Below are 461,373 nucleotides of genomic sequence, written 5' to 3'. Positions count from 1 at the left end.
CGAGGGTCTGGAATTCATATTGTAATAACCTGTGAGGTTCGTGGAAAGGAACAATAAATATGTACGGAGATCACTGGATAGACACCGCAGAACTTGACAGCTGGTGTATTTCGATAGAGAAAGTAGTAGGCGGATTTCTGTGGCTCGGTTTTTCAGAGACCGAGCCTTGGAAGATGCTGTGTATATCATCGGATAAGACCACTATTTTCGATTGTGACAACGGAATTGTGACCGAGACCGACTGCGCATATGACGAAGACGCGCTTTTCGCATTGTGCGAAGACCTTAATGATGAACAAATAACGATAGCAGGTCAGTACGGCGGTTCATTGCCGCAGACATCACCGCAGGGAGATAAAGTGACTTGTGAACGCAGGAACGTGTTTGAATACGGCAAAGATCTTGTAAGAGAACGGGTGTTCTTCTGTACCGAAGAGGGAACAAAGCATGAGATATACGAGGGCTATCTGCCATACATTTACGGCTTTTCCCATGACGGCAATTACTTTGTCTTTGCTCAGGACGCAGGTCTTACAGTTCTTAAAAGAAAAAATCAGCATTAGAAGTGAACAGAGCGTTGAACGCTCTGTTTTTATTTTACCGACAACACGATGGGATAAAAGCGATGAGTACATACTATGATGTAACCATAAACTGGAAATTATTTTGCTAAAATAAATAAAAATTTTCTCAAGTGCTTGAATATTGCTGTGATATGTGGTATAATAATAAAAATTCATTTTGTTTAGCGTTACTATTACAAATTAACAATCTTCTTTTCAACATATTAGCGGATCAAGGAGTGTATTTATGGAAAAAACTATAAAAAACACTGTGCTGATAGAAAAACTGACCTTGTTTTTTGGCGGATTCCTGCTGTTTACAGATGTTTTCTTTCTTTTGATAGGTATAAATGCAGATATGCCCATTATCAGAAATGTTATTTATGTAAAATTGGTGATAAATACCACCAATATTTACCTTATCCTGAATAAGCATTACCTGGTTTCAACGATAATCATCTGCACGGTAATTATGGGATTTATGATAACGGGTCTGGTATGTGTCGGTCCTGAGGCGGAATTTCAGTTGTATGCACTGGGAATGCTTGCCTGCATAAGCTACAGCGGATATCTCCATAACAGGGTGCTTAAAAAGGAACTTCCTTTTGTTATGATGCTCGCTATCCATGTGGCTTTATATGTACTGGGATACATATACGCCCGCACTCATGAACCTATTTATCAGATATCCGACTTTGCAATGAATATTCTTATTGCCTTTAATTCCGCCGCGACTTTCGGCATAGTGATAATTTATATGGTACTTTTCCATAATGTAGCTATACATTCCGAGGAAAAGCTTGAAAAAATGGCGCTGATAGATAATCTTACAGAGCTTTACAACCGTCATTTCCTGCTTACTTCCATGGAACATATGGAGGTCGGTTCACCTGAAGACCGATGGCTTGCCATTCTCGATATCGATGATTTCAAAAAAGTCAACGATACCTACGGACACAACTGCGGTGACTATATCCTTAAAGAAGTGGCATATATAACAAAAAATACCTGCAAGGATTGTATCGTATGCAGATGGGGCGGTGAGGAGTTCATAATACTTTCAACGGTGCGCAAAGATGAAAGTGAAATACTGGAAAGCCTGAGAAAAAAGATCGGATCGGAAGAATTCAGATTTGAAGGTAAGGTATTGCATATAACCGTTACCATAGGCGCTGCACATTACGAAAAGAGCCTTACAAATGACAGATGGATATCCAAAGCTGATGAAAAGCTTTATCATGGTAAAACAAACGGTAAAAATCAGGTAGTCCTGTGATAGAAGAATAGCAGACAGCCGGCAGAAATGACGGCTGTTTTCTTTTAACTGCCGATTGACCTTTTTCTGACTTTATGGTATAATCTGTAATAAAATACAAACGGTTTGTCTGAAAATATCAGACGAAGAAAAAATCTATAATATAACAGGAGCGGATAATTATGAAAGTACTTATTTTAAACGGAAGCCCCAGAAAAAACGGCAACACATCTGCCGCAATAGATGAGATCGTAAAAGTCTTCAATGCAGAGGGTATCGAAGCAGAGGTCTGTCAGATCGGCAGCAGAGATATCCGCGGCTGTATCGCCTGCAACAAGTGTTCCGAGATAGGACGCTGTGTGTTTGATGATGCAGTCAATGAGATCGCACCGAAGTTTGAAGCAGCCGATGGTCTCATCGTTGCCTCACCTGTATACTATGCTTCTGCGAACGCAACACTCATCGCCTGTCTTGACAGATTGTTTTACAGCACACATTTTGACAAGACGATGAAAGTCGGTGCAAGTGTGGTCGTGGCAAGGCGCGGCGGATGTTCAGCAACATTCGATGAACTGAACAAATACTTTACTATCTGCGGTATGCCCGTGGCTTCAAGCACTTACTGGAACAGTGTTCACGGCTTGCAGACGGGAGAATCAGCTTTCGATGCAGAGGGTATGCAGACTATGAGAAATCTTGCAGGAAATATGTCTTTCCTGATGAAGTCCATCGCCCTCGGCAAGGAGAAGTATGGTTTGCCCGAAAAAGAGACAAGCAGTTTTACCCATTTTGTCAGAGATGACCTGAAAGACTGAGATTTGAAAATTTACAATCAAACTCGAATAATACAGTAGACAAATGCGCTTTCTTATGATATAATGGTAATATTGAAATTACAATCGGAAAGGACCGTATTTTATGACTTACAAAGAAGAATTTATCAAGTTCATGGTTGACAGCGGAGTGCTGACTTTCGGTGAATTCACACTGAAAAGCGGCAGAAAGGCTCCTTATTTCATCAACTGCGGCAACTATAAGACAGGCGCACAGCTGGCTAAGCTGGGCGAGTACTATGCCGAGTGCATAAAGGATAACGATATCCCCGTTGAGACACTTTTCGGACCTGCTTACAAGGGTATACCGCTGGCAGTTTCCGCTGTTGTGGCTCTCAGCAATAAGTTCGGCTATGATGTTTCCTACTGCTTCGACAGAAAGGAAGCTAAGGATCACGGCGAGGGCGGTATGTTCGTCGGCAAGAAGCTGACAGACGGTGAAAAGGTTGTTATCATCGACGATGTTATGACTTCCGGCAAGGCACTGGGCGAATCAATGCCCAAGCTGAAGAGTGCCGCTGATGTAAATGTAACCGGTATGGTCATTACTGTTGACCGTATGGAAAAGGCTCTTGATACAGACTTTTCAGCAGTTCAGCAGGCGTATAAGGACTTTGGCGTAAAGGTATACTCCATCGTAAATATCAATGATATCATCAAGGCTATCGAGGACGGTGTTGTTGAGGGCAAGGAGTATCTGGACGCAATGCGCGCTTACCGTGCGCAGTATGGTGCGGAGTACTGATATGATAGGAAATAAATTTTTTCTCGGCTTTGTGCTTCTGCGTGAAGCTGAATGGGATCAGGAAGCTTTTTTTGGCAGACTGAAAGATAAATGGGGTATCGTACCCGAGGATCTTGATACTAAAGATGAAGAGAAGATCTTCGTTTTCAACACAGGCGGATATCTTGTTTCCCTTGCATTTTATCCCTCGCCGATACCCGATGGCGAAGCCGAGCAGAATGCGGCTTTCAATTACCTCTGGCACGATGCACAGCAGGAGGTGGCAAAGCATACCGCACAGATCGTGGTGAGTGTCGGCAACGGCATGGATACTATGGAACGTGCGAAGATCTTTGTAAAAGTGTGTGAAAGCTGTATCGATGACAATACTATCGGCATTTACACAAACGGCACGGTCTATGCTCCCGATTTCTATCAGAAAAATGCGGAGGTAATGAAGTCCGATGCCCTTCCTTTGCTGGACTTTGTATGGCTGGGTCTTTCCAATGCCGAGGGTAAACTCCGCGGATATACCATGGGTATGGAAAACTTCAAGAAGCTTGAGATGGAGTTTCTTGAGTTCGCAGGACAGCCTCATGAATTCCTGAGTTTTATGCTTGCTATCGTCAGCTATGTTATCGAGGAAGATGTTATACTTAATGACGGTGAGACCATCGGCTTCACAGAGGATCAGAAGCTGAAGATAACCATTTCCGACGGCATAGAATTTGACGACAGGAAGACTATCCAGATCCACTGCAATTGATGTGAACACAGTTTTGTAAACAGAATAGTTACATTTTGAAATCATTTGTAATATAAATGTAGCTATATGTAATAGCTTTGTTCTTGTAAATATTACGTATTTGTTCTATAATATTGTTTGTAGAACAAAGAAAGAAAAGAATGAACACTAAGAAATTACTCTTAGCTCGTTTCATCCTCTCCAAAATTTTTACACAAGCAGGAGGCAGTCAATAGACTGCCTTTTTGTTTTATATACGAAAAAAATCGGTCGGGAAAATTTTTCCCGACCGATATCTTCAGGCATCAGATGCCGCATTCTTCATAATCTTTCCACTTTTCGTAGTGTTCTTTTTCCTCGAAGTATCTGTATACGATATAAGCTGTCGATCCAACGACCAGCAGCAGTGCACTCATCAAACACCAGAATGATTTTTTCTCGGAATTTTTCTTTGCCATTGTCTGCACATCCTCTCTCTGAGTTTTTATTATTATACTACATTCACAAAGTAAAGTCAAGTATTTCACATAATTTTCAGCATAAAGTATATTTATCCGAGTAAAAGTGCAAAAATTCCTCAAGGCAGATGCCGCTTGCGGTGATAAGTTCTGCGGACTTATCACCCACGTAACGGTAATGCCACGGCTCGAAATCTATTCCCGTGATGTGCTCTTTCATACGGGGATATCGGAGTATGAACCCGAATTTTCCTGCATTTTGCGAGAGCCATTTTCCTGCGGCGGTCTTGTGAAAATTCGGTTCGATATCATCAGCACCCGCTGTGCCAAGGTCTGCCGCAAGACCTGTGCCGTGTTCACTGCACCCGGGCAGTGCCAGAGTTTTGCCTGTTTCTGTCACTGCATCGGCGTAATCAAGACCTCTGCCCATATTTCGGCTTATCTCCTTTTCCCACAGCATCTGCTGATAGTCTTCCGAGCGATAGCCCGAAATGACCGCTATCTCTATGCCATAGGCGAGTGCTTCACCGAGCATTTTTTCAAGCTGAACTGCTGTCTGCTCTTCAAAAAGCTTTCCACCTGCTTCACGGAGTTTCAGCGTGTCCGACCATCCCGCTGGTATCGGTTCAAATCTGTTTACGAGTATAAGGTAGTCCATATGCCCCTCCCGTTTTTGTTTAGTATATTCGCGGGCGGGACTTTTTGTTACTTGCAGGCATAAAACAGCCTGTCCCGAATATATATTTACCGAGGTGGTCATATGGGACTTAAAACAGTATGTCTGAGGGCTTTGCTTTGCATTTTCGCAGTGTTTGTGGTACCGATGTGCATTTTCCGCGCAGCGAAACATTCCGAGAGTATTTCCGCGGTGTGCGAGGGAGTATCGAAGCTGCTTGTGATAGAACGGGGCAGGAACGACAAAATACAGTCGGATACCTTACCTGCGGGGGCAGAGATATCTTCCCGAAGCTATTGGGACATCGCTCTTGCACAGACGGAGCGTGAGCCTGCAAGGGTCAGTGCCGAGATACCAAGCCCTCTCCCTGCGGAAGATGTGAGCGGCATGATACCCTATCCCGAAGACCTGACCGACCATGACGGGATGATACAGAAGTACACCTATCTGCGCAGTGATGAGCCGCAGTTTTTCGATATACCAACAGGCGGTCAGGTGAGGAACTGCACACTTTATGACAATGCCGAACTGCTTCAGCTAAGCGGTGAGGGTCTGCCTTTTGATACACATTATTCCGATGATGAGCCCCTTGTGCTTATCTACCACACACACGCTACCGAGAGTTTCGAGCTTTCGGACAAAGACTGGTACGACAGTGATTTCTACGGCAAGACCACTGAGCGTGATAAGAATATCATCTCGGTGGGGGACAGGATATGTGAACAGCTTGACGCGGCGGGGATACCTTATATACACGATACTCTGGTGCATGATTATCCCAGTTATGACGATGCCTATTATTCAAGCCGTGATGCTGTGCAGAAGATACTGGCGGAATATCCGTCGATAAAAGTCTGCCTTGATGTCCACCGTGACGGCATCGAGCGCAGTGACGGCACACGCATCGCCCCCATAGCCGAGATAGATGGCAGGGAAGCGGCGCAGATAATGATAATATCCTGTGCTGATGACGGCAGTGGAAATATCCCGAATTTCAGAGAGAATTTCAGGTTCGCCTGCACTTTTCAGTCCGAAATAGAAAACCGCTTTCAAGGTCTGACACGCCCTGTGCTATTTGACACAAGGTACTACAATCAAGACCTTTCAAGCGGTTCATTGCTGATAGAAGTGGGAAGTCACGGAAATACTCTGGCACAGGTGCAGTATTCGGGAAAATTGCTGGGAAAAGCCCTTGCGGGGATGTTCAAGGGATAACCATTTACGAGCCTGTACCACTGAGGTATACGATACCGACAGTCTTCATATCGGGAAGAAATTATTCATTCTACGATGGCGTCGATACTGCGGAGTTTTGCAATAATAATAGAAACGTCGTGTTCAACGACTGTTCTTTCTGCATTGGAGTATTCCAGAAGCATCTTATCAACGATAGCGGATTCCGTGGTATCGGATTTCAGGCATTCTACAATAAATGCAGCAGTATAGTTGTTTTTTACAATACCATTGAATCTGGTATCGGTGGTTGAGATCATATAATGCTCACCATCTGTTACATGGGTTAGAAAATTAGGATCAAGTTTCATTTTTTTCACGCTTTCTGATCGTATTATCGTGCAGGTCTAAGTCCGACAGCTCATTTGCTATTATCTTATGATCAGGCAGACGATACTGACGGAATTGAAAAATTCTTTCCTGCATTTACACTTAATGTGATAATTATAGCATATATCCATCAGGTAGTCAATGTTTTATGTATATACTTTTTTGCTGTTCGGCGGGGCGTGTCAGCGGTGTCGGGAGATTTTCCGAGCCGTAAAAAGTCAAACGGAAAAATGCTCAAAAAGTCAAGACAAAACTAAAATTTTGTGCTATAATATGACCATAGTAACGTTACTGATATTTTTGGGAGGTGATTCTTATGGCAGATGATAACGAGAGATTTGAACACGGCTTCACCACATTCGTTACGGCACTGGGGTATATCGAATCTCATCTGTGTGAGGATATCACGCAGGAGGACATCGCCGCTGCCTGTTATGTTTCGCTGTCTTCACTGCAAAAGGTCTGGAGGTACTGCACCCATTTCAGCCTGAAAGACTACATCACCAAACGCAGGCTGACCCTTGCGGGACGCTTGCTTCTTTCGGAGGAAGTCTCTGTACTTGATGCCGCCATGAGATTCGGTTATAACTCCCATGAGGTATTCACCCGTGCATTCACGAAAGTGTGGGGGATATCACCCTCGAAGTTCAAAAAACAATGGAAAGGCGACTGCGGGCTTTATCCGCCGCTGAACCCCGAATATGTTGAAAGGAATGATCTTATGAGAGTCAAGAAATATGATATCAGTGAGTTCTACGATTATCTCAGGTCGCAGGCAGGGACTTTTGTTCTTTGCTTTGATATTCAGAACCTTATGATGATAAATAACGAACTTGGCAGAGATGCAGGCGACAAGGCGATTCTTGAAGCTTTCAGGCGTATCAACGAAGCCGCTGAAGAAAATATGATATGTCTGCGTCTGGGCGGTGATGAATTTGCCATGATAACAGAAAGTGATGATACAGAAAAAGTTATTTCACTGGCTGAAAAAGTGCTTTCGCAGAACGGCGGTAAAGTCCCTTACAGCGGCGGAGAAGTCAGCGTATCTGTGAGGTGCGGAGCGATAAAGATAGGGGAGCACCTGAAATACTCCGTGCTGTGCAACGATTTCAATGCAGTTATGGAAAAGGCAAGGTTTTCGGGGAGAATTGAATTTATTTAGTCGGAAGGCTATTATATAATTATTAAAGCCATAGTATTCCTGATTTTCGTTCGGAGTACTATGGCTTATATTATTGAGTGGCAGGTCCCTTGTTTCGCTACTTCTTTTTCTTCTTTCCAAGCTTCATCGTCCAGTTGATAACTATGAACAGCGCAACTATCAAAGTAACAAGGATTATCGCAAGGGCGGGATTGAGAAGCCTTTTGTATTTGTCCTCGGTGGACTCTTTTTTTGAAGAGCTTTTTTTATCGGATTTTTTCGCTCCGTCATCTTCTGCGCGAATGACCTTTACCGTGTATACATTTACTGTACCGTCCTCGGCAGTGACTGTGGCTGTGAGGATATTCTCACCGTAGTCAAGTTCTCCGCCGCCCGATATGGTGACCGTGTCTGAAAAAGCTGCCGCTGTTGTGTTGAGGTCGGCTGTTTCGCATGAACTGTCTGCGTTGACGGTGTACTCAAAATTATCGTATGTAAACTCGGGGGATAGTTCACCTGCGGTGCAGGTAAGTCCGATGAGGTAGCCCTGTACTACGGGCTGTTGATACTGAGGTTCTTCTGTGACATTCTCTTCGGGGGCTTCGGATACGGTGGTATCATTTGGTATGTTTTCGTATGCGCTCGAATCGTCCTGTATTTCAGATTCATCATCCTGTACATCTTCGTTTGCCGCCGCAACATGAACGCTTGCATTTGAATCAGGCTGTTCAAGTACAGTGCCGTCAATGGAGAACACGTATCCGTTGGTAAGCGTGATATTGCTGTCGCCCTCACCCACAGCGGTGAAAGTCAGCGCACAGTCAAGAACACCGCTGTCCTCACCTGGGAAGCTGTTTATTGTGATAAGTCCTCCGCCGCCCCATGCATCACCGCCTGTAAATTCTATAACACTGTCATCGTATTCCAGTGACGAATTGAGATAGCCTATATCGCTGTCGGATTCTATCCTTATGTTAACGGTGAAAGTTTCGCCCACTGCGGGTGTACCGCTGACGGTTATTGTATCGGTGGTATCGGCATAAGCTGTCAGCTGAAACAATGCTGCGGCAGCCAGTGCTGTACCGAATGTTGATATTTTCATTTTACTTTCTCCTTTGCGGAAATATTTTCACGTCTATTATACACCATCAAAGCGCCGCGGTCAACTGTTTTCAAAGTCTTTCAGCATATTATCCATAAATGATATCGTATCCGTCAGACCTGAACGGTTGTAACGATTCAGATCGTAAAGACATTCGCTGTCGTTCTTTACTATGTAATTCGGTTTTTCCTCGACACCGAGAGTTGCTTCAAAGCCCAGTGCTTTTACAGTATCCTCGGCTTCATCGCAGTAAAATCCGTAGGGGTAGGTGAATACATTCGGGCGGAAACCGCAGTTTGTTTCAAACAGCATTTGCAGACCGTCTATATCACTAATAAGGGCATGGCGGTATTCATCATCGGATTCGCCTTCTTTTTTGAGTACTCCACGCCGTTCACCAAGAGAGTGCATGGAACAGCTGTGGTCGCAGAATTCGTATCTGCCGCTTTCGCGCATTTCGGCTATGTCCTTCCAGCTGAGATAGGAATACAGTGCCGACTGCTTTTCACCGCTCTCCGATGCGTTTATCGTGTAATCACCCACCACGGATATGGTCGCCTTGAAATCCTCCTTTTTCAGCAGACCGTAAAGGTACTCGCGGTTGTTGTAAAAGCCGTCATCGAATGTCAAGATAATTGGCTTGTCAGGAAGCTCGCCACCGTAGTTTACATACCTTATCAGATCGTTGACGAAAACAGGTGTAAAGTCTTTTTCCTTGAGATACTCTATGTCACTTTCTATCTGGTCAAGACTCACCACATACTCACTCAGACAGTCATCATCAAGGGTTATGCTGTGATACATTATTATAGGCACGGGAACTCCCTCTTTTCGCGGCTTTTCGGGCTTATCCTCCTGTGCGGCAAAGGTGCTGGTCATTCCTGCTCCTATCGCAATCACCGCAGGCAGAAGTATAGCAAGAAGCAATTTATTCAGCTTTATCGTTTTGAACATTTTATCTCCTCCATGTCAACTGTTATATAATTACAGCGTTTTTTAGTATATATGCGGTATCAGCAAAAAAAATTCAAAAAATGCAGAATATAGGGTTGAAAAAATTGTGCAAATATGATATACTTTAAATATGTTGAAATGGTAAATTAAGCATTTTGATAAATTATTTAACGGGAGGATCCAGATATGAAGACGATCAGTACAAAATTGATGCTGATAATGTTTGTTGTTGCATTGATAATCATATCCGTTCTCGATGCTGTTTCGATAACCGCTATCAGCAAGACCACCAAGGATTCCGTGATGAGTTCTGCAAAACCCCTTTCTGTACAGGGCGTTAAGAACTTTGACAGCTCAGTTCAGCAGTACATAACAGATATGTCCAGGTCTGTTAAATCATCAGATTTCAGCAGTGCTGCAGGTGAAGCTGAAATGGTCGAAGTGATGAAGAGCGGTTTCCCCGAAAATGTCAGGGACAAGATCACCTGTGCTATAATGGGCTCTGAGGGTCAGACTTTGTTTTCCACAAATTCGAGACTGACCGATATGATAAAGAGGGAAGAGGTCGCAGAGTCTGTGTCTTCAAACGAGACATTCATAAGTGATCTCTGTGTTGTTGACAGCAGCAACGGCAAGCAGCAGTACTTCTATATTCTCCAGTCTGCTTTCAGGGATAATAAATATATCGTTGCAGCTACTGTTATAGATACCTCTTCGCTGTATGATATTTTCTCAGCTTCGGATATCGGTCACGAAGGCTTTGTATGTCTTGCGGATAATGAAGGAAATATCCTGATGCATACCGATAAGTCGCTTGCTCTGAAGCGTTTCAACCCCATTAAGGAAGAGAGCAATAACGAGAAATACAGCTCTTTTGCCAAAGCTATGAAGTCCGTTACATCGGGCGTTGAAGACTCAGGCGAGTTCAAGCTCGACGGCAAGGACTATGTCTTCGGCACCTGTGATTCTGCTTACTTTGATTCGACAATGATCTACGCCCTGACCCCGGGTGATTTCATCGGCGGTTCTTCGGGTATGTTCAGGACTATCGTTATATGCGGCATTATTCTCCTGCTGCTGACGGTATTCTCTTCAATGTTCTTCTCCAGACGTCTTTCAAAACCGATAGTATCCGCCACCGCTCGTATACGCGAACTTGCACAGGGCAATCTTTCCGCCCCTGTTGACGTTTGGTACTCAAAGGACGAGCTGGGCGTGCTGACAAGCTCCCTTGAAGAAACGATAGTATGTCTGAGACAGTATATCAACCTGATAACCGTAGCCCTCAACCAGATATCCGACGGCAACCTCTGCCACCGCATGGAGGGTACTTTCAAGGGGGATTTCCAGCAGATAAAGACCACTTTCAATGATATCCTTAATTCCCTTTCTGATACCTTTGCATCTATAAATACTGCGGCAGAGCAGGTAAATACGGGTGCTGTTCAGGTATCAAACTCCGCACAGTCCGTATCACAGGGTTCGACCCAGCAGGCATCTGCGATAGAAGAGCTTTCAGTTACTCTGAAAGATGTTTCAAAGCAGGTCGAGCAGAACGCAAACGACGCTAAGAACGCAGATACCATCGTTACCAGAAATGCAGAAGCTATCGGCTCATGCAATGACGATATGACCAATATGCTCAGCGCTATCAACGAGATAAGGATTTCTTCCGAACAGATATCCAAGATAATCAAGGTCATCGACGAGATAGCTTTCCAGACAAATATACTCGCGCTTAATGCGGCGGTTGAGGCTGCCCGTGAGGGTTCAAAGGGCTTCGGTGTGGTAGCAGACGAAGTAAGACGTCTTGCATCACGTTCCGCAGAAGCCGCTAAGCAGACTGCTTCACTTATCGAAAATTCCTCTGCGGCGGTACAGAAGGGTTCGCAGATCGCTGAAAAGACCGCGGAATCCCTCGGCAGTATAGTTGAAGGCTCGGAAGAGATACAGACACTTGTAAAGAACATCTCCGAAGCATCGGAAGCCCAGACAGAGGCTATCGCCCAGATAAACACAGGTCTCGGACAGATATCCACCGTCGTTTCCGCAAATACCTCGGCTTCCGTTGGTACTGCATCAGCCAGTGAGGAGCTTTCAAGTCAGTCGCTGATACTCAAGAACATGATCGCCAGGTTCAAGCTGAGTGAAGAAACAACTCCAACCGACGGTGTTTCAAAATATGATTATGCTGTTCCCGAGGAAAATTCCTCGATACTCAAAAACAGAGTTATGCAGCTGACAGGTATGGATCTTGACGATGACGACCAGGCATTTTTAGACGATCTTGACGATAAATACTGACGATGATAACAGAAAGGATTTGATCGGATATGAAGAGAAGGATTGGTATACTCACAAGCGGCGGCGACTGCCCCGGACTTAACGCAACTATCAGAGGCGTTGCCAAGGCTTGTTATGAAAAGTTCGGCGAGGACGTTGAGATAATCGGTATACATGATGGTTATTTCGGTCTGATAAATGGTCTTTGCAAGGAGATGAACCAGTCGGATTTTTCGGGCATACTGACCACAGGCGGTACTATCTTCGGTACAAAGAGAACACCTTTCAAGATGATGCAGGTCATCGAAGAAGATAAGGTCGATAAGGTCAAGGCGATGAAAGCCACCTACAAAAAGCAGAAGCTGGATTGTCTGCTGACACTGGGCGGAAACGGCACTCACAAGACCGCCAATCTGCTGTCAAGCGAAGGACTTAACGTTATCGGTCTGCCAAAGACAATAGATAACGATATCTGGGGCACCAGCGTAACTTTCGGTTTCCACACCGCAGTTGATACCGCTACCGATGTCATCGACAGACTGCATTCTACAGCTAACTCTCACGGCCGTATACTTGTTGCTGAGATAATGGGCAATAAGGCGGGCTGGCTGACACTTTATTCGGGTATAGCAGGCGGTGCTGATATGATAGTTATCCCCGAGATACCCTACGATATTGAAAAGCTTGCCGCAGCCTGTGAACGCCGTGATTCCAAGGGATTTTCCATTATGGCAGTCGCAGAGGGCGCTTTCGATAAGGAAGAAGCCAAGATGAAGAAGAAGGAGAGAGCTAAGCTCCGTGCTGAGCAGGGCATAACCACTGCCACCGCACGTATAGCCAAGCAGATAGAGCAGATGACAGGCAGAGAGACCAGAGTGTGCATACCCGGTCATATGCTCCGCGGCGGAAGCCCATCGGCTTACGACAGAGTTCTCGCAACAAAGTTCGGCGTACACGCGGCTGAACTCGTAGCTAAGGAAAAGTACGGCTACGCAGTAGCTATGATAAAGGAAGTAGTATCCGAGAATAAGCTTGAAGACGTTGCAGGCAAAACAAAGTTCGTCCCCGAGGACGACCAGATGGTAAAATACGCCAAAGCACTGGGAGTATCATTTGGAGATAAGTAACAACCAACCGTAACCAGCCAAAGAGGTGAGCTTTGGCTCAAGCCTTTCGCGAAAGGCTTGCGGGAGTTTGAGGGCAGAGCCCTCAATCACCAAGGCGTAAAACCAAAATTCAAAGCGAACTGTAAGAGTAAAACAAACTATCGACCTCAAAAATAGGCGCGGTAATAAAGACATCCAGAGCGTGGACAAACGACCGTCCACGCTCAAACTATCCGCGTAAATTATTGCCGCGCCCGCCGTCAAACAGCGTAAGCGTCTTTGACGGCTCGACCCGAGGTCGCTGCCGACGCAGTCGCAGCTGAGGGGCGAAAAATTTCCTCTTTGGCAGTTTAGCAAGCTTACATTTGCACCGCGGTTCGTTGGTTAAATAATGGAGGATAGATATGACAGAAGTTATAGAAAGATTTTTAAGATACGTAAAGATAGATACGCAGTCCGATGAGGATGCGCAGACACAGCCCAGCACTGCAAAACAGTTCGAACTGGCAAGACTGCTGTACAAGGAACTCACCGATATGGGAGCGGAAGATGTGTACCTCGATGAGTCGTATTGCTACGTATACGCTCGTATACCTGCGAATGACGGTGGTATGCGTTCGTATACTCTTGGATTTATTTCGCATATGGATACTTCACCCGAAGCATCGGGGGAGAACGTAAAGCCCCGTATCATCGAAAACTATGACGGTGGGGATATCACACTCAACGTCGAACAGGGGATAGTCCTTAAAACATCGGTATTCCCCGAAATTAAAGACTATATCGGTCAGTCGCTGATAGTCACCGATGGAACGACCCTGCTTGGTGCAGATGACAAGGCAGGTGTCGCCGAGATAATGACAATGGCTCACCGCCTGCTTACCGATGACAGCATCAAGCACGGCGATATAGCCATAGCTTTCACCCCCGATGAGGAGATAGGCGCAGGTACCGATAATTTCGACCTTAAAAGGTTCGGGGCTGACTACGCCTACACCGTTGATGGCGGCGGTATCGGCGAGCTTGAATACGAGACCTTCAATGCCGCATCTGCTGATATAACTGTGAAGGGCGTGAATGTGCATACGGGTGAAGCCAAGAACAAGATGATAAACGCCGCACGTATCGCGGCAGAGTTTGACAGTCTTCTGCCTCCCGAACAGAAACCCGAATTCACCGAGGGCAGGGAAGGGTTCTTCCACCTTATGAACATCACGGGCAGTACTGAAAGCGCGTCACTTTCATACCTTATCCGCGACCACGACAGGGCGAAGTTTGAAGCGAAAAAAGCCCTTATCACGAAGCTTGCGGATATCCTGAACCTGAGATACGGCGAGGGTACCGTCACCGCCGTGGTCAAGGATACCTACTACAATATGCGCGAGAAGATAGAACCCGATTTCATGTTCCTTGTGGAGAATGTTTCCGACTGCATGAAAAAGCTGGGGGTCGAACCGAAGATACAGCCTATCCGCGGCGGCACCGACGGTTCAAGCCTTTCATTCAAGGGTCTGCCCTGCCCGAATATATGCACAGGTGGACACAACTACCACGGCAGATACGAATACTGCTGTGTTGAGTCTATGGAAAAGATATGTGAACTTCTGGTCATGCTGACCGAGACCGTATAAACAGTAAAAGGCACTTCCAACAGCAGGGAAGTGCCTTTGATGTTATCATGAACTTATTCGGGGTCATATTCAAATTTCGGCATGGGCAGAAGCTTGTGCAGATTTCTTGCGTGCATACCGTCGATGCGGGCTTTCAGCTCAGGCTTGTCGGAGAGGTCTGTCTCTTTTCTGATGTAGCTGTCAAGCTCTGCATAGGTAAATCCCAGATTGTCCTCGTCTGTCTTTCCGCAAAGACCGTCGATAGGCGTTTTGTGAGTAAGCTCATAGGGCAGACCCAGCTCGTCACCAATAGCTATGACTTCACGTACACAGAGTTCGGAGAGGGGGCTGAAATCGCCTGCGGCATCACCGAATTTTGTGGAGTAGCCCACCCAGTCCTCGGACATATTGCAGGTGTTAACCACACGACCGCCAACACAGGCTGCAACTGCGTAAAGTGTGGACATTCTTATTCTCGGGGGAGTGTTCACCCTAGCCTGCTCAGATACTTCAAGAGCGTTGCCGATCTCACCCAGCAGTGCGGAAACTGTACTGCCAACATTTATCTCGTAGCTTTTTATACCCAGATGTGCCACCAGCTTTTTGCTGCAGTCAATATCGAACTGCTCTCCCTGTGGCATCAGCACACCGATGACTCTGTCCTTGCCCAGTGCTTCAACGCAAAGCGCCGCAGCTACGGAACTGTCCTTGCCGCCCGAGATACCGAGTACAGCCTTTGTTGTGGGGGTCGCGTTCGCCTCAAAATACTCTCTTATCCATTTGATAACTTCGTCCTTGACCTTTTTTGCATCGAAATTGCTCATAGTCTAAGCTCCTCTCTGACTTTCATAAGTATTATACCAAGACGGTTCTCGCCCTGTCCGTTGACTTTTCCCCAGATCCGATCATTCCAGTCGTTGCCCTCAACGAGTTCTTCGTCACCCGTTGCAAGAAGCTTTTCTGCAAGGTCTTTATTCTGCGTGAATTTTGCCTTGCATATCTCATACATCAGATCTGTCTTTACTTCTTCCCAGTCACTTCTCAGGCTGACTTTTCTCCCCGCCCTTTTTGCAGAATCGGGGTCAAGTCCCGCGAAAGACCTGCGCTCGCTTTCATCGAGGGTCTTCATCGCCTGAAAAGCGGCTTCGTTATTAAGATAGGTGATACCCTCAAAGGTCACCTTGCTTTCGTAAAAATTGCTCAGGAAAAAATATTCGTCCGTGAATCTGTCTATCATACCGACACCTCTTATTCGGGTCACGCCTTTCGGTAAAGCTTTGATGTCCTGTGTGCCGCGGCTTCATCGAAAAACTCTGTTTCCGTGAGCTTGCCTATCACTTTTTTCCTAAATCCCTGAGGGGAAATATGTATACCCGTGATGGCTTCGTAGGGCTGCTGGAGGTCTGAGATGGTAAAGTATTCGGGCATAAGTCCGAATATCATATCGTGGTTTATCACCTCGTCACGCAGTTTCAGGAATGCGTCGAGTATCATATTGCCGTGGTCGAATGCCAGTTTGTCCGACAGTGTTTTTCCGCATGAATATTCGTACACCACTTCGCCATTATAGTGAAGTTTCAGCGTAAGACCCTCATCGGTATCCGTGGCTTCAAGGTCCAGCCAGTGGGCTGATTCCGCATCGGAACCCGCCGCTGTGGAAAGTTCCACTGTGTTGGTCAAAGCAATAAAACAGCAGGAGATTATCCACCCTCTCGGGTCGCGGTCGGGTCTGCTGTAAACTCCCAGATTTATCAGCTTGGGTTCATTCACTCCCGCTTCTTCTTGCAGTTCTCTTACTGCGGCTTCTTCTATGGTCTCGCCCTTTCGCAGAAATCCTCCGGGCAGGGAATAGCTCCCCATAAAGGGTTCTTCGCCGCGTTTTACCAGCAGAAGCTTCAGCTTTTTCGTGTCAAGATTTTTCTTGTCCTCAGCCTTGATATTGTCGATACCGAATACCACAGCATCTGCCGCCACTGATGGTCTGTCGTAATTTTCAAGTGAATACAGGTCGCTCACCTCTCATTGTAACAAAAAGATAATAACTATTGGTTTATTACAATATACCACTTTTACAGTGAAGTGTCAATATAAATATATAATCCTATATAAATATATTATCTTTACGAGAGACTTCCGCCTGTTTTGCTTTTGTACATCTCGTAAAGGCTTTTGTTCTGGTCGGCGGGATTGATGTCAACGTCCTTGGCGTTGGATTTCCAGCTGTTGTCATCGGGGAGTATATCGTAGGCGATGTTGTGCTGTACCCATTCGTAAGCCATATCCTCGGGGGTGCGGTAGCTTTCGCCGTCACTGCCGTGTACAGGGTGTATATCTGCAAGGGCACCGCAGATGATTATCATATCCTCCTCACTGGTTATCTTGTAGGAATCGATTATCTTCCAGTTATCGGGAGTGTATACAGCGCTGTAAGTTTCGCCGCTATACTCGAATGAGTAATTCGTTTCCCACCCGTCAACGTCGGTCAGGTGTATATCCTCGGCGCTTGTCAGCAGACCTTTCTCCTCCTCGGCTTCCTCGTTCATTTCCTCAACGATATCTTCGATGATTTCCGCATATGAACTTTCTGCTTCTTCCTGAACGCTTTCCGCAACACTTTCGGCAATGCTTTCAGCAGATGATTCCTTTTCTGTAACAGATGGTATTTCTGTTTTGGCAGAACTTTCTGTCACATCATTTTTGGTAACATTATTCCCGCAGGCGGTAAGCATGCAGGCAAGCATTATCGCGGATATTATTTTCTTTTTCATTTTCTTCTCCTTAAAAAAAGCAGCCGCACATATGGCAAATGTCCATATATCAGTTTTGCCCCTGAGCGTTTTGAAAAATCGTTCAGGGGCAAGTTCTTCTACTGATCTGTTTAGGTCAATCTATATTTGATGATGTCTGCTTGTTCTTGTATTCGTATAATAATTTGGTCAATTTAACGGTTGCCTCTGTCATGGATGCATTGGTTGTTTTCTCATAACTGTTTCTGTAAGTAATGGTTGACTGGAAACATATCGCATCTGCAACATTTTTCCAGAAGCTTTCATCATATTCATCAATGAATTTTTCATAGTCAAGATCCATTATATTTTTGTATTCCTGTTCCGTGATCTCAAAAATACCTTCAGAGGGTTCACCGTATGTTTTTCTGTGATCCGAATATGACAGTAGATATTTATCATCCTGAGAATAAACCTTCCATTCAATATCTCTGCCATCTTCTCCACCTGTTTCGTGTATATTGATCGAAACGATCTCACTATCGTTATTTGCGGAACCGGCATGATCATCCTTAATAGTAACAGTACATCCTGAAAGGATGATACACGAAATGACTGCAATCAGACTTGTAATTAACATTGAGAAATGTGCCCTCATTGCGTTCTATCCTCCATTAACACAGAACTATGACAGTAGTAATTATAGCATATCAACTCTGCCTTGTCAATATAAAAGCCACAGTAGCGCTGATTTTTTTTATCAGCAATACTATGGCTTAAAACCTCTGTATCAGTGCCGCACATATGGCAGCAGCTTTGCAGTCGTTGGTATAAGTTGGTATACTTTGGTATCACTCGGAACTTTCCGTATCGTACTTTACAGGCTCGGTATCAAGACCGGGGTCGTTTGTCTCCTCACAGCGTTTTGTGATATCCTCGACTATCCGCTTGTATACCTCAAAACTCTCGTCGTAGTATTTCTGCGCCTCGTCCTTGCTGAGACCCATGGTATCCTGCGGTATCCTTATGGACATATGCACGTCATTGGGCATAAGTTCATATTTGAGTTCTTCCGCCATCACCTTTGAATTGAAGCTGAAACCGTCTTTGTCGATGTACTTGTTACCCGGAAAATCCTTGTCAAGGTCGGTCTTCATCACCGACATGAACTGGTCTTCGGTGTGGGAATCGGTAATAACTATCATACCCTCACCTGTCTGTATCTCCGCAAGAAATTTCTGGGTATAGGTGTTTTTTGTCACCGCGTCGATATTCTTGCCTATGGGTATTGCGATTATTCCCACATGGACATATCCGTTGCCGTCAATGTCATCGGTGTACTTTTCAAAAAATTCTTCGACCTCGGCAGTGCGCTGTGTCAGGTCATTGTCGGTGATTATCATTATGCTGATATCGTCGCGCTTTCTCGTAGCTTCGCTGTATATAAGGAATCCCACTACCAGCAGTGTGATGAAAGAGAATATTACGATGAATTTATAGTGGTACCAGAAATTGGCTACTGCCGCTTTTCCGTGGGGCTTTTCATAAGTATCTTCGCTCTTCGTCAGCTCCGAATCCTCTTCGGCGGTCAGCCCCGACTTCATTTTCAGAAGTTCTCTGCGCTCCTCCTCTATCTGACGGTTACGCTCCTTTTCGGCTTCACGCTCACGCTTTTCCTTAGCGGCTTTCTGTGCGGCGGCTTTTTCCTCGGCCTGCTGTCTTTTCAGCTTTTCTTCCTCCGCCAGCTTTTTTTCGTATTCGTAGTCCTCGGAGTCGATATCCATATCTTCTGTTCTGATATTTTTATTTGACATTTTTCACTGACCTTTCAATTATATTTATATTGATTATAACCGAGAGTTATTAATCTGATATTAATTAATCATGAACTAAAAAACTCTCACAAAATTTTCACCCAATGTCCCGCAAAGGCTTAAATTAAGTTACTTGACAAATAGTCCGATAGGTGTTATAATGAACCCGTGTAAATATATTTCAGGAAACGAGATCAGGGGTCTGATATTGAAAACAGCAAAGGGCATGATATATGCTGTTTAAAGGTTTCAAAGCTGTGACCTCGGTGACGTTTTCCGTTTTTTCGCCGACAAAAATATACATAACTCTCGGCGGACATGAATTATAATGAGATAATAATGGAGAAGATAAGCGAAAGGATAGAGGCTGAGTGAACTTAAAGAGTTTGGTGCGCGTCTTGTCAGTGTGGACGGCTGCTTTATCGGCGGCGGCTCTGCTTATGTCGGGACGTTTTATGCTAACTGCAAGTGCCTATGATTACAGCGTAATAAGCGGCAGTCATGCAACAGGCGCAAATATAAGCGGATATGATTCCGCCATTGCGGTCAGCGTTACCGATCTTGGCGCAGACCCGACAGGCAAAAAGGATTCGTCTGCTGCCATACAGAAAGCACTTGACTATGCAAAAACAAAGGGCAGTGATTCGGTGCAGGTAAAGGTCATAGTACCCGAGGGCACGTACAGTATCCGCAAAGGGCTGTACATAAGCTCCAATACATGGCTTTATCTTGATAATGCCACACTGCGCAAGGATTTCGTGGGCGGCGTGCTCCTTATGAACAATACCGACGGCAACGGCGGTTTTAACGGTGCTGAGAATATCGTCATTGAGGGCGGCTGTCTTGACGGAAATACGGGCGGCGGCAGCGTAAAGGCTTTCTCTGCCATACGTATGGGACATCTGCACGACCTTTGGGTCAAGAACGTTGAATTCAAGGATAACTACAACTGCCATATGCTGGAACTCGGCGGCATCAAGAACGTCACCATCGAAGGCTGCAGCTTCCATGAATACTACGGACAGAAGTTCAAAGAGGCTATTCAGTTCGATATCCTCAATAACGCAAATCTTTTTGACGGCTATGCGCCTTTCGATGATACGCCCTGCGATAATGTCATAATAAGGAACAACAGCTTCTATGACATAATGCGCGGCGTTGGTTCCCATTCTGCCACGGTCGGAAAGTATTATACCAATTTCTATATCGGCGGCAACACTTTCAGCAATATCTACGAGACCGCAATAGTTATGCAGAATTACCGCTGCTGTTCCATCGAGGGCAACAGTATGACAGGTGTCGGCTGCGGCATCGACTTCAGGAATATGACATATCTGGAATATTCGGGATACAATGCACCTGTTGCGGGCTATGACGGCGTATATGACAGGATAAACGATTTTTCCGATATCGTTATAAACAATAATACCATCAGTGCCAATAGTACAGGCTATTGCAATAATGCTTTCGGCATAAGCCTGTACGGCAAGCTTGTGCAGAACAGCAGTCTGCCCGACCACGATTATAAGGTCAGCGGAGTGCATATAAGCTCAAACAATATCACCAGTTCGGGTTCGGCTGTTCAGATGAACGATGCTTCAGGCGTGTTCGTGGAGTCAAACGTCATCGGTTCACCCACCGACGGCACCAAGAGCGGCAGCAGTCTGGTGAGCCTTAAATTTTCAAACGATGTCACTGTCAGCGGCAACAGCATAATCGGCAGTTCGGCAGATGCTATATCTGTTGTAGGCGGCGCAGGCGGAGTTGTCAAAAAGAATTCCTGCCTTAACAGCGCGGGCAGCGGTATCTCGGCTGATAAGAGCGCTGTGGTCACCATTTCGGGAAATACCGTTGAAAATTCTTCCCAGAGCGGTATATATATTTCGGGCAAATCCAAGGCTGAGGTCAGCAAGAACACCGTAAAGGCAAGCTACAGCGGCGTTGCGGTGGAAGGTGCTTCGGGAATAAACGTCACCGAGAACAAGATAAACGGCTGTACCGAGTACGGCATATTTGCGGGTGAAGGTTCAAGTGCTTATGTAAATGCTAATACTTTTACAGAAAACAAAGGTGCGAACTATAAGGGCAAGGTATATGCTATGCCTGTTACATCTTTTGTGGCTGACGGCGTTTACGGCGACCATGTTCAGCTTTCATGGAAGAGCAAGGGCGGTTCCGACGGCTTCTCGATAAAGCGTAGACTTGCGGGCAGTGAGGAGGACTTCACCGAGGTGGCACAGGTAACAACTCCTTCGTTCTCCGATGAATCTCTGCCTTCAAACACAGGTTTTGAGTACAGAATAGATTCTCTGCTTGATACAGGCGAGGCTGTCACCGAAAGCAGTTCAAAGGTGCTGAATATCAGAACTAAAGCTTCGCTCAGCAGATGTACCTGCGATATCAGACCTGTTTACAGATTCACAGGCAGGCGCATCGAGCCCGATATCAACGTTATACTCAACGGCACTAAGCTTGTACGCAATGTTGATTACATCATCAAGTATTATAACAATATCTCTGCGGGCACGGCGACCATCTCGGTAACGGGCTGCGGACAGTACTACGGATTCAAGGAGTTCGACTTTGTAATAAGTCTTTCGGGTGGATACGTACTGCCTGAAAAGGCATCGACTGCACTGAATTTTGCGGGAGACAGCATTGAACGATATGAAGTCCTTGCTTTCTCACCTGACAGTATGCCTGACTTAACAGGACCCATAGCAAACCGTGAGAGCGACAGTCCTCTGGTTTCGGAAATTAACTCGGCAAAGAATACAGATGAACTCAGGATAGTATCCAGAAGAATGACGAATTCAGCAGTGATGCCGTGTTTTGATGCGTGGTATTGATAGCAAGTACTGAGATAAAACTGCCAAGGAAACAAAGCGCGCGGTCAAGCCTCGCGCTAGCAGGCTTGCGGAGAGCACGAGAGGCAGAGCCTATCGGTCAAGGCGCAAAGGCGACGTGGCAAACCAAAAAGCAATAGCAGACTATCTACCGACCAAAATGGCGCGGCAATAATCAAAATAATCGAGCGTGGACAAAACAAACGTCCACGCTCTTTCTGCGTCCGTAAACATATTGCCGCGCCCGAAATCAACGGCGGAACGCTCGTTGATTTCTCGACCCGACGTAGGAGGGGCGAAAACTCGCAAAGCTATGTCCCGAAACTCAACCATCGACTAGCCAACAACCCATCGCCACAAAATAAAAAACAGCTATCTGTTTCATACCTGCAAAAGTGCAGAACTCTTATCCCAAGCACTGCGGTATCAGGTCGCCCCTCAGCTGCGACTGCGTCGGCAGCGCCCTCGGGTCGAGTCATCGGAAACGCTTACGCTGTCCGATGACAGGCGCGGCAATATTTACGGACAAAGTTTGAGCGTGGACGTTTGTTTGTCCGCGCTCTGTATGCCTATATTGCCGCGCCTTTTTTGAGGCGGAAGTTTGTTTTGCTCTTAATGTTTGATGTGCATTTTGGTTTTGCGCCTTGAGTTGAGGGCTCTGCCCTCAAACTCCCGCAAGCCTTTCGCGAAAGGCTTGAGCCAAGGCTCTCTTCCTTGGCATACTTACTAAACTTCGTTGTTGTCCTGCCAACAATTATGAATTATAAGTAATCTTCCGCTTTACATTTCCTTCGGTCTGTGCTATAATTGAGCAAAACAGATATCAAATGAAAGGCGTGATATCATGCTGAAACAAACCATAACTGCTATGATAGCCCTGACTACCGCACTGACTTTCTGCGGCTGCAAGTCAGCAGACAGTCCCGAAAGCAATGTTACAGACAGCAAGCCGATGGTTAGTTCATCGTCGGAAGAACAAAGTATTTCGACGGAAGATACTTCTGCGGATAATAAATCTTCGGTCGAAAGTTCAGACGATGTAATTTCCCTCAACAGTGACCCGTCTCCTGATAACCCCGAGATAGATATAATTACCGAGGATACCATATCCGATAACGAAATACCGATCCTTTCCGAAGATAACACAGATAATTCTTCGCAGGATAACTTTATCATCGGTGACGATGAAAGTTCCGAAAATGAAAACTCATCAGGCAATGATTCTGAGAACGGTCACGGCATTGATGAGATCGAACTGCCGATAGTACCCGTCGATCCGTAAATACGTGCTGATATCACCGTGTTGAAAGTCATACACATTTCACACAATAATTGTTGACTTCTTAAACAAATTATGTTACAATATTATATTATATGACTATATCACATTTCAAGGAGGATAACATGAAAGGTATATTTTCAAAAAGAATGATCGCCTCGGCTCTCGCGGTGATGATAACTGCATCATTCCCGACTGCTGTACCGGGTCACAGCACTGTTTCAGCACTTGACCTTCCCATTATACCCTATGAACTCTCCAATCAAGAAGTGCGCTCATTCTCGTTCACAAACAACACTGACTTCGTCACAGCTTCGCAGAACGGCAAGGAATTGAGTTCGGGCGATACAGTGACCGATGAGTATGAGATAAAAATGTTCTCGCTTTCGCCTTTTACCTACACTGTCAACGGCACTATGTATCCCTGCGATGATTATGACAATATAATGAACAGTTACAAGGCTGAATTCACACCCTACGGCGATTTCACCGTTGAGAAACCCTACAAGCGAGTTCAGCACGATGATGGATTCTACGGTGTGAGCAACAGCTACATCTACCTTTTCCCCGATTATTTCAACGAGCAGGATATGTTCTACGTTGACAAGTCCATCACGGGCGGTGTATTTGATGTTCAGAGAAACGGCAGAAAGCTGTCTTTCAAAACTTACATGGATATGCCCGTAAAGGTATACTACGCTGACAGTCAGGAAGAGATATCGGTAACTCACACAAGCAGTACCTGCAAGAACGAGATAACTCTTCCAAGCTCCACCTACTCGGGCAAGCTTTTCATTGTAAGAAAGTACGTTCAGCCCGGAGATTTTGATGTGCAGATGCTCCCGCTGATACCCGATGATGGTCCTTTCACTGTTACCCACACCAATGCAATGGGCAAGCAGGAAGAGATAGTACTGGGAAAAGGCTTCGCTACCAGCGACTACCTGATGGAAGTTGACGGTGCATTCTCAAAGAGCGCTGTATGGGGTTTCATGCGTGACAAGAGCACAGGCACGGGCATCGTATCCGTAAAACCCGGCACTGAATTTACGGTATATGATGTCTTTGGCGAACCTGTAGAAGTCACAAAGCTCGGTTCTTCCGACGATGTAAGAGAGAACTTTTCATTCAGGGCGTACTGCGATATAACCTATTATCTGGTAAAGGGCAGCACCGCAAAGCCTGACAATTACCTCAAAGGCGATATCAACAGCGACGGTGAAGTTGATGTTATGGACGTTGTTCTGCTGAAACAGTATCTTGCAGGCAAAAACGTGACCCTTAACAAGGCTGTATGCGATATTAACGGCGACGGTGCGGTAAATTCCAATGATGCAGTCACACTGGCAAAGTTCATCGCGGGAACGGTATCCGAAATACACTGATCTAAATGCATGATATACGGTTCGGAAAGCACTGATCTTTCCGAACCTTTTTTATGACTGTATAAAGAACGAAAGACCGCAGGACGAGCACCGTCTGCGGTCTTTGCTATGTATTGTTATTGAAGTTCTTATCCTGCAATAAGCTTTTTGCCCTTAACGTGAGCCGCAATGAGAACGATATCTGTAACATTGAGCTTTCCGTTACGGTCAATGTCTGCATAGATGACAGCCTCGGGTGCGAGTAGCTTCTTGCCCTTTACGTGGGCAGCCACCAGCGTTATATCGGTGACATTTATCTTGCCGTCACCGCTGATATCACCAAGGGGTCTGTCGTTATCTTCGGTAGTAACATCGTCGGAGGTAGTTACTTCATCGGCTGTGGTAACATCTTCAACATCGGAAACCTTTCTTCCGTCCGACATTCTTTCAGCTGCCATACCCTTTACGGAAGCGAATACGATATCAGCTATCTCCTTATGACCGTTTGCGTTGGGGTGGGGGTCGAAGTCAGTTTCGGGGGATATGCCGTATACATCTACATATACAGCGCCTGATTCCTTAGCGATAACTTTCAGCTTCTCGTTAAGTGACTTGATCTGAGGATCAACGTTCTTGCCTGCCAGCTGCATAGCTGCGGGAGCTGCTATCTGCTTTGCAAAAGCCTTGGCTTCAGCGGCTTCCGCGGAATTGCTGAACTGTCCGATAATATTTGCAACATCGGGGAGTTCGCTTACGTCCTCACCACTGCCGATAACATCGAGTGCAGATTTCAGTTCCTCGATATCGGTGTACTGTTTCAATATCTCTTCGAGAGCCTCTGAATCTTCAACACCGAAATCCATTACAGCCTTTTTGAACTCACCGAGAGTTTCGGCGGAATCCAGGGTATCGATGACCTTTGCCATATGCTCATAACCGAAAAGCTTTTCCAGCTGTTCTTTTAATTCGGTGATATTTGCGACCTTTTCGTTGATAGTCTCGGTGAATTCCTTTGTGGGTTCGCCCTTTGCATCGGTCATATCTTCGGTCTCTGCCGCGGTATCGGAAGCCTTGGCAAAGATGGGTCCCAGTACAGCAAGTATGTCCTTTTCCACATCAGCAGATTCTTCGGCGGTACGGTATGGATTGAACATTCCCACCAGAGCGATATCTGCATCGCCGTTTACTTCCTGAACAGCCTTAACAACACCCTTTACATGGTCGGCAGACTGCTGTACGAGTTCTTCTGCCTTAGAGCCGATATTCTTCATGTAGTTAGCGGCTTCAAGGAAAGTATCAGCTGTTATGCTGTCCTTGTTCTGGTCGATGATCTGCAAGCCTGCACCCATAGCGGTCTCTGTGTCAGTGCCGAAGAGGGTAAACATAAGTGATGTAGCCGAAGCCCTTATAACGGGATTCTCATGTACCAGCATTTCGGGTATAATGCTCATTATAATGTCATTGCCGCCCAGCTGGATGCTTACCAGGTCAGCTTGAGTCAGATATTTCTGATAGATGTCGTGGTAAGGTACAAGGACCTCGCTTGCACCCTGACTGCCAAAGGTTTCAAGTATCTGAGTGGCGAATTCGCCCTTGTAGCCCTGCTGTCTGATGGTCTTTTCGATATCAGCCGCACGGTATGCGGTAGATGCAAGGTTAGTGCCCTGAACATCAGCACCGAACTCTGCACCCAGCTCTTTCAGCTTGCCCGAAAGTATTGCGGGATAAGCACCCTGTACAGGGTCAGCAAGAAGCTTGTCGGTAATGACCAGTGCGGGGTCTCCTGCGATACCCTTATCCTTGCCGAGACCGTAGCCAGCGGCGATACTGTCACCCAGTGCCACGTAGTTGTAAGTCTTCTTCGCAGCAGGCGCGGGAGTATCATTCTTCTCCGCAAATGCGTTAAGACCTGTGGCACTGCTCAACATCATTGCAGCGCAAAGTGCCGATATAAATTTCTGTCCTCTCATTTTAGTTGTCCTCCTTGGTCTTCTTTTCATTTATCTCTATCTTATGGTCTTTTCTGACCCTTATCTTTACGGTGTCACCGTTCTCGGAATAGTTTATCACCATCATATGGTTTTTACTGCATGGTGCATAGTAGCCGTTGTAATCGTGAGTAAGCAGTATATAATCTCTCTTTGCTGTTATCTCACCTATCTCGAATTCATTGTAGAACTTCACAGCGTCAAGCTTGTACTTGCGGCAGATGTACTCTACAAGATCGGGGGTAGGCTCTGCGCGGTCGGGGTCGAGGATTATCTGTCCTACAACGTCATATCCGCCCCTGTCGTTCTTGAATGCGCTTATCTCCCATTCGCTGATGGGGTCCTTCTCATCGAGAGAGCTTTCTATCTCAAAGAGGAATATCCTCTTGCCGTTCTCATCAACACAGGAATCGGAACCTCTGCCGAGAATGGTATATGAACCGTCTGCGTGTCTTACTGCGATATCCCCTGTGATGCCCCATTTTGTGCCGTTCTCGTCGAAATACCAGCGTGCCGCTGTGGCTTCGGGATTATCGAGATAGCGGTCAGCCGATGCAGGGCTTGTAACATGGAGGTTTCCGGGAACTTCGTTATCGGTGATGATATTGCCCTCATCGTCAAGAAGCTTCACGCGGATATAGGGGTCAAGGGGTTTGCCTGTCTCGTTGGTCTTGGTGGCTTCATCCATGAAGTATGTTACCAGAGTAGCGCCGCCCTCTTCACTGGCACCGCCGCCGATGGAATATCTTACCTCACAGCCGTTGTCTTTCAGCCACTTGTCTATCTTACGTACAGCGCTGACATTTACAGCCTCTCCGCCCGAAGCAGGTCTTCTCAGGCAGGACAGCGCATCGGGTGAAAGCACGCCCTGTCTTACGCTCATCAGGTAGAAGCTTGCGGTAGCCACAACACAGTTGCACTGTGTCTCTGAAAGGTCTCTTGCAAAGGTATACTTATTGTATATAGGTCTGGGGACAAGGGTACCGCCCCTAACCAGCGGCATTATCGCACACACTCTCTCGCCTGTCATATGTGTAAGGGGTATGCACTGGAAGTTTCTTTCGCCCACGTAGTTCTGTGTATCCAGTCCTGCGTGCATCTCAACATAAGCGTTCATCGAGTATTCCTTGTATACCACGCACTTGGGTCTGCCTGTTGTACCACTGGTGTAGAAGTAGCTGATATCGCGGTCAAGGTCGGTGGGACCTAAGTCCAGAGGGATATCGCTTTCCTCGCCTGCCTGTCTCAGGTCTTCCAGCCTGATGAACTCAACGCCCTTGATCTTATCCAGATTATTCAGGCACTCCATTATCTGTCCGATATCAAATACCTCCTGCATCTGTTCGGGCATCTCCGAAGTATCAAGGAACATACCCTTTTTATCCTCGGGGAGATAGTCGTCAAGGTTCATCACGATGACTTTCCTGACACCGCTGTCTGCAAGATGGTCAACAAAATAAGGCAGGAATGCGTCAAGGGTAACGATGACTTCCGAGCCCTTGTCCTTGGTGTAAAGCTCGAAATCGTTTTTGAGGAAAAGGAAGTTCACATTGTTGCTTATTGCCTTTACAAGGTTCACGGCGAAAAGCATCATAAGGTTCTCAACGCTTACGGGCATACACAGCGTAACAACATCCCCCTCTTTTACGCCTGCCAGCTTCAGTCCTCTGGCATAGGCTTCTCTCAGCGCGGGAAGCTCGCCGTAAGTTATCACCCTGCCGAAATAATCAAAGGCAGGACCGTCCAGATTGTCCTGATTGAAGGTCATGATATTATCAAAAATATTCATGTTGTAGATCTTCGCGCCGTTGATGACGCGGTCTACCTTTGCCCACTCGGGGAACTTTCTCTCGATAGTGCTTGTGTTGATCTGTGTTGTCGTCCTCATAGTTTTGTCCTTTCTTTTTCGGGAGCGTTATATATATGTATGCTCCTGCGGTTGGGATCTCTGAATGATTCTCCCCCTGTCGGTGTCTCTCTTCCCGACGCTTTTCAGTATATCACCGATTTCTTAAAAAGTCCTTAACTGCTTAAACGATTTCCTTACTTTTTCCTTAAATCATTCTTAATCGGATTTAAGATATTTGGTAACAAAGTGAAAACCGCGTGTCAGCGTCACTTAATCGTTTACATTATTTTCAGTAGAGGATCGGGCTCTGCGTTTTTTGCAAAATATAATTATTTGAAACTGTTTCTGGTTTGTTTCATTTTTTGGTATCGCAGTTAAGAATTCTATTATTTTATATAAAAATGTTCAAAATTTAACCGTATTCTTGAAATATTACTATGTTAAAATAACAACATAATAGGAAGAATACCACAACCTAATTTTGTTCAGGGAGGTTAAATTATGAATTTATTCAAGAAGACTCTTGCAGGGGTTCTCGCCATGAGCATGGCAGCATCTGCTGTACCTTTTGCAGGTATGGGCATCGCTGCTGTTCAGGCATCTGCACAGGACATATCCTCGACCATGGAATGGGGCACGCTGAGGATAGGCGGCGGCGGATTCGTATCGGGCATCGTTACGGGCAAGGACGTTATGTACGCAAGAACAGACGTTGGCGGCGCTTACAAGTACAACTACGATACCGAGTGCTGGGAACAGCTCTTCGGATTTATCAATGAAGCTGACCGCGGTCTGCTGAGCGTTGACGCTATGGCTATCGACCCTACCGATGATGATACCGTATACTTCCTCTGCGGCTGTGCTTACTTCTCCTCCGAGAAGACCGTTATCTTCAAGACTACCGACGGCGGAAAGACCTTCACCGAGATAGACGTTACAAGCCTTATCAAGGTAATGGGCAACGGCGACGGCAGACAGTGCGGTGAGTCCATCGCAGTAGACCCCGACAACCCCAACATCATCTATGCGGGCGGCGACGTTATGAGCGACGACAAGTCACTGTCTGCACTTATAAAGTCCACCGACGGCGGCAAGACATGGAAGCCTGTTATCGGCTATGACGATCTGGGACTTTTCAGCACCACCTGCAAGTGGCCTACATGGGGCAACGTAAATGCACGTTCCGTAACTGCCGATGCTTACAACAACCAGAACGGCGTTGCTAACATCGCCATAACAGGCGGCAAGGTATACGTTGGTACATCTATAAAGGGCGTTGCAAACGTTCACGTTGCAAATGTCAAGGACGACAAGTACAGCGTTCTCAGCAAAGACCTGCCTACCAATGTTTTCCCTTCAAGAATCAATGTTGACGCTAATGGCGATCTGCTTATATCCTACATCGCAGGTCTTGCATTCAACGGTGCAAGCGGCGGTGCTTATAGATATTCTCCCAAGACAGGTAAGGTAACTGAGCTCTTCGATACTAACTTCGGTCTCGGCTCGGTATGGGCTGACCCCACAAACCCCGACCACCTTATCGCAGGAAGCTGCGGCAAGTGGCAGTCACAGCTGTGGCAGGAATGGACAGAAGAACATGGTCCTGCATGGGGCGACCAGTACTTCCGTTCCTTTGACGGCGGCAAGACATGGCAGAATTTCTCACCCGGACAGACCCACGGCTGGAACCAGCCTCTGGTATCCAACTATCTCCAGGACGGCGGCTATGACTGGATAGTTGATAAGGCTATACACTGGTCGGGCACTGTTGTTACTGACCCCCGCAACCACGACAGAATGTTCATAACCTCGGGCAACGGCGTGTTCGTATGCGATAATCTGTGGAGCACAGATCAGGATAAACTGCCTACATTCACTTTCCACCCCGATGGTATCGAAGAAGTTGTTTCTCTCGACTTCGTAAGCACTCCCGACGGTCTTGACCTTTCGGCTATCGGTGACTACGACGGCTTCGTTCACGAGAAGGAAGACAAGATAGGTCTTCAGTATCAGCCCAACATGGGTTCGACCTCAGCTATCGCAGTATGCCCCCAGAACACAGATGTATGGGCAAGAACCGCAAACGGCGACGGCAACAACACAGGCAGTGCTTATTACACCCTCGACCGCGGCAAGACATGGACAGCTTTCAAGCCTGCCTGCACAGGCGGCAAGCTCTCCATAACCGAGCTGAAAAAGGGTACTTACAGGATAATCAATACCAGCGCTAACGGCGCAGTAAGCTATTCCGACGACTTCGGCAAGACTTGGAACAAGTCAAGCGGCATCGACGCTTCAAAGACCGTTTACACTCTGGTTGACCCCAAAGACCCCTCGATAGTTTACGCTTCGGGCGTTAAGTACAACGAGTACTGGGCATCTGATATGACCAAGAAAGAGCCTACTCTTGACGAGTGCCACTACAGCTTCTACATCAGCACCGACTACGGCGCAACATTCACCGCAAAGACCCTTTGCAGATATGATATGTGCGACAGCACAGGCGACCCTGCTTATCAGGGTGACGGTTCCATCATCGTTGCAGGCGGCTGGTACGGTATGTACAAGGTATCAAACAAGGGCGCAAGCATCGAGAAACTGGATAACGTATTCTACGCTAAGACAGTGGGCTACGGCGCACCCGAAAAGACAGGCGGTCTGAATACCCTTTATATGTACGGCAGACCTGCAGAAAGCGACCCAGAGGGCATCTACCGTTCAACCGACGGCGGTAACAGCTGGGATTGCATCAACACCGACCACCTCTACGGCGGCACAGGCAACGGCAACTATCTTGTAGGCGATATGGACGAATTCGGCAAGGTATATATGTCAACTGTCGGCTGCGGTATAGTATACGGCAAGATCGCAGGCAACACTTCAAGCGGAGATGTCAAGGCTCCCAAGATCAGTACCGAATCTCTGGAAAACAGCGTTAAGCTCAGCTGGAACAAGGTTTCGGGCGCATCGAAGTACGCTGTATACGGCGAACAGAACAACAAGTGGGTGAAGATCGCCGAGACAAGCAGCACTTCTTATACCGTCAAGAACCTGACAGCAGACAAGAACTATAAGTTTGCTGTACTGGTATACGCAAACGGCAAGTGGAACAGCGATTATTCCAACGCAGTGACCGCATCACCCAAGGCTGCTTCAACTGAAATAACATACCCTACCAACATCAAGGTAAATTACAGCGAGCAGTTCCATCAGGTACAGTTCGTATGGGATAAGGTAACCGGCGCTGACAAGTACGGCATTGCGGTATACCTTGCAGGCAAGTGGAGAGTTCAGACCTCGAACGTCACCACCAACAGCTATGTAACACCCAAGAACCTTACACCCGGCATGACCTATAAAGTAGCTATCGCTGCAAGAGTAGGCGGCACATGGGATACTGCAAACGCTATCAAGAACGCAGTCACAATAACTGTGAAGTAAAAATAAGCATATACGAAAAAGTCCCGAAATATAAGCGTTTCGGGACTTTTTTGATTCATAATTGTTGACAGGAAGATAACATAGCTGTACTTAGGATAGAAAGCCAAGGAGAAGAGCTTTTGGTCAAGCTTTTCGCGAAAAGTTTGCATGGAGCAACAGTCAGCAAAGCTGACTGTTGAGGGGCAGAGCCCTCGTATCAAGGCGCAAAACTAAAATACACAGTAAGCTTTAAAAGCGAAACAATCTTCCGCCTAAATAGGGCGCGGCAATATAGGCATACAGAGCGTGGACAAACAAACGTCCACGCTCAAACTTTATCCGTAAATATTGCCGCGCCTGTCATCGGACAGCGAAGCGAATCCGATGACTCGCAAACCGATGCCACAAAACAAAACCATCGACCTGCCCCACTCCGTACGCCACATACCGCCGAAACAACTTTAGTCAAAATAACCAAATCTCCCCGAACCCACTTGACAAACTAACAAATATGAGTTAAAATAACAGTGTTACGTAACACTGTTATCAAAAGGAGGACACACTATGTCGGAAAAGATCACAGATAATAAAGAGAGCCGCGAAAAGCTTGTAGAGTGCGCAAAAAGAGAGTTCCTTGAAAAGGGCTTTACGAAGGCTTCTCTCAGAAAAATATCCTCGGAGGCGGGGCTGACTACTGGTGCTGTATACTTCTTTTTCGGAGACAAAAACGGATTGTTTGAGGGCGTGGTGGGTGAAGCACTGGCTCGGCTGAATGCAGTACTTGAAAACCACTTCGCCCAAGATATAGAAGCCGACCTGCTGACATATGAGCATCACAGCGGTGACCACGATGATTTCAGCGAAGAACTCGTAAATGTCATCTATGACCACTACGATGAGATGACGATACTTCTCGACCGTTCGGCAGGGTCAAAGTACGAAAGATTCGTTGACAGCATTATCGATAAGCTGGACAGCTCATATATTGCCCTTGCGGAAAAGTACGCCGCCTGCGTACCGAACAAGCGGGTCAACAGAAAAATGCTTCACTGGCTGACCCATGTGCAGATAAACGCTTTCATACATATGATGCAGCACGAAAAAAAACAGAGACAGCGCTATGCATTTCATAAAGCCCGTTATGGATCTGCTGATAAAAGCGTGGATGGAGTATTCATTGGAAGACGATGTGTGACGTGATATTCTGCGGTTATCACGCATTATATCATATAATTTAGTTAGCTTATTCTAACTTTAGAAAGGGGAAACAAATATGTTTTTAGAGATACAAGACGTTAAAAAAAGCTACGGCAAGGACACAAGCTATATCCAGGTGCTGAAAGGTGTAAGCACACGGGTGGAAAAGGGGCAGATGTGCGTTATTCAGGGTACCAGCGGCTCGGGTAAATCCACGCTGTTAAACTGCATCGGCGGGCTGGATACTATGGATTCGGGGTCGGTCAGGGTCGACGGCAAGGAGATATTCGGTCTGCGCCCTGCTGAACTTTCGGACTACCGCCGCGACTATCTGGGATTTATTTTCCAGTTCTATAATCTTGTGCCTAACCTCACCGTAAGAGAGAATATACAGGTCTGCGGATATCTTACGGATTCTCCCCTTGATATGGAGGAACTGCTGGAAGTTCTGGGTCTGACAGAACATCAGAACAAGTTCCCCGCACAGCTTTCGGGCGGTCAGCAGCAGAGGTGCGCAATAGCCCGCGCCCTTATCAAAAACCCGAAACTTCTCCTTTGCGACGAACCTACAGGCGCTCTTGATTCAAAGACCTCCCGCGATATCCTGATACTTCTGGAGAAGATAAACAAAAAGTACGGCACTACAATGCTGATAGTCACACACAATAACTCCATAAAAAATATGGTGCATAAGGTCATCGTTATAAAGGACGGTCAGATCATAAAGGACTACGAAAATGAAAAGATAGTTCCCGCCGCCGAACTGGAGGACTTGTGATGAACAGAGTGCTTAAAAAGCGTCTGCCCCGCGATCTCATGGCAGGGATAGGGCGTTATACCGCCCTGATACTGGTCATCGCCATGGGTATTTTTCTCGTCCTCGGCATCGTCGGTTCTGCTGAAACAGTTCTGCACGGCACAGTCGAAAAGCGGGCTGAATTCAACACCGAGGACGGCTTCTTCACAGTGTTTCTGCCCCTTTCGGACAGTGAGTTCGATACCCTTGCCGAGGGCGGTACCTCGATACAGGCGGAGTTCTACACCGACCTTTCAGTTGATGAGGACACCGTGCTCAGAATGTTCAAAAACCGCGAAAATATCGATAAGATCATTCTCGATGAGGGCAGCCTTGCCGAAAAAGCAGGGGAGTGCGTTCTCGAAAAGCGCTATGCCGCAGAAAACAGCGTGAAGATCGGGGACAGCATAACAGCGGGCGGACACGGATTCACGGTCACGGGTATAGGTACTGTGCCCGATTACGATCAGCCGAAAGCAAAGTTTTCCGATACCGCTGTGCAATCGCGGTATTTCGGGCTTATTTTTGTCACGGATGATTGCTATGAGGATATCCGCGCCGAGGGTGGTCTTCCCGCAGAGGAGTATGTCTACGCCTACAAGCTGGGGGCTGATGTCACCGATGATGACCTGAAAGAGAAGATACGCGCTGTCAAGCTTGATCATATGAAAGTCGAGGATAAATATTTCCGTGAAACTATCGATGATATCCTCTCCGACCGACGCAGGATAGAGGACGGAGTCAACTCCCTGACTGATGGTACTGCCGAACTCAGTGACGGCATGACCGAACTGGATTCTCACAGCGCTGAACTTAAAACTGCTTCACAGCAGCTTGTTGATGCCTATTTTGCGCAGGCAAATGAAAAGCTGTCAGCGGCAGGAATGAAAGTCACACTGACGGAAGAAAACTACGCCGAAGAACTTGACGGGCTGATAAAGATATCAAAGTCAGAAGAACTGAAAAACCTGAAAGACAGCATTTCGGGTATAATCGCTTACCGTGACGGTCTTGCGGAGTTCACCGACGCTGTCCGCAAAGCAAAAGATGGTTCAGCCGAACTGAACAGCGGTGCGGGTGAACTGCGTGATGGAATTGACGAACTGCTTGATGCGGCTTTCGATATCGAGATCGGGAACCTTGTTTCCTTCGTTTCACGCGGCGATAACGAGCGCATAGAAGCCGCGGCAGACGATGTGATAATGGACAAGAACGCGGGTCTTGCGGCGGGAGTTATCGTCCTTATCCTTTTCGGCTACGTGATATCTGTTTTCGTGGTACACCGCGTTGAGAGCGAAGCCCCTGTCATCGGTGCGCTGTACGCTCTGGGTGTTAAGAAAAAAGACCTTCTGCGGCATTACATAGCTCTTCCGACTTTGATAGCATTCATCGGCGGAGTTATCGGCACAGCACTTGGATTTTCACCTATCGGCATCGGTATGCGGTTACAGACAAGCTATGGCTATTTCTCACTGCCCCGGTACGATATCTGCTATGCGCCCTATCTGCTTGTGTACGGGCTTGTACTGCCACCGATCATCTCGGCGATCGTCAACGCACTTGTGATAAACAGCAAACTTTCGAGGACTGCGCTTTCCCTCATCAAAAACGAACAGAGCGCTTCAAACTACCGCAGATTCAATATCAGGTCGAAAAACTTTATGACCCTGTTCCGTGTAAGGCAGATGGTGCGTGAACTGCGTTCGGCGTTGACGGTTATCCTCGGTATGCTGGTCTCCCTGATGGTGGTGATGCTGGGTCTTGACTGCGTGGTGATGTGTCAGGCAGTAAAGCATGACAACGTAGCCGATACACAGTACGGCTATATGTATCTCTATAAGTATCCCGAAAAGGAAGTCCCCGCAGGCGGAGAGAGCGCTTTCATCAAGACACTTTCCATTGACTCCACGGGTCATACCCTTGATGTGACGGTGATCGGTCTGAACGAGAATAGCAGGTACTTCGATGCTGACCCTGAAAAGGGCGTGAATAAGGCAGTTATCAACAACTCCCTTGTTCAGCGTTTCGGCTATGATATCGGCGACAGGGTGACTTTCACCGATGCGGCGGCTGACCGTGACTACACTTTCACCGTGACGGATATCGCGCAGTATTCCCCGGGGTTCACGATCTTTATGGATATAGGCTCCATGCGTGAACTTTTCGGCGAGGACGAAGACTACTTCAACGCTGTATATTCGGCAGATGAACTTGATATCGATGCGGGCAGACTATACAGCTTCACCACCGCGGCTGATATCGAAAAGAGTTCGGGCGTATTCACAGAGCAGATGAAGCCGCTGGTATACACTCTGCTGATCGCGGGAACGGTGATATTTGTCGTAGTGATGTACCTGATGATGGGCGTGATGATAGACCGCAGTTCCTTTGGTATCTCCCTTATGAAGATATTCGGCTACCGCCCGAAAGAGGTGCGCAGACTGTACTTGAACGGCAATCTTTTCATCGTATCCGTCGGCGGGCTGATATGCATACCGCTGGCGAAATTCCTGATGGACTGCATCTATCCGAGTTTTATACCGAATGTTGCCTGCTCAATGGTGCTGGATTTTCCGCCATATCTTTACCTGATACTGTACGCCGCAGTGCTTGCGGTATACTTTATCAGCACTGCTTTGCTGACAGGTAAGCTGAAACGGATAACCCCCGCCGAGGTGCTTAAAAACAGAGAATAGATTTACTTTCTTTTACCGCCGTCTTTCGCTTGTATGAACGAAAGACGGCGTGTTTATATTTACGTTTAATATTCTGAAAAATATTCATTGCAAAGGTATTCTTACAGTTATTTCCAACCCTTGCGCTGATGAGCTCAAATTGCGTAAACAGGCGTTTTTATTGCAACAGTTCATTTATAAAAAACCTGTTTTACGCTTAACTTTTGTTTTGTGCATAATGTCGAAATTTGTACATATTTTGTTTGCTATCTTGACGAATATTTTTCGTAATGTTATAATAGTATCGTTAGTGAAATTTTTATCATTTTTGCATATTTCACTGCTGTTCGGCACCGAAAAGAATTGTTGATCTTTCTTTGAGTTCCCTTGCAAAATCTTCCATTGAATGGGCTCTCGCATAGGATTCATAATCAGCGAGTTCCTGCTCGGTCAATTTGCCGTTTTCAGCCGATGAAGCTTTTGAAGATGGAGTATTTCCCGTTTTTACGGATTCTTCCGATATCCAGTTTTTCAGCTTTGCATAACAGCTTCGGTATTCTTTGCCCGATTGTTCGATGTAAGCGTCCATGCTTTCGATACATCTGTCGGTCATATCTCTGCCGAACCTGTCTGCAAGACGTTCGTATTCTTCACGGGATAAAGATACATTTTCAAATTCTCCGTACTTCTGTTTTTCGGGGGCGGGGGAGAGGTCGGGAAGATACTGCTTCTGCATTGCAGAATGCTGTATGTCTTCACCCTTTTCTTTATCTGTATCTTTATCTTTCTCTTCATCTTTTTCTTTATCGGTATTTTTGGTATCCTCTGGTATACTTTCGTATTTTTTGGTATCATCTTCGCTGTCCCAGCGTTTTGCGATGTTCTTCTGATTTCTGTCGCATACCTTTTTATAACGCTCGGCATCACGGCGAAGCTGATTTGACATTACCATGAAAGCGATCTTCATTGCGCCTTTCAGATCGGGCTCTTCACCTGTTCTTGTAAAGGCGAATATCTCACGGATAAGCTCGCCTCTCTCGGCATCGCTTTCCAGTGCGAGGAATATCTCTTCCCATTCCTTGTAAAGCATGAAGCTTTTGCTTTTGTTGTTAATACTGCTCATAGTTAATTACCTCCTTAGTATCGCGGTATGCACTCGCATACCTTTCACTATCAGGTAAAATTGCAGAAAAGTTGTACGTTTTTGTACAACTATTTCGGAAATAAGTCTAAATTTAATATAAAAACATATGTTTGCACAAAACCGCACATCATTCTTTGTTGCGGATAGATATATTTTGTGACGTAATTCTTCCATTAATTCCCAGTAATTTTTCGGCAGAAATTAAGTATCTCTGCCGATATCAGAGTGGTTCTATGGAAGAAAAAAGAAGGAGGCATTTTAATGGCTGTAAAGAAAAAAGCTATCATTATCCCTGTGGTGGTGGCAGTGCTGGCAGGCGGAGGACTCTATGCCTGCAATGCAATGACCAAAGCCGCCAATGAGAGCATGATGGCGAACTCAAAGTACACTGTTATCCCTGCAGGTCAGAACGACCTTTCAAAGGTGATATCCACCACGGGCAAGGTCATCGGCAACGGCACGGTTGACGTTACCACCAAGCTGAACTGTTCGGTGAGCAAAGTAAATGTCAGTCTTGGCGACATGGTCAAGGAGGGCGACCTGCTGTGCGAATTTGATTCCACCGAACTTCAGGAGGAATACGATGCGCTGAAAAAGCAGATGGACAATTCCGATAAAAAGGAGAAGTCCGACAGCAGCAGAAATCAGCGCGACCTTGATTCTGCTAAGGCAAAAAAAGAAACTGCTCTTGCAAGGGCACAGCGTGAGGTTGATAAGGCAGTCACCGCCCGTGACAACGCCTATGAAAAGTACAATAACCTCTGCAACGAGTATAATTCAGCTCTCGACCGCGGCGATGAGAACTACGATTACACCACCGTGTGGACTACTCTTGAAACACTGAAATCGGGGCTTTCTGCATACGATGACGCTGTTACCGCCGCTAACGACAGTTACAGCGACACCGAGAACCAGTGCAATGACACTATCCAGAAATTGCAGGACGTTATCGACGGTGAAGCCTTCGACAGCGGAAGTGACGATCAGAAGAAGCTTGATAAGCTTTCCGAACAGATAGAACAGTGCAAGGTGTACGCACCGCAGTCGGGCATAATAACCGTACTGAATGTTAACGAGGGAAGTGTTCCCTCAGCCCCCTCTATCATGACTATCGTAAACACCGATAAGACTGTTATCGAGCTGACTGTCAAGGAGACAGATATCACCAAGATTGCTGAGGGCATGAAAGCCAAGGTCACTTCAAAGGTCATCCCCGGCGAAGAGTTCTCCGCTTCCATCACACGTATTGTGAACGTGGTTTCCACCGAGACTACTGCTGATGGTGTAGAAACGGGTTATAAGGTTGAAGTCACTCTCGATGAGACCAACGATCAGCTTCTGATAGGTATGTCGGCTTCCGTAGATGTTACCATCGATGAGGTAGGCGAAAAGCTCAGTGTGCCTTATTCGGGCATAATCGAAGAGGACGGCGCTGAATACGTATACGTTGCCGAGCCTGCCAACGATGATGAAGGCGGCTACATAGCCAGGAAGAAAAAGGTGGTGAAGGGCGCGGAAAGCGACTTCTATGTTGAGGTGAAGAGCGGTGAAGTCAAGAGCGGCGACCTTATCATAGAGGATCCCGAGGGCGGCGATCTGCCCGAAGTGAGTGACGGAGCGAGGGTGCAGGTAAATGAAAAGAAAAAGTGACCCTGTTATCCATATGGAATCCGTGACCAAGAAGTACTACGTGGGTGAACCAAATGAACTCCAGATACTTTTCGATATCGGACTTGACATCTATGAGGGTGAGTTCGTATCCATAGTCGGGGCTTCGGGTTCGGGCAAAAGTACGCTGATGAATATTATAGGTCTTCTCGACAGACAGACCGAGGGCGAATACGACCTTAACGGAACTTCTACCAAGACCCTTGACGACAAACAGCTTTCCCGCATAAGGAACAAGGAGATAGGTTTCGTGTTCCAGAATTTCAATCTTATACCCAAGATCACCGCTCTGAAAAATGTGGAGATGCCCATGATGTATGCGGGCGTATCCCAGAAGAAGCGTACCGAAAGAGCGTTGGAACTCATCGAGCTTGTCGGTATGAGCGACAGATACACCCATGACCCAGCAAGACTTTCGGGCGGACAGAAACAGCGTGTTGCGATCGCAAGGGCAATGGCGAATGATCCTTCGATAATACTAGCGGACGAACCTACTGGCGCACTTGATACCAAGACGGGCAGAATGGTAATGGACTTGTTCCATAAACTACATGAGGAAGAGGGCAAGACGATAGTTCTCATTACCCACAGCCCCGAACTTGCCTCCGAATGTCAGCGCATGATAACCATCAGCGACGGCAGGATAATCAGTGACGATTATAAAAAGGAGGTGTTCGGGTGAACTTCCTTGAAAGCATAAAAATGGCGTTTGCTTCACTGGCGATAAACAAACTGCGTTCATTCCTGACGATGCTTGGTATCATAATCGGTATCAGCGCGGTTATAACCATCACCACCATAGGCAACTCCATCTCAAAGACACTGAGTTCGACCTTCGACCAGATAGGTGAAGTAAAGCTGACGATCTATCCCGAGATAAGGGAGGATTACAACGGCAGGGTTATGGAAGATGACGATACCCTCACCCTTGAAATGGTGCAGGATCTGATATCACAGCACCCCGGAGAACTTACATACAGCTGTAACGAACTTTACGGCGGTGCGGACATAGTCAACCTGAAAGGCGAAAGCTTCAAAGCGATAATGATAGGCGTATCAGGCGACTACTTTGATCCCCCCCAGTTCAAGAAACAGATAGTTCAGGGCAGAGCACCAAGCAATGCCGATAACGAGGGTATGAAACATACCTGTATCGTATCGGACTATTTCTGCGAGCAGTACTTTGGTACCACAGAAAACGTGCTGGGCAAGACGATCCGCTTCGAGATGATGAAAGAAGCTAACATCAATCTTACCATCGTCGGAGTAATGGAGTATACCGAGCTTGAAAAAAATTCGCTGAAGATTAATACTGCAAAATCAAAACTGGATGTCAAGACTTATGTTTACTTCCCCTATAACACGATGCTGAGCGCAAAGGGGGTCTCACCGAGAGAAACAAAGCTGAGTTCGGCACAGATAGGCTGGACAGGTGACTGTGATTCGGAGACTGCAAAGGAGTATATCAAAGATTACTTTGAGCCTATCTACCGCAACAACGAGATATGGTATTTAGAGATATACGATCAGCAGGAAGAGATGGGCATGATAACCACAGTGCTGAACGTTATCACCATTGCCATTTCCGTTATAGCGGCGATATCCCTGATAGTCGGCGGCGTGGGCGTTATGAACATAATGCTTGTCAGCATACTTGAACGTACACGTGAGATAGGTGTCAGAAAAGCACTGGGTGCTTTGAATGGCGATATCAGGAGTCAGTTCGTGATCGAAGCAGTTATCATATGCCTGACGGGCGGTGCGATAGGCGTACTGATAGGTGTACTGAACGGCATACTGCTGAGCAAGGTTGCTGCATTCCTGCTGAACTCATTTGCGGCAGAGTATGCGGAGTACATCAACCTGAGTGTACAGCCATCTATACCTGCGATAATCATATCTCTGGTATTCTCTATGCTGACGGGACTTATATTTGGTTACTATCCTGCAAAGAGAGCGGGCAACATGAATCCTATCGATGCACTAAGGTATGAGTAATTCATAATTCATAATTCATAATTCATAATTGTTGGCAGGGAACTCGCGTAGTGGGGGTAAGTATGCCAAGGAAAAGAGCTTTGGCTCAAGCCTTTCGCGAAAGGCTTGCGGGAGTTTGAGGGCAGAGCCCTCAACTCAAGGCGCAAAACCAAAATACAAAGCGAACTATAAAAGCACAGCAAACTCACGCCCCCTGTCAAAAAAAAGCGCGGCAATAACGAAATTGTACGAGCGTGTACCAAACCATACGACACGCACAAAATTTCCGCGTAAAAATTATTGCCGCGCATACCGTCAAACAGCGAAGCGTCTTTGACGGCTCGACCCGCAAGGGGCGACAGGTCAACCGCAGTACAAAAGTCTGCCAACGGATACCAAACGATACCAAAGCATACCACCGTATAAACCCGTAAAGCGGCATGACCGACAGACAGTACCAAACACACAGACCATAGCAAATGAAATACAGTCCGCAAAAGGGACTAACGAACCGGAACCATAAAAGCTGCCGTCCCTGCATGAGTGGACGGCAGTTTGTTCATAAAAAGGAGGAAGAACAATGGCACAGATATTTTTGGATAACATCACCGATGAAGAAGTTAAAGGCTCGGTGTGCGAATTGCAGAGCATCACTCCCGATGAAGTGAAAGATTACGATGTGGTAGTCGTAGGCGCAGGCGCGGCAGGAGTTCCCGCAGCTTGTAAAGCAGCAGAGCTTGGCGCTAAGGTTGCACTTCTGCAAAAAGAATCAGGAGCTGTATCTCAGGGCAACTGCGGCTCGGCTATAATCAAGTCGCGCTCCACCGAGGCAGGTATCGCAAAGTGGATACACCATACAAACAGCCTTTGCAGTTGGCGTGCCGATACAAAACTTCTCCGCGCTTATGCTGAACATTCCGAGGAAGCTATGATGTGGTTCCTGAACAGGGCAGGTCTGACAAAGGAAACAGAGTACGGTGACGGAAGCAAAGTGGACGATAATAAGCGTTCTGCCGAACTTCTCAACGACGGCAACGGACTTTTTGCTTTCATCAGTACCAGCGGTGATTTCACAGGTCACTGGCAGGACAGGGAAAATTCCTATGAATACGGCGATGACCACTGCTATTTCTGGGCACCCTGGGTCGGACCCAAGCCAAAGAACGTGGGTCATGCACTTAGGAATATAATCGATAACGTTCAGAAAACAGGCGTGGCTCTTGATGTATTCTACCATACGCCCGCAGTGCAGGTAGTCCGTGAAAATGACAGGGTGTGCGCTGTTATCGCAAAGAACGCAGAGGGCAAGTATGTGCGCTTCAACGCGAAAAAGGGCGTTATCCTCGCAACCGGTGATTATACCAATAATCCCGCCATGGTGAAAAGATGGTGCCCCGATATCGCCGAGTTCGATAAAAAACAGTTCGGCAAAACAGGCGACGGTCATATCCTTGCTATGTCAGCAGGGGCGCAGATGGAACCTCTCGGTCACACAAAAATGATGCACGATTTCGACTCCGCACTGATGTTTGAAGAGCCATTCCTCTACCTGAACATGGAGGGAGAAAGATTTACAAACGAGTACACGGGATTTGTATATATGGGAAATATCCTGCGTTCACAGCCCGCATATAAAGGTTCGATGCTTGACGCCGAACACAGAGAGAAAGGCTCAAAGGGCTGGTACTGCACCATATACGACAGCACCTATATGGAATGGCCTGACGATGAGTTCGTAAGCGGAAAAGTTCCGCCTGCTGTGATGGAAAAGTTCATACCCGGTGCGGTAGAAAATCCTCAGGGCGTATTCAGAAACCTCATCGACCTTCACAGATGCGATACTCTGGAAGAACTTGCAAAGGAACTGGATATTCCTTTCGATAAGCTGAAAGCTTCCGTTGACCGCTATAACGAGCTTTGCGAAAAGGGCGTGGATACGGACTTCGGCAAGCCTGCGAAGTATATGCACAAGATAGAGAAAGCGCCTTTCTGGGGTGCGAGAAAGCATATCCGTGTTTCTGCGGAAGTTTCGGGGGTTGTAACAGACGAATATGCGAGAGCACTGGACGCTGAGGGCAAGCCGATAGCAGGACTTTACTGTGTGGGAAATCTGGGCGGACAGTTCTATGGCGGAGCTGATTATCCTTTCCATCAGACAGGACTTTCACTGGGCAAGTGCTATACCTTTGGTATCATTGCGGCAAAACACGTTGTTAATTCATAATTGCCCTCGGCCGGGCGGGCCGATTCCGCCTATTTATGGTTTTGTGAGAGCGGTACAATTGCAAAACGGCGGGTCAGCACTTTGTGAGAAACCAGCCAAGGAGATGAGCTTTGGGTCAAGCCTTTCGCGAAAGGCTTGCGGAGAGCTCGAGAGGCAGAGCCTCTCGGTCAAGGCGCAAAACCAACGTGGCAACAAAGCAATAAATAGCAAAGCAAACTTCCAACCAAATAAGGCGAGGCAATAAGAGTATTCAGAGCGTGGACAAACAAACGTCCACGCTCTTTCTATACGCGTAAAATTATTGCCTCGCCCGCCGTCAAACAGCGTAGCGCCTTTGATGGCTCGACCCGAGGAACGAGGGGCGACACTTCTTGTCCGTAAACAAATTCCGCACCCACCTACAAACATCGAAACCACGGACGATACTGCCGCTGTTATCCGATTTCTCGCCCGAGGGACTAACTCGTTTAGTGGTTGCGACGTCGCAATCGGATCATGCTCGAACTGACATAGAAGGGGCGACACTCGTCAGCAATAACTCAAATAACCCGCGTCAGATACGAAAAAAATTGCATATTCACACTTTGTCAGCCATTGACATATTTGTATCAGTGTGGTATAATATTAAAGTAAAAAATTCCAATCGTAAAGGATGGTGAGGACAGAAGTGACTAACGGTGACAGTTGCGGGTCAAAAGGGCAGTTATGCGGCGAAATATCCTGCGGACGGCAAACTGTAACGGTTCGTCGTCTTCTGTGATGTTGTCTGCTTTTCAGACAGACCAAAGGATATATGTGCGTTGCCTCTGACAGACCCGTTCAGGGTGTTGCTTTACAGTAATACCACGGTCAGCAGAGGACTTTTTATGCCCATTTTTAACCCCTTGCGTCATTATTTTAAATGAACGGAGGGCTATGGATATGGCAGAGGATATCAGGAAGGATACCCAGAACACAGAGGATAACTCAGATATAAATACAGTTGACGATACCGCTGAAATGGCGGTAAAGCCCGATTATGAGGGCGAGATAATCGAAGTTATACGCAGCAACGATTCGCCGCGTGTGATACTGAAAAAACTTGAAGACTACCACGGCAACGATATCGCGGGCGTGGTGGCTGACCTTACAAAACAGGAAAGACAGAAGCTTTACCGCGTGTGCAGCGGTGATATGCTGGCGGAAGCTTTTGAGTACCTCGATGAGGACGAGGCGGGTGTATACCTCAACGAGATGGATCTCAACAAGGCGGCTGCGGTGGTAAGTCTGCTGGAGACGGATACCGCAGTGAACGTTCTTCGTGAGATAGAGCGTGAAAAGCGAGGACTGATAATCGATGCACTTTCCGCTGAGGTCAGGAAAGAGATTCGGCTGATAGCAAGTTTCGACGAGGACGAGATAGGCAGTAAGATGACCACGAACTGCATCATCATCAAGGAAGACCTCACCATCAAGCAGGCGATGAGCGAACTGGTGCGTCAGGCGGAGGACAATGACAATATCACCACCATTTTCGTGGTGGACGATAACGAGGAATTCTACGGCGCTATCGACCTGAAAGAGCTTATCACGGCACGAAGCACAAGGACACTCGAAAGCCTTATAATGACCTCATTCCCCTATGTTTATGCGAATGAGGAGATAGATGAGTGTATCGAAAAGCTGAAGGACTATTCCGAAGACCTGATACCCGTGCTGGATAACAGCAGCAGACTTCTAGGCGTTATCACGGCGAAAAGCCTTATCGAAGTTGTCGATGACGAGATGGGCGAGGACTACGTGATGTTTGCGGGTCTGACAGCGGAAGAAGACTTGCAGGAACCTCTCTTGCAGAGTATGAAAAAGCGTCTGCCCTGGCTGCTGGTACTGCTTTGTCTGGGTATGCTGGTTTCGGGCGTTGTGGGCGTATTCGAGAAAGTAATATCTCAGCTGACACTTATCATGGCATTCCAGTCGCTGATACTGGATATGGCTGGTAACGTCGGCACACAGTCACTTGCGGTGACTATACGAGTGCTTACGGATGAAAATCTCACATTCAGACAGAAGATGCACCTTGTGGCAAAGGAGACCCGCGTGGGTCTTTCAAACGGAATACTTCTGGGCATGATGTCCTTCGGGCTTGTGGGACTTTACATCATGCTGTTCAAGCACCGCACGGCAGGATTTTCCTTTGCGGTATCGGGCTGTATAGGCGTTTCGCTTATGGTGGCCATGCTGATATCGAGCGCGGTGGGTACAATAATACCCCTGTTTTTCAAGAAGATAAAAGTTGACCCCGCAGTGGCTTCGGGTCCCCTGATAACCACCGTCAACGACCTTGTAGCTGTGGTGACTTACTATGGACTCAGCTGGGTGCTGCTTTTGAACGTTATGCATCTGGGAGGATAAAGGAGGCGTATTATGGAGAATAAGATCTTCCGTAACGGTGATATCGTGACCGACAGTATTCTCGGTGATGAGATCGAGATCTATGTTCCCAGAGATGATGTCAGCGGTGAGTACATAAACAAGTGCGTGGAACACCTGATACATCTGCCCGAAGATACGCTTTCGGCGATAGCTGAAGCGGCGAAAAGGTACTGTTTGTTCTTTATCGAGCTTTGCAGGGACGCGGCAGGGGAGAGATTCGACCCATCTGATTTTCCGCCTGTTGACAAGACTACGCCTGCGGGTGAGATGTTCAGGTATTTCAATATTTCTACGGTGGAGTTTGAGGCCCCGAAGAACGCTGATATCCCTGCGTTGAACCTCAGCGGAGGCTGTGAATGGGAGCCCGAACACGGTATACAAATATGTATTCTCGGGGATAAGCCGGTGTATCTGGGTGGTTTTGAGGGCAATTCGCCATGGGGCAGATATGAGCCCGATGATGATTGGAATTTCGTAAACGTTTAAGTGAACTGCCGTGAGAAAGGAGGGGGAGCATTTTGGATAAAAGTCTGGAGCGCAGGCTTTCGGGCTACGAACCGCTGTGGGACGAATGGTTCGTTGACAGCTTTATGTGGGAGGACGACCTTGGGTCAATGTTCTCGCTGAAAGACAAAAACGGGCGTAAAAGCGCGGTCAGGGTGCTTACCGTTGACAGTACTTCCTGCGGCAGACCCCTCTCGGAACTGACGGCGGCTGCCATAAAAAGGATAAATGCCCGACTCCCTCTGGCTGGTGAAGCTTTCCTTGTCAGTGCGAGGAACTTTACGGTCAAGAACATCGAAAACATCGGCGCAACGCCTGTTGCCGCGGATATCCTTGTGCAGACAGACGATTATCGACCCTTTGAAAATGATTGTCAGATGCCCTATGTGACTGCCCGAAAGCTGGCGGATAATATCTGCCGCGGGATACGCACAGCACATCGCAAAGGCTTTACTTTCGGGGATATCTGCCCGAAAAATATCCGCGTAGACAGCGAGGGGCATTTCTGTATGGACGCACCCTGCACTTATCTTCCCGCTCTTGCAGACCCGACCTATTCTGCACCTGAAACGTTTTCGGAAGACTTCGATAAGTTTAGGGCAGATATATATTCCTTCGGTTTGATGCTGTATCAGCTCTTCAACGGTGGACTTCTGCCCCTGCAAAAAGAGGGTGAAAGTCTGGAAAATGCCGTTAAAGCGCGGCTTGAAGGTCAGCCTTTTGACCCGCCTGCGGGAGCGCCCCCCGACCTCGGACGGTTTATAATGAAATGCTGTATGGCGCATCCCGAGAGCAGATTTTCCGATATGGATGAGGTTTACAGGGAGTTGAGCAGTCTTCCCATAGACAGTATACCGCCGCGGTATGAGGAGTGCTATGTTCCGAAAGATAAGCGCGGTGCGGCGGAGAACAAGATGCCCGAAACAAAGCCTGTTCAGCCGAAGATAACAGAAAATATGCCCATCTCGGAGGAAAAGGAAAGCCGTGGTATGCGGTTGTATGTTCTGGTACTGCTTTATATGCTGCTTGTGGCGGGCGGAGCTTTTCTGATATATTCGATATTTTTTCTGAAATAGTATACTGTTTCAGAAAAGGGGTTGACAAATTCTGTAAGCTGTGTTATAATGTATACCGTTGATAGAAAAGAGGTATACAAATATGATAACACAAACAGCAACACCCTCAAAACACGAAAACAAGCAGCTGCTCACCGTAAAGGATATGTCTCTGACCGCGATGTTTGCGGTTTTGATGGCTGTATGTTCATGGATTTCCATACCAACTGCGGTGCCATTTACCTTACAGACATTTGCCGTTTTTTGCGCTGTATCCATGCTGGGCGGAAAGAGAGGATTCTTTGCGATACTGGTGTATATGCTTCTCGGAGCGGTTGGTATTCCCGTGTTTTCGGGCTTTAAGAGCGGTCTGGGAGTTCTTCTGGGTACAACAGGCGGATATCTTGTCGGATTTCTGATAATTCCTCTGCTTTGCCTGCTGACGGAAAAGCTGATTTCAGTAAACGTTATCGTTCAGATAATCTCGATGATCGTCGGTCTGGCGCTGTGCTACGCTTTCGGAACGGCTTGGTTCATCAAGGTATACACAGATACTAAAGGCGATATGACCGTGGCAAATGCCCTGAAATTATGCGTTTTGCCCTTTGTTTTCTTTGATATAGTGAAACTCGGTGCGGCAGTTTCGATTTCGGCGGCAGTTAAAAGCAGAGTTCGCATATAAACAACTTAAACGTTTACTAAATTAGTCCTGCGTTATAATTCGCGGGACTTTTATTTTGCTCGCTTTTTGTATTTTTATCTCAAATTTATGTTTCAAATGTTGACATATCCCGAAAATGGTGGTATACTGTATTTTGGTATTTTATTTTACGAAATCGTTTATAGGAGTGATATTATGTCGAAGCCGAAGAAAAATTCAGGTGCTAAAAGTGCACGTATACGCACTCTGGTGATACTTCTGCTGATAACCGGTGCACTTAGTGCCTATGTTGTTAACGGTTATCTGAAGAATCGTCCTGTTGAACCTGCTGACGGCAAAACGTCCGATAATTCGGTAAAACGCGAAAAGAAAGCTGAAAAGTCCGATAAAGGCGAGGAAGATGAACCGACGGACGAAAAAGAGCCTGAGACAGAAACCGAGAAGCAGTCCGATGAGAACAGTTCCTCAGCCGAAAATACTGCAAAGGATACTGAACCCGTCGAAAACGATGTCAAGGAAGACGAGATAACCAAAATGATGGCTGAAATGAGTCTGCATGAGAAGATATGTCAGCTGTTTGTGGTCACTCCCGAAAGCCTGACGGGATACGACCTTGTTACTCAGTCAGGCGGGGCGACCCTTGATGCTCTGAAAGAGTATCCCGTGGGCGGTCTTATCTATTTCGCCCAGAATCTGGAGGATGTAGAGCAGACGAAAACGATGCTGGCATCTACTGCCGAGAGCAACAGCAAGGTTTCCGATATACCGCTGTTTTTCGCTGTTGACGAGGAGGGCGGTATCGTTGCAAGGTGTGCTGAAAAGCTTGGCACAACTGAGTTCAAGCCCATGTACAACTACCGCGATAAGGGCGCAGATACGGCTTACAAGAACGCTTATACCATTGCTTCGGATATTGCCGAACTGGGATTCAATCTTGATTTTGCCCCTGTGGCGGACACCTGGTCGAACCCCGATAATACCGTCATCGGCACCCGTGCTTACAGTGATGATTTTGAACAGACAGCAGAGCTTGTTGCCAGCGCAGTCAAGGGCTTCAAGGACGGCGGCGTGGTCTGCTCGCTGAAACATTTCCCCGGTCACGGTGATACTGCCGAGGATTCTCACGTTGGCATGGCAAGCAGCTACAAGACACTTGATGAACTGGAAAATGCCGAATATCTGGCATTTGAAAGCGGTATCGCGGCAGGTGCAGATATGGTCATGGTTGGACATATCACCATGGCGAATGTTGACAACCAGCCTGCGTCACTTTCAAAAACCATCATAACCGATGAACTTCGCGGAAAGCTGGGTTTTGACGGTGTTATCGTCACTGATGCACTTGCTATGGGTGCGCTGGCAAATTATTACAGCTCCGATGAGATATCCGTGGCTGTATTAAAGGCGGGGGGCGACCTTCTGCTTATGCCCGAAGACCTTTCTTCTGCCGTTGCAGGCGTTGAAAAAGCTGTTAAAAAAGGCGACCTCAGCGAGAAGCGAATCGATGAGAGCCTTGAAAGAGTTCTTCGCCTGAAAAAGGATAGGGGTATCCTTAAATAAAACGTTTTCGTATATGATTTAAGCGGGGAAGCATATCCCCGCTTTTTTGTATCTGTTTTAGAATGAGTGTCCGCAAAATCTGATGACTATAACGCCACATCAAGGGTCATCATCAGTATGAACCCTATCATAACGCAGATAGTTCCCGCCCGGGAACCCTCAAGGTGGGCTTCCGGGATAAGTTCATCTGCCACAACATACAGCATCGCCCCTGCTGCGAAGGACAAAAACCATGGCAGAACAGTCTGTGCGGCACCTGCCACCAGAACTGTCAGAACGCCGAATATCGGCTCAACTACGCCAGAAGCCGCACCGCAGAGAAAGGCTTTAAGTCTGCCCATGCCGTGCTGACGCAGGGGTATGGATATTGCCGCGCCCTCGGGAAAATTCTGTATACCCATGCCCACGGCAAGTGCTACCGCCGCCCCGAAAAGCGCAGGGTCGGCACTTCTTGCGGCAACCGCAAACGCCAGACCCACCGCCATACCCTCGGGAATATTGTGCAGGGTTATGGCGAATACCATCATCGCCGTGCGACCCTTTCGATGCTCATGTGTCGGGTCGCTGTTTTTCATAAAACAGGGGAGTAACTTGTCAAGAAGCATCAGGAACGCCACTCCGCAGGTGAATCCTCCCGCCGCAGGTATCCACCCCCGATTGCCCAGTTTTTCTGATTCTTCAATTGCGGGGATAAGCAGGCTCCATACCGAAGCCGCTATCATCACTCCCGCCGCAAAGCCTAGAAACGCCCTCCTTACTTTATCGGAAAAGTCGTCGCTGTACATGAACAGCACCATCGCCGCCCCAAGTGCGGTCATAAAAAATGTAAAGCCTGTGGCACAGGCTGCTGATATCAAACCCGTCATAGTATGCTTCCTTTCTTTTGGTGTTATGGTTATACTATGCGGTGATCCCGCGGGTTGATACTTTTGCAAAACTGCATTGTTTAGCCGTTTAACGCTTTCAGAGGTTTGTTTTGCTAATTTAGTAAATTTTCTAAATACCACTTGACAAAATGTCCGAATTGTGCTATATTGTATTTAGAGAAAATTCTAATTAGAAATTCTTCAAACTTATAAAAAACTAAGATCTATTTTAAAAGGGAGGTGCCCGATGGGATTTCAGGAAACATTCAAAGCTTTGTCCGACCCTGTAAGACGGGATATTCTCGTACTTCTTCGGGAGGGCAGAATGTCGGCGGGGGATATCGGTTCCCATTTTGATATGACTGGTGCTACCATGTCATACCACTTCAAACAGCTGAAAAACGCCGACCTTATTACAGAAACAAAAGAAAAAAACTTCGTTTATTACGAGCTCAACACCTCGGTTTTTGACGAGCTTGTAATGTGGTTTGAGATGATGAAAGGTAAAAAAAATGAAAAAACTGACATGGGGCATAGCCCTGTTACCACTGACAGCGACTGCGGCGGCAGTTAATTTTCTTCCCGAAAAAGTCCCCACTCACTACAACGCGGCAGGGGAGATCGACAAATGGGGAAGCAGAAATTCAAGTTTTATTTTTCCCATCGTTATTCTGTTGTTAGCGGCGTTTCTTGAATACGTGGCTGTACGAATGGATACCAAAGTATACGAAGATGAAGTTTCAGAAAAACGTTCAAAGCAGAATGCGAAAGTTCTGCGAAAGATCACACCATGGATAATAGGCGCAATGGGTGCGGTACAGATCGTTATGCTGATAATGATGTGCGCTGACAGTCATGCTGATATTTCAAATATGCCGATTGATGGTTTGAGGATATACGCTTTTATATTCGGCTTGATCTTCATACCCATAGGAAACAGCATTTCAAAGACCCGCCGCAACGGTCTTATCGGTTTTCGTCTGGGCTGGACGCTTTACAACGATATCACCTGGCAGAGGTCGAATTTCTTCGGCGGAGTTTGCCTGATGCTGGTGGGTGTCTGCACTATGATATCCACTGCATTTGTCAGCGGTATGTCGGCGATACTCCTGATGCTTGCATATCTTACAGCGGCGATAGTTGTTATGCTTGTTTACGCAAAGCGTGTATACGACGATGAACGCAAAAAAGAAAGTTCAAATAACGGATAATGAACGACCTTGTCTTAACGACAAAGAAAGACCCGAACTGTCCTTATCTCGGATAGTTCGGGTCTGTGTTTTTATTACTTTTCAGCTGTCTCAAACTGGCTTTCGTGACGAGTGAAGAAATCCGTTCTCGGGGGCAGGAATTTCAGCTCATGACCCTCACCGACAAAGAATGTCAGTGGTTCAAAGATGTTGTCCCAGCTCCACATTTCCTCTCCGACCTGCAAATACTCACGTACCTTTTCGGTACCAAAAGGTGCCAGCGGGTGCAGAAGCACTGCGGCGATCTTAATCATGTAGAAAAGGTCTGCCAGCGCCTGCGAAAGTTCCTCGGCGGGAGTATCTTCCTTGATGGTCTTAGCCATATACTTGCTTCCGTTTCTGATGTAGCTGTCAAGTACATAGGTGCACTGATGGAATGCGAATTTCGACATATGTCTTTCGTAATCGAGCACAGCCTTTTTGCCCTCTGCGAGGATATTCTCGCTGGGTGTGTTGGAGGGCATTATGCCGTTAAAATGCTTCTGTGTGGTATAGAACGCTGTACGGACCATTCTGTTGTATACGTTTGAAAGCAGAAGACCGTCCTTAACAACGGGGTCGGCATCGTCGGGCTTTGCATCGGGATTGTAGGGCTTTGGCATAAAGCTTACTGACCTCTGACCCAGACCAAGACCCAGCCAGTGCATACGAAGCTGTTCGGGAGTATAGAAATTCAGCAGGTCGTCAGCCATAGGCGGCTTAACAGCACCCGAGCTTGAAGCCTTTTTATCAAGGAAAAGAATGTGGTGGTTTGCGATGATGGTAGGCATCTGCATCTCGCCCTCAGCGGGGTCGGCAGTCTTTACATCGGACTCCTGCTGTGCCATCCACATTGCAGGTTCGGCTATACCGTAGAAGTAGATATTGTCCTGTCCGATGAACTGGTAAACGCCGCTGTCCTTGCTGCACCAGTAGTCCTTCCACTCGTCCCTGCTTCTGCCGCGCTGTTCTAGAAGTGTCTGTGTGAATGAGATAGGTGCCCAAAGTGATTCAGGCCATACCCATACGGTCAGACCCTCAACATTATCCATAACAGGTGCGGGAACGCCCCACTCGATATTGCCTGTAAGTCTGAAAGGAACAAGAGTCTTACCTGTACGGTAGCGTATGCCGTTGTTTACAAGCACCTTTACAGCCTCGTCGCAGTCAGAAAGAGTTCTGAACTGTACAGTGAATGAGGGCTTTTTAGGCTCCTCAAAGAACTCGTGTTCGGGCATCTGATCTTTCAGCGAGAGATACTTTTCCTCAAATTCACGCTTGATGTAGATAACGGGGGGCTTGAGAAATTCCTCGATTGTCTTGCATACTACGGGACGAACGTCCTTGCGCTTTTTCAGCATCTCTATCCAGTTTTTCAGAAGTTCCTCGTAGTCTCTCAGCTTGAAATACCAGTTTGTAACAGGGCGCATCGAGGGCTTTTCACCTGTCAGTGTGCTGACAGGGTCGATGAGGTTCTCGGGCATATACTGATGACCAAGGTCGCACTCATCTGCATAGCCCTTTTCGGAAGTACAGCCCTCTATCGGGCACTTGCCGATGACCTGTCTGCCGTTGAGGAAACAGCCTGCCTTTTCATCATAGAACTGCATTGTGCTTATTTTGTTCAGCTGACCCTTTTTGTAGAGGGAGTTTATGAACCAGTCGGTGACTTCGGCGTGTATCTCCTTGCTTCTGCCAAGACCCGATGCCGCGAAGATATCAGGTGAGATACCGTAGTCATCGAGGGTCTTCTGCTGTTTGTCATGATTTCTCTGAACGAAATCCGTCAGACTGCCCTCAAACTCGCCGTCAGCGACTTTCTTTCTCCAGCCCTCAGCAATAGGGGAGCCGTAGCAGTCGGTACCGCCCACGAAAAGTACATTGTCCTTGCCTATCCTGTCGCGCAGGAATCTTGCATAGGCATCAGCGAACACGAACATTCCGCCAACGTGTCCGAAGTGCAGTTCCTTGTTGCCGTAAGGCATACCGCCCGTAATTACCGCTCTTTTGGGAAATTCGGGGCGAGGGATCTCAAAAGGCTTTCCGCCCTCTTTATTTTTTGCCATATTATTCATCTCTTTCATTTAATAATTTGATAATAATTTGATCTTTATTTTTAGCAAGTTGTGTTCCAGTTGTAAAAGACGTACATTTCTCCGCATTCAAATATATAGGAAGCATCGTTCCATTCAACAGGCATCACAGCTTCAAAATCATGTGCATTTTCAAGGTCAAGATCAAGAGTAACATTTTCGTTCATGCGCTCTGCTGCGCCATATATAAAAAACTGAATATCCTCTTCTTTTGCAGGCTGAAGATCCATTTTAGCCAGCAGTTCATCACGCCAATCGGGATAGCCGAGGGTCATCTTTTCTATCGCTTTTTCAGCAAACTCTTTTCTGTCAGCGTATCGTGTCTTTGTATCAAACACAATGTATACAGTCTGCTCGCTCTGAGGAACATTGAAAGCTTTGTTTCCGAATTCTATTGCGATCATTGTGCAGCCCTCCTGACTTTCTTGACTATAAGATAAACTGCGGCTGAAACGCCTGTCCATTCTTTCTTTATGAGATCATCGTGGATATATCTTTCTGCACTTTTCTATCTCTGCGCAGTCCTCTTCCGATATCAATATCTCAACTGTTTTTGAGAGGTCGTTGTCAACTATCCTCTCTGCTTTTATCAGTTCGATGACCTTTTCGGCACCTGATACGGCGTTCTCCGTTTCAAGCCACAATGCTATAACATCGCCGTCAACGTAATCATATCCGTTGTCGCGTACTGTGTCACCCGTGTATTCCTCTATCCTGACGGGAAATTCATAGGTGAGGTCAAGGTCGGGATTTTCAAGTTTTGCAGGGTCAAGCATGATTATAATGGTCTGCATGATAACCTCCTGTTATTCCCACTGAACACCCTCATGAGTGTATATCTCACCATCGTCCCCCTGCACCTTAGCACCGAGAAGTTCAGCCAGCTTTATAAAGGGCGTTGCATCTTCCTCGCTAAGCATCTTGAAAGAGGGCGCACCATTTCCGAATATCAGAAAATTCTTCACGCCGTCGGGTCTGGTGTATACTGCGCATTTTTCAAGGCTGATACTAACAGCGCCGTCGGAGAAGCTTCCGTTTTCCACGGCTTCAAAACCATCAGGAAGTGTGAGCTCTTTAACTTCTTCAAAAGTTATGGGCTCTTTATCATAGACCCACAGGTCAGCGCGGGTCAGATGTGCTTCGTATGCCATAGCTTACCTCATAAAAGTAATGATGCCTGTCAAAAATTATGAATTGTGAATTATGAATTATGAATTCATTCAAGCCCACTTGGAGAGTCTTGCCCTTACGATATCCTCGCCCAGCACATGGCTGACTTCGTGGATATCGGGAGCGTTTGCTCTGCCTGTCAGGGCGATACGGAGCATATTTGTGATATGCACGATACTGCCCTTGAACTTCTCGGGCTCTTTCTTGTAATCCTTGGGCTTTACAGCAAAACCGAGTTCCTCGGTGATAGCCTTTACCTTATCGAACCATGCGGAGCTGTCATCACTGTGGTCGTAGCCTGCAAGGTACTTTGCGAAGAATGCCTTGCGTGACTCCTCGTCAGCCTGTTCAGCCATATCGTCCTCGCACTTGAAAGTTTCATCATAGTAGAAACTCATGAAATCGCAAGCCTGTTTCCAGGTCTCAATATCCTTACGGGGCTTTTTGCCGTTCTTGCCGACGTTCAGCGCAGCGATAGTTCTGTCACGGTACTTTTTCAGAAGTTCTGCAAAGTCCTTGTTGTATTCCTCGCACCATGCCAGCCAGTTATTGTATACTGTCTCTGCGTCCATACGTGCGATGGTGTCCTTTGCGATATCACGGAGCTTGTCCATATCAACAAGTGCGCCTGAAATGGACATCTTCTCGATACTGTAAGGGAAGTCCATATACGAAGCATCGGGGTTAGCCGCACGCCATTCCTCATAGTTTGAATTCAGCAGTGTCAGCAGGAACTCCCATACAACATCGTTGGAGATACCCTCCTGCTGATAGTAAGCCAGTGCCAGCTCGGGGTCTTTTCTCTTGGAAAGCTTTCTCTTTATCTGCTTCTCGGGGTCTTCCTCGGAAACATCTATCTTCATCAGAGTTGCTGTGTGGCAGTAGATAGGCTGTTTCCAGCCCAGCTGTTTGAAAAGTTCAACGTGCATCGGCAGTGAGCTTATCCACTCCTCACCGCGGATAACGTGTGTGGAGCGCATCAGGTGGTCGTCCACTACGTGTGCGAAATGGTAGGTGGGTATGCCGTCGCTCTTCAGCAGTACGAAATCTGCGAAATTGCGGGGCATTTCTATCTTGCCGCGGACAGCGTCTTCAACGACTATCCTCTCATTGTTCATCTCGCCCTTGTATCTCAGCACCCAGGGCTTGCCCGCATCGATATTTGCCTTGATATCATCAAGTGTCAGGCTCCTGCTCTTTTCAGCGTATTTGCCGTAGATGCCGGGGTCTTCCTTGTTAGCCATCTGCTCATCGCGGATAGCCTGTATCTCTTCCTCGGTCAGGAAACAGGGGTAAGCCTTGCCCTGCTCAACCAGCTTTTTAGCAAAAACATGGTATATGCCCGCACGCTGACGCTGTCGGTATGGACCGTATGCGCCGTTGTCGCCCTCGGCGGTAGCACCCTCGTCAAAGTGTACGCCAAAGTATTCCATAGCGTTGATAAGAGTTTCAACCGCGCCCTCGACCTCACGCTTGTTGTCGGTATCCTCTATCCTGAGATAGAAAACGCCGCCAGACTGATGAGCTATCCTCTCGGCGATTATAGCGTTGTAAAGGTTGCCCAGATGTACAAATCCCGTAGGGGAGGGGCCTATTCTTGTAACGAAAGCACCCTCGGGCAGATCTCTTTGGGGGTACTTGGCCTCCATATCCTCAGGGGAGGCAGTAACGTCGGGGAACAGCAGTTTAGCTAATGCGAAATTATCCATGTTATCAGATCCTTTTTAAGAAATACCCGTTATCCGCACCACGGACAGCGGGGAAAATATACTATAATATTATATCACATTTCGGGCATTGTGTCAACATCATGGGAACGTGGTACACGGAGACATGATTATTATTTAAAAGAAAGGAGTTTAGAGTTACTATCCTAAAAAACATACTGGACAAACAGACAATATTATGTTATAATAAAATGATAAATGATCGGTCAGATTTATGTTTTGACCTGTATCTGCATAAGATATATCAAACTTTGATTCAAAAAGGAAAGCTTATACATGAAAAAAATCGAGATCTTTACCGACGGTGCGTGCTCGGGCAATCCGGGTCCCGGGGGCTACGGCACGATACTAAGGTTCAATAATATCAGCAAAGAACTTTACGGCGGCGACCCTAAGACTACCAACAACCGCATGGAAATGACTGCGGTAATAAAGGGTCTTCAGGCGCTGAAAGAGCCCTGTGAGATCAAGCTGTACAGTGATTCAAAATACGTGATAGATGCTATAACCAAGGGCTGGGCTGTGGGCTGGAAAAAGCGCGGCTGGGTAAAAGCCGATAAGAAACCCGCACTCAACAGCGACCTGTGGGAGATAATATTACAGCTTCTCGCCGTTCATAAGGTGGAATTCGTATGGGTGAAAGGTCATGCAGGTCATACCGAGAATGAACGCTGTGACGAACTGGCAGTAAAGGGTTCGCAGGAAGCAAGATCACTGGGCGCGTCTTTTGACAAAGTAGTCGGCGAATGATCGCAGAAAGGTTTGAAACTATGGATAAACCCTTTGTTTACGCCGATAATGCGGCGACCACCAACGTTTCCGATAATGCCCTGAATGCCATGCTGCCCTATCTGAAAGAGCAGTACGGCAATCCATCAAGTATTTATACACTGGGCATGGATGCGGCAAAAGCTGTCCTCAACGCACGCAGACAGGTGGCTGAAGCCCTTGGTGCAGCCCGTCCCTCCGAGATATTTTTTACCTCGGGCGGTTCAGAGGCTGATAATCTCGCCATAAAAAGTGCCGCCGAATTCGGCGCAAAAAACGGCAAGCGACATATCATCACCACCAATATCGAACATCATGCGGTTCTTCATACCTGCGAATATCTTGAAAATCACGGGTTTGATGTTACATATCTTCCTGCTGATGAAGATGGTATCGTTTCTGCCGAACAGGTAGAAAATGCCATACGCGAGGACACCGCCTTTGTTTCGGTAATGGCTATAAATAACGAGATAGGAAGTATTCTTCCGATAGAAGAGATAGGTGCGGTCTGCCGAAAGAAAGGTGTTCTGTTCCATACCGATGCTGTTCAGGCAATAGGTCATCAGCATTTTGATCTTAAAAATATGAACATCGATATGCTGTCACTTTCGGGTCACAAATTCCATTCGCCAAAGGGTGTGGGTGCGCTTTATGTCCGCACAGGCACACCTCTCGAAAGCCTTATCCATGGCGGCGCACAGGAGCGCGGCAAGCGTGCTGGCACTGAAAATGTTGCAGGCATAGCTGCCATGGGTGTTGCAATAACCGATGCAGTAGAGTGTATAGATGAACGCAATATCCGCCTTGCGAAAATGCGTGACAGGCTTATTGACGGTATACTTTCCGGGATACCTTATTCTCGTCTGAACGGCGGCAGAGAACGCAGAAGCGCGGGCAACGTGAATATCTCATTCCGAGGTATTGAGGGCGAGAGCCTTATCCTTGCGCTTGATATCAAGGGTATTGCCGCATCTTCGGGCTCTGCCTGTACAAGCGGTTCGATAGACCCATCTCATGTGCTTACGGCGATAGGCCTTAATGAGGAGCTTGCAAAGGGTTCTTTAAGGCTTACACTCGGTGACGGCAACACCGATGAGGATATCGACTATATCCTGGAAGTCCTGCCCGAGACCATAAAGCGTCTGCGCAGTATGTCGCCTATGTGGCAGCGCATCTGCCGCGAAGAGGGCATACCCGATTATACAGTATAATAAAAAGGAAAGTTATTATGGCTAAAAAAAGAGTTCTCGCTGCCATGAGCGGCGGTGTTGACAGTTCTGCTGCAGTTAAGCTGCTGCTTGATGAGGGCTACGAAGTCGCAGGTGCGACTATGCACCTTTATAATAATGAGGATATCGGCGTCCGTGAAAAGACCTGCTGTTCGCTGAATGATGTTGAAGATGCCCGTCTTGTTGCGCTGAAACTCGGCATTGATTTTCATGTCTTCAATTTTTCCGATGAATTCAAACTCCGCGTGATGGATAATTTCGTTGACACCTATCTTGCGGGCGGCACACCAAATCCCTGTATAGAATGCAACAAGCACCTGAAATTCGGCTCTTTTCTCGACAGAGCAAAGCTTCTTGGTTTTGATTTCATCGCAACGGGGCATTACGTGACTTCCCATTTCGATGAAGCAAGCGGAAGATGGCTGCTTAAACGTTCAGCCGACAGGTCAAAAGACCAGAGCTACGTTCTTTACGGCATGACACAGGAACAGCTTTCCCACACACTTTTCCCCGTGGGAGCTATGAACAAGCCCGAGATACGCGCTATCGCCGAAGAGAACGGTCTGATAAATGCTCACAAGCGTGATTCTCAGGATATCTGCTTTATACCCGATGGCGATTACGCAAGCTTCATAACCGAGAGGGCAGGCGAACAGCCCGAGGGCGATATCGTGCTTTCCGATGGCACGGTGCTGGGTCGCCACAAGGGGCTTATACACTATACCATCGGTCAGCGCCGCGGCGTGGGAGTTTCTTACAGCGAACCGCTTTTCGTAACCGCGAAGGATATGGTATCGAACCGACTTATAATGGGTAATGCAGAACAGGTATGCTCAAAAAGGCTCACCGCAGAAGATGTGAATTATATCACCGTTGATAAGCTGACTTCGCCCCTGCGGTGTACCGCCCAGACCCGTTATCACCAGAAAGACGTTCCATGTACTATTTATCCCACTGGTGAAAACAAAGCCGAAGTCGAATTCGATACACCCCACAAGGCAGTATCAAAAGGACAGTCGGTGGTATTCTACGACGGCGAATATGTCATCGGCGGAGGTACTATCAGCGGTACGGAAGTATGAAATTCACCGTAAAAGAGAATATCCCCGCTTCGGATATCAATAGGTTTCTGCCGCCGCAGTTGGTGGGAGTATTCGGCTTTTCAGTAATGCTTTATGGAATGAGAAACAACTATTTAAATCCCAAAACGGAGAATAACAAAAGCTCGTGAGCAATTAAACTCACGAGCTTATTTTTATGCATCAAGCGCTTCTCTTACGCTTGCAACAAATTCACCAACAGGCTCAACGCTGTCTGCACCGTATTTTTCCACGATATTAACTATCGCCGAACCGATGATACAGCCATCGCAGTAATCAGCCATCTTGCGTGCCTGCTCACCGTTTGATATACCGAAACCTATGCAGGCAGGGCAATAATTACCCTCTTTCAGGGGAGCCAGCAGTTCATTGAAATTTGTGCTGATCTCCTTACGTGTACCCGTAACGCCCAGAGATGATACTATGTAAAGGAAGCCCTTGCTTTCCTCGGCTATCATCTTAACACGCTCCTTTGATGTGGGTGCAACAAGATAAATGCTCCTTACTCCTGTCTTTTCGGAGTATTCCTTTACTTCGTCACGCTCCTCGTAAGGCATATCGGGTATTATAACGCCGTCTATCTGAACATTCTTGCAGTTGTTGAAGAACTTTTCCGTACCATAGCGGAAAACAGTGTTCAAGTACATCATAAGCAGTATAGGCTTGTCCGTATTGTCGCGGAGCCTGCTTACAAGCTCGAATATCTGGTCGAGGTTTGTGTTGTGTTTCAGCGATCTCAGTGAAGCACGCTGTATCGTGCCGCCCTCAGCTATGGGGTCGGAGAAAGGTACACCTATCTCAACGATATCACTGCCTTTATCGAACATTTCAAGCACGATCTTTTCTGTGGTGCCAAGGTCGGGGTCACCAGCCGTTACGAAAGTTACAAGTGCTTTTTTACCCTGAGCTTTGAGGTCTTCAAAGCAAGCGTCTATCCTATTTTTCATCTAACTCAACTCCTCTGTATCTTGCTATGGAATAAACGTCCTTGTCGCCTCTGCCCGACAGGTTTATAACGACGATCTGATCTTTGCTCATCTGGGGGATTATCTTCATGGCCGCCGCAACAGCGTGTGCAGATTCTATCGCAGGGATAACACCCTCGGTCTTTGAGAGGTATTCAAATGCCTGAACAGCTTCCTCGTCGGTGATGCTGAAATAATCAGCTCTGCCGATGGAGTGGAGATAAGCGTGCTCGGGACCTATGCCGGGGTAGTCAAGTCCTGCGGAGATGGAATATACTTCGTCTATCTGACCGTACTCGTTCTGTAAGAACAGTGACTTCATACCGTGGAATATACCAAGGTCGCCCTTTGCGATAGTAGCCGCGTGTTCGGGGGTATCAACACCTCTGCCTGCGGCCTCAGCACCGATAAGTCTTACGCCCTTATCGCCGATGAAATCATAGAAAGCACCCATAGCGTTTGAACCGCCACCTACGCAGGCTACAACTGCATCGGGAAGTCTGCCCTCTTTTTCAAGCATCTGTGCCTTTATCTCTTCGCTGATTATCTTCTGGAAATCGCGCACCATTGTGGGATATGGGTGAGGTCCCATAACGGAACCTATGCAGTAGAATGTGGTGTCGATGTTTGAACACCAGTCGCGGAAAGCTTCGTTTATCGCATCTTTGAGGGTAGCAGTTCCGCTGTCAACACCTGTCACCTTAGCACCCAGCAGGTTCATTCTGTAAACGTTCAGGGACTGTCTTTCCATATCGGTTGAGCCCATGTATACTTCACATTCAAGACCCATCAGTGCGCATACGGTAGCAGTAGCAACGCCGTGCTGACCTGCACCTGTTTCAGCGATGATACGCTTTTTGCCCATCTTCTTGGCAAGCAACAGCTGACCCAGAACATTGTTTATCTTGTGGGCACCTGTGTGGTTGAGATCCTCTCTCTTGATATACACCTTAGCGCCGCCGAGATCTTTTGTCATCTTCTCAGCATAATAAAGCATTGAAGGTCTGTTTGCGTAGTCGCGGTAAAGCTCGCGCAGCTCCCTGTTGAATTCAGGGTCGTCCTTGTATTTGTCGTAAGCGGCTTCCAGTTCATGTACTGCTGTCATGACTGTTTCGGGGATATACTGTCCGCCGAAATCGCCGAAGCGTCCTATCTTATCCATTGATCATACCTCTTTCTTACTGTTGAACTCTATTGTTTCAGCGCCGATGAAGCAGTTTATCATAGTACGATATACCGCTTCTGCTATATCGGAATCGGCTCCGTATAACTCTGCCTTTGCACGAACGCCTGCGATGACCTTTTCAACTCTGTCGGGAGCTTTCACATCATCGCTGTTCTTTTTGAAGCCTGCCGCCTGCTTTACATACTGTCCGCGTTCGGCTATCAGCTTCACTATCATATCATCGATGCGGTCGATCTCTTTTCGTACCTCGCCGATGTCATTGCATTTTTTGGTATCGTTTCGTATCATCTCTGTGTCGTCCGGTATGTGGTCGTATACTTTCGTATCTTTTGGTATCATCATAAGCCTTCCCGCAGTTCGTGAAGCTTATTCGTGATACTTTCGGCTCTCATGAGTGTTTCGCCTATCAGCACTGCATCAGCTCCGCCCTCTCGTACAGCTTTCATATCTGCGTTGGTGTTTATGCCGCTCTCGGATACGAACACGGAACCGTCGGGAGCGTAGGGTCTCAGCTTTGAAGCTGTCGCCAGATCAACTTCAAATGTTTTGAGATTTCTGTTGTTCACACCGATGACCATGCCATCACGGTCGAGAGCGTAGCACTGCATCTCTTCCACCGTATGCATCTCACCAAGTACGCTGAGCCCCAGTGTCTTAGCCAGCTTGAAAAGCTTTTCAAAATCAGGTATATCCAGCACTGCCGCTATCAGCAGCACAGCATCTGCACCCAGGGCGGCAGCTTCAAATATCTGGTACTCGTCAAAGATGAAATCCTTGCGCAGTATCGGGATATTCACCGCCTTGCGTATATCTGCAAGATACTGCGAACTGCCCTGAAAATAATGCTCTTCTGTCAGACAGCTTATGGCATTCGCACCTGCGGCTTCGTATTCCTTTGCGAAGTCCACAGGGCGGAAGTCCTCACGGATAAGCCCCTTTGAGGGAGAAGCTTTCTTAACTTCGCATATGCAGGAGAGAGTATCCTTTTTCAAAGCTTTTTCCAGCGAAAGGGGAGTGCGCTCTGTCAGCTGAATCTCAGCCCTGCGGCGCATCTTGTTCAGGGGACAGCGCTCCATTTCGTGTCTCAGCTGTATCCTGCGCTGAGCAACTATATCATCAAGTATCATATATTTATCCTCTGTTTGTAAACTCGATCAGCTTGTTCAGCTGTGCCAGTGCCGCACCGCTGTCAATGGCTTCACGCGCCATTCTTACACCTGCTTCGATGTTGTTTGCCTTTCCGCAGGCATAAAGCGCAGCGCCCGAATTGAACAGTACGATATCTCTCTTAGCGCCCTGTATCTCACCCTTGAGTATTCCCAGCGTGATCGAAGCATTCTCAAGTGCGTCACCGCCGACGATATCTTTCTTCTTAGCGGTTGTAAGACCAACGTCTTCGGGCGTAAGTGTGAACCTGTTTATCTGACCGTTATCGATCTCTGCAAAATAAGTGGGAGCAGATATAGATATCTCATCAAGTCCGTCACTGCCGTATACAACCAGTGAGTGCTTGACACCAAGGTTTTTCAGAACGTTCGCTACGATGTCGATAAGTCTTTCCTCGTAAACACCGATAACGTTGTATTCAGCATTTGCGGGGTTAGCAAGAGGTCCGAGGATATTGAAAACTGTTCTGATACCGCTCTGTGCTCTTACGGGTCCCACGAATCTCATAGCCTTGTGATAGCTCTGAGCAAAGAGGAAGCATACGCCGACTTCATCTATGCAGGCAGCAGCCTTTTCGGGGGTGGAAGCTATCTTAACGCCGAGAGCTTCCAGCACATCAGCCGCGCCGCTTCTTGAAGAAACGCTTCTGTTGCCGTGCTTTGCCACAGCCTGACCGCAGGCAGATACCACAAAGGAAGAAGTAGTGGAGATATTGAAGCTCTGAGCCAGGTCACCGCCTGTGCCGACTATTTCAAGCACCTCGCTGTTGTGAGGAACTTTAGCCATCTTGTCTCTCATACCCTGAGCACAGCCTGTTATCTCGTCGATAGTCTCAACGTTCATTCTCATGGCAGTCAGCAGAGCGGCTGTCTGTGCGTTTGTAGCACGGTCGCCCATGATTATGTCGATAGCATCTCTTGCTTCCTCGCGGGTAAGGTGCTGACCGTCAACAACTTTAGAAATGTAAGACTTCAGTTCTGTTCTTTCGGAATCGGGAAGAACGTTGACCTGTGGTCCTGTGACCTCGATGCCTGCTATCCTAAGGAAGTTTGCGATTATAGCAGAGCCGTATTCCGTGAGTATGCTCTCGGGATGGAACTGTACGCCGTAGGTAGGGTGCTCGCGGTGTTTCAGTGCCATTATCTGACCTCTGTCATCTGTACCGATAACTTCAAGGCAGTCGGGTAGAGTTTCTTTCTCAACTATCAGTGAGTGATATCTTGCCGCATCCACCTTGTTTTTCAGACCCTTGAATATTGGCTGATCGTTGTCGATATCTATGGAAGTCTGCTTGCCGTGCATCTGTTCAGCCGCATGGATTATGTGTCCTCCGAAAGCTTCGGCTATGGACTGATGACCCAGGCATACTCCGAAGATAGGGAGCTTTCCGCTGAAATGTCTTATAGCCTCAACGGAGATACCTGCGTCCTTGGGATAGCAGGGTCCGGGAGATACTACCAGCGCCTGAGGGTCGAGCTTTTCGATCTCCTCAATGGTTATCTCATCGTTGCGTACTACTTTGATATCGGGGTTAAGTACACCGATAGCCTGATAAAGATTGTATGTGAAACTGTCGTAATTATCTATCAAAAGTATCATTTTAATTTACCCCCGTCCTTACAGTCTTGCCGCTTCCTTGACAGCATTTATAACCGCAAGAGCCTTGTTGCAGCTCTCTTCATATTCGTTTTCGGGAACAGAATCTGCGACTACGCCGCCGCCTGCCTGTACATAAGCCTTGTTGTTCTTGAAAAGTACCGTTCTGATAGCTATGCAGGTATCCAGTGAACCGTCAAATGCAAGATATCCGACTGTTCCGCCGTACAGACAGCGCTTTGTGGTCTCCATCTCGTCGATTATTTCCATAGCTCTCACCTTGGGTGCGCCCGAAAGGGTACCAGCGGGCAGTACAGCCATCAGCGCGTCAAGAGGTTTCTTGTCCTCTCTGAGCTTGCCCTTAACATTAGATACTATATGCATTACCTTTGAGTATCTCTCAACCACCATCAGGTCGGTAACTTCAACGCTTCCGAATTCGCTCACCTTGCCGATGTCGTTTCTGCCAAGGTCAACAAGCATTGTGTGCTCGGCTCTTTCTTTGGGGTCGTTGATGAGGCGCTGTTCGTTCATGATGTCCTCATCGTGGGTAGCACCGCGCTTTATAGTGCCTGCGATTGGTCTTGTGACTACCGTTCCTTTTTCTACGCTTACCAGCATTTCGGGAGAAGCACCTGCAAAAGCATAATCTGCGTGCTTGAAGTAGAACAGATAGGGTGAGGGATTTGTTGAACGAAGCATTCTGTAAACATCGAAGCTGTCGGGCGGGTTGTCCATCTCGAATCTCTGTGATGGAACTATCTGGAAGATATCGCCGTCCTTGATGTACTCCTTTGCCTTGCGTACATTTTCAAGGTACTGTTCCTTGCTTATATTCGACCTTACCTCGATATCATCGGGCATGGGCTTTCTCTTCTTTACCTCGGGCTGATAGCTCTTCAGTGCAACTACTATATCAAGAGCGGTCTGCTCGCAGGCAGCGTACTTGGCATCTATATCATCTGTGGAATTGATGTTGAGTATGATAACTGCCTTGTTGCTCAGGTGATCGTATGCCACCAGCTTTTCAAACATGAACAGATCTGCGTCAGCCATTCCGAGATCGTCCTTGGGAATATTTGTAAGCTTCTTTTCAAAGTATCTTACCATATCGTAAGCGAAATATCCCATCAGACCGCCTGTCAGCTTGGGATAGCTCTCAAATCTCGGGGACTTGTGCTCCTCGATGACCTTGGAAAGGAAACCGATTGGATCATCGGTATTTACTTCTACGGGAGCCTTGCCTGCCTGTTTGATAGTCATAACGCCGTTTCTCAGTTCGTATTCAGCTTTGGGATCAATGCCCACGTAGGAATATCTGCCCCACTTATCCTTGTTGTCTACCGATTCAAGTATGAAGCAGTCCTCATACAGTTCGTGCAGGCAATTGAACAGTTGTATCGGAGTGCAGCTGTCCATCAGCAGTTCATAGAAAACAGGAACTGTTTTGTAGCTCTCCAGATATTTTTTTACGTCTTCAAGATTCGGATACAGCATAGTGATTACCTCCATTGTTTAATATCCCAAAGCAAAAACGGCAATAAAAAAAGTCCCATCATCACACATGACTTCAGTCATGGGACGATAGAACCGTGGTGCCACCCATTTTCCCGACAAAAACTGTCGGCTCACAAGGTACGCACTCTTCGGAATGACCTAGAGATCAATACCCCTCCGCACTAACGTAGGGAACACGGCAGGAGATACTCGTAAAAACTTTCGCTCCGCTCCTCACAAATCCATTCACTGTATGCCCTCGTACTGTCTCGCACCCACCGACAGCTCTCTGAAACTCCCTCAAACAGTTACTTACTTTTGCTCACAGGATTTCGTTTATTAAATTTTCTGTTTTGCATTATATTACTTTTTTTACCATTTGTCAAGAGGTTTTCCGAAAAATACAATGTTAACTTTTTGTAAATGTTAGCTTATTCCCGAAAAAATTCTCAAATCACTTGAAAATCTTCCGATAATGAGTTATAATAAATAACAGTATATTTTATCAAAGAAAGGACAGACCATGAAGATATATGCAAACAAAAAGTATCAGACCATAGCGGTGTATGCGGCGATAGTTATCGCCGCCAATGTTCTGCTGGTGCTGGCTCTCAATAACATTTCCGATATACTGGATAGTATCTATCATCTGTTTGATGTCTTGCAGCCTGTAACATGGGGCTTGATAATTGCATTTCTGACGAACCCCGTAATGGTCAGGACAAGCCGATTGATGGAAAAATTATACAAGACAGAGGAACAGAGGCAAAAAGCCTCAGGGTTCATCAAGATCATATCTGTTATTATAACCGAACTGCTTTTCGTCGGGATCGTGACAGGCATTGTGGCGATAGTAGTCCCCGAACTTATAAAATCCGTTATTGAGATCTTTGATAATTCAGGTTCCATAGCCGAGAGTATCCAGAAATGGATCAACAAGGTGTTCCGCAACTATCCGGCTCTTGAAAAGGCGGCTACGAACTGGCTGTCCGATTTCAATACAGATGTTGGTACTATCTACGATAAACTCAAGCCCATGCTTGAAAATATTCTTTCGGGTGCATGGGAAATAGTTACAGTTGTCAAGAACTTCCTGCTGGGTCTTATAGTATCTGTTTATATGCTTTGCAGCAAGGAAAAACTTCTGGCACAGTTCAAGAAGATAATCATTGCCGTTACCAAAAAGCGCACCTGCGAAAAAGTTATGGCTGGATTCGAGCAGGCGAACAGCGTATTCTCGGGCTTCATCACAGGCAAGATAATCGACTCCATCATCATTGGTCTGATATGCTTCATAGTCCTTACCATAATGAGTATGCCCTACGCTACGATGATAAGTGTTATGATAGGTATTACCAACATCATACCTTTCTTCGGACCGCTGATAGGTGCAGTTCCCACCAGCCTGCTGATACTCCTTGTCGATCCGAAAAAGTTCATCATCTTTGTAGTTTTCGTAGTAGTGCTTCAGCAGTTTGACGGCAATATCCTGGGTCCCAAGATATTGGGCGATTCCACGGGTCTTCCGGGATTCTGGGTGCTGATGTCACTGATCCTCTTCGGCGGTATATTCGGTTTCGGCGGAATGATTCTTGCAGTCCCCACCACCGCTCTTCTTTACAGCTTCATAAGAGGTTCAGTAGAGGAAAAGCTTCGTAACAAGAAGCTTCCCACAAGCACCGATTACTATATGAAAGATGTTCAGCATCTCTATAAAAAGCCCCCTGAGCGAACTCCGCTCACCGCCGAGGAACTTCTTGCCCTTGATATCCCATCGATAGACGAAGTCAACGAAGTCAGCCCTGAGGAACAGGGCGAAGTTATTGATCTCATAGAAAAATAATTGATCCAACGCCGCTGCCGATAAAAAGGCAGCGGCGTTTTTTATGCATATCCGCCTTAGCCTTTGCATATCTATTTACCATGGACAAGCAAAGGAGTGTTGATATGCTTCAAAGATCAGAACTTGAAAACTCGCTGAAACTTCTTCCGTCACATCTTGCAGTCATGCTTGAAAATCTGCCGAGGGATATTTCCTCAAAGATCTGCGAGATACGTCTGCGCACAGGCAGACCCCTAACACTTACTTTAACGGACACGACCATTATCCCTGACCGTGAGATGACAGTTACCCCTAAAGATATCGAACTTACTGCCGCAAGGGCTTTCAGATACTCTATGCACAGCAGTGCGGCACAGTTATGCGAGGGTTATGCAGTGTGGAGCGGTGGTATAAGAGTGGGTATATCTGGTACAGCTTCTTTAGATGGCGGCAGGGTCATAAACGTCAGGGATATATCTTCGCTGAATATCCGTATCCCTAGGGAGATAACAGGCTGTGCCGATGAAATATTCAATAGCTGTTTTAACGTTCGACCAATATCTCTTCTTATTGCTGGCGAACCTTCATCGGGCAAGACCACATTCCTGCGAGACCTTGCCCGATCATGCGGCGGTATTTACAGGACAGCCATAATTGACGAACGCAGTGAGATCGCAGCGACGGTATCGGGTGTGCCAACAAATGATGTAGGTATCATGACAGATATCTTTGATCGCTACCCACGCAAAGCCGCGATAGAAACGGCAGTGCGCGTCATGTCTCCTCAGGTGCTGATCTGTGACGAGATAGGTTCTGCGGAGGACATAGCATCACTTGAATACATCTGTGATTCGGGGGTAGCGCTGATAGCTACCTGTCATTGCGGGAGCCTTTCTGAATTGTCTGACAAGCCGAACATCTCAAAATTTCTTGCCCGCGGTATTTTCGATACTGTCCTGCTGCTGAAAGACCGCGCTGTACATGATATACGAAATGCAGGTGATCTGCTGTGCTTGGCGCGATAGGCTTTCTGCTGCTGACAGCGGCAGGTGCGGCGGCGGGGGAAAACGCGGTGTATCTCCTGAAAAAGCGAGAGGAAGAACTTCGTGAACTCAGTGCACTGATGTCGCAGATAGATATCTGCCTTACCTCCTGCCGCCTTGATACAGCAGGGATATTTCGGCGCATATCCTCCGAAAAGGGAAGTTATAATGCCCTCTTTACATCGGAAGACGTTAATATCACCGAATGTGTATCATCACGCATAAGGTCGAGCGGGCTTGAGATGTGCGAAGCTTTTGCCGATCTTATCGCCCGTTTCGGCAGTACCGATCTTGATGGTCAGCTGGCGCAGAATGCTTTATTTACAGCCGAAGTCAGTGCCGCACTGGAAAAGGCTCACGACAAAAGAGAAAAATACACCAGGATATACAGGGCTGCGGGCATCTCCGCGGGACTGACCGCCGCTCTTATCCTGATATAGGTGAAAATCATGGAAATAGATCTCATATTCAAAATAGCCGCCGTGGGCATAATCGTGGCGGTGCTCAATCAGCTGCTGAAACGTGCCGAGCGTGACGAACAGGCTATGATGACAACACTGGCGGGGCTTGTTGTGGTGCTGATGATGGTGGTCAGCAAGATAGGGGAGCTGTTTGATACGATAAAGAATATATTCGGACTGACCTGATGAATATTGTTATAATATGCGCTTTTGCAGTGGTATCTGCTATTATATGCAAGAGTGTCGGAAATGACCGCAGTATCGCACTTGTGCTGACCCTTGCCGCCTCTGCTGTGATATTTATGAAAGTCGCAGGTTCCATGGGCGGACTTATAGCACAGATGAGGTCGCTTTTTTATGCGCAAGGCGGTACCGACCCCGAGTATATCCGAATACTGCTGAAAGGGCTCGGGATATGCTATATAACGAGTTTTGCATCGGGCATCTGCCGCGACAGCGGGGAATCGACTTTAGCCGAGCAGACAGTTCTTGCTGGCAAAACAGCCTTATTGCTGATCATATTGCCGATGCTGGAAACTCTGATAGGTATTGTCAGAACACTACTTATGTGAGGCCGTGAAATGAAAAGGATAATTACAGCTGTTTTGGTCACAGGCATGATGTTCATATTCTGTATGCCTGCCTGTGCATCATCTGCCGAAAGCGGATTTGCCCGCCTGAAAGATCAGATAAATAATGAACTCACCCGCGCCATTGATGAAGATACAGCCCGCGATATGGACGAGCTCGGTGTGTCGCCTTCAGAGCCTGCAGAAGTTGAAAAACTTGATATGCGAGGATTTTTCGGCTGGCTGTGGGTTAGGTTTCGTGAGGTGCTCTGTTCACCCGCTGTTATGCTTGGCAGGATACTTGCTGTATCACTTCTCTATTCTGCCGTGACCTTTCTCACCACCGAAAACCGCGAATTAAGCTCAGTGTATGGGAATATCTGCGTTATTGCTGTTGTGACTGTTATGGCTGAAACACTGTCGTCAAGCTTTTGTGCTTTGCAGGACTCCATTGCTTGTATAAACAAGTTCATGCTGAGTTACATACCTGTGTTTTCGGCTGTTTCCGCCGCAAGCGGCAGTCCCGCGACTGCGGGGGCATACAGTTCCTCTACGGTGCTTTTGTGTGAAGTAACTGAGTTCATTGCATCGGGAGTGTTGATACCCTTTATGAGTGCATTTATGGCGATAGCCCTTGTTTCGGTTTTGAATACACACGTAAAGCTTTCGGGGGCGGCAGATGCTATCCGCCGCTTGACGACATGGCTGCTGGCGGCGCTGATGCTGGTATTTGTGGGACTTCTCACTATACAGGGCATCACCTGTTCTGCGGCAGATTCTGTTGCGGCAAAGACGGTTCGATTTACAGCTTCAAGCTTTATTCCCGTGATCGGAAGTTCTGTCTCGGACGCCTATCTTGCTGTCAAAAGTGGTGTTGGCGTCATCAGGGCTGCGGTTGGCGGATTTGGAATGGCGGCGGTATTCCTTATCGCCCTCAGACCTTTTCTGCTTATCTTCTCAATGCGGCTTACTCTCTGGGCGGGCAGGATAGCCAACGATTTCCTTGGTCTCAGAACAACGGCAGAACTCCTGAAAACGATAGATCATGTTATGTCCGTGGGCGGCAGTATCCTTATAGCGATAACATCGGCTTTTATCATCGCAACTGCGGCAGTGCTGTCTTTTATGACCATGGGGTAACAGAATGAATGTAGTAAGAAACGTAATAAGCACAGCCTGCTTCATGGGAATAATAACCATGATGACTGATATGATATCCCCTGCAGGTCCAATGAAAAAGAATCTCATGTCCCTGCTTGGACTGATGACCTTGCTGGCGGTTATCTCTCCCTTTGTTTCATCGGGATTCAGACTTACTCTAAACGATATTGACTTGTCCGCTGACATTGAACTTGAAAAAGCACATACTACGGCTGATGTGGAGGAAATATTTCTCGATGAAGCAAGATCTCGCTGTGATGAATATTTCACCGATCTGCTGAATAAGAATGATATCAGTGGAGCAAAAGTCAGTACAAAGCTGATCGTGACCGAGGATAACGAAGTCGGGATAACCGCTGTTGAAGTAATACTTACAGACGAAAGTTACGCAGAAGAAGTCCGTCGGCTTATTTCGGCAGAGGTGAGCGGTACGGAGATAATTATAGGAAAGGCGGAAGATGAAAAAGCTGATTCAACAGTTGGCGGATAGGCTGAAGAAAAGCCCTGACAGGCTGAAAATTGCTGTTGTTCTCGGGGCGGCGGGAATGCTGATGATATTGCTTTCGGAGTTTGTTCCCGATAGTAAGGAGAAGCCGGAAAAAGCAATTTCGCAAACAGAAACCACCGAGAGTGACGATTTTAAAAAGCGCACAGAATTGGAACTCAAAGAACTTCTTGAACAAATAGATGGCGTAGGGGAGTGCGAGGTCATGATATCTATTGAAAGCGGCACCGAGTACGTCTACGCCGAGAATATCAGCAGATTTTCCGAGGATAATGCTGACCGCCGAAGCGAGAAGCTTGATGAAGATATCGTCATTACCGAAAACGACGGGACAAGACAGCCGCTTGTCAGAAAGATAATCGACCCGCAGATAGGGGGAGTTGTCATCGTGTGTGATGGAGGAGGGAACATAAGCATAAATGAACGTGTGCAGAAAGCAGTTTCGACCGCCCTGAACATTTCATCAACAAGGGTTTGTGTAGAAGCTAAATGCAGATAGACGGAAAAGAGGTACATAATCATGAAAAAACCGAGTTTTGTTATAGGCAAAAAACAGATAGTCCTTGCGGGTATGACACTAATGCTGGGCATAGCAGTCTACGCGAATTACGCAGTGACTTCATCGGGCAGTGAGATAAAGACAACCGATAAGATAGAGAAGCACAGCGATGAATATGGTGAAGCCGAACTTGTCAGCGCTGATAAAAATACCAGCGATTATTTTGCACAGGCACGTATAGACAGAATGAATGCAAGGGACGAAGCCAAGGAAACTTTAAAGACCATAATAAACGGCGGTGACGCCACCGAGGAAGAAAAAGAAGTCGCTGCCGAAGAAGCTGCCGCCATGACAGGTCTTATGGAATCGGAAAACAAGATAGAATCACTTGTAAAGGCGGCAGGATTTACAGACTGTGTATGCTACCTTGACGGTGATAACGCAAACATAGTAGTCAAGGCGGGTTCGGAAGGTCTTATAGCAAGTGAAGCCGCACAGATAAAGGATATCCTTTTGAGTGAGGTATCTGTACCCACCGAGAATATTCGTATATTTGATGTTGCATGATATAAATGAAAAAAACGTCCGTACCCTGACGTAATGTTTTGGGGTGCGGGCGGTTTCTTTGGTACATTTTTGCAGCGATGCTGTTTTGGAGTGATACGACTTGATACGAAATGATACGACCTTATACCAAATTATACGGTCGTATAGATTTGCTATATTGTTAATACCAAAAGAATTAGCTGCATACTTTTCGGTGCAAAAGATACATGATAAGCCCCGGCGGTATGTGTTCGTATCGTTAACGCCTGATGTTTAATGCGAAAAAATGCGCGTTATATCTTTACTTTTGCAGAAAAATATGTTATAATACTTTCAAGTATACAAATAAAGGGGCTCATGTCCCGCTGAATATTTTACGGGAGGTATCATTATGTCAGAAAACACAGGCAAAGTCGAGAAAAGTCTCCATATAAATCAGGACGTTATCGCCCAGATAATCACAAACTCCATGGCTGAGGTCGAGGGAGTTTACGGCGTAGCACCGGTTATGAAGACCCCCAGACAGATCTGGCTCAGACAGGAAAGTGTGGGAAATATCAGGATAGGACTCGTTGACGATGTTCTGTCCGTTTCTATAGGTGTCATTCTCAACAACGGCACCAATGCGATAACCGCTGCCGAGATGATACAGGAGCAGGTCAAGAGTGCTGTGCAGACAATGCTGGGACTCACCGTTGCCAAAGTAAACGTAACGATCTGCGGCGTTCATTTCAGTGAAGACTGATACCGCTTTAAAAAATATATCAGAATAATTATTGTTAGGAGTGTTTGTGTGGCAGGAAGACGAGAAGTAAGACAGGCTGCTTTTCTGCTGTCTTTTGAAAAAATGTTTTTGGACGATGATCTGGATAAGATATTTGAGAGTGCCGAGGAACTTGGTGAATTCATACCCGTGAACGATGAGGTAAAGACCCTTGTGCGCAGTATATTCGATAAGCAGGAGGAGCTTGATTCCATAATATCGAAGTATTCCGACAAGCGCGCTGTCAGCCGTATACCAAAGGTGGATCTTACCGCGCTGAGACTTGCTATATACGAAGCGCTCTATGATGAAAAAGTACCTGTGAACGTTGCGATAAGCGAGGCTGTGGCTCTTACGGAGAAATACGCTCTCGAACCCGATATTGCATTCGTTAACGGTCTCCTGGGTTCATTTGCAAAGGATATCAAAAAGGACGAGGATTGATGGGCGTATACTTAGGTATAGACACAAGTAATTACAGGACGAGCTGTGCGCTGTATGACAGCATTACGGGAGAAGTAAAGTCGTGCAGACAGCTTCTTACCGTAAAAAAAGGCGAGCGCGGATTAAGGCAGTCGGACGCGGTTTTCCACCATACTAAACAGCTTCCCGCCCTTATGGAGGAGCTGTTTTCGGACAAACCTCTGCTTTCGGGCTGTGCTTATTCATATGCCCCGAGAGAGGTGGAGGGCTCTTATATGCCCTGTTTTCTTGTGGGTGAAAACGTGTGCAGAGCTGTATCAGCAGCTGTTGGTCTGAAGCCTGTGCGCACCTCTCACCAGAAAGGTCATGTGCTGGCGGCACTCTATTCCTGCAAAAAGCTCGGACTTCTTGATAGCGGCGAACCTTTTCTTGCGTTCCATGTCAGCGGCGGTACTACCGATATGCTGCTGTGCCGAGGGGACAAGGAAAAGGTCGTTTCTTTGACAGAGGCAGGACATTCGGATGACCTTAAAGCGGGTCAGTGCATTGACAGACTTGGCGTTAGACTTGGTCTGGATTTTCCCTGCGGCGAGGAACTTGAAGAGCTTGCCCGCAAAAGCAGCAGGGACTTTAAGATAAGGCCATCGGTAAAATGGCTTGACTGTTCGCTTTCGGGGGTCGAGAACAAGTGCGTTCAGATGCTTGAAAAGGGCGAATCTCCCGAGGATACTGCGAAGTTCTGTCTGGACTATATCTGTGAGACCATCTCGGCGATGACAAAGGCGGGTCTTGAAAAATACGGTGAAATGCCCGTTATCTACGCAGGCGGCGTCATGGCGGACAAGCTTATTGCTGATAAGCTTTCCGAAAGATTTGACGCATATTTTGCTGCGCCCGAATTTTCGGGAGATAACGCAGTCGGCATTGCACTTTATGCCGCCATGAAAGGAAAAGAGCAATGAGTGTTCTGACAGTCAGTCAGCTGAATAAATTGCTGGCATTCAAGATAAAGCAGGAGCTTAAATTCAAAGGTGCGGCTGTCAAGGGCGAGATATCGAACTTCAGCATTCATTTCAAGACGGGTCATGCCTTTTTTACGATAAAGGACGAAACCAGTTCCATAAAGTGCATCATGTTCGCTGGGCGGGTAAAAAAGCTGAAAGCACTCCCCGAAAACGGCATGAGCGTACTTGTCATGGGCGATGTTGAAGTATATGAGCGTGAGGGCTCATGTCAGATAATCGCCACCGAGATTGCTGTTCTCGGCAGTACGGGCATAGCTTTTGCTAAGAACGAACTTCTGAAAGACAAGCTGAAAAAACTGGGCGTGTTCGACCAGTCGAAGAAAAAAGCCATACCCATAGTGCCGAAAAAACTGGCGGTGGTAACATCGGCAGACGGTGCTGCTTTGCAGGATATCTTAAATATCGTGGGCAGACGTTATCCTTTATGTACCGTAGAAGTCTATCCTGCCACGGTACAGGGTGATACAGCACCCGCTTCTGTTGCGGCGGCGCTGAAGTCAGCTGATAAAAGCGGTGCGGATACCATAATACTTTCAAGGGGCGGCGGTTCTTCCGAAGACCTTGATGCTTTCAATTCTGAGACAGTTGTAATGGCTGTGGCAGATTGTGTAACACCCGTTATCTCTGCTGTCGGTCACGAAACGGATACCACTCTTGCCGACTACGCCGCCGACATGCGGGCACCTACCCCCTCTGCGGCAGCCGAACTTGCAACTCCCGATATAGTGGATATGTATGCCGCGGCTAATGTTATGAAAGCAAGGCTGGATTCCGCTTTTGGTATGTATCTTCGCGGCAGGATGATCGAGATCGAAAAGCTTGATACAAGGCTCAGGGCTTCATCGCCGAAACGTCGGCTGAAAGAATCCGAAAAGCGCTTTGAAGAAGCCGAGAGCAGACTTCGTATGCTGATGGATAACAAGCTGAAAGTCTGCGAGCTGAACCTTGACAGGGCATCGGCACAGCTGAGGACACTAAGCCCCTTCAATGTTCTGGGCAGAGGATATGCCCTGGTGGAAAGCGGCGGTACAGCTATTACCTCTGTGAAGGACATCAAAGAGGGTATGGAGATCAGCATACGTTTCGCTGACGGTACAGTTACAGCTGTAACAACCAAGATAAATGACCGAAAGGCTGATATAAATGACATTTGAAGAAAATCTGCAAAGGCTTGAGGAGATAGTCTCTCAGCTTGAAAGCGATAAACTCCCTCTGGATAAGGCGCTTGAACTTTATAAAGAGGGCGTGAGTCTAACGGCGGACAGCAAAAAAGCTCTGGAAAATGCCAAGCTCACGGTAAAAACTATGAACGGAGAAAATACTGATGACTGATAGACATGAACAGCTCTTGCAGGCTTATGCCGAAAAAATAAATGAAGAGCTGTTGAAATTCACTGAAAATAAGCCCGAGCTTCAGAGCTCAGTACTCGAAGCAATGGAGTATTCACTGAGCGCAGGGGGCAAAAGGCTGAGACCTGTACTGATACTTGAATTCTACCGTATGTGCGGCGGAGATGATATAGATAAAATGGTGAAGCTTGCCTGTGCGGTCGAGCTTATACACACATATTCCCTTATCCACGATGACTTGCCCTGTATGGACAATGACGATTTCCGAAGAGGAAAGCCTTCATGTCATAAGGCTTTTTCGGAGGAGATAGCTCTGCTGGCGGGTGATGCGCTGAATACCCTCGCTTTTGAGGTGATCACCGACTGTGCGATGGAAGGCACTATATCCGCCGAAACAGCAGTAATGCTCATATCTGTGCTATCCAAAGCCATCGGTACCGACGGTATGATAGGCGGTCAGGTAATCGACCTGCAGACCGAGGAAGAAGTTATCGACATTGAGACACTCAATACCCTGCAATCCTGCAAAACAGGTGCTCTTATAGAGGCCGCCTGCGTTATGGGCGTTATACTTTCAGGCAGAATGGAGTATATCCCCGCTGCCGCCGAGTATGCACAGGCTATGGGCAGAGCGTTCCAGATAGTGGATGATATACTTGATGTTACAGGCACTTTTGAAGAGCTTGGCAAGCCCATCGGCAGCGACAGCGAACAGCACAAGAACACCTACGTTTCTCTGCTGGGCCTTCAAAGATCGAGACAGAAAGCCGCACAGCTGACCGTTACCGCTCTTGGTGCCCTGAAGAAATTTGAAAACAACGAATTTTTGTTTGAGCTCACACAGGAGCTGCTTGATAGACGCTCATGATCTCAGCGAAGGGAGTTTGAAGATTATGGCAGATAAAAAAGCAGATCTATTCAGTCTCGATTTGCCTGCAGACCTTAAAAAGCTGTCATACAGCCAGTGTGACGAGCTTTGCAGACAGATACGAACTCTACTTATAAAGACAGTTTCCAAAAACGGCGGACACCTTGCCTCAAATCTCGGCACGGTAGAACTTACGGTGGCTCTTCACAGGGTCTTTGAATCACCCGAAGACAAGATAGTCTGGGACGTGGGACATCAGGCGTATACCCATAAGATACTGACGGGCAGGCGCGACAGCTTTTCCACACTGCGTAAAGAGGGCGGTATCTCAGGCTTTTGCCGTCCCGATGAATCAAAGCATGACGCTTTTATCAGCGGTCACAGCTCTAATTCCATATCTGCGGCGCTGGGTATTGCCTATGCCAACAAGCTCAAAGGCGACCCGCATCATGCGATAGCAGTTCTTGGTGACGGTGCCATGTCGGGCGGACTGAGTTTTGAGGGTCTTAACAATGCGGGTAAAAGCGATACGAACATCATTGTTATACTTAATTACAATGAGATGTCCATCTCGCGCAACGTGGGCAGTATGGCAAAGTATCTTGCAACCTTGCGTACAAAGTCATCTTATAAAAGAACGAAAACAGCCGTACAGAGAGTGCTTGATGCTACACCTGTTGTTGGTCAGCCTGTCAAGAACGTGGTGAAGTCCTCAAAGAAAGCTTTTAAGAATATGCTGCTTCACAGCACCATGTTCGATGAGCTGGGTTTTGAGTTCATCGGACCTCTTGACGGTCATAATATAGAAGAGCTTGAAGCAGGACTTCGTGCCGCAAAAGCCGTGAATAAGCCTGTTTTTGTTCATGTAAATACTGTCAAGGGAAAGGGCTATGCACCTGCCGAAGCTAATCCCGGGGAGTTCCACGGTGTGGGTTCATTTGAGATATCCACAGGCAATCCCGATGTTGTCAGCGCTGACAGTTTTTCCACTGTTATGGGCAAGGAACTCTGCAGGCTTGCAAGGGCAGATAAGCGCATTTGTGCAGTTACAGCCGCCATGAAATACGGCACTGGTCTGCAATATTTTGCCAAAGCTTTTCCTAACAGATTTTTCGATGTGGGCATTGCCGAGGAACACGCGGTAACATTCTGCGGAGGTCTTGCCGCCGCAGGCATGATACCTGTTTTTGCAGTGTATTCCACATTTTTGCAGAGAAGCTACGATCAGCTTATCCACGACCTTGCTATCGGCGGACTTCACGCGGTTATCTGCGTTGACCGTGCAGGCATTGTGGGCAGTGACGGCGAGACACACCAGGGCATTTTTGATATCTCTTTCCTGACTGCCGTACCGAATGTCACAATATATTCTCCGTCGGATTATCAGGAACTCAGGCTTTGTCTTAAAAAAGCAGTATTTGAAGAAAAAGGCATAGCAGTTGTACGATATCCGAGGGGAAAAGAAGTGTCAAGCTGTGGTCTTGACACTATCAGAACTACAAATCACCTCATCAAAAATGGCGGAAATACCTTGCTTGTAAGCTACGGCAGACTTTACAGCAACGTATGCAAAGCCGCCGATATATTAAAGAAAAAGGGCATAGTGTGTGATACTTTGAAACTTGTCAAGGTATTTCCCTTGTCGGATGAGATCGTAAAGATCGCCAAGGGCTACGACAAAGTGCTTTTCTTTGAGGAAGCTTATGCCGACGGTTCTATCTCCGAAAAGTTTTCCGCTTTGTGCGGAAATGTTGAAGCCTTTAATATCAAGGGCTTAGTCCCTCACGGCGAACCAAATACACTGCTTGACGAACTCGGTCTGTCCGCAGAAAAGATAGCACAGACAGCCGAAGAGAGGATATAAGATGAGATTAGATGTCTACCTGACAGAGAATGGCATATCCAAAAGCAGAGAACGTGCCAAGACGATGATAAAATCCGGCTGCGTAAAGCTTAACGGCGCTGTCTGTTCAAAACCCGCCGCAGAGGTTGGCGAGGGCGATACAGTTGAGGCAGATGACAGCAGCTTTGATTATGTCGGCAGAGGTCTTATAAAACTGGAGACCGCATTTCAAGCCTTTCAACTTGACATAAATGGACTTGTCTGCGCTGATATCGGTGCATCAACAGGGGGATTTACTCAGTGTATGCTCAAACGCGGCGCAAAGCTTGTCTATGCCGTAGATGTTGGTCGTGACCAGCTGGACAAAGTTCTTCTTGAAGATGATCGTGTGGTCAATATGGAAGGTGTAAATGCAAGATACTTGACATCTTCTGATTTCCCGGAAAAACCTCAGTTTATCAGCGTTGATCTTTCGTTTATTTCTTTGACACAGGTGATGCCTGCGCTGGTATCGTGTCTTGATAACGGCGGAAAAATGGTTGTGCTGATAAAACCGCAGTTTGAAGCAGGGAAAGCTGCGCTTAACAAAAAAGGCATAGTCAGGGACAAAAAAGACCATCTTCGCGTTCTGCGCGACATGACTGCATTTTTCACAAGCTGTGGGCTTTCGGTAGTCGGCATAGTACCCTCGGGCATAACAGGCGGGGACGGCAACAGGGAATATCTTGCATATCTTATAAATGACGGACGGGCTGCCGCTGCATCTATTGATTTGAAAAAGCTCGTTGATAACGCTTTTTTAGTAGGTGAGTAATATGAAAGTTTTTTTGTATCCCAATCTGGGTAAAAACAATTGCGCTGAATATACTGTTGAAGCCTGCAATATTCTTCGCAGCTGCGGCATAGGTTTTTCGGTCAGCGAGAAATATAAAGACGTTTTTGCCGATGTAAACGGTATGGTATTCGGCAGTACAGAGGAATGCATGGATAACGCTGATATCATCATCGCCATAGGCGGTGACGGAACTATACTCAAATGCGCAGGCAGAGCTTCAAGGCTCAAGACCCCTATCCTCGGAATAAACTGCGGCAGACTTGGCTTTATGGCTTCACTGGAACATTCCCAGCTTGACCTTCTGCGAAATCTCATCGAGGGCAAATATACCGTCAGCCGACGCATGATGCTGGAAGCTTCTGCAAGCGGGGAAGAAGGCACATATTCCGCACTTAACGATGTTGTTGTGTCAAGGTCTGATGACTGCAAGGTCTCGGATTTTGAAGTCGTAAAGGACGGTCAGATAGTTTCGCTGATCCGTGCTAACGGCGTAATTTTCTCTACTGCCACAGGTGCTACAGCCTATTCGCTGTCGGCAGGTGGAGCGATAATCGAACCCGAGATGGAATGTATCGAATTCACGCAGATATGCCCACATACGCTGTTTGCAAGGTCGATGATATTCTCCGCTTCAAGCAAGATCAAAGTAAAGTGCCACACGGCAGACAATGCCCACGTTCATCTCAATGTTGACGGCAATATCGTTTACAGATTGTCCGACGGAGATGAGATCAATATCCGCCGTGCAAAGGAGAGCCTTGATATCATAGATATCTGCGGAGGAAGCTTCTTCTCGTCGGTAAATACTAAGCTTATGAGACCTCTAAAGGATACGGAGGGATGATTTATGAAGACTGATCGTCATGAACTTATTCTCAAACTCGTTCAGGAAAGAGTTATAGATACTCAGGAAAGCCTCAGGGAGGCTCTTGAAGAGAACGGCATGACCGTCACACAGGCTACGCTTTCAAGGGATATCAAGGAGCTTTCGCTGATAAAAGTCAGTAGTGAACTCGGCGTAAGCAGATATGCAGTTCCACGACTTAGCAAAGAGGGTCTTGACCGTGGAAGCAGCGACACTCTCAGGCTTCTCCACAGCTCGGTCATCTGCGTCGATCACGCTATGAATACGGTCGTCATCAAGTGCCATGTGGGTATGGCGCAGGCTGTCTGCGCTAAGCTCGATACCACCGATATCGAGAATTCCGTCGGCACTATTGCGGGCGACGACACCATCTTTATGCTCATGAGGACCCAGAAAGATGCGGAAAGACTGGTTCGTGAGCTCAATACCATTTTGTACAGCAAGGACGAAAAATAAATGTTAAGAGAGCTTTATATCGAAAATCTTGCAGTTATTGAAAAAGCATCCATCGGCTTTACCGAAAGCTTCAACGCTTTCACTGGCGAAACGGGTGCAGGTAAATCGATACTTATAAACGGCATAAACGCTATCCTCGGTCAGCGAGTTACTAAGGATATTGTCCGCACCGGGGCAGATAAGGCTGTTATTTCGGGACTTTTCACCGATATCGGCGAGACTGTTCTTAAACAGCTTGAAGAAATGGGTGTTGACTGTGAGGACGGTCAGCTTTCTCTGACCCGTGAGATACGTTCCGACGGCGGAAGTATCGCAAGAGTAAATCAGCGGGCTGTGAATGTCTCGCTTCTTAGGGATATCGGCGATCTTCTCGTGAATATCCACGGTCAGCACGATAACCAGATACTCATGTCACCCGAAAAACATATCGATATCCTTGACGGCTATGCAGGCTCGGAAGAACTTATCGCCGATTACAGAAAGTCTTTCCGTGAATTACAGCACGTTGCAAAAAAGATAAACGACCTCCGAAAAGAAGCGGGCAGAAAGGAAATGCGCATCTGCGAGCTTGAAGATATCATAGCCGATATCCGTGTCCTAGATATCACCGATCCCGATGAAGAAAAGCAGATAGCTGCCGAGCTTGAAGTTTCAAAGAATGCGGTCGCTATTTCCGAAGCGGTCTACGCAGCTCAGCTTATGCTTTCGGGAGATGACGATACAGAGGGAATATCCGAACTTGTATCTGAGTGTTCTGATAAAATTGACGGCTACACCGATATCATGGCAGAACTTGCTCCGATCAGTGAGAGGTTGAATTCCGCCATTATCGAACTCGATGATATCTCGGGTGAACTAGCATCAGTCCTTGATAAGCTTGATGTCGATCCCAAGCGCTTTGATTGGCTCAATCAGCGTTCAGATGACCTGCGGAAGATATGCAAAAAGTACGGTCCCGAGCTCAGCGATGTAATATCCACTCTTGAAAAAAGCGAGGAAGAGCTGGAGATACTCAGCAGTTCCGAGCAGAACGTCAAGGAACTTGAAGCAGAAAAAGACCGTCTGTTGGCAGAGGTATCACATAAGGCAAAGACCCTCTCGGATTTCCGCAGAGCCGCTGCCGAAAGATTTGTAAGTCAGGTAACAGGGGAGCTTGAATTCCTGAATATGCCCAGTGTAAAGCTGGTGGTTGGTCAGGAGACAGGAAAACTGACCCAGAACGGTATGGATAATATCGAGTTCCTGATATCAGCTAATATCGGTGAAGAACCTCGTCCTATTGCGAAGATAGCTTCGGGCGGTGAACTTTCAAGAATAATGCTCGCCCTCAAAAGCGTACTCGCTGAAAAGGATTCTATCGACACCCTTATTTTCGATGAGATAGATACAGGTGTCAGCGGAAGAGCCGCACAGAAGATAGGCTTGAAACTCCGTGAGATCTCAAAACACAGGCAGGTGCTGTGCGTTACTCACCTTGCTCAGATAGCTGTCATGGCAGATAATCACCTGCTCATTGAGAAAAATATAGTGGGCGACAGAACAGTCACCGCCGTGAGAACTCTCGCACATGAGGAAAGAAAGTACGAGATAGCAAGGATAATGGGCGGAGATAATATCACTGAGCTTATGCTTGAAAACGCCGATGAACTGCTCTCGGCTGTAAAATAATTGCAGTTTTCGGCACATTTATTATGATATTTTATTCAAAGGCAGAGTTTATCTGCCTTTTTTCGTGGTCATTTTGTTAAATTTACGAATATTTGTTGACTTGAATTGAATTTAATGGTATAATAATTATATCTATGAAGTGAAGGGAAGATGTTTTATGAAAGTTATGCTGATCGCTCATACACCCGAACCTGAAAAGATAATCGCGACAGCTGCAAAGCTTTGCTATTCAAGCAGCGATATTGGTTCTCTTAAAGACGGTCTTACTGAGGAAAAAACAGCTGAGTTCGTCAATATGCTGGCTTCCATCGGACATGAGAGCGTTATGGAGCACGTAAGCTTTACTTTCGGAATAGAAGGCATTTCCCGTGCCTGTTCGCATCAGCTGGTAAGGCATCGTATAGCTTCGTACTCTCAAAAGAGCCAGCGCTATGTCAACGAGGACGGTTTTGATTTTATAACACCGCCCGAGATAGAAGCTGTGCCCGAAGCAAAGGCTGAATTCGACCGCACTATGGAAGTGCTTGTTGAAAGCTATCATAAGATAGCAGAAATGCTCACTGAAAAACACAAGGCAGACTTCATCGCACAGGGTCAGGACGAAAAGACCGCTGCACGCAACGCCCGCAAAAAGGCAAATGAAGACGCAAGATTCGTTCTTCCCAATGCCTGTGAGACTAAAATAGTCGTTACTATGAATGTCAGGAGCCTGTTCAATTTCTTTGAACACCGCTGCTGCAACAGAGCACAGTGGGAGATAAAGGCTGTTGCTGATGAAATGCTGAAGCTCTGCCGTGAGGTCGCTCCTAATGTATTTAAGAATGCAGGACCTTCCTGTGTTGCTGAGGGCAAATGTCCCGAGGGCAAGATGACCTGCGGAAAGTTTGCAGAAGTCCGTGAAAAGTATAAGGTGCTTTGATATGAAATATAAACTGATAGTTCTTGAGGGTCTTGACGGCAGTGGAAAGTCAACTCAGTTTGAAAAGCTGTCTGAATATCTGAAAGCAAAGGGTGTAAAGCTTAAAGCCATAAGCTTTCCCGATTATGATGACCCATCATCTACCCTGGTGCAGATGTATCTTAATGGTGATATTGCAGGAAGTGCAGAAGCTGTCAACGCTTATGCGGCTTCAAGCTTCTATGCCGCTGACAGATATGTAAGCTACAAAAAATACTGGGAAGCAGATTATAACGACGGCTGCCTGATACTGGCGGCAAGATACGTTACCTCAAACTGCATCTACCAGATGACCAAGCTTCCCGAGGAAGAATGGGAAAACTACCTTGCATGGCTGGAGGATTACGAGTACGGCAAGCTGGGTCTGCCAAAGCCCGATAAGGTCATATTCCTTGATATGCCCATAGATATCTCACAGAAGTTACTTTCTGCCAGATACGGCGGCGATGAGAGCAAAAAGGATATCCATGAAAAGAACATCGGTTTTCTGCGTATGTGCCGAAAGGCAGCGCTTTTTACCGCCGAAAAACAGGGCTGGGATATCGTGGAATGCGGCTGCGGCGATGAACCGCTCAGTATCGATACGATATTTGAAAAGCTGACGGAGATAATTGAATAGCAAATGTTTGATTTCAGAAAAATTGAACTCACTGACCGCGAAGAGATAAATGCAAGGCTTGCAGTATCCGACCGCATGGGCTGTGAGTACAGCTTTGCAAATAATTTTGCGTGGCACAGGCTGAATGATTCGCTGATATGTCTGTATGGCGATTTTTATATACTCATGAGCTTTTTCGATGGAGAGCCTGTTATACTGTTTCCGACCGGCGTTTCTGATGACGATATCGGCAGAGAGAAGATCATATCACTGCTGGCAGAACTTGAAAAGTTTATAACTGATAAGGGTGACACATTCAGAGTATGCTCCGTTACCGAGAAAGAACTTGAGTGGATGAAAGCGGTCTATGGTGACAGGATCAGTTTCTTTGCTGACCGCGGAAATTCTGATTATATATATCTTTCCGAAAAGCTTATCACCTTTGAAGGCAAAAAATATCACGGCAAAAGGAATCACATCAACAGATTTCTTGAGAATGACTGGTCTTTTGATGAGATAAGACCATGTGATATCGATGATTGTTTCCGTTTCGCTGCTGATATCTATAATTCAGTCGGTGACAGTGAAGGCTCTGCGGCTATCGAGCAGTATGCCATTCACCGTTTTCTGATGAATATGGACTATCTCGGTCTCAAAGGCGGTATACTCCGCTCAGGCGGCGAGATGGTCGGGTTTACGATAGGTGAACAGCTAAACAGTAATACATTTGTTGTGCATATCGAAAAGGCAAGGGGCGATATAAACGGCGCGTATCCCATGCTTTGCAATCAGTTTGCGAAAAGATATGCTTCTCAGCTAAAATATATAAACAGGGAAGAGGATATGGGCATCGAGGGTCTCAGGCGCTCAAAGCTCTCATATCACCCTGAATTTCTTTTGCATAAGTATACAGTAAGTTTTGAATGAACGGAGGAGAATTCTATGGTATACGTATTTCTTGCAGATGGTTTTGAAGAGCTCGAAGCTCTGGCACCCATCGATATTCTAAGACGCGCAGGCGTTGAAGTTGTAACAGTCGGCGTAAGCGGTGAAACAGTTGTGGGCGCCCACAAGGTAAGGTTCACTCCCGATATTACCGTAGATAAGGTCGTTCTCGATGATAAAATTGATATGATCGTCCTCCCCGGCGGTATGCCCGGTACTATAAATCTGGAGAATGATGACTACGTTCAGGCGGCTATCGATTTCTGCGCAAAGAACGATAAATATATAGCAGCTATCTGCGCTGCGCCCAGCATACTCGGTCATAAGGGTCTGCTGAAAGGCAAGAAGGCTATCTGCTTCCCCGGATTTGAAAAAGATCTTGAAGGCGCAGTTATCTCAGATGACCATGTTGCTGTTGATGACAAGTTCATCACCGCAAAGGGCGCAGGTGTAGCTGTTGACTTTGCCCTTGCTCTAACTGAAAAACTCGTTTCCAAAGCAAAAGCCGAGGAGATAAGAAAGGGTATACAATGCAGGGACTGACTAAGCAGGAGCTGAGAAAACATTTCAAAGCCATCAGGCTTGCAAGAGACCCGCATGAGAAAAGAGCCGCAGACAGCGCAGTATGCACCGCGTTTACCGAAAGCGATGTGTATAAAAATTCCCGAGATATACTCATATATGTTTCGGGGGATATCGAGATAGGAACCATCGGCATAATCGAAAAAGTTCTTAGTGATATAAATAACGGAGCTGATAAACGCCTGCTGTGTCCAAGATGTGTCAGCGGTACCAATGAGATGCACTTTTATCGCATCAATAGTCTTGATGATCTTGAATCGGGGCATTTTGGTATATTGGAGCCTTCCGCCGAATGCGAGCGCATCGATGAATATGTAAAAGCTTTGTGCGTTGTGCCCGCCCTCAGTTTTGATACCAAGGGCTATCGGCTGGGATTCGGAAAGGGTTTCTACGACAGATTTCTCACTGATTTCAAGGGTATTACCGTTGGTCTGTGCTGCGAAAGCTGCCTGACAGAGGATAAATTGCCCTGTGATGAGCATGATGTTTCTGTTGATATGATAATTACCGAGAAAAGCTTGATCAAAATTTCTGCGGATAATATATAATATAAAGGAAAGGAAGTCAAAATGAATGAGTGACAAAAATTTCGATATCGACGATATACTCGGCGAAAGCAAAGGTAACGTCGGCGATACTTCGATCAACGCTGAAAAGCCGAAGAAGTCTGATGTCGATGAGATAGATGAACTTCTGGCTTCGCTGAAAAACAGACCCAGAAGGAGAATATCTTCCGATGATGCGCTTGATAACAGTGCCGAGGCTGTGAGCGCTCCCGCTTCAATACCCGAAGAAAAAGAAGCAGAAGCTGTAATATCCGATGATGCTGAAGCTGTCGAAGAGCATGAAGAGGAAAAGGAAACTTCAGCTATCGCCAATGACGATATCAAAAAGCACTTTGGTAAGGACGCTGACATTGAAGACGAGTTTGATGAAGATGAGGATGAAGACGAGGAGAGCGAAGAAGATGATGAACCCGTCAGAAGATCTCCCCGCAAAGCATCGCGTTCCGATGAAGACCGCAGTTCAGGCAAAAGCAGAAGCGGCAAGTCATCGGGAAGAAAAAAGAAGAGAGGCGTAGGTTTCAATGGCTCTATCTTCGGCGGAATTATCCTCGTTACCATAATCCTCACTGTATCACTTCTTCTCGCAGTTGCAGGACTGACTCTTGGTATGGAATACTATGGTATAGGCAAGGATGATAACGAGATATCCTTCAATATCCCCGAGGGTTCTACAAATGAGCAGATAGCAGATCTTCTTGTAGAGAACGGCATAATCAAGAACAAGAAGCTGTTCATCTATACATTAAAGATCATGAAACCTGCTACTATATACCCGGGAGATATCAAGCTTCAGCCTTCTCAGCCCTACTCCGATATCATTGAAGAGCTTGAGAAGCAGAGAGAGACCTATGAGACAGTTACCGTGACCTTCACCGAGGGTGAGTACCTTGTAGATATCGCCCAAAAGCTTGAAGATAACAATGTATGTAAGGCTGAGGACTTCCTCTTTGAATTCAACAGGGATATGGGCTATAAGTTTGAGGGCTACCTTACAGAGAACAAGAACGTATTCTATTCAAGAGAAGGCTATCTCTTCCCCGATACCTATGAGTTCTATGTAAATGATACTGCCTATAATATATGCAGAATACTCAGAGATCATTATGATTCAAAGATAAATGATGCTATGTACAAAAAGATGAACGATCGTGGTCTTACTCTTAACGAGACCATCACCCTTGCTTCTATCGTTCAGCTTGAAGCTGCAAATGTTGATGAGATGCCAAGAGTAGCATCGGTATTCCTCAACCGTATGAGAGATTCGGATACTTTCCCGATGCTCCAGTCAGATACAACCTATAATTATATCAACAAAGTGATCAAGCCAAACACTAAAAACGATGATCTGGTTCTCCATTACGCTGAGTATTACGATACCTACGCTATTGACGGACTGCCTGCAGGACCTATCTGCAATCCCGGTATGGATGCAATAAATGCTGTACTGAACCCTGAAAAGACAGACTACTATTACTTCTGTAACGATATCGAAACAGGCGAGACCTTCTATGCCGAGACTCTCGATGAGCACGAGAAGAACCTTGTAAAGGCAGGAAGAGGCGATCAGGTGGTTGAGGATACAGCTGATAACGGTAATGAAGATAACAACGAATAATAAAACGAGAATTGGTAGGGATAACTGATGTCCGATCTTCTTGAGATACTTTCGCCCGTAGGCGATATGGAAAGACTGCACGCTGCGCTGGATTTCGGCGCAGACGCTGTCTATCTTGGCGGTACAGCTTTCGGTATGAGAGCAGCATCCGCAAAATTTACTCCCGAGCTTCTTTCACAGGCTTGTGAACTTGCTCACTCACGCGGCAAAAGGGTCTTCCTGACCTGTAATACTCTGCCGCATAATAACGAGATACCTCACTTTGAGAGTTTTGTAAAAAACGCAGTCGATGCGGGCGTTGATGCACTGATAGTTACCGATATCGGTCTGCTGTCTCTTGCAAAAAAATACGCCCCCGATACCGAGATACATATCTCGACTCAGGCGGGCATAGTTAATTATGTCACTGCTAATGAATTCTATAACATGGGCGCGAAACGGGTAGTTCTTGCAAGGGAGCTGACTCTTGAAGAAATAGCTGAAATACGCGCTAAAACTCCTGATGATCTTGACATCGAGTGTTTTGTGCACGGCGCCATGTGTGTAAGCTTCTCGGGCAGATGTCTGCTTTCACAGTACCTGACATCCCGTGATGCCAACCGCGGTGAATGTGCCCAGCCATGTAGATGGGGATATCACCTCATGGAGGAAAAGCGCACAAATGAGTTCTATCCCATATTTGAAGACGAGCGCGGAACTTTCATTCTCAATGCCAAGGATATGTGTCTTATCGAACATATCGATAAGCTTGCCAAGGCAGGTGTTAACAGCTTCAAGATCGAGGGACGTGCAAAATCTTCCTACTATGTTTCGGTTATTACCAACGCTTACCGAAAGGCTATGGATATATACAAGTCAGACCCCGATAATTATCATCTGCCACAGTGGCTTAAAGACGAGGTCTACAAGGTAAGCCACCGCGCTTACTGTCCCGGATTTCTCTTCGGCAACCCCAGAGAGAGTCAGTATTACGAAAACAGCGGATATGTCCGCGAGTATGATGTTGTGGCAGTGATCGAGGATTGCAGGGACGGCAGGATATATGCCGAACAGCGCAACAAGTTCAATAAAGGTGATGAAGTCGAAGTTCTTTCGCCAGATGGCGAGCCTGTGATACTAACAGCAAGCGAGCTCTTTGATGAAAAAGGTGAACCTATTGAGACAGCTAACCATGCTGCAATGAAGTTCTCGATGACTTGCGACCGCATCTTCCCGAAGAACTCTATTATACGAATCAAAAAATAACATAAAAAAGCCGCAGATCTTAACTGCGGCTTTTCTTTATACATTAATTACTTTTTCTCACCCATTACCTTGACCATTACAGCCTTCTGTGCGTGGAGTCTGTTCTCAGCTTCCTCGAAGATCTCATTTGCGTGAGCCTCGAATACCTTCTCAGTGATCTCTTCCTCGCGGTGTGCAGGCAGGCAGTGCTGTACCATAGCATCGGACTTTGCAACAGCCATTATATCGTCATTTATCTGATATCCGGCAAAAGCTACCTTACGCTTCTCGGTCTCTGCTTCTTCACCCATGGAAGTCCATACGTCTGTGAACAGAACATCAGCGTCCTTAGCAGCTTCGATGGGCTTATCGGTCATGAAGAACTTGTCACCGTACTGCTTTGCGAATTCCAGTACCTCGGGATCGGGACGATAGCCCTCGGGGCAAGCGATGGATACGCTCATGCCGACTTTAAGTCCGCCGACGATCAGGGAGTTTGCCATGTTGTTGCCGTCGCCGATGTAGCACATCTTCAGACCCTCAAACTGACCCTTGAACTCACGGATAGTCATAAGGTCTGCAAGCACCTGACAAGGGTGGCAGAAATCGGTCAGACCGTTTATTATCGGGATAGAACCGTATTGAGCCAGATCTTCAACTTCCTTCTGCTCAAATGTACGTATCATTATACCGTCCAGATAGCGGGAGAGTACCCTTGCAGTATCCTGAACAGGTTCGCCTCTGCCGATCTGAAGATCGCGGTTGGAGAGGAACAGTGCCTGTCCGCCCAGCTGATACATACCTGTCTCAAAAGAAACACGTGTACGTGTGGAAGACTTCTGGAATATCATGCCAAGAGTCTTGCCCTTCAGCACCTTGTGTTCGATTCCGTTCTTGTTTTCGTATTTCAGCTGATCAGCCAGATTGAGTATGTCGATTATCTCCTCTTTTGAAAGATCAAGCATTTTGAGTAAGTGGTTCATATTGTAATACCTCCATTGTTTGAGATTATTTATTTACGTATCTATTCTTTTCATTTCGGAAATTGCCTTGTTCCTGTATGTAAGGTCAGTCCTATGACTGAACCCTGCCTTCTCCCAGAAAGTGTTCCCGCCTTCGTTTTTCGAGAAGCATACAAGTGCAGCCTTGTTTATGCCCTGATCTTTGAGGGCTTTCATAGCCGCATCTACAAGCTTTGTACCGATGCCCTGTCCTCTGTGATCGGGAGAAACTGCAGTGTGGTAAATGTAACCGCGTCTGCCGTCATGACCTGCGATTATCACACCGATGATTTTCTCGCCATCTTCGGCAACAAAGCTCGTTTCGGGATTTCTTTCCAGATATCTTGCTATGCCCTCTTTCGAATCATCAAGGTCATTCAGACCCATGCCCTTGCAGGAAAGCCACAGGCTGTAAACTTTATCGTAGTCCGTGATAACCATTTTCCTTATAGTCATGGTATACCTCCGAACTATTATTTTTCAAGGATATCCTTGAGAATAGCCAGACCCTTGTCTATCTCCTCGTAGCTGATGTTCAGCGGTGGCAGAAAACGCAGTTTTTCCTTAGCGGTCAGTATCAGCAGACCGTTATCCAGACAAGCCTTGCAAACATCGCCTGCGGTCTTGGTCTTCAGGCTGACACCCAGCATAAGTCCCATACCGCTGATGCCTGTAACTTCGGGAACATCTTTCAGCTTCTCGCGGATATAGTCACCCTTCTTGATAACTTCATCAAGGAAGCCTTCTTTTGTTACATTGTTCAGTACAGCCAGCCCGCCTGCGCATACAACAGGGTTTCCGCCGAATGTAGAACCGTGTGTACCCTTGGTCAGAACATCACAGCACTTCTCATCAGCCAGACAAACGCCGATAGGCAGTCCGCCTGCCAGACCCTTTGCCATGGTCACGATATTGGGCTTCACGCCGTAGTTCATGCAAGCTAAGAACTTGCCTGACCTGCCTACACCTGTCTGAACTTCATCGCAGATAGTCAGGATATCATTCTTCTCGGCAACATCGAATATTGCCTTTACAAAAGCTTCGTCCAGACCAACAACTCCGCCCTCGCCCTGAATGCATTCAAACATTATAGCGCAGATCTTGCCGTCGTTCTCAGCAATGACCTTGTTCAGGTCATCGATATCATTAGCCTTTACATTCACAAATCCTGGCAGGAAAGGGAAGAAGTAGTTGTGGAATACGTCCTGTCCAGTAGCGGAAAGTGTTCCCATTGTCCTTCCGTGGAAGCTGTTCACCAGTGTGATTATGATATTCCTCTCGGCTTCCTTGCCGTACTTGTCAAAGCTGTACTTCCTTGCAACCTTAATTGCACACTCATTAGCCTCGGCGCCCGAGTTGCCGAAGAACATCTTGCTGTAACCTGTGATACCGCAAAGCTTCTGCGCAAAATCAGCCTGTACTTTAGTGTAGTAGTAGTTGGAGGTGTGCTGTATCTTCTTTACCTGTGCGCATACTGCATCTACCCATTCCTCGTTGCAGTAGCCAAGGCTGTTTGTGCCGATACCCGAGCCAAAATCTATGTACTGCTTGCCGTCCTCGTCGACAGCTGTCTGTTCAGCACCCTTGTCGAGTACCAGGTCATACCTTCCGTAGGTCGGCATAACGTGTTCATTGAACTGTTCTATAGTATTCATTTTTCATTTTCCTTTCAAAGAATCGATTTATTTTTTTAGCTTAATTCTATCTCGATTTCCTTGCCCATATCATACATCAGCTTTTCAAATTCAGTAACAGGGCAGGTGAAACCTTGCTTATCTATGGTATACTTATTACCCATAAAATAAAGGTTGAAATAGTAGGGATTCTGAGTTACCCTTTCGATACCGCTGTAGGGTATATTTATCGTATCAAAGTCGCGGGTTACCATTATTTTTTCATCCGTGAAAACGTATTTGAATATCTTCGGTCCGCTCATAACTTCTCCTGTTCCGGTACCCTTGCCGAAAACCGACCTCACTATCATCTCCGATGGCAGATAACCTATCGCAATGCATATAAGGAATATTGCACTCGCAGTGGTGTAAGTTTGGAAAAGTCTTGGCAGCATCAGACCGTATATCATAATAAACAGTGGCAAAGCAACTGCAAAAGTAACACCGTAGCGAAGCTTTTTCTTTCTCCTGTTGAGTTCATTGTTCTCGTGGATTATGTCATAATCAGATTTGTTGCTTTCTGATTTCACGGTCGTGCTGTTCTGAAACAGTACTATCATCATTGTTTCTCCTTTCAGAACGGTTATTTATCGGTAATAACTCTTACCCCTTTGCTCTCCATAAAATTAAGAAATTGCTCAGGCTCGCATTCAAAACCGTTTATGTCCATTCGGTATTTTTTATTATCTTGTATTATATTTTCATAGTCTTGCATTATATATCCATTATCATGTATTATATAATAATAGTCATCGGTCACAAATATCTCAATGTCTTTGTAAAACATACGCCCGAATATATACCTTCCATCAAAGAAAACACTTGTTTCCGTAAATCTGAAAGTATTTTTATACCTCAGATATTCATCGGGTTTGCGGATATTATATTGTTTGTACGGAGAGTATTGTGATTTTAGAGCACCATCGTACTTCACAAATCCTATCAACAAAGACATGATCGCAGTTACGATAATCGGTAAGCCAACATAGGGGAGCACTTCTTTCAGATTTGCATGAGGAGGTTCATTCATGAGTATCTTTTTGAAGTCAACTATCAGCGCAGATCCATAAGGGAGGAGCAAGAATAAATTCACTGCTAAAAATAATCCGATCGTCCAACTCAGGAACGTTTTCTTCCTGTAAGCTTTCATCTCGTCCCGCATTTTGTATCCTTCAGCGGAATCATCATACTCTTCGGTAACATTCTTAATGTATGGCTTGTAATTTTTGTCCATCAGTTGAACTGTGTACCGATGCCCTCATTTGTAAGCAGCTCGATAAGTATCGAGTGGGGAACTCTGCCATCGATTATGGAGGTCCTCTTGACGCCGCGTCTGACTGCCTCCACGCAGCAGTCTATCTTGGGTATCATACCGCCGCTGATTATGCCCGACTTCTTCAGGAAAGGCACTTCGCTCACATTTACCTGAGGGATAAGTGTGCTGTCATCGTCCTTGTCCTTCAGCAGACCAACGATATCTGTCATGAGTATAAGCTTTTCAGCTCTCAGGCAGGAAGCTATTCTCGAAGCCGCAGTATCAGCATTGATATTGTAGCTCTGTCCGTCCTCGCCGATACCTACAGTGGAGATTATCGGCACATAGCCATCTTTCAGTGCGTCAAGTATGGGCTTTGTGGTGACCTTCTTTATCTCACCGACATAGCCGTAGTCCTCGCCGTCATCACGGTCAAGCTTATCAGCGATGATCAATCTGCCGTCGCATCCGCAGAGTCCCAGTGCATTTCCGCCGTGAAGCTGCAAAGCCGATACAAGCTCCTTGTTAAGCTTGCCGCAAAGTACCATCTTGACTATATCCATAGTCTCCTTGTCGGTGTATCTCAGACCGTTGATGAATTTGCTCTCAATGCCGACTCTCTTGAGCATAGCATTTATCTCGGGGCCGCCGCCGTGTACCAGCACGACCTTTATGCCAACTTCGCTAAGCAGAACGATATCGCTCATGACAGCCTCTTTAAGAGCTTCGTTAGTCATGGCATTTCCGCCGTATTTTACAACAACTACCTTATCGTGATACTTCTGTATGTAAGGCAAAGCATCACTGAGTATCTGACTTCTTATGCTGTTTGAAATATCCATTTTACATCTTCCTTTATATTATCCCTTATGGGAAATTATTAGCCTTTTTTAATAGGGTGCCTGCTGACCGTTTTGAGCTTCGCGGGCTCAGTTTTTCGCGGGTCTGAAAGATAGATCTCGTGATGCTGTCTTTCTTCACATATATCATTGACATAACCCTGTTCTGCGATGAATCTGTTCATCATCTCAACAGATGCGGGCTCGTCATCGTAAGAACCGATATGCATCATCTGCACACAAAGCCCCTCATTAAGCGTGAGGTATTCAGCCTTTGAACAGTCAAGCTTTTTCTTTTTCGTGGCAGTTTCCACCGCCCACTCAAAGTCCGCCTTGGTTATAAAGTCGGGCAGACGTATCATCGCGACCCACTGAAAGCCGTCCTTGTGGGAATAATCTATGCTGTCCGAACCGTCCTGCTTCCACAGACCTTCCAGCGGAGGTACTACATACTCAAAAAATCCTTCTATTCTATGGTCGGCCTTGTAACTCATTTTCAGCGTGTACGCCACAGCATACAGCACCCCGACAGCCTGCTTGTATTCGCCGTCTTCTTCATTCGGGTCGCCCTTGCCCCTCACCGCGATGTAGCTCATTTCGGGAACATCGACGATAACAGGCTTTTTCGGCGGCATATAATACTCTTTGTATTCTTTCTTGAAATCGAAAGCCATATTAACTCCTTATGCAAGCACTACCCATTTAATGATGCCCAGTATCAGCAGATGTGCAGGGTAGAATATATAGAAGAACCACTTGTTGAAAGCATTCTTCTTTCCGCCTTTTCCATTGTAGCAGAAAATTATTATCAGCGGTACCATAAGTACACCCACCTGATGCCAGTTTTTTTGCCAACCGTTTGAAATGACGGCACCTAAAGTATGCAAATCCTTATCTATGCCGCTTAATATGATAACCATCAGCATCAGCGGCAGGTAAGTAAGCGTAACCGAGATGTAACGCTTCTTCTTATCATCTTTGTAAAGATACATAAACAGCGGCGCAAGAACATCCATTATCGGCCAATCGCCTATAACCGAGATAAGACATAGCCCAACTGTCAATATGATCTTCGATTGTTTGTCATACCTATTGCTGTTCCAAAGCCTGATAGCCGTTATTCCCAGAAATAGCGTGAAAATTACACTCTGAAAAATCAAATTAAATGGAGCCGAAATAAGCTTTTGGGGTCCCATGTTTGCGAAAAGGAATGGCAGCCATGATACCGCAGCAAATATCGCAAGCCTTTTCTGATATTTAGCTATATCCCGCGTATACTTGGCACCCTCCGCCAGAAAGAATGCCATGGTCGGACCCGTAAGTCTGCCTATGAACCTCATTATGTGGTATACTGTAGGGTCGATCGAACTCTCGAACAATTCAGCTATGTGGTCTATCAGCATAGCCACGATAACTATGTATTTCAGCGCGTTGCGGTTGATGAATCCGCGTTCCTCAGACGGCGCAAAAACATTTCCGAGTGTGTTTTCCATATTCTGCTGTCCTTTCTTTTGATATTTACAGAACTATTTTTATTTCTTAACTTCTGTAATCGCCGTTTATCTTAACGTAATCATATGTAAGGTCACAGCCCCAAGCAGTGGCTTTGCCCTCGCCGTCACCTACGCATACATTTATGAATATCTCGTCTTCGAGCAGTATCTTCTTGGCTTCTTCCTCTGAGAAAGGTATACCCGCACCGTTCTCGCAAACGTGTATCTCGCCCTGCTTTGATGCGATCTTAACATCTACCTTGTTTATATCGAACTCAGCATCTGCATAACCGACGGCACACAGTATGCGTCCCCAGTTAGCGTCAGCACCGAACATAGCACACTTGAACAGGGGAGAACAGATAACGCTCTTAGCGATGATGATAGCATCGTCCTGATCTTTAGCACCGCATACATTGCATTCCAGCAGCTTGGTAGCGCCTTCGCCGTCCTTAGCCAGCATCTTTGTGATGTTGCTCATTATGATGAACAGACCCTGCTTGAACTTGTCGAAATCAGCGCCCTCGGCATTGATCTCATTGTTTCCTGCAAGACCGTTAGCCATAACAGCACAGGTATCGTTTGTGGACTGATCTCCGTCAACCGAAAGACAGTTGTAAGTTACCTTAACTATCTCACTAAGAGCCTTTTTCAGCATCTCGGGACTAACTGCGCAGTCAGTGGTGATGACATTCAGTGTAGTAGCCATGTTAGGATGTATCATGCCGCTGCCCTTGCCCATGCCGCCTATGTGACAGGTCTTTCCGTCTATCTCGAACTCTACAGCTACCTCTTTCTTTACGGTATCGGTAGTCATTATTGCGATGGCAGCCTTTTCATTGCCGTCATAAGCAAGTCCGCTGTAAAGATCGTCCATAGCCTTTTCAACAGGCTCTATCGGCATTATCTGACCGATAACGCCTGTCTGAGCGATAAGCATTTCCTCGGTCTTGATGCCCAGCTTGTTTGCAGCCAGTTCGCACATTTTCAGTGCCTTAGCTTCACCGTCAGCGTTGCAGGTGTTGGCATTCTTTGAATTCAGTATAAATCCCTGAGCCTTACCGCCTGTCTTTTCAAGATGCTTCTGCGAAACAGTTACAGGCGCACCCTTTACCTTGTTCTGTGTGAAAACAGCCGCAGCACTGCACATAACGTCAGATGCCACCAGACAAAGATCAGGCTTGGTGTTTGAAACAGGGCTTTCATTTCCGTCAGGAGTCTCAGCTGCATCCATTGCCTTCTTTATGCCGCAGTAAAGACCGTTTGCTTTGAAACCCTTAGCAGCACAAACGCCGCCATCGATATATTTGTAGCCGTTGTATACGACCTTGTTTATTTCTTTCATATCTATCTCTCCTTACCTTTCCGATGAATCACTGTCTGTGTCTTTTGACGAATCATCAGACTTTTCAGCTCTGTCATCAAAAAGATGGTTTTTAACTTTTAGCCAGAGTATTCTCTCAACACTCTTATTAATTCTTGCTTCGTTTATCTTGCCGTCCTTTACAGCAGTCAGCACCGAGTCATAAGCTTCATCCAGGTCGTAAGGCATCAGTATGATATCAGCTCCTGCGATTATGGCATTTACAGCGATCTCGCGCTTAACGTAGTTTTCTGTTATGCATTTAGCCGACATCGCATCTGTTATTACAACGCCCCTGAATTTCATTTCATCTCTTATTTTGTCCTGAATTATCTGCTGTGACATCGAAGCGGGAAGACCATCGTCGCTGACCTCGGGAAGCATTATATGTCCCACCATCAGCATATCAGTTTTTTCAAGTGCCCCTGCAAAAGCAAGACCGCTGTCCACCATTATCTCGTCCCACGACATATTGTTGACGGGAACGTTTTTCTTGTTCGTCACAGCGTCACCGTATCCTGGAAAGTGCTTTACAGCCGTCATAACACCAGCTTCGTGAAGACCTTCTATCTCAGCTTCTGCCATTTCACCGACCATCACAGGGTCAGCCGCAAAATTGCTGGCTTTAACTTTTTCTTCGTCATCCGAAACATCTGCGATCGGCGCAAAGTCCAGATTTATGCCATAGCCAGAAAGATATTTGCCGATAGCTTTGCCGACCTTCTTTGCATTTGCCGCTGTGGCGGTTTTACCGACTTCGTTCATATTACCGAATAAAGCAACATCGAAATTCATGTTGTTTGCGATAGGCGCCAATTCACCGCCTAGTTCCTCAACACCGATAAAAATCGGATAATCGGAATTCGACTGAAGATCAGAAGTTAATTTAACCAGCTTGTCTTCGTCTATGATGTTCTTTTCCATCAGGACAACTCCGCCCACATGGTACTTTTTGAGAGCATCGATCATCATATCATCAACATAAGTTACTCCGCCGATATTATCGTCATTTACGACTTTGTTTTCATATCCTGTTTCCAGTGCATCAGCCCTCACAAAGAAAAGCTGTCCGATCTTTTCTTCCAGGGTCATGTTCTCGACAGTGACTTTTACAAAATTTTCGGGGTCATCTTCGATGGTGCACTCAGCGTTATCGTTTGCTGAGCTTTCCTCGTCAGATGTGAACATCTCATCAACAAGACTTCTCCGTGAAGAATCCTGATCTTCGTTTGCCCTTTCAAGGGTCTTAGGATCGGGTCTTCCGAAATTGCCGCATGACGCCATTGATATTGTCATTAAAAGTGCCAATGCTGCAGCGAACGTTTTTTTCATAAATTCACCTTAAATAATCTATTCAAGACCTGTGGTTTCATCAATGCCCAGCATGATGTTCATATTCTGCATAGCAGCGCCGCTTGCGCCCTTTCCGAGATTGTCAAATCTCGAACACAGCAGTATCTGATCGTCGTTTCCGCATACAAATATCTGCATATTGTTGGTATCAGCCAGTGTATTTGCCGCAAGGAAACCATCAGCCAGTGTTTCTGTGCCGCCAAGTTCCATTACCTTTACAAAATGCTGACCTGCATAGTGAGCGGTCATTATCTCGTGTATCTCCGCGGGAGTGTACTTCTTTGTCAGGCATCTTGTTACCAGAGGAACGCTCACTACCATACCGCTGTAATAGTCGTCAACGATAGGGTTGAACATGGGAGCGTATTTCATGCCGCATATCTTCTGCATTTCGGGAAGATGCTTGTGCTGCTGACCAAGTGCGTACTGTCTGGGGGAATTCATCTCAAAGGTCTTTTCATCGCTCTCGATCACGTTTATCATTTTGTTGCCGGCACCGCTGTAACCCGATACCGCATGGCAGGTTACAGGATAATCCTCAGGCAGAACACCTGCCTGTATCAGCGGATAAACAAGAGATATGAAACCGCTTGCATAACAGCCGGGGTTAGCAACTCTCTTTGATTTGCGAATGTTCTCTCTGTGCTTTTCAGAAAGCTCGGGGAAACCGTAATCCCATGCAGGGTCGATCCTGTGCGCGGTAGAAGCGTCGATTATCCTTGTTTCGGGATTAGTACACAGTGCAACAGCTTCCTTAGCAGCTGCATCCGGGAGACAGAGAAATACAATATCCGCACTGTTTATCATCTTAGCTCGTTCTGCGCTGTCCTTGCGCTTGTCTTCATCTATCAGCAGTATCTCGATATCGTCGCGCTTACCAAGTCTCTCATATATTTTCAGACCTGTAGTTCCTGCTTTGCCATCTATAAAAACCTTGAATTTATTGCTCATAACGTCACACTTCCCAAAAGATCATTTCTTGTTTTTTCTGACTTCTTTGTCATCTACTATCGAAGAATAAGGCTTGTCTTCACCGAGTTTTTTCAAACGTCTGTTTTCACGGTAAGCCCTGACAGCTTCCTTGTCCGCGAAACAGCCGCCCAGTCCGCAGCCGAATAACACACATAGCACCGTAAGAACTATCATATTCGGGATAATCGCCCTGTAAGTACCCCATGCGGCGTACATGATAACATTCGCTGTTATCACGGCGGCAGGGAAGTACCACATAACTCCGTGTCTTTTGCAGAGCCTGAAAAACATCACCAGACACCCTGCGGGATATATAAATCCGAATGCCAGCATAAGAGTCAGTATACTTGGTATGACTTTGTCTACCAGAAGTACCAGCCCTGCCCCGAAAACCAGCCACAGCAGGAATATCGCCGCTGCGCTTAGCCTTTCGCTCTGCCTTATCTTATCAAATCCTTTCACGTACATACGCTATCTGTGCCTTTACCGATTCAGGAGCGGGACCGCCCACAGCCTTTCTCTGCATAACGCAGGTATCAAGGCTTATTGCTCCGTAAACATCATTATCAAAAGTATCGGTAAGCTTCTTGTATTCCTCCATAGGCAGAGTTTCAAGAGTGCAGCCCAGTTCGATACAAGTATGTACCAGAGTACCTGTTATCTTGTAAGCATCTCTGAAAGGCATACCCTTCTTTACCAGATAGTCTGCGCAGTCGGTAGCGTTAATGAAACCTCTTGCAGCAGCGTTTCTCATATTTTCTTTAAGAACTGTCATAGTATCCAGCATGGGTATAAATGTTTTCAGACAAAGCTTAACGGTATCAACTGCATCAAAGATAGCTTCCTTGTCTTCCTGCATATCCTTGTTGTATGCAAGGGGAGTACCCTTCATCATTACCAGCAGAGTATTCAGATCACCGTAAACTCTGCCCGTCTTACCTCTGATAAGCTCGGTAACATCGGGATTTTTCTTCTGAGGCATTATGGAAGAACCGGTTGCATAGGCATCATCCAGTTCAACAAACTTGAACTCCCATGAACACCAGAGTATTATCTCTTCTGAGAATCTTGAAAGGTGCATCATCAGCATGGATATAGCAGATGCAAGCTCAATGCAGAAATCTCTGTCCGAAACGCCGTCCAGCGAGTTCTGTGTTATCTCATCAAAACCAAGTATATCACATACTCTCTGTCTGTTGATAGGGTAAGTAGTCGAAGCCAGAGCGCCACTGCCCAAAGGCATTATGTTAAGTCTTTTCTTGCAGTCTTCAAGTCTGCCCAGGTCTCTCAGCAGCATATTCGCATAAGCCATCAGATGATGTGCGAAAGTTATGGGCTGAGCCCTCTGCATATGGGTATATCCGGGCATTACTGTGGTCAGATGCTTTTCTGCCATATTGAGTATAGTCTGCTCCAGCTCTTTTACCAGTGCGATTATCTCGTCAGTCTCAACTTTCAGATTCATTCTTATATCCAGTGCCACCTGATCGTTTCTCGATCTTGCAGTGTGAAGTCTCTTGCCTGTATCACCAAGTCTTGAAGTCAGCTCAGCTTCAACGAACATATGCACATCTTCGGCAGTGGGATCAAACTCCAGTTTTCCGTTGTCGATATCAGCCAGTATGCCCTTCAGACCTTCAACTATCTTTTTGCTCTCCTCAATATCGATTATACCGCACTCGCCAAGCATAGTAGCGTGTGCAATAGAACCTTCGATATCCTGCTTGTACATTCTGTGGTCGAATGAGATAGATGAATTAAAATCATTTACCCTCTCGTCTACCTCTTTAGTGAAACGTCCTGCCCACATTTTTCCAGCCATTTTACTTACCGTCCTTTTTATTTATTCATTCATAAGTTCTTCTGCTGTCTCAACGGCGCTAGCGACCATCTTCGGGCAGAATTCCGTAAACATACATTTTTCTCGAGCCTCAGCCTGCTGCTTCGGATCTGAAAGATCATATCCAAGAAGCTCTCTGCAAAGAAAAGAGCCGTTCTTTTCCTTGAATTTTCTCATAAATTCCGATGTAACAGTGTTGTTCTTTTCCTTGCTGCCAATATCATCGGCTTTAGTAAATCTGTATTTCAGACCTATCGCCATCAGTGCTCCAGTGCAGGCTCCGCAGACTTCGCCGTTCCGCATACCGCCGCCGAAACTTCCGCTGACGCTGAGAGCAAGTTCATCGCTTATACCAAGCTCTTCTGCAAAAGCACCAAGAACAGCCTGAGAACAATGAAAACCCTGACTAAAAAGACTCAAAGCCTTGTCTTTATGTGTCATGATACTTCTCCTAGTATTATTAATGATCGTTTAGTCTGCTTATACAGACCGTCCTGCGCAGGGCAGTCTGTATAAACAGGCATGGGCAAAATAACCCGAACCAAGGAGTTATTCTGCCCGAACACCTGCTAGCGTCCGTCAAACGGACGATCAATCCTTATCGTGCTGCTCCAGAAGTTTCTGGATATCGATGCCGTTGATCTTAAGACCGTCGATCTTGCAGTCGCTGATCTCAACACCTGTGAGGTCACAATGTATGAACTGAGAATTCTTCAGATCAGGATTCTTGAATTCAACATTGTTCATGATAGAACAGCCAAAACGCGAACCGCTTATGTTAACGCCCAGGAAACGGGAATTTACCATGTACATATCGGTGAATCTGGTGTTCTGCATACTGATGTTGTCAAAAATTGTGTCGTCCATGTTGACATCTTCAAAGTTTGAGCCTTTCAGATTGACATTTGTAAACGTCGCACCGCCCAGATTAACGTCTTCAAAAGAAGAATTGGGAAGATTATCGTAAGATATCTCAACTTTTTTGTCGAAGCCCGGTTCAAAGTAAGGATTCTTGTCTGACATACTATGACCTCCTAATAAAAGATTTTTTTAGGCGTAAGATTACTTATTGTTTCTCTTCTGTTCAAGCTTAGCGCGAACCTTGATAGGCAGACCGAACAGATTGATGAATCCTGCGGAATCAGCCTGATTGTAAACGTCATCCTCATCGAAAGTAGCAACTTCCTCATCATACAGGGTGTAAGGAGAAGTAACGCCCGCATTGATAACGTTGCCCTTGTACAGCTTCAGCTTAACGTCACCTGTAACGTTCTTCTGTGTTTCGGTAACGAATGCGCTCAGAGCTTCTCTCAGAGGTGTGAACCACTGACCGTTGTAAACTATATCAGCAAACTTGATGCCGATGTAGCTCTTCATTCTTGCGGTCTCCTTGTCGATGGTGATAGTCTCGAGTATCTCGTGAGCCTTGTACAGGATAGTTCCGCCGGGAGTTTCATAAACGCCTCTGGACTTCATACCAACAAGTCTGTTTTCAACGAGGTCTGCAAGACCGATACCGTTAGCGCCGCCCAGTTCGTTCAGCTTTGCAACGAGATCCTTGCCGCCCATCTTAACGCCGTCAACAGCGGTAGGGATACCCTTTTCAAAGTGGATAGTAACATAAGTGGGCTTGTCGGGTGCCTGAATGGGAGATACACCCAGCTCCAGGAAACCGGGCTTCTCGTACTGAGGCTCGTTTGCTGGATCTTCAAGATCAAGACCCTCGTGGGAAAGGTGCCACAGGTTCTTATCCTTGGAGTAGTTAGTCTCTCTGTTTATCTTCAGAGGAATGTTGTGTGCCTCAGCATAGTCGATTTCCTGATCTCTGGACTTGATATCCCAGATTCTCCAGGGAGCGATGATCTGCATATCGGGAGCAAATGCCTTGATAGCCAGCTCGAATCTTACCTGATCGTTGCCCTTGCCGGTGCAGCCGTGGCAGATCGCGTCAGCGCCTTCCTTGATAGCGATCTCAGCTATTCTCTTAGCGATGATAGGTCTAGCAAAGGAAGTACCCAGCAGATACTGATTCTCGTAAACAGCGCCAGCCTGTACGGTGGGGTAAACGTAATCAGTGATGAACTCTTCTGTAAGATCCTCGATGTACAGCTTGGAAGCGCCTGTCTTTATAGCCTTCTCCTCCAGACCGTCAAGCTCGGTGCCCTGTCCAACGTCGCCTGAAACTGCGATAACTTCACAGTTATTGTAGTTTTCCTTCAGCCACGGAATGATGATAGAAGTATCAAGTCCGCCCGAGTAAGCGAGTACAACTTTTTTGATTTCTTTAGCCATGATGTATTCCTCCAAAAATAAAAAATTCAGGCATAAGGTGAATAGTATGTCAAACAATAATCATATTATACACCATTATTCGGATTTGTCAAGGGGTTTTACGCATAAAATTACACGAATATGCAAATTTTTGATGAATATCGTGCATAAATCGGTATAATATGCAGAATATCATGCATATTATGAAAAAATCATCAACACTGCATACAGATATCCCAAGACAAAAACGCCCTACATATAGAACATTATAGCACCATTTCTGTAAAAAAGCAATTACAAAACGGTTGCATTTTCATAAAATATGGAGTATAATAGTATCATGCTTGTATAAGGCATAAATCTTACGCGAAAGGCGGAACGGAAAATGAGCATACTTACTGAGAAATATGGTTTTAAAGAGGTTGACCCCTCTGAACTCCACACAATGGGTTTTGATCCATATAAGATGATAGACAAGGACTGGTTCCTTGTTACCGCAGGAACCGGGAACAGCTGGAACACTATGACAGCTTCATGGGGATTTGCAGGCATCATGTGGGGAAAGCAGACTTTCACCACAGTTATCAGACCCCAGAGATACACTAAAGAATTTCTTGACAAGGAAAATACCTTTACAATAAGCTTCTTTGATGAATCTGAGAGAAAAGCGCTGGCTTTCTGCGGCTCTCACAGCGGAAGAGACTGCGATAAATCCGCTGAAACAGGGCTTGTTCCCGTTGAAACTGATGGTTCTGTTACTTTTGAACAGGCAAAGCTCGTATTCGTCTGTGAAAAAGCATACGTCCAGCAGATGAATGCCGAAAGTTTCATCAACAAAGACCTTATCGAGGCGAACTACGCCGCAGGGGATTACCATGTGCAGTATATCGGCATAATCAGGAAAGTATATGTAAAGTAAATCGCTTGATATGATTTTTTATATGACAAGTCGTATTACTTGATAGATCGGCTGTTTTTCTATCACTTTTCTGTCAGCAAAATTTTTTCTGTTATACGAATTTACCTATTGAAAAAATCCAAAAATTATGTTATAATTATGTTGCGGTAATTTAAAGCCGCAGAGAGAAATATATTTTTCAGAACAGGAAAGGAGTTGATCTGTTTATGGCTACCACTTACATCATCATCTGGGCAGTAGCATTCGTTTTCTTTGTGATCATCGAGATCGCAAACGGTGCAGGATTGCTGAGCATCTGGTTCGCACTGGGCGCTCTTGCGGCTATGTTCTGTGCTATAGCGAAGCTATCGTTCGTGACTCAGTTTGCAGTGTTCGTGATCGCTTCGATAATCTTCCTGATAGCGACAAGACCACTTGCAAAAAAAGTCAAGATGACTGCTGTTCCCACGAATTTTGAACTTGATGTCGGTAAGACAGCACAGGTCATCGAGAGCATCGACAACAGTCTGAATAAAGGCAGAGTCAGATTGGACGGCACTGACTGGTCGGCTGTTTCCGCAGACGGGAGCAAAATAGAGAAAGGCGCTACCGTAAGCGTAGTCGAAGTCTCGGGCGCAAAACTAATTGTAACAAATAAGAATTAAATTCGGAGGTAAAGAAGAAATGAGTCCATTATTAATTGTACTGATACTTATCGCATTTATCGTGTTGGTGATAATCTCCAACATCAAGATAGTACCCCAGGCATATGTTTATGTCGTTGAAAGATTCGGTACATTCCACGCAGCATGGGGCACAGGTCTCCATGTTAAGGTTCCTTTTATCGATAGAGTTGCCAAGAAAGTATCCATCAAGGAACAGGTAGTTGACTTCAAACCCCAGTCCGTTATCACCAAGGATAACGTTACCATGCAGATAGATACCGTTGTTTTCTTCCAGATAACCAACGCTATGCAGTTCACATACGGTGTTGAAAGACCTATCTCCGCTATCGAGAACCTCACAGCTACCACACTGAGAAATATCGTCGGCGACCTCGACCTCGAAGCAACTCTTACTTCGAGAGATATCATCAACACTCGTATCACTGCTATCCTCGATGAAGCTACCGACAGATGGGGCATCAAGGTGCAGCGTGTTGAGCTGAAAAACATCATCCCTCCCAGAGAGATCCAGGATGCCATGGAAAAGCAGATGAAGGCTGACCGTGAAAGACGTGAAAAAGTCATTCAGGCTGAGGCTGAAAAGAAGTCCCAGATACTTGTTGCAGAAGGTGAGAAGGAGTCCAAGATACTCCGTGCACAGGCTGACAAGGAATCCCAGATCCTTGCCGCTGAGGCTGAAAAGCAGTCAATGATACTCCGTGCAGACGCAGTCAAGGAGCAGAAGATACTCGAAGCAGAAGGTGAAGCGCAGGCTATCGATATGGTACAGCGCGCACTGGCTGATAGTATCGTAAAGCTGAATGCTGCTAATCCTAATGAAGCAGTTATCCAGCTCAAGAGCCTTGAAGCATTCAGCAAGGCAGCTGACGGCAAGGCAACCAAGATCATTATCCCCAGTGAGATACAGAGTCTTGCAGGTCTTGCAACAGGTCTCAAGGAGATCGTTAAGGATACTCAGTGATAATTTCAAGCCGCCTTCGGGCGGCTTTTTTGTTATAATGAAGACTGTCAAGTAAACACCCTTGATATGAAATGTTTTACTGCACAAGTCCTTTACATTTATAAAATAATATGGTATGATATTTCGGGTGATAAATTATGTTTACAGATGATATTTCAAAAGTCAGAGATCAGGATATGGAGATCAAAAATGCCGAATATGAACGCGAAACCATAGCTTCCGAGGATATAAGCGGCTTTGAATTTTCCGAGGTCGTATTCAAAGGCTGTCGTTTCATTCAGTGCGATCTGACCAAAGCCTGTTTCTACGGCTGCAAATTTGATAAATGCGATCTTTCAAACTGCAAACTTGGTGATTGCTATTTCAAGGATTGTGAATTCTCGGGCTGTAAGGCTAACGGCGCAGATTTTGGACGTGCTGTATTCAAGCAGTCCACACTGAAAACCAGTTCCTTCGCTTACGGACTTTTTTCCGAATCCTCCTTTGAAAGCTGTTCCATTACCGAATGCGATATGTCGGGGGCGCTGCTTTCCCGCGCCGAATTAAAAAGAACAGCCTTTAAAGATGTAAAGCTTGTCGGCGCCGAAATGTTTATAACAAAAATGCGAGGTGCAGATTTCACAAAGTGTGATATTTCTGGCATTGTCCTTTCACGCGAACTATCCGAACTTCGGGGCGTTACAGTAACTTACGAACAGGCAGCCGACCTTGCAAAGCTCCTTGGTCTGATAGTAAAGTGAGCTGTGTTTGTTTTCTTAAAAATCTCCCAAATCTCAAGGTATTCTGTGATGCTTTCGTAAAATGATAACATCAATTCATACTATCCCGTGACCGCTTGACCAAATATAGCGGTCATTTTTTATACAAAAATTCAATTGAAAATTTGTACAAAATGGTATATAATCAATTATATGATATATTCACTTTGCTATATTATCATACTATAATTATTGAATTAAGGCTGTGATATAATGAAAAATTCGTCTACCTACAAAGCTACCGATGTCATCGCAGGATTTGAATGCCGACCTGGTATATATACCCTGAATGGTGCTTCTGCTATGCTCCATGCTGTTAATTTCACTATCCATTCCTCCAAAGCCACAGGCTGCTCCGTAGTACTTTTCAGGCGCGGGAATACTGAACCCTTTGCCATTGTCCCTATTCCCGACAGCTATCGCATAGGTGATACATGGTCTATCATGATCTACGGACTTGATATATTTGAAATAGAATACTGCTATCGTTTTTCGGGTGAATACGCACCTGAAAAAGGTCTGCTTTTCGACGAAAAAAAGAATATCCTCGATCCTTATGCCAGGGCAGTTACAGGACAGAGCGTATGGGGCAAAAAAGCACCCGGCGACGGCAGCTATCACGGCAGGATAACCACTGATAAATTTGACTGGGGAAATTTCGTCAGTCATAATATTCCGTTCAGCGATCTCGTTATCTATGAACTTCATGTCAGGGGCTTCACCAACAGCCTGACTTCGGGTGTAGCACACCCCGGTACTTTTGACGGCGTTATCGAGAAGATACCCTACCTGAAAAAGCTTGGTGTGAACGCTATCGAGCTTATGCCTGTATTTGAGTTCGACGAACTCTACGAGGAACGCCAACATGACGGAAATCTGCTGATGAATTACTGGGGCTATAATACCACCTGCTTTTTCGCTCCGAACACCAGCTATGCCTCAAAGGTCGAGTATAATCATGAGGGCGACGAACTGAAAAATCTTATCCGTACCTGTAACGAAAACGGAATACTTGTTTTTCTTGATGTTGTTTTCAACCATACATCCGAGGGTAACGAGGACGGTTCTGTATTTTCTTTCAAAGGAATTGATAACAGCGTATATTATATGCTTGCACCTAACGGCAAGTACGTAAATTTCAGCGGCTGTGGTAATACCATGAACTGTAATCACCCCATAGTCCAGCAGTTTATTATTGACTGTCTGCGCTACTGGGTAATTGAATACCGTGTTGACGGTTTCCGTTTTGATCTTGCATCTATCCTCGGCAGAAGTGAGGACGGTACTCCCATGGAGAATCCGCCCCTGCTTAAAACCATTGCATACGATCCCATTCTCAGTGGCTGTAAGCTTATAGCAGAGGCATGGGACGCAGGCGGGCTTTATCAGGTGGGAAGCTTTCCATCGTGGAACAGATGGGCAGAATGGAACGGGCGTTTCCGTGATGATCTGCGCTGTTTCCTTAAAGGCGATAACGGTATGGCGTGGGCTGCAATACAGAGGATAACAGGCTCAGCCGACCTCTATCCGCCTGAGCGCTGCCATAACGCTTCTGTCAACTTCCTGACTTGCCACGATGGATTCACAATGTACGACCTCTACTCTTATAATACCAAACATAACGAAGCCAACGGCTGGAACAATACAGACGGTGATAACAGTGTGACCAGCTGGAACTGCGGATATGAGGGTGAAACCGATGACCGCGAGGTAATGGGTCTGCGTATGAGAATGATAAAGAACGCCTTTGCAACTCTGTTTTTCAGCAGGGGAGCAGTCATGTTCTATGCAGGCGATGAATTCTGCAACACCCAGTTCGGAAATAACAATGCCTATTGTCAGGATAACGAAGTATCATGGCTTGACTGGTCAAGGCTGAAAAAATTCCGCGAGATACATGATTTTGTCCGTGATATGATAGCTTTCCGAAAAAAGCATGAGGTAATAAGACACGCCACCAATGAAGGCGCTTTCGGTTTTCCCGATACCAGCATACACAATACCACTGCATGGAACAAAAATACCAACGATCACGACCACGTTATCGGTGTAATGTTCGCCGGCAAGGATCAAAAAGGCAACGATGATGCCGTATTCATCGGCATAAATGCTTACTGGGAGGAATGTTCCATCGAACTCCCCGCACTACCCGAGGGCTATGACTGGAATATTGATTTCTATACCTTTGTTCCCTACAAAAAGGGCACGGATTTCAATGCCCTTATTTATCGGAACGGCAATAAATACAGTTTAAAGCCCAGGAGCGTCATTGTAGCATCTGCCATCAAGAAACTTGGGCTTTACAGGTGATACCATGGATATAAACACAGTGATTTCCGCACCTGAATACTGCTTTCTTAAAAGCGATCCCTTCCTTGGCGAACGAATAGCACTGCTGACTTTCGGAGGAAGTATATCCTACGGGCTGAATACTCCCGAATCGGATATCGATATTCGCGGCATAGTACTGCCCGAACCTGCTGATCTGCTCGGCTGCGGTTTTATCGTGGAAGATAAAGCGAAGCAGAACGAACACTATATCTACGGTGCGAACGGATTTGAACAGTACATCGACCGAACTACCGATACCACACTTTATGTTCTCGGAAAGATAGTCGCATTGTTCTATAAATGCAATCCAAACACCATCGAAATGCTTGGCTGTAAGCCCGAACATTACGCTATGGTAAGTGAGTACGGTAAACTTCTTCTCGATAACCGCGAGATCTTTCTGAGCAAACTCGCCTACGGTTCATTCGCGGGATACGCCCGAGGTCAGTTCCAGCGGCTTAAAAATGCCATCGGCAAGGATAACGGCTCAAATGTATTCAAAAGCATATCCCTAGCTGATTCCATCGAACGCATACAGCGCCATCTTGAAGAGGAATGCAAACATTATAAGCGTGAGTGCCTGAAAATGTTTGTCACAGACATGAGCGGCAATAAGATAACCGTCAACGGCACTCCTGTTGATGCCTATGATGTGGGTGTGCTTTTCAACGATACCGTCACTGAGATAACCGTAGACGGCAAGCCGATCAGCGATGAAGAAGTGCAGCTGTGCTTTTCACTCAATATTGATATGCTTCCTGCCAATGAATTCAGCGTCGTCACTAATGAGATAACTTCCTGCGTTAAGGAGTTCAATAAGCATCTCGGACACCGTAACCATAAAAAGGATAGCTACCATCTGAACAAACACGCGATGCACCTGTTGAGACTCTATTTTATGGCAGAGGATATCCTTACCCGCGGCGAGATAATAACATACCGTGAAAAGGAACACGACCTTCTCATGAGCATCAAAACAGGGGAGTACTTCAACTCCGAACAGAACACTCTTTCACCTGAGTTTTTCGATATGGTTAATCATATGGATAAAAAACTCCTGACAGCATATGAAAACAGCAAGCTTCCCGAAAGACCGGATAATGCAAAGGTTAGCCGACTTCTTTCCGATATCCACATGAAATATCTTCTATCACCAAAACCGTAAGGAGGAAACGATCATGCCTTATCCCAAAGGCGATAAACGTGTCTCGGACTCCATCACCGAGATAACCAAGCTTATCCAGTACCGTGATATCAACGGTGGAAACCGTCTTTTCGGCGGAAGACTGATGGAATGGATAGATGAGGCCGCAGGTGTAGCCGCTATGCGCCACTGCGGCGGTGATGCCGTCACTCTTATGGTGGACAGCCTGAAATTCAAGCACGGTGCTTTTATCAATGATATAGTCGTGCTAATAGCAAAGGTGACTTACGTAGGCAGAACTTCAATGGAAGTGCGTGTCGATACCTATGTTGAAGATAAGGGTTCGGGTATACGCAGGGCCATAAATCACGCCTATCTTACCTGCGTTCACGTTGATGAAAACGGTAGACCCAAGCCGATCGAATATGGCATTATCCCTGAGGGAATAACCGAACAGGCAGAATACGAGGGCGCAAGAAAACGCATCGCTATCCGCAAGCAAAGAACTGCCGAGGGCTTCTGAAAAAAGTAATATAAAAACAAATACCGCTTCAGCATCATCAATGCCGAGGCGGTATTTGTTTTACATTTAAATAGAGGATCTCGGAGATCACTTGCCCTGATCCGCGCAAACAGCCGACAGTTCAGAGGGGCTGCCGGCTGAAAGCAAAGATCGGGTGTTACATATTGTATTTGATAAACTCCGCTATGGTTTGCGGAATTTACTAATACCTTTGGGTTCTTTTGGCTGATTATACCAGAATATGCAGGCCTGTTTGTTGGTGCTTACACCAACTTTCAGTGCCAGTGATGCCAAAGCCGTGCCGCACTTTACAATTGGTTTTTTCATTGTTTTCATAAATCCCACTCCTTTGAAATTTTATGTATAATCCCGACAACTGCGGCCGTAAATTACCAAACAGCCGCGTTTCCAGATTGCCGGAAATTACCATCACCAGTACATATTCTGTAAGCCTGAGAATTTTTTATTATCTCAGTTCAAGATCTATTCCCTTTGAATCAAGTATCATTTTAATGTTTTTCCTGTCCTTTGGAAATTGTGTCTTGACCAGAGTCATATTTCTGGACTGTATCTTTTTAAGAGTACTTAAACTAATATTCGATGTCACTTTCAGCCTGTTTAGTGTATCATCGCTCATTCTAACGTGTTTTATGCTCTTCCAGAAAGGCAGATCCTTTCTCTTTCCTGAAAATTTCAGCGTACTGCTGAAAAGCTTGTCGTTGGTATAACGTCCCTCTTCGGGAGTGCTGTTAAGTATATGCGCTTCAAGTTGTGCAAACATATCGTCCAGCTTTTTATTTACAAGGATCCTTCTTAGTATACCTAAAGGTATCTTATGAAGGTATTCCACGTTAGTATCCGTATCGTCAACATTAAGCGAGGTGTAATAATAATCCCTCTCGTATATAAGTATCACAGAAAGTGAAAGAGCCTGATAGTCATAAGCGTCAAAATAAACGTGTACATAAACACCGTTGTAAGTAAAGCGATACTTCGTGAACGTATCGTCTGTATGATAATTCAGTTCGTTGTAATCATTTATAAGTTTGTCTTTTACCTGGTTTCTCATCCAATTTTCTCCTTACGTTTGATTTTCTCCGCGATCATAGCAAGTGCGATCGTAAACACGCCCGATGCAGCGTAAAAACAGTAATGCACATCGAATATAGCAAATAATATGCAGAACACCGTCCATATCCCTGCCCATAAAACCGACTTGTTCCTGAGTCTGATCTTCATATCGTCATCCAGAGGTTTGTTGTGGTGTTCCACGGGGGAAAGCATTATGATAATTGTGTTTGAAAGCATCAGCATAAGCAGCGAACTAAAATACATTGCCGTTTCGGATATATTCTTCTCGGCAAATATAAACACAAGCATCACCGATACCAGAGTCATTGTACATCCGAGATGTGTATCTGCGTGGTATCCTCCTGCATTTACCCGAAGTGTCAGAAAGGCTGTGAGGTTCACAAGGCACGGAATAAAAGATCTTGTTATAACTGCAATAGCTATCGCAACGGCAAAGTTGAACACTGTCGATAAAAGCAGTTCCATTCCGTAGGAATAAACTTCAGCATCTTCCTCTTCGATTATTTTGTTGTCAACAAAAAAACACGCTGTACTTTTTGCTAGTCTGGAGATCATATCATTTTCACCGCCTGCAAACAGTATAGCGTGTTTTATTCATTTTTTCAATTAGTTTTGCATGAAGTATGATTAATCGTGCATGAAGTGCAGCTTAGTTAATACTTTATTATAATATCAACCGAAAAAACTTCACATTCGCATTTGAAAGTAATTATCCCGTTAAGTTCTTCCACAGCCTTTTTGATGCTTTTTACCCCTAAGCCGTGGGCAGATAGATCGCTTTTTTCTGTTCTCAGATCATCCACATCTACCTGATTGGAAGAGTTTGAGATGCTGATATGCAGGTTGCCGTTTATCTGGCTTATCCTTATGCTGATAAACTTGTTGTCACCTGTGTATCTTTCGCATCCCTCTATAGAATTATCCAGAAGATTAGCAAATATCCTGCAAAGCAGAAGATCGTCCAGCTCTATCTTGTCGCTTACCGTTATCTGAGTAACATACTCGATATCGTGTTTCAAAGCTTCCTGCCATTTCAGATTTACTATGGAATCCACCGAGGATATCCCTGTGTAGCATACTCCGCTTGTTTCCGAAAGCTTGTCCTGCAGATCGTTCAGATGCTTTATAGCCTCTCTTGTCCGACCTTTCTCGAACATATCGTTCGCAACTGCTATCTGATTTTTAAAATCATGCCTGAGCGTTCGTATCTCATTGTACTTGTCCTCAATAAGCTTGTAATTATCTTCATCGTTTTTCAGCTGCTGTTCCATCAGCGCCATTTTAAGCTGATTTGCATACACATCGAAAAAGTCGAACACAAAGAGGTTTACCGCCAGTAATCCTACCGCCGATGATATAAAAATTATCGTGTCCTTTCTGCTGACCCTGTTGGGGTCGAACATACAGTACAGTATAAATATGCTGAAAAAAGGCGTTAGAAATATGGCCATCCAGTTTCTGAGGGGGATCGAACGGGTCTTGTTTTTAAGGTATTCTATGATATATACCGATATCCAGAACATGAATATCTTTGACAGTATCATACCTATATACCGCCCGCGTCCGGAGGAAAGCTGATCTATCGGAGTTCCCATATCAAGCATATACAGCACTGTCATAGGCAGAAATTCCGATACAAGAGCTATCACAATGAACATCACCGAGTAAAATAATCGCTCTATCATGCTCACGTTGAACCATATACGAGAAGTAAGGACAAGTATCAGCAGAGTTGCACCAAGATTAAGCAAAGGTACGACTGTAAAGAATGACAACGCCGAAAATACCAATATGGATATCACAGTCATCAGCGCTATTCCCTTAGAACCGTGATAGTATTTTTCCTTGAATATTTTGTACAGAAAGAATACTATTATCACTGATTCAGCGGCATTGTTCAGCAGTTCAGCTATCAATTCCGTCCTGCTCATCAGATACACCTGCTTTTCGTGTAATCGACAAAAGCATCAACGATCTCCTTGTAATGCTTGCGGCTTATGTAAAGATGCTCACCGTTTTTCAAAAGCAGCCTGTCCTTTTCTACGAAATCAATGTTAGCTGCATTCACAAGATGACTCTTGTCCGGCTTTGCAAAATACATACCTTTGAAACTATTCTCGTAGTCTTTGAGTTTTCCTGTTGTCCTGTGGCATTTATCCGCCAGATGGATTATTATCTCCCGGGAGTATACTTCGATGTAGTAAATATCATCTATCATAAGCTTCTGCAGAACATCATTCAGATATATAGTTATGTACTTGAACTTCCTGCTGTACTCGTCGATCGTGTCCTTGATCTGTTTAAGATATATCGGACGTGCCTGATCTTTCAGTATATAACGAAAAGCGTTCACCTCATAACCCGAATATACGAACTTGTCATAATTCGTAAGAAATGCAAGTATAACGTTACGGTCGATTGAGCGTATATATTCTGCAGTTTTAAGACCGTCAAGCTCTTTCATTTCAATGTCCATGAAGATAATATCAAATTCACCTCTCGAAAAATTTGAAATTATATCCTCACCGCTGTTGAATGATCTGAAATGAAAGCTGTTGTTCTCACCGTATATTTCAGTAATGTCATTCAGCAGGGTATCAACATAGGACTTTTCATCATCACAGATCGCTATATTCACCAAGGCTGTCACCTTCCTTTACAGTACTCTGATATTTTAGTATATCATTCATTCTTACAATAATCAAGTATTGATATTATAATTTTCTCATCTTGTACACACTTTCGATGATTTTTTCCGCGATAAATCTTTAAATCAGTCGATTGTCAATTTTTTGTGAACAAAGATTACTAAGGGCAACGCGAAATTACGCTTTGTTAAGTTATATTAGTCTGACAATGTGATATGTGAATTTAATGTGTGCATAATAATACTAATTAATTAACGCCGAAACACCTTGTGCACCTAAATTTGCAGTTCATGTACAAGCTATTGAAATAAAAATTTAATATGATATACTTAAATCTATAATGAATCATTGTGATTTGTTAGGTAAACTTCGATATAGTCATAAATCTCATATTTATTATCCGCGGCATGACTGTGGATAGCTCCATCGCAAAAGCCTGCCCGCTGAGGTGGGCTTTTTGCTTTGTATTACGGATAATTCAGTTGACTTCTAAAACGGAATGTTGTATAATCAGTTATAGATAAGTCCCGTAACGATATGGAGATGAAAAAATGAAAAAAGCCTATTATGAAGACTGCCCGGATTATCTGGCGGATTATCTCACATATATGCAGCTTGTAAAGGGCAGAGGTGACAGAACAGTTGAAGCCTACTACATCGACCTGCGAACTTTCCTGCGCTATCTGCGGATCGTTCATAACGAAGTCGATACAAACAAGACCCCGTTTGAGGAGATAACCATAGCACAAGTGCCCTTTGAGTATGTACGTAAACTAAGGCTGATAGATGCCTATGATTACCTGAAATGGCTTGCGGAAGACCGTGCAAATTCCCTGAAGACCCGCGCCCGCAAGACCTCCGCTCTAAAACAGTTCTATTCATACCTGCATCTCAAAAAGAACCTTATCCCCTCCGATCCGCTCACTCAGCTGGAGATACCAAAACTCCCTAAAACTCTCCCGAAATATCTTTCACTGGAGGACGCTCAGCGTCTGCTTTCTTCAATAGAATCCGACCACTTCGAGCGTGACTACTGCATGATAACCCTGTTCCTGAACTGCGGTATGCGTCTTTCTGAACTATGCGGGCTTAATCTCAGCGATTTCAGCTTCGAGAGCGAAACTCTCCGTCTTTTCGGTAAAGGTCAGAAAGAGAGGATAGTCTATATAAATCAGGCTTGTATAAGTGCACTGCAAGCATATCTGCCCATTCGTCTTTCTGTACAGACACAGGAGAAAGCCCTTTTCCTCTCAAACCGAAACACCCGAATATCCCGTCGCCGCACTCAGGAGATAGTTGAAGAATCTCTTAAAAAAGCAGGGCTTGGAAATCTCGGCATTACCACACATAAACTACGCCACACCGCCGCGACACTGATGTATCAGTACGGAAATGTTGATACCCTTGTTATCAAGGATATCCTCGGTCACGAAAGCCTTGCCACCACCGAGATATACACCCACCTCAGCAACGAGAATCTCCGTCAGGCGGCAAATGCCAACCCCCTCGCAGGAAACAAAGCACCAAAACATAAAAGGAAGACCGATAAGGAGGACAGCGATGAGTGAAATTATCAGAAAAGATGTCAACGAACAGTGGTGCCATTCAGGCATAATCAAAGCAGGGGAGTACTGCTTCCTGAACTACTGCGCAGGCAATGTGGGCGGAACTGTTGAAGAACAGATAAACGGCGCATTTGATGAAATGGAAAAACGTCTTGCTCTTTTTGACCTTACTCTCGAAAATGTTGTCCAGATGGATTGTCTTTTTCGTGATGTATGGAATATCCCCATCATGGAAAAAGTAATAAAAGAACGCTTCAACGGAAGATATCCCGTCCGCAAATCGATACAGACCGAGTTCGCCCATGTTGGCGGAGAAAACGGTTTGCAGTTTCAGGCGGATGCCATAGCATACTGTGATAAATAAACATAAAAGACCCGGAAACATTCAAGCTTCCGGGTCGTATTTGTATAAAAATTATTCGTACAGAGGATACTTCTTGCAGATACCGGTTACCATCTCTCTAACCTTGTCAGCATTAGCATCGAAGTCAGAAGCAGTCAGGTAAATGCACTCAGCGATAACATCCATATCTTCTTCAACAAGACCTCTTGTAGTAACTGCGGGAGTACCGATACGAACACCGCTTGTTACGAAGGGGCTTTCGGGGTCATTGGGTATAGCATTCTTGTTAACGGTGATGTAAACCTCGTCCAGATCATTCTGCAGCTTTTTGCCTGTGATATTGAAAGGACGAAGATCAGCCAGCATCAGATGATTGTCTGTACCGCCGGATACAAGTGCGAAGCCCTTGTCAACCAGACCCTTAGCCAGTCTCTGTGCGTTCTTTACTACCTGCTCGCCGTAAGCCTTGAACTCAGGTTTCAGAGCCTCACCGAAGCATACAGCCTTGCCTGCGATAACGTGCATCAGAGGACCGCCCTGTGTGCCGGGGAAGATAGCGCTGTTGAACTTCTTAGCCAGTGCCTCATCATTGGTCAGTATCAGACCGCCTCTGGGACCTCTCAGGGTCTTGTGAGTTGTAGTAGTTGTAACATCAGCAAAAGGAACAGGAGAGGGGTGCATACCTGTAGCAACCAGACCTGCGATGTGAGCCATATCCACCATGAAGTAAGCACCAACGGACTTAGCTATCTGTGAGATGCGCTCGAAGTCGATAACTCTGGGGTAAGCAGAAGCACCTGCAACGATCATCTTGGGCTTAACTTCCTTAGCCTGCTTCTCCATTGCGTCGTAATCGATGAAACCTTCATCATTAACACCGTAAGGAACGAAGTTGAAATATTTACCGGAAATATTAACGGGTGAACCGTGTGTCAGGTGACCGCCGTTGTCAAGGCTCATACCCATAACGGTATCGCCGGGCTTCAGCAGAGCGAAGTATACAGCAGTGTTAGCCTGTGCACCGGAGTGGGGCTGAACGTTTGCATACTTTGCGCCGAACAGCTTGCATGCTCTGTCGATAGCGATCTGCTCTACGATATCAACGTCCTCACAGCCGCCGTAGTATCTCTTTCCGGGATAACCCTCAGCGTACTTGTTTGTCAGTACACTGCCCATAGCTGCCATAACAGCAGGGGATACGATGTTCTCACTTGCGATAAGCTCAAGGTTTCTTCTCTGACGAGCCAGCTCTTTGTTCATAGCTTCGCCGACTTCCTTGTCGAATCCGGTAACAAAACCGATGGAATCAAGCATCTTCATAATTTAACTCTCCTTGTCAATAAATTTAAATAAAAATCAACATAGAATTATTATACATTATTTTTCAGAAAATAGCAAGAGGTTTTTTATATTTTTTGCAAAAAATACAAAATTACTGTGTCTGCGCTTATTTCTTTTTCAGTATACTCAGCATAAAAAACATATATAAGTATTGCTAAATATAATCTATTGACTTTTCACGCGCTTTAAATTATAATTATATCATCATTCAAAATGACATTCCATCAGAATGGGAGATGTGAATTTTTATGAGTATCGTTAAAAAAAACTACGAGTACGACGGTGCTTGGTTCGGAAAAGAAAAGGTCAGCTTTAATGGTCGGGTATATGAAGTTGATGTGCAGATCGACAGTGATGATGAGGAAAATATTCCCGATGATGCAAAAGAGGTGCTTACCGATCTTTTAAATAATATGGAAAATTACTCCTCAAAGGTCGCAGAAAGTATTCTTGATTACTACAATGACCGCAGAGATGAACTCGGATATTCAGATGAGGAAAATCCCGATTATCCTGAGGTAAATACCGCTGAGGAGATACTTGATATGGTTTCGCTTATAGGTATCACCGTTCCCGATTAGGACGACTATGACGATACAGCTTTCTCTCTTGTTTTCGATTGTACATGGGATAAAGAAAACGGAGTTGGAGTTTGTTTTGAAGGCGGAGAGGTAGAAGACGTAGGCTTTCAGGGTATAGCATTATAAAATTATTGCATTGAGGTGTGTCATGAATACTATTGAGATCAGAAAACTAACAACATCCCAAAACTACGAGAATGATTGTTTTGTGATCGATGACATACCTCTGCATGAATATTTTACGAAGTGGCACCAAGAACTAGACTTGGGAGAGATACCGAAGCCTTTAGCACAGGCAGATGATCTTGCAGTGACATGGACAGCTTCATTTGATAATGACGGCGATGCAAGATTCATGCGATGGCTTCTTGAAAAAGAAAAACTGAATTTGCCGATATTGTCATGCCCCGATGATCTTGATTTTTCATGCATCGTCATTGTAGCCGAAGTCGAAAAAACAGAACATCATGTTTATTGGAAACGCATAGGAAAAGTTAACCATTCAATTGAAAAACTTGAAGAAGAAAAAGAACACGGAATTGTTTTTGTCGATACCTATTCCGATGAAGACTGGAAAAAGTATGCTGACGCCGCCTTTATGCAAGTCAACAGCATCGAGTGGCGGGAATGGATATCCACTCACTGGTCGGAGGAACTGTTCCGCCGACGGATCAATTATACTTACCACTGCTATCAGGACGACAGAAATATCGATTGGATTTATGACTGTGATTGGTGCTTTGACAGAAAGCAGTACGAAGCACTGGTTTCTTCTTGTCATCCGCGGTGTTGGATTGTTGAAAACACCGAAATTCCACGCACTTGACAATATCTGTGTAATATGATATAATATTTCTGTAAGGGAGGCGGCGTTAATGTTCGCATTTAAAGTCATGTACAATAATATAGTCATGTCGGGCTGTGCGGGACGAGCCGTTTTCGGATAACTGCTATGGCTTTTTTGCCGTGGTACGGTCTGAGATCTCGGTGCGTCTGTAAAGCGGACGCACCTTTTATTTTTGAAAGTGTAAATGAGGAGGCGTAAAATGAGCTTATTTGATTCATTCGATAAAGACGGCGAAGAGATACTCCGTCCCAACATGATTTTTGAGCATGCCGATGATATCCCCAAAAAACTCATCGTTGTTTTCAATATCAATACAGTGAACAGTATGCTCAAACGTTTTGACTGCACCGAATGTTCGGCACGAATGTCGGCAGGACAGAATATCCCCATTTACAGCCTTGAATATAAAGGAGAAACTATCGGCTTCTATCTATCTCCTATCGGCAGCGCGGCTGCTGTGGGTATAATGGAAGAGATAGCTTTTAAAAAAGATAAAAAACTGCTGTTCTTTGGTTCATGCGGTTCTCTCGATAAACAAATATCCTCGGGAAAACTGCTTATCCCCGAAGAAGCTTACCGTGATGAGGGCACAAGCTACCATTATGCGCCGCCTTCGGATTATATAAAAATAAAGTCTGCTGACAGACTGGCAGAAGTTTTTGACGAGATAAACGTTCCCTATAGCAAGACTAAGATATGGACTACGGACGCTTTCTACCGCGAGACCAAAAGAAATATGCTTGCTCGTAAAGCAGAGGGCTGTTCAGCGGTTGATATGGAATGTTCTGCACTGATGGCTTGCGCTCAGTTCAGGGGATATGAGGTCTATGAGTTTGTATATGCCGCTGACTGCCTTGATGGTGATGAATGGGATATGCGCATACTCGGCAGCGGCGAAAAAGACCTCTGTGATATGATGGCAGATATTGCACTTGAAACTATCATAAGATTGTAATACTATAACGGAGTGATACCATGATAAAGCTTAAGTTTGAACAGATGTCCGCAGAGACAATGGAAAAACTCTCCGCCGATATACCCGAAGCAAAACAGCTCGAAGATATCGTCAGAGAACATAAAGGTGTTGTCTTCGCACTTAATGACGGCGAAAAATATACCGCAGCATCTGCTATGATGTTTGAGATGAACGACGAAACACTTACCGTCGCCCTGCGAAAACTCTACCTCTCGGCACTGTTAGTCAGCGAGAATGCTGATACGGGCATTGACGGCATGATGCTTGAATATACAGCCGACAAAGCTAAATTCATTGGATACGATCTCGTCACAACAAAAGTCAGCACCGATGACGTAAGAGCGATAAAGTTCTATTCCTCTCACGGATTTGATAAGATCGTCAAAGCAAACATAACAGGAAAATATCTGATACTGCAGCGTGATGTAAAGATAAAAGTAAGCTGCTGCGGTTTTTACGCATAGGAGGAGAAAAATGGAGGGACTTAACCTTATCGGATCACAGCCTTTTGATACAAAAAGGCTGAAGATCAGACCTTTCAATATAAAAGACGCTCAGTTTATGTACAAAAACTGGGCTAACAGCGATAACGTAACAAAATACCTTGTATGGAACACCCACAAGAGTATCGAAGAAAGCATTGAGTACTGCAATTTTGTTGTAAAAGAATCTCAGGCGCTTGATTATTTCCACTGGATAATAGAGCTTAGCGAGATAAAAGAACCCATAGGTTCTATCGGAGTTTCTGAGATCGATAAAGATAAGCGCGAAGCTAAGATAGGCTACGTCCTCGGTGAAAAATGGTGGAATCAGGGATATATGACAGAAGCACTGGAAGCTGTGCTTGCCTATCTGATATTCGTTATCGGATTTGACAAGATCACCATAGAACATTTCACCGAAAACAAAGCCAGCGGCAGGGTCATGCAAAAGTGCGGACTTGTTCACAGCGGCACATCTAAATGCGTTCTTGAACAGAAAGGCGGCAGGGAAGTCACCAACGAAGTCTATACCATCACAAAACAAGAATGGTTCGCTAAAAATATCAGGATTTAAAGGTGGGAATATAATGCCTATAAAGATACCTAATGATCTGCCTGCTTTCAAGGCACTTGAAAAAGAAAGGATATTCGTCATACCAAACGACAGAGCTATGCACCAGGATATCCGCGCACTGAAAATAGCCATACTCAATCTCATGCCCGATAAGATAACCACGGAGACCCAGCTGCTAAGACTGCTGAGTAATACCCCTCTTCATGTGGATATCGAGCTTATCCAGATGAGCAGCCATGTTTCAAAAAACACCTCACAGGAGCATATGCTGGCTTTCTATAAGCCATTCAGTGAAGTGAAAAATAACCGCTATGACGGTCTTATCATAACAGGAGCACCTATCGAGCAGCTTGATTACGAACAGGTGGATTACTGGGACGAGTTCTGTCAGGTGCTTGAATGGTCTAAGACTAATGTTTACTCCACTATCCACATCTGCTGGGGTGCACAGGCAGCACTTTATTATCACTACGGTGTGCCGAAGTATCCCCTTGAAAGCAAGATGTTCGGCAACTTCAAGCACCATATCGAGCATCCCGAATGTATGATACTAAAAGGTTTCGGAGATGTTTTCCATTGTCCACATTCACGGCATACCGAGGTAAGGCATGAAGATGTAATCAAAGTTCCCGAGCTGACTGTCCTTGCGGAATCCTATGAAGCAGGATTACAGCTGATATGTGATAACAGCGAAAGATTTTTCTTCCAGCTGGGTCACTGGGAGTATGACCGTGAGACCTTGGCAAAAGAGTATTTCCGTGATGTCCGCAAGGGTCTGGATATTCAGGTGCCATATAATTATTTCCCGGGAAACGATCCCGACCAGCAGCCTATCTTCAACTGGAGCTGTTCAGCTAATCTGCTATATTCTAACTGGCTGAACTACTGCGTATACCAGAAAACGCCCTATGCTCTTGAAGAACTCACTCCGGTGCCGGTCGGCGGCAGAAAATATAAACGATGAGCAAATCAAGACATATTGCGGAAAATTTCAAGGTGGGCGCACTGCTTACCCTTGTAGGTGGCTATCTGGATACCTACACCTATATCAGCCGCGGTGGAGTTTTCGCCAATGCCCAGACAGGCAATATTGTCCTGATGGGTCTTAAACTTAAAGGCGGAGAATTTGCCGAAGCTATCCACTATCTTATACCGATACTGTCTTTTGTGGCAGGTGTGCTTCTGGTGGAGCTTATAAAATCCAGATTCAATGACGACCCGAAAGTTCACTGGCACCAGTTGACTCTCGCGCTGGAAATGCTGATAGTCGTAGCAGTTGCATTTATTCCCGAGAGCCATAACAACATTGCCAATGTACTTGTTTCTCTGACCTGTGCTATGCAGGTCGAAGGTTTCCGCCGTCTTAACGGCAACGCCTACGCGACAACAATGTGTACAGGCAATCTGCGCAGCGGAAGTGAAAGTCTTTTCGCTTACCTGAAAACCAGGGATATCACCCAAAAGCAGAAAGCTTTACAGTATTACGGCATTATACTGATCTTTATAGCAGGAGCTGTAATTGGCGCAGTCCTCACTGGATTCATAGGTATAAAAGCCGTCCTTGTGTGTCTAGCGGGACAGGCAGGCGCACTTCTTGTACTCAGAACTTATAAGACTCCCGATGATAAGGCGGCAGAATGAACTTCTGCTGCCTTATATTTTTTATTCTGTTATTTGTGGAATTTCACAAAAAATCACAAAAAATTGAAAGAAATGGTTTATTTTATATAAAACTCTATTGACATTAACGGAATAATTTGCTATAATTTATATAGTAAATTTGAACGTGACTTGTGGGCATTGGTCCCACATGAATAAATCATTAATAATATGGAGGCAAACATGAGAAGACTTGTTACAAGAAGTGACTTTGACGGCTTGGTTTGCGCTATGCTGCTCAAGGAAATTGAGATCATTGATGAGATCAAATTCGTTCACCCTAAAGATGTACAGGACGGCAAGATAGAGCTTTCAGAAAATGATATCACTACTAATCTGCCCTTCGATAAGCGTGTAGGTCTGGCTTTTGACCACCATGAAAGTGAATTGATAAGAAATAAAGTCGAGGATTATCTCGGAAAATATATCATCGACGGCAACGCTAAATCCGCAGCAAGAGTAGTGTATGACTACTACGGCGGCGAACTTGTTTTCCACCAGGTCTCCGATGAGATCATGGAAGCAGTTGATAAGGGCGACAGTGCCGACTTTACCGAGGACGAGATACTCAACCCCTCGGGCTGGGTACTTATGAATTTCCTTATGGACGCTCGTACAGGTCTCGGAAGATTCCATAACTTCCGTATCTCAAACTATGATCTGATGATGAAACTCATTGATTTCTGCGTCGATCATTCTATCGAAGACGTTCTCAAACTGCCCGATGTCAAGGAACGTGTGGATCTGTATTTTGAACAGCAGGAAATGTTCAAGGAACAGCTGAAGCGCATTACAGAGATACATGATAAGGTAGCAGTCATTGACCTGAGAAAGGAAGATACCATCTATGCGGGCAACCGTTTCATGGTATACGCTATGTGGCCTGAAGTTGAGCTTTCCGTTCATGTGGCATGGGGCTTCAAAAAGCAGAATACAGCTGTTATGATCGGCAAGTCGATCATCAACAGAAGTTCGCCTTTCGATATCGGTTCACTCTGCCTTTCTTACGGCGGCGGCGGTCATGCAAATGCAGGCACCTGCCAGCTTAGCAACGAGGTTGTTGATGCTGAACTTCCTGTTATTATAGACAAACTAAACGGTAAGATCCCTGTGTGATAATATCAGCTTTTTGCTGTAAATATTTGACCGTCGGTCCTTCCCGACGGTCTTTTTGTTGCGAAACTCCCTTTATTAGCGTCTTTTCTTTGTGCAGGCTTGCAGTTGATTTTTTTGTCCAAATGTGATATAATTATCGCGATATAAAATATATTATCACATAACGTGCATATGGAGTACGCATTTTGGGGGAAAAGAATATGACGAAAAATGAGGCACAGGAAGTATTGTCTTTTCATTCATGCCGGAACACTAACGTGAATGATCCCAGATGGGAATACGGCTTTGTAGGAAGGCTCCGTCCTTCCAGCGGAGAACTCAATGAGGATAATTTTATCCAGATAATGGAGAGCATACGTATCCTCAAGCATGACCTTTCAGCCGATACCATCGATAAAAACCTTGTTTATGATATCATAAGCATAATACGTCTGACCAGAACATGGTGCGTATCACCGGGCGGTCTGAACAATAATGTCACCGACCATGATCAGGATAAGCTCCTTACCTGGGTCGGTATTATAGAAAAGACTCTTTTCTATCTGCTTGACGGCGCAGATGAAGAAATAGCTTTTCAGGATTATGAATGCTATCTTCAGGATAGCAGCGAACAGCTGCTTAAAGCCGAAATGCTCAGAGTGATCTGAGCCATATCCAATATCGGCGGTTTCCGCTGAATGTGAGGAGTGATAAATAGTGAAATGTCCTAAATGCGGAGAAATTGTTGGGGATCACGACAAGTTCTGCCCCCGATGCAACGCCGAACTTTTTATAGATACTCAGCTTGCCGAGCGTCTTTTCAAGAAAAAGGAAGATCCTCTTCCAGATGATAAAGATAATTTCTTTAAGCCCGACAGGAAAGCCAAGGATAATAACGGTCAGAAAAAAACTAAGCTGAATATCGATATCCACAATCTCAAACTCATAGCTATCGTTGTGCTTTCGCTTCTGATAATTGTACTCGTGATAGTTCTGGTCGTAACGTCTCTGGGTTCAAAGGGAGAAAAGTACGCTAAAAAAGCCGCTGACTATATCGGTGCCGATTTTGAGATAGCTTCCAAGAAATTTGATTTCAAGATAAAGCAGGAATCAGGCTACAAGGGACTTACCGCTGTAATAGATTATAACTATGTAGCTGAATCCGATACCGAAGTCCGCATTGATGGTGTGACCTACCCCGAGTGGGCAGTCATTTTCAAGACTGATGACGAGAACCGCATCACTGAGGTTCGATACTGCAATTTCAAGAGCATCAAGAGCGATATCAAGGGTGTCAGAAAAGAGCATAACATAAACCTTGATAAATTCAATCCCGGTACGGATAAATCGACTGTGGATAAAGAGCTTGATATGGACTACTACAGCGTTTCTTATACCAAGGACGGCGAGGCATATATCTACCGCTATTGGTACGAAAACGACAGCGGCGATGAACAGCCCGTGGTGCTTACTGTTTACTATGATACCAAGGGCAAGCTAAAGGTCTACACTCCCCAGATGCTATACCACCAGTTCATGTAGACCGCTTTAAGTTTTTTAATAATATATGTATTTCAGGCACTTTTGTCATACAGCTGACAGAAGTGCCTTTTCATATCGAATATCATCTGTGAATGATATCATTACATCACTTTTCTCTCGACACCGATTTACAAATAATTGTTAATCCGATATATTATCTTCTTTTTTCTATCTTTTGTTACAGAAAATATTTATAAATAATATGCAAAAGGACTTGACAATTGTGGGAAGATTTGTTATAATATGCTTGATGAAGGGCAATAGTTCTTCATATGCCTGCCGTAAACACGGCGAAAATAACATCTTAAAGACGCCATCAGGTGCCTTTTGATTCGGCTGGCTCATCTCGATGTTTAAGGCTTTTCGATGAGCAGGGAAGTGATTTATTCGGATAGCGTCCGAAAGAATCATATACTGCCCTCTGGGTTGGGGGCAGACCAGGGAGCGGAGGCGTGTCAGCCATAAGCTCTTACCATGTTTATGTTGATAGCCTGTCTGCTTATGCCGACAGGCTGTTTTACTTGAAAGGAACTGACATAAATGGATATAAGAAAAAATATCGCACTGCTGACAGCTCTTGTCTGTGTACTTAGCGTGAGCAGCTGCTCAAATAAAAAGCCCGGCAGCAAAAAGAATTCTTCATCCCAATCTGCCGGTACAGCAGATGATGGTATGCTCGATGAGTCTGTCAGCTCTGTGGAATTCAGCCTTGAAAGCGGTTTCTACGATATTGATCAGCAGCTTGAACTTTCAGCACAGGGCGAGGGCTTAACAATAAGGTATACCACCGACGGCAGTATCCCCAATGAGTCTTCGCCCGAATATACCGAAGCCCTGACCTTGTCCGACCGCAAGAACGATTTTTCAACCCTGGCGGAACACAAGGATATCACAGCAAGCCATGATTATTCTCCACCAATGACTGTGGATAAAGGCAATGTCATCAGGGCGGCGGCTTTCAAGTCCGATGGTACCCATGGCAAAGTGACTTCCCGCACGATATTTGTTGGTATCGACAGAGTCAAAAAATACGGGGATGTCCCTGTTATATCCCTTATGATGGATCAGGCGGATCTCTTTGACTATGAAAGAGGTATCTACGTTCTGGGCAAAGTCCATGATGACTGGCTGGCGGAAGATCCCAAAAATGCTTCCGCTGATGTCTGGAAGCAGGAAGCCAACTTCACCCAGCGCGGTAAAGAATGGGAGCGTCCCGTCTATGCAGAGTATATCCTCTCCGACGGAACTACTGCTTTCACGCAGGATCTTGGCATAAGGATAATGGGTGCCGCATCCCGAAACGAACATCAGAAAAGTCTTCGTCTTTCTGCTCGCAAAGATTACGGCGCGAAGAATGTTAAATATGAACTTATCCCCGATAATACCCGTTCTGATGATCAGGGAAATGTGGAAAAGTATAAGTCCTTTGTCCTTAGAAACGGCGGAAATGACTGTAATTTCGCCAAGATACGCGACCCGCTTCTTCAGTCGATGGTAAGCGATAAAACTTTTGAAACTATCCAGTCTACTCCCGTGGTGGCTTTCATCGACGGCGAATACTGGGGTATGTATACCCTTACCGAGGATTATAGCGATAACTATATCTCAAATAACTACGAAATTGATAACAACAACGTCGTTATATTGAAAGTAGGCGAGATAGAGGAGGGCAATGACGAAGATATCAAGCTTTACAGCGATATGTATGAATTCATTACTGAAAATGATATGTCCGATGCTGATAACTACGCAAAGGCTTGTGATATGCTTGATATGCAGACATTCTCGGATTACATGGCATTCAATATTTACATCGCCAATGAAGACAGCATTATCCAGGGCAATAACTGGCGTATGTGGAGAGTGCGCGATGCCGACAATGCTACCGCTGTATCCGATGGAAAATGGCGCATGATGGCTTATGACACCGACTATTCCAGCGGCATATACACAGGCGGACAGAACTACGATGAAAATTTCATCAAAAAAGCCATCAATGGTACCCAGACTTTCAAAGACCTTGACCAGCCTCCCGCTGAGATATTCCGTGCCCTGCTGGATAACGATGATTTCAAGCAGATGTTCATTCTCTCCCTCTGCGATATGAGGAATATCAGTTTTGAAAAAAGCAAGGTCGATGCCGCTTACAATGACATCGTGAGGGTATATTCTTCACTTGTGATAGATACCTTCAAGCGCTTCGGCCCCGACTACGCGAAAGATGGTTTTGAGTGGAATGCCGATGGTCTGAAACAGTTCCTTGATGGCAGGAACAAGGTCTTCATGACTCATATCACCGATGTTTTCAAGCCGGGTGAAAAAGTTTCCGTGACTGTCAAAACTTCTGACAGTTCCAAGGGCGGAGTTATCCTTAACACCACAGCACTCGACCTTTCGGATAAGGATTTTTCGGGTGAATACTACACTGCTTATCCCATCACCGTGACCGCCGACCCTGCATCTGGCAAGTTCGTCAAGTGGGAAGCAACAGGCTGTTCCATCTCAGACGCAAATTCACCAACTGCAACAGTCACTATAAAAGGCGACTGCGAGATAAAAGCTATTTACGAATGATATAAAAGGCAGGCAAAACCCTGATATCTATACAATCTATAAATAATAAACCGTCTGTACACAGTTGTATGCTGTGACAGACGGTCGTATTTTTATTTATATTTTTGCTCAGCTAAGAACCCATATCATATAGTGATTGTCGGGCTCGTATGAAGCAACAGTAAGTTTGCTGCCCTTTGCAGTCAGATACTTTTTGAAATCGCTTTCTTCGGTGCTGATGACAAATCTGCGGTTGCCAAGTGCTTCAGCCCTGAACTGTGCGGCCTTGCCGTCGATCTTCAGGTAATCGTAGCCATTACATTTTTTGTTGATGTATCCGCCGCTTATGGCTCTCAATCCGAAAGTACCTGTCTCACTGAGCTTTACTTTCAGCTTCTGATCCTTATCCTTGTCGGATTCATCAACGGAGATGCTCTTTGCTGTAGTAGTCAGCAAAAGACCTGTTGCTTCGTTTTTGAAAGTGTACATCTTGTCGTTGCAGATAAAGTTGCCGCTGTCAGAATTGCAGTCATTGAAGAATTTCAGAAGAACTGCCATTACGTGCTGTTCGGTTACGGGAATAGTGTTTTTGGCAGTATCATCAAAAGCTCTTGGATCGAGGTGGAGTATTGTATCAACAAACTTGCCCGCGTATTTTATCAGCTTGTTGAAAGCATCGCCGGGATCAGCTTTTTCATAATACTTTGTAAGGCGCTTGTCAAAGCTGTCTGCCTTGAAACCTGTGTAGCTGTTCTTTATCTGCTTTTCAAAAGCGTTGTGAACATTGCTTGCCTTGATGCCGCTGGTCATATTCGCAACATGAGGAGTACAGCCCATATCGGAAACAAAGTGTATAGCTCTGCCAAGATATATCATAGATTCCTTGGTCATGCCGCTTTTATAAAGTGATACCGCAGATGTATAATTTGCACGGAATAGTGTTCTCGCGCTGGGTGCAAAATCGCCCAGCCTGTTGCGGTAGAATCCGTTTGATTCATCCAGTTCCTTGCCCTTAGCGTTCATGCAGGAATAATAGTGCATACCTGGTCCTTCGTCTATATCCCCGGTCTTATCGGGCTGAACAGCACCGAGCTTGATCTCTTCATGCCAGTCCTTATAAAAAGCAGCAGGGCGAAGTTTTTTATCTATTGTCAGAAGCTCCAGTGCCTTTTCCGCGATATAGCTGTGTACATCAGAAGTCCAGGCATAAGCAGTATTAACCCTGACCTTGTTGCATAAAAAAGCGGAAGCTGTAGTTGTTATGTTCTTCATCATTCAATAATTCCTCTTTCGTAAAATTTATATAAAGCCGATACCCGTCTATGTAAGACAAGGCATTCAGCGTTTTTTCTCGGAGCGCTTTTTATTTTTCCTTACGGAATAACCGAAGCTGCCAAGTTGTTTTCCCAGCTCGAAATATCCGCCGTGAGCGTAAGCAAGAAGTCCTGCTTTTTCAAGACAGAGCTTTCCGCTTTCATCAAGAAGCTCCTTTGCTGCGTTTATCCCAACGATATCAGCTATGAACATATCATGGCTGCCCAGCGGGACGATCTCCTTCACCTTACATTCTATGCTTACGGGACATTCCGCGATCATTGGTGTTGATACATTTACACACTCTTCTGTGTGAAGTCCGCAGTCGGCAAATTTATCAAGTTTGGAACCTGTCTTTACACCGCAGCGGTCAACTGCTCTGACCAGTTCTTTTGTGGGAAGATTTATAACGAACTCACCGCTGTTTTTTATAAGGTCATATGAATATCTTTCAGGTCTGACCGAGATATAGGTAACTGGAGGACGGGTGCAGAGTATGCCTGTCCATGCGATAGTAAGCACATTTATCTTATCTTCAAACGCGCAGGTAACTAGGGTAGGAGGCAGGGGAGAAGTTATCACGCTGCCTTTCCAGTGCTCTTTATGGTATGTCATTTCAAGTCCTCCTGGGAAAAGCCGTGAACTTTTTTGTATATGGCGTCATAGTCTTTATAAAGGAGCTGTACTGTGTTTTCAAGAAAAAAATAATGCTTTATATACGGCACAAGCAGTACCATAAAAAGTGCCGCCAGAGGTATCAGCGTCAGCTTGTTGTAGATAGCGACAGCAAGTATGGTTATGACGGTACACAGCGCGAACAGTACCAGCACTATAAGATGTATGAATCTTTCGTGCTGAAAATGACGCAGTTTTTCACTGTGATAATCAAGCAGTTTTGCAAAGTCACAGTTTTCATCTTCAAGACATTCAAGAATATATTTCCTGTACTTTGTCAGATATTCAGTCATTACCGCTCTCCGTTTTTTCCTCTGAAACATCAGACAGGTCTATAGGTTCGGCATCTATTATATTCAGGTCTCTGATTTTCTTGGTCTTGAATTCCTGTTCTAAGGCGCGGCGCTTTTCATCTTCGGCTGCTTCCTTGGCGACAGTCATCACAAGCAGTTTATCGATAGAACCGTAATACTTACCGATACGCTGAAAAAAGTTCGGTTTGCCTTTTTTCTTTTTTGATGATATCGTAAGTATAGCAAGGGCTGTTGATATAGCGGCGGTCATTATTCCTTTCTCGGTTTTGGTGTTGAGAGAAATATTGACTTTTTTGCTGATTTCCTTGATATCCATAGAAGCGACCTGCCTTTCTGAATAAAAATTATCACAATTAATTATACACTATTTTTACACCGATTGCAAGTATATAGAGCTAAAATCAGCAAAAATTTACTTTTTATGTATATTATGCTTTGATATTTGGTTATCAAGATGCTGTCCCGCTGCAGTATAGTACGTCATTTTTTGTGCCGTAGTCACAGCAAATGTCAGCCTGCCATCGTGCGCATCGGGGCTTTATGTAAACAGCGCATTTTAAGAAATGCGTCGGGATAGTCCTTTTACTATCAGTGATTTATGCGCAGAAGTTGTACGTTTTTGTACAACTCTTGCAGAAATATGTCCGAGTTAAAAGATAAAACAGCTTTTTGTACAATATTATCGGTGTAGATATGTGTACTTTGATCGGATAACAGAAGTCATAAGCTGAATTCTGATGATAGATAAGCACTTGACAAAAATTCCTTTTTATAGTATGATAGTTATGCTATTAAATAATTTTATAGCATAGAACGGAGTAGAAATATGATTTACAACAACATTCTTGAAGCTTTGGGACATACTCCCATGATAAGACTCAATAGAATGAACAAGCCCGGTAATGCTGAGGTGCTTGTAAAGTTCGAGGGCTTGAATGTGGGCGGTTCGATAAAAACCAGAACAGCTTACAATATGATAAAGAATGCAGAAAAGGAAGGCCTTATAAAGGAAGATACTATAATCGTTGAACCTACCAGCGGAAATCAGGGCATAGGCCTGGCATTGGTTGGTGCGGTGAGAGGTTACAAGACGGTCATAATCATGCCCGACTCGGTAAGTGAAGAAAGACGTAAGCTTGTGGAACACTATGGTGCACAGGTGATCCTTGTTCACGATGACGGCGATATCGGTGCCTGCATACAGGAGTGCCTTGATACGGCTCTTCGCATGGCTGCAAATGATCCGAAGGTTTTTGTTCCTCAGCAGTTTGCTAACCCCAACAACGTTTATGCTCACAAGTATCACACGGCTTTGGAGATTATGGAACAGGTAGCGGGCAAGATTGACGGTTTCTGCTCGGGTATCGGTACAGGCGGAACAATTACAGGTATCGGTGAAGCACTTCGCGCACAGTATCCCGATCTGGAGATATGGGCTGTTGAACCAGAGAATGCGGCTATCCTGGCTGGCGGAACTATCGGCACACATTTGCAGATGGGCATAGGTGACGGCATAATCCCCGATATACTCAACCAGAATATCTACGATGAGATATACATCGTCAGCGATGAAGAAGCTATTCAGACAGCTAAGGATCTTGCTTCAAAAGAGGGTATAATGTGCGGTATTTCCAGCGGTACGAATGTTGCTGCGGCACTGAAACTGGCTGAAAAGCTGGGCGAGGGCAAGACTGTGGTGACGATCCTTCCCGATACAGCGGAGAGATATTTCTCCACACCACTTTTTGAATGATCACAAAATTTAAACGGACGGCGTGAGAAAATCAAGCGCTGTCCGTTCTTTTATCGATAGAAATGTACTTTCAGCGAAAAAAGCTTGGTGAAGAAAGGTGAAAAATCCGTTAAAGCTCTTGACAATCGAGGACATATCGTATATAATATATGTATATATGTAAATGCTGTGACGGAATTATCCGCAGGCGAGGACTGAAGAGAGGGAGCGGTCGGTGAAAGCTCCTGTCCGGACGGCGGTGGCTGACCCGAGCTTGTACTGTGAAAACAGTGACGTATCATCTGCGTTAAAGGTGTCGAGGGGACGTGTGCTTTGGTATGCGTCAATTTGGGTGGTAACACGGAGTATCGGCTTCGTCCCATGTACAGGGGCGGGGCTGTTTTTATTTAGTTTACTGCATTTGCGAGAGAAAGAGAAAAAGAACTTACGGAGATATACAAACGGGAGGTGCTTCGCGGTGAGTGTCAGATTATCGAAGGAAGAATCCGAAAAGCGTCTGGATCTAAGAAAAGAAACTGTGCATAAAGTTTGTCTTAAAAAGACAGATATGAGCCATCTTATTTCGAGAGTCGCTGTTGTGCTGGACGTTTCGGGTTCAATGACGAAAGCTTTTCAGAGCGGTATGGTACAGGCAACGCTGGAAAGACTGCTTCCGCTGGCTATGGCTTTTGATGATGACGGCTCAATGGAGGTATGGACTTTTGATCATGAGTTCAAGCGGTATCCGCCGATAACGAGGACGAATTTTTACGACTACATCAAGGATAACAAGATCTCTGCGCGGGGCGGAACGATGTATGCGCCCGTTCTCCGCGATGTGGGCAGTTATTTCGTTCAGGAAGAACTTGCGAAAATACCGACATATGTTCTCTTTATCACCGACGGTGACAATGCCGACGGATCAGATACCGACAAAGCTATAAAGATCCTTTCTCACTTTCCGATATTCTTTCAGTTTGTTGGGATAGGCGATACGAGTAAGAATGGATTCAGGTACTTGCGAAAACTTGACGATATGGACGGCAGATATGTAGATAATGCGAATTTCTTTGCCATCGAGAACCTTGCTGATATCGAGGTGATAGATGACGTTTCTCTTTACACAAAGCTTCTTGACGAATATCCGAAATGGCTGAATTATCAGCAGGTCAGGGAAATGATCGCTAAGGGCGATGTGATGGACAAGCAGAAAAAGAAGTACCTTAAAAAGCTCAAAAAGCGCAGCGATAGTTCGGGACTTGAAGTCGGCGGATTGTTTGTCGATATAATTGAAGTATTAGTGGATATTTTTACGTAAATAATTTTTGAAAGGAAAGATATATAATGGAATGGACCAGTCTTAATGATCTGAGAGAATCTTATCTCAAATTTTTTGAAAGCAAGGGATGTCTGAGACACAAGAGCTATCCTCTTGTACCCCAGAACGACAAGAGCCTGCTGCTGATCGTTGCGGGTATGGCTCCTCTTAAACCTTATTTTACAGGTCAGGAGGTTCCTCCGAGGGTACGTATGACTACCTGTCAGAAGTGCATCAGAACAGGTGATATCGAGAACGTTGGTAAGACAGCAAGACACGGTACTTTCTTTGAGATGCTGGGTAACTTCTCCTTTGGTGATTACTTCAAGAAAGAAGCTATCGCATGGGCTTGGGAATATGTTACCGAAGTTCTGAAACTGCCCCTTGACAGACTTCACGTATCGGTATACGAGGACGATGACGAGGCTGAGAAGATCTGGCACGAAGAGATCGGTGTGCCTATGGATCATATCGTTCGCATGGGCAAGGAGGACAACTTCTGGGAGGCAGGTACAGACGGTCCCTGCGGCCCCTGTTCGGAGATCTATTTTGACCGCGGCGAAAAGTATGGCTGCGGCAAACCTACCTGCGGCGTAGGCTGCGACTGCGACAGATATATGGAGTTCTGGAACCTGGTATTTACTCAGTTTGAGAGACACGAGGACGGCACTTACACTCCTCTGGCACAGAAGAACATCGACACAGGTATGGGTCTGGAAAGACTTGCAGCACTGATGCAGGGCGTTGATTCCATTTTCGATGTTGATACAGTTAAGGCTATCAGAGATCACATCTGCAAGATCGCTGGCTGCGAGTACGGTGCTGAGTACAAGAAGGACGTATCTATCCGCGTTATCACCGACCATATCCGTGCTGTAACATTCCTTGCTTCCGACGGTGTACTGCCCTCTAACGAAGGCAGAGGCTATGTTATGAGAAGACTACTCAGACGTGCTGTCCGTCACGGCAAGCTGCTTGGTATAAACGGTCTGTTCCTGAAAGACCTTGTAAAGACTGTTGTTGACTGCAATAAGTGCGAGTACAACGAGCTTGAAGAAAAGTTCGACTACATCGTAAAGGTGCTGACTACCGAGGAACAGAACTTCAACTCCACTATCGACAGAGGCATGAAGATCCTTGATGAGTACATCGAGAAGCTTCAGACCGAGGGCAAGACTACTCTTGACGGCGAGAGCTGCTTCAAGCTTTCCGATACATACGGTTTCCCACTTGATCTGACCAGAGAGATTCTGGAAGAAAAGGGACTTTCTGCTGATGAAGAAGGCTATGCTGTATGCATGGAAAAGCAGAGAGAGACTGCAAGAGGTGCAAGAGAATCTCAGGGCTACATGGGTGCTGAGGAAACTGTTTTCCACAAGATCGACAAGAACGTTTCCACGAAATTCACAGGCTATGATAAGACCGAAGACACAGGCGTAATCTCTTATCTGGCTAATGACGAAGACCTTATTGAGAACGCAGGCGTTGAGGATGTTGTATACATCGTTCCCGACCAGACCTGTTTCTATGCTGAAAGCGGCGGACAGTCAGGCGATACAGGTATCGTTGAGACAGCGACCGGCAAAGCAGAAGTTCTGGATACACAGAAGGCTGTTGGCGGAAAGTTCGCACTGAAAGTAAAGGTAACAGAGGGTGCGCTGACAGTTGGTCAGAAAGCCACATTCAAAGTTGACAAGGCTAAGCGTCTTGCTACTATGAGAAATCACAGCTGTGCACATCTGCTGCAGTCTGCACTGAGAACTGTTCTTGGCGACCACGTTCATCAGGCAGGTCAGCTGGTTGACAGCCAGAGACTGCGTTTCGACTTCTCACACTTTGAGGCTATGACCAATGATGAAAAGGCTAAGGTCGAGGCACTGGTAAATAAGTACATTTTTGATGCTCTCGATATCACAATGGAGGAAATGCCTATCGCCGAGGCTCAGAAGCTGGGTGCTATGGCACTGTTCGGCGAAAAGTACGGCGAGACTGTAAGAGTTGTTACCATGGGTGACAAGGCTGACGCGGCATCTATCGAATTCTGCGGCGGTACTCATCTGAATAACACCTCAAAGATCGGTCTGTTCAAGATCATCTCCGAGAACTCCGTTGCTTCGGGTGTGAGAAGAATCGAAGCTGTAACAGGTACAGGCGTTCTTGAACTCCTCAATTCCAATATCGAAACCATCAACAAGGCTTCCGAGACACTTAAACTCAACAACCCTGCTGAACTTGTTGCACGCTGTGGTGCTGTAATGCAGGAGATAAAGAGTCTTGAGAAGGAGAGAGATTCTCTTGAAACTTCGATGGCTAACATGAGAGCTAAGTCGGTTCTGGAGAATGCTGTTGATGTTAACGGCGTTTCTGTAGCTACTGCACAGCTGACAAACATCAAGCCTGATGTTCTTAGAAAGATGGCTGACGAGCTGAAGGCTGCTAACGACAACGTTCTTGTAATCATGACCACTGTAAACGGTGACAAGGGCAACATCGTTGCTGCTGCAGGCAAGGAAGCTGTTGCTAAGGGTGCTCACGCAGGCAAGATAGCTGGCAAGATAGCTGCACTGACTAACGGCAAGGGCGGCGGACGTCCTGATTCTGCTATGGCAGGTGTTGGTGATATCTCCCTGATCGGTGCTGCACTCGAAAAGGCTGCTGAGGTTGCAGGCGAATTCATTAAGTAATAAATATATGATTCTGTCGCGCGGCGTGGGTGATACTGCGCCGCCGTCAGATAATTTCCATATGTATCGGAGGAAAATCTGATGGGCAAGCCTGTTGTGGTTGAACAGTATAACGAAGAATGGGCTGCTGATTTTCAGGCTATCAAAGCCGAACTGAACGTTGCGCTGGGAAACCTCGCTCTGAGGATAGAGCACGTCGGAAGCACTTCGGTGAGAGGGCTTTCCTCAAAACCGATAATTGATATAGATGTTGTAATACGTGATGTATGTTTGCTTGAAGATGTGATTGAAGCTCTCGGCAAGGCAGGTTACCGCCACGAAGGCAACCTTGGCATCGAAGGCCGCGAGGCGTTTAAGTATGATGGCAAGGAGCATCTGCGTAAGCATCATCTCTATGTTTGTGCTGAGGATTCAGCTGAGCTTAACAGGCATATAAAGTTCAGGGACTATCTACGTTCTCACCCCGAAGCCGTAGTGGAATACAGCCGTATAAAGGAAAAGGGTGCGGCGCTTTTCCCTGATGATATGGATAAATACATTGAATACAAATCTCCGTTTATCGAGAAAATCTACGGGGATTTGGGACTATAAAAATATTGATCAGGAGGTATGAAAAATGTCTGATTGTTTATTCTGTAAGATAATCGCGGGGGAAATTCCCTCTAAGAAGGTTTATGAGGACGAACTGGTATATGCGTTTGAAGATATCGCGCCTACTGCGCCTGTTCATTTTCTTGTTATACCTAAACAGCATATCTCAAAGCTGAGCGACGTTACCGAAGAGAACAGCGCTGTTATCGCGCATATCTACGAGGTCATCGCGAAGATCGCTAAGGAAAATGAGGCTATGAAGGACGGTTACCGCGTAGTTTCAAACTGCGGTGAGAGCGCGGGACAGAGCGTTTTCCATATCCATTTCCATGTTCTTGCGGGCAGACCGCTTACCTGGCCTGCGGGTTAAGATAGGTTTAGGGGCTGTCGGAAAGCAATTTTCGGCAGCCTTATAAGTATGGTGATAATATGACCAGAAAAGCAGCTTGGGCGGGAGTATCTTTCTGGGCGGCGCTGACGCTTGGGGCAATTTTTCGCAGTGAAAAGAATGGTCTTTTCCTGCTGACGGCACTGGGTTTTGCTGTGATAGTATATTCTGCTCTGAAAGGATACCGACGTCATGCGGTGGTATGTTTTATAGCTTTCGCTGTGGGCATAGCGTTGAATTCGGGATACACTCATTTTGTATATGACAGGCTCATCGCGATGGACGGAAAAGAAGTCACGATGCATGGCTATATCAAAGACATATCTCAGATAGATGGAAATTATGACAGAGTGATCGTCTGCGGTAAAGTGGATGGTATACGCACTGAGATAAGCTATGTTCTGCCATTCGGGGATATGCATTACTATGATGAGATCTCCGTGACTGATACTGTCAGCGTTATCGAGGACGGAGTGCGCTTTGACAGCGGAAGCTACAATTATTCAAAAAGCGTATTTTTGCAGGGCGGATATGCTACGGGGCATTATGAGCTTTCCGGGCACTCGGTGAATCCTGTTTTCCGCTGGATACGAGTATACCGCGACAGATTATTTGAAAGGATAATGTCGGTCTGTCCAAAGCGTGAAGGTGCTTTCCTCGGGGCAATGCTTTGCGGTGACAAGAGTGAGATGTCTCCTGCGATGAAGACTGAACTTTACAGGAGCGGTCTGGGTCATATATTCGCAGTTTCGGGAATACACCTTGTTATCGCGGCGGCATTTTTCGGATTCGCTGTCGGGAAGATCGTCAAGGCGAAGCGGGCTGTATATTGGCTTACTCTTGTCGAGATATGGGGCTTTGCTGTATTCGCAGGTCTTTCGGTGAGCGTTGTAAGAGCGGCGGTGATGATGACCTTCACGCGGAGTGGCTACTATTTCGGAAGAAAGAGCGATGGATTTAACTCCCTTGGACTTTGCGCTGTTATACTTACGGCGTCAAAGCCTTATACGGTGATCTCGCCCTCATTTGTGTTGTCATTCCTTGCAGTTGCGGCTATCGAATGCGTGACTCTTTCTAAACACGAAGAAGACGGTAAAGTCGGCAGCACGCTTAGACTTTCGGCGGCTGTGCTTTTCATGACTGCTCCTGCATCTGCATTGCTTTTTGGCGGAGTATCTGCGGCTTCGGTAGTCACTAATCTTCTGCTTGTGCCTCTCTGTACAGTTTCGCTTCAGATATGTTTTATTGTTCTTTTCACAGGCGGTGGTGCCCTGGCAGCACCTTTGCTTATAGCGGCGGCTTTACCTGTGAAGTTCGTGCTTTACTTTTCTGATAAACTGGCAAGGCTTGATTTCAGCTATGTTTTTGCATCTTCCCGGGTTATGATTTTTATCATTATCGCAGGTTCCGTGCTGATGACTTACGGTTGCATTCGTATCAGAGAAAGCAGTAAAGTTGCAGTATGTACAGCGGCTGTACTTGCAGTCTGGTGTGCAAGCACGAATATCACCCGGGTGCTTGATAATGATATCAGAGTAACTGTTCTGCCTGACGGTAAGAAATCGGCTTACATTATATCAGTTAGCGGCAGGGCTTATGTATTCGATGTTGGCTGCAAGGGCAGACTGGACAGTGCGTTGCAGCATCAGATGGACAGGATCGGTATCCGTGAGATGCCATATGCTTTCATACTTGATGACGGTGCTGTTACAGCTGCGGGTTACGATGCCGATTTCTTTTTGCAGCCCGATATAGTTTTTATCAGCGACGATCTTATCACGGCTGATGGACGTGCTGTTTTTCTGAACAGTGAAGATACTGCTGATCTGGGTGATATGCAAGTCAAGTCTGCGGATGACGGATTTGTTGTCAGCTATGAGGATTGTAAGTTCTTCCTTGGCAAGGGAAAGATGGAGATAAACGGTGATATGATTGATATTTCCGGGGAGAAACGACCTCTGGAGTTCGATGGAAATGAGCTTAGTCGGATCTAAAGCGGCTGTTGTAGTTTAAAAAAAATTAGTTAAGGAGGCTGTGTAATGGCTGTCAGCAATACTTCAAATATTACTAAAGATATAAAAAATGGTGAAGCGGCGAGCCTTTACTATTTTTACGGGCATGATACAGCTTCCATTGAAAGCTATACAAAGTGGCTGATAAACAAGCTTTGTCCCAAGGATGCGCAATTCATGAACTTTCACAAGTTTGAAGGCAAGGGGCTGGATATACCTGCGCTGGTCGATGCCTGCGAAGCTTTGCCCATGTTCGCCGAACGTGTAGTTATTGCAATAAACGATCTGCGAATGGAGGATATAAGTAAGGAAGACGGCGACGCACTGCGAAAGATAGTATCTAATCTTTCTGAGACTACTACGGTCATCATTTATGCCACGGGTGTTGACCTTTACAAAAACAAGAGGAATCTCACGGACAAAAATAAGAGGTTCTGCGACCACTGTGCTAAGTACGGCGAAGTTGTAGATTTTGCTTATAAATCAGCGGGCGAACTGGGACGCTCCATCGCCGCGGCATTGCAGAAGAACGGCTGTGCCATCGATAAGAGGACGGCTGAATATCTTGCAGAGTGCTGTGGGTGCGATTCGGCTTACATAAAACAGGAGATCGACAAACTTTCAGCTTATGCCCAGGGGCGTTCGGTAACGAAAGAGGATATCGACACCATATGTGTTAAGCACATTGAATCCGATGGTTACGAGCTGGCTGTGAATATCCTCAACAACAACGCAAAGTACGTTTATAACCGCCTTTCAGAGCTTGCAAAGCAGGATTATGACGCTTACGAGATAGTCAGCATAATAGGTTTTTCTCTGACCGATATCTACCGTGCTAAGCTTGCCAGGTCATCGGGGCTTGCTGCAGCTGATGCCTGCAAGGATTTCGGATATGCAAAGAATAGAGAATTTGCAGTGAAAAAAGCTTTCCAGATCTGCGGAAGCATTTCGCTGACTAAGATAAGAGAGGTTCTGAAGATAATGTCTCAGACCGATCTTACGATGAAGACCACATCGCTGGATAAAAAGGGAGCAATGCTTGTGCTCGAACAGCGTGTGGCAGAATGTTTCATGGCGGGAAACGGCAGGGTTTAATGATGGAAAAGATCAAAGTAAGACAGGCGGTAGTCGTAGAAGGAAAATATGACAAGATCGCTTTGAAAAATGTAATAGACGGAGTGATAATCACCACTGACGGTTTCGGCATTTACAGAAGTGAGGACAAGATAAAACTCATTCAGATGTACGCGAAAAGTGTCGGGCTTATCATTCTGACGGACTCGGATACTGCGGGTCAGCAGATACGCGGACGTATAAAAAGTCTTGTTGGTGACGCACAGATAATCAATGTGTACTGCCCTGTGATATTCGGCAAAGAACGCAGAAAAGAGCACGCTTCAAAAGAGGGTAAGCTTGGTGTCGAGGGTATGAGCGTGGAGATACTGAGAGAAGCTTTTGAAAAGGCAGGTCTTTCAGGAGATACCGATATAGTCCGTGAGCCTGTTACCAAGCAGGACATGATAGCACTGGGGCTTAACGGTTCGCCGAACAGTTCTGCTATGAGAGAAAAGGCGGCAGTGTCACTGGGATTGCCTGCAAAGCTGTCTTCAAATGCTTTACGTGATGCCGTCAGCACGATGATGGGCAGAGATTCATTCATAGAATATATCAATAAACTGAAAGGGGCGGAAAAATGAGCGATATCAGCTTTTTATATTTTTTTCTGCCCGTTTTTATGGGTATTTATCTGATAACACCAAAGGTTCTTAAAAGGCTTCTGGTAATACTTGCGGGAGCAGGAATTATTTTCTGGGCAGACCCTGTGGGACTGATACCAATGGGTGTCTGCATACTGAGCGGATATCTGTTCGGGATTTTCATACATAATTTCAGGGATAAGATATGGGGAAAGGTCTTTCTCGGGCTGGAGATCGCGATCAATGCGGCGGTATTCCTGCTGTTCCATCGCACAGCATTTGACGGCTCCGATCTTATGACGCTCCTCGGGCAGAGATCACTTGTAAAAAGTGCTGCTGCGATAGGTGCGTCGGTCATGCCGCTGCATTCGGTGGCATACTGCATTGATGTTTACAAAAAGAAGTATGTCTGCGAACACAAGTTCACTACAGTAGCAGAGTATATCGCATTCTTTCCGACATTCGGCGCGGGACCGATACTAAGCTTTGATAAGATGAAGCCTCAGTTTGAAGATCCCAAGCCCGGCTTTGCGAAATGCGCGGTTGGTGTCAGAATGCTGATGCTGGGTCTTATAATGAAGCTTTTCATTTCAAACGCCATGTATGATATGTGGCATGATGTAACAGACATACCTTTGAAGAGTATGCCTGTACCGGCTGCATGGCTTGGTGCTCTGGGATTTGCCATGTTCTTCTACTTTGAAGTCTGCGCTTTCTGCTGTATGGCATGTGGCATGGCCTCGCTGATGGGTGTAGAGCTGTGCTACAGTCTTCCCGTAACGATACAATCAAAGAGTTTCAGAGGGCTGTGCAGACACGCTAACCCTTCGCTTTATCACTGGTCAAGAAAATATATTTATAGAAAAATAAAACGTGATGATAACGGTTTTTCAGAATTTTTAGCTATAATGTTCTCGGTTATGCTGGCAGTGCTGTGGTATGGTGTTTCAATGAGGTCGGTTATGTTCGGGGCAGCGCTTATAGTAGTGCTGTGTTTTGAAAAGATACTGGAATGTCCGCTAAAAAAAACTGCCCGGCTTTGTCAGATACATTTTATTGTTGTTCCTGACACTGGTCATAATCCCTTTTATGGCTTTCTCCGAGCCTGCTGAGGCACTGCTGTACATATCGGCGATGTTCGGAAGCGGCGACAACACACTTGATACAGCTTCGAGCTATTTGTTCGGCAGCTACAGTGTGCCGATGATCATGGCGCTGGTTGTATCATTAGGCGCTTTCGGTTATCTGAAGAGGAAAAAGGTTTTTAACAATGAATATCTGACGACCATAATACAGCCCGTATGGGTCATAGCCCTGCTTATCATATGCACGGCATTCCTTGTTTCGGGCGATAACTGCATTTATATGTTCTAGGAGGTGTGCTGAGTGAAAAAGTTTTCAGATGCGATAACAGTTATAGCTTTTTTTGCGATACTCTTAATGTTTGCTGTCAGCACACTTTTCTTTCAGGGAAAGATATCGTTTGAGAACATATCAAAAAACAGTGATACTCCCAAGGAAGCCTGTACAGAATACGTTGTGCAGAATTTTCCTTTGAACTCAAACTGGCGCTCCATGTTCGGAAATCTGATGGGATTTGTGGGCAGAAAGCGTTTCGGTGATACATTCATAGCAGGGGATCGTCTTGTAAAGGTATCAGATAATCACGACGATGACAATACGATCGAGAATGTGGCATATATAAATGAACTTGCGGCAAACACTGAAAGTCCGATATACATGATGCTTGCACCTACAGCCGGAGGAGTATACAGTGCTGATCTTCCCGGACTGCTTGGGTGCGGAGATCAGCGGGAGAGGATCAATGATGCCTATATGCAGCTCGATAAGAGGATAATCTCCATCGATGCTTTTTACCCGCTCTATTCGGCACGTGATGAGTATGTCTATTATCGTACAGAAGATCTGTGGACAAGTTTCGGCGCATATTACGCTTACACCGAATCCGTCAGACAACTTGGTTTCCCCGCCGTATCTCTTGATAATTACGATCAGGAATATGCCGATGCAAACCTCACAGGAAGTCTGTATGACAAAGCGATGGTAGGAAGCATCGAGCCTGACAGGATAAATATTTTCAGGTCGAAGTATCAGAGTCCTGTGACTAAGGTCAGAATGTACGGAACATCCGATAGCAAAGAAGCCGAGTCGGTTTATTTCAGATCGGCACTTAAAAGCGGTAAAAAGACGGATATCTTTCTGCTGGGTAACAGGTACATAAGAACAGATGTATTCACAAACCTGAAAGACAGCCCTAAGCTGCTTATTATCAAGGGAAGTTACGCAAACACCATCGTGCCTTTCTATACTGCCCATTACAGCAGGATAACCATGGTAGATCCAAACAGGATGAAGCAGGCTGACATGAAACTTTCTGATGTTGTTGATCCCGATGACTACGATCAGATACTTGTTATATTTGATATTGACAGCTTTTCAAATGCAGCATATTTTGATACGCTGACCTGATACCATCAGATACGTACTATCCTGATTTTTTTAGTAACAGGCGGGAAATTATTTGCTGTGTCTTTACTTTTCTGCCAAGATGTGTTATAATATATCTGTATGATGTTTTAAGGGTATGTTTTGTGCTGAAAGGAAGTTTATTTATGGCAAATCTTTACAACAACCTCAACCTTATCGACCTTAATGATTACTCTGTTAGCTGGTGGGAAAATCTGCTGGACAGAGCCCACAAGATAATGGCTGATCCCTCTGCTTATGCTGAAAGCTGCAAGGGCAAGATAATGGGTACGCTGTTCTATGAACCGTCTACCAGAACGCAGATGTCTTTTCAGACTGCTATGCTAAGGCTGGGCGGAACTATAATCGGCTTTGACAACCCCGCGACTTCTTCAGTCGCTAAAGGCGAGAACATCAAGGATACCACAAAGATAGTTTCAGGCTATGCAGACATAATGGTAATGAGACACCCTGTTGCTGGTTCTGTAAAGGCAGCAGCATTGACAGCTGATTGTCCTGTTATAAATGCAGGAGACGGCGGACATCTTCATCCTACTCAAACTCTTACCGACCTGCTGACCTTGAAAGAGGAAAAAGGTTCACTTGAAGGACTTTGCATCGGTCTTTGCGGAGACCTTAAAAACGGCAGAACAGTACATTCGCTGATAAAGGCTATGTCCTGCTTCAAGGGAACCAGCTTTGTGCTGATATCAACTCCCGAGCTCGCTCTGCCGGCTTACATCAAAGATGTCCTTTCAGCAGGCGGTCATCTTTACAAGGAAGTATCTTCTCTTGATGATGCAGTCGGTATGCTGGATGTGCTTTATATGACCAGGATACAGCGCGAGAGATTTGCTAGTCCCGAGGAATATGAAAAGCAGAAAGGTCATTACATACTCGATAAAAAGAAGATGGCTAAGGCTAAGGACAGCATGATAGTTCTTCACCCGCTGCCCAGAGTTGATGAGATAGCTATCGAAGTTGATGATGACCCGAGAGCTATGTATTTCAAGCAGGCTAAGTACGGTATGTATATCCGAATGGCACTGATACTCACTATGCTCGAAGAGAACAGTATGAAGGTACCACTCATCACAGGTAAGGTCCATGAGCATCAGAAATGCTCGAACCCCTTGTGCATAACCCATAAGGAAACTTATCTGCCTCACTATTTCAGGGGCGACGGCACAATGCTTGAATGTGAATACTGTGACGAGAGAACACTGGTGGAATAAAAGTTTTCCGCCTATAACGGGGAGCAATGTCCATGTATAAAATGTCAGATGAAGAGTTTTACCAGGTATACGGTCGTATGCCGCGTAAAAATAAAAACAAGAAGAAAAAGGTCAAGGTATACTGGGGCAGGATAAGTATTGCGGCGGTCGTGCTTATCATTGCGATAGTTGGTATCGTCAAGATCGCTGGTGCTGTTTCGGGAAAGTCAAAAAAAGGCAATGATGCGAAGTCTGCTGTTACATCATCGGCTGATAAAAAAGGCGATGATTACTACGCAGCTCCTGAAAACAAGGAGAATGATGTAGTTTATGACGGTATCGAGCTGACAGTATGCATAGATGCCGCACACGGTGGTTTTGATAAAGGCACTTTAGGTGAAGATGACAGGCTTGAAAAGAATGATACCCTGAAGATCGCCGAAGCGCTGAAAGAATATCTTGAGAGCTGCGGTGTCAAGGTCATTATGACGAGGACAGATGACAGATATATCAGCGTTGAGGAAAGATGCAAGATCGCCAATGATAACGGTGCTGATCTGTTTGTTTCGATACACCGCAGCAGCTCTGAAATAGAGGGCAGCGATACCCACGGTTTTGAAGCATGGATACACACTTCAAAGCCCGAAGCAGACAAACTTTTCGCAGAGAAGATAATGGCTAGGTTGCAGGATGTCGGCATATCGGAAAACAGGGGAGTTCGTGCGGGATATCCCAATGATAACACCTCTAACTACAAGATAAATCAGCTTACAGTCATGCCCAGTGTTCTGCTGGATATGGGTTATCTTACAAGCAGTATCGATAATCAGCTTCTGGAAGCTAGTCTTGAACCTTATGCCAGGGCTATCGGAAATGCGATAATAAACGGTGCAAACGAATTGGGTGTTACCGATGAAAACGGTGCAAGATTGTTAGAAGGTCAGCTGTTATCCAACAAGCCGGCACCTGTTGAGAAACCGACAGAGACCGAAAGCGAACCCGACGAGAGCTCGGAGAGCGATGACAGCAGTCAGTCGGAATATACTGATGACACCGAATATCAATATGATGATTATCAGAGTTATAGCGACCCTGAAACTGAAACGGACGAAAGTGTTCTTACAGAGGACGGCATGGGTTACTACACTGACCCTATGATGACAGAATAATAATTTTCCTGTATCAAGGCAGATGCTTCGTGTGAAGTATCTGCCTTGATTTTTTATGCAGACAGTTTTTGCTGTCTGTTTTTTTTGTGATTTTTTAATCGAACAAATTTTCGTAAAGCTATTGACAATCGAACAAATGTATGATAGAATATAAATACAAACAAATGTGCGAAAAGGTGGTGAGCTTATGGAAAGGATATATGTGGCGATAGACCTTAAATCTTTTTATGCATCAGTAGAATGTGTTCAACGTGGACGTGACCCTCTGGATACTAATCTGGTCGTGGCTGACCCAACTCGTACAGAGAAAACTATCTGTCTGGCGGTTACACCGTCGTTGAAAGCTTACGGGATTTCGGGCAGGGCAAGACTTTTTGAAGTTGTGGAAAAGGTCAAGGGGATAAACAGTATCCGCAGGAACAAGCTTCAAAGCAGAGGATTTTCGGGAAGTTCGGATTCTGACAGGGAACTGAAAGCCGACCCGACACTGGAACTCAGCTATATCATCGCACCGCCGCATATGGCGAAGTATATGGAGGTAAGCGCGAAGATATACGGGATATATCTCAGGTATGTTGCACCGGAGGATATTTTTGCGTATTCGATAGACGAGGTATTTATTGATGCTACCGGTTATCTGGCGACATACGGTGTATCTCCCTGTGAATTTGCCGCTATGCTGGTGCGCGATGTTCTTTCGGAAACAAAGATAACCGCTACGGCGGGCATCGGTACTAATATGTACCTCTGCAAGGTAGCTATGGATATAGTTGCAAAGCATATACCTGCGGATAAGTACGGCGTGCGGATAGCTTATCTTGATGAAAAACTTTACCGTGAAAAGCTGTGGGAACATACACCGATAACAGATTTCTGGCGTGTCGGCGGAGGTATCGCAAAGCGTCTTGAAAAGCTGGGGATAAGGACTATGGGCGATATAGCAAGACATTCACTGGACAGATGGCGGATAGGCAATATTTACAGGGAGCTGGGAAAAAATGCGGAGCTTCTGATAGATCATGCATGGGGGATCGAGCCTACTACGATGGCTGATGTCAAGGCATACCGTCCCGAAACGAAAAGTCTCTCAGCGGGGCAGGTACTGCAAAAGCCCACGGAGTATAAGGACGCTCACATAATAATACGTGAGATGGCTGATGCTCTTTCCCTTGATCTGGCAGAAAAAAGGCTGGTAACAGATCAGCTGGTGCTGATGCTGGGTTATGACAGGGAAAGTCTTTCTGGCAGAAATTATGATGGCGAGGTAGTATGCGACCATTACGGTCGTGCGATACCGAAACATTCACGGGGTACTGTTAATCTCAGACGGCACACTGCATCTTCAAAGGAGATAACTGCGGCGGTTACAGAAGTTTTTGAGCGGATAGCTGACAGCAGACTTCTTTTCCGCAGGCTGAACATTGCCGCCTGCGATCTGATATACGAGGAAGAAGCCTCTGAATACGAGATGTGCGAACAGTTGGATATATTCACGATAGCTTCGACTCAGCAGGAGAGTGAGGAGCGCGAAAAAGCTTATCACAAAGAAAAAGCCATACAGCAGGCTATGCTGAAGATCAAGCACCGATATGGTAAGAACGCAGTGCTTCGGGGCTTCAATTACCTTGAAGGTGGCACTGCACGCGAGAGGAACGGAACTATCGGCGGACACAGGGCGTAAAAAGGTGATGATATGTTTCATGATTACAGTGATATAAAGGATATGGACCGACCCTATTATGACGATTTTCCGTGTATGTCAAGGCATGACCGTGCCGCACAGTTTGCGCCATTTGCGGCGTTGACCGGTTATGATGATGCGGTAAGTGAGACTGCACGGTACACGGACTGTCGGCATGTGCTTGACGAGGACGATATCAACAGGCTGAATTCTCAGCTTTGCAGGCTTATGGAAGAATTGTCCGAAAGACCCGAGATAATAGCTGTATACTTTCTGCCCGACAAACGAAAAGTGGGCGGAAGTTATAATGTAAAAAGGGGAGCAGTGCGCATCATCGACAGTTATGAAAATACTGTTGTTTTTACTGACGGCTCACGAATACCGATAGCCGATCTTTACAAATTAGAATTCAAGGAATAGAAAACGGAGCGTTCATTTGAATAACGCTCCGTTTTTTTCAGTATGTTTTTGCGGATAATCTCAAGCGGAAAGCATCGGTAAAAAGCGGCTTATCATAGAAATAACCCTGAATCCGATGGCAGTGCATATCTGTAAGGTTGCTGCGCTGTTCATCGGTCTCTACGCCCTCGGCAACTATCTCCACACCTAATTCCTCTGCCATATTTATTATATGGCGAAGAATGATATTCTCACGCTTTTCTGCATCACCTGTGAGTTCGGCAATAAAAGCCTTGTCGATCTTCAGAACATCCACAGAGATATTCTGGAGCATAAGCAATGAAGAATAGCCGATGCCAAAATCATCTATCGCCACAGTAAAACCGTTCTTATGAAGACCATTGACGTAGGTAAGAAGACGGTTTATCTCGTAAACATCTACAGTCTCAGTCATCTCGATCTCGATGAGATGATGATCGATGCCGTATTTATCGACTATTGCAATTATACGGTCAACAAGTTCATCATCGCCGAGATGATCATTAGAGAAGTTTACGGATACCGTAACAGGTTCAAGACCGTTATCCAACCAACTGCGCATATCACGGCAGGTCTGTTCAAGAACGTAGAAATCAAGTGCTGATATCAGATGTTCTTTTTCAAATATCTCAACGAAATCTCCCGGGTAGATCACTTTGCCGTCGTTGTTCCATCTGACTAAGGCTTCAGCACCGTAAAGGGTATTATTTTTGGTGTATACCTTAGGCTGATACAGCACATAGAACTCGTTCTTGTCGATAGCATTTTTGAACTTCTGGCAGAACTCCTTGTGTTCTATGACTTTGTGTTCAACGTCCTTATTATAATAGACAACGTTCGTACGTGAATAGCTTTTGGCGTAGTTGAGGCTAGTGGAAAGGTAGGATACTACATTATCAAAAGTCTGGTCAGGAGAATTCACCATGTATATACCTGCTCTTGCAGTTAGGGTGAACCTCATGGTTGCAGAATTGACTCTAGCCTTAACATCAATTCCACTGACCAGATTGGTCAGCTTGTCGATATTCGATTTTTTGAATATGATAATAAAATTATCTCCCCCGGGGCGGGCAACAAGTTCATCAGCGCCAAATATTTCTTTCAGCTTAGATGCATACTGTTTAATGACTTTTGTTCCTGTACGGAAGCCAACCTTTTTGTTTACATAGCTGAACCCGATTATATCCAGAAGTGCACAGCCGTACTGATGGAATATCCCGCGTCGTATAAGCTTGCTGACAAATCTGCCAAGACCATTGTTATTGCTGACACCTGTGACGGTATCGATATAATAATAGCTGTTTGCCATGGCATCCAGCCTTAATTTCTCAGACAGCGTGCAGGCAGTGGTGCTGATGAAATCAAGGTCTTCAAGATCTTCATCGTCCCATATTGTACCGCTGCTTATCCATGTAATGACAGTCCTTACGCCCGCTCTCCGCCTGCCTTCGTAGGTGAAGATCTGTTTGCCGACGATATCAACAGAATTATCGCCGTATAGATAGAAGATCTGCTTGTTGGACCTGAAAGGGATCTCCAGCATGATCGCCGCAGCACCGTAAACTTCGGCTATAGGCTTTACAGCTTCGCGAATGACCTCCTCATCAAACACAGACAGACCCTCAAGCATTTTGAAGGACTGCTTTATAAGTTTAAATTTTTCGTTCAAATTACCACCCCGATATTAATATCAAACAATAATACTTTATCGGTAACAAACCCAATCTTTAATACCATTATACAGGAAAGCACGTAAAAATCAAGTCTTATGTTAAAAGTTCTAAGAATGTCACAATGAGAAGCTTAATTTAGGCAAACTATTTTACTGTTCAGACAAAGAAATGTCATTGAAGCTGACTAATATTGGCAAATGTATAAATTTAAACATAGACTAATTAAAATTAAATTTAGTTAATAATTTGTTATATAAAGCAGACGATTAGCAAGTTAAGAGAAATTACAGTTTACAAAATGTTAAATTATGGAATTGAATAAACCACCAAACTGACCTTGAATAAAAAAAATAAATATGCTATAATAATTAACGAAGAATGAACCAAATATCTATGGATGGTGATATAATTGTCAGTTAAGATAAAAATATGCGGGCTTGTATCTGCCGAGGACGCTGTTAACGTTTCTGAAAGCGGAGCTGATATGGCAGGAATGGTGCTGTTTTTCCCGAAAAGCAAGAGAAACGTCAGCATCTCACAGGCAAAGGAGATAATGAGTGCGCTGTCAGATAACGTAAAAAAATATGCGGTGACGGTATCCCCGGATGCAGAGCAGGTCAGGGAGATAAGCGAAGCAGGATTTGATATACTTCAGGTGCACGGGAAACTTTCCGATGAAGCATATGAGGCTTCCGCTATACCGATAGTTAAAGCATTCAACGTGACGGATATCGATATGCTTGAAAAATATTCAAAGCTGGATAAGGTCTGCGGCTATGTTTTTGATGCTGCGGAGTACGGAAGCGGAAAATGTTTCGATTGGAAACTTCTGGACGATATTCCCCGCGATGGTAAAATGTTCATACTGGCAGGAGGACTTGATCCAGAAAATGTTTTTGATGCCGTAAGACGTGTAAGACCCGACTGTGTCGATGTTTCATCGGGAGTTGAGAAAGACGTTGGTATCGGAAAGGACAGAAACAAGATATTAGCCTTTGTAAAAAATGCACGAATGGCATAATTGAGTTTTGTAAAATGTTAATATCATGTTTCTGACAATTATGAAAATATTCCACCAAGAAAAATATTAAAATATTGTAGAGAATTTCGACAAATTGTATTGACATTTTAATTCGAATATTGTATAATATATAAGAGCGATAAAAACGGTGTCTGATGTATTTTCAAATAGCTGTTTTACAGCTTGATACCGGAATATGCATGGAAGGATTGATTAATTTGGCTAAGAAGAAGGAAGAAAGCACTAATGAAAAGATCGTTCGTTTGTATAAAGAGGGTTATAGTTTTGATGAAATATCAAGATCGATGAATAATATCCCAAAGGCGAACGTTATTGGTATAGTAGAGAAGTATTTTCCTGAGTATAAAAGCTATGTTCAGCCCAAGGTGGATCATTCTATTACCGAGGAAAATGAAAAAGGTCAGAAGGCTAAGTTCCCCGGTGTTGGATTTCTGAAAAGAAATTCCAAGAATGACGACCATCCTGTTAAGATAACAGTAAACCTTGACATGGACGACGAGGGATTTCTCGACAAGCATACAGAGGGCATAGCAAAGATGCTCAAAGATGGCAGAAGTGTAAACGATATCGCAGAATTTTTCAATAAGGACAAAGCTGATATCCTCGCGGTACGCGATGTCATGGACGAGCATTTCAGAAGGGTCGAAGCCCATAAAAAAGCTGAACCTGCTCCCGCTAAGACTTCTGATAATGAAGATAATAAGTTCAGTAATTTTGCAACAGGACTTGAAGGCGAACAGATCGCTAAGCCTGTAAGACCTAAATACACTCCGCCTGCGTATTCAAAGCGTGATGATCCCAAGCCTGTTTCTGCTTCTTACGGTCTTGTAAATAATGAGCCTGCAGCAGAAGAAAAGCCTGTGGAAGAACCGGTTCAGGCTGCAGAAGAGACAGTAAAGGCTGAGACATCCACAGAAACTATCGATGAGGCAGAGCTTCTCAGAAAGGTTGTTGAAGAAGCAAATCTTCCTCCTATCATTGAAAAAGAAGTTGAAGAGCATAAGGTCAGCCTGCTGCCTGACGATGACGATAACGAAAGCGGTGCACCCGCTGAAGATCACAAGGTAAGCCTTGTAGATAATGTGCCTGAAGATCCTGCTATGGATGAGATACTTGAGATCCCATCTATCGAATCGGTAAGCCTTGAAGAGCTTGAAAAGGAACTTGTAAAGGCACCTGAGCCAGTTGAAGATATCCCTGAGATCGGATATGAAAATAATACCGAGGAAGTTGTTTCCAAGGAAGTGAAGGAGGTTTATCCGGGCATGAGCGCATTGGAAAAGATGAAGCAGTTTGCACAGGAACAGATTGCGGCAAATAACAAGAAGATCGAGGAGCTGAAGTCTAAAAAGACTGATGCAGAGAACGATGCTTTCGATTGCAACACCAAGGTCGAAATGATGAAGAAGGAGATCGAGGAAATGCAGGCTAAACTGCTTGTTCTTATCGACGAGAAGGACAAGGCAGGCAAGGTAGTCAGCGATATCAATGAGGAGATCGAGGCTATCAACAAGGAGAATGCTGATTACGGTACATATCTGTAATATACCGGTTTCTTATAGCAAACTGAATTGTATTTCAGCGTCAGCATTCCGAATTATGCTAGCGCAGGAAATACTATAGTTATTGTACTAACAAAGCTCCGTCCCAATAAGGCGGAGCTTTTTGCTGAGGTGATGTTATGCTTGCGACGAAAGGGGTCTACAAATATCTGGCTGATATCGTTTTTCCAAACACCTGTGCTTTATGCGGAAAGGTGATAAAGTGGAACGGTCTTATGTGCGAGAAATGCGCAGGGGATATGCCCGAAACTTTTGAAGGTCTTATACATATCGAAAACACTGACGGTGCAGTAGGTGTATTTTATTACGAAAGCGATATAATCGGGTTGATATACAAGCTGAAACACGGTGATTCTGTGTTCAATTTTGCTGAGCTAAGCGCGGATATGATAGCTGATAAGCTTCGTGATCGAGGTATCTCCGAAAGTATCGATATTGTTACCGCTGTGCCGATGCATTTTTCAAAGAAGATGGTCAGAGGCAGAGATCAGGCGGAACTTTTAGCACGTTTTACCGCTGACAAGCTTGGCAAACCGACTGATTTCCATCTACTTAAAAGAAAAAAAGACAGCACCGAACAGCACAAGCTGGAACGTGATGAACGTCAGCTCCATGCGGAGGAGGTTTATACTGCTTTGTCAAAACATCGTGATATATCGGGAAAAACAGTGCTTATTTGTGACGATGTTATCACGACGGGTTCGACCATCAGAGCTTGTGCGGCACAGCTAAAGTCGATGGGAGCAAAGAAAGTGTACGCCTGCAGTGCGGCAGTATCCGCAGTATATAAAAAGAGCGGGGATTGTGATGATATTGTGCCGTAACCGAATGTATACGAAATCATACCATACTATACGACCGTATATTTTGGTATCTTTCTGATCAACGGTGATACCACATTATTTAATGCCAATACAAAAGCCGCAGTACTTTCGGTATGTTTGTAAGTACTGCGGTTATTAATTTTATATAGGTTCAGACACTTGCACCGAAATATACATCATACCAGATGAGGAATGTGAATACGGTCCAGATCTTTCTCGAGTAGTCATACTTCATTGCTCTGTGGTCGTCCAGCAGGGATACCAGTTCTGAAGTATTGAAGAATTTTTCTGCGACAGGAGAAGTGAAGCAGTCCTTTACTATACCGTAGTATTTATCTTCTCTGAGCCATACTCTGGTAGGTACAGGAAAGCCCAGCTTTTTCTTGTTTGCTGTCTGAGGCGGGCAGGCTTTGAGGGCTGCTATCCTCATGGCATACTTGGTATTCTCTTTGGTAACGCGGTATTTTGCAGGTATCTTTTCGGCGAGTTCCATGACTTTTCTGTCAAGGAAAGGAACTCTCAGTTCAAGGGAATGAGCCATGGACATTTTATCGGCTTTCAGCAGTATATCACCTGCCATCCAAAGGTGGAGATCGAGATACTGCATCTGAGTCACCTGATCCTGGTCGCGGACTTTATCGTAGTAAGGCTTGGTGACAGCCATAGCGTCGGGAGCGTTTGTTTTTATCTTCAGTATCTTTTTGCGCTCTTTTTCAGAGAAGATATAAGCATTTCCTATGAAGCGCTCGTCAAGGTCTTTTGAACCTCTTATCAGATAGTTGACGCCATGTTTGTGTGGCAGTTTTTCGGCGATAGCACCCACGCCTTTTCTGATAGGTCTGGGTATCTTGAAGTAGGAAGCCATATCAGCGGGGTTATGGTAGATATTGTATCCGCCGAATATTTCATCAGCACCCTCGCCCGAGAGAACAGCCTTTACCTGCTGAGATGCCAGCTGACACACAAAGAACAGCGCGATAGCCGCAGGGTCAGCAAGAGGCTCGTCCATATGGTATTGTATCTTTTTGAGATTGTCCCAGTATTCCTCGGGAGTGATGACCTTTGAGAAATTCTCTTTTCCGATGTACTTAGAGAACTCCTTGGCGTATCCTATCTCGTTGTACTTTTCGTCCTCGCCGAAGCCGACGGTAAAAGTCTTGTCAACATCAGCAACTGCCGCAACGTAGCTTGAATCAACGCCGCTTGAAAGGAAAGAACCAACCTCAACATCAGCAAATTTGTGAGCTTCCACCGAGTTTTTAAAAGTATCGGATATCTTCTCGACCCATGTTTCAAGGTCGGGGGCATTATCTGCATTGAATTTTACTTCCCAGTAACGGCGGATATTCAGCTTGCCGTCTTTGTAGGTAAAGCAGTGTGCAGGCAGAAGTTTCTTTACGTTCTTAAAGAATGTATCTTCGGTGGGAGAGTACTGGAATGTCAGATATGTTTCAAGAACATCGGTGTTCAGTTCCTTTTTAAAAGCGGGGTGGTCGAGGAAGCTTTTTATCTCGCTGCCCCACATAAAAGTGCCGTCCATCTGTGCATAATAGAAAGGCTTGATGCCGAAGAAATCTCTCGCACCGAAAAGCTCGCCTGTATTTTTATTGTATATAACGAAAGCGAACATACCGCGCAGTCTGTCCAGCAGTTTCTCGCCCCATTCTTCATAACCGTGGATCAGCACCTCGGAGTCAGTCTTAGTGTAGAAGCTGTGACCTGCAGCGATAAGTTCTTCTCTGAGTTCTTTGAAATTATATATCTCACCGTTGAAAGTCAGAACAAGTGACTTATCCTCATTGAAGATAGGCTGACTGCCAACATCACTGAGGTCGATTATAGAAAGTCTGCGAAATCCCATTGCAACGCCGTCATCGACATATTTGCCATCAGAATCGGGACCGCGGTGTTTTATCCTGTCCATCATCTTTCCGAGTACATCGGACGCATTATCAATACTGTTCGTAAATCCTACGATACCACACATAAATACCCTCGTTTCCCAGAATAAATCTGAATGATCATAAAGCGGATGGTATCTCCGCTGCAAATACAATTTATATTATACACCGCCTTGAATGTATTTGCAATAGGTATTTTGTAAAAATAAACAAAGTCAGATGCATAAAATTGTCTAAATAGCAGTCAATATCTGATTTTTAATGCCTTTTTGAATAATTTGCTTTAAACCCTTGCAAAATGAGAGAAGATAGTGTATAATAAATAATATAATAAACCATTAAGGTTTTTAAGGGGGATACGGGCATGAAGGAGAAAAAGAAGAAGTTTTTCAGACCGGATATCGCACTGCTTATAGGACTGCTCGCCATGCTCATATCTTTTGGGGCTTATATGGTAAACACAAGTCTTGAAGAAGTACTTGAAAAGGAATACGGTGCTCCGGTGGTCACTCATGATTACAGCAGCGAAAAGTAAATATTCCTTGATTTGATTTCTGATATGCGCCTTTGCTGTTAGGGTAAAGGTGCTTTTTTATGAATAAAAGGCTGTTCAAATACTGTCAGGCGATTTCACTTGTCAGAATATAAAAATTACAAATTGTAACCTTTTAAGATGAAGTTGTATTCTACATGTAATATGACATTTTTTGTTTAATGAACTTCAAATCAATAAAACGCCGAAAAAGTATGCTATATATGGCAAGCAATACTGCTTGTCACAGCTGATCGATGTATAAAACAGCACGTCGGGTCAGGATATTTGTCTTGCTATGATTTTCCAAAATGTAATTGTTTTGCACAAGAAACCAATTGAAGCGTTGTGCAAAATGTACAAATATCACACGTACTTTTTGGCATACACCTGCCTTGACTTTGGAAGGATATTACTATATACTAGAATACGAACGCATTTTGAATACTAGATATGGTGGTTGAATATTGTTCAACACTTTATTACAATAAAGTATGGAGGAAGTACCATGATCGTAAAAATAAAGAAGAGGGACGGCCGTACCGTTACTTTCAATATTGAAAAGATAGCTCAGGCTATCTACAAGGCAGCTCAGTCTGTCGGCGGAAGCGACTATGAGACCGCACTTGAACTTTCGGGAAGAGTAGTCGATATGCTGATGGCAAACAATATCTCGACTCCTACCGTTGAAGAGATACAGGACTGCGTTGAAAAGGTTCTTATCGAGGAGGGTCATGCGGCTACTGCAAAATCCTATATTCTTTATCGTTCCGAGAGAACTAAGGCGCGTGAGATGGATACCCGCCTTATGAAGGTGTATGAAGACCTCACTTTCAAGTCCGCAGAGGACAGCGACCTGAAGCGAGAGAATGCCAATATCGATGGCGATACCGCTATGGGTACCATGCTTAAATACGGTTCCGTTGGTGCCAAGGAATTCTATGAGATGTATGTTCTTGAAGAGGAACACGCCGAAGCTCACGAAAACGGCGATATCCATATCCATGATATGGACTTCTATACTCTCACCACTACCTGCACCCAGATAGATCTTACCAAGCTGTTCACAGGCGGATTTTCCACAGGTCATGGCTATCTGAGGACTCCTAATGATATCACCAGCTATGCGGCACTGGCTTGTATAGCTATACAGTCCAACCAGAACGACCAGCACGGCGGTCAGTCTATCCCTAAGTTTGATTATGATATGGCTGAGGGTGTCAAGAAGACATTCCGCCACCGTTACAGAGATAATATCCGCAGAGGACTATCTCTTCTGGCTGATGTACCCGATAATCCCGATATAGCTCAGAGATGTGCTGATTTTCTGGCTAAGAGGGGACTTACTCCTACGCTTGCAAACGATAACGGCTATATGGAGGAAGAAGCTCAGCTGCTGTCCTCATATGCCGATGCAAAGGTCGTTAAAAAGATTCAGAATTTCGCTTTCAAGTGTGCTGTAAAGGAGACTGACAGGGCTACCTATCAGGCAATGGAAGCACTGATACACAATCTCAATACCATGAATTCAAGAGCAGGTGCTCAGACACCTTTCAGCTCCATAAACTACGGTACTGATACCTCTATCGAGGGCAGGATGGTCATAAAGAATATCCTGCTTGCTGAGGAGGCAGGTCTCGGAAACGGTGAAACACCTATATTCCCGATACACATTTTTAAGGTCAAAGAGGGCGTTAACGTAAACCCAGAAGATCCGAACTATGATCTGTTCAAACTGGCGTGCAGAGTTTCGGCAAAGAGACTTTTCCCGAACTTCTCCTTTATCGATGCGCCTTTCAATCTTCAGTACTACAAAGAGGGCGATCCCAATACCGAGATTGCTTACATGGGCTGCCGTACAAGAGTTATCGGCAACGCTTACGACCCTGAAAGAGAGGTCGTTACAGGCAGAGGTAACCTCAGCTTTACTACCATCAATCTGCCGAGACTTGGCATTAAAGCACATTACAATATTGATCTTTTCTATCAGCTGCTTGATGAGAAACTTCAGCTTTGTATCGATCAGCTGATGCACAGATACAGGATACAGGCAAGCAAGAGAGTTAAGAACTATCCTTTCCTCATGGGACAGGGCGTCTGGATGGATTCGGAAAAGCTCTCCTACAATGACAGTGTTGGTGAAGTGCTCAAGCACGGCACACTTTCTGTTGGTTTCATAGGTCTTGCCGAGTGCCTTAAAGTTCTGACAGGCAAGCATCACGGCGAATCGGAAGAATCGCGTAAACTTGGTCTTGAGATAATCAAGCATATGCGCGAGCGCATGGATCAGGAAACTGCGGCTACAGGCATGAATTACTCACTGCTGGCTACACCTGCCGAGGGTCTTTCGGGACGTTTTGTAAAGATGGACAAGGAACTTTTCGGTGACATTCCGGGTGTTACGGACAGAGATTACTATACAAACTCCTTCCATGTACCTGTATACTATAAGATCAACGCTTTTGAAAAGCTTGCTATCGAAGCGCCTTATCACGAGCTGACCAACGCAGGTCATATCAGTTATGTTGAACTTGACGGCGATCCGCTGGGCAACCTGAGCGCCTTTGAAAAGATCGTAAGATACATGAAAGAGGTCGGCATAGGCTACGGCTCTATCAACCATCCTGTTGACAGAGACCCGGAGTGCGGATACACAGGTATAATCGGTGACCGCTGCCCGAGATGCGGCAGATCGGAAGCTGAGCACCGCAAGTCCACACATGAGAGGATACCTCGTATCAAGATCGACGCTGTGCCTGCTGAAACATCTGAAAAGAAGACCGCTAAGACCAAGAAGAAATAAGACTACCATCATCTCCTGTCCATCTCAATTGTACAGGAGATGATTTTGCGCATATATCGGAGGTTTATTATGGAGATCAGGATAGCCGGTCTGGCTGAGGAATCTATAGTTGACGGACCGGGTTTCAGGTTCACTGTGTTTACCCAGGGCTGCCCTCATCACTGCAAAGGCTGCCAGAACCCTCAGACCCACGATTTTGAGGGCGGCATGATCGATGACACGGATCGTATTTTTGATATGATAATCAAAGACCCTTTGCTTGACGGCGTCACTTTCAGCGGGGGAGAACCTTTCTGTCAGTGTTCCGCTCTTCTCTCACTGGCTGAAAAGATACGCGGATTCAAAGAACGCAGACTGAATATCATAAGTTATACAGGTTACACTTTTGAACAGCTTATTGAGCGAGGGAAGACCGAACCTGACTGCAAGGCTCTGCTTGAAAAGCTTGATTATCTGGTTGACGGAAGATTCGAGGAAGAAAAACGTTCTCTCGAGCTGAAATTCCGTGGAAGTTCAAATCAGCGTTTTATCGATGTTCAGCGCTCTCTGAAAGAGGGTAAAGCAGTTGAGGTCGATGATTCGTTGCTTTGAGTTATTAAGACAAGTGTTTATGCCATAGTATTCCTGATATTATTTCAGGGGTACTGTGGCATTATTATGTCATATCATTAAAAGTATGATATTATCGATTGCATATTATTACCACTATTATATATGGACATTTTTCAGCATCAGCCATTACGGATTATTGGATATGTTAATTTATCGAGTTTATTATAAATATAATTTAAAATAAACTAACATGATATGCAATGCCCGAAGTCTTTACTTTTGTTAAATAATGTGATATAATAAAAATTAGAATAGTGCGCATCGGAAAGGGTTGGGTATTATGAAATTTATATCATGGAACGTTAATGGATTCAGGGCTTGCCTGCAAAAGGGTTTCGGTGATTTTTTCACCGCTGCGGATGCTGATATCTTCTGTATGCAGGAGACTAAGATGCAGCCCGATCAGGCTGATTTTTCGCCCGAGGGGTATCATAAGTATTTCCATAGCGCGATCAAGAAAGGTTATTCGGGTACGGCGGTTTATACAAAGAAAGAACCGTTCGATGTTAAATTCGGGTTGAACGGCACTCATACAGATGAGGGCAGGGTTATCACCTGTGAATATGAGGATTTTTATTTTGTGTGCTGTTATGTACCGAATGCGCAGAACGAACTGAAGCGTATCGACTATCGTATGGAATTTGAGGACGATATGCGAGCCTATCTTTCGGAACTTGACAAGAAAAAACCTGTGGTATACTGCGGAGATCTCAATGTTGCTCACGAGGAGATAGACCTTAAAAATCCAAAGAGCAATGCGGGCAATGCAGGTTTCTCGGATCAGGAGCGCGGCAAATTCACGGAGCTTCTTGCGGCGGGATTTGCTGATACTTTCCGCAGACTTTATCCCGATGTTACGGGAGCTTATTCATGGTGGTCCTACAGGTTCAATGCGAGAAAGAACAACGCGGGGTGGCGTATCGACTATTTTGTAGTTTCAGAAAGGCTTATGGACAAGGTCAAGGATTCAAAGATACTAAAAGATATAGAAGGCAGCGATCATTGTCCTGTTGAATTGGATATAGAGTTTTAAGATTTTTCGGGGGGAGAAAAATGATACTTGTTACGGGTGATATCCATGGGTGCACGGATATTGGCAAGCTTTCCGCAAAGGCAAACCTTGTCCAGAAACTGATGACTAAGGAGGATTTTCTTATCATCGCGGGGGATTTTGGTCTGGTCTGGAATAACGATGCGGAAGATCTCTGGTGGCGGAAATGGCTGGATATGAAGCCATATACCACCCTTTTCATCGACGGCAATCACGAGAATTTCGATTTGCTTGAAACCTTTGAAGAAGTGGAATACTGCGGCGGAAAAGCTCACAGGATCGGGAACAGCATCTATCATCTGAAGCGGGGCGAAATGTTTGAATTGCAGGGAAAGAAATTTTTCACCATGGGTGGCGCTGAATCTCACGATAAGGAGTTCCGTGAATTAGGTACATCAATATGGGAGCAGGAGCTTCCCAGTGATGAAGAGTATGTTCACGCTCTGGCTACTCTTGAAAAAAATGATTGGAAAACAGACTATGTCCTGACCCATTGCGCACCCTCATCTATACAGCATGAGATAGCAGTGAAACTAGGTCTGAAGAACGAATATCCCGACAACAAGCTCAATGCATTTCTTGAAGATATAGGCAAAAAAATTGATTACAAGGCATGGTTCTCGGGACATTATCACACGGATATGACAAGTGAGATCGAACCAAGGTTCAACGTGCTTTTTAATAAAATAGTTAAGATCTGAATACAACAAACAAGGCTCGCTCCCGAACAGGAACGAGCCTTTATTTTTATACTATGGATTCAGTCTGTTAGGACCGCGGAAGATGAACATAGCTTCCTTGATGTGCAGACCAAGGAGCAGCATAGTCAGTCTGTCAACGCCGATACCAAAACCGCCGTGAGGAGGACAGCCATACTTGAAGAACTCAAGATAGAACTTAACATCCTCATCCAGACCCTTTTCTGCAGCCTGCTTCTTAAGAACTTCATATCTGTGCTCACGCTGTGCGCCGGTGGTGATCTCGACACCTCTCCAGATGAGGTCGTAGCCCATAGGAACGCCCTTTTCATCTCTCATATGATAGAACGCACGCTTCTCTGCATCAAAATCGGTAACAAAGAGGAACTCGTGGTTGTAGTGCTTCTTGACCCACTCATAGCTGAGCTTTTCAGCGTCGGTGGTGAGGTCGCCCTTTTCTTCCTCGGGTACCTTGTAGCCGAACTCTTCTTCGAGCGCCTTGTAAAGGTCTGCAAGCTTTACAACAGGGAAGGGAGTTTCGGGAACGATTATATCCTGACCGAAGAGTTCCTTGATCTCATCGCCGTACTTTTCCTTAACAGCGGAAAGACCTGCCTTGAGGAGCTGCTCCTCCATAGCCATAACATCTCTGTAATCGTTGATGTAGCTGAATTCAAGATCGAAACCTGTGAACTCGGTTGTGTGCTTACTTGTGTAGCTCTTTTCAGCTCTGAACACAGGTCCTACCTCAAAGATACGCTCAAAGCCGCTTGCCATTGCCATCTGCTTGTAGAACTGAGGGCTCTGTGCAAGGTATGCGTTTCTGTCGAAGTATTTTACCTCAAATACGCTGGAACCGCTCTCGGAAGCAGCACCTATCAGCTTTGGGGTGTGTATCTCGATGAAATTCTCGCCCAGCAGGAAATTTCTCATTGCATTTACCATAACGGTCTGTGCCTTGAACATCAGCTGGTTCTCATCGGTACGCAAGTCTATCCAACGGTAGTCGATACGCTGATCGATGCTTGAACGTTCAACAGCCTTTTTCTTCTTTGTAGCAGGGATCTCTTTTCTTGCTATTGGGATAGCGTCAGCGATGCTTTCGGGGATTATATCCTCGGGTATCATTTCCAGACCGCCCAGTTTTACGTAGTCATTCTCGAATACCTGACCGATAATGGTAACAACGGAATCGCCTGTCAGTGAATCGAGCTTTTCATTGAGCTCGGGGTGCTTCTCCTTTTCAACAGTTACCTGTAATTTGCCTGTAATGTCCTTAACGACGATAAAAGCCATAGCACGGGCATTTCTGTAATTCTCAACAAAGCCCTGGACCTTTATGGTCTCGCCAAGATGCTCTTTAACGTCTTTTATGTATGTTCTGTTCATTTAATAAATTCCTCCCGTTTCGGATAAGATTTTACATACTTATATATTATAACCCTTTTCGGGAAAAATGTCAACAGCGATATGAGTATATTTTATTTCAAAAAATAAATCTTTTTTGTAAAGCAGAACATATTTTCAGGTACGGTTATCGTAGGATAATTACTTGACTTTCAGAGTGATTTATGTTATCTTTATTAATATATTAATGAAGGAGGCAAAAACATGAAAATGAAAACAATAGCTGTTTTATCGGCACTGATGACAGTGATCCTGTCAGGGTGCGGAACAGGTGATAATAAAGAAGATGCAAGTTCAGCGGCACAAAGTAAGTCCGTTGATACACCGGTATCTTCCGAAGTGCTTGAAGTAACCGAAAGCGCTGTTGAAACAGAAGAATCGACAGTTGATATTCCTGAAGAACAGTTCACAGAGAGCGTTGAAGACCTTGCGCTTTTTACCGATAAAAGGGATATCAAGATTGGTGTCGATGACAGCGAGGTAATATTCGTTGCCCGCGATATCATTGACGCACAGAAAGTCGAGCTTATCGATGCTGATACAGCCCAAGTTATCGGCGTGATGCTGGATAATGGAGAATTTGAAAAGTCAGGCGATGATATAATGGGTGATGCGTGGTACAGCCTGCGTTATAAGTTAGATGATACTTTTCCCGCCGACCCAGACGTATCAGAGGACAGGAAATACCGTTTTTATGCTCGTTATATCGACGGTACTACCGAACACAGAACAAACACCGCGGAGATATTTGTTTACGAGAGCTTTACCGATAAAGAACTGAAAAAAATGGATTCTGCAAGAAACAAGATAAATGAACTGCAGGCGTCCGAAGACTTCAAGGCAATGGATACCGGAGGCAAAAAAGAGAAGATGCTTGAATGTCTCCGACAGCTTGAGGACGAGGGCATTGTCGATAAGGGAAGTATCCATGCAAGTGATGACAGCATAACATATTCTTCGTGTGAAATTCCTGTAGTAGTGATGCTTGAGCCAATGCCATGGCAGGTCGACAGCAGATACAGGTAGACTATTGCAAGTATAAATTGACAGAATAAAGGCATGAGTTTACCATAATACTCATGCCTTTATTTGTGTTTATATTCTGTTTCCGCAGACGGGACAAAATTTTGAATCCGTAGTCAGCCTGTTTCCACACTCGGTACAGAATTTTATCGTTTCAGCGGGCTGAGGTTGAGCCTGTGTCGGTGTGTACATCGGGCGGACTGGATCATATGACTGTCCGTAGGTACCGTTTTGCTGGGGCTGATATGTATTTTGCTGAGGTTGATATGTATTTTGAGTAGGATATCTGTACTGTCCGTTACTGTAAGGATTGACGTTATTAGGCTGCTGATAGGTGTTGTGCGGCTGATAGCCGTACTGACCGTTCTGTGTGTTTCCGTAAGGATAACCTCCCGGCTGCTGATAATTATTGTTTGCCTGCTGACCGTACTGCCATGCAACAGGCTGACCTGACATCGCATTCGGTTGGTATCCATTCGTATTTGTGGTATAGTTTGGTATAGTTTCTGTGGCTACAAATACGGCACCTTTCTCATTCGTTTTTCCGACCATATCCTGCAACTGACCGTTCAGGTGCTGGTAGTAATATTCACCGTATATGATGAGATCCTGTTTGCTTGCTTTATTGATGGTCTTAAACATCAGCACATATACAAATATCATAATACCGATAACTCCTGCGATAGCTACATATTCGAAGTTTTCGGGAGCATCAGTTGCTTTGGTTGCAAACAGAAGGAAGTCGAACATACCATGTACTACGACCGAAATAAGAAATGCGCGCCGCTGAGGATTTTTATTATTTACTGCATTTATTAGATTATTGTACTTTATGTATTTAGAGATACCGAAATTGTAACCCATTAAAATTCCTGTGAACGCATGGAGAGGAACTGAAAGTACCGCCCTGAAAAGCCCTGTCAGAGCACCATACTGCAATACATAAAGTACATTCTCCAGGGTAGCAAAACCAAGAGCTGCGGCTGCGCCATAAACTATGCCGTCATAGGTATGATCAAACTGTCTGTCATTAAAGATATTTCGCTTGAATGTGAAATATTTGCAGGCTTCCTCTGATGGACCGATAACGAACAGGCAAAGTATAAAAAATCCGGACATACTTGCTATTTTATCTGCGTCGGAACTATATGCAACAGCCACTATAACCGCACCAATAACTTCTAATATTGCAGCGATTATAGTTGATAGTGCACTCTTAATGAATACTTTAGTAACTCTTTTAAAGGGTTCTTTTTTTACAGTCGGTGTCTTTTTCAGCACCGCAGAAAAAATAATTATGGTAGGTATCAATGCGATACCAATAAGAGCTAATGTCAATCAAATTTCCTCCTTTATTTCAGTGAAGCAGCTGCTTCCTCAGAAGTTCTTATATAATGGAAAAGATACTGCTGCGCTATGCCCTCGTATCCTTTTGTACATTCAGGGAGACCATTGGGATACCAGTTTGCCATAACTCGTTTGACCCATACATCTATCGGAAAAGCTTCTGTACGATAAAATCCGAAGAGCAGTGCACATTCGGCAACCTTGGGGCCTACGCCTTTGATGGTCTGCAAAAGTTTACGAGCACATTCGATATCCATACTTCGTATCTTTTCGAGGTCTATGGTACCGCTTCGTATCTTCTGCACTGCGTCAACAAGGTATTTTGCCCTGAATCCCGCACGGAGATAAGCAAGGCTCTCCTCGGTCTCCTCGGTGAGTTCCTGCCATGCGGGATAGCCGCCGCAGTGTTCGCAAAGCCGTCCTATTATCCCTTTTATGCGGGGGATATTATTATTCTGGCTGATTATGAAAGAGGAAAGCGCCTCCCAGCTGTCCTGACGGAGTATTCGTATACCGCTTGCGTATCTGCAGGCTTTGGAGAGGGTCTCGTCCTCGGAAAAACGCCTTTTAAGTTCACTGTAATCAGTGGAAAGATCGAAATAATCTGCCCATAAAGAAAGAAAGTCTTCCTCGGTGGTATCGTGAAGCTTGAAAACATCAGCGCCGTTCTCACAGCTAATAACCAGTTTCTTATTTAAAAATGCTCCACTGTAGGTGTTTTCGTCAGTCTTTTCCCACCTGAACGCCTGACCGCAGTCAAGGGTCTGGTCAAGATCAAAATCAGCCTGACAGAGCAGTATATCTTTGCCGTCTATTTTGTAGTCCATTATGTTCACACTCCGTACTGCCATTCTATACAGTCGGGCAGTTTATAGTTTTCGCAGAATTGTCTTATGCAAGCAAAAGCGATTTCAATTGAAACAACAGCGTCCGCAGGGGCTGTCCATTCGATACCGCCGGGGTTAAATGTGACTTCGATGTTTTCATCACAGCGTGACATATACATATCGCCATCATCATCCCCGAAATAGTTCAGACAGGCATATCTGCGGTTGACGAGCACGGCAAGGGCAGGATAATCTGTACTATCTTCGCTTATCCATATCTCAGCCATTCCTTTTTCGGAAAGACTTAATATCAGCGAGATAACTTCATTGATATCGGAGAGAGTGATGTCACCTTTTTCGTAACTAATGCGCATAGCTTCACCTTTTATAAGACACTTGCAAATTTCATTAAAATACATTATACTATATTATGGAATATTTTTCAAGATATTTTTTGCTTATATGCGAAAGGAAGTTTTTTGATGAGAGAAAGTATACTTACCATACCCGTTACCGAAATATTCGAGCCGAAATGCGGCTGTCCGATATGCAGACTGCGCGATACTCTTGAACAGCGAACCATAGACTATATCATGGGTGCCGCCATGATGGAGCCCGATGTACGTATAGAAACTAATAAACAGGGCTTCTGCAAAACTCATTTCGAGCAGATGCGTGCCTGCAAGAACCGTCTTTCACTGGCGCTTATGCTGTCAACACATTTACAGTCACTCCAGAAGAATGTCCTTAAAAGGCAGAGCATCTTCGAGGGAAAGTCAGCCAAGCAGAAGCGTGTTTCCGCAGTGAATAACGATTGTTTCGTCTGCAATAAGATAGAGTGGGGAATGTCTCGGATAATGGTTACACTTTTCGAACTCTACGAACAGGAAAGCGAATTCCGTCAGCTGTTTGCCGAGCAGGAAATGCTTTGTCTGCCACATTATGATATGCTTGTCTCCGCCTGCGAGGATAAGATGAGCAAGAAGATACAGGCTGGTTTCAAGGAAGCCTGTGCTTCTCTGACAGAAAAATATCTGGCTGAACTTGAAAAAGATGTCACCCATTACTGCAATATGTACGACTACCGTAACAACGGAAGTGATGCCGACTGGGGCAATTCCAAGGATTCAATCGAGAGAGCGATAAAGTTTCTGACAACACGATAATTTCGTAACAGAATGTAATTTTTCTTTTAGCTTTCCAGCTGAATAAAAATACATAATATTGTACAGACTTTCAGAGATGAGTGTTATTTGCCCGACAGAGTAAAACGAGTACATTTTTATGGATATATAAGCCCGTAAATAGCCTAACAAATTAACACTCTCCGAAAATACCTGGAAATTAGGGAATACAGTTTTTATGCTTTGCCGAAATGTTGCGGCATTCATAGAATAGTAATAGTTTACGGCATAAATAAGAGTTTCTGAAGTCTTCGTTTTCACCTGATGTACATATTTTTGTCCTTGAGTATATTTTTCAACAAAATTAACCAATGTTGAAAACCTCGGAAATTTTCATGATTTTCAACCTTTTCAACAGCTTTTTCAACAGTTTTGGTTTGAAAATGTTGGAACATGAAATGAGTTTTCAACTTTTCAACAGCAAATTGTTGAGAAGTACATTCTATCGGACATTAATGTGAAAATCAATGGTAAGGAGATGTCTGAAAGGTGATAAAAGGCGTTAACAAGCAGATTATTGAAATTAAGTGTACGAACAATGAATATTTTGAAAGAGCACTTTTGTTCGTGAACTCAAACTGTGAACTATTTTCGGAAACCGAACCTAAGGTCGTGGCAGGTGAGTTTCTTCAAAAGCTGACTGATGAAATGGAAAGCAGAGAAAGCTGCTGTAAAAGTCACCATAGCAAAACCCTTAAAACACTTCCGGCTGTGCTCCTCGGCGCTGTAGTTATTTCGGTGATGGTAGTTGTTCTTTTGCTTTATGATAGCGCACATATTTTCTAAAAATCCTATATGCTATTTGTTTAAATTGCAAAAAATCCTCGGAAACTATTGGCTTTTGAGGATTTTTGTGCTATAATACGTAATAACTGTTGTTTGAAAAAGGATTTTTGATTATGAATAAAGACAGAAATAACACTACCGAAAATAAGCGTGACGAAGAGCTTATCCTTGGAAGAAATCCCGTTATCGAGGCACTGAAAGCCGATAAGCTTATTGATATGATCTTCGTGAATCCGGAAGCTAAAGGTTCAATATCGCTGATACTGAAACTTGCCAAGGAAAGGGATATACCCGTAAAGCAGGTCAGGGAAGTCAAGCTCGATTACATGGCAGGCGGTGCGGCACATCAGGGCGTTATAGCTGTGGGTGCCTGTGCTGAGTATGTGGAAGTCGAGGATATTCTCGCTATCGCTGAAAAGAAGGGTGAAGATCCTTTCATAATAATATGTGACGAGATCGAAGATCCGCATAATCTCGGTGCTATAATACGTACAGCCGAGGCTGCGGGCGCTCATGGTATAATCATACCTAAGAGAAGAAGCGCTTCGCTGAACCATACGGTATTCAAGACTTCTGCAGGTGCAGCAAGCTGGCTGCCTGTTGCAAGAGTACCAAATCTTGCTGCGGCAGTTGATGAACTGAAAAAACAAGGCATTTGGATCTATGGAACAGACGGTGCAGGTGAAAACTATTCCGGTGCTGATCTTCGCGGTCCTATCGGGCTTGTTGTAGGTTCTGAGGGCTTCGGCATGGGAAGACTTATGAAAGAAAAATGCGATATGCTTCTCAGCCTGCCGATGGCGGGCAAGATAACCTCGCTTAACGCTTCTGTTGCCGCGGGAATCTTTATGTATGAGATAGTGCGCCAACGCGCCATCAAGTAGATTGGGAGTGATATGGATTGGCTGATAAATATTCCATCGACGATATTTTGTCGGAATACAGCAATAAACACAAAACAAATAACAGACCCAAGGCTGATGATCCTGATAACTTCGATATAAGCTTCTCAAAGCCTGAGAATAAAAATCCTGCCGCTGTTATCCCGGATATTCGTTCCGATAGAACAGCTGGAAAGGATCATGATGTCCCTGATAATACATCTTCCGAAAAAAGTGCTGACGATGCAGTCATCAAAAAAGCTGTGGCATCATCTCAAAGAAGTGACGACCTTTTAATGTCAGACGATCTTCTTGATAATGCTAGTCCTATAGATGAAGACCTGGCAATGAGGAATGCGAGAAAGATCAGCAAGCTTTCGGAAAAGAATGTAAATATCGATAAAAATGGTGAGCTGTCTGCTGAACCGGTAAGGCGTACAAGCGTTAAGGATATTAAGTTTGGTCTCGAAGGAAAGATCATTCCTCAAAGCAAATACCTTGATGATATTTCCGATGAAGAAAATACTATGGATAACGCGACCGTAGACGATTATGACAGCCGTTCGGCAGAACTGGAAAGGCACAGGAAGTCGAAAGTAGAAAGCTTTGTACTTGACAGTATGGACGATGACGAAGCTGCTGAGATCGGCAAACATAAAAAGATATCTTATGGTCAGAAAGAGTTTGAAAACTACGATGAGGCACCTAAAGTCCTGAACGATATACTTCAGATAAAAAGCAATCTGTTTCTCAGATTGTGCGTGCTTCTGTTTACAGGTCTTTCAAGTTTGCTTATAACCGTTGCAAATGATCTGGAATTTCCTGTTATAAGAATATTTGACAGGTCGGTATCACCATCAGCGTTCCTGTTTTCAAATACGATAATGGGTCTGCTGGCACTTGGAGTTTCTTATTCGGTCATGACTGCAGGTCTGAAAAATATGTTCCTGAGAAAGCCGGATAATGATTCGATCGCAGCAGTAGGGATATTTGTTTCTGTCATCGCGGGGATAGCAACTCTGTTTGAACCCGATTCTGTACGCGACGGCTATTACCATGTATATGTTTCGGCTGCTATCATGGGTCTGATATTCAATACTCTCGGCAAAATGATGACTGTACAGCGTACAGAAAAGAATTTCAGATACATCGCAGGTGATTTCGAAAGATACGCTGTTAAAAGCGTTGACGGAAGCACTGCTGTGAATCTCGGCAGGGGAGCTGTGCCTGTGAACGCCAATATGGCTGCTATGCGCAAGACGAGCTTTATCGAGGATTTCATAAAAAACAGCTATGCCCCCGATGTGTCAGACAGATTTGCAAAATACTCTGCACCTATAATACTTATTGCAGGACTTTTAACGGGTCTTCTCTCTTTTATCTGTGACAAGCACGCAGGTTCAAGCGTAGATAAAATTTATGTGGCTCTTGCTGCTTTTTCGGGAACTGTAACAATGTGTTCTTCGCTATCGCTGATACTGGCTGTTAATTTACCGATAAGCAAGGCAACCAACAAATATCTGCAGTATTCTTCGGTAATACTTGGTTACAGCGCCGTTGAGGAATTTTCTGATACAAATTCTGTAATGGTAGATGCAGTTCATCTTTTCCCGAAGGAAAGCGTTGATCTTATAAATCTTAAACTTCTTTCCACCGAACCGCTGGATGAATGTATACTTTTGGCTTCAAGCCTGGTTTTTCGTTCGGACAGTGTTCTTAAGAATTCGTTCTATAAAATACTCAAAGGCAAGCTTGATATGCTTTATCCCGTAGAAAGCTATATCTATGAGGACGAAAGAGGGTTATCGGGCTGGATAGATAATAAAAGAGTACTTCTCGGCACAAGACAGCATATGGAAGATCATTCAATTGACGGTCTGCCACCTGTTTCAAAAGAAGCTGAATACGGTAAGGGCAATGTGATACTTTATCTGTCCATATCCGGTGTGATATGTACAATGTTTGTTCTGAAAATCACACCATCTATTTCAGTTACAAAATGGATGCAGGCACTTGAAAAAGAAGGTGTTGTCACCGTTGTCAGAAATGTGGACGGCTTCCTCACACAAGAGTTTCTTGAAAGTCTTTTTGACCTCGACAACGGTTCTATAAAGATGCTACCTTTCAGGTATCACAAGGAATATGAAAACGAAGTCGGATTCAACGAGCGTGAATCTTCGCCGATGATGTGCAGCGGAAGTTTTCCGTCATTTGCCATGTTGATAACCGGGGTAAAGAAGATAAGATCTGCGGCTCAGCTTGGTATCGCAATTCAGGTCGGCTCAGTGGCACTTGGAGCTGCTATATGCCTTATCTCGATGCTTCTTGGTACATTCGCGCAGATAACACCAACACTGATAATCGTTTATCATCTGGTATTTGCGGGTATAATGCTTGCGATGCTTGGAAGCAAAAAAATCTGATATCAATACCGTCGGTTCGCCGGCGGTATTTTTGTAATATGAGCAGTATTTTTCGCATACATTTTATGCGGGAGTGATGCAAATGAAAAAGATACTGCTTACGATTGTCATAATGCTTTCAGGCTGTACCACAGATATACCACAGAATACGAAAATATACGAACGCATACAATCGCCGTCCCCGGGGCTTGAAGCTGCTTCCACCGAATACGATGCTTATACGCCGCTGAACTATGATCGCCGTAAAGGAATGTGGATATCCTATATAGACCTCGCACCCATACTTTCGGCAGATAATGCTGATGATTTCCGTTCAACTTTTGATATCGCTTGTTCCGAGATAGCCGACCTTGGATGCAACACTATTTACGTTCATGTAAGACCATTCGGGGACGCAATATATGATTCGGCTCTGTTTCCACCATCGGAGTATCTCTGCGGAGATTATGACCCTCTTGAAATAATCTGCGAAACAGCTCATGAACATGACCTTTCGGTTCATGCATGGATAAATCCTCTTCGTTTGCAAACAGCAGACAAGCTAATAAACTTTACAGGCTTTCAAACAGCTGAATGGTTTAAAAAGGGTGATGACAAGGTGAGTTCTGTCGATGAGGACAGTCATCTGTGGCTAGATCCTGCTTACAAGGAGGTACGTGAGCTGATCGCTGATGGTGCATATGAGATAGCCGAAAATTACAATGTTGACGGTATACATTACGATGATTATTTCTATCCGACAACCGACAGCGAATTTGATGCTAAGTGCTTCGCTGAAAGAGGAATGGGCAGTACTCTTGATGAATGGCGCAGGGATAATATCTCTGAAATGTGCCGCGGGATATATGAGAGTGTCAAGTCAGTCGATAAACGAATAGAGGTCAGTATATCACCGCAGGGGAATATGGAAAATAATTATTACAAACTTTATGCAGATGTGGAAAAGTGGATAAATGAGGAAGGGTACTGTGACAGAATAATACCACAGATATATTTCGGTTACGAAAACACTGTCAAGCCTTTCAAGAGTACACTTGATGAGTGGCAGAAAATGTGCAGTAAAGGAAGCGTCGCTCTTGATATAGGTCTGGCTGTGTATAAGATCGGTCAGGATGTCGAGTTTACTGACAACACAGGAATAATTGCCCGTCAGATAGATGATTGCAAAGAGTGTCAAGGAGTATCGCTTTATACTTACGAGAGCCTTTTTGGTGAGGACAGGGAAGAAGAGCGGATTAAAGATGAAAGGGAAGCGATCAGAAAAGTGCTTGGAAAATATTAATTTTTTCTAAATAATTTTATCGTTGATGATTATAATTCTTTTCAGACCCTTGTAATTTTCAAGGAAATGATGTATAATAAAATGAAATATTTTTGCGGAGGGATAGGATTGTTTAAGATAATCAGAAGGAAACAGTTAAACGACAGCGTTGTGCTGATGGATATTGATGCTCCTTTTATTGCAAAAAAGGCCGATGCAGGTCAGTTTGTAATAGTAAGAGCAGACGAATACAGCGAAAGGATCCCCCTTACTATTGCGGATTTTGACCGTGAAAAGGGTATAGTTACTATTATTTTCCAGACAATTGGCGGCTCTACAATGTCGCTTGCCGCACTTAAAGAGGGCGAAGCTATACGTGATGTTGTGGGACCTCTCGGCATGGCTACCGAATATGAGCCAAATATCAAGAAAGTCGCAGTCATTGGCGGCGGTGTTGGCTGTGCGATAGCATATCCTCAGGCTAAGAAGCTTTTCAATATGGGTATTGATGTTCAGCTGATCGCAGGATTCAGAAGCAAGGATATTATTATCCTTGAAGACGAGATGAGAGCCGCTTCCACCAATTTACACGTTTGCACCGATGATGGTTCTTACGGCTATCACGGATTTGTTACCGACAAGCTCAAGGAACTTATCGATGCAGGTGCAAATTTTGACGAAGTAATTGCAATAGGCCCTGTTCCTATGATGAAGTTCATCTGTAAAGTAACAGAACCTTACAATATAAAAACTATTGTTTCTCTTAACCCGATCATGATCGATGGCACAGGAATGTGCGGCGGTTGTCGTGTAAGGGTCGGCGGAGAGATAAAGTATGCCTGTGTTGACGGTCCTGATTTTGACGGTCACAAAGTTGATTTCAACGAGCTTGTAAGAAGAAATTCCACTTATAACGAGGCTGAGAAGCAGCACGTTTGCAGACTTATGGGAGGTGCGGCTAATGGCTGATATGAGAATGGAAAAAACACCTATCGCTGAGCAGGAGCCTGAAGTCAGGGCGAAGAACTTCAAAGAGGTAACACTTGGTTACTCTCTCGAAAAAGCTGTAAGAGAGGCTATGCGCTGTCTTAACTGTAAGAACAGACCCTGCATGAACGGATGTCCTGTTGGTGTAAGGATACCCGAGTTTATCGCCAAGGTAGCTGAGGGTGATATGGAAGCGGCTTACGAGATCATCAAGACTACTAACTCCCTGCCTGCTGTTTGCGGAAGAGTATGTCCGCAGGAAAATCAGTGCGAGGGCAAGTGCGTCAGAGGTATAAAGGGCGAACCTGTTGCTATCGGCAGACTGGAGAGATTTGTTGCAGACTACATGCGAGGCAAGGAGCCTGAAGTAGAGTTGCCCGAGCCAAATGGTCACAAGGTGGCTATCATTGGCGCTGGTCCCAGCGGACTTACTGCAGCGGGTGATCTGGCAAAGCTGGGTTATGATGTTACTGTATTTGAAGCGTTCCATACAGCAGGCGGTGTTCTGATGTACGGTATCCCCGAATTCAGACTTCCCAAGACCATCGTTCAGCACGAGATCGATAATCTGACCAAGATGGGCGTTAAGATCATGACAAATATGGTCATTGGCAAGGTGCTTTCAGTTGACGAGCTTTTTGAGATGGGCTATGAAGCTGTTTTCGTTGGTTCGGGTGCAGGTCTGCCCAGATTTATGGGCATTGACGGCGAGGGTCTTATAGGTGTTTATTCAGCTAATGAATACCTTACTCGTATCAATCTGATGAAGGCTTACAGAAAAGAGTACGCTACTCCTATCATGAAATCTCAGAAAGTTGCTGTTGTGGGCGGTGGTAACGTTGCTATGGACGCTGCGCGTTCTGCACTGAGAATAGGTGCTAAGAAAGTATATGTGGTTTACAGACGTTCTCTTGAAGAACTTCCCGCGCGTAAGGAAGAAGTCCATCACGCTATGGAAGAAGGCGTTGAGTTTCTGACTCTCAATAATCCTGTTGAACTGCTGGGCGATGACAACGGCAGAGTTCGCGCTATGGTATGCCGTAAGATGGAGCTTGGCGAACCCGACGAGAGCGGCAGAAGAAGTCCCGTAGCTATTGAAGGCTCTGATTACGAACTTGATGTAGATACAGTTATCATGGCTATCGGTACATCTCCAAATCCGCTGATAAGGAATACTACTCCCGGACTTGACGTAAACAAGCGCGGCTGTCTTATCGTTGATGATACAGAAGCTACCACCAAGAAGGGCGTATATGCCGGCGGTGACGCTGTTACAGGCGCTGCGACAGTTATTCTCGCGATGGGTGCAGGTAAAAAGGCCGCGGCAGCTATCGACGCTTACATCAAGAATATCAACGAAGAAGAGTAAACATTCTGTTAAATCACTTGATAAATTATTTGTATTCTGCTATAATCATAAGCAGCAAAACTAAAATCGGGAGGCAGTAAAATGAATAATGCTTATGCAACACTGATGTCTGCAAGCGGTAACGCTACAACAGGAGGATATCTTGTCACTTTCTTACCGCTGGTACTGATACTGGTATTCTTCTATTTTTTCATCATGAAGCCCCAGAAGAAGCAGGAAAAAGCTGACAGAGAAATGAGAGAAAACGTCGATGTTGGTGACGAGATCATCACAAACGGCGGTATAATCGGCATCGTTACTCAGGTCAAAGAAGATAATGTAGTTATCGAAACAGGCGGTGACAGAAGCAAGATCCGCATCATGAAATGGGCTATCGCTAAGGTTGTTACCGATGACGATGAGGACAGCAAGGACAAAGTATAATATTATCTCAGCACCGTTTTATAGCGGTGCTGTTTTTGTAATATATTGAATTTGACTCGAATACTATAGCAGTAAAGACTAATTGGGAGGTCGGCTGCTATGAGGAAGCACAGAAGTTACGCAAGAGGTACGGGAATCGCCGCTGAACAATTGATCGCACTGACTGTTGCTGCCGGTGTGATATTTCTGATCATCTGTGCGATGGCGTTTCTGCTTACAAAGATAGATGCAGGGAAGAACGTTTTGTCAGATATGTCCACCGGGGCGCTGGTCATAGGTGCTTATTTCGGAGGATATACCGGTGGCAGAAGACGAAAGCGCAATGGTCTTGCAGCCGGAGCACTGACGGGCTTTCTGATGTTTGTTATCATACTGATTGCCGGGAGCATTTTCGCGGGATATACCGCGAAGATAACCTCTTTTGGAAAACTCCTGCTTACTATTTCTTCCGCTTCGTTAGGCGGTGTGATCGGCGTCAATGCCAAAAGAGTACCATAGCTAAAATATTTTGGTATATTTAACAAATATTTATATCCCGTTAAATTATAGTTCATAAAATTTGTGTCATAATATGCTATAATATCTGTAAATCGTATATGGAGGTATGATATTATGAAACATATCAAGACTATCAATAAGGCTAATCTGAAGAAGACTGCTGCTAAGGGCGGCTGCGGCAAGTGCCAGGCTTCCTGCCAGTCTGCATGTAAGACTTCCTGCACTGTTGCTAACCAGAAGTGCGAGAAGGAAGCTTGATCCACAAGGACCGTTTTTAGGGAGCTTTTAAGCTCCCGATACAGCGGGCGAGCACAGGTCAACTCTACACGGTCTTGGCTGACCCGTAGGGCTGGGCTTTGGTCGTCCGTTATTTTTTAAGATTTGCGAGGGAAGAAAATGATCCATAAATATAAACTTGCGGGATACAATGTCCTGCTTGATGTCAACAGCGGCGGTGTACATATCATAGATGATCTTACCTATGACATACTTGACAGTGTTGACCCGCCTTTTGCTGATGAATGTCCTGCCGAGGTAGTTGCTAAGCTTTCAAGAAGTTATCCTGCACAGGATATCAAGGAGTGTTATGAGGAGATAGTATCTCTGTACAATGATAAGATACTGTATTCGGATGATGATTACGAAAAGTATGCGCTTGTAGCTGTGGCTTCACCTATCAAGGCTATGTGCCTGCATATTTCCCATGACTGCAACCTGAGATGCAAGTATTGCTTTGCTTCTACAGGTGATTTCGGCGTTGGCAGAAAGCTGATGGACCTTGAAACTGCTAAGCGTGCTATCGATTTTCTTATAGAAAAATCAGGCGACAGAAAGTTCCTGGAAGTTGATTTCTTCGGAGGCGAGCCTTCGCTGAATTTCGATGTTGTTATGCAGACTGTTGAATATGCACGTTCAAGAGAGGCTGAAACTGGTAAGACCTTCAGATTCACCACAACTACCAACGGTATGCATCTTACCGATGAAATGATCGATTTCATCAATAAGGAGATGTACAACGTGGTTCTCTCAATTGACGGCCGAAAAGAAGTCAATGACAGAATGAGAGTTCGTGTTGACGGAACAGGCTGTTATGACCTTATCACCAAGAATTTCAAGCGTTTGGTGGACAAGCGTCCAAATGACAAGGATTGGTATGTTCGCGGTACTTACACCAAGTACAATCTTGATTTTTCGGAAGATGTAGTTCATCTCCGTGACCTCGGATTTGAACAGATCTCCGTTGAGCCTGTTATGGCTGATGCTAAAGAACCCTATGCCATTACAGAAGCTGATCTGCCCCGTATTTTCAAGGAGTACGAAGTCCTTGCTGAAAAGATCAAGAAAATCAGAGAGGAAGGTAAATTCATCAACTTCTTCCATTTCATGCTTGATCTCGATCAGGGCCCCTGCGCTATAAAGAGACTCCGCGGATGCGGATGCGGCAATGAGTATGTTGCTATCACACCCGATGGTGATATCTACCCCTGCCACCAGTTCGTTGGTATCGATGAGTACAAGATGGGCAGTCTTTATGACGGCAGCTTCAATCTCGAAATGAAAGACGAATTCGCTAAAGCTCACGTTTATAACAAGCCCGAATGTAAAAAGTGCTGGGCAAAGTTCTATTGCAGCGGCGGATGTAACGCCAATAACTACATATATCAGCATGATATCCATGCGGCTCACAAGCTTTCCTGTCAGATACAGAAGAAACGCCTTGAAGTCGCTATACTGATGAAGGCAGTTCAGCTGCTTGACGATGCTGAATAATGTTTGATTACAGGGAACTCCGAGCTCTTTTTGATATAACTGAGCCACTTGGCTGGAGCGAGAAAACCATATCATCATTGAAAGCTGAATACGGCAGTCTTCCTTCTGCGCTGGAGGATTATTACAGGCAGTGTGCTGGCTATGATTTGCTTGCTTCTAATTCTGCAGGTGATTATCTTATGCCTGCAGAGAAAGTCGGTATGTACAAAGAGCAGGGATACTATGTTTTCTTTTGTGAAAACCAGAGCGTATCCTTTTGGGGCATAAAGCTTGAGGATATGGGCAAGCCTGATCCTCCTGTATATGAGAATTATGACCGTGGTGAATGGTTTCTCACAGGAGATAGTCTTTCAAAGTTTCTTATCTCCGAAGGCTATCTTTGTGCTGTCGCAAGCGGCTTAGAATATGCGACGGAAGATTATCTTGAAGCTGATGAAGAACAGGCTGAAAATATCCGCAGTAAATTTGAACATATCGAACGTGCGGAAAGCGGAATATATCAGGGTGCAGAGTTCTACCGTATCAATGAAAATTCCTACATGGCTCTTCTGCCTGACAGCTGCGGGAGTCTTGTTATATTCGCATCAAAAAGTGAGAAAGGCTTTGATGCAGCCGAAAAAGTGGTTCTGCCTTTATTTGACATTGATCCCGAGGAGGACTAAAATGAAGAATATAACCGATTATTATCCCTCAAAATACTGCGCTGACGGTGTAAACTGCGTAGCCGCAGGAATTTATGAATACGAGGGGCTGTATTTTACAAGCATTTCATTTGAACAGGAACCCGAGTACGGTGAACACGAGGACGCAAGCGATATCTCACAGCATCCGCTGGAAGACATCCTCAATAAATTTGGAGTTTATGTTCAGGATTATTTTGAGTACGATATCTACTACGGCTCAAAGCAGTGTCACCTTGAATTTGCTTCAACCGATATCGAAAATATCAAGGCACTTAGGACTATCCTTGGCAGACACGTTTACTGTGATCCTGATGGTAAACTTGTTATTGAATAACGTTCTCTTTTTCAATATCAAACTTGTATATCAAGCACTTTCGTTTCCGAAGGTGCTTTTTGCTTTTTGTTAAATCTCACGGACAGAAAAAATTTACTTCTGTTGAGCGCTTTAAACGGTTTGGTCAGCACACGGAAATCAATTTTCAAAAAATCAGGTTTCAAAAGTTACATTTATATTTCAGATTGTACAAATTACTGGACAGAGCACCTGGAAAATGATATAATATAGGCATGAATAATGGAATAACCGAGTATTTTGAAGATATTGAATTATATGAGGAATATGACGGCTATTTTTGCAGTATCCCCGATATCATTACAATAGCAATTCTTGGAAGTATCTGTGGACTTAGAAACATTCATCAGATTCATCAATGGGCGACAAATGACAGAGTAAGCGAATTCTTAAAGGAGAAATTCGGAATCGATCATGTCCCTTGCTATTATTGGATATTGAGCCTGCTGAAATATGTCAAGCCCGAATCGCTCAACCGCTGTTTTGCGGATTGGGTCTATTCATTTATGCCCGAAAAGTCCAAAAGTATGACGATCTCTCTTGACGGGAAAACTGTTTGTTCGACACTTAAAATGAGTAAGATCGAAAGTCCTCTGCACATCATCAGCGCACAGGTATGCGAACTTGGATTGACCCTGGCACAACGCAGCACGGACGATAAAAGCAACGAGATACCTGCGGTGCAGGAGCTTCTGAAAGAACTGAAAATAAAGGGTAATATAGTTGTTGCGGATGCACTGAACTGTCAGAAAGAAACTGCTGAGATTATCGTAAAACAAAAGGCAGATTATCTGCTTTGCGTTAAGGATAATCACCCAAATTTGAAGAAAGATATCGAGGATTATGTGCAGGACAGTTCTCTCAGAGACACTATGCAAACAGTTTCAAGAACGGAGAAAAACCGTGGCAGAGTTGAAACAAGGACAGCGTATGTAACAACAGATATCAACTGGCTGGAACAGAAAAAAGAGTGGAAAAATCTGAAGTGCATAGGAGCCATTCATACTGAATTTGCAACGAAAAAAGGCACTTCGAGCGAATGGCACTATTACCTTTCAAGCCGCGAAATGACAGCGGAACAGCTCCTTCATCATGCAAGAATGGAATGGTCAGTTGAGTCAATGCACTGGCTGCTTGATGTTCATTTTGAAGAAGATTGGTGCAGAGTCGAAAACAAAGACGTTCAGCAATGCCTGAATATGTTCAGAAAAGCTGCGATAAATTTAATCAAGAACTTTAAAAATCGGAACAATTCTAAAGCCGCCATATCCAAACTTATGTTTGAATGTCTTATGGAGCCGCTGATGATTTCGAGGGTGATTTTTGAAAATTGATTTCCGTGTGGTCAGCACTTTTAATGTTGACAAATTTTACGAAAAGATATATAATAATAAAGTATGTTGCAGAATGACCGATATTGGCTTTTCAGGACTTGAATTTGACGGTCATGGCACGAAGTATCTATGCTTATGCTGGAAATGAGGTTAATGATGTCAGAAAAATATGTTCCTGCTGTCGGGAATGAAGAAGCTTTACAAAATCTGATAGGGTGGGCTGAAAAATATCGTTCCGACAACGGTCATGCACCGATGGCTTTTTTACATTCCTACGGCTGTCAGCAGAATGTCAGTGATGGCGAAAAAATAAAAGGTATGCTGTCTAAAATAGGGTATGATTTTACAGAGGATACCGATTCTGCACAGCTAATTCTGCTGAACACCTGTGCTGTACGTGAAAATGCTGAGGACAGAGTATTCGGCAATATCGGAAATTTCAAAAAACTGAAAGAGAACAGCAAAGACCTTATAATAGGTATTTGTGGCTGTATGGCACAACAAAAGCACGTTGCTGATAAGATAAAAGAATCTTACCGACAGGTCGATCTTGTATTCGGAACATTTGCTTATAACGAGCTGTATTCCATGCTTTGGGAAGTTATTTCAAAGCACCGCCGTCTTTTTAATCAGTCTGAAGTTTGCACTGAGATAGACGAGGGAATGACTCAGCTTCGCGACGACAAGTTCAGGGCTTTTGTACCAATAATGTACGGTTGTAACAATTTCTGCACCTACTGCATAGTTCCTTATGTACGTGGCAGAGAAAGAAGCCGCAAACCCGAGGCTGTACTTGCTGAGGTAAAAAGTCTTATTGAACAAGGTTATAAAGAGATCACTCTGCTTGGGCAGAATGTTAACTCCTATGCATATGGATTTCCGCAGCTTTTGAGAGATATCGACAAGATGGAGGGGAAGTTCCGCATACGCTTTATGTCCAGTCATCCTAAAGACGCTACCATGGAACTGATAGATACCATAATTGACAGCGAACACATATGCAAGCATCTGCATCTTCCTGTACAGGCCGGCAGCGATAGGGTACTGAAAGCTATGAACCGCCGATATACAGTTGAAAAGTACATGGAAATGATAAACTATGCCCGCGGACGTATGCCGCATTTCTCCTTCACAACAGACCTTATCGTAGGTTTCCCGGGGGAGAGTTACGAGGAATTCTGTCAGACAAAAGAACTCATCAAACGGGTCAAGTATGACAACATATATTCCTTCGTTTATTCAAGACGTTCGGGAACTCCCGCAGCTGAAATGGAAGACAATATCTCGGATAAGCAGAAAGGTCTTTGGCTCAGAGAACTTCTTTTGGAACAGCGTGAGATAACCTCCGAATGGTTTGGTAGATTTGTCGGTAAAACCGTTGAGGTTCTTGTCGATGGCGAGGGAAGAACAGGAGAGGGATGGCTCACGGGCAAGAACGATGAGAATATAATCGTTGAGTTTCCCGCTGATAAAAAGTATATAGGTGAATTCGTCAAAGTGCGCATAATCAAAGCGATGAACTGGGCACTTGAAGGCGAAATGGTCACTGAATAATATATAGTTTAAGGAGTAGTAAAAATGAACGTTATAGAACTTACAAGACAGCTTGGAAAAGCTATTCAGGAAGATGAAAGATATAAGAAGTACGAGGCAGCCTGCGCACTGAATGATACCGATACCGAGATCCAGAACGAGATAGGCAAGTTCAACCAGATGCGTCAGGATCTCAGTGTTGAGATGAGAAAGCCTGATAAAGATGCGGACAGACTCACAACTCTGGATCACGATATCAAGGAGCTTTATGACAAGATCATGGCTATGCCTAAGATGATCGAATACAACGAAGCTAAGGCTGATATCGATGCATTGATGAAGAGCGTTTATTATATCCTTCAGCAGGCAGCAAACGGCGAAGACCCTGAAACTTGTCCTGCACAGGCACCTTCAGGCTGCACAGGAAGCTGCTCTACTTGCGGCGGCTGCGGCTAAATACATTGATTATATCCCTAAAATAGAACGGAGCGGGCAGAAGTGACACTTAAAGAGATAGATGAATCAAAGCTTACACCCATGATGAAGCAGTATCTGGCGGTGAAAAAGAAGTACAAGAACCACATTCTTTTCTACCGGCTGGGTGATTTTTACGAAATGTTTTTTGACGACGCACTGATCGTTTCAAAGGAACTGGAGCTTACCCTTACAGGCAGAGATTGCGGTCTTGATGAACGCGCCCCTATGTGCGGCGTGCCTTTCCATGCTTGTGATGTTTATCTTAAAAAGCTGATAGAAAAAGGTCATATGGTGGCTATATGTGAACAGACAAAAGACCCTTCCGAATGCCAGGGCCTTGTTCCCCGTGATGTCATCAGGGTAGTCACTCCCGGTACGCTTATTGAAAGCAGTATGCTGGACGAGTCTTCAAATAACTATCTCTGCGCGTTTTATATGCAGTCAAAAGAGGCAGCACTTTGTCTGGCGGATATCTCAACGGGCGAGGTACATCTTTTTGATTTTACAGGTAAAGACACAGCCAACAGCGCTATTAACGAGCTTTCAAGATTTTCTCCCTCGGAGATACTGATAAATGACGCTATTCTTTCTAACAGAGAGATCTCAGCATTTATCCGTGAGAAGATAAAAACCAGCGTTCAGCTTCTTGAAGATGCTGACTTCGATCCTGCAAATCATACCGATGAAGTGCTGACACAGTTCTCTGTCAACAGCCTGGATTCTCTGGGGCTTAAAGCTGATAGTCTGAGCGCTTTTGCAGTCTGCGGACTTTTCGCGTATATCCACGAAACGCAGAAAGCTCTGGTGGGAAGATTTTCCGAGATAATCCGCCACGATGCCGACCCGATAATGACTATCGGATTTACTGCCCGCAGGAATCTCGAACTTACAGAGACACTTCGCAATAAGCAGAAAAAAGGCTCTCTGCTGTGGGTAATAAGCAATACAAAGACCTCTATGGGGAATCGTATGCTGAAATCATGGCTTGAACAGCCTCTTATAAATCCCGCAAAGATAATTGACAGGCTGAACGCTGTTGAACAACTTGTCCGTGACCCAGTATCTCTTGGAGAAATACGTGAAGTCCTGAGTGGAGTTTACGACCTTGAGCGCCTTATGACTAGAGTTATGTACCGTTCGGCAAGTCCACGCGACCTCAAATCCCTTTCGCTCACTGCGCTGAAACTTCCCGAACTTAAAAGGCTGCTTTCCGCATTCGACGGTAAGCTTATCAAGGACTGCACGGGCAGGATATCCACCCTTGACGCAGTATCAAACCTTGTTGAAAATGCCATCGTTGACGAACCGCCTGCAAACGTAAAGGACGGCGGAGTGATACGCGAAGGTTTCAATGAACAGCTTGACGGTCTGAGGAATATCATTTCGGGCGGAAAAGGTCTGATAGATGATATTGCCGAGCGAGAAAAGGAAAAGACAGGCATCAAGAACCTGAAGATCGGCTATAACAGGGTTTTCGGATATTATATCGAGGTCACAAAATCCTACTATGATCTGATACCCGATCATTACATCAGAAAACAAACTCTTGCAAACTGTGAGAGATTCATAACCGATGAGCTGAAAGTTGCCGAGAACACTATACTCGGTGCAAGCGACAAGATACTTACCCTCGAACAGGAGATATTCGGCGAGGTAAGAGAGTTTATTGCTACTCAGCTCAGGCTTGTTCAGGAGACTGCTACTGCTGTTGCTGAGATAGATGTACTGTGTTCCTATGCTACTGCGGCTATAAAGAACAATTACACTAAGCCAGAGATAGCCATCGACGGTATTATCAATATCAAAAACGGCAGACACCCTGTTGTTGAACTTATGCAGCAGGACGAGGTATTCGTTCCGAATGACACCTATCTTGATCTGACCGGCAACCGTATGGCTGTCATAACCGGTCCGAATATGTCGGGTAAATCCACATATATGCGTCAGGTTGCGCTGATAACCCTTATGGCACAGATAGGCTGTTTTGTACCTGCTGATTATGCCAAGATATCGGTTGTAGACCAGATATTTACAAGAATAGGCGCATCCGATGACCTGACTGCAGGACAGTCGACCTTTATGGTGGAAATGAGCGAGGTCGCTGACATCGTAAAACACGCTACTAAGAACAGCCTTGTCATTCTCGATGAGGTCGGCAGAGGCACTTCAACTTTTGATGGTATTGCTATTGCACGCGCAGTATCTGAATTTATATCCACTTCACGTTCTCTTGGCTGCAAGACACTTTTTGCTACTCATTATCACGAGCTTATCGCTCTTGAAGATGAGCTTGACGGCGTGAAGAATTATTCCGTTGCCGTCAAGCGTCAGGGGGACAATATCAAGTTCCTGCGTAAGATAGTAAAGGGCGGCGCGGACGAGAGCTTTGGTATAGAGGTTGCAAAGCTGGCAGGTCTGCCGAATAAGATAATCGGCAGGGCGAAATCTCTGCTGGGTGAGATGGAAGCGGAGTCCATAAAGGCTAAAGCGGCGGTTTCCGAGGCTGACAACGGTCAGATATCCTTTGACAGGATAAGCGACAGTATAGTTACCGACAAACTCCGCAAGACAAACATTGACGAGATGAACGATGAGGAACTTAGAGAGTTTGTAAAAGATCTGCTGAGATACGTTTGATACCATACGAAAATACTTTAAAGTGATCAGATAATCAAATCACATAGAACAGGAACATAAAATGTCAGAGATTAGAGTTTTGAGCAAGGAAGTTTCCGAGCTTATCGCCGCAGGTGAGGTCATCGACAGACCCGCATCAGTTATAAAGGAACTCGTTGAGAACGCAATAGATGCAGGCGCAACAGTCATAACCGTTGAGATAAAGAATGGCGGCAGAACTTATATGAGAGTGACCGACAACGGCAAGGGCATAGCTCCCGAAGATCTGCCTACGGCCTTTCTTCGTCATGCCACCAGTAAAATATCTCAAAAAGATGACCTTGACAGTATAATGACCCTCGGTTTCAGAGGTGAGGCCCTTGCTTCAATCTGCGCTGTTGCAAAGGTCGATGTTATGACCAAACGACGTGAAGACAGCTATGGTACTCATTATTCAATCGAAGGCGCTGTTGAAAAAACAAGCGAGCAGTGCGGCTGTCCCGATGGTACAACATTTGTTGTGAGAGATATTTTCTATAACGTTCCCGCAAGACTGAAATTTCTGAAAAAAGATACTTCAGAAGCTAACCACGTAGCCGACCTTGTCACAAAACTGACCCTTTCACACCCCGATGTATCTTTCAAGCTTATTCGCGATAACAAAGCTGAAATAATCACTGCAGGAGACGGCAAGATATATTCTGCAGTCTATTCAGTGTACGGCAGAGAGTTCGCAAACAGTATGATCGAAGTCGACTATACGTGGCAGGGGATACACGTTTACGGTTATACCGTAAAACCGCTCTCCGCCAAGCCTAACCGCAAGTTCCAGAATTTTTTTGTGAACAGCAGATTTGTAAAGTCGAAAGCCTGTGCTTCCGCGATCGAAGAAGCATACCGCAACAATATTATGGTTGGCAAATTTCCAGCCTGTGTACTGTATATCGATGTTCCGCCTAATACTATCGATGTGAATGTTCATCCAACAAAGATAGAAGTTCGTTTTTCTGACGAAAGGCTGATACATGAAGCCGTATACTTTGCAGTCAAGAATTGTCTTATGGAAAAAGACGAGCCAAATGAACTGAAACTCGAAAACCGCAGAAATTTTACCAATCATGAGCTGTATGATTTTCCGCCTGAAGACAAAAGCGTTCAGCTTGAATTTGCAGTTGAAGAAGAAACGCTTCCCGATGCTGATAAAGTTTTACAGGAGATTGCCAGTCAACCTGTACCGAAACCTGTACAATCTCAGTCGGTTCCTGAACCCATAGCTTCAAAGGAGATACCTCTCCCCGAACCGCCCGTGCCCAAACCATATCAGCCTAAGATAACCAAAGTGGAAAATATCCCTATCGATGAAGAAGACAGAAAATCAGGTGAAGACCTTTTTCTTGCAAGTCTTGAAGAACCTGTCCCTCAGCCGGTGCCTAAAAAGCCCGAGAAGATAACTGTTGAGGAAATAAACAAGGCACTTCAGGAAATGCCCCTCCCCGAAGCTCCCGCAGAAGAGGAAAAAAACGACAGCTTCCACTTTATAAATGACCGCAGCTTTATTCGTTCCGTGGTACAGGAAGTCAAAAAAGAACCGGAAAAGCCAAAACCTGTCGTTATAGGTGAGCTTTTCAAGACATATGTTGTCGCTCAGGTGGGCGATGAAATGCTGCTGATGGATAAGCATGCCGCCCATGAGAGATATATTTTTGAGAAGATAAAAGGCGATATCAGCGAGCTTGAGACCCAGATGCTTCTTGAACCTGTTATGGTCATGCTTTCATATGAAGAATTCGATGCACTGGCGGCTAATGTCGATAAACTTGAAAGACTAGGATTTGAAGTTGAACCCGATGTTGCACCGACTGTGGCTGTTAAGGGCGTACCGATAATCCTTGGAGATCTGGAAAATCCCACGGATATAATCACAGAACTTGCAAGGAATTTCATACAGTGCAGGAATGATCCTCAGCTTGAAATTTTCGATGACCTTTATCACTCCATCGCCTGTAAGGCTGCGATAAAGGCAAATGATAACAACAGCACCATCGAGCTTCAGGCTTTACTGAATGCCGTCTACGGTAATGAAAATATCAGGTATTGCCCCCACGGCAGACCTGTGCTGATCACTCTCAGCAAAAAGGATATCGAAAAGCAGTTCAGAAGACTGGTATGACAGATATACTATTATAATACAGAGGTGAGCGCATGGATAAAAATAAAATACCGCTTCTTGTTATAGCGGGGCCTACTGCATCGGGCAAAACAGCCCTTGCGGTTGAAATGGCTAAGCTTTATAACGGTGAGGTGATATCGGCAGATTCCATGCAGATCTACAAGGGTCTTAACATTGCAACCGCTAAGCCGACAATTGACGAAATGCAAGGTATCCCTCATCATCTGATTGATTTTCTTGAACCTGACGTACCTTTCAGCGTGGCGGATTATGTTACATTAGCAGGGCAGAAGATCAGAGAGATACGTTCTCACGGGAAACTTCCGATTGTATGCGGTGGCACAGGATTGTATATTAGTTCGCTTGTGGACAATATTATATTCGATGACACGGGCAGTGATCCCGACATACGTGCAAGGCTTGAAAAACAAGCTAAAGAAGAGGGGGTTCATGCGCTTTGGCTGAAGCTGAAAGAAATAGACCCGGAAACTGCCGAAAAAGTTCACGAGAACAATCTGCCAAGAGTTATACGTGGGATTGAAGTCTTTGAGCTTACAGGAACAAAACTCTCCGAACATAAGATCAACAGCAGAAGAGAAGAATCCCCCTACAAAGCTTGCATTATTGGTCTTACAGCTGAAAACAGACAGTATCTTTACGATCGTATTGAAAAGAGAGTGCATATAATGGCTGAAAACGGCATGGTCGAGGAATGCAGGGAAGTCTGGCAGAAAGGCAGACTTGCAACTGCGGGACAAGCGATAGGCTACAAGGAGCTTGTTCCATTCTTCGAGGGTAAAGCCGAACTGGAAGATTGTCTTGACAAAATAATCCTCGAAACAAGACACTATGCTAAAAGACAGCTTACCTGGTTTAGGCGAGTTGCTGATATTTCGTGGGTGAAAATTGATAATTTTGACGAATCGAAAAAAATATTTGAAAATGTTCAAAATATAGTAGCCAAATCCGAAATAATGTGTTATAATATAATGTGATGTATAATAAAATGCATCTCTTTGGTTTGAATACCGCCGTTGGTTTCTTTTGCGGTATTCGTATGGTATGGTGAGCACATTTCTGCACACCCTATTTCAGACACACGCAGATAAAGAGAAGGAGTGTTTATAGTGAACAAAAATATCAATCTTCAGGACGTTTTTCTGAATCAGGCAAGAAAGGAACAGGTGATGGTCAAGTTCATTCTGATGAACGGCTATCAGTTTAAGGGTATAGTTAAGGCATTCGACAGCTATGTAGTATTTCTCGATTGCGAAGGCAAGCAGAACGTAGTGTACAAGCATGCGATATCTACAATAGTTCCCGATCGTTCCATCAATATCCTTGATGCAGCTAAAAACGAACATTCAGAAGGATAAGGAAGTAATGCACAAATGAATTCATTGACCGTAAAGATACTTGCGGCTCTGGTTTCACTTTTGATGTTGACCACCATATGCACTCAGGTCTATTACTTTCTGCACGATAAGCACGATACCGAAGAAGCGGTGCTTGCCACCGTAAATGAGGACATCGTCTTTGATGGCATAATAGTAAGGGACGAGAGCGTGGTAACTTATAACGGCAACGGTATACTTGATTATAAGTATCCGGACGGCAGCAAAGTCTCGGTGAACAATACTATCGCTGAGGTATATTCCTCTGAAAAGGCGATATATGCTAAAGACAGGATAGCCGAGATAGATGCTGAGATAGAGCAGCTTGAAAAAGCTCAGGATCCTGCAACTACCAATTATGCCGAACCTGATGCTCTGATATCGGGAGTTAAGAACGGTTATAACGATCTTCTTGAAGCTGTGGAGAACAGAGAGCTTGACAGGATACCTGATATCAGATCAAGGATAGCACTGAACAGTAATATGTATAGTGTTATAACAGGTACCGAAGCAGGATTTTCCGATGCTATCGATGATCTGAGATCCGAGCGTAACAACCTTGTTGATTTCGCAACAGAGCCCGATGATGTTATCAAGTCCGATAGGACAGGATATTTTGTATCCTATGCAGACGGCTACGAGGAAACGCTCAAGACCACAGATGCAGGAAACTTGAGTGAAAGTGATATCCGTGATATCATAAAGGGCGGAAAGTCTGCCCCCGCAAATGCGATAGGCAAGACTTTTGACAGCTATAACTGCAAGATCGTCGGTATAGTAAAGGCAGATTCAAGAATAACGGACGACGCCGAAGTCTCACTCAAACTGAATTCTTCAAGAACAGTATATAATTGTACAGTCGATTCGGTTAAAATGAGTGGCGATAATATGATAATCGTACTGGACTGTGACAGAGTGGATCAGACTCTTGTTAATTCCAGAGTTCTTTCCGCAAAGCTTATTTTTGATGAATATCAGGGCATTAAAGTGCCAAGAAGCGCACTAAGGTTCCGTGGAGACGAAAAGGGCGTTTACGTAATACTTGGCAAGGATATATCTTTCAAGAAGATCAAGGTCATATATGAGGGTGATGATTTCGTCCTTTCCGAGAATACTTCCGACGAGGATTATCTGCTGCTTTACGATCAAATTCTGCTAGAGGTGGTATCAAACAAAGATGTGTCAGTCAACAGCGAGACCGATGGGGATACAGTGTCCTCAGAATGAGTTCGGTGAAGTATTGGAAAACTATAAACGCATTTGTGAAAATGTGGAAAATGCAAGAGCCAAGTACCGCAGCAGTGATGAAAATATAGACATTATGGCTGTGACAAAGACTGTTGCACCGGAAAAGATCAACTTTGCAATTGAGCAGGGCATAACTCTGCTTGGTGAGAACAGAGTACAGGAATATCTTTCAAAAAAAGACAGTTATATCAAAACGGCGCAGGTGCATATGATAGGCCGCCTGCAAACAAACAAGGTAAAATATATTATCAACGAAGTTGCGATGATACAGTCGGTTGACAGTATCAAGCTCGCAAAAGAGATAAACAGACTTGCCGAAAAAAATAACAGAACAATGAATGTTCTTCTAGAGATAAATATCGGCGATGAAGCGAGCAAGAGCGGTGTTGCAGCAGATGAGCTTGACGAACTCATCTATGAGACTGCACAGCTTGAAAATGTCCGTATCAAAGGACTTATGGCTATACCGCCCGCAGGCTGCGGTGAGGATATGTTCGACCGTATGCACAGCATTTTTCTACGTGTAAAGGAAAGATCTGTGCCTAACGTTTCCATGGATATACTTTCTATGGGAATGTCAGGGGATTATGAGCTTGCAATTAAGCATGGTTCAAACCTCGTTCGTATAGGTACTGCACTGTTCGGTGCCAGAAATTATTTGGAGGGTTAGAAAATGGGCATAATAAAAGGTTTTACAAATCTTTTTATAGGTGAAGATGATTCCGACGAAGTTGATTTCGGACAGGAATTCGGTTCGCCTAAGAGCAGCAAAAGTTCATCAACAAAAGACGGCTTCTTTGATGATAATGATTTCAGCGGTTCAAAATCCAAGTCAGGCGCACGTTCAAAAGAGAATGATGTCTTCACCGAAAGACCCTTCACTTTTGAAGAAAGCTTTGCAAGATCCAAGACCGGGAGCGAGTCCTCGTTCAGCACAGGGACAAGCTCAGCAAACAGATATGAGGGGGAGCACACTATGAGCTTTGATCAGACAACTACTTTACAGATCGTACTTGCCAGACCTGTTGATTTTTCAGAGGTAAGGAGCATCGGCGATGATATTAATGCGTATAAAACAGTAATACTGAATCTTGAAATGGTTAAGAGTGATGACGCTAAGAGAATACTTGATTTTCTTTCCGGCGTTGCCTACGCAAACAAAGCTCAGATAAAAATGATGGCTCAGAAGACTTTCGCTATCATGTCCAAAAATGTCAAGTTCGATGGCAAAGATCTGCTGACTGAGCTTGAAAATAACGGTTACAGCTTCTGATGAAGCTTAGGAATTTTTCATTCCTGAATAACACGAGCGATGATGATAAGCGCCTGTTATCCACATTTCTTGACTGGACGGATATGGCAGACGAAAAGTACATAACAAAGTATTCAGCATTCCTTGATGAAAGGCAGTGCTTGCTTTGTGAAAAAGTCATGGCTTCGGTAAAATACGAAAACTACTTGCTGTGGGGCGGATATGAGAATGCTGAGAGAAAAATGCTCTGCGTATATCCGCAGTACGGCGATGAAAATATCATTGAATCATTCCCGATGCAGGCGGTAACATTCCGATTTCGCCCTGAGGACAAGCTTAGCCACAGAGATTTTCTGGGTTCGCTTATGGCTTTGGGTATTACCCGCGGCTGTGTCGGCGATATCCTTGTTAACAGCGGTTCGGCTTCGGTATTTGTTAAAGATACTGTAGTGCGGGACGTTCTTGGGATAACTAAAATTGGCAGAGTTGGCGTCAAGGCTGAAGAAGGCTTTGATGCACAGTCTGTTAAAGAACCCGAATTTCGGGAAATAACAGGAACAGTTGCTTCGCTAAGACTGGACAGCGTTCTGTCACTTGCACTGAGGATCTCGCGGGAAAAGGCATCCGCCCTGATAAAAGGCGGAACAGTTGAAGTTTCTCACGAAAAAACAGATCAGCCAAGCAGAACTGTTGAGCCTGGGGATAAGATCTCCGCTAAAGGTCACGGAAAGTTCCTGCTTAAATCCGTTGACGGTGTAAGTCATAAGGACAGAATTCATATCACTATTTGTAAATATATTTAGGAGGACATAACAATGATGACAGCAAAAAGTATCAAAAGCGCAGCTTTTGAATCTGAAAAAAATGGTTACAGCCCTGCGCAAGTAGACAGATTTCTTGCTGAAGTAGCAAAAGAATTTGCAGCACTTGAAGCAGAAAATGCTGATAGCGAAGCTAAGATATCCAAGCTGGTCGAAAAGGTCAGCGAGTATAAAGAAGACGAGGACGCTATAAAAGATGCTCTTCTTTCTGCACAGAAAGAAGCTTCCAAAATAATAAACGACGCAAAAAATAAAGCAGCTGCAATAGTTGACGGTGCTAAGAGCGAACAGAGAAAGCTGGCTGAGCAGTCTGCTGCCGAGTGCGAGAAGATCGTAAGAGAGCATAAGGAAAGATGTGCAGCACTCATCAAGGAGAATACCGAGATCACAGAGCAGAAGATAAATGCTCTCAGAGATGCTTATGACGAAGAGAAAGCAGCTTATGATGAACTGAGAGCTGAGGTAACTTATTTCAAGTCTGAGCTTACTTCTCTTTATCAGGAGCAGATCAAACTTGTTATGCAGCTGCCCACTCTTACCGACGAGGAGCTTGAGGCTTACGAAAACGGTGAGGAAGAATACTATGATGACGAAGAAGAGTACGAGGATGTCAATGACATGACTGAAGGCTTCGGTGATGAAACTGTTGCTGAACAGCCTGTACAGCAGGCAGCTCCTACAGCTTCCACCGCTGAGCTTGACAAAGTCCTGAATACAGGCTCTTTTGACCCCGTAATACACAAGCCCAATCCCGAAGATCTCCAGTTCGGCAAAAAGAACGGTTAATAGGTCTATGAAGGCTCTGTTTTTGCAGGGCCTTTTGATGGTTTAAAATACTCTCGGAGGGCAGGTGTGAAATGTTCGCACTTTCACTTTTGCTTGCGGCATTTCTGATAGTTACCGATCAGGTGCTGAAAGCAGTGGTAAACAGTAAGATCGAACTTGGTAAAGTTGTTGAAGTTATTAAGTTCGGTGATGCAAAGATATTTAGCTTGACACATATCAGAAATTCAGGTGCTGCGTGGAGCATCATGTCAGGAAAAACATGGTTTTTGGTATCACTCCCGATACTGGTGTGCATTGCGGGCATATTTTATATGTATAAGGTGCGTAAAGGCAGTAAGCTTGAAATAGTATCGGTAGCTATGATAATTGCGGGCGGTGTGGGCAATCTCATCGACAGGGTGAGAATGCATGAAGTAATTGACTACATTAAGTTTGAGCCCATAGATTTCCCTATATTTAATTTTGCAGATATCTGTATAGTGTTGGGAGCAATTGCTTTCTGTCTCTCAATAGTTATTTCAGATATCAAAAAGAGCAAATCAGATAAACCTGACAAGAAAAAGGTAAAAGCAGATGCCTGATCGTTTAGAATTTACCGCTGGGACTGAAAATATCGGTGAAAGGATAGATAAAACTCTGTCCGAACTGCTTACGGAAATGTCTCGGTCAGCACTGCAAAAACTGGTGTCTGAAGGCTGTGTTCTTGTTAACGGCAAAGCTGTCAGCAAAAATTATAAAATAAAAAACGGTGATATCGTCACTGTAGATATACCCGAACCCGAGGAACTTAAAGCCGAGCCACAGGATATCCCGATCGATATCGTATATGAGGACGATTCGCTTTTGGTGGTAAATAAGCCACAGGGAATGGTGGTACATCCCGCGGCAGGCAACCCTGATGGTACTCTCGTTAACGCGCTGATGTATCACTGCAAAGGCAGACTATCATCTATCAACGGTGTTATACGCCCGGGTATAGTCCACAGGATAGATAAGTTTACTAGTGGTCTGCTTATGGTAGCAAAGACCGATAAAGCCCATAATTTTCTTGCCGAACAGATCAAAGATCATAGCTTTACACGCGAATACAACGCTATATGTGTTGGCAGGTTCAAAGACTTGACTGGTACTGTCAACGAACCTATAGGAAGAAGCAAATTTGACCGTAAGAAAATGTGCGTTACTTATCAGAACTGCAAAGAAGCTGTCACTCACTACGAAGTACTGGAAGAATTCGGACAGTATTCATTGGTGAGATTCAGGCTCGAAACAGGTCGCACTCACCAGATAAGGGTACATTCAGCTTTTATCGGACATCCTGTTCTGGGTGACGATGTCTACGGAAAGGCGTATAAAGGGCTTGATGGGCAGTGTCTTCACGCTAAAAAGCTGGGATTCGTTCATCCCGAAAGCGGCGAGTACATGGAATTCGACAGCGAACTGCCCGAATATTTTGTCAAGGTGCTTGAAAAGCTAAGGAAAGGATAACATTTTTAATGTTTGAGGATATAAACAAGGTACTGTTGATAACCGATATGGACGGCACATTTCTGCCGTCAAGTAAAATACCAGGTCAGCGAAGCATTGAAGCGATTGCAGATTTCCAGAGTAAAGGCGGAAAATTTTCGATCGCCACAGGCAGAGCTATTCAAGCGGCACAGCAGTATTTTGAATCATTCAGTGTCAATTGTCCAATCATCATGAGCAACGGCGGAATGGTCTATGACCTTGACCATAAGAAGCAGATACACGATGTTTTCGTTCCCGATTTCACAAGGGATATCGTTTCCGAAATACTCAGAGACAATCCTGATGTGGGATGTGAAGTACTTACACTTGACGCTGTATATGTTCCGCAGATGACCCCGCTGGAAGCAAAACACAACGTCATCTGCAAGGTAAAGCCCGTTCTGTGCGGGGTAGATGAAATGCCGGGCGATTGGTACAAAGTGCTGTTCGCCATTGAACCCGAAAAGATGGAAAGACTCATGGATTACGTTGAAGCAAAGGGATGGACAGGTGTTGACTTTGTCAGAAGTGCTCCCGAGTATTACGAGATCCTTCCTCAGAACATCTCAAAGGGTTCGGCACTTGAAAAAATGCGTTCGCTTTGCGGCATGGGAGATTACACTTTCGTTGCCATGGGCGATTATAATAATGATATTGAAATGCTCCAGGCTGCCGATGTGGCGATATGTCCTTCAAACGCAGTTGAGGAAGTCAAGAAGGTCTGTGACCTTGTGCTTGATGTTTCCTGCGAAGAGGACGCTGTTGCAGCGGCACTTGAGTATATATACGGACGTCTGGGTCTATGACTGAAAGCAAGATAGAAGCGTATATGCAATGCCATGTGTGCTCGGCTGAACATATCTGCATCTTCATGCCGCAGTATTGACTATAGTCCGAAACAATCAGATAATTTGGAGGTTTTTTTATGGACGCTACACTTAAAAAACAGCTTGAGATAACTGCCACCAAGGTACGTCTCGGCATAATCGAGGGCGTTTATAACGCTAAGTCGGGTCATCCCGGCGGCTCTCTTTCGATAGCCGATCTGTTGACCTATCTTTATTTTGCAAAACTGAATGTATATCCCGATAAGCCCGATGAGGCAAGCAGAGACAGATTTGTTCTGTCCAAGGGTCACACTGCACCCGCTCTGTATTCTACACTGGCTCAGAAGGGATTTTTCCCAGAGGAAGAGCTTAAGAGCCTGAGACATATCGGAGCTCTGCTTCAGGGTCATCCCTGCATACATATCCCCGGTGTTGATATGTCTTCCGGTTCTCTCGGACAGGGCGTATCTGTAGCTGCAGGTATGGCACTTTCAGCTAAGTATCAGGGTGCCAACTACAAGGTTTACACTGTTCTCGGCGACGGCGAGATACAGGAAGGTCAGGTATGGGAGGCTTCAATGTTTGCCGCTCACTACAAGCTTGACAATCTCGTTATGATCGTTGATAACAACGGTCTCCAGATCGATGGTAAGATCAGCGATGTAATGTCCCCCTATCCGATAGTTGACAAGTTCAAGGCTTTCGGTCTTCACGTTATCGAAGCTGATGCTCATGACTTTGATTCCCTTGATAAGGCTTTCAACGAGGCTGAAACTGTTTGCGGACAGCCCACTGTCATCGTTATGAAGAGTACAAAGGGCAAGGGCGTTTCCTTCATGGAGGATAACGTTTCATGGCATGGTACAGCACCTAATGCCGAGCAGTATGCACAGGCTGTTGAGGAGCTTACCGCACATCTGAAAGAACTGGAGGGCTAAGTCATGGCTGATGTAAAGAAGATAGCAACTAGAGAAAGCTACGGCAATGCGCTTGCTGAGCTTGGTGATAAGTACGATAAGCTGGTAGTTCTGGATGCCGACCTGGCAGCAGCTACCAAGACAGGTATCTTCAAGAAGAAGTTCCCTGACAGACATTTTGACTGCGGTATCGCAGAGAGCAATATGATGAGCGTGGCTGCAGGTATGGCTGCAACAGGTCTGATACCTTTTGCTTCCACATTTGCAATGTTCGCAGCAGGCAGAGCTTTCGAGCAGGTAAGAAACTCCATCGGTTATCCTCACCTGAACGTTAAGATCGGTGCTACTCACGCAGGTATCTCTGTTGGTGAGGACGGCGCTACTCACCAGTGTAACGAGGATATCGCTCTGATGAGAACAATTCCCGGCATGACCGTTATCAACCCTGCCGATGATACCGAAGCAAGAGCTGCCGTTGAGGCTGCTATCCTGCACGAGGGCCCTGTTTATATGCGTTTTGGCAGACTTGCTGCTCCTGTTATCAACGATCCTGCTACTTACAAGTTTGAACTTGGCAAGGGCGTTCAGCTGAGAGACGGCAAGGACATCGCTATATTCGCAACAGGTCTGATGGTAGGCGAGGCTATCGAAGCTGCCAAGACTCTTGCTGCTGAGGGTATCGATGCTGCTGTTATCAATATCCACACCATAAAGCCCATTGATGAGGATATCATCGTTAAGAACGCACAGAAGTGCGGTGTTGTTCTGACAGTTGAGGAGCACAGCATTATCGGTGGTCTGGGTTCTGCTGTTGCAGACGTTCTGACTGCAAAGTGCCCCACAAAGCAGGTTAGAATAGGCGTTAACGACGAGTTCGGTCACTCTGGTCCCGCAGTTGATCTGCTGAAGGAGTTCGGTCTTTGCGCTGAAAATATCGTTGCTAAGGCAAAGGAAGCTGTAAAGGCTAAGTAATTTTTCCATAATATATCACACCCCTGTGTATTTCTGAGTAGAATACACAGGGGTGATTTTTTTGAGCAGAAAACGAGTATCACGAAAATGCAAAGCGTCCTATGTATTTCTTGCAGTGCTGATAGTAGTATTTGCGGCAGTGATAAGCGTCATCGGAGAACTTCGAGAACATTTGGCCGAGATAACAGAATACCGCGGCAGGGAAGCCGCAACAGATATAATCACATCAGCCGTTGAAAGGACAGTTTCCCGATGTCCCTGCAACGATATCTACAAGCTTGCCACAGATGAAAACGGAACTGTCCTTTCGGCACAGCTAGATGCCGATTCAGCTAACCGTGTTAAAAACATACTTACAGAGGAAGTCGAGAATGGACTTAACAAACTTAATGAAGATGGCATATCAATACCCATTGGCACACTTATAGGCATACCGCTTCCCGCGGTGGGCAGCAACACTATTGACCTCAGCGTACAGCAGATAGGTGCTGTAAAAAGCGAATTCGTATCTAATCTCGAAACAGCAGGGATAAACCAGTCCCGACTGACGGTTTATGCTGTTGTGACTGTTGATATCCGTGCCATTCTCCCAAACGGTCATACAGATATCAGTGTTACTGAGGAGCATATCATCACAGACTGCCTTATCATCGGGGAAGTTCCGCAGTCCTATTTCGGAGAATGATAATATCTCACTTAATATTGTACGAAAAGCAACATCTGTAATAATCTAGTAAAAAATGTAAAATTCATCCGTATTTACGAGCTTATAATATTTAAATTATCGAGTCTGCTATATTAATTTTACTAATGACACACCACTTGCTTTGTCGTATATCCACAAAAATTTCGATTAATTAATCTAAATCTATTGACATCACAATGAAATTGTGATATAGTTGTTAACATAAGATGTTCTATAACTAGATTTGTTAATATTTATTGATTGGAGTGAACGTAACTATGCTGTTAAAGTATTATCAAATATATACACAAACAAACAACATACTTACTGCGCACTTTTTTGAATATCATATGTCAGATTTGCGCTCTGCGGGATAACCATGTCTCTTGGAGCGTTTTGTTTAAAAAGAAAAAGGAGGACTTAGGAATGAGAAACTTGAAACTTCCGAATGTAGCGGTGTATGCCGCGAACGTTCGTAAAATGAGTTAGTTTAAAAATTTGAAAGGACAGGTGAAAAAATTATGGCTAGAAATTTATCAAAGGATCTTAAAAGGTTAGTTGCAGGTCTGTGTGCAGTTCTTATCGTAGGCGGAGCAGTTCCACTGCAGCCACTGGTTAATTTCGGCGGCACTATAAAAGCGGCTGCTGATGATGTACAAAGTCAGCCTGTATTTATCAACTATACGCCTGAAATCATTTCTAATAACAGCTATTGGTTTGTACGTGATGACAACACAGGTCTTAGCGGCGTAGGCTATAAGTCAAACAATTATCATGTTGGTTACACAACTGCACAAACAACTTTCAAGGTTTACCCAATAAACGGTCAAATAGTAAAGGTGAACTGGAAAATAAGCAGCGAAAAATATTATGATTGTATGACTATTACTGCAGGTAACTCAACACCTGTATCCGGAACTTCTGGTGCGAAATCAGGTTCTTTCAATATCACGGGAACCGAGACTTCTGCTAGTGATGGCATAACTGTTACTGTAAAATATTCCAAAGATGAAGCGGGTAACAGTAATGACGATACCGCTTATGTTGCATTCGAGATAGAACAGAACAAAGCTTCTCTCTCACCCAGTGGTTTTGTAGAAGGTGAAGACTATGCGGTTGTAGGTAATGTTACTAAAGTATCCCCCGGAGATGTTGTAACTATCTATTCCAATAAGAAGTTCAAAACCGACAAGGACTATACTACTCTTGATTTTGAAAAGAATCCTGATACAGAGGGTGATTATGAAGATTTCAAGTACAAGTGCACAATGAAAGTTATCGATCAGGCAACTTTCGGTGAAAACGAAGTTATTTCCTTTATCGAAGAACCTAAGGTCGATTTTGAATTCGTAGATCTGGAAGATACAGATTATGTAGTTGTAGAACAGATGGATACTCCCGAAGATGACGGCGATAACAGCGTATACGTTACCGAGCACGCTGATATATTCACCAAGAAGCGTATCGATCTCGATGAGAGCATCTTCGAAAATTCAACTGTCAGGTTCGTTGACTGCGTGAAAGAGATACCTGAAGATGGTTTCTTTACCGTAAATAATGAGAACTATCTGTACAGATATCACGTAACATTCCCTAATTACCCATACCCCGAAGGCATCACCGCTACTTTCACAGCTGAAAAGAACGTTGATCTGGAATTCGAGAATATGGCAGAGAACAAGAAGTTTGCAGTTGAGGGCGACTTGCCTTATGCATATGTTGCCGATGGTTCTGTTATCTACTCCGACCAGACATTAGCAGGCAATATCAGTCAGGTTCAGCTGCAAGAGAGCACAACATCGGGCGGCTATGAGTATAAGGGCGAAACTTACAAGTATAAGTATGATGTAACATACTCCGGAGATCTCAAGACCGGCGATACTGTAACATTTAGTCACGTTCACGAGTACGGCAATCCTCATGTTGATATCGAAGAAAAGCCCGACATCATCATAGCTGATTGTACAGGTGAGAACGGCAAAGAAGTTGGTACAGTTGAGATAGCACAGCTCAAGCCCAAGGATATCTACTATTACGGCGATCTGCCTACGGTGGAGGAAGTTGTTGTCAAGCCTGAACAGATGCCTAAGGGTATAACCAGTATTGACCCCGTCAGCCTCTCTATCAAGAAGAAAGGCAAGACTTCCAGCCAGGATTATTTCACCGATTTCGGCACATATGAACTTTCCACCATCGTCAATGTTGTATGCGGCGGCAAAACATATCCTATCTCCATCACCAAGGACGTTGAGTATTCACCTCGTTCACTGTTCGGCGCTGAAGACAGTTCTTCTGCCGATGAAGAATACACAGGCTGCTATTTCTACCTGAGAAGATATGAAGAAGCCGAAGTACCTCAGGAAGAAGAACCCGCCGCAGAGCAGGGCAGTACTCCTGAAATTCAGGAAGAAAATCCTGCCGCAGAGGAACAGGGTGAACCCGCAGAACAGCAGGAACTCCAGTATGAAGATACTCTTCTTACAGTCAAGAACGGCGTGATCACTCTGCCCGATGATTCTTTCGTATACAACAAGAGAGAGCAGAAGCCTGTTATCGTTGTCAAGAACAGCATAAACGGCACAGTTACTGAGCTCACCGAAGAAGAGATAACCAGCACCGTTGAAGGCAAGACAGGCGCTAACAAGGATAATGAGTACTACGAGTTCAAGATATCCGCAATAGAGTCCGAAGATCCTGAGACCGACCCTGCAAAATATACAGGTGAAGTTACAGTTAAGTGGAGGATCGAAAAGGCTCCCAACAACGTAACATTCGTTCCCAAGACCGATACCGTATACGATGCAGAAGTACTTGATGATACCGACTTCACATTCACCGACCCCGATGATACTCTGAATGATTCCAATATCAAGGTTGAATTTGAAGGCAGTAAGAAGGGTTATGAGTTTATTGCACCCGATGATGCAGAAACTCCTTACCAGTTGACCGAAGCTGATGATGGCAAGATGCTGACAACTACTCTCGGTGCAGTATATAAGCTGCCTGAAAATGTAGCTGGTCGTGTAGTTCATTATTATGTTAATGAAGGTAAAGTTGAGACAAAATCCACCGGATTACTTCCTGACACCACATTAATTAAATTCGCAAAACATAATATGTCGGAAGAAGTTATGATGGATTATTGTCTTGATGAATATTATCCGCTAGGTGGAGAGCCTATCGAAGGACTTAGAGTAAAAGTAACATTTGAAGATAACGAATTAATTTTCCACATTTTCAGTGATGAAACTTATGAGACAGCAACCTTATTCCCAGGCGAAGAATACGATATCACCAGCGCAGGCGTTCAGAAGGGTACTATCACAATAAAATCCGATAACTATCAGGATAAGGTTATGGATTTCGAGACCACGATAGCCAAGAAGGAAGTTACCGTAGCTCCCAACGGCATCAAGGACAATGAGAAGAACACCATAACATGGGGCGAACTCATCAAGGACAGCGATGTTCTGTATACTCAGGACGGCGTTGTTGATAAGGATAAGCCTGCGGGCGGAGATTATAACTTTGGTCTTATCTTCACAGCAGAAGGTTATAACTTTGAAGATGCTAGCAAGAACAATGTTGGTGAATACAAGCTCGTTCCCAGTGATATCTTTGCAGAGTACAATGCAGCCGATAATAACTATCTGCTGGTACTTCCCAAGGAAGAAACCGAAGAAGAGGTTGAAGAAGTTATACCTGTTGAAGTTGCTCCGCTTGAGCTTTCCGAAGTCGCTGAACAGGAAGAGCAGACCGAACAGGAAGAAGAAGTCAAGCTCGATACTCTTACTATCGTTCCTTACGAACTGACAAGCAGTAATGTCACTGTTGCAGATATTACATATCAGTATGATACCTATGTAAAGACACCTACCGTGACAGCAAGTGTTCCTTACAGCGTAAAGGACGAAGCTGAACTCCAGACATACACTCTGACTCTCGGCACAGTTGAAGATCATGACTCCAAGGATGCTTTCGTAAAGGGCGTAAGATACGATAACATCGTAGGTGAAAAGAACATCTCTGTTGCCACCGATGACACTACCAACAAGAACTTCACAACAGATGAAGATGGTGTTGAATTCAAATGGTACATCAGAAATGGTACTATGACTGTAGACGTTGGCAATATCAACGGCAAGATCTATGATGGTACAACAGTTACTGACCCCACCGTAACTGTAAAGAACCAGATCAACGAGGCTGTTCAGAATGCTGACATCAAGGTACAGTACCAGAAGAAGGACGAGGGAACCGGCGGATACAGTGATCCTGTTGATGAAGCACCCAAGGATGCAGGTACCTACAGAGCAGTTGTAACAACTAATGCTGACAGCTACAACGAGAAGGTAAGCTACTCCGACGACTTCACCATAGACAAGAGAACAGTAAAAGTTACTCTGAATGGTCTTCCTACCGTTAAGGGTTATAACGACAAGACCGTTGAATACAAGATAAGCAAAGCCGATGCCGAAAATCCCAATGATTTCACAGGCATAATCGATAATGAAGTTGAACCTGAAGGCACTGTAGTTATCGAGGCAGGCAAGCTGAACGGCAATCACATCACCAACGATGATCTCCCCGAGATAGTTGAAGCATTGGGCGATAACTACACATTCCGGTGCGATGAAGTACTCAGCCTGGCAGAACCTAAGCTTGCAAGACTTGAAGTCAGAAAAGCTTACATGGACGATGGTGAGGTCATCAAACCTCATGACTACATCACTGCATACGATGAGAACGGAAGAGATATCACCGACAAGTGCGTAGTTATCAATATCGACAATATCAATCAGACTGGTGATTACAAGATCGAAGTTAACGATGGCAGTCTGGATGTTCCTCTCAGTGATATTCTGTACGTTTTGACCAAGGTCGACAAAGTAAACGATCTCATCGCAGAACTTCCCGAATCCGAGGATGTAACAGCCGAAGATGAAGATGCTATAACTAATGCCCGTGAAGCATACGAAGCACTCACAGATGAGCAGAAAGCAAAAGTTGATGCAGACGCTCTCAATAAACTTGAAGATGCTGAAGAAGCATTGGAAGACGCTAAGAAAGCAGCTGCAGCGACTGAAGCTATCAACGCTCTGCCCGATGCTGAGGACGTTACCACAGAAGATGCCGAAGACATCGAAAATGCACGCGATAAATACGACGCACTGACAGATGCTCAGAAAGATCTGATAGATGAAGAAACCGTAGATAAGCTTGAAGCAGCTGAAACTGCTCTCGCAGCAGCTATCGAAGCAGCTGAAAAAGCAGCTGCAGATCAGACAGCAGCAGATGCTGTTAAACAGGAAATCAACAATCTTCCCGCTGCTGAAGATGTTACCACAGAAGATTCTAAGAACATCGTAAAGGCACGCGCAGATTACGATGCACTGACAGACGCTCAGAAAGCTCTGGTGGATGAAGAAACCGTAGATAAGCTTGAAGCAGCTGAAACTGCTCTCGCAGCAGCTATCGAAGAAGCTGAAAAAGCCGCTGCAGATGAGGCAGCAGCAGATGCTGTTAAACAGGAAATCAACAATCTCCCCGCTGCTGAAGATGTTACCACAGAAGATTCTAAGAACATCGAAAATGCACGCGATAAATACGACGCACTGACAGATGCTCAGAAAGCTCTGGTGGATGAAGAAACCGTAGATAAGCTTGAAGCAGCTGAAACTGCTCTCGCAGCAGCTATCGAAGAAGCTGAAAAAGCCGCTGCAGATCAGACAGCAGCAGATGCTGTTAAACAGGAAATCAACAATCTCCCCGCTGCTGAAGATGTTACCACAGAAGATGCCGAAGACATCGAAAATGCACGCGATAAATACGACGCACTGACAGATGCTCAGAAAGATCTGATAGATGAAGAAACCGTAGATAAGCTTGAAGCAGCTGAAACTGCTCTCGCAGCAGCTATCGAAGAAGCTGAAAAAGCCGCTGCAGATGAGGCAGCAGCAAATGCGGTAAGAGACTCTATCAACGCTCTTCCTGAAACTGAAGCAGTTAAACCTGAAGATGCTGAAAAGATCGCAAAGGCACGCGATGATTACAATGCACTGACAGCCGCTCAGAAAGAGCTGGTAGATGAAGCAACCTTACAGAAGCTTGAAGCTGCTGAAGATGCTCTCGAAAAAGCTAACGAAGCAGCTAAGAAAGCCGCAGAAAATGAGGCAGCAGCTGATGCAGTCAAGAAGGCTATCAACGATCTTCCCGCAGCTGAGAATGTTACAGTAGACGATGCTGATGCAATCGCAGCAGTTCGCGAGGCATTTGAAGCTCTGACAGATGATCAGAAGGGTATGGTCGACGGAGATACAATGAAGAAGCTTGATGATGCTGAAGCAGCTCTGGATACAGCCAAGAAGGCAGCTGAAAAGGCAGCAGAAGATCAGGCAGCGGCTGATGCAGTCAAGAATGCTATCAACGCTCTTCCCGCAGCTGAAGATCTCACCAAGGACGATGCTGAAGCAATAGCTAACGCACGCAAGCTGTTCGATGAACTTACAGATGAGCAGAAGGCTCTGATCGATCCCGAAGTAGTAAAGAAGCTGACCGATAACGAAACTGCAGTTGCAGCTATCATAGAGGAAAGCAAATATATGAAGGGCGATGTAAACGGCGATGGCAAGATCAATATCAATGATCTGACCAAGATAGCAGCTCACGTAAAGGGCAAGAAACTTCTTACAGAAGAAGAACAGATGCGTGCAGATGTAAACGGTGATGGTAAGTTAGATATTAACGATATCTCAAAGATTGCCGCACACATCAAGGGCAAGAGACTTCTCAAATAAATTTTCAGACAATTTCTCATTTTTCACGTCCTACTAACTTATAAGATATTCCCCCGTGATTTCACCTCACGGGGGAATGTCTTTTTATTATTTAACCTTGATTTTTCATCAATGATATGATATAATTTACGTTATAAAATCTCTAACAAAAAGCGGAATTAAATTATTTCATAACGAGAAATTATAAATGTAAATGTGACATACTAAATCATAAACTTTGACCCGAAAGGCGGAGATAAAATGTCTGAAAAAGAAAACGCAAAAAAACGTATCGACGAACTCGTTGATACCCTCAATTACCATGCACACCTGTATTATGTTGAGGACAGAAACGAGATTTCCGACTATGATTACGATATGCTCCAGAACGAGCTGAAAAAACTGGAAGCTGAGAATCCCGAGCTTATCAGACCCGACAGCCCTACACAGCGTGTTGGCGGCGAGGCTGTATCAGGCTTTGAAAAAGTTACACATAAAGTGCAGATGGGCTCTTTGCAGGATGTGTTTTCATTTGAAGAAGTCAGAGAGTTCGTTGACAGAGTAAGGGAGAGCGTCAGCGACCCAAAATTTGTTGTTGAACCCAAAATAGACGGACTATCTGTTTCTCTTGAATACCACGACGGTCAGCTTACAGTAGGTTCGACCCGCGGTGACGGATTTGTGGGCGAGAATGTAACCGAAAACCTCAAAACTGTTCGTTCAATACCTGTAACCATAGACAGTACTCTGCCCATGATAGAAGTTCGCGGAGAGGTTTATATGCCCAGAAATGTTTTCCTTAAACTTATAAAAGAGCAGGAGGACAATGACGAGCAGCCTTTTAAAAATCCGAGAAATGCGGCAGCGGGTTCGCTTCGTCAGAAAGACCCCAAAATAGCCGCAAAGCGCAAACTGGATATATTTGTGTTCAACGTTCAGCAAATAGAGGGAAGAGAGCTTTATGCTCATAAACAGTCCCTTGATATGCTGAAAGAACTCGGTTTCAAAACTGTACCGGATTATAAGCAAGTATCCACCACTGATGAGATCATAGCGCGTATCAATGAGATAGGTGAGAGTCGTTTCGAGCTTCCTTATGATATCGATGGCGTTGTTATCAAGGTAGATGATTTCAAGCACCGTGACATTCTCGGTGCTACTGCAAAAGTCCCGAAATGGGCAGTTGCGTATAAATTCCCGCCGGAAGAAAAGAATACAAAACTTCTTGATATCGAGCTGAATGTTGGCAGAACAGGTGCTGTGACCCCCGTTGCTGTGTTTGAACCTGTCTTCCTTGCAGGCACTCAGGTGTCCCGTGCTACACTGCACAATCAGGATCTTATAATCGAGAAAAACATCAACATTGGTGACATTATCCGTGTCCGCAAAGCAGGGGATATAATACCCGAAGTTCTCGGTTCTGTTGAGAAAAACTCCGAGGGATCTTTCATGCTTCCCGATGAATGTCCCGTGTGTCATGCAAAGCTTGTAAGATCTGAGGAAGAAGCAGCTGTCCGCTGTCCCAATGTTGAATGTCCCGCCCAGATATTCCGAAGCATAGTTCACTTTGCTTCAAAAGGTGCAATGAATATAGATGGCCTCGGTCCTCAGATAGTTCGACTTCTGCTTGATAAGGAACTAATAAAATCCGTTGCTGACCTTTATCATATTAAGGAAGAAGACCTCATTGCTCTGGAAAGCTTCAAGGAGAAGTCAGCACATAATCTGGTAACTGCAATTGAAAAGTCCAAGTCGAATACTCTTGACAGATTGATATTCGGTCTCGGAATAAGAAATATCGGTCAGGCTTCGGCAAAACTTCTTTGTGCAAAATTTGGTGGGCTTGACAGCATTATGTCAGCCACCACAGAGGAAATTTCCGAGATCGACGGTTTTGGAGATGTTATGGCACAGAGTGTTTACAGTGCTTTTCATGAAGAGCATATGATAGCACTCATTCAGCGTCTGAAAGACTGCGGAGTTAACACCGAGTACGAAAAAGTTCAGCAGGACGATCGTTTTGCAGGAAAGACCTTCGTTCTTACAGGAACCCTGCCAACCTTAAAAAGAAACGATGCTAAAGAACTCATTGAGAAGTTCGGCGGGAAAGCAAGCGGCTCGGTTTCAAAGAAAACAGACTATGTTCTTGCAGGCGAAGAAGCAGGAAGCAAACTGGCAAAAGCTGAGCAGCTCGGCATTAAGATCATCACCGAAGAAGAATTTATGGAAATGATAAAATAGCCACGATAAATTACAGAAAATCACAGTATAGATAAGCCTCCGATCATATTAATTAGGAGGCTTTATTTATGTACAAAACGGCAAAGTTCTTTTAGCAATTTTTATTCATCTTGACAACGCAGATCAAGTGTGATATAATAAAATTGTTAAAATACCAAACAAATTGTTACTTTAAATAAGGAGGAAATATAATATGAATCATAATATCGGTCGAAAGGCTGCTGCAGGCATACTTTGTCTGGGGCTTGTCTGCCAGAATGCAGGGCTTATCCCTGCTTACGCTGCTTCGAGCGGTGTAACAATCAATGAGGTCTGCTCAAAGAACACGACTATTGCGGCTCCCGACGGAAATTTCTACGACTGGGTCGAGCTTTACAACTCAGGAAATTCTGCTGTTGACCTGTCAGGCTGGGGACTTTCAGACAAGGCAACAAAGCCATTTAAATTCAAGATACCCAATGGCACGAAGATCGAACCCAAGTCTTATCTGGTCATCTACTGCGACAGCACAGCAGGGGAGACCAACACTTCCATAGCTCCATTCGGTATGTCAGGTTCGGGCGAGACTCTTACGCTCTCCGATGCAAACGGCAACGCAGCTGATACTCTGACTTTCGGCTCCATCGCTTCTGATGCTTCCTATGGACAGTATCCCGATGGCAGCGGAAATTTCTTTGAACTCGCCTGCACACCGGGTAAAACAAATGTTGAACCCCAGGGTTCAGCAGCAGTGGCTACTCCTGAATTCTCTCTTGAAAGCGGCTACTATGACGCAGGAAAGACTGTATCCATTCAGGTACCGTCGGGAACTACTGTATATTATACCACAGACGGCTCCGTACCGACCACATCTTCACAGAAATATACTTCACCTTTCACTCTCACGGATGTTTCCTCTAATCCCAATAAGCTGAGCGCTGAGAGAAATATTTCTACATACGGCTACAATCCGCCTTCTTCACCTGTTGATAAAGCTAATATCATACGCGCTGTTGCAGTCGATACTCAGGGGCGTGTGAGTGATGTCATCACCAGAACATATTTCGTAGGCAAGACAAATTCGGGATACTACAAGGATATGAAGGTCGTATCCCTTGTGACCGACCCTGATAGTCTGTTCAATTATGAAACAGGTATCTATGTTCTGGGCAAGTACTACGATGAATTCAGAGCGTCCGCAGGTTCCAACGGTAAGAGAGAATGGGAAAGGGATGCTAACTACACTCAGTCAGGCAAGGCTTGGGAGCGTCCTGCTACTATGACCGTTTTCGATAAAGGGCAGAAAGTTATCGACCAGGACGTAGGTATCCGCATCAAGGGCGGTGCTTCACGCCACAATGCTCAGAAGAGTTTCAATGTTTATGCACGTCTGGATTATGGTGCTCCTGAATTTAGCTACGATTTCTTTGACGGTACTTCCGTAAAGGCAAAGAACGGCAAAGCTATAAAGAGTTATACCACCATCTCTCTGCGTGACGGCGGTAATGATAACAATAACGCGATCTTCCGTGATTCTCTCAATCAGAGCCTTGTAGCTGACCGTGATTTCGGACATCAGGCAATGAGCGAGTGCATGGTATTTATCGATGGTGAATTTTGGGGGATCTATCAGATATGCGAGAAGCTCAACGATGCCTACATCAGCGATCACTACGGTGTTAAGAAGAGTGACGTCGCATTGATAAAGGAAGGGGAAGTTGAAGAAGGTTCCGACTCCGATCTTCAGGATTGGAATGCCCTCGTAAAGGGTGCTGCAAACGGCAGTCTGAGTTATGCACAGATCTGCGAAAAGATAGATATCCAAAGCTTTATGGATTACTTTGCAGCGCAGATCTACTGGGCAAATCAGGACTGGCCCAAGCGTAATATCGCATCATGGCGTTCAAATACCATTGACAGCTCCAATCCCTATGCAGACGGAAAGTGGCGCATGATAATGTTTGATACCGAATATAGCGTAGGACTTTACAACAGCCAGGATACTTCTGTTAATACAAACGGATTCCGCCGTTTACAGCAGGATCAGCAGATCGATGTCAGCAGAATGTTCACAGCACTGCTCAAAAATGACCAGTTTGCCAAAGATTTTGCACGTACCATGATGGATATGGCAAACTACAACTTTGAGCCAAACAGGGTAGCAGATAAAGCTAAGTACTATTCCGATAATTTCAGCCAGCAGGCAGCGGATACATACAAGCGTTTCGGATCAGGCAATAATGCGCAGTCATATATTAACCAGTGGAGGACTATTGTAAACTTCTATAAACAGCGTTTCGATCCCGCAGAGCGTTATCTTCGTCAGGCTGTTGGTTTTTCAGGTGAACCTGTGACCTTTACAGTGAATAACAGCAGCAATTCCGGAGAGATACAGCTCAACACCCTGAAACTCGGCGCAATAGACAAATGGTCCGGTAAGTACCACAAGGATTACGAACTTGATCTGACAGCTTCACCCAAGGAAGGAAAATCATTTGACCACTGGCAGATCAGCGGTGCACAGATAACAAACGGCTCTGATAAGTCAGGCAGTATCAAGATCAAACTAACTGGTTCTAATGCTTCCGTAAAGGCAGTTTACAGCGATCAGAACAGCGGTGGATCGACCGGCAATACTGATTATCCTACAAACATCAAGGTTAATTACAATTCTCAGTATCATCAGGTTCAGTTTATCTGGGACAAAGTACAGGGTGCTGACAAGTACGGTATCGCTGTATTCCTTGCAGGTAAATGGAGAATTCAGACTTCCGACATTACTACAAACAGGTACATTACTCCTAAGAACCTTACTCCGGGCATGACTTATAAGGTAGCTATTGCTGCAAGAGTTAACGGTAAGTGGAATACGTCCGATCCTATCAAGAATGCAGTAACTGTTACTATTCAGTAATTTACAGTTTTACAGAACATAAAAAGGGCAGTTCCCGAAGAAACTGCCGTTTTTATAATATTTAGAATCATTACTCTTCTGTGCCCTTGACGTATTCAATGAACTGTTTTGCAACACGTGGTGAACGTCCGCCCTTTGAGAGTGCAAAAGCTTCCGCTTTGATCTCCAATTCAGCACGATCGGTCTTTACCTCATATTCATCAGCCAGTTTGTTTACAAGATCGAGGAACAGATTTTTATCCGGCTTCTGGAATGTCACGGTAAGTCCGAAACGGTCAGATAGCGAAAGAAGTTCCTGCATGGTATCCTTGAAATGTATCTCGTCGCCTTTTCGTGCTGTGAAAGTTTCACGTACCAGATGACGGCGGTTCGATGTGGCATAGATCACCAGATTTGAAGCCGTAGAAGCAACACTGCCTTCGAGTATAGCTTTCAGTGCAGCGTAGTCGTTGTCATCTTCTGTGAAAGACAGATCATCTATGAAGATAATGAATTTCAGCGGATTCTTACTGATTTTTTCGACGATGTTGGGTATCTCGTGCAGCTGTTTCTTTTTCAGCTCGATAAGCCTTAGACCTTCACAAGCATACTCGTTTGCGATAGCTTTGACCGTCGAGGATTTGCCCGTGCCACAGTCACCGTAAAGCAGAACATTGTTTGCGGGTTTGCCCGCAAGCAGTGCTTTTGTGTTGGCAATGACCTGAGATCTTTCATTTTCATAATCATGCAGCTGCGAAAGTCTTATTGGATCGGCGTGTTCAACAGGAGTCATAACTCCGTCCTTGATTATGAAAATATTGTACTTTGAATATATGCCGTAGCCGATCTTTTTGATCTCATGCACACGTTGAGCATATATCTGGGAAAAATCTCTGGGACTGATCCTGTATTCGGGCAGAAATCCGTCGTAATTTATCCTGTCGATGAATTCACTGCTGGGGATAGTTGCTAACTCTTCCAGAAAAGCAAGCTCATTTGCAAGACAATTATCCAGCATCGTTCCCGTTTCAAGCCCCTCACCCTTTTTGAGTATAAAAAGATTCTCGTCTTCGAGAATTATCTTCATGATGTACTCTGTGAGGTCGTCGCCCGACTTATAAAGGTCGCCGCACATATCGCAGTACCATTCAACTGCATTTTCGGTATCTTCTTCGCAAATTGCTAGAATGGTCTGTATCATATCAGTTAAAACATCATCTCTGCGAAGTTTCTTGAATATCACAAGGCTTCTTATCTGTTTCAATATTCGCTTGAAATCGGTCATTTCATATTCCTCCGTTTTTATGTATCTTCAATTATTACCCATTTGCTTTCAACGTTTTCTCTTTCAGCCGAATATCCGCATTCTAATTCAGCCAGAAGTCCTACGCTTTTATCTGACATATATATGCTATGCAGTGATACTATTCCTGCATCAGATTCTTCATGTTCTTCACCGCATAAAAACTGCCAGTATCCATCTTCATCATGGCTCACGTACAGCACTGGTCTTTCGCCCGAAAGTACATGACAGCAGGTAAATACTGCCGTATCAGGCGCATCTGAAAAGGGAAACAGCTTTTCCATATCGTTCACCTCTAATATGATCTGTGTTTACATTATATAACATTTTTCCATATAAGTCAATGTTTAATAATTAAGTCATTGACAAAGACCCCCAAGATGTAGTATAATATATTTTACATGGATACATTTTGTATAAATTAATCTGTAAAGGAGCTGCTGATATGTCAGTATACAGAATTTATGTAGAAAAAAAGCCGGAATTTGCAGTTGAAGCTGATTCACTGCTGGGCGGTATCAAGTCTGCACTGGGTCTTGAAAACCTCAAAGGTCTTCGCGTTATTAACCGCTATGATGCTGAGGGTCTGCCTGTAAAAGATTTCGAGCTTGCTATTCCCGTGGTATTTTCCGAGCCCGCGGTTGATGTTACCTATGATCATCTTCCCGCTGTAGGTGAGGACGAGCAGATATTCGCTGTTGAGTATCTTCCCGGTCAGTTCGATCAGAGAGCTGATTCATGTGCGCAGTGTATCTCACTGCTGACTGCGGGTAAGCGTCCCGTTATCAAGTCCGCCCGTATTTACATAGTAAGCGGCAACCTAAATGATGAGGAGCTTGCGCAGATCAAGCAGTATATGATCAACCCTGTTGAATCGAGAGAAGCTTCTCTTGATGAGTTCGAGACTCTTGATATCAAGTACGATATCCCCACAACTGTTGATACAGTTAAGGGCTTCATCGAGTCTTCAGAGGATGATCTCAAAGCAATGCTTGCAGATCTGGGTCTTGCTATGGACCTCGATGATATCAAGTTCTGCCAGAAGTATTTCAAGGAGCAGGAAAAGCGCGATCCTACCATAACCGAGATCAGAATGATCGATACCTACTGGTCGGATCACTGCCGTCACACCACATTCTCGACCATCGTTGACAATGTTTCTATTGAGCCCGATTATATCGCAGCTACCTTTACCGATTATATAAATGCCAGAAAAGACCTCTACGCAGGCAGAACAGACAAGCCCATCACCCTTATGGATCTTGCTTGCTTCGGCGCAAAGCAGCTGAAAAAAGCCGGTCTGCTGAAAGATCTTGACGAGAGTGAAGAGATCAATGCTTGTTCTGTAAAGATCAAAGTCGATGTTGACGGTGTTGATGAGGACTGGCTGCTGATGTTCAAGAACGAAACTCACAACCATCCCACCGAGATCGAGCCTTTTGGCGGTGCGGCTACTTGTCTGGGCGGCGCTATCAGAGACCCTCTGTCCGGTCGTTCTTACGTATATCAGGCAATGCGTGTAACAGGCGCAGGCAATCCTCTTGTTCCTGTTGAAGATACCATTGCAGGTAAACTGCCCCAGAGAAAGCTTGTTGTAGGTGCTGCTAACGGTTATTCTTCCTATGGTAACCAGATCGGACTTGCTACAGGTCACGTAAACGAAATATATCACCCCGGCTACGTTGCAAAGCGTATGGAGATAGGCGCAGTTATCGGTGCAGCTCCCGCTTCCAACGTCAGACGTGAAAGACCTGCCCCCGAGGATATCGTTATCCTGCTGGGCGGTAAGACCGGACGCGACGGCTGCGGCGGTGCAACAGGTTCTTCCAAGTCCCACACACTGCACTCTCTCGAGACCTGCGGTGCTGAAGTTCAGAAGGGTAATGCACCCGAAGAAAGAAAGCTTCAGAGACTGTTCAGAAATCCTGAAGTTACTGCAATGATCAAGCGCTGCAACGACTTCGGCGCAGGTGGTGTATCAGTTGCTATCGGCGAACTGGCTGACGGTCTTCAGATAAATCTTGATCTCGTTACCAAGAAATATGACGGTCTTGACGGTACAGAGCTTGCTATCTCAGAATCTCAGGAGAGAATGGCAGTTGTTATTGCCAAGGAAGACCTTGAAAAATTCATGGCTGAGGCTGCTAAGGAGAACCTGGAAGCTACTATGGTAGCAAGAGTTACCGAAGAGCCCAGACTGAGAATGAACTGGAACGGCAACACAATTGTTGACCTGTCCAGAGAGTTCCTCAACTCTAATGGTGCCGAGAAGCACACCGATATCGAAGTTCCTACTCCCGTATTCGCAAACGATGACGGCGGCGAGGATAATGCAGACCGTTGGGAAGCTATGATATCCAATTTGAATATCTGCTCACAGAAGGGTCTTGTTGAAAGATTTGACTCTACGATCGGTGCCGGTACAGTTCTTATGCCTTACGGCGGTAAGTATCAGAACACTCCTACACAGGCTATGGCTTGCAAGCTTCCCGTTCTTAACGGCGAGACTACAACTGCTTCAATCATGGGCTGGGGATTCAACCCATTTCTCTCCAGTGTAAGCCCCTATCACGGTGCTATGTCCGCGGTAGTTGAATCTGTAGCAAAGGTAATTGCAACAGGCGGCTCCTATGAACACTGCTGGCTGACTTTCCAGGAATACTTTGAGAGAACTCAGAACAATCCTTCAAGATGGGGCAAGCCTTTCTCCGCTCTGCTGGGTGCATATAAGGCTCAGATCGAACTGGGCTGCGGATCAATCGGCGGTAAGGATTCTATGTCGGGTACATTCGAGAACATCGACGTCCCTCCTACGCTGGTATCCTTTGCAGTATCCACTGCCAAGACCGATAAGATCATTTCTCAGGAATTCAAGAAGGCTGGTTCAAGAGTAATACTCATCAAGCCTGAATATGATGAAAACAATATAGTCAAGTTTGACAGCCTGAAAAAGGTATTCGAGAAGGTCGAGAAGCTGATAGCAGACGGCAACGTTCTTTCTTGCTGGTCTGTTGCTTACGGCGGCGTTTCCGAGGCTGTTGCTAAGATGGCATTTGGTAACAAGATAGGCTTTAAATTCACAGATAAGGTTACTCCTGCAGAACTTTACCGCGCTTGCTACGGCAGTTTCGTTATCGAGCTTGCTCACGGTGTTCAGACTGCTGAAAGAGTTATCGGTGAGACCACTCAGGCTTACACCATTGAGAACAATGGTTATACCATCGACCTCGAAAAGATCCAGGATCTCTGGGAGAAGAAGCTGGAACCCGTATATCCTGTTCACGTTAAGGAACCTGCTGAGAAGCCTAACAAGTACAGCTTCAAGGCTGATGAGAGAAAAGCTCCCGCAATTAAGGTTGCTAAGCCCAAGGTTCTTATCCCTGTATTCCCCGGAACCAACTGTGAATACGATACTGCAAGACAGTTTGAAAAGGCTGGTGCTGAGGCTGAGATATTCGTAGTAAGAAATCTCTCGGAGCAGGCTATCAAGGAATCTGTTGATGCTATGGAAAAGAAGATCAAGCAGTCACAGATCGTTATGCTGCCCGGCGGTTTCAGCGGCGGTGACGAGCCAGACGGAAGCGGTAAGTTTATCGTATCATTCCTGCGCAATCCCAAGTTGACAGATGCTATCCACGATCTGCTGAAGAACCGCGATGGTCTGATGCTGGGTATATGCAACGGTTTCCAGGCTCTTGTTAAGCTGGGTCTTGTTCCTTACGGCGAGATTGTTGATATGCGCGATGATTCTCCTACACTGACATTCAACACCATCGCAAGACATCAGTCCAAGATGGTAAATACACGTATCGCTTCTAATAAGTCGCCATGGCTGGCTGCTTGCGAAGTAGATGATATCCACAGTATAGCTATCTCTCACGGTGAGGGAAGATTCGTAGCTACCGCTGAGGAGATCGCAAAGCTTGCAGCTAACGGTCAGATCGCAACACAGTACGTTGACTTTGATGGTGAACCTACATTCGATATCCACTGCAACCCCAACACCTCATTCGATGCTATCGAGGGTATCACTTCTCCCGACGGCAGAGTGCTGGGTAAGATGGGTCACTCCGAAAGAATGGGCAACGGCGTTTGCATCAACGTTCCAGGTGCTAAGGATCAGAAGATCTTTGAGAGCGGCGTAAAGTATTTCAAATAATGTCAGCGCAGACGTCAGGTCTGCAGATTGACATTTAAATTGTACTATGTTATAATTAAGGCAGTACTGTAAATGCGGTACTGCCTATTATTATATATGGACGATCACCGTGTATGTAAATTTTGTCGCTCTGTGTGAGGAGCTTGAAGGCAGTTAATAAACGCATAATCATCATTATTTATTTTTTAATAGGCTAAACTCTTTTTGGAGTTTTTAGCGCCTGTTCCCGAGAAGGAGGTCTACTTATGGAAAAACTGCTTAAACTTTTAAAGTCAAATGCGAGACTGACTAATGCCGAGCTTGCTGTAATGCTCGGTAAGACAGAGGGTGAAGTCGCCGCGGATATAGAAAAGCTGGAAAAAGACGGTATCATTACAGGCTATACTGCCATCGTTGATGAAGCTGTTTACGATCCAAATTCAGTTACCGCTTTGATCGAACTGAAAGTTACTCCACAGTCACAGTCAGGCTATGACGATATAGCAAAGTCCATAGCAGCCTACGAACAGGTGGAATCAGTAAGACTTATGTCGGGCGCTTATGATATTCTTGTCTCTGTAACAGGCACAAATATCCGCGAGGTCTCCCGCTTTGTAGCAGAGAACCTTGCAGCCATAGATGCCGTGCAGTCCACCGCTACACATTTCCTGCTGAGAAGCTACAAGGTCAACGGTATATCCGTTACCGCTGATGAAAAAGATGAGAGAGGACTGATGTTCCCATGATAGATTACAACAAGGTACTTTCGCCTGCCATCGTGAACATGAAGCCCTCAGGTATACGAAAGTTTTTTGATATTGCTCAGCAGCTTGAAGGCGTTATCTCCCTCGGTGTTGGCGAACCCGATTTCAAGACCCCATGGGTGGTAAGGCGCGAAGCTATAAATGTCCTTGAAAAGGGAAGAACTTCATACACTGCAAATGCAGGTCTTGCCGATCTTCGCAAGGAAGTCTCTCGCTATTTCAGCGATCGCATCGGCGTAGATTACGATCCGAATGATGAAATAATTATTACAGTAGGCGGTTCTGAGGGTATCGACCTTTGCATAAGATCGATAGTCACATCAGGTGATGAGGTACTGATAGTTCAACCTTCTTTTGTCTGTTATAGTCCCATTGTGACTCTATGCGGGGGAGTACCCGTTCCAATTGAGACCAAGGCTGAGAATGAATTCCGCCTAACTGCCGAAGAACTTCGCAGTAAGATAACCGACAGAACAAAACTTCTTGTACTTCCTTTTCCGAATAATCCCACTGGTGCGATCATGCGAAAAGAAGATCTTGAAGAAATTGCAGATGTTCTGCGCGGAACTAATATTCTGGTTTTGTCTGATGAAATATATTCCGAACTCACGTACAGCGGCAAGCACGTTTCAATAGCCTCATTGCCCGATATGAGAGAACGGACTATCGTTATAAACGGATTTTCAAAAGCTTACGCTATGACCGGCTGGAGACTTGGTATCGCTGCCGCACCGAGAGAACTTACCTCGCAGATGCTGAAACTGCACCAGTACGCAATAATGTCTTCCCCGACGGTGAGCCAGTTTGCTGCAATTACCGCACTCAGGGAATGTGATGAAGATATCATTAAAATGCGCGATGAATACGATATGCGAAGACGATATCTTGTTGACGCATTCAACAAGCTGGGTCTGGATTGCTTTACGCCGCAAGGAGCATTCTACGTATTTCCTTGTATAAAAAGCACAGGTCTTTCCAGCAGTGATTTCTGCGAAAAACTGGTTTACACCAAGAAAGTCGCTGTTGTACCCGGCAACGCTTTCGGCGAATGCGGCGAGGGATTCGTGCGTGTTTCCTACGCATATTCTCTCAGTCACCTGAGAGAAGCGATAAAGCGTATCGGAGAATTTTTAGAGGAGCTTAAAAATGGCACTTTATGAGAATATAAAAGTCAAAGCATACGGCAAAGTCAATCTTCTGCTGGATATAATCGGCAGGCGTGATGATGGTTACCATATGCTCAATACCGTTATGCAGACTGTCAGCGTGTATGATACTCTGGAACTTTCGATAGACAAAAATGCTCCCGAGGGTATGGAGATAATCTGCGATAAGGAAGGCTTTCCCCTTGACAGCAGTAATCTTATATGGAAAGCGGCTGATGTTTTCAAGGAACAGACGGGTATAACCTACGGCGGAAAACTGATAGTCAAAGTTGAAAAAAATCTGCCTTCACAGGCGGGAATGGGCGGCGGAAGTGCTGACTGTGCCGCCATGCTGAAAGCGATGAACACATTTTTCTGCACTCTGAAAGATGAGGACGAACTCTGTGAGATGGGCACAAAGCTCGGTGCCGATGTACCTTTCTGCATCAAAGGCGGAACACGGTTGTGTCAGGGTATCGGCGAGATTACAAACAAATTGCCGTCCCCGGACTGTGCTTTTGTTATTATCAAGCCCGATGTGAGTATATCAACTCCCGAGGCTTACAAACGCTACGATCTGATGAAGTCTCCGCCAAGAAGTCATCTTGATTATTTTTTGAAAGCTCTTGCTTCCGGTAATATATTCTCGACCAGCATATACCTGTTCAATGTATTTGAAGCTGTGATGGATATGCCAGAGATAGAACAGGCAAAGCAAGAACTTAAAGAAGCAGGTGCGCTGAATACCCTTATGACCGGAAGCGGTTCTGCTGTTTTCGGCGTTTTTGAAAAAGAATGTTATGCTGAGGAAGCTGCTGCAAAACTGGCAGGGAAATACAGCTACTGCAAGTCTTGCGTACCTGTAAATGGCGGGTATGAGCTTATGTGGGTGAACAGATAAACTAAGAAAGGTCGGCAATTGAATGAATTATAAATGCAGATTCTGCGGATACAGATTCAAGGACAAGGACGAACAGATATGTCCCGAATGCCTTACTGCCCGCGAAGATGATATATCCTGCGGTATATACGGTGAAGATGAACACAGCCATCAGCAGTATGATGACAGTGCTTTTTACGATAACCGCTTTGTGAGAAGTGATACTTTCAGAGATGGCAATGCAGATTTCCTTAAAGAAGAACGTCGTGAGGAGAACCGCGCAGCTGCTGCAAAATATGAACGCAGGAACGGCGGCGATATCAATGTTGAGGCTACTCCATCAAGGCAGTCTTTTAATAGAACACAATACAATGCCCCGCAAAATGTATATAATCCAAATAATGGAAATAAATCTCAGAAACCCGGTGGTTGCGGCAAGGGCTGTGCAGTTCCGCTCATTATACTGATAACCTTGGGTATGGTATTTAAAAACTATCCCGACCTGATAGATACTGTCAGGGAGAAGGTTGAAGGTGCTGTTTCAGATAAATCGGTGTCTTCTTCAGTTCCTGAAAAGAAAAAGTACGAGATCGACAGGAAAAACTCTATAGAGGGTGTAAAGACCACTGACTGCGATATAGATGCTTATCTGACAGAGTGCAATATCAGTGAGATCATGTCTAACGATGAAAGCCTTGATTCTTTCCATAAGAATAGTCTTTTATTTAATGAAAACGATGAGTGGAAGGAAAGTTCAAAATGTGACCCCCGTGAACTCTATGTGTTAGACCTCACCATTGAGTTTGAATACTCAGATCACAGGTGCCTTGAAAACGGCGATGTTGAAATCAATGAAGTATACATTCAGGGTTACGATTCCGAAAATCACGACATGAGCACATATACTGGCATTTTGTCAGACAATTTTATATACTGTATCGGCGACAGATCGAATATGAGACCCAAGCTGTTATGCGATAAAGCTTCTGATAATGCATATATAGTTGTTGATCTTGAATACAATGGACAGAACGTTGAATACTTCTTTAACATTGACCTTGACAAAAATGAGTGATATGAACATATTGAATAAATGTATGCTCTGCCCACGTAAATGTGGGGCAGACAGACTTTCGGGCGAAAAAGGGTTCTGCCGCGCGGGTGCTGTAATAAAGATAGCCCGTGCCGATCTCCATATGTGGGAAGAACCACCGATAAGCGGTTCTAAAGGCTCGGGAACTGTTTTTTTCTCAGGCTGTAATCTACAGTGCTGTTTTTGTCAGAATCATGAGATATCTGCTGAGGGAAAGGGCTTTGAGCTTACTGCTAAAGAACTTGCTGACACGTTTCTGATGCTGCAGGATAAAGGAGCGCACAATATAAATCTTGTTACAGCTGCACCCTATGTTCCGCAGATAATTGAAGCGCTGGACATAGCAGGGGACAGGCTGAACATCCCGATAGTTTATAACAGCGGCGGATATGAAAGCCTTGAAACTCTTGAAATGCTGAGGGGCAAGGTGGATATTTTTCTCCCCGACCTGAAATATTATTCGGACAAACTTTCAGCTGATTATTCAGGCGCAACTGATTATTTTGAACGAGCTACACGAGCGTTGATAAAAATGCACGAACTTGTTGGTCAACCTGAATTCGATGAAAACGGCATAATGAAAAGTGGAGTCATCGTAAGGCATCTGGTACTACCGGGTTGCCGTCATGATTCTGCTAAGATAATCGGCTGGCTGGCTGACAACTTTGCTCCTCAGGAAATTCTTGTCAGTCTTATGAGCCAGTATGTTCCTATGTATAAAGCAAAGGATATCAAGGCACTGTCCCGCAGAACTTCAACCTTTGAATATGAGTACGTCTGCAGACTTATTGAGAACTGCGGATTTGACGGATTTTTCCAGCAGAGAAGTGCAGCCGAAGACAAATATGTCCCCGAATTTTTTGATAAGAAATACTATTGATATCGGAGCAGCAAATGAAAGAATTTAAATTACAGCCATTGCGGATATGTGCTGGTTGGAAAGTAGCCTATAATAATTTCTCGGAATATGACCCTGAGAAAGATGAATCGGAATATTCATACGAGCTATATGAGGATCTTTTACAGCTTGAAAACAACGAGCTTCTTATTGATCTCGGTTGGTATCCGCATGGTGATCTTGAGGGAAGATATAAACTGTATATGGTCAATATCACTTTTGAAGCACCCTTTCAACATCCACTGGAAGTTTTTTCTTCGCGCTCAAAAACAGAGATACTTGAAAAGCTTGAATACTGGACAAATTCTGGCTTTTATCAGAAGTATATCAGGCGTACTGTAAAATGATATAATTATCTCTTAAATATTAACCGATTTGTAATAACTAACCCTTGACAATCAGTACAAAATGCGTTATAATGACATTAAGAACTATGAATTAGTTCTTATCACAAAACAAACACATAATACTGATTGTAAGATAAAGAAAAGAGGGAATGCCGATGTCCAAAGCAATGGGTTCAAGATATTCTGTTGAGACCTCGAAGGAGAGCAGAGAATATTTTGAATATGTCAAGGATCTGCTTGACAATGAAGTAGTGAGTGAGATGAAGAAATTCAGACACCATTACAGCACGACCTGTTACCAGCATTGTCTAAATGTATCATATTATAACTATATTGTCTGCAAAAAACTGGGTCTGGATGCGAAAGCCGCTGCTAGAGCCGGTATGCTCCACGATCTGTTTCTGTACGACTGGCGCGATGAGCCAAGAAAGAAAGGCGAGCTGCCACATGGCTTTACTCACCCGAGGATAGCCCTTGAAAATGCAAAAGAGCATTTTAAGCTTGGCAAGGTCGAAGAGGATATGATAATCAAGCATATGTGGCCGCTGACAGTTAAATTGCCCAAATATGCAGAGTCCTATGTTATCGTAATGATAGACAAGTATGCTGCTATGTTGGAGTTCGGTGTACACTGCAAAAACGTTCTTTCAAACACCGTAAGCAACATAAAGCACAAAAAGGCAGCCTGATACAGTAAATGCAACAAGTCTCCTGCGCTTATCCCGCAGGAGACTTGTTTTTTTCTATCAGTTTCCAAATACGAAGAAATGAGTGAGACCCAGCCATTCACGCACCCAGTATGTCGGAACATATTTTGGCTGAGTGTTGGCGGAATAAGCGGTCACATTTCTGGCGCCCTCTTGCTTTGCGATAAGACTAGCACGGTATTGATGGAAGCCGTCTGTTACTATCGTGATATCTCTTCCGCAGCCTAGTTTATCGGTTATGGCGAATGAAAATTTGATATTCTCAAATGTGTTGGTAGATTTGTCTTCCATGATAAGGCGGCTTTCATCTGCGCCTTTTTCTACCAGGTATCTGCGCATACCCTCGGCTTCGGATATCTTTTCATCACTGCCTTTTCCACCCGAGAGAACTACCAGTGCATCGGGATGCTTCTTCATAGCTTCATATGCGGCATCAAGCCTGTATCTGAGCATACGCGAGGGCTTTTCACCTTTGACCTTACAGCCGAGAACTATTATCAGTTCAGTATCCTTGGGTTCATTTTCCTGAGCTTTGTACATTTTATAGGAAAGTATGCCCACATAGGTAAATCCGACTACCAGAAAGACACAAACTGCTATTATAATCCCTTTGCCCCATACGTGAGCCCACATGGACTTCAGTAGTTTAAAGAATTGCCGATGCGCTATGGTCGCAGCTATCATGATCGTGAAAAAAACGATGCCTGCGACGTTTCCAGCATTAAGGATCGGAAATGGAGCAATAAAGAGCAGCAGTAAGAAAATCTCTACTGCAAGGATAATGTATTTAATAGTCATTGTTGTATTCCTTTCGCATTTTTCTTTTATATTATTATAACATAAAACATTCGCAATTGCAACAGGTCAGAAATTTCGAGCACTTTGACATAAAGCGAAAAGGGTTGATTTTCAGTCGGAGATATGATATAATAAAAGTTACGCACAGGAGGTCTGTAACTATGGATTATTGTTTTGAAGCTGATAGCTGGGGAGCATCTTTCAGTTTCCCGTGGGCTGCGGCAGGCGGATATATAAAAAGCTGCAATGAAGCTCAGATTAAAATACTTCTCTGCATTCTTGCAGGTCCGAGATATACCGATTCAGCCATACTGTCTGCTATGTCAGGCTTTTCAGAGGCAGATGTTGATTCAGCTGTTACCTATTGGAAGGAACGCGGAGTTATAAAGGTAAACGGTGAAAATCCAGTTGTTTCAAAGCCGGAAGTATCACATACTTTCTCGGGTAAGAACGAGCCGGCTTCGCTGGTTGAATCTGTAAAGCCCACTAAGGCAGCAGCTGTCGAAAAAAAGATAATCGTAAAATACTCACAGCGCGAGATACAGCAAAAGGCTGAAAACGACGCTACGCTAAAAAGCCTTATTAATGAGATACAGTCTCTCCAATTTTCAATAAATGGCATGGAGCTTGGAAAGCTTATAGAACTTTACGAGCTTTACCGATTTGATGCACCATCTATACTTCTAGCTGCCGATCATTGCCGTGCAGCAGGAAAGTGCAGTATAGCGTATCTTCATACTGTCATGATAAACTGGTACAATGAAGGCATAAACACCTATGCGGAAGTTGAGCAGGCAATAATCACTGCTTCGGAACGAAGAAGCTATGAGAATAAGATTCTTGGTATTTTCGGCATGGAAAATCGTCCTTCTAAGAAGCAGCAGCAGTATATGACGGAATGGAGAAGGCTTGGTTTCAACAATGATCTTATAGAGCTTGCCTACAATAAATGCCTTGATACCAAAAGTAAACTCAGTTTCAGCTATATAGACGGTATACTCAAAAACTGGGCTAAGGTCGGTGTAAGCAGTGTAGAAGATGCAGAACAGTCTGATATGCAGCATAAGAAAAAATACTCTGCTGTCAGCGAAGACAAGCCTTCTTATGATCTGAATGAGTATGAGAATTTTGCAAGGAATTATGATTTCGGTGACGCTCCCTGGAACGTCAGGAAGGAAGAAGATCAATGAAATATACCGAACAGGCATTTGACCGCGCCGAGCTTGAACTCAGACGGCGTCAGGATAATGCGAACGAGGAATATCAGCGAAGACTTGACGAGATAGCTCAGAACGCTCCCGAAATATATCGTATGCACAGCGAAGCCATAAGGCTGAACTATGCGCTTATCGGAAATATCGGAAAAGGGAAAAGCAGTGCTGACGTATCAAAGAAGATAGCCGAGATCAAGGAGAAAAATATCAACCTTCGTCACACGATGCACGAGATGCTAAAGGCTTGCGGTTATCCCGAGGACTACTTGCAGATGCACTATCAGTGTGAGATCTGCAGTGATTCGGGATACCATGACGGTGTAAGATGCGAGTGCATGAAAAGGCTACTTAAAAAGTATACGACCGAAGAAATTAACGCAAACTGTTCCATAGAGCTTCACGATTTTGCTGATTTCAGGGTTGAGTATTACAGCGATGCTCCTGTTAACGGTGAGATCCCCAGGGTGAAGATGCAGACCATTTTTGAGAACTGCAAAAATTATGCAACACGATTTGAACCCCATACAAGCTCGCTGATATTTTTTGGAAAGACAGGATTGGGCAAAACATTCCTTTCGTCATGTATCGCAAAAGAGCTTATATCACAGGGTTGGAATGTTGTTTATGGTTCGATGCTTAAACTTATGCGTCAGGTGGAAGACGAACGTTTTCACAGAGCCGAGGGAGATACCATGAGTATCATGCTTGAAGCAGACCTGCTTATACTTGATGACCTTGGTTCCGAATTTCAGACGCAGTTCACTGATTCGGTACTTTATGAACTCATAAATGAGCGCATAAACGAGCGCAGACCTACACTTATATCAACTAATCTTACAGTTAACGAAGTCGGCAAAAAATACAACGACAGAATAGTTTCACGAATTACAGGCTGTTTCAGACCTTTCTTCTTTGCGGGCAGTGATGTAAGACTGGTCAAGCTGAGAAACGGTATTATTTGAGGTAACTATCGTGAGAAAGATAAGACTATTTTTAGACCAGTTTCTGATACTTTGCCTCTGCAATTCTGTTATTTTATGGACGGTAGTTCAGTTTTCTACAGCGGTCAAGATACTTATTATAATTGGGCTGGCGCTGTTCTGCTTTATCTATCTTATATCTGCAGGCGGGCATTCCGACAAGAACAAAAAACTCTGCCGCATAGCAAAAGGCTCATTCCTTATTGACGGCGCAGTAATTTCTCTTGTTTTGCATACTGCGACAGTGCTCGCATTTATTATCATCGGCGGATCTGACCCTTGGCGATTGGTCGCAAATGCACTTACGGGATATGCTATAATTGCCATTTGTGCTTTTGTCGGGATAATCAGACTTTTGATATCTTCAAGACAGGTCAAAGTAATAAAATACATAGCCTTGATATTTACCTGGTATATACCTGTGGTGAACATCTTTATACTGAAGGCGATCTCCAAATCGGCTAAAAAAGAATTCCGCTTTGAACAGGCAAAGCAGGAACTTGATGATATGCGCAAGGAGAATGAAGTCTGCAAAACGAAATACCCAATACTTATGGTACATGGCATTTTTTTCCGCGACTGGCAGATGTTCAATTACTGGGGCAGAGTACCAAAGGAACTTGTACGAAACGGCGCAGAGATATACTACGGAGGTCAGCAGTCGGCAAACCTGATATCCGTCAGTGCAGGAGAGCTTCGTGACAAGATCGAGGAAGTAATAAAAGAAACAGGAGCTGAAAAGCTGAACATCATCGCCCATTCAAAAGGCGGACTTGATTCAAGATATGCCATATCAAAACTGGGCATGGACAGGTATGTTGCAAGTCTGGTAACGATAAATACGCCCCATTACGGCTGTAACTTCGTTGATGATATACTGGCTAAAGTTCCCGATGGTCTGCTGAAATTCGTGGCAGCCAGATACAACAAGCTGTTCACCGTTCTCGGTGATACAGCCCCCGATTTTGAAAAAGGATTGCGTGAGCTTACTCATTCAAACTGCGCTAAGCTTGACGAGGAGATACCTGATAGTCCGAATGTATACTACCGATCGGTTATGTCCGTGATGAAAAATGTATTCTCCGCCGGATTTCCACTTAATCTCGGCTACATGATGAACTGCAAAGACGGTACAGGAAATGATGGTCTGGTAGTTAAGGAATCTGCTCTGCGCGGTAAGAATACACTTATGATAAACCATAAAGGCAGAAGAGGTCTTTCACATGGTGATATGATCGACCTTTTCCGCGAAAATATAGATGGATTTGATGTCCGCGAATTTTACGTGGATATAGTCAAAGACCTGAAAGAAAGAGGATTGTAATATGAACCCAATGGCAGTAGTCAAGCTGAAACCTTTGCTTGAAAAATTCAGAGAAAACCACCCGAGGATACCTCAGTTTATGCAGACAGCTGCAAGCGGTATGGAAGATGGCGGCGCTCTCGACCTTAAAGTTACCAATGCTGCAGGTCAGAAGATCGAGGCAAGCATCAAGCTCAATGCCGATGATATCGAACTTCTGAATGCTCTGCGCGAACTTCTTGCACAGGCGGGAGGACAGTTCTGACAAGATAATTAAACGACCCGAGGTTATTCCTCGGGTCGTCTTGTTTTATTTAAGTTCTATAACAGTTACACCGTCTTCTCCCTCGCCGTAAACTCCGGGACGGTAAGATTTAACCGACGGATGTCTGCGCAGATGATTTCTAACCGCATTTTTCAGTACTCCCGTACCGATTCCGTGTATGACCGTTACCATACTGATTCCTGACATTACACAGTTATCGATAAAGCTGTCCATCTCGTGGATGCCCTCATCACTTGCGTAACCCCTGATATCAAGTTCAGTCGAGAAACGTCTTGTCATGCGGCTTTCAACGCCCTTGGTGGATACTCCGCGCTTTTTCTTTGTCTGTTGTTTCTGAGGAGTTTTGGCAGGCTGCTGTTTTTCCACAAGACGAAGTTTTTTTACATCGATCTTTGTCTTCATTATGCCTGCCTGAACAAAGCACATTCCCTTGTCATCGGGAGGAGTCACAACTATTCCGTTGCGCTTTGTATCGGTTATTAGCACGGTATCACCCTTTTTGAGAGGTCTCGGCAGAACATAATCATCATCGGGCTGTTCTGAAACAGGATTTGCCTCAAGATAAAGCTTATTCATTGTAGAACGCTGTTTCTGCCTTGCATCCATTGCTTTTTGTGTGAAGCCGTTCTTTTCTTTTTCCTTGCGAAGCTTGTCGAGTTCATCTACCAGTGCCTGTGATTCACGCTGAACACGGTTTACGATATCACTTGCCTGACGTCTTGCTTTTTCAAGCTCGAATTCTTTGTCTTCCATGAACTTTTTCTTCTGTTCATTAAGTTCATTTCGCAGGGTTTCGGCCTCTTTGCGGTATTTTTCTGCAAGAAGATTGTTCTCTTCAAGGCTTATCCTTGCTTTCTCAAGGTCATCTATTATATGCTCGAATCTCCTGTTTTCTTCGGATATAAGAGATTTCGCATAGTTGATTATATCATCATCAATACCAAGATTTTTAGATATCGCAAATGCATTCGACTTACCGGGTGAACCGATAACCAGCTTGTATGTCGGGCGCATGGTCTCAACATCAAATTCGCAGGACGCATTTTCTACTCCGTCGGTATCAAGAGCATACATTTTTATCTCCTGATAGTGAGTAGTTGTGACTACTGTTGCGCCTACTTGACGCAGTCTTTCGATAATGGAAACCGCGAGAGCAGCACCCTCAACCGGGTCTGTACCGGAACCAAGTTCGTCTATCAGTACAAGGCTCTCATGGTCGGCTTTGTCTATTATATCCTTCACCTTGCCCATGTGTGAGGAGAATGTTGAGAGACTTTCCTGAATTGACTGCCTGTCGCCGATATCTGCAAGTATATTCTTGTATACCGATATTTTACAGCCGTCAGATGCGGGTATCATCAGACCACACATTGTCATCAGTGTCAGCAGACCGACAGTCTTTAGTGTAACAGTCTTACCGCCTGTATTCGGACCGGTTATAACAAGTACATTGTAATCGGTACCCGAGCGAAAGTTTATCGGCACGACTTTGTTTTCATCAATAAGAGGGTGTCTTGCTTTGTTCAGAACGATTATTCCGTCTTCGGATATCTCAGGATCGACTGCTCGCATCTTTGCACCGAGGTTAGCCTTTGCAAAATACAGATCCAGCTTAACAGCCGCATCGTAGTTTGATTCTATCTGTGGCTGCATCATAGCGCATTCATTGGAGAATTCGGTGAGTATGCGGTGAATTTCGTCCTGCTCCTTGCCCTGAAGTATCCTGACTTCGTTGTTGGCTTCAACTACGGAGATCGGCTCAATAAATAAGGTCGAGCCTGTTGCCGAAGTGCCATGAACCAGACCGCCCACGTTTCCTTTAAACTCTGTCTTTACAGGTACAACAAATCTGCCGTCACGCATAGTGACAATTGATTCCTGCAAGTACTTCTGTGTTGAGGGCGATTTTATCATCTTGTCCAAAGTTTCACGTATCTTCAGACCAGCCTTTGCTATCTTGTTTCTGATAGACCTGAGCTCAGGGCTGGCATCATCGGAAAGGTTTTCGCTGTCAAGTATGGCAGTTTCCAATCTCTGCCATAATGATTTGTTCGGGAAAAGCTGTTCAAACAGATAGGAAAGGGGAGTGTTCTTGTCCTCGTTCTGGTCGAACCATTTGCAAAGCTCATTGGTCTGACCCAGAACTTTTTTTATCTCCAGCAGTTCCCCAAGTGAAAGAGTGCCGCCTGCCTTTGCTCTGTTCAGGCTTGCGGATACATTGTTTATACTGTAAAAAGCAGGTGTACCGTTCTTAATGGACATATTCAGCGCACTGGCTGTTTTAGCCATTTCGGTACGCACGGTGTACAGGTCGTCAGATGGTCTGACAGCCAGCGCCGCTTGTTTGCTATCCTTGCTTGAACAAAGCTCTGAAAGCTTTTCAAGAACTTTATCCAGTTCAAGGATCTCATGATTTATATTATCAAGTCCCATTTATGTAAAATACCTCATTTCAACATCTTGTAAAATTCCAATGCACCGAATTTTTTTCTGAAATGATATCCCACGTATCTCTCGGTGAATTCGGTGAGCTTTTTAAGATATTTGTCGCTTATCTTAAAGTAAAATAATTTTTCATACTCCGTCAGGGCGATATAACGCACTATATAGAGAAGCTGCTTATCAAGTATCAGAGTGTGTATGCTTTCGGGATTGGGGCAGCAGCTGCTGCATTCAAGTCTGTCTTCAAGAAAATTAAAGTGCATTTTGTCATCTTCGTATTTGAAACAGAAAGCGCAGCCAACCAGTTTCGGGCGCATACCGATCTCGCAGAGAAGCCTGAATTCAAACACGCATTTCAGAAGATCAGGTGCCATTTTTCCCTCGTCCAGAAAATACAGCGTGTTCAGCGCAAGCCGCATTACTTCCTTACATTCCTGTCCCTCAGTACCCGAATAGATCAAAAGCTCCGAAAAATACGAAGCTAGTGCAACTTTAGCCGCATCAAGTCTTATATTATAAAACAGCTTGACAGGCTCGCTGCTGTTCAAATAGCGGCTGACCTGTCCATTGGCATTTTTCTTTTCTTCAAAGCAAAGCTCAGAATAGCTGAATGATTGGGTAGCGGAAACAGTCTTGCTGCTCTTTCTTCCGCCCCTTACGTAAATATAGATGACTCCCATTTCGGCAGTCAGTACACATATTGACTTGCTTGATTCACCGCTGTCAGTCTCTTTCAGGATAAGTCCTTTCATGGTCGTCATTCATATCAGTCCTTTCAGCTCTCGCATACGCGAGGTAATCATCAACACTGCCGCTTTTCAGAAATTTCTCCCATAGTACCAATTCGCTCACCATCCTTTAAAGATAGCTTGCTCTTTAAAGGACGGAATATGAGCGGAACATTTTCCCAATCAGGAAAGTCCGAAATTCTTTATCATACCCTCACGGTTGCGCCAGCCTTCCTTGACTTTTACCCAGCACTGAAGGTTGACTTTTATCTGGAAGAAATCCTCCAGATCGGCTCTTGCGTCCTGACCGATCTTCCTCAGCATTGAACCGCCCTTGCCGATAATTATGCCCTTATGGGATTCTCTTTCGCAGAATATGGTCGCCGTTATATCAAGTATAGCTTCGCCGCTTCTGTCCTCGCGCTCACCAAGCTGTTCGATAGTAACAGCTACACCGTGAGGAACTTCATCGTTAAGATTTCTGAGCGCCTTTTCGCGTATTATCTCAGCCATGATGACTTTCTCGGGCTGATCTGTGAACTTGTCATCGGGGAAGAAGTGGGGTCCCTCGGCTGCATTTTTTTCCAGTATATCCATGATGATATCAAGCCCGTCATTCTGAACAACGCTTATCGGAACAACTTCTGCAAAATCATAAAGCGCTGAATACTCAGCCAGCTTTGCAATAACTTCTTCCTTGTTATCAAGAAGATCTATCTTATTCAGTGCAAGAATGACTTTGCTTTTTCCGCCTTTGAAGCTTGCTATCAGGCTTTTTTCGTTATCGGATATCTTCTTTGTGCAGTCGCACATAAGGATTATCATATCAACGCCTGTTATAGTTTCGTTGACGGTATTCACCATATGTTCGCTCAGCTTATTTTTCGCCTTGTGCATACCGGGAGTATCCATGAAAACGAACTGAGTTTCCCCTTTTGTGAGAACTCCCGTGATCTTAGTTCTTGTGGTCTGCGGTTTGTCGCTTACAGCCGCTATTTTTTCACCGACAAGTGCATTCAGCAGGGAAGATTTTCCTGCGTTTGCTCTGCCTGCTATTGTCACAAAAATATTCTTTGTCATTTTATTTTTCCTTTACTTTCTTGGTCATTATATCCCAGCACAGAAAATCACCGTTATCAGTCAAAACTGTCTTATACTCAATTTCTGCGTATCCTCTGTTAAGATATATCTTTTTAGCCGCAAGTGATGCATCGAGTATTATCTCGGAATAATTTCGGCTTATCAGTTTTTCGGCATAGTCGAGAAGCGCCTTGCCGTATCCTTTACCCTGAAATTCGGGCAGTACGAAAAGCCTTCCGATATCATTTCCTTTTATAGTAACAGTTCCTACTTTATTGCCCTTATCGTCAATGCATAGAAAAGTTCTCTGATATCTGATATCCTCGGCTATTTTCTCATCACTGTGATATTTTAGAAAAAACTCTACTGCACCGACAGGATAATATTTCGGATAAACGGTCTTTATCGTATTACGTGTGATCTCCTTTACAGTGCAGAGATCTTCGGGTAATGCTTCTTTTATCTCCATCATTATCCCTCTGTATTATTTTGCAATTTTATTATCGATCAGTTCTTTTGCACGCATAAGTACAGGCAGTTCTCTGGCTGCTATCAGTCTTCCGATCTTTGTGCAGCTTCTGTTTTTGTATTCCCTTACAGCCTCATCAAAACTAAGCTTCAAAGTTGAAAGATGAAAATCTTTTTTCTCCTGTTCAGTAAGATGATTTTCACCGAAGCTTTTCACTTTGCAGAGAAAGTAGTTATTTATGTTATGCCTGTGGATTAGATTGTAGTAATCACTGACGACACCTATCTTGCATATTATATCGACTTCTGCACCAAGCTCCTCACGAAGTTCCCTGATTATAGCTGTCTCGGAAGTTTCGTTTTCCTCAACTCCGCCGCCTGAAGTTTCTATAAGCACTGCCTTGCCGAAATCATCGTCACGCTCAGCTCTGACAAAATAGAATGACCTCTTATCATCAAAAATGATAGCTCTTGCAATAAGCCTGTCATGGTCGGTGTACTCAAATTCCCATTCGGTATCCCGAAGTTCTGTCATCAGTTCTTTATTTTCAGTCATCATCATTCTCCCTGAAGCATAGAAAGACCCACCAGAACCACAATGCAAAATAAAGCACCGCAGCTATGATTAGTTCAGGGTATTCTGCAAAACAGCCTAAGATGTAAAGTATCCTTCTGCCGAAAACCTCAGCTGCAACAAAAACAGCTGCTATGCAGAATATCAGCACCGCTCCGGCAGCACAGTCCTTGGCTGCTTTTGCCAGTTGTGAAGGTCTGCTTTTGGTGGCAAGGTCAACTGCGTTCTCTATTGCAGTGTTGACACATTCAAGCGCCATAACACCGCCGACAGTCAGCATAAGCGCAAGCTTTTCCGCTATGCTGACACTGCATAACACCGCAACGACCGCAACAGCCCCTGCGGCGCCGATATGAAAGCGCATATTTCTCTGTGTCCTTATACAGCGGATTATCCCGCTAGCCGCGTATCTGAAGCCCTTTAAAAACTTCAGAAGTTCAGTCTTTATGTTCATGTTCCTCTACAAATGTCTCATCTCTGGAAATTCCCAGCTGAGCGAGAATAGCCTCTTCCTTTTCCCTCATTATACGCTCCTGAAGACTGCTTTCCTCGTGATCATATCCCAGCAGATGCAGCATCGAATGAACAGTCAGAAAGCCGACTTCACGTTCAAGGGAATGACCGTATACCTGAGCCTGTCTTGTTGCTGTCTCAAGGCTGATAACAATGTCGCCGAGAAGACAGGCACCTGTTTCGTAATTGACGTCATACTCTCCGTCTTCACCGAGAGGGAAGCTCAGCACATCGGTTGGTCTGTCGATATTCCTGTGTTCCTTGTTGAGTTCGTGTATCTGCTTGTCATTTATAAAAGATACGGAAACCTCAGCATCTTTTCCGAAGTCCTCATATTCAAGCACCGCATGACAGCAGCGCCTAACCAACATCCTTATACCTACAGGTATCTTAATCTCTGTCTGATTATTGGTGATCATTACCTTGACTTTGTCCATTGTATTTCCCATTCCTTTTTGAGTATTTTTCGTATGCCAGTATTATATCCTGTACCAGCTTGTGTCTGACTACATCCTTATCGGAAAATCTGTTTATTTTGATATCGTCAACGTCCTTTAAAACGTGCATCGCCTGAATAAGTCCCGATTTTCTGTTATCGGGCAGGTCGATCTGAGTTATATCGCCCGTTATTACTATTTTTGAGTTGAAACCCAGTCGAGTAAGGAACATCTTCATCTGTTCGTTGGTAGTGTTCTGGGCTTCATCCAGTATTATGAAGGCGTTATCAAGAGTTCTGCCTCTCATATATGCCAGAGGTGCTACCTCGATACATCCGCGTTCCTGCTGTCTTGCAAAGGATTCGGGTCCCAGCATTTCAAAGAGAGCATCATAAAGAGGTCGTAAATATGGATCTACCTTGTTCTGAAGATCACCAGGCAGAAATCCCAGTTTTTCTCCTGCTTCTACTGCGGGTCTTGTCAGGATTATCTTTTCCACCTCATGAGCTTTGAAAGCTTTGACTGCCATCGCCACCGCAAGATAGGTCTTGCCTGTACCCGCAGGTCCGATGCCGAGAACAATGGTATTCTTGCGGATAAAATCTACATACCGCTTTTGCCCCAGAGTTTTTGGTTTTATGACCTTGCCGGTTATCGTTACGCAAATGCCGTCATCGCTGAGGTTGTTCAGCTCATACTGCCTGCCCTCGCGCACCAGTGCGAAAACATAGCGTATACTTTGTTCGGTGAGCTTTTCACCGCTGTTTATCATGGTTATCAATCCGTTGATCGCTTCACAGGCGTTAAACACGCCTTGTTCGTCACCGGTGATCTTGATATCCTCACCGCGTCCCAGTACGGCAACACCGTATTCGCGCTGTATCAGATTCACATTTTCATCATAGCTGCCGAACAAACTCAGCATAGTTTCCATGCTGTCAACGGCTATCAGTTTTTCTGCCATTAGGATACACTCCGCTCAATTTTACATTATGGAACCATTATACCACATTATTTAATGGAATGCAACAAAAAAAATCAAATTTTTAATTAAATGCAACAAAAAATATCAATAATTTTCACTATCTTGCACATTTTCTTTTTGGCGTTTTTCTGATTCGGGAACAATATATTTCGGTATGAAGAAATCGCTCTCTTTACAGAGGTTTCCGTAGAGTTCGTAGGTCACTGTAAGCCTTACTCCGTCTTTAGTAATTTCAGTTTTTGAGTCCCTTCCGCGTATCTCATAAGGCTCCAGAAAATTCTGTTCGTATCTGTATGCTGCTTTTTCTGCGCGGGAAAGCGCTTCCTCCTTGTTGATCACCTGACTTCTTACGTCAAATTCCCGAAGATTAATTTCAGATAAACCAAATGGCAATACGAAGCCACCTATTTCCGGAAAGTGCTTTTCTTCTTTTTCTGTCTCATAATAGCCTTCGGGTGTTTTGGTATAAAGTGGTATACGGGCACTGAATAATTCAAGGTGAGTAAGCTTCCGCTTTTTGCCTGTCAGAACCTTTTCTTCCGTATCGAAAGGCTGTTCAAAGACTATTGTTCTTGTAAAAGTTCCCAGAATTTTTCCGATGCTTCTTGTATATCGGGTTTTTGAGTTAACTACTTCGCCCTCTTTCGTCCATTCGGAATTCTCAGTAACTATCTTTCCGCTTACAACTATCTCGCCTTTGGTAACACCACTGCCAAGACATTTCATCAATTGTCCGTCTATCAGTTCTATCTCTTCTATAACGCCGTCTTCGCAAGCAACAAGATGACATGGCATTCCAACATTGATGCCTTTTTCAGCTTCGATAGCTTCGATTATATCCACAGCGATACCCGAACCCGTGCGGCTTATTCCCGCCCATGCTACTTCTTCTATCTGACTTTTCAGCGAACGTTCCTCAATTACCAGATCGATATCGGGAATATACGCACCTGCTTTCACTCCGTCAGAGTTCAAAACATCGATTATTTTACCATAAATGATCGGATCATCGGTATCGACTTTTATAGTTAGTATAACGTTAGAATAATAAGCCATCAGCAATACCGACATAAAAGCACCCAAGATAATTCCCGGACGTTTGATAAGGTTACGATAAAATCTCATCATACCGTGGTAAGCCATTTTCTCCGGCTCAAAACCCTCTTTTCTGCAAAGCTTTTCAAATCTGAAACTGTGCTCAGAAGAAACTTTCAGAGTCAGGCAGTCATTAGTCTCGCAAAGTTCTGAATATATGAGTTTTTCTTTCGTAAAAGCTTCCAGAAGTCTGGCGACATTACCTCCCTCGATTTTGTAATCAATGCTTCCCAGCGTCATCTGAATCCCTCCTGTTTTCGCGTGAAACAAGCTTCACTTGTTCTATCGTTCCTCGGACTTCAACACTGTTTTCCGCATATGAACTCAGCATCAATCCATTTCCCCACAGTTCTATCTCAAAACTGCCTGTCAGAAGCCTTACACACACCTCTGTACATTCGTAAATCTGTCTGCAATTTTCTACCAGCGCCGAAGTATTGTCTTTTATACTTATGTATGACTGCAGATACATAAGTTCACGCGTTTTTCCGAAAAAGCTTATCCCCGGTATTCTAGCCATTGTTATACCTCCCTTCGTCACAAATATTATATTACGCTTGTCTGCGGCATATACTTGTATCGGAGGTAAAACCTATGAAACACAAAAACATATCCAAGCTGAAAGACGTTTTATTATGTATATCACTGTTCCTTATCTCAGTGGGAATGGCGTTCTATCCCGCGGAGATATCATCAGCCGTAAAAGATTCTGTAATGAGGTGTCTGAATATCCTGATACCGTCCCTTTTTGCCTTCATGGCGGCATCTTCTATGCTTGTTAACAGCGGATGCTTACGAATACTTACCAAACCATTCAAGTGGATACCACTCGTATTTTTTCGTATGCCCGAAGGCGTTTTCACAGTTTTTCTTATAAGCACTTTTGCAGGATACCCGGTTGGAATCAAAATTCTTTCCGATATGCTTGACAGTGGAGAAATCGATGCAGAAACTGCAGAAAAAGCATCTTGCTTCTGCTATTGCGGAGGCCCTGCATTTTACAGCGGTGCTATAGGACTTACGGTCTTCGGAAGTAAAGAAGTCGGACTGCTGATTTTTTTATCGGTACTTTTATCTAATATTGTTATAGCATTTTTCGTGTGCAGAACTTCTGAACTTAAAGAAAACCGAATTGTATCTGAAAAGAGAAATGGTGATCTGTTAGTCGGAAGTATCACATTGGCAGGGAAGTCCATGGGCGTTATCTGTATGACAGTTATATTCTTTTCGGCTGTTACGGCTTTACTTGAAGCAGGCGGCATATTAGACTTTTTACAGAATATTTTCGGACTTTCTGATAACGAAACAGTCATGCTGTCAGCTTTTATGGAAATTACATCACTTTCAGAACTGCAAGGATCACCTTATCGTCTTTTACCATTTATCTGTGCAGTCTGTTCTTTCGGCGGACTATGTATAATCATACAGTTATTTGCACTGAAATCAGAAAAATTATCAATGTTCAGTTTTATTAAACATAGACCTCTCGCCGCACTTCTATCAGCAGTGTTATGTAAAATATTACAGCCACATTTGATCAGCGAAACTGTAACTGCTGTTTCATATAATCATAATCTGGTTAAAGTAAACAATTTAAGTGCTTCATTATGTTTAATATTCATGATTTTTCTACTGAATTACAAAAAAGGTCTGGTATTTTCAGATCGAGTGTGATATAATGTATATAATTCAGAACTGAAAATATAATATATCTTTTTTGCAAAAGGAGTTGCATAAATAATGGCAAAGAAAAGTTTTTTCGGCAATAAGATAACACCGTCATGTTCATACTGTAAGTTCGGCAACAAATCCAAAGAGGGTAATAAGGTACTGTGTGAAAAGCAGGGTCTTGTAGATGCTGATTTCGCCTGCAAAAAGTGGGATTATGATCCGATAAAGCGCGTTCCCAAGAAACAGCTTAACATTCCTAATCAGGAAGATGATATAATCTGATATCAACGGCGGGAGAATATCCCGCCTTTTTTGTATTATGTTCATATTTCTGCCAATACTTCTGACGAGAAGATATTTTCGGGGTGACAAGATGAAAAAACTGTTGAAGCTTTTTACGATCGGTATATTCGGTGGGATATGCTACGGCTGTATCGAGATGCTAAAAAGGGGATACTCACATATATCTATGGGCTTGCTCGGTGCAATTGCGATGATAGTGATACACGAACTGAACGGAGAACGACGTGCGGGTCGCATGACCTGTATCGGGGTACTATTCAGATCAATGCTTTTTATCACTTCGGGTGAGCTTCTTGCAGGAGAGATACTGAACCGACAAATGGGCATGAAAATATGGAATTATCATAACATACCATTTAATTTCGATGGTCAGATATGTCTGCGTTACTCTGCCGTATGGTTCATACTGTCATTTTTCGGGATGGTTTCCGATAACTTTATAAGGCGGTTCATATTTTGTGAACTCACTACCGATCATAAGCAGTCAACAAAAATAATATAATGTTCTATCACACCTCACTGCGACATATTATGTAGCAAAAGGGGTGTGAACAATGTTTAGAACCGATAAGGAAAGGGCTGTGCAGTTCGGCGAATTCATGGTCAGCCGAAAAGCTACTGTACGAGCCACCGCAGCAGAATTCGGAGTATCAAAATCCACAGTACACAAAGACCTTACCGAACAACTTCCGAAGCTGTCCTCCTCTCTTTTCAGTGAGGTCCGTAAAATACTTGAGGAAAACAAAGAGCAGCGTCATATACGCGGCGGTCTTGCAACTAAACACAAATATGAGATCGCTCAGAAATAAATATCCGCTGATAGGAATATACATAAGCATATGCCGTTCTTCCGCACTGCGGCAGGACGGCATATTGCAGTTGACAAAATCATAGATTTCAGCTATAATATAATTAAAATGAATTACGGTCATTTTTGCGAGGTGTACTTATGACTATCGTATACGGATTTATGATACTTGCACTTCTGTTTGCATCGGGCAGTATGCTCGGGTGGACGCTGGAAGTCTTTTACCGCCGCTTCAAACCGACGAACAAGGAACGAGTCTGGATAAACCCGGGATTTCTCAATGGTCCATGTCTTCCGCTTTACGGTTTCGGACTGACAGCACTTTACCTGATGGCGATGCTGGAAAAGTTCATACCGATAGATAATGACTCGATAAGAAAAGGTGTGCTTTTTGCCGTAATGGCTGTAGCCATGACAGTCATTGAACTTATCGCAGGTGAACTTTTCATTATAAGACGCCACATTAAACTGTGGGATTATTCTGAGTTGAGATTTAACTACAAGGGTATAATCTGTCTGAGATTTTCATTCTACTGGGCTATGCTCGGAGCAGGTTATTATTTTTTCATTCACCCGAGAATTTTATCTGGTCTTGAATGGTTCTCGCATAATTTGCTGTTCTCTTTTGTGATAGGTTTTTTCTACGGTATACTTACTATCGACTTGGTAATGTCCTTCAGCCTTACCGCAAAGATCAAAGCCTTTGCCACCGAAAACAAAATGGTCATACGCTATGATGAGCTGAAAAAACATATCCGAGCCGAAGCCAGGCGGCAGCGCAGAAGATACCGTTTTATCTTCGCTTTGCATACCGAACATGATTTTATCGACATACTTAGAAGCTATATGGAAAAACAGCTTGAGCAGGCAAAAAACGGCAAGCTTAACGATATGATTTCATTTATCAAAAAAGAACTCTGAGATCTGTATACCATCAAAACTTCCAAATATCACCGCGTTTTATGGTGATGTTTGGAAGTTTTTTTCAAAAACTATTGATTTTTTACAAAAAATATTGTATACTATAAAAGATAATACTATTATATAAAAAAGGGAGGTCGTTTTTATGAACAGACCCACTGAGATCGCTCTGATCGCTGCCGGCATTGACGAAGAATATCAGCGCGGCGTTATCGACGGAGTTATCGAATATGCTAAAGAGAAAGATCTCAACATCTCTTGTTTTTCCTGTTTCTGCGGAGTTGTTTCAGACCGCGGATTCGATGTGGGAGAGAACAATATTTACAGCCTGATAAACTACAAAATGTTCGATGGCGTTATACTTATGATAAATACTATCCCCGATGTCGAGGTCAAACAGAAACTCGTTTCGGCAATTAAAGCTTCAATGCTTCCTGTTGTTGTTTTTGACTGCAATGAATATCCGCAGTTCATGAATGTGACTATCAACAACAAAAAAGCCATGTCTGAGCTTGTCAGCCATATCATTGAGGTTCACGGTGCAAATGATATTTCATATCTTTCAGGATCTCAGAATAATCCCGAAGCCGTGGAAAGATATGAAGCCTTCTGTGAGGTAATGACTGCAGCAGGGAAGAGCGTTGACCCTGACAGGATAATGTTCGGTGAGTTCCGTCCAAGTGATGGTAAAGTCATGGCTGAAAAGCTTTTAAAGAGCGGCAGAAAACTGCCTGATGCACTGATATGTGCGAATGACGCCGCTGCACTTTCAGCAATAAAGGTATTTGAGGACAGGGGATATACTATACCGGATGACATTATTGTGACAGGTTTTGATAATATCTACAATGCCCGTCATCACTATCCAGCACTGACGACCGTTGAAAGACCTCTTGCTGAAGCCGGATATTCAGCCTGTGAGATACTTTACAATGCAATAGAAGGTAAATCATGGGAGAAAATCAGGAATCTTGATGCTAAGCTCGTACTATCGGAAAGCTGCGGCTGTGTATCTACCGAACTAACGGATATCAACGCTTACCGCAGGTACACCTATAATATACTCGATTACAACAGGTCAAAAGTTCGTCTGCTCAACAGCATCATATCCGAAACTGCCGAGACCGAAACACCCGAGGAATGCATGAGAGTCATCGGAAACAGAGTTTCAGAACTCGACTGTGACCGTTTTTGCATCTGTCTTTGTGATGACTGGATAAGCAATTATTCCGTGAAGATAGAGGATTCCCTCATACACGGATACACACCTAAGATGTCTGCGCCGCTGATATGGAACAAGGGTGAGATATCCGAAGTTAAGTGCTTCAGAAGTTCCAACATTGCTCCAAGAAACTTTGCCACAGGCGGAAATATCAGCTATTATCTTCCGCTGCATTTCAGAGAGAGATGTCTCGGTTATGCTATAATCACTAACAGCGAGTTTCCCACAAGAAGCATGGTATGTCATTCACTGATAATGAGTATCAGCCAAAGCCTTGAGGATATCCGAAAGCTTATCAATCTCAATAACGTTATCGATGAGCTGGATAAGCTCTATGTCATCGATCCGCTCTGCAATATTTACAACAGAAATGGTTTTATCCGAGCTGCCGATTCGGTATTCAACGAATGCAGGATGTTGGGACAGAAACTGCTTATAAGTTTTGTTGATATGGACGGACTGAAATACATAAACGATAACTTCGGACACAGCGAGGGTGATTTTGCTCTTAAAACTCTTGCCACAATAATCAGCGAAAGTTGCGAAGAAGGCATGATATGTGCAAGATTCGGCGGTGACGAGTTTATCGTTATAGGTTTGAATGCGGAAGAAGAGGACATCGAAAAGGTAGAGACTGCGATCAAGAGCCGAGTAGAACATACCAACAAGATAACCGGAAAACCCTATCAAGTCGAGTGCAGTATAGGTACTCTTGTTACCAGAGTTGCTGACGATATGACACTTTTCAAGCTGATAACTAAGGCCGATGAAGTAATGTACAAAGAGAAAAAGCGCAAAAATTACTCGCGCTATCTTAGAAGATACTGATACAAAAAATCCCGAAAAGCTTTATGTTTTCCGGGATTTTAATATTTTTCATGTTTTATGAAATCCAACTGTTTTTACCACAGCAAGCGGTTTCCCAGTACCGTCGTTGACTCTCACTATGTAAGTGCAGACAGACCTGCCATCCTTAACAAGTTCGGTCTCGGCATATATCTTATCGGTAGATGGTACACCTATAAAAGATATATCAGAATCTAGCGATACCGTACCTGGTGACTGCCAGTTCGATGCGACAGCAAATGCAAAATCAGCAATAGTGAAATAAACTCCACCCATTACACCGCCGACAGCATTTCTGTGACGCTCTGTCAGGGTAAGGCTTATCTTTGCATATCTGTCACCGACTTCCTCGATATATGCGCCTGTATCATAAGCATAGAGGTCGTGGCTGAAAAATTCTCTTATTTCTTCGATGGTCTTCATTCTTCACTCCATTTTTCAATCAGAAAGCTTGCAATATATTCAAGTTTGCCGGCATCAAGCCCGGGGTCCTCGATACTGAATCGTGTTTCGATACCATTAGCTTCGGCACAAAGTCCGAAATGACATAGTGCAATACCCATGTCTATCTTCTGCATATCCCAACCTGTGCTGTCGATATAGCCCATATCGTGTTTAATGTAGAAATGTGCGCCTGTTGGTGTGACTATCACACGCCATGGCTGTTTATTTACTGCTGATGGTGCAAGTCTGACTGCTTCAAGGATTTCAGAAAGTTCCGGATATCTTGCTTCACTCAGGGGCACATCGATACTACCATCAAAGAACAGCTCTTCAAACTTTTTACGGCTGTCAGCCCTGAGACCCTTACGCATCATAGTCTCCCTGATAGAACGCTTATCCGCAGGTTTTCCAATAGGGCTGACACAAGGCATGACTTCGTTTGAATCAAGCTCCATCGCATCCTCAAAAGCCTTTCTGTCCATAGTGCCACCGATCCAGGTGGTACCAAGTCCAAGAGACTGTATATACAGCACAAGCTCTTCAAAAAAGTAGCCGAATGCTTCTTCGGCGTGCTCTGCACGTTCCATCTTTCCTGCAATGTAAGTATCCGTTCCCACGATCACAGGACTTGAAAGTCCATGCATACCTTTGTCCAGTATGCGCACATCAACTTCCTGTCCATAGGGAGTTTTTATCCCTCTGGCGTACCTGAGTATATTATCGCGTATCAGTGGTGTGATCTCATCACTGTCGAATGTCCTGACACTTTTGCGCTCGCTTATAAGCCCGAAAACATTGTTCATCTGTTATTCTCCTCATCTGCAAACTTACTGAACCAGCTCTTTATGATCTGACCCGAATTTTTTAGATCCTCATCTGTCCAATCCGAAAGCTTGGTGCAATTCTTCGCAAAAACTCCACAAGTATCACCGCTGTTTGATAAACACCAGCATATGCAGCTGAGCCCAAGTCTGTCGATCACTTCGCGCCACGCTTCTGACTCATCGTGATCTATCTCACCCTTTCCGCTAGCTTCACACAGGTTGAACTCATTTATGAAAACAGGTAGTCCTGCTTCAACACAGCGCTCAAGCCGGCTGCGAAGAGTTCCCTTATGTGTTGCCGCATAGAAATGAAGGGAATACATGACATTATCCCATTTGAAAGGCTTATCAAGCGCACAGTGTATATCCTGCGACCAGTTAGGGGTGCCTGTAATTATCAGCGCATCAGGAGAATTCTGTCTTATCAGAGGTATTATCCTATCGGCATACTCAGTCACTCTTTCCCACGTACCGCTGTTGTTCGGTTCGTTGCAGATCTCGTATATGACATTGCTCTTCCCGGCAAAACGCTTTGACATATCCCCAAAAAACTCCTCAGCCTGATCTATATACTTCATAGGATCCTGATCACTAAGAACGTGCCAGTCAACAATTACGTACATATCAAGCTTTTCAGCAATGTTGACACCTTTTTCCACAAGTTCCTTGAGGTGCTGCTTATTGCCGTCTTTGCAGTATCCGCGGAATTCATCGGTATACATAGTTATCCTCACACAGTTTGTGCGCCATTCATTTTTCAGCGCCGCGAAGGATTCTTCACATACATATTCGGGGTACCATGCGATACCGTGGGTAGACAATCCGAAAAGTCTGACAGGCTTTTCACCGTCTGTCAGTTTACCATTTATTACTTTCAGTTTATTCAACATAGTATCAGCTCCTTAAAGTGCTTCATGCTATATTTGTATACAAATTTCCAATTTAATTATACACTAATAATGTAGACTTTTTAATCCTATATTATTAATTAAATATTACATTTGAGAATATATTAAACTGTATATTTCAAATAGAACAATTATCATAATAACGTAAAATCAAATAACACCCAAATTTAAACCACCGAATCAGCACCAATACAAAACCCGATATATCCAAATATTTGCTTCTGCGTATCTTTACATACGCTCCAAAATATGATATAATAATTAATATGATATGAACGTATCTTCATTAAACAAAAGAAAGTGAGTGAGCTGTATGCCATCAACAAAAGAATATCTTGAATACGTACTTGAACAGCTTTCAGATTCAGAAGAAATTTCATACCGCAGTATGATGGGGGAGTTCATAATATATTGCAGAGGCAAAGTAGTCGGAGGGATATATGATGACCGATTTTTTATAAAACCCACTTCTTCCGCGAAAAATCTTCTTCCGAACGCTTTAAAAGAAATACCATATGAGGGTGCTAAGGAAATGCTTCTTGTAGATGTCATCGATGACAGGGAACGTTTGAAAGAACTAATAACCTCTGTTGCGGATGAACTTCCTCAGCCAAAGAAAAAGGTGAAAAAACAATGAGATATTTTGAAAATAAAGATATCACCGAACATATTTATCATGATGGTACTGTAAACAGTGCAAGGTGTGCTTTATGGGGCGTTTTTCCCGAGGAGGAAACAGAGAAAAGCGGACTAAAATCATTTAACTTTGTTTTCAGTCCATATCCCGAGACTGATGAGGGACAATGGCTTTCAAAGTTTGAAGACTATGACATACTTGACTTTGACATAAATAAAACAGACGGCAGATATGAGGTAACACTGAACTGTGAAAGTCAAATCAACGGTGAGACAGACTTTAAACATATACATTTTTACTGTGAGAATATTTCCTGCTGTTTATGCACATTTGAAAACTTTTCGTATACTAATATCTACTCATCAGGTGTACACCCCGAGGGCAGGGAATTTTATGATGAGAAATATTTCATCTGCACAGATAATTATGATCTGAGTGATGGTTTTAGAGTACAGTATGATGTTTACGGCGAGAAGTCTGGTATTGGGAACAAATATACAGGTGCCAGGATAGCGAAATGTACTTATTACAAGGACGATATGCAGATATTTGAGCATTTTACAGACAGCCACCACCTTCACCCTTTCAGATCTTTAATACATCATTCAAACGGAAATACCTATATCCCGTACCATACCGACCTTTACGGTATAAGCTTTTTTGAAGTTGAAACAGACAGAAATTACGATTATATCCCCGAGGGAATGGAACATGATATTTCTTTCAGCGGCGGTGAATCATTTATAGTATGCGATATTTTCTATGATAAGGACAGTAATCTGCTTGCCTGTGACGGCTGTTACTGGGCTTGTCCGAATGAGATCTTTGTAATGGACTTTTCCTGCCCTCTTCACTTTGATCCCCGTATGGTAAGAATGCATGGAGAAGTGCCGATGGACTATAAAGAGTATGATGATATAGACTTCGTACGCTGGGAAAAGGAAAGTCTTGTACTAAAAGGTGAGGACAGAAAGGAATATGCCGTCACTAAAACGCGTATCAAAGAAATGTTAGCTGAAAAGCGAGTACTTTTCCCGCTTGATGGGTTTGACAAATAATACTAAATTATCTAATTATCCTATTGACGAAAATAACAAAGCGTGTTATAATTAACTTAAATAGATTGTATATAATCTCAAATTCGTGAAATGAGTTTTTTTTATAGTAAATCATAAAAGGAAGGGATAAATGTTATGAAAAAAGTTCTTTTTGCTGCTTCGGAAGTAGTTCCTTTTATCAAGACAGGCGGTCTGGCAGACGTTGTTGGTTCTCTGCCGAAGTGTTTTGATAAAAAGTATTATGATGTTCGTGTTATACTGCCCAAATATGCCTGCATCGCTCAGAAATGGAAAGACCAGATGGAGTATATCACAAACTTCTACATGGATTTTGCGGGTCAGAACAGATATGTAGGTCTGCTGAAAATGGAATACGATGGAATTACATTCTATTTCATCGACAACGAGTACTATTTCAGCGGTGAAAAGCCATATGGTGACTGGCACTGGGATATCGAAAAGTTCATGTACTTTGACAGAGCTGTACTTTCTGCTCTGCCTGTACTGGATTTCAGACCCGATGTTATACATTGCCACGACTGGCAGACCGGTCTTATACCGGTATATCTCCATGATTCTTTCTGGGGAGGGGAGTTCTTCCGCGGCATAAAGACTGTTATGACTATACACAATCTGAAATTTCAGGGAAATGATAATGCCGCAAGATTTATGGCACTGTCAGGTCTGTCATCATATTACATGACCTATGATAAGCTTCTCAAGGACGTTGACGGCAATATGCTGAAGGGCGGACTTGTCTATGCAGATGCTATCACAACTGTATCCGATTCCTATGCCGAAGAAATAAAAACACAATTCTACGGCGAGGGACTTGACGGCCTTATGAGGGCTCGAAAGAATGATCTGCGAGGTATCGTCAACGGTATCGACTATGCTGAATACGACCCTGCCACTGACAAGATGATAAATTGCAATTACGATATTAACAGTGTTCTCGAAAAGAAAATCATGAATAAACGTGCTTTGCAGTCCGAACTTGGTCTTACCTGCGATGACAACAAGTTCATGATAGGCATTGTCAGCAGACTTACTGACCAGAAAGGATTCGACCTTATCGCTTACATGATGGAAAAACTCTGCCAGCAGGATATTCAGATTGTTGTACTCGGCACAGGTGACCAGAAGTACGAGGAAATGTTCAGATACTTCGCTTGGAAATATCCCGATAAGGTTTCAGCGAATATGTATTACAGCGAAGCCATGAGCCACAAGATCTACGCGGCAAGTGATGCATTCCTGATGCCATCTCTGTTTGAGCCTTGCGGTCTTTCACAGCTGATGTCCCTGAGATACGGCACACTGCCTATCGTCCGAGAGACAGGCGGTCTCCGTGACACGGTTCAGCCCTACAATCAGTTTGAAAAAACAGGTACAGGATTCAGCTTTTCCAATTATAACGCTCACGAGATGTACAATACCGTCATGTTTGCTCACTACATTTACGTTGACAGGCGTGATGAATGGAACGGCATAATTCGTCAGGCTATGTCCAAGGATTTCTCATGGCAGGCTTCTGCTAGAAAATATCAGGAGATGTACGACTGGCTTATCGGATAATACAAAAGAACAACGGCACTGCATCGGTTTGCAGTGCCGTTTGGTATTTTTCAGTCAGGGTTATATTCAACTCGTTCAACGGTGTATCCGTCTTTTTCAAGCAGAGAGATTATGCCCTCATCACCTGCATAATGGGCAGCGCCCACAACAAACAAAACATTTTTGTCGCCCTTCAGGAAATTCTCTACGGACTCTGTCATGACCTTGTTTCTGTTTGTATAGATCTTAGACTGGTATTCTTCGATGGCAGCGGCATACTTGTCGTCGGTCTCGATTTCCTCATTTGAAGCTTTTTCAATATAGTCGAGATCACCTGATGCCCAAGCTTGGTGAAGCTCTTCAAGTTCACTGAGGTCGTTTTCGACCGTCCTGTTTTCTCGGGATTCAAACAGCATACTGTACACATCGTCGGAAAGTTCAGCAAAAAGATCAAACTGGAATTCCAAGCCCTCTACTTCATAGATTTCTTTATCGTCACTATGGGCTTTTAAAAGCAGATATTTGTCAAGACCCATATCACCTGAAAGATCGCTTTTGGCAAGCGAAAGATTTTCCACCACGGTATACACAGCCCATGGTCTCATATTCGAGTAGGATGATATATCCAGTGAGTACAGATCAAGATACTTTTCAAGTGCTTTATATCCATTATCGGAGATATGATTTGAAAGCTTATCATCTGTATCATCGTAATACATAGCAGCCAGCATGGCAGACTGGAAAGTTATTGAACCCGATTGAGTAAGATCAGCTTCAACTGCAAGAACATCAGCTTTTTCATAAGCACTGCGTATCTCATTAGGCATTGGATAATCGCTTTTTTTCAGCGCGTGCATCGAACCTGTCAGCGTTACCTCAGTTCCGTTTTCTCCTTTGACAGTCCAGATAGCAGGAGTGATATCGGATTCGCCTGTTGTATCAAGATCAGTGAGCTCATCAGGTTCATCTTTTTGCGTAGAGAGTGTAACAGTTTCGGGTACCGAAACATCGGCCTTTTTAGATGAAGAATCATCTTTCTCACCACCGCAGCTCCCAAGAATAACTGAGGTCATAACAGCTGCGCAGAGTACTGCAAGTTTACGTTTTTTATTTGTATACATTGTCATCGTTCCTTTTTCACAAATATTAATTAAGCTATATGCAGTAAGCATGCTCGGGATACTTTCTGTATTCAGATTATACATCATTTGCACTCTTTAGTCAACCGTTTTATCTGATAACGAAATGAAAAAACAGTCCGCACAAAAATTATGTACGGACTGTGATCTATAAAGATCTATACTTCCTTAAAGGTTTTTATCAAAGCTTGGTCTCAACGAAGATATCATAGATAGACTTAACAGCAGTCTCAAAATCGCTCTCGCTTACACCGATGATGACATTCAGCTCACTGGAGCCCTGGTCGATCATCTTAACATTTACGTGAGAATGTGCAAGTGCAGAGAATATTCTGCCTGCTGTACCTCTGTTAGCCTTCATAGCTCTGCCCACAACTGCAATAAGTGCAAGATCTGTCTCGATCTCGATCATATCGGGGTGACAGTTTCTGTGGAGACCTGCAAGTATCTCCTGCTCCTTGTCAGCGAACTCTTCCTGAGTAACGATAACTGACATAGTGTCGATACCTGAAGGCATATGCTCAAAGCTTACGCCGTTCTTTTCGAATACTTCAAGAACTCTTCTGCCGAAACCGAGTTCAGCATTCATCATATCTTTTTCGATATTGATTACGGTGAAGCCCTTCTTACCTGCGATACCTGTGATGGTGTATGCGGGCTTCTGAGAAGTAGACTCAACTATAAGAGTACCGGGAGCCTCGGGAGCATTGGTGTTCTTGATGTTTATAGCAATACCTGCTTTTCTGACAGGGAAGATAGCGTCCTCATGGAACACGCTTGCACCCATGTAAGAAAGCTCTCTCAGCTCTTTATAAGTGATAGTGGTTATAGGAGCGGGATCCTTAACTATTCTGGGGTCTGTTGTCAGGAATCCTGAAGTATCGGTCCAGTTCTCATAGAGATCTGCATTTACAGCAGCAGCTACGATAGAACCTGTGATATCAGAACCGCCTCTGGAGAATGTCTTGATGGTATCGTTGGGCATAGAGCCGTAGAAACCGGGAACAACAGCATTATCAAGACCTTCAAGTTTCTCGGAGAGCACCTTGTTTGTACGCTTTGCATCGAACTGACCTCTTTCGTCGAAGAAAATGACATCGGCAGCATCGATGAAATTATAACCCAGATAATTTGCAAGTACCATACCATTCAGGAACTCACCTCTGGAAGCAGCATAGTCTCTGCCGGCCTTACCGATGAAGCAAGCCTTTATAACGTTGAACTCGTTTTCCAGAGACATATCAAGACCAAGTTCGCTGATTATACCGTTGTATCTTTCCTTTATAGCATCGAATTCCTTAGTGAAATCCTTGCCCTTTGCAGCAAGATCATAGCAGCCGTAAAGCATATCTGTAACCTTAGTGTCTGCAGAAAATCTCTTTCCGGGTGCAGAAGGAACTACGAATCTTCTAGAATCCTCTGCAGTGATTATATCCTTAACCTTCTTGAACTGTTCAGCGCTGGCCAGTGAGCTTCCGCCGAATTTTACTACCTTAGTCATTATTGTTCAGACCCCTTCTTAACTTAAATTAAATACTGTTCATGCATTTTAGCACCTTAAAAAGTATACCCAATTTACCCGAAATAGTCAATAGTCAAATATACAAACTTTACCAACGATTATTGTGTGCGTTTGTGAAATACGCTTGTTTTTCTCTGGCGGACAAGCAATCTTTAAGCAACAGCGAGTTGCTTGAATTGACGGGACTTTTGTGGTATAATGTGCATAAAGGAGGAGATACGCCATGGAAACCAAAACTATCATTCACGAACTTCGCACTAAACTCGGACTTTCACAGGAAGAACTTGCCGATAAGGTATTTGTTACCCGTCAGGCTGTATCACGCTGGGAAAATGGCGAAACTGTACCAAATACCGAAACATTGAAACTGTTGTCTAGACTCTTCGATGTTTCGATAAATACTATCCTTGGTTCGCCAAGAAAACTTATATGTCAGTGCTGTGGTATGCCCCTTGATGATACAAGCATCAGCAGGGAAGTTGACGGTACATTCAACGAGGAATACTGCAAGTGGTGCTACACCGACGGAAAGTTTATTTATTCATCATTAGACGATCTGACAGAATTTCTTGTTGGACATATATCCAATGACCAATTTCCACCCGAGAAAGCCAGAGAATATTTATCTCAGGAACTTCCCAAACTCAAACACTGGAAAAGCTGAATTATCCCGTGGACATTATATGTTCACGGGATAAATTTAATCCAGATCGAGAGTTATTGTATTGCCCTGTGCCAGCGTCTTTTTCAGATCGATTATCCTCTGATTGTCCGACCCGCGGAAGGCAAGTGAAATGTTCCTGCGTGCGAGAATGAATCTTCCGTCAACAAGAACATCGATCATTGAAAGCATTTCGTCAGTGTACTCGCATCGCCACGTACTTTCACGGAGAAGTTCATCTTCAAGCACACAGCCTGTGTAGCACCATATACTTTTGTCGGGATACTTTTCCCTGACTCTACGCATGAAAGGTACCAAAGCCCGCTGATTATCGGGTTCCATCGGTTCACCGCCCAACAGTGTAAGACCATCTATATAGTCAGGTGAAAGCATTTCAAGCAGTTCATTTTCGGTTCCTTCGGTGAATGGTTTGCCGTACTCAAAATCCCATGTCATCGCATTGAAACAGCCCTCACAGTGGTGTCTGCACCCCGAAACAAAAAGACTGACTCTTACGCCTATGCCGTCCGCGATATCGCAGTTTTTTATCTCACCATAGTACATTTGCTCACTGTCCTTCCTGTGAAAGTACAAGTCGCATCTCTTCCATTCCAAGTTCGATAAGCCCGGTGGGTACGAATCCTACCGAACGGTACAATCGGTTTGCGACTGCATTGCCTGGAACTACTCCTGTATAAACAGAATCGACATCGAACCTGTCTTTGAGGAATTTTATTCCAAGAGCGAGTGCCTGTCTGCCATAGCCCCTGCGCTGATGGTCTTTATCTATGAGGAATTTCCACAAAGTGTAATATTGCTTGACCTCGTAGTAGCCCATCATTATGAATCCGACTATTTCATCGCCGCTGTACACCGCAAATGGGTATGCATTATCATTATAGACATAAGCCTGTGCCAAAGATTCTGCCACAGTTGAAACATAGCTTTTCTGGTATTCATGAACTTCCAGAGTCAGCACATCATCGATATTGTTCTTGTCAACAGGTCTTAGCTCTACCATACCTTATCTCCCGTATCCCGATATATTATCACAGGTGCAGAACTCTGTCTCGAATTTCCTGTGTTCTTCCCTGGTTCCAGTACTGTGTGCCGATGTAACCGCAGGTACGTCTTGCAACGTTCATCTTGTTTTGGTCGCGGTTGTGGCACTGAGGACACTCCCAGATAAGCTTGCCGTCATCTTCAACGATCTGTATCTCGCCGTCAAATCCGCATACCTGGCAGTAGTCGCTCTTGGTATTCAGTTCAGCGTACATTATATTATCGTAGATGAATCTGATAACTTTCAGCACAGCAGGAATATTTTTCTGCATATTGGGAACTTCTACATAGCTTATTGCACCGCCGGGAGAGAGATGCTGGAACTCGCTTTCGAATTTCAGCTTTGTGAAAGCATCGATCTGCTCGGTCACATGGACATGATAGCTGTTTGTGATGTAGCTCTTGTCGGTAATACCCTCGACGATACCAAACCTCTTTTGCAGACATCTTGCGAACTTGTAAGTAGTCGATTCAAGGGGAGTTCCATATATTGAGAAATCGATGTTCTCTTTTTCTTTCCACTTCTTGCAGGCATCATTCATGTGCTGCATTATCTCCAGTGCGAAAGGCTTTGCTTCCGGGTCGGTGTGGCTCTTGCCTGTCATGTACTTCACGCACTCGTAAAGTCCCGCATATCCAAGAGATATAGTCGAATAACCGCCAAACAGCAGTTTGTCTATCGTTTCACCCTTTTTAAGTCGTGCCAGCGCACCGTACTGCCACAGTATCGGTGCAGCATCTGAAAGTGTACCTTTAAGACGTTCGTGTCTGCACATCAGTGCTCTGTAACAGAGCTCCAGCCTGTCATCGAATATCTTCCAGAAGTTCTCCATATTCTTTGAGCTTGAAAGCGCGATATCAACAAGATTTATCGTAACAACGCCCTGGTTGAAGCGTCCGTAATACTTAGGCTTGCCGTTTTCATCTATATAAGGTGTCAGGAAACTTCTGCATCCCATGCAGGTATAGCAGTGTCCCTCACCGTTTTTATCGACTTTCAGCTTCTTCATAACCTTCTCTGAGATATAATCGGGCACCATACGCTTTGCAGTACATTTAGCAGCAAGCTTAGTCAGGTAGAAGTAAGGCGTGCCCTCATCGATGTTATCCTCTTCAAGCACATATATCAGTTTCGGAAAGGCAGGAGTGACCCATACTCCTGATTCGTTCTTAACGCCTTCGGCACGCTGTTTCAGGGTCTCCTCGATTATCATTGCAAGGTCTTTCTTTTCCTGCTCGTTCTTAGCTTCATTAAGATACATGAACACAGTAACAAAAGGTGCCTGTCCATTGGTAGTCAGCAGAGTAACGACCTGATACTGTATCGTCTGTACACCTCTGGTTATCTCTCTGCGCAACCTTTCTTCGGTTATCATTTCAAGCTTTTCCTGAGTAGGTGTAACACCCAGCTTTGCCATCTCGACCTCAAGCTCCTTGCGTATCTTGACTCTGGATATCTGAACGAAAGGCGCTAGATGAGCAAGGCTGATGCTTTGTCCGCCGTACTGATTTGAAGCTACCTGGGCGATTATCTGTGTAGCGATATTGCAGGCAGTGGAAAAACTGTGAGGTTTCTCAATAAGTGTCTCACTGATAACAGTACCGTTCTGCAGCATATCTTCGAGATTGACAAGGTCACAGTTGTGCATATGCTGTGCATAATAATCCGTATCATGAAAATGGATTATGCCTGCCTCGTGAGCCTCAACAATATCGGGGGGAAGGAGAAGCCTTTTTGTAAGGTCACGGCTGACTTCGCCTGCCATATAGTCACGCTGTACACTGTTGACAGCAGGGTTCTTATTGGAGTTTTCCTGCTTGACCTCTTCGTTTGCGCACTCGATAAGGCTGAGTATTTTGTTATCGGTGGTGTTGGTCTTTCTTACGAGAGAACGGGTGTAACGGTATCTTACATACCTCCTAGCCAGCTCGAAAGCACCTTTTGCCATAAGCTGGTTCTCTACCATATCCTGTATCTCTTCAACGGTTACAGCTCTGCCCAGTTTGTTGCATTTGTATTCAACGTAATCGGTGACATCGGCTATCTCTTCATCGCTTATCCTGCCTTTTTCACCTGCTGCATTTGCTTTTTTTATAGCATTAATTATCTTAGCCTGATCAAATACTTCCTCAGCGCCGTTTCTTTTTATTATCTTCATCTTATATTCCTCCGAATAAGTCACAATGTCATAATATCACTCAATAATATCGGTAGTTTTGATTATACTACAAAAAAATGTGAATGTCTGTTGCAAAAGCAACAATAATGTGATATAATACAAGATGTAGTATCTATTTTGAAATTTCATCACATTATGGAGTGAGAAACATGAGTGAAATAATTACACGATACGTATATTCGGCAGATAAAGAGGGAAGTCCCGCTGAGTGTCTGGGCGCTCATACCCACAAATATTCAAAAGGCGAGATGATAGTCGTAAATCTCAGCAATACTTTAACTGAAACAGCGATAGTAACCGAGGGTACAGTGCTGATAGTCAATATCAGCAGTGACGGTCAGAAAAGCATACTCGATATCTGCCGCAAAGGCGATTCCTTCGGCTGTGGAGTTTTCCCGAAAATAGGACTTGATGCCTGCTGTGCTATCGCAGGCAGTGCCTGCAGTGTAGCATATTTAAGCTATAACAAACTTCTCGACGGCTGTGATAAAAAATGCAGCAGACACAGTATTTTCATAGACAGTATCATCGGAGGAGCAGCCCGCAGATACGCAGCCCATATAGATATACTCAGCCGGCGTACAATACGCGAAAAGGTCATCGCCGCTTTCTGTTTTTTTCTTGATACCAAGAAATGCATACAGCAGAAACTTCCCGTATCACTGTCAGAACTGGCGGATTACATCTGCTGCGACAGAAGTGCCATGATGCGTGAGATCAAACGTCTGAATGACGAAGGCATACTGCGCTCAAACGGAAGAAGGATAACACTTGATACAGATATCTCGTTACTGTGAGCCTATAAACTTTTACAGACTTATACAAAAAGTTTCATTCAGCTCTTGACTTATACGGATAAATGTTGTATAATGTATAAGTTAAAGTCTGTTTTCATAAAAAAGCAGGAAAGGATCTGGAATTAAAATGAATAAAATCAAAAAAGCATTTGCTGCAATTTCAGCTGCAGCTATGATGTTTACTATGTCGGGCTGTTCCGATACAAGATATGTTATGACATATAAGGGCGGCGAAAAAGTCAATGCAGGCGTGTACATATACAATCTGTATTCCGAAATGTCATATGAGCTGACAATGTCTTATTATACAACAGGTCAGGCTATCATCGACCTCGACAGTGACAAAGACGGTCAGAAGCTCCGTGATTATCTGGTTGAGCAGGCAAGGAAGAACACAAAAGAATGCATTGCTATAACCTACAAGTTCGATGAGCTGGGTCTTGAGCTTACCGATGAAGAACTTAAGAGCATAAATGACAATATAAAGAGCATCTGGGATGCCAGCGGAGACCTGATGGAAGAAGAGGGAATTTCCAAAGAATCCATCAGAACAGTGCTCAAAGCTCAGACAATGCGTACAAGACTGTTCGATTACTATTACGCAGCAGACGGCGTAGAAGCAGTTACCGATGCAGATATGAAGAAGTACGTTGAGGATAACTACGTAAGATACAAGGCGATAAGGATACAGAAATCCAACGCAGAAGATTCAGCCGAAGCTGAAAAGGAAAACAAAGAGAACGAGGCAATTCGTGATGAATACCTTGCTAAAGCAGAAGGTCTTTCCTATGAGGAATTTGACAATCTTATAAAAGAGTATAATGAATATGCAGCTGCTAAGCTTGAAGAAGCAACTTCTTCCGATGAAGACGGCACTGCAGAAGACGGTGTTGTAGGTCCTATGCCTTCATCTGATACAGTTACTGAGGTAGATGCTCCCGAAGACAGCGCAGCAGACGAAGCTGAAGCACCTTCAGAAAATGAAGAATCAGACGAGACTGCTACCGACAGTGAAGATGCTGCGGAAGAACCCAATAACGATACAATGTACGATCTCGGCGGACAGGGTGAAGAAGCTAAAAACACCGATGAAGGAAAGCTTGCAACATTCATCAAAGGACTTGAGATCGGTAAGGCAACTGCTCATGAAGATGACGGCTTCTATTACATAGTAATGAAGGGCGATATTACTGAAAACAGCGAACAGTATGCTTCTGATAATCATGATACTCTTCTCCAGAACATGAAGGGCGATGAGTTCCAGGGAAAGATCGACAGCTGGATCGAAGAGTTAGACATCAAAGAGAATTCTGATGCGATAAAGAAATACACCGCTCAGGTAGTATACGACAAGCAGAACGATTTCTACAATAAATAATATAAATACAGATCACCGGTATCGACAAGGTACCGGTGTATTTTTTATCTGTGACAGGACCCGATTCCGTTTTTACAAATTTGATATTGTCGATAATTTATCAATCCCGATAACTTGAAATATTTACCATAGAATCATTATTTAACGAATAATTTTTAACAATTTCATTAACCTCGTAAACACGCCGTTTTACCGCTTTTTCCTTTCTGACAATACAACTCGCCATTCAGAATTTACATTATTTTTATCAAATTTAAAGAAAACTCTTGACAAATTGACGAAAATTGTTTATAATAAAGTTAATATTAAGTTATAACAATCAAAGGAGTGATAACAATGAAAAAACCTGTTACCCTGATAGATATCGCTAAAGCCTGTAACACCAGCAATGTTACCGTTTCAAAGGCCCTTGCTGATAAGAGCGGTGTTAGCGATGAGCTGAGAGCTAAGATCAAACAGGTAGCTGAAGAAATGGGCTATGTGCCCTCCAAGACTGTGACATCACGCAAGAAGAGCAATATCGGTGTCCTCATACCCGAAAAATATGTGGGACTAAGCGGCTCTTTCTACTGGACACTGTACAACAGCCTTGTACAAAGACTGAAAAGAGAAAATCTGTACTGTGTCATCGAGAACCTTGAATACAAGGACGAGGAAAATCTGGTACTGCCTAATATCGTAACAGACAGAAAGATCTCTGCTCTTATCTCGTTGGGTGAAATTTCCCATGTGTATGCTCAGAATCTTTCGGAAAATGTTGAGCATCTTATTCTTCTGGACTACTATGTCCCCGGGCTTAAAGTTGACTCCATCGTTACCAACGGCTATAACGGTGGATATAAGCTTGCAAATTATCTCATAAGCCTTGGTCACAGACGTATCGGCTTTATCGGATCCAAGAAAGCTACATCCAGTATATTCGACAGATACATGGGATATCTCAAAGCGCTTATTGAGCATGACCTTGAAATACGCGATGACTGGATCATCGATGACAGAGACAAGTATTCAGATCCTATCGATCTTGTCTTCCCCGATGATATGCCTACTGCTTTTGTCTGCAACTGTGACGAGGTCGCTTTCCAGACCATCAAGCAGCTTCGTGAGCATGGGTATTCAGTACCCGAAGACGTATCTGTAGTTGGATACGATAACTACCTCATCTCCGAAGTCAGCGATCCGACGATAACCACTATCAGCATCGATGCTGAGTATATGGCTGAGCTGACTGTCAATACTCTTATACAGCGTCTGAACGACCCCAGTACCATATACCGTATGCGTACCATCGAGGGTGACCTTGTTATAAAGAACTCGGTACTTCCGCTGAACAGATAATGAATTTTATGACCGCAGACGTAACTCTGCGGTCTTTGCATGGAGGAAAGAGATGAATAATAAAAGTGATCTGGCGATAGAGAACCACAAGAATGGTCAGAGCTGTTCAAGCGCAGTTTTGAATGCTTTCATAGATGATGCAGGAATTACTATCGATGAAGCTTGGGAAGCTGCAATGCGTTATGCAGGCGGAAAGATGGGCAAATGCGGTGCCGTCCTTGCAGCAGAACACGTTCTTAAAAAGAAATTCGGTGAGGAAGAAGCTTTAAAGAAGATATCCGAACTTGAGATGCGTTTCACGCAAATGAACTCTTCGCTGATGTGTCATGAGCTTAAAGGTATTGGTACGGGCAAGGTACTAAGAACTTGCCGAGGCTGTGTGACCGATGCAGCTGTTATACTTGAAGACTTGCTTAGATAATTTCACGATACGCCTTTTAAAGTAACTCAGAGCAGCTTGATAATAGCTATAATATCCGGGAAGATACTCTTTTATGGTATCTTCCTGTTTTTATACTGAGTTTTCTTTATTCAACATATTAAGGTTGCTTCTATAGGTTTATACAATTTTTCTGACAAAATATTATAGTTTTTAAATAAGTGATTGTGCTACAATATTACAGCAGAACGACAAATGAGAATTGTATTATTATATGAACTGAGAGGTATTGCATATGTACGAGATACTTGACAGGGTAAACTCTCCCGAGGACGTTAAAAAGCTGGATATCGCCGAACTGAAAGGACTTGCACAGGACATCAGAGATGCTATGATGAATCGTCTTTCCAAGCGCGGCGGACATTTCGGTCCTAACTTCGGTATAGTTGAAACAACGATAGCTATGCATTATGTTTTTGATTCTCCGAAGGATAAGTTCGTATTTGACGTATCTCATCAGTGCTATCCTCACAAGATACTCACAGGAAGAAAGCTGGCTTACACAGATGATGCGCACTTCGGAGATGTTTCAGGTTATACTAACCCTGAAGAAAGCGCCCACGATTTCTTCAATGTTGGTCATACATCTACTTCGGTGAGCCTTGCTGCAGGTCTTGCTAAGGGCAGAGACCTTACAGGTGGAAAGGAAAATATAATCGCAGTTATCGGTGACGGTTCTCTCAGCGGCGGCGAAGCTCTGGAGGGTATAGACTTCGCAGGGGAGATGGACACCAATTTTATCATTGTGGTGAATGATAATGATATGTCCATCGCCGAGAATCACGGCGGTATGTACAAAAATCTTAAAGCTCTGCGCGAAGGCAATGGTAAGGCTGAAACAAATCTGTTTACAGCTATGGGGTTGGATTATGTTTTCGTGGCAGACGGTAATGATATCGAACAGCTTATAGAAGCTTTTAAGGGTGTAAAAGATTCTACAAAGCCTGTTGTGGTACATATTGTCACCAAGAAGGGCAAGGGCTATACGATTGCTGAAAACAATAAGGAGCACTGGCACTGGTCAATGCCCTTTGACCCCGAAACCGGTAAATCTACTGTTAATTGGGGCGGCGGCGAAAACTACGGTTCACTGACAGCTGATTATCTTACCAAAAAGATGGATAAGGACAAGTCAGTTTGCGCAATAACTGCGGCAACTCCTATGGTGTTTGGATTTGACGAGAAGTTGCGCGAGAAGTACAAAAATCAGTTTTTCGATGTTGGCATAGCAGAAGAAACTGCGGTCGCTCTTGCTTCGGGTATAGCAAAGAACGGCGGTAAGCCCGTGTTCGGTGTAAACAGCACATTTATGCAGAGAACATACGACCAGATAATGCAGGACGTTTGTCTTAACAGTTCTGCTGTTACATTCCTTGTATTCTCAGCTTCGGTATACGGTATGAGTGATGTTACACATATCGGTATATATGATATCCCGATGATATCGAATATCCCCGGACTTGCGTACCTTGCGCCAACCTGTGCAGAAGAGTATATTGCAATGCTTGACTGGGCAGTTGAGCAGGACTCATATCCTGTGGCTATACGTGTTCCCGGAAACGGCGTTGTACATACCGACAGGGAAATTCCCACTGATTACAGTGAACTGAACAAGGCTGAACTCGTAAAGCATGGTGACGGAGCAGCTATTATCGCAGTTGGAGGTTTTTATCAGATAGGCGAAAAGGCTGTTGACATACTTTCACAGCAGGGGATAAACGCTGCACTGATAAATCCAAGATTCGTAACAGGTCTTGATACGCCGATGCTGGATACTCTCAAAGAGAACTGCAAGGTTGTCATCACACTGGAGGATGGTTCTCTCGACGGCGGTTTCGGACAGAAGATCGCTGCATATTTCGGCAGCAGCGATGTAAATGTCAGATGCTATGGAATGTGCAAGGAGTTCTATGACAGGTATAATGCCAATGAGCTGCTTGACAATCTGGGTATCACACCCGAGAAAATAGCTGCTGACATTGCAGCTATGCTGAAATAATCTGACAGGAGGATGGACTATGAGACTTGGTACATCGTCGCCTCTCAGACATTCTTCTGCTGATGAATGGGCAAAAAATCACTGCGTGTTAGGGTGTTCCGCAGTGGTTTTTCCCGTTCAGAGCAATGAACCTTTAGACCGCATCGATGAATATAAAAATGCGGCTGAAAAAAACGGGCTCATGATAGCAGAGGTGGGAATTTGGAGAAATGCTCTCGCTGCTAATGAGCAGGAGAGACGTAAAAATCTCGACTACTGTGTTGAACAGTTAAGGCTTGCAGATTATCTTGGAGCAAGGTGTGCGGTGAATGTGGCAGGTGCTTTCGGAGAACGCTGGGACGGCGGATACAAGGCTAATTTCACCGACGAAGCTTGGAAGCAAACTGTATCTATGATACAGTACATCATCGATACAGCTAATGTGAAGGATACATACTTCACCATTGAACCAATGCCATGGATGATACCAACCAGCCCAAAACAGTATCTCCGTCTTATCGAAATGGTAGACCGTGACAGATTTGCAGTTCATCTTGATGCTATTAATATGATAAATTCAGCCGAGAGATATTTTGGCATGGAAGAATTCATTGATGAGTGCGCTGAACTTCTGGGTAGTAAAATAAGAAGCTGTCATTTGAAAGATGTTCACCTTAAACAGGAGTATACCATTCAACTTGAAGAGTTTGCTCCCGGTCAGGGAGAATTTCCGCTGAGATATTACGCAGAGGCTATGGATAAGATCGACAGCGATATGCCGATGATACTTGAACATCTGAATACGGATGAGGAGTATCTGAAATATCTTGCCTATTTAAAGGGGCAGTTAAATGGGCTTTACAAGGTATTGTGATATCATTTATTGAGTTTATATAACATGAATAAGACCTCTTTGGGTGGTGCCAAAGAGGTCTTTGTTTTATCTTGTGAATCTAAGTGCAGAACCATCGATATCTCTTACTTTCGAGAATCCCGTAAAGCTCATGACGTATCTCAGTTCGTCTCGGATATTGGAGAAGCAGGCTTTTACACCCTCTGTTCCATCTTTCTCTAGTGACGGAAGTATTGCTCTGCCTACCGCAGCAGCGTCAGCACCAAGAGCAATAGCCTTGTAGACATCCGAACCGCTTGCGATACCGCAGTCAACTATTATACGAACATCTCTGCCTTTGAGGGCTTCTTTTATCTCGGGAAGTATCATCATAGGCGGTACTGCATAGGGAAGTCTGCCGTGATGGTGGCTGACTATTATCGCCTTTGCTCCGATATCAGCACACAGCAAAGCATCGCGTACACTAAGCACGCCCTTTACAATAAACGGAAGCTTTGAAGACTCAACATAGGAACGAAGCAAATCTGCACTTTGCGCTGTCATATTTTCGCCCATGCAGATATCGTATCCGCTTGTACCAAAAATGTGGTCTATATCCATTCCGATGCCAAAAGCCCCGTGAGCTTCGGCAAACTGCATCTGGTCGCGTACCTTGCCGTTATCGGCGTAGGGCTTAACTATACGAACCGTCTTAGCACCTGTGTTTACTATCTTCTCAAACATATCATTCTCAACCATGCCCACAAAATTCAGCACATTGAGTTCTTTTGCCGCAAGGGAATATTCCTCCAGACCTGTAAGTTCACGTCCTCCGAAATTACTGAGGTGCGAAAATGCTGGCATAAATATCGGCATTGAAAATTTCTCGCCTAAGAATTCCATTTCGGTGTCCGCTGCAATAGAATCAATCAGCCGTTCCTCAAATAGTATGGAGTCCATATACTTTTCGTTGATTATATTTGCATCGCTTATTCTTTCGTATCCCATGATATCACTCCTAATTATGATCGGTAAATAAAGAATTTATCAAGTATAATTATATCATCTGATCATTTATTATGGTATAACTTTTGCCCGTGAAAATTGAATAAATCTCCACAAGTTGAGTGATGATTATAATTGACATTTTTTGTTGGATTATGGTATAATCTATGAGTTGGGCAATTTCAGTATTTATCTGTGTTAATAAATTATTTACATATTTTATTTCCCGACACCGTTACTTTTTCACCATTAGTTTCGACTGTATATATTGAAACGTTTCAATAGTGAGGTATTCATATGAATGACAATGAACTTCTGATCTTGTTGCAGTCCGATCACGAGCGAGGGCTTGAACAGACTGTCAGACAATACAGCGCATATGTATATAAGATAGCCTGCACACGTCTTTATGATGTATGCACAAATGAGGATATCGAGGAAGCTGTCAGCGATGTTTTTCTTGCATTTTACAATGCAGGGGTGGATAACGGCTTCAAATTCCGTTCGGTACAAGCTATTTTGGGTGTTATAGCAAAGCGGCATTGTATTGATGTATTCCGCAAAAAAAGCAAATGCATAGATACGGTAGATTACGATGAGCTTGAAAACTGCATTGCCGATGATAAGGATGAGAGCAGGGAACTGCTTGAAGCAGTAAAAGAGCTTGGCGAACCTGACAGCACAATATTTATACGCAAGTACTATTTCGGTCAGAAGAACATTGACATTGCCAAAGAGCTCCACATGAGCAAAGGCACGGTAAACATGAGAATATCCCGCGGTCTGAAAAAACTAAAAAAGATATTGGAGGGCAGAGAATGATGAAGAACAGATTGAAAAACTTAGGCTATCGTGCATCTGACAGTGACGCTGATATCCTTCGTGACGAGTTCGCTGATTTCGGCAAAGATGCTCAGATACCTGATGATGCCAAAGAACGTATTCTCTCCTCCGTAATGGGAAAGGCAGGATTCAAAATGAATAATACGAACGGTATCATAAAGGGACATAAAAATATCCCAGAGAACAAAACGGATAAAAATATAACCACTTCTAACGGTAAGCTGAGGATACACCGCGGCGGAGCAATAGCAGCTTGTATCGCAGTGCTGGCGGCTGGTGCAGTAACATCAACCATGCTTTTCGGGAAAAAGATCAATACCGATAGTCCCGCTTCGTCAAAGACGGAGAATACTTCCGCAGATGAAAAGACTACATCAGCAGAGAACGACGACAATGTTACTATGCCTGATTTGATAGGAGAAAATATTGATAGTTTAGATCAGGATTATGATTATTTACCCGATGTGGTTATCGCATATGAAAACAATCCTGATTATGATGACGGTATTATCTTCTGGCAGAGCCCTGAACCCGGAGAACCGATAAACAGCTATGATAAAGTCATTCTTAGAGTAAGCGGCAGAAATAACACTGTTGTCCTCCCAAACTTAGTTGGCAAAAATATAGATCAGGTACAGCAGGATTGGGGAGATAAGCTAAATATCGAGGTTCAGGATGAGTACAATAATGATTACGAAGAGGGTATCATCTTCTGGCAGAGCCAGACAGCAGGTAAGAACGTTAAGGAAGGTTTCACTATCACTCTTAAGGTAAGCCGCGGCAAGCAGTTGACAGTTATCCCTGATGTTTCTGGTTTTGAATCCGAAGTTGCAGAGAGCGAACTTAGAGCTGCCGGCTTCACAGTCGTTCTGAGAAGCAAATACGATGATAATGTTGCTGAAGGTATAGCTATTGGCACAGAACCTGCAGCAGGTACTGAATTTGCTCTCGAAGGTGCAGTTACACTTTACATCAGCAAGGGTCCGCTGGATACTAAAGTCAAGGTACCTAACGTTATTGGTCTGAACAAAGAAAGTGCTATCAAACTTCTGGAAGAGAACGATCTAAAAGCCAAAGTTGTTGATTTGCCTCATGACGGCGATAAGGGTATGGTTATCGATCAGGATTTTGAGTCGGATCGTATAGTTGAGAAAGATTCAGAGATAAGGATCTATATTTCCACAGGCGTGTCGGATCCCGTTGATCTGACGATCAGCATTCCTATGCCTGACGGTCTTAGCGGTGAATTTACACTCGATGGCTATGTAAACGGAAATAGACGTTATACTCAGACCATATCCAACGGCGAAACTGTTGCAGGTGGTGCGATAACAATGGATATCTCAGGTAAGAAGACTGAGACTATCACAGTATCCTTAACAAATGAGAGTACAGGCAAATCAGTAAACTACGCTGAATTCTTTGTAGATTATGATAAGAAGACTGCTGAACTGAATGGTTCTCTGAATATAGACGGTTTGCTTGCCACAATGAAGTAATATCATAAAAAATTCCAAATAAAAGCAAGGCTGTGTTATCCAAAAAGGAACACAGCCTTGTTTTATGCTTTTATAGAACGAACTATCTCTTCTGCGATATCAGCACGCAGTTCGGGCGGGAACCAGTGTACAAGACCGCTTATCACCTTAAGTTCACATTTTTCATAGCTTTTCACAAGTTTGAGAGAGTATTCGGGATCAACCACAGGGTCTGCGCCGCCGTGCCATATTTTTACAGGCTTCTTAAATTCTGAAGCCTTAGCGAAAACATCGTATCTAGGTATGCCGTCATAGTATGTTTTTGAGATTTTTACACCCATGAATTCAAACTCGCCCTGCATGGTGCTCTCATCTCTGCTTAACCAGTCATGAGGGATAACAAAAGCGGGATAAACAAGGAAAAGTCCTGCGATATCGGGTATATCAGGCGCAGTTATTGCCGAAACGAATCCGCCCTGACTTTCACCGTACAAATAAATATCACCTGTCTGCGGTGAGCTTTTCACATGATTCAGAACAGCCCTCAGATCGTTCTGCTCGGTAAGAACGCTCATATCCGTTGTTTTGCCTGTGCTTCTGCCCTTGTTGCCGCCGCCGTTGAAATCGTAGCAGAGAGCGTATATGCCATTTTCTGCCAGCACCTTTGCTACATCATGAAGTTCCTCGGCGCATGAATTGAACCCGTGACTCATTATCACACTGGGATATCTTCCCTCTGTTTCCGGAATGAATTCATCTATGACGATATCGCCCTGATCTGTCGATAGGGAAGCTGTGTTTATTTTAAATTTATCAGTTTTCATCTTTGAGTCCTCCGACAAACGATCTTCTGATTTTATAGAGATCAATAGATTTATGCGTTTATTAACGAGCTTATTATATCACATTGAAGAGAAAATGTAAAGCCACCGAGTGACTAATTATTGCGGTTTTTGTTTTGCACCAAGAAAAAAGCCGCGCTCTCTCACAAGCACGGCTTTGCCGAAGGATCGGCGCAAAAAAGAGGTGTATTATTATGAAATTAACAAACGGATGACAAGCTTTTCCGTTTGTATATATATATTATAGCACATCTGCTTTTATTTGTGGGGAAAAATACCGTACAGTTGATGTAAATATTTTAGCTTGATATAATAATATTAGCAAGAGATAAATCGCTTCATTTCTTCACACTATGGATAAGCATCTGAAAACTATCTTTTCCCGCAGGAATATCACTGTATCCCGCAAATGCGCCTTTAACTTCCATGCCACGTTTTTTCATGATCTCTTTTATCTCCGTAGTTGTATATACCCTTGTGGGGTCGCCCTCGGGTATCTCAGGAACTCTGAGCACTTCACCGTATGCGATATCGAAGTTTCCGAAAAGCATTATCCTTTTCTCTCTGTCCCAATCAAATTCCGAAAGTGAAAGAGTATTGCTGCCGCTGTCCCATAACCTGACAGGGAAGTGATCGTCCGCATATTCTCCGCATACAAGGTCGCAGACATGATGACCGCCATGTTTCAGAGCCCTTGCTATCGTATCAAAAATCTTCAGATTTTCATCATCGTTTTCAAGATAACCGATAGCACCGTCAGCGAGATTAAGCACCACATCGAATTCATCTTTGTAGGCTATATCCCTGATATCACAGCATATGAACTCCGTATTTGAAAGCCCCATTTCTTTACCCGACTTGACAGCGTCATCAATATAGATCTCGGTTATATCCACACCAACCACGCTGAATCCACGACGTGCAAACTCCAGTGAATGTCTGCCGAAACCGCATGCAAGATCAAGTATGCGCTCGTTGCCTTTAAGTCCGCAGAGGTTTATTATGTAATCGACCTCACTTCCTGTGTTTTCAACCCAGGACATATTTTTGATATCAAGTCCCCAGTTGTGTTTGTACCAATCAGATGCTTTTGCTTTCATGATGTCCTCCTTTCAAAACTAAAACAAATATTAATTATATCATAACTCTTATCTTCATGACTGTCAATACAAAACGGTATTTCCGATTTTTGGAAATACCGTAATATTTTATAGTAGAGTGATAATCTTTTGAAGCGCAAGCAGAATTATCAGCATGCCGAAATTAATTACCGAAAATACTGCGATATATCGTATCGAATCCGCGCCCTCGCTCTTTCTGTAAAACTGGAAAGATATCAGGCTGGCAAGTGAAGCAATGAGCGTTCCCAATCCGCCGATATTCACACCAAGCATAAGCTGTGTGCCGTTGTCTGTAAATCCTGAAAGCATCATTGCAGCAGGTACATTGCTTATCACCTGCGAAAGAGCCGCCGACACAAGAAGTTCTCTGCCTTTCATTATATTTGAAAAGAACTCGTTCACGGCACCAATCCTTGCAATATTACCTACGAAAATAAAAAAGCACAGGAAGGTCGCAAGCAGTGAATAGTCCACTTTGAGCAGCAGTTTGCGGTTTAAAATCAGTGCGCATACCACAGCCGCGATAAAGCAGATGTAGTCGGGCAGTACTCTGAAAACCGACAGCAGACAAACTGCAAACAGCACCAGATAACCCCATAGCTGAACGGCAGGGAAGTTCTCTTTATCTGCATTCTCTGTATGGGTACATTTATCTTTCGGCAAAAGCAAAGTCAGCAATAAAAGTATAACAAGACTTATTATTCCCGCAGGTGCCATAGTTTTGACGAACATGAGTGCTGTCATATGATATTTCGAATAAATAAAGAGGTTCTGCGGATTACCGACGGGTGTAAGCATACTGCCGAGATTTGCAGCCGCCGTTTCCAGTACAATGGTCATGATAAGACTTTTTTTGTCCGAACCCTTCATAGCTATCAAAGTAAGTGGGATAAATGTCAGCAGAGCGACATCGTTTGTCACAAGCATCGAAGTGAAAAAGCATATCAGCACGAATATCTGCCCAAGCCGACGTATCGTTCCTGCCTTTTCCAACAGTACGTCTGTAACGCGCTCAAATATACCGATACTTCTAAGCCCTGCAACAGCGGTCATCAGTGAGAAAAGCTCTATCAGTACAGCACGGTTCACATATCCAGCATATCCCGAATCAGGCGGGATAATGAACATAGTCACAACAGCCGCAAGGAATGCCGCGACCAGCACAGGCTGTGATTTTATAAATTTTATCATCAGATCAATCCTTCTTTATATTTTAGAATCAAGCTTGATAATTATACCACCTTACTTAACTTTGCTCAATATCTAAAATATCAAGTTTTGTGGGATATATTTTTAACTTGACAATCAGACAAACATAAAAAACGGCAAACCCTAAAGTCTGCCGTTTTATTATTCACTAAAGTATCCTGAAATCACTCAACGATGAACTTCTTGATCTCTGCGAAGAACTTGTCAGCATCTTCAGTGTGAGCTGTCAGCTGAATGGGGTTAGACAGATCAAGACTGAATATACCCATGATAGACTTAGCATCTACAGCATATCTGCCGGAAGTAAGATCAACGTCGAAGTCATACATCATAACGATGCCTACAAATTCCTTAACAGCCTGAATGGAATCAAGTGAGATCTTAACCTTTTTCATATTGGTTCCTCCTAACACAATTCTTACTTAATTAATCACGTAGCTTCTTGCTACAATTATAATTATAATCATATTTTCACAAATGTCAAGGCTTATTTGCAAAAAAAAATAAAATATGGTACAATAGTCAATAGAGCAAGTTTACAAAAGCTTCAATTGTGTGATTTTAACAATGGAAAGCTAAATATTTTGTACATATCCTACATATTTTGAGGAGAGAATTTTAAACATGAAAATATATTACTACACCTTCGGCTGTAAGGTGAACCAGTATGAAACAGAGCATATCCGAGAGAAATTCGAGCAGGAAGGTAATGCCACAGTCAAAGATATAGCATCGGCTGATGTTTGCGTAATAAACAGCTGTACAGTCACAGAACAGGCAGACCAGAAATGTCTTCAATTGTTAAGACGTATTCGCAAGATATCTCCGCGTGCTGTGACCGTGCTTGCCGGATGTTTTCCGCAGGCGTTCAGGGAAAAAGCCGAGGGTCTTACAGAGTGTGATATAGTCGTTGGTACGGAAAACAAAGGAAGTATACCTGAACTGACAGATAAATTCATGAAAACAGGGGAGCGTATCATCTGCATAAGCAAACACACCAAAGGCGAAAAGATAGACAGCATGACCAACAGTTCAGGTGGAGAGAAGACTCGCTCCTACATTAAAATACAGGACGGCTGCGACTGCTACTGTACATACTGCATCATCCCGTATGTGAGGGGACACATTCGCTCAAAGCCGCTTGAAGAGGTTATCAGGGAGGCTGAACAAAACATCGCAGCGGGACACAAGGAACTGATACTGACGGGTATAAACCTCTGCTTTTACGGAAAAGATCTGCCCGACAGACCGACCCTGACAGATGTTATAGAGAGCATATGTTCGTTGGAAGGGAAGTTCCGCGTAAGGCTCGGTTCCATCGAACCTGAGATGATACTTGAAGATGACATCAAAAGACTTTCTGTGCTTGATAAGCTTTGTCCGCATTTTCATCTCTCACTGCAAAGCGGAAGCAACAGTATCTTAAAGGCGATGAACAGGCGATATGATTCAACGGAATATTCAGCGCTTTGCAGGTCGCTGAGAGAGTATTTCCCTAATTGTGCCATAACCACCGATATCATGGTAGGATTTCCCGGAGAAGACGATAAAGCCTTTGAGGAATCGCTTTCATTCGCAAAGGAGATATCTTTTGCTGATGCGCATATTTTCCCGTATTCACGCCGTGCAGGAACAAAGGCAAATGATCTTCCTGAACAAGTACCTCAGCATATAAAGCATGATCGCGCTAAACGAATGGCGGAGGTCTGTGCTAAGACAAAAGCTGATTATCTGTCAAGCTGTGTCGGAAATGTGTTAGAGGTATTGTTCGAGCGAGAGACCGAAGCTGAATGGCACTGCGGCCACGCACCAAATTATGTTGTGGTAAAAGTCCCCAGAGATAAATCTGGTGATTCATGGCGAAGACAGATAAGAAAAGTTCGTATAATATCAGCGGACATTGAATTTTGCTATGGTGAGATCGTTCAGGATTAATACTTGAAGTTATTACTTTGCCTTGATATTTGACTGATAGACAGAAAAGGAATAAAAGAGTAGCGAAATTGATACAAATGCAAAACCGCACTAAATAGAAATTTAGTGCGGTTTAGGGGGGGACATATAATCTCAAATACTATTATGCGACTGCGCTGACAGTATGAAATATCATAAAAAATAAGGCTGTGTAACCGGTGCAGATTACGCAGCCTTATCTTCATAAGTATCTACCTATCTAAGCACGTTCAGAATGTACTTAAGGATTACTACCAAAACGTGTTAATTGAGTCGAAGTTTATTGCAGATAAGCTTGCAGACTTCTTCCTTGTGCTGAGTATAGTAGAAATGACCGCCGCTGAACGCAACAACTTCACAGCTTTTGTCAGTATACCGTCCCCAGCCGTTCATGTCAGCATTTTTCAGCATGGTGTCATCTGTGCCGTATATTGCCGTAACATCACAGCCAAACTGCACCTGTCTTGGCGTAGTGATGTACTTCTCAGCCATTCGCACATCATTGCAAAGAATACGGTTGATCTGTGCGACGAGTTCGGCATCAGGTATCACCTGTGAAAATGTCATGCTGTTATGATCAAAAAACTCTGTTATCTCCATATCGGTCACTTTGTCAATATCGCCGAAACAGTGAAGATTTTCGTCGGGAGCATTTTTACCTGATAGGAACATATGAACAGGCGCAGGATAACCCTTTTCCCTTATTTGTCTTACAAATTCGGTGGCAAGGACCGTTCCCATGCTGTGACCAAATACGGCGTAGTCACCCTCTTTAAGTAGTTCCGACAGTTTTTCATTGCTGTCAAAAAGTTCGCTGATGCAGGACTCAATATCGTGTAACATAGGCCTATCAGAACGTGTAAAACGTCCTGAAAGTTCCATTGTGATCACATTCAGATCTTTTGGGAGAAAACGTTTGAATGATGCGTAGCTCTTTGCGGAACCGCCTGCGTGTGGAAAAAAGAAAAGAGTCATATATTATTCCTCAACAGGTGTACCTTTCTCGTTTAGCAGGTCGAAAAACTCCCCTACCCTGCTGATAGATGCTACCAATGACAATGCAACATTAAGCTTGTAAGTATCTGTAATATGTGAACCAAGACCGAACAGTCCAAGAGAATCAAGATACAGGTCGTCGAAAACGTCAGTATCTCTTGTGATCTCATCAGCGTCAACACCTACATAGTCGGAAACTACCTGTTTGAATTCGTTCCAATCAAGATTGTTCATAATCATTTATACTCCTTTTTTCTGAGATATTTAAACTGTATCTTGCCGATATCCTTTGGGATCTCCTCAACCGGAATTACTTTATCAGGCACTTTGTAGGAAGAAAGTTTACCGTCAAAATAGCGTGCAAGTTCGCCTCTTGTTATCTTTTCATCACCCTTTGGCTGAATGTAGGCAACTATTTGCTGACCTATGATCGGGTGCGGCTCATCAGTTACAGCTGCGGCAGCGATCTTAGGATGAGTGAGCAGACAAGCTTCAACTTCTTCAGCATGGACAAGGTTTCCGCCACGCTTGATTATACGCTTGCTGCGTCCCGCAAAACGTACTATACCACCGGGCAGATTGTTTACTAGATCGCCTGTGCAGAACCATCTTCTGCCCTGACTATCGGTGAGTATCTTTTCAGCGGACAGTTCAGGATTTCCGAAATACTCGGTGATAACGCCGTCGGTGTATACGCATAGTTCACCCGTTTCACCCTCGGCAACATCGTTCTTGTCTGCATCAATAACCCGATAATCGGTGAAGTAAAGCTTCTTGAAATCACTGGGGTCAGTGTCACCGTCCTTGGCAGAATCCCATACTACCATAGTACAGGTTTCAGAGGAACCGATTATATTGATAACTCGTATGTTCAGCTTCTTGACAAATGTATCGGCGATCTCCTTGGGCAAAACTTCGCCTGCGAAGTAGCAGATACGAACAGATGAAAGGTCATACTTGTCAAAATCTGGAGTTGAGAGCAGGACCTTAGCAAGTGTGGAAGTGAGCTGAATGATATTGACTTTGTATTTCTGGACAGTTTCCAGGAAGGATATTGGATTGAACTGGGGCTGATACATTACACTACCGCCTTTGAGTGCCATTTGCAGACCCATTCCGAATCCACCCTGATGATACAGGGTCATACCAAGCATCATAACATCATCGGACTTGAATTCCAGATAATCGCCCATATCCTTCTGTGTGGAAAGAAATCCGCCGGAGGGTATCGCAAGTATCTTTGGAGTGCCGGTGCTTCCTGAAGTGCAGGCAAGTGACATGGTGTGAAGGTACTCAGGCTGATAGATATCGCATTCAGTCTCGCCGAATTCAGCTGCGAACTTCTCGGCGCTTATGAAGCATTCTTTCTGAGGTACAGCGTTCTCGGGAGCAAAGCAAACGACTTTTGAAAGAGAAAACTCCTCGGGAACGATCTTATCCACTGCATTGATTATATGATTGGTTCTGTATTTTTCAGACACGAACAGCATTTTGACTGTAGTTGACGGTATAAGCCTGGAAAGTTCCAGCGAACCGCTCTGTGGGTCGATCGGAACAGGCTGAGCGCCTATTCTTACGGCTGACCAGAATGCAATATACCATTCGATACTGTTTGGCATTACCAGACCAACCTTATCATCTACGCCTATGCCCATCTTTTTAAGCGCAGAACCGAACACAGCAGTTTTCTCCATGAAACGGCTGTAAGTCAGTGTATTTTCATCTATTCTCAAAAGGATCTTGTTCGGCGTCTCCTGAGCGTATTTGCTGAAATAATCAAAGAAATTCTTGCTCATCTGGTTTCTCCTGTAAGTCTTTGTGCAATGAAATCAGCGGTGATATGTTTTACCCAATGGAACTGCTCACCTACAGGCATTGCGTGCATGATTGTTTCTTCGGAAACATAGGCAGGTCTTTCGGTGACCTCAAGTCTCTCCTTATAACCTTTAGCCTTGCTGTAAAGGATATCATTAGCCTCATGGGTCATCCAGTTATCGTAGTCGCTGTGAACAAGTAAGAAATCGGAGCTTAGTGTACCCTCGGAAAGAATGTTCATTGTTTCCATGTAGTCGTCATTTGTCTGGCAGGAAGTCCACTTGCCTTTCTTCATCCATATCGGAACAGAATCGACCTTGCAGTAGCATATCATAAGCGGGAACAATGCTGCGCAGCATTTTACAGCGGGATTTTTTACAGTTGCTCTGATAGCATAACCGCCGCCCATGCACAGACCGAAGTTAGCTATTCGGCTGCTGTCCAGCTCACTGCGGCTGTCGATGAACTTGTAAATACTCTCAAAAGCTGCTTCCAGCTCGTCACCTCCGCACTTAACGTTATTCCAGATAACAGCGCCGCCGGTACCGGGCATATCGGGTGTGATAACTGCTACGCCACGCTCATTAAGGGGCATAGCCAGCATATCAAGTTCCTCCTTGCAGCTTCCGATACCGGAATATGTAATGGCAATGGGATAGCTTTCCTTACTGCCGTCATCGGGGTAGTGGATATACGCAGGAAGCTTGCCGAAAGCAGTATCTATCTCAATATACTCTATTTTGTTATCGCAAAGTTCAGTATACTTTCTGTAGCTTTCGGCAAGATTATTATATATGGAGACCTTCTGCTCTAAGTCCTGGATATTGACCATATAGCAGGCATACCAGCACTGGGCGACCATTTTGGCGTATGCTCTTGCGGAGATGCGGTTTCCCTTAGCCTCATTCTGATCACGAAGTTCTGCGTAGTGAGCGATCTTCTTGCCCCATTCGCCAAGCCATACTGCCTGAATCTTCTTACCGCTCATAACGTTTATCTCGTCCACTCGTTTCAGAACGTACTCAGTGTCAAAAGGATCGCTTCCGTAAAGCATTGATCTTGTAACCACCGGGTTAAGAAGTTCTCTGATCGACCATTTCATAGTATCATTCCTTTCTTATTCTGTATAGTGCCACGCGCTCTGTCTGTCCATTTCAGTAAACTGCATATATATGCGGTAGGGATCAACTTTTGTGTGTTTTTGGATAACTGCCAGCATAGTATCCGCAAACTGTTTCATAAATCCACTCTTATCGCCGTCAAATTCCTGTGGCATAACGTAGCGGAATTCCGAAAAAAATACGGTATCCTCGGATCTGTTCATGTCCATAAAACAGTTGTCCAGCATGACCATTACAGCAGGGATAGGCTTTTTCAGAAGTTTTGCCATTTCCCCTGCAATATCATCCAGAAATTCCTTTTTAGAAACATCGTTCATTTTTAAGTTTGTTTTCATCTGTGCGATAGGCATTGTATACTGTCCTCTCTCAGTTGTATTTTCTGAAAACGAGTGTCGCATCATGACCGCCGAAGCCAAATGAATTTGATACGGCAACGTTGATATCCTTTTTCTGTGCGGTATTGGGTATATAGTTCAGGTCAAGCTGCGGATCAGGTTCATCAAAATGGACTGTAGGCGGAAGTACGCCTGTTTCGATAGCCTTTACGCAGGCGATACCCTCAAGTACGCCGCAGGCGGATAGCGTGTGACCGATAGCAGCCTTTATGGAAGAAACAGGAATATCATAGGCTTTATCTCCGAAAACCTGTTTTATCGCCAAAGTTTCATATAGATCATTGAGGGTGGTGGAAGTTCCGTGGGCATTGATGTAATCTACTTTCTCAGGAGCGATGCCTGCATCTTCAAGTGCACATCTCATGGAGTATGACATACCCACACCATCTGCCTGTGGAGCAGTAAGGCTGTTTGCCTCACAGCTTATAGAAGCACCTGCAAGTTCACAGTATACTTTAGCTTTTCTAGATATTGCGTGCTCCTCAGATTCCAGGATCATTGTTCCGCCGCCCTCGCCCATGATGAAACCGTCACGATTTTTTGTGAAAGGTCTGCACGCCTTGTTAGGGTCGGGGTTTGCTGACATTGCAAGAAGCTGGTTGAATCCGTAAAGCACTGCGTCATTCATCACATAGGAAAGTCCGCCAACTATTATCATATCGCATAGACCTGACTGGATAAGATGCTTTCCCAGAGCCAGTGCATATCCTGATGAAGCGCAGGCAGTACTCATATTGAAAGATGGTCCGGTGATATTGTGCTTGATCGCTATCATAGCAGGCAGCTCGCTCGGCATACTTTTCAGCGTTATGTTGGACTTGTTTTCCTTTTCCGCACCTTCATAGGTGTTATCAGCAAGACCGCAGATAATACCTATACGAGAACGGTCAAGTGAAGCAAAATCGGCGCCGCTGTCCTCGATAGCTTCTTCTGCAGATACAAGTCCAATTCTTACGGCTTTGGTAGTTGCACTGAGCATACGTTTTTTCCAGTACTTTGAAACGACCTCCTCAAAAGAGTCATCAACCTCTGCTGCAACTGTAGTATCATGATTTTCAGCAGATACACGAGTGATAGTACGCATACCGCTTTTTCCTTCGATCAGCGAATTCCAGTAATCCGCAACATTGTTTCCCAGTGCTGTTACTGCGCCAAGACCTGTTATAACTACTTTTTTCATTCCACTATACCTCTTTTGCTGCTCTCCCCTTCGGGATCACGAATAGAATTTTTCCAATAGATCAGGATCATATCTGTAAGATGCAAAACCTGACGTTTCATAGAGTTTATCAAGTGCAGATTTAAGTCTTTCAGCACCGTATTTTCTGTACATTTCAGGCAGAGTATCGACAGTGCCCAGAGTGCAGCTTACGGCTTCGAGGAAAACATCAGGCTTGATACCGACTTCTTCAAGTGCGAAAGAAGTTTCAGCAAGGATAAATGCAGCCATATAAATCGGTGCATCATCGCAGTCTTCAGTATTACCCTGTTCCTGAATTCTGATAAAATCAAGGAAACTATGGGGACTATCAGCGCATCCCTGACTTCGCCATTGGTTCATCCTCTCACAGCCATATCCAAGAAGCTGCTTATTGCGTTTCAGGCTGAAATTTGACTGATTATCGGCCATAAGTCCAAGCCCGATACTGTCGAGAATATCAAATACACCTGCAACGGAGTACATCTTTTCCAAAGAAGCTGAAAGTGCAGGAACGGAAGTGTGAAAATACTCACAAAGGTATATTCCGTGCGAAATCATTGCAGAAAGAATCTGGTTAAGATACACATGATAAACCCCGTAAAAGCAGATACTCTTGCGTCCGAATTCTTTCACAAGGCTTTCAGCCAAACGAATTGCTTCACCGGAAGTATTATCCATGAGGTTAAGTTCTACAAATTCTGTCAGCTTGACCGGGTAGAAAAAATGCATACCCAAACAACGCTGAGGGTTTGAAACACCCTCGAACACCTTTTTTATATTCAAAGAGGAAGTGTTCGTCAAAAGAAGGCAATTATCCGATACTTTATCCGCAATATTTCTGAAAAGAGAGTTCTTAGCCTCAAGGTTTTCAGAAATAGTCTCGATCACAGCATCACAGCCATCTAGTTCAGCGGTATCAAAAGTGAATTTAAATGCTGCTTTCTTAGCTTCGTATTCTTCGTCTGTCAGCTTTTTTCGTCGAAGCTGCTTGTCAAGAGTCTTCATCACAGCAGTGGTATGTTCTTCTGGGCAGGAGCGGACAAGTACTGTAAATTCAGCATTATTCAGGTTATCAAAAAGTAAGGAAAAAATGTCCTTTCCCATTTTTCCGTACCCTGCAATTCCGATTTTCATATCAGTCTCCCCTGTTCTTATATAGTTCTATATATCTACGGTAATTCGCAGGTGAAAAATCACCGCATTTATCCGAGATAAAATCTATCAGCGAATACGCCTCGGCAAGACCACGCTTTTTTTCTGTGAGAATATCTCCCCAGCCTAGTTCACAAGCCTCCTCAGAGGGAAATAGTCTGCCTGTCATAACAAGCTCATAGGCATTCTTCATACCGCAAAGCTCGATAGTCCTGGCAATTCCTCCAAGTCCGGGAAGTATGCCGAAAGTTGACTCAGGCTGACCTATCCTTGCACCTTTCTCAACTATCCTGTAGTGACAGTTCAGTGCGATCTCGCTGCCTGAGCCGATACAAAAGCCCGTAACTACGCTTACCACGGGAAACGGCAGGTCACGCAGAAATGTGAAGTGACGCTTCTGAGCGATGTGGCTTTCTGGGAGTTTCCCAGTAGAATCGTCGTATAACTCATTAGCAGTACGCTTCTTAAGCGCGTCAACATCTGCACCGACACAGAAATTTCTTCCGCTGCCGCGTATTATCATTCCTCTGACACTTTCACGATCTGCTATAACTTGTACTTTTTCCATGACAGACTCATAATCCTCGTGAAACTGAGTAGTCATAAGGTTATTTTTCGGTGCATCCATCACAACGGTGAGTATTCCGTTTTCATTATTAAGCAGGATATCACTCATCAAGCTCACCTCCTGCAATCAATGCGATAAGCCGATAAAATGACCTTGATTCAGCATCAAGAACATCATTTGTACTGCCGTTCCTTGCTGTAACGAAACAGTTTGTGATCTCCCTGATCTGAAATGCAGTCTTGTCCTTGAACAGATTTTCTGCGTATTTATCAGCATTATCAGCAGGAATCACTATGTCGAAGTACTCTGCGATATCTGCATCAGGCCTATCAGAAGCAAGTGCTGAGATATACGGGAGATCAGCAAAGAAACTGCGCACCTTTGCTTCGTCCCCTGCCTGCATACTGCCATTATCGTGGACAATTAGCAGGCATGGGTCACCTAGTTCTGCACAGATAATATCTGAGAGCATATCAACTTTGCAAATTTCTGTATATAATTCATTTATTAAGATATTCATCTGTCTCACACCCTAATATCTCGTTGACCTCATCTGGGATATTGTGGATCACTCGCTCATTATTTACGAAAACTATTATGCTTTTTATTTTACATGATAAAACGCCCGTAGCGTTGTTAATTATTTTGTGTTTGCAGATCATCATTCCGCCCTTAGCTGTGAACTCGGACTCGATACGAACCTCGTCCAGCAGTTTCAGTTCGTGGATATACCTCTGTGAACTCTCCATAACCACAGGGAATATTCCCCTGTCAAGAGTATATTCCATGAGTTTGTTTATTCTGAAAAAGTTCCAGAGTGCGGCTTCTGCGTACTGCAAGTATACAGCATTGTTAACATGACCGAAAGAGTCAAGCTCATAGCCCCTGACTATCAGGTCGTACACACATTTTCTCATTTTCTGAATGCCTCCTCCAGCGCCGCTTCAAATGCTCCGAATGAAGGGTCAGGTTCACCGTCAAAAGATCGATTCATTGTATTTATTACCGCATTTATCTGGGTGACACTCACAGACGAGACTATGTCCTCAGCAAATCTCATCGCCTCGGGAAGTGCATCCTTTTCCTCGGTAACTTTTGTGACAAGTCCGATAGAGAGTGCCTTATCGGCAGAGAGCATTTCCCCTTGGAGTATCATTTGCAAAGCCTTTTCCGTCCCTATTATCCGTGAAAGCCGCTCAATTCCTCCCATACCGGGAACTACTCCATGCATGACCTCGGTAAGTCCAAGTCGTGCTTTAGCTGATGCGATACGGAACCTGCAACTCATGGCAATTTCAAGTCCGCCGCCGAAGCAGCCACCATTAACAGCAGCCACAGTTACTATCGGCAGGCGCTCGATGGTGTTCAGCAGTTCCCTGCCCTTTTTAAGTTTTTCGGAAATATTTCTAACTTTATCCGCATCAAAAAGCGAAACATCAGCACCGTGGGAAAAATGTCTGCCCTTTCCTGTGATGACAAGCGCCTTAGTCTGCGGATTTTCCTCCAGCCATTCAAGAAGTATCTCACGCTCGATGAATTCAGGCTCGGATATAAGGTTCTTCGCGCCATTTTCAATGGTAAGTACTGCAATGCTGCCTTCGGAATGAATCTCTGATAAAACTGAATTCACCGTTTATCCTCTTACTGCTCAACGATATCGTTACCGAACTGGTATACCTTGCAGAACATATCGATAACGTCGCTCATGGTATTCATAGGTGTTTTCAGCATATATTTTCCAATGCTCTGTAACTTGATGTCCAGGTCGAACTTATCCGCTGTCATTTCGATAAGTTCGACAAGCATCAGCGAATCGCTCTCCAAATCGTCCTGAAGATTGGTATTATCATTGATCGAAGCCTTGTCAACTTCGCATTCCTCAGCATAATAATCAAATATCATGTCCTTGATCTCAGCTTTGATCTCGTTTGTAATTTCTCTCATTATGTTTACCTCCAAAACTGTGTATTAGCTGTTGGATACAGCTTTCAGCTTTCAAAGCTTTCCGCTGAAAACTGAAAGCCACACCCGGCAGCTTCTGCTCACCGAGTATTATTGCAATGTCATATTGATAAAATTTTAACACACCTGATTATAATTACAAGCGAACCAGGTTTCACCTAAGAAAATATGTCATCAAAAGTGTAGATTTTACACTTTCTTCCCACCCTTGATAGTTTACTGAGTGAACCGTTGGTGCTTATGTCGAAAAACTCTGTTGCTCCAAGCTGTTCCAGTTCTTTCAGAGCGAGATCCCAGCGCATCTGAGTATATACATTAAGCTGATTTTCACGGGCAACCTGTTCTGCTGTAGTGAGAACAGAGAAATCGAAAACAGACATCATCGGGTACTCAGGAGCATTGTATTTCAGATCATCACAGTAAGCAATGTATTCCAGCGAATATTTCTTCATTATGGAATGATGGAAAGCTGTTCCCGTATTCAGACGGAAAGCTTTCAGCGCACCCTCTTTTATGCAAAGTTCCACAGCCTTTTCAACTGCTCCTGCTTTACCGCTTATCATAGCGTGGAACGCAGAGTTGCCGCTTCCTATAACCAGATCATCCGGTGAGAACTCTTTGTTCAGCAGTTCTGAAAGGTCATCATAGGAAAATCCTACGATTATTCCTGTATCAAGTTCCTCATGAGCCTCATCCAGCGCAATCAGCATAGATCGGTGAGATTTTACAATATCCCATGCAGCTTCATGAGGTATCGCATTGAAGCAGGCGCTTGCGCTTACTATGCCGGAACTGTATCCCATTCCAATATCAGGAGTAATTCCTTTGCCGATAAAGTGCTCATAGATCACTCTGTCGCAAATAAACGGAACAAGCCACTGAGCGATCTTTGAGTCATAGCCCAGATTTTTTTCGATATCCTTGTTCAAACCCAGTCTTGCGCAGGCAATTTCGTAATAATATGAATATTTATCATTTAGTTCAGGCGGAAGCTTAGCCAGAAGTTTCTCATAGCTTGATCCAATACCGTTAAATAAAAAGACTTTTTGAAACATTTATTAGTCTCCAGTTCATTAATAATAATAATTAAATTAGCGTGGCAATTATTTAATCGAGTTAGAATGAGTATTCTTTGAATGAATTAAACGCATCATCAATTTGATGTTAATTAATCCAGAAATGAACCTAAGCGTCAGAATAGATATTGATATTTTAGTATTTATAAATTATTTGTTTGTATATTAATAATAACATTTTTTTATTTAAAAGTAAAGTAAAATATTGCGCTATTATATTCTTTTGGCAAAAAGGTCAATTCAATCGTTGGTATTATGCGTTATTTCGGCATTTTTGTACAATCGTTATTTCTTTATACTATATTGTTATGCATCAAAAATTGCTTTTCGATATCTAAACAACATGGTAACTTTTCAGATATAGAAAAAACGCCTCTCGAAAGAGACGTTTAAATAAACTATATTTAATATGGATTAATTATACATAATGGTTTAGTTCAATAAACCTCTGTGTAATTATCGTTTAAACGTTCATAAACACAAAATCTAAGTCCTAGTTCTAGACGTTCATCACAGCTCACACATTTGAATTCATTACGGCTGAACTCCGGAAAATATACATCGCCTTCATATTCATCATAAAGCTCGGTCAGATACAATTTATCCGCATATCTAAGCCCTTGACGATATATCTCTGCTCCTCCGCACAGGAATATATCCCCTTCCCTTTTATGACGGATGTACCTTTTTGCTTTTTTAAAAGCTTCATCAAGGTTCGGGACTGTCATTAGCAACTTGCCTGTATAGTCAGCACTTGCTGAAACCACAATATTGTATCTATTGGGCAGCGGTCTTCCGATACTCTCATAAGTACGTCTGCCCATTATTACCGCACCGCCTTCAGTGATATTCCTGAAATATTGTCTGTCCTCAGGTATATCCCAAGGGATACCACCCTTTGAGCCGATGACACCGTTAGCGGCTACAGCCGCGATAATGCATATCATTGCTTTTTCAGCTCGTCAAGAAGCTGAGATACTGTCTTGCCAAAGATAGGATGACGGTAGTATGGAGTTATCTCATTAGCAGGAACAAGTACGAATTCACGGTTGTGCATATCTGGATGCGGAATTATTAGATCAGGATGTGAAAGCACCTCATCATCATAGAACACTATATCAACATCAAGCGTACGCGGACCCCAGTGTATCTCTCGCCGGCGGTCAGCAGCATTTTCTAATGATTGGGTGAATTCAAGTAGCCCATGAGGGCTGAGCATTGTCTCACATATAACTGCACCATTAACAAAATCATCCTGTTCTGTATAACCGTATGGTTTTGTAATAATAAGATCCGAGCATTTCAAATTGCGTATATAATGGCTTTCACGCAGTTTTTCAAATGCTTTTTCCAGGTATCCCCTGCTGTCACCCATATTTGAACCAAGAGAGAGCAAAACTCTGTGCCAGCCCCTGTGTATCTTAACTGATACTGAGTTGAAATCCATTTCTATTGGAGCCTCGGGCTTGCGTACTTCCATATCCACTGCTCCGACAATGGGATATTCCAATAGAATAGCTTCAGCGGCTTTCTGCGCGGCAGTTTCTATCAGTTTGAACGTATTCTCCGTCATCACTTTTTCAAGCAGTTTACACACCTTACTATAATCCACGGAACGGTCAAGGTCATCATTTATTCCCGCATTTTCAGTATCCACATACAGTTCAGCATTGATATAGAAATTCTGACCATTTAGATTTTCATGCTCAAAAACTCCGTGATGTGCAAATATTCTCAGTTCCTCAATACATATCTTATCCACGCTTGTAACCTCTCATTATCGCCTGTGTCATTTTAACTGCTCTGAAATTCTCCCTGACGTCATGAACACGAACAAATGCGGCACCGCGCATAACTCCTACAACAGTTGTCGCTAAAGTTCCCTCAACACGCTGATCGCTTGGAAGATCAAGTGTAAGCCCTATAACTGATTTTCTGGATGTTCCGAGCAACACGGGATATCCCAGTTCATTTTTAAGCATATCCAGGCGATCTATAGCTTCAAGATTGTTTTCCAAAGACTTTGCAAATCCAACACCCGGGTCAAGAATTATGGAATCATCGGTGATTCCTGCTTTCTTAGCGATATCAACAGATCCACGCATATCGCTTATAAGATCATCCATAAAGCTGTCATAGTCCATATCATTCCTGTTGTGCATAAGACAGCACGGAAGACCAGTTTTTGCTATAAGATCCGCCATTTCGCCATTGTCGTATTTAAGCCCGTAAATATCATTTATAAGATCTGCTCCGGCTTCAGCGGCAGCAGATGCGACTTTATATTTATATGTATCGATCGAGACAGGAACATCAAATCGCGACTTTAATGCTTCGATCACTGGTACGATCCTGCTTATCTCTTCCTCATCGCTGATACGCACAAATCCCGGTCTTGTGGATTCTCCGCCAACGTCAATAATATCAGCACCCTCTGATATCATTGCCTCTGCATGAGAAAGGGCACTGTCTATGTTATTGAATTTACCTCCGTCCGAGAACGAATCAGGTGTCACATTTAGAATGCCCATAATATAGCATTCGTTTGCCGTATCAAATTCTCTGCTGCCAATTTTCATTATTATACCTCTATTTCTAAATTCATTTTTTCTTTCTTCCATTTGCACTGCGCCCTTGCTTCACATTCAAAGCAATTCCGTGACAACTTATCAGCCTTATAGAATATAGCTTCAGGTGTGTCGAGATCCAATTCGTTTTTACGGTGTGCTGCAATGAGACTGATGATCTTCTCGCGCATTTTCCGCGGACATTCTATACTATCAAGTATCTCCTCAGCTGTCACCTGACTTGCAACATCATGGTCGATGCCCTCGGTATACTCCTGCACTCTGCCGATATCGTGAAGAAGTGCGGCCGAATAGATGATATCAGTGGAGAGCTCAATTTTTTTCTGTCCGCAAAGTATCATCGCTATCCGTGCAACATTGAGAAAATGCTCCATATTATGACGACAGAAGATCCTGTCTTTTTCAAGCTCATACAGCTTGTGAAGCTGATCCTGATAATATTCATTTTTAAGTATGCGGTTGGCATATTCAAGTTTCATTTTATTGACCAGTCCCATAAATAGATTTATACCTTATCAGTATAACATATAATCCAAAAAATAGCAATGTTGATTTTCAGAAAAGGACTAAAAAGAATCTCTTGAATTTATAGATTTTGCATAAATAAGCATTATAAGATGTTGATAGTGTTTTCCGAGTTACACCGCACTTTAACATACTGTGAAAATACTAGCGGTGCATACTCCCGTGCTTGTATTACCTTTTTTGTATATAGATACATAAGCTTAAAAAAACAACCGCAGAATAAACTCTACTCAGATAGTTCATCCTGCGGTCTGTAACATATTTAGTATTTTAGAACTCGTATTTACACGATCAAGGGATGAGGCATCCGCTCAGCTCACCGTGTTTTTCGTAGCTTGCAATACGTACTGCCTTATTTTTATCATCAACGAATACAACTTTCGGTGCAAAGTTTTTTAACTCCTCGGGGGTCATATCGGCGTATGACATGATGATAACAGGGTCGCCTGCCTGACCTGCCCTTGCAGCTGCACCGTTAAGACATATCATACCGCTGCCGCGTTCACCTGCAATGACATATGTTTCAATGCGGCTTCCGCTGTTTACATTAACGATATGTACGTGTTCATATTCATAAAGACCTGCCGCATCTATCAGATCCTCGTCAATGGTGACACTTCCAACATAGTTGAGTTCAGCCTGAGTGATAACAGCGCGGTGTATCTTGCTTTTTAGTATAGATAGTTTCATTATGCCCTCCTTAAATATCTTCGGTAAAGAAGTTATCTATAAGGCGGGTGCTGCCGATAAATACCGCTATGGCACAAAGCGCGGGACGGTCAATGACAGGTATCTGCTGCATAGTTGCAAGATCAACTATCTTAACATAGTCGATCTTTGCAAGTGGTTCAGCGTTGATATGCTCTTTCATCGCATCGGTTATCTTACTGCATTCGGTCTCACCGTTTCTGACCATATCCATGCCAATATTTATCGCCTGAGAAAGAACCAGCGCAGCTTTTCTTTCCTTATCATTGAGATAGGTGTTGCGAGAACTTTTTGCCAGACCATCTTCCTCTCGCACTATGGGGCAGCCGATTATCTCAATATCCATATTCAGGTCATCGACCATATGCTTTATAACTGCCAGCTGCTGAGCATCCTTTTTCCCAAAATATGCTTTATCGGGCTGAACTATATTGAAAAGCTTTGATACTACGGTGCATACTCCCCTGAAATGTACAGGTCGGCTGAGTCCACAGAGTTCCTTTGTCAGCACATCCATATCCACAAAGGAAGAAAATCCTTCATGATACATCTCACTTGGTTCGGGGTTGAATATTATATCACCGCCGTGTTCTTCAACCAGCGCCGCATCGCGTTCAATATCGCGGGGATAACTTTCAAGATCTTCGGTCGGTCCGAACTGCATAGGATTGACAAAATCGGATACTACTGTCCTGTCATTATCGCGGTGAGAAGCATCTATAAGGCTTGCATGACCCTCATGGAGATATCCCATAGTAGGTACAAGTCCAACACTCAGTCCCTGTGACTTCCATTCCTTTACCTGTCTGCGTACTTCATCTATTGTCTTGACTATCTTCATATCACTCATACTCCTTTACTATTTCATTTATCACATCTTCATCTATCGAATAAGTATGTTCCTCTGAGGGGAATGTACCATTCTTTACCTCGGTGATATAGTCCGTTATGCCTTTGCGCATAAGCTCGCCTATATCAGCAAAGCGTTTTGCAAATTTCGGAGTATGACCGACAGTCAGTCCCAGCATATCCTGATATACAAGAACCTGACCGTCACAGCCGTTGCCCGCACCGATACCGATAGTCGGGATAAACAGCTTTTTGGTTATTATCTCAGCCAGCTTTGCGGGGATACCTTCAAGCGTTACCGCACAAGCACCCGCCTCTTGTATCATCAGTGCATCATCAATGAGCTTCTTTGCTTTATCTGCACTTTTGCCCTGCACCTTGAATCCACCGAAAACATTGACAGACTGCGGTGTTAGTCCCAGATGAGCAACAACGGGTATAGAAGCATTTACGATAGCTCTTATCTGCTCGCAGACCTCAGCACCGCCTTCGAGCTTTACAGCATTAGCGCCACCTTCCTTGATAAGTCTGCCCGCATTGAGGACAGCCTCCCTGACGCTTGCCTGATATGACATAAATGGCATATCAGCAACAATAAATGCATTATTTGCTCCTCTTGCCACGGCTCGGGTATGGTGTATCATATCCTCCATAGTAACAGGTAGAGTATTCTCATAACCAAGCATCACCATGCCGAGTGAATCTCCGACCAGTATGGAGTTTACACCGCACTCATCCATTATACGTGCAGTAGTGTAGTCATAAGCAGTAAGCATCGTGATCTTTTCTCCCGATTGCTTCTGCTTAAGTAGGGTTGAAACTGTGTTTTTCATAAGCATATATCTCCTTATAATTATGTTACCTTTCCGCATACACAGATAAGATACATCAACAGGAAAAAGCCTGCATCTAATATTATAACACATGGAACTTTCGATTTCAAGTGGATAATTATGCCGAAAAAACATATACCATACACCTGAAACCTTTAGAGCATCACTTTATTTATAAAAATTCAATTGACTTGATGCAAAAAATATGTTACTATATTTTGTATGCAGTATATATTTTTACGGAGTGTAACTTATGAAAAATAAATCGAAAAGCAATAATAAAAATACAGCAGGTATTCTGAAAAGCAAACTATATCTGTACCTTACAGAATTTTTTGCGGGTATGTCAGTCATGGCTGTAGAACTTGGTGCCAGCAGACTGCTGGCGCCTTATTTCAGTTCTTCACAGATAGTATGGACTATCATAATCGGTACTATCATGATAGCTATGGCACTGGGTAACTATTTTGGCGGAAAAAGCGCCGATAAAGACCCTGATCCCGACAAACTATATAAAAGGATACTTTTTTCAGCCGTATGGATAGCTGCCATACCATTTATAGGCAAGATGGTAATACTTGGAATTTCAGCTTTGCTTGTTGTTACGGTAAGCACCAATTTTCTGATATGGGCGGCTTTTCTGGCGTGTATGGTGATATTTGTATTCCCGCTGTTCCTGCTTGGAACAGTAACTCCGTCATTGGTAAAATATACCACTGACAGTCTTGAAGATAACGGCAGGACTGTCGGCACACTGGGCGCATTCAACACAGTGGGCAGTATCATCGGTACTTTTGCACCGACTTTTGTCACAATACCCACAGTCGGCACAGCTGTGACATTCCTGATTTTTTCAGGCATACTTCTTTTGCTTGGCCTGGTCTATTTCTTTTCCTGCAAACGCGGATATATCCGTATGGCGGTCTGCACAGTGCTTTTCATAGTTTTTTGCGTTACAGGAACAGTTCTCGGTTTTGCTTTCTGGGAAAGATCACTTACTTACGAGGGCGAATCCGTTTACAACTATCTTCAGGTGAAAGAAGATGACAAACAGGCAGCTTTATCCACTAACGTGCTTTTCGGCATACAGTCCATATACATGAAAGACGGCGGACTTACAGGACTTTACTACGATACGGCAATGGCGGCTCCCCTTATGAGCGATGGTGATGATATCAGCAAAAAAAATATGCTTATCCTTGGCATGGGCACAGGAACATATGCCAAACAGTGCAGAGCATATTTCCCTGGTATCGAAGTTGAGGGCGTAGAGATAGATGATAAAATAACAGATCTCGCACATAAATATTTCGACCTAGATGAAGATATTAAAGTGACGACCTACGACGGAAGAGCTTTTCTCAATTCACTGAAAGGTGCAAACAGAAAAGCCCCTGGTTCAGCTGTTAAATACAATGTTATCATGGTAGATGCTTATCAGGATATCACCATACCTTTCCAGATGTCTACGGTAGAGTTTTTTACATTGGTGAAAAACAGCCTTGCACCCGGGGGAGTAATGGTTGTAAATATGAATATGCATTCTGACAAAAAAGGCAGTATAAACGAGTACCTATGCGATACAATCGCTTCGGTTTTCGGAAATGTGTACACAGTAAAGGTGGATAATACCACTAACCGTGAGCTTTTTGCATCTGACCTTACAGGTATGCCTGACAGACTTTATTCTGCTTCTCAAAAGCTTGTTGACCCGGAACTTAAAGAACTAATGGAAGATATTTACATGGATATGGAAAGATATGAGGGCGGAGAAAATATCCTTACGGATGACAAAGCTCCCGTTGAACTTCTGGGTATGCAGGTCATAGATGATCTCATTTCAGAAGAACTTACTTACTATAAAAAGCGATTCAAGGAAGACGGGATCGCGGGCCTTATCAATTGAGAATTTTAAGTATATTTTAGTTCAGTATAGTACACTATGATCATAGATATAAAATAATAAGGACTGATAAGAATGGATATTGACAGCATATATATCGTGATACCTGCCTATGAACCCGATGAAAAGCTGATAGCGCTTATTGATGAACTATCATCAAAAAACACATATAAGCTGATAGTTGTCGACGACGGCAGCAGCTCCGATAAAAAGGATATATTTGACAATATAAAAGATAAAGCTTGCCTCCTGACACATGAAGTTAATCGCGGAAAAGGTGCTGCGCTGAGAACAGCTTTCACTTATATCAAAAACACCTGCGAAGGTAATTACTCTGTCATAACCGCCGATGCTGACGGTCAGCACAAGCCTGCGGATATCATGAGAATAGCAGATGCACTGAAAGAACATCCCGATAAACTTGTGATGGGATGCAGACGTTTCAAGGGTGATATCCCTCTGCGAAGCCGTTTCGGAAATAATATGACAAAAGCCGTATTCAAATTCGCCGCAGGTGTAGGTGTCAGTGATACTCAGACAGGTCTGCGTGGATTTTCAGACAGGCTGACAGATTTTATGCTTGGACTTTCGGGTGACAGATACGAGTATGAAATGAATATGCTTCTTGAAGCTGCAAGGGACGGTATCGGCTTTTATGAAGTCCCCATAGAGACTGTCTACCTTGATGAAAACAAGAGCTCACATTTCAATCCGATAAAAGATTCATTCAGAATTTATAAAGATATTCTCAAATTCTCATGCTCTTCCCTGCTTAGTTTCTGCGTTGATTATGTTCTATATTCGGTGATATTCGCATTAAGCGGGAGCATAAAGCTTTCAAACGTGATTGCAAGAGTGTTCAGCTCGATATTCAATTTTCTGCTGAACAAAAAGGTGGTTTTCAAAAACAAGGAAAAGATCTATAAAACGGCGCTGAAATATTTTGCACTTGCAGCTGTGATACTTGCTGTTAACACTTTCCTTCTGGATCTTATCGTAAAGTACGTTATCAAAAACGAATACATTGCAAAAATAATAGTTGAAGTTCTGCTGTTCTTATTCAGCTGGACAGCACAGCGCAGTTTTGTATTTAAAAAGAAAGGTCTGACTACTGATGAGCAAAAATAAAAGAATGCCTGTCTGGGGAATGATACTGACAGATACGCTGCTTGTTTGCGCGGCTGTGGGAACTTTCATGCTTTTTGATTATGTTATGCCCCACAGTGCAAACACCAAAGGCACAGTAGTTGCTGAAGTTGACAGCGCCAACAAGACAAGCTTTGCACTGCCAAAATCAGGCAAAAATAGTGACGAACAGGAAGAACACACTGTCGATGGCGATAGCAAAGATGATAACAATGATCTTTCACAGGATAACAGTTCCAATACCGAAAGTGTTTCCGAAGAAAGCAGCAGTCCCGAAAAAAAGAAAAAGGAACATCATGAACATACAAAGGAAAACTGGTACGATAACACCGATACCGATGAATATACCGCCGACAATAATCTGATAGAATCCGTTCTTAATGCTGATGTGCAAGCGGAAAGAGTTGTGACCTATGAGGGCGATGACGCAGTAATCTATATCGACAAAAAGTGGTTCGGCGACGGCGATGATAAGATAACTTATTATTCGGCTGATATATATGTAACCAGCGTTGACGTACTGAAAACAGGTCTTGCAAAGGACACATACGGTAAGAATATCAAGGACAGCATTTTCAATATGGCATCTGAGAACAATGCGGTGTTCGCAGTTAACGGCGATTTCTACGGCAACTCTGAGGAAGGTATCGTTGTCCGCAACGGAATAAAATACCGTGACAACCTTAACGATGTTGACATCTGTGTTCTGTTCACAAACGGCGAGATGAAGACTTACACCTATGAAGAATTCGATACCGAGGCTGTACTGGCACAAGGCGTATGGCAGGCGTGGTGCTTCGGACCAATGCTTCTTGACGGCAAGGACGGTGTGCTTGAAAGCTTCAACACCACCACCTATCTCAATAGTGCAAATCCACGTTCAGCCATAGGCTATATCGAGCCGGGACACTACAAGATAGTCACAGTTGACGGAAGAGACCCCGGATATTCCAAGGGCGTTACCCTCAGCGAACTTGCGGCTATAATGTCTGACGAGGGCTGTACCACCGCATATAATCTTGATGGTGGCTGTTCGGCTATGATGGTATATGAGGGCGAACTTGTGAATATTCCCGACAGAGGACGCGAGATAAGCGATATAATCTATATCGGAAAATAAAGGAGTTCACGGCAATGGAGATCAATGAAATATGTCAAGCATTACCTATAATCAAAACTCAAAAAGTCGAGTGGTCTGACAATAGAAACGGTAACTTATCTCATCCTAAATACAGCGATGAAGTTTTGAATTGGATAAATCAATTCGGTACATTAAATATAGCAGATAAAGACTATATTGATAATATCGAGCAGATAAAACAGAAAAACGTATCAGAACTAACTAGAGATGAAACGCTGACACGATTGACTGCTATCATCAGGGGTGAACGTTTCTGTGAAGGAATACTTGCTAAAGCAATCGAAAGCGGTAAACTCGAAGAACTATGTGTGCATCTTCACAAAATAACAAGCGCCGAGCCATTCAAAACGAGAATTCTGCTTTCCGATCTACTGAAGAATAACGGTATAAAACCCGAAGATGTTGTAATGATACGTCATGTATTGAGCCGCGAGCACTGCAAACAGTGCTATCAAAATGGCTTCATAAAAGAATACACTCAGATTCAGGGCAAAAACAAAACAATGCTAAAAAACTCCAAATATTGGATGGTGTTCATTGGTACAACAGGAACGAATGCAAAACTATATTGCGTGTATAAATTTAAGGGATTTTCACCAGTTTCTGAACATAAAATGCCAACCGGTTTTCCTTGTCCTGAAATGTATTCTGAGGACGCTAATTTGTATGAACTCGAAGAAACAGATCTTTTTTCCGATTTAAAAGATGGACTTATTATTGATTGGGGAACATCAACTCAATCATGGTATCAATCAGCAACAAAAAATAAACCTATAGTCTCAATCCATAACAACAATAAGATTCCGTTTAAGGGATATGAAAACGCTATTTATTCGTTTGATGAATTGCAAGAAATCGTAAATGATATGGGAATGGGCGCTTATGAGGAGCATTACAATGCGCTATCAAAGGTTAAAGGTGTATATCTAATAGTCGATACAACAGACGGCAAACAATATGTTGGTTCTGCTTATGGCGATAATGGAATTTTAGGGCGCTGGGCAATATATGCTAACTCACATCATGGCGGAAATAAAAAAATGATTGAGCTACTAAAAAAGCATCCCGAAAGATACAAGAGCTTCAGATTTACGATTTTAAAGATTTTCTCAGACGGAGCTAAAGATATAGAAGTCATTGATTCTGAAAAGTTGTACAAACAAAAACTCGGAACTATAGAACATGGTTTAAATGATAACTAAATACAATGTAATTTGGTGATTTAAAATGAAAAAACGTTTAGTCAGGATACTCCCCCACGCAACTATCGTCATGGTGGGAATGTTTATGTTTTTCTGGGTGCTGGATATAATGAACCCGACAATGAATCTCATCAACCGCAAGGCTTCAAACAAGCTGATGATAATAATGCTTGTGCTGTCGCTTATCACGGCGATTATGAATATCTACTTTGAGCGGAAATACGATGCCCTTAAAAACAAGGAAGACAAATGATAAAAACTCGGTACAGCTGGTTTGTACCGAGTTTTTTTGTTACTTTTGTTTAATTATAGCACAGCTGAGTGGTGCCAGACGAAGATTCAGCGAATAGTTACTGGCTCTCATATCGCCATTGAGACAGTTTGTACCTGCATATATGTCTTTATCGGAATTGAGTATCTCGGCATAGTCGCCATTTTGCTCAACTCTCAGGATGTAATTCTGCATAAGTCCTGAAAAATTGAACACGAAGTATATACCCTTTCCGTAATTATCGCGCCTGATAAAAGCGTAGATTGACTGATTGCTGTTATTGGCATCGCACCAGCGGAAATGACCCGCATTGTAGTCATTCTCATAGAGTGCTTGTTCGTTGAGATAAATATGGTGTAGTTCTTTTATGTAGTGGTGAACTGAATCATGTGCAGGATAAGTCAGCAGATTCCAGCCAAGTTCTTTCTCGGGACGCCATTCCATATACTCAGCAATCTCGTTGCCCATGAAATTCAATTTTTTTCCGGGGTGCCCGAATTGAAAAGTATACAAACACTTTATCGTGGCTATCTTTTCTTCATGACTTCCGAAACATTTGTCCAGCATAGTTTTCTTGCCGTGAACAACTTCATCGTGAGAATAAGGAAGAATAAAAAGATCGTTATAGAAATAGCTCATGGAGAATGTCATTTTTGAGTGATGAGCACGGCGCTCATAAGGCGGAGTTTTGATGTAGTTAATGGTATCGTGCATGAATCCGAGATCCCATTTATAATCAAAACCAAGTCCCCCGAATTCAACGGGAGCAGTAACTTTAGTCTGATCTGTAGAATCCTCGGCAAAAAGCATCACATCGGGGTGACGTTTCTGTATAGCATAGTTGGTATTTTTAAGGAACCATATGCCTGTATCGTTGAGAGGTTCATCGCGCCTGCCGTGCTTGAAAATAAGATTTGCCACCGCATCATACCGCAGACCGTCAACATGGTATTTTTCTATCCAGAAATTGATGGACGACTTTACAAAACTGAGGACATGAGGTTTGCTGTAATCAAAAAGTGCTGTTCCCCATTCGGAGAACCTTTCCTCTTCCCTGTCGGACTCAAAAAGAAATCCGCCGTCATAAATATGAAGTGCAAAAAAATCCGTTACAAAATGCACTGGTACAAAATCAAGTATAACGCCGATATCCGCCTGATGGCAGGCATCAATAAAGCGCATTAGTCCCGCAGGGTCACCGTATCGCGAAGTGGCAGAATAATAACCTGTGACCTGATAGCCCCATGAACCGTCATAGGGGTGCTCAGTAAGGGGCATTATCTCGATGTGTGTATAGCCCATATCCTTTACATATGGTATAAGGATATCAGCCATTTCATCATAGGTATAAAAACGGTCATCGTTCTCGCTGTCGAATTTTGTGCGCCATGAGCCGAAATGTATCTCGTAGATATTCATAGGCTTATCATAGCATTTATCACGCTTTGTCATCCATTCGCTGTCATGCCAGTCATGGCAGTTCAAATCATATATGATAGAAGCGTTCTTCGGTCTGACTTCGCTGTAAAAAGCAAAGGGGTCAGAACGGTAATGCTTCTGAAGTGCCTGGGTGGTTATTATGAACTGATAGATATCTCCATTTTCAGCAGGGCGGACAGTTTCCCACACACCACTGTCAAGACGGTTCATTTCGTATTCACCGCCGTTGAGCATCAGTGTGACATTCCGCGCATTAGGGGCATATGTCGCAAAACGCACTCCCCTATCGACAAAATGCGCACCAAAATATTCATAAGCTGTAAGGCTATGACCTTCTAAAAAATCATTGATGATCATTAATAATGCACATCCTTAAAAATAATTTACCAAAATTACTTGAATTTTTTTGGATTTGTGATATAATTATATTGTTGAATTATAGTAAACGACAATAAGATTTTAACTTAGACTTACCGCTACAACAAGATATATTCTCTGCGGTCGGGATAAATGTGGATATTTATGTTGTTATATGCCACGAAAGGATACAGCAGATGTCAACATCAACTATAACCAAATCAGCGCTGTGCAGCGCACTGAAAGAACTTTGCACACAAAAGGATTACGAGAAGATCTCCATATCCGAGATAACAGGTTTTTGCGGAATGAACAGACAGTCCTTCTATTATCATTTTCAGGATAAGGAAGAGCTTTTGTCATATATCTACTACAATGAGCTTTTCAAGAACATCACCAGAGGTGTAAACTACGATAACTGGTATGAACGTCTGGAGGGATTTCTTGAAAATATGCAGAAGGATAAAAAATTCTATTCCAATACTCTGCGCAGCAATGAAAAGACTTTTGAAAAATATCTTTATCAGAGTATGCACCGTTTATTCCTGAGATTCTTTTATCATGCGGTAGCAAACACCCGCAAGCGCAGCGATAAGGCGAAATTCTTTGCAGATTTCTATTCCCATGGATTCTGCGGAATGATAATCGACTGGGCAGCTCAGGGAATGAAGATATCTCCACACACAGTCATGCTCCAGATGAAAGAACTGGCATTTGAGAATGTCAGCATCGGTAAAGGATTTATCGAAAATCTGTGATAGCACAGGCACGGCAGAAGTTTCCTGCCGTGCTTTTTATGTTATCTTGCATTGACATATGCCACAAACCTGCCAAATGCCGCAGCGCCTTTTTCATCACGCTTATAGACGCCTGCATGTTCAAGAACTTTCGCAAAGATTTTGCCAATTTCATCTTTGAGTATGCTATCTACATTTTCTGCATTGAAAGTGTACTTTTTGCATAATTCATCAGCCCAATCGGCGTGCTTGGAAAGAACTTCATCGGAACGAATATCAGCACCATTTACTAACGCTTCCGCGAGCTTTTCCATCTCTGATTTAAGACGTGAGGGCAGAACCGCAAGTCCCATTACTTCAATAAGACCAATATTCTCTTTCTTGATATGGTGAAGTTCAGCATGAGGGTGATAAACACCCAGCGGGTGTTCTTTAGTGGTGATGTTATTTCTGAGAACTAAGTCCATCTCATATCTGCCATTGCGCATACGAGCGATAGGGGTTATCGTGTTGTGTGGTTCTCCGTCCGTTTCGGCGAATAAGAAAGCGCCTTCGTCAGTGTAGCCGCGCCAGAGATTGAGTATCTTGTCCGCAAGTTCAACAAGGGCTTCCCTATCACTGCTGTTGAGCCTTATTACTGACATCGGCCATTTGACGATACCCGCATCAACGTTTTCATATCCTTTGAATATGACCTTACGCTCAACTTCTGCCTTAGCCATTGGGAACTCGTAATGTCCGCCCTGAAAATGTTCATGTGAAAGGATAGAGCCCCCGACGATAGGAAGGTCAGCATTGGAACCAACGAAGTAGTGCGGGAACTGCTCAACAAAGTCAAACAGCTTATTGAACGCAGACTTGTTAATGACCATTGGTGTGTGAGTCTTATTAAAAAGTATGCAATGCTCATTATAGTAAACATATGGCGAATACTGCAAGCCCCATTCGGAGCCGTCTATGGTCACACCGATAACACGGTGGTTCTGCCTTGCAGGTGAATTTATCCTTCCTGCATAGCCTACATTCTCATAGCAAAGCAAACACTTAGGATAGCCAGACTGCTTTGCCAGCTTTGCCGCCGCAATAGCTTTAGGGTCTTTTTCGGGCTTTGAAAGATTGATAGTTATATCCAGCTCGCCGTACTCGGTAGATGTCTTCCATTTAACATCTCTGCTGATCCGATATCTTCTGATATAATCCGTATCCTGGGAGAATTTATAAAACCAGTCTGTTGCTGTCTGCGGGGATATTGCTTTCTTCTCAGCGAAAATTCTCTCGACCTCAGATGGACGCGGTGTGATAAGACCCATAAGCTTGGTATCAAAAAGGTCACGGTGAACAACTGTATCTTCGCACAGACCATTTTCGCAGGCGTATTCAAGCAGTTCAGCAAGGGTGTTTTCGAGGTCGATATCCTTGTATTCTTCCTTCGGCTCATCGTATTCATCTAGCGATAATGCTTCAAGCAGACGGTTAGTTGCCCAGATCTTATCACTAGGCTCTAAAAGCCCATTTTCAAGACCATAAGTTACAAGCTTTTTGATGCTGTCGTTTATCATAATATCACTCCTGTCCTATATCATTCCGTGTTTATGTTATACTTATATTAAAATTATTATATTATAAAACTTGCCTAAAGTCAATAAAAAAATGTGAAATAACATAAATTAATGGAAGTTTTAAAGTCAGATATTAAAAAAGTGTTAAATAAACCCGTCAAGCCTTGACAATGAGGGATAAATATAATATAATTAATTTGTGATATGAATAATGGCGTTGAGAGGAAAAAATACGCTTTGCGGAACTTTCAGAGAGCTGTCGTTTGGTGAGAGACAGCAGTTCAATAGCGCGATAACTCGTCCTTGAGCCGGTATGGTGAACATTCAGTAGCTGTGCCCGGGATTCTCCCGTTACAGAGAGGCGCATTAATTGATGCGGCAGAGGTGTACAGTGTGAGCTGTGCATGAATCGGAGTGGTAACACGAGTAATTATGCTCGTCTCTTGTTTTAAAGGGACGGGCTTATTTTATTTTCAAGATACGCATCAAAATATGGATCATATATAGGAGGAATCACAGATGAAAAACGCAGAAAAGTATGCAAGAGGATATTATATGCCTCCCGTAAAATGTATGAAATGGGCTGAAAAAGATTATATCGATCATGCCCCCGCATGGTGCTCGGTCGACCTTAGAGACGGCAATCAGGCGCTTATAATCCCCATGAGCCTTGAAGAAAAGCTGGAATTCTTTAAGAAGCTGGTAGATATCGGCTTTAAGGAGATAGAGATAGGCTTCCCTGCCGCATCCGAGACAGAATATGAATTCTGCCGCACACTTATTGAGAAAAATATGATACCCGACGATGTTACCATACAGGTACTTACTCAGTCGAGAGAACATATAATCAAGAAAACATTTGAAGCTATCGACGGTGCAAAGCACGCAGTCGTTCATCTTTACAATTCCACCTCTGTTGCACAGAGAGAGCAGGTTTTCCGCAAGTCAAAGGAAGAGATCATCAAGATCGCTACCACAGGTGCAGAGCTCTGTAAGGAGTACAAGAAACACGCTAAGGGTCATATAACATTTGAGTACTCACCTGAAAGCTTCACAGGCACAGAGCCCGAGTTCGCCGCTGAGATATGCAATGCTGTTATCGATATATGGGAGCCCGATGCTGATAACAAGGTCATCATCAACCTTCCTGTTACAGTTGAGATGTCACTGCCCCATGTATACGCTCAGCAGGTAGAATATATGTGTGAGACGCTCCACAACAGAGAGAACCTGATAATCTCACTCCACCCCCACAACGACAGAGGTACAGGCATCGCTGACACCGAACTTGGTCTGCTTGCAGGCGGTGACAGAGTTGAGGGTACCTGCTTCGGCAACGGCGAAAGGACAGGTAACGTTGATATCGTTACTCTCGCACTGAATATGTACACACACGGTGTTGAGCCGAACCTTGATTTTACCGATCTCCCCTCACTCATCGAGCTTTATGAGAGAGTAACAAGAATGAAAGTTTATGACAGACAGCCTTACTCAGGTTCTCTGGTATACGCTGCATTCTCAGGCTCACATCAGGACGCTATTGCAAAGGGCATGAAGTGGCGTGAAGAAAAGGACGACAAGCACTGGACTTGTCCTTATCTCCCCATCGATCCCCACGATGTCGGCAGAGAGTACGAGGGCGATGTTATCCGTATCAACTCACAGTCAGGCAAGGGCGGTATAGGTTATATACTTGAGCAGCAGTACGGCTACGACCTCCCCAAGGCTATGAGAGAGGACTTCGGCTACAAGGTAAAGGATATCTCAGACAAGGCTCACAAGGAGCTCAGCAGAAGCGAAGTTCACCAGATCTTCAAGGATACATACCTCAACATAAATACCCCGATAGATATTCACGAAGCACATTATACTCAGAAGGCTGACGACCTCATCGGTGCTTCTATCAAGGCTGTTATCAATGGCAAGACAGTTGAGTGCAGCGCTGACGGCAACGGCAGACTTGACGCTGTGGCTAACGCACTGACCGCTGAGATCGGCATGGAGATAAATGTCGATACCTATACCGAGCACGCACTGGAAAGAAAAACTACCTCTGAGGCATGCTCATATGTGGGAATCAACGTTAACGGTAAGATATTCTGGGGTGTCGGCAGACATTCGGATATCATCGTATCTTCTGTAAAAGCACTTGTATCTGCTATCAACAACGCGATGAATAAGTAATTTATCCATAAATAATCAGCTCCTGCGTAAATAAATGCGCAGGAGTTTTTTATATTACCGAAATATATCTGTAAGAAAAAAAAGAGCGGTCAAAGGACCGCTCTGATCTTCTATTCAATTAGTCCATCTTAGCGCCGCAGCCTGTGCAGAAAGCGTTACCGGCGGGAACCTTAGCACCACACTGTGTGCAGAATCTTTCAGCGCCTGCATTTGCAGCAGGAGCAGCTGTAGGCTGAGGAATAGCCTGAGCAGGCTGGTTGAACTGAGGCTGTGCAAAAGTGTTCTGTGCAGGAGCACCAGCGGGCTTCAGAGACTTTAATGCACCGGGATTCTCATTTAATGCATTCAGCAGCTCAAGAACCTTGCAGCCGATGTAGATAACAGCTACTATCCAGAACAGAACTTGTAAGAAAGTGATGAAACCTGTACCCTCTTCCTTAGGTGCAACTCCCTTGCCTTCAATGGATGCTACAATACTGAAGATATTAGATGCAGTAATAGCATTCTTACTTGCTTTTAAAGCCTGAAAACCACAGTTACCAGCAATTGTAGCGAACAGTGCAAACAGTACGTTTACAGCAGGTCCTACTATCTTATACAGTCCGTTCATAAATCCTTTAATTGAGTTCATTGTCTTTACCTCCAAAGATAAATAATTCTGTAATATTATTATACTAATTTTTAGAATGTTTGTCAATACTAAAATCAGTTATTTTTAAAAAATCTGCTTTTATTCGTCATATGTCATAAGATAAATGACAATTAACTCCCTTGTACTGCCTTCTTCAACAATTATACTGCTAAAAATATGTGTATTATTTAGCAGTATATACATTCAAAGAAGAATCATATCTATCGTGACAGGCAGCCATTCTACCGGTTCACCTCTGCCGTCTTCGATTATTTTATCTGCCATCTTTTCTGCTTCAGCGTAACTGACATCGGCTAGACCGTTTTCGGTGAAACATAGGTCTGCGAACAGCTCCTGCAAACTGTTGCAAAGGAAAGAGTGAAATCCACCCATATCCCACCCAATAACGTCACAACCTAATTTTTCGTAGGCGACATCATAATCCTCATATTCGGGAAGAGGGATATCCTCTGCAAACAAGTTTTTGTATGACTTGTCTGCCCTGACACGAACGAAAGCATATCTGCCGTTTGAGAAATACTTTTCATAGAAATATTTAGCATCGCTGAAATACAAGAATCTGCCGTCCATGAAGAGTTTATTATCATTGAACAGTTTGTTGACTTCCTCACTGTAAGTAAGATATGAATCGCGGTCAATTCCAAGCTTTGCGAGGTATTCGGGCATGTCACCTTCCCTTTCCCAGCCGTGAGTTTTTGTAACAGCTGGTTCATGGTCGCAAAGACAATCGCTGACAGAGATGAAATGATTTCCGCCAAAGCCGAGGTAATCGGGGCATTTGCTGTATTTACATATATAATAACCTACTGTGAAAAATCCCATAATTTTCCTCCTGTTGAAGAGATCAATCTGATTAAGACAAAGTATAGCATACAACGTCAGAATCGTCAACTATCTGAATAAAAGAAAACAGCTGCACAGAACGTCCCTGCACAGCCGTAACTATAAATAAACTTCTTTTTACTGCCAACGTAAAGCGTCAGATTTTACATACTGTCTTCTTTGCTGATACCAAAGATCATTTTCAGCAGTCCCGAAATCAGGCGGGGGCTTTTAACAATTACGACTTTCATAAGTATTACCTCCCTGTTGTGTGGTAATACATACTATTCATAAAACGGAATATTGGTTACAATCTGGATTGTATCACAAGCAGTCTGCCTTCTGAAAAGGATATTTTAGCTTCAGGCGGAATGATCTCATTTGAAACACCAAGTGTTACCGAATCGGTAAGAGTGCAGTTATCGACAGAATATTTTGCACCGCTTATTGTAAGACCACTGACTTCACGCGAATAGGCAAACAGCGAAAGCGAGAATCCCTCTTTATACGCAACTGAAAACTCACAAGGCATATACAGTGATATGATGTCATTATCGCCTATGATAGTTCCCTTAGCGCCTTTTTCAGCAATAAGCGCAAGACAGGCAATATTGCCGATCATATGGTCTATCCTGCCGCCGCAGGCTCCGTAGATGACTATATTTTCAGCACCCATCTCCAATGCCTTATTTACAGCTAGCATCAGATCTGTATCATCCTTTTCAGGCGGAAAGCACAATACCTTGTCACCTGTTGGAGTGTAGTTCAGGGAATCAAAATCACCCAGTACAATATCCGCTTTTAACCCAAGAGATTCCGCCAAGGCAAATCCCTTGTCAGCACATATAACATAGGCTTTTTCAATAATAGAACGGTCAATAGTTTCGGGTCTGACAGGGTCGCCGCCAGCAAAGATAACACAGGTGTCAATCATTTTTATACTCCCATTCTTTTAGCTGCTTGGCGTCCTCATACATTTGCAGATAGCTATCGAACCTCGAATGCGGTATCTTACCAGCCTTAACAGCCTCAATAACTGCACAGCCCTTTTCCTTAGTATGGCTGCAATCAGGGAAGCGGCATTTATCTGTATATTCTGCAAATTCGATAAAGCAATCTGCCAGCTTATCCTTAAAGATGATGTCGTACCTGTTAGTATCAAAGGAAGAAAAACCAGGGGTATCTGCGATATATCCGCCACCCTCAAGCTTATACAGCTGAACATGGCGTGTAGTATGTCTGCCCCTTCCAAGTTTTTTGCTTATCTCACCTGTGGCAAGACCAAGCTCGGGATACATATTGTTTAACAGAGAGGACTTTCCCACACCGGTATTACCTGTAAAGGCTGAAAGCTTGCCCTGCAATGCAGCTCTGACTTCGGCACTTCCCTCGCCGGTTACATTATCACATTCAAAAACATCAATTCCCACGCTGCGGTATACAGCTGCAAGTTCATCACCCGAACGCTTATCCACTTTGGTGAATACCACAATAGGCTTTATCTTTTTGAATTCTGCGATCGCAATGAATTTATCCAGCAGAAGCGTATTAGGTTTAGGCTCGACAGTAGACGATATAAAAACCAGAAGATCGAGATTAGCCAGAGGCGGTCTTATAAGCTCGGAACGTCTGGGAAGTATCTCCTCAATTACACAGCCGTCCTTATCCTCTGATATGATAACATTATCGCCGCACATCGGGGATATTTTTTTCTTTCTGAAAATACCTCGTGCTTTACATTCAAATATGCCGTCGGAGGCATCTACAGTGTAGAGACCTCCGATTGCTTTCGTTATAATACCTGTCATATAAACTTAATAAGTGGTTTCGCCGTTGTCAACGGGCGGCACATCAGCCTGTGAACTGTCGTCCGACTGTGGTGGCTCAGGATTGTCAGGCTGAGGAGGCTCCGGTGTATCAGGCTGCGATGAGCTTTCCTCAGGTTTTGAAGACTCTTCCTTCACATTTGGTGTGATAGCAAGCAGACCATCCTTATTCAGCGAACCATTAAGTTCAGCAGTCTTCTTTTCGTAGTTTACATTAAATACTGCGTAGTTTACAGACTTGCCTGTTTCCTCATTTCTGATGGATACTGTGATAGTCTCAGTCTTCTTACCTGAGATATCCATTGTTATCGCACCACCTGCAACAGTTTCGCCGTTGGAGATGGACTGAGTATAACGAACATTACCGTTTACAAAACCCTGCAGCGAGTATGCACCGTGCAGACCATCCGGCATAGGAATACTGATCGTCAGGTCAACGGGATCGGTCTCACCAGTGGAAACGTAGATCGTAACTTCGGAATCTCTCTCAACTCTTCTGTCGGGTTCAACTGACTGATCTATTACCTTGCCCTTATCACCGTCATGAGGCAGATCCTGAACATTTGCTTTCAGCTTGTTCTCCTTGAGGATCGTGATAGCCTTCTCCTTGGTAAGGCCAACAACGTTAGGTACCTTTACCTGAGTATCCAGAGGACCCTTGCTGATGTAAAGTGTAACTGCACCTTCGAGAGCAAATTCAGTACCTGCAGCAGGTTCTGTGCCAATAGCTATACCTTCAGCAACATTATCATCGTATTTGCTTCTCAGAACGACTGTAAACTTTGCAGCTCTCAGTTCGCTCTCTGCAACTTCGGATTCAGAACCAGAAACATCAGGGATAATTGCCATCTGCTTGCCGCGGCTTACCTTAAGAGTGATAGTGAACCCTTCCTTAACGGTCTTACCTGCTGTCTGGCTCTGCCAGAAGATGATACCCTCTTCGTAATCATTATTGTACTCATCCTGAACCTCGATTTTAAGTTTATCGTCCCAGTCCTGTTTAACTTGAACTATATTCTCTCCTTCAAAGTTAGGCAGCACAACAGTACTTGTGTGTATTCCAGTACCGGTATTACCCTTTGTGAAAGTCTTGATAACAGTCCAGCCAATTATGATCGCTGCTACGATAACGACTGCAACAGTAACCGCCAGAAGTATCGGAACTACATATGAGCGCTTCTTCTGTGGCTCATAATAATCATCGTCGTCATCTTCGTCATCATAATCTTCATCATCGTAATCGTCATCATAATCATCGTCATAATCATTATAATTATCATCGATAACAGCTTTTCTGTTCTGATTATTCACAGGATAGAACCCTACATTGTCGACCACAGGTGCAGAGCCTTCCTTGTAACCGAATACTACCGACTGATTGAGCTTGAAGGTATCGATATCCCTAATCATCTCTGCTGCAGACTGATAACGCTGAGCGGGCTGCTTCTCCATTGCATGATAAACGATCTCTTCAAGAGCTTCGGGAATGGAGGGCATTATCTCTCTGGGAGGTACAGCCATCTCCTGCATATGCTTAAGAGCAACATTCACAGCAGTATCACCGTCAAAAGGCTTTCTTCCTGTAAGCATCTCATAAAGCATAACGCCAACGGAATAGATATCCGATCTTTCATCGGTCATATCACCCTGTGCCTGCTCGGGAGATATATAGTGAACAGAGCCTATTGCCTTATCAGAAAGGGTCTTGCCGTCGATCCTGGAAAATCTTGCGATGCCGAAGTCCATGACCTTTATCGTGCCGTCTGTAAACAGCATGATATTCTGCGGCTTGATATCCCTGTGAACGATGCCCTTGTCATGAGCGTGCTGCAAAGCTCTCAGTATCTGTGTGATGAAGTGCAGTGCATCTTTCCATTTCAGTACACCCTGCTGTTCAATAAACTCTTTCAGCGTGATACCGTCGATGTATTCCATCACGATGAACTGTATCTCATCAGTGAAGCCCACATCGTATATCTTGACGATATTAGGGTGAGACAGCACTGCGATAGCCTTGCTCTCATTCCTGAATCTTCTCAGGAACTCCTCGTCGCCCGAAAACTCGGGTTTAAGGATCTTTACAGCCACAGGACGGTCTTCCATTACGTCCTGTGCCTTATAGACATCAGCCATTCCGCCTACGCCTATAAGCTCGGTAATTTCATATCTGCCATCCAGCTTCTTACCGATATTAGAATCCATTTTATTCAACTCCTAAATATTATTTTATTGTCTCATCAGTTGGCCACTATAGCAGCGGTTATATTATCTTTGCCTCCGCATTCGTTTGAATGGTCGATGAGCTTTTTTACTGCCTCATCGAGATTATTCCCGAAAACAGTGCAGTATATAAGTTCATCACTGCAATACCCCGACAAACCGTCAGAACAAAGCACAACAGCAAAATTGCCCTCTTCATAGCGTTCGAAATAATCGACCTCGACATCGGGTTCAACACCCACTGCCCTGGTGATCACATTTCTCATAGGGTGGGTCTTAGCATCTTCATCTGTTATCTGACCGCTTCGCCTGAGCACTTCGACATAAGTATGATCTGTGGTGATCTGGTCAATGCCGTCTTTTGTCAACAGATAACCGCGGCTGTCACCCACATTGACAATGTATATGTTCTTGTCAATGACCAAAGCAGCAACGCAGGTTGTACCCATCCCGTTCTTATCTATATCCTCTATGCTTTTTTCATATACACAGGTATTTGCGTAATGAACGGCATTGAGCAAAAGATTTCTGATAGAATTACTGTTCATATCGGGTCTGAAATTCTCCTTGACCCTTTCGATAAAACTGTCAACAGCAAGCTGACTTGCAACTGCACCAGAAGCTGCACCGCCCATACCGTCACAAACAGCAGCGATGCACATATTATCGCCAAGAACCTCGACTCTTACTCTATCCTGATTCTCTTCTCTCTTTTGACCTATATCCGTACCAAATGCCAGAAACATACAGCTCACCGCCTTTCTTCATATTTCATATTCCCGCCTCAGCTGACCGCAGGCAGCGTCGATATCAGAACCAAGCGTTCTGCGGACTGTCGCGTTAAGACCTAATTTTTCAAGACGCATACGGAATTTTTCCGCCGCCTTCCTGTCAGACTTATAATTGCGTTCTTTGATCTTATTAACAGGAATAATATTCACATGGCACACAAAATTTTTGAGCAGAGCGGCAAGTTCTTCCGCATCTGACTGCTTATCATTGTGACCATCAATAAGCGCATATTCAAAAGAAATCCTTCTGCCCGTGACCTTAAAGTAATACCTGCACGCGGTCAGAAGTTCGTTTATATCATACTTATTGTTAACGGGCATTATCTCACTTCTGCTCTTATTATTTGAAGCGTGGAGTGAGATCGACAGAGTTATGCCTAGTTTCATCTCAGCAAGTTCGTAGATCCTCGGCACTATCCCACAAGTTGAAACAGAAACGTGTCTCAGAGACATATTAGTTCCCTGTTCACAGGAAAGCACTTTCAGGAAATTTACTACATTGTCAAAATTATCCATCGGTTCGCCGATACCCATAAGCACAGCACCCGTTATCTTCCTGCCGCTGTCCCTTGCTGCTTCGTATATTTGGAGAAGTATCTCGGAGGAAGCAAGATCTCTCTTGTACCCAGCGATAGTCGATGCGCAGAATCTGCACCCCATCTTACAGCCCACCTGCGTAGAAACACAGACAGTATTGCCGTAGTTATACTCCATGATAACAGTCTCAACATGGTTCCCGTCAGGAAGCCTATACAGATATTTTACAGTATTATCGGTGTTACTTTCAAGTCTTTTTACGATAAATAGTGATTTTAAACAAAATATTTTTTCTAGCTTTTCCCGCAATTGTACAGATAGATTAGTCATTTTACTAAAACTATCGACTCTTTTGACATGAAGCCATTCAAATATCTGTTTAGCGCGGAATTTCTTTTCTCCCGCAAGAAGTATCTGCTCCTCAAGTTCCTCGGGAAGCAGACCTAAAATATCGATCTTTCCGTTCTCGTCGTAAGCGACCATATATTCACCTCCGACGCCTTAGTTTAGCGATGAAGAAACCGTCAGAACCATACATATCCGGGGTAATGGTCTGCATGAATGCATCATTACTATCAGCAGGCTCAAAATCCTCATGAGAAGCAAGGAACTGTTTAACGACTTCTTCATTTTCTGCTTTTGAAACCGTACATGTCGAATAGACCAGTAAACCGTTTACCTTTACATACCTCGACGCTGTGTCAAGTATTTCTGCTTGAATAACAGGTAATCTGTCAAATTCAGCAGGATCTTTGTACTTGATCTCGGGCTTACGGCGTATAACCCCAAGTCCCGAGCAGGGAGCGTCAACAAGCACTCTGTCTGCCAAGGGCAGATTGGGATTAAAGACCTTTGCATTGTTAACATCAGCTCTAACACAGGTCAGCCCCAGCCTTTCGGCACCTGAACGTATCAGCTTTACCCTGTTGGGGTGAAGATCAAATGCCAGAACTCTTCCATCGTTATTCATCATCTCGGCGATAGTGAATGTCTTTCCGCCGGGTGCAGAACACAGATCAAGAACTGTATCTCCGGGCTGAGGATCAAGTGTTTTGCAGCAAAGCTGACTTGCAAGATCCTGCACATGGAATCTTCCCTGCTTGTATGCTTCGGTCTTTTCGATAGCACCTGCATTAGCAACATTTACAGCATATTCAAGCATTTTGGAACGCTCAAAAGTAACGCCCTCGGCAAGAAGCATATCAAGCGTTTCATCAACGCTACCCATCAAGTTATTTATCTTGATAGTTGTAGGAGCCTGTCCCAGCGAAGTTTCAAGAAGTGACAAGCACTTATCCTTGCCGCATTCTTTCATCCATTTAGCAACAAGCCATTTCGGACATGAATACTCCAGAGACAAACGATCAATCTCGTTATTATTCTTCGGAAGTGCCTTTTCACGCCTGATGAACTCTCTGAGCAGACCATTTGTAAAGCCCGCAGATGCAGGATTTCTGCACTTTTTGGCCAATTCAACAGATTCATCAACAGCTGCATTATCAGGTACGGAATCCATGTATTTCAGCTGATAAAGCCCGCAGCGCAGGATATTCCTGAGTGTGTAATTCAGCTTGTTCTTGGGATTCTTTGAAAGGTCGGCGATTATCGCATCAAGGGTCAGACGTCTTTCAAGAACTCCATAAAACAGTGCCGAAATGAATTTCTTGTCCCGCTTGTCGAAATCACTTTTGCTAAGCGATTCGTCAAGCAGGATATTGGAGTATGAATTGTTTTCATCAAGCTTTGTCAGCAGCCTGACTGTATACCACCTAGTATTTCCCAAAATTTATATCCTCCAACAATCAAGTTATCTTACTTGTCACTTTCCCAGCACAGTTCCTTCAGCTATCGGCTTACCTCTGAGGTAATCGGCCGTTGGCATTCTTTTTGAGCCTTCAGCCTGTATTTCTGTAAATCTTACAAGACCTTCACCACAAGCGATCGTCAAGTCTTTTGCCTTTACTACAGTTCCTGCTGGTTTATCCGAATTACCATCTACAATCTCAGAATGATAAACTTTTAGTCTCTTCCCGTTAATGAGTGTAGTCGCACAGGGCCAGTCGGAAAGTCCGCAGATCTGCTTATGAACTTCTCTCGCAGTCTTGGTGAAATCGATAGGAGAAAGCTCCTTCGTCAGCATAGGCGCATATGAAGCTTCATCCTCATTCTGAGGAACAGGCGTTACCTCGCCTTTTTCCAGCTTCTCAAGGGTCTCAACTATCAGCTCAGCACCCATATCCGCCAGCCTGTCAAAAAGCTCGGCAGCAGTTTCGTTCTCACCTATCTCGGTCTCACTTTTCAGAAGCATATCGCCTGTATCAAGACCCTCGCCCATGAGCATCGTGGTGATGCCCGTGGTCTTTTCATCATTCAGCACAGCCCACTGTATGGGACCTGCACCACGGTATTTAGGAAGAAGCGAACCATGCACGTTGATGCAGCCAAACTTAGGTATATCAAGCACTGACTTTGGAAGTATCTTTCCGTATGCCGCAACAACGATGCATTCCGGAGCAAGATCTTTCAGAACCTTAATGAATTCCTCACCGCCGTTTTTAAGACTGTTCGGCTGATAAACAGGGATATCCTTTTCAATTGCAAAAGCCTTTACAGGCGGAGCCACTAGCTTCATACCCCTGCCCTTGGGCTTATCGGGCTGACAGAAAACTGCCTGAACTTCATGTCCCGCTTCATAAAGCGCTTTCAGTGAAGGCACTGCAAAATCCGGAGTACCCATAAATACTATCTTCATTGCTGTTCATCTACCTCAACAAATTCTTCAACTATCTCGGTGAACAGATGACCGTCAAGGTGGGCGGTCTCATGGCATACAGCCTGAGCAAAAAGCTCACTGACTTCCATTTCATACCATTCGCCGTTTCTGTTCTGCGCCTTGAATTTTACAGTCATAGGTCTGGTAACATAGCCCCACTCACCGGGACAGGACAGACATCCCTCGAGAACTCTCTGTGTCTCCTCGGATTTCTCAATAATCTCAGGATTGATCAGCTCATAAACATTGCCGTCGCCAACGTCGATGATGCAGAAACGTCTGAGGATAGCAACCTGAGGTGCAGCAAGACCAACACCGTTTGCCTTGGCAAGAGTCTCTTTCATATCGTCCAGCCATGTCCACAGCTTTTCATCGAACTTCTCCACGGGTCGGCAGACCTTATGCAGAGTTTCATCGCTTTTGTTCAGTATATTCCTGACAGCCATATACACTTTCCTTTCTAAAGACCGATATCACCGTTGATATCAGCATATATACGGACTTCCTTGAAGTCCTTGTTATCACCAAAATCTTTCAGCACAGCTGCTATCATCTGCCTGAAACACCTTGTGTTTTTTGATTTAAGTATCAGCCTGTACCTGAATCTGCCGTTTATGACTTCAAGAGTACATGGCGCGGGTCCGATCGCCCTCAGTGGAAAATCAACCTTGTTCTTACGCAGATATTCTGCTATAAATGCTGTCACATGGTCAGCCGCGGCAATCGCTCTGCTTTCCATTACAGCGGAAAAACCTATAACACAGATATCACAGCATGGCGGATAGATAAGCGATTGCCTCAATGCGATCTCTTCAGCGTAGAATTCATCGTAATTCTGTTCAGCCGCAAGATTCAGGACATAATGATCTGGCACAAAAGTCTGTATGTAGGCAGACCCGGGTTTACTGCCACGTCCACTTCTTCCCGCAACCTGAGTCAGCAGAGAGAATGTCCTCTCGTAGCTTCTGAAATCCCCGGTAAACAGCGCTTTATCGAGTGAGATAACTCCCACCAGCGTTACATTCGGGAAATTCAGTCCCTTAGCTATCATCTGCGTACCAAGCATGATATCATACTCATGGTTCTCAAAAGCCTTGAATTTTTCCTCGTAAGCGTATCGCGATGAAGTTGTATCAGCGTCCATGCGTAGTATCCTTGCATCGGGATAAATCCTTGCAAGTTCATCCTCTACCCTTTGTGTACCTACACCGCTCGACCTCAGTTTATCAGAACCGCAGGACGGGCACACCGCAAGATTATCCATAGTATAACCGCAGTAATGGCACATGAACCTGTCGTTCTTTTTGTGGTAAGTCAGCGGGATATTGCATTTTGGGCAGACAACAGGCTGTCGGCAGCTTGCACAGCTGACATAGGTCGTGAAACCACGCCTATTCAACAGAAGTATCGCCTGTTCGTCCCTTTTCAGGGTTTCGGTCAGCTTATCAGCAAGTTTTCGGCTTATCAGGCTGTCATTGCCCTCGGCTGATTCTGTCTGCATATCTATTATCTCGACCTTAGGTAAAGCGGCATCACTGTACCTGTGTGCGAGCGTGAAAAGATGGAATCTTCCTTTCTGTGCATGATAGAATGTTTCCAGTGAAGGAGTCGCAGAAGCCATGAGAAGAAGTGCTCCGTTATGACCGCAGCGCTGTATGGCCACATCTCTTGCGTGATAACGAGGATTAGAGTCGGATTTATAAGACTGTTCGCCTTCCTCGTCCATTATTATCACACCGATATTCTCTGCAGGTGCGAATACAGCACTTCTTGTTCCGATTATTATCCTCGCTTCGCCGCGCTTTATTCGTTTGAATTCGTCCATGCGCTGTCCAAGTGACAACGATGAATGTAAAAGAGCGATATTCTCGCCGAATAGCACCTTGAATCTCGCAAGCATCTGAGGGGTAAGAGATATCTCGGGAACAAGCATTATCGCTGTTTTTCCCATCTTGACAACACTGTCGATGACCCTGATAAAAACAGAAGTCTTGCCGCTGCCTGTTACGCCGTAAAGTAGCGCACCTGCTGGCTTTCCTGCTCGTATAAGGGACATTATGCCGTTATACGCCATCTTCTGTTCATCATTAAGAACGATATCCTCCGGACTCTCCCTATCACCCAGTTCACCTACTGCATTGCGTAGAACTTCCTGCTCATATACGCGAAGAACTTCTTTTTCACAAAGCCTTTTGATGATAGTGGAAGTACAGCCCGTCATATAGCAAAGCTCTTTTACCGATGCCGAACCGCTTTCTTCCAGCAGCTCCACAACTTTTTTCTGCTTGGGTGTAAGATCGGCGTCCTCATATCCATCATTGAGCACAGCCATTTTAACGCTGTCGTCGCCAACTTTCCTCTTGAAGCTAGGTACTTCTTCAACATAGCCCTTGTCTATCAGTGTATCCAATGGCTTTTTTCGCTGAGGATTGGCTTTCAAGTCGAAATACTTGTCAATCTCCGCAGCATCGTCACAGCTTTCAAGAAAACCGACTATCTCTGCTTCTTCGGCACTCAGGCTCTCACGGTCGATATAAGTATTCACAAGTGCGAAATGCATATCGACTTTATACGAAAATCCCGTGGGCACGGCACTTTTAAATGCATCATAATAGGTGCAGAAAGTATTTTCTTTCAGCCAGTAGATGATCTTCATCATCTCATCGGTAACAAGGCTTTCCTTATCAATGACAGATATAACAGGCTTCAATTTATGCTTGTTATCATCGTCATCTCCAAGTCTTGTAACAAGACCTATCACCCTGTTGTTTCCGCGGCCAAAGGATACCAGCACCCTCATTCCCGCCTTGAGTACCTGTCTGTATCGTTCGGGAACGAGGTAGCTGTATTCGCCATCAAAGCTGTAAGCTGCATGGCTCAGCGCCACATACGCAACAGTCTCCCTGTCTCCCATATCAACAGACCTCCGCTATCAGTTTTTGAGTGATGGATCCTCTATTATCTTGTATTCACCAGCCGCGAGTTCATCAACTGCAGTCTTAACAGGCTTTTCTTCAAGGATCTTCTCGTTCTTGCTTGCCTCATCTGTTATCTCTCTTGCACGTTTTGCTACAGCTATCACCAGTGAATAATAGCTCTCATTGTTTTTAAGTATCTGACATACTGCCGGTCTAAGCATTTTCAAGCACCTCTCGTATCATATTTTTTATTTCTTCATTTTTAGGGCTGAACCTTACAGCAGGTTCGCGCTCGCCCCTTATACCATCAATAACAGCCTTGAAGTCTTCAACAGCCGGATCAAGATCGTCATTCATGATCACATAGTCATATTTATCAGCCTGAGCTATCTCGCCCGCTGCCTGTGCAACGCGCTTCTCGATAGTTTCTTCATCCTCAGTCGCCCTCTTGTGGAGCCTTCTTCTGAGCTCCTTTATGGACGGCGGAAGAATGAAAAGCGAGGATACCTCGGGTCTTAATTCCTTTACCTTAAAAGCACCCTGAGTCTCTATCTCAAGTATAACATCCTTACCAGCCGCGAGGTTTTCCTCAACAGGCTTTCTGGGTGTACCGTAATAGGTCTGATTGTATTTTGCGTATTCAAGAAAACTGTCCTCTGCTATCATCTTCTCAAACTCTTCGGTTGTGATATAATGATAACTCTTACCCGGAACCTCACCGGGTCTGGGACCTCTCGTAGTGCAGGAAACGGAATAGAACACTTCGTTTTCCTTGAATGCTCTCTCCATTATAGTTCCCTTGCCGCAGCCCGAAGGAGCTGAAACTATCATCAGCCTGGGCTCTCTCTTTTCCATCTTATCCATCATCTTCAACCTCCTCTTCGGCAGCCCTGCCGCATACTGTTTCGGGAGATACAGCCGAAAGTACAACATGGTCGCTGTCCATAATAACAACAGCCCTTGTCTTTCTGCCGTAGGTCGCATCTATCAGCGTGCCCTTGTCGCGGGATTCCTGTATAAGCCTTTTAATCGGCGCGGAATCGGGAGCAACTATGGCTATCACTCTCGATGCTGAAACCATATTCCCATAACCTATGTTTATCAGCTGCATGAGATCACCTGCTTATTCGATGTTCTGTATCTGCTCTCTTATCTTTTCTATCTCAGCTTTGAGGTCAACGACTTTCTTTGTGATAGTAAGGTCGTTAGCCTTTGAACCGATGGTGTTGACTTCTCTGTTGACTTCCTGTACGAGGAAATCCAGCTTTCTGCCAACAGGTTCATCAGAAGCAATAAGATCTCTGAACTGAGAGATATGGCTTCTCAGTCTTACGGTCTCCTCATCGATAGCTACCTTATCGGCAAATATAGCAACTTCGGTGAGTATACGCTGTTTGTCGATATTATCAAGACCAACACTGTTAAGTGTCTCGGTTATCTTGTCATAAAGTCTGTCACTGTAACTTTTTGCCACAGATGGCTGATGTTCTTCAATTTCACCCACAGTCTTTTCGATGAAATCAAGACGTGAGCTGACATCGTCATACATCTTTTTACCCTCGGTCTCACGCATCTCAACAAATCTGTCAAGAGCCACCTGCGCAACACCTTTTACCTGCGCCCAGATAACTTCTTCATCCTCGGTCTTCTTTACCACGGTGAATATATCGGGGAGCTTCATGATATTTGCAAGAGTAAGATCGTCGCTGAGGTTAAGTTCATCCGCAGCACCTCTCAGTGCGTCAAGATAACCCTTAGCAACCGACTTGTTCAGTTCGATCTCGGCATCTGTACCCTCCTGATTGTAGATAGATACAGAGACCTCCACTTTGCCCCTTGATATGCCGCTTTTCAGAAAAGACTTGAGCTTTTCGTCAAGGTATCCGTAAGCGCGGGGAGTCCTGGAGGTGAATTCGTAGTATCTGTGATTAACCGAACGGATCTCAACAATGATCTCTCTGCCCTCGGCAACGATATGTTCTCTGCCGAAGCCTGTCATACTTTTTACCATTATCAGCTTTCCTTTCCCTGAACGTGAATTATTTCAAAGCCTAATATTCAAATTATATTATAGCATTTCCTGTCCAAATAAGCAAGGTTTTTTAATAAAACTTTATGATTATTTTTACATCAAATTCACAATTCAGGAAGTGCCTCCGTCAGACTGCTGCCTATGGCGATATTCGGATAGCGCATAAAGGTCTCCCTGTCTGTCGGACCTGTGGTCACAGCAGCGAAGTCTACACCCGCATTTACTGCTGTTTCGGCATCTATATAGCTGTCACCAACATATAAGACTTCGTCTTTCGTAACACCGAGTATCTCAATAGCTTTTTCTATCCCCTGGGGGGCAGGCTTAGGTGCAGATACGTCCTCAAGCCCAACAATGACATCGTAAGGATGTACACCAAGCTGAACTTCAAAGGATTCAACTATCCTGTATCTCATCTTTGTGGATACAATGGCAGTCTTGATATAGTTCGCCCGAAGCTTTTCAAGTATCGGCAATGTATCCTTGTAAAAATATGTATGAGCCGACATCACTTCGTTTGCCTTTTCCACATACACCTTTCTCATTTCATCGCGTTTCGGGTTCATAGGAGTGTCGGTAAGGATATCGAATGCATCCTGCAAAGTAAGACCGATGGTGTTGTATATCGCTTTATCATCGGGAACTTTATAGCCGAAATGTTTCAGCGTATGTCTGAAACACTCAAGTATTCCCTTTGAAGAATCAGCAAGGGTCAGGTCAAAATCAAAAATATAAGCCTTGTAATCTTTCATATCTGCACCTCCGTGATGAAATAACTGTTTTCGTTCATTGTAGAACAGCATACAAACTCTTATTATATCATAACACATATCGATACAAAAAACATCATCACTTGTGAAAAAATTTGAAAAAAGTCTTTTCAACGCTCTAAAAATATGTTATAATAGAAACAGTAAATTGTAGATTTTTCACAATGGAGGTAAAACTATGGCAAATCCAGAAGGAAACAAAGCGAGGTTCGTTGAGATATACAATGAAAAGATCACAAGAAAAGGCGCAGACAAGCTGCTAACCTATCTTTTGAGTGAAAACAGCGACTTCTTCACAGCACCTGCTTCGACCAAATATCACAGCGCCTACGAGGGCGGACTGTGTGAACACAGCCTGAATGTTTACGACTGTCTGAAAGATTATCTTGAAAGGGCGAGGGTCAAGGACGTTTACGGCATGGACTATCCCGATGAAAGCATAGCGATAGTCGCACTTCTGCACGACATCTGCAAAGTAAACCTTTATAGGGTAAGCACCCGCAACAAAAAGAACGATGTAACCGGTCAGTGGGAGAAAGTCCCCTACTATGAGTATCACGACACTCTCCCGTACGGACACGGAGAAAAATCCGTTTACATAGTCAGCAGCTATATGAGACTTACCCGCGAGGAAGCTATGGCGATACGCTGGCATATGGGCTTTTCTGGCGAAGAAAACGTAAATACTATCGGTCAGGCACTTGGGATGTTCCCTTTGGCTGTAGCTACACATATCGCTGATATGGAAGCGACTTTCTACCTAGAGGGCGAGGAAAGCAACTGATGCGTATCTTCATTGATGCAGACGGCTGTCCCGTAGTTCGACTTACTCTCGATACAGCGAAAAAGCACCATATCCCCGTAACGATAGTCTGCGATACAGCCCACGAATTTTCAAGGTATGATGCAGAGGTCATTACCGTTGACAAAGGTGCCGACAGCGCCGACTTCGCACTTGTAAACCTTATGAACAAAGGCGACATCGCCATAACTCAGGATTACGGTCTGGCTGCGATGTGTCTGGCTAAAAAGGCTTATGCCATAAACCAGAACGGACTTGTGTATAACAGTGATAATATCGACTCCCTGCTGATGTCAAGGCATATCGCAAAAAAACTCAAAAGAAGCGGCAAACACCTGAAAGGTCCGGCAAAGCGCACAAGCGATAACGACAAGGAATTCGAGGCGGAACTTGAAAAGCTGATCACAGAAACGCTCGGAAAGGACGGATAAACAGAATGTTCATCGGTGATGTAAAATTTCCCTGCGATTTCGGTTTTTTCATTGAACGTATACCCGAATGGGAAGACGGCACTATCAAAAACGGCTTCATGTTCATGATGATGAACAGTGAACTTTATCCCAAAAATGTAAGAACAACAACTCTCAGCACTGAATTATATGATCTTCTGGCAGATAATTCAGCTATGAAAAAGCCCGTGATAGACAGAGAACTCTATCACCGTGACAGTAAAACACTTTTCACCGTAATGGCTGAACGTACCCACGGTAAAGACTACGACGCTTTGTACGACCTTTCTTTTCTTATCCCCTTTCAGGAGATAACCGATGAGAGGTGGAATATTTTCATAATATCCGACGGCGATAACATAAAGATCATGGCAGGCAGATGGCAGGACGATAAACTTTTATACCACGACGAGATCGAAATGTCCGCCCAAAAGTATTTTGATACGATAGCTGAACTTGTAAAATTTTATCATACATTTTGAAACGAAACGGAGGTCTAATGAATGAACATCAAAAAAATACTCAAAGAACTTACACTCGAAGAAAAAGCAAGCCTGTGCTCCGGAGCAGATTTCTGGCACACAAAAGCAATCGAAAGACTGGCTATACCACAGATAATGGTATCTGACGGCCCCCACGGGCTCAGAAAGAACGCAGAAGATTCTTCCAACCCGCAGGAAGCCATAAAAGCCGTATGCTTTCCGTCAGCCACAGCTCTTGCTTGTTCATTTGACAGAAATCTGCTGAACGCTATGGGCAAAGCACTTGGTGAAGAGTGTCAGGCAGAAAAGGTCTCTGTTATACTGGGTCCAGGCTGCAACATCAAGCGTTCTCCCCTTTGCGGCAGAAATTTTGAGTATTTCTCAGAAGACCCATATCTCGCAACCGAGATGGCAGCCGCACAGATAAAAGGCGTTCAGAGCAAGGGAGTCGGAACTTCGCTGAAACATTTCGCGGCAAACAATCAGGAGACCCGCAGAATGACAGTAAACGAAAGAATAGACGAAAGAACTCTCCGCGAGATCTATCTTGCCGCCTTTGAGGGTGCTGTAAAGCAGGCTTCACCCTGGACTATCATGTGTTCCTACAACAGGATAAACGGATATCATTCCGCACAGAATAAATGGCTGCTGACAGATGTTCTGCGAAACGACTGGGGCTACGATGGTCTTGTAATGAGCGACTGGGGCGCAGTCGATGACAGAGTTGCAGGCATCAAAGCAGGTCTTGACCTTGAAATGCCCGCAAGCTTCGGCAAGAACGACAAGCTGATAGTTGACGCCGTCAACAGCGGAAAGCTCAGCATGGAAGCCCTGGATAAATGCGTTGAACGTGTGCTGAAACTTGTGGATAAATCCGAAGAAAGTCGCACTCCCACCGAATGGGATATGGAAGCACATCACGAACTTGCGGCAAAGATAGCCGAACAGTGCGCAGTGCTTCTGAAAAACGATGATGATATTCTCCCCCTCAGCAATGAAGACAAGATATGCTTTATCGGTGAGTTTGCAGACAAGCCAAGGTATCAGGGCGGCGGAAGTTCGCATATAAATTCTTTCAAAGTCACTTCTGCGCTTGAAGCCGCAAAGAAATTCTGCAAAGTGGAATACGCTCAGGGCTATATAACTTACGAGGACAAGACCGACCCAAAACTGCTTGAACAAGCAGTGGAATGTGCTAAGTACAATGACAAGGTAGTTATCTTTGCAGGCTTGCCTGACAGCTTTGAATCCGAAGGCTTTGACAGATCACATATGAGAATGCCCGAGTGTCAGCTGGAACTTATAAGAGAAGTCAGCAAAGTAAACAAGAATATCGTTGTTGTTCTGCACAATGGTGCACCCGTTGAACTTCCTTTCTTCGATGAAATCAAAGGTCTGCTGGAAGTTTATCTCGGCGGACAGGCTATCGGTAAAGCTACCTGCGACCTTCTTTTCGGTGAAGCAGTACCAAGCGGCAAGCTGGCTGAAAGCTGGTGCATGAAACTGGAAGATAATCCCTCTTACCTGAATTTCCCGGGAGTAGGCGATGAACTGAATTACAGAGAGGGCATATTCGTAGGATACAGATACTACGATAAAAAGAAGATGGAAGTCCGCTTCCCCTTCGGCTACGGGCTTTCATACACCACTTTCGAGTACAGCGACCTTGTTATCTCAGAAAACGAAATAAGCGATGATAAAACACTGACAGTCAGCTGCAACATCACAAACACAGGCAGCAGGGCGGGTATGGAGATAGTTCAGCTTTATGTGAGCGATAAGGAATCCTCGGTAGCAAGACCCGTAAAAGAACTCAAAGGGTTTGAAAAAGTAAGCCTTAGACCGGGCGAGACAAAGAAAGTATTTTTTAGCCTTGACAAAAGAGCTTTTGCTTACTACGAAACTGCGATAAACGACTGGTTCGTTGAATACGGCGAATTTGAGATAATGATAGGTGCTTCTTCAAGAGATATCAGGCTTTCGGGCTCGGTATACGTCAACAGTGAAAACAAACTGCCTGTACAATTCACTTTCAACAGTACTGTGAGCGATGTTCTTTCGTGCAGTGAGGGTCGCGATGTCTTCGGTGGATTTATCGAAAAGATATGCCGTGGTATGTTCGATATTTCAGGAAGCGGGATAGGAATGGACATGGCTATGGCGATGATAAGGGAATCACCGCTCAGATGCTTGATAACTTATGACAGCAGACCCGAAATAAACAGGATATGGCTGCAGGAGATGCTTGACAAACTTAATGGAATGTTAGAGGGATAAACAATGAATAACGAACTGCGGGAAAAAGCAAAGAAATACGGTATCTACGCGGTGCTGGCAGCAGCGCTGCTGATATCTGCTGCCGTTTCCGCAGTGCTGGATAAAAAGGAAAGCAAGAGAGTTATCATTTACAGCACTTCGGGAACTGAAAATACTATCGGACAAGATGAGAGCAGTAAGTTGAAGACCGAGAAAAGCAAAAGTATCACCACAAAAAAGACATCAAAAGTGACTGAAGCAAAGACAACCAAGCAGACCACTTCTAAAACTTCAAAGACCACTAAGGTCAAAACTTCAAGAACAACAAAGCCGACCAAAGAAACATCGGAGATCAGCTTTCCTATCGACATCAATCTTGCGACCTACGATGAACTTCTTGCCATCAACGGCATAGGCGAAGGCACGGCAAGGGCAATACTTGATCTTAAAAACAGAGTTGGCGTGATAACCTACATGGAAATGCTTCTTGAGATATCAGGCATCGGTGAAAGTAAACTTGCTGTGCTATCTGAATATCTTTATGTAGATGATGCAGACTATTCTCCCCCGCCGGATACGACAACCGAAATACATACCACTGTACCTGCGGAAACTCCCCCGCCTGAAACAACAGTCACCGAGCCTCCCGAAGATATAACAGACTCATCAACATTAACCGAAACAGAACCACCCGTCAAAGAACGAAAACCCGTCAACATCAATGAAGCAGATAAAGAAGAACTGATGGAATGTCTGCTGATAGATGAAGACCTTGCAGAAAAGATCCTGGAGATACGGGAACAACTTGGCGGAAAGTACGAAAACGCTCTTCAGCTCTTGTATGTCGATGGCATCAGCAAGATTAAACTCTCTGAAATGAAAGAATTCATTTTACTTGAATAAACACAAATCCCGCGGATGCGCCTTATCCGCGGGTTCTTTTTGCAAAAAAACGTTCCCGATCAACGGGAACGTCAGTATTCATATTATCCCCAGTAGGTCCTCCAGATGGAGAAATAGCCCCACGGTATCTTGAAAGAATAAGCTATCTTGTTGCTGCTGGTGTAGTAGCTTCTGTTGCACCAGTAGTAAACACTGTAATCATTCTTGATGCCCTTGTAGGAAGGAGTTCCGTAAACAGCGCCCCAGACAGCTACCTTGCACTTGTCAGCTACGTTACTATACTTGCAGCCGTCTCTGGTAAGACCGTAATCCGACATGAATCCGCCGCTCTGGTAGATTATGGACTGGATATTATTATAATTCTTGTAGAAAGGAGTCCACAGGGGGTCGTTGCAGTACTTAGCCGAAACATAACGGTTAACTACACAGTCTGAAACATAAACGATGGGCTTATCCCACATATTGTCATTGATCCTGCCGACCTCATGATAAACTATACGGCACATAGCTTCCCAGCCTGCCTTGTCATAGTTCATACGTGCAGTGCGTATAGTCTGTACAGGAGAGAAAGAAGAATAAGTATTGCCAGAATATACTGCTCTTACTTTGAATTTATACTCTGTTGCACGAGAGAGCTTTTTAACAGATACAACGTTGTTGGTTGTTGTGCAGTATCTTGTCCAGTTCTTGTACTTTCCACCCTTGACATATACCTGATACCTGTTGGCACCCTTGGTCTTGCCCCAGTGGAGAGTTATAGTATCTATCTGCTTGTTGTACGGATGAGTATAAGAAGACTCATAGGTCTTTTCAGCTGCAAACTTTGGAACTGCAGCCTTTGCTGAAGACAAAGCCGAAGCTTTGATACCAGACATATCCGTCATAACGAACACGACAGCAAGCGTCATCACGATAACTGCTATTTTCTTCAAATTCACCATAAACCTGTTTCTGTTTATATTACTCATTTCCAAATCTGACACGGCTTAACGTCCGGTTTATCTTTATCCCGTCGAAAAACCTGCCGTTTCACACCCTTTCGTTATTTAGTCAGCTTATGCCATAAACGATCCTTTTGTTGTCTCCAAAAAAGATCCACAGTATAAAGCTGTTTCTGTAACGATTTGTAATCGTAAATATCGCGTTTTACATCAAAAATTACGAATTGATTACAAACAATGCACCTAGTGTATCACATCGATCTGAATTTGTCAAGCGTACGACAAAAAATACTATCATTTTACACAATTATCCTACAAGTTAATGTGATTAATTTAAGCAGTTTTGCATAGTATAATACAGCGGATCAAGATTTTGTATCGCAGACCGATAAAAACATCAACAGATAGTGACCGATAAACGGCCGCAAGAGAAAGAGGTGCAAATTAATGACAAAATACCTACCCGAGGGAAAGGTGTTCAACTCACCTGAAAACAGGTTTTATATCCAAAGTGCAGACCATATGGCAGAAGCAATGGCTAAAGGTATCATACTTGAAGGACACGCTGTTATGTGTACAACAGAACACGATCTTGTGGTGGAGCTGCCCTTTGGAAAAGGCATTATCCCCCGTACAGAAGGCGCCGTCGGTATATCAGAAGGAACAACAAGAGATATAGCACTGCTTTCGCGGGTAAACAAGACCGTCTGCTTCAAAGTCAATGATATCATAACTGATGAAAAAGGCGTTACAGCAATACTCTCCCGCCGTGCGGCACAGGAAGAATGTCTCGAAAAATACATATCAAAGCTTCAATGTGGTGATGTTATCCCGGCAAAGGTCACACATCTGGAACCATTCGGGGCTTTTGTTGATATCGGCTGCGGGTTGCCGTCCCTGATACCCATAGACGCAATATCGGTATCCCGAATATCTCACCCGAATGACCGATTTTTCAACGGTCAGGATATTTACGCCGCTGTAAAGAATATCTCCGGTGAAAGGATATGTCTTACCCACAAGGAACTTCTCGGCACATGGCAGCAGAATGCTTCAATATTCTCCGCAGGGGAAACTGTGGGCGGAGTTATACGTTCAGTGGAACCATACGGCATTTTCATTGAACTTGCCCCGAACCTCGCAGGCCTTGCGGAACCCAAAGATGGAGTGTCAGCAGGACAGGCGGCAAGTGTATACATAAAAGCCTTGATACCCGAAAAAATGAAGGTTAAATTAATTATAGTTGATGTATTTGAAAATCTTTGTTTTCCAAGTAAAATTAATTACTTCATTAGTTCGGGCAGACTTAACAAATGGGAGTATTCAACCAAGGAAAGCAGCAAAACAATGGTCTCGATCTTCTGAACGTAAAAAGAAAAAATGCGGAGAAAAAGCCGATTTCTCCGCATTTTTTGTGTCAGTAATTTTCCTTGATATGCTCTATGATACCCATTTCAGCTTTGGCATCGCCAAGATTATAATTCTGCTTTGCCATATCTAATGCCAAGTTATATACCTTGTCAGTGTTGACTTTATCCTGCTTATATATATAATAGTATGCGTACATCAATCGCTGTCTGCTAAGCAAAAACTTAGCTGATCGCTGTATGTATTTTTGAAGTTCATCATCATAAAGTTCATCAATTACCTTGGCAGGTTCACCTGTCATAATACAGCAAAACATCAGTTCGCATTGAGTTTCCTTGACTAATAACTCCACAAGGTCTTTCTTTTCCAGTATCTCCCTGTATATGGCTTTTGCCGATTCGTAATTTCCTCTTTCCAGTTCTCTTGCAGCACGGAACAATTTAATGCTGACAGCACTTATGGAATCATCGCCGTCCCTGATCTCAAATAGTTCATCGGGCATACTGTCAAGTGTTTTACCTTGCGATTGTTCGGCATTGATAATGAGAACATCAAGTATCAGACGACGCACGCCGGGATCTCGGTAACATTCTAAAATATTAGAACCGTCATTAGCCAGCCCGAATTTTTTCAGCGGCAGAATATTCATAATACCAAGGTATAAATATACGAACATACCGATCACCGAATACGTAGCAAGCAGTCTGCTCGACGTATTCAGATAGACCAGCCCTAGCAAAGCAGCGGATACCAGATTAAACAGCACACCGCCGAAGTTATACCAGAAATAAGGTATGTCTTCATCTTTTTCCACAATATCATGCGTCATAAGACATTGACCCGCTGTTCCCGCTACGGCAAATCTCCTGATTGCGAATTTACCGTTCTGTCTTACCAGAATATACGAACCGATACGAAATGATACAAACTTGTACCCTGTAAGCAGACCCATTACCAGATGTCCCGCTTCATGTATGATTATACCAAGAAAGTAAGTAACTGTCAGCGATATTAATATCACAAATGCATTAAGCAGTTTTTCTCCGCCGCTTGCATTGCTGTCGCTATTGACCAGGTACTTCATCATTAAAAATCCTGCCACCGCACCGACTATACCGCCCATCGCCATTAACAGCAGCTTTGAACTGTTTTTTCTTTTATTATCAGCCATTCTTGTCTCCCTTGATCTTAGCCCAGTAAGCCTTAGCCGCCTGTTCCGTTTTATTTTCGCCGTATTCATAGTAGACGCGGTCTTTCAGCGCATCGGGAAGATACTGCTGCTTAACCCAATGATCAGGATAATCATGGGGATACAGGTAATGCTGACCCCTGACCTTTGCGTCTGCGCCATCAAAATGCTTGTTTTGCAGGTGGCGCGGAAAATCCAGCGGACCGCTGTTCTTTACATCTTCCAATGCGTTGTTCATAGCCATATAAGCACTGTTTGATTTTGGCGAGGTCGCAAGCATTATAACAGCTTCCGCAAGAGGGATACGCGCCTCGGGCAGACCCAGCTGCAAAGCCGAATCCACACAGGATTTCGTTATAACAACAGCCATCGGATAAGCAAGCCCCACATCTTCACTGGCGATGACCAGGAGTCTTCGGCAGAGGGATATGATGTCCCCCGCTTCGATAAGCCTTGCCGCATAATGTATCGCTGCATTCTCATCAGAACCCCGTATAGATTTTTGCAGTGCCGAAAGGATATCGTAATGCTCATCGCCTTCCCTGTCATAACGCATATTGCTGCGCTGGGTGAGTTCACGGACAGTATCCATCTTGACCAGAAGTTCCCCTTTTGCGCCGTTTTCTGCCGATAACACACAAAGCTCCACTGTGTTGATAGACTTTCTCACGTCACCGCCGCAGCCCCGCGCAATATGCTCGACAACGCCCTCCTCAAGCATGACCTCCGTGCCTATATCCTGCGCCATAAGGTCAAAAGCCCGCTTAATCGCAGGGCTGATCTGTTCAGGAGTAACCGGCTTGAACTCAAAAACAGTAGAACGGCTGATTATAGCATTGTACACATAGAAATAGGGATTTTCAGTAGTCGAAGATATCAGCGTTATCTTTCCGTTCTCGATATATTCAAGCAATGACTGCTGCTGCTTTTTATTAAGGTACTGTATCTCATCAAGGTACAGCAATATGCCGTTCATACCGCCTATCATCTCGGTCTCAGCGATTATCTGCTTGATATCCGCAACCGATGCTGATGTGCCGTTGAGCTTGTACATGGTCATATTGGCGTTTTCAGCGATAAACCGCGCTATGGTAGTCTTGCCTACCCCAGAGGGACCATAGAAAATAAGATTTGGTATGGTGCCGCTCTCGATTATGCGTCTCAGCGGCTTGCCCTCACCCATAAGATGGGACTGACCAACTATCTCATCGAGGGATTTTGGTCTTATCCTTTCAGCCAGTGGTATACTCATCATTCATTCTCCTAATCAAAAACATTCTGTATATCAGGCAGTTTCAGTTCGTAGGCGCGACTGTTTATCTTTTTCAGCAGATAATTTCTCGCTACCATTACCGCAGGCTGATACTTGGTATTCTCCATGCCTATATTAATATGGTATATAATAAACTGCCCCGAGGATATCTTCATCACTATGTGATTCTGACCCTCAAAGGAACCGTGAAGTATAGAATTCGATTTTACAAAATGCCAAAGTTCGTTGTAGGTCAGTTCAGTGACCTCATCCGCAAGGAACTGTTTTATCAATTCTTCCATCTCAAGACCTCCCGCCTCATTAAGAAAATAATCGTTTATGCCGTTTTTTCAACAGTTACGCTGAACCATATTATAACATATTTTTTCACAAAATACAACACATAACCGAAAACCGACCTCACTGCCTGCGAAGTCGGTTTTCGGTTATATTTATACGCCTATTACATTATACTATTTTAATAGTATACATCACAATGTTCTTCTGTCAATATCCTTTTTCTGCTTTATAATACCGGAGCGGTACGCTTTCAGCAGTTCACGAAGATCATTTATCTTCGCCAGGAGTTCTTCTCCCCTGTCGGTATCACAGATGTTTGCACGATGATCGAAGCGCTCCACAAGATGGAGAGTAGGAGTGTGTTCACTCTCCCCTGCGATGAACGGTTTGTGCTCCGCAAGATTAAGACTGTGGCTGTCACAAATAAGGGTGTATCCCGCGATCCCTGTCGCTTTCTGATAAGCCTTTGATATACCTCCGTCTATAACAAACAACTTTCCTCCAGCCTTTACGGGACTTTCGCCGTTCTTTATCTTCACAGGCACATGGCCGTTGATGATATGACCTTTTTCGGGATCGAGCCCGAACATTTCAAGTATCTTCATGCAGACATCGGCATTCTCGGAAAACTGATAATATGCATTATAATTCTCAGTGTGAAGATCATGGTCATCTATGAAATATCTTTCAAAGAAAGCCATCTTGTCCTTTCCGTAAAGTGGCGAACGAGGTCCGCACCACAAGTACCAAAGCAGATCGGCAGAATTTTCCTTTTCATCACCGCTATGCAGAAAATAGGCTTTATTGGCAACTTCGTCAAGTTTATCAAGAAGCGCCTTGCCCGAGTATTCCTCGCCCTCTATCTTTACAGAAAGCAGTTCACCCTTTTCATCAAGTGGGATACAGCCATGGAACAGAAGATTGCCGTTGATGGTCTTGTACATTGAACCGTTTGTGTACAGAAAACGCATATGTTCACAAAGTTTATCGCTGTGCATAAAAGAGTTTGCAAGCACGGTCATAAGTTCATTTTCCTCGTCGGTAAGTGCAAGAGGATCAGCCTTATCGACCGTGGGAAAATTCTTATCAAGAAATTCATAGGTCTTTCCACCAAGTTTGACAGTGCCTTTTTCGGTATCTATATTGCTGAACAATTCTCGGTCGTCCATACCCCATTCAGGATGACGCTTTATCAGCTGACTTTCAAGCTTCAGCTGTATTATGGTTATCGCCTTATGCATTTTAGCCACAAGCTGAGTATCGACCGGGTCGTAGATATTATCATCAAGAGTATGGGGCATAAATATGGTGCAGGGGTCATCCTTGTAAACTTCACTGGCAAAAACCGCAAGGGCACGAAGATTCAAACCGTAGCCGTCTTCAAGGATATCGAAGTTGTTATACCTCATAGATATTCGTATAACATTTGCTATCAGCGCCCTGTTGCCCGAAACCGCACCCATCCATGAAATATCGTGATTGCCCCACTGTATATCCACATCATGCATCTTCATCAGTTCGTCCATGATGATGTCAGCACGGGGACCTCTGTCAAAAATATCTCCGATAATGTGCAGACTGTCGATGGCGAGAGACTGTATCACCTTGCAAAGTTCCTTTATAAAATGGTCGGCTATTCCGGTATCGAGTATCGTGGTGATTATCACATCGTAGTAATAATCCTTCACAATATCATCAGTGACATTCAAAAGTTCGTCAAGTATATAGACCATATCCTGTGGGATACTGTTTCTCACTCGGGAACGAGTGTACTTAGCAGAAACAGCTTCCAATACTATTATAAGACGGTAGATAGTAAGGCTTCGCCATTCATCTGTAAGCAGACCTGCCTTTTTAAGACGCTTCTGTTCCTTGTCGGGATAATAAATAAGCGCGGCAAGTGCTTCCCTTTCAGCGGAAGAAACTGTCTTTCCGAGAGTAAGGTCTATCTTTATCTTTATCATGCCCGATGCGCTTTTAAGCATATGCAGAAAAGCTTCATACTCTCCGTGCATATCACTGAAAAAATATTCCGTACCCTTTGGCAGACTGCGTATCGCAGAAAGATTTACTATCTCACTTGCGGCACTATCTATATTCGGAAATTCCTTGGAAAGGAGCTGTAAATATTTCTTATCCATTTATGTCACACTCTCTTATGAATTATTCGGGGCTGCTAGCTGAGGTCATAACTTTTATAGCCGGCTTCGTTGATTATAGACTGTAGTTTTATAAATTCTCGCTCATTGACTGTTTGACTTAACAGACCCGTTCTGTCAAAAACGACCTTTGTATGTCTGTCAGCGGTATAAAATTCAATATAAGGCGGTTTTGCATAGATATCCCTCTCGGCTACACAGTTGTCCTCACCGCACTCGGAGAATATTATCCTGTCACCCGAAGAAAAAGTTATGCCGTCATCATCAAAACTGACGATATCAGTATAGCTTCTTATGCGCTCTTTCATAATATCAGCCTCCACTATAATTATACCACTCTGAATTAATAAATTCAACCGTTGACCGGCCTGTTTTAGCAGAAGAAAAAAGAGATTATAAATTATAAAACCGCAGCAGAAAAACATCTGCCGCGGAATAGTTAAATTACATGAATTTTCTGCCTGCGTCCCATGCGCCGCCGACATTTTCACCGATAAGTCTGTATGTCTTGGCAGAGGAATCATACATGATCGGCTGAAGCTTTGAAAGATCAACTTTATCTCCTGTCATAACGGAATCATCTGCAACCATACCAACTATCTTCGCGGTAACTCTGGTCTCTCCATACTCCTGCATGATATCTACTACTTCACATTCGATAGCAACAGGAAGCTGATCGATGATGGGCGCTTTCACCTTTTTAGAAGGAGTAACAGTAAAGCCTGCCTTATTAAGCTTTTCGGGTTCTTTATTAAAAGACACTATACCCACATAATCGCATTCTGCTGTGTAATCTTTAGTTGCATAGCTGACTGTAAAAGCACGGTTCAGCTTGATATTTTCGGTACTTGGATGCTCTCCCAGACTGATAGAGATCATATCGCTGCCGATCTGTCCCACCCAGACTGCATTCATGGCATTGGGCTTACCCTCGGCATTATAGGTCGCAATAATAAAAACAGGCAGCGGAGTAACGAACCCCTTTTCAACATCTATCTTCAATATAATCATCTCCTATTAAAACTTTTTTATGAAAACTCATTATTGACATTATACTAAATTTAGCTTTATTTGTCAAGTACAATTGTAATAATAAACTAAATCAAAAACAAAATTTTGGATATATTTGATATGTACATTTAGTTAAAATTGATATATACTGAAAGAGGGAGTTCATATTCAAATAACACTCCCGAAATAATTAATGTTTTGATATTAATATTATAAATGTGGTATTATAAATGATAAATATATGTTATCATAACATTAACATAAGAACAAAGGTTGAACTAAATGATTTATAGGACGGAGGGCTTCTATGAAAAAATTTGAAGGATTTCAGAAAGGCGTAGACCTCGGAGGCTGGCTTTCTCAGGGCAGATATGACAGAGAACACCTCGATACTTTCATAACAAAAGCAGATATCGAAAAAATCGCAGGATGGGGCTGCGATCATGTAAGACTTCCAATAGATTACAATATATTTGAAACAGATGAGGGCGAACTCAAGAACGATGGCTTCGAGTACCTTGACAAGGCACTCGAATGGTGCAAGGAATACAACCTGAATGTTCTGATAGACGTACATAAGGTTTACGGATATTCCTTCTACTCAGGCGACGGTCAGGAAGGCTTTTTCGATAATGAAGACTTGCAGGAAAGATTTTACAAGTGGTGGGAAAGACTCTCCAAGCGCTACGGCAAACTTTCTGACAGAGTCGCATTTGAACTTCTCAATGAAGTAAACGACAAGGAACTCAGTCCCAAGTGGAACAAGATAGCACAAAAGGCTATTGAAGTCATCCGCAAGGATTCACCGGATGTAAAGATTGTACTGGGAAGCTACTGGAACAATTCCATCGACGCACTGGCAGATCTGGATAAGCCTTATGACGACAATATCATATATAATTTCCACTGCTATGATCCTTTCATGTTCACCCATCAGGGCGCTTACTGGGTAGATGAGATGCCTCAGGATTTCCGCATAGGCTACCCAGGCAATATTGAGGATTACCGCGAATCAGCTAAGGCGACCGGTCTCACAAGGATACAGGATTACATAGATGTTCCTGACAGCGGTTTCGATCCTACATATTTTGAAAAACGTTTCGCTAACGGCGTAAGTGTCTGCAAAGAGAGAGACGTTGCTATGTACTGCGGCGAATACGGCGTTATCGACAGAGCTGATCCTAAGGAAATACTTAAATGGTATAAAGAGATAAACGCAGCGTTCAAAAAGTTCGGCATAGGCAGGGCTGCATGGAACTACAAGGAAAAAGACTTCGGTCTTTCCGATGAAAGAATGGCCGGTGTTATCGACGAGCTTATAAATTATCTCTGATAATTGCATAATATATTTATAAATTTTCTCCCCCTCACCCGCAAAGTTACCCGACTTTGCGGGGATTTTTTGTCCTAAAAATTGTTTTATGCGGTATTGATTTCTGAAGTCGGCTATGGTATAATAACAGAGTATGATATATAAGAACAGGAGGAGATGAAAATGCCCGATATTTGTCTTGCGGGAACAGGCGGTATGCTGCCTCTGAAAAACAGGTTCCTGACAGGGTGTTTTATTGAATACAACGGAAAAGCAATACTTATCGACTGCGGTGAGGGTATGCAGGTAGCACTTGCAGCTGCTGATATAAAGATAAGCCGCATAGAAATGATACTTATTACCCATAATCACGCCGACCATGTAACAGGTCTGCCGGGGCTGCTGCTTTCAATGGGTAATTGTTCAAGGGAAGATGCACTGGATATCTATATACCCGAAAGTGCCGAGCGCATAGTTAGAAACCTGATATCTGTCTGCGGACATCTTCCATTTGAGTTCAGGCTTCACAAACTTCCCGACAAAGAAGCAGTCAGCTTCACAGCTGATAAGATCGACCCTATGCTGACGATATCTACTCTCCCGCTGAAACACAGCGTCAAGTGCTTGGGATATAGTTTTCTGCTGGATAAGAAACCTGTATTTCAGCCGGAAAAAGCTCAGGAGCTTGGGATTCCTGTTAAAATGTGGAGATCACTGCATTCCGGTGAAACTGTTACTCTTGAAGATGGAAGGGTCATTCATCCTGAAGATGTAACAGGCGAAAAGCGTCCATCTGTCAAGGTAACTTACGTGACAGATACACTTCCGATAAAAGAGATAGTACCCTTTGCGCGGGATTCAGATTTGTTCATATGCGAGGGTATGTACGGTGACACAGACAAAAAGCAGAGTATGAACGAAAAGGGTCATATGCTTATGCAGGATGCCTGCCGACTTGCTAAAGAAGCTAGTGTCAAGGAATTATGGTTGACACATTACAGCCCGGCTGAAAAGCATCCCGAGAATTTTGAAAAAGAACTGAAAAATCTGTTCCCTGCTGTTGTGATATCCAAAGACGGAGAGAAGAAAACACTATGACAGAAAATGCTCTCGACTATCTGCTGTGGATAACGAATAGTCACAAAAATATAATAGCAGCTGAATTTGCAGATCACTGCCCTTCAATTATTGAAAAACTTAAAAGCAGGAATTATACTGCTGATGAACTTTATAGCTTGGTCACAGATGATGAACTTTACATCTGTGCAGAAAATGCGAATGGTACAAATGATGAAGTATTCCGGCAGGCGTTTATATCAGTGCTGATGTGTATGATATGTGCGAAATATCACAGCGAGGGACAGAAGTTTCTGCCTGAGGATATCGAGCCAATTCAAGGTGATAAGATTGACGGATTTTTCACCTATCTAAAAGAGAAAAGACCATTGCCCAAAGATTGCTATCAAATCTTCTGCAGAACGGTATGCCTATAAAGTATAACAGTATTGCAGGATTTATATATCACAAATTCAAAGATATACTGTTTCAAAAGTTTCATACAAGAAACTTTAAGTCTTTAAAAACTGCGTTTTATCGACAATTTGCCCTATATCCGTTATATGTTTATTATGATTAAATTTTGCATACATATCGGAATATACTTGCAAAATGCAAATAATATGGTCTTGATTTTATATGGTAAATTGTCATAATGTTAAATTTTTGTCTTTCATTTTCAAAATGCTTGACAAAGGCTGAAAATATGGTATAATAGAAATAATGAGTGCCACTATATATTGTTGTTTATTCAGCAATTTTCGTGCTCAATTTACAAAGTCAATTATTTTAAGGAGGAAAATAAAATGGCAAATCTTGATCTTACAAAGTATGGCATCACAGGTTCAGTTGAGATCATCCGCAACCCTTCCTATGAAGAGCTTTTCAAGGAGGAGACCAAGGCTGGTCTTGAAGGTTTCGAGGTTGGACAGGAGACCGAACTGGGTGCTGTAAACGTTATGACAGGTATCTACACCGGTCGTTCACCTAAGGATAAGTTCATCGTTATGGACGAGAACTCCAAGGACACTGTTTGGTGGACAACTGATGAGTACAAGAACGATAACCACGCTGCTTCCAAGGAGACTTGGGATGCTGTTAAGAAGATCGCTGTTGAAGAGCTCTGCAACAAGAAGCTGTTCGTAGTTGATGCTTTCTGCGGCGCTAACAAGGATACAAGAATGGCTGTTCGTTTCATCGTTGAGGTGGCATGGCAGGCACACTTTATCGAGAATATGTTCATCAAGCCCACTGCTGAGGAGCTTGAAAACTTTGAGCCTGATTTCGTTGTTTACAACGCTTCCAAGGCTAAGGTTGAGAACTACAAGGAGCTGGGTCTGAATTCCGAGACAGCTGTTGTATTCAACATCACAAGCCGTGAGCAGGTTATCATCAATACATGGTACGGCGGCGAGATGAAGAAGGGTATGTTCTCCATGATGAACTACTACCTCCCTCTCAAGGGCATCGCTTCCATGCACTGCTCCGCTAACTGCGATATGGACGGCAAGCACACCGCTATCTTCTTCGGTCTTTCCGGTACAGGTAAGACAACTCTGTCTACAGATCCTAAGAGAAGACTTATCGGTGACGATGAGCACGGTTGGGACGACAACGGCGTATTCAACTTCGAGGGCGGCTGCTATGCAAAGGTTATCGGCCTTGATAAAGAATCCGAGCCTGACATCTACAACGCTATCAAGAGAGACGCTCTGCTTGAGAACGTAACTGTTGATGCAAACGGCAAGATCGACTTCGATGATAAGTCCGTAACCGAGAACACTCGTGTTTCTTATCCTATCGATCACATCAACAACATCGCTTCCGAGGTTAACGGCGTTTCTGCTGGTCCTGCTGCTGAGAACGTAATCTTCCTCTCCGCTGATGCTTTCGGCGTACTGCCTCCTGTATCTATCCTGACTGCTGAGCAGACCAAGTACTACTTCCTGTCTGGATTTACTGCAAAGCTGGCTGGTACTGAGCGTGGCATCACAGAGCCTACTCCTACATTCTCTGCTTGCTTCGGTCAGGCATTCCTCGAGCTGCATCCTACAAAGTATGCTGAAGAGCTCGTTAAGAAGATGGAAAAGAGCGGTGCTAAGGCATACCTTGTAAACACTGGTTGGAACGGAACAGGTAAGAGAATCTCCATCAAGGATACTCGTGGTATCATCGACGCTATCCTGAACGGCGATGTTCTGAAGGCTCCTACCAAGAAGATCCCCTTCTTTGATTTTGAAGTTCCTACCGAGCTGCCCGGCGTTGATTCCGGTATTCTCGATCCCAGAGATACATATGCAAATGCTTCTGAGTGGGAAGAGAAGGCAAAGGATCTGGCTAACAGATTCATCAAGAACTTCTCCAAGTACGAGGGCAACGAGGCTGGTAAGGCACTGGTTGCTGCTGGTCCTAAGCTCTAATATATCAGACTTTAAATTAAAGCTCCGCATCCCTTGCGGAGCTTTTTTGATACAGATCTGTATGAGGTGACAATATTGTTGAACTACACGGATGGCTGACCGTAAATGAATGTTACACTGATGAGGTCGATAAGATCATCGGCGTATTCCGTGATGCTGCAAAAGCGGTAAACGGAAGCTATGGTATTATCTATCTTCATGACGATAGTGACAAAGAGCATTTCAACGAACTTCAGGTATTTATTTCAAGCACGGTGAATGCTCGAAAGTCAGAGATAAAATGCTTTCACCATGTATACCTGTGATAGAAGCTGAGATATACAATAAAAACATACAAAAGGAGGAATAATATGTTATTCATTTGCTACCCCAGATGCACAACCTGCAAAAAAGCCCAGAAATGGCTGGATGATAACGGCTTTCAGTATGAACTGCGTGATATCAAGGAGAATAATCCTACTTATGAAGAACTGAAAACCTGGTATGCCAAGAGTGGTCTGCCGTTAAAAAAGTTTTTCAACACCAGCGGACTGCTCTACAAATCAATGGAGCTTAAAGACAAGCTACCGACAATGACCGAAGATGAACAGCTGAAACTTCTCTCAACAGATGGTATGCTGGTAAAACGCCCTATACTCGTAAACGAAGACACCGTATTGGTTGGGTTCAAAGAAGCCGATTGGGAAAAGCAGAAATAACGAAAAAACGTACCGAGAACCACTCTCGGTACGTTTTGTTTAATCTGCAACTAATTTCTTGATCTTATCAACTGCGGACTTCACAAGGTTTTCCTTGTTTTTGTAGAAGTGCTGGTAATCCTTGGAATTAGTCCAGTCACCGCCCCAGTGCCAGCCTTTGCTTGCAAATACCTTAAAAGCAAGATCATGGTGGGTTATCTTGTGAGGAAAATCCGCACCCCTGTCAGCGAACTCTGCCGAATTTGCAGGACTTATCTTATCGCCCACTATATAAGGATTGTACAGCGGATTTATGTCAATCGCCCTTCCAAGTGCGTGAAGGGAAAGTTCCTGCGTACCCGCAACGTTCCTGAAATTGAAAGCAGAGGAATTATTATCCGCCATAGAACGCTCATCATCGCCGTCATATTCATCACAAAGACGTATCTTTTCGATCTCATACTCAGCTTCAAACAGCATCTCGAAAATTTCCAGAACCTCTTTCGCCAGAGATTTATGCACTATCATCTCACCATCAGCGATATTGTGGGAAAAATCCAGATACCTGATATTAAGGTACGAAAGATCATCCATATGTATCTCACTGTTTTCTTTGTAAGTCACGCCCTTGATTCGCTCCTTAACTTCATCGGGAACAGGGCAGGCAGAAAAGCCCTCACGAAGCATGATAACTTCATTTTTCATCTTACTTCCTCCAAACCAAAAGACATGATATCAACACCATGTCGATATCAGCATAGGATATTTTATCAGATATATCCCCTTTTGTCAATACTTTTTTCTTTAAGATTTTAATTTACAAAGACAAAATGGTACTTCTGCATTGATGGTGCAGAAGTACCGGAAGTATTTTCGTATAATTCTTCAAGCTGACCTATCAGACATTGACAGCCTGTTTAACATTTGATGAAGAAAGAACAGGTTTTACAGGCGCAGAAGTCGGGTGGAAAGTCGTTACGACTTCACATACCTTTTCGTAAACTCTGTACTCATCTTCGGTGTAGGCAATGTCCATAAGTTCTTTAATATCTTTTATGAACTTTTCATACTCAAATGGTATAGGTTGTCCGATATGGATCTTCTGGTTCTTGGTACGTTTAAGACCTTCCTCAGACATAAGCTTTTCTTCATAAAGCTTCTCGCCGGGGCGAAGACCTGTATAAATGATCTTGATATCGACATCTGGCTTATGGCCCGAAAGCTTGATAAGGTTGCGTGCCAGGGTATCTATCTTGATAGGCTCACCCATATCGAGCACATATATCTCAGAGCCATTACCAAGGATACTTGCCTGAAGCACTAATGATACTGCCTCGGGGATACTCATGAAAAAGCGGTTGATATTCTTATCAACGACTGTAACTGGGCCACCCTCAGCAATCTGCTTTTTGAACAGCGGAATTACGGAACCGTTGCTTCCAAGCACATTGCCAAAACGTACAGCGCAGAACTGAGTATGTGGGGTAAAATTCTCCAGTACTTCATCTGCTTCCCAGTCCTCCCCTGTCATATGAGCGTGTATTCTGGGCAGCTCGCCGCATCTGCCGTTTTTGACCATATAATCAAAGGTCTGGATTATCATTTCACACAAACGCTTGCTGGCACCCATAATATTTGTAGGGTTAACAGCCTTATCGGTAGATATGAGAACAAATCTCTGACAGCCGCTGCGCATTGCAGCATAGGCAGTCTTATAAGTGCCGATAGCATTGTTCTTTATAGCCTCACAGGGGCTGTCCTCCATAAGGGGAACGTGCTTGTGCGCAGCAGCGTGGTATACTATATCAACGTGATACTTCTCAAAAACTTCGTTAATACGCTTATTATCGCGCACAGAACCAATAAGCACAACAAGGTTAAGGTCAGGCATATTGCGTCTGAGTTCCATCTGTATCTCATATGCGTTATTCTCATAAACATCGAAGATTATGAGCTGTTTTGGATTATGCTTTGCGACCTGACGGCAAAGTTCACTGCCAATGGAGCCGCCGCCGCCTGTAACAAGGACGACCTTGCCCTGAATACTGTCATAGACTTCAGACATATCCATCTCGATAGGTTCTCTGCCAAGCAGATCTTCGATAGCGACGTCTTTCATCTTAGCAACAGAAACATCGCCTGTTACAAGCTGGTATATACCTGGAAGGTTTTTCAATTCACAGCCTGTTTCCTTGCATATATTCAGCACATCACGTCTGTCTTCGGGCGAAGCACTTGGAATAGCAACATATATAGCATTGACGTTATACTTCTGCACCGACAGAAGTATGTCATCACGTCCGCCGACGATCTGAACACCGTCTATGTATCTGTCCCACTTATTAGGGTTATCATCGATGATACAAACGACCTTTTCACGAAGTGTGGTGGACTGTTCAATATCTCTCATGATCATCTGACCTGCATTGCCCGCACCAATCAGCATAACACGCTTATATCTTCTGTCGCACTCTTTACCTCGCTCTGAAATCCGTTCACGTTCGAGCAGGATAAATCGGTAACAGAATCTGATACCGATAACTAAACAAAACTGCAGCATAGCACCCACTATATAGTAAGATACAGGCATACGTCTGAATATCACTGTTATCAGCACCGTATGAATGACAGCAAGCTCAGCCGTTGCAAATGATACACGCTTCAACTCGGAATAGCTTGCAAATCTCCATATACTTCTGTAAAGCTTGTTATAGCCATGAACAAGGAATACTGCCGCGATATATATAGGCATAAAATACGCATATGCTTTAAGATATTCCCTTGGTATCTTTGTAAAACTCAGATCATATCTCAGCCAAAGTGCGGCAAAATAACTGCCTGCACTTACAATGATATCGTACATGAACAAATAGATAGAAATAATCTGCCAATGTTCAAACCGTTTTTTTGATCTGAGCTTTACTTTGTTCACGCTTATGAAATCTACTTCCATTATAAAGCTCCCCCCTATTTTCACTAGTTTAACATATTATAACATATTAAATCAATATATGTCAAGTATTTGTATATAAATTAGTCAATAAAATAAATTTCATACGACATCCAATAATTGGTCACAGCAACACAAAAAGACACCGACCAAAAGTCGGTGTCTGTAATGCCGATTTATCTTATTTAGCTATCTCAGCCTTGATAGCTGAAAGAAGTTCATCATAAGTCTCGAATGCGGGAAGCTGAGGATAATCAGCCTTTATCTGATCAGTGCTTCTGAACAGATAACCTGCACGACTGTTCAGTATCATGCCGAGATCGTTGTAGCTGTCACCGCTTGCAATAGTCTCGAAACCGCAGGACTGAAGAGCCTTAACAGTAGTGAGCTTTGACTTCTCACAACGCATCTTGTAGCCTGTGATCTCGCCGTTGTCAGCAACTACCAGTTCATTGCAGAATATGGTAGGCATACCAAGCTTCTTCATAAGGGGCTTTGCGAACTGTGTGAAAGTATCACTCAGGATAAGTACCTGGCAGCAGTCTCTGAGTTCATCAAGAAACTCCTTAGCACCGGGCATAGGATCGATTTTTGCAATGGTATCCTGTATCTCCTTCAGACCCAGACCATGCTCTTTGAGTATAGCAAGACGATACTGCATGAGCTTATCATAATCAGGTTCATCTCTTGTGGTCTTTTTAAGCTCGGGGATACCGCTGGCTTCTGCAAAAGCTATCCATATTTCAGGAACCAGAACGCCCTCAAGGTCAAGACAAGTAACTATCATTTTAAATTCCTCCATAATGTCTCAAATTTCCGAATATTATTATACAACATATTTATGAAAATGTAAAGGGTATTTTTGCATTTTTTAATTACTAATCCTGCAAATATATACTCTATTTCTAAAATTATATAGTAGCGGCGCTTATATGAATTATTTTGTTATCACTAACTGCAAAAATTGTTTTTGCAAAAAAGTATAATTTTGGTCAAATAATGAAAAACTGTTAAATTTCTGAAAAAACCCTTGTAAAAGCAAAGATTATAAGTTATAATGTTAATTGGAATAAGGCGGAAAAATTCGCTATGTATAATATGGAGGTATGTAAGATAATGGGCAGTGCTGACAAGATCTTATTTGACAACGATTCCAGAGTGGCTCCTCTGGGACTTATCCCTATGGAGGGTGCTAAGGAACTGGGAGAAAAGGTCAACGCTTATCTGGTTAAGTGGGCTAATGAGGACAATTTCTTTAAGGAGACATTCCTGGTTGATGCTGAGTGTCCCAGATTTTCATCTGGTGACGGCAAGGGTCTTATCAAACAGACCGTAAGAGGTAATGATCTTTTCATTCTCTGTGATATGGGTAATTACAGTGTAAAGTACAATTACTTCGGTCACGAAAATTATATGTCGCCTGACGACCACTATCAGGATCTCAAGCGTATCATTCAGGCAGCAAGCGGTAAGTGTCACCGTATAAATGTTATCATGCCTTCACTTTACGGCGGCAGACAGCATCGCAGAAATTACCGTGAATCTCTTGACTGTGCTGTTGCATTACAGGAACTCCAGGCTATGGGCGTATCAAATGTTCTGACATTCGACGCACACGACCCCAGAGTTCAGAACGCAGTTCCTCTGATGGGCTTTGACAACATTATTCCCTCCTATCAGGTTCTGAAATCAATGTTCAGAAGTCTGGACGATTTCAAGCCCGACAAGGCGCATTTCATGATCGTATCTCCTGACGAGGGAGCTATCAACAGAAATATGTACTACGCTTCCGTACTGGGCGTTGATATGGGTATGTTCTACAAGAGACGTGATTACTCAACAGTTGTAAACGGCAGAAACCCCATCGTAGCACACGAGTATATGGGCAACGACGTTAAGGGCAAGGACGTTTTCATAGCTGACGATATCATTTCTTCGGGTGAATCCATGCTGGAAGTTGCAGTTGAACTGAAAAAGCGCAATGCAAACAAGATCTACTGCTATGCTACCTATGCTATATTCACAAACGGTCTTGCAAGCTTTGATAAGGCTTATGCTGATGGCATTATCGATGGCGTATTCGGTACAAACCTGACCTACAGAACTCCCGAACTGCTGAAGAGAAAATGGTTCCACGAAGTTGATGTTGCTAAGTACATCGCTTATTACATCGCAGCACTTAACCATGATGCTTCCATATCTGAGGTCATCGATCCTCACAAGAAGATATCTGCTTTGCTTGACAAGTACGATATCAAAAAAGGTAATTAATTTAGTATAACTTAACGGGCGTTCTGCGCCCGTTTGTTATATATGTAAGCTAACTATGGATATTCTTTTCGGAAAAAAACGACTCTCTGTCAGAAGATTCAGATCCGCTGACGGCGATGATCTTGCAGAGATACTTACGGATGCAGTGAATTTTTTGCTGTTGTACTTGATAGCAAAGTCATCGGTAAAATATACTTTTCCAAGAGAGAGTATGGCACTTACGAGATAGGTTATACTTTCAACAGGAATTATCAAGGCAATGGGTACGCCTGCGAAAGCGTCGGAGCTTTTATCCGATATGCATTCGATAAAATTGGTGCAAGGCGGATAATGGCTGAAATAGATGTCCGCAATGAAAGATCTTTCAAACTTTGCGAAAGACTTGGTATGCGGCGAGAAGCAGAATTCAAACAGGTATATCCTTCAAAAGAGAGAGGGTATAACGATTTTTACATATACGCTATACTTAAAGAAGAATACAGCAAATGAATATCACAGGTAAAAATATTCTGCTCAGTTGATAACGGACCGTATGTATCCGATAAATCTTTTATAATGGAGTAAACTTATGCCAAAGATAAGATGGATAGGGATAATAGATCAGAAAGACATCGAAAAATTTCAGAGCGCTCCCCTGCCAAACAATGCAGTAAAAACTGATCTGCCAAATTCTATCGGAGATATGATGATGAAAGCTGCACCTTTTGCAGCCTGCTCATTCATGATATGCATGATATCTATGGTGGTAAAATGTTATACAGCAAAAATCAATGTCATTAGTTTACCCTGGTCTATCATAGGACTTGCGATATCATCAGCTTCCCTTATACTTCACGAACTTTTGCACGCTGTAGTTTACCCAAGAAATACAACTGTAAGCGTGGGCATCGTCAGACAGTTTGCCTGCGTAGCTCTTGCTTCATGTCCACTTAGCAGAAAAAGATTTGCGCTTATGTCACTTTTACCATACATACTCGGGATAGTTCCGCTGATATTTTTTCAGCTAAGTCCAGCAGATAACAGTGCGATGAACAGTATACTGTTCATACTTTCCATGATGGGCATGATAAGTCCTTATCCTGATGCTTACAATGTTTATTATATGTTAAGAAAAATACCCGCAGGCAGCAAGGATGCTTTTCTGCGGTGATGATACCTATTATATACCAAAGGAGGGGTAGTATGATCTTTGCAGGAATAGTCGCTGGCGGAAGCGGCACACGTATAAAAAATGCCGACAAGCCAAAGCAATTCATCGAAATAGGCGGTGTGCCAATACTTATCAGGACGATACGTGCATTTGAGGAGATAGGCGAGATAGAGAGGATATACGTTGGTATCAATCCCGACTGGTATGACTATGCTGACAAGCTTCTGGAAGAATTCAACATCAGCACAAAGCGTGTTCGGCTGGTAACGGGTGGTAAGGACAGGAACGGAACTGTCATGAATATCCTGCGTGAGGTCACAGCTCTGTTCGGTATAAATAAGGGCGATGTGCTTATCACACACGATGCAGTACGACCATTCGTCAGTGAGAAAATTATTCGCGAAAATATTGAAACGGCGATGAAGACAGCAGCCTGTGGAACTTATATACCATCAGATGACACTGTTATCAGAACTACTGACGGTATGACCGTTACTGAGAATCTTCCACGCAAGCAGCTAATGAGAGCTCAGACACCTCAGACATTTGAGATATCAACTTTATGCGAGTGCATACGAAAGCTCGGAGACGAAAAGCTTAGTATACTGACGGATACCTGCGGTATACTGACGGAATGTGGCTATCCCATACACATAGTTCAAGGAGAACCCATGAATTTCAAGATCACCACCGATCACGACCTGATGATCGCGGGATTGATGGCGATGAGCGAAAGGCAATAGGATACATGGCGGAAAGATTTCATGCTTTCCGCCTTTTTTGTATAAAAATATCCCCGCCAAAAGACGGGGATATAATATATGTACATATCAGGAACCGGTAGGAATATAAGGTCTGATAGCACCTGCAAGATTGCCAACAGGCATTGTCTGGAGCCATACGTGACCTGGACCGGTAACTCTTGTATTAAAGAAGCCTTCACCGCCGAACAGCTTGTTCTTTATGCCTGCAACCTGTTCGATATCAATGGAGCATGAAGCTTCCATAGCGGCAAGACAACCTGTGTCAACAAGCATCGACTGACCCTGTGCCAGCTGATACTCAACTATAGAACCATCAAGTTCAAGGAAAACTGTACCCTGACCTGAGAACTTCTGCATAATGAAGCCCTCACCGCCGAAGAAGCCTGCACCAAGTCTCTTCTGGAAGAATATCTCCATATTAACGCCCATCTCACTTGCCAGGAAAGCTGATTTCTGAGCAACGATCGGCATCTGAGAAACATCCATGGGCTTAATAGCACCGGGGAAGTTTGAAGCCATAGCGATCATACCGTCGCCATTGGTAGCAGTGTAAACATTCTGGAACATAGATTCACCCGAAAAAGCACGTGAAAGAGCCTTTCCTATTCCACCGCCTGCATTGGTGGACATATTCATGTTGGGACTCATCCAGCTCATAGCTCCCTGCTGACATTTGATCGCCTCACCGTTATTCAGATAGCAGATGACAACGGGCAGCGGCTCGCCTTGAATTTCGTAACGCATTTTTTGTACCTCCTTTATTTGTCAGGTTTATAAACCTGTACTTAACATTTTATCTTTAAATTCCATCAAACTATCAAGCTTGACATAAGCTTTTTCAAGCATTTCTTCATCAGGTTCAATAAGATCGGGGATAAGTATAGGCATCATGCCCGCAGCACTTGCAGAGATTATTCCATTACGGGAATCCTCAACTGCAAAGGTATTCTTGGGGTCAAATCCAAGCTTCCTGCAAGCCGTAATGTATATATCAGGCTCGGGCTTGGATTTTTCAACCATATCACCGCCGATTATCGCATCAAAACAGTGCAGAAGACCTACTTCTGTCATTTCTCTTACTATAACATCGTAACGAGTAGAAGATGCAAGCCCGATCTTAACTCCGCTTTCGTGAAGCCATTCAAGAACTTCTCTAGCTCCCGCTTTGAGAGGAACACCTTTCTTTAAAGTAGCCTGAACTTCATCATTTACTTCCGCACGAAGCTTTTTTATATCATGCTTATCGCCATAAGCTTCGGTGACGATTCGCTCGGTATCTTTTTCATTTCGCCCGGTGCAAAGTCTTACATAATATTCAACATTTTCAAGTCCGTATCGATTGCCGACTTTGAGCCAGCACTCCATACAAACTGCTTCTGTATCAAATATAACACCGTCCATATCAAAAACAATGCCGTCAATATTATTTAGTGTATACATTTTTCTCCTTACCCATATCTTTCCAGTTCAAAGGAACTCTCGTCGCTCAATTCACATGAACCTCTATAGAAACGTAGTTTTATATCATCAAAACGTTCTATATAAGCATAAAAATTTTCAGGCAAATCTCTAAGAATGTGTATACCGCCACCATCAAGATGATAAATAATCTCTTTTAGAAAGCGTTCATAACAATATGTTACTTGTTCAGCTAGTTCACGGCTGAAAACCTTGTTCTGTACCAGACATTCTATGCTCTCATAGACCTGCCAGAATTGCTCTTTAGGAAAACGAGATTTTTCATACATGATATATGTAAAAGAATTTTCCTTGTCAGGATTAAAATTATCAGAAAGTATCTGCTTTGCTTCTTCAATATCCATCATTTAAAATACATATACAGGTCGCATTTAATCATGCCGTTGTAGAGCTTACGTTTCTTGTCTGCCTTTTTTCCAAAGAATTTTTCAAACTCTTCATGGGGCGAGATTATGTAGCAAGGTCTTTCCCTTGAGGGCTGTAATCTCTCACCGAGACGTTTGTACAGTTCTTCAGCATCACGTATCTCCAACAATCTTTCGCCATAGGGAGGATTGCAGAAAGTTATACACTGATCTGGCTGAACGAACTTTCTGATATCCTGCTGCTTGACTGTAAGCTTAGAACCGACTCCTGCCTTTTTGGCATTATCTCTTGTAAGCTCAACTGCAATATCATCGATATCAAAACCGAAAGCCTTGAAACTTCCCTGCTTATCGATCATGTCCATAGCTTCCGAACGAGCATTCTGCCAAACCTTTTCGGGAATCTGCTCCCACTTCTGTGCCGCAAAATTTCTGCGAATACCGGGAGCGACTTTAAGTGCCTTGTATGCTGATTCGATAAGGAATGTACCCGAACCACACATAGGATCGCACACTATTGAATCCGACCTCACTCTGCCAAGATCAATTATACCTGCGGCAAGAGTCTCCTTGATTGGTGCCGCATTGGAATTTCTGCGGTATCCGCGCTTGTGAAGACCTTCACCTGTGGTATCGAGGTACAGAGTAAACACATCTTTCATAAGCGAGAATTGCAGCTGATGTTTAGCACCTGTTTCCTCGAAGTATGAGATACCGTAGACTTTTTCAAGCCGCTTTACACAGGCTTTTTTTATTATCTTCTGACAATCGGGCACAGAATGCAGCTGAGAATCCAGTGAATATCCCTTTACCGGAAAAGCATCATACTTTCCAATGAAATCTTCAAGTGGGATATTCATAACTCCCTGAAAAAGCTCCTCAAAACTGCGGGCATTAAATGAAGCGAGTTCGATAAGCACTCTCTCACCTGTGGAGACCCACAGATTTGCTTTTGCGACGGTATTATAATCGCCGCTGAATGTGACCTTGCCGTCAGTAACGGTAAGGTTCTCCCCTCCTATCCTTTCGATCTCGAATTTCAAAGTCTTTTCAAGTCCAAAGTGACAAGGGATACATAGTCTTAAATTATTCATATTTGACCTTTCAAAATAAGACCTCCGTACTTTATGGTACGGAGGTCGATACCATCAACATAACGGTAAAATTTTTTAGTGGTAACAATAACCGGGAACATTTGATGCCTTGAAATAGCCTACCTGTTGACTTCCGCAGCGATCGGTAGCTATAAGTCCCGTACTTGTACAGAAGTTCAGCTTAACTACAGTATCGGGCATCGGGAAACAGCCTTCTTCATCAAAACTCTTGTGTGGTTCCGATTCAGCGATATCTCCGAAGATATTCTTCCAGATAGCACCAATGTTCTGATAATCAGTTGACGAAACAGAACGAGGCTCACCATCCTCATTATTCTCATTATATCCTACCCAAATACCTGAAACATAGTCTGGTGTACATCCTACAAAATTAAGGTCACGCCATTTCTCCGAAGTACCTGTCTTACCAACAAGATCTGTCTTCTTCAGCTTAGCGTATCTACCTGTACCTTCTTTGTCGTTGATAACATACTGCATCATTCGATTCATTATATAAGCTGTACTGTCAGAAACAGCCTGCTTGTAACCATCAGTTTTCTCGTAAATTACTTTTCCAGCTGCATCTTCAATCTTATAAATATAACTTTTTTCGTACTTTTTGCCCCCGTTTCCGAAGATCATATATGCACCAACAAGCTCATCAAGATGAAGTCCATAACCGAAAGCGCCAACAGTAAGTGGAGCATAGTCATTATCTGTATCTAACAGATTAGTTATATCAAGCTTACTTTTCAGGAAATTATATGAATATGAGGGTGTAAGCTGATCGATCAGCTGCGCAGGCATGGTATTAAGAGATTTAAGCAACATCTGATATGTGTAGAAATTCTTATATGACCAGTTACCCTGAGAGGCATCAAATTCAGAATAGTTTACAGGCCAGTCTTTACCGTTTAGCTTGATAGGCTTATCGTTATATGACGATGTCATAGTGATAAGATCCTGATCCAGCGCAGGTGCATAAGAAGCAATTGGCTTTATACAAGAACCCGGAGATCTTGCACCGTTAACAGCCTGGTTCCAACCAAGTATCTCATCTTTCTCAGAACGAGAACCGCAGACAGCTTTAACATTACCTTTATAATCCATACAAACAAAGGCTGACCATAGGGTATCATCCGCAGGATCCATATACCATGTGGTGAAATTGCTTGCATCCTGCATTTTCTTTTCAATCTCATGTTGCATATCAATATCTACACAGGTATAGATAGTGAAACCACCGTTTGATATCAGTTCAGCTGCTTCATCAGTAGTAATGCCTCTCTCGGAAGCAATTCTCTGCCTTGCTTCCAGAATCGCTGCATCGAGATACCAGTCAGTCATACCCTGATCTTCAAGCTCACCATCGTAAATGGTCTCACTGGAATAATCAAAATTACCGGCGATCTCCAATGGCTCATTAAGAGCATCTTCATACTCCTGAGAATCGATAGCTCCAGCTTTATACATATGATCAAGACAATATTTTCGTCTAATATTATTATTTTTGATATTATCAATAGGGTTATTCGCAGATGGTGCATTATTCATTCCTGCAAGACAAGCTGCTTCAGCAAGATCAAGTTCGGAAATATCTTTACCGAAATAGAAATTTGCAGCAGACTGCACACCAATTATATCATATTTAGAGGTACCCTGCGGAACTACATTGAGATAAGCCTCGAGAATATCATCTTTAGTATAGGTCTTCTCAACGTTTATCGCACGAAATACCTCACGTATCTTACGTTCGATACCCTGAACGCCTGAAACAGCATCATCGCCAGTTAGATTCTTGATAGTCTGCTGAGTGATAGTAGAACCGCCTCGTCTTGCACGATTAGGCAGGAAAGCATTTACAAAAGCGGCAAAAGTACTCTTGAAGTCAACACCGTCATGGGCATAGAAACGCTCGTCCTCTGTATACACAAATGCGTCCTGTACAACCTGAGGTATCTGATCCAAATCGACCCACAGTTGGTGCTTGTATTCATTTCTCAAAGTATAATACAGCACATACTTATCCTGGGGTTCATCTGTCTCCTCATCATAATCGGGATTATCGTAGAGGAATCTTGTTATATTACTTTCAACGCTCTTTTCAAGCATGATATCAGTAGTAGTATCAGCAAAATTCAGAACGTAGATAGTAAGCACCGTGCCAAAGATAGACATAGTAATCACTATGATCAAAAAAATCGACAGGAGAAGCGTACCCATAGCTTTCAGTATATGAACAGCAGGGTGTGTTCCTCGTTTTCTATGTTTTGTTTTATTTCTTCTTTTTTGTTCCATAAAATAAGACCTTCCAATACTGACTGCGTTTCACCGCAAACATTATATATCAATTATATTATACCATATTTCACAGAATAATGCAAGACTGTTGATTACAAAATATGTAGCGGCAAACAAACAAAAACCGTACAATATACTTATTTAACTCACTTACAGTAATATTAATAACCGGTTCAGCTCTTTATTTTTCACAAAAAAATGGGGACGATGACCGTCCCCATTAAATTAATGCTGATTATTCAGCGTCGGTCTCCTCAGTTTCCTCATCATCAAGCAGAGCTCTTCTGGAGAGGCTGATTCTCTTCTTATCAGCATCTATCTCAGTTATGCGGCAGTCAACAACATCGCCGACAGCAAGGATATCAGCAACGTTATTTACTCTCTGATTAGCGATCTGAGAGATGTGGATAAGACCATCGATACCATCAATGATCTGTGCGAATGCACCGAAAGAGGTTATGGAAACGATAGTTGCCTTAACGTCCTGACCTACCTCGTAGTTGTTAACAAAGATCTCCCAAGGATTCTCGGAATCCTTCTTATATGTAAGGGATACCTTCTTTGTCTCAGGATCGATATCCTTGATCTTAACTGTAACCTTGTCACCGATAGATACAACATCGGAAGGATGCTTGATCCTGTTCCAGCTGAGGTCAGCTCTTCTAACCAGACCATCAACGCCGCCCAGATCAACGAATACGCCGTAATCTGTGATAGACTTAACAACGCCTTCCATCTCAGCGCCTACAACAGCAGTATCGAAGAACTTGGACTGTGCAGCAGCCTTTTCTTCTCTTGCTACAGCTCTTACAGAGCCGACAGCTCTCTGCTTAACGTCATTTACTTCAAGGATCTTGAACTTAACAGTCTGCTTGAGCAGATCGTTGAGATCGAAATCTCTTCTGGGAGCAGCCTGAGAAGCAGGAACGAATACCTTTACGCCGTCAGCGGAAACAAGTACGCCGCCCTTGACTACGTTGGTAACGATACCTTCAAGGATCTCACCGCTCTCAGCAGCATCCTTGATTTTCTGGAAGCTCTTGTCTGCGTCAACTCTCTTCTTGGAGAGCATTACAGTACCATCTGTATCACTTGTCTTGATAACGATCAGCTCAATGGTATCGCCAACGCTTACGATATCTGCAGGCTTCTTGCCGGGGTCATCTGTAAGCTCGCTCAGTGCAACATAGCCTGTGTGCTTGGTTCCGATGTCAACGATGACTTCGGTTTCGTTCACAGATTCGACAGTGCCTTCTACCTTCGCTCCCGGATATATTTTTTTGAGGGTCTTATCGATCGCCTCCAGATTAAATTCTTCGTCAACAGTATTGTCAACATTGTTCAGCAGTTCACTCATAGTGTCCTGTACCTCCTTTATAATATAGCCGGGTGTCGAAGCACCGGCAGAGATCCCGATAAATTTTGCATTGGTCAGGTCAAGACCGCATTTTCGCAGATCATCGGCATTCTCTACGAGAACACATTTGCAGTGCTGTTCGCAGATAGCCTTCAGCTTATGCGTATTAGAACTGTGTTTTCCGCCCGCTATCACCATAATATCCGCTTTTTTTGCCAATTCTTCAGCCTCATTCTGGCGGATATTGGTGGCATTGCATATCGTTTCACATATCTCCGCATGGGGGAGATATTTTTTGAAAAGCGGTACACATTCTTTCCACATATTCTTATTATACGTCGTTTGAGCTAAAATTGCAACCTTTTTTGACAAAAAATCTTTAATTTTCACCAAATTTTCAAATTCGCCACAATTTTCAAACACATAACATTCGCCAAGACAGTGTCCCATTATCCCTTTCACCTCAGGATGAGTGGCATCACCTGCTATCAGTATCACGTGACCCGCAGCAGATTTCTCACGAGCGATATTATGTATCTTTGCAACAAAGGGACAAGTTGCATCAACGATCTCAGCGTCAAGCTCTTTGAGCTTATCATAAACATCACTGCCTACGCCGTGAGAACGTATAACAACTGTCTGACCATTTCTGACCTCATCGAGCTCTACAGGATATACCCCTCTCGCTTTAAGGTCATCAACGACGTTCTGATTGTGAATGATCGGACCTAACGTTACAATATTATTTCGGTTATCTAATTCATTATACACCATTTTTATCGCTCTGTCTACACCAAAACAAAAACCTGCACTTTTAGCAACAGAAATTTTACATTTAGTTAACATTATTCATTCACCAAATCAGTAATATCTTCCATAACTTTATTTTTTAACACCCTCAGCGACTTGCTGTCTGTATTCTCAGCACCGATCTCAGAAGGAATGATAGGTTTTCCGTAACGTACGATCACTTTCTTACGGAATTTCAGCTTGCCTTCAAAAGTAATACCAACAGGGATTATTTTAGTCTGTGCAACAGCAGCGATAAGCGCTACTCCTGTTTTTCCCTTGCCGACTTTACCGTCACGGGAACGGGTCCCTTCTGGGAAAATAGCGAGATTTCTGCCGGCTTCAAGCTTTTCTATAGATGTGTCTATAACACCTGTATCACCTTTTCCCCTTGCAACAGGGAAAGCTCCAAGCTTGGTTATGAGCCATTTAAATGCTCTATTTCCCTGAAAAAGTTCTTCCTTTGCCATATAGGAAAGGGGTACTCTGGCATGAAGCGCAATGAAAACAGGATCCTGATAACTGCGGTGATTGGAAGCGAAAATATTTCCGCCGTCCTTAGGAACATTCTCTACGCCCTCCCACTTTATATCGTAATAAATATGGTAAATGCCAATGGTTACCCATCGAAGAAGACCGTAAATAAACACTCTCAGCGGATTGACCTTGTTGGTCTTTGTTATAGGACGTATCTCCATAAGAGGTTTTGCTGCGCGTTCTTTCTTTTCACTCACGCGAGTATCATTTTTTTTTTCGCCGATCCTCTCGTTGATAACACGGCATATCTCATCTATCGACTGCTGAAGATCAAGCTCGGTGGTATTGACCTCAATTGCATCATCAGCTTTTTTGAGAGGTGCGGTCTCGCGGTGAGTATCGTTATAATCGCGCTGTTCAATATCACACAGAACTTCCTCATATGTCGATGGATCGCCTTTTTCCTGCAGTTCCTTGAAACGTCGATTAGCCCTTTCTTCAGCAGAAGCAGTGAGGAATATTTTGACATCCGCATTAGGCAGAACTACCGTCCCGATATCTCTGCCATCCATGATAATGTCATTTTCCTTAGCCATAGTCTGCTGGAGATCAAAAAGGAACGTCCTGACCTCGGGGATAGCAGATGTTTTTGATGCCGCCATGGATATCTCGGGAGTTCTTATCTTATCCGATACATCTTCACCGTTAAGTATAACGTGCTGGGCACCGCCCTTATATTCGAGTTTTATAGCGATTTCATTAAGTTTTCCAATGATCGCAGAAGTATCATCAAGATCGGTTCCACTTGATACCATATAGCAAGCAACCGCGCGGTACATAGCTCCTGTATCAACGTAGACATACTGCATTTTCGCGGCAACAGCTTTTGCGATCGTTGATTTTCCGGCACCCGAAGGTCCGTCAAGTGCAATATTTATTCCCATATATTTACAACTCCTTTATTAATTTTGTTCAGCCATAATGAAGCCGAAACAGGGATCTATTTATTCTTCCGTATACTCCACAGCCTGTGCACAGGCGTATGCGGTAGACCAGGCTATCTGCAAATTAAATCCGCCTGTGTATGCATCAAGATCGAGTATTTCTCCGATGAAATATAAGTTCTTACAAAGCTTTGACTGCATAGTTTTCGGATCGATCTCAGACAGTTCAACACCTCCGCGGGTGATTATCGCTTCATCTATCGGACGCAGCCGTTTTACAATAAACGTCAGCTTTTTTATGACTTCAACCAAAGAACGGCGTTCCTCTCGTGTTATCTGGTTTACACGCTTTTCCGAGGGTATGCCGCTTCTTGCAACAATGACAGGTATCATCTTAGCGGGCAGAAGTTTTCCTAGAGAATTGCCGAACTCGCGGTTTGGAAAATCGGAAAAATCCCTGAGGATACGTGCGTCCAGCTGTTCACTTGAAAGTGCGGGTTTAAGGTCGATACATATATGATATGTGTGCTTTTCAATATCCCTGATATGTGCGCTTGCCGAAAGCACAAGGGGTCCGGAAAGACCGAAGTGAGTAAAAAGCATCTCCCCTAGTTCTTCATAAAGCGGTTTGTTACTGTTATCCTCAAGCAGGGAAAGAGTGCAGTTTTTAAGGCTAAGCCCCATCATTTCAGCACATTCTTCGGCTTCTTCGGTAACTATCGGACAAAGTGACGGCGTTATAGGTGTTACGTGATGACCTGCTGATTTTGCAAGCTTATAACCAAAGCCATCAGAACCGGTTTTCGGATAGGAACGTCCTCCTGTGGCGATTATCACGCTTCCGCCTCGATATTCACTTTCGCCGCATCTAACCCCGACAGCACAGCCTTCCTCGATGATAAGAGAAGTCACTTCCCTGCTGACAAGTTCGACACCGCAGTCAAGGCAGTAATTTACCAGGGCATCGGCAATATCATGGGCGCTGTCGCTTACAGGAAAAACTCTGTTGCCGCGCTCGGTCTTCAGCGGGACACCAATTCCTTCAAAAAATGCCATTGTATCTTCTGCGGTAAAACGGCTGAGAGATGAATACATAAAGCGATTATTGCGCGGAATATTCTTCATTACGGTCTCAACATCACAATTATTGGTGACATTGCATCTGCCTTTTCCCGTTATGCGGAGTTTTCTGCCAAAACGTTCATTCTTCTCGATTATAACAGCGCTTTTGCCGAGCGTTGCAAGCTGACAACCACAGAAAAGCCCAGCCGCACCGCCGCCGACTATCACTGCATCATACGTCTTCGTTGGCATCGTTATTCTCCGTATTTTCAGTATTTTTAGCGTATACGTCAAAGTCTTCCCAGACCTTTTCCAGCTTGCCGAAAGTCTGAGTAACAAGATCTACATTCCTGATAGAAATTGCGGCGATAAGCGCATTTACAAGACTTAAAGGCGCAACTAACGAATCGGCAAATGAAGCCATGTCGCTTTTAGCAAGCAAAAGTGCATCAGCATAATCAGTAAGCGGAGAACTTGTAGAATCGGTTATTGCAATAACTTTAGCGCCGTTGGTCTTGGAGTATTTCAGCGCTTTTACGGTCTGATTTGAGTACCTGGGGAAAGATATACCTATCATAACATCGTCTTTGTCAATTCGCATTATACGCTCAAAAAGTTCGGAAGTTGTTGTGCTGGGAACCAGCTTTACGTGCGGGAACAGCAAGTTCAGATAATAGTTCAGAAAATAAGCCAGCGCCGCTGAGCTTCTTGTACCGATGATATATATGGTGTTCGCCGATGTTATAAGATCTACCGCATGGTTGAAATCATTCTTGTTAGTTTCATTCAGCGTTGCACGGATACGGTCGATATCCTGATTCAGCACCCGCTGTAACACATCCTCACCGTTCATCTGCTCGGAGCTTACCTCGATACGCTGAACTGCAGTCAGCTTGTTGCGCATAAGATCCTGAAGCTGTCTTTGAAGTTCGGGATAACCATCATATCCAAGTTCAGAAGCAAAGCGAACCACAGTTGATTCACTGACCCCCACTGTTTTGCCCAGTTTCTGCGCAGTCATAAAAGCAGCTTTGTCATACTGCGAGAGTATATAATTTGCAATAAGCTTGTGGCCTTTTGAGAGGCTTGGAAGCTTCACCTTTATGACCGAAAACAGATCTCTGTTCATATATATCACTCCATTTCAACGCATACCGATTTATCTGTATAATTGTATGCAATTTCAATCGGTAGACTTTTCCAACAGTCTTTTCTGCAATGCTGCGATCTCTGCACGTCTTTCTGACGTCGCTGTTCTGTCTATACTAAAACGACCATCATTGAAAAACAGAATATCTCCGCTTTTAACATTGATCGGAAGCTTTGTCAGATCAATATTTTTCATAACACCATCGCTATCTTCACAGACAGCAAATGCACCTTCGATCCTATCCACTGTGAATCTCATTTTTTATCCCTTTCACATTCAACTGTAAGTCCTTCGCCGTCAGAAATAAACACCACACTGCCATCACGGGCTGTGATATAGGTATTTCGAGCATACTTTGAAAGCCTTCTTACAGTCTCTTTGTTCGGATGACCATAATCATTGTTTTTTCCGCAGGAAATAACTGCATATTCGGGATCGACAACATCAAGAAAATCAGCTGACGAAGAAGTTGAACTTCCATGATGTGCTGCTTTCAAGACCTTTGCTTTTAGATCCACACCCTTTTTAAGCAGTGACTTCTCTTCTTCATTCTCGCAGTCACCCGTAAACAGGAAACTGTTTTTATCATGAACGACCTTGACTATCAGTGAATAATTATTCAGATTATCAGAATCCTCAATATCAGACGTGAATATCTGTACTTGACAGCACCCAAGCTGAAACGAAGTATCCTTTGGTGACATTACTGAAACTCCCCTGACATCAACGGCTTTCAACATATCCTCGTAGCATTTAGTAGTAGGCACATATGCATCCGGTATACGCGGCATCATAAAGCTGTCCACATCGAAAGTATACATTATCTCAGCCATTTCTCCGATATGATCGGAATGTGGGTGAGTCGCTATAAGTTTATCTATGTGATGTATCCCATGACGTATAAGGTAAGATTCGATTGCGTTGTCGTTATCACGCTCACCGCTGTCTATCAGCATAATCTGACCTTGTGATGCAACAAGTATGCAGTCACCCTGTCCCACATCGATGAAATGTACTTCAAGATCGGCGCGGGTGGCAGGACGATCGGCAAGTCCAAGCTTGACCATAATATCCTGAACGGATATTATTTCCATATAATGTAAAAGCCATAGAACTCCTGCAGCAAAAAGCAGGATTATAAGCAATATCAATCGAAGTCTTTGCTTTAGTGTAAGCCCACTTCCCTTCTTCGGGGGCGGACTGCTCTTTTTACCTTTTTTTTCAGCCATTTAAAACACCTTATCTTCTGGCACGCATTTCAAGCCATTCTTCTTCGGTAAGGTTGATCTTTCTGGGTTTTGCACCATCCTGAGGACCTATGATACCCATTTCCTCTATCTGATCCATGATGCGCGATGCTCTTGAAAAACCAAGTTTCAGCTTACGCTGTAAATACGAGGTCGAAGCATTTCCAGTGGTAACGATAACAGTTATAGCCTGATCGATCAAATCATCATCGGGATTGATGATAACATCCTCGGAATCACTGTTTCCGCCATTTTTCTTATCTTCCTTAGGCTTAGGCATATTCTCTTCGACTTCTGCCATGATATCAGCACTGTATTCCGCTGAATGTTCGCTTTTCAGGAACTCAACAACAGACTTTATCTCGGGAGTATCAGCAAAACCAGACTGTATACGGATAGGTGTTTTTACTCCAACAGGCTTGTACAGCAAGTCGCCGTTGCCCAGAAGTTTTTCAGCACCGCCCTGATCCATGATTACTCTTGAATCCACATTACTGGATACGCTTAGGGAAACTCTCGAGGGTATATTGGATTTTATAAGACCTGTGATAACGTCTTTTCTTGGAGACTGTGTAGCGATGACCATGTGTATTCCTGCCGCACGGGCAAGCTGACCCAGCCTGATAACTGAATCCTCTACCTCACTGCCAGCAGCCATCATAAGATCGGCAAACTCATCGATAACTATGAGTATCTGCGGCATGAGCTTCATTTTAGCAAACATAGGATCGATCTCATCAACTGGCTTTGAATGTTCAGCTGTGAGCATCTCATTGAATTCTTCAAGATTCTTGACGTTATTAGCCTCGAACATCTTATAGCGCTTGTTCATCTCGTTAACTGCCCAGCCCAGTGCACCTGCCGCTTTCAGCGGGTCGGTGACAACAGGTATAAGCAGGTGAGGTATCCTGTCATACAGCTTGAATTCGACCATTTTGGGGTCGATAAGTATAAGCTTTACTTCCTCGGGAGAAGCATGATACAGCACGCTCATGATTATGGAGTTCGTGAATACCGATTTACCTGAACCGGTAGTTCCCGCAACAAGAAGATGAGGCATTTTTGCAATATTGCCTACAACTATCTTGCCCTCGATATCCTTGCCGACAGCAAAGGTCAGCTTGCCCTTAGCGTTGCGGTACTCATCACTGTCGATAAGTTCACGTAGAGAAACAGGATCTCGAACGTCATTAGGGACTTCGATACCAACGCATGGCTTTCCGGGAACAGGCGCTTCGATACGGATACTCAGTGCCGCAAGATTAAGTGCGATATCATCAGCAAGGCTGAGTATCTTGGCGACCTTGACACCTGCGGCAGGCTGGAGTTCATATCTTGTAACAGAAGGACCTCTGAAAATACCTGTTATACGCGTTTTTACACCGTAGACTTCAAGGGTCTCCACCAACTTACGTGATTTCTCCTGTATCTCGGCTTCGATAACAGCCTTGTCAATCTTCTTTTTGGGGTATTTGAGAACATCAACAGGCGGATTGACGTATACGGGGATCTTCTCATCCTCTTCAAACATTGTAGTCTGACCCTTGCTGTTGATATTTACGACCTTTGGTCGCTCCTGTTCTTCCGTTTCATCGGAAGCAACAGGTATCTTTCTGTTAACTGCGGCCTGGATGATCTTTTTGAGTTCTTCCCTGTCTTCACTGTCATCAGGAGTTTCTTCTTCAATTATCTCCACAGATACTTCCTCTGCCTTGGAAAGATCCCGCTTTCTCCTTGAATGTTTGGTATCATCGACGATAGTCTCACCATTATCAATGATCTCCTCGACTTCATGTTCTGCCACTGTATCATCATCGGTAACAAATTTAGCAAAGTCAACACGCTGTTTTCTGCGGGCAGACGGGTCTTCCATAGCAACGGGCACGGGAAGTTCGGGTCTGCGTCCTGATATTTCACGCTCTGCATGATTACCGTCACCTAGCTGACCTTCACGCTCTTGTCTGGCAACTATACGTTCAACTCTGTCATTGCGAACAGCTTCAACCGATGCTACAAAAGGCCTTGAAAGCAACCTGAACAACTGCGGCAGAGTAAGATCGGTGAGCAACAGTATGAAAGTAAAAGTAATCAGCAGGATAATAATGGAAGCTCCAAGCCTTTTGAAAGCCGCAAGAAGCGGCCAGCCAAGCACAGCGCTGGCAAGTCCGCCGCCGCGGAGATCAACGCCGTCATCGTACAGACCTTTCAGCTTTTTTAAAAAACTTCCGCCCTGTACTGAACCGACCTGCAATATCTGGACCATACCACTGGAAAGCAGCATAAGCATACCGCCCTCGACGCACTTAGCCACTACGGTATTTTTCTTTGTATTCGACGCTATCATAAGCGCAACATATATCATCATCGGGGCAAACAAGAACACAGCCACACCGAAAAGTCCTCGGTTGAGATCATGCAATGCACGCCACAGACCGTCGCCGCGAATAAAGGTTATGAAAATTTCCAGCACACCTGTAAAAAAAAGTATGTATGACCAGAAGCGCCTGTATTCTCTTTCTCTGGCAGCATTAAGTGCATCCTGCGCTGCCTTGCTTACTTTCGGTGAACTTTGAGACGTCTGTTTTTTTTGCACCGGTCTTCCGGTTGTTTTAGAACCCGAGGCATTTGCTGCCATTTAAACACTTTCCTTTCATCAAATATAGTGAATTATCTTATGCTTCAAAAAACCGCAAAAAGCCTGAATCACACAAGTGCTGAAATATCAGCCCCCGATATCAAGCTTCTTGGCAGATATGTAATTATCAGAAACTGATGGGATGACCCATGCAGAATTCGATGAATGCGATAACGAGTACGATGGTACCAAGGACAAAGGTGTAATAGGAGAACACCTTGAATTTATCGCTTTTCACCAGCCAGCTGACAAGTTTAATAGCAAGCACACCTACTATAGCTGCAACAACAAATCCGACTGCACAGTTTGCAATGCCGACCTTTTCAACCTCAACATTTGAGGTCATGACACCTTTTATATACTTAGCCACTTCAAGCAGACAGCTGAGAAGTATAACAGGTATTCCGAGAATGAAAGAATACTTTACCGAAGTCTCTCGTGAAAAACCCGAGAAAAGTCCTGCGGAGATAGTAGAACCCGATCTGGAAACACCCGGCAGAAGTGCAACGCCCTGGAACAGTCCGACAGTTACAGAGTCCTTAACTTTGATATCTCCGGCCTTCTTATTGCCCTTTGTGCATCTGTCAGACATAAAAAGGATAGCAGCTGTATAAAGAAAGCAAAGTCCTTCAGCAAAAATGGAATTATCCTCACCTATTGATTCAAACCAATCCTTGAAAACAGCAAAAGGTGCAAGGCACAGACACGATACTATAATCATAACGATCATACGGCGCTGAGGGTTCATGTCTTTAAGGGTGAACTTCCATTTAAAGATATCAGAGCAGATATTTCCAAGCTCTTTGATGAGCTCTATGATATCTTTTCTGAAAGCTATGAACACAGCGACCAGCGTACCCAGATGCAGTACTGCCGAAAATAAAAGCGCACCCTCGCCGTTATTGCCAGTAAAATGCTGATACAGCGAAAGATGTCCTGAACTGGAAACAGGCAGAAATTCTGTCAAACCCTGGATTATACCCTGTACAACTGCGTCAAATAAACTCATTTTGTCCTCCATATTTAACTCGCCGCTGATACGGCTTATTTTCTATATGCAGGTATGTCGCCTATGTTGTCATATGATACAACATAAACAGCTAAAACTGTCATTCCGAAAAAACCTGCACATAATATAATAGCACAATAAAAGGTACTTGTCAATGCTTATCACGCCCAAAACAGAAAATTTTGCAGGAAAAACTGCATTTTCCTGCAAAATCATTCATCATTTTTCGTATTCTACTGAAAGTACCTGATCGACCCATTTTACAAGACTGACGAAACTTTCCTTATCAAGTATTGTGAAATACTTCTGCGGCTGCTGATCGCCGCTGCCCAAATGGTCTGTGAAACAGTAGCCATCGGCTGAGATCGTCATGGTGACAAGATCATCCGTTCCGTAACCGGTTTCTATCTGCACATAATCAAGCCCCGTATCCTTGCTTGGTGATTTAACAGGATCCGATTCGCCGAAGCTTTTGACAAGTTTATTCAGTTCAGAATAATCGTCATGGTCGAGGATATAACAGCTGCCGTATCCGTCTCCGACTTTCATTCTTACAAAGCCGTAAGCTCCGTTATATATAGTATAGTTATAGAAACGATCAAAGCAGATATAATATATCTCCTCACCTTTCTGCACACGGTAATATGCATTATAGGGACGAGAAGTATTTATCGACTGTGCTGAAACACTCTCGATCTTATCCCAGTCAACATAAGAAGAACCGTCGCCGACTTTCTTGTTATCATCTAGGATAAGATTATATACCTTATAATTTCCGTCATCTTCATCATCTGATGATGGTTTGTTTCTGGTTTCCTCTTCAATTCTGATATGATCAGATTTAAACTCGGGAGTTTCTGCAGGGCTGATGCTGCCGAATACGTTGAAAGAAAGATACTCCTCTGGAGCATTCAGTTCCTTGTCTCTTGAAAGCATAAGTATACTCGGGGTACACAAGCCTATAGTCGTATAGGTATCTGCTTTAAGGACCACTTTCCCGTTTTTATCAAGAAGCCCTTTATATTTGCCTTCGGAAAAAATATAGAAGATGTTCCCTATCTTATTTGAACATTCATATCCCTCAAAAGGCTGTTCAGTGACTTCACTTATAAACTCGGATAAAGCAAAGCTCACATAAACCGGACTGCTGAGTGAATCTGGCTGTTTTATTTCATTCAGGAACTCGGGAAATTTATAGTCTTTAAGTTCTACCTTATCCGCAACTGCCTTGGTTTCTTTAGCGGAAGAAGCAACGTCCGAACCGCTGCTGTCACCTTTTTTATCGGAACAGCCTACAAGCGGCATCAAAAGCGCTCCGACTAACAAAAGCGCTGAAAATCTGCATGGTCTCATTCATACTCTCCTTATGAAAAATGAAGCTTCACACAGCCTTGGCTGCACGAATTGCATGGAGCGGCATATATCTTTATCAGCCGTTCATTTTTTCACTAAATACTATTATAATATACCGAAGGGAATTTTGCAAGAGTTTTTTGAAAATTTTTTACCTAAAACAGACTCTAAAGCAAAAATTATTATGAAAATGTTAAATATTTCTCCAAGTGTTTACAAGGCAGGAATTATGTGCTATAATATATTGGTGTTGGTATGAGATGTTTTCACATAGCAGCACGCTAAATCATTAATTTACATGATCCCGCTTAACAGCAAGGAGGAAATTTACAAATGGTAAGAGCAATTGTTGGCGCAAACTGGGGCGACGAAGGCAAGGGCAAGCTCACGGACATGATGGCGCAGGAATCTGATATCGTTATAAGATTTCAGGGCGGCGCAAATGCAGGTCATACCATACATAATCACTATGGCAGGTTTGCACTTCACACTCTCCCGTCAGGCATATTTTACGATCACACCACTAACATCATCGGCAACGGTGTAGCTTTTGATATCCCCAAGTTTTTCAAGGAACTGAATGAAGTTACATCTCAGGGCGTACCTATGCCCAAGCTGCTGATATCCGACAGAGTGCAGATGATAATGCCTTACCACATTGATTTCGATAAATTTGAAGAAGAAAGACTGGGCAAGGCAAGCTTCGGTTCTACAAAGTCGGGTATTGCACCTTTCTATTCTGATAAGTATGCAAAGATCGGTTTCCAGGTTCAGGAACTCTTCGATGAAGAGGCTCTCAAGGAGAAGATACACAGAGTTCTGGAGCAGAAAAATATTCTGCTGAAATATATGTACAACAAGCCCGCCATCGATGAGAACGAACTGTTCAACACACTGATGGAATACAAGAAGATGGTAGAACCTTATGTATGTGATGTTTCTGCTTATCTGTGGAACGCTATCAAGGAAGGCAAAAACATTCTGCTTGAAGGTCAGCTGGGTTCACTGAAAGATCCCGACCACGGCATCTATCCTATGGTAACATCATCTTCTACACTGGCGGCTTACGGCGCTATCGGTGCCGGTATACCTCCTTATGAGATCAAGAAGATCGTAACTGTATGTAAGGCATATTCTTCCGCAGTTGGCGCAGGTGCATTTGTTTCCGAGATCTTCGGTGACGAGGCTGAGGAGCTGAGAAAGCGTGGCGGTGACAAGGGCGAGTATGGCGCAACAACAGGCAGACCCAGAAGAATGGGTTGGTTCGACTGTGTAGCTTCCAAGTACGGCTGCCGTATCCAGGGCACTACCGATGTAGCATTTACAGTTGTTGACGCGCTGGGCTATCTTGATAAGATACCTGTATGCGTAGGTTACGAGATAGACGGCAAGGTAACAACCGACTTCCCCACCACAGGCAAGCTTGAAAAGGCTAAGCCCGTTCTGGAAGTACTGGATGGCTGGAAGAGCGATATCGGCGGTATACGCAAGTATGAGGATCTTCCCGAGAACTGCCGCAAGTACATTGAGTTCGTCGAGGAGCAGATCGGCTTCCCCATCACAATGGTATCCAATGGTCCTAAGAGAGAGGATATCATCATGAGAGAATCCAAATTGAGCAAATAAGATTTCTGCGAGAGCTGACCGTTCAGGTCAGCTCTTTTTTTCTTAAGATTATCGTAAGTTTATTGACTTATCGGCTTAGCTGAGTTATAATATATCCCGATGGAATAAAGAAAAACATACCATCAGAAAGGTACTTATTTATGACAGATAACAACAAAACGAACCTCAAAGAAATATCATTAAAAAGAAAGATAATAACAAGCATCGCGATACTGCTGTTCGGTGTATTTATGGGTGCCGGATCGAAAGCACTTGATGAATCGGGGCTCAATGAACTGCCTTTGATAATGCAAAAATTGGATATCACCAACTTTCTTGGCAGATTCGCTATATGGATATTCATCGGAGCGTGTATATCGATTTACAGCAGTTCGGTAAAGAGAGCTGCACTGAACGTTTTTCTATTCTTCATCGGAATGGTTTCAAGCTATTATATCTACTGCGCATTTGTGGCAGGATTTTTCCCCTTGAACTATGCGCTGGTATGGTTTGGAATAACTTTCGTATCTCCTTTGATGGGTGCTGTATGCCACCGTGCAAAAGGCGAAGGTAAAACATCGATAGGAATTTCAGGATTAATAATCGCTGCAATATTATCCCAGACCGTACTGTTTTTCCAAGGTATAAGAGTTACACACTTAACAGAAGTGATAGTGCTTATCGCCACACTTTTTATACTAAGGAGAAAACCTAAAGAGTTCGCAGCAGAGATCGGTCTTTCAATCCCTGTAGCATTACTTATCCAGCTTGTACTCCCCTACTGGGGCTGACACAGATGAAAAAGCTGTCCCGCGGACATGATCCTGCGGAACAGCTTTAATTATTTTTTGTTATACCATTTTCTGAGAGTTTTCTCCGCCAGCTTGCCGTATACGATGAAATCGCGGTTCTCTTTAGCTTTGTCTTCGGGAGGGATAACAGCTTTCCAGTCCCACCAGAAATATCCGCAGAACCATGGCTTATCCCAAGTGGCTTCCATCGCACTTTCATAAAAATCAGACTGTTCCTGTTCATCCGTCGGCTTTTCGGGACGGTCATGGAAATCCCATGGATAAGCTGAACAGCCCTGTTCACTGCGAACACCTATCTCCGCAAACATAATTGGTTTGCCGTACTTTTCATGGCATTTTTCAAGTCGTGAAACAACATCTGCCCAGCGTTCTCGCATGAAATCGATGCTCCTATTTATGCCATCAGTCACAGGGTAATAAGCGCTGATGCCGATTACATCGACCGCATCAAGCCAGTCAAATCGGAACTCATCACCGTGATTGATATTATGCATTATTATCCCATGATAGACATTTCTTGCGCGGCTTATCATGTCACGGCAAAAACCGCTTTGCTTATCCATACCGGCCATCTCACAGCCTGTGCAAAGCATTTCACAGCCCAGCTTTTCAGCCATTTTTGCATAGTACAGCATAAATCTGTTATAGGAAATGAACCACTTTTCCCAATAATCACAGCCATCTTCGGTAGGGAAATCTATCCTAGCTCTCCATGAATGGTCAAGACAGTTGACCATAGGTTTCAGGCAGACTTTCAGCCCGAGAGATTTTGCAAGCTTTACTGCGTGCTCAATTTCAGTATCTGTCTGAGTCAAGCCGTAAAGCGAGAAAACTGTAGTGCTGTAAAATGTTTCCTGCCAGCCGTTGACAGTTATGCATATCCAGTCAAGCCCGTTTGAAGCTAGTCTTCTCATAGACTGTTCTGCAATATCGGTCAGCAATTCACCTTCCTTGCTGAAAAAGCCCCATGTATAGCCTTTGCAGAATAATTCTCTATCCATATGTCCCCCTTTTTCGTGTACTATTTCCTTTTGTAGACCTGTATCACAAATCCACAGTTGACGTTTATACTGTCAAGTGCTTTCAACCTTGATATGCCCTCTTCGGAGGTCTTATAAAAATATGGTGTCATCATGAAAAGATCAAAAATATCTTTCTGTGAAGAAAGTTCTGCCGTATACTCAAAAACTATTTCGTTATCCCTGACGAAGCGGTCAAGATGATAGTCATTGGGTTTATTTTCATAAGGCTTATCGTATACTGCCGCTTTAAGTTCAAACAAATGACGAGGTGACGGCGAAACTACTATCAGTTTTCCGCCTTTTTTCAGCACGCGGGCATATTCATCGTTGCACACAGGAGCAAAAACACTTATAACTGCATCTGCGGAATTATTGGCAAAAGGCAGATCAAAAGACGAAGCCACCGCAAACTCGCAGTTATTTACACTCGCCTGATGAACTCTCGTCATGCAGTGTGCCACTGCGTGTTTTGAGATATCAATGCCGTAGATATCTGCTTTTTCAAGCTTTGAAAGCTCGACAGTATAAAAGCCCTCACCACACCCGCTGTCGATGATGATCGGATTTTTGATCTCCTGAAGTTCAGCAGATGCGATCTCCCTTATTTTCTCGGCAAGGGGGCGATAATAGCCTTTATCAAGAAATTCCGTCCTCGCCTTTACCATATCGGCATTGTCGCCTGCGGTCTTCGGGTTGTGCTTCGCGGTGGTCAGCAGATTAACGTGCCCCTTGCGGGCAATATCAAAACTGTGACCGTTCACACATTTCCATGTATTTTCTATCTTATTGAGTTTTTTTCTACATACGGGACATATATACATTTTATCACCTGTTTATTCTGCTATATCCTTTGAAAGCTCATTATAAAATCTTTCCGTGAACTCATTCATCTCTTTGCAGAGTTCTTCCGTCTCTGGCAGATAGCATTTGTTTGCACCGAGGACGTTATGCTTCATGTAATCCAGTGTCTGCATAAGGGACTGACCGCGAACTGAGCCTGTTATCAGAATCTTTACGACTGTATAGGTCTTTCCGCCTTCAAGCACATGAGCATCATGGAGTATCTTCCCCTCAAGTGTCTCGGGTATATCGTTGCGCTGAGATTCCCACGATATAGTGACTATCTTTTCGATATCCTCATCGGAACAGCCATGTTCTTCGAGAAAATCCCGAACCCTCTGCTCATGAGAATATATGAAACCATGAAACGCAAGAGCAAGCCTCAGATGTTCTTCATTGACATCATAGCAGCCTGCACTTATGATCTTTTTCATCTGCCGTCTTACCAGTTCAATATGCCACATATCATGCATTATATCCTTATCTTTATAGTAAGGCCCAATGAATGTATCAAGTTCGACATCGCTTATCATAACCGTCCCCCCTAACATATTTTATATTATACACCATCAGCCTATGACTTGTCAACGACAAAAAAGGGGCTGTTGCAGCCCCAACAAAGAAAAAGACGCCTGACACACCAAAAAGGTAGTGCCGGGCGTCTCATTTTGTGGTATAATGTAATTGCAAATATAACATCAAACCAACGAAAGGATTGTACCACAAAAATGAGAAATTGTCAAGTGCGTCTTAACATGAATTATGAGATCTACATCGAAGAAAGCTCACCTGTCAGAGTATTGAGCAATGTTATAGATGAGATCTATCAAAAAGAAGAATACACGATAGTAAGCAAGTGGAATGGCGCCATACCCGAGGATATCATGATGAAGATACTCATCTACGGCTACATGAACGACTCTTTTTCAAGCCGTAAGATTGAACAGCTCTGCAAAAGGGATATCCATTTCATGTGGCTTCTCGATGGCTTTGGAGCTCCGGATCACAGCACTATCTCAAGATTTCGACAGAAAATGGGAGAACAGATTGAGCGTGTGTTTTACGCTGTTGTAAAGTATCTTTTGAATATGAAAGAGATAAGCGGTAAGAACCTGTTCATTGATGGCACCAAGATCGAAGCTAATGCAAACAGATATACATTCGTCTGGAAGAAGTCTGTATCCAAAAACGAACAGAAACTGCGAGCAAAACTGCCTGAGATACTTGATGAGATAAATTATGCTTATGGTGTGAGATTCCCCGAAAATACGCCAGTTTCGGATATGATCGGTACACTTTCTTCACTTATGATAAAATTTGGTATTGAACGAGTTTACGGAAAAGGACATCATAAATCATCATATCAGAAAGCACTTGAAAAGCTGGAAGGATATCGCGATAAAATGGCACAGTATGACTATTACAACAGCCTTTTTGACGGAAGGAACAGCTTTTCAAAGACAGATACCGATGCAACATTCATGCACATGAAGGAAGACCATATGAGAAACGGTCAGCTGAAACCCGGATACAACATACAGGCAGCAGTGGAAGGCGAGTATATTGTAGGTATAGACGTTTCAAGCGAACGGAGCGATGTAAATACGCTGATCCCGTTTCTGTCAAAGCTCAACGATCTGGAGCTGTTTGTATTGAAAAACATCATCTGTGATGCGGGTTATGAGAGCGAGGAGAACTATCTTTATCTCAGATCACATAACATGACCTCATACATAAAACCCGTAAATTATGAGCAGAGCAAAAAGCGGAATTATCGTACAAAATACGGCAGACCCGAGAATATGGAATACCACGAAATGGGCGATATTTTCGTATGCAAAGCCGGCAGGATACTTTGGAGAGTCGGGACTAAACACGAAAAAAGCAAGACGGGATTCGTTTCCGAAAAAGCTATGTACAGATGTGAAAGCTGCGAAGGTTGTCCCTACAAACAGAACTGTACAAAAGCAAAAGGAAACAAGACGCTGTCTATATCGCATAAGTTCAAAGAACTGAGAACAGAAAGCCTGGAAAATATAACGACCGAATTCGGAAAACAGCTCAGAATGAACCGAAGCATACAGGCTGAAGGCGTATTCGGAGTACTGAAACAGGATCATGGCTTCAGAAGATTCCTGTGCAGGGGGAAAAATAACATCAGAACTGAGTTCCTTTTGCTGGGACTTGCATACAACATAAAGAAGCTTTTTGCTAAGATCTCAGAAAACCGACTTGGAATTTCTCTTTTTGAACTGAAATCAGCATAAAACCAGCAGAACATTACACCCCCGAGTCCTCTTTTTTGAAGAGGGCTTGGGGGTGTGCGCACTGAAACAGCTTATTTCACCAGTAAATATGTTTTTTTACTCTGATGTTCGGATATGGTTAGAGGGTGCTGCGATTGCAACACCCCCCTTAGTTAACTCATATATATCGCATCAGCCCAGCACTATCTTGTGGAATACCTTCTTACCCTTCTTGATGATGACCTGCTCTGAGAGATCTACCATACCCTTGGGGTCAGTGAACTTCTCGCCGTTAACAGCAATACCATTCTGCTGAACAAGTCTTCTTGCCTCGCCGTTGGAAGGACAAAGGCCTGCCTTAACCAACAGATTCAGTATGCCTATCTGCTTGTTCTCATCAACATCATCAGCTGTGAGAGTAGTTGTAGGCATATCAGCACTGTCAGCTCCGCCGCCGAAAATTGCCTTTGCAGCTGCATCAGCCTTATTGGCTTCCTCTTCACCGTGTATCATCTTGGTCAGCTCATAAGCAAGCAGTTCCTTAGCCTTGTTGTATTCTGCACCCTCCATGTGCTGTTCCATCTCTTCTATCTCCTCGATAGGAACGAAAGTCAGCAGCTTCAGGCACTTGATTACATCAGCGTCATCAACGTTTCTCCAGTACTGGTAGAAATCATAAGGAGAAGTCTTTTCAGCATCAAGCCATACAGCACCCTTTTCGGTCTTGCCCATCTTCTTGCCCTCGGAATTGAGCAGCAGTGTGATGGTCATAGCGTAAGCGTCCTTACCAAGCTTCTTTCTGATAAGCTCGGTACCGCCAAGCATATTTGCCCACTGGTCATCGCCTCCGAACTGCATATTACAGCCGTAATCCTGGAACAGTCTGTAGAAGTCGTAAGACTGCATTATCATGTAGTTGAATTCAAGGAATGTCAGACCTCTCTCCATTCTCTGCTTGTAACACTCGAATGTCAGCATTTTGTTTACAGAGAAGCAAGCGCCTACCTCACGGAGTACGTCAACATAATTGAGGTTCAGCAGCCAGTCGCCGTTGTTTACCATCAGCGCCTTTCCATCGGAGAAGTCTATGAATCTGCTCATCTGCTTCTTGAAGCATTCACAGTTGTGCTGAATGGTCTCGGGAGTAAGCATCTTACGCATATCAGTCTTACCTGATGGGTCACCGATCATACCTGTACCGCCGCCTACCAGTGCGATAGGCTTGTTGCCTGCCATCTGGAGTCTCTTCATCAGGCACAGAGCCATGAAGTGACCAACGTGAAGGCTGTCAGCAGTGGGGTCAAAACCGATATAGAAAGTTGCCTTACCATTGTTGATAAGCTCTTCCAGCTCCTTTTCATCTGTCATCTGGGCAATGAGCCCTCTTCTTTTGAGTTCTTCAAAACAAGTCATTTTAATTTTCCTCCATTAATAAAATTTATATGCATTATTTTTACTTATGTTATTTACTGTAGAATTACGCCTCATTTACCAGCTTGCCTGTCATATGTTCGGGAACAAGCTCGTACATAAATGTACGGAAACCCGCCCTCTTGATCTCACTTTCGATGTAGCTTTCGTCATCTGTGAATTTATGGCTGAGTTTTCTACAGATGTCAATCATCTTAGCTTCGTCTTCCACGGGAACAAGCCTGCCGAAAACAATAACGCTTTTTATATTCAGAGCCCATTCGCCTTCTTTGCGATAGCCCTCATCGTAAACACAGTAGCTGACCTTTTCATGTCGCTTCACTGCATCGACCCTGTGACCAAACTTAGCACCGTGAAAATAAATATGTCCATCCTCTTCATAATAAAAATGATTTATGGGCATACCATATGGGTAGTCATCGTCACCAAGAACAGAAAGGACACCCCTTTTTTCAGATTTTAATACTGCTATACATTCTTCATCTGTAAGGGCTTGTTTCTTTCTCAGCATTTCTCTGAACATCAGACAGCCCTCTCTTTCACATAAACAATGACATCTGCGGTAGATATCATTTTTATCACAACCTTTCAGTGGGTATAGTCAGTCAAAAAAGCTAAGCTGACCGTCTTCATACCCTGCTTTATATGCGTTAATAATTGCTTTCATCTCATAAAGTATGCCGTACCTTGCGCATTCTTCTGTGAACACCTGCCAAAGTTTTTTAGCATTCGGTGACGGGCATTCATATCTGTTGCCGTATCTGCGAATATATTGATCTTTCAACCCCGGGAAGCTTTCGTTTAGCTTTTGGTAAAAATACTCCCTGTTGCCTGAGCGAAGCGTCATTCCGAAAGCAGGATATATGCACCGAACTCCGCATTCATGTGCTCTGCGAACTATCGTCCTTATGTTATCCTCAGTATCTTCGATAAAAGGCAGAACAGGCATCAATGTAATACCGGTGAACACTCCCTCATCGGATATCCTGGCAAGTGCATCAAACCTTTCGGAAGAGACAGCCACACGCGGTTCAACTAACCGCGAAAGCTTGTCATCTGCGGTGGTTATCGTCATTTTACATAGTACAGGTGAATGTTCAGCTATCTGCTTATACAGAGGGATATCCCTTGTTATCAGCGGAGATTTGGTTATCACCGTTATCCCGAAGCCGTAGGCATCTATAAGCATCAGCGATTTTACCGTGAGTCTTTCATCACGTTCAAAAGGGTTATATGGGTCGGACATCGAACCTGTACCGATAACGCCTGTCTTAACTTTCCTGCGAAGTTCATCACGGAGTATCATAAGCGCATTATCTTTGGCACGGACCTTGTCAAAATCCTCTATCTGATAACAATCACTTCGGCTGTCACAATATATGCAACCGTGACAGCAGCCGTGGTACAGGTTCATATTGTAATCATTGCCGAACCATGAGCTATCCTTGCACTTTTGCAGAATAGTCTTAGCTTTGATGTATTCCATATCTTACAAATAACAGCCGAAATATTTATTCAGCATCTCTTCTCATAACCGATGATAGTCATTCTTTCGTTTATGACAGATCTCGTACCTGTGGGTATAAAACCATGCTTTTCGTAAAAATGGCAGTTCCTTACATCTTCTTCGATGGTAGCAAGCGTCCATTTGTCAGCATCAAAATAGGTATCAAAAAGCACTTTCATGACCTCTGAACCGATACCCTTATCCCAATATTGGGGAATAACAAACAGCGGGCTGATATTCCTTGCGACTTCACCATCATTTTCAAAACGCCGAACCCTTACTCCGCCAACAGGGGTATCATCAAGGTATATTATCAGAAAATCCGAATAAGCTATCTTTTCGGCAACACCGCTGACAGTTTCAAACGCAGGAGAAGTACCGTCATCGTGGTATCGTTCATACAGCGGCATAAAAGCCTCACGCTGCAACCTTTGCACAAGCGAAGCGTCTTCTGCATTTGCCTTAACAAGCCTGATACTGTTCATCAAACGACACCTCGCTTTACAAGCATCAAAAAAGCCCTCGAAGGACACTAAGTCCTCCGAGGGCGAAATTTACGCGGTACCACCTCAGTTTATCGGCATACGCCGACCTCATTGCCCTTAACGCGGGGAACGTTCAGCCCTACTGAAATTTCAAGCCAAAAGCTCGGGAGAGTAACTTCATCATGGGACGCTGTCTGCTCACACCTTCCGCAGACTCTCTGAAAACACGCTAACCCGACTACTTTGCTCCGTCACAGCATTTATCTATACTATTAAATAATGATACTACATTTTCGCTCTTTTGTCAAGTGCGAAATGAAATTTAACAGAATAAACTCTAAATATATCAAGTACTGACTTGCATTTTCTCTCGAACTGTGTTATAATTCCCCTTATCACCAAAAAGGAGTTAGAAATGATTACAAAATTCAAAGAAAAATATATAGGCGACAAAGCATTCTATAAACGTGTTCTAATAACAGTCATACCGATGATACTTCAAAATCTTGTCACTAATTTTGTCAGCATGATAGATAACATCATGGTAGGACAGATAGGCACTGAACAGATGAGCGGAGTATCTATCGTAAATCAGTTCATATTCGTTTTCAATATAACCGTGTTTGGCGCGGTTGCAGGTCCCGGCATTTTTGGGGCTCAGTTTTTCGGAAAAGGCGATAATGACGGTATAAGGTATACGATGCGGTTCAAGCTAATGATATGCGCCATAACCATAGGTGTAGGTGCATTTATACTCAGCTTTTTCGATGAACAGCTGATCGAACTTTTCATCAGCGAGGAAGACAGCCCCGAAATGATAGCCCTTACCATAAAAAGCGCAAAGGACTATATGGGAATAATGATAATAGGACTGATACCATTCGGAATTGGACAAGCATATTCAAGCACTCTGCGTGAGTGCAGCATTACCACTATACCAATGATAAGTTCAATGACAGCGGTCGGCGTGAACCTTGTACTTGACTACGGACTTATCTTCGGAAAACTTGGTATGCCTGAAATGGGAGTAAAAGGTGCGGCTGTTGCCACGGTTATCGCCAAGGTGATAGAAGCGGGTGTAGTGATACTCTGGACTCATACAAATCCAAAAAGAAATCCATACGCCGTGAGTCTTTTCAAAAGTATGCACATACCATCGAAGCTGGTTCGCGCCATGGTGATAAAAGGATCTCCCCTGCTGATAAACGAATTTCTCTGGGCTGCAGGAATGTCGGTACTGGCACAGTGCTATTCAGAGAGAGGACTTGACGTTGTTGCCGCAAGAAACATCAGCAGTACGATAACCAATCTGTTCAGCGTGGTATTCATTCAGCTTGGTGCGTGTATTGGTATAATCGTCGGCGCGGAACTTGGAGCAAACAAGCTTGAACAAGCGAAAAGCACGGACGACAAGCTTAGGTTTTTCAGCGTTGCTTCAACGTTGATACTCGCACTTGCGATCATACCTCTGGCACCGCTTTTTCCACAGATCTACAAAACAAGTGATGATGTAAAAGCCCTTTCAAGCTTCATGATAATAATTCAGGCTATCGCAATGCCGTTGTGGTCATACACTCACGCCTGCTATTTCACACTGCGAAGCGGCGGAAAAACAGGTCTGACTTTCCTGTTTGATTTTGTATTCACATGGGTGTTTGTGATACCGAGTGCTTTCATCATAGGACACTTTACCAAAATGGATATACACCCGATGTTTACAATTATAACTTTCTCTGAAATAATAAAAGTAGTTATAGGTTTCTTCATGGTCCGTTCAGGGATCTGGATAAGCAACTTGGTAAACGACAAATAAAAAATGCTCTTCCGTACAATCCGGGAGAGCATTTTTCTTACGTTACGCAATTATCAGAATTTTATATCCTTGAAAGCGGCGATAGTATCGTTCTCGATTATCTCGATCTTACCGCTGTCGCAAAGAGTTGCTGTAAGCGGATCGATAGGCAGCTTGGCAAGTACTTTCAGGTCGTACTCCTTAGCGATCTCATCAACGTGGCTGTCACCGAAGACCTTGATCTCCTTGCCGCAGTCAGGACATTTGAGATAGCTCATATTCTCGATAAGACCCAGTATAGGAACATTCATCATCTTAGCCATCTTAACGGATTTCTCTACGACCAGAGATACCAGCGACTGAGGCGAACTTACGATTACGATGCCATCAACAGGCAGAGACTGAAAAACAGTCAGAGGTACATCGCCTGTTCCGGGAGGCATATCAACGAACATATAGTCAACATCGCCCCAGGCAACATCAGTCCAGAACTGAGTAACAGCACCTGCTATAACAGGTCCGCGCCAGATAACAGGGTCAGAGGTATTCTCCATAAGCAGATTTATGGACATTACCTTTGTGCCAAATTCGCTTTCGCAAGGGAAAAGTGCGTCTTCAGTTGTAACGGGTCTTTCGTTTATGCCAAAGATCTTAGGAATTGAAGGGCCGGTGATATCAGCATCAAGGACAGCCGTCTTGAAGCCCTTTCTTGCGAAATCAACAGCCAACAGAGATGTCACCAGTGATTTGCCGACACCGCCCTTACCGCTGACAACAGCAATGACCTTCTTTACATTTGACATATAATGAGGGGCAGCTTTCTCAATACCCTGAGATCTCGATGAACAGTCAGCCGAACAGCTGCTGCAATCGTGTGTACATTCTTCGCTCATTTTATACTTTCCTTTCTACATATAAATATATTATATAGTATACCACATTATCTCGCAAAAGTAAAGACAACAAGAAACAAATTCTCACATATGCTCTATTTATAATGATTTATTCTATCAACAAAGGTTAATTATACCAAATAAGTATAATAGTTAATGAGTAAAATAACACCATGCAGAACATCAGAATACCGATATAGTTTTTACCTATATCACAGCATAAAAAAACAGTACTTTTCTATTTCAAAAAAGTGTGTTATAATATAAATACAATAAAACATATCGGAGGAATAGGAAATGAATACATCAATTATTGGTTATCCCCGCATAGGAAATCTTCGTGAGCTGAAATTCGCAAGTGAAAAGTATTTCAGAAAAGAAATATCAGCTGACGAACTGGAAAAAGCAGCAAAAGCTATCCGTCTTTACAATCTGGATATCCAGAAGAAAAGCGGACTGGACTTTATCCCGTCCAACGACTTCTCGTTCTATGACGGTATGCTTGATACTTCTTTCCTGCTGAATGCAGTACCGGAGAGATATACAAGTCTAGGTCTTTCCTCACTGGATACATTCTTTGCAGCAGCAAGAGGATATCAGGGTGAAAAGGGTGACGTTAAAGCACTGGCTATGAAGAAATGGTACAACACCAACTATCACTACATGGTTCCCGAGGTAAGCGATTCTACCGAGATAAAGCTCGCATCCACTAAGCCTTTTGACCTTTTCAAGGAAGGACTGGACAACGGCGTTAAGACCAAGCCTGTTGTTATCGGCGCATACACTTTCCTGAAACTGGCAAGATACACCGGCAAAAAGACTGCTGCCGACTTTGCAGACGCAACTGTCGCAGCTTACATTGAACTGCTGAAAAAATTCGCTGAACTGGGTGCTGAGTGGGTTCAGATAGACGAGCCTTCTCTCGTTAAGGACATGACAGCTGAGGACACTGCACTGTTCGTATCTCTGTATAAGAAGATACTTGCAGGCAAGAATGGTGTTAAGGTTCTATTACAGACATATTTCGGCGATGTACGCGACTGCTACAATGAGCTGACCGCTCTTGATTTTGATGGTATCGGCCTTGACTTTGTTGAGGGCAAGCGCTCTCTTGAACTCGTCAAGGCAAATGGTTTCCCAAAAGGCAAGATACTGTTTGCAGGTGTTGTAAACGGTAAGAACATCTGGAGAAACAACTACGAGAAGACAGTAGGCATCATTACCGAACTGAAAAATCATGCAGAAAACATCGTGCTGAGCACTTCCTGCTCTCTGCTGCACGTTCCCTGCACACTTGCTAATGAAACAAAGCTCGACGCAAGCTACCTGAAACACTTCGCATATGCCGAGGAGAAGCTGGGTGAACTGGCTGAGCTGAAAACTATCCTCAGTGCTGATAATCCTGCAGAGACAGCAGAATATATCCGCAACAAGGAGCTTCACAGCGAACAGAGATCAGGCGGTAATGCCGAGGTAAGAGCAAAGGTCGCTGCACTGACAGAAAAGGATTTTGTAAGACTTCCCGAATTTGCTGAGCGTGAGAAGATTCAGAAAGCACGTTTCAATCTGCCTCTCTTCCCCACCACAACCATCGGTTCATTCCCTCAGACTGCTGACGTAAAGTCAAAGCGTTCCGCTTTCCGTAAGGGTGAGCTTGATGCTGATGAGTACGAGAAGTTTGTAGAGAAGAAGATCTCTGAGTGCGTAGCACTTCAGGAAGAGATCGGTCTTGACGTACTGGTTCACGGTGAGTTTGAGCGTAATGACATGGTAGAGTATTTCGGTGAGTGCCTTGACGGTTATATCTTCACCGAGAAGGCATGGGTACAGTCCTACGGCACAAGATGCGTTAAGCCTCCCGTTGTTTGGGGCGATATCTCCAGAGCAAAGCCCATGACAGTAAGATGGTCGAAATACGCTCAGAGCCTGACAAAGAAGCCCATGAAAGGTATGCTGACAGGTCCTGTAACTATCCTTAACTGGTCATTCCCACGTGAGGATATCACACTCAAGGAGTGTGCATTCCAGATCGCACTTGCTATCCGTGAAGAAGTTCTCGATCTTGAAGCAAACGGCATCAGCATTATTCAGGTTGACGAAGCTGCACTCCGTGAGAAGCTTCCTCTGAGAAAGTCTGACTGGAGAGAAGATTATCTTGACTGGGCTATCCCCGCTTTCAGATATGTTCACAGCGGTGTAAAGCCCGAGACTCAGGTTCACACTCATATGTGTTACAGCGAATTTGCTGACATCATCAAGGATATCGACGATATGGATGCAGACGTGATCACATTTGAAGCTTCACGTTCCGATCTGACAATTCTCGATGTTCTGAAGGAAAACAATTTCCGTACAGAAGTTGGTCCCGGCGTATACGATATCCACTCGCCCAGAGTTCCTTCCAAGGAAGAGATCAAGGCAGCTATCGCTAAGATGACCGATCGTATACCTCTTTCCAAGCTGTGGGTAAATCCCGACTGCGGTCTGAAAACAAGAGGCAACGAGGAGACTATCCCCAGCCTGAAAAATCTTGTTGAAGCAGCTAAGGAAGCAAGAGCTGAAAAAGCATAATAACGGATATCCTCGTTTGATCTTCCGATATATTAAAAGGATCGCACCGAACATTAATTGTTCCGGTGCGGTCTTTTTGTTGTTATACAAGAACTGATAAGACACGTTTTTTAATTATTAACAGCTAAATATCTTTACTTTTGATAAGATCCGTGTTATAATTATTATCGAATTATGTCTATATTCATTATCGTGATATTGCATAAATTTTAAGCGCAAAGTTTGTTCAATATCACACCAAAAATATTCATATGACCAAACGTATATATTATGTCGAAGGGTGATGATAGATTTGACCGACAAGGAGTTCGACCTGTGTATCCAACGGATACTCGGTAAAGACAAGAGCGGACTTAAAGACATCTACTCATGCTACGGCAAGCTGATATATCAACAAATGCTTGCAGTGGTGAAAAGTCCCCAGGACGCTGAGGACCTGACGAGCGATATGTTTTTAAGACTGTGGGAGACAGCTGCGCAGTACCGTTCCGGAACGGGACACAAGCGCTACATTACGGTGATGGCTAGAAATATGGCTATCGATTTCCTGAGAAAAAGAAAACGCGAGGAATACACGATAGACGATGACGGCATTTACACCGAGGAACAGGCAGACCCCGAAGATCCTACTGATGTTCAGGTAGAAAGCGGCATTGCTTTCAAGCAGGCGCTGGACACTCTGAACGAAGCAGAAAGAGAGATCATCAACCTCCGCGCAGGTCTTGATATGACCTTTAAGGAGATAAGTGAAACGCTGGGTATACCTCTCGGCACTGTTGCATGGAAATACAGACAGGCTTTGAACAAGCTGAAAAAGACAGTAAAGGAGGGCAGTATTTATGGCTAACTTAAAAGAAGAATACACACAGCATATCCAGGATACTGCACCCGATATGGATAAGCTGTGGAACAGGATATCTGAGGAGATAGACAAAAAAGAAACAGAAACAAAGGCAGAGACAACTTACACAGAAAACAGAGATCAGATAAAGCGTTCGGGCGGATACATGAAGATAGCAGCAGTTGCGGCAGCGTTCATAGTTGTATTTGCGGGAGTAAATATACTAAATGAATCCAAGAAGACAAAGACCGCAATGGATAATATTCCGCTCTCACGCCCCGACAGAAAAGATGATACGTCATCAAAAAATAAAAACTCTGACATGACCGATAACAAAACGGATAACAAAGCAAATAATGCTCAGTCAGGTGAAACAGCGCAAAATGAAGCGGCAGAAGACGCTGCAACATCTACCATCAGATACGAACAACTGCGATTTAATTCTACCGATACGGTAGCATACATGGCAGACTATGTTCCGCAGGGCGATGAGTATTTCGTAGAAGACAAGGTGTTTAAATCGACTGACTGCTTTGCAGATGTAACGGTCATCGATGCAGAGCTTTCAGCAGAAAACGGAGCAACATATGTTTTACAGGTCAATTCGATGTATGACAAAGACGGCGAATATGTCGTATCGGAGATAGTCCTGAACAGCAGTACACCGTATATCCTGCAGGAGAACAGAGAGTACCTGCTGCCGCTCAAGCGCACAGGTGAGGACAATTACAGCATAGTATTCGAGAATGCCCCGCAGATAGAGATAACCATTGATGGCGGTGCTGTGTTCCAGAACGGCTGGAAAACTCTCAGCAATGGTGCGGAAGATCTTGAAAAGGATAATCTTAACGTGAACGATTATTATTTTGACAGAATGAAGTACTCACCAAGTCTTGACCTGGAAAGCTTTTTGCGTGAGTGGAACAATGCATAAGGAGGCAGTTACGATGAAAATAACAAAAAGATATGCTGTAATAGCACTGGCACTTTTGATGCTGACAGGCTGCGGCAAGGTAGAAGAAAAGAGAGAGACAGCAGCACCTGTGGAAAAGATCGACGAAGTTACAGAGGAATCCTGCACTAGTGAATATCCAACCGATGACGAAACGACCGCAGAAGAAACGACATCCGAGGAAACTATCGATATAGACGACTACGACTTTGATCAGTATTACAACTATATCATAGGTGACGGTGCATTCGGATTTGAGATGTACAACAATGGTCATATTCGTCAGAGTTGGGACAACCGTCTGGAGGGTGCGAGGATAATCCTCAAAGGAATGGCAACCCCCGGTACGGAGGAAAAAACTCTTGACCTGGCAGTATCAGTTGAACAGCTGAACAGTTTAGAGACTGAGGGCTTTATGACTCACATGAAATTCGAGGGTGCTAAGACGTTCAGAGTCGGCGATACTATGATAGACGGCTCGGGCGTAACACTGATAGGGTATGAAAACAGTTTCATATTCAATATCAACTACTTTGATGAGAATGACGAGTACAGAGAGACTCCGTACTACGAATTTCCTATCGACCTTATACCCGATTTGGTAGATGCAGTTCAGTATGCTGAACCTGTCGATAATGGCACAGATGAAATAACAGACGATATTGCAACTGAGACCATTATTGATTAATTATTCGATCCACATACAGAAAGGAAGATAACTATGAAAGAGAATACTAAAAAGATAACAGCGATGGTACTTTCGCTTATAATGGCAACAGGAATGATGACAGGCTGCGGAGGCGGCAACAAAAATGCATCAGGTATGAAAAAAAGCGAAAAGAGTAATGATTTTATTATGGATAACGGAGGTACTGTTCGTCCAGATGAAGAAAACAAAACAAGTGAGAACAATGACTTTGAAAACCATTATTCAGAAAACGCGGAAATAGATATCAACACAGAAGAATACAACTACTATGCTGAAAACTCCTTCCTAAGCGTTGCCGAACATCCGCTTTCAACATTTTCAACCGATGTTGATACAGCTTCGTTCACTAACGTAAGACGTATGCTGGAGAACAGACAGGCTATCGACCCTAATGCAGTCAGGGCTGAGGAATTTATAAACTACTTCAACTACGAATACAACTATCCCGACGGCGACGACAAGATAGCCATAAACACCGAACTTTCCGACTGCCCCTGGAACAGTGATGCAAAGCTTATGCAGATAGGCTTGCAGGCTAAGGATATCGATGTTCAGGATATTGATTCAAACATCGTTTTCCTGATCGATGTCAGCGGTTCTATGGCTGATGAAAACAAACTTCCTCTCGTTACACAGGCATTTGCAATGCTGGCTGAAAATCTTGGTGAGAACGACAGGATATCCATAGTTACCTACGCAGGCAGAGATACCATCGAACTTGAGGGAGAAAGCGGAGCAAACTACGAGACCATTGCTTCAACTCTGGCAGGTCTGTCAGCAGGCGGCTCAACAGCTGGCGCAGCAGGCATAAACACTGCTTATGAGCTTGCTGAGAAGTACTTCATCAAGGGCGGTAACAACAGGGTTATCCTTGCTACTGACGGCGACCTCAATGTTGGTCTTTCTTCCGAAGAAGAACTGAAAGCACTTATCGAGGAAAAGCGAGATAAGGGAGTATTCCTCTCCGTACTGGGATTCGGCATGGGCAACTACAAGGATAACAGGCTTGAAGCTCTGGCTGACAACGGAAACGGCAACTATGCTTATATCGACAGCGTTGAAGAAGCTGAAAGAGTACTTGTTACCGAAATGAGCGGCACTATGTTCACAGTGGCTAAGGACGCTAAGATACAGGTAGAGTTCAATCCTGCAAATGTTGCTTACTACAGACTTGTAGGCTATGAGAACAGACTTCTTGAAGATCAGGATTTTGAAGACGACACCAAGGACGCAGGCGATGTCGGTGCGGCACAGCAGGTAACAGCTCTTTATGAGATTATCATGACCGATGAAAAGGCTGACAGCGATGACAGCAAACGCACTCTCAAATATCAGGACGATGTTGAGTACCCCGCCCCCGAAAAGATCGATGAGACCGACCTTGATAAGGAGCTTCTGACAGTCTCGGTAAGGTACAAAGAGAAGGACGAAGACGAAAGCAAACTTATCGATAAGGCTGTAAAGCTGGCAAGCTACGTAAGCAAGGAAGAAATGAGCGAAAACATGAAGCTCGCTTGTGCTGCAGCAATGTTCGCAAAGACACTTGGCAACTCCGAGGACAAATTCACAATGGCTGAGATCAGAGATTATGCAAAGGGTCTGCATCTTGACGCAGAAGAACTTCTGAAGATGATCGCGATCTACGAAGAGGATTATGAGAATTATACAGCAAACAGTCAGCAGTAAATAATATTTTGATTTAAGGAGCACCTGATAATATCATCGGGTGCTCTGCTTCTGAAATCATAAAAAGCAATAGTTTTTCAAAGAGGTGAAAATATGAATATACTGATTTTTATAGCTTTGATATCTGTTCTTGTCATCGCAGTGCTGACCGTCCTTATTATCAAAAAACACAAAAAGATCTTTACAGTCGTATTATGCACAGTAAATATACTGCTTTGCGGTGGAGCACTATGGTTCTTCATGCCTTTTAAAATGCTTGATGTACCTTCAGAACAAATACGATCAGTGCATTTATTCAACGGAAGAACAGGAGAAGGCATCGATATCACCGAAAAAGAAGATATCAAAAAAATAGCAAAAGCCTTTGAAGGCGTTGAACTCAGACGAAAAGAAGCATCATGGCGCTTGGGCTACTATATTCACATAACTTTTGAGTTTGAAAACAGCAGAACTAAAGACTATATTGTTAACGATACGGATAATGTCACCCGCGGTATGATAATATATGATGTGACATCCGGCTGTGTGGATATAAGCATACTTGAAGATTATCTTCAATGACAAAACACAATGTTTAACAAAAATACAGTTTAGCAAAATCAAATATTGATAAACATAGTACATTGACAAATGTTCCTCTTGTATAGTATAATAATGACAGCACCTTCCAAAATTTTCAAAATAAGGTGTTGGATAAGAACAAAAAAGATTCGGGAGGATACATCAATGAACAATGAGATCAGAACAGGCTGTATTATGCAGTTTTACGAAATATACCCTTTGAGCCGTAAGCTGGTATTCGATACATTCGACCAGAAGAAATATCATGTTACACGTACTCAGCAGATAGTTCTTCTGTCGCTGTCGGTATGCGGACAGATGAATATGTCTCAGCTGGCTTCAAAGATCAATACCTCAAACGAACAGGCTACCCGTGCAGTGGCTCAGCTTGTGGATATGGGGTTCATCGAGAGGACACATCAGCCCGATAACAGACGTGTTGTTAACATATCACTTACCGAAAAAGCCGAGAGTTTTCTGATAAAGATGAAAACAGATATCCGTGAAGATCTGCTTCAGCTTTTCTCGGAGGTATCCGATGAAGATATGGGGAAGCTCTACAATGCACTGGTGCAGGTAAACGAGGTACTTAAACAGGTGATGGATATATGAACAAGAAGAAAAAGCCCGGTTTCACTTCGTGCGATAGTTGTGTTAACAATGTATATGACGAAGAACTGGAATGTTATTCATGTGAGATCAACCTTGACGAGGACGAGATGTACAGGCTTTTCAACGAACCTCACTATGCTTGCCCTTATTACAGGCTTGACGATGAATACGCGATAGTCAGAAAACAGAACTGATAGTATTACAGACCCGTAATATGCGGGTCTGTTTTTTTCGGTACCTCTGTCATAATAAAAACAGCTCACGATAAACTCGTGAGCTGTTTGGTTATTCAATAACTGCTACGCCGTCAGAACCAACTGGAATGCCATCAATAACGGTATCTGTAACCAGTATTCCCTGCCAGTCAAAGTAATACTGTTTGCCGTCTATCTCCTGCCAACCGACAGCAACTACGCCGCCTTTGAGGTTATAGTACTTTTCGCCGCTCCAGGTAAGCCAGCCCTCGGTGACATATCCGTTCTCACCAAGATTGTACATATCGTTTCCGACTGTGATAGGACCTCTCAGCATAACACCATGTTCGAGATAGTAACGCTTATCCTCGATGGTCGTCCAACCCTCCTGTAAAGTGCCGTCATCACCGAAGTAGAACTCAGTGCCGTTCAAAGTTTTCCATCCTTTATATGCTTTACCGTCATTTCCGAAATAGTAGGTCTTGCCATTCTCAACAGTTACCCACTTATTTTCTTCAATGCCGTTCCTGCCGAGATAATAAATAGTACCATCATCGTTATATACACCAATATGCATAACGCCTTCATCATTAAAGAAATAGCGTTTGCCGTCAATATCATTCCATCCGATGGCTGCATTTCCGTTCTCATCGAAATAATATGTTTTGTTCTCCTCAGTATGGAAACTTTCGGTCAGCCACTCTTCGCTTCCCTTTTTGTACTTTATCTGACCGTCCAGCTTGACGATGCCATCAGAAAGTACACCATCAGATGAGAAAACATAGTTCTCTTCGTTACCGCTGAATTCACCGGTGCAGGCAGCACCCGTTTCACCGAAGTAATATCGCTTGCCGTCTATCGTTGCCCAACCCAGGGTCTTCTTGCCTGTTTCCTCATCAAAATGGAAACGGTAATCACCAACAGTTATCCACCCATAGGCAAGGGAATTATCGCTGTAAAAATAGTAATTTCCAAGAACATCACTGCCAAATTTATCGTAGACATCTTTCTGGAATTTTTCTATGGTATTATCTTTATACTTTTGATCAAGTTCATTTATTCTTGATATCTCATCATAAGTGAGAGAAGCTCTTTTTTCATCAGAAAGATTAGCAAACTTGTGTATATCTGACATATCTTTCTTGAAAAGCTTGACATCTGCCGAAGCTTTACCGATAGAAGCCCAGCCGTAAGCCGCATCATGAGTTTTGGGATAGAAGTAGTACTTCAGCATGATGGGTTCATAAGTGATAGGGTTTATATCACCGCTTGCCAGTTCTGTCCAGCCACTTGCAACAACGCCGCCGCGTCCGAAATAATACCTTGAACCGTTTATCTTCTGCCAGCCCGAACGCATCTTGAATTCATCGTCAAAATAGAAATAGTCTTCGCCTATCTTGTTGAAGCCCTTTGCCGCCTCACCTTTTTCTGAAAAATAATACTTGTTATTTTTCTCCTCATACCAGCCGACGGTCATTACACCGTCTGAGGAAAAATGATAGGACTTGCCATCGATTTTTTTCCAGTTTTTGACCATTTCGCCACGAGTATCGAAATAATAGGTCTTGCCATCGATCTTATAGAAACCTGTAACACAGGCACCCGTTTCATCATCAGCATAGAAATATTTTCCATCCTTTTTTATCCAGCCGTGATGAAGTACGCCGTCCTCATTGAAAAGATAGCGCTTGCCATCGATTACTTTCCAGTCGGCAGCCATTTTTCCTTCTTCATCGAAATAATATACATTACCTTCGATCTCATAAAAGCCCACAGCCATCTTGCCGTCGTTCTTGAAATAATATTGAACACCGCCGACATTTACCCAGCCACGGCGCTGTTTTCCGTTTTCATCAAAATAAGAATTCTCCGAAAAACCTGTTCCCGGGAAACCATGATCGTCGAAATAATATTCATTTCCGTTTATATCCACAAGACCTGTTCTGAAAATACCTGATTCAGTGGAAAGGTAATACTTTTCACCGTCGATCTCAACTGTGCCGCGCTGGATCACACCATCTTCGCCGAGATAGTAAGTATCACCTCGGAAATCATGCCAGCCCGGAGGAAGAATGATACCATCATCATCAAAAAGATAACAGGTATTATCGATTATCTGGTAGCCTGTTACGCGATCATTGGTTTCTGGAGAGATATAATAAGTTCCTTCGGAATGAGTATGCCAGCCGGCAGAGTAATAAGACTGATATATTAGATGTCCTGAAAAAACAACGCCCACTGCCGCAGTACAAATCAGAGCAGAGATCATATTAGCGGTATTTCTGCGCTGTGCTATAACACGTGTCTTATCACGCACATATCCCTTTTCCAAGCCTTTGGTACTCATTCGTACTTATTCCTTTCTTTAAGAATTCACTTAGTTAGTATACCACATTCCGGCATTGTTTGCAACTGTTTTTACCAAATCTTCACCTGATTTTCAGATAAGAAAAGTCGGAGAAAGCAATTCCTCCGACTTTATAAAACAGTATTATATCAGAATATTTTCGCAATATCCGAAAGCTCACGGCGTCTGGGCTTTTTAGGTTCTTCATCGGCATAACCAAGTGCAAGAACAGCACCTATCTCCTCATTTTCGGGGATATTAAGTGCGGCACGAAGCTTCTGCCCGTCACGGATACCCATAACAAGAGTATCAAGACCAAGTTCCCTTGCTTTTAGCATGAATATCATATTCTGAAGACCGAGGTCATAACAGCCCCAGCCATTGCCCAGTTCGTTGATAGGCTGACCGTTATCATCAAAGCCAACATTGTTTTTTTCATAAGCTGTAACTATCAGCGCTGCATTCAAACTTCTCTGCTCATTGAATGAAGGAAAGCAGGTAGTCCTTATCTCCTCACGCTTTTCTTTGGAAAGAACACAATAGTACTTTGATGTCTGCTGATTTTTCCATGAGGGAGCTTCCTGAGCTGCCCTGATGATGTCCTCAATCTGCTCACGGGTGACTTCTTTGTCTGCATACTTTCGCACGCTTCTTCTTGATTCGATAAGATTCTGGAATTCCATGATGTACAACTCCTTTTTTTATTTTAAAATATTATATTTCAGATTATACACCATTCTTCAGATATTTTCAACCCCCGAAAGGAAAAATATTCCTAAAAAAGACGGACAGCCCCCAGACTGCCCGAAAATACACTTATAAAACCGCATTGGCAAGCATCAGCTTGATACGGTTCTCCTGATTGACTTTAGTTGCACCCGGGTCATAGTCGATAGCAACTATGTTTGCATCCGGATACGCCTGCTTTATCACGCGGGCACTTCCCTTTGCAACTATATGGTTAGGCAGACAGCCAAAAGGCTGAGTGCATATGATGTTCTTAGTACCTGTTTCAGCAAGAGCCGCCATTTCAGCTGTTATCAGCCAGCCCTCGCCCATCTTTACTCCCTGATTGATATATTTGTCAGCACAGCGGCGCAAATGCTCAAAATCATGGGGCGGCTGGAATATTCCCTGCTCGTTGATTATCTTTATCTGCTGTTTCTGGAACTTATACAGCACATCGTAACCGATACCGAATATAAGCGATTTCTTGGGATTTTTATCATAAAGTCTCTTATCGTTCACGGCATCAGATGCACAATACATAACAAAGTCCAGAAGCCCCGGAACATTAGGCTCACAGCCCTCACTAAGCAGAAATTCGTTGAGATGGTTATTAGCAAGGGGTGAATACTTGACATAAATTTCGCCGACAATACCCACCTTGGGCTTCTTGACCTTGGTTCTTGGAAGTGCAGCGAAATCTCTGAGCATAGCACGGTAAAGCTTTGCGGTGCTCATAAAATCACGTTTTGTATGGAAAAGTTTACCAAGACGATGCTGCCATCTTGCAAGCAGTTCATCGGTAGAATTAGGCTCTATCTCATAAGGCTTGCACTGGTTGTAAAGCAGCATCAGCATATCACCGTAAAGAACCGCGTATATCAGCTTCAGTGCGATAGCAGGTGAAACCTCGATGGAAGCGTCCTTTTCAAGTCCGCTGAAATTCAAAGAAAGCACAGGCACCTGAGGGAAAGTGGTTGACAGCGCCTTTCTCAGCAGATGGATATAGTTAGATGCCCTGCATCCGCCTCCCGTCTGTGAGATAAGCAGCGCAGTATGATCGGGATCATACTTTCCGCTTTTAAGCGCATCCATGAACTGACCTATTACCAACAGTGCAGGATAACAGGTATCGTTATGGACATTTTTCAGGCCCTCATCAATGACGCTTCTTGTAGAAGTCTGCAAAAGTTCCATTCTATAACCGTACTGTTCGTATATAGCCATTATCAGCTTGAAGTGTATCGGCAGCATATCGGGAACAAGTACAAGATAATCAGATTTTCTGGATTTATCAAAGTATGACTTATGTACTCGGTCAGATCCCGAATGAGGGATGCTGCATGAATTTGTCTCAGACATTTCTATTCCTCCAAATAAACAAGAGATGACCCATTATCAGACAACTGACTGCTTTTTCTTCTTTCGGGCAGCCTGTGCATCTTTTTCTTCAAGTGCTGCCGCAAGAGAACGCAGTCTTATCTTGGCAGCACCAAGATTGGTTATCTCATCTATTTTAAGCTGAGTGTAGAGCTTGCCCTGTTCTTCAAGCACAGCCCTGACCTCGTCGGTGGTAACAGCATCGATACCGCAGCCGAAGCTTACGAGCTGTACCATCTGCATATCATCATTCTCGCAGACATATTTTGCTGCGCGGTACATTCTTGAATGATAAGTCCACTGATTAAGGACATCAAGCGCGGGAGTATCAACAAGACTTGCAACGCTGTCCTCGGTGATGACTGCAAAGCCAAGGGAAGCTATCAGCTTGTGTATGCCGTGATTTATCTCAGGGTCGATGTGGTAAGGTCTTCCTGCGATAACGATTATCTTCTGACCTTTGCTTCGTGCTTCACGGATTATCTCCTGCGCTTTTCCCTTTATATCACGGCGGAAATCTATCTGCGCAGAGTAAGCCCTGTTAAGCAGACTCATCACCTGTTTTGCGGATATACCGAACTTTTTAAGTGCTTTCGCCATAGCCTTGGCAACGTGACCCTTATTATTCAGATCAATATAGGGCGCTATAAAATTATCCTCTGTGAGTTTGTCATTATTTGCTTTAAGAAGCTCGGGATAATATGCAACAACAGGACAGTTGAAGTGGTTATCAGAACCACCCTCGTCGATATTATAGCTCATACATGGATAGAATATGAAATCAACGCCCTTTTCAAGCAAGCTCTCGATATGACCGTGGGCAAGCTTTGCAGGATAGCACACGGTATCTGATGGGATAGTCTGCTGACCCTTGTAGTAAGTCTCTCTGGTGGACTCCTCGGAGAACACTGGTTTAAATCCCAAGTCAGTAAAGAGTTGTACAAAGAAAGGCATAAGGTCATAATAGGACAGGCACATAGGCAATCCCACTGTTGCGATAGGCTTCATGCGTGTCTTTTTATTTTCAAGCTCCCTGATGTAGTTATACTTATATTCTATCATATTTTCGGTGCGGTCGGTTATCTTTATACCTGCGCCTTTTTCACAGCGGTTTCCTGCTACAAATCTATGACCATCATTGAATTTAATAACTGTCAGATTGCAGTGAGCACCGCATCCGCCGCATTGTAAAGCACGTGAAGTATATGTAAATGAATCGAGGTCTTCTTTGCTTATCAAACCCGAATGATCAAGAGACCCCTCTGATTTCTCCATTGCAAACAAAGCACAGCCAAGAGCGCCCATAAGTCCTGCAATAGCAGGACGGATAACGTTTCTGCCCAACTCCTGTTCAAAGGAACGCAGAACAGCATCATTCAGGAACGTTCCGCCCTGAACAACTATATTCTGTCCAAGCTCTTCGATCGATTTTGCTCTTATAACTTTATATACGGCATTCTTGATGATAGAAGCCGAAAGTCCCGCAGAGATGTCCTCAACAGTTGCTCCGTCCTTCTGTGCCTGCTTTACGGAACTGTTCATGAACACGGTACATCTTGAACCCAGTTCAACAGGGGCTTTTGCGAAAAGACCAAGCTGTGCAAAATGCGCAATATCGTAGCCCATAGCACCAGCGAAGGTCTGTATGAAAGATCCGCAGCCGGAAGAACAAGCTTCATTCAGCATTATACTGTCGATGGCATTATTCTTTATCTTGAAACATTTTATATCCTGTCCGCCTATATCGATGATGAAATCAACATCGGGACAGAAATACGCAGCAGCCTTATAGTGAGCAACAGTCTCGACTATGCCAAAATCAACACCGAGTCCAGCTTTAATAAGTTCTTCGCCGTAGCCTGTAACAGCTGAAGCCTTTATATTCAGCTTATCACCGGCAAGACGATAGATGTCCTTCAATTTTGAAGCGATGATATCAAGGGGCTGACCCTGATTTGAGCAGTAATGTTGATAAAGCAGTCTGCCCTCGGGAGTTATCAGTACCAGTTTTGTTGTAGTGGAACCCGCATCTATGCCAAGATATGCATCACCCTCATAGGTAACGATATCTTCATATTTAAGGTCGGACTTTTTATGACGCTCAATAAATTCTGCATATTCCTCCTGAGATTCAAACAGTCTCCTGCCGACAACTATATTGTCATTGGTCTTGGCATTTGTGATCTTTTCAAGAGCCTCATCGATGGTCAGTCCATCGGAAAGGTCATGAGCATGGAGAGCCGCACCATAAGCGATGTAGCAGGACGATTTTTCAGGTAAGATAGCCATATCATCGCTGAGTGATAATGTTGTCTTGAAAGTCTGGCGAAGTGCGCTGAGGTAAGTCAGAGGTCCTCCGAGGAAAAGCACCTTGCCGGCTATCTTTCTTCCCTGTGCAAGACCAGAAACAGTCTGGTCTACCACAGCCTGAAAAATAGAAGCGGAGATATCTTCCTTTTTAGCGCCCTGATTCAGCAGTGGCTGTATATCCGACTTTGCAAAAACTCCGCATCTTGAAGCGATGGGATAGGTCTTTTCGGCTTTTAAAGCGAGATCGTTCATATCATCGGGAGTAACACCGAGAAGTCCTGCCATCTGGTCGATGAAAGCACCTGTACCGCCTGCGCAGGAACCATTCATACGCTGCTCGACACCGCCTGTCAGGAAGATTATCTTAGCGTCCTCACCGCCCAGCTCGATAACAACATCAGCATCGGGATAAGTCTTGTTGACCGCAACAAAGGCAGAAAAGACTTCTTGAACAAATGGTATCCCGCAAGCCTCTGCTATTCCGAGACCCGCCGAACCTGTTATGGCGATACGGAACTTGTCATCGGGATAGCTTTTTCTGATAAGCTTCAGCTGTTCCGCTACCGTTTCTCTGACACGGGAAAAATGACGTTCATATCTGTTGTATATGAATTCACCATCAAGGGTGATAACTGTCTTGACTGTTGTGGAACCAACATCGATTCCAAGGTCATAGGTCATACACATGAAAAAAACCTCCGCAGAAATTACAAATTAGTTTTATTATAACACATTCGACTTTAAATTACAAGTCATTTTATAATTTTTTCAGACATTCAACAAACTCATACACAAGTTAACAACAATGTGACAATCGGATAAAATCTGTGCGTTAGTACTTGAAAATAATCAAGAAATATGTTATAATAATTACATATGTAGTCATTATTATAAAAAGATAGGAGAATCATGAATGAGCACAAATCTTACAGAGGGACAGCGTGCTGTCCTCGCCATGTCGCAGAACGTTATAGGAGAGGTAAAAAAAGTCATCATAGGCAAGGATGAGATCATAATCAAAGTCCTGCTTTCGATACTTGCAGGAGGTCATATCCTGATAGAGGATATCCCAGGCGTTGGTAAAACTACTCTCGCTGTAGCGCTTTCCAAAGCATTGTCGTTGGATTACAAGCGTCTGCAGTTCACACCGGATGTTCTGCCTACCGATGTAACAGGCTTCAATATCCTCAATAAGCAGACACAGCGTTTTGAATACAAACAGGGCGCTGCCCTTACAAACCTGTTCCTTGCAGATGAGATCAACAGAACTTCTTCAAAGACTCAGTCAGCACTGCTGGAGATAATGGAAGAGGGCAAGGTAACTGTTGACGGAGTTACAAGAAAAGCTCCCGACCCTTACATAGTTATCGCAACACAGAACCCCATAGGTTCGATCGGTACACAGATGCTTCCCGAGTCTCAGATGGATAGATTTATCGTAAGGCTGACCATGGGTTATCCCTCGGTAGAAAACGAAGTAATGATGCTTAAAGCTAAGCAGAGTCTTGTTCCTGTTGACAGCGTAAATCCTGTGGTAAATGCCGAGGATATCATCAAGGCAAGACACGAAGTTGAGAATATATATATAGCCGATCAGGTTATAGACTATATTGCAAGACTTGCTGCTGCCACAAGAAACCACCAGTTCATCAAACTGGGTCTTTCACCCAGAGGAACCATCGCACTGCTGAGAATGACAAAAGCAACAGCGCTCCTAAAGGGCAGAGATTATGTTATCCCCGATGATGTCGCTTATACATTCAACGATGTTGTGCTGCACAGAGTAGTTTTCAATTCAAAGGCAAAGATAAACGGCGTGACCGGTGAACAGGTGCTCAGAGATATACTCAGCACCGTTGAAGTGCCCAGAGTTGCAAGATAATACAGGAGAAATGCCATGCCATTTTTATACACGGTACTGCTGATAGCTTCTGTATTTTTCTACATATTATATGAACACCCATTTTCTTTCTATCTGTTTGCTTTTCTGCTGGTGACACCAATCGTACTTTTCATAATGACGCTGTGTACAGCCAAAAAGCTTAAGATCGGTTTTGCGGATAAGCAGTCGGTTGTCAGCAGAACTGCTAAACTACCCATTCGGATAAAAGTAAGCAACGATTCGATGCTGCCATGCCCCAATCTGCTTATCGAGATATCCTATTCAAACAGGATAGACGGAAAAACCAATATCGTCAAGATAAACACACCCGTTTATCCTCACGAGACCCAAGTGCTGACAATGTGCGTATCAGGCATACACTGCGGAACGGTGGATTTCAATATAAAAAAGTGCAAAATATCGGATATGCTGAAGATATTTACCATGAAAGTCAAGAGCAAAAACAATTTTCTTTCTGATAGTAACTGCACAGTTACCATACTCCCCGATTATATCCCGCTTGAAAACGAGATAGCAAATTACGCAGATATGGGACTCGAAAGCGACGAGTATTCAAAAACACAAAAGGGCGATGACCCCTCCGAGATATTCGATATAAGAGATTATGTGGAGGGTGATAAGCTAAACCGCATACACTGGAAGCTTTCGGCCAAGCAGGATAAGACCATGGTCAAGGATTACTCACTGCCGATAGCAAATTCCATATTGCTGATGGTAGACCTCTCCAAAGTTGAGGGAAAAGCGGATGAACTGACATTGTTCGATTCAGTGGTCGAAACTGTGGCTTCAGTGTCAGAATACCTGCTTGAAAACGAAGTTCCCCACAGGACAGTTTTCTACGACGCTGACAGACAGATGTCCATCGAGCAGAACATCAGCGATGACGAGAGTCACAGCACGATGGTGGGAATGCTTTTGCAGGCAAGACTATACGATACAAAGGACGCAGTTCTTACTGATTATATCGGAACTTCCGAGAGCGTTAAGTGCGGACATCTTATATATATTTCAACCGGATACAGTCCCAATGCAACAGAACTTATGAGTGATGCAGAGCTTGCACACAAATATACGTATCTGCTTATGACAGATAAGGTCTCACAGACAGCCCTTTATGATGAATTTGCAGAGCTTATCCCAATTTATCCGGGTCAGCTCGATGGTTCTATACGGGAACTATGTCTGTAAGAGAGGAGAAACTAATGAGAGCAGATAAACGCTCTAAGATAAAGATAAAGGTGACAGAATGAGTAACAAAACAAAAAGTGAAGCCGGACTAATCGGCAGCGGGGGTATCTGCATAGATGGTGATATAGAAATGAGACTGACACAGCTCCATTCCTCGGGACTGTTCTTCGCTTTCAGGATCATCATCGCCCTCTTAGCTACATTTTCTGCGGCACTGTTGGGAAACTGCTTTACCGATGCAAACATCAGCCCGATGCTGCTGGCTTATGACAGCACAGTAGCCGTTCTTGCCTTCGGACTTCTGGCTTCAAAACACAAAATAATAAAAATATGCGCGGGCATAGTCGGTGTTATGTACATCGTCCCGCTGATAGGAAAAATAAAACTAATAAAATACGGCGCTCTGGCAGCTGCCCACGGATATCTTACCAAAGGCGACCTGCCCGGACAGAACACAGGCGTATATAAAGAGTACCTTACGACAGCATCCGCAGTAAACCAAGGCTTGTATTATTTCTTCTCTGCTGTGATACTTTTTATAGCGATCGGTACTGTAATAGCCTGTGTGGTGAGGATAGATTTTCCGATGCTGTTCATCGTTACCTTCCCTATCCTGGAGGTTGGATTATATCTCGGATTTGATGTTCCTACCGTTTCCGTGCTTATGATGCTTATTTCATGGATAACTGTGCTGGCTATGAACATAATAAACCACACTACCAATAAAGCCGGCAGGAACAACACTTTCGCTGTCCATGAAAAATCAAAGACTTTCTTCTTCACATCATCTGAATCCAAAGCAGGATTCTACACGATGTATATAAAATTCGTTGCAATCGTTACTGCTTCCGTATTTCTGGCAGTAGTTATATTCTCGAAGATCAGCGGTTTTTACCGACCCGATTCCTTTGCTGATTTGAGATACAATCTTCACCACGCAGCTGAAAGATTCGATATAACCCACGCTGATGATTTTCTTATAGATGTTAACGGCGGTTCTAACCTGTTCGGTGTAACAACAGTCGGCGGAACCAACGGCGGTATCCTGGGTACTACAAACGGTATAAGCTTTAATGGTTCAAAGGCAATGGTGATCAACACCGAACCTTTCAACTACACCATGTACCTTAGGGGTTATGTTGCCGGCGACTACGCTGAAAATCAATGGCAGCCACTTGAAACTGACGATACTATCAAAAAGATAAGTGAAGATATTTCTGAAACCGGAAGATGGATCCAGGATTACGACAGCCTGCTTCTGAGTGATTCAGATGATGCAACGGGTTCATCCGACTCGGCTATGAATATCACTATCAAAGGTGCCTGCTCAAAATTCGTTTATGCACCATACAGTTGTGATTACAGCTATTCATATTCCGCACTTGGAGAAAACAGCGGCATGACACCCTACAACGATTCATATGTCCGTATAAGCCAGTCAAGCAAGAATTACACGGTCTACTACAAGACCTTCCGTACTCCGAGCTGGATAATGAGAACAGATAGTCTGGTCAGTGCAGATCTTGATCATTTTTCTCCAAAATTCCAGGATGTCACAAATCTTTACAAGGAGTATGTAAAACACAATTATACTACCCCTGTAGATCTCGATTCGCTTAATACGGTTTATAAAGAGATATGCAAGAAATATCTAAGGGACGACCCCGAATATTGCTCATATAACGAGATATATTCTGCAATAAAGAATTATTTCAGCGACAATAAGTTCACCTATGATACAAATCCCGGCAAAACTCCGGAGGGCGAGGATTTTCTCGACTATTTCCTCACCAATCAGAAAAAAGGCTATTGTACTTATTACGCTACCGCGGGTACTCATCTGCTTAGAAAATTCGGATATCCCGCAAGATATATCGAAGGTTACATGATACTTCCCTCACAGCTGCAGACAGCAACCAAGGACGATGATAGATACGAACTGGTAGTAAAAGACAAATGTGCTCATGCCTGGACAGAAGTATTCATTGAAGGTGCAGGATGGATGCCGGCGGAGTTCACACCGGGATACGATGGGGACAACCCAAACCTGACAAAGGAAGAGAAAGGCATAGATAAAAAGGACGAAAGCAGTCTCTCAAGCAGTTCTTCCAAGCCCGACAGCAGCAAAACTGATATTAATAACAGTTCCCGAAAACCTCTGAACAACAGCAAAGCCAATACCAACAGCAGAACATCTCCTAAAAATAACAGTAATGGTTCCAACAGCAAGTCAGGGGGCAGAGGAGCGATAGGCAAAAATTCTAACGGCAAAAACAGCGATGCCTCTGCATATGACAGCAAAAACAGCAGCAAGCCTGATGGAAGCGGCGGTATAGTAAGATCACCTGTGGCGAAAACTATAGGCATGACTTTGATCGCTGTAGTTGCAGGACTTGCAGCAATTGTCATCAACCGAAAGAGAAGCCTTGATAAGATGCACGAAAGCTGCACGCAAAAAGATCTTGCTAAGAGAGTTACAGCCATATACACCTACTCGCTGAAATATCTCTCTGTTCTGCACATCGAAGTCAAGAAAAATCTATCAGATATGCAGATATGTGATGAGCTGATAAATAAGTGTCATGAGCAGCGGATACATCAGCTTGATGACAAACTGACAGAGCTGACGATAATGGCAGTTGAAGCAAATATGAGCGCAGACAGTATCACCGAAGAAGAAGCTGCAAAAGCCGAGGAGATAATGAGAAGCATCTCCGAGGATATAGTGGCAAAGAAACTTGATATTATATCAAAGCTCTCGGCGAAATATATTTACTGTCTGTATTGATCGGAAAGGATATGAATCTAATGGCTAACAAGATGAAAAACAAGTACGGAAATCCTCAGAAGAATATCGATGCTTTCAAAGCAGCAGAGTCTGCAAAACTTGCAAAAGAAGTTGACAAGCAGCTTGTCCACAACACAGTGCCGACCGATAGAAAACCCATGCTTATGAGGATCATCGTACTGGCAGTAGTTGCTGTGATGGTGCTCGGCATAGTTATCGGTGCAGTAGCAGGCGGTATATTCTGATGGTAAATATCGGAAACAGCTGGGATGAAATCCTGGCAGAGGAATTCAAGAGCGAATACTACCTGAAACTTCGGGAATTTCTCAAAAGAGAATATGCACAGCAGACCATCTACCCGAATATGTATGACATTTTCAACGCCCTGAAATACACAGCGTACGAGGACGTAAAGGTTGTCATAATCGGACAGGATCCCTATCACGGTGAAGGACAGGCTCACGGGCTTTGTTTTTCGGTCAAAAGAGGTGTAATGCCTCCCCCGTCATTGCAGAACATATTCAAGGAACTGCAAAACGATGTGGGTTTCCGTATACCGAATAACGGCGAACTTACCGACTGGACAAGTCAGGGCGTCCTTCTGCTGAATGCTGTACTAACAGTACGTGCAGGACAGGCAAATTCTCACCGCGGTATAGGCTGGGAACAGCTGACTGATGCTGTGATACGCAAGCTGAACGAGCGTGAAAAACCCATAGTATTCATGCTGTGGGGCAGGAACGCCAAGGAGAAGCAAAAGCTGATAACAAACAGCAGACACCTTGTTCTGACAGCAGCCCACCCTTCTCCCCTTTCGGCGTACAACGGATTTTTCGGATGCAGACATTTTTCCATCGCAAATGAATTTCTGGCACAAACCGGCCAGGAACCTATTGATTGGAGCATTTCGGATAAATAGAATAAAATCCCGAAACACAGCAGTTTCGGGAGTTTTTATCGTTTTTATAGGGTCTTGGCATATTCGGTGAGCAGATCATGTATCGGCTCACAGTATTCCGCTTTTTCAATAAGACGCTTTACATTTCGCTTTGTGACCATCTCTCTGAGTTCGAGAACTTTTCTGACAGTATCAACATCAGAATTTTCGATAGCCATGCCTATCATCTTTGCAAAATTCTTCTTGACATACTCTGCTGCACCCTCGATGCCCGCAAAGTACATACGGAATATCAGCGCGTACTTTGGCTTATGGTCAAACATGATGCTGAAATCACGATCAAACACAAGCATAAAACACTCGTTATATGGTGTTTCGCGCGGGTAGAATGTCATCTCGCCGCGGCTGCCGTTAAGGTGTATGCAGGTATCATCAGCAAACTCTGGATCACCATCGACCTCAACGCCGTCGGGTAGATAAACGTCCGTAAGAAGATTGGTGTTTCTAAAGGAGTAACTGCTTATCTTTTTCAGACTTTTCGGGAGAGTGATGTTTTTCAGCTTTGTGCAGCCAGCAAAAGCATAGTCGCATATCTCTTCAACGCCTTCCGGGATAACACCGCTGTCCTTGCAGGCAGAACAGTATACCAGTTTGGTCAGGTCCTTATCAAAAAGCATACCATCTGAAATAGTGAAATATGGATTTTCATTACTCAAAATCAAATCATCCAGCAAACTGCACCCGGCAAGCGCAGCAGGTTCTATCTCACTGAGTGTTGAGGGAAGCGACAATGTTTTCAGATTAGGGCAGTTTAGAAATGCACCATTACCGAGAGTTTCCGTGCCCTCGCTTATGACTGCACGTTCAAGTCTCTCGCAATTTCTGAAAGCGGCGTTGCCTATGGTTTTAAGGCTGACAGGAAGCAGGATCTCTTTCAGCTTGATACATTCAAAAAACGCATTTTGATCAATAGTAACGAGACCATTTTCGATCGTCACCTTTTCAAGACACTTACAGCCCTGAAAAGCACTATCGCATATCTCCTCGACATTTGCAGGGATATACATCTCGGTAAGCCCGGACCACATAAACGCACTGTCGCCTATCTTTTTAAGGGTATTCGGCAACTTTACCCGCTTTAAGTTATGAGCACCGCAGAATGCAGCTTCATCTATCTCTGTAACACCTTCGGGAACTTCGTAAAACTCACACTCTTTATCCTCGAAGTTTATCAGTATTCCGTTCTCAATCTCGACCACGATAAACCTCCCGTCAAGTATTACTTATTCAGATACTTGTCAACTATACCTGTGAAATCAAAAGTGCTGAAATAATCTGCAGGAGTCTCTGCACGTCTTATCAGCTGAACATCGCCGTCCTCCTTCAGAAGGAGCTCAGCTGAACGAAGTCTGCCGTTGTAGTTATAGCCCATGGAGAAGCCATGTGCGCCCGCATCATGAATAACGAGGATATCGCCTATCTCAAGCTCAGGGAGCATTCTGTCGATGGCGAACTTGTCGTTGTTTTCGCAAAGGCTGCCTGTTACATCGTACTTGTGGTCGCAGGGCTTGTCCTCTTTGCCGAGAACTGTGATATGGTGGTATGCACCATACATAGCAGGACGCATAAGGTTGCAGGCACAAGCGTCAACACCTGCATACTCCTTGTAGGTGTGCTTAAAGTGTTTAACAGTTGTAACCAGATGACCATAGGGAGCAAGCATATATCTGCCAAGCTCGGTGAATATAGCAACATCGCCCATACCTGCGGGAACGAGTATCTCATCAAATGCCTTGTGAACGCCCTCGCCGATAGCAAATATATCGTTCTGAGGCTTGTCGGGCTCATAAGCAATACCAACACCGCCCGAAAGGTTTATGAACTTGAACTCGATGCCGACTTTTTCCTTGATCTCAACTGCCAGCTCGAACAAGATACGCGCAAGCTTGGGATAATACTCGTTGGTAACAGTGTTTGATGCCAAGAAAGCGTGGATGCCGAAGTACTTTGCACCTTTTTCTTTAAGGATCTTGAAGCCTTCGATTATCTGCTCGTGGGTGAAGCCGTACTTAGCATCGCCGGGGTTATCCATTATCTTTGTGGATATGGAGAAAGTTCCGCCGGGGTTGTAACGGCAGCAGATGGTCTCGGGGATACCGCAGAGCTTGTCAAGGAAATCGATGTGAGTGAAATCATCAAGATTGATGAAAGCGCCCATCTCCTTTGCCTTTACATACTCTTCAGCGGGGGTAACGTTTGACGAGAACATTATATCCTCACCCTTGAATCCACAGCACTCGCTGAGCATAAGCTCTGTCATGGAAGAACAGTCAACACCGCAGCCCTCTTCTTTCAGTATCTGGAGGATATAGGGATTGGGAGTAGCCTTAACAGCAAAGAACTCCTTATAACCCTTGTTCCAGCTGAATGCTTTATAGAGATTACGGGCATTTTCGCGTATGCCCTTTTCGTCATAAATATGGAAAGGAGTAGGATATGCTTTGATTATCTCCTCTGCCTTTTCTTTTGTGATAAACGGTTTCTTCATATTTCATCGTCCTTTTCTGTAAAAATAAATGTACTTTTATATAATAACATTTTTTTCAGAGCAAGTCAATAGAAAAAGGATAATTTAATGAGCTTACAAAAAAAGATATCTGAAAATATATGTATAATTTTTATATGAAAAGCTCATATACATCAGTATTTATCCATGTTTTTTAATTTCATGTATTTTTTAGCAAATTATACATTTTTCGTCCTCGAAAATGTGTTATTGACATTTATTGTATTTTATGATATAATCAACACAATAAACTTATTTGGAGGTAAGAATATGTTTTGTACAAATTGCGGTAAAAATATTCCCGACGGATCGGTATTCTGTCCCGAGTGCGGTAAACCAACTAGCGCACAAGCTGCACAGCAGCAAATGTATGGCCAGCAGCCCATATACGGTCAGCCTGCAGTGGCAGCTCCTATTTCAGGCGGAGCAGCTGCTATCACTCAGAAAGTTGAAAGAGTCCCGACCAGACTAATCGCAAAGATAGCTTTTCTGGCTGCGCTGGTATGTTTCCTGTTCCCATTCATGTCAGTATCATGTGATGCTTCTACCGCTGCAAGTATGGCAGGTGAAAAAGGTGATTACAGCTTTGAGATCGTATACAATGGTTACAATCTCATATTCCCGTCTACAATAAGCGAAAAGAACATAAAAACAGGTTCGGGATTTGATCAGAGAGAAAAATCGAGCACAGCTGATTCCGGTGAAAATTACGGTTCGAAAGAAGGCACAAATCCCTGGCTGATAATAACTGCAATTTGCTGTATCGCAGGCAGCGTGATACTGTTCCTGAAAAGAGACAAGCTGTTCACACTGATATCCGCAGGCTGTTCGCTGGTCAGCTTAATATGTCTTATCATATTCAGAGCAAACTTTACCAGCAGATACATTTCCGATGGCAAGACCGATCTGGAAGGTCTTGGAAATTATCTGAAAGTTAATACAAAATTCGGATATGTCCTATGTATACTGATGGTGATATTGGCTCTGATCTCCACTCTGGTATCTTATCTTGTTGAAAAACCAAAAAGTCCACAAAACTTTTATTAAGTAATAAAGACTGCTGCACCTGCGGCAGTCTTTTTGTTATAAACTTGTATTTAGGTTACAAAAATCTTAATTTTGCGGGATATACTTGCAAAGATACTCAAACGGTGATATAATAATATAGTATGCTGAATGATAAATTAACATGAAAGGACGGTGGAGCGATGGATATCATCAAGGGCGACAGGCTTGTTATGAAGAAAAAACACCCCTGCGGCAGCAATGAGATGATGGTGCTGCGCTCGGGTATGGATTTCAAGCTTCGCTGTGTCGGCTGCGGACGGGAATTTATGATACCACGCAGTAAAGCTGAAAAGAATGTAAAGTCCGTTATCCGCGAGGCAGAAACTTAGCTATGCTGTGCGATGATCACATACAACATTTTGAGTAAGGAAATAAGGAGCAATAGCTATGTTTGATAAATTAAGAGCACTTGAAGATAAATTCAACGAGATAAACGAAAGACTAATGCAGCCCGAAGTAGTCAACGATTCAAAGCTGTACACCGAACTTATGATCGAGTACAGAAATCTCGAACCTGTTGTTGAAACACTTCGCGAGTATGATAAAGCAAAGGCTGAATTCGATGAAGCAGTGGAAATGTCCGCTGACAGCAGCCTTGACGCTGATATGAAAGACATGGTTCAGGAGCAGTATGCCGAATCAAAGGCTGCTATGGCAAGACTAGAAGATGAGCTTAAAATACTTCTTCTGCCCAAGGATCCCAACGATGACAGAAACGTTATCATAGAGATAAGAGGCGGTGCAGGCGGCGAAGAAGCTGCTCTGTTTGCAAATTCCCTGTACCGTATGTACTCTATGTATGCAGCACAGAAAGGCTGGCAGATAGAGGTAATGAGCGCCAACGAAACAGAACTTGGAGGTTACAAGGAAATAACCTTTACAGTATCGGGACAGGGCGCTTATTCAAGACTTAAATACGAAAGCGGCGTACACCGCGTACAGCGTGTGCCAGAGACCGAATCTCAGGGTCGAGTACACACATCTACTGTTACTGTTGCTGTACTCCCCGAAGCTGAGGAAGTTGAGCTGGAGCTGAACGAGGAGAGGGACATCAGAATGGAAGTATTCCGTTCCTCCGGCGCAGGCGGACAGCACATCAATAAAACTTCATCAGCTGTAAGACTTATCCACATCCCCACGGGAACAGTTGTGGAATGTCAGAACGAGAGATCACAGTTCCAGAACAGGGAGAAGGCTCTGAAAATGCTGCGTTCAAAACTGTATGACGAAAAAGTCAGGGCGCAGGAAGACGAGATCGCTTCAAACAGGCGTTCTCAAGTCGGTACGGGCGATAGATCGGAGAAGATCAGAACCTACAACTTCCCCGAAAGCCGTATATCAGATCACCGCATAAAGCTGACGCTATACAAGCTGGAGCAAATACTAAACGGAAATCTCGATGAAGTCATAGATGCACTTGCGACTGCAGATCAGGCAGCAAAGCTGGCGGCACAGGAAGAGGAATAATATCTATGATGCACCTTGACGGTTTCGGTCTGTTCGTCAAAGATATGTCTGCGATGATAAGGTTCTATCGTGACGTTCTCGGGTTTGAGATAAAGGAATCGGAGAACACGGAAAATGTATATCTTCTCAAAGACGGCACGTTATTCCTGCTTTACGGACGTAAGGATTTTGAACGAATGACCAACAGGCAGTACAGCTTTGCCAAAGGGATTAACGGACATTCGGAGATAGCGCTGTATGTTGATACTTTTGAAGAAGTCGATACCGAATTTGATAGAACGGTAAAACTAGGTGCCAGACCTGTTCTTGAACCTACCACAGAACCCTGGGGACAGCGCACCTGCTATATTGCAGACCCCGAAGGAAATCTGATAGAGATAGGGTCATTCGGAAAACCCTTTGAACGATAAAAAATACTTTGGAAAGAAGATCTTAAATGTTTGAAACTAAGCTTCTGGGTACAGACGAAAACTCAATAAACACCGCCGCAGAACTTATCAGAGCAGGCGAAGTTGTGGGTATACCCACGGAAACAGTCTACGGGCTGGGTGCAAACGCTTTTGACGAAGATGCAGTCCGCAAGATATTCGCGGCAAAGGGCAGACCAGCCGACAACCCTTTGATAGTACATATTAGTTCATTTGATGAGATCGAGCCTCTTGTAACTGAGATACCCGCGCTTGCCGAAAAATGTGCGAAAAAGTTCTGGGCAGGACCGCTGACGATGATAATGCCGAAATCCGACAGGATACCGTTAGTGACAAGCGGCGGGCTTGACACGGTAGGGATAAGAATGCCATCAAATACTACGGCACGCGCTATAATCAAGGCAAGCGGATGTCCTATAGCGGCACCGTCGGCAAATCTTTCGGGCAGTCCCTCCCCTACTACGGCACAACACGTTTTCAAAGATATGAACGGACGTATACCCGCCATAGTTGACGGTGGTGCGTGTGGTGTGGGCGTTGAAAGCACGGTAATCAGCTTTGAGAACGACGGTATCAGGCTTCTGCGTCCCGGTTTCATCTCGGTGGAGGACTTGAAAGAAGTCACCGAGAATGTTCTAGTCGATAAGGGCGTACTTGAAATGCTTGGAGAGGGTGCAAAAGTCCGCAGCCCGGGAATGAAGTACAAGCACTACGCACCAAAAGCCGAGGTAACTATCATCGATGGCAGCAGTGAACAGTTCAATACCTTTTGCAGAGAAAATGCAAGTGCTGACGATGTGCTGATGGTATTCACCGAAGAAGACGCACGGGAACTTTCCCAGAGAAAAACTATCCTCGGCTCCACAGATGAAGAACAGGCACAGCACCTTTTTGATGCCCTGCGTGGTTTTGACGATATGGGAGCAAAAAAGGTATGGGCAAGGTGCCCTCGTAAAACCGGTGTGGGTCTGGCAGTTTACAACAGGCTTTTAAGAGCGGCTGCTTTCAGGGTGATACACCTATGAGTGTGGTTATAGGTCTAACGGGACAGAGCGGCGCAGGCAAAACTCTGGTGTCGAAAGTGTTCAAGGAAAACGGCTTCGGAGTAATAAACTGTGATATAGCAGCAAGAGAAGTCACCGAAGCAGGCAGCGAGTGCAACCGTGAGCTTGCGAAGATCTTCCCCGAGTGTTTTGACGATGATCTTGTTCTTGACAGGCGTGCGCTGGGTCGGATAGTTTTCTCGGACAGAGAAAAGCTGGATATCCTCAACACTGTGATATTCAGGTACATCGACAAACTTCTTGATAAAAAGATAGCGCAGTACAGCATAGACTATGAATATGTTGTTCTTGATGCACCCACATTATATGAAGCAGGTGCCGACAAAAAATGCAATGTGATAGTATCGGTGACAGCCGATGAGGAAATACGGCTCAGGCGGATCACTGTCCGCGATGGTCTGGATGAAGCAAGTGTCAGAAACAGATTTGCTTCACAGCACAGTCAGAGATTTTTTGAAGAGAATAGCGACTTCGTGATAAAAAACAACGGTGAAACCGAAGATGCTGTAGAACAGACAAAGGAAATAATAGACAAAATAAAGGAAGGTAAAATTGGCAGCAAAAACAACTAGAAGAGCTTCGGCTACAAAAAGAAACAGAAAAAAGAAAAACTCCGCACGCGACTGGATAGCAGTTGTATTAGGCATAGCATTTGCTTTAGGTATACTTCTTCTGACAATATTCCTGCTGAAAAGGGGTGTCAACCAAGGACTTGAAGATATCAATCAAAAAGCGGAGAAATATGTTCCTCATGGATTTACGTACCCGACAGATTATGAAGAATACGTCATCAAATACTGTAAAGAATATCATGTTGACCCTGTTCTTGTGTTCTCGGTGATAAAGGTTGAGAGCAGTTTCAAGCCTGACGCGACTTCCGACGTGGGTGCAAGAGGCCTTATGCAGCTGATGGAAGATGCCTACGACTGGGTCAAGTTCAGGCTGGACGATGACAGCGAAAGCTTTGAGGATATGTATGACCCCGAAACAAATATAAAATACGGAGCATATTATCTCAGCTTTCTTATGGACAGATATGATGGTTCCATAGACCTTACAGCGGCGGCTTATCACTGCGGTATGGGTCAGGTGGACAGCTGGCTTGAGGACGGTACTATCAGCGCAGAGAAATTTGATGTTAAAGATATCCCAAAAGAAAACGACCAGACTTCACATTACGTGAATAAGATAAATGAGGCTTATTCGGCTTACAAGAAGATACTCTCCGAACGCGGATTGGACAGCATATTTGAAGAACCGTCATCGGCTGAGGAAACAGAATCCGCAGAAGAGCAAGAGTCGGAAGCATACGATGACTATTACGACGAAACTTACGAAGACTACAACGATACAGAATATATATATTAATACCAAGGAGGTTATTCAAATGGCAGAAAAGAAAAAGTCGGCAGCAGAGGACCTTGCAGAAAAGATCCTCTCAAAGCCCAAAAACGGATTTCTTAGAACTGAAGACAAAGAGGTCGAAGCAATCAACAGCTACAACGAGGGCTACAAAAAGTTCCTCAACACTGCAAAGACCGAACGCGAGGCAACCGAGGAGATAGTTAAGCAGGCTGAGAATGCAGGCTTCAAGGCTTATGAGCGCGGCAAGAAGTACAAATCCGGTGATAAGTTCTACTTTGTTAACAGGGGCAAGGCTGTTATACTCACCGTTATGGGCAAAAAGGATATTTCCGAAGGTATAAGACTGGCAGCTGCTCATATAGATTCCCCCAGACTTGATCTGAAGCAGAATCCCCTCTATGAGGACAAGGAGATCGCATACTTCAAGACACACTACTACGGCGGTATCAAGAAGTATCAGTGGCCGACAGTTCCTCTGTCTCTCCATGGTGTAATAATCAAGGCTGACGGCACTACCGTAAAAGTACGCATTGGCGAGGACGAGGGCGACCCTGTGTTCTGCATAAGCGATATACTTCCACATCTGGCTGAATCACAGTACAAGAGACCTGCACCTAAGCTAATCACAGGCGAAGAACTGAATATCATCGTAGGTTCAAGACCCTTTAAGGACGACAAAATATCCAACAAGGTAAAGCTGAATATAATGGCAATACTGAACGAAAAGTACGGTATAGTTGAAAACGACTTTATCTCCGCTGAACTTGAAGCTGTACCCGCTTTCAAGGCTGTTGACGTTGGATTTGACAGAAGTCTTGTGGGCTCATACGGTCAGGACGACAGAGTTTGCGCTTATTCTTCTCTTCAGGCTGTTCTGGAGCTCAAAAAGCCCGAATACACCTGCATGACAGTTCTCACCGACAAGGAAGAAACAGGCAGCGACGGCAATACAGGTCTGAACAGCTCATATCTGCCCTATTTTATCAGCGATCTTGCTGAAGTATACGGTGCAAACGGCAGAAATGTAATGAGCAAATCCGAGTGCCTTTCCGCTGACGTTAATGCTGCTGTTGACCCCACATTCATCGAGCCTTTCGAGATACGCAACTGCTCTCAGCTGAACTACGGCGTAGTAGCAACTAAGTTCACAGGTGCAAGAGGCAAGTCCGGCACATCTGATGCTTCTGCTGAATTTGTCGGCAGGATCAGAAGACTCTTCGATAAGAACGGCATAATCTGGCAGACAGGCGAGCTTGGTAAAGTCGATGCAGGCGGCGGCGGAACTGTTGCACAGTATATCGCAAACCTCGACCTTGACGTTATCGATGTTGGTGTTCCTGTACTTTCGATGCACGCACCGTTTGAGATAACCTCAAAACTGGATAACTACATGGCTTACAAGGCATTCAAGGTATTCTTTGAGGACAAATAAGCTATGCAAAATTACGGGACAAAGGCAAAGGTCGGAGATACTGAAATAAACATCTATACTGAGGGCAGTGGAGATGTTACCCTTGTGTTCATGGCTGGTTCGGGTGTGGGTTGTCCAGGCCTGGAATATAAACCTTTATATCGTAGGCTTTCCTACAATTACAAGATAGCTGTTATCGAAAAAGCGGGCTACGGTCTCAGCGGCGATGCTACTACCGAGAGAACGGCTGAAAATCTTGTCGAGGAAAGTCGTGCCGCTTTGAAAGCGCTGGATATACTGCCTCCCTATGTGCTGGTACCCCATTCCTATTCGGGCTTTGAAGCTATATGGTGGGCGAACACCTATCCCAATGAAGTTAAAGCTGTGCTTGGACTGGATATGGGCTTCCCTAACATGATGAAAGCTCAGGCGGCACAGATACCTCACGAGAAGAAAAAGGCAATGGTTGAAAAATCAAGAGCACTTATGAAGAAAATAGCCAAGCGCGGCTTGCTTGATAAACTGCTGAGGAACAGGACAGTAAATGCATCTAATCTTCTTAACGGAAACGAACTTACCGATGAAGAGAAAAAGACCTACGAAGAGGTATATTATCGAAACATCGCCAGTGAAGCTGTCTTTGAAGAATCTATACTAGCGGAAGAAAATGCTGCTAAAGCCGAAAGTACAGGCTATCTGAAATGCCCTGCCTTCTTTGCGGTAAGCAATATGCGCTCCCCTGTTAAGTCACTGACATGGCAGCAGGCTGCAAAAGATTATGCTGCTAAGTGTAACGGCGAGGTTCATCTGTTTGACGAAGGTCACATGATGTATGCTTTCATTCCCGATAAACTTGCTTCGATGTTCTCCGATTTTCTTGAAAAAACTTTATAGTGATAAAATTGAAACTTCCCTGCTGCGGGCATACCGCGGCAGGGAGTTTTTTTTGTACTTTTTCGACTTTTGACAATGATAATATCCGACAGTTTTCTTTCATCAGCAGGAGTATGATATATACATACAAACAAAGGGCGGTGGAAGGATGAAGATATATGCCGATGTGCTGATAGTCACAAGCTGTCTGGTAGAGTTTATTTATCTGCATACAGCGGCGGCACTGCTTCACAGAAAACTTCGGGGAAGCAGGGTGTTTACAGCTTGCATTTTTGCTGGGGTGATGTCCCTGCTAATTTGTGCAGACGGCGGAACATTCATCGGTGCGCTGCTTATAACCCTTACAAAAGCGGCAGGGATAGTGGTAACTCTCCTCATCGCAGTAAAAGTAAAAAGCTTTGGTGACTTTGTTCGCTGTCTGGCTGTATTCCTTGCGATACGTGCAGTATACACCTGGCTCATTATAGTCTACTGGGAAATATCAGATACCAAACGCATATTCGTGCGAAATTTCACAGCGTATTTTGATATCTCACTGTTAAAACTTGCGGCAGCGCTGATAACAGCTTATGTATTGCTTTCGATAGTTGAAACAGTAAAACGTAGAGTCTGCTCAAAGACCATGAACTATGAAGCAAGATTTCAATGTGGTGATTATGAAGTAACTCTGCCGGCGGTTGCTGATACAGGAAACAGGCTTTGCGACAGCTTCACAGGTCTTCCTGTAGTGATATTCTGCTGTGATGATATGTACCGCCATTACGCTCTTGATGAAACAGAAAGCGGAATGCGTGCAGGATTTCGTCTGACACCATACTCGACCATAAACGGCAGCGGACTTCTTCATGTTACATCTAAAGGGAATGTCACTATCACAGACGATAGCGGCGAAAATTATGATATCAGGTGTTGTGTCGGAATAAAGCCATCAGACCAAAACCACAGTCGTGCTATTTTCAACCCCGCTTTGCTGGAATGAAAGGAGAAATAATGATGAAAGTTCTGAAAAAACTAAACCGCTGGGTGTTAACTCTTCTTGGAGATACCCACAGTGTTGACTACATAAACGGTGCAGACCAGCTTCCTCCCCCGCTGACCAAAGAAGACGAAGCCCGCGCTTTTGAGCTTTTTTCAACTGATGAGAAAAAAGCAAAAGAACTGCTGATAGTACATAATCTGCGGCTTGTCGTATACATCTCAAAGAAATTTGAAGCCACTGGAGTAGGTCTTGAAGACCTTATATCCATCGGGTCTATCGGACTCATCAAGGCGGTAAACACTTTCCGTCCCGATAAGAACATCAAGCTTGCTACCTATGCTTCAAGGTGTATTGAAAACGAGATACTAATGTTCCTGCGCAAGGCATCTCAGCGAAGGAGCGAGATATCCATAGACGAACCCCTCAACACCGACTGGGACGGCAACGAACTTCTGCTGTCCGATATTCTCGGTACCGACGAAGACACCGTTCACAAGGGGATAGAGAGCGAGGTTGAAAAGACGCTTCTCCGTCGTGAGATAGACAAGCTGGGCGAGCGCGAAAAGATGATAATGGAAATGCGCTTCGGTCTCAACGGCAGAAAAGAAATGACCCAGAAAGAAGTTGCTCAGACCGTAGGGATATCCCAGTCCTACATATCACGCCTTGAAAAGAAGACACTGAAAGCTATCCGCGAAAATCTTGAAAAAATATGCTGAGCAAAATCAGCTACTTACTAACGTAGTTAAGTATATCATAAAAATCGTCGAGTATCTCTTGGGGAACATCTTTGTTTACAGTATCTATGGTATCGGTCAGAACATAATTTCCGTCAGGAGAATACTCAGTGCTGAACCTGACAAAAGCTGAACCATCCTTATAGTTCAACTGAACAAGCCATGACTTTATGAATCTTCCATTGTCCGGGTCAAACCATAGCAGCCCTGTATCCACAGAACCAAACTCGACACCTTTTTCTTCAAGTGCTGTAAACATATCCTCATATCTTGAATGGGATATCTCCCTTTTACATATCTTGCCATCCACTATTTCAACATTATAAACATCATCTTTAGGACGTTTCATCTCTAAACGAAGATATACATAGAATTTATTGCTGAATATTTTTTGAAATATACCGTCATCATTGAGATAATCGATGAAACAACAATCCTTTTCAAAGTCATTCATTTCTGAAATATCGGCAATATCCTCATTATCTCCCTCACCTATCCACTTGCATGAAATGATATCGTATTTTGAATTGCCCATATCATAAAATTCAAATTCTAATAACCCATCGTCCATCGCTACATTAACATAACTAATCAGCTGTTTTTCACCTGTTGAATTATATTCCTCGTAACAGGTATCAACTTTATTTATAAAAACACTATGCCCCTTGATATCCTTATCAAATGACTTTTTAAACATATCTGTGATATACTTCGTTACCCTGTCATCTTCGTCATAGAATGTTACGGGAATACTGTTTTCTGACATACCCGCAGGTTTGAAAGCAGCTTTATATGTATTATCTATCGGTTGAGGCTTATAAAGATACTTGATAAACCCCTCTATATCACCGCTAATTAGGTTTTTAGCCGCTCTTCTGACTTCTATCGTCTGAATAATCGACTCCCAACTTGGAAACCTTTCATGCTTTATCACCTGTCCAACTGTAAGAACACCAGCCACAATAACCATCAGTGAAGCCGCTAAAATTGCTACTACCGCTCTGACTTTTATTCTCTTAATCTTACGTTTCAGCTTTTTGAACGGGTTTATATTTTCCTTTTCTTCGGGGATAGTCCTCTCCGCAGTAAATTCGGCAGTATAGCTTTCCTTTAGTTTACGACATTCCTCGCATTCGGTGAGATGTGCTTCAACTTCTCTCTTTGTTTCTTCCTCCAGCAGACCGTCACAGTAGCTTGCCAGAAGATCTCTTGCAACGTTACATTTCATAGCCGTCCTCCTTTAGTTTGTCTACAAGCTTTGCCTTGGCGCGGAAGAAAGTCACACGCGCCCAGTTTTCATTCTTCCCGAAGATATCACCTATCTGCCTGAAACTAAGTTCTCCCATAACACGCAGGGTGAATACCTCTCGGTAAGGTTCAGAAAGAGCGTGAAGAGCCTTATGTACGGCAATGCTTTTCTCCTTGTCCTCCAGCTGCACGGTAAGGTCTCCATCATAGGGTATCTCCCTGTCCTCTATCGGCAGATTTTTGTTATCTCTCCTTTTCACATAGTTCAGGTACTCATTTTTCGCAATACTGCAAAGCCATGTCGTTACCTCGCACCTGTTCCCGAATTTATCAGAATTCTCTATGGCTTTCAGAAACGTGTCCTGCAATATATCCTCCGCTGTCGTCTCATTACCGCACAGTCTAAGCAAAAACAGGTATACCTGCCTTGCATATTTATCGTATATCTCATCGAACTCCTTCACGCTCTCACCTCCCTTCTGTCTGTTAGACAACTATCTACGCGATTCGTTACAAAAAAATGGCGGAAAAATTTTTTCCGCCAAAATTATTAGTGATCCAATTCAAGAAGTCTGTCCTCAAGGCGCTTGCATATTGTCTTTAGTGCCTTGATACGGGCATACTTTTTATCATTGCCCTCGATTATCGTCCAGGGGGCAAAATTTGTGGAGGTCAGCTCTACCATACGGTCAACAGCTTTTTCGTATTCGTCCCACTTTTCGCGGTTACGCCAGTCCTCCTCGGTAATTTTCCACTGTTTTGAAGGCGTTTCCTCACGCTCCTTAAAACGGCGGTACTGTTCTTCTTTATCGATGTTTATCCAGAATTTAATAACAACAGCACCCCATTCGGTCAGCTGATGTTCAAACTCATTTATCTCCTGATAAGCCATATCCACACGTTCCTGAGGTGTGAGCTTCTCTATTGGCTCCACCATAACTCTGCCGTACCATGTACGGTCGAATATGGTGAAATGACCGTCCTTTTCAAGCCTTGTCCAGAAACGCCACAGATAATGCCTTGCAAGCTCGGATGGCTCAGGTGCGGCTATTGGCTTCACCTCGTAACCTCTAGGGTCAAGAGCATTAGCCACACGCTTGATATTGCCGCCTTTTCCGCCTGCGTCCCAGCCCTCATAAGCAATTATAACAGGTATCTTTTTCTGGTAACAGCGGTTCTGTAACTCAAACAGGCGTGTCTGATATTTCTCCAACTTAGCAGCATACTCCTCATCAGTCAGTGACTTGTCCATTTTGACTTCCGAAAGCTTCTTGCACTTCGCCATTTTGAATTCTGATTTTTTGTAATCAATAACCGGAAATTCAGGTTTATCAATGAACTTCTCGCCGCTCTCAACAGCAGCACAAGCGCCCTTGATAGCATTCGTAACAGTCATCATTATTGAAAACTGCGCAGTAATCTTATCATTCGCCGCAATTATATGCCAGGGTGCAAATTCCGTATTGGTGCGCATCAAAGTCTTGTCATAGCGTTTGAAGAACTTCTCGTAATTCTCGTTGTTGATGATATCCTGCGGATTAACACGCCAGCGGGTTATCTCGGAACTTGAAAGCTTATGCAGGCGCTTTGTCTGTTCGTCTTTAGTGATATGCAAAAAGAATTTTATGATAAGATAGCCGTCGTCCGCCAGCTGACGTTCAAAGGTGTTTATATCCTCTATCCTGTCCTTGTACTGCGATTTGCTTATCTCATCATACATGAAAGCATTGACAGTATCCCTGTACCAGCTGCCATCCAGTATCAGAAATTCGCCTTTCTTGGGTAATCTCTGCCAGAAACGGTGAAGCCACGGCTTGCGAAGTTCAATCTCGTTCGGCGTGCGTATCGATTCAACATCATAGAAACGGGGGTCCATATACTTTATAAGCTTGGCTATCTGAGAACCCTTTCCGGCAGCAGACCAGCCGTCAATAGTTATTATAACAGGTATCCCGGCTGATTTTACAGCGTTCGCAAGGTCGATGAGCTCATTCCTCATGGAATTCAGCTCATTCATTGCCTCGGCTTTTCCTGTCTTACGTTGTTCGATGGTCTCAAGCATTGATATTCGCCCCTTTGTATTGTTTATTCCTGGTTTCCTGAAAGTTTCATTATGTCCCTGTCATAGATCATGTCGGGTCTTACAAAAGTCTTGGATTCGGTCCAGCCAAACATTCTGCAAAGCAATTCGATAAAGTTATCGTTCTCTCTGTCATGAAGATCCTCAGCCCTGGCAAGCTGTTCTTTTACTTCTGAAAAATGCCTTGTCTTTCCGACAAGCTGGGTATCTGCCTTGTAATACTCGATCTCAAGAATCATAACTTAGTCCTCCTATCGTTTCAAGCCAATATTTGAACATATTTAAGCACAGCCTTCTGCCGTGCATGATACCTTTAAGAAAATCGCTATACAGTAAATAACCAAAGTAACTTTGCCCGAACTATTCAATTATTTATGAAGACACAAACAGCCCTCACATACAGTGACATTTTTTAAAATATGATCTACAGCCAGCTTATAAAAGCTGTTTTATCATTTTTATTATACCCTGCTCTCTCATAAAATCTAAGTGTACTTTCCTTTTTTGATCCTGTGAGAAGCATGATCTTATAGCAGTTTTCGCGTACTGCAATATCCCTTGCAAAGTCAAGACAAGCAGTCGCAAAACCTCTGCAGCGATACTTTTCATCGGTGATGACATTCTCAATGAACGCATATGGCCGCTGCCCATGGGTCAGATTTGGTACTATCACGCATACACAGGAAGATACGATCTTTCCGTCTTCCTCACAAACGATGACATGATGATCGGGGTCAGCGAGGACACGCTCCCAAATCGCCATAACACGTTCATCTTTTTTTGGAAAAGGATTGTCATGCAGCTGCACATAAAGCTTCATAAGACCTTCAAAATCAGCGTCCGCAATCTCTCTTACCAAGTCTTCACCCCACAGTTAGTTATGATTTCATCATCTATATACTATATATTATACCTAATTATATCATTAAAGTATATTGGCATTTTATATAAAAAATCATCAGAAATTTTGTTAACGTGAAATTAATTAGTGAATAGGCATTTTAATGTCCTTTGCTATCAAAAAAAGACACCTCTGAAATATGACAGAGATGTCCGACTTGATTTTTTACTTATAATAAGAATTTATACCCAGAAATTCTTCAAGGCACAGTCCCGAATCCGTTACCTGACGGGCAAGGTCTTTGCCAAGATACCTTATGTGCCATGGCTCGTACATAAAGCCCGTGACAGCCTCCTTGCCATCGGGATATCTGATAATGAAGCCGTAATCAGCACAGTGTTGTTCTATCCACTGCGCCTCGGGCGTACCCTCAAAGCTTCTGCTGGCACTGTTCAGATCCATAGCAAGACCTGTCTGATGCTCGGAGAATCCTGCTCTAGCAGAGAATCTGTCAACCTCATCCTGACTGCCACGTGTATTTACATAGCCCCAGTAAAGCTGATCCTGATACCAATAGCTTCTGTAACCCGAAACAATAAAGAGATTGATGCCGTCATTCCAAGCAGCTGCCTGCATCTCATTGAACGCCATCTGAACTTCAGGGTCAATTCCAGAACCGTAATTTTGGGGAAGAGAATATGATTTATTAGCTATAAGTATACCACCGACATATGTAACGCCGCCTACATTCTCTATCTTGTAACCATTTGCGCTTACCTGCTCACCGCCATCATTGTTCTGGGTATTCTCCGTGACATCGGTTCCCTGATCGTTCTGATAATCATTCACGACATTATCCAGACTCTGAGGCAGAACTTCGTTGCCCACGGGCTGACCGTTTGTATAAGGGTCTTCTTCCTGAATATTGATCTGAGTGAGCGTCTGACCCGACCTGGGAGATTCACCACCCAAAATAATAGTGCCTGCATTTGAACTTTCGCTCTCCGTCATGGGAGAATCAAGTACAGGGGCTTCAGTCTGACTGGGAACAGTTTCTTCTGCGGGAACTTCCTCACCCATGTCTTCTGTTTCCTGCACTCGGGTCTCTACTACTATAAGAGGAACTTTAGTCTCGTCCTTGGCCTGGACCGAGGAACCGTTGACTACGTCCTTTTCGTCAAAACTGCCGCAACCTGCAAGCATCAGAGCAAGCACACAGCTGACAGCTGACATTTTTATTTTATCCATTATATAGCCTTCTTTTTTATTCATCGATAATTACAGTTACTTACAATACGATATATTAATTATACCATTTTTTCAGGCTTATTTCAATGGTCATTGTTCACTACGCTTTTATGTTAATATCCTGATATATGTATGATTCCCACAAAGAAAAATGGCCAATTAAAGTTCATCAAAAAGCGCCATTTTACGCACTTTTGGGTGTTTTTTAGGATAGCTTCCGTGTAGTGTACAAAATTATGAACGGTTAAATATTATTGAAAAATAACACAATATCACTTATCGACCTGTTTATTTTCGCATCATTTTCATTGAATAATAACATAGGCTGAAAAGCCTTATTATCGGAGTTTTCGTGTTTTATCAACTATAAATCAAACCATCATCGGGAATCTCGTCATTACTTACAAACAAACTAAAAATCTGTCGCATCAAAAGCCTGACTATCGGTCATTAATTTTCCTTTGTAAGCTTCGACCAAAACTGTTTATTTTCGAGAAACTTCATCATTTCCCCTATACTTGACATACATCACCAAATATGGTAAAATAATTTAGAATGGATTATTATGCCATAAGAAAGGAATGTACTTATGACCCCAAAGGATAAAATACGTAATTTCTGCATAATTGCACATATAGACCACGGCAAGTCCACTCTCGCTGACCGTATTCTCGAACTCACCGAGACTGTTGAACTCCGTGAGATGGAAGATCAGCTGTTGGATAATATGGATATCGAGCGTGAGCGCGGTATCACCATCAAAGCGAGAGCTGTCCGCCTGACTTATCACGCTGATGACGGTGAGGATTATTACTTCAATCTCATCGACACCCCCGGTCACGTTGACTTCAACTATGAGGTCAGCCGTTCTCTTGCTGCCTGCGAAGGCGCTGTGCTTATCGTGGACGCTTCTCAGGGCATCGAGGCTCAGACTCTTGCGAACACTTATCTCGCAATAGAGCATGACCTTGAAGTTCTTCCTGTTATCAATAAGATAGACCTACCCTCCGCAGACCCTGACCGTGCCTGCAATGAGGTCGAGAATGTCATCGGTATACCTGCCATGGACGCTCCTCGTATCTCTGCGAAAATGGGCACCAACATAAAGGAAGTGCTGGAGCGCATCGTCACTGATATTCCCTCTCCCAAAGGTGATGATGATGCACCCCTGAAAGCGCTGATATTCGACAGCTACTATGATTCCTACAAGGGTGTTATAATCTATGTTCGTGTTATGGAGGGGCATATCAAGGCGGGTGACACTATACGTCTTATCGCTGCAAAGGCTGAATTCCAGACCGTTGAAGTCGGCTATATGGGCGCAAAAGACTTAGTACCCGTGGGCGAACTCCACGCAGGAGAAGTTGGTTACATCACCGCTTCCATCAAGGATATCGGTGATACCCGTGTTGGTGATACCGTAACCAATGCTGAAAACCCCTGTGCTGAATCTCTGCCCGGATATAAAAAAGTCAATCCAATGGTGTTCAGCGGTATCTATCCCGCTGACGGTGCTAAGTACGGCGACCTCCGTGATGCGCTGGAAAAGCTGATGCTGAACGATGCTTCCCTTTCATTTGAACCCGAGACCTCCATCGCGCTGGGCTTTGGCTTCCGCTGCGGTTTCCTCGGACTTCTCCACATGGAGATAATTCAGGAACGTCTAGAACGAGAGTATAACCTTGACCTCATCACAACAGCACCATCGGTTATATATAAGGTCACAATGACCAACGGCGAGACAAAGTATATCGATAACCCCACCAATTTCCCTGACCCGGGTACTATCTCTTCTGCGGAAGAACCTGTGGTCAACGCCCACATCTATACACCATCGGAGTTCGTGGGCAATATAATGGAACTTTGTCAGGACAGACGAGGAACCTTCGTGGATATGCAGTACATCGACGAAAACCGTGTTGACCTTCACTATGTCCTTCCCCTTAATGAGATAGTATATGACTTCTTCGATGCTTTGAAATCCCGCACAAGGGGCTATGCTTCTTTCGATTATGAACTCAAGGGTTATGAACCCTCAAAACTTGTAAAGCTTGACGTTCTGCTTAACGGCGAGATAGTCGATGCGCTGTCCTTCATCGTGCATGAGGAAAAGGCTTATGCACGCGGCAGAAGACTCACCGAAAAACTGAAAGAGAATATTCCACGTCAGATGTTTGAAGTGCCTGTACAAGCCGCCATAGGCGGAAAGATAATCGCCCGTGAAACCATAAAAGCACTGCGTAAAGACGTTCTTGCAAAGTGCTACGGCGGTGATATAACTCGTAAAAAGAAACTGCTAGAAAAGCAGAAAGAAGGTAAAAAGAGAATGCGTCAGCTGGGTACTGTATCTGTACCTCAGGAAGCTTTCATGAGCGTACTGAAGCTGGACGACTAAAGGAGGAACGGCATCATGGAAGCGCTTATCGTATTAGTGATAATCACTGTTCTGTTGTTGATACTGGGCGTTTCTGCTGAGGTTCTGATAATAGGCTTCCTTGGATTATTAGGCTTGATGATGGGAGCACTGTTCCTGTTTTTTGCTTATTGCATAATACGAATGACACAGAGCAGAAAATGTATAGGAAAGGTAGGAAAGGTGGATATTAACCCAAAATACGGGTTCAGCACACCTGTTTATGAGATCGACGGCGAGAATTACGAAAATGTATTTCCCTGTGAGGTCATAATGAAAAAACAGCTCTACTACGAGGGTCGTGAGTGCAAACTTCTGCTTGATAAAAAGCGCAGTAAGGTATTTGACGGAAATGCAAGGATAAGCTCCATAGTCGGCATACTTCTGAGTGCCGTTTCCTTTGTTATGATCCTCAGCTACATGATGGAAATACTTTAAAAGACATCAACAAATGTAAAGTATATTATATTGACATAAATAAAGAACAAAAGAGGGATAATATGCCGGATCTGAGAAGATCAATGAAGCTCGCAATATGCTTCGGACTTATAGGGGCTGTTTTACTGCCCGTTTTATATGAGATTTACGCCAACATATCTACAACAGTCGGACTGTTTTTCGTAGTATGCTGGGTATTATTCGCAGGTGTCAAGTTTTCTGCACTTACATTTAAAGAAGCTCTGATCGGAATAACCTGCAACATAGCATACAGCGGTGTATTAGGATTCATCTGTGCATTGGCGATACACCCCGCAGCCATGAAACTGCTTATCAGCAGATCGGTTTATTTCCAGCTTGGACTGAAAGAAAAGCTGATGTTTGTGACAATCTGCTTTTTCTTGTTCATGGGAATGTACCTTCTGTGGGTAATAAGATTCGCACTGCGTAAAGTAATGGAAAAATTCAGAAGTAACCGCGAGATGGCGGGTTCATACATTGAAAACGCCTTTAATGACGAGGAGGACGGAAAGTGACGGGTATATACGTCCATGTGCCTTTCTGCCTCAGAAAATGCCCGTATTGCAGCTTTTACTCAAAGCCGTTCGACGCGGATACCGCATCGAAGTATGTGGATGCCGTTTGCCGAAACATCGTAGTATACAGCGGCAAAGGTATAAATGCCGATACGCTCTATTTCGGCGGAGGTACTCCATCCCTGCTGAATGCGGAACAGATAAACCGTATCATCGGCGAAGCAAGGAAAGTATTTTCACTTGACAACGTTGAAATAACCCTTGAAGCAAATCCATGTTCGGTCAATGAAGAGAAACTCCGCGGATACCATAAAGCAGGAGTGAACAGGATATCTTTTGGAATACAGTCCACCGATGATAACAGGCTTGGTTTTCTGGGACGTCTTCACGATTTCAAGACGGCAGTAAAAGCCGTTGAAACTGCTAATACTATCGGATTTGAGAACATATCTGCCGACATAATGCTTGGCGCCGCAGGTGAAACTTGTGATAGTCTTAAAAAGACAATAGATACCCTTTGTGATCTGCCTGTCAAGCATATCTCCGCTTATATGCTGAAGATAGAGGAAGGTACCGCTTTCAATAATGACAAGATAAAATCCTTGACAGCGGATGATGATCTTATGAGTGAACTATATCTCACAGCTGTGGAACGGCTTGATCTGCATGGGTTCAAACAGTATGAGATATCAAATTTCTGTAAAGATGGATATGAGTCACGTCATAACAACAAGTACTGGACAGGTGAGGATTATCTTGGATTTGGACCTGCTGCGCACTCCTTCTTCGGTGGTGTAAGATACTGCTGCCCTCCCGATACCGATGCTTTTACAAATGCACCTGTACAGCCTCGTGAAGTCACCGAACAGTCGGTAAACAAGGGTGAAGAATACATTCTTCTGGGGCTCAGGCTCTGCAAAGGCATATCACTTGACATAGTTAAAAGCTACTTCGGTCAGCCTGCCGCAGAACGTTTATATTCTCTGGCGCAGGAATTTTCAAAACACGGTCTTGTCAAACTTAAAGGCGATAATATAAGCCTGACAACGCAGGGATTTCTGCTTTCAAATGGGATAATATCCCAGTTTATTGACATCGTCGAGTGACAAGTATAACAAAAATATAATGCCATCGTTGTGCAGTGTGATGAATTTCAGCTATGCAGTTGTAAAACATGGTTAATGATGCTATAATTATTAAGTTAAGATGTTTGTTTTCTCTGTATGAAAGGTAATTCTATGGATAATTCAAAACGCTTTGTGATACTTGCGATATGTGTTGTAACTGCAATATTTTCAGGCTGCGGCAAGAAAAATAAGCAGGACGAGATCGCAGTGCCTATACTTGAAACAAAATCGGTTAATTACAAGACCGTGAATGCCGAGATACGTGATATTTCGCAAAAATATGAACAGCCCGGTATCTACAGCTACCCTTACTCTAAAAAGGTAAGATTTGATGTTTCGGGACAGATAAAGTCTATCGAAATTGAAGCGCCCTGCGAAGTCAAAAAAGGGCAGCTGCTGTGTACACTGTATACCGACGACCTGGAAGAAGAGATCGAAAAGGAAAAGATCAGACTCGATCAGGTCAAATCAACAGTTGATACTCTTTATGAGAATAATGCCGATGCAAACCAGATACTAATGGCACAGTACGACGTTCAGATCGAACAGATTCGCTACGACAGAATGGTGGCAAGTCTTGATGATTATAACGTCTATGCGCCTTGTGACGGCGATTTTACCATAGAACAGCAAGGCTGGAACGCATACAATGTCAACAGTCCTGTAAACGAAGGTGCGGTATTCGGTTACGCAACGGACAAAAACGAGAAGTACCTCTGTGTCGAAGTTTTCGACAACAAGCTTTCAAACGTTAATTTCGGTACGACTGTTAAGCTCGAGCAGGGTACGTCGTCCTCTACGGGTACGGTAACAGATATCGTCTTCAAGGACAGCGGAGATTACTCAAAGTACACTTATGTTATCTCCCCCGATAATCCAGATGAGCTAATGGATTTCGGCGACATCAATGTTGTGTTTGATATCTATTCGCGGCTTGACAGTGTTGTTATCCCTAAAAAGGCAGTAAAAGAGCTGAGCGGCAGGACATACGTCAATCTTCTGATAGATGGTGTCAAGGTCGAACAGGACGTTGAACTCGGCATCGAAGACAACGGTGATGTCGAGATAGTATCCGGGCTGAGCGGTGATGAACAGATCATTATTAACTGAGGAAGTTCACACTGCGCTTAATTAGTTTAAGCTTATGCAAAGTTACGAATTTTTATAAATCACTTGATTTTTTTTAAGAATTGGTGTAAAATAATATAGTGTGGTGTCAAGAAAAATATCCGATCACAAAGCAAATACTGTTACTTAGGTATTCATCACCGTGATTGGTCATACAGACACCTATTCAGACTGCAAAACGATAGCTGGGAGGCATTTGGTAAGATGAAAGAGCTTTTATCAAATATCTGGGTCAAGAGAGCAGTCGGCGTATTCAATCTGGTATATTTTGCCGTAATTGGTCTGCTGACATATGCTACATTTGTTTATGACCTGGAATTTACTGAAGGACAGGAACAATCCTTCTTTACTGTGTATGTTGCGGCGAGCGTGATTTTCCTGCTGCTGATGATCTATTCGCGTGATGTAATAGTCACTAAGATAATAAGTGTGGTACTACCGTTTATAGTATTCTTTCTGCTTTTATTCAATATGTATGACTGGATACTTGTAATACCGCCGCTCGTTATCGGTGTAGTAATGTTTTTTGTGGCGTGTACACATGAGACTGTAAAGGTCGTTATGGGAACTATATATCTTCTCATCTATGTACTCGGACTTGTTGCTTTCTTCGTATTCAAGCTATTGTTCGGCGGTACATCAACACTTACAGAACTCAATGCAAATCTTGACCGCAACAGCCCTGTATATTCAATCTACAAGAACGAATTCACCAAGATATGCGATGTTACCCGTGATGACAATGTACTTTCCCCTGATGGCAAGTACAGGATAATCATTTACGATGTACAGAACAGCGACAAGGGCGGCGTAAACATCTGCGTTGTTCCTAACGGTCAGGACGTTTCACTGAGATTCTTTACACTTAAACAGAAGGGTGTTAAGAAGACTATCTCAAACAAGGGTATCAGAGGAACTGTCCCCGATGTTGGCTGGACTAAGGAAGACGGCACACTGTACGTTTCTTACAGACTTTCATCCGAATCTGAGTTGAAAAAGACTTCAGTAACAGTAATGCCTAAAAAGCAATATCTGGAATTCCTTGGTATTTCGTAATTACCGAAAGGCAAACTTCCTGCTGTAATGATATATGATCGAGCCATAGTATTTGATAATAATGCTATGGCTTTTCTGTTTAGATAAATGAGGATGAACCTATGAAGATAATCAGCTTTTATAAAAATGACAGACAGCAGCACTGGCTGGAAGAGATAGAAAAATGCAGCTGGAGAGCCGGGAAATATCTGCATGAGATACTTACTAACGGTACTTTTTATGATCTTACAGGTGCAGACTCTGAACTTCTTCTGCTGACGGAGGGTGATGATCTTGTATCCTTCTGCACTTTTGCTGAAAGAGATGAGATAGCATCAAGGGAGTATTCTCCTTGGGTGGGATTCGTCTATACTTTCCCAAAATACCGAGGACACAGGTACATGGGATTGTTGTTTGAGAAGATAGAAAATCTGGCAAAGGAACAAAATATCAATTCAGTTTATGTATCAACAGACCAGATCGGTCTTTACGAAAAATACGGATTTGAGTACATAAAAGATATGGAAACCATTTACGGCGATATATCCAGGGTATATGTAAAGCTCTTATAATAATGACATAATATTTTTTCACCCCCCGAAGCACAGCTGAAACTTCGGGGGTGTTTTCATATTTGAATGTCATCTAGATGGTTAAAATAGACACTATCAAATTGAGAGTAGCTCTCATTTTGTAGAAAACGCAGAATCTCTTGTGAAATCATTGACAAACCCGCACCTTTAGAATATAATTATAAACCGTAACGATATTGATCGTCAAATCACTATTAAGAGGTGCAATATGAATAACAAAAAAATACCCGTAATTCTTATAACAGGCTATCTCGGTTCAGGAAAGACCACACTTATGCAGAATCTTCTAAAACAGGAAAAGCGCAATATTGCTCTTATCGTAAATGATATGGGCAGTGTTAATATAGATGCGGCTATACTGAACAAGAACCGCGACCGTGTTTCATCTGTCGAGATGGTTGAATTGCAGGACGGCTGTATATGCTGTTCTCTGCGCGATGAATTTATTGCCGAGATCGAGCGTATATCAAAGCTTCCCGATATCGAGGCTGTTTTCGTTGAGGCATCGGGCATCAGCGAGCCCTCAAATATTGCCGCTTCATTTGTGATCTACACCGAGGATAATCCCGATACAAACGTTTATCTGAGCTCGGTAGTATCCGTAGTTGATGCAGACAGGATATACCGTGAATTTCTTCGTGAACTTACTATGGAGAACGATACCGATGAGGGCGATATCATCAATCTTATCATCGACCAGATCGAATTCTGTGACCTTGTTATACTTAACAAGACAGACCTTCTCTGCCCTCATCAGATAGAAGAAGTTACAAAGGCTATACGCGATATACAGTCAGAAGCAGAGATATTACCGTGTATAAACAGCGAAGTCGATACAAACAAGATACTCCACGGAAAGGAATTTGATTATCATTCAGTGCTTGCATCATCTTCGATACAGCGTGCCCTTAACACTAATGAACCAACCGCAAAGGAAGCCTGCATGGACGAATACGGTATAACCTCATTTGTATATGAGGAGACCCGCCCATTTGACCGCGAAAAATTTATGGAATTTGTTGACCGCTATCCCACCGAACTTATTCGTACCAAAGGCTATGTATGGTTTGCAGATGATGATGTGCATATCCAGCTTTTTGAACAGGCAGGCCGAAACGCAAGCGTAACAGAGCTCAATGAATGGCTGGCTTCCTGCCCCAAGGAAGAGATAGATGCTATCATGGAGGCATATCCCGATATCAAAGACGACTGGGACGACACCTACGGCGACCGCATCAATCAGCTTGTTTTTATCGGTAAGGGGTATAAGAAAGCTGATATTCTTTCAAAGCTTAACGCCTGCCTGGCTACCGCCTGATAATGAGCAGAAAGAAATTACCTGTCTATCTTTTTCTGGGTCCGCTTGAAAGCGGAAAGACTAATTTTATAGAGAAGATCGTTTCCAACGATAAATTTGGCTTGGACAAAAACATACTGATACTTGTATGTGAAGAAGGCGAAACTGAATATGACCTTTCAAAGTTCGGAGATAAAAATATTACGCTCCATATTATTGATGATATCGACGAACTTAATGCAAAGTCACTCGATGATATAGCCGTAACGAAAGATATTGATATAGTCGTTATTGAGTACAACGGTATGTGGCATATGAACAGTCTTATTGCGAATATGCCTGAAAACTGGGGCGTATATGAAAGCGTTTTCCTTGCTGATGCTTCGGTTTTTGAAATATATTTTCAGAACATGAAAAGCATTATCATCGACAAACTGAACGTCAGCGATACTGTGATATTCAACCGATATGAGAACATCGCAGAAATCAATGACCTTCACCGCATAGTCAGGAGTGTCAACAGGCGATGCAAAATTTTCTACTGCGATGACAGCGGTGTTATGAATCCCGATAATTTGAAAGACCCACTCCCCTTTGATATCGATGCAGAAACGATCATGATCAAAGATGAAGACTATGCCATCTGGTACAACGATATCATGAACGAAGCTGCCAAATATCAAGGAAAGACGGTCAGATTCAAAGCACTGATAAATTCCAGACCTGAACTTCCGAAAAATGTTTTTGCCATCGGACGGTACATCATGACCTGCTGTGAAGCTGATATGGAGTTCTGTTGGCTGCTGTCATTGTACAACAGGTATTACCCTTTGGAAGGCGAAAAATGGGTATCAGTAACGGCTGATGTTTCGGTTCAGAACTATGAAAAGCAGAATTTAGATGTTCCTGTACTGAAAATAACCGATCTATACGAATGTGAGCCACCAAAAGAACCTATCGCGACTTTTTAAATAACACCAAAGGCTGTACAGGATACATCCCGTACAGCCTTGTGTATTGTTGTATTATTTTGCTATAATCTGTATACGACTGCATACGAAAGTATACGAACGTATACCAAAGCTTACCTCTCCATTTTCCAAACTTCCACGGAATAGGGCTTCAATTCACTGCCGCCGCCAAAATCGTGAACCGTACCACTGATAAGCTCCTCAGCCTGTCCGCATCTCGCATCGAAATGAGCAGTATAGGGCTGGTCATCAGCATTGATAGCAATGAGGATACGCTCACCCTCATATTCACGCTCGATGATACACTGTCTGTTAGTCAGCACAGGTATATTTATACTGCCGTAGCTGAGGCACTTATACTCAGTGCGGATATGAGCAAGTTTCGCGATAAGGTCGGTAAGGTCGTTCCACTCGGGCTTTTCAAATGACACCCTGAGAGCGGGGTCGCCGTCCTTTTTATCAGCCTTGGTACCCCATTCAGAGCCGTAGTAAACACATGGTATACCCGGCATACCAAACAACAGTCCGTATATCAGCGGCAGATGGTTATCATTAGTGAGTATGCTTGCCACACGGCTTACATCATGATTATCAACGAACGACAGCAGATGCTTTCCGCGGTATCTGCACCAGCCCTCACTGCCGAACTGATTTTTCAGAGAATGGCATATCTCAAACATATTCATGCTGTTGAAGCTTGAATACAGTCCCTTGTAACACTCATAGTTGGTACAGCTATGAAGCATCTCATCGTTGACCCAGCGTGCATAATCGCCGTGAAGAAGTTCGCCTATCAGGACGAAGTCTTCCTTGACCCAGTTTGCGTGCTGACGCAGCCTTTTTAGGAAATCAAAGTCAAGGCAGTAAGCAACATCAAGACGCAGACCGTCTATATCAAATTCTTTTACCCACTGTGTAACGCACTCCAGTATATGGTCAACAACCGCGGGATTTCTGAGATTGAGCTTTACAAGGTCGAAATGACCTTCCCAGCCCTCATACCAAAGACCGTCGTTGTAGTTGCTGTTTCCGCCGAAGTTTATCTGGAACCAATCCTTGTAAGGCGAATTTTCGCGGTTTTTAAGAACATCCTGAAAAGCCCAGAAACCTCTGCCCACATGATTGAAAACGCCGTCGATAACGACCTTTATGCCTGCCGCGTGAAGTTCTTTAACGACCTTTGCAAAGTCTTCGTTAGTACCCAGACGGCAGTCTATCTTACGGTAATCACGGGTATTGTAGCCATGTGTATCCGAATCGAACACAGGTGAAAAATAAATGGCATTTGCGCCAAGTTTGCTGATGTGAGGTATCCAGTCGATGACTTTCAGGATACGGCTTTCTTCGACACCATCATTTTCAAACGGCGCTCCGCAGAAACCCAGTGGATAGATCTGATAAAAAACGCTTTCATAAGCCCACATGATTTTTTCTCTCCTTTTTATGGTTTGTTTTATTTGACTTATTCATTATACCATGTTTATATAAAAATTGCTATACTCATTTTACTACAATATTTTCAACATAATTATGCAGTTTATACAACGTCTGGTTAATTATTTCCAATAGCTTACACGGTTATAACAATTATCAAATATAATAATCATTAAAAGCGCTTCCGCCGAAGCACGGCAGAAGCGCCTTTCGTGGTTATATCAGCTTTCCTTTTGCTGAAAGATATCGTTGTTTCTCATACAGCATGAAGGATCGATCCCCCTAGGAAAAAACTCATTGGTAGGAAAATCTATCTGCTCAAACATCTCGCAGGGGGTACTGCTTGTGGATGTACACTCCTTGCCGGGTACACAGTAATCGTAAACAGGTATCATCAGAGGTACTGCGCGGGCAAGGGATATAATCGCAAATAGTCCGATGGTTACAAGCACGCTGCGCTCCCCTGTTTCTGGGTCTGCGGCTGTGAGTCTGGTATCAAGACACATGGGTTCAACAAGGCTGACAGATGCGGTGGGAAGTGTACAAAGGGACTTGCAGCAAGCGCAACCGCTTGTAGGTGCCTCCTGCTGGGTCACAAGACCGCTGTCGGAAACAAACCTCTGTGTACCGCCGTCACTGCCGTAGAGTATCACTTTTTTGGTGAACAGGGCATTTCCGTATATCACCACAGGCGGAGTGTTCTCGCCGTTGAATACTTCTATCTGTCCGCGGAAATTATAGGTAACATCAACCGAATAGAATCCCTGATTGAATGCCACAGGACTTATGGCAAAATTGATGTCCGTAACATCTATAGACTGTGTTTTGATGTATGCCGCATCGTTCAGCGTTTCCTGATCCTCTTCAGTGAAACTGAATTCCACGTCCTCCAGACAATCCTGTGCACTGCACGAATCATATATCCGCATAGCGTCGATGCAGACGGCTTCTTTGAAGCTTCCGTTAGGTCTGTTGATGGTTTCGCTCATGTGAATACCTCCCGAATAAGATTATGAAGTTTTCTGCTTCTCTACATCATATTCGGAATAAAGTAAAAGTGTGCCAAAAAGCGGCAGAAAAGAATTCTGCCGCTTTGGATATGTATTTCTTCGGATATCAGGTATTCTTGTCAACTGTCTTGAACTGCTTGAGATTACCGATCTTCTCATTTCTCTCATCGAGTACCTTTTCAACGTCAGCCCAGTCAAGACCCTGATTTACAGCCAGCACCATTACGTGATACAGCAGATCGTTGATCTCATTCATGAGTTCAGCGTTGTCGCCGTTTTTTGCAGCAATGATTGTCTCAGCTGCTTCCTCGCCGACTTTTTTGCAGATCTTGTCAACGCCCTGCTGATACAGATAGCAGGTGTAGCTCTTCTCGGGTGCTTCGCCCTTGTCAAACTGTTCTTTTCTTGCCTTCAGTACCTCAAATATCTCCTGATAAACTGTCATTATTTTTCCTCCTCATTTTCATTGTACATTTCCTTAAAGAAGCAGCTGTAGGAACCTGTATGACAGGCAACTCCCGTCTGCTCAACATTTACAAGCAGTGTATCATCATCACAGTCGCCGTAAATGGATATCACCTTTTGCAGATGTCCGCTGGTCGCGCCCTTGTTCCAGTACTCCTGTCTTGATCTGCTCCAGAACCATGTGTAGCCTGTTTCCAGTGTCTTTTTCAGGCTCTCCTTGTTCATGTATGCCAGCATGAGCACGGTCTTTGTGTTGACCTCGTAGCATATCGCAGGTATAAGCTCGCTCTTGACAAAATACTTGTCGAGATCATTTAAATCTACTTTGATCTTTCCCATGATCTATCCTCCGTTATGATCTGTTATTTATATAGTATACCAAAACAGCTCACAGGAATGAGCTATTTTGGAAAACCAATTTTTCCGATATACGTTTGCTGAATTAAAGCTTTGTGATTATCATAGGAAGTGCAGTGTCGTCCTCTTTCAGGAAACCGCATTTCTCATAAAAACCTGTCTTGTCTTTATAAGCAATTATCACTATGCTCAGATACTCCCTGTAATGCTCTTTTATACGCCTTACAAGTTCAGCACCGATACCCATACCCTGATACTTCGGGTCTATCAGAAGAAAATGAACATATGCCGTCATAATGCCGTCGTCCATTGCACATATCAGACCTACAAGCTCATCATTTTCCCATGCACTGTAAACGGTATGGTAACCTCGCATAGCTTTAACAAGCTTTTCGGGATACTTTCCCGATTCCCAATTTACGGATAGAAACAATCTTTCAAGCTGATGCGCTGTGAACTTGTGGGTATCCTTGTATACTATCATTATACACCAACCTTTAGGGGGCTGTCAACTTTTCTTACGCAGTCAGAATCAAAGATACTTTTGCTCATGATATCACCTTACGATGATACCCTTGCAGCGGCAGTCTTCCTTTACCTGACCAACTGTTAATTCGTGGAAATGGAACAAACTTGCGGCAAGTGCAGCGGAGCAATCGGTTTTGAGAAAAGCTTCTGCAAAATCGCCAAGCTTTCCCGCACCGCCCGAAGCGATAACGGGTATCTTTACAGCGTCAACTACGGCTTTCAGCATGGGCAGGTCAAATCCTCCACGCACACCGTCGGTATCTATGGAGTTCAGGCATATCTCACCTGCACCAAGCTGTTCGCACTTCTTGACCCAGTCGATAAGGTCTATTTTCATGTCGATACGTCCGCCGTTTATGAAAACTGTCCATTTATTTTCTCCGATAGCCTTTGCATCTACACCAACGCATATACACTGGCTTCCGAAGATATCAGCGCCGTCTTTGATAAGCTGAGGATTCTGTACAGCCTGTGAATTTACAGATACCTTGTCAGCACCTGCACGCAGGGTCTCACGGATATCGTCAACTGTCTTTATACCGCCGCCGACGGTCAGGGGGACAAATACCTTTTTCGCGGTATTGCGTACTACGTCAAGCATGACTCCCCTGCCCTCGTGGGACGCGGTTATATCATAAAATACAATTTCGTCAGCACCCTGTTTGTTGTATTCCAGAGCACACTCAACAGGGTCTCCGACCTCTTTTATACCCTCAAAATTTACGCCCTTTACTACCTTGCCGTCACGGACATCAAGGCAGGGTATTATCCTTTTTGCAAGCATATTTTTACCTCCATATCGGTAATATCATGTATATCTCTCATAGTCCTCGTCAAGGCAGTCGAGCTCGTCCGCCTCTTTAGCGTACCGCCATTTCATACCCTCTGCAATTACGAAAGAGGTATAGCTCTCGTTCAGCGAAAACTTTTTGATCACAAATTCGTATTCGGGAGAAAATCTGCCGCCGTCAGTCCAGACGATAAGGCTGTCACACCTGTTCTTTCCGTACAGATCATCACGGAATTCCAATGTGCAATCCCAGATATCAGTAGGCTTCATTATCGAGCAGTACTTTACTCCCGTAAACAGCATTTCTATCCTGTCCACCCACTGACTGTCTACCGTCAGCAGCAACGTAGTGCCGTTGTAAGGAAAATGCATAGCTTTCTTCTCATCACAGTAAACACCGCTTATGTAATTAGCTGATACTACGGCAGAATCATGCATACACTTTGTTTCATTCAAGAAATTTTCTATATCATCCTGAGAAACTATCTTCCGCCAAGCCATAAAACGCCCTCCTCGAAGATCACTTTTTCTTCAGAACAACATAAGCCGCATAGTGCATTATATCGAACTCCTGCGGATACGCGGCGAGCATAGCGAGATGCTCCTTCTCCCATTCTGACTTCTGTTCCTCGGTAAGAGAAGATGCGCCGATACCGCGGCAGGCTCTTATCCTGCCGTTCCAGCTTTCTCTTGTAAAATGTACGGGCAGAAGAAATTCTCCGCTTGCTTCAACATCAAAATATTCAAGATAGGCTGCGGGAACAGCTATGGGCTTCATGGTATCGCCCTTGCCTGACCACTCGGGATTATATTTAAGGACGAGTTCCTCGGTCTTTCCTGCTATCTCATCTTCAAAAGGCAGCCAGTTCATCATCAGAAAAGCTACCTTTCCGCCCTCATTAAGCAGTTTTGCGAACTGAGGCGCTGTCTTTTCGTGTTCAAAATACCAATAGCACTGACAAGCGGTCAGGACGTCGAATCTGCTATCGATGTCACCCAGCTTTTCGGCAGGACAAGCAAAGAAAGCTATATCCATACAACTATTTTCGGATAACAGCTTAGCCTGCACTATCTGTTCCTCGGAAATGTCGGTACCTGTCCAGTATGCACCAAATCTGTACATATTTCTAGGAAGAACCCCAGTGCCTGTGCCAATATCAAGAACTTTCTGTCCCTTGATACCGAGACCAAGCTCTACCAGTTTTTTATAGAATTCCTCGGGGTAGATATCGCGGTACTTTGCGTAATCCGCAGATGCTTTTCCCCAGTCGAATTTATTTCCGTTATCTATGTTTGTTCTGCTTATCTCCATTGTACAACCTCAAAATTCATCGTCGTTCTGCATTAAAACTCATATGTGATCTCATGCAGATATATGATTTTTCATTTAATCGAGACATATTTCTGCAATAGTTGTACAAAAACGTACAACTTTTTGGCAAAAAAGCCTGATAGTAGAAAGCCTTGTGCGCACGATGGCAGGCTGACCGCGAATGACCGCAGAGGCAGTCTGAGATAAGGTGGTCCGGTTCGGCAAACGTGGACGTGTCATACTGTACAGGCTCCAGCATCTTGAAAATCGAATACTATTTATATATAGCCAAAAATGTCTGTCAGACCAGTTCAGCAAAATTCTTCAGTATCTTCAGACCTGTTTCACCGCTCTTTTCTGGGTGGAACTGACAGCCGTAAACAAAGCCGTTATCCCCCACTACAGCGGGTACTTTAGAACCGTACTCGCTGTACGCATAGAGGTTATCTTCGTTCTCACAGAAAGCCTTGTAGCTGTGAACGAAGTAAACATACTCATCTCTGCCAAGACCTTTGAAAATAGGTACCTGCTTATTGTATTCAAGCTTGTTCCAGCCCATATGAGGTATAACAAGCCCCGGGTCGGTCATCAGATCGACATGACCCTTTATAAGTCCAAGACCATCGCACTCTTCAAATTCGTAGCTCTTATCAAAAAGCAGCTGCATACCCAGGCATATACCAAGAAAAGGCTTTACCTTAGCCTGTTCCTTTATAGTATCCACAAGTCCGCTGTTTTTCAGCATATTCATCGCCCAGGGAAAAGCGCCGACACCCGGCAGGATTATCTCATCAGCCGCGATGAGGTCTTCCTTTTTATCAGTCAGCTTGCTCTCGACACCAAGATGGTCAAGCGCATTTTTAACGGAGAAAATATTTCCCGCACCGTAATCAATTATAGCGATCATCACAACACCCCTTTTGTAGAAAGAACACCTTTGCCAGTCTCGACCATAGCGTCCTTTAATGCATGAGCCACAGCCTTGAACATGGCTTCGATAATATGGTGGTCATTATTTCCGTATTCCTCTTTAACGTGGAGAGTTATGCCCGCATTGAAAGCAAAGGCACGGAAAAACTCTTCGGTAAGGCAGTTGTCATACTGTCCGCAGCGATCATCATGAAATTCTGCCTTGAACACAAGGAAAGGTCTGCCGCTTATATCAAGTGAACAGAAACTGAGTGCTTCGTCCATTGGAACATAAGCTGAACCGTATCTGGCGATACCGCCCTTATCTCCCAGTGCTTCGGCAAAAGCCTTGCCTATGCATATGCCTGTATCCTCCACCGAGTGATGAGCGTCAACATAGAGGTCGCCCTCGCACTTTACTTTCAGGTCGATGCCGCTGTGTACGCCGAAAGCTGTAAGCATATGGTCAAAAAAACCTATGCCTGTATCTATCTCGACTTTTCCGCTGCCGTCAAGGTCTACAAATACCTCGATATCAGTCTCGCGGGTCTTTCTTTTAATCTCAGCTTTTCTCATAATAACCGCCTTCCATTACCAAATATCATGATCTTAAAGGGCTTCACACCTGAACACACACTGTTCACGATCATCTTAAACGCCTGAACGGCGTGCTAAAGGAATTCCTGCATTTATATATGTATAAAATTCGGTTCAACGAACTCGACACCATTTTCAAGCAGTTTGTCAATAAACAGCTTGTAGTATCCCGGTACAAGTTCCTCTGTTTCGTCATGGGCGTGCAGAAGTATGATATGATTTCCGCCGTCTTTGAGGATTGCCGCACCGGATTCGGGAGCCGGATCATTCACACGCTTCCATACATCGTCAATGGTAAAATCATTCCCACGTCGGATATTATACTCTGCGAAGTCAAATGTCCAGAAAGTGTCGATATCCCTGTCAAGACCTTCTTCTTTCCACCAGGGGTAGGTTATAGTCCTGTCATCAAGCTTATCAAAGCCTTTTTCTGCAAGATATGTCTGAAAAGCTTCCTTGTTATCGCCGCCCTTGTCGCCGTAAGGAAAACGGAACGGTCTGATCTTTCTTTCAACACCTGCATCTTTATACAGCTTGTCCAGAAGTTTTTCGCACTTTTCTATCTCGGAAACACCCTGCTCAAATGTCAGCTTTGAGAAATTCGGATGTGAAAAACTGTGATTTCCGACTATAATACCCTTTTTCAGCGCATAGACAGCATTATCATAGTTTTTCTCTACCATTTCGCCCCATGCGAACATCACAACTCTTATCCCCTTATCGCAGAGATAATCTACGATAGCAGGCGTATTCTTTGATGCGATGTCATCTATGGTAAGAATTGCTTTTATCATTCAAATCTCACCTTTATTGCATTAGCGTGTGCAGTAAGTCCCTCTTTTTCAGCCACAAGAACTATATCGTCCTTAGCCTGACGAAGTGCTTCCTCGGTATAGTAGATGAAGCTTGAACGCTTTTCAAAGCTGTTTACACCCAGAGGCGAGAAAAATCTTGCTGTGCCGCTGGTAGGAAGAACGTGGTTGGGTCCTGCATAGTAGTCACCAAGAGGCTCGGAAGCATACTGACCAAGGAATATAGAACCTGCATTGTCAAGTCTGCCAACGTATTCCAGAGGGTTATCAAACAGAACTTCAAGGTGCTCTGGAGCGCATCTGTTAGCCATATCAACAGCTTCGTCCTTGGTATTGCAGATGATTATTGCACCATAGTTCTCCAGAGAGTACTTTATGATGTCTTTTCTTTCAAGATAAGCCATCTGGCGCTCAACCTCGGCGATAGTAGCATCAGCAAGCTTTTCGCTGGTGGTTACCAGTATTGAAGAAGCAAGCTTGTCGTGCTCAGCCTGTGACATGAGGTCTGCCGCAACGAACTTGGGGTCTGCTGTTTCGTCAGCCATAACAAGTATCTCGCTGGGACCTGCTACCATGTCGATATCTACTACGCCGTAAAGCAGCTTCTTTGCTGTTGCAACGTAGATGTTTCCGGGGCCTACTATCTTATCCACCTTTGGTATCTCCTCGGTGCCGTAAGCCAGTGCCGCGATAGCCTGTGCGCCGCCTGACATGAATACTCTGTCAACACCGCAGAGACCTGCTGCTACGAGTATATCCTTATTGGGTGTACCGTCCTTCAAGGGAGGTGTCACCATGATTATTTCCTTAACACCTGCTATCTTTGCGGGGATAGCGTTCATCAGTACAGATGAAGGATAAGCTGCCGTGCCGCCGGGTACATAAAGACCAACCTTATCAAGACCTCTTACCTTCTGACCGAGTATACAGCCGTCAGCCTTTGTATTAACAAAGCTGCGTGACTTCTGTCTGTTGTGGAAGTCTGTTATATTCTCAATAGAATTCAGCAGAGCGTTTACAAAATCGGGGTCTGCTTCTGTAAGTGCATCGTTTATTACGTCGCGGGGAACCTCGTAATACTCGGGGAGCTTGCCGTCAAACTTCTCGGTATAAGCCTTAACAGCAGCGTCGCCGCCCTTTCTTACTGTATCTATTATCTCATTTACAACGGCAGATACTTTCTTGTCGGTCTCGCCGCTTCTCTCTTCAAGCTGCTTGAAAAACTCGACTTCGTCCTTGCCGTTTACATATATCTTCTTTATCAGTGACATTTGTACATCCTCCTTAAAACCTGTTATCACAGATTTTTCTCAACCAGAGAAACAAAGTTCTCTATCTCGCTCTGGCGCATCTTCATGCTGACTGTATTCACGATAAGTCTTGCGGATATGGGGCAGATGTTGTCCTCGATTATCTCAAGACCATTCTCTTTAAGTGTAGTACCTGTCTCGACGATATCAACTATACCGTCAGCCAGTTCAAGCAGTGGTGCAAGTTCAACAGAACCCTCTATCTTGATTATATCAACGTCCATGCCCTTGCTCTCAAAATGCTTGCGGGTGATGTTGGGGTACTTGGTCGCAAGAGTCTTGACATTGTATCCGCCGTAGAAGCTCTGACCCTTTTTGGTGGCAAGTGCGAAACGGCATCTGCCGAAGCCCAGGTCTATCAGCTCATAGAACTTGCCTTCCATCTCCTGTATTGTATCCTTGCCCACAACGCCCATATCGCAGACGCCGTGTTCAACGTATGTAATTACATCATTGGCTTTTGCAAGCACAACTTCAAGGTTGCCGTCAGGCACGGGAAGTATCAGCTTTCTGCCCTTTTCTCTGATAGAAGTACAGTCGTAACCTATCTTCTCCAGCAGTCCAACAGTATCCTTTTCAAGTCTGCCCTTTGTAAGAGCTATCCTCAAAGGTTTATTCATTTTTCTAACTCCTCTCAAATGCTCTTATATATTGTTTTCGGTGATATCCTCACCTACGGTGATAACTTTCTTTATGCCCTTGCTCTTTGCATACTCAACTGTCTCTTCGTAAGAATTGAACAGCGAATGTTCAAGCTTGCAGCCCTCACGTACCAGCTTCTGAGCATAAGACATAGCCTCAACAACATAGCCCTTTTCGCCGAAGATAACAGCGTCAACAGGCTTGCCTGCGGGATTTGCTCCGATGCGCTCCAGATGCAGTGCTACGGAATCAACATTCACACCGAAGCCAACAGCGGGAAGCTCCTTGCCGAAAGAACCGATAAGGTTATCATATCTTCCGCCTTTGAGTACTGACTGTCCGACCTCAGAAAGATAACCCTTGAATACGATGCCTGTATAGTAATCGGTATGGCTTACGATACCGAGGTCAACTGATATCTTGCCCTCGTAGCCAAGGCTTGAAAGGCGGTTAAAGACTTTTCTCAGGTTGTAGAGTATCCCTGTTATCTTATCGTTTGCATAGATATCGCTTGCCTTGTCAAGAACTTCGATACCACCGAAAAGGCTGGGCAGCTGTTTCAGTGCACGTGTGATCTCATTATCGCCTATCTCATCCAGCAGGTCATTGAGTGCGGGGAAATTCTTGGAGGAAATGAGCAGCCTTATCTCCTCGATAACGTCCTCGTCAACATTCAGCTGAGCAACAAGTTCCTTAAAATAGCCGATATGACCTATCTCAAGTCGGAAATTATCCTTGTCAAAGCTTGCAAGTGCTTCAACAGCGGTGCAGAGAACTTCAAGGTCTGCACGCTTTACGTTATCGCCGCCGATAAGCTCGATACCTGCCTGAACAACTTCATCGGAACGTCCTTTCAGCAGAGCATTGTTTGAGAAAACACTCTGGTTGTAATAAAGTCTCAGAGGTGAATCTGCTTCTTTAAGTCTTGTTGCCGCAAGTCTCGCTATCGGTATAGTGGAATCGGGACGAAGAACTATAAGTCTGCCCTTGGAATCTGTCAGCTTGTAAAGGCTCTCCTGTCTGAAATTTCTGGTGCTTCCGCTGAAAGCGTCATAAAATTCAATACCGGGAGTAACTACTTCACTGTAACCGAAGCCCTCAAAAAGTGCTGCTAAGGTCTTCTCCACTTCGCGCCTTGCAAGGCAGTCTTCAAACAAAAGGTCTCTGGTGCCCTCGGGGGTTATAAGATCATATCTTTTCATACTATCTTTCCTTTATAATGATTTTAATTGTTTCGTCTATAAAAGCCATCTGTTCATCGGTGTGGAACCAATGCTCGCCGCCCCTCATTATGCTGAGTTCGGCGGAAATTTTTTCTGCAAAAGCCTTGACCGTATCATAAGAAGTAAGGTCATCGCCGTCGCCGTAAATTATATGAGTGGGGATATCCCACTTTATCGGGTGTTTGCGCACATAGCAGAGATAATCCCATGAAAGGGTCTCGCCGAATTTTGTGGGAATCTCTTTCCTTGTGGAAAGTTCCTGCTCGGTAATATTCTCCCACTTCATCATATCAGTTATCAGATTTTCCATGTCCACTATCGGAGATATGAAAAATGCCTGCGATAATTTTTTATCGTAAAGCGAAGCCATCGAAAAATAAGCGCCTATACTATTGGCTATCAGTATAACTTCGTCACAGTTTTTAGTCTGCGCCTCAAAGTAAGCAGTAAATTCTTTCTCTGCTTCCCACGGAGTCTGCGACTTATAATCGAAGCCCACAACATCATAATCCGTAAAAAGAGGTTTATAATGCACAGCTTCATCGGCACTGCCGCCTTTGCCGTGGATATATATAACTAACTTATTCATTATGGTTTTTCCTTTGTATTACATTTTATTGTAGTAAAGTGCTAACATAGTATCATATTATCAACATGATATATTTTAGCATACTGACAAAGATTTGTCAACCGATTTGTGCAAATATGCAAGAAATTAATTTGTAAATTATATATGAACGCAGACAGCGCCCCTAATATACGCGAAGTCTGCCCCCTGCAAAGCAAAGAGCAGCTCCGTAACTTTTAAAAATTGAAAAGAGAAATCTGACTGGACTTCGGCAGATCACCGAATGCACCGATGTTTTCAAGTGCTTCAATGACTGTCTTGGAAATACCGCTGTTCATCTGGAATTCCTCTATGGAAATGAAGTCGTTCTTCTTTGCCTTTTCGTAAATAGCAAGCGCCGCGTTAAGACCTACGCCGTTTATGGCAACGAATGGCAGTCTTATCTTGCCGTCCTCTATCTCATAGATGTATGCATGAGACTTGTTGATATCTATGGGCAGGAATTCGTATCCGCGGGACATCATCTCGTTGGTGAGCATCAGCATATCAAGCACGCCGCTGTCCTTGCCCGAGCGTTCGTCCTTTGACATATTATTGAGCCTGTCGATCTTGTCGCGCACCATGTATATACCTTTTAGGGTCGTTTCTGCGTCAAAGTCCTCGCCGCGGACAGTAAAGTATGTAGCGTAGAAAGCCAGAGGTTCGTGTACCTTGAACCAGCAAAGTCTTATGGCGGCTGTAACGTATGCCGCCGCATGGGCTTTCGGGAACATATACTTGATCTTCAGACAGCTGTCTATGTACCACTCGGGAACATCGTGGGCTCTCATATCCTGCTTCATCTCTTCTGTCAGAAGTTTTGGCGCTTTACCCTTACGGGTAATCTCCATAATCTTGAAAGCAAGCTTTGGTTCAAGGTGATGTTCCAGCAGATAAACCATGATACTGTCACGGGTACCGATAACGTTGGATATATCGCAGGTGCCATTTTTGATGAGTTCCTGGGCATTGCCCAGCCAAACGTCCGTACCGTGGGAAAGTCCCGATATCTGCAAAAGGTCTGAGAAGTTCTTGGGCTTTGATTCAAGCAGCATTCCTCTTACGAAAGGTGTACCCATCTCGGGTATGCCGAGAGTACCTGTTTCGCACTTGATATCTTCCGCGGTAACGCCCAGTGAATCGGGCGATGTGAACAGCGAATATACAGCAGGGTCCGACATGGGGCAGTCATTGATGTTCATATGGGTGAAATCTTCAAGGTACTTATACATGGTAGGAACATCGTGACCAAGTTCGTCAAGCTTCAGTATGGTATCGTGAAGCGAATGGAAGTCGAAATGGGTAGTGACCATATCGGAATCCACCTTATCAGCGGGGTGCTGAACGGGTGTGAAGTCGTAAACTTCGTAATCACCCGGGATAACGACCATTCCTCCGGGATGCTGAGAAGTTGTTCTCTTAACATCGACACAGCCGTTGACAAGTCGCTGTATCTCGGCAGCATTAGCGGTCTTGCCGCGTTCATCTAGGTACTTTCGCACGTAACCGTAAGCGGTCTTATCCGCAACAGTACCGATAGTTCCTGCCTTGAACACGTGATCCTGACCGAAGAGTTCTTCGGTATACTTATGTACCTTGCCCTGACAGTCACCCGAAAAGTTAAGGTCGATATCAGGCGCTTTATCGCCGTCGAAACCAAGGAACGTTTCAAAGGGTATCTTATGGCCGTCACGGTGCATAGGTATGCCGCAGTTCGGGCAGTCCTTCGGGGGCAGGTCGAAGCCCGAGCCGTATTCACCGTTTTCAAAGAATTCGGAATAATGGCACTTGCGGCAGATGTAATGGGGTTCAAGAGGATTAACCTCCGATATACCCGACATTGAAGCAACGAAAGAGGAACCAACGGAACCACGGGAACCTACCTGATAGCCACATTCGTTAGAATAAGCAACCAGTTTCTGAGATATCATGTACAGCACCGAGAATCCGTGCTTGATGATGGAGTCCAGTTCACGTTTAAGACGCTTGAACACCAGCGGGTGAACGTGTTCCTCGAAATATGCGGAAACGTCAACGTCCTCACCCTCGGGAACTTCTATTGACATGGGGTCGCAGTCACCGTAAAGCTCACAAGCTTTTCGCCAGCAGATTATCTGGAGTTCATACACAGCACCTTCGATAAAAGGTGTGTAGGTACCCACAGGGAAAGCCTGAAGATCAGCATCTATCATGTCTGCCACATTATTTGTGTTTGTGACAACTACTTCAAAAGCCTTATCTTCACCGAGATATGAAAGCTCATCAAGCATCTGTGTTGTGGATTTCAGATATAGCGGTGCCTGATTGTCACAGTCAGAAAAGCCCATTGAAGCCTGTATTATCGCCCTGAACTTTGCGTCCTCTTTATTAAGGAAGTGAACGTCGCCGGTAGCGCATACGGGTATGCCCAGATCTTCGCCAAGCTTCACTATGAAGCGGTTTATGTCCTTAACGTCCTCGACAGTCTTTATCCTGTCGTAAGGAGGTTTTTCAGCCGTCAGCATGAACATATTGTTGCCGTCGGGCTGTATCTCCAGATAGTCATAAAAGGCGGCTATCTGCTTTATGTATTCGTAAGGTTTGTTTTCAAGGTAAGCCTGAATGACCTCTCCCCTCTCGCAGGCACTGCCGACAATAAGACCCTCGCGAAGCTTTGTCAGCTCGCTTTTGGGTATACGTGGGCGGCGCTTGAAGTATTTGAGGTTGGAGTCCGATATAAGCTTATAAAGATTTTTCAGACCGATATTGTTCCTTACAAGTATTATCTGATGGAAGACGTCCTTTGTTTCGGTAACGCTGTCAAGCTCACCCAGAAGACCGTTAAGCATATCAACGGTTATCAGCACCAGAGGATACTGGGCTATCAGCATTTTGGAAAGTTCAATGAATATATGTCCAAGCACCTCGGCATCGTCGCAACCGCGGTGATGCTGAAAGTCTCCGTAACCGAAATGCTCGGCAACGTAATTCAGCTTGTGCCTTTCAAGCTGAGGAAGCATCAGCTGTGACATTGGCACGGTATCAATGCTGGAAAATTTGAAATCTATACCGAGCCTTTCGCAGGTATTCCTGATAAAGCCCGTATCAAATGGGGCATTGTGTGCCACAAGGCAGGGAGAATCTCCGCAGAAAGCAATAAACGCATCTATTGCTGTTCTTATATCAGCCTGACCTTTGAGCATATCATCGGTGATATTGGTGAGGTTTGATATGAACTCGGTAAGGGGCATCTCGGGGTCAACAAGCATATCGAACTTATCAACTATCTCAAGACCTCGGAGTTTGACTGCACCTATCTCGATTATTTTATCTTCCTTAGCGTTTGTACCTGTTGTTTCAAGGTCGAAACATATTATCTCATCAGTGAGCTCGCGCCTGTCAACACCTGCGAATATCCTTGCATCGTTATTGACCTCGTAAGCCTCGACACCATAGAGTATCTTAAATTCCTGTCCGCCCTTGCGAACATCCGAACACTTGGTACCTGCCGCAGGGAATCCCTGTACAACGCCGTGGTCGGTTATAGCAAGAGCCCTGTGCCCCCAGCCTGCTGCCTTAGCAACAAGTTTTTCGGGCGCAGCAAGAGCGTCCATCATAGACATATTTGTATGGCAGTGGAGTTCCACACGCTTTTTCTCAGCGGTGTCCTTTTCCTTTTCACGTCCGACCAGCATGATATCTTCAGCCATGAAGTATATATTATGGTCAAAATCGTCCTCTTCTATCTTGCCGCGGGCGATGATGGTAGAACCCTTTTTCATCTTACCCATCATTGCTTCGAGGGTATCTCTTGTAAGCTTAATGAACTTGCCCTTTTTGGAAGAACCTATCATCTTCATCATACAGGAGGACTCATAATCAGTGAAATAAACGGTAGCTATAAGGCTGCCGTTTTTGGTTTCCTTGGTCTCGATCTGGAAAATATCACCCCAGACAGTTACCACATCGTTGAAATGTTCAAGTGAAGCAGAATCGTTGGGCAGACTTGCCATACTGTAAACACGGCTTTCGGACTGAATAGGACCACCTTTGAGCACGGTAGCACCCTCGCCAAGAAGATGCAGGCTTGTGAAATCAACATCGACAGTTCTGAACTCTGTTGATGCTGATTCTCCGCTGCCGGGATTAGCCTTTGCTGCAGCGGCTTTTTCTTCGTATGCCTTGATATCGGGCATAGGCATGGATTCAAAGAACTCTCTCTGCGCCTGTTCGTACTGCTCCATATCATTGGTAAGCACACCCTCGAAAGAAATCTCGGCAGGGGTCGAGAAAAGTTCTGTGACGAGCCTTGAAAATACGGTGTATATCCCCGCTTTTTTCATAAGCTCAAAACCGCCGTGCTTTAATGTAACAGTAAAGGTCTTTCCGTCAAAAGTAGACTCAGCATCATCAAGAAAGCCGTTCACAAAAGGAAAACGGCTCTTCATGAACTTGCAAAGTTCACCGAAATATTCAGCTGTGAGCTTATCAGGGGTAAATCTGGGATGAAGAGAGAACCCACAGTTCAGTGCATTTCTCATGCGCTGCTCAAACTGTGATACCGAATCGAAGGTGATAGTATTTTCAAATGATGCAACGCATTCCAGATCATTCATATCCTCCGTAAACACGAGCCTGAGTATCTTGCCCCCGGCTATGTCTGCGGATATGGAATCTTTATATTCATCAAAATATTCACCGATCGTATGTGTAGCCATTTGAAAACCGTCCTATCTTATAACTTCTCTATTTCGTCCATCAACGCCTGTAAAGCCTTGTCCTCGGATACTGTAAACAGCTTTTCGCCGTGGGCAAAAATGACAGCCTTACCGTCACCGCCCGCGATGCCTATATCAGCTTCCCCGGCTTCACCTATGCCGTTGACTACGCAGCCCATAACTGCGACTTTAATATCCTTGTGGATATCCTTGGTAAGTTCTTCCACCTGCTTGGCAAGACCTATGAGATCTATCCTTGTCCTTCCGCAGGTAGGACATGAAACTATCTGAACGCCGCTCCCTCTGCCTATGGCCTTGAGGATATCCTTAGCGGCATATATCTCCTTTTCGGGAGAATCTGTTAGCGATACTCTTATAGTTTCGCCTATCCCGTCAACAAGAAGTGAACCTATGCCAATTGAAGATTTTATTATGCCCATGCGTTCTGTGCCCGCTTCGGTAACTCCGAGATGCAGAGGATAACTGCAAAGCTGCGAAAGTTTCCTGTAAGCTTCCACCATTATATTAACGTTCGAGGATTTCAGTGAGATGACGATATCACCGAAATCGCACTGTTCAAGTATCCTAACGTGACCCATAGCGCTTTCGACCAGGGCATCAGCGCATGGCGAACCGTATTTGGCAAGCAGCTCCTTTTCAAGAGAACCGCCGTTTACACCTATCCTTATCGGGATATGCTTTTCAGTACATTTTTTCACAACTGCTCTGACTTTTTCCATATCGCCGATATTGCCGGGATTTATGCGTATCTTATCGATACCCGCATCAGCCGCCGCTAAAGCAAGTTTATAGTCAAAGTGAATATCCGCCACAAGGGGAATATTTATCTTTTCCTTTATGGCTGGGATAAGGGCAACAGCCTCCATATTCGGGATAGCCGCACGGACTATCTCACAGCCCGCTTTTTCAAGGCTTACAGCCTGTGCCACAGAACCCTCGATATCAGTCGAAGGCACATTCAGCATCGATTGTATGTAAATATGCTTGCCGTCGAGCGTAAGGTTTCCAACCTTGACGGGAGTAACGTTTCTCATATAATAATCCCCTTTATTTTAACCATTTAGACAGGAGTTCGTCCACCTGTTCTCTGCCGCGAAGCTCATCACGCCATTTTATCGGAATACTGTTATAGCCGAATACTATCCCCGCAAGACCGCCTGTGATGCAGGCAGTTGTATCGGTATCATCACCTAATGCTACAGCCTGTTTTACGGCATCCTCATAGCTTGATGCTCTTTTCATTATCATAACTGCGCTTCTCAGCGAATCAACAACGTACCCGCCGCCGTTACCGTGCCATATATCAGGTTCATCGGGACAAAGCCTGAATTCAAACTCTTCAAGATACTCGGGCATAGACGAATATATACGCCTGAGTTCAGCCACCGCATAAGACAGCGCATCATCGAAAGAATGACCATCAAGCAAAAACCTTGCTATAAGAACATACAAACCACAGCAAACAAGGTTTGTGATATTGCCATGAGTTATAAGACACTGAATATGAGCGTCCTTAACAAGCTGTTCATCAGTACCCTCATGCCAAAGCGCAAGCGGGAGAACTCTCATAAGAGCGCCGTTACCCTTGCCATCAGGTCTTATAAGACCACATTTTTCGGGTGAAAGTCCGTTCCTGTATGCATCAAGTGCCATACTCGTCTGTACGCCAACATCGAACACAATTCCATCAACTGCCCACAGACCCTCATCATACCATGCAAGAACTTTATCAGAAAAGTTTTTCAGATCGAAATGACCAACCTCAACAAGGCTGTCAAGCAGACAAAGCGCCTGAGCTCCGTCATCAGACCATGTGGCAGGTTCAACACCAATATGTGCTCTTGCAAATCCTGCGGGAGGCTGCATATCTATCTTTGTGGCTGGCGGTATATCCTCAGCGGAATGAAATTCATAAGGAACGCCCAGAGCATCGCCCACAAGCAGACCGTAGATACCGCCTTTCAGTTTGTTAACATCTTTCATATCAAACCAGTTTTGTTATATCACTGACCGTTATGACCACCATCAGCAGAAGCATTGCCGCAAGACCAACGGTATGCACCAGACCTTCCTTTTCGGGAGGGACAGGCTTTCTGCGGATTGCTTCCAGTATCAGGAAAATGAATCTTCCGCCATCAAGTGCAGGCAGAGGCAAAAGATTGAACACACCCACATTTATGGTGATGAACGAGGATATATAGAGAATGGAATCTATCAGACTTTTCCAATCGATCTTTCCTGTTTCCTCATCGCGCTCGCTGTCTATTACATCGCCGATAGAATCAACGATACCAACAGGACCGCTCATATCTTTCAGCGAGTACTTTCCTCTTATCATATCAGCAATAGATATATAGATCAGCCTTGCATCGGTTGCTGTCTGTTTGAAAGCCTGAGTAACCACAGAACCTGCAGTAACTTTTTGGGGCTTTACCCAGAAATCATAGTGGATTCTCATCTGTCCTTCTTCGTTAACAGATGTAGCAAGCTTGACATCTTTCAGGCTGACACGCTCACCGTTTCTCACGACGACCATATCGTAAATACCGTCCTCGTCGGTGCTGAATTTGTAGGACATATCAGTCGAAGTGAATATCCTCATGCCGTTAATGGCGATTATCTTGTCATCAACTTTAAGTCCTGTCTGTTGGCTGACTGCCTTTTCTTCAAACTTTGAAACCGTCGTTGTAACGATGGCGTCGCTCATACCCGTCTGTACCATCAGAAGTATCAGACCAAGTATCATGTTCATGCATACACCCGCAACTACGATTATCATACGTCTCCATACAGCTTTCTGGCAGAATGCTCTGCCGTCGGCGCTGTCGGTGTTTTCGCCCTCCATGGCACAGTATCCACCTATTGGGAATATCCTAATGGCGTAAAGGGTCTCACCTTTCTTCTTTTTGAATATGGCGGGTCCCATGCCGATAGCGAATTCGTTTACTTTTACGCCGTTTGATTTTGCGGCGATGAAGTGTCCGAATTCATGGATAGTTATAATAAGACTGAAAATTATTACTGCAATGATTATGCTCATTAAAATCGCCTTTCTAATATTCTTTTTGCCACGTATTTCCTTGCTGCCCTGTCGGCTTCAAGGATATCATCGACATTGTGTATCTCTTTATTCTGCGTGTTATTAAGTACTTCTTCAACAAGTTCGCCTATGCCGAGGAAGCTTATCTTTCCGGACAGAAAAGCCGCAACAGCCTGTTCGTTTGCACCGTTGACAGCGGCAGGAAGTATCCCGCCATCAGTTACCGCTTTTATGCAGGCAGTAAGGCATTTGAAAGTTTCGTAGTCGGGCTTTGAAAATGTCAGCTTGCCGTAATCAGTCAAGGAAAGATGCTTTACATCACAGTGTACCCTGTTCGGGTAAAGCAGAGCGTACTGTATCGGTATCTTCATATCGGGGACACCCAGCTGTGCGATAACGGAATTATCCTCAAACTCCACCGCTGAATGGATAACGCTCTCGCGGTGTACCACAATCTCTATCTGCTCGGGTCGAAGATCAAACAACCACATAGCCTCGATAAATTCAAGACCTTTGTTCATAAGGGTAGCTGAGTCTATGGTTATCTTACTGCCCATAGACCAATTAGGATGATTTAGCGCCTGTTCAACTGTAACATCACGAAGATCATCGATGGTCTTTCCGAAGAAAGGTCCTCCTGAAGCTGTAAGTATTATCCCCTTGACACGGTTCATGCTATTGCCTTGAGTTGCCTGAAATATAGCAGAATGTTCGCTGTCCACAGGATATATATTAACGCCTTTTTCCTTAGCGGCGTTTATTACAAGCTTACCGCCCGCAACAAGAGTCTCCTTGTTCGCCAGAGCGATATCGGTGCCATGTTCAATAGCTGTAAGAGTAGGTACAAGCCCTACCATACCTACCACGGAATTAAGCATGATATCAACGCCATCAAGTGATGCGATAGTTTTCAGACCTTCCATGCCCGTCAGCAGAGTAACATTTCCGCCTTCCAGACAGCTTTTCAGTTCATCAAGCTTGTTTTGATCAAAAATACAAGCATACTCCGCACCGAATTTAACGACCTGTTCTGCCAGCAGCTTTGCATTTGAATGTGCCGCCAGAGCTTTTACCTTTATGTTATGCTCCTCACAAACTTCCAATGCCTGTGTGCCTATAGATCCTGTAGAACCTAAAATACTGATAGTTTTCATAAAAAAGACCTCTGTAAAAAACGTTCAAAAGGGGTAAGCCTTTCAGACCTGCCCCTTGAGCGTTATATATTTGTACCTACGATAAGCAGTCCCTGTGATGCAAGGTAGTATATGAAAGGTACTACCAGCAGAGCGCTGTCGAACCTGTCCATAACACCGCCGTGTCCGGGCATTATCTTTCCGTAGTCCTTTATGCCTGTCTGACGCTTGATCATAGATGCTGTAAGGTCGCCAACCAGACCGATAAGTGCTGCTATCATTCCCGCCAGGAAAACCAGCCAGTAATAGCGTATCTTAAAAGCAGGGTTTACCAGATCGAAGATCAGGCTTGTGATAACGAGTATCAGTCCGTTGGTAACGACACCGCCTACAAGACCTTCAAGCGTCTTGTTAGGGCTGATCTCTGGCCACGGGTGATGTACTTCTCTGCCTGTTCTGTTGAAGAAAGTTCCGACGAAATACGCGCCGCTGTCTGCCAGCCAAGCCGCCGCAAGTGATATAACTATCAGGTAGACCTGTGCTTTTCCCCTTGCTTCAGTCGCAACACTGAAAGCAATAGAATCGTCTTGAGCCAGCTTTATCAATGTACCAAAAGCATAGCTTATCAGTACTGTAGAACCAAGCATTCCGAAGAACTCGGTATACTTGAGGGTCTTATGATCCCTAAGATACAGTATGCACATTGTCAGAACAAAAATACCAAGATATAGCTTATAACTGAAAAAATACAAGGTATTCAGCCTATAAAGGAAAAACGGTACTAACGCATCAACACCTGCAAAAGCCATACAAGCGATATGCTGGTGCTTGTATTTATCGAAGCCGACCGCCTTGAACACTTCATAAACAGCCATTACTGACAGTGCACCGACTGCAAGGTTTATCAATATAGTTGAATGGAATGCTACGAGGACGATGGCTGCAACCAGCGCCACCGCAGCGGAGATTATTCGTGTGGACATTAGTTTAAATTCCTCCGAATCTTCTGTTTCTTTCGCAAAAATCAAGTATCGCTCTGTCGAAATCAGCATTTTTGAAATCAGGCCAGAGGATATTTGTATAGTAGAATTCAGCATAAGCCGCCTGCCATATCATAAAGTTGGACAGCCTTTGCTCACCGCTGGGTCTTATAACAAGATCAAGCGGAGGGATCTCTTCTGTATAAAGGTTACGTTCTATCATATCCTCGGTGATATCCTGAGGATCCAGCTCACCGCGCTTTACCTGCTCGGCAAGAGTTTTAACACTGTGGCATATCTCGTCCCTGCCGCCGTAGTTTATGGCAAGCACCAGTGTCATAGCATCAAAATCCTTGGAGGTCTCCTCGGTATGACGCATTTTAGCCTGAAGCGAGGGCTTCAGCTGCGACCTATCACCAATAAACCTTATACGGATATTCTCCTCGATGAAGTCCTCGACCTCATCAAGGTATTTTTCAAAAAGATCCATTATAGCGTCCACTTCATCTTTGGGACGCTTCCAGTTCTCCGTAGAGAACGCATAGAACGTGATATAATCTATACCTACCGCCTTGGCGTGCTTGGTTATTGAACGGAAATTCTTTGCACCTTCACGGTGTCCGAACTTTCTTGGCAGGCCGCGTTTTTTAGCCCATCTGCCGTTACCGTCCATTATAACGCCAACGTGTGCGGGAGGTATTATATTATCACCTAAACAGCTTATTTTCCTAGCCATTCGTCACCTTAAATAGAGAGGATCTCTTTTTCCTTCTCGGCTACGTGACCATCGATCTCCTTGATGAACTTATCGGTGATCTTCTGGATAGCTTCCTCGCCGTCCTTCTGCTCATCCTCGGTGATCTCGTTGTTCTTCTTCTTAGCCTTGATCTTTTCGATAGCGTCACGTCTGATGGAACGTACAGCTACCTTGGTATCCTCGCCGCCCTTCTTGACATCCTTAACGATCTCCTTACGTCTGTCTTCTGTCAGCTGAGGGAATATCAGTCTGATAGTCTGACCGTCATTCTGGGGATTGATACCGATATCGGAAGCCTGAATAGCCTTCTCAATAGACTTCAGAGTGCTCTTGTCCCAGGGAGTGATGACCAGTATTCTTGCCTCGGCAACAGATACAGCAGCCATCTGGTTAACAGGTGTGGGAGAACCATAGTAGTCGACCTTTACCTTATCGAGTACTGCGGGGTTAGCTCTGCCCGCTCTTATAGCGGCAAAATCGGAAAGCATAACGTTTACCGACTTCTCCATTTTTTCCTTAGCTTTATTTTTAATTTCCTGCATAACATATCTTCCTTTCTTTTATTATTCAGCTGATACCAGTGTGCCTACATTTTCGCCCATGCAGGCATCAAAGATATTATCGGGTCTTGCGAGATCGAAGACCAGTACGGGAATGTTATTATCCTTGCAAAGTGCAGCTGCGGTGGAATCCATTACCTGAAGTCCCTTTTCAAGCACTTCGCTGAATGTCAGTGTATCATACTTGACAGCATCATCATACTTATGGGGATCCTTATCGTAAACGCCGTCTACCATGGTAGCCTTTAAGAATATATCAGCTTCTATCTCGGCAGCTCTCAGTGCAGCAGCGGTATCGGTCGAGAAGAAGGGGTTACCTGTTCCACAGCCGAATATACAAACTCTGCCCTTTTCAAAGTGACGCATAGCCTTGTTCCTGATATAAGGCTCAGCTACCTGAGGCATAGAAATAGCGGTCTGAACTCTGACTTCCATGCCGCAGTTCTCAAGACCGTCAGCAACTGCAAGGGCATTCATAGCAGTGGCAAGCATACCGATATGGTCTGCTCTTGTTCTGTCCATAGCACCACTGGAACGTCCTCTCCAGAAATTTCCTCCGCCCACAACTATGCCGACCTCAACGCCTGCATCAACGACTTTCTTTATGCTCTTGCCAAAGGAATTGATTATATCGTAATCAAGACCCATCTTCTTATCTCCCGCAAGAGCCTCGCCGCTCAGCTTGAGGAGGATACGCTTATATTTAGCTCCCATAAATAACACTCCTTAAAAAACATTTACGCAAACCTGCGCAATCACTCACAATAAAATTATACTATATTTTTCGTCTCTTGTAAAGGGTTTTCACAAATTTCTTAGAAAAAACTGCGGAGAAATTTCGCGTTTCTCCGCAGTGATCTATTATTTATCAATCAAATGCATATCAAGTTTTATCCCTTGACGATCTTTACATAAAAGCTTCTTGTTCTGGGTCCGTCAAATTCAGCAAAGTAAATACCCTGCCACGTACCCAGCAAAAGAGTGCCATCTTCGATGATGACAGTTTCAGAAGCGCCTACACAGCTTGATTTGAGGTGTGCCGCTGAATTTCCTTCCATGTGCCTGAACTGAGGTCTGTCGGGATATGTCTTATCCAGAGCGAAAAGCAGATCGGTCTGCACATCGGGATCGGCATTCTCGTTTATGGTGATAGCCGCAGTTGTATGGGGACAGAAAATCACAGCGATACCGCTTTCAACTCCCGATTCGTTCAGTGTCTGCCTTACATAGCTGGTAATATTGTAAAGTCCCTCTTTATCGGTTTTTATATTATACTTTTTAAGCATGATACACCTCCGTCAGTTAAGGAACTGGCTCTCGGTCTCGTTTTTGGAAGGTCTGCCCATGAGTTTCTTTATGCTTTCTCCTACAGGTGAACCTTCAAAGAGTACCTTCGCAAGTTCTTCGGTGATGGGCATTTCGATACCCATTTTCTTGGCAAGAGCGTAAGCGTTCTTGGTGCAGGTGTAACCCTCAACTGTGCCTACCTGCCTTACAGCTTCGGTGGGGTCAACGCCTTGACCGATAAGTATGCCTGCACGTCTGTTGCGGCTGTGCATGGAACAGCAAGTAACGATAAGATCACCGATACCGCTGAGTCCCGCAAAGGTATCTCGCTTTGCACCCAAAGCTATACCGAGCCTTTCGATCTCACGGATACCGCGTGTCATGAGGGCTGCTTTGGTATTATCACCCATTCCCAGACCATCACACACGCCAGCAGCCAGCGCTATGACATTTTTCAGCGACCCGCCTATCTCACAGCCCATAACATCATCGTTGACGTAAACACGGAAAGTATTGTTTGAAAGGGTCTGCTGAATAAAATACGCAGCCTCTCTGTTCTCGCAGGCTGTGCAGACAGTCGTTGGTATGCCTCTTGCAACTTCTTCCGCATGAGAAGGACCTGTAAGCACTGCAATGGTATTCTCGGGGAAGCATTCCTTTTCAACCTGGGTCATGGTTTTAAGACTGTCAGCTTCAAGCCCTTTCGCGGTGTTTACGATGATCGTCTCTTTGTCGATATAAGGTGCGGCTTCTTCGCAGACGCTTCTGACAAAGTTTGAAGGTATACCGATAATGACCATATCCTTCCCCTTTGCCGCAGAAATATCCGTGGTAAGCTTAATTGACTTGTTTATCAGAACTCCGGGCAGTTTGCTTTTAAGTTCTCCCGTCCTGTTTATAGTGTCTATCTCGTCCTGAAATTTGCTCCATACAGTTACGTCATGACCTGCGTTGTCGCACATTATTGCAAGAGAAAGTCCGAATCCTCCCGAACCTAGTATTGTGATATTTGCCATATTTCATACCTCCCGTTATTTTAGAATTTGAGTATATATCTTGTATATCTATTCTTCAACAAAAAGCTCGTTCCATTTATATACAGCTTCATCTGCCGAGATCATAAGAACACATTCTTTGTGGTAAGGTTCTTTATCAAACCAGAGCCAGCATTCATAAACATAAGAACGGTAGCCCTTGTATGCATACAGAAATTCAAGTTCCATGCCGCTATCAAGCATCTGTGCGAATTCAGCGTAGGATATCTCATCTCTGATAGCCCTTTTTTCGGAGTCGGTCTCAGTAAAAATATAGACGGTCAGATCCTGATCTATATCCTTACTGAGGGTTTTAAAACCAACCTCTGATCTGCCTGTATAGCACAACTTTTTATGGAAGTTATTAACATTTCTTTCGGCAACATAAAAACCGTCCTTAAAAATAAAGGTCAGTACACCAGAATCAAAGGATATTTTTGCGGCACGGCTGTCGTGAAGAGAAATGCTGTTGTCTTCGTTAGTATGTGAATATTTATACATAACACATCCCTCCGTTTATGTCCGTCATTATATCCCATACACGTGAAAATCATGTGTCAGTAAAAAGAATATTACAGAAAACGGCAAAGATCACAAAATGTGTGAGCGATCTTTGCCGAAAAGTGATGCAAAATTTAAGCTTCTTTTTTCTTCTGACCGAACTTGTTCTCGGTGCCGTTCATAAGTCTCTTGATATTTGCGTGATGCAGTGAGATTATCAGTATGCAGATCAGAACTCCCATGATCGTATTCGGGATAACTGCGTAGTTATCCTTGTAGACAAAATTCTGCAGAATAAAGGTGAAAGTCGGATAAGCAATTGACGCAAATATCGAACCTACGGACACATACTTGGTTATTGCCAGCAGTACCGCAAATACTACAAGTGCACACAGACAAGTAAGAGGATCAATGGCGAGAAGTGTTGTTGCTGCCAGAAGAACGCCCTTTCCGCCATGAAATCCGTAGAATACAGGGAAACAATGTCCCAGCATTACAAACAGACCTGCAAGATATCCGATGAAATGTGGATCACCGAAGAATTCAACACCCATGACCTTGTGTACAAGCAGACGGCATACGACTACTGCAATAACGCCCTTTGCAAGGTCACAAAGCAGCGTCGCAAGAGCGGGGCCCTTGCCGTAAACACGCAGAACATTGGTCAGGCCAGCGTTTTTGCTGCCGTAATCGCGGATATCCTGTTTTTTCCAGAGCCTGCAAACTATGATAGCCGAGTTAAGGCTGCCAAAAAGATATGAGAATATTACTGTAAATAATATAGCCAAAATATTCATATTATAACGAACTCCTGTCGGTCATTTAACATCGTCCCTGTCGCGCTCTCTTATCTTGAAAACAATGGGCGTGCCGTCCAGCGAGAAAGTCTCGCGTATCTGGTTTTCAATGTAACGCTGATAGGAGAAGTGGAAAAGCTCTGCCCTGTTAACAAAGAATACAAAAGAGGGCGGGTTGGTGGATACCTGTGTCATGTAGTATATCTTGAGTCTTCTGCCCTTATCAGAGGGTGGCTGAACACGCTGAGTAGCATATGCCAGAACTTCGTTTAGCTTACCTGTTGCAATACGTATGGAGTTCTTTTCCTTGACATAGCGTATCATCTCAAACAGCTTGTCTATACGCAGACCTGTCTTTGCCGAAACAAAAACGAAAGGCACATAACTCATGAAGCTGAAATCTCCCTCCAGCTTCTTACGAAACTCATTCATTGTCTTGCCGTCTTTTTCAAGAGCGTCCCACTTATTTACCGCAACAACGCAAGCCTTGCCTTTTTCATGAGCATAGCCTGCAACCTTGCTGTCCTGCTCGGTAAATCCGACAGTAGCATCGATGACGATAACAGCCACATCGGCTCTATCAACAGCCATATAAGCCCTGAGCACGGAATATTTCTCTACAGACTCAAGCACCTTGGATTTACGTCTGATGCCCGCAGTGTCGATAAAGACGAACTTACCGAACTCATTTTCGATATCGGTATCGGTGGCATCGCGGGTGGTACCTGCGATATCTGAAACGATAACTCTTTCCTCGCCGCAGATACGGTTTATCATCGAGGATTTGCCCACATTCGGCTTGCCGATGACAGCGACCTTGACAGTCTCCTCATCGTCTTCCTCTTCAGTAACATCAGGCAGATATTTGAGAACTTCGTCAAGCATATCACCAGTACCATGACCATGCACCGATGATACAGGGAAAGGCTCGCCAAGACCTAGATTATAGAACTCATAAAGCTCCATAGGAGGCTCACCCACATTATCCACCTTGTTTACGCAAAGCACAACAGGTTTTCCTGATTTCAGAAGCATCTGTGCGACTTCCATATCAGTAGAAGTCACACCGCTCTTGATATCGGTAACAAGTATGATAACATTAGCCGAAGTTATTGCAAGCTCGGATTGTCTTCTCATCTGAGAAAGAATTATATCATTGGATTCAGGCTCGATACCGCCGGTATCAACAAGCATGAATTCTCTTCCCAGCCATTCACATTTACCGTAGATACGGTCTCTGGTAACACCAGGTGTGTCCTCGACTATAGAAAGCCGCTGACCTATAAGTTTATTGAAAAGCGTGGATTTGCCCACATTTGGTCTTCCGACCACCGCTACTACAGGCAGAACCATAAATACACTCCCCTTCCTTTATAACAAAACGCATATCATATTAATTATAGCATATCTTTCTGAAAAAATCAACATCAAACTAAAAGGCAGAGGAAAATTTATTTCCTCTGCCCTGTTCAGTCATTGTTATTTAAGACTGTAAGGTACCAATAGGCTTATGCGTCCTTCTTGATGACCTCAACGCCCTTGTAATAACCGCAGTTCTTGCACACTCTGTGAGGCGAAGTCAGCTCGCCACAGTTGGAGCATCTGCTCAGTGCAGGCGCTTCAAGCTTCCAAACAGCTGAACGTCTCTTGTCACGTCTAGCCTTGGATACTTTTCTCTTTGGTACTGCCATTTTGGCACCTCCTCTTCGGTAATAGTAACACCAGTCGTCAGATCAAAACGGATCTTTCGGGCAATCACAATCGCCATCATTCAGATCCTTGCCGCATTTGAAGCATAACCCCTTGCAATCCTCTTTACAAAGGATCTTGGTGGGCAGATGCAGCAGCAGGTCGGAAATGACCAGTTCATCGAGCTCAAGAACATTATCCTCACAGACAACATACTCATCATAATCATCGCGTCCGCTGTGGAGCTGTCTGACAAGTATATGGCTGAGATCGTAGCTGTACTCACGCTCAAACTCTTTAAGACATCTGTCGCAGACCTGTGACAAAGTAAATACTACGCTGAAACTAAGTGTTACAACGCCAGCGCGGTTCTCTACCATGCCCCTGACTGCTATCGGTGCTGTAAAATCATAAGACGAATACTCTCCGACTTGTTCGGGAGAGATCTCATAGTCAAACTCTTTGACCTCACCTACGATATCGAAAAGCTCTTTCAGATGTATTTTCATAGTACACCTCAAACATCACAAACTCCATTATAACCCGAAGTCAGTGATTTGTCAATAGTTTTTTTGATTTTTTTGCAGGATCAAATAAAATTTAACAAATTACTTGATAAATGCCTTTACCTGTGCAGGCAGTTCTTCAACATCAGCAGATACTGTGAACACGATGTTGATATCCTTTGCCAGAACTGCAATCTTCTCTATAAGCTCGCCCAGCTCATCATAGTTTCTGCCGCCTATCTTCAGAATACCATCAACAAATATGTCCTGTATATCGTGATTGCCAGCCAGCAGACCTGCAACGAAACCATAGAAGGTCTCAAAGCTGGTGATGCCGTAATCCTCAGCATCAACAAGTCTTACACTGTGGGGGATATCGTAAGTAAGCTTCATGCCTCTCTCGATGCATACAACATTACCTGTTGCATTTTCTGCAGCCTTAACAATGGAGTCAACAAGTATCTTAGTCTTGCCTGTACCCTTTTTTCCCGGAATCAAATTAATCATAATAACTCTCCATTCTGCTATAAAAGCATTTATTTTAAGCGGCGGTGCCGCATAATTTCTTCAGATCAAACCAGCTTTGCCTCAAGTGCAGCCTTCTGATCTTCGTAGCCGGGCTTGCCCAGCAGTGCGAACATATTCTTCTTATAGCTCTCAACACCGGGCTGGTTGAAGGGATTTACACCCAGCATATAACCCGAGATAGCGCAAGCCTTCTCAAAGAAATAGATCAGTTCGCCGAGGTTCTCCTCGTCGATCTTATCAACGTCGATGACCAGATTAGGAACGCCACCCTCGGTATGAGCAAGGATAGTGCCCTCGAATGCCTTCTGGTTAACAACAGACATATTCTGATTTGAAAGGAAGTTCAGACCATCTCTGTTCTCAGCATCCTCTTCAATGAAGAAGTCCTGCTTGGGGGTCTTGATGTTCACAACGGTCTCGAACATGAGATTGGAACCGTCCTGAATGAACTGACCCAGAGAGTGCAGATCGGTGGAGAAAGTAGCAGCAGATGGGAATATACCCTTGCCGTCCTTGCCTTCGCTCTCGCCGAATAGCTGCTTGTACCACTCACCCATCAGTGTGAAAGCGGGATCGTAGGAAACCAGCATCTCAACGCTCTTGCCTTTTCTGTAAAGGATATTTCTTGCAGCAGCGTACTTGTAGCAGTCGTTGCCGTCGTCATTTGCGTACTTCTTCTGAGCATTCTGTGCGCCCTTCATCAGAGCATCGATATCGCAGCCTGCAACAGCGATGGGAAGAAGACCAACAGCGGTCAGTACGGAGAATCTTCCTCCGACATCATCAGGAACTACGAATGTCTCATAGCCCATCTCGTCGGAGAGCTCCTTCAGTGTGCCCTTTGCCTTATCGGTAGTAGCGAAGATACGCTCCTTAGCGCCGTCCTTGCCGTACTTATCTTCCAGCAGCTTCTTGAATACTCTGAAAGCAAGAGCAGGTTCGGTAGTAGTACCGGACTTGGAAATTACGTTAACAGCTACATCCTTGCCCTCGCAGATACTCAGTACTTCATTGAGGTATGTAGCGCTTATATTGTTGCCGACAAAGTAGATGTCGGGAGTATCCTTCTTGAGATTGTTGTAGAACGGCGACTTGAGCAGTTCAATAGCAGCTCTTGCGCCGAGATAAGAACCACCGATACCGATAACGATAAGCACATCAGCAGTATCCTTTATCTTTTCAGCGGCAGCCTTGATCCTTGCGAACTCCTCCTTGTCATAATCGGTAGGCAGTTCGACCCAGCCCAGAAAATCATTGCCGAGACCGTTCTTGGCAGCCAGCGTGTTGTGAGCAGCAGTTACAGCAGGAGCGATAGCATCGAACTCATGATCTGCAACAAAGCCCTCAAGATATTTTGTTCTTAATGTAAGTGACATTTTAATCAGCCTTTCTAAATAAATTGCTTTAATTCATTATACAATATTTTTTATAACATTGCAAGTCATTTCAGATAGACTTGTCACTTTTGTGTAATTCAAACAAAATATGTTTTAAAATTTTAGAAGATAATTCAGCAAAATCTTCAAGCAAAACGAAAAGTCTTTTTCCTTTACACCATTCTCAGCAACAAGATCGGCAGAATAAATGACCTGATCCCCATACCTGCACACCAGTTTTCCACAGACCTGACCTTTCTTGACCGGTGCTGATAATTCTTTTTCCTTATCGAAGCTTATGTCAAAGCTTTCTGACGAACCTTTAGGCACTATAACCGCTGATAGTTCACCGAATCCCACCGATACTTTGCTTTCCTCACCAAGGATCACCGGTATCTTTTTGAGCATATCTTCTGAAATTTCGGGAGTATACAGCGAATACACATCAAAACACATATCGAGCAATTTTTTTGCGATATCATCGCACAGTGTACGGTCACTGCATTTAAGTACAACAACAGCGATCTCCATTTTCCCGCGTTTTGCTGTTGCAACAGAACACTCACCTGCCGTAGCTGATGAACAGGCTTTCATTCCTGTTATACCTTTATATGTCCTGACAAGACGGTTGAGGTTGACCAGCTCTGCTTTACCGCCGCGGACATGGTCTATCCATGACGTGAAATACGGTGTAAGTATATCATACTTGACAAGTTCAGATGCCAGAATCGCCGTATCTGCGGCATCTGATCGTGTTCTGTCGTCAAGTCCGCATACATCTGCATAGGTAGTTGAATCCATGCCAAGCGATTTTGCTTTACAATTCATTTTTGCTACTGCTTCATCTGTTGAACTGTAAATATACTCTGCAAGGGCGACAGCAGCATCATTTGCATTGCTTATCGTGATGGCTTTGATAAGTTCCTCCACGGTTATTTTTTCATTTTTATCCAGCCATATCTGAGGTGCTGGCATAGAATTCGCTTTTGCAGAAACCGTTACCGTATCGGTAAGAGAAAGTTCTCCGCTTTCAATCTTTTCTGCCGCCAAAAGTGCAAGCATCAGCTTTGCAAGATGAGATATCTCACATACATCCGTAGATCTTTTCTCCATTAACACCTGACCTGTTGAACACTCAACGGCAATTATCTCCTCTGCGGGCATAGCTTCAAGTATATCTTCAATGGACACGGTCTCGGCATAAGTATTCTTCGGTACAAGAAAACCAAGCATCATCAGACAAACAAACAATATAAAGATTTTTTTGATATTTTCCATGGCAAGTCCTCCTTCTTAGTTTGATTATATGGCAGTTTGTCCGAAATAATGACCCGCTTTACCGCAAAGATAATCTTTATCAAAGCTTTCAGACAAAAAACAGCATCTCCGCAAAGAGATGCTGTGATTATCTTTATTTTATGATGACACCTGTTTCAAGACGTTTTTCAAATTCTGCCACTTGGAGAGGCTTATCGTAATAAAAGCCCTGAGCTATATTGCAGCCATTCCTTTTCAGCACTTCAACCTGAATTTCGGTCTCAACACCTTCGGCGATTATCTCAAGACCCATCTCACGCGCCATAGCTACAACGTACTTGAACATAACACTGGTTGGGCTGTTCTCGTCATCTTCATCTACAGGCACTATGCTCTTATCGATTTTAAGCACGTTCCAGGGGATCTCTTTTATTAGGTTAAGTGACGAATACCCGATACCGAAATCATCAACAGAAGTCGAAATGCCCATATTCTGGAGACTGCGAACAACTCGTTTAAGGTCTTTGAACTCTACATCGGTGGTAGTTTCTGTCAGTTCGACCTCAAAAAGGTCATGCGGTATCTCATATTTATCAATGATAGTCAGCAGATGCTGCACAAGATCAACATCCAGCATATGCTTGCGTGACAAGTTTGCTGATATGCGAACAACTTTCCTGCCATCATCAAGCCAGCGCCTGATATCACGGCATACCTGTTCTATCATATAGAAATCAAGCTTACAGATATCCATGGATTGTTCCAGTATGGGGATAAATTCTTTGGGAGGGATGAGCTTGCCGTCATGAGCCCAGCGGCAAAGTGCTTCCGCACCAACGATAGTGCCATCGGTTATGGACACCTTTGGCTGATAATACACAAGAAATTCTGAATTCTCTATTGCCAATGGAAACAGATGCTGTATAGAAGCTATCTGCTGCCTGATCTTCATCAGCTCGGAATCGCAAAATATAAAATCATCGCGTCCCGCAGTTTTTGCCAGACTTGATGCTGGCATCAGTTTGTCCATAAGGTCACCGAGGATCTTCAGTTCAAAATCATCCTCAAATATGTATATGCCCGCGGTCGCACTCACATTGACACGTTCACTGAATCCATCGCCGAAAGATACTGTCGAACCTTTGAGGTAGTCAATAACATCATCGATCTTATCGGCAGACATAAGCATAATAAAATTATCACCGCCCATCCTGCAAACAGGAACAAAACAGCCCTTGACCTCATCAAGACCGTTTATGAACGAGTGCATGACAATATCGCCGTTATCCCTGCCAACCTGATGATTTACACCCTGAAAATGTTTAAGGTTGAACTGAGCAGCAGCAAGACCTTTCAACTTATTATCGTCAACCAGTTTGATAAGCTCGGAGCCAAAATATCTGAGATTATGGTAACCCGATTCATCAGTAAAAGCATATTTCTGTGCGATATTATTCAGAACGAAGCTGCTGGTAAACATATACAATATAGAAGCCATCAGATCCAGTCTGTTGTGGATCCTTTCAGTCCATGGCTCTGTTCCTTTTTTATGGAATATCGTATATATGATAGCGCCTGAACCGCCTGTGACCTTTTTTATCTTTATCACATTCTCATCAGGCTCACCATCATCATATAAGATATGGATCTCCTTTTCATCTGTATCGATCAGTGTGATGCTCATATAGACATCAACTTTCATTACTCCCACATTTGATAATCTGCATATATCTTTAATAGCATCAGCTATGCTATCGGTATCAAGAGGGTTTGTGACTTCTGACATCTGCTTTATAAAATATTGAAAAGCCTGTACTATGTCATCTATCATCGAGACCACACCCTTTCATATATTTCGATAAATATCGGTCAATTGTTTTACAATTTCCGGTGTTCGCAACAAATATATAATATTATACCATATTTTTCATGCAATTTCAAGAGTTTTCATACGATTTCATAATTAAATAAGTCGGCAAATCAGCTAAATATATTAACAGGTCAACACAACTTGAAATTAAGGTCATTAATAAAAAATCTATTGTAAAATGCAGAATAATGTGATATAATAATCTAATGAGTCGAATGATACATTATCGAAAATTTCTATAGAAAGGAAACATAATAATGCTGAAACTTAATAATATCTCTTTCAGCGCCGTTGACGGCGGAAAATCTTCCGACATTATACGTGGGATAGATCTTGAGATACCCGATAATAAGTTTGTTGTTATAACAGGACCAAACGGCGGAGGAAAATCCACTCTTGCCAAGATAATCGCAGGCATAGTTCAGCCCACAGGCGGAAGACTTATTTTTAATGATACGGATATCACCGATATGAGCATAACCGAAAGGGCAAAGGCAGGCATAGGCTTTGCTTTTCAGCAGCCTGTACGTTTCAAGGGTCTGACTGTACTTGATCTTCTGCGTATCTCCGCGGGCAAGAATCTTTCAGTATCCGATGCTTGTTCCTATCTTTCAGAGGTAGGTCTCTGCGCTAAGGATTATATCAAGCGTGAAGTAAACGCTTCCCTTTCAGGAGGTGAGCTCAAGAGGATCGAGATAGCTACCGTTATGGCAAGAGACGTAAAGCTTGCTGTATTCGATGAGCCCGAGGCAGGTATCGACCTGTGGAGCTTCAATAATCTTATCAGGATATTTGAAAATATGCGTAAGTCTGACAAGAACAGGACTGTTGTTGTTATCTCACATCAGGAAAGACTTCTGAAGATAGCTGATGAGATCATTGTCCTTGCAGATGGCAAACTTGTAAGAAGAGGTCCTGCTGATGAAGTGCTGCCTGAGATAATGCACAGCAATTATGCACAGACTATCTGTCCTAAGATAGAAGAATAAGGAGGCGATGGAGATGCTGAAAATGGACGCTGTACAGAAACAGCTTTTACAGGAAGTCGCAGAGCTTCATGACATACCCGAGGGTGCTTACAATCTCCGTGCCAACGGTGAATCTGTGGGAAGAAATTCTACTGCGAACATCGAGATAGTAAGCAAGACCGATGTGAGCGGTATAGACATCAAGATAAAATCGGGAACAAAGAACGAGAGTGTACACATACCTGTCGTACTCAGTGAGAGCGGTCTGAAAGAGACTGTTTACAACGATTTCTACGTAGGCGATGATTGTGATGTTCTGATAGTTGCGGGCTGCGGTATCGACAACTGCGGCAATCAGGATTCCGAGCATGACGGCGTACACAGATTCTTTGTAGGAAAGAATTCCAAAGTAAGATACGTTGAGAAGCACTACGGTTCGGGCGACGGAACAGGCAAGAGAGTTCTCAATCCTGTTACCGAGGTCTATATGGAAGAAAACAGCACTGTCGATATGGAAATGGTGCAGATAAAGGGCGTTGACTCTACTGACAGAAAAACTATCGCCGAGCTGAAGGCAGGTGCTAAGCTGAATGTCCGCGAAAGACTTATGACTCACGGCGATCAGCAGGCACTGAGTACCTATCAGGTATCACTCAACGGCGACGGTTCTGCTGCTGATGTTGTTTCAAGATCTGTTGCCAGGGATAACTCCTATCAGAAACTTGACCTCTGCGTGAACGGTAATGCGGCCTGCACAGGTCATACCGAATGCGACTCAATAATTATGGACAACGGCAGGATACTGGCAGTTCCCTCACTTGAAGCGAACAGTGTTGACGCAGCACTTGTTCACGAGGCTGCTATCGGCAAAATAGCAGGTGAACAGCTTATCAAGCTGATGACTCTCGGTCTTACCGAGGCTGAGGCGGAGGAACAGATAATCAACGGATTCCTTAAATAATATACAAATAGCGCACACGTTCTCAAACGTGTGCGTTTTTGTTTTATAGGTGTTTTTCCATAAGTAAAAAGCTGCCCTTGCGCCAATGGGCAGTACCGACTTCAGTGTAGCCATTGGAACGGTACAATGAGAGCGCAAATGGATTTTTTGTAAAGACATCGAGCCTTACGGTATCTATACTGTTCCTGCGAAGCTCGTCTTCTATGTGAGTCAGGGTATGCCCTGCAATACCTTTGTGCTGATATTTCGGTGCAACGCAAAGACGATGTATCACACTAAAATCACTGTCAGGATACTGCCAGTTTCCATTACGATACTGTTCATCAAAGATTTTGTTAATGACGTATATAACAGCGATATCATCATCCTTTATACCTACTGTCATCGTGCCGCTTTCGATATCGGCCCGGAGATCTGAATCGGCAGGATAGATGCTGTCCCACTGTTGGATATCATTGCGCTCCATTTCTTCAACAGCTGAAGCGATCAGTTCAGATATTGAGCTCAGATCAGAGATATCAGCCTTTCTTTATAACATGACTTAACCTTACTTTATCTTTTCGCAGAATTCGCTGATCTTTTGTTCGTTGGCAGGATCGGGCTTATCCTTGGGATCGGCAAGGAAAAGTTCAGCAACTAAACTATCGATACCGAGATATCCTTTCAGTTTAGCGAGAGCCTTGTCGCCGCCGCCCGCTGTGAAACAGGTAATGCCTGCAAACTTCTTGCCTTTGAGTGCAGAAAGGTTTTCTACAATGAATGTGCGCAGGGGTGGAGCGATAGTGTTAGCCCAGACAGGAGAACCGAAAATAATAAGATCATATTTATCAGCATCAAAAGTATATGGCTGAAGTTTAGGCTTTTCACCCATTACTACACTTTTTCCGCCCCAGAAAAGTTTAGCAAAACCCGTATCGGGATAAGCCTTTACAGGACGAACAGGGATAAGATCCGCACCGATCTTTTCAGCTATCTTATTAGCTGTCTGCTCGGTGTTGCCGTTAAGCGAATAATAAACGATTGCTGTTTTCATTTAATTACCTCCTCAAAATATCTTGTAAAATCTCATAAATACTCGCGAAATCTCAGTATTTCATAAAGTTATGTTCAAGAAATGAACCAAGTTATGGATGATCCAAAGCATTGAATGCCGGATTTAACGTTATCAGGGTACGGCAAACAAAACGTCTTGAGAGATCTGTTTTGACAGCCTTGATGCGACCCATATCCGTTACGGCAGCAAACCTCCTCTGTCCAACGGGATCATTCGTCACGCGAAGTCCCAACTTCCTTCGTTCTGCCTATCCATAACAGGGCGTCGGCGCAGCTCCGTTTCGAGGTCATGCCCCTTGGTAATAATTCCTGCCGACTGCCGGCTCATCCTTTGTTGTTTTCTTAGTGTTGCTTCCTCTGCAGCACCTTTCGGCGGACGCTGCCTGCAGTTTCAGCTTGTAGGTCTTACACCCGTTAAGCTGCTTGCAGCTCTTCGGGACGCCTGATGTCTCTTAACAGTTTTTCAGGATCATAGTCAGCACCACTTTTCAGTATGGCATAAAACACTCGTATCAGCTTGTTTGACAGTACCATCAGCGACTGTTTCTTTTTCAGCGGATTCGTTTTTCTGCCTGTGTAATAGTGATGTATTTCCTTGAATTCCGGATTTGTCGCTGTCAGTGATAAGACTGCCTCAAACAGAAGAAACCTAAGCCGCTTCCGCCCTCGCTTACTTATCCTTGACTGCCCTTTGTGCTTGCCCGAGCTGTTCGCAACTATTGCCTGCCCTGCAAGCTTCTGTATCTGCTTGGGGTCATTAAATCTGCTTACATCTCCGACCTCTGCGATAAATCCTGATACGGTCTTTATCCCGATGCCCTTTATCTGCATCAGCTTCTTTGCATATGGCACCTTACTGACCAGTGTTTCGATCAGCTCCATTATCTGTTCAAGTCGGTTTTGAAGTCTGTCGTAGTCCTCAAGCAGCAGAGTTATCTCAAACCTCGCAGTTTCATGTCCCTCGGTATGACCTATGCTTCGCCTTGCAGCCTCTACCAGGGTCTTAGCCCTCTTTTTACCGACTGCTCTCAGCTTGGCTTCACGCCATATCTCATTGATCTTTTCCTCTCCGAGCGCTATGATGTCACACGGCAGTGCAGCTTTTTTCAGTATCATCATACTGCTGACTGCACTGAAACTACCGTAAACGTCTTTATACTCCGGAAAGTATATCGCAAACCAGCGCTGTATGCGATTTTTGATCCGTGTGAGTTCTGCCTCTGCCTGAAACCTAAGAACGGTTGCGTTTCTTAGCTCGGCGTATATACCCTCAGGCATATACGGATAAGCGTATCTGCCTTCAATGACGAGTTTCGCAATTGTTTCGGGATCCTTCCTGTCGTTCTTGCTGGGAAGGTGATCATCAAGTTCTTTGCTTCGCTTAACGTGGAGCGGATTGACCAGTACCGGCTGCATTCCGTTATCCTGAATAAACTTAGCGAGATCGAACCAGTAATGTCCTGTCGGCTCCATAGCCGGCATAACGGTTTCTTTTCCGCTCTTTTCCATGATCCCGGTGATCCATTCAAAAAAGCCTGCGAATCCTTCTGCGTCATTTGTGAACACATAGGCCTTCTTTGAATATTCCATCCCTCTCCAGTCAAATGCTCTGGCATAGTGCTTTTCGCTGCCTACATCGATCCCGACAATTATTTTTTCTTCTCCTACTTGCAAAATCTTTTCATTTTGTGTATAATACATATAGAGGACACCTTTCTGTAGTTTGTATTACTAACTTTCGCATCGTCAGTATTTACATTCTACACTGAGGTGTTCTTTTTTGCAACCCCTTGATTTGTTTGGTTACAGGAAGCTCCATTGTTTTCAATGATATTTATATTGAATTGAATGTGTATATTGTCAAGAACTATAAGCATATTATCTCCTTTTTGTCACCGAAAAATCTGTCGCACCAACTGTTCACCGCAGTCAGCATACCGTCGATATCGAGCACACCATAGGCAAAGCCTTTACGTACAAGTTCGGCAGGAAGATATTCGTCATACTTTTCAAATATCGGAACTTCCTTGGGATAGACAAGTTCCATAGGATCGATGGGACGGCAAGCTTCTTCACGGAGAGTGCTGAAAAAAGTGTATTCGTCCGCCGCCATAGTGAACTGTATAAAATATGGACGACAGCTATCCAGACCGCGCATTCGCAGTTTTTCCCTGCACCTTACGTTAAGGAAACGTTCAAGTGCAAAGAAAGAGTAAGTACCAAGCCACGGAAAAAGTGCCCACATATCTCCGCCGAGATTGATAAGATTCTCGCAGACTACCCCTGAATTTCTCGCCGAAAATCTCGCCTGTGAAAGACGCGCCGCGGCGTTTTTCATAAGGTAGGGATAAGTCTTGTCTTCGCAGAGGACTTGCTTCATTCGGGTGAGAATTTTGGTGTTTATATCCCCGGGGCAATCTCCGAAATATGCAGGAACTTTACCTTTGACAGGTTCGCAGAAGACCAGATGCCGCTTGTGGTCAAGCTCGGTAACTATCCAGACCTGACCCGCAATAGCGATCTTTTCACCTACCGGAGGCGGCATAACAAGGGTACCAAGTTCCTGTGATTCGCACCTGACAGTGTACTCTTCATTCTCCTGAAATACTGCATAAAATCGGAAGTTATTAACTATCCTCTCCCCTGCCAGACCAACTATCAGCCCACCCTCATCTGTGCGCTGTATATGGTCGATCTCGATAAGGTGGCGAAGAAGTATCTTATAATCATCGGGAGAGATACGATGGAAATATTTGAGCGTCAGCACACGCTGTGCAAGTTGAGCGGGAGTAAGTTCGCCGCATGATGCCAATGTACTCATGGTCTGATGATAAAGCAGACTGAACGGCAGTCTCTCCAGACGCGGCGGTTCTACCCAGCGTTCTTCGAGATATACCTGCACCAGCGCTATGCCCTGCAAAAGCTTCCACGGTACTGTCGATGGAAGCATCGTCCTCGGTTCGGGCATATCTTCTCGGATAACGAACCACATCTCGGGCGGAAGGTCACGTCTGCCTGTGCGCCCCATTCTCTGCAAAAATGATGACACAGTAAAGGGTGCATCTATCTGGAAAGCGCGTTCCAGTCTGCCGATATCAATGCCAAGTTCAAGGGTGGCGGTGGTAACAGTAGTCATCTGAACATCATCATCTTTCATGGCAGCCTCGGCAGTTTCACGGTAACTTGTGGAAAGATTTCCGTGATGGATAAGAAAGCGGTCGCGCTCATGTTTTGCTTCGCAGTATGACCTGAGAGTTGTAGTTACAGCTTCACACTCCTCGCGGGAATTTACAAATACGAGACACTTCTTTCCCCGCGTGTGTTCAAAAATATATCCCATTCCCGGGTCGGCATTTTCGGGAGCTTTGTCCGTCGCCTGTTCAAGCACAGGCAGAGCCTTTTGTTCAAGCTTTCCATCAGACGCCTGAACACTGCTGATATAAAAATGCTCCATAGAAAGCCGCCATTTTGTACCTTTGGCTTCAATTTTCGGGACAGATGTGCGCCTGCCTGTGCCGTAAGAAAGGAACTCCCCTGCTGCTTTTGGATCGCCTATCGTTGCGGAAAGACCTATCCTGCGTGGATTCACTCCTGCTTGTCTGCAAAGTCGCTCGATAAGGCATAAGGTCTGTCCGCCCCTGTCACCGCGCATAAGGGAATGAAGTTCATCTATAACGATGAATCTAAGGTCGCCAAAAAGCTTCACAAGCGCCGAATGACGGCGTATCAGCATGGCTTCAAGAGATTCGGGGGTTATCTGCAATATGCCCGATGGGTTCTTCATCATACGCGCCTTATGAGACTGCGCAACATCGCCGTGCCAGTGCCAGACAGGTATGCCCGCGTCCTCACAAAGGTCGTTAAGGCGGGAAAACTGATCGTTTATCAGCGCTTTCAGCGGACCGATATATATAGCCCCCACAGACTTCGGCATATCCTCGGAAAACAATGTAAGTATCGGAAAGAAGGCTGCTTCCGTCTTGCCAGAAGCAGTAGAAGCCGTAAGCAGCAGATTGTCATCGGTATTGAATATCACATCACCGGCCGCTGCCTGAATAGCCCTCAGACTTTCCCAGTTATTGCGGTAAATGAAGTCCTGCACAAAGGGTGCATAGCGGTCAAAAACGTTCATCTCGTCCTCTTTCTTTCAGAAGTATTATTCTCATCTTTCGGCGGAATTTTCTGCGCTGACGTACCTTTTCCCTGTGCCATACCTTGTTGTGGTTATTGCACCAGCAGGCAAAACGGCGGTCAAATCCGTCCTCCTCGGTCATGTGCTTGTGAATATTTCCTTTTTTCATTCTGCACCTCCGAGATAATTTTTCACTCCTATTCAGATCTCAAACTCGGCAAAATCGCCCTCGGAAGTTTCTTCCTCTGCGGCAGGTTTTGAATACTCGATCCCACCCGAAGATATAAAATCTGATATCTCAAGCATAGGATTCTGAAAAGCTATATCAAGCAATTCGATGAAATCACGTATCACTTCACGGGGAGTGATATGGCTGTCAGCACCTATCCGCCCGAACTCTGTCTTGATAAAAACAATCATATCCTCCTGAGTAATACGCTGTTCATACCCGAAAAGCTGAGCGTGAATGTCAGCAAGTTTCTCGGTCAGCACCAGCATTTCTTCATATGTCAGCGGAACGAGATGTATAACAGGTGCCAGCATATCACGTATTCCCTCGCGTCCGAAACGACCCTCTGCAAGCCTTGACCTCAGAGCTTCATAGCTGTATACACCGCGGCGTGTGTCCTCAATGCACTGGGGAGTTCCGCCCATTATTATGCCAAGATACTTAGCCTTGCCCTGCAAAGTATCGTTGTACATGGTGAGTATCTTTTCATAATTGTACTGTCGGGTGATGGCATTGGGTATTTTATAAATGTTCACAAGCTCGTCTACCAGCACCAGCAGACCACTGTAACCCGCTTTTTTCAGGAACATAGCGAACAGCTTGATATATTCGTACCAATCATCATCGGTGATAACGATGTTTACGCCAAGCTCGCTCTTGGCTTCCGTCTTGTTTACGTACTCGCCCCTGAACCATTTTACCACTTTTGCTTTCTGTTCATCGTCACCCGATACAGAAGCGCGATAGTATATCGTCAAAAGCTTTGCAAAATCAAAGCCGTGTACCATCTCGTTAAGTGCATTTATGACTTCAAATATCTTCTTTTCCACGACAGCAGAAAACTCGGGAGAAGATATATCGAGTCCGCTTTCAGCAGCAGCCTCGGACTGCACACCGCTTATCCATCTGTCAAGTATGAGAGTCAGTGCACCGCCGTCGGGTCTTGTTTTTGTGGACATATTACGTATAAGTTCCTTGTAGGTCGCAAGCCCCTGACCCTTTGTACCCTGCAAACGTCTTTCAGGTGAAAGGTCAGCATCGACCACAACGAAATTTCTGTCCATCACATGACTGCGTATTGTCTGCAAAAGAAAACTCTTACCGCTGCCGTATTTGCCGACTATGAACCTGAATGAAGCACCGCCCTCTTCGATTATATCAACATCGTGAAGCAAAGCGTCAATCTCGACTTCTCTGCCGACCGTGATATATGGCAGACCTATTCTTGGCACAACTCCGCCTTTCAGCGAATTGATAACAGCCTGCGCTATCCTCTTGGGTATCTTCATGGAAGTATCATTCCTTTCAGTTCTTCTTCATAATCCTCAATGACAGCTGGGATATCGCCGTCAAACTCGATAACAGTATCAGCAAAAATATCGTAAAGCTTTTCATTTATACTGTCCGCCATAACAGAGGGCATCGCCCCTGCATTTTTTGCAGCCGCCTGATGATCACCGCCGTAAAGCAGTGCCTGCATGAACGAATACTCGCCGCTATCAAGGGGAGTGGTATTTTCCTGAACACTCTCTTCGGCAACATCTTCTTGCATATCAGGCTGAGGAGATTTATCCTCTTCAAGATCTTCTTCATCGACGATAAGCTTATCCCTCGTGATATCAGCGGCGCGGCGGATACTGCCAAGTTTTGTAAGGTCGATATCCACGCGAAGTTTCTCCGCCTGTCTTTTCTCATCTTGAAGTATGGTTATCTGTTCGTTTATTATCTTTGAAAGCTGTTTTGTAATATCAGGTGCTTGCAGCTTATTTTTGAAATCGAATCCCGTTCGCATGATGCTGTCAATAGCACGAAAAAAGTCGCCCACCTGCTTGTTGCCGTGAGTTTTGCCGGCGTACCCTTCCGTAAACCATTCTCCGCCCCTGCAAAAACAACGGCGGACCTGGTCTATGACCACCGAATTCTGCGGTGATGAACGGTAATAGCAAAACACCGCGGAACCAAACATCTGATGTACACTTATGGTGCTTTTTCCGAAAAGTTTTTCAAACAGGGTCTTTTTACGGTGAGCACCGTAATACTCGGAAAAAGCTTTATAGCTCCGCACTGCCACGGTACGGAATTCCTCGGGATAGGTCTTATAAAATGCTGATTTTTCGGCGTTGTAAGATGACATAGTGCAAAGTGCTGAAAAGACTTCATCATCTGTATGACCGTCCAAATCAAGCAAAACACAAAGAGAGTCATCAAACTCTAAGATACCGCTACTATTAAGTAGAGCGATATCCAGACCATAATATATGACCATATCATCAAGCCAAGCTAAAACGAACTTTTTCAGCTTTGGTTGAGTTTCGCCGTAATGTTCAAGCACAGCTTCCAGCCTGTCATATCCCTCGCGTGCGTTTTTAACACCGATGAGATTTATCAACTCATAGACATACACAAATATGTAAGAAAGACTTGTTTCTCTGTACTCACCGCGCCTAATGCGTGTGCGCCACGTAAAGTATGTGCGCTGCTGTTCAAGGGTCATATCATTGTAGGTGGGAAAATAGTGTTCAAATGGAATGATCTTTTCAAAGCTGTCCTCGAAGTCTGCCATGAAACTGCCCTGTTTGCCGAAAAGCCATTCTCTTGAGCGCCACTGAGCTTCAGGAGAATAGACCATCCTGCGCATCTCCATAAGCTGAGCAGGAGTATTATCTTTAGGTGGGACGATATCACGTACAAGCTGTGAAGCGCGTTTGAGTATGGGTTCATCGTGGTAGACTTTTTCTCCGAGAGTTTTGCTCTCGCGTATCTTCGGGTCACCCATTATCAGTTCGATAAGATCATCGATATTCTTCACGCGCTCACCTCCAACCGAAAATCAATTTATTTTTATATTATAACATAAACCGCTCTCAAATTCAAGTGCGGGCTGTACGTTTCAACGGACAGCAAAGATTTTTTACATGAAATATCAAAAAAATTTCCGAAAAGTCCCGATAAATACTTGATTTTTTATTTGAAGAGTGTTATAATATTTAGAGTTGAAATAAAATAAGGGGAGCTTGTAGACAGGCTGAGAGGATAGCGACCGAGTTATCGACCCATAACCTGATTTGGATAATGCCAACGTAGGGAATATGATACCGATATTTCGGGGGACTGTTTTTTGCGTACAGTCCCCCTTTTTTGTTGGGAGGAATGAACATGGTAAAACTGAACGGCGAACAGCGTGAACTCTCGGGAAAGACCGTGACCGAAATGCTGAGCGAGAACGGCTATGACCCAAAGCGTGTAGCTGTTGAGCTTGATCTTGAGATAGTGCCTAAATCTCAGTATGACAGTACACTTCTCAAAGACGGCGACTCCGTTGAAGTTGTAAGCTTTGTGGGAGGCGGCTAGATGATACCCACAAAAGAAGAAATGTATGCCGCACTCGAAGAACGTCACGGAAAAGAACTTCAAAAACGATTCGCAGAAGCTTCGGTAGTGGTATGCGGTCTGGGAGGACTTGGCTCAAATGTTGCGGTAAGTCTTGCCCGGGCAGGTATCGGAAGGATACACCTTATCGACTTTGACAAGGTCGATATCTCAAACCTGAACCGTCAGCAGTACTTTCCCGAACAGCTTGGACAGTACAAGGCAGATGCACTGAAAGATACACTCTTAAAATTAGCACCCTACTGCGATATAACTTCACAGACAGTCAAGCTTGATGAGGAAAACATACCTGTACTTCTGGCAGATTTTCCGATAGTATGCGAATGTTTCGACAATGCCGAACAAAAAGCCATGCTTGTGAACGCGGTGCTTGAACATTTCCCGGAAAAAAATCTGGTAGCAGCATCAGGAATGGCAGGACTTGACAGTGCGAACAGCATAGTCACACGCAAGATAGCAAAAAATTTCTGGCTTTGCGGTGACGGCAAAAGCGATGTTGGCGAAGGTCTTGGACTAATATCAGCACGTGTTGCTGTATGCGCCGCACATCAGGCTACAATGGTACTCAGGATAATTTCAGGCGAATATGATGCCTGATAACGAAAGGACGATATTAATGGAAAACAATGACAAGCTCGTCATAGGCGGGCACGAATTCAATTCAAGATTCATTCTCGGTTCGGGAAAATATTCCCTCTCACTTATAAAAGCGGCAGTGGAAAACGCAGGTGCTGAACTTATCACCCTTGCTGTAAGACGAGCTAACACCAAGGAACATGAGAATATACTCGATCATATCCCCGAGGGAGTAACTCTCCTGCCCAACACTTCGGGCGCAAGAAACGCCGAAGAAGCTGTGCGCATAGCTAGGCTTGCAAGAGAACTGGGCTGCGGTGATTTCGTAAAAATTGAGATCATGCGTGATACAAAATATCTTCTGCCCGACAATGCGGAGACTATCAAAGCAACAGAGATACTCGCCAAAGAAGGCTTTATCGTAATGCCATATATGTACCCCGACCTGAACACTGCGAGAGACCTTGTTAACGCAGGTGCTGCATCGGTAATGCCTCTGGCTTCTCCTATCGGTTCAAACAAGGGTCTTGCAACAAGGGATTTCATACAGATACTGATAGACGAGATAGACCTGCCCATAATCGTAGATGCAGGCATTGGCAGACCCTCTCAGGCTTGCGAGGCTATGGAGATGGGCGCGGCAGCAGTAATGTCAAACACAGCTCTTGCAACTGCGGGTGACCTGCCCATGATGGCAGATGCTTTCCGCAAGGCGATAGAAGCAGGCAGACAGGCTTACCTTTCAGGTCTCGGCAGAGTACTTGTAAGAGGGGCATCACCCTCGGATACACTGACAGGTTTCCTCAGGGACTAAGGGGTGAAGAAGATGGAAAACAATTTTCTGTTTGATTCCGAAGGACTTTCCGAGGAAGCATTAAAACGCAAGCACAAGCTGGAAAATGACCCCTCCTGCCGTACCGACCATATGAAGTATATGGACGATCAGGAGCAAATAAAAAGTGATATACTTGAAAAAGTCATGGCGCAGTTCAACAGCTACGATTACAATGCTTATACAGCACTTGATGTATCCCGAGCTTTGCAGAAGAACACTATCGGCGTAGAAGAATTCAAGGCACTTCTCTCCCCTGCGGCTGAACCGTTTCTTGAGCAGATGGCAGAAAGAGCCCGCATCGAGACACGAAAGCATTTCGGCAACACGGTGTACCTTTTCACTCCGCTGTACATCGCAAATTACTGCGAGAACTACTGCGTTTACTGCGGATTCAACTGCTATAACCATATCCGAAGAATGAAGCTGAGTATGGAGCAGATCGAGCACGAAATGAAAGTCATCGCAGACAGCGGAATGGAAGAGATACTTATTCTCACAGGCGAAAGCAAAACCATGAGCGATGTAAAGTATATCGGTGAGGCATGCAAGCTTGCGAGAAAATATTTCCGAATGGTGGGCGTTGAGATATATCCCGTTAATGTGGAAGACTACAAATATCTCCACGAGTGCGGAGTGGACTATGTCACTGTTTTTCAGGAAACTTACGATAATGTCAAGTACGAAACTCTCCACCTTGCAGGACACAAACGTGTTTGGCCTTATCGCTTTGAAGCTCAGGAAAGAGCTCTTATGGGCGGCATGAGAGGTATCGCAGGTTCGGCACTTCTTGGTCTTTCCGATTTCAGAAAAGACGCTCTCGCAACAGGTCTGCATATGTACTATCTGCAAAGAAAGTACCCACATGCCGAGATATCACTGTCATGTCCGAGACTTCGCCCCATAGTAAACAATGACAAGATCAATCACATGGACGTTGGCGAAAGACAGCTTTGTCAGGTACTTTGTGCTTACAGACTTTTCCTTCCTTTTGCAGGTATTACGGTGTCATCACGAGAGACCAAAAGCTTCCGCGACGGCATAGTTAAGATCGCCGCTACCAAGATATCCGCAGGTGTTTCAACAGGTATAGGCGACCACGAAAGCAAGTACACAGGCAAGGAAAATGAAAACGAGGGCGATGAACAGTTCGAGATAGCAGATACAAGAAGCTTTGATACGATGTACAAGGATATGTCCGAAGAAGGATTACAGCCTGTACTGAACGATTATCTTTATGTGTAAGATAATCTGTATAACGAACCGAAAACTTTGCCGCGCAGGTTTTCCCGAACAGCTGAAAAAAATCGCAGCAGCTCGACCCGATATGGTGATACTTCGTGAAAAGGATATGTCCGAAAAGGAATATTCCGAGCTTACTGAGATCTCGACTGAAATATGCAAAGGATACGGTGTTCCCCTTGCTGTGAACAGCTTTTGGGAAACTGCGTCAGAGCTTGGTATAAAAAGAGTTCATCTTCCTCTGCACATACTGCGGAATATGTCAGCAGATGACAAAGCACAGTTCGATGTAATCGGCACCTCATGCCACTCCGTTGAAGACGCTATTGAAGCACAAGCGCTGGGTGCAGGATACATCATTGCGGGACATATTTTTGAGACTGACTGCAAAAAAGGTCTTGCAGGACGCGGCACGGGATTTCTGAGTGAAGTCTGCAAAGCCGTTTATCTGCCTGTTTACGCAATAGGCGGGATTTCAGCAGATAATGCCGCAGAATGTATACGTGCTGGAGCTGACGGTATCTGCCTTATGAGCGGATTTATGCAGGCGGAAGAGGTATCTTTATTTACGGATACATTAAGAGCAAGGATAACTATTTGAACCGAAAGGAATTATTAACATGAGAGAATACGCTACCCAGATGGAAGCTGCCAAGAAAGGCATAATCACACCTGAAATGAAGATAGTTGCAGAAAAGGAGTACATCGACCCCGAAGAACTCCGTGCGCTTGTGGCTAAGGGTGAAGTCGCTATCCCCTGCAACATCAACCATAAAGCTATTTCCCCCGAGGGCATCGGTACAAAGATGCGTACCAAGATAAATGTCAATCTCGGCATTTCAGGCGATGCCAA

The 461,373-nt window shown here is 44.1% G+C and carries 445 protein-coding genes, 2 pseudogenes, 1 riboswitch and 3 other annotated features (2 of these 451 running past the window's edge); of the genes and pseudogenes, 238 read left to right on the top strand and 209 right to left on the bottom strand.

The features are described 5' to 3' along the window. The 6 genes from N773_RS0105210 to N773_RS0105185 all read left to right on the top strand — a co-directional run. Positions 1-25: the 3' portion of a UvrD-helicase domain-containing protein gene (locus N773_RS0105210; RefSeq protein WP_024856805.1), read on the top strand. Its footprint begins 3,671 nt before the window's first position; the window shows 25 of its 3,696 coding nt (coding positions 3,672-3,696); its start codon lies off the left edge, out of view; it ends in the stop codon at positions 23-25. A gap of 34 nt (positions 26-59) precedes the next feature. Beyond that, positions 60-563, top strand: a complete 504-nt coding sequence (locus tag N773_RS0105205; RefSeq protein WP_024856804.1) for a hypothetical protein — start codon at positions 60-62, stop codon at positions 561-563. A 247-nt stretch (positions 564-810) separates the two neighbouring features. Continuing rightward, positions 811-1,839: a GGDEF domain-containing protein gene (locus tag N773_RS0105200; protein ID WP_024856803.1), complete on the top strand. Its 1,029-nt coding sequence runs from the start codon at positions 811-813 to the stop codon at positions 1,837-1,839. Between the two features lie 161 nt (positions 1,840-2,000). Next, positions 2,001-2,633, top strand: coding sequence for a flavodoxin family protein (locus N773_RS0105195; protein WP_024856802.1), 633 nt, complete (start codon positions 2,001-2,003; stop codon positions 2,631-2,633). 103 nt (positions 2,634-2,736) lie between these two features. Further along, positions 2,737-3,396 (top strand): orotate phosphoribosyltransferase, encoded by a 660-nt coding sequence (pyrE, locus tag N773_RS0105190; RefSeq protein WP_024856801.1) that lies wholly within the window; start codon positions 2,737-2,739, stop codon positions 3,394-3,396. Position 3,397: 1 nt separating this feature from the next. After that, positions 3,398-4,141, top strand: coding sequence for a DUF4261 domain-containing protein (locus N773_RS0105185; RefSeq protein WP_024856800.1), 744 nt, complete (start codon positions 3,398-3,400; stop codon positions 4,139-4,141). 284 nt (positions 4,142-4,425) lie between these two features. Here the strand turns inward: N773_RS0105185 and N773_RS22515 are convergent, their stop codons facing one another. Together N773_RS22515 and N773_RS19735 are read right to left on the bottom strand one after the other, a co-directional pair. Further along, positions 4,426-4,578 (bottom strand): hypothetical protein, encoded by a 153-nt coding sequence (locus tag N773_RS22515; protein WP_196231601.1) that lies wholly within the window; start codon positions 4,576-4,578, stop codon positions 4,426-4,428. Between the two features lie 76 nt (positions 4,579-4,654). Then, on the bottom strand, positions 4,655-5,236 hold the full coding sequence (locus tag N773_RS19735) for a M15 family metallopeptidase (RefSeq protein WP_024856799.1): 582 nt from the start codon (positions 5,234-5,236) through the stop codon (positions 4,655-4,657). Positions 5,237-5,338: 102 nt separating this feature from the next. On the opposite strand from N773_RS19735, the gene spoIIP reads away from it, so the two are divergent. Continuing rightward, positions 5,339-6,469, top strand: coding sequence for a stage II sporulation protein P (gene spoIIP, locus N773_RS0105170; protein WP_024856798.1), 1,131 nt, complete (start codon positions 5,339-5,341; stop codon positions 6,467-6,469). 65 nt (positions 6,470-6,534) lie between these two features. Here the strand turns inward: spoIIP and N773_RS0105165 are convergent, their stop codons facing one another. Next, positions 6,535-6,798 (bottom strand): PqqD family protein, encoded by a 264-nt coding sequence (locus tag N773_RS0105165; protein ID WP_080678302.1) that lies wholly within the window; start codon positions 6,796-6,798, stop codon positions 6,535-6,537. Positions 6,799-7,133: 335 nt separating this feature from the next. Here N773_RS0105165 and N773_RS0105160 point away from each other — a divergent pair, with 335 nt between their 5' ends. Next, entirely contained in the window at positions 7,134-7,979 is an 846-nt protein-coding gene (locus N773_RS0105160; RefSeq protein WP_024856796.1) for a helix-turn-helix domain-containing protein, read from the top strand. A gap of 97 nt (positions 7,980-8,076) precedes the next feature. Here the strand turns inward: N773_RS0105160 and N773_RS0105155 are convergent, their stop codons facing one another. Both N773_RS0105155 and N773_RS0105150 read right to left on the bottom strand, forming a co-directional pair. Continuing rightward, complete coding sequence (locus N773_RS0105155; RefSeq protein WP_024856795.1) at positions 8,077-9,060, bottom strand: cadherin-like beta sandwich domain-containing protein; 984 nt, start codon at positions 9,058-9,060, stop codon at positions 8,077-8,079. Between the two features lie 60 nt (positions 9,061-9,120). Continuing rightward, a complete protein-coding gene (locus N773_RS0105150; RefSeq protein WP_024856794.1) occupies positions 9,121-10,014 on the bottom strand; it encodes a polysaccharide deacetylase family protein in 894 nt (297 codons plus the stop codon). A 186-nt stretch (positions 10,015-10,200) separates the two neighbouring features. Here N773_RS0105150 and N773_RS0105145 point away from each other — a divergent pair, with 186 nt between their 5' ends. The 3 genes from N773_RS0105145 (at position 10,201) to pepT (ending at position 15,034) form a co-directional block, all read left to right on the top strand. After that, complete coding sequence (locus N773_RS0105145; protein ID WP_024856793.1) at positions 10,201-12,318, top strand: methyl-accepting chemotaxis protein; 2,118 nt, start codon at positions 10,201-10,203, stop codon at positions 12,316-12,318. A 29-nt stretch (positions 12,319-12,347) separates the two neighbouring features. Then, positions 12,348-13,424 carry a 6-phosphofructokinase gene (locus N773_RS0105140; RefSeq protein ID WP_024856792.1) on the top strand — a complete coding sequence of 359 codons (1,077 nt, stop codon included), beginning with the start codon at positions 12,348-12,350 and terminating at the stop codon, positions 13,422-13,424. A gap of 383 nt (positions 13,425-13,807) precedes the next feature. Further along, a complete protein-coding gene (gene pepT / locus N773_RS0105135; RefSeq protein ID WP_024856791.1) occupies positions 13,808-15,034 on the top strand; it encodes a peptidase T in 1,227 nt (408 codons plus the stop codon). Between the two features lie 53 nt (positions 15,035-15,087). Here the strand turns inward: pepT and nadE are convergent, their stop codons facing one another. The 6 genes from nadE to N773_RS0105105 form a co-directional block, all read right to left on the bottom strand. Continuing rightward, positions 15,088-15,837, bottom strand: a complete 750-nt coding sequence (gene nadE / locus N773_RS0105130) for an NAD(+) synthase (RefSeq protein ID WP_024856790.1) — start codon at positions 15,835-15,837, stop codon at positions 15,088-15,090. Further along, the gene (locus N773_RS0105125) at positions 15,834-16,250 is read right to left on the bottom strand and encodes an NADAR family protein (protein ID WP_024856789.1); all 417 of its coding nucleotides are present in this window, start codon (positions 16,248-16,250) and stop codon (positions 15,834-15,836) included. Before N773_RS0105125 ends, nadE begins: the two co-directional genes overlap by 4 nt. A 20-nt stretch (positions 16,251-16,270) precedes the next feature. After that, positions 16,271-17,029 (bottom strand): NUDIX hydrolase, encoded by a 759-nt coding sequence (locus tag N773_RS0105120; RefSeq protein ID WP_024856788.1) that lies wholly within the window; start codon positions 17,027-17,029, stop codon positions 16,271-16,273. A 104-nt stretch (positions 17,030-17,133) separates the two neighbouring features. Further along, positions 17,134-17,781, bottom strand: coding sequence for a hypothetical protein (locus tag N773_RS0105115; RefSeq protein ID WP_024856787.1), 648 nt, complete (start codon positions 17,779-17,781; stop codon positions 17,134-17,136). Positions 17,782-17,896: 115 nt separating this feature from the next. Further along, positions 17,897-18,397, bottom strand: coding sequence for a hypothetical protein (locus tag N773_RS0105110; RefSeq protein ID WP_024856786.1), 501 nt, complete (start codon positions 18,395-18,397; stop codon positions 17,897-17,899). 193 nt (positions 18,398-18,590) lie between these two features. Beyond that, a complete protein-coding gene (locus tag N773_RS0105105) occupies positions 18,591-19,553 on the bottom strand; it encodes a hypothetical protein (protein WP_024856785.1) in 963 nt (320 codons plus the stop codon). A gap of 440 nt (positions 19,554-19,993) precedes the next feature. Here N773_RS0105105 and N773_RS0105095 point away from each other — a divergent pair, with 440 nt between their 5' ends. The 3 genes from N773_RS0105095 (at position 19,994) to N773_RS0105085 (ending at position 25,063) form a co-directional block, all read left to right on the top strand. After that, entirely contained in the window at positions 19,994-22,402 is a 2,409-nt protein-coding gene (locus N773_RS0105095) for a right-handed parallel beta-helix repeat-containing protein (protein WP_242840354.1), read from the top strand. 841 nt (positions 22,403-23,243) lie between these two features. Continuing rightward, positions 23,244-23,681, top strand: a complete 438-nt coding sequence (locus N773_RS0105090) for a hypothetical protein (RefSeq protein ID WP_024856783.1) — start codon at positions 23,244-23,246, stop codon at positions 23,679-23,681. A 122-nt stretch (positions 23,682-23,803) separates the two neighbouring features. Next, complete coding sequence (locus N773_RS0105085) at positions 23,804-25,063, top strand: dockerin type I repeat-containing protein (protein WP_024856782.1); 1,260 nt, start codon at positions 23,804-23,806, stop codon at positions 25,061-25,063. Between the two features lie 128 nt (positions 25,064-25,191). Here N773_RS0105085 and N773_RS0105080 read toward each other — a convergent pair whose 3' ends face one another. Next, complete coding sequence (locus N773_RS0105080; protein WP_024856781.1) at positions 25,192-27,012, bottom strand: SGNH/GDSL hydrolase family protein; 1,821 nt, start codon at positions 27,010-27,012, stop codon at positions 25,192-25,194. A 1-nt stretch (position 27,013) separates the two neighbouring features. Beyond that, on the bottom strand, positions 27,014-28,918 hold the full coding sequence (locus N773_RS0105075) for a class I adenylate-forming enzyme family protein (RefSeq protein ID WP_024856780.1): 1,905 nt from the start codon (positions 28,916-28,918) through the stop codon (positions 27,014-27,016). A 462-nt stretch (positions 28,919-29,380) separates the two neighbouring features. On the opposite strand from N773_RS0105075, the gene N773_RS0105070 reads away from it, so the two are divergent. The 4 genes from N773_RS0105070 to N773_RS0105055 all read left to right on the top strand — a co-directional run bounded on the left by N773_RS0105070 (position 29,381) and on the right by N773_RS0105055 (position 36,988). Then, entirely contained in the window at positions 29,381-32,320 is a 2,940-nt protein-coding gene (locus N773_RS0105070) for a fibronectin type III domain-containing protein (protein ID WP_024856779.1), read from the top strand. A gap of 543 nt (positions 32,321-32,863) precedes the next feature. Next, entirely contained in the window at positions 32,864-33,499 is a 636-nt protein-coding gene (locus N773_RS19730) for a TetR/AcrR family transcriptional regulator (protein WP_242840353.1), read from the top strand. Between the two features lie 73 nt (positions 33,500-33,572). Beyond that, positions 33,573-34,274 (top strand): ABC transporter ATP-binding protein, encoded by a 702-nt coding sequence (locus N773_RS0105060; protein WP_024856778.1) that lies wholly within the window; start codon positions 33,573-33,575, stop codon positions 34,272-34,274. Continuing rightward, complete coding sequence (locus tag N773_RS0105055) at positions 34,274-36,988, top strand: FtsX-like permease family protein (RefSeq protein ID WP_024856777.1); 2,715 nt, start codon at positions 34,274-34,276, stop codon at positions 36,986-36,988. The genes N773_RS0105060 and N773_RS0105055 overlap by 1 nt, the downstream gene beginning before the upstream one ends. A gap of 316 nt (positions 36,989-37,304) precedes the next feature. Here N773_RS0105055 and N773_RS0105050 read toward each other — a convergent pair whose 3' ends face one another. Beyond that, positions 37,305-38,090: a DUF6291 domain-containing protein gene (locus N773_RS0105050; protein ID WP_024856776.1), complete on the bottom strand. Its 786-nt coding sequence runs from the start codon at positions 38,088-38,090 to the stop codon at positions 37,305-37,307. Positions 38,091-38,372: 282 nt separating this feature from the next. Between N773_RS0105050 and N773_RS0105045 the strand changes: the two genes are divergently transcribed. From N773_RS0105045 to N773_RS0105005, 9 genes are all read left to right on the top strand, one after another. Continuing rightward, entirely contained in the window at positions 38,373-39,761 is a 1,389-nt protein-coding gene (locus tag N773_RS0105045) for an efflux RND transporter periplasmic adaptor subunit (RefSeq protein WP_024856775.1), read from the top strand. Beyond that, positions 39,745-40,461, top strand: coding sequence for an ABC transporter ATP-binding protein (locus N773_RS0105040; protein WP_024856774.1), 717 nt, complete (start codon positions 39,745-39,747; stop codon positions 40,459-40,461). Before N773_RS0105045 ends, N773_RS0105040 begins: the two co-directional genes overlap by 17 nt. Further along, a complete protein-coding gene (locus tag N773_RS0105035) occupies positions 40,458-41,777 on the top strand; it encodes an ABC transporter permease (protein ID WP_024856773.1) in 1,320 nt (439 codons plus the stop codon). Before N773_RS0105040 ends, N773_RS0105035 begins: the two co-directional genes overlap by 4 nt. 559 nt (positions 41,778-42,336) lie before the next feature. Beyond that, a complete protein-coding gene (locus tag N773_RS0105030) occupies positions 42,337-43,980 on the top strand; it encodes an FAD-dependent oxidoreductase (RefSeq protein ID WP_024856772.1) in 1,644 nt (547 codons plus the stop codon). A gap of 921 nt (positions 43,981-44,901) precedes the next feature. Further along, positions 44,902-46,371, top strand: a complete 1,470-nt coding sequence (mgtE, locus tag N773_RS0105025; protein WP_347495395.1) for a magnesium transporter — start codon at positions 44,902-44,904, stop codon at positions 46,369-46,371. Between the two features lie 12 nt (positions 46,372-46,383). Then, positions 46,384-46,878, top strand: a complete 495-nt coding sequence (locus tag N773_RS0105020; RefSeq protein ID WP_024856770.1) for a DUF6985 domain-containing protein — start codon at positions 46,384-46,386, stop codon at positions 46,876-46,878. A 32-nt stretch (positions 46,879-46,910) separates the two neighbouring features. Continuing rightward, a complete protein-coding gene (locus N773_RS0105015; RefSeq protein ID WP_024856769.1) occupies positions 46,911-47,972 on the top strand; it encodes a protein kinase domain-containing protein in 1,062 nt (353 codons plus the stop codon). An 82-nt stretch (positions 47,973-48,054) separates the two neighbouring features. Further along, positions 48,055-48,633 carry a biotin transporter BioY gene (locus tag N773_RS0105010; RefSeq protein ID WP_051454255.1) on the top strand — a complete coding sequence of 193 codons (579 nt, stop codon included), beginning with the start codon at positions 48,055-48,057 and terminating at the stop codon, positions 48,631-48,633. A 174-nt stretch (positions 48,634-48,807) separates the two neighbouring features. Continuing rightward, positions 48,808-50,172, top strand: a complete 1,365-nt coding sequence (locus N773_RS0105005; RefSeq protein ID WP_024856767.1) for a glycoside hydrolase family 3 protein — start codon at positions 48,808-48,810, stop codon at positions 50,170-50,172. Between the two features lie 86 nt (positions 50,173-50,258). Here N773_RS0105005 and N773_RS0105000 read toward each other — a convergent pair whose 3' ends face one another. Continuing rightward, entirely contained in the window at positions 50,259-51,038 is a 780-nt protein-coding gene (locus N773_RS0105000) for a ZIP family metal transporter (RefSeq protein ID WP_024856766.1), read from the bottom strand. Positions 51,039-51,285: 247 nt separating this feature from the next. Between N773_RS0105000 and N773_RS0104995 the strand changes: the two genes are divergently transcribed. After that, a complete protein-coding gene (locus N773_RS0104995) occupies positions 51,286-51,612 on the top strand; it encodes an autorepressor SdpR family transcription factor (RefSeq protein ID WP_024856765.1) in 327 nt (108 codons plus the stop codon). Further along, positions 51,551-52,249 carry an SdpI family protein gene (locus N773_RS0104990; protein ID WP_024856764.1) on the top strand — a complete coding sequence of 233 codons (699 nt, stop codon included), beginning with the start codon at positions 51,551-51,553 and terminating at the stop codon, positions 52,247-52,249. The genes N773_RS0104995 and N773_RS0104990 overlap by 62 nt, the downstream gene beginning before the upstream one ends. 74 nt (positions 52,250-52,323) lie before the next feature. Here the strand turns inward: N773_RS0104990 and N773_RS0104985 are convergent, their stop codons facing one another. The 5 genes from N773_RS0104985 to N773_RS0104965 form a co-directional block, all read right to left on the bottom strand. Continuing rightward, the gene (locus tag N773_RS0104985; RefSeq protein ID WP_024856763.1) at positions 52,324-54,333 is read right to left on the bottom strand and encodes a class I tRNA ligase family protein; all 2,010 of its coding nucleotides are present in this window, start codon (positions 54,331-54,333) and stop codon (positions 52,324-52,326) included. A 50-nt stretch (positions 54,334-54,383) separates the two neighbouring features. Beyond that, positions 54,384-54,764 carry a hypothetical protein gene (locus N773_RS0104980; protein ID WP_024856762.1) on the bottom strand — a complete coding sequence of 127 codons (381 nt, stop codon included), beginning with the start codon at positions 54,762-54,764 and terminating at the stop codon, positions 54,384-54,386. Positions 54,765-54,839: 75 nt separating this feature from the next. Then, complete coding sequence (locus tag N773_RS0104975) at positions 54,840-55,154, bottom strand: hypothetical protein (RefSeq protein ID WP_024856761.1); 315 nt, start codon at positions 55,152-55,154, stop codon at positions 54,840-54,842. A 12-nt stretch (positions 55,155-55,166) separates the two neighbouring features. Continuing rightward, positions 55,167-55,511, bottom strand: a complete 345-nt coding sequence (locus N773_RS0104970) for a hypothetical protein (RefSeq protein WP_024856760.1) — start codon at positions 55,509-55,511, stop codon at positions 55,167-55,169. A gap of 69 nt (positions 55,512-55,580) precedes the next feature. Further along, on the bottom strand, positions 55,581-57,239 hold the full coding sequence (locus N773_RS0104965) for a glutamate--tRNA ligase (RefSeq protein WP_024856759.1): 1,659 nt from the start codon (positions 57,237-57,239) through the stop codon (positions 55,581-55,583). A gap of 294 nt (positions 57,240-57,533) precedes the next feature. Here N773_RS0104965 and rnhA point away from each other — a divergent pair, with 294 nt between their 5' ends. The 4 genes from rnhA to N773_RS22150 are packed head-to-tail and all read left to right on the top strand — an operon-like array spanning position 57,534 to position 60,485. Continuing rightward, positions 57,534-58,007, top strand: a complete 474-nt coding sequence (gene rnhA / locus N773_RS0104960) for a ribonuclease HI (protein WP_024856758.1) — start codon at positions 57,534-57,536, stop codon at positions 58,005-58,007. Positions 58,008-58,027: 20 nt separating this feature from the next. Continuing rightward, on the top strand, positions 58,028-59,236 hold the full coding sequence (nifS, locus tag N773_RS0104955) for a cysteine desulfurase NifS (RefSeq protein WP_024856757.1): 1,209 nt from the start codon (positions 58,028-58,030) through the stop codon (positions 59,234-59,236). A gap of 17 nt (positions 59,237-59,253) precedes the next feature. Continuing rightward, positions 59,254-60,336, top strand: a complete 1,083-nt coding sequence (gene mnmA / locus N773_RS0104950; RefSeq protein WP_024856756.1) for a tRNA 2-thiouridine(34) synthase MnmA — start codon at positions 59,254-59,256, stop codon at positions 60,334-60,336. Further along, positions 60,333-60,485 carry a hypothetical protein gene (locus N773_RS22150; RefSeq protein ID WP_155250855.1) on the top strand — a complete coding sequence of 51 codons (153 nt, stop codon included), beginning with the start codon at positions 60,333-60,335 and terminating at the stop codon, positions 60,483-60,485. The genes mnmA and N773_RS22150 overlap by 4 nt, the downstream gene beginning before the upstream one ends. A gap of 24 nt (positions 60,486-60,509) precedes the next feature. Here N773_RS22150 and trpA read toward each other — a convergent pair whose 3' ends face one another. From trpA to trpE, 6 genes are read right to left on the bottom strand one after another with little or no spacing between them, the layout of a single operon-like run. Further along, the gene (gene trpA, locus N773_RS0104940) at positions 60,510-61,301 is read right to left on the bottom strand and encodes a tryptophan synthase subunit alpha (RefSeq protein WP_024856755.1); all 792 of its coding nucleotides are present in this window, start codon (positions 61,299-61,301) and stop codon (positions 60,510-60,512) included. Further along, positions 61,291-62,481, bottom strand: a complete 1,191-nt coding sequence (gene trpB / locus N773_RS0104935) for a tryptophan synthase subunit beta (RefSeq protein WP_024856754.1) — start codon at positions 62,479-62,481, stop codon at positions 61,291-61,293. The genes trpA and trpB overlap by 11 nt, the downstream gene beginning before the upstream one ends. 3 nt (positions 62,482-62,484) lie before the next feature. Next, complete coding sequence (locus N773_RS0104930; RefSeq protein WP_431602473.1) at positions 62,485-62,847, bottom strand: chorismate mutase; 363 nt, start codon at positions 62,845-62,847, stop codon at positions 62,485-62,487. Next, a complete protein-coding gene (gene trpC / locus N773_RS0104925) occupies positions 62,844-63,632 on the bottom strand; it encodes an indole-3-glycerol phosphate synthase TrpC (RefSeq protein ID WP_024856752.1) in 789 nt (262 codons plus the stop codon). Before trpC ends, N773_RS0104930 begins: the two co-directional genes overlap by 4 nt. Positions 63,633-63,636: 4 nt before the next feature. Further along, on the bottom strand, positions 63,637-65,271 hold the full coding sequence (locus N773_RS0104920) for a bifunctional anthranilate synthase component II/anthranilate phosphoribosyltransferase (RefSeq protein ID WP_024856751.1): 1,635 nt from the start codon (positions 65,269-65,271) through the stop codon (positions 63,637-63,639). An 18-nt stretch (positions 65,272-65,289) separates the two neighbouring features. Then, complete coding sequence (trpE, locus tag N773_RS0104915; RefSeq protein WP_024856750.1) at positions 65,290-66,765, bottom strand: anthranilate synthase component I; 1,476 nt, start codon at positions 66,763-66,765, stop codon at positions 65,290-65,292. A gap of 77 nt (positions 66,766-66,842) precedes the next feature. Then, positions 66,843-67,100, bottom strand: a binding site (T-box leader). 188 nt (positions 67,101-67,288) lie between these two features. On the opposite strand from trpE, the gene N773_RS0104910 reads away from it, so the two are divergent. From N773_RS0104910 to N773_RS0104780, 27 genes are all read left to right on the top strand, one after another. Next, a complete protein-coding gene (locus N773_RS0104910) occupies positions 67,289-68,608 on the top strand; it encodes an AI-2E family transporter (protein ID WP_024856749.1) in 1,320 nt (439 codons plus the stop codon). A gap of 104 nt (positions 68,609-68,712) precedes the next feature. Further along, the gene (locus N773_RS0104905; protein WP_024856748.1) at positions 68,713-69,612 is read left to right on the top strand and encodes a stage III sporulation protein AA; all 900 of its coding nucleotides are present in this window, start codon (positions 68,713-68,715) and stop codon (positions 69,610-69,612) included. Beyond that, on the top strand, positions 69,597-70,070 hold the full coding sequence (locus tag N773_RS0104900; protein WP_024856747.1) for a stage III sporulation protein AB: 474 nt from the start codon (positions 69,597-69,599) through the stop codon (positions 70,068-70,070). Before N773_RS0104905 ends, N773_RS0104900 begins: the two co-directional genes overlap by 16 nt. 9 nt (positions 70,071-70,079) lie before the next feature. After that, positions 70,080-70,277, top strand: coding sequence for a stage III sporulation protein AC (spoIIIAC, locus tag N773_RS0104895; RefSeq protein ID WP_024856746.1), 198 nt, complete (start codon positions 70,080-70,082; stop codon positions 70,275-70,277). Next, a complete protein-coding gene (locus tag N773_RS0104890; protein ID WP_024856745.1) occupies positions 70,277-70,663 on the top strand; it encodes a SpoIIIAC/SpoIIIAD family protein in 387 nt (128 codons plus the stop codon). Before spoIIIAC ends, N773_RS0104890 begins: the two co-directional genes overlap by 1 nt. A gap of 9 nt (positions 70,664-70,672) precedes the next feature. Then, a complete protein-coding gene (locus tag N773_RS0104885; protein WP_024856744.1) occupies positions 70,673-71,800 on the top strand; it encodes a stage III sporulation protein AE in 1,128 nt (375 codons plus the stop codon). 4 nt (positions 71,801-71,804) lie between these two features. Continuing rightward, entirely contained in the window at positions 71,805-72,311 is a 507-nt protein-coding gene (locus N773_RS0104880; protein WP_024856743.1) for a hypothetical protein, read from the top strand. Further along, complete coding sequence (locus tag N773_RS0104875; RefSeq protein WP_024856742.1) at positions 72,280-72,825, top strand: stage III sporulation protein AG; 546 nt, start codon at positions 72,280-72,282, stop codon at positions 72,823-72,825. Before N773_RS0104880 ends, N773_RS0104875 begins: the two co-directional genes overlap by 32 nt. Positions 72,826-72,846: 21 nt before the next feature. After that, positions 72,847-73,392, top strand: a complete 546-nt coding sequence (locus N773_RS0104870) for a SpoIIIAH-like family protein (protein ID WP_024856741.1) — start codon at positions 72,847-72,849, stop codon at positions 73,390-73,392. Between the two features lie 370 nt (positions 73,393-73,762). Then, positions 73,763-74,116, top strand: a complete 354-nt coding sequence (locus N773_RS0104865) for an Asp23/Gls24 family envelope stress response protein (protein ID WP_024856740.1) — start codon at positions 73,763-73,765, stop codon at positions 74,114-74,116. Between the two features lie 48 nt (positions 74,117-74,164). Further along, positions 74,165-74,578 (top strand): transcription antitermination factor NusB, encoded by a 414-nt coding sequence (gene nusB, locus N773_RS0104860; RefSeq protein ID WP_024856739.1) that lies wholly within the window; start codon positions 74,165-74,167, stop codon positions 74,576-74,578. Beyond that, positions 74,578-75,519: a peptidase M22 gene (locus N773_RS0104855; protein ID WP_024856738.1), complete on the top strand. Its 942-nt coding sequence runs from the start codon at positions 74,578-74,580 to the stop codon at positions 75,517-75,519. Before nusB ends, N773_RS0104855 begins: the two co-directional genes overlap by 1 nt. Further along, positions 75,516-76,736, top strand: a complete 1,221-nt coding sequence (gene xseA, locus N773_RS0104850) for an exodeoxyribonuclease VII large subunit (protein WP_024856737.1) — start codon at positions 75,516-75,518, stop codon at positions 76,734-76,736. Before N773_RS0104855 ends, xseA begins: the two co-directional genes overlap by 4 nt. After that, complete coding sequence (xseB, locus tag N773_RS0104845; RefSeq protein ID WP_024856736.1) at positions 76,726-76,914, top strand: exodeoxyribonuclease VII small subunit; 189 nt, start codon at positions 76,726-76,728, stop codon at positions 76,912-76,914. Before xseA ends, xseB begins: the two co-directional genes overlap by 11 nt. Continuing rightward, positions 76,907-77,800, top strand: a complete 894-nt coding sequence (locus N773_RS0104840) for a polyprenyl synthetase family protein (RefSeq protein ID WP_024856735.1) — start codon at positions 76,907-76,909, stop codon at positions 77,798-77,800. The genes xseB and N773_RS0104840 overlap by 8 nt, the downstream gene beginning before the upstream one ends. 25 nt (positions 77,801-77,825) lie before the next feature. Next, the gene (gene dxs, locus N773_RS19725) at positions 77,826-79,664 is read left to right on the top strand and encodes a 1-deoxy-D-xylulose-5-phosphate synthase (protein WP_043537790.1); all 1,839 of its coding nucleotides are present in this window, start codon (positions 77,826-77,828) and stop codon (positions 79,662-79,664) included. 1 nt (position 79,665) lies between these two features. Further along, positions 79,666-80,457: a TlyA family RNA methyltransferase gene (locus N773_RS0104830; protein ID WP_024856734.1), complete on the top strand. Its 792-nt coding sequence runs from the start codon at positions 79,666-79,668 to the stop codon at positions 80,455-80,457. Position 80,458: 1 nt separating this feature from the next. After that, positions 80,459-81,322, top strand: coding sequence for an NAD(+)/NADH kinase (locus N773_RS0104825; protein ID WP_024856733.1), 864 nt, complete (start codon positions 80,459-80,461; stop codon positions 81,320-81,322). Between the two features lie 3 nt (positions 81,323-81,325). Beyond that, on the top strand, positions 81,326-81,799 hold the full coding sequence (locus N773_RS0104820) for an arginine repressor (RefSeq protein WP_024856732.1): 474 nt from the start codon (positions 81,326-81,328) through the stop codon (positions 81,797-81,799). After that, positions 81,800-83,467 (top strand): DNA repair protein RecN, encoded by a 1,668-nt coding sequence (gene recN / locus N773_RS0104815; RefSeq protein ID WP_024856731.1) that lies wholly within the window; start codon positions 81,800-81,802, stop codon positions 83,465-83,467. Between the two features lie 157 nt (positions 83,468-83,624). Next, complete coding sequence (thyX, locus tag N773_RS0104810) at positions 83,625-84,386, top strand: FAD-dependent thymidylate synthase (protein ID WP_024856730.1); 762 nt, start codon at positions 83,625-83,627, stop codon at positions 84,384-84,386. Between the two features lies 1 nt (position 84,387). After that, a complete protein-coding gene (locus tag N773_RS0104805; RefSeq protein ID WP_024856729.1) occupies positions 84,388-85,044 on the top strand; it encodes a dTMP kinase in 657 nt (218 codons plus the stop codon). A 3-nt stretch (positions 85,045-85,047) separates the two neighbouring features. Next, the gene (locus N773_RS0104800) at positions 85,048-85,950 is read left to right on the top strand and encodes a DUF2156 domain-containing protein (RefSeq protein ID WP_024856728.1); all 903 of its coding nucleotides are present in this window, start codon (positions 85,048-85,050) and stop codon (positions 85,948-85,950) included. A gap of 15 nt (positions 85,951-85,965) precedes the next feature. After that, complete coding sequence (locus N773_RS0104795; protein ID WP_024856727.1) at positions 85,966-86,511, top strand: DJ-1 family glyoxalase III; 546 nt, start codon at positions 85,966-85,968, stop codon at positions 86,509-86,511. After that, positions 86,499-87,098 carry a 5-formyltetrahydrofolate cyclo-ligase gene (locus N773_RS0104790; protein WP_051454254.1) on the top strand — a complete coding sequence of 200 codons (600 nt, stop codon included), beginning with the start codon at positions 86,499-86,501 and terminating at the stop codon, positions 87,096-87,098. Before N773_RS0104795 ends, N773_RS0104790 begins: the two co-directional genes overlap by 13 nt. A 25-nt stretch (positions 87,099-87,123) precedes the next feature. Continuing rightward, positions 87,124-88,731: an endolytic transglycosylase MltG gene (gene mltG, locus N773_RS0104785; protein ID WP_024856725.1), complete on the top strand. Its 1,608-nt coding sequence runs from the start codon at positions 87,124-87,126 to the stop codon at positions 88,729-88,731. Positions 88,732-88,758: 27 nt separating this feature from the next. After that, a complete protein-coding gene (locus tag N773_RS0104780) occupies positions 88,759-89,976 on the top strand; it encodes a peptidase U32 family protein (RefSeq protein ID WP_024856724.1) in 1,218 nt (405 codons plus the stop codon). Positions 89,977-90,023: 47 nt separating this feature from the next. On the opposite strand, the gene argF is transcribed toward N773_RS0104780, so the two are convergent. The 16 genes from argF to N773_RS0104700 form a co-directional block, all read right to left on the bottom strand. After that, positions 90,024-90,938 carry an ornithine carbamoyltransferase gene (argF, locus tag N773_RS0104775; protein ID WP_024856723.1) on the bottom strand — a complete coding sequence of 305 codons (915 nt, stop codon included), beginning with the start codon at positions 90,936-90,938 and terminating at the stop codon, positions 90,024-90,026. 33 nt (positions 90,939-90,971) lie between these two features. Beyond that, positions 90,972-91,412, bottom strand: coding sequence for a GNAT family N-acetyltransferase (locus tag N773_RS0104770; RefSeq protein WP_024856722.1), 441 nt, complete (start codon positions 91,410-91,412; stop codon positions 90,972-90,974). Between the two features lie 17 nt (positions 91,413-91,429). After that, positions 91,430-92,611: an aspartate aminotransferase family protein gene (locus N773_RS0104765; protein ID WP_024856721.1), complete on the bottom strand. Its 1,182-nt coding sequence runs from the start codon at positions 92,609-92,611 to the stop codon at positions 91,430-91,432. A 35-nt stretch (positions 92,612-92,646) separates the two neighbouring features. Then, positions 92,647-93,189 carry a YcxB family protein gene (locus N773_RS0104760; protein WP_024856720.1) on the bottom strand — a complete coding sequence of 181 codons (543 nt, stop codon included), beginning with the start codon at positions 93,187-93,189 and terminating at the stop codon, positions 92,647-92,649. A 23-nt stretch (positions 93,190-93,212) separates the two neighbouring features. Next, positions 93,213-93,863, bottom strand: a complete 651-nt coding sequence (locus tag N773_RS0104755; protein ID WP_024856719.1) for a hypothetical protein — start codon at positions 93,861-93,863, stop codon at positions 93,213-93,215. After that, on the bottom strand, positions 93,863-94,726 hold the full coding sequence (gene argB / locus N773_RS0104750; protein ID WP_024856718.1) for an acetylglutamate kinase: 864 nt from the start codon (positions 94,724-94,726) through the stop codon (positions 93,863-93,865). The genes N773_RS0104755 and argB overlap by 1 nt, the downstream gene beginning before the upstream one ends. Positions 94,727-94,764: 38 nt before the next feature. Then, a complete protein-coding gene (locus N773_RS0104745) occupies positions 94,765-95,397 on the bottom strand; it encodes a GyrI-like domain-containing protein (protein WP_024856717.1) in 633 nt (210 codons plus the stop codon). A 9-nt stretch (positions 95,398-95,406) separates the two neighbouring features. Next, complete coding sequence (locus N773_RS0104740) at positions 95,407-96,216, bottom strand: TraX family protein (protein WP_024856716.1); 810 nt, start codon at positions 96,214-96,216, stop codon at positions 95,407-95,409. Positions 96,217-96,262: 46 nt separating this feature from the next. Further along, a complete protein-coding gene (gene argJ / locus N773_RS0104735) occupies positions 96,263-97,561 on the bottom strand; it encodes a bifunctional glutamate N-acetyltransferase/amino-acid acetyltransferase ArgJ (protein WP_043537788.1) in 1,299 nt (432 codons plus the stop codon). Between the two features lie 12 nt (positions 97,562-97,573). Then, positions 97,574-98,911: a glycoside hydrolase family 3 protein gene (locus tag N773_RS0104730; RefSeq protein WP_024856714.1), complete on the bottom strand. Its 1,338-nt coding sequence runs from the start codon at positions 98,909-98,911 to the stop codon at positions 97,574-97,576. Between the two features lie 18 nt (positions 98,912-98,929). Next, positions 98,930-99,883, bottom strand: coding sequence for an N-acetyl-gamma-glutamyl-phosphate reductase (gene argC / locus N773_RS0104725; protein WP_024856713.1), 954 nt, complete (start codon positions 99,881-99,883; stop codon positions 98,930-98,932). Positions 99,884-99,904: 21 nt separating this feature from the next. Then, positions 99,905-100,372 (bottom strand): hypothetical protein, encoded by a 468-nt coding sequence (locus N773_RS0104720; protein ID WP_024856712.1) that lies wholly within the window; start codon positions 100,370-100,372, stop codon positions 99,905-99,907. Next, a complete protein-coding gene (argH, locus tag N773_RS0104715; protein WP_024856711.1) occupies positions 100,353-101,726 on the bottom strand; it encodes an argininosuccinate lyase in 1,374 nt (457 codons plus the stop codon). The genes N773_RS0104720 and argH overlap by 20 nt, the downstream gene beginning before the upstream one ends. Before the next feature lie 21 nt (positions 101,727-101,747). Then, on the bottom strand, positions 101,748-102,185 hold the full coding sequence (locus tag N773_RS0104710) for a C-GCAxxG-C-C family protein (protein ID WP_024856710.1): 438 nt from the start codon (positions 102,183-102,185) through the stop codon (positions 101,748-101,750). Between the two features lie 150 nt (positions 102,186-102,335). Continuing rightward, positions 102,336-102,767, bottom strand: coding sequence for a pentapeptide repeat-containing protein (locus N773_RS0104705; protein ID WP_013498718.1), 432 nt, complete (start codon positions 102,765-102,767; stop codon positions 102,336-102,338). A gap of 39 nt (positions 102,768-102,806) precedes the next feature. Further along, the gene (locus N773_RS0104700; RefSeq protein ID WP_024856709.1) at positions 102,807-104,036 is read right to left on the bottom strand and encodes an argininosuccinate synthase; all 1,230 of its coding nucleotides are present in this window, start codon (positions 104,034-104,036) and stop codon (positions 102,807-102,809) included. 364 nt (positions 104,037-104,400) lie between these two features. Between N773_RS0104700 and N773_RS0104695 the strand changes: the two genes are divergently transcribed. The 7 genes from N773_RS0104695 (at position 104,401) to N773_RS0104665 (ending at position 111,316) form a co-directional block, all read left to right on the top strand. Continuing rightward, on the top strand, positions 104,401-104,934 hold the full coding sequence (locus N773_RS0104695; RefSeq protein ID WP_024856708.1) for a flavin reductase: 534 nt from the start codon (positions 104,401-104,403) through the stop codon (positions 104,932-104,934). A gap of 206 nt (positions 104,935-105,140) precedes the next feature. After that, positions 105,141-105,578 carry an NfeD family protein gene (locus tag N773_RS0104690; protein ID WP_024856707.1) on the top strand — a complete coding sequence of 146 codons (438 nt, stop codon included), beginning with the start codon at positions 105,141-105,143 and terminating at the stop codon, positions 105,576-105,578. Positions 105,579-105,597: 19 nt separating this feature from the next. After that, positions 105,598-106,560, top strand: coding sequence for an SPFH domain-containing protein (locus tag N773_RS0104685; protein ID WP_024856706.1), 963 nt, complete (start codon positions 105,598-105,600; stop codon positions 106,558-106,560). A gap of 137 nt (positions 106,561-106,697) precedes the next feature. Beyond that, on the top strand, positions 106,698-107,300 hold the full coding sequence (locus N773_RS0104680) for a pentapeptide repeat-containing protein (protein WP_024856705.1): 603 nt from the start codon (positions 106,698-106,700) through the stop codon (positions 107,298-107,300). A 231-nt stretch (positions 107,301-107,531) separates the two neighbouring features. Continuing rightward, a complete protein-coding gene (locus N773_RS0104675) occupies positions 107,532-109,628 on the top strand; it encodes a glycogen debranching protein (RefSeq protein WP_024856704.1) in 2,097 nt (698 codons plus the stop codon). Between the two features lie 4 nt (positions 109,629-109,632). Continuing rightward, positions 109,633-110,814 carry a DNA polymerase beta superfamily protein gene (locus N773_RS0104670; RefSeq protein ID WP_043538030.1) on the top strand — a complete coding sequence of 394 codons (1,182 nt, stop codon included), beginning with the start codon at positions 109,633-109,635 and terminating at the stop codon, positions 110,812-110,814. A gap of 13 nt (positions 110,815-110,827) precedes the next feature. Further along, positions 110,828-111,316 (top strand): acyl-CoA thioesterase, encoded by a 489-nt coding sequence (locus N773_RS0104665; protein WP_024856702.1) that lies wholly within the window; start codon positions 110,828-110,830, stop codon positions 111,314-111,316. A gap of 183 nt (positions 111,317-111,499) precedes the next feature. Here N773_RS0104665 and N773_RS21755 read toward each other — a convergent pair whose 3' ends face one another. The 5 genes from N773_RS21755 to N773_RS0104640 form a co-directional block, all read right to left on the bottom strand. After that, the gene (locus N773_RS21755) at positions 111,500-111,652 is read right to left on the bottom strand and encodes a cyclic lactone autoinducer peptide (protein ID WP_080678301.1); all 153 of its coding nucleotides are present in this window, start codon (positions 111,650-111,652) and stop codon (positions 111,500-111,502) included. A gap of 130 nt (positions 111,653-111,782) precedes the next feature. After that, a complete protein-coding gene (locus N773_RS0104655) occupies positions 111,783-112,385 on the bottom strand; it encodes a hypothetical protein (RefSeq protein ID WP_024856701.1) in 603 nt (200 codons plus the stop codon). Beyond that, positions 112,382-112,963: an accessory gene regulator ArgB-like protein gene (locus N773_RS0104650; protein ID WP_024856700.1), complete on the bottom strand. Its 582-nt coding sequence runs from the start codon at positions 112,961-112,963 to the stop codon at positions 112,382-112,384. Before N773_RS0104650 ends, N773_RS0104655 begins: the two co-directional genes overlap by 4 nt. 98 nt (positions 112,964-113,061) lie before the next feature. After that, complete coding sequence (locus N773_RS0104645; protein WP_024856699.1) at positions 113,062-114,339, bottom strand: sensor histidine kinase; 1,278 nt, start codon at positions 114,337-114,339, stop codon at positions 113,062-113,064. Beyond that, the gene (locus N773_RS0104640) at positions 114,339-115,046 is read right to left on the bottom strand and encodes a LytR/AlgR family response regulator transcription factor (RefSeq protein WP_196231600.1); all 708 of its coding nucleotides are present in this window, start codon (positions 115,044-115,046) and stop codon (positions 114,339-114,341) included. Before N773_RS0104640 ends, N773_RS0104645 begins: the two co-directional genes overlap by 1 nt. Before the next feature lie 561 nt (positions 115,047-115,607). Between N773_RS0104640 and N773_RS0104635 the strand changes: the two genes are divergently transcribed. Further along, the gene (locus N773_RS0104635) at positions 115,608-116,624 is read left to right on the top strand and encodes a tyrosine recombinase XerC (RefSeq protein WP_024856697.1); all 1,017 of its coding nucleotides are present in this window, start codon (positions 115,608-115,610) and stop codon (positions 116,622-116,624) included. Next, complete coding sequence (locus tag N773_RS0104630) at positions 116,617-116,985, top strand: RidA family protein (RefSeq protein ID WP_024856696.1); 369 nt, start codon at positions 116,617-116,619, stop codon at positions 116,983-116,985. The genes N773_RS0104635 and N773_RS0104630 overlap by 8 nt, the downstream gene beginning before the upstream one ends. A 51-nt stretch (positions 116,986-117,036) precedes the next feature. On the opposite strand, the gene glyA is transcribed toward N773_RS0104630, so the two are convergent. Further along, complete coding sequence (gene glyA / locus N773_RS0104625; RefSeq protein ID WP_080678299.1) at positions 117,037-118,284, bottom strand: serine hydroxymethyltransferase; 1,248 nt, start codon at positions 118,282-118,284, stop codon at positions 117,037-117,039. A gap of 269 nt (positions 118,285-118,553) precedes the next feature. On the opposite strand from glyA, the pseudogene N773_RS21055 reads away from it, so the two are divergent. The 11 genes and pseudogenes from N773_RS21055 to N773_RS0104565 all read left to right on the top strand — a co-directional run bounded on the left by N773_RS21055 (position 118,554) and on the right by N773_RS0104565 (position 128,635). Continuing rightward, positions 118,554-119,012 (top strand): annotated as a pseudogene (locus N773_RS21055) (DUF6985 domain-containing protein). Between the two features lie 22 nt (positions 119,013-119,034). Continuing rightward, entirely contained in the window at positions 119,035-119,712 is a 678-nt protein-coding gene (locus N773_RS21050) for a hypothetical protein (protein ID WP_024856694.1), read from the top strand. Between the two features lie 220 nt (positions 119,713-119,932). Beyond that, a complete protein-coding gene (locus tag N773_RS0104610) occupies positions 119,933-120,688 on the top strand; it encodes a nucleoside phosphorylase (RefSeq protein ID WP_024856693.1) in 756 nt (251 codons plus the stop codon). 20 nt (positions 120,689-120,708) lie between these two features. Further along, entirely contained in the window at positions 120,709-121,173 is a 465-nt protein-coding gene (locus N773_RS0104605) for a GNAT family N-acetyltransferase (RefSeq protein WP_024856692.1), read from the top strand. Positions 121,174-121,183: 10 nt separating this feature from the next. Further along, complete coding sequence (locus N773_RS0104600) at positions 121,184-121,765, top strand: GNAT family N-acetyltransferase (RefSeq protein ID WP_024856691.1); 582 nt, start codon at positions 121,184-121,186, stop codon at positions 121,763-121,765. 13 nt (positions 121,766-121,778) lie between these two features. Continuing rightward, positions 121,779-122,729 (top strand): homoserine O-acetyltransferase MetA, encoded by a 951-nt coding sequence (gene metA / locus N773_RS0104595; RefSeq protein WP_024856690.1) that lies wholly within the window; start codon positions 121,779-121,781, stop codon positions 122,727-122,729. Continuing rightward, on the top strand, positions 122,726-123,406 hold the full coding sequence (locus N773_RS0104590; RefSeq protein WP_024856689.1) for a YoaK family protein: 681 nt from the start codon (positions 122,726-122,728) through the stop codon (positions 123,404-123,406). The genes metA and N773_RS0104590 overlap by 4 nt, the downstream gene beginning before the upstream one ends. Before the next feature lie 201 nt (positions 123,407-123,607). Further along, the gene (locus N773_RS0104585; RefSeq protein ID WP_024856688.1) at positions 123,608-124,540 is read left to right on the top strand and encodes an exopolyphosphatase; all 933 of its coding nucleotides are present in this window, start codon (positions 123,608-123,610) and stop codon (positions 124,538-124,540) included. 200 nt (positions 124,541-124,740) lie between these two features. After that, positions 124,741-125,187 carry a hypothetical protein gene (locus N773_RS0104580; RefSeq protein WP_024856687.1) on the top strand — a complete coding sequence of 149 codons (447 nt, stop codon included), beginning with the start codon at positions 124,741-124,743 and terminating at the stop codon, positions 125,185-125,187. Between the two features lie 49 nt (positions 125,188-125,236). After that, positions 125,237-126,061 (top strand): zinc ribbon domain-containing protein, encoded by an 825-nt coding sequence (locus N773_RS0104575; RefSeq protein WP_024856686.1) that lies wholly within the window; start codon positions 125,237-125,239, stop codon positions 126,059-126,061. A 540-nt stretch (positions 126,062-126,601) separates the two neighbouring features. Further along, on the top strand, positions 126,602-128,635 hold the full coding sequence (locus N773_RS0104565; RefSeq protein ID WP_024856684.1) for a CotH kinase family protein: 2,034 nt from the start codon (positions 126,602-126,604) through the stop codon (positions 128,633-128,635). Between the two features lie 108 nt (positions 128,636-128,743). Here the strand turns inward: N773_RS0104565 and N773_RS0104560 are convergent, their stop codons facing one another. From N773_RS0104560 to N773_RS0104545, 4 genes are all read right to left on the bottom strand, one after another. Further along, a complete protein-coding gene (locus N773_RS0104560) occupies positions 128,744-129,889 on the bottom strand; it encodes a zinc dependent phospholipase C family protein (protein ID WP_024856683.1) in 1,146 nt (381 codons plus the stop codon). Between the two features lie 63 nt (positions 129,890-129,952). Then, a complete protein-coding gene (locus N773_RS0104555; RefSeq protein ID WP_024856682.1) occupies positions 129,953-130,543 on the bottom strand; it encodes a flavin reductase family protein in 591 nt (196 codons plus the stop codon). Continuing rightward, the gene (locus N773_RS0104550) at positions 130,540-130,896 is read right to left on the bottom strand and encodes a hypothetical protein (RefSeq protein ID WP_024856681.1); all 357 of its coding nucleotides are present in this window, start codon (positions 130,894-130,896) and stop codon (positions 130,540-130,542) included. The genes N773_RS0104555 and N773_RS0104550 overlap by 4 nt, the downstream gene beginning before the upstream one ends. Further along, positions 130,889-131,233 (bottom strand): hypothetical protein, encoded by a 345-nt coding sequence (locus N773_RS0104545; protein ID WP_024856680.1) that lies wholly within the window; start codon positions 131,231-131,233, stop codon positions 130,889-130,891. The genes N773_RS0104550 and N773_RS0104545 overlap by 8 nt, the downstream gene beginning before the upstream one ends. Before the next feature lie 510 nt (positions 131,234-131,743). Here N773_RS0104545 and cysK point away from each other — a divergent pair. The 15 genes from cysK (at position 131,744) to N773_RS0104475 (ending at position 148,310) form a co-directional block, all read left to right on the top strand. Then, positions 131,744-132,670 (top strand): cysteine synthase A, encoded by a 927-nt coding sequence (cysK, locus tag N773_RS0104540; RefSeq protein WP_024856679.1) that lies wholly within the window; start codon positions 131,744-131,746, stop codon positions 132,668-132,670. 457 nt (positions 132,671-133,127) lie between these two features. Continuing rightward, positions 133,128-133,967: a VWA domain-containing protein gene (locus N773_RS0104535; protein ID WP_024856678.1), complete on the top strand. Its 840-nt coding sequence runs from the start codon at positions 133,128-133,130 to the stop codon at positions 133,965-133,967. A 26-nt stretch (positions 133,968-133,993) separates the two neighbouring features. Beyond that, positions 133,994-136,651 (top strand): alanine--tRNA ligase, encoded by a 2,658-nt coding sequence (alaS, locus tag N773_RS0104530; RefSeq protein WP_024856677.1) that lies wholly within the window; start codon positions 133,994-133,996, stop codon positions 136,649-136,651. An 81-nt stretch (positions 136,652-136,732) separates the two neighbouring features. Beyond that, positions 136,733-137,242 carry a GrpB family protein gene (locus tag N773_RS0104525; RefSeq protein ID WP_043537786.1) on the top strand — a complete coding sequence of 170 codons (510 nt, stop codon included), beginning with the start codon at positions 136,733-136,735 and terminating at the stop codon, positions 137,240-137,242. A gap of 25 nt (positions 137,243-137,267) precedes the next feature. Then, complete coding sequence (locus N773_RS0104520; RefSeq protein WP_024856675.1) at positions 137,268-137,612, top strand: histidine triad nucleotide-binding protein; 345 nt, start codon at positions 137,268-137,270, stop codon at positions 137,610-137,612. A 59-nt stretch (positions 137,613-137,671) separates the two neighbouring features. Next, positions 137,672-139,624 carry a ComEC/Rec2 family competence protein gene (locus N773_RS0104515; protein WP_024856674.1) on the top strand — a complete coding sequence of 651 codons (1,953 nt, stop codon included), beginning with the start codon at positions 137,672-137,674 and terminating at the stop codon, positions 139,622-139,624. Between the two features lie 45 nt (positions 139,625-139,669). After that, positions 139,670-140,737, top strand: a complete 1,068-nt coding sequence (holA, locus tag N773_RS0104510; protein WP_024856673.1) for a DNA polymerase III subunit delta — start codon at positions 139,670-139,672, stop codon at positions 140,735-140,737. A gap of 2 nt (positions 140,738-140,739) precedes the next feature. Then, on the top strand, positions 140,740-141,339 hold the full coding sequence (locus N773_RS0104505; protein WP_043537778.1) for a toprim domain-containing protein: 600 nt from the start codon (positions 140,740-140,742) through the stop codon (positions 141,337-141,339). After that, positions 141,336-142,451 (top strand): MBOAT family O-acyltransferase, encoded by a 1,116-nt coding sequence (locus N773_RS19710; RefSeq protein WP_242840352.1) that lies wholly within the window; start codon positions 141,336-141,338, stop codon positions 142,449-142,451. Before N773_RS0104505 ends, N773_RS19710 begins: the two co-directional genes overlap by 4 nt. Continuing rightward, positions 142,429-142,713, top strand: coding sequence for a hypothetical protein (locus N773_RS22870; RefSeq protein WP_242840351.1), 285 nt, complete (start codon positions 142,429-142,431; stop codon positions 142,711-142,713). The genes N773_RS19710 and N773_RS22870 overlap by 23 nt, the downstream gene beginning before the upstream one ends. Before the next feature lie 12 nt (positions 142,714-142,725). After that, positions 142,726-143,829 (top strand): DHHW family protein, encoded by a 1,104-nt coding sequence (locus N773_RS0104495; protein WP_024856671.1) that lies wholly within the window; start codon positions 142,726-142,728, stop codon positions 143,827-143,829. 143 nt (positions 143,830-143,972) lie between these two features. Continuing rightward, complete coding sequence (gene pyrB, locus N773_RS0104490; RefSeq protein ID WP_024856670.1) at positions 143,973-145,061, top strand: aspartate carbamoyltransferase; 1,089 nt, start codon at positions 143,973-143,975, stop codon at positions 145,059-145,061. A gap of 32 nt (positions 145,062-145,093) precedes the next feature. Beyond that, complete coding sequence (locus N773_RS0104485; RefSeq protein WP_024856669.1) at positions 145,094-146,209, top strand: N-acetylmuramoyl-L-alanine amidase; 1,116 nt, start codon at positions 145,094-145,096, stop codon at positions 146,207-146,209. A 187-nt stretch (positions 146,210-146,396) separates the two neighbouring features. Then, the gene (locus N773_RS0104480; RefSeq protein ID WP_024856668.1) at positions 146,397-147,890 is read left to right on the top strand and encodes a DNA methylase; all 1,494 of its coding nucleotides are present in this window, start codon (positions 146,397-146,399) and stop codon (positions 147,888-147,890) included. A 12-nt stretch (positions 147,891-147,902) separates the two neighbouring features. Next, positions 147,903-148,310, top strand: a complete 408-nt coding sequence (locus tag N773_RS0104475) for a hypothetical protein (RefSeq protein WP_024856667.1) — start codon at positions 147,903-147,905, stop codon at positions 148,308-148,310. A gap of 37 nt (positions 148,311-148,347) precedes the next feature. Here the strand turns inward: N773_RS0104475 and N773_RS0104470 are convergent, their stop codons facing one another. Further along, a complete protein-coding gene (locus N773_RS0104470; protein ID WP_024856666.1) occupies positions 148,348-149,997 on the bottom strand; it encodes a putative bifunctional diguanylate cyclase/phosphodiesterase in 1,650 nt (549 codons plus the stop codon). 413 nt (positions 149,998-150,410) lie between these two features. Between N773_RS0104470 and N773_RS0104465 the strand changes: the two genes are divergently transcribed. The 3 genes from N773_RS0104465 to N773_RS0104455 all read left to right on the top strand — a co-directional run bounded on the left by N773_RS0104465 (position 150,411) and on the right by N773_RS0104455 (position 153,429). Then, the gene (locus N773_RS0104465; RefSeq protein ID WP_024856665.1) at positions 150,411-151,022 is read left to right on the top strand and encodes a phosphoribosylanthranilate isomerase; all 612 of its coding nucleotides are present in this window, start codon (positions 150,411-150,413) and stop codon (positions 151,020-151,022) included. A 218-nt stretch (positions 151,023-151,240) separates the two neighbouring features. After that, positions 151,241-152,587 carry a hypothetical protein gene (locus N773_RS0104460; protein ID WP_024856664.1) on the top strand — a complete coding sequence of 449 codons (1,347 nt, stop codon included), beginning with the start codon at positions 151,241-151,243 and terminating at the stop codon, positions 152,585-152,587. A gap of 137 nt (positions 152,588-152,724) precedes the next feature. Beyond that, entirely contained in the window at positions 152,725-153,429 is a 705-nt protein-coding gene (locus N773_RS0104455; protein ID WP_024856663.1) for a ComF family protein, read from the top strand. Between the two features lie 151 nt (positions 153,430-153,580). On the opposite strand, the gene asnB is transcribed toward N773_RS0104455, so the two are convergent. Further along, positions 153,581-155,416: an asparagine synthase (glutamine-hydrolyzing) gene (asnB, locus tag N773_RS0104450; RefSeq protein ID WP_024856662.1), complete on the bottom strand. Its 1,836-nt coding sequence runs from the start codon at positions 155,414-155,416 to the stop codon at positions 153,581-153,583. Positions 155,417-155,694: 278 nt separating this feature from the next. On the opposite strand from asnB, the gene N773_RS22510 reads away from it, so the two are divergent. From N773_RS22510 to N773_RS0104425, 5 genes are all read left to right on the top strand, one after another. Continuing rightward, positions 155,695-155,865 (top strand): hypothetical protein, encoded by a 171-nt coding sequence (locus tag N773_RS22510; protein ID WP_196231599.1) that lies wholly within the window; start codon positions 155,695-155,697, stop codon positions 155,863-155,865. Positions 155,866-156,370: 505 nt separating this feature from the next. After that, a complete protein-coding gene (locus tag N773_RS0104440; RefSeq protein ID WP_024856661.1) occupies positions 156,371-158,665 on the top strand; it encodes an anaerobic ribonucleoside triphosphate reductase in 2,295 nt (764 codons plus the stop codon). A 69-nt stretch (positions 158,666-158,734) separates the two neighbouring features. Beyond that, entirely contained in the window at positions 158,735-159,256 is a 522-nt protein-coding gene (nrdG, locus tag N773_RS0104435; protein WP_024856660.1) for an anaerobic ribonucleoside-triphosphate reductase activating protein, read from the top strand. Positions 159,257-159,557: 301 nt separating this feature from the next. Continuing rightward, the gene (locus N773_RS0104430; RefSeq protein ID WP_024856659.1) at positions 159,558-160,310 is read left to right on the top strand and encodes an exodeoxyribonuclease III; all 753 of its coding nucleotides are present in this window, start codon (positions 159,558-159,560) and stop codon (positions 160,308-160,310) included. Between the two features lie 20 nt (positions 160,311-160,330). After that, positions 160,331-161,029, top strand: a complete 699-nt coding sequence (locus tag N773_RS0104425) for a metallophosphoesterase family protein (RefSeq protein ID WP_024856658.1) — start codon at positions 160,331-160,333, stop codon at positions 161,027-161,029. 51 nt (positions 161,030-161,080) lie between these two features. On the opposite strand, the gene aspS is transcribed toward N773_RS0104425, so the two are convergent. After that, complete coding sequence (gene aspS, locus N773_RS0104420) at positions 161,081-162,415, bottom strand: aspartate--tRNA(Asn) ligase (RefSeq protein ID WP_024856657.1); 1,335 nt, start codon at positions 162,413-162,415, stop codon at positions 161,081-161,083. Between the two features lie 222 nt (positions 162,416-162,637). Here aspS and N773_RS0104415 point away from each other — a divergent pair, with 222 nt between their 5' ends. After that, entirely contained in the window at positions 162,638-163,459 is an 822-nt protein-coding gene (locus N773_RS0104415; protein WP_024856656.1) for a hypothetical protein, read from the top strand. Positions 163,460-163,528: 69 nt separating this feature from the next. Here the strand turns inward: N773_RS0104415 and N773_RS21045 are convergent, their stop codons facing one another. Genes N773_RS21045 through N773_RS0104400 form a run of 3 tightly spaced genes read right to left on the bottom strand, consistent with a single transcriptional unit; the run spans position 163,529 to position 166,049 of the window. Continuing rightward, complete coding sequence (locus tag N773_RS21045; RefSeq protein ID WP_024856655.1) at positions 163,529-164,794, bottom strand: PrsW family glutamic-type intramembrane protease; 1,266 nt, start codon at positions 164,792-164,794, stop codon at positions 163,529-163,531. 14 nt (positions 164,795-164,808) lie between these two features. Then, complete coding sequence (locus N773_RS0104405; protein ID WP_024856654.1) at positions 164,809-165,630, bottom strand: DNA-3-methyladenine glycosylase family protein; 822 nt, start codon at positions 165,628-165,630, stop codon at positions 164,809-164,811. 5 nt (positions 165,631-165,635) lie between these two features. Then, complete coding sequence (locus N773_RS0104400; RefSeq protein WP_080678297.1) at positions 165,636-166,049, bottom strand: Imm1 family immunity protein; 414 nt, start codon at positions 166,047-166,049, stop codon at positions 165,636-165,638. Between the two features lie 63 nt (positions 166,050-166,112). On the opposite strand from N773_RS0104400, the gene N773_RS0104395 reads away from it, so the two are divergent. From N773_RS0104395 to N773_RS0104230, 34 genes are all read left to right on the top strand, one after another. Then, complete coding sequence (locus N773_RS0104395; protein ID WP_024856652.1) at positions 166,113-166,796, top strand: DUF6062 family protein; 684 nt, start codon at positions 166,113-166,115, stop codon at positions 166,794-166,796. A gap of 507 nt (positions 166,797-167,303) precedes the next feature. Then, positions 167,304-167,600 (top strand): hypothetical protein, encoded by a 297-nt coding sequence (locus N773_RS0104390; RefSeq protein WP_024856651.1) that lies wholly within the window; start codon positions 167,304-167,306, stop codon positions 167,598-167,600. Between the two features lie 113 nt (positions 167,601-167,713). Next, the gene (rlmB, locus tag N773_RS0104385) at positions 167,714-168,484 is read left to right on the top strand and encodes a 23S rRNA (guanosine(2251)-2'-O)-methyltransferase RlmB (protein WP_024856650.1); all 771 of its coding nucleotides are present in this window, start codon (positions 167,714-167,716) and stop codon (positions 168,482-168,484) included. A gap of 17 nt (positions 168,485-168,501) precedes the next feature. After that, positions 168,502-170,904 (top strand): membrane protein, encoded by a 2,403-nt coding sequence (locus N773_RS0104380; protein ID WP_024856649.1) that lies wholly within the window; start codon positions 168,502-168,504, stop codon positions 170,902-170,904. An 82-nt stretch (positions 170,905-170,986) separates the two neighbouring features. Then, on the top strand, positions 170,987-172,186 hold the full coding sequence (locus N773_RS0104375) for a glycoside hydrolase family 10 protein (RefSeq protein WP_024856648.1): 1,200 nt from the start codon (positions 170,987-170,989) through the stop codon (positions 172,184-172,186). A 108-nt stretch (positions 172,187-172,294) separates the two neighbouring features. Continuing rightward, the gene (locus tag N773_RS0104370; RefSeq protein ID WP_024856647.1) at positions 172,295-173,134 is read left to right on the top strand and encodes a sulfide/dihydroorotate dehydrogenase-like FAD/NAD-binding protein; all 840 of its coding nucleotides are present in this window, start codon (positions 172,295-172,297) and stop codon (positions 173,132-173,134) included. Continuing rightward, on the top strand, positions 173,127-174,521 hold the full coding sequence (gene gltA, locus N773_RS0104365; protein WP_024856646.1) for an NADPH-dependent glutamate synthase: 1,395 nt from the start codon (positions 173,127-173,129) through the stop codon (positions 174,519-174,521). The genes N773_RS0104370 and gltA overlap by 8 nt, the downstream gene beginning before the upstream one ends. Before the next feature lie 81 nt (positions 174,522-174,602). Next, positions 174,603-174,944: a preprotein translocase subunit YajC gene (yajC, locus tag N773_RS0104360; RefSeq protein WP_024856645.1), complete on the top strand. Its 342-nt coding sequence runs from the start codon at positions 174,603-174,605 to the stop codon at positions 174,942-174,944. 99 nt (positions 174,945-175,043) lie between these two features. Next, the gene (locus N773_RS0104355) at positions 175,044-175,442 is read left to right on the top strand and encodes a TIGR04086 family membrane protein (RefSeq protein WP_024856644.1); all 399 of its coding nucleotides are present in this window, start codon (positions 175,044-175,046) and stop codon (positions 175,440-175,442) included. Positions 175,443-175,556: 114 nt separating this feature from the next. Next, the gene (scfA, locus tag N773_RS21750; RefSeq protein WP_080678296.1) at positions 175,557-175,700 is read left to right on the top strand and encodes a six-cysteine ranthipeptide SCIFF; all 144 of its coding nucleotides are present in this window, start codon (positions 175,557-175,559) and stop codon (positions 175,698-175,700) included. 138 nt (positions 175,701-175,838) lie between these two features. After that, positions 175,839-177,212 (top strand): thioether cross-link-forming SCIFF peptide maturase, encoded by a 1,374-nt coding sequence (scfB, locus tag N773_RS0104345; protein ID WP_024856643.1) that lies wholly within the window; start codon positions 175,839-175,841, stop codon positions 177,210-177,212. After that, entirely contained in the window at positions 177,212-177,874 is a 663-nt protein-coding gene (locus N773_RS0104340) for a hypothetical protein (protein ID WP_024856642.1), read from the top strand. The genes scfB and N773_RS0104340 overlap by 1 nt, the downstream gene beginning before the upstream one ends. A 1-nt stretch (position 177,875) precedes the next feature. Beyond that, entirely contained in the window at positions 177,876-178,229 is a 354-nt protein-coding gene (locus N773_RS0104335) for a hypothetical protein (protein WP_024856641.1), read from the top strand. A 233-nt stretch (positions 178,230-178,462) separates the two neighbouring features. Continuing rightward, positions 178,463-179,581, top strand: coding sequence for an ISAs1 family transposase (locus N773_RS21745; protein WP_024856640.1), 1,119 nt, complete (start codon positions 178,463-178,465; stop codon positions 179,579-179,581). A 156-nt stretch (positions 179,582-179,737) separates the two neighbouring features. After that, a complete protein-coding gene (gene miaB / locus N773_RS0104325) occupies positions 179,738-181,135 on the top strand; it encodes a tRNA (N6-isopentenyl adenosine(37)-C2)-methylthiotransferase MiaB (protein WP_024856639.1) in 1,398 nt (465 codons plus the stop codon). Positions 181,136-181,159: 24 nt separating this feature from the next. Further along, positions 181,160-181,570 carry a YlbF family regulator gene (locus N773_RS0104320; protein ID WP_024856638.1) on the top strand — a complete coding sequence of 137 codons (411 nt, stop codon included), beginning with the start codon at positions 181,160-181,162 and terminating at the stop codon, positions 181,568-181,570. A gap of 42 nt (positions 181,571-181,612) precedes the next feature. Next, positions 181,613-184,228 (top strand): DNA mismatch repair protein MutS, encoded by a 2,616-nt coding sequence (gene mutS / locus N773_RS0104315; protein WP_024856637.1) that lies wholly within the window; start codon positions 181,613-181,615, stop codon positions 184,226-184,228. Positions 184,229-184,289: 61 nt separating this feature from the next. Beyond that, positions 184,290-186,377, top strand: a complete 2,088-nt coding sequence (gene mutL, locus N773_RS0104310; RefSeq protein ID WP_024856636.1) for a DNA mismatch repair endonuclease MutL — start codon at positions 184,290-184,292, stop codon at positions 186,375-186,377. Positions 186,378-186,409: 32 nt separating this feature from the next. Beyond that, entirely contained in the window at positions 186,410-187,372 is a 963-nt protein-coding gene (gene miaA, locus N773_RS0104305) for a tRNA (adenosine(37)-N6)-dimethylallyltransferase MiaA (protein WP_024856635.1), read from the top strand. A 132-nt stretch (positions 187,373-187,504) separates the two neighbouring features. Further along, a complete protein-coding gene (hfq, locus tag N773_RS0104300; RefSeq protein WP_024856634.1) occupies positions 187,505-187,753 on the top strand; it encodes an RNA chaperone Hfq in 249 nt (82 codons plus the stop codon). Between the two features lie 15 nt (positions 187,754-187,768). Further along, a complete protein-coding gene (locus tag N773_RS0104295; RefSeq protein WP_024856633.1) occupies positions 187,769-188,998 on the top strand; it encodes an HlyD family efflux transporter periplasmic adaptor subunit in 1,230 nt (409 codons plus the stop codon). Then, positions 188,973-189,689: a YggS family pyridoxal phosphate-dependent enzyme gene (locus N773_RS0104290; RefSeq protein ID WP_024856632.1), complete on the top strand. Its 717-nt coding sequence runs from the start codon at positions 188,973-188,975 to the stop codon at positions 189,687-189,689. The genes N773_RS0104295 and N773_RS0104290 overlap by 26 nt, the downstream gene beginning before the upstream one ends. Positions 189,690-189,692: 3 nt before the next feature. Beyond that, complete coding sequence (locus N773_RS0104285) at positions 189,693-190,292, top strand: cell division protein SepF (RefSeq protein ID WP_024856631.1); 600 nt, start codon at positions 189,693-189,695, stop codon at positions 190,290-190,292. Further along, on the top strand, positions 190,292-191,074 hold the full coding sequence (locus tag N773_RS0104280) for an RNA-binding protein (protein WP_024856630.1): 783 nt from the start codon (positions 190,292-190,294) through the stop codon (positions 191,072-191,074). The genes N773_RS0104285 and N773_RS0104280 overlap by 1 nt, the downstream gene beginning before the upstream one ends. A 12-nt stretch (positions 191,075-191,086) precedes the next feature. Continuing rightward, positions 191,087-191,878, top strand: a complete 792-nt coding sequence (locus tag N773_RS0104275) for a DivIVA domain-containing protein (protein ID WP_024856629.1) — start codon at positions 191,087-191,089, stop codon at positions 191,876-191,878. Between the two features lie 71 nt (positions 191,879-191,949). After that, positions 191,950-192,459 (top strand): signal peptidase II, encoded by a 510-nt coding sequence (lspA, locus tag N773_RS0104270; RefSeq protein ID WP_024856628.1) that lies wholly within the window; start codon positions 191,950-191,952, stop codon positions 192,457-192,459. Then, the gene (locus N773_RS0104265) at positions 192,452-193,366 is read left to right on the top strand and encodes an RluA family pseudouridine synthase (RefSeq protein WP_024856627.1); all 915 of its coding nucleotides are present in this window, start codon (positions 192,452-192,454) and stop codon (positions 193,364-193,366) included. Before lspA ends, N773_RS0104265 begins: the two co-directional genes overlap by 8 nt. An 8-nt stretch (positions 193,367-193,374) precedes the next feature. Further along, positions 193,375-194,193 (top strand): Cof-type HAD-IIB family hydrolase, encoded by an 819-nt coding sequence (locus tag N773_RS0104260; RefSeq protein ID WP_024856626.1) that lies wholly within the window; start codon positions 193,375-193,377, stop codon positions 194,191-194,193. Positions 194,194-194,312: 119 nt separating this feature from the next. Beyond that, on the top strand, positions 194,313-195,152 hold the full coding sequence (locus tag N773_RS0104255) for a transketolase (protein WP_024856625.1): 840 nt from the start codon (positions 194,313-194,315) through the stop codon (positions 195,150-195,152). 3 nt (positions 195,153-195,155) lie between these two features. Then, positions 195,156-196,103 carry a transketolase family protein gene (locus tag N773_RS0104250; RefSeq protein WP_024856624.1) on the top strand — a complete coding sequence of 316 codons (948 nt, stop codon included), beginning with the start codon at positions 195,156-195,158 and terminating at the stop codon, positions 196,101-196,103. Between the two features lie 61 nt (positions 196,104-196,164). Then, positions 196,165-196,788 carry a sporulation protein YunB gene (locus N773_RS0104245; RefSeq protein ID WP_024856623.1) on the top strand — a complete coding sequence of 208 codons (624 nt, stop codon included), beginning with the start codon at positions 196,165-196,167 and terminating at the stop codon, positions 196,786-196,788. A 521-nt stretch (positions 196,789-197,309) separates the two neighbouring features. After that, complete coding sequence (locus N773_RS0104240; protein WP_024856622.1) at positions 197,310-203,585, top strand: dockerin type I repeat-containing protein; 6,276 nt, start codon at positions 197,310-197,312, stop codon at positions 203,583-203,585. Between the two features lie 240 nt (positions 203,586-203,825). Then, complete coding sequence (gene ligA, locus N773_RS0104235; protein ID WP_024856621.1) at positions 203,826-205,805, top strand: NAD-dependent DNA ligase LigA; 1,980 nt, start codon at positions 203,826-203,828, stop codon at positions 205,803-205,805. A gap of 193 nt (positions 205,806-205,998) precedes the next feature. Then, complete coding sequence (locus tag N773_RS0104230) at positions 205,999-208,698, top strand: CotH kinase family protein (RefSeq protein ID WP_024856620.1); 2,700 nt, start codon at positions 205,999-206,001, stop codon at positions 208,696-208,698. A 70-nt stretch (positions 208,699-208,768) separates the two neighbouring features. Here the strand turns inward: N773_RS0104230 and N773_RS0104225 are convergent, their stop codons facing one another. Both N773_RS0104225 and N773_RS0104220 read right to left on the bottom strand, forming a co-directional pair. Continuing rightward, positions 208,769-209,962 carry an ATP-binding protein gene (locus tag N773_RS0104225; protein WP_024856619.1) on the bottom strand — a complete coding sequence of 398 codons (1,194 nt, stop codon included), beginning with the start codon at positions 209,960-209,962 and terminating at the stop codon, positions 208,769-208,771. 17 nt (positions 209,963-209,979) lie between these two features. Next, the gene (locus N773_RS0104220) at positions 209,980-210,264 is read right to left on the bottom strand and encodes a hypothetical protein (RefSeq protein ID WP_024856618.1); all 285 of its coding nucleotides are present in this window, start codon (positions 210,262-210,264) and stop codon (positions 209,980-209,982) included. A gap of 161 nt (positions 210,265-210,425) precedes the next feature. On the opposite strand from N773_RS0104220, the gene N773_RS0104215 reads away from it, so the two are divergent. From N773_RS0104215 to N773_RS0104180, 8 genes are all read left to right on the top strand, one after another. Continuing rightward, positions 210,426-214,139: a phosphoribosylformylglycinamidine synthase gene (locus tag N773_RS0104215; protein WP_024856617.1), complete on the top strand. Its 3,714-nt coding sequence runs from the start codon at positions 210,426-210,428 to the stop codon at positions 214,137-214,139. A 245-nt stretch (positions 214,140-214,384) separates the two neighbouring features. Then, positions 214,385-214,864, top strand: a complete 480-nt coding sequence (locus N773_RS0104210) for an Lrp/AsnC family transcriptional regulator (RefSeq protein ID WP_024856616.1) — start codon at positions 214,385-214,387, stop codon at positions 214,862-214,864. After that, positions 214,861-216,042 (top strand): aminotransferase class I/II-fold pyridoxal phosphate-dependent enzyme, encoded by a 1,182-nt coding sequence (locus N773_RS0104205; RefSeq protein ID WP_196231598.1) that lies wholly within the window; start codon positions 214,861-214,863, stop codon positions 216,040-216,042. Before N773_RS0104210 ends, N773_RS0104205 begins: the two co-directional genes overlap by 4 nt. Further along, a complete protein-coding gene (gene ispE, locus N773_RS0104200) occupies positions 216,029-216,928 on the top strand; it encodes a 4-(cytidine 5'-diphospho)-2-C-methyl-D-erythritol kinase (protein WP_043537772.1) in 900 nt (299 codons plus the stop codon). The genes N773_RS0104205 and ispE overlap by 14 nt, the downstream gene beginning before the upstream one ends. Before the next feature lie 22 nt (positions 216,929-216,950). After that, positions 216,951-217,982, top strand: coding sequence for a hypothetical protein (locus tag N773_RS0104195; RefSeq protein WP_024856613.1), 1,032 nt, complete (start codon positions 216,951-216,953; stop codon positions 217,980-217,982). Beyond that, complete coding sequence (locus N773_RS0104190; protein ID WP_024856612.1) at positions 217,975-218,880, top strand: radical SAM protein; 906 nt, start codon at positions 217,975-217,977, stop codon at positions 218,878-218,880. Before N773_RS0104195 ends, N773_RS0104190 begins: the two co-directional genes overlap by 8 nt. 14 nt (positions 218,881-218,894) lie before the next feature. Then, entirely contained in the window at positions 218,895-219,245 is a 351-nt protein-coding gene (locus N773_RS0104185; RefSeq protein ID WP_024856611.1) for a hypothetical protein, read from the top strand. Positions 219,246-219,400: 155 nt separating this feature from the next. Then, complete coding sequence (locus N773_RS0104180; protein ID WP_024856610.1) at positions 219,401-219,934, top strand: HD domain-containing protein; 534 nt, start codon at positions 219,401-219,403, stop codon at positions 219,932-219,934. A 57-nt stretch (positions 219,935-219,991) separates the two neighbouring features. Here N773_RS0104180 and N773_RS0104175 read toward each other — a convergent pair whose 3' ends face one another. Further along, a complete protein-coding gene (locus N773_RS0104175) occupies positions 219,992-220,750 on the bottom strand; it encodes a YdcF family protein (protein ID WP_024856609.1) in 759 nt (252 codons plus the stop codon). A gap of 161 nt (positions 220,751-220,911) precedes the next feature. Between N773_RS0104175 and N773_RS0104170 the strand changes: the two genes are divergently transcribed. Genes N773_RS0104170 through N773_RS0104155 form a run of 4 tightly spaced genes read left to right on the top strand, consistent with a single transcriptional unit; the run spans position 220,912 to position 224,512 of the window. After that, entirely contained in the window at positions 220,912-221,940 is a 1,029-nt protein-coding gene (locus N773_RS0104170) for a DnaD domain protein (protein WP_024856608.1), read from the top strand. Next, positions 221,937-222,926, top strand: coding sequence for an ATP-binding protein (locus N773_RS0104165; RefSeq protein ID WP_024856607.1), 990 nt, complete (start codon positions 221,937-221,939; stop codon positions 222,924-222,926). The genes N773_RS0104170 and N773_RS0104165 overlap by 4 nt, the downstream gene beginning before the upstream one ends. A gap of 10 nt (positions 222,927-222,936) precedes the next feature. Beyond that, on the top strand, positions 222,937-224,268 hold the full coding sequence (locus N773_RS0104160; RefSeq protein ID WP_024856606.1) for an esterase/lipase family protein: 1,332 nt from the start codon (positions 222,937-222,939) through the stop codon (positions 224,266-224,268). A gap of 1 nt (position 224,269) precedes the next feature. Beyond that, a complete protein-coding gene (locus N773_RS0104155; RefSeq protein ID WP_024856605.1) occupies positions 224,270-224,512 on the top strand; it encodes a hypothetical protein in 243 nt (80 codons plus the stop codon). A 45-nt stretch (positions 224,513-224,557) separates the two neighbouring features. Here N773_RS0104155 and N773_RS0104150 read toward each other — a convergent pair whose 3' ends face one another. The 10 genes from N773_RS0104150 to N773_RS0104105 form a co-directional block, all read right to left on the bottom strand. Next, positions 224,558-226,966, bottom strand: a complete 2,409-nt coding sequence (locus N773_RS0104150; protein WP_024856604.1) for an endonuclease MutS2 — start codon at positions 226,964-226,966, stop codon at positions 224,558-224,560. Between the two features lie 14 nt (positions 226,967-226,980). Beyond that, complete coding sequence (gene recO, locus N773_RS0104145; RefSeq protein WP_242840350.1) at positions 226,981-227,727, bottom strand: DNA repair protein RecO; 747 nt, start codon at positions 227,725-227,727, stop codon at positions 226,981-226,983. Positions 227,728-227,886: 159 nt separating this feature from the next. Then, a complete protein-coding gene (gene era, locus N773_RS0104140) occupies positions 227,887-228,783 on the bottom strand; it encodes a GTPase Era (RefSeq protein WP_024856602.1) in 897 nt (298 codons plus the stop codon). Between the two features lies 1 nt (position 228,784). Continuing rightward, on the bottom strand, positions 228,785-229,252 hold the full coding sequence (locus N773_RS0104135; RefSeq protein ID WP_024856601.1) for a GNAT family N-acetyltransferase: 468 nt from the start codon (positions 229,250-229,252) through the stop codon (positions 228,785-228,787). A gap of 15 nt (positions 229,253-229,267) precedes the next feature. Beyond that, positions 229,268-229,807, bottom strand: coding sequence for an NUDIX domain-containing protein (locus N773_RS0104130; RefSeq protein WP_024856600.1), 540 nt, complete (start codon positions 229,805-229,807; stop codon positions 229,268-229,270). Then, positions 229,800-230,279 (bottom strand): diacylglycerol kinase family protein, encoded by a 480-nt coding sequence (locus N773_RS0104125; protein ID WP_024856599.1) that lies wholly within the window; start codon positions 230,277-230,279, stop codon positions 229,800-229,802. Before N773_RS0104125 ends, N773_RS0104130 begins: the two co-directional genes overlap by 8 nt. After that, positions 230,263-230,775: an rRNA maturation RNase YbeY gene (gene ybeY / locus N773_RS0104120; protein ID WP_024856598.1), complete on the bottom strand. Its 513-nt coding sequence runs from the start codon at positions 230,773-230,775 to the stop codon at positions 230,263-230,265. Before ybeY ends, N773_RS0104125 begins: the two co-directional genes overlap by 17 nt. Continuing rightward, positions 230,744-231,739 (bottom strand): PhoH family protein, encoded by a 996-nt coding sequence (locus N773_RS0104115; RefSeq protein ID WP_024856597.1) that lies wholly within the window; start codon positions 231,737-231,739, stop codon positions 230,744-230,746. Before N773_RS0104115 ends, ybeY begins: the two co-directional genes overlap by 32 nt. 105 nt (positions 231,740-231,844) lie before the next feature. Next, a complete protein-coding gene (locus N773_RS0104110) occupies positions 231,845-233,095 on the bottom strand; it encodes a sporulation protein YqfD (RefSeq protein WP_024856596.1) in 1,251 nt (416 codons plus the stop codon). Next, positions 233,076-233,375, bottom strand: coding sequence for a YabP/YqfC family sporulation protein (locus N773_RS0104105; protein WP_024856595.1), 300 nt, complete (start codon positions 233,373-233,375; stop codon positions 233,076-233,078). Before N773_RS0104105 ends, N773_RS0104110 begins: the two co-directional genes overlap by 20 nt. A 251-nt stretch (positions 233,376-233,626) precedes the next feature. Here N773_RS0104105 and N773_RS0104100 point away from each other — a divergent pair, with 251 nt between their 5' ends. From N773_RS0104100 to N773_RS0104075, 6 genes are all read left to right on the top strand, one after another. Further along, positions 233,627-234,529, top strand: a complete 903-nt coding sequence (locus N773_RS0104100) for a nucleoside recognition protein (RefSeq protein ID WP_242840349.1) — start codon at positions 233,627-233,629, stop codon at positions 234,527-234,529. A gap of 66 nt (positions 234,530-234,595) precedes the next feature. Continuing rightward, positions 234,596-234,808: a hypothetical protein gene (locus N773_RS0104095; RefSeq protein ID WP_024856593.1), complete on the top strand. Its 213-nt coding sequence runs from the start codon at positions 234,596-234,598 to the stop codon at positions 234,806-234,808. 103 nt (positions 234,809-234,911) lie between these two features. Next, on the top strand, positions 234,912-235,331 hold the full coding sequence (locus N773_RS0104090) for a putative ABC transporter permease (protein ID WP_242840348.1): 420 nt from the start codon (positions 234,912-234,914) through the stop codon (positions 235,329-235,331). A 52-nt stretch (positions 235,332-235,383) separates the two neighbouring features. Continuing rightward, positions 235,384-235,638, top strand: coding sequence for a sporulation transcriptional regulator SpoIIID (locus tag N773_RS0104085; protein ID WP_024856591.1), 255 nt, complete (start codon positions 235,384-235,386; stop codon positions 235,636-235,638). A 140-nt stretch (positions 235,639-235,778) separates the two neighbouring features. Further along, positions 235,779-236,558, top strand: a complete 780-nt coding sequence (locus N773_RS0104080; RefSeq protein ID WP_024856590.1) for a putative ABC transporter permease — start codon at positions 235,779-235,781, stop codon at positions 236,556-236,558. Between the two features lie 145 nt (positions 236,559-236,703). Continuing rightward, positions 236,704-238,608, top strand: a complete 1,905-nt coding sequence (locus tag N773_RS0104075; RefSeq protein WP_024856589.1) for a GGDEF domain-containing protein — start codon at positions 236,704-236,706, stop codon at positions 238,606-238,608. A 48-nt stretch (positions 238,609-238,656) separates the two neighbouring features. On the opposite strand, the gene N773_RS0104070 is transcribed toward N773_RS0104075, so the two are convergent. The 3 genes from N773_RS0104070 to N773_RS0104060 are packed head-to-tail and all read right to left on the bottom strand — an operon-like array spanning position 238,657 to position 240,784. Continuing rightward, complete coding sequence (locus tag N773_RS0104070) at positions 238,657-239,049, bottom strand: PaaI family thioesterase (RefSeq protein ID WP_024856588.1); 393 nt, start codon at positions 239,047-239,049, stop codon at positions 238,657-238,659. After that, positions 239,046-239,873 carry a nitroreductase family protein gene (locus tag N773_RS0104065; RefSeq protein WP_024856587.1) on the bottom strand — a complete coding sequence of 276 codons (828 nt, stop codon included), beginning with the start codon at positions 239,871-239,873 and terminating at the stop codon, positions 239,046-239,048. Before N773_RS0104065 ends, N773_RS0104070 begins: the two co-directional genes overlap by 4 nt. Further along, entirely contained in the window at positions 239,870-240,784 is a 915-nt protein-coding gene (locus N773_RS0104060; protein WP_024856586.1) for a glycoside hydrolase family 5 protein, read from the bottom strand. The genes N773_RS0104065 and N773_RS0104060 overlap by 4 nt, the downstream gene beginning before the upstream one ends. A 331-nt stretch (positions 240,785-241,115) precedes the next feature. Here N773_RS0104060 and N773_RS0104055 point away from each other — a divergent pair, with 331 nt between their 5' ends. The 3 genes from N773_RS0104055 to glgA all read left to right on the top strand — a co-directional run bounded on the left by N773_RS0104055 (position 241,116) and on the right by glgA (position 244,075). Beyond that, positions 241,116-241,439, top strand: coding sequence for a TfoX/Sxy family protein (locus N773_RS0104055; protein ID WP_024856585.1), 324 nt, complete (start codon positions 241,116-241,118; stop codon positions 241,437-241,439). Then, positions 241,436-242,497, top strand: coding sequence for a hypothetical protein (locus N773_RS0104050; RefSeq protein WP_024856584.1), 1,062 nt, complete (start codon positions 241,436-241,438; stop codon positions 242,495-242,497). The genes N773_RS0104055 and N773_RS0104050 overlap by 4 nt, the downstream gene beginning before the upstream one ends. A 135-nt stretch (positions 242,498-242,632) precedes the next feature. Next, positions 242,633-244,075 (top strand): glycogen synthase GlgA, encoded by a 1,443-nt coding sequence (gene glgA / locus N773_RS0104045; RefSeq protein WP_024856583.1) that lies wholly within the window; start codon positions 242,633-242,635, stop codon positions 244,073-244,075. Between the two features lie 50 nt (positions 244,076-244,125). Here glgA and N773_RS0104040 read toward each other — a convergent pair whose 3' ends face one another. Both N773_RS0104040 and N773_RS0104035 read right to left on the bottom strand, forming a co-directional pair. Further along, entirely contained in the window at positions 244,126-245,175 is a 1,050-nt protein-coding gene (locus N773_RS0104040; protein WP_024856582.1) for a TraB/GumN family protein, read from the bottom strand. 199 nt (positions 245,176-245,374) lie between these two features. Continuing rightward, on the bottom strand, positions 245,375-246,694 hold the full coding sequence (locus N773_RS0104035) for an aspartate kinase (protein WP_024856581.1): 1,320 nt from the start codon (positions 246,692-246,694) through the stop codon (positions 245,375-245,377). Between the two features lie 244 nt (positions 246,695-246,938). Between N773_RS0104035 and N773_RS0104030 the strand changes: the two genes are divergently transcribed. After that, positions 246,939-247,379 (top strand): zinc ribbon domain-containing protein, encoded by a 441-nt coding sequence (locus N773_RS0104030; protein ID WP_024856580.1) that lies wholly within the window; start codon positions 246,939-246,941, stop codon positions 247,377-247,379. A gap of 36 nt (positions 247,380-247,415) precedes the next feature. Here the strand turns inward: N773_RS0104030 and nrdG (N773_RS0104025) are convergent, their stop codons facing one another. From nrdG (N773_RS0104025) to nrdD, 3 genes are read right to left on the bottom strand one after another with little or no spacing between them, the layout of a single operon-like run. Further along, positions 247,416-247,940 (bottom strand): anaerobic ribonucleoside-triphosphate reductase activating protein, encoded by a 525-nt coding sequence (nrdG, locus tag N773_RS0104025; protein WP_024856579.1) that lies wholly within the window; start codon positions 247,938-247,940, stop codon positions 247,416-247,418. Between the two features lie 4 nt (positions 247,941-247,944). Then, complete coding sequence (locus tag N773_RS19700) at positions 247,945-248,397, bottom strand: GNAT family N-acetyltransferase (RefSeq protein ID WP_024856578.1); 453 nt, start codon at positions 248,395-248,397, stop codon at positions 247,945-247,947. 28 nt (positions 248,398-248,425) lie between these two features. Then, positions 248,426-250,597 carry an anaerobic ribonucleoside-triphosphate reductase gene (gene nrdD, locus N773_RS0104015; protein WP_024856577.1) on the bottom strand — a complete coding sequence of 724 codons (2,172 nt, stop codon included), beginning with the start codon at positions 250,595-250,597 and terminating at the stop codon, positions 248,426-248,428. A 170-nt stretch (positions 250,598-250,767) separates the two neighbouring features. Between nrdD and N773_RS0104010 the strand changes: the two genes are divergently transcribed. The 6 genes from N773_RS0104010 to N773_RS0103985 all read left to right on the top strand — a co-directional run bounded on the left by N773_RS0104010 (position 250,768) and on the right by N773_RS0103985 (position 257,422). Next, complete coding sequence (locus N773_RS0104010; protein ID WP_024856576.1) at positions 250,768-251,415, top strand: Crp/Fnr family transcriptional regulator; 648 nt, start codon at positions 250,768-250,770, stop codon at positions 251,413-251,415. 127 nt (positions 251,416-251,542) lie between these two features. Continuing rightward, positions 251,543-252,793, top strand: coding sequence for a hypothetical protein (locus N773_RS0104005; RefSeq protein WP_024856575.1), 1,251 nt, complete (start codon positions 251,543-251,545; stop codon positions 252,791-252,793). Positions 252,794-253,129: 336 nt separating this feature from the next. After that, positions 253,130-254,131 carry a LacI family DNA-binding transcriptional regulator gene (locus N773_RS0104000; RefSeq protein WP_024856574.1) on the top strand — a complete coding sequence of 334 codons (1,002 nt, stop codon included), beginning with the start codon at positions 253,130-253,132 and terminating at the stop codon, positions 254,129-254,131. A 52-nt stretch (positions 254,132-254,183) separates the two neighbouring features. After that, positions 254,184-254,552 carry a C-GCAxxG-C-C family protein gene (locus tag N773_RS0103995; protein WP_024856573.1) on the top strand — a complete coding sequence of 123 codons (369 nt, stop codon included), beginning with the start codon at positions 254,184-254,186 and terminating at the stop codon, positions 254,550-254,552. 253 nt (positions 254,553-254,805) lie between these two features. Continuing rightward, the gene (locus N773_RS0103990) at positions 254,806-256,569 is read left to right on the top strand and encodes a 1-deoxy-D-xylulose-5-phosphate synthase (RefSeq protein ID WP_024856572.1); all 1,764 of its coding nucleotides are present in this window, start codon (positions 254,806-254,808) and stop codon (positions 256,567-256,569) included. A 19-nt stretch (positions 256,570-256,588) separates the two neighbouring features. Further along, positions 256,589-257,422: a sugar phosphate isomerase/epimerase family protein gene (locus N773_RS0103985; protein WP_024856571.1), complete on the top strand. Its 834-nt coding sequence runs from the start codon at positions 256,589-256,591 to the stop codon at positions 257,420-257,422. Positions 257,423-257,488: 66 nt separating this feature from the next. Here N773_RS0103985 and N773_RS0103980 read toward each other — a convergent pair whose 3' ends face one another. Further along, entirely contained in the window at positions 257,489-258,388 is a 900-nt protein-coding gene (locus N773_RS0103980) for an alpha-hydroxy-acid oxidizing protein (RefSeq protein WP_024856570.1), read from the bottom strand. A gap of 294 nt (positions 258,389-258,682) precedes the next feature. On the opposite strand from N773_RS0103980, the gene N773_RS0103975 reads away from it, so the two are divergent. Together N773_RS0103975 and N773_RS21035 are read left to right on the top strand one after the other, a co-directional pair. Then, positions 258,683-259,207, top strand: a complete 525-nt coding sequence (locus N773_RS0103975) for an RNA polymerase sigma factor (RefSeq protein WP_024856569.1) — start codon at positions 258,683-258,685, stop codon at positions 259,205-259,207. Next, on the top strand, positions 259,204-260,727 hold the full coding sequence (locus N773_RS21035; RefSeq protein WP_024856568.1) for a PASTA domain-containing protein: 1,524 nt from the start codon (positions 259,204-259,206) through the stop codon (positions 260,725-260,727). Before N773_RS0103975 ends, N773_RS21035 begins: the two co-directional genes overlap by 4 nt. Before the next feature lie 62 nt (positions 260,728-260,789). On the opposite strand, the gene N773_RS0103965 is transcribed toward N773_RS21035, so the two are convergent. The 4 genes from N773_RS0103965 to N773_RS0103950 form a co-directional block, all read right to left on the bottom strand. Beyond that, positions 260,790-261,530 (bottom strand): alpha/beta hydrolase, encoded by a 741-nt coding sequence (locus N773_RS0103965; protein ID WP_024856567.1) that lies wholly within the window; start codon positions 261,528-261,530, stop codon positions 260,790-260,792. A 356-nt stretch (positions 261,531-261,886) separates the two neighbouring features. Further along, the gene (locus tag N773_RS0103960) at positions 261,887-262,648 is read right to left on the bottom strand and encodes a class I SAM-dependent methyltransferase (protein WP_024856566.1); all 762 of its coding nucleotides are present in this window, start codon (positions 262,646-262,648) and stop codon (positions 261,887-261,889) included. 108 nt (positions 262,649-262,756) lie between these two features. Further along, a complete protein-coding gene (locus tag N773_RS0103955) occupies positions 262,757-263,860 on the bottom strand; it encodes an SLC13 family permease (RefSeq protein WP_043537770.1) in 1,104 nt (367 codons plus the stop codon). Positions 263,861-264,042: 182 nt separating this feature from the next. Next, positions 264,043-264,273, bottom strand: coding sequence for an HPr family phosphocarrier protein (locus tag N773_RS0103950; protein WP_024856564.1), 231 nt, complete (start codon positions 264,271-264,273; stop codon positions 264,043-264,045). A gap of 229 nt (positions 264,274-264,502) precedes the next feature. On the opposite strand from N773_RS0103950, the gene mtaB reads away from it, so the two are divergent. Beyond that, on the top strand, positions 264,503-265,813 hold the full coding sequence (mtaB, locus tag N773_RS0103945) for a tRNA (N(6)-L-threonylcarbamoyladenosine(37)-C(2))-methylthiotransferase MtaB (RefSeq protein ID WP_024856563.1): 1,311 nt from the start codon (positions 264,503-264,505) through the stop codon (positions 265,811-265,813). A gap of 282 nt (positions 265,814-266,095) precedes the next feature. On the opposite strand, the gene N773_RS0103940 is transcribed toward mtaB, so the two are convergent. The 20 genes from N773_RS0103940 to panB form a co-directional block, all read right to left on the bottom strand. Continuing rightward, the gene (locus N773_RS0103940; protein ID WP_024856562.1) at positions 266,096-266,806 is read right to left on the bottom strand and encodes a thioesterase II family protein; all 711 of its coding nucleotides are present in this window, start codon (positions 266,804-266,806) and stop codon (positions 266,096-266,098) included. Between the two features lie 3 nt (positions 266,807-266,809). Then, on the bottom strand, positions 266,810-267,061 hold the full coding sequence (locus N773_RS0103935; RefSeq protein WP_024856561.1) for an acyl carrier protein: 252 nt from the start codon (positions 267,059-267,061) through the stop codon (positions 266,810-266,812). A 2-nt stretch (positions 267,062-267,063) separates the two neighbouring features. Next, positions 267,064-268,623, bottom strand: coding sequence for a class I adenylate-forming enzyme family protein (locus tag N773_RS0103930; protein WP_024856560.1), 1,560 nt, complete (start codon positions 268,621-268,623; stop codon positions 267,064-267,066). After that, the gene (locus N773_RS0103925; protein WP_024856559.1) at positions 268,620-269,744 is read right to left on the bottom strand and encodes an alpha/beta hydrolase; all 1,125 of its coding nucleotides are present in this window, start codon (positions 269,742-269,744) and stop codon (positions 268,620-268,622) included. The genes N773_RS0103930 and N773_RS0103925 overlap by 4 nt, the downstream gene beginning before the upstream one ends. Before the next feature lie 15 nt (positions 269,745-269,759). After that, positions 269,760-270,080: a hypothetical protein gene (locus N773_RS0103920; protein ID WP_242840347.1), complete on the bottom strand. Its 321-nt coding sequence runs from the start codon at positions 270,078-270,080 to the stop codon at positions 269,760-269,762. 49 nt (positions 270,081-270,129) lie between these two features. Beyond that, the gene (locus N773_RS0103915; protein ID WP_024856557.1) at positions 270,130-271,338 is read right to left on the bottom strand and encodes a beta-ketoacyl-[acyl-carrier-protein] synthase family protein; all 1,209 of its coding nucleotides are present in this window, start codon (positions 271,336-271,338) and stop codon (positions 270,130-270,132) included. Positions 271,339-271,374: 36 nt separating this feature from the next. Further along, positions 271,375-272,493, bottom strand: coding sequence for a 3-hydroxyacyl-CoA dehydrogenase family protein (locus tag N773_RS0103910; RefSeq protein WP_024856556.1), 1,119 nt, complete (start codon positions 272,491-272,493; stop codon positions 271,375-271,377). A 1-nt stretch (position 272,494) separates the two neighbouring features. Continuing rightward, complete coding sequence (locus N773_RS0103905; protein WP_024856555.1) at positions 272,495-273,187, bottom strand: enoyl-CoA hydratase/isomerase family protein; 693 nt, start codon at positions 273,185-273,187, stop codon at positions 272,495-272,497. Continuing rightward, complete coding sequence (locus tag N773_RS0103900; RefSeq protein WP_196231597.1) at positions 273,180-273,551, bottom strand: hypothetical protein; 372 nt, start codon at positions 273,549-273,551, stop codon at positions 273,180-273,182. The genes N773_RS0103905 and N773_RS0103900 overlap by 8 nt, the downstream gene beginning before the upstream one ends. Positions 273,552-273,579: 28 nt before the next feature. Then, the gene (locus N773_RS0103895) at positions 273,580-273,996 is read right to left on the bottom strand and encodes an acyl-CoA thioesterase (protein ID WP_024856553.1); all 417 of its coding nucleotides are present in this window, start codon (positions 273,994-273,996) and stop codon (positions 273,580-273,582) included. After that, positions 273,993-274,709 (bottom strand): enoyl-CoA hydratase/isomerase family protein, encoded by a 717-nt coding sequence (locus tag N773_RS0103890; RefSeq protein WP_024856552.1) that lies wholly within the window; start codon positions 274,707-274,709, stop codon positions 273,993-273,995. The genes N773_RS0103895 and N773_RS0103890 overlap by 4 nt, the downstream gene beginning before the upstream one ends. Positions 274,710-274,720: 11 nt before the next feature. Continuing rightward, positions 274,721-275,023 (bottom strand): acyl carrier protein, encoded by a 303-nt coding sequence (locus N773_RS0103885; protein WP_024856551.1) that lies wholly within the window; start codon positions 275,021-275,023, stop codon positions 274,721-274,723. A 176-nt stretch (positions 275,024-275,199) separates the two neighbouring features. Continuing rightward, positions 275,200-276,096, bottom strand: coding sequence for an ACP S-malonyltransferase (locus N773_RS0103880; RefSeq protein ID WP_024856550.1), 897 nt, complete (start codon positions 276,094-276,096; stop codon positions 275,200-275,202). Between the two features lie 458 nt (positions 276,097-276,554). Beyond that, positions 276,555-277,064: a dihydrofolate reductase gene (locus tag N773_RS0103875; RefSeq protein ID WP_024856549.1), complete on the bottom strand. Its 510-nt coding sequence runs from the start codon at positions 277,062-277,064 to the stop codon at positions 276,555-276,557. Beyond that, complete coding sequence (gene folK, locus N773_RS0103870; RefSeq protein WP_024856548.1) at positions 277,061-277,879, bottom strand: 2-amino-4-hydroxy-6-hydroxymethyldihydropteridine diphosphokinase; 819 nt, start codon at positions 277,877-277,879, stop codon at positions 277,061-277,063. The genes N773_RS0103875 and folK overlap by 4 nt, the downstream gene beginning before the upstream one ends. Beyond that, the gene (gene folP, locus N773_RS0103865; protein ID WP_024856547.1) at positions 277,872-278,696 is read right to left on the bottom strand and encodes a dihydropteroate synthase; all 825 of its coding nucleotides are present in this window, start codon (positions 278,694-278,696) and stop codon (positions 277,872-277,874) included. Before folP ends, folK begins: the two co-directional genes overlap by 8 nt. 2 nt (positions 278,697-278,698) lie before the next feature. Next, complete coding sequence (locus tag N773_RS0103860; RefSeq protein ID WP_024856546.1) at positions 278,699-279,184, bottom strand: HD domain-containing protein; 486 nt, start codon at positions 279,182-279,184, stop codon at positions 278,699-278,701. Positions 279,185-279,521: 337 nt separating this feature from the next. Then, positions 279,522-279,920, bottom strand: coding sequence for an aspartate 1-decarboxylase (panD, locus tag N773_RS0103855; RefSeq protein ID WP_024856545.1), 399 nt, complete (start codon positions 279,918-279,920; stop codon positions 279,522-279,524). Positions 279,921-279,930: 10 nt separating this feature from the next. Next, positions 279,931-280,779, bottom strand: coding sequence for a pantoate--beta-alanine ligase (gene panC, locus N773_RS0103850; RefSeq protein WP_024856544.1), 849 nt, complete (start codon positions 280,777-280,779; stop codon positions 279,931-279,933). 1 nt (position 280,780) lies between these two features. After that, entirely contained in the window at positions 280,781-281,620 is an 840-nt protein-coding gene (panB, locus tag N773_RS0103845; protein WP_024856543.1) for a 3-methyl-2-oxobutanoate hydroxymethyltransferase, read from the bottom strand. A 253-nt stretch (positions 281,621-281,873) separates the two neighbouring features. On the opposite strand from panB, the gene N773_RS0103840 reads away from it, so the two are divergent. From N773_RS0103840 to N773_RS0103820, 5 genes are all read left to right on the top strand, one after another. Next, on the top strand, positions 281,874-283,526 hold the full coding sequence (locus N773_RS0103840) for a spermidine synthase (RefSeq protein WP_024856542.1): 1,653 nt from the start codon (positions 281,874-281,876) through the stop codon (positions 283,524-283,526). 72 nt (positions 283,527-283,598) lie between these two features. Further along, positions 283,599-284,651, top strand: a complete 1,053-nt coding sequence (locus tag N773_RS0103835; RefSeq protein ID WP_024856541.1) for a bifunctional glycosyltransferase family 2/GtrA family protein — start codon at positions 283,599-283,601, stop codon at positions 284,649-284,651. Beyond that, the gene (locus N773_RS0103830; RefSeq protein ID WP_024856540.1) at positions 284,638-285,789 is read left to right on the top strand and encodes a phosphodiester glycosidase family protein; all 1,152 of its coding nucleotides are present in this window, start codon (positions 284,638-284,640) and stop codon (positions 285,787-285,789) included. The genes N773_RS0103835 and N773_RS0103830 overlap by 14 nt, the downstream gene beginning before the upstream one ends. Positions 285,790-285,803: 14 nt before the next feature. Continuing rightward, entirely contained in the window at positions 285,804-287,012 is a 1,209-nt protein-coding gene (locus tag N773_RS19690; protein WP_024856539.1) for a GIY-YIG nuclease family protein, read from the top strand. Between the two features lie 25 nt (positions 287,013-287,037). Next, positions 287,038-287,265, top strand: coding sequence for a hypothetical protein (locus N773_RS0103820; RefSeq protein WP_024856538.1), 228 nt, complete (start codon positions 287,038-287,040; stop codon positions 287,263-287,265). Between the two features lie 39 nt (positions 287,266-287,304). Here the strand turns inward: N773_RS0103820 and glgB are convergent, their stop codons facing one another. Next, on the bottom strand, positions 287,305-289,080 hold the full coding sequence (glgB, locus tag N773_RS0103815; protein WP_024856537.1) for a 1,4-alpha-glucan branching protein GlgB: 1,776 nt from the start codon (positions 289,078-289,080) through the stop codon (positions 287,305-287,307). A 155-nt stretch (positions 289,081-289,235) separates the two neighbouring features. On the opposite strand from glgB, the gene N773_RS0103810 reads away from it, so the two are divergent. Continuing rightward, positions 289,236-289,838 carry a TetR/AcrR family transcriptional regulator C-terminal domain-containing protein gene (locus N773_RS0103810; RefSeq protein ID WP_155250854.1) on the top strand — a complete coding sequence of 201 codons (603 nt, stop codon included), beginning with the start codon at positions 289,236-289,238 and terminating at the stop codon, positions 289,836-289,838. A 41-nt stretch (positions 289,839-289,879) separates the two neighbouring features. On the opposite strand, the gene galT is transcribed toward N773_RS0103810, so the two are convergent. Further along, positions 289,880-291,376 carry a UDP-glucose--hexose-1-phosphate uridylyltransferase gene (gene galT, locus N773_RS0103805; protein ID WP_024856535.1) on the bottom strand — a complete coding sequence of 499 codons (1,497 nt, stop codon included), beginning with the start codon at positions 291,374-291,376 and terminating at the stop codon, positions 289,880-289,882. A 208-nt stretch (positions 291,377-291,584) separates the two neighbouring features. Continuing rightward, positions 291,585-291,823, top strand: a binding site (T-box leader). A gap of 72 nt (positions 291,824-291,895) precedes the next feature. Between galT and N773_RS0103800 the strand changes: the two genes are divergently transcribed. Further along, positions 291,896-293,560 (top strand): 2-isopropylmalate synthase, encoded by a 1,665-nt coding sequence (locus tag N773_RS0103800; protein ID WP_024856534.1) that lies wholly within the window; start codon positions 291,896-291,898, stop codon positions 293,558-293,560. Between the two features lie 118 nt (positions 293,561-293,678). Here the strand turns inward: N773_RS0103800 and N773_RS0103795 are convergent, their stop codons facing one another. The 17 genes from N773_RS0103795 to N773_RS0103715 form a co-directional block, all read right to left on the bottom strand. Further along, entirely contained in the window at positions 293,679-294,191 is a 513-nt protein-coding gene (locus tag N773_RS0103795) for a zinc ribbon domain-containing protein (RefSeq protein WP_024856533.1), read from the bottom strand. Between the two features lie 204 nt (positions 294,192-294,395). Then, positions 294,396-295,034, bottom strand: a complete 639-nt coding sequence (locus N773_RS0103790) for a hypothetical protein (protein ID WP_024856532.1) — start codon at positions 295,032-295,034, stop codon at positions 294,396-294,398. Between the two features lie 164 nt (positions 295,035-295,198). Further along, the gene (gene spoVM / locus N773_RS23460) at positions 295,199-295,285 is read right to left on the bottom strand and encodes a stage V sporulation protein SpoVM (protein ID WP_155250923.1); all 87 of its coding nucleotides are present in this window, start codon (positions 295,283-295,285) and stop codon (positions 295,199-295,201) included. A 56-nt stretch (positions 295,286-295,341) separates the two neighbouring features. Beyond that, on the bottom strand, positions 295,342-295,968 hold the full coding sequence (locus tag N773_RS0103780; RefSeq protein ID WP_024856531.1) for a thiamine diphosphokinase: 627 nt from the start codon (positions 295,966-295,968) through the stop codon (positions 295,342-295,344). Next, positions 295,961-296,842 carry a ribosome small subunit-dependent GTPase A gene (rsgA, locus tag N773_RS0103775; RefSeq protein ID WP_024856530.1) on the bottom strand — a complete coding sequence of 294 codons (882 nt, stop codon included), beginning with the start codon at positions 296,840-296,842 and terminating at the stop codon, positions 295,961-295,963. The genes N773_RS0103780 and rsgA overlap by 8 nt, the downstream gene beginning before the upstream one ends. A 6-nt stretch (positions 296,843-296,848) precedes the next feature. Further along, a complete protein-coding gene (pknB, locus tag N773_RS0103770) occupies positions 296,849-299,062 on the bottom strand; it encodes a Stk1 family PASTA domain-containing Ser/Thr kinase (RefSeq protein WP_024856529.1) in 2,214 nt (737 codons plus the stop codon). 35 nt (positions 299,063-299,097) lie between these two features. Next, positions 299,098-299,826, bottom strand: coding sequence for a Stp1/IreP family PP2C-type Ser/Thr phosphatase (locus N773_RS0103765; RefSeq protein ID WP_024856528.1), 729 nt, complete (start codon positions 299,824-299,826; stop codon positions 299,098-299,100). A gap of 18 nt (positions 299,827-299,844) precedes the next feature. Further along, positions 299,845-300,891: a 23S rRNA (adenine(2503)-C(2))-methyltransferase RlmN gene (rlmN, locus tag N773_RS0103760; RefSeq protein ID WP_024856527.1), complete on the bottom strand. Its 1,047-nt coding sequence runs from the start codon at positions 300,889-300,891 to the stop codon at positions 299,845-299,847. Between the two features lie 4 nt (positions 300,892-300,895). Further along, positions 300,896-302,191: a 16S rRNA (cytosine(967)-C(5))-methyltransferase RsmB gene (gene rsmB / locus N773_RS0103755; RefSeq protein WP_024856526.1), complete on the bottom strand. Its 1,296-nt coding sequence runs from the start codon at positions 302,189-302,191 to the stop codon at positions 300,896-300,898. Between the two features lie 36 nt (positions 302,192-302,227). After that, positions 302,228-303,160, bottom strand: coding sequence for a methionyl-tRNA formyltransferase (gene fmt / locus N773_RS0103750; protein WP_024856525.1), 933 nt, complete (start codon positions 303,158-303,160; stop codon positions 302,228-302,230). Beyond that, entirely contained in the window at positions 303,157-303,627 is a 471-nt protein-coding gene (def, locus tag N773_RS0103745) for a peptide deformylase (protein ID WP_024856524.1), read from the bottom strand. The genes fmt and def overlap by 4 nt, the downstream gene beginning before the upstream one ends. Before the next feature lie 14 nt (positions 303,628-303,641). Continuing rightward, complete coding sequence (priA, locus tag N773_RS0103740; protein ID WP_024856523.1) at positions 303,642-306,095, bottom strand: replication restart helicase PriA; 2,454 nt, start codon at positions 306,093-306,095, stop codon at positions 303,642-303,644. Between the two features lie 18 nt (positions 306,096-306,113). Next, a complete protein-coding gene (gene rpoZ / locus N773_RS0103735; protein WP_024856522.1) occupies positions 306,114-306,320 on the bottom strand; it encodes a DNA-directed RNA polymerase subunit omega in 207 nt (68 codons plus the stop codon). Next, a complete protein-coding gene (gene gmk, locus N773_RS0103730; RefSeq protein ID WP_155250922.1) occupies positions 306,313-306,963 on the bottom strand; it encodes a guanylate kinase in 651 nt (216 codons plus the stop codon). The genes rpoZ and gmk overlap by 8 nt, the downstream gene beginning before the upstream one ends. Continuing rightward, positions 306,956-307,210: a DUF370 domain-containing protein gene (locus N773_RS0103725; protein WP_024856520.1), complete on the bottom strand. Its 255-nt coding sequence runs from the start codon at positions 307,208-307,210 to the stop codon at positions 306,956-306,958. Before N773_RS0103725 ends, gmk begins: the two co-directional genes overlap by 8 nt. A 12-nt stretch (positions 307,211-307,222) precedes the next feature. Further along, positions 307,223-308,110, bottom strand: coding sequence for a YicC/YloC family endoribonuclease (locus tag N773_RS0103720; protein ID WP_024856519.1), 888 nt, complete (start codon positions 308,108-308,110; stop codon positions 307,223-307,225). A gap of 125 nt (positions 308,111-308,235) precedes the next feature. Next, positions 308,236-308,883 (bottom strand): HAD family hydrolase, encoded by a 648-nt coding sequence (locus N773_RS0103715; RefSeq protein ID WP_024856518.1) that lies wholly within the window; start codon positions 308,881-308,883, stop codon positions 308,236-308,238. Between the two features lie 196 nt (positions 308,884-309,079). On the opposite strand from N773_RS0103715, the gene N773_RS0103710 reads away from it, so the two are divergent. Genes N773_RS0103710 through N773_RS0103690 form a run of 5 tightly spaced genes read left to right on the top strand, consistent with a single transcriptional unit; the run spans position 309,080 to position 313,793 of the window. Next, positions 309,080-309,685, top strand: coding sequence for a hydrolase (locus N773_RS0103710; RefSeq protein ID WP_024856517.1), 606 nt, complete (start codon positions 309,080-309,082; stop codon positions 309,683-309,685). Continuing rightward, entirely contained in the window at positions 309,685-310,134 is a 450-nt protein-coding gene (locus N773_RS0103705; protein ID WP_024856516.1) for a YaiI/YqxD family protein, read from the top strand. Before N773_RS0103710 ends, N773_RS0103705 begins: the two co-directional genes overlap by 1 nt. A gap of 5 nt (positions 310,135-310,139) precedes the next feature. Continuing rightward, the gene (locus N773_RS0103700) at positions 310,140-310,634 is read left to right on the top strand and encodes an immunity 42 family protein (RefSeq protein ID WP_024856515.1); all 495 of its coding nucleotides are present in this window, start codon (positions 310,140-310,142) and stop codon (positions 310,632-310,634) included. A 21-nt stretch (positions 310,635-310,655) separates the two neighbouring features. Beyond that, positions 310,656-312,911 (top strand): glycoside hydrolase family 3 C-terminal domain-containing protein, encoded by a 2,256-nt coding sequence (locus N773_RS0103695; protein WP_024856514.1) that lies wholly within the window; start codon positions 310,656-310,658, stop codon positions 312,909-312,911. Positions 312,912-312,914: 3 nt separating this feature from the next. Further along, on the top strand, positions 312,915-313,793 hold the full coding sequence (locus N773_RS0103690; protein ID WP_024856513.1) for a ComEA family DNA-binding protein: 879 nt from the start codon (positions 312,915-312,917) through the stop codon (positions 313,791-313,793). 83 nt (positions 313,794-313,876) lie between these two features. Here N773_RS0103690 and N773_RS0103685 read toward each other — a convergent pair whose 3' ends face one another. Next, positions 313,877-314,734 (bottom strand): fibronectin type III domain-containing protein, encoded by an 858-nt coding sequence (locus N773_RS0103685; protein ID WP_242840346.1) that lies wholly within the window; start codon positions 314,732-314,734, stop codon positions 313,877-313,879. A 447-nt stretch (positions 314,735-315,181) separates the two neighbouring features. On the opposite strand from N773_RS0103685, the gene N773_RS0103680 reads away from it, so the two are divergent. Next, positions 315,182-316,099 (top strand): S1 RNA-binding domain-containing protein, encoded by a 918-nt coding sequence (locus N773_RS0103680; protein ID WP_024856511.1) that lies wholly within the window; start codon positions 315,182-315,184, stop codon positions 316,097-316,099. A 52-nt stretch (positions 316,100-316,151) separates the two neighbouring features. On the opposite strand, the gene N773_RS0103675 is transcribed toward N773_RS0103680, so the two are convergent. From N773_RS0103675 to N773_RS0103650, 6 genes are all read right to left on the bottom strand, one after another. Then, positions 316,152-317,273: a M50 family metallopeptidase gene (locus tag N773_RS0103675; RefSeq protein ID WP_024856510.1), complete on the bottom strand. Its 1,122-nt coding sequence runs from the start codon at positions 317,271-317,273 to the stop codon at positions 316,152-316,154. After that, the gene (locus tag N773_RS0103670; RefSeq protein ID WP_024856509.1) at positions 317,266-318,543 is read right to left on the bottom strand and encodes a replication-associated recombination protein A; all 1,278 of its coding nucleotides are present in this window, start codon (positions 318,541-318,543) and stop codon (positions 317,266-317,268) included. Before N773_RS0103670 ends, N773_RS0103675 begins: the two co-directional genes overlap by 8 nt. Before the next feature lie 11 nt (positions 318,544-318,554). Continuing rightward, a complete protein-coding gene (locus N773_RS0103665) occupies positions 318,555-318,845 on the bottom strand; it encodes a hypothetical protein (RefSeq protein WP_024856508.1) in 291 nt (96 codons plus the stop codon). Positions 318,846-319,034: 189 nt separating this feature from the next. Next, positions 319,035-320,984 (bottom strand): fructose-bisphosphatase class III, encoded by a 1,950-nt coding sequence (locus N773_RS0103660; RefSeq protein WP_024856507.1) that lies wholly within the window; start codon positions 320,982-320,984, stop codon positions 319,035-319,037. 35 nt (positions 320,985-321,019) lie between these two features. Next, entirely contained in the window at positions 321,020-321,310 is a 291-nt protein-coding gene (locus N773_RS0103655; protein ID WP_024856506.1) for a hypothetical protein, read from the bottom strand. A 136-nt stretch (positions 321,311-321,446) separates the two neighbouring features. Continuing rightward, complete coding sequence (locus tag N773_RS0103650; protein WP_043537766.1) at positions 321,447-322,013, bottom strand: flavin reductase family protein; 567 nt, start codon at positions 322,011-322,013, stop codon at positions 321,447-321,449. Between the two features lie 307 nt (positions 322,014-322,320). On the opposite strand from N773_RS0103650, the gene N773_RS0103645 reads away from it, so the two are divergent. The 6 genes from N773_RS0103645 to N773_RS0103620 all read left to right on the top strand — a co-directional run bounded on the left by N773_RS0103645 (position 322,321) and on the right by N773_RS0103620 (position 327,499). After that, the gene (locus N773_RS0103645) at positions 322,321-323,346 is read left to right on the top strand and encodes a glycoside hydrolase family 5 protein (protein ID WP_024856504.1); all 1,026 of its coding nucleotides are present in this window, start codon (positions 322,321-322,323) and stop codon (positions 323,344-323,346) included. A gap of 162 nt (positions 323,347-323,508) precedes the next feature. Next, complete coding sequence (locus tag N773_RS0103640; protein ID WP_024856503.1) at positions 323,509-324,423, top strand: ribonuclease Z; 915 nt, start codon at positions 323,509-323,511, stop codon at positions 324,421-324,423. After that, positions 324,420-324,818 carry an Imm6 family immunity protein gene (locus tag N773_RS0103635; RefSeq protein WP_024856502.1) on the top strand — a complete coding sequence of 133 codons (399 nt, stop codon included), beginning with the start codon at positions 324,420-324,422 and terminating at the stop codon, positions 324,816-324,818. The genes N773_RS0103640 and N773_RS0103635 overlap by 4 nt, the downstream gene beginning before the upstream one ends. A 369-nt stretch (positions 324,819-325,187) precedes the next feature. Then, positions 325,188-326,801: a phosphoenolpyruvate carboxykinase (ATP) gene (gene pckA, locus N773_RS0103630; RefSeq protein WP_013498451.1), complete on the top strand. Its 1,614-nt coding sequence runs from the start codon at positions 325,188-325,190 to the stop codon at positions 326,799-326,801. 74 nt (positions 326,802-326,875) lie between these two features. Next, positions 326,876-327,106, top strand: a complete 231-nt coding sequence (locus N773_RS23455; RefSeq protein ID WP_155250921.1) for an Imm7 family immunity protein — start codon at positions 326,876-326,878, stop codon at positions 327,104-327,106. A gap of 45 nt (positions 327,107-327,151) precedes the next feature. Continuing rightward, the gene (locus tag N773_RS0103620) at positions 327,152-327,499 is read left to right on the top strand and encodes an arsenate reductase family protein (RefSeq protein WP_024856501.1); all 348 of its coding nucleotides are present in this window, start codon (positions 327,152-327,154) and stop codon (positions 327,497-327,499) included. Between the two features lie 39 nt (positions 327,500-327,538). On the opposite strand, the gene N773_RS0103615 is transcribed toward N773_RS0103620, so the two are convergent. From N773_RS0103615 to thrH, 3 genes are all read right to left on the bottom strand, one after another. Next, entirely contained in the window at positions 327,539-328,183 is a 645-nt protein-coding gene (locus N773_RS0103615) for a M15 family metallopeptidase (protein WP_024856500.1), read from the bottom strand. 193 nt (positions 328,184-328,376) lie between these two features. Further along, positions 328,377-330,431, bottom strand: a complete 2,055-nt coding sequence (locus N773_RS0103610) for a polysaccharide biosynthesis protein (RefSeq protein WP_024856499.1) — start codon at positions 330,429-330,431, stop codon at positions 328,377-328,379. A gap of 178 nt (positions 330,432-330,609) precedes the next feature. Then, positions 330,610-331,215 carry a bifunctional phosphoserine phosphatase/homoserine phosphotransferase ThrH gene (thrH, locus tag N773_RS0103605; protein ID WP_024856498.1) on the bottom strand — a complete coding sequence of 202 codons (606 nt, stop codon included), beginning with the start codon at positions 331,213-331,215 and terminating at the stop codon, positions 330,610-330,612. A gap of 329 nt (positions 331,216-331,544) precedes the next feature. Here thrH and N773_RS0103600 point away from each other — a divergent pair, with 329 nt between their 5' ends. The 4 genes and pseudogenes from N773_RS0103600 to N773_RS0103580 all read left to right on the top strand — a co-directional run bounded on the left by N773_RS0103600 (position 331,545) and on the right by N773_RS0103580 (position 334,592). Beyond that, complete coding sequence (locus N773_RS0103600) at positions 331,545-332,699, top strand: ribose-phosphate pyrophosphokinase (RefSeq protein WP_024856497.1); 1,155 nt, start codon at positions 331,545-331,547, stop codon at positions 332,697-332,699. A 156-nt stretch (positions 332,700-332,855) separates the two neighbouring features. Then, positions 332,856-333,188: pseudogene (locus N773_RS21735) on the top strand (GNAT family N-acetyltransferase); the annotation flags it as partial. A gap of 79 nt (positions 333,189-333,267) precedes the next feature. After that, positions 333,268-333,849: a DUF3267 domain-containing protein gene (locus N773_RS0103585; RefSeq protein ID WP_024856496.1), complete on the top strand. Its 582-nt coding sequence runs from the start codon at positions 333,268-333,270 to the stop codon at positions 333,847-333,849. A 32-nt stretch (positions 333,850-333,881) separates the two neighbouring features. Continuing rightward, positions 333,882-334,592 (top strand): IspD/TarI family cytidylyltransferase, encoded by a 711-nt coding sequence (locus tag N773_RS0103580; protein ID WP_024856495.1) that lies wholly within the window; start codon positions 333,882-333,884, stop codon positions 334,590-334,592. An 87-nt stretch (positions 334,593-334,679) separates the two neighbouring features. Here N773_RS0103580 and N773_RS0103575 read toward each other — a convergent pair whose 3' ends face one another. The 14 genes from N773_RS0103575 to N773_RS0103505 all read right to left on the bottom strand — a co-directional run bounded on the left by N773_RS0103575 (position 334,680) and on the right by N773_RS0103505 (position 351,875). Then, positions 334,680-335,357 (bottom strand): TIGR00266 family protein, encoded by a 678-nt coding sequence (locus tag N773_RS0103575; RefSeq protein WP_024856494.1) that lies wholly within the window; start codon positions 335,355-335,357, stop codon positions 334,680-334,682. 27 nt (positions 335,358-335,384) lie between these two features. Continuing rightward, a complete protein-coding gene (locus tag N773_RS0103570) occupies positions 335,385-336,053 on the bottom strand; it encodes an HAD family hydrolase (RefSeq protein ID WP_024856493.1) in 669 nt (222 codons plus the stop codon). Between the two features lie 8 nt (positions 336,054-336,061). Continuing rightward, positions 336,062-336,439 (bottom strand): hypothetical protein, encoded by a 378-nt coding sequence (locus N773_RS0103565; RefSeq protein WP_080678293.1) that lies wholly within the window; start codon positions 336,437-336,439, stop codon positions 336,062-336,064. Beyond that, the gene (locus tag N773_RS0103560) at positions 336,436-337,551 is read right to left on the bottom strand and encodes a THUMP domain-containing class I SAM-dependent RNA methyltransferase (protein WP_024856491.1); all 1,116 of its coding nucleotides are present in this window, start codon (positions 337,549-337,551) and stop codon (positions 336,436-336,438) included. Before N773_RS0103560 ends, N773_RS0103565 begins: the two co-directional genes overlap by 4 nt. A gap of 75 nt (positions 337,552-337,626) precedes the next feature. Beyond that, a complete protein-coding gene (locus N773_RS0103555) occupies positions 337,627-339,738 on the bottom strand; it encodes a transglycosylase domain-containing protein (protein WP_242840422.1) in 2,112 nt (703 codons plus the stop codon). A 349-nt stretch (positions 339,739-340,087) separates the two neighbouring features. Beyond that, positions 340,088-342,055, bottom strand: a complete 1,968-nt coding sequence (locus N773_RS0103550; RefSeq protein ID WP_024856489.1) for a bifunctional 4-hydroxy-3-methylbut-2-enyl diphosphate reductase/30S ribosomal protein S1 — start codon at positions 342,053-342,055, stop codon at positions 340,088-340,090. After that, entirely contained in the window at positions 342,055-343,419 is a 1,365-nt protein-coding gene (cmk, locus tag N773_RS23385) for a (d)CMP kinase (protein WP_024856488.1), read from the bottom strand. The genes N773_RS0103550 and cmk overlap by 1 nt, the downstream gene beginning before the upstream one ends. A gap of 60 nt (positions 343,420-343,479) precedes the next feature. After that, positions 343,480-344,733 (bottom strand): NAD(P)/FAD-dependent oxidoreductase, encoded by a 1,254-nt coding sequence (locus N773_RS0103540; protein WP_024856487.1) that lies wholly within the window; start codon positions 344,731-344,733, stop codon positions 343,480-343,482. Beyond that, the gene (locus N773_RS0103535) at positions 344,714-345,610 is read right to left on the bottom strand and encodes a MurR/RpiR family transcriptional regulator (protein WP_024856486.1); all 897 of its coding nucleotides are present in this window, start codon (positions 345,608-345,610) and stop codon (positions 344,714-344,716) included. Before N773_RS0103535 ends, N773_RS0103540 begins: the two co-directional genes overlap by 20 nt. A 54-nt stretch (positions 345,611-345,664) precedes the next feature. After that, complete coding sequence (locus N773_RS0103530; protein WP_024856485.1) at positions 345,665-345,889, bottom strand: DUF3006 domain-containing protein; 225 nt, start codon at positions 345,887-345,889, stop codon at positions 345,665-345,667. Further along, complete coding sequence (locus N773_RS0103525; RefSeq protein WP_051454251.1) at positions 345,886-346,860, bottom strand: ComEC/Rec2 family competence protein; 975 nt, start codon at positions 346,858-346,860, stop codon at positions 345,886-345,888. Before N773_RS0103525 ends, N773_RS0103530 begins: the two co-directional genes overlap by 4 nt. Before the next feature lie 10 nt (positions 346,861-346,870). Continuing rightward, the gene (locus N773_RS0103520; RefSeq protein ID WP_024856483.1) at positions 346,871-349,513 is read right to left on the bottom strand and encodes a DNA translocase FtsK; all 2,643 of its coding nucleotides are present in this window, start codon (positions 349,511-349,513) and stop codon (positions 346,871-346,873) included. 127 nt (positions 349,514-349,640) lie between these two features. After that, positions 349,641-350,522 (bottom strand): undecaprenyl-diphosphate phosphatase, encoded by an 882-nt coding sequence (locus N773_RS0103510; protein WP_024856482.1) that lies wholly within the window; start codon positions 350,520-350,522, stop codon positions 349,641-349,643. A 219-nt stretch (positions 350,523-350,741) separates the two neighbouring features. Next, positions 350,742-351,875, bottom strand: a complete 1,134-nt coding sequence (locus N773_RS0103505; RefSeq protein ID WP_024856481.1) for a hypothetical protein — start codon at positions 351,873-351,875, stop codon at positions 350,742-350,744. A 13-nt stretch (positions 351,876-351,888) separates the two neighbouring features. Here N773_RS0103505 and N773_RS22505 point away from each other — a divergent pair, with 13 nt between their 5' ends. The 3 genes from N773_RS22505 (at position 351,889) to N773_RS0103495 (ending at position 354,271) form a co-directional block, all read left to right on the top strand. Further along, on the top strand, positions 351,889-352,134 hold the full coding sequence (locus N773_RS22505; protein WP_155267834.1) for a hypothetical protein: 246 nt from the start codon (positions 351,889-351,891) through the stop codon (positions 352,132-352,134). Positions 352,135-352,208: 74 nt separating this feature from the next. Beyond that, the gene (locus N773_RS0103500; RefSeq protein ID WP_024856480.1) at positions 352,209-353,501 is read left to right on the top strand and encodes an adenylosuccinate synthase; all 1,293 of its coding nucleotides are present in this window, start codon (positions 352,209-352,211) and stop codon (positions 353,499-353,501) included. Between the two features lie 140 nt (positions 353,502-353,641). Beyond that, the gene (locus tag N773_RS0103495) at positions 353,642-354,271 is read left to right on the top strand and encodes a hypothetical protein (protein ID WP_024856479.1); all 630 of its coding nucleotides are present in this window, start codon (positions 353,642-353,644) and stop codon (positions 354,269-354,271) included. A gap of 50 nt (positions 354,272-354,321) precedes the next feature. Here N773_RS0103495 and N773_RS0103490 read toward each other — a convergent pair whose 3' ends face one another. Genes N773_RS0103490 through N773_RS0103480 form a run of 3 tightly spaced genes read right to left on the bottom strand, consistent with a single transcriptional unit; the run spans position 354,322 to position 356,687 of the window. Further along, on the bottom strand, positions 354,322-355,293 hold the full coding sequence (locus N773_RS0103490; protein ID WP_024856478.1) for a glycoside hydrolase family 113: 972 nt from the start codon (positions 355,291-355,293) through the stop codon (positions 354,322-354,324). A gap of 20 nt (positions 355,294-355,313) precedes the next feature. Further along, entirely contained in the window at positions 355,314-356,135 is an 822-nt protein-coding gene (locus tag N773_RS0103485) for a methyltransferase domain-containing protein (protein ID WP_024856477.1), read from the bottom strand. 12 nt (positions 356,136-356,147) lie between these two features. Then, positions 356,148-356,687: a hypothetical protein gene (locus N773_RS0103480; RefSeq protein ID WP_024856476.1), complete on the bottom strand. Its 540-nt coding sequence runs from the start codon at positions 356,685-356,687 to the stop codon at positions 356,148-356,150. Between the two features lie 195 nt (positions 356,688-356,882). Here N773_RS0103480 and N773_RS0103475 point away from each other — a divergent pair, with 195 nt between their 5' ends. Further along, a complete protein-coding gene (locus tag N773_RS0103475) occupies positions 356,883-358,421 on the top strand; it encodes an IS1182 family transposase (RefSeq protein WP_043537764.1) in 1,539 nt (512 codons plus the stop codon). Between the two features lie 171 nt (positions 358,422-358,592). On the opposite strand, the gene tyrS is transcribed toward N773_RS0103475, so the two are convergent. From tyrS to N773_RS0103455, 4 genes are all read right to left on the bottom strand, one after another. Continuing rightward, positions 358,593-359,813, bottom strand: coding sequence for a tyrosine--tRNA ligase (tyrS, locus tag N773_RS0103470; protein ID WP_024856474.1), 1,221 nt, complete (start codon positions 359,811-359,813; stop codon positions 358,593-358,595). A gap of 64 nt (positions 359,814-359,877) precedes the next feature. Next, positions 359,878-360,354 (bottom strand): pyridoxamine 5'-phosphate oxidase family protein, encoded by a 477-nt coding sequence (locus N773_RS0103465; RefSeq protein ID WP_024856473.1) that lies wholly within the window; start codon positions 360,352-360,354, stop codon positions 359,878-359,880. Between the two features lie 78 nt (positions 360,355-360,432). Then, positions 360,433-361,317: an SPL family radical SAM protein gene (locus tag N773_RS0103460; protein WP_024856472.1), complete on the bottom strand. Its 885-nt coding sequence runs from the start codon at positions 361,315-361,317 to the stop codon at positions 360,433-360,435. Positions 361,318-361,346: 29 nt separating this feature from the next. Next, positions 361,347-361,823, bottom strand: a complete 477-nt coding sequence (locus N773_RS0103455) for a GNAT family N-acetyltransferase (RefSeq protein WP_024856471.1) — start codon at positions 361,821-361,823, stop codon at positions 361,347-361,349. 55 nt (positions 361,824-361,878) lie between these two features. Beyond that, positions 361,879-362,087: a binding site (T-box leader), on the bottom strand. Between the two features lie 151 nt (positions 362,088-362,238). On the opposite strand from N773_RS0103455, the gene N773_RS0103450 reads away from it, so the two are divergent. Beyond that, positions 362,239-363,636, top strand: coding sequence for an MATE family efflux transporter (locus N773_RS0103450; RefSeq protein WP_024856470.1), 1,398 nt, complete (start codon positions 362,239-362,241; stop codon positions 363,634-363,636). 53 nt (positions 363,637-363,689) lie between these two features. Here N773_RS0103450 and N773_RS0103445 read toward each other — a convergent pair whose 3' ends face one another. Then, complete coding sequence (locus tag N773_RS0103445; RefSeq protein ID WP_024856469.1) at positions 363,690-364,508, bottom strand: Mrp/NBP35 family ATP-binding protein; 819 nt, start codon at positions 364,506-364,508, stop codon at positions 363,690-363,692. A gap of 297 nt (positions 364,509-364,805) precedes the next feature. On the opposite strand from N773_RS0103445, the gene metE reads away from it, so the two are divergent. The 8 genes from metE to N773_RS0103405 all read left to right on the top strand — a co-directional run bounded on the left by metE (position 364,806) and on the right by N773_RS0103405 (position 372,634). Next, the gene (metE, locus tag N773_RS0103440) at positions 364,806-367,079 is read left to right on the top strand and encodes a 5-methyltetrahydropteroyltriglutamate--homocysteine S-methyltransferase (RefSeq protein ID WP_024856468.1); all 2,274 of its coding nucleotides are present in this window, start codon (positions 364,806-364,808) and stop codon (positions 367,077-367,079) included. 283 nt (positions 367,080-367,362) lie between these two features. Then, positions 367,363-367,926 carry an RNA polymerase sigma factor gene (locus N773_RS0103435; protein ID WP_024856467.1) on the top strand — a complete coding sequence of 188 codons (564 nt, stop codon included), beginning with the start codon at positions 367,363-367,365 and terminating at the stop codon, positions 367,924-367,926. Beyond that, positions 367,919-368,854: a hypothetical protein gene (locus N773_RS0103430; protein WP_024856466.1), complete on the top strand. Its 936-nt coding sequence runs from the start codon at positions 367,919-367,921 to the stop codon at positions 368,852-368,854. Before N773_RS0103435 ends, N773_RS0103430 begins: the two co-directional genes overlap by 8 nt. Before the next feature lie 13 nt (positions 368,855-368,867). Continuing rightward, a complete protein-coding gene (locus N773_RS0103425) occupies positions 368,868-369,560 on the top strand; it encodes a hypothetical protein (RefSeq protein WP_024856465.1) in 693 nt (230 codons plus the stop codon). Positions 369,561-369,593: 33 nt separating this feature from the next. Beyond that, positions 369,594-371,267: a vWA domain-containing protein gene (locus N773_RS0103420; RefSeq protein ID WP_024856464.1), complete on the top strand. Its 1,674-nt coding sequence runs from the start codon at positions 369,594-369,596 to the stop codon at positions 371,265-371,267. A gap of 93 nt (positions 371,268-371,360) precedes the next feature. Further along, positions 371,361-371,828, top strand: a complete 468-nt coding sequence (locus tag N773_RS0103415) for a hypothetical protein (protein WP_024856463.1) — start codon at positions 371,361-371,363, stop codon at positions 371,826-371,828. A 165-nt stretch (positions 371,829-371,993) separates the two neighbouring features. Further along, a complete protein-coding gene (locus tag N773_RS0103410) occupies positions 371,994-372,440 on the top strand; it encodes a MarR family transcriptional regulator (protein WP_024856462.1) in 447 nt (148 codons plus the stop codon). Continuing rightward, positions 372,437-372,634 (top strand): DUF6472 family protein, encoded by a 198-nt coding sequence (locus tag N773_RS0103405; RefSeq protein WP_024856461.1) that lies wholly within the window; start codon positions 372,437-372,439, stop codon positions 372,632-372,634. Before N773_RS0103410 ends, N773_RS0103405 begins: the two co-directional genes overlap by 4 nt. 91 nt (positions 372,635-372,725) lie before the next feature. Here N773_RS0103405 and N773_RS0103400 read toward each other — a convergent pair whose 3' ends face one another. The 4 genes from N773_RS0103400 to N773_RS0103385 form a co-directional block, all read right to left on the bottom strand. Continuing rightward, positions 372,726-374,981: an N-acetylmuramoyl-L-alanine amidase family protein gene (locus tag N773_RS0103400; protein ID WP_024856460.1), complete on the bottom strand. Its 2,256-nt coding sequence runs from the start codon at positions 374,979-374,981 to the stop codon at positions 372,726-372,728. 149 nt (positions 374,982-375,130) lie between these two features. Then, positions 375,131-375,664, bottom strand: coding sequence for a nitroreductase family protein (locus N773_RS0103395; RefSeq protein WP_024856459.1), 534 nt, complete (start codon positions 375,662-375,664; stop codon positions 375,131-375,133). 133 nt (positions 375,665-375,797) lie between these two features. Continuing rightward, the gene (locus tag N773_RS0103390; RefSeq protein WP_024856458.1) at positions 375,798-377,069 is read right to left on the bottom strand and encodes a 2-hydroxyacyl-CoA dehydratase; all 1,272 of its coding nucleotides are present in this window, start codon (positions 377,067-377,069) and stop codon (positions 375,798-375,800) included. A gap of 36 nt (positions 377,070-377,105) precedes the next feature. After that, on the bottom strand, positions 377,106-380,084 hold the full coding sequence (locus N773_RS0103385; protein ID WP_024856457.1) for an acyl-CoA dehydratase activase-related protein: 2,979 nt from the start codon (positions 380,082-380,084) through the stop codon (positions 377,106-377,108). Positions 380,085-380,310: 226 nt separating this feature from the next. Here N773_RS0103385 and N773_RS0103380 point away from each other — a divergent pair, with 226 nt between their 5' ends. Genes N773_RS0103380 through N773_RS0103360 form a run of 5 tightly spaced genes read left to right on the top strand, consistent with a single transcriptional unit; the run spans position 380,311 to position 386,195 of the window. After that, positions 380,311-381,279, top strand: a complete 969-nt coding sequence (locus tag N773_RS0103380) for an AAA family ATPase (protein ID WP_024856456.1) — start codon at positions 380,311-380,313, stop codon at positions 381,277-381,279. A 15-nt stretch (positions 381,280-381,294) separates the two neighbouring features. Next, complete coding sequence (locus tag N773_RS0103375; protein WP_024856455.1) at positions 381,295-382,488, top strand: DUF58 domain-containing protein; 1,194 nt, start codon at positions 381,295-381,297, stop codon at positions 382,486-382,488. A 58-nt stretch (positions 382,489-382,546) separates the two neighbouring features. Continuing rightward, positions 382,547-385,276, top strand: a complete 2,730-nt coding sequence (locus tag N773_RS0103370; RefSeq protein ID WP_024856454.1) for a transglutaminase-like domain-containing protein — start codon at positions 382,547-382,549, stop codon at positions 385,274-385,276. Between the two features lie 20 nt (positions 385,277-385,296). After that, positions 385,297-385,521 (top strand): hypothetical protein, encoded by a 225-nt coding sequence (locus N773_RS0103365; protein WP_024856453.1) that lies wholly within the window; start codon positions 385,297-385,299, stop codon positions 385,519-385,521. Then, positions 385,521-386,195, top strand: a complete 675-nt coding sequence (locus N773_RS0103360; RefSeq protein ID WP_024856452.1) for a uracil-DNA glycosylase — start codon at positions 385,521-385,523, stop codon at positions 386,193-386,195. The genes N773_RS0103365 and N773_RS0103360 overlap by 1 nt, the downstream gene beginning before the upstream one ends. A gap of 44 nt (positions 386,196-386,239) precedes the next feature. Here N773_RS0103360 and N773_RS0103355 read toward each other — a convergent pair whose 3' ends face one another. Both N773_RS0103355 and N773_RS0103350 read right to left on the bottom strand, forming a co-directional pair. Continuing rightward, positions 386,240-387,433, bottom strand: coding sequence for a leucine-rich repeat domain-containing protein (locus tag N773_RS0103355; protein WP_024856451.1), 1,194 nt, complete (start codon positions 387,431-387,433; stop codon positions 386,240-386,242). Between the two features lie 20 nt (positions 387,434-387,453). Beyond that, positions 387,454-388,722, bottom strand: coding sequence for a diaminopimelate decarboxylase (locus N773_RS0103350; protein ID WP_024856450.1), 1,269 nt, complete (start codon positions 388,720-388,722; stop codon positions 387,454-387,456). Between the two features lie 288 nt (positions 388,723-389,010). On the opposite strand from N773_RS0103350, the gene N773_RS0103345 reads away from it, so the two are divergent. From N773_RS0103345 to sigE, 11 genes are all read left to right on the top strand, one after another. Next, on the top strand, positions 389,011-389,787 hold the full coding sequence (locus N773_RS0103345) for a zinc ribbon domain-containing protein (protein WP_051454249.1): 777 nt from the start codon (positions 389,011-389,013) through the stop codon (positions 389,785-389,787). A 161-nt stretch (positions 389,788-389,948) separates the two neighbouring features. Beyond that, entirely contained in the window at positions 389,949-390,137 is a 189-nt protein-coding gene (locus N773_RS0103340; protein WP_024856448.1) for a DUF951 domain-containing protein, read from the top strand. Positions 390,138-390,195: 58 nt separating this feature from the next. Then, positions 390,196-391,275 carry a peptide chain release factor 1 gene (gene prfA / locus N773_RS0103335; protein ID WP_024856447.1) on the top strand — a complete coding sequence of 360 codons (1,080 nt, stop codon included), beginning with the start codon at positions 390,196-390,198 and terminating at the stop codon, positions 391,273-391,275. An 8-nt stretch (positions 391,276-391,283) separates the two neighbouring features. Then, a complete protein-coding gene (locus N773_RS0103330) occupies positions 391,284-391,685 on the top strand; it encodes a VOC family protein (protein WP_024856446.1) in 402 nt (133 codons plus the stop codon). 26 nt (positions 391,686-391,711) lie between these two features. Continuing rightward, the gene (locus N773_RS0103325; RefSeq protein WP_024856445.1) at positions 391,712-392,728 is read left to right on the top strand and encodes an L-threonylcarbamoyladenylate synthase; all 1,017 of its coding nucleotides are present in this window, start codon (positions 391,712-391,714) and stop codon (positions 392,726-392,728) included. Next, positions 392,725-393,339 (top strand): dephospho-CoA kinase, encoded by a 615-nt coding sequence (gene coaE, locus N773_RS0103320; protein ID WP_024856444.1) that lies wholly within the window; start codon positions 392,725-392,727, stop codon positions 393,337-393,339. Before N773_RS0103325 ends, coaE begins: the two co-directional genes overlap by 4 nt. Beyond that, positions 393,320-394,135, top strand: coding sequence for a lytic transglycosylase domain-containing protein (locus N773_RS0103315; RefSeq protein WP_024856443.1), 816 nt, complete (start codon positions 393,320-393,322; stop codon positions 394,133-394,135). The genes coaE and N773_RS0103315 overlap by 20 nt, the downstream gene beginning before the upstream one ends. A 19-nt stretch (positions 394,136-394,154) precedes the next feature. Then, positions 394,155-395,564 (top strand): aminopeptidase, encoded by a 1,410-nt coding sequence (locus tag N773_RS0103310; protein WP_024856442.1) that lies wholly within the window; start codon positions 394,155-394,157, stop codon positions 395,562-395,564. 3 nt (positions 395,565-395,567) lie between these two features. Continuing rightward, positions 395,568-396,437: an alpha/beta fold hydrolase gene (locus N773_RS0103305; protein WP_024856441.1), complete on the top strand. Its 870-nt coding sequence runs from the start codon at positions 395,568-395,570 to the stop codon at positions 396,435-396,437. Between the two features lie 148 nt (positions 396,438-396,585). Next, complete coding sequence (locus tag N773_RS0103300; protein ID WP_024856440.1) at positions 396,586-397,416, top strand: sigma-E processing peptidase SpoIIGA; 831 nt, start codon at positions 396,586-396,588, stop codon at positions 397,414-397,416. A 14-nt stretch (positions 397,417-397,430) separates the two neighbouring features. Then, complete coding sequence (gene sigE / locus N773_RS0103295; protein WP_080678291.1) at positions 397,431-398,135, top strand: RNA polymerase sporulation sigma factor SigE; 705 nt, start codon at positions 397,431-397,433, stop codon at positions 398,133-398,135. A gap of 10 nt (positions 398,136-398,145) precedes the next feature. Here the strand turns inward: sigE and N773_RS21030 are convergent, their stop codons facing one another. From N773_RS21030 to N773_RS0103265, 6 genes are all read right to left on the bottom strand, one after another. Beyond that, positions 398,146-399,381 (bottom strand): zf-HC2 domain-containing protein, encoded by a 1,236-nt coding sequence (locus tag N773_RS21030; RefSeq protein WP_024856438.1) that lies wholly within the window; start codon positions 399,379-399,381, stop codon positions 398,146-398,148. Further along, positions 399,371-399,865, bottom strand: a complete 495-nt coding sequence (locus tag N773_RS0103285; RefSeq protein WP_024856437.1) for an RNA polymerase sigma factor — start codon at positions 399,863-399,865, stop codon at positions 399,371-399,373. Before N773_RS0103285 ends, N773_RS21030 begins: the two co-directional genes overlap by 11 nt. Positions 399,866-399,951: 86 nt before the next feature. Next, positions 399,952-401,463 (bottom strand): polyphosphate:AMP phosphotransferase, encoded by a 1,512-nt coding sequence (gene pap / locus N773_RS0103280; protein WP_024856436.1) that lies wholly within the window; start codon positions 401,461-401,463, stop codon positions 399,952-399,954. Between the two features lie 23 nt (positions 401,464-401,486). After that, entirely contained in the window at positions 401,487-401,720 is a 234-nt protein-coding gene (locus N773_RS0103275; protein ID WP_024856435.1) for a hypothetical protein, read from the bottom strand. A 185-nt stretch (positions 401,721-401,905) separates the two neighbouring features. Beyond that, positions 401,906-402,340, bottom strand: a complete 435-nt coding sequence (locus N773_RS0103270) for a GNAT family N-acetyltransferase (RefSeq protein WP_024856434.1) — start codon at positions 402,338-402,340, stop codon at positions 401,906-401,908. Positions 402,341-402,547: 207 nt separating this feature from the next. Beyond that, a complete protein-coding gene (locus tag N773_RS0103265; protein ID WP_024856433.1) occupies positions 402,548-403,570 on the bottom strand; it encodes a M15 family metallopeptidase in 1,023 nt (340 codons plus the stop codon). A 589-nt stretch (positions 403,571-404,159) separates the two neighbouring features. Between N773_RS0103265 and lepA the strand changes: the two genes are divergently transcribed. From lepA to N773_RS0103220, 9 genes are all read left to right on the top strand, one after another. Further along, a complete protein-coding gene (gene lepA / locus N773_RS0103260) occupies positions 404,160-405,965 on the top strand; it encodes a translation elongation factor 4 (RefSeq protein ID WP_024856432.1) in 1,806 nt (601 codons plus the stop codon). Positions 405,966-405,980: 15 nt separating this feature from the next. Then, positions 405,981-406,421 (top strand): hypothetical protein, encoded by a 441-nt coding sequence (locus tag N773_RS0103255; RefSeq protein ID WP_024856431.1) that lies wholly within the window; start codon positions 405,981-405,983, stop codon positions 406,419-406,421. Between the two features lie 62 nt (positions 406,422-406,483). After that, entirely contained in the window at positions 406,484-406,957 is a 474-nt protein-coding gene (locus N773_RS0103250; protein WP_024856430.1) for a hypothetical protein, read from the top strand. After that, positions 406,954-408,063 carry a radical SAM family heme chaperone HemW gene (gene hemW, locus N773_RS0103245; RefSeq protein WP_024856429.1) on the top strand — a complete coding sequence of 370 codons (1,110 nt, stop codon included), beginning with the start codon at positions 406,954-406,956 and terminating at the stop codon, positions 408,061-408,063. The genes N773_RS0103250 and hemW overlap by 4 nt, the downstream gene beginning before the upstream one ends. Before the next feature lie 132 nt (positions 408,064-408,195). Continuing rightward, entirely contained in the window at positions 408,196-409,194 is a 999-nt protein-coding gene (locus N773_RS0103240; protein WP_024856428.1) for an efflux RND transporter periplasmic adaptor subunit, read from the top strand. Between the two features lie 222 nt (positions 409,195-409,416). Further along, a complete protein-coding gene (locus tag N773_RS0103235) occupies positions 409,417-410,268 on the top strand; it encodes a hypothetical protein (protein WP_024856427.1) in 852 nt (283 codons plus the stop codon). A 101-nt stretch (positions 410,269-410,369) separates the two neighbouring features. Next, a complete protein-coding gene (locus tag N773_RS0103230; RefSeq protein WP_024856426.1) occupies positions 410,370-410,819 on the top strand; it encodes a GNAT family N-acetyltransferase in 450 nt (149 codons plus the stop codon). Between the two features lie 229 nt (positions 410,820-411,048). Next, entirely contained in the window at positions 411,049-412,158 is a 1,110-nt protein-coding gene (locus tag N773_RS0103225) for a CobW family GTP-binding protein (RefSeq protein ID WP_024856425.1), read from the top strand. Positions 412,159-412,160: 2 nt separating this feature from the next. Next, positions 412,161-413,108 carry a TIGR03943 family putative permease subunit gene (locus tag N773_RS0103220; protein WP_024856424.1) on the top strand — a complete coding sequence of 316 codons (948 nt, stop codon included), beginning with the start codon at positions 412,161-412,163 and terminating at the stop codon, positions 413,106-413,108. 113 nt (positions 413,109-413,221) lie between these two features. Here N773_RS0103220 and N773_RS0103215 read toward each other — a convergent pair whose 3' ends face one another. From N773_RS0103215 to N773_RS0103045, 35 genes are all read right to left on the bottom strand, one after another. After that, complete coding sequence (locus N773_RS0103215) at positions 413,222-414,532, bottom strand: alpha-amylase family glycosyl hydrolase (RefSeq protein WP_024856423.1); 1,311 nt, start codon at positions 414,530-414,532, stop codon at positions 413,222-413,224. Positions 414,533-414,763: 231 nt separating this feature from the next. Next, on the bottom strand, positions 414,764-415,531 hold the full coding sequence (locus N773_RS0103210; RefSeq protein WP_024856422.1) for a hypothetical protein: 768 nt from the start codon (positions 415,529-415,531) through the stop codon (positions 414,764-414,766). 127 nt (positions 415,532-415,658) lie between these two features. After that, on the bottom strand, positions 415,659-415,997 hold the full coding sequence (gene hisE / locus N773_RS0103205; protein ID WP_013498752.1) for a phosphoribosyl-ATP diphosphatase: 339 nt from the start codon (positions 415,995-415,997) through the stop codon (positions 415,659-415,661). After that, complete coding sequence (gene hisI, locus N773_RS0103200) at positions 415,997-416,356, bottom strand: phosphoribosyl-AMP cyclohydrolase (RefSeq protein WP_024856421.1); 360 nt, start codon at positions 416,354-416,356, stop codon at positions 415,997-415,999. The genes hisE and hisI overlap by 1 nt, the downstream gene beginning before the upstream one ends. 103 nt (positions 416,357-416,459) lie before the next feature. Further along, positions 416,460-416,858 (bottom strand): GNAT family N-acetyltransferase, encoded by a 399-nt coding sequence (locus N773_RS0103195; protein ID WP_043537759.1) that lies wholly within the window; start codon positions 416,856-416,858, stop codon positions 416,460-416,462. 72 nt (positions 416,859-416,930) lie between these two features. After that, a complete protein-coding gene (gene hisF, locus N773_RS0103190; protein ID WP_024856419.1) occupies positions 416,931-417,686 on the bottom strand; it encodes an imidazole glycerol phosphate synthase subunit HisF in 756 nt (251 codons plus the stop codon). Positions 417,687-417,710: 24 nt separating this feature from the next. Beyond that, positions 417,711-418,193 (bottom strand): hypothetical protein, encoded by a 483-nt coding sequence (locus N773_RS0103185; protein ID WP_024856418.1) that lies wholly within the window; start codon positions 418,191-418,193, stop codon positions 417,711-417,713. Between the two features lie 19 nt (positions 418,194-418,212). Beyond that, on the bottom strand, positions 418,213-419,004 hold the full coding sequence (locus N773_RS0103180; protein WP_024856417.1) for a class I SAM-dependent methyltransferase: 792 nt from the start codon (positions 419,002-419,004) through the stop codon (positions 418,213-418,215). Positions 419,005-419,305: 301 nt separating this feature from the next. Beyond that, positions 419,306-419,911 (bottom strand): imidazole glycerol phosphate synthase subunit HisH, encoded by a 606-nt coding sequence (gene hisH, locus N773_RS0103175; RefSeq protein ID WP_024856416.1) that lies wholly within the window; start codon positions 419,909-419,911, stop codon positions 419,306-419,308. Beyond that, the gene (gene hisB / locus N773_RS0103170; protein WP_024856415.1) at positions 419,911-420,489 is read right to left on the bottom strand and encodes an imidazoleglycerol-phosphate dehydratase HisB; all 579 of its coding nucleotides are present in this window, start codon (positions 420,487-420,489) and stop codon (positions 419,911-419,913) included. The genes hisH and hisB overlap by 1 nt, the downstream gene beginning before the upstream one ends. Before the next feature lie 113 nt (positions 420,490-420,602). Next, positions 420,603-421,304 carry a polysaccharide deacetylase family protein gene (locus N773_RS0103165; protein WP_024856414.1) on the bottom strand — a complete coding sequence of 234 codons (702 nt, stop codon included), beginning with the start codon at positions 421,302-421,304 and terminating at the stop codon, positions 420,603-420,605. Then, entirely contained in the window at positions 421,301-422,593 is a 1,293-nt protein-coding gene (gene hisD / locus N773_RS0103160) for a histidinol dehydrogenase (protein ID WP_196231596.1), read from the bottom strand. The genes N773_RS0103165 and hisD overlap by 4 nt, the downstream gene beginning before the upstream one ends. A gap of 26 nt (positions 422,594-422,619) precedes the next feature. After that, on the bottom strand, positions 422,620-423,252 hold the full coding sequence (gene hisG / locus N773_RS0103155) for an ATP phosphoribosyltransferase (protein WP_013498764.1): 633 nt from the start codon (positions 423,250-423,252) through the stop codon (positions 422,620-422,622). 24 nt (positions 423,253-423,276) lie between these two features. Beyond that, on the bottom strand, positions 423,277-424,476 hold the full coding sequence (gene hisZ, locus N773_RS0103150) for an ATP phosphoribosyltransferase regulatory subunit (protein ID WP_024856412.1): 1,200 nt from the start codon (positions 424,474-424,476) through the stop codon (positions 423,277-423,279). 1 nt (position 424,477) lies between these two features. Continuing rightward, positions 424,478-425,086, bottom strand: a complete 609-nt coding sequence (locus N773_RS0103145; RefSeq protein WP_024856411.1) for an alpha/beta hydrolase — start codon at positions 425,084-425,086, stop codon at positions 424,478-424,480. 215 nt (positions 425,087-425,301) lie between these two features. Further along, a complete protein-coding gene (locus N773_RS0103140) occupies positions 425,302-429,801 on the bottom strand; it encodes a PolC-type DNA polymerase III (protein ID WP_024856410.1) in 4,500 nt (1,499 codons plus the stop codon). A gap of 17 nt (positions 429,802-429,818) precedes the next feature. Next, positions 429,819-430,856: a flavodoxin-dependent (E)-4-hydroxy-3-methylbut-2-enyl-diphosphate synthase gene (gene ispG / locus N773_RS0103135; protein ID WP_024856409.1), complete on the bottom strand. Its 1,038-nt coding sequence runs from the start codon at positions 430,854-430,856 to the stop codon at positions 429,819-429,821. Between the two features lie 13 nt (positions 430,857-430,869). After that, the gene (locus N773_RS0103130; protein WP_024856408.1) at positions 430,870-431,805 is read right to left on the bottom strand and encodes an ADP-ribosylglycohydrolase family protein; all 936 of its coding nucleotides are present in this window, start codon (positions 431,803-431,805) and stop codon (positions 430,870-430,872) included. Between the two features lies 1 nt (position 431,806). Then, on the bottom strand, positions 431,807-432,862 hold the full coding sequence (locus N773_RS0103125) for a M50 family metallopeptidase (protein WP_024856407.1): 1,056 nt from the start codon (positions 432,860-432,862) through the stop codon (positions 431,807-431,809). Continuing rightward, on the bottom strand, positions 432,862-434,016 hold the full coding sequence (locus tag N773_RS0103120) for a 1-deoxy-D-xylulose-5-phosphate reductoisomerase (RefSeq protein WP_024856406.1): 1,155 nt from the start codon (positions 434,014-434,016) through the stop codon (positions 432,862-432,864). The genes N773_RS0103125 and N773_RS0103120 overlap by 1 nt, the downstream gene beginning before the upstream one ends. Before the next feature lie 62 nt (positions 434,017-434,078). After that, the gene (locus N773_RS0103115) at positions 434,079-434,978 is read right to left on the bottom strand and encodes a phosphatidate cytidylyltransferase (RefSeq protein ID WP_024856405.1); all 900 of its coding nucleotides are present in this window, start codon (positions 434,976-434,978) and stop codon (positions 434,079-434,081) included. Between the two features lie 4 nt (positions 434,979-434,982). Further along, the gene (locus N773_RS0103110) at positions 434,983-435,711 is read right to left on the bottom strand and encodes an isoprenyl transferase (RefSeq protein WP_024856404.1); all 729 of its coding nucleotides are present in this window, start codon (positions 435,709-435,711) and stop codon (positions 434,983-434,985) included. A gap of 8 nt (positions 435,712-435,719) precedes the next feature. Further along, the gene (frr, locus tag N773_RS0103105) at positions 435,720-436,274 is read right to left on the bottom strand and encodes a ribosome recycling factor (RefSeq protein ID WP_013498773.1); all 555 of its coding nucleotides are present in this window, start codon (positions 436,272-436,274) and stop codon (positions 435,720-435,722) included. Between the two features lie 21 nt (positions 436,275-436,295). Further along, the gene (gene pyrH, locus N773_RS0103100; protein ID WP_024856403.1) at positions 436,296-437,006 is read right to left on the bottom strand and encodes a UMP kinase; all 711 of its coding nucleotides are present in this window, start codon (positions 437,004-437,006) and stop codon (positions 436,296-436,298) included. Between the two features lie 176 nt (positions 437,007-437,182). Further along, on the bottom strand, positions 437,183-437,578 hold the full coding sequence (locus tag N773_RS0103095) for a secondary thiamine-phosphate synthase enzyme YjbQ (protein WP_024856402.1): 396 nt from the start codon (positions 437,576-437,578) through the stop codon (positions 437,183-437,185). Between the two features lie 12 nt (positions 437,579-437,590). After that, on the bottom strand, positions 437,591-438,595 hold the full coding sequence (locus tag N773_RS0103090; RefSeq protein ID WP_024856401.1) for an NAD(P)H-dependent glycerol-3-phosphate dehydrogenase: 1,005 nt from the start codon (positions 438,593-438,595) through the stop codon (positions 437,591-437,593). A 48-nt stretch (positions 438,596-438,643) separates the two neighbouring features. Next, positions 438,644-439,114, bottom strand: coding sequence for a hypothetical protein (locus N773_RS0103085; protein ID WP_024856400.1), 471 nt, complete (start codon positions 439,112-439,114; stop codon positions 438,644-438,646). Positions 439,115-439,248: 134 nt separating this feature from the next. After that, complete coding sequence (plsY, locus tag N773_RS0103080; protein ID WP_024856399.1) at positions 439,249-439,911, bottom strand: glycerol-3-phosphate 1-O-acyltransferase PlsY; 663 nt, start codon at positions 439,909-439,911, stop codon at positions 439,249-439,251. Positions 439,912-439,932: 21 nt separating this feature from the next. After that, the gene (gene der, locus N773_RS0103075) at positions 439,933-441,264 is read right to left on the bottom strand and encodes a ribosome biogenesis GTPase Der (RefSeq protein WP_024856398.1); all 1,332 of its coding nucleotides are present in this window, start codon (positions 441,262-441,264) and stop codon (positions 439,933-439,935) included. Between the two features lie 155 nt (positions 441,265-441,419). Beyond that, complete coding sequence (gene rpmF, locus N773_RS0103070; protein WP_024856397.1) at positions 441,420-441,602, bottom strand: 50S ribosomal protein L32; 183 nt, start codon at positions 441,600-441,602, stop codon at positions 441,420-441,422. Between the two features lie 42 nt (positions 441,603-441,644). After that, positions 441,645-442,109, bottom strand: a complete 465-nt coding sequence (locus tag N773_RS0103065; RefSeq protein ID WP_024856396.1) for a YceD family protein — start codon at positions 442,107-442,109, stop codon at positions 441,645-441,647. A gap of 99 nt (positions 442,110-442,208) precedes the next feature. After that, positions 442,209-442,613, bottom strand: a complete 405-nt coding sequence (locus N773_RS0103060) for a hypothetical protein (protein WP_024856395.1) — start codon at positions 442,611-442,613, stop codon at positions 442,209-442,211. A gap of 65 nt (positions 442,614-442,678) precedes the next feature. After that, the gene (locus N773_RS0103055; RefSeq protein ID WP_024856394.1) at positions 442,679-444,010 is read right to left on the bottom strand and encodes a glucose-6-phosphate isomerase; all 1,332 of its coding nucleotides are present in this window, start codon (positions 444,008-444,010) and stop codon (positions 442,679-442,681) included. 114 nt (positions 444,011-444,124) lie between these two features. After that, the gene (locus N773_RS0103050; protein WP_024856393.1) at positions 444,125-445,288 is read right to left on the bottom strand and encodes a D-alanyl-D-alanine carboxypeptidase family protein; all 1,164 of its coding nucleotides are present in this window, start codon (positions 445,286-445,288) and stop codon (positions 444,125-444,127) included. A gap of 133 nt (positions 445,289-445,421) precedes the next feature. After that, positions 445,422-447,098 carry a bifunctional diguanylate cyclase/phosphodiesterase gene (locus N773_RS0103045; RefSeq protein WP_024856392.1) on the bottom strand — a complete coding sequence of 559 codons (1,677 nt, stop codon included), beginning with the start codon at positions 447,096-447,098 and terminating at the stop codon, positions 445,422-445,424. A gap of 296 nt (positions 447,099-447,394) precedes the next feature. Here N773_RS0103045 and N773_RS0103040 point away from each other — a divergent pair, with 296 nt between their 5' ends. After that, the gene (locus N773_RS0103040) at positions 447,395-448,126 is read left to right on the top strand and encodes an ABC transporter ATP-binding protein (RefSeq protein ID WP_024856391.1); all 732 of its coding nucleotides are present in this window, start codon (positions 447,395-447,397) and stop codon (positions 448,124-448,126) included. A gap of 13 nt (positions 448,127-448,139) precedes the next feature. Continuing rightward, entirely contained in the window at positions 448,140-449,066 is a 927-nt protein-coding gene (locus tag N773_RS0103035) for a SufB/SufD family protein (protein ID WP_024856390.1), read from the top strand. A 43-nt stretch (positions 449,067-449,109) separates the two neighbouring features. Here N773_RS0103035 and N773_RS19675 read toward each other — a convergent pair whose 3' ends face one another. From N773_RS19675 to N773_RS0102995, 7 genes are all read right to left on the bottom strand, one after another. After that, a complete protein-coding gene (locus N773_RS19675) occupies positions 449,110-449,532 on the bottom strand; it encodes a GNAT family N-acetyltransferase (protein WP_080678289.1) in 423 nt (140 codons plus the stop codon). A gap of 81 nt (positions 449,533-449,613) precedes the next feature. After that, positions 449,614-450,099: a flavodoxin family protein gene (locus tag N773_RS0103025; protein WP_024856389.1), complete on the bottom strand. Its 486-nt coding sequence runs from the start codon at positions 450,097-450,099 to the stop codon at positions 449,614-449,616. 434 nt (positions 450,100-450,533) lie between these two features. Next, complete coding sequence (locus N773_RS0103020; RefSeq protein WP_024856388.1) at positions 450,534-451,820, bottom strand: IS110 family transposase; 1,287 nt, start codon at positions 451,818-451,820, stop codon at positions 450,534-450,536. A gap of 166 nt (positions 451,821-451,986) precedes the next feature. Beyond that, a complete protein-coding gene (locus N773_RS0103010) occupies positions 451,987-454,251 on the bottom strand; it encodes a DEAD/DEAH box helicase (RefSeq protein ID WP_024856387.1) in 2,265 nt (754 codons plus the stop codon). Then, on the bottom strand, positions 454,238-454,420 hold the full coding sequence (locus N773_RS0103005; RefSeq protein WP_024856386.1) for a hypothetical protein: 183 nt from the start codon (positions 454,418-454,420) through the stop codon (positions 454,238-454,240). The genes N773_RS0103010 and N773_RS0103005 overlap by 14 nt, the downstream gene beginning before the upstream one ends. A 32-nt stretch (positions 454,421-454,452) precedes the next feature. Next, positions 454,453-455,769 (bottom strand): ATP-binding protein, encoded by a 1,317-nt coding sequence (locus N773_RS0103000; protein WP_024856385.1) that lies wholly within the window; start codon positions 455,767-455,769, stop codon positions 454,453-454,455. Then, entirely contained in the window at positions 455,766-457,289 is a 1,524-nt protein-coding gene (locus N773_RS0102995) for a TerB N-terminal domain-containing protein (protein WP_024856384.1), read from the bottom strand. The genes N773_RS0103000 and N773_RS0102995 overlap by 4 nt, the downstream gene beginning before the upstream one ends. A gap of 187 nt (positions 457,290-457,476) precedes the next feature. Beyond that, positions 457,477-457,585, top strand: a riboswitch (TPP riboswitch). Positions 457,586-457,636: 51 nt separating this feature from the next. Here N773_RS0102995 and thiS point away from each other — a divergent pair. The 6 genes in view from thiS to thiC are tightly spaced (at most 19 nt apart) and all read left to right on the top strand, a layout consistent with a single transcriptional unit that may run on beyond the window. After that, positions 457,637-457,831: a sulfur carrier protein ThiS gene (gene thiS / locus N773_RS0102990; protein WP_024856383.1), complete on the top strand. Its 195-nt coding sequence runs from the start codon at positions 457,637-457,639 to the stop codon at positions 457,829-457,831. Next, positions 457,832-458,467, top strand: coding sequence for a sulfur carrier protein ThiS adenylyltransferase ThiF (gene thiF / locus N773_RS0102985; protein ID WP_024856382.1), 636 nt, complete (start codon positions 457,832-457,834; stop codon positions 458,465-458,467). A 19-nt stretch (positions 458,468-458,486) separates the two neighbouring features. Beyond that, positions 458,487-459,260: a thiazole synthase gene (locus tag N773_RS0102980; RefSeq protein WP_024856381.1), complete on the top strand. Its 774-nt coding sequence runs from the start codon at positions 458,487-458,489 to the stop codon at positions 459,258-459,260. A gap of 12 nt (positions 459,261-459,272) precedes the next feature. Next, positions 459,273-460,523 (top strand): 2-iminoacetate synthase ThiH, encoded by a 1,251-nt coding sequence (gene thiH, locus N773_RS0102975; protein ID WP_024856380.1) that lies wholly within the window; start codon positions 459,273-459,275, stop codon positions 460,521-460,523. After that, positions 460,516-461,121 carry a thiamine phosphate synthase gene (locus tag N773_RS0102970; RefSeq protein WP_024856379.1) on the top strand — a complete coding sequence of 202 codons (606 nt, stop codon included), beginning with the start codon at positions 460,516-460,518 and terminating at the stop codon, positions 461,119-461,121. Before thiH ends, N773_RS0102970 begins: the two co-directional genes overlap by 8 nt. Before the next feature lie 19 nt (positions 461,122-461,140). Further along, positions 461,141-461,373, top strand: the beginning of a protein-coding gene (gene thiC / locus N773_RS0102965) for a phosphomethylpyrimidine synthase ThiC (protein ID WP_024856378.1). Its footprint extends 1,081 nt past the window's final position; 233 of the gene's 1,314 nt are visible here — the first part of the coding sequence; its start codon is at positions 461,141-461,143; its stop codon lies beyond the right edge, outside the window.

Origin of the sequence: Ruminococcus albus AD2013 (assembly GCF_000526775.1) — a bacterium.
Lineage (GTDB): Bacteria > Bacillota > Clostridia > Oscillospirales > Ruminococcaceae > Hominimerdicola > Hominimerdicola alba_A.
The sequence above is the reverse complement of the archived record's forward strand: the minus strand, read 5'-3'. Positions and strand labels throughout refer to the sequence as shown.

Coding starts and splice junctions, on each gene's coding strand:
- N773_RS0105205 (WP_024856804.1), top strand. CDS start 60: ATGTACGGAGATCACTGGATAGACACCGCAGAACTTGACAGCTGGTGT.
- N773_RS0105200 (WP_024856803.1), top strand. CDS start 811: ATGGAAAAAACTATAAAAAACACTGTGCTGATAGAAAAACTGACCTTG.
- N773_RS0105195 (WP_024856802.1), top strand. CDS start 2,001: ATGAAAGTACTTATTTTAAACGGAAGCCCCAGAAAAAACGGCAACACA.
- pyrE (WP_024856801.1), top strand. CDS start 2,737: ATGACTTACAAAGAAGAATTTATCAAGTTCATGGTTGACAGCGGAGTG.
- N773_RS0105185 (WP_024856800.1), top strand. CDS start 3,398: ATGATAGGAAATAAATTTTTTCTCGGCTTTGTGCTTCTGCGTGAAGCT.
- N773_RS22515 (WP_196231601.1), bottom strand. CDS start 4,578: ATGGCAAAGAAAAATTCCGAGAAAAAATCATTCTGGTGTTTGATGAGT.
- N773_RS19735 (WP_024856799.1), bottom strand. CDS start 5,236: ATGGACTACCTTATACTCGTAAACAGATTTGAACCGATACCAGCGGGA.
- spoIIP (WP_024856798.1), top strand. CDS start 5,339: ATGGGACTTAAAACAGTATGTCTGAGGGCTTTGCTTTGCATTTTCGCA.
- N773_RS0105165 (WP_080678302.1), bottom strand. CDS start 6,798: ATGAAACTTGATCCTAATTTTCTAACCCATGTAACAGATGGTGAGCAT.
- N773_RS0105160 (WP_024856796.1), top strand. CDS start 7,134: ATGGCAGATGATAACGAGAGATTTGAACACGGCTTCACCACATTCGTT.
- N773_RS0105155 (WP_024856795.1), bottom strand. CDS start 9,060: ATGAAAATATCAACATTCGGTACAGCACTGGCTGCCGCAGCATTGTTT.
- N773_RS0105150 (WP_024856794.1), bottom strand. CDS start 10,014: ATGTTCAAAACGATAAAGCTGAATAAATTGCTTCTTGCTATACTTCTG.
- N773_RS0105145 (WP_024856793.1), top strand. CDS start 10,201: ATGAAGACGATCAGTACAAAATTGATGCTGATAATGTTTGTTGTTGCA.
- N773_RS0105140 (WP_024856792.1), top strand. CDS start 12,348: ATGAAGAGAAGGATTGGTATACTCACAAGCGGCGGCGACTGCCCCGGA.
- pepT (WP_024856791.1), top strand. CDS start 13,808: ATGACAGAAGTTATAGAAAGATTTTTAAGATACGTAAAGATAGATACG.
- nadE (WP_024856790.1), bottom strand. CDS start 15,837: ATGAGCAATTTCGATGCAAAAAAGGTCAAGGACGAAGTTATCAAATGG.
- N773_RS0105125 (WP_024856789.1), bottom strand. CDS start 16,250: ATGATAGACAGATTCACGGACGAATATTTTTTCCTGAGCAATTTTTAC.
- N773_RS0105115 (WP_024856787.1), bottom strand. CDS start 17,781: ATGAAAAAGAAAATAATATCCGCGATAATGCTTGCCTGCATGCTTACC.
- N773_RS0105110 (WP_024856786.1), bottom strand. CDS start 18,397: ATGAGGGCACATTTCTCAATGTTAATTACAAGTCTGATTGCAGTCATT.
- N773_RS0105105 (WP_024856785.1), bottom strand. CDS start 19,553: ATGTCAAATAAAAATATCAGAACAGAAGATATGGATATCGACTCCGAG.
- N773_RS0105095 (WP_242840354.1), top strand. CDS start 19,994: ATGTCGGGACGTTTTATGCTAACTGCAAGTGCCTATGATTACAGCGTA.
- N773_RS0105090 (WP_024856783.1), top strand. CDS start 23,244: ATGCTGAAACAAACCATAACTGCTATGATAGCCCTGACTACCGCACTG.
- N773_RS0105085 (WP_024856782.1), top strand. CDS start 23,804: ATGAAAGGTATATTTTCAAAAAGAATGATCGCCTCGGCTCTCGCGGTG.
- N773_RS0105080 (WP_024856781.1), bottom strand. CDS start 27,012: ATGAGAGGACAGAAATTTATATCGGCACTTTGCGCTGCAATGATGTTG.
- N773_RS0105075 (WP_024856780.1), bottom strand. CDS start 28,918: ATGAGGACGACAACACAGATCAACACAAGCACTATCGAGAGAAAGTTC.
- N773_RS0105070 (WP_024856779.1), top strand. CDS start 29,381: ATGAATTTATTCAAGAAGACTCTTGCAGGGGTTCTCGCCATGAGCATG.
- N773_RS19730 (WP_242840353.1), top strand. CDS start 32,864: ATGTCGGAAAAGATCACAGATAATAAAGAGAGCCGCGAAAAGCTTGTA.
- N773_RS0105060 (WP_024856778.1), top strand. CDS start 33,573: ATGTTTTTAGAGATACAAGACGTTAAAAAAAGCTACGGCAAGGACACA.
- N773_RS0105055 (WP_024856777.1), top strand. CDS start 34,274: ATGAACAGAGTGCTTAAAAAGCGTCTGCCCCGCGATCTCATGGCAGGG.
- N773_RS0105050 (WP_024856776.1), bottom strand. CDS start 38,090: ATGAGCAGTATTAACAACAAAAGCAAAAGCTTCATGCTTTACAAGGAA.
- N773_RS0105045 (WP_024856775.1), top strand. CDS start 38,373: ATGGCTGTAAAGAAAAAAGCTATCATTATCCCTGTGGTGGTGGCAGTG.
- N773_RS0105040 (WP_024856774.1), top strand. CDS start 39,745: ATGAAAAGAAAAAGTGACCCTGTTATCCATATGGAATCCGTGACCAAG.
- N773_RS0105030 (WP_024856772.1), top strand. CDS start 42,337: ATGGCACAGATATTTTTGGATAACATCACCGATGAAGAAGTTAAAGGC.
- mgtE (WP_347495395.1), top strand. CDS start 44,902: ATGGCAGAGGATATCAGGAAGGATACCCAGAACACAGAGGATAACTCA.
- N773_RS0105020 (WP_024856770.1), top strand. CDS start 46,384: ATGGAGAATAAGATCTTCCGTAACGGTGATATCGTGACCGACAGTATT.
- N773_RS0105010 (WP_051454255.1), top strand. CDS start 48,055: ATGATAACACAAACAGCAACACCCTCAAAACACGAAAACAAGCAGCTG.
- N773_RS0105005 (WP_024856767.1), top strand. CDS start 48,808: ATGTCGAAGCCGAAGAAAAATTCAGGTGCTAAAAGTGCACGTATACGC.
- N773_RS0105000 (WP_024856766.1), bottom strand. CDS start 51,038: ATGACGGGTTTGATATCAGCAGCCTGTGCCACAGGCTTTACATTTTTT.
- N773_RS0104995 (WP_024856765.1), top strand. CDS start 51,286: ATGGGATTTCAGGAAACATTCAAAGCTTTGTCCGACCCTGTAAGACGG.
- N773_RS0104990 (WP_024856764.1), top strand. CDS start 51,551: ATGAAAAAACTGACATGGGGCATAGCCCTGTTACCACTGACAGCGACT.
- N773_RS0104985 (WP_024856763.1), bottom strand. CDS start 54,333: ATGGCAAAAAATAAAGAGGGCGGAAAGCCTTTTGAGATCCCTCGCCCC.
- N773_RS0104980 (WP_024856762.1), bottom strand. CDS start 54,764: ATGATCGCAATAGAATTCGGAAACAAAGCTTTCAATGTTCCTCAGAGC.
- N773_RS0104975 (WP_024856761.1), bottom strand. CDS start 55,154: ATGCAGACCATTATAATCATGCTTGACCCTGCAAAACTTGAAAATCCC.
- N773_RS0104970 (WP_024856760.1), bottom strand. CDS start 55,511: ATGGCATACGAAGCACATCTGACCCGCGCTGACCTGTGGGTCTATGAT.
- N773_RS0104965 (WP_024856759.1), bottom strand. CDS start 57,239: ATGGATAATTTCGCATTAGCTAAACTGCTGTTCCCCGACGTTACTGCC.
- rnhA (WP_024856758.1), top strand. CDS start 57,534: ATGAAAAAAATCGAGATCTTTACCGACGGTGCGTGCTCGGGCAATCCG.
- nifS (WP_024856757.1), top strand. CDS start 58,028: ATGGATAAACCCTTTGTTTACGCCGATAATGCGGCGACCACCAACGTT.
- mnmA (WP_024856756.1), top strand. CDS start 59,254: ATGGCTAAAAAAAGAGTTCTCGCTGCCATGAGCGGCGGTGTTGACAGT.
- N773_RS22150 (WP_155250855.1), top strand. CDS start 60,333: ATGAAATTCACCGTAAAAGAGAATATCCCCGCTTCGGATATCAATAGG.
- trpA (WP_024856755.1), bottom strand. CDS start 61,301: ATGAAAAATAGGATAGACGCTTGCTTTGAAGACCTCAAAGCTCAGGGT.
- trpB (WP_024856754.1), bottom strand. CDS start 62,481: ATGGATAAGATAGGACGCTTCGGCGATTTCGGCGGACAGTATATCCCC.
- N773_RS0104930 (WP_431602473.1), bottom strand. CDS start 62,847: ATGATGATACCAAAAGATACGAAAGTATACGACCACATACCGGACGAC.
- trpC (WP_024856752.1), bottom strand. CDS start 63,632: ATGATACTTGATGATATAGTTGCTCAGCGCAGGATACAGCTGAGACAC.
- N773_RS0104920 (WP_024856751.1), bottom strand. CDS start 65,271: ATGATACTTTTGATAGATAATTACGACAGTTTCACATACAATCTTTAT.
- trpE (WP_024856750.1), bottom strand. CDS start 66,765: ATGCTGTATCCGAATCTTGAAGACGTAAAAAAATATCTGGAGAGCTAC.
- N773_RS0104910 (WP_024856749.1), top strand. CDS start 67,289: ATGAAGATATATGCAAACAAAAAGTATCAGACCATAGCGGTGTATGCG.
- N773_RS0104905 (WP_024856748.1), top strand. CDS start 68,713: ATGCTTCAAAGATCAGAACTTGAAAACTCGCTGAAACTTCTTCCGTCA.
- spoIIIAC (WP_024856746.1), top strand. CDS start 70,080: ATGGAAATAGATCTCATATTCAAAATAGCCGCCGTGGGCATAATCGTG.
- N773_RS0104890 (WP_024856745.1), top strand. CDS start 70,277: ATGAATATTGTTATAATATGCGCTTTTGCAGTGGTATCTGCTATTATA.
- N773_RS0104885 (WP_024856744.1), top strand. CDS start 70,673: ATGAAAAGGATAATTACAGCTGTTTTGGTCACAGGCATGATGTTCATA.
- N773_RS0104880 (WP_024856743.1), top strand. CDS start 71,805: ATGAATGTAGTAAGAAACGTAATAAGCACAGCCTGCTTCATGGGAATA.
- N773_RS0104875 (WP_024856742.1), top strand. CDS start 72,280: ATGAAAAAGCTGATTCAACAGTTGGCGGATAGGCTGAAGAAAAGCCCT.
- N773_RS0104870 (WP_024856741.1), top strand. CDS start 72,847: ATGAAAAAACCGAGTTTTGTTATAGGCAAAAAACAGATAGTCCTTGCG.
- N773_RS0104865 (WP_024856740.1), top strand. CDS start 73,763: ATGTCAGAAAACACAGGCAAAGTCGAGAAAAGTCTCCATATAAATCAG.
- N773_RS0104855 (WP_024856738.1), top strand. CDS start 74,578: ATGGGCGTATACTTAGGTATAGACACAAGTAATTACAGGACGAGCTGT.
- xseA (WP_024856737.1), top strand. CDS start 75,516: ATGAGTGTTCTGACAGTCAGTCAGCTGAATAAATTGCTGGCATTCAAG.
- xseB (WP_024856736.1), top strand. CDS start 76,726: ATGACATTTGAAGAAAATCTGCAAAGGCTTGAGGAGATAGTCTCTCAG.
- N773_RS0104840 (WP_024856735.1), top strand. CDS start 76,907: ATGACTGATAGACATGAACAGCTCTTGCAGGCTTATGCCGAAAAAATA.
- dxs (WP_043537790.1), top strand. CDS start 77,826: ATGGCAGATAAAAAAGCAGATCTATTCAGTCTCGATTTGCCTGCAGAC.
- N773_RS0104830 (WP_024856734.1), top strand. CDS start 79,666: ATGAGATTAGATGTCTACCTGACAGAGAATGGCATATCCAAAAGCAGA.
- N773_RS0104825 (WP_024856733.1), top strand. CDS start 80,459: ATGAAAGTTTTTTTGTATCCCAATCTGGGTAAAAACAATTGCGCTGAA.
- N773_RS0104820 (WP_024856732.1), top strand. CDS start 81,326: ATGAAGACTGATCGTCATGAACTTATTCTCAAACTCGTTCAGGAAAGA.
- recN (WP_024856731.1), top strand. CDS start 81,800: ATGTTAAGAGAGCTTTATATCGAAAATCTTGCAGTTATTGAAAAAGCA.
- thyX (WP_024856730.1), top strand. CDS start 83,625: ATGAAAGTTATGCTGATCGCTCATACACCCGAACCTGAAAAGATAATC.
- N773_RS0104805 (WP_024856729.1), top strand. CDS start 84,388: ATGAAATATAAACTGATAGTTCTTGAGGGTCTTGACGGCAGTGGAAAG.
- N773_RS0104800 (WP_024856728.1), top strand. CDS start 85,048: ATGTTTGATTTCAGAAAAATTGAACTCACTGACCGCGAAGAGATAAAT.
- N773_RS0104795 (WP_024856727.1), top strand. CDS start 85,966: ATGGTATACGTATTTCTTGCAGATGGTTTTGAAGAGCTCGAAGCTCTG.
- N773_RS0104790 (WP_051454254.1), top strand. CDS start 86,499: ATGCAGGGACTGACTAAGCAGGAGCTGAGAAAACATTTCAAAGCCATC.
- mltG (WP_024856725.1), top strand. CDS start 87,124: ATGAGTGACAAAAATTTCGATATCGACGATATACTCGGCGAAAGCAAA.
- N773_RS0104780 (WP_024856724.1), top strand. CDS start 88,759: ATGTCCGATCTTCTTGAGATACTTTCGCCCGTAGGCGATATGGAAAGA.
- argF (WP_024856723.1), bottom strand. CDS start 90,938: ATGAACCACTTACTCAAAATGCTTGATCTTTCAAAAGAGGAGATAATC.
- N773_RS0104770 (WP_024856722.1), bottom strand. CDS start 91,412: ATGACTATAAGGAAAATGGTTATCACGGACTACGATAAAGTTTACAGC.
- N773_RS0104765 (WP_024856721.1), bottom strand. CDS start 92,611: ATGAATACTATAGAACAGTTCAATGAACACGTTATGCCGACCTACGGA.
- N773_RS0104760 (WP_024856720.1), bottom strand. CDS start 93,189: ATGATAGTACTGTTTCAGAACAGCACGACCGTGAAATCAGAAAGCAAC.
- N773_RS0104755 (WP_024856719.1), bottom strand. CDS start 93,863: ATGGACAAAAATTACAAGCCATACATTAAGAATGTTACCGAAGAGTAT.
- argB (WP_024856718.1), bottom strand. CDS start 94,726: ATGGATATTTCAAACAGCATAAGAAGTCAGATACTCAGTGATGCTTTG.
- N773_RS0104745 (WP_024856717.1), bottom strand. CDS start 95,397: ATGGCTTTCGATTTCAAGAAAGAATACAAAGAGTATTATATGCCGCCG.
- N773_RS0104740 (WP_024856716.1), bottom strand. CDS start 96,216: ATGGAAAACACACTCGGAAATGTTTTTGCGCCGTCTGAGGAACGCGGA.
- argJ (WP_043537788.1), bottom strand. CDS start 97,561: ATGAAAGAAATAAACAAGGTCGTATACAACGGCTACAAATATATCGAT.
- N773_RS0104730 (WP_024856714.1), bottom strand. CDS start 98,911: ATGAAAAAAACGTTCGCTGCAGCATTGGCACTTTTAATGACAATATCA.
- argC (WP_024856713.1), bottom strand. CDS start 99,883: ATGAGCAATAAATTCAAGGTTTTTATAGATGGCAAAGCAGGAACTACA.
- N773_RS0104720 (WP_024856712.1), bottom strand. CDS start 100,372: ATGTACGTGAAAGGATTTGATAAGATAAGGCAGAGCGAAAGGCTAAGC.
- argH (WP_024856711.1), bottom strand. CDS start 101,726: ATGGCTGGAAAAATGTGGGCAGGACGTTTCACTAAAGAGGTAGACGAG.
- N773_RS0104710 (WP_024856710.1), bottom strand. CDS start 102,185: ATGACACATAAAGACAAGGCTTTGAGTCTTTTTAGTCAGGGTTTTCAT.
- N773_RS0104705 (WP_013498718.1), bottom strand. CDS start 102,767: ATGTCAGACAAGAATCCTTACTTTGAACCGGGCTTCGACAAAAAAGTT.
- N773_RS0104700 (WP_024856709.1), bottom strand. CDS start 104,036: ATGGCTAAAGAAATCAAAAAAGTTGTACTCGCTTACTCGGGCGGACTT.
- N773_RS0104695 (WP_024856708.1), top strand. CDS start 104,401: ATGAGCATACTTACTGAGAAATATGGTTTTAAAGAGGTTGACCCCTCT.
- N773_RS0104690 (WP_024856707.1), top strand. CDS start 105,141: ATGGCTACCACTTACATCATCATCTGGGCAGTAGCATTCGTTTTCTTT.
- N773_RS0104685 (WP_024856706.1), top strand. CDS start 105,598: ATGAGTCCATTATTAATTGTACTGATACTTATCGCATTTATCGTGTTG.
- N773_RS0104680 (WP_024856705.1), top strand. CDS start 106,698: ATGTTTACAGATGATATTTCAAAAGTCAGAGATCAGGATATGGAGATC.
- N773_RS0104675 (WP_024856704.1), top strand. CDS start 107,532: ATGAAAAATTCGTCTACCTACAAAGCTACCGATGTCATCGCAGGATTT.
- N773_RS0104670 (WP_043538030.1), top strand. CDS start 109,633: ATGGATATAAACACAGTGATTTCCGCACCTGAATACTGCTTTCTTAAA.
- N773_RS0104665 (WP_024856702.1), top strand. CDS start 110,828: ATGCCTTATCCCAAAGGCGATAAACGTGTCTCGGACTCCATCACCGAG.
- N773_RS21755 (WP_080678301.1), bottom strand. CDS start 111,652: ATGAAAACAATGAAAAAACCAATTGTAAAGTGCGGCACGGCTTTGGCA.
- N773_RS0104655 (WP_024856701.1), bottom strand. CDS start 112,385: ATGAGAAACCAGGTAAAAGACAAACTTATAAATGATTACAACGAACTG.
- N773_RS0104650 (WP_024856700.1), bottom strand. CDS start 112,963: ATGATCTCCAGACTAGCAAAAAGTACAGCGTGTTTTTTTGTTGACAAC.
- N773_RS0104645 (WP_024856699.1), bottom strand. CDS start 114,339: ATGAGCAGGACGGAATTGATAGCTGAACTGCTGAACAATGCCGCTGAA.
- N773_RS0104635 (WP_024856697.1), top strand. CDS start 115,608: ATGAAAAAAGCCTATTATGAAGACTGCCCGGATTATCTGGCGGATTAT.
- N773_RS0104630 (WP_024856696.1), top strand. CDS start 116,617: ATGAGTGAAATTATCAGAAAAGATGTCAACGAACAGTGGTGCCATTCA.
- glyA (WP_080678299.1), bottom strand. CDS start 118,284: ATGAAGATGCTTGATTCCATCGGTTTTGTTACCGGATTCGACAAGGAA.
- N773_RS21050 (WP_024856694.1), top strand. CDS start 119,035: ATGAATACTATTGAGATCAGAAAACTAACAACATCCCAAAACTACGAG.
- N773_RS0104610 (WP_024856693.1), top strand. CDS start 119,933: ATGAGCTTATTTGATTCATTCGATAAAGACGGCGAAGAGATACTCCGT.
- N773_RS0104605 (WP_024856692.1), top strand. CDS start 120,709: ATGATAAAGCTTAAGTTTGAACAGATGTCCGCAGAGACAATGGAAAAA.
- N773_RS0104600 (WP_024856691.1), top strand. CDS start 121,184: ATGGAGGGACTTAACCTTATCGGATCACAGCCTTTTGATACAAAAAGG.
- metA (WP_024856690.1), top strand. CDS start 121,779: ATGCCTATAAAGATACCTAATGATCTGCCTGCTTTCAAGGCACTTGAA.
- N773_RS0104590 (WP_024856689.1), top strand. CDS start 122,726: ATGAGCAAATCAAGACATATTGCGGAAAATTTCAAGGTGGGCGCACTG.
- N773_RS0104585 (WP_024856688.1), top strand. CDS start 123,608: ATGAGAAGACTTGTTACAAGAAGTGACTTTGACGGCTTGGTTTGCGCT.
- N773_RS0104580 (WP_024856687.1), top strand. CDS start 124,741: ATGACGAAAAATGAGGCACAGGAAGTATTGTCTTTTCATTCATGCCGG.
- N773_RS0104565 (WP_024856684.1), top strand. CDS start 126,602: ATGGATATAAGAAAAAATATCGCACTGCTGACAGCTCTTGTCTGTGTA.
- N773_RS0104560 (WP_024856683.1), bottom strand. CDS start 129,889: ATGATGAAGAACATAACAACTACAGCTTCCGCTTTTTTATGCAACAAG.
- N773_RS0104555 (WP_024856682.1), bottom strand. CDS start 130,543: ATGACATACCATAAAGAGCACTGGAAAGGCAGCGTGATAACTTCTCCC.
- N773_RS0104550 (WP_024856681.1), bottom strand. CDS start 130,896: ATGACTGAATATCTGACAAAGTACAGGAAATATATTCTTGAATGTCTT.
- N773_RS0104545 (WP_024856680.1), bottom strand. CDS start 131,233: ATGGATATCAAGGAAATCAGCAAAAAAGTCAATATTTCTCTCAACACC.
- cysK (WP_024856679.1), top strand. CDS start 131,744: ATGATTTACAACAACATTCTTGAAGCTTTGGGACATACTCCCATGATA.
- alaS (WP_024856677.1), top strand. CDS start 133,994: ATGGAATGGACCAGTCTTAATGATCTGAGAGAATCTTATCTCAAATTT.
- N773_RS0104525 (WP_043537786.1), top strand. CDS start 136,733: ATGGGCAAGCCTGTTGTGGTTGAACAGTATAACGAAGAATGGGCTGCT.
- N773_RS0104520 (WP_024856675.1), top strand. CDS start 137,268: ATGTCTGATTGTTTATTCTGTAAGATAATCGCGGGGGAAATTCCCTCT.
- N773_RS0104515 (WP_024856674.1), top strand. CDS start 137,672: ATGACCAGAAAAGCAGCTTGGGCGGGAGTATCTTTCTGGGCGGCGCTG.
- holA (WP_024856673.1), top strand. CDS start 139,670: ATGGCTGTCAGCAATACTTCAAATATTACTAAAGATATAAAAAATGGT.
- N773_RS0104505 (WP_043537778.1), top strand. CDS start 140,740: ATGGAAAAGATCAAAGTAAGACAGGCGGTAGTCGTAGAAGGAAAATAT.
- N773_RS19710 (WP_242840352.1), top strand. CDS start 141,336: ATGAGCGATATCAGCTTTTTATATTTTTTTCTGCCCGTTTTTATGGGT.
- N773_RS22870 (WP_242840351.1), top strand. CDS start 142,429: ATGGCTTTCTCCGAGCCTGCTGAGGCACTGCTGTACATATCGGCGATG.
- pyrB (WP_024856670.1), top strand. CDS start 143,973: ATGGCAAATCTTTACAACAACCTCAACCTTATCGACCTTAATGATTAC.
- N773_RS0104485 (WP_024856669.1), top strand. CDS start 145,094: ATGTATAAAATGTCAGATGAAGAGTTTTACCAGGTATACGGTCGTATG.
- N773_RS0104480 (WP_024856668.1), top strand. CDS start 146,397: ATGGAAAGGATATATGTGGCGATAGACCTTAAATCTTTTTATGCATCA.
- N773_RS0104475 (WP_024856667.1), top strand. CDS start 147,903: ATGTTTCATGATTACAGTGATATAAAGGATATGGACCGACCCTATTAT.
- N773_RS0104455 (WP_024856663.1), top strand. CDS start 152,725: ATGCTTGCGACGAAAGGGGTCTACAAATATCTGGCTGATATCGTTTTT.
- asnB (WP_024856662.1), bottom strand. CDS start 155,416: ATGTGTGGTATCGTAGGATTTACGAACAGTATTGATAATGCGTCCGAT.
- N773_RS22510 (WP_196231599.1), top strand. CDS start 155,695: ATGAAGGAGAAAAAGAAGAAGTTTTTCAGACCGGATATCGCACTGCTT.
- N773_RS0104440 (WP_024856661.1), top strand. CDS start 156,371: ATGATCGTAAAAATAAAGAAGAGGGACGGCCGTACCGTTACTTTCAAT.
- nrdG (WP_024856660.1), top strand. CDS start 158,735: ATGGAGATCAGGATAGCCGGTCTGGCTGAGGAATCTATAGTTGACGGA.
- N773_RS0104430 (WP_024856659.1), top strand. CDS start 159,558: ATGAAATTTATATCATGGAACGTTAATGGATTCAGGGCTTGCCTGCAA.
- N773_RS0104425 (WP_024856658.1), top strand. CDS start 160,331: ATGATACTTGTTACGGGTGATATCCATGGGTGCACGGATATTGGCAAG.
- aspS (WP_024856657.1), bottom strand. CDS start 162,415: ATGAACAGAACATACATAAAAGACGTTAAAGAGCATCTTGGCGAGACC.
- N773_RS0104415 (WP_024856656.1), top strand. CDS start 162,638: ATGAAAATGAAAACAATAGCTGTTTTATCGGCACTGATGACAGTGATC.
- N773_RS0104405 (WP_024856654.1), bottom strand. CDS start 165,630: ATGGACTACAAAATAGACGGCAAAGATATACTGCTCTGTCAGGCTGAT.
- N773_RS0104400 (WP_080678297.1), bottom strand. CDS start 166,049: ATGTATTTTAATGAAATTTGCAAGTGTCTTATAAAAGGTGAAGCTATG.
- N773_RS0104395 (WP_024856652.1), top strand. CDS start 166,113: ATGAGAGAAAGTATACTTACCATACCCGTTACCGAAATATTCGAGCCG.
- rlmB (WP_024856650.1), top strand. CDS start 167,714: ATGAATAAAGACAGAAATAACACTACCGAAAATAAGCGTGACGAAGAG.
- N773_RS0104375 (WP_024856648.1), top strand. CDS start 170,987: ATGAAAAAGATACTGCTTACGATTGTCATAATGCTTTCAGGCTGTACC.
- gltA (WP_024856646.1), top strand. CDS start 173,127: ATGGCTGATATGAGAATGGAAAAAACACCTATCGCTGAGCAGGAGCCT.
- yajC (WP_024856645.1), top strand. CDS start 174,603: ATGAATAATGCTTATGCAACACTGATGTCTGCAAGCGGTAACGCTACA.
- N773_RS0104355 (WP_024856644.1), top strand. CDS start 175,044: ATGAGGAAGCACAGAAGTTACGCAAGAGGTACGGGAATCGCCGCTGAA.
- scfA (WP_080678296.1), top strand. CDS start 175,557: ATGAAACATATCAAGACTATCAATAAGGCTAATCTGAAGAAGACTGCT.
- scfB (WP_024856643.1), top strand. CDS start 175,839: ATGATCCATAAATATAAACTTGCGGGATACAATGTCCTGCTTGATGTC.
- N773_RS0104340 (WP_024856642.1), top strand. CDS start 177,212: ATGTTTGATTACAGGGAACTCCGAGCTCTTTTTGATATAACTGAGCCA.
- N773_RS0104335 (WP_024856641.1), top strand. CDS start 177,876: ATGAAGAATATAACCGATTATTATCCCTCAAAATACTGCGCTGACGGT.
- N773_RS21745 (WP_024856640.1), top strand. CDS start 178,463: ATGAATAATGGAATAACCGAGTATTTTGAAGATATTGAATTATATGAG.
- miaB (WP_024856639.1), top strand. CDS start 179,738: ATGTCAGAAAAATATGTTCCTGCTGTCGGGAATGAAGAAGCTTTACAA.
- N773_RS0104320 (WP_024856638.1), top strand. CDS start 181,160: ATGAACGTTATAGAACTTACAAGACAGCTTGGAAAAGCTATTCAGGAA.
- mutL (WP_024856636.1), top strand. CDS start 184,290: ATGTCAGAGATTAGAGTTTTGAGCAAGGAAGTTTCCGAGCTTATCGCC.
- miaA (WP_024856635.1), top strand. CDS start 186,410: ATGGATAAAAATAAAATACCGCTTCTTGTTATAGCGGGGCCTACTGCA.
- N773_RS0104295 (WP_024856633.1), top strand. CDS start 187,769: ATGAATTCATTGACCGTAAAGATACTTGCGGCTCTGGTTTCACTTTTG.
- N773_RS0104290 (WP_024856632.1), top strand. CDS start 188,973: ATGGGGATACAGTGTCCTCAGAATGAGTTCGGTGAAGTATTGGAAAAC.
- N773_RS0104285 (WP_024856631.1), top strand. CDS start 189,693: ATGGGCATAATAAAAGGTTTTACAAATCTTTTTATAGGTGAAGATGAT.
- N773_RS0104280 (WP_024856630.1), top strand. CDS start 190,292: ATGAAGCTTAGGAATTTTTCATTCCTGAATAACACGAGCGATGATGAT.
- N773_RS0104275 (WP_024856629.1), top strand. CDS start 191,087: ATGATGACAGCAAAAAGTATCAAAAGCGCAGCTTTTGAATCTGAAAAA.
- lspA (WP_024856628.1), top strand. CDS start 191,950: ATGTTCGCACTTTCACTTTTGCTTGCGGCATTTCTGATAGTTACCGAT.
- N773_RS0104265 (WP_024856627.1), top strand. CDS start 192,452: ATGCCTGATCGTTTAGAATTTACCGCTGGGACTGAAAATATCGGTGAA.
- N773_RS0104260 (WP_024856626.1), top strand. CDS start 193,375: ATGTTTGAGGATATAAACAAGGTACTGTTGATAACCGATATGGACGGC.
- N773_RS0104255 (WP_024856625.1), top strand. CDS start 194,313: ATGGACGCTACACTTAAAAAACAGCTTGAGATAACTGCCACCAAGGTA.
- N773_RS0104250 (WP_024856624.1), top strand. CDS start 195,156: ATGGCTGATGTAAAGAAGATAGCAACTAGAGAAAGCTACGGCAATGCG.
- N773_RS0104240 (WP_024856622.1), top strand. CDS start 197,310: ATGGCTAGAAATTTATCAAAGGATCTTAAAAGGTTAGTTGCAGGTCTG.
- ligA (WP_024856621.1), top strand. CDS start 203,826: ATGTCTGAAAAAGAAAACGCAAAAAAACGTATCGACGAACTCGTTGAT.
- N773_RS0104230 (WP_024856620.1), top strand. CDS start 205,999: ATGAATCATAATATCGGTCGAAAGGCTGCTGCAGGCATACTTTGTCTG.
- N773_RS0104225 (WP_024856619.1), bottom strand. CDS start 209,962: ATGACCGATTTCAAGCGAATATTGAAACAGATAAGAAGCCTTGTGATA.
- N773_RS0104220 (WP_024856618.1), bottom strand. CDS start 210,264: ATGGAAAAGCTGTTTCCCTTTTCAGATGCGCCTGATACGGCAGTATTT.
- N773_RS0104215 (WP_024856617.1), top strand. CDS start 210,426: ATGTCAGTATACAGAATTTATGTAGAAAAAAAGCCGGAATTTGCAGTT.
- N773_RS0104210 (WP_024856616.1), top strand. CDS start 214,385: ATGGAAAAACTGCTTAAACTTTTAAAGTCAAATGCGAGACTGACTAAT.
- N773_RS0104205 (WP_196231598.1), top strand. CDS start 214,861: ATGATAGATTACAACAAGGTACTTTCGCCTGCCATCGTGAACATGAAG.
- ispE (WP_043537772.1), top strand. CDS start 216,029: ATGGCACTTTATGAGAATATAAAAGTCAAAGCATACGGCAAAGTCAAT.
- N773_RS0104195 (WP_024856613.1), top strand. CDS start 216,951: ATGAATTATAAATGCAGATTCTGCGGATACAGATTCAAGGACAAGGAC.
- N773_RS0104190 (WP_024856612.1), top strand. CDS start 217,975: ATGAGTGATATGAACATATTGAATAAATGTATGCTCTGCCCACGTAAA.
- N773_RS0104185 (WP_024856611.1), top strand. CDS start 218,895: ATGAAAGAATTTAAATTACAGCCATTGCGGATATGTGCTGGTTGGAAA.
- N773_RS0104180 (WP_024856610.1), top strand. CDS start 219,401: ATGTCCAAAGCAATGGGTTCAAGATATTCTGTTGAGACCTCGAAGGAG.
- N773_RS0104175 (WP_024856609.1), bottom strand. CDS start 220,750: ATGACTATTAAATACATTATCCTTGCAGTAGAGATTTTCTTACTGCTG.
- N773_RS0104170 (WP_024856608.1), top strand. CDS start 220,912: ATGGATTATTGTTTTGAAGCTGATAGCTGGGGAGCATCTTTCAGTTTC.
- N773_RS0104165 (WP_024856607.1), top strand. CDS start 221,937: ATGAAATATACCGAACAGGCATTTGACCGCGCCGAGCTTGAACTCAGA.
- N773_RS0104155 (WP_024856605.1), top strand. CDS start 224,270: ATGAACCCAATGGCAGTAGTCAAGCTGAAACCTTTGCTTGAAAAATTC.
- N773_RS0104150 (WP_024856604.1), bottom strand. CDS start 226,966: ATGGGACTTGATAATATAAATCATGAGATCCTTGAACTGGATAAAGTT.
- recO (WP_242840350.1), bottom strand. CDS start 227,727: ATGAAAGGACTTATCCTGAAAGAGACTGACAGCGGTGAATCAAGCAAG.
- era (WP_024856602.1), bottom strand. CDS start 228,783: ATGACAAAGAATATTTTTGTGACAATAGCAGGCAGAGCAAACGCAGGA.
- N773_RS0104135 (WP_024856601.1), bottom strand. CDS start 229,252: ATGGAGATAAAAGAAGCATTACCCGAAGATCTCTGCACTGTAAAGGAG.
- N773_RS0104130 (WP_024856600.1), bottom strand. CDS start 229,807: ATGACTGAAAATAAAGAACTGATGACAGAACTTCGGGATACCGAATGG.
- N773_RS0104125 (WP_024856599.1), bottom strand. CDS start 230,279: ATGAACATAAAGACTGAACTTCTGAAGTTTTTAAAGGGCTTCAGATAC.
- ybeY (WP_024856598.1), bottom strand. CDS start 230,775: ATGGACAAAGTCAAGGTAATGATCACCAATAATCAGACAGAGATTAAG.
- N773_RS0104115 (WP_024856597.1), bottom strand. CDS start 231,739: ATGGCAGAAAAACTGATAGCCGTTGACAGCATGGAAACTATGCTGAGT.
- N773_RS0104110 (WP_024856596.1), bottom strand. CDS start 233,095: ATGACGCTGGGAAGCATTGATTACAAAATCGAGGGAGGTAATGTCGCC.
- N773_RS0104105 (WP_024856595.1), bottom strand. CDS start 233,375: ATGGCTAGAATACCGGGGATAAGCTTTTTCGGAAAAACGCGTGAACTT.
- N773_RS0104100 (WP_242840349.1), top strand. CDS start 233,627: ATGCTTGTTAACAGCGGATGCTTACGAATACTTACCAAACCATTCAAG.
- N773_RS0104095 (WP_024856593.1), top strand. CDS start 234,596: ATGGCAAAGAAAAGTTTTTTCGGCAATAAGATAACACCGTCATGTTCA.
- N773_RS0104085 (WP_024856591.1), top strand. CDS start 235,384: ATGTTTAGAACCGATAAGGAAAGGGCTGTGCAGTTCGGCGAATTCATG.
- N773_RS0104080 (WP_024856590.1), top strand. CDS start 235,779: ATGACTATCGTATACGGATTTATGATACTTGCACTTCTGTTTGCATCG.
- N773_RS0104075 (WP_024856589.1), top strand. CDS start 236,704: ATGAACAGACCCACTGAGATCGCTCTGATCGCTGCCGGCATTGACGAA.
- N773_RS0104070 (WP_024856588.1), bottom strand. CDS start 239,049: ATGAAGACCATCGAAGAAATAAGAGAATTTTTCAGCCACGACCTCTAT.
- N773_RS0104065 (WP_024856587.1), bottom strand. CDS start 239,873: ATGAACAATGTTTTCGGGCTTATAAGCGAGCGCAAAAGTGTCAGGACA.
- N773_RS0104060 (WP_024856586.1), bottom strand. CDS start 240,784: ATGTTGAATAAACTGAAAGTAATAAATGGTAAACTGACAGACGGTGAA.
- N773_RS0104055 (WP_024856585.1), top strand. CDS start 241,116: ATGCCATCAACAAAAGAATATCTTGAATACGTACTTGAACAGCTTTCA.
- N773_RS0104050 (WP_024856584.1), top strand. CDS start 241,436: ATGAGATATTTTGAAAATAAAGATATCACCGAACATATTTATCATGAT.
- glgA (WP_024856583.1), top strand. CDS start 242,633: ATGAAAAAAGTTCTTTTTGCTGCTTCGGAAGTAGTTCCTTTTATCAAG.
- N773_RS0104040 (WP_024856582.1), bottom strand. CDS start 245,175: ATGTATACAAATAAAAAACGTAAACTTGCAGTACTCTGCGCAGCTGTT.
- N773_RS0104035 (WP_024856581.1), bottom strand. CDS start 246,694: ATGACTAAGGTAGTAAAATTCGGCGGAAGCTCACTGGCCAGCGCTGAA.
- N773_RS0104030 (WP_024856580.1), top strand. CDS start 246,939: ATGGAAACCAAAACTATCATTCACGAACTTCGCACTAAACTCGGACTT.
- nrdG (WP_024856579.1), bottom strand. CDS start 247,940: ATGTACTATGGTGAGATAAAAAACTGCGATATCGCGGACGGCATAGGC.
- N773_RS19700 (WP_024856578.1), bottom strand. CDS start 248,397: ATGGTAGAGCTAAGACCTGTTGACAAGAACAATATCGATGATGTGCTG.
- nrdD (WP_024856577.1), bottom strand. CDS start 250,597: ATGAAGATAATAAAAAGAAACGGCGCTGAGGAAGTATTTGATCAGGCT.
- N773_RS0104010 (WP_024856576.1), top strand. CDS start 250,768: ATGAGTGAAATAATTACACGATACGTATATTCGGCAGATAAAGAGGGA.
- N773_RS0104005 (WP_024856575.1), top strand. CDS start 251,543: ATGAATAAAATCAAAAAAGCATTTGCTGCAATTTCAGCTGCAGCTATG.
- N773_RS0104000 (WP_024856574.1), top strand. CDS start 253,130: ATGAAAAAACCTGTTACCCTGATAGATATCGCTAAAGCCTGTAACACC.
- N773_RS0103995 (WP_024856573.1), top strand. CDS start 254,184: ATGAATAATAAAAGTGATCTGGCGATAGAGAACCACAAGAATGGTCAG.
- N773_RS0103990 (WP_024856572.1), top strand. CDS start 254,806: ATGTACGAGATACTTGACAGGGTAAACTCTCCCGAGGACGTTAAAAAG.
- N773_RS0103985 (WP_024856571.1), top strand. CDS start 256,589: ATGAGACTTGGTACATCGTCGCCTCTCAGACATTCTTCTGCTGATGAA.
- N773_RS0103980 (WP_024856570.1), bottom strand. CDS start 258,388: ATGGGATACGAAAGAATAAGCGATGCAAATATAATCAACGAAAAGTAT.
- N773_RS0103975 (WP_024856569.1), top strand. CDS start 258,683: ATGAATGACAATGAACTTCTGATCTTGTTGCAGTCCGATCACGAGCGA.
- N773_RS21035 (WP_024856568.1), top strand. CDS start 259,204: ATGATGAAGAACAGATTGAAAAACTTAGGCTATCGTGCATCTGACAGT.
- N773_RS0103965 (WP_024856567.1), bottom strand. CDS start 261,530: ATGAAAACTGATAAATTTAAAATAAACACAGCTTCCCTATCGACAGAT.
- N773_RS0103960 (WP_024856566.1), bottom strand. CDS start 262,648: ATGAAAGCAAAAGCATCTGATTGGTACAAACACAACTGGGGACTTGAT.
- N773_RS0103955 (WP_043537770.1), bottom strand. CDS start 263,860: ATGATAAAATTTATAAAATCACAGCCTGTGCTGGTCGCGGCATTCCTT.
- N773_RS0103950 (WP_024856564.1), bottom strand. CDS start 264,273: ATGAAAAAGGTTAAGATCTCACTTGATTCCATTCAGGCTGTTAAGGAA.
- mtaB (WP_024856563.1), top strand. CDS start 264,503: ATGAAAATATATTACTACACCTTCGGCTGTAAGGTGAACCAGTATGAA.
- N773_RS0103940 (WP_024856562.1), bottom strand. CDS start 266,806: ATGACTCTTTTCTTTTTTCCACACGCAGGCGGTTCCGCAAAGAGCTAC.
- N773_RS0103935 (WP_024856561.1), bottom strand. CDS start 267,061: ATGAACAATCTTGATTGGAACGAATTCAAACAGGTAGTTTCCGACTAT.
- N773_RS0103930 (WP_024856560.1), bottom strand. CDS start 268,623: ATGAGCAAGAATTTCTTTGATTATTTCAGCAAATACGCTCAGGAGACG.
- N773_RS0103925 (WP_024856559.1), bottom strand. CDS start 269,744: ATGAAATGGTCGATCAGAGAACTTCTTAACCCGGTGGTTACAAGATCA.
- N773_RS0103920 (WP_242840347.1), bottom strand. CDS start 270,080: ATGAACGATGTTTCTAAAAAGGAATTTCTGGATGATATTGCAGGGGAA.
- N773_RS0103915 (WP_024856557.1), bottom strand. CDS start 271,338: ATGAAAAAAGTAGTTATAACAGGTCTTGGCGCAGTAACAGCACTGGGA.
- N773_RS0103910 (WP_024856556.1), bottom strand. CDS start 272,493: ATGAAAATCGGAATTGCAGGGTACGGAAAAATGGGAAAGGACATTTTT.
- N773_RS0103905 (WP_024856555.1), bottom strand. CDS start 273,187: ATGAGTGATATCCTGCTTAATAATGAAAACGGAATACTCACCGTTGTG.
- N773_RS0103900 (WP_196231597.1), bottom strand. CDS start 273,551: ATGCTCTCAGATATTATCTGTGCAGAACTAGGTGACCCATGCCTGCTA.
- N773_RS0103895 (WP_024856553.1), bottom strand. CDS start 273,996: ATGAGAAAATGTGTGTACGACCTGATAGTCAGGGGCTATGAGCTTGAC.
- N773_RS0103885 (WP_024856551.1), bottom strand. CDS start 275,023: ATGAGAGAAATTACAAACGAGATCAAAGCTGAGATCAAGGACATGATA.
- N773_RS0103880 (WP_024856550.1), bottom strand. CDS start 276,096: ATGTTTCAAAAAGTCTTTTTATTTAACGGTATTGGATCAAGCTATGAG.
- N773_RS0103875 (WP_024856549.1), bottom strand. CDS start 277,064: ATGATATGCATTATCGCGGCTGTAGCCGCTAACGGTGTCATCGGCTCA.
- folP (WP_024856547.1), bottom strand. CDS start 278,696: ATGAAAATTGGCAGCAGAGAATTTGATACGGCAAACGAATGCTATATT.
- N773_RS0103860 (WP_024856546.1), bottom strand. CDS start 279,184: ATGAAACTTGAATATGCCAACCGCATACTTAAAAATGAATATTATCAG.
- panD (WP_024856545.1), bottom strand. CDS start 279,920: ATGAAACTATCTATACTAAAAAGCAAGATACACCGCGCTGTTATCACT.
- panC (WP_024856544.1), bottom strand. CDS start 280,779: ATGAAGATAGTCAAGACAATAGATGAAGTACGCAGACAGGTAAAGGAA.
- panB (WP_024856543.1), bottom strand. CDS start 281,620: ATGAAAAACACAGTTTCAACCCTACTTAAGCAGAAGCAATCGGGAGAA.
- N773_RS0103840 (WP_024856542.1), top strand. CDS start 281,874: ATGAAAAATAAATCGAAAAGCAATAATAAAAATACAGCAGGTATTCTG.
- N773_RS0103835 (WP_024856541.1), top strand. CDS start 283,599: ATGGATATTGACAGCATATATATCGTGATACCTGCCTATGAACCCGAT.
- N773_RS0103830 (WP_024856540.1), top strand. CDS start 284,638: ATGAGCAAAAATAAAAGAATGCCTGTCTGGGGAATGATACTGACAGAT.
- N773_RS19690 (WP_024856539.1), top strand. CDS start 285,804: ATGGAGATCAATGAAATATGTCAAGCATTACCTATAATCAAAACTCAA.
- N773_RS0103820 (WP_024856538.1), top strand. CDS start 287,038: ATGAAAAAACGTTTAGTCAGGATACTCCCCCACGCAACTATCGTCATG.
- glgB (WP_024856537.1), bottom strand. CDS start 289,080: ATGATCATCAATGATTTTTTAGAAGGTCATAGCCTTACAGCTTATGAA.
- galT (WP_024856535.1), bottom strand. CDS start 291,376: ATGATAAACGACAGCATCAAAAAGCTTGTAACTTATGGTCTTGAAAAT.
- N773_RS0103800 (WP_024856534.1), top strand. CDS start 291,896: ATGAAAAACGCAGAAAAGTATGCAAGAGGATATTATATGCCTCCCGTA.
- N773_RS0103795 (WP_024856533.1), bottom strand. CDS start 294,191: ATGAACTCAATTAAAGGATTTATGAACGGACTGTATAAGATAGTAGGA.
- N773_RS0103790 (WP_024856532.1), bottom strand. CDS start 295,034: ATGGGATTTTTCACAGTAGGTTATTATATATGTAAATACAGCAAATGC.
- spoVM (WP_155250923.1), bottom strand. CDS start 295,285: ATGAAAGTCGTAATTGTTAAAAGCCCCCGCCTGATTTCGGGACTGCTG.
- N773_RS0103780 (WP_024856531.1), bottom strand. CDS start 295,968: ATGATTGACACCTGTGTTATCTTTGCTGGCGGCGACCCTGTCAGACCC.
- rsgA (WP_024856530.1), bottom strand. CDS start 296,842: ATGACAGGTATTATAACGAAAGCAATCGGAGGTCTCTACACTGTAGAT.
- pknB (WP_024856529.1), bottom strand. CDS start 299,062: ATGGATTCTAATATCGGTAAGAAGCTGGATGGCAGATATGAAATTACC.
- N773_RS0103765 (WP_024856528.1), bottom strand. CDS start 299,826: ATGTTTCTGGCATTTGGTACGGATATAGGTCAAAAGAGAGAAGAGAAT.
- rlmN (WP_024856527.1), bottom strand. CDS start 300,891: ATGGTCGCTTACGACGAGAACGGAAAGATCGATATTTTAGGTCTGCTT.
- fmt (WP_024856525.1), bottom strand. CDS start 303,160: ATGAAGATAGTATTTATGGGTACTCCGGATTTTGCAGTGCCTTCACTG.
- def (WP_024856524.1), bottom strand. CDS start 303,627: ATGGCTGTCAGGAATATACTGAACAAAAGCGATGAAACTCTGCATAAG.
- priA (WP_024856523.1), bottom strand. CDS start 306,095: ATGGGAGACAGGGAGACTGTTGCGTATGTGGCGCTGAGCCATGCAGCT.
- rpoZ (WP_024856522.1), bottom strand. CDS start 306,320: ATGCTTAGACCGGCAGTATGTCAGATACTTAAAAACAATGAGAGCTAT.
- gmk (WP_155250922.1), bottom strand. CDS start 306,963: ATGGATAAGATGGAAAAGAGAGAGCCCAGGCTGATGATAGTTTCAGCT.
- N773_RS0103725 (WP_024856520.1), bottom strand. CDS start 307,210: ATGCAGCTGATAAACATAGGTTATGGGAATATGGTTTCAGCATCGAGA.
- N773_RS0103720 (WP_024856519.1), bottom strand. CDS start 308,110: ATGGTAAAAAGTATGACAGGCTTCGGCAGAGAACATATCGTTGCCGAG.
- N773_RS0103715 (WP_024856518.1), bottom strand. CDS start 308,883: ATGAAAGATTACAAGGCTTATATTTTTGATTTTGACCTGACCCTTGCT.
- N773_RS0103710 (WP_024856517.1), top strand. CDS start 309,080: ATGGCAAATCCAGAAGGAAACAAAGCGAGGTTCGTTGAGATATACAAT.
- N773_RS0103705 (WP_024856516.1), top strand. CDS start 309,685: ATGCGTATCTTCATTGATGCAGACGGCTGTCCCGTAGTTCGACTTACT.
- N773_RS0103700 (WP_024856515.1), top strand. CDS start 310,140: ATGTTCATCGGTGATGTAAAATTTCCCTGCGATTTCGGTTTTTTCATT.
- N773_RS0103695 (WP_024856514.1), top strand. CDS start 310,656: ATGAACATCAAAAAAATACTCAAAGAACTTACACTCGAAGAAAAAGCA.
- N773_RS0103690 (WP_024856513.1), top strand. CDS start 312,915: ATGAATAACGAACTGCGGGAAAAAGCAAAGAAATACGGTATCTACGCG.
- N773_RS0103685 (WP_242840346.1), bottom strand. CDS start 314,734: ATGGTGAATTTGAAGAAAATAGCAGTTATCGTGATGACGCTTGCTGTC.
- N773_RS0103680 (WP_024856511.1), top strand. CDS start 315,182: ATGACAAAATACCTACCCGAGGGAAAGGTGTTCAACTCACCTGAAAAC.
- N773_RS0103675 (WP_024856510.1), bottom strand. CDS start 317,273: ATGGCTGATAATAAAAGAAAAAACAGTTCAAAGCTGCTGTTAATGGCG.
- N773_RS0103670 (WP_024856509.1), bottom strand. CDS start 318,543: ATGAGTATACCACTGGCTGAAAGGATAAGACCAAAATCCCTCGATGAG.
- N773_RS0103665 (WP_024856508.1), bottom strand. CDS start 318,845: ATGGAAGAATTGATAAAACAGTTCCTTGCGGATGAGGTCACTGAACTG.
- N773_RS0103660 (WP_024856507.1), bottom strand. CDS start 320,984: ATGGATAAGAAATATTTACAGCTCCTTTCCAAGGAATTTCCGAATATA.
- N773_RS0103655 (WP_024856506.1), bottom strand. CDS start 321,310: ATGAAAGAGCGCATAAGAAGCTATACTGATATCGTCAGTTTTGATGAT.
- N773_RS0103650 (WP_043537766.1), bottom strand. CDS start 322,013: ATGATTATATTGAAGATAGATGTTGAAAAGGGGTTCGTTACTCCGCTG.
- N773_RS0103645 (WP_024856504.1), top strand. CDS start 322,321: ATGAAAAAATTTGAAGGATTTCAGAAAGGCGTAGACCTCGGAGGCTGG.
- N773_RS0103640 (WP_024856503.1), top strand. CDS start 323,509: ATGCCCGATATTTGTCTTGCGGGAACAGGCGGTATGCTGCCTCTGAAA.
- N773_RS0103635 (WP_024856502.1), top strand. CDS start 324,420: ATGACAGAAAATGCTCTCGACTATCTGCTGTGGATAACGAATAGTCAC.
- pckA (WP_013498451.1), top strand. CDS start 325,188: ATGGCAAATCTTGATCTTACAAAGTATGGCATCACAGGTTCAGTTGAG.
- N773_RS0103620 (WP_024856501.1), top strand. CDS start 327,152: ATGTTATTCATTTGCTACCCCAGATGCACAACCTGCAAAAAAGCCCAG.
- N773_RS0103615 (WP_024856500.1), bottom strand. CDS start 328,183: ATGAAAAATGAAGTTATCATGCTTCGTGAGGGCTTTTCTGCCTGCCCT.
- N773_RS0103610 (WP_024856499.1), bottom strand. CDS start 330,431: ATGGAAGTAGATTTCATAAGCGTGAACAAAGTAAAGCTCAGATCAAAA.
- thrH (WP_024856498.1), bottom strand. CDS start 331,215: ATGATAGTTACTTGTCTTGACCTTGAGGGCGTTCTGGTTCCTGAAATA.
- N773_RS0103600 (WP_024856497.1), top strand. CDS start 331,545: ATGGGCAGTGCTGACAAGATCTTATTTGACAACGATTCCAGAGTGGCT.
- N773_RS0103585 (WP_024856496.1), top strand. CDS start 333,268: ATGCCAAAGATAAGATGGATAGGGATAATAGATCAGAAAGACATCGAA.
- N773_RS0103580 (WP_024856495.1), top strand. CDS start 333,882: ATGATCTTTGCAGGAATAGTCGCTGGCGGAAGCGGCACACGTATAAAA.
- N773_RS0103575 (WP_024856494.1), bottom strand. CDS start 335,357: ATGCGTTACGAAATTCAAGGCGAGCCGCTGCCCGTTGTCATCTGCTAT.
- N773_RS0103570 (WP_024856493.1), bottom strand. CDS start 336,053: ATGTATACACTAAATAATATTGACGGCATTGTTTTTGATATGGACGGT.
- N773_RS0103565 (WP_080678293.1), bottom strand. CDS start 336,439: ATGATGGATATTGAAGAAGCAAAGCAGATACTTTCTGATAATTTTAAT.
- N773_RS0103560 (WP_024856491.1), bottom strand. CDS start 337,551: ATGAATAATTTAAGACTATGTATCCCTTGTCACTTTGGACTTGAAAAG.
- N773_RS0103550 (WP_024856489.1), bottom strand. CDS start 342,055: ATGTTAACTAAATGTAAAATTTCTGTTGCTAAAAGTGCAGGTTTTTGT.
- cmk (WP_024856488.1), bottom strand. CDS start 343,419: ATGGGAATAAATATTGCACTTGACGGACCTTCGGGTGCCGGAAAATCA.
- N773_RS0103540 (WP_024856487.1), bottom strand. CDS start 344,733: ATGCCAACGAAGACGTATGATGCAGTGATAGTCGGCGGCGGTGCGGCT.
- N773_RS0103535 (WP_024856486.1), bottom strand. CDS start 345,610: ATGAACAGAGATCTGTTTTCGGTCATAAAGGTGAAGCTTCCAAGCCTC.
- N773_RS0103530 (WP_024856485.1), bottom strand. CDS start 345,889: ATGAGATTCACAGTGGATAGGATCGAAGGTGCATTTGCTGTCTGTGAA.
- N773_RS0103525 (WP_051454251.1), bottom strand. CDS start 346,860: ATGGCTGAAAAAAAAGGTAAAAAGAGCAGTCCGCCCCCGAAGAAGGGA.
- N773_RS0103520 (WP_024856483.1), bottom strand. CDS start 349,513: ATGGCAGCAAATGCCTCGGGTTCTAAAACAACCGGAAGACCGGTGCAA.
- N773_RS0103510 (WP_024856482.1), bottom strand. CDS start 350,522: ATGAGTTTATTTGACGCAGTTGTACAGGGTATAATCCAGGGTTTGACA.
- N773_RS0103505 (WP_024856481.1), bottom strand. CDS start 351,875: ATGAGACCATGCAGATTTTCAGCGCTTTTGTTAGTCGGAGCGCTTTTG.
- N773_RS22505 (WP_155267834.1), top strand. CDS start 351,889: ATGAAAAATGAAGCTTCACACAGCCTTGGCTGCACGAATTGCATGGAG.
- N773_RS0103500 (WP_024856480.1), top strand. CDS start 352,209: ATGGTAAGAGCAATTGTTGGCGCAAACTGGGGCGACGAAGGCAAGGGC.
- N773_RS0103495 (WP_024856479.1), top strand. CDS start 353,642: ATGACAGATAACAACAAAACGAACCTCAAAGAAATATCATTAAAAAGA.
- N773_RS0103490 (WP_024856478.1), bottom strand. CDS start 355,293: ATGGATAGAGAATTATTCTGCAAAGGCTATACATGGGGCTTTTTCAGC.
- N773_RS0103485 (WP_024856477.1), bottom strand. CDS start 356,135: ATGTATATATGTCCCGTATGTAGAAAAAAACTCAATAAGATAGAAAAT.
- N773_RS0103480 (WP_024856476.1), bottom strand. CDS start 356,687: ATGATAAGCGATGTCGAACTTGATACATTCATTGGGCCTTACTATAAA.
- N773_RS0103475 (WP_043537764.1), top strand. CDS start 356,883: ATGAGAAATTGTCAAGTGCGTCTTAACATGAATTATGAGATCTACATC.
- tyrS (WP_024856474.1), bottom strand. CDS start 359,813: ATGACTTGTTTTGAAGAACTCAAAAGAAGAGGGCTCATTGCCCAGATG.
- N773_RS0103465 (WP_024856473.1), bottom strand. CDS start 360,354: ATGTTCAGAGAAATGCTGAGAAAGAAACAAGCCCTTACAGATGAAGAA.
- N773_RS0103460 (WP_024856472.1), bottom strand. CDS start 361,317: ATGGAATACATCAAAGCTAAGACTATTCTGCAAAAGTGCAAGGATAGC.
- N773_RS0103455 (WP_024856471.1), bottom strand. CDS start 361,823: ATGAACAGTATCAGGCTTGTTAAGGCAAATGCAGAAGACGCTTCGCTT.
- N773_RS0103450 (WP_024856470.1), top strand. CDS start 362,239: ATGATTACAAAATTCAAAGAAAAATATATAGGCGACAAAGCATTCTAT.
- N773_RS0103445 (WP_024856469.1), bottom strand. CDS start 364,508: ATGAGCGAAGAATGTACACACGATTGCAGCAGCTGTTCGGCTGACTGT.
- metE (WP_024856468.1), top strand. CDS start 364,806: ATGAATACATCAATTATTGGTTATCCCCGCATAGGAAATCTTCGTGAG.
- N773_RS0103435 (WP_024856467.1), top strand. CDS start 367,363: ATGATAGATTTGACCGACAAGGAGTTCGACCTGTGTATCCAACGGATA.
- N773_RS0103430 (WP_024856466.1), top strand. CDS start 367,919: ATGGCTAACTTAAAAGAAGAATACACACAGCATATCCAGGATACTGCA.
- N773_RS0103425 (WP_024856465.1), top strand. CDS start 368,868: ATGAAAATAACAAAAAGATATGCTGTAATAGCACTGGCACTTTTGATG.
- N773_RS0103420 (WP_024856464.1), top strand. CDS start 369,594: ATGAAAGAGAATACTAAAAAGATAACAGCGATGGTACTTTCGCTTATA.
- N773_RS0103415 (WP_024856463.1), top strand. CDS start 371,361: ATGAATATACTGATTTTTATAGCTTTGATATCTGTTCTTGTCATCGCA.
- N773_RS0103410 (WP_024856462.1), top strand. CDS start 371,994: ATGAACAATGAGATCAGAACAGGCTGTATTATGCAGTTTTACGAAATA.
- N773_RS0103405 (WP_024856461.1), top strand. CDS start 372,437: ATGAACAAGAAGAAAAAGCCCGGTTTCACTTCGTGCGATAGTTGTGTT.
- N773_RS0103400 (WP_024856460.1), bottom strand. CDS start 374,981: ATGAGTACCAAAGGCTTGGAAAAGGGATATGTGCGTGATAAGACACGT.
- N773_RS0103395 (WP_024856459.1), bottom strand. CDS start 375,664: ATGGAATTCCAGAATCTTATCGAATCAAGAAGAAGCGTGCGAAAGTAT.
- N773_RS0103390 (WP_024856458.1), bottom strand. CDS start 377,069: ATGTCTGAGACAAATTCATGCAGCATCCCTCATTCGGGATCTGACCGA.
- N773_RS0103385 (WP_024856457.1), bottom strand. CDS start 380,084: ATGTGTATGACCTATGACCTTGGAATCGATGTTGGTTCCACAACAGTC.
- N773_RS0103380 (WP_024856456.1), top strand. CDS start 380,311: ATGAGCACAAATCTTACAGAGGGACAGCGTGCTGTCCTCGCCATGTCG.
- N773_RS0103375 (WP_024856455.1), top strand. CDS start 381,295: ATGCCATTTTTATACACGGTACTGCTGATAGCTTCTGTATTTTTCTAC.
- N773_RS0103370 (WP_024856454.1), top strand. CDS start 382,547: ATGAGTAACAAAACAAAAAGTGAAGCCGGACTAATCGGCAGCGGGGGT.
- N773_RS0103365 (WP_024856453.1), top strand. CDS start 385,297: ATGGCTAACAAGATGAAAAACAAGTACGGAAATCCTCAGAAGAATATC.
- N773_RS0103360 (WP_024856452.1), top strand. CDS start 385,521: ATGGTAAATATCGGAAACAGCTGGGATGAAATCCTGGCAGAGGAATTC.
- N773_RS0103350 (WP_024856450.1), bottom strand. CDS start 388,722: ATGAAGAAACCGTTTATCACAAAAGAAAAGGCAGAGGAGATAATCAAA.
- N773_RS0103345 (WP_051454249.1), top strand. CDS start 389,011: ATGTTTTGTACAAATTGCGGTAAAAATATTCCCGACGGATCGGTATTC.
- N773_RS0103340 (WP_024856448.1), top strand. CDS start 389,949: ATGGATATCATCAAGGGCGACAGGCTTGTTATGAAGAAAAAACACCCC.
- prfA (WP_024856447.1), top strand. CDS start 390,196: ATGTTTGATAAATTAAGAGCACTTGAAGATAAATTCAACGAGATAAAC.
- N773_RS0103330 (WP_024856446.1), top strand. CDS start 391,284: ATGCACCTTGACGGTTTCGGTCTGTTCGTCAAAGATATGTCTGCGATG.
- N773_RS0103325 (WP_024856445.1), top strand. CDS start 391,712: ATGTTTGAAACTAAGCTTCTGGGTACAGACGAAAACTCAATAAACACC.
- coaE (WP_024856444.1), top strand. CDS start 392,725: ATGAGTGTGGTTATAGGTCTAACGGGACAGAGCGGCGCAGGCAAAACT.
- N773_RS0103310 (WP_024856442.1), top strand. CDS start 394,155: ATGGCAGAAAAGAAAAAGTCGGCAGCAGAGGACCTTGCAGAAAAGATC.
- N773_RS0103305 (WP_024856441.1), top strand. CDS start 395,568: ATGCAAAATTACGGGACAAAGGCAAAGGTCGGAGATACTGAAATAAAC.
- N773_RS0103300 (WP_024856440.1), top strand. CDS start 396,586: ATGAAGATATATGCCGATGTGCTGATAGTCACAAGCTGTCTGGTAGAG.
- sigE (WP_080678291.1), top strand. CDS start 397,431: ATGAAAGTTCTGAAAAAACTAAACCGCTGGGTGTTAACTCTTCTTGGA.
- N773_RS21030 (WP_024856438.1), bottom strand. CDS start 399,381: ATGAAATGTAACGTTGCAAGAGATCTTCTGGCAAGCTACTGTGACGGT.
- pap (WP_024856436.1), bottom strand. CDS start 401,463: ATGCTTGAGACCATCGAACAACGTAAGACAGGAAAAGCCGAGGCAATG.
- N773_RS0103275 (WP_024856435.1), bottom strand. CDS start 401,720: ATGATTCTTGAGATCGAGTATTACAAGGCAGATACCCAGCTTGTCGGA.
- N773_RS0103265 (WP_024856433.1), bottom strand. CDS start 403,570: ATGGATAAAATAAAAATGTCAGCTGTCAGCTGTGTGCTTGCTCTGATG.
- lepA (WP_024856432.1), top strand. CDS start 404,160: ATGACCCCAAAGGATAAAATACGTAATTTCTGCATAATTGCACATATA.
- N773_RS0103255 (WP_024856431.1), top strand. CDS start 405,981: ATGGAAGCGCTTATCGTATTAGTGATAATCACTGTTCTGTTGTTGATA.
- N773_RS0103250 (WP_024856430.1), top strand. CDS start 406,484: ATGCCGGATCTGAGAAGATCAATGAAGCTCGCAATATGCTTCGGACTT.
- N773_RS0103240 (WP_024856428.1), top strand. CDS start 408,196: ATGGATAATTCAAAACGCTTTGTGATACTTGCGATATGTGTTGTAACT.
- N773_RS0103235 (WP_024856427.1), top strand. CDS start 409,417: ATGAAAGAGCTTTTATCAAATATCTGGGTCAAGAGAGCAGTCGGCGTA.
- N773_RS0103230 (WP_024856426.1), top strand. CDS start 410,370: ATGAAGATAATCAGCTTTTATAAAAATGACAGACAGCAGCACTGGCTG.
- N773_RS0103225 (WP_024856425.1), top strand. CDS start 411,049: ATGAATAACAAAAAAATACCCGTAATTCTTATAACAGGCTATCTCGGT.
- N773_RS0103220 (WP_024856424.1), top strand. CDS start 412,161: ATGAGCAGAAAGAAATTACCTGTCTATCTTTTTCTGGGTCCGCTTGAA.
- N773_RS0103215 (WP_024856423.1), bottom strand. CDS start 414,532: ATGTGGGCTTATGAAAGCGTTTTTTATCAGATCTATCCACTGGGTTTC.
- N773_RS0103210 (WP_024856422.1), bottom strand. CDS start 415,531: ATGAGCGAAACCATCAACAGACCTAACGGAAGCTTCAAAGAAGCCGTC.
- hisE (WP_013498752.1), bottom strand. CDS start 415,997: ATGACAGTTTATCAGGAGATATTTGAGGTACTGAAGGCAAGAAAAGAA.
- hisI (WP_024856421.1), bottom strand. CDS start 416,356: ATGGGAAAGATCAAAGTAGATTTAAATGATCTCGACAAGTATTTTGTC.
- N773_RS0103195 (WP_043537759.1), bottom strand. CDS start 416,858: ATGATAGTATACAAGGATACCCACAAGTTCACAGCGCATCAGCTTGAA.
- hisF (WP_024856419.1), bottom strand. CDS start 417,686: ATGCTTGCAAAAAGGATAATACCCTGCCTTGATGTCCGTGACGGCAAG.
- N773_RS0103185 (WP_024856418.1), bottom strand. CDS start 418,193: ATGGCTTGGCGGAAGATAGTTTCTCAGGATGATATAGAAAATTTCTTG.
- N773_RS0103180 (WP_024856417.1), bottom strand. CDS start 419,004: ATGGAGATAAGCAGAACAAACATAGATAACGGAAATAAATTCGACTGG.
- hisH (WP_024856416.1), bottom strand. CDS start 419,911: ATGATCGCTATAATTGATTACGGTGCGGGAAATATTTTCTCCGTTAAA.
- hisB (WP_024856415.1), bottom strand. CDS start 420,489: ATGAGAAAAGCTGAGATTAAAAGAAAGACCCGCGAGACTGATATCGAG.
- N773_RS0103165 (WP_024856414.1), bottom strand. CDS start 421,304: ATGATAAAAGCAATTCTTACCATAGATGACATCGCATCAAAGAATACG.
- hisD (WP_196231596.1), bottom strand. CDS start 422,593: ATGTCACTGATAAAGAAGATATATGTAAACGGCAAGGACGAAGTCGAG.
- hisG (WP_013498764.1), bottom strand. CDS start 423,252: ATGAATAAACCTTTGAGGATAGCTCTTACAAAGGGCAGACTTGAAAAG.
- hisZ (WP_024856412.1), bottom strand. CDS start 424,476: ATGAAAAGATATGATCTTATAACCCCCGAGGGCACCAGAGACCTTTTG.
- N773_RS0103145 (WP_024856411.1), bottom strand. CDS start 425,086: ATGAATAAGTTAGTTATATATATCCACGGCAAAGGCGGCAGTGCCGAT.
- N773_RS0103140 (WP_024856410.1), bottom strand. CDS start 429,801: ATGGCTACACATACGATCGGTGAATATTTTGATGAATATAAAGATTCC.
- ispG (WP_024856409.1), bottom strand. CDS start 430,856: ATGAGAAACGTTACTCCCGTCAAGGTTGGAAACCTTACGCTCGACGGC.
- N773_RS0103130 (WP_024856408.1), bottom strand. CDS start 431,805: ATGAAAGATGTTAACAAACTGAAAGGCGGTATCTACGGTCTGCTTGTG.
- N773_RS0103125 (WP_024856407.1), bottom strand. CDS start 432,862: ATGAGCATAATCATTGCAGTAATAATTTTCAGTCTTATTATAACTATC.
- N773_RS0103120 (WP_024856406.1), bottom strand. CDS start 434,016: ATGAAAACTATCAGTATTTTAGGTTCTACAGGATCTATAGGCACACAG.
- N773_RS0103115 (WP_024856405.1), bottom strand. CDS start 434,978: ATGTCCACACGAATAATCTCCGCTGCGGTGGCGCTGGTTGCAGCCATC.
- N773_RS0103110 (WP_024856404.1), bottom strand. CDS start 435,711: ATGGCTAGGAAAATAAGCTGTTTAGGTGATAATATAATACCTCCCGCA.
- frr (WP_013498773.1), bottom strand. CDS start 436,274: ATGCAGGAAATTAAAAATAAAGCTAAGGAAAAAATGGAGAAGTCGGTA.
- pyrH (WP_024856403.1), bottom strand. CDS start 437,006: ATGGGAGCTAAATATAAGCGTATCCTCCTCAAGCTGAGCGGCGAGGCT.
- N773_RS0103095 (WP_024856402.1), bottom strand. CDS start 437,578: ATGCTTAAAAAGTATAATATAAAAACCGATAAAGAGGGACTTTACAAT.
- N773_RS0103090 (WP_024856401.1), bottom strand. CDS start 438,595: ATGGCAAATATCACAATACTAGGTTCGGGAGGATTCGGACTTTCTCTT.
- N773_RS0103085 (WP_024856400.1), bottom strand. CDS start 439,114: ATGTATAAATATTCACATACTAACGAAGACAACAGCATTTCTCTTCAC.
- plsY (WP_024856399.1), bottom strand. CDS start 439,911: ATGAATATTTTGGCTATATTATTTACAGTAATATTCTCATATCTTTTT.
- der (WP_024856398.1), bottom strand. CDS start 441,264: ATGGTTCTGCCTGTAGTAGCGGTGGTCGGAAGACCAAATGTGGGCAAA.
- rpmF (WP_024856397.1), bottom strand. CDS start 441,602: ATGGCAGTACCAAAGAGAAAAGTATCCAAGGCTAGACGTGACAAGAGA.
- N773_RS0103065 (WP_024856396.1), bottom strand. CDS start 442,109: ATGAAAATACATCTGAAAGAGCTTTTCGATATCGTAGGTGAGGTCAAA.
- N773_RS0103060 (WP_024856395.1), bottom strand. CDS start 442,613: ATGATTAATTTGATTCCGGGAAAAAAGGGTACAGGCAAGACTAAGATA.
- N773_RS0103055 (WP_024856394.1), bottom strand. CDS start 444,010: ATGTCACTTACATTAAGAACAAAATATCTTGAGGGCTTTGTTGCAGAT.
- N773_RS0103050 (WP_024856393.1), bottom strand. CDS start 445,288: ATGGAAAATATCAAAAAAATCTTTATATTGTTTGTTTGTCTGATGATG.
- N773_RS0103045 (WP_024856392.1), bottom strand. CDS start 447,098: ATGATAGATGACATAGTACAGGCTTTTCAATATTTTATAAAGCAGATG.
- N773_RS0103040 (WP_024856391.1), top strand. CDS start 447,395: ATGCTGAAACTTAATAATATCTCTTTCAGCGCCGTTGACGGCGGAAAA.
- N773_RS0103035 (WP_024856390.1), top strand. CDS start 448,140: ATGCTGAAAATGGACGCTGTACAGAAACAGCTTTTACAGGAAGTCGCA.
- N773_RS19675 (WP_080678289.1), bottom strand. CDS start 449,532: ATGGAGCGCAATGATATCCAACAGTGGGACAGCATCTATCCTGCCGAT.
- N773_RS0103025 (WP_024856389.1), bottom strand. CDS start 450,099: ATGAAAACAGCAATCGTTTATTATTCGCTTAACGGCAACACCGAGCAG.
- N773_RS0103020 (WP_024856388.1), bottom strand. CDS start 451,820: ATGTATTATACACAAAATGAAAAGATTTTGCAAGTAGGAGAAGAAAAA.
- N773_RS0103010 (WP_024856387.1), bottom strand. CDS start 454,251: ATGAACGTTTTTGACCGCTATGCACCCTTTGTGCAGGACTTCATTTAC.
- N773_RS0103005 (WP_024856386.1), bottom strand. CDS start 454,420: ATGAAAAAAGGAAATATTCACAAGCACATGACCGAGGAGGACGGATTT.
- N773_RS0103000 (WP_024856385.1), bottom strand. CDS start 455,769: ATGAAGATACCCAAGAGGATAGCGCAGGCTGTTATCAATTCGCTGAAA.
- thiS (WP_024856383.1), top strand. CDS start 457,637: ATGGTAAAACTGAACGGCGAACAGCGTGAACTCTCGGGAAAGACCGTG.
- thiF (WP_024856382.1), top strand. CDS start 457,832: ATGATACCCACAAAAGAAGAAATGTATGCCGCACTCGAAGAACGTCAC.
- N773_RS0102980 (WP_024856381.1), top strand. CDS start 458,487: ATGGAAAACAATGACAAGCTCGTCATAGGCGGGCACGAATTCAATTCA.
- thiH (WP_024856380.1), top strand. CDS start 459,273: ATGGAAAACAATTTTCTGTTTGATTCCGAAGGACTTTCCGAGGAAGCA.
- N773_RS0102970 (WP_024856379.1), top strand. CDS start 460,516: ATGTGTAAGATAATCTGTATAACGAACCGAAAACTTTGCCGCGCAGGT.